Origin of the sequence: Providencia sp. PROV004 (assembly GCF_011045615.1) — a bacterium.
Lineage (GTDB): Bacteria > Pseudomonadota > Gammaproteobacteria > Enterobacterales > Enterobacteriaceae > Providencia > Providencia rettgeri.
In genome coordinates, this window is the sequence record NZ_CP042859.1 from 1 (window position 1) to 461,373 (window position 461,373).

The 461,373-nt window shown below is 40.8% G+C and carries 391 protein-coding genes, 5 tRNA genes, 6 rRNA genes, 6 pseudogenes and 1 riboswitch (1 of these 409 only partly in view); of the genes and pseudogenes, 210 read left to right on the top strand and 198 right to left on the bottom strand.

Annotated features, from left to right (window positions below; genetic code table 11):
• The 7 genes and pseudogenes from dnaA (at position 1) to FVA69_RS00035 (ending at position 11,441) form a co-directional block, all read left to right on the top strand.
• On the top strand, positions 1-1,392 hold the full coding sequence (dnaA, locus tag FVA69_RS00005) for a chromosomal replication initiator protein DnaA (protein ID WP_109912543.1): 1,392 nt from the start codon (positions 1-3) through the stop codon (positions 1,390-1,392).
• Between the two features lie 5 nt (positions 1,393-1,397).
• On the top strand, positions 1,398-2,498 hold the full coding sequence (gene dnaN / locus FVA69_RS00010) for a DNA polymerase III subunit beta (protein ID WP_004906806.1): 1,101 nt from the start codon (positions 1,398-1,400) through the stop codon (positions 2,496-2,498).
• Between the two features lie 9 nt (positions 2,499-2,507).
• Positions 2,508-3,602: a DNA replication/repair protein RecF gene (gene recF / locus FVA69_RS00015; protein ID WP_004906804.1), complete on the top strand. Its 1,095-nt coding sequence runs from the start codon at positions 2,508-2,510 to the stop codon at positions 3,600-3,602.
• A gap of 18 nt (positions 3,603-3,620) precedes the next feature.
• Positions 3,621-6,035: a DNA topoisomerase (ATP-hydrolyzing) subunit B gene (gene gyrB / locus FVA69_RS00020; protein WP_004906802.1), complete on the top strand. Its 2,415-nt coding sequence runs from the start codon at positions 3,621-3,623 to the stop codon at positions 6,033-6,035.
• Between the two features lie 349 nt (positions 6,036-6,384).
• Positions 6,385-9,226, top strand: a pseudogene (locus FVA69_RS00025) (autotransporter domain-containing protein).
• A 209-nt stretch (positions 9,227-9,435) separates the two neighbouring features.
• Positions 9,436-11,019 carry a phosphoethanolamine transferase gene (locus FVA69_RS00030; protein ID WP_181937088.1) on the top strand — a complete coding sequence of 528 codons (1,584 nt, stop codon included), beginning with the start codon at positions 9,436-9,438 and terminating at the stop codon, positions 11,017-11,019.
• Positions 11,020-11,093: 74 nt separating this feature from the next.
• Positions 11,094-11,441 (top strand): DUF1622 domain-containing protein, encoded by a 348-nt coding sequence (locus FVA69_RS00035; protein WP_004906795.1) that lies wholly within the window; start codon positions 11,094-11,096, stop codon positions 11,439-11,441.
• A gap of 70 nt (positions 11,442-11,511) precedes the next feature.
• On the opposite strand, the gene asd is transcribed toward FVA69_RS00035, so the two are convergent.
• The 3 genes from asd to FVA69_RS00050 form a co-directional block, all read right to left on the bottom strand.
• Positions 11,512-12,618, bottom strand: a complete 1,107-nt coding sequence (gene asd / locus FVA69_RS00040) for an aspartate-semialdehyde dehydrogenase (protein ID WP_004906793.1) — start codon at positions 12,616-12,618, stop codon at positions 11,512-11,514.
• A gap of 451 nt (positions 12,619-13,069) precedes the next feature.
• Entirely contained in the window at positions 13,070-13,210 is a 141-nt protein-coding gene (gene ykgO, locus FVA69_RS00045; RefSeq protein ID WP_004906789.1) for a type B 50S ribosomal protein L36, read from the bottom strand.
• 2 nt (positions 13,211-13,212) lie between these two features.
• Positions 13,213-13,473 (bottom strand): type B 50S ribosomal protein L31, encoded by a 261-nt coding sequence (locus FVA69_RS00050; RefSeq protein WP_004906261.1) that lies wholly within the window; start codon positions 13,471-13,473, stop codon positions 13,213-13,215.
• A 248-nt stretch (positions 13,474-13,721) separates the two neighbouring features.
• On the opposite strand from FVA69_RS00050, the gene nagK reads away from it, so the two are divergent.
• The 6 genes from nagK (at position 13,722) to FVA69_RS00080 (ending at position 26,213) form a co-directional block, all read left to right on the top strand.
• Positions 13,722-14,633, top strand: a complete 912-nt coding sequence (gene nagK / locus FVA69_RS00055) for an N-acetylglucosamine kinase (RefSeq protein WP_094962017.1) — start codon at positions 13,722-13,724, stop codon at positions 14,631-14,633.
• 389 nt (positions 14,634-15,022) lie between these two features.
• Positions 15,023-15,661, top strand: a complete 639-nt coding sequence (locus FVA69_RS00060; protein WP_110731524.1) for an OB-fold-containig protein — start codon at positions 15,023-15,025, stop codon at positions 15,659-15,661.
• Between the two features lie 75 nt (positions 15,662-15,736).
• The gene (locus FVA69_RS00065; protein ID WP_109912545.1) at positions 15,737-17,938 is read left to right on the top strand and encodes a flotillin family protein; all 2,202 of its coding nucleotides are present in this window, start codon (positions 15,737-15,739) and stop codon (positions 17,936-17,938) included.
• Positions 17,939-18,019: 81 nt separating this feature from the next.
• Positions 18,020-22,957, top strand: coding sequence for a DNA repair ATPase (locus FVA69_RS00070; RefSeq protein ID WP_164528224.1), 4,938 nt, complete (start codon positions 18,020-18,022; stop codon positions 22,955-22,957).
• On the top strand, positions 22,957-23,532 hold the full coding sequence (locus tag FVA69_RS00075; protein WP_110731522.1) for a rhomboid family intramembrane serine protease: 576 nt from the start codon (positions 22,957-22,959) through the stop codon (positions 23,530-23,532). Before FVA69_RS00070 ends, FVA69_RS00075 begins: the two co-directional genes overlap by 1 nt.
• A 167-nt stretch (positions 23,533-23,699) precedes the next feature.
• Positions 23,700-26,213 carry a penicillin G acylase gene (locus FVA69_RS00080; RefSeq protein ID WP_164528225.1) on the top strand — a complete coding sequence of 838 codons (2,514 nt, stop codon included), beginning with the start codon at positions 23,700-23,702 and terminating at the stop codon, positions 26,211-26,213.
• 37 nt (positions 26,214-26,250) lie between these two features.
• Here the strand turns inward: FVA69_RS00080 and FVA69_RS00085 are convergent, their stop codons facing one another.
• Positions 26,251-26,913 carry a helix-turn-helix transcriptional regulator gene (locus FVA69_RS00085; protein WP_117162963.1) on the bottom strand — a complete coding sequence of 221 codons (663 nt, stop codon included), beginning with the start codon at positions 26,911-26,913 and terminating at the stop codon, positions 26,251-26,253.
• Between the two features lie 74 nt (positions 26,914-26,987).
• Between FVA69_RS00085 and FVA69_RS00090 the strand changes: the two genes are divergently transcribed.
• Complete coding sequence (locus FVA69_RS00090) at positions 26,988-28,397, top strand: MFS transporter (protein ID WP_164528226.1); 1,410 nt, start codon at positions 26,988-26,990, stop codon at positions 28,395-28,397.
• 48 nt (positions 28,398-28,445) lie between these two features.
• On the opposite strand, the gene FVA69_RS00095 is transcribed toward FVA69_RS00090, so the two are convergent.
• A complete protein-coding gene (locus tag FVA69_RS00095) occupies positions 28,446-29,942 on the bottom strand; it encodes an MFS transporter (protein ID WP_164528227.1) in 1,497 nt (498 codons plus the stop codon).
• Positions 29,943-30,037: 95 nt separating this feature from the next.
• On the opposite strand from FVA69_RS00095, the gene FVA69_RS00100 reads away from it, so the two are divergent.
• Both FVA69_RS00100 and FVA69_RS00105 read left to right on the top strand, forming a co-directional pair.
• Complete coding sequence (locus tag FVA69_RS00100) at positions 30,038-30,577, top strand: TetR/AcrR family transcriptional regulator (protein WP_123382687.1); 540 nt, start codon at positions 30,038-30,040, stop codon at positions 30,575-30,577.
• A gap of 327 nt (positions 30,578-30,904) precedes the next feature.
• Entirely contained in the window at positions 30,905-31,204 is a 300-nt protein-coding gene (locus FVA69_RS00105; RefSeq protein ID WP_164528228.1) for a hypothetical protein, read from the top strand.
• 265 nt (positions 31,205-31,469) lie between these two features.
• Here FVA69_RS00105 and FVA69_RS00110 read toward each other — a convergent pair whose 3' ends face one another.
• The 16 genes from FVA69_RS00110 to asnC form a co-directional block, all read right to left on the bottom strand.
• Positions 31,470-32,636: a hypothetical protein gene (locus FVA69_RS00110; protein WP_117162962.1), complete on the bottom strand. Its 1,167-nt coding sequence runs from the start codon at positions 32,634-32,636 to the stop codon at positions 31,470-31,472.
• A gap of 127 nt (positions 32,637-32,763) precedes the next feature.
• Positions 32,764-34,596, bottom strand: coding sequence for a glutamine--fructose-6-phosphate transaminase (isomerizing) (gene glmS / locus FVA69_RS00115; protein WP_004906751.1), 1,833 nt, complete (start codon positions 34,594-34,596; stop codon positions 32,764-32,766).
• 210 nt (positions 34,597-34,806) lie between these two features.
• Positions 34,807-36,177: a bifunctional UDP-N-acetylglucosamine diphosphorylase/glucosamine-1-phosphate N-acetyltransferase GlmU gene (gene glmU, locus FVA69_RS00120; protein WP_164528229.1), complete on the bottom strand. Its 1,371-nt coding sequence runs from the start codon at positions 36,175-36,177 to the stop codon at positions 34,807-34,809.
• Positions 36,178-36,303: 126 nt separating this feature from the next.
• Complete coding sequence (locus FVA69_RS00125; RefSeq protein WP_004906291.1) at positions 36,304-36,729, bottom strand: F0F1 ATP synthase subunit epsilon; 426 nt, start codon at positions 36,727-36,729, stop codon at positions 36,304-36,306.
• 21 nt (positions 36,730-36,750) lie between these two features.
• Complete coding sequence (gene atpD / locus FVA69_RS00130; RefSeq protein ID WP_004906293.1) at positions 36,751-38,133, bottom strand: F0F1 ATP synthase subunit beta; 1,383 nt, start codon at positions 38,131-38,133, stop codon at positions 36,751-36,753.
• 34 nt (positions 38,134-38,167) lie between these two features.
• Entirely contained in the window at positions 38,168-39,031 is an 864-nt protein-coding gene (atpG, locus tag FVA69_RS00135; protein ID WP_110731519.1) for a F0F1 ATP synthase subunit gamma, read from the bottom strand.
• Positions 39,032-39,082: 51 nt separating this feature from the next.
• Positions 39,083-40,624 carry a F0F1 ATP synthase subunit alpha gene (gene atpA / locus FVA69_RS00140; RefSeq protein WP_004906297.1) on the bottom strand — a complete coding sequence of 514 codons (1,542 nt, stop codon included), beginning with the start codon at positions 40,622-40,624 and terminating at the stop codon, positions 39,083-39,085.
• Positions 40,625-40,638: 14 nt separating this feature from the next.
• The gene (atpH, locus tag FVA69_RS00145; RefSeq protein WP_004906300.1) at positions 40,639-41,172 is read right to left on the bottom strand and encodes a F0F1 ATP synthase subunit delta; all 534 of its coding nucleotides are present in this window, start codon (positions 41,170-41,172) and stop codon (positions 40,639-40,641) included.
• A gap of 12 nt (positions 41,173-41,184) precedes the next feature.
• Complete coding sequence (gene atpF, locus FVA69_RS00150) at positions 41,185-41,655, bottom strand: F0F1 ATP synthase subunit B (RefSeq protein WP_004906301.1); 471 nt, start codon at positions 41,653-41,655, stop codon at positions 41,185-41,187.
• 58 nt (positions 41,656-41,713) lie between these two features.
• Positions 41,714-41,953, bottom strand: a complete 240-nt coding sequence (gene atpE, locus FVA69_RS00155) for a F0F1 ATP synthase subunit C (protein WP_004093904.1) — start codon at positions 41,951-41,953, stop codon at positions 41,714-41,716.
• Positions 41,954-42,001: 48 nt separating this feature from the next.
• Positions 42,002-42,820 (bottom strand): F0F1 ATP synthase subunit A, encoded by an 819-nt coding sequence (gene atpB, locus FVA69_RS00160; protein WP_004906738.1) that lies wholly within the window; start codon positions 42,818-42,820, stop codon positions 42,002-42,004.
• A 33-nt stretch (positions 42,821-42,853) separates the two neighbouring features.
• Positions 42,854-43,231: a F0F1 ATP synthase subunit I gene (gene atpI / locus FVA69_RS00165; protein ID WP_004906317.1), complete on the bottom strand. Its 378-nt coding sequence runs from the start codon at positions 43,229-43,231 to the stop codon at positions 42,854-42,856.
• Between the two features lie 601 nt (positions 43,232-43,832).
• Positions 43,833-44,453, bottom strand: a complete 621-nt coding sequence (gene rsmG, locus FVA69_RS00170; protein WP_004906735.1) for a 16S rRNA (guanine(527)-N(7))-methyltransferase RsmG — start codon at positions 44,451-44,453, stop codon at positions 43,833-43,835.
• Position 44,454: 1 nt separating this feature from the next.
• A complete protein-coding gene (mnmG, locus tag FVA69_RS00175) occupies positions 44,455-46,344 on the bottom strand; it encodes a tRNA uridine-5-carboxymethylaminomethyl(34) synthesis enzyme MnmG (RefSeq protein ID WP_117162961.1) in 1,890 nt (629 codons plus the stop codon).
• A gap of 377 nt (positions 46,345-46,721) precedes the next feature.
• The gene (gene mioC / locus FVA69_RS00180; protein WP_109912554.1) at positions 46,722-47,162 is read right to left on the bottom strand and encodes an FMN-binding protein MioC; all 441 of its coding nucleotides are present in this window, start codon (positions 47,160-47,162) and stop codon (positions 46,722-46,724) included.
• A gap of 91 nt (positions 47,163-47,253) precedes the next feature.
• Positions 47,254-47,715, bottom strand: a complete 462-nt coding sequence (asnC, locus tag FVA69_RS00185; protein ID WP_004906728.1) for a transcriptional regulator AsnC — start codon at positions 47,713-47,715, stop codon at positions 47,254-47,256.
• Positions 47,716-47,876: 161 nt separating this feature from the next.
• Here asnC and asnA point away from each other — a divergent pair, with 161 nt between their 5' ends.
• Entirely contained in the window at positions 47,877-48,869 is a 993-nt protein-coding gene (gene asnA / locus FVA69_RS00190; protein WP_004906722.1) for an aspartate--ammonia ligase, read from the top strand.
• Here asnA and viaA read toward each other — a convergent pair whose 3' ends face one another.
• Both viaA and ravA read right to left on the bottom strand, forming a co-directional pair.
• Complete coding sequence (gene viaA / locus FVA69_RS00195; RefSeq protein WP_164528230.1) at positions 48,870-50,327, bottom strand: ATPase RavA stimulator ViaA; 1,458 nt, start codon at positions 50,325-50,327, stop codon at positions 48,870-48,872.
• A gap of 2 nt (positions 50,328-50,329) precedes the next feature.
• Positions 50,330-51,847, bottom strand: coding sequence for an ATPase RavA (ravA, locus tag FVA69_RS00200; RefSeq protein WP_123382685.1), 1,518 nt, complete (start codon positions 51,845-51,847; stop codon positions 50,330-50,332).
• A 282-nt stretch (positions 51,848-52,129) separates the two neighbouring features.
• On the opposite strand from ravA, the gene rbsD reads away from it, so the two are divergent.
• The 6 genes from rbsD to rbsR all read left to right on the top strand — a co-directional run bounded on the left by rbsD (position 52,130) and on the right by rbsR (position 57,951).
• On the top strand, positions 52,130-52,549 hold the full coding sequence (gene rbsD, locus FVA69_RS00205) for a D-ribose pyranase (protein ID WP_004906713.1): 420 nt from the start codon (positions 52,130-52,132) through the stop codon (positions 52,547-52,549).
• 7 nt (positions 52,550-52,556) lie between these two features.
• A complete protein-coding gene (gene rbsA, locus FVA69_RS00210; protein WP_109912557.1) occupies positions 52,557-54,071 on the top strand; it encodes a ribose ABC transporter ATP-binding protein RbsA in 1,515 nt (504 codons plus the stop codon).
• Positions 54,068-55,030 (top strand): ribose ABC transporter permease, encoded by a 963-nt coding sequence (rbsC, locus tag FVA69_RS00215; RefSeq protein WP_004906340.1) that lies wholly within the window; start codon positions 54,068-54,070, stop codon positions 55,028-55,030. Before rbsA ends, rbsC begins: the two co-directional genes overlap by 4 nt.
• Before the next feature lie 18 nt (positions 55,031-55,048).
• The gene (gene rbsB / locus FVA69_RS00220) at positions 55,049-55,939 is read left to right on the top strand and encodes a ribose ABC transporter substrate-binding protein RbsB (protein WP_004906703.1); all 891 of its coding nucleotides are present in this window, start codon (positions 55,049-55,051) and stop codon (positions 55,937-55,939) included.
• Positions 55,940-56,019: 80 nt separating this feature from the next.
• Positions 56,020-56,949 carry a ribokinase gene (rbsK, locus tag FVA69_RS00225; RefSeq protein ID WP_164528231.1) on the top strand — a complete coding sequence of 310 codons (930 nt, stop codon included), beginning with the start codon at positions 56,020-56,022 and terminating at the stop codon, positions 56,947-56,949.
• A gap of 3 nt (positions 56,950-56,952) precedes the next feature.
• Positions 56,953-57,951: a ribose operon transcriptional repressor RbsR gene (gene rbsR / locus FVA69_RS00230; RefSeq protein WP_164528232.1), complete on the top strand. Its 999-nt coding sequence runs from the start codon at positions 56,953-56,955 to the stop codon at positions 57,949-57,951.
• Here the strand turns inward: rbsR and mdtD are convergent.
• A complete protein-coding gene (mdtD, locus tag FVA69_RS00235; protein WP_109912558.1) occupies positions 57,948-59,351 on the bottom strand; it encodes a multidrug transporter subunit MdtD in 1,404 nt (467 codons plus the stop codon). The genes rbsR and mdtD overlap by 4 nt on opposite strands.
• A 47-nt stretch (positions 59,352-59,398) precedes the next feature.
• On the bottom strand, positions 59,399-60,097 hold the full coding sequence (locus tag FVA69_RS00240) for a FadR/GntR family transcriptional regulator (RefSeq protein ID WP_109912559.1): 699 nt from the start codon (positions 60,095-60,097) through the stop codon (positions 59,399-59,401).
• Between the two features lie 531 nt (positions 60,098-60,628).
• Here FVA69_RS00240 and FVA69_RS00245 point away from each other — a divergent pair.
• The 6 genes from FVA69_RS00245 to FVA69_RS00270 all read left to right on the top strand — a co-directional run bounded on the left by FVA69_RS00245 (position 60,629) and on the right by FVA69_RS00270 (position 67,945).
• A 16S ribosomal RNA gene (locus FVA69_RS00245) occupies positions 60,629-62,168 on the top strand.
• 65 nt (positions 62,169-62,233) lie between these two features.
• Positions 62,234-62,310, top strand: a tRNA-Ile gene (locus tag FVA69_RS00250).
• A 132-nt stretch (positions 62,311-62,442) separates the two neighbouring features.
• A tRNA-Ala gene (locus tag FVA69_RS00255) sits at positions 62,443-62,518 on the top strand.
• A 315-nt stretch (positions 62,519-62,833) separates the two neighbouring features.
• Positions 62,834-65,852: ribosomal RNA gene (locus tag FVA69_RS00260) — 23S ribosomal RNA — on the top strand.
• A 143-nt stretch (positions 65,853-65,995) separates the two neighbouring features.
• Positions 65,996-66,111, top strand: a 5S ribosomal RNA gene (gene rrf, locus FVA69_RS00265).
• Together the 16S, 23S and 5S rRNA genes with 2 tRNA genes alongside form the textbook arrangement of a ribosomal RNA operon.
• Before the next feature lie 1,405 nt (positions 66,112-67,516).
• Complete coding sequence (locus FVA69_RS00270) at positions 67,517-67,945, top strand: hypothetical protein (protein ID WP_004906643.1); 429 nt, start codon at positions 67,517-67,519, stop codon at positions 67,943-67,945.
• 114 nt (positions 67,946-68,059) lie between these two features.
• Here the strand turns inward: FVA69_RS00270 and FVA69_RS21795 are convergent, their stop codons facing one another.
• The 5 genes from FVA69_RS21795 to acs form a co-directional block, all read right to left on the bottom strand.
• Positions 68,060-68,200 carry a 3-deoxy-7-phosphoheptulonate synthase gene (locus FVA69_RS21795; RefSeq protein ID WP_109913247.1) on the bottom strand — a complete coding sequence of 47 codons (141 nt, stop codon included), beginning with the start codon at positions 68,198-68,200 and terminating at the stop codon, positions 68,060-68,062.
• Positions 68,169-68,552, bottom strand: coding sequence for a 3-deoxy-7-phosphoheptulonate synthase (locus tag FVA69_RS00275; RefSeq protein WP_162598879.1), 384 nt, complete (start codon positions 68,550-68,552; stop codon positions 68,169-68,171). Before FVA69_RS00275 ends, FVA69_RS21795 begins: the two co-directional genes overlap by 32 nt.
• Before the next feature lie 120 nt (positions 68,553-68,672).
• Positions 68,673-70,322, bottom strand: a complete 1,650-nt coding sequence (gene actP, locus FVA69_RS00280) for a cation/acetate symporter ActP (protein ID WP_164528233.1) — start codon at positions 70,320-70,322, stop codon at positions 68,673-68,675.
• Positions 70,319-70,630 carry a DUF485 domain-containing protein gene (locus FVA69_RS00285; protein WP_004906633.1) on the bottom strand — a complete coding sequence of 104 codons (312 nt, stop codon included), beginning with the start codon at positions 70,628-70,630 and terminating at the stop codon, positions 70,319-70,321. Before FVA69_RS00285 ends, actP begins: the two co-directional genes overlap by 4 nt.
• A gap of 195 nt (positions 70,631-70,825) precedes the next feature.
• Positions 70,826-72,781 carry an acetate--CoA ligase gene (acs, locus tag FVA69_RS00290; RefSeq protein WP_004906630.1) on the bottom strand — a complete coding sequence of 652 codons (1,956 nt, stop codon included), beginning with the start codon at positions 72,779-72,781 and terminating at the stop codon, positions 70,826-70,828.
• 417 nt (positions 72,782-73,198) lie between these two features.
• Between acs and sodA the strand changes: the two genes are divergently transcribed.
• The 4 genes from sodA to yiiM all read left to right on the top strand — a co-directional run bounded on the left by sodA (position 73,199) and on the right by yiiM (position 77,876).
• A complete protein-coding gene (gene sodA / locus FVA69_RS00295) occupies positions 73,199-73,825 on the top strand; it encodes a superoxide dismutase [Mn] (protein ID WP_004906628.1) in 627 nt (208 codons plus the stop codon).
• A gap of 193 nt (positions 73,826-74,018) precedes the next feature.
• On the top strand, positions 74,019-75,725 hold the full coding sequence (locus FVA69_RS00300; protein WP_164528234.1) for an Hsp70 family protein: 1,707 nt from the start codon (positions 74,019-74,021) through the stop codon (positions 75,723-75,725).
• Positions 75,725-77,143 (top strand): J domain-containing protein, encoded by a 1,419-nt coding sequence (locus FVA69_RS00305; protein ID WP_109913246.1) that lies wholly within the window; start codon positions 75,725-75,727, stop codon positions 77,141-77,143. The genes FVA69_RS00300 and FVA69_RS00305 overlap by 1 nt, the downstream gene beginning before the upstream one ends.
• Before the next feature lie 55 nt (positions 77,144-77,198).
• The gene (yiiM, locus tag FVA69_RS00310; protein WP_109913245.1) at positions 77,199-77,876 is read left to right on the top strand and encodes a 6-hydroxyaminopurine reductase; all 678 of its coding nucleotides are present in this window, start codon (positions 77,199-77,201) and stop codon (positions 77,874-77,876) included.
• A 91-nt stretch (positions 77,877-77,967) separates the two neighbouring features.
• On the opposite strand, the gene FVA69_RS00315 is transcribed toward yiiM, so the two are convergent.
• Positions 77,968-79,602 (bottom strand): ATP-binding cassette domain-containing protein, encoded by a 1,635-nt coding sequence (locus FVA69_RS00315; protein ID WP_164528235.1) that lies wholly within the window; start codon positions 79,600-79,602, stop codon positions 77,968-77,970.
• Entirely contained in the window at positions 79,595-81,280 is a 1,686-nt protein-coding gene (locus FVA69_RS00320; RefSeq protein WP_164528236.1) for an ABC transporter ATP-binding protein, read from the bottom strand. The genes FVA69_RS00315 and FVA69_RS00320 overlap by 8 nt, the downstream gene beginning before the upstream one ends.
• 186 nt (positions 81,281-81,466) lie before the next feature.
• Here FVA69_RS00320 and FVA69_RS00325 point away from each other — a divergent pair, with 186 nt between their 5' ends.
• The gene (locus FVA69_RS00325; protein ID WP_004906621.1) at positions 81,467-82,372 is read left to right on the top strand and encodes a LysR substrate-binding domain-containing protein; all 906 of its coding nucleotides are present in this window, start codon (positions 81,467-81,469) and stop codon (positions 82,370-82,372) included.
• Positions 82,373-82,416: 44 nt separating this feature from the next.
• Here the strand turns inward: FVA69_RS00325 and FVA69_RS00330 are convergent, their stop codons facing one another.
• Positions 82,417-83,292, bottom strand: coding sequence for a pirin family protein (locus FVA69_RS00330; protein ID WP_109913242.1), 876 nt, complete (start codon positions 83,290-83,292; stop codon positions 82,417-82,419).
• A 266-nt stretch (positions 83,293-83,558) separates the two neighbouring features.
• Here FVA69_RS00330 and FVA69_RS00335 point away from each other — a divergent pair, with 266 nt between their 5' ends.
• The 3 genes from FVA69_RS00335 (at position 83,559) to FVA69_RS00345 (ending at position 86,121) form a co-directional block, all read left to right on the top strand.
• Positions 83,559-84,236, top strand: coding sequence for a hydrolase (locus FVA69_RS00335; protein WP_004906617.1), 678 nt, complete (start codon positions 83,559-83,561; stop codon positions 84,234-84,236).
• Between the two features lie 95 nt (positions 84,237-84,331).
• Positions 84,332-84,898, top strand: coding sequence for a YceI family protein (locus FVA69_RS00340; protein ID WP_109913240.1), 567 nt, complete (start codon positions 84,332-84,334; stop codon positions 84,896-84,898).
• A 14-nt stretch (positions 84,899-84,912) separates the two neighbouring features.
• Positions 84,913-86,121, top strand: coding sequence for a lactate oxidase (locus tag FVA69_RS00345; protein WP_164528237.1), 1,209 nt, complete (start codon positions 84,913-84,915; stop codon positions 86,119-86,121).
• A gap of 282 nt (positions 86,122-86,403) precedes the next feature.
• Here the strand turns inward: FVA69_RS00345 and FVA69_RS00350 are convergent, their stop codons facing one another.
• The 10 genes from FVA69_RS00350 to FVA69_RS00395 form a co-directional block, all read right to left on the bottom strand.
• Positions 86,404-86,766 (bottom strand): helix-turn-helix domain-containing protein, encoded by a 363-nt coding sequence (locus FVA69_RS00350; RefSeq protein WP_109913239.1) that lies wholly within the window; start codon positions 86,764-86,766, stop codon positions 86,404-86,406.
• 135 nt (positions 86,767-86,901) lie between these two features.
• Entirely contained in the window at positions 86,902-87,750 is an 849-nt protein-coding gene (locus tag FVA69_RS00355) for an MrpH family fimbial adhesin (RefSeq protein WP_109913238.1), read from the bottom strand.
• Positions 87,716-88,228 carry a fimbrial protein gene (locus FVA69_RS00360; protein WP_164528238.1) on the bottom strand — a complete coding sequence of 171 codons (513 nt, stop codon included), beginning with the start codon at positions 88,226-88,228 and terminating at the stop codon, positions 87,716-87,718. The genes FVA69_RS00355 and FVA69_RS00360 overlap by 35 nt, the downstream gene beginning before the upstream one ends.
• Before the next feature lies 1 nt (position 88,229).
• Complete coding sequence (locus FVA69_RS00365) at positions 88,230-88,979, bottom strand: fimbria/pilus periplasmic chaperone (protein ID WP_109913236.1); 750 nt, start codon at positions 88,977-88,979, stop codon at positions 88,230-88,232.
• A 20-nt stretch (positions 88,980-88,999) separates the two neighbouring features.
• Positions 89,000-89,503 (bottom strand): fimbrial protein, encoded by a 504-nt coding sequence (locus tag FVA69_RS00370; RefSeq protein WP_164528239.1) that lies wholly within the window; start codon positions 89,501-89,503, stop codon positions 89,000-89,002.
• Position 89,504: 1 nt separating this feature from the next.
• Positions 89,505-90,122, bottom strand: a complete 618-nt coding sequence (locus tag FVA69_RS00375; RefSeq protein ID WP_164528240.1) for a fimbrial protein — start codon at positions 90,120-90,122, stop codon at positions 89,505-89,507.
• A 12-nt stretch (positions 90,123-90,134) separates the two neighbouring features.
• The gene (locus FVA69_RS00380; RefSeq protein WP_238789275.1) at positions 90,135-90,776 is read right to left on the bottom strand and encodes a fimbria/pilus periplasmic chaperone; all 642 of its coding nucleotides are present in this window, start codon (positions 90,774-90,776) and stop codon (positions 90,135-90,137) included.
• Positions 90,777-90,873: 97 nt separating this feature from the next.
• Positions 90,874-93,366 (bottom strand): fimbria/pilus outer membrane usher protein, encoded by a 2,493-nt coding sequence (locus FVA69_RS00385; protein ID WP_162598878.1) that lies wholly within the window; start codon positions 93,364-93,366, stop codon positions 90,874-90,876.
• A gap of 56 nt (positions 93,367-93,422) precedes the next feature.
• The gene (locus FVA69_RS00390; protein WP_109913232.1) at positions 93,423-93,947 is read right to left on the bottom strand and encodes a fimbrial protein; all 525 of its coding nucleotides are present in this window, start codon (positions 93,945-93,947) and stop codon (positions 93,423-93,425) included.
• A 53-nt stretch (positions 93,948-94,000) separates the two neighbouring features.
• A complete protein-coding gene (locus FVA69_RS00395; protein ID WP_109913231.1) occupies positions 94,001-94,588 on the bottom strand; it encodes a fimbrial protein in 588 nt (195 codons plus the stop codon).
• Between the two features lie 547 nt (positions 94,589-95,135).
• On the opposite strand from FVA69_RS00395, the gene FVA69_RS00400 reads away from it, so the two are divergent.
• Together FVA69_RS00400 and FVA69_RS00405 are read left to right on the top strand one after the other, a co-directional pair.
• Positions 95,136-95,852: a winged helix-turn-helix domain-containing protein gene (locus tag FVA69_RS00400; protein ID WP_110731515.1), complete on the top strand. Its 717-nt coding sequence runs from the start codon at positions 95,136-95,138 to the stop codon at positions 95,850-95,852.
• Positions 95,815-96,297 carry a hypothetical protein gene (locus FVA69_RS00405; RefSeq protein WP_109913177.1) on the top strand — a complete coding sequence of 161 codons (483 nt, stop codon included), beginning with the start codon at positions 95,815-95,817 and terminating at the stop codon, positions 96,295-96,297. The genes FVA69_RS00400 and FVA69_RS00405 overlap by 38 nt, the downstream gene beginning before the upstream one ends.
• Before the next feature lie 481 nt (positions 96,298-96,778).
• On the opposite strand, the gene trpS is transcribed toward FVA69_RS00405, so the two are convergent.
• The 11 genes from trpS to FVA69_RS00460 form a co-directional block, all read right to left on the bottom strand.
• Complete coding sequence (gene trpS, locus FVA69_RS00410) at positions 96,779-97,822, bottom strand: tryptophan--tRNA ligase (RefSeq protein ID WP_164528242.1); 1,044 nt, start codon at positions 97,820-97,822, stop codon at positions 96,779-96,781.
• Positions 97,823-97,838: 16 nt separating this feature from the next.
• Complete coding sequence (locus tag FVA69_RS00415; protein WP_109913175.1) at positions 97,839-98,531, bottom strand: phosphoglycolate phosphatase; 693 nt, start codon at positions 98,529-98,531, stop codon at positions 97,839-97,841.
• Positions 98,528-99,202, bottom strand: coding sequence for a ribulose-phosphate 3-epimerase (gene rpe / locus FVA69_RS00420; RefSeq protein ID WP_004263207.1), 675 nt, complete (start codon positions 99,200-99,202; stop codon positions 98,528-98,530). Before rpe ends, FVA69_RS00415 begins: the two co-directional genes overlap by 4 nt.
• A 15-nt stretch (positions 99,203-99,217) precedes the next feature.
• Positions 99,218-100,120, bottom strand: coding sequence for an adenine-specific DNA-methyltransferase (gene dam / locus FVA69_RS00425; protein ID WP_004906600.1), 903 nt, complete (start codon positions 100,118-100,120; stop codon positions 99,218-99,220).
• Positions 100,121-100,202: 82 nt separating this feature from the next.
• On the bottom strand, positions 100,203-101,114 hold the full coding sequence (locus tag FVA69_RS00430) for an SPOR domain-containing protein (RefSeq protein ID WP_164528243.1): 912 nt from the start codon (positions 101,112-101,114) through the stop codon (positions 100,203-100,205).
• A 263-nt stretch (positions 101,115-101,377) separates the two neighbouring features.
• Positions 101,378-102,466, bottom strand: a complete 1,089-nt coding sequence (aroB, locus tag FVA69_RS00435) for a 3-dehydroquinate synthase (RefSeq protein ID WP_004906595.1) — start codon at positions 102,464-102,466, stop codon at positions 101,378-101,380.
• 45 nt (positions 102,467-102,511) lie between these two features.
• Entirely contained in the window at positions 102,512-103,033 is a 522-nt protein-coding gene (gene aroK, locus FVA69_RS00440; RefSeq protein ID WP_164528244.1) for a shikimate kinase AroK, read from the bottom strand.
• Positions 103,034-103,540: 507 nt separating this feature from the next.
• Complete coding sequence (locus FVA69_RS00445; RefSeq protein WP_432652825.1) at positions 103,541-104,605, bottom strand: transporter; 1,065 nt, start codon at positions 104,603-104,605, stop codon at positions 103,541-103,543.
• Entirely contained in the window at positions 104,598-105,146 is a 549-nt protein-coding gene (locus FVA69_RS00450; RefSeq protein ID WP_109913173.1) for a hypothetical protein, read from the bottom strand. Before FVA69_RS00450 ends, FVA69_RS00445 begins: the two co-directional genes overlap by 8 nt.
• Complete coding sequence (locus FVA69_RS21580; RefSeq protein WP_164528245.1) at positions 105,139-105,684, bottom strand: PilN domain-containing protein; 546 nt, start codon at positions 105,682-105,684, stop codon at positions 105,139-105,141. Before FVA69_RS21580 ends, FVA69_RS00450 begins: the two co-directional genes overlap by 8 nt.
• Positions 105,685-105,687: 3 nt before the next feature.
• Entirely contained in the window at positions 105,688-106,527 is an 840-nt protein-coding gene (locus FVA69_RS00460) for a pilus assembly protein PilM (RefSeq protein WP_109913171.1), read from the bottom strand.
• A 116-nt stretch (positions 106,528-106,643) separates the two neighbouring features.
• Between FVA69_RS00460 and mrcA the strand changes: the two genes are divergently transcribed.
• Positions 106,644-109,160: a peptidoglycan glycosyltransferase/peptidoglycan DD-transpeptidase MrcA gene (gene mrcA, locus FVA69_RS00465; RefSeq protein ID WP_004906580.1), complete on the top strand. Its 2,517-nt coding sequence runs from the start codon at positions 106,644-106,646 to the stop codon at positions 109,158-109,160.
• Between the two features lie 156 nt (positions 109,161-109,316).
• Here the strand turns inward: mrcA and nudE are convergent, their stop codons facing one another.
• Entirely contained in the window at positions 109,317-109,868 is a 552-nt protein-coding gene (gene nudE / locus FVA69_RS00470; protein ID WP_004906579.1) for an ADP compounds hydrolase NudE, read from the bottom strand.
• 326 nt (positions 109,869-110,194) lie between these two features.
• Between nudE and FVA69_RS00475 the strand changes: the two genes are divergently transcribed.
• The 4 genes from FVA69_RS00475 (at position 110,195) to pckA (ending at position 115,498) form a co-directional block, all read left to right on the top strand.
• Positions 110,195-112,288 (top strand): IgaA/UmoB family intracellular growth attenuator, encoded by a 2,094-nt coding sequence (locus tag FVA69_RS00475; RefSeq protein WP_164528246.1) that lies wholly within the window; start codon positions 110,195-110,197, stop codon positions 112,286-112,288.
• 64 nt (positions 112,289-112,352) lie between these two features.
• Positions 112,353-112,763 (top strand): ribosome-associated heat shock protein Hsp15, encoded by a 411-nt coding sequence (hslR, locus tag FVA69_RS00480; RefSeq protein ID WP_109913169.1) that lies wholly within the window; start codon positions 112,353-112,355, stop codon positions 112,761-112,763.
• A 39-nt stretch (positions 112,764-112,802) separates the two neighbouring features.
• Positions 112,803-113,675 (top strand): Hsp33 family molecular chaperone HslO, encoded by an 873-nt coding sequence (gene hslO, locus FVA69_RS00485; protein ID WP_004263166.1) that lies wholly within the window; start codon positions 112,803-112,805, stop codon positions 113,673-113,675.
• A 203-nt stretch (positions 113,676-113,878) separates the two neighbouring features.
• Entirely contained in the window at positions 113,879-115,498 is a 1,620-nt protein-coding gene (gene pckA, locus FVA69_RS00490; protein ID WP_004906570.1) for a phosphoenolpyruvate carboxykinase (ATP), read from the top strand.
• Positions 115,499-115,565: 67 nt separating this feature from the next.
• Here the strand turns inward: pckA and FVA69_RS00495 are convergent, their stop codons facing one another.
• Both FVA69_RS00495 and FVA69_RS00500 read right to left on the bottom strand, forming a co-directional pair.
• Positions 115,566-116,264 (bottom strand): pirin family protein, encoded by a 699-nt coding sequence (locus FVA69_RS00495; protein ID WP_109913168.1) that lies wholly within the window; start codon positions 116,262-116,264, stop codon positions 115,566-115,568.
• Between the two features lie 496 nt (positions 116,265-116,760).
• Positions 116,761-117,963: an NAD(P)/FAD-dependent oxidoreductase gene (locus tag FVA69_RS00500; protein ID WP_164528247.1), complete on the bottom strand. Its 1,203-nt coding sequence runs from the start codon at positions 117,961-117,963 to the stop codon at positions 116,761-116,763.
• A gap of 375 nt (positions 117,964-118,338) precedes the next feature.
• Here FVA69_RS00500 and pitA point away from each other — a divergent pair, with 375 nt between their 5' ends.
• A complete protein-coding gene (gene pitA / locus FVA69_RS00505; RefSeq protein WP_004906562.1) occupies positions 118,339-119,829 on the top strand; it encodes an inorganic phosphate transporter PitA in 1,491 nt (496 codons plus the stop codon).
• A 131-nt stretch (positions 119,830-119,960) separates the two neighbouring features.
• Here the strand turns inward: pitA and uspB are convergent, their stop codons facing one another.
• On the bottom strand, positions 119,961-120,296 hold the full coding sequence (gene uspB / locus FVA69_RS00510) for a universal stress protein UspB (RefSeq protein ID WP_004906561.1): 336 nt from the start codon (positions 120,294-120,296) through the stop codon (positions 119,961-119,963).
• Between the two features lie 450 nt (positions 120,297-120,746).
• Here uspB and uspA point away from each other — a divergent pair, with 450 nt between their 5' ends.
• Positions 120,747-121,181, top strand: a complete 435-nt coding sequence (gene uspA / locus FVA69_RS00515; protein WP_004263149.1) for a universal stress protein UspA — start codon at positions 120,747-120,749, stop codon at positions 121,179-121,181.
• Positions 121,182-121,447: 266 nt separating this feature from the next.
• Positions 121,448-122,782: an NADP-specific glutamate dehydrogenase gene (gene gdhA, locus FVA69_RS00520; RefSeq protein ID WP_117162895.1), complete on the top strand. Its 1,335-nt coding sequence runs from the start codon at positions 121,448-121,450 to the stop codon at positions 122,780-122,782.
• Between the two features lie 83 nt (positions 122,783-122,865).
• Here the strand turns inward: gdhA and rsmJ are convergent, their stop codons facing one another.
• Both rsmJ and prlC read right to left on the bottom strand, forming a co-directional pair.
• Positions 122,866-123,636 carry a 16S rRNA (guanine(1516)-N(2))-methyltransferase RsmJ gene (rsmJ, locus tag FVA69_RS00525; RefSeq protein WP_109913165.1) on the bottom strand — a complete coding sequence of 257 codons (771 nt, stop codon included), beginning with the start codon at positions 123,634-123,636 and terminating at the stop codon, positions 122,866-122,868.
• A complete protein-coding gene (prlC, locus tag FVA69_RS00530) occupies positions 123,629-125,671 on the bottom strand; it encodes an oligopeptidase A (protein ID WP_109913164.1) in 2,043 nt (680 codons plus the stop codon). Before prlC ends, rsmJ begins: the two co-directional genes overlap by 8 nt.
• A 309-nt stretch (positions 125,672-125,980) precedes the next feature.
• Between prlC and FVA69_RS00535 the strand changes: the two genes are divergently transcribed.
• Together FVA69_RS00535 and FVA69_RS00540 are read left to right on the top strand one after the other, a co-directional pair.
• A tRNA-Sec gene (locus FVA69_RS00535) sits at positions 125,981-126,075 on the top strand.
• A 127-nt stretch (positions 126,076-126,202) separates the two neighbouring features.
• Positions 126,203-126,367, top strand: a pseudogene (locus tag FVA69_RS00540) (Arm DNA-binding domain-containing protein); the annotation flags it as partial.
• Between the two features lie 180 nt (positions 126,368-126,547).
• Here FVA69_RS00540 and FVA69_RS21320 read toward each other — a convergent pair.
• Positions 126,548-126,718, bottom strand: a pseudogene (locus FVA69_RS21320) (PAAR domain-containing protein); the annotation flags it as partial.
• Between the two features lie 1,044 nt (positions 126,719-127,762).
• Here FVA69_RS21320 and FVA69_RS00545 point away from each other — a divergent pair.
• The 10 genes from FVA69_RS00545 to FVA69_RS00590 all read left to right on the top strand — a co-directional run bounded on the left by FVA69_RS00545 (position 127,763) and on the right by FVA69_RS00590 (position 137,061).
• Positions 127,763-128,119, top strand: a complete 357-nt coding sequence (locus FVA69_RS00545; RefSeq protein ID WP_109912292.1) for a helix-turn-helix domain-containing protein — start codon at positions 127,763-127,765, stop codon at positions 128,117-128,119.
• Positions 128,120-128,427: 308 nt separating this feature from the next.
• Positions 128,428-128,952 carry a fimbrial protein gene (locus tag FVA69_RS00550; protein ID WP_109912293.1) on the top strand — a complete coding sequence of 175 codons (525 nt, stop codon included), beginning with the start codon at positions 128,428-128,430 and terminating at the stop codon, positions 128,950-128,952.
• A gap of 75 nt (positions 128,953-129,027) precedes the next feature.
• Entirely contained in the window at positions 129,028-129,750 is a 723-nt protein-coding gene (locus tag FVA69_RS00555) for a fimbrial biogenesis chaperone (protein WP_109912294.1), read from the top strand.
• Complete coding sequence (locus FVA69_RS00560) at positions 129,734-130,306, top strand: fimbrial protein (protein WP_164528248.1); 573 nt, start codon at positions 129,734-129,736, stop codon at positions 130,304-130,306. Before FVA69_RS00555 ends, FVA69_RS00560 begins: the two co-directional genes overlap by 17 nt.
• An 8-nt stretch (positions 130,307-130,314) precedes the next feature.
• On the top strand, positions 130,315-130,893 hold the full coding sequence (locus FVA69_RS00565) for a fimbrial protein (protein WP_117162896.1): 579 nt from the start codon (positions 130,315-130,317) through the stop codon (positions 130,891-130,893).
• Positions 130,894-130,922: 29 nt separating this feature from the next.
• Entirely contained in the window at positions 130,923-131,522 is a 600-nt protein-coding gene (locus tag FVA69_RS00570; RefSeq protein WP_109912297.1) for a fimbrial protein, read from the top strand.
• A gap of 10 nt (positions 131,523-131,532) precedes the next feature.
• Entirely contained in the window at positions 131,533-132,297 is a 765-nt protein-coding gene (locus FVA69_RS00575) for a fimbrial biogenesis chaperone (protein WP_109912298.1), read from the top strand.
• Entirely contained in the window at positions 132,273-133,103 is an 831-nt protein-coding gene (locus FVA69_RS00580) for a fimbrial biogenesis chaperone (RefSeq protein ID WP_117162897.1), read from the top strand. Before FVA69_RS00575 ends, FVA69_RS00580 begins: the two co-directional genes overlap by 25 nt.
• 99 nt (positions 133,104-133,202) lie before the next feature.
• Positions 133,203-135,812: a fimbria/pilus outer membrane usher protein gene (locus FVA69_RS00585; protein ID WP_227024234.1), complete on the top strand. Its 2,610-nt coding sequence runs from the start codon at positions 133,203-133,205 to the stop codon at positions 135,810-135,812.
• A 79-nt stretch (positions 135,813-135,891) separates the two neighbouring features.
• A complete protein-coding gene (locus FVA69_RS00590) occupies positions 135,892-137,061 on the top strand; it encodes a hypothetical protein (protein WP_109912300.1) in 1,170 nt (389 codons plus the stop codon).
• Between the two features lie 876 nt (positions 137,062-137,937).
• Here FVA69_RS00590 and FVA69_RS00595 read toward each other — a convergent pair.
• Positions 137,938-138,958 (bottom strand): annotated as a pseudogene (locus FVA69_RS00595) (IS3 family transposase); the annotation flags it as partial.
• Positions 138,959-139,307: 349 nt separating this feature from the next.
• Positions 139,308-139,670 carry a YibL family ribosome-associated protein gene (locus FVA69_RS00600; RefSeq protein ID WP_109912301.1) on the bottom strand — a complete coding sequence of 121 codons (363 nt, stop codon included), beginning with the start codon at positions 139,668-139,670 and terminating at the stop codon, positions 139,308-139,310.
• Positions 139,671-140,009: 339 nt separating this feature from the next.
• Between FVA69_RS00600 and FVA69_RS00605 the strand changes: the two genes are divergently transcribed.
• The 10 genes from FVA69_RS00605 to FVA69_RS00650 all read left to right on the top strand — a co-directional run bounded on the left by FVA69_RS00605 (position 140,010) and on the right by FVA69_RS00650 (position 149,559).
• Positions 140,010-140,567: a tyrosine-type DNA invertase gene (locus FVA69_RS00605; protein WP_004266220.1), complete on the top strand. Its 558-nt coding sequence runs from the start codon at positions 140,010-140,012 to the stop codon at positions 140,565-140,567.
• Between the two features lie 939 nt (positions 140,568-141,506).
• On the top strand, positions 141,507-141,896 hold the full coding sequence (locus FVA69_RS00610) for a helix-turn-helix domain-containing protein (protein WP_004263121.1): 390 nt from the start codon (positions 141,507-141,509) through the stop codon (positions 141,894-141,896).
• Positions 141,897-141,978: 82 nt separating this feature from the next.
• Positions 141,979-142,542: a fimbrial protein gene (locus FVA69_RS00615; protein ID WP_004266219.1), complete on the top strand. Its 564-nt coding sequence runs from the start codon at positions 141,979-141,981 to the stop codon at positions 142,540-142,542.
• Positions 142,543-142,626: 84 nt separating this feature from the next.
• Entirely contained in the window at positions 142,627-143,154 is a 528-nt protein-coding gene (locus FVA69_RS00620) for a fimbrial protein (protein ID WP_042851703.1), read from the top strand.
• Between the two features lie 29 nt (positions 143,155-143,183).
• Complete coding sequence (locus tag FVA69_RS00625) at positions 143,184-145,715, top strand: outer membrane usher protein (RefSeq protein WP_042851471.1); 2,532 nt, start codon at positions 143,184-143,186, stop codon at positions 145,713-145,715.
• Positions 145,716-145,728: 13 nt separating this feature from the next.
• Positions 145,729-146,478, top strand: coding sequence for a fimbria/pilus periplasmic chaperone (locus FVA69_RS00630; protein WP_004266216.1), 750 nt, complete (start codon positions 145,729-145,731; stop codon positions 146,476-146,478).
• A gap of 8 nt (positions 146,479-146,486) precedes the next feature.
• Entirely contained in the window at positions 146,487-147,104 is a 618-nt protein-coding gene (locus tag FVA69_RS00635; protein WP_109912303.1) for a fimbrial protein, read from the top strand.
• A gap of 39 nt (positions 147,105-147,143) precedes the next feature.
• The gene (locus FVA69_RS00640) at positions 147,144-147,710 is read left to right on the top strand and encodes a fimbrial protein (RefSeq protein ID WP_004266214.1); all 567 of its coding nucleotides are present in this window, start codon (positions 147,144-147,146) and stop codon (positions 147,708-147,710) included.
• A gap of 13 nt (positions 147,711-147,723) precedes the next feature.
• Positions 147,724-148,725 (top strand): fimbrial protein, encoded by a 1,002-nt coding sequence (locus FVA69_RS00645; protein ID WP_004266213.1) that lies wholly within the window; start codon positions 147,724-147,726, stop codon positions 148,723-148,725.
• 294 nt (positions 148,726-149,019) lie between these two features.
• Positions 149,020-149,559 carry a DUF2058 domain-containing protein gene (locus FVA69_RS00650; RefSeq protein ID WP_115166334.1) on the top strand — a complete coding sequence of 180 codons (540 nt, stop codon included), beginning with the start codon at positions 149,020-149,022 and terminating at the stop codon, positions 149,557-149,559.
• A 102-nt stretch (positions 149,560-149,661) separates the two neighbouring features.
• Here the strand turns inward: FVA69_RS00650 and FVA69_RS00655 are convergent, their stop codons facing one another.
• Positions 149,662-150,351: an RluA family pseudouridine synthase gene (locus FVA69_RS00655; RefSeq protein WP_004266211.1), complete on the bottom strand. Its 690-nt coding sequence runs from the start codon at positions 150,349-150,351 to the stop codon at positions 149,662-149,664.
• 189 nt (positions 150,352-150,540) lie between these two features.
• On the opposite strand from FVA69_RS00655, the gene FVA69_RS00660 reads away from it, so the two are divergent.
• The 4 genes from FVA69_RS00660 (at position 150,541) to FVA69_RS00675 (ending at position 155,264) form a co-directional block, all read left to right on the top strand.
• Positions 150,541-151,017: a cold-shock protein gene (locus FVA69_RS00660; RefSeq protein ID WP_042851702.1), complete on the top strand. Its 477-nt coding sequence runs from the start codon at positions 150,541-150,543 to the stop codon at positions 151,015-151,017.
• A 370-nt stretch (positions 151,018-151,387) separates the two neighbouring features.
• Complete coding sequence (locus tag FVA69_RS00665; RefSeq protein ID WP_109912305.1) at positions 151,388-152,128, top strand: MurR/RpiR family transcriptional regulator; 741 nt, start codon at positions 151,388-151,390, stop codon at positions 152,126-152,128.
• Positions 152,129-152,322: 194 nt separating this feature from the next.
• Positions 152,323-153,879, top strand: coding sequence for a PTS transporter subunit EIIC (locus tag FVA69_RS00670; RefSeq protein ID WP_004266208.1), 1,557 nt, complete (start codon positions 152,323-152,325; stop codon positions 153,877-153,879).
• Positions 153,880-153,893: 14 nt separating this feature from the next.
• On the top strand, positions 153,894-155,264 hold the full coding sequence (locus FVA69_RS00675; protein ID WP_004266207.1) for a class-II fumarase/aspartase family protein: 1,371 nt from the start codon (positions 153,894-153,896) through the stop codon (positions 155,262-155,264).
• A gap of 72 nt (positions 155,265-155,336) precedes the next feature.
• Here the strand turns inward: FVA69_RS00675 and ytfE are convergent, their stop codons facing one another.
• On the bottom strand, positions 155,337-155,999 hold the full coding sequence (gene ytfE / locus FVA69_RS00680; RefSeq protein WP_109912306.1) for an iron-sulfur cluster repair protein YtfE: 663 nt from the start codon (positions 155,997-155,999) through the stop codon (positions 155,337-155,339).
• A gap of 62 nt (positions 156,000-156,061) precedes the next feature.
• Positions 156,062-157,255: pseudogene (gene norV, locus FVA69_RS00685) on the bottom strand (anaerobic nitric oxide reductase flavorubredoxin); the annotation flags it as partial.
• A 181-nt stretch (positions 157,256-157,436) separates the two neighbouring features.
• On the opposite strand from norV, the gene norR reads away from it, so the two are divergent.
• Positions 157,437-158,951 carry a nitric oxide reductase transcriptional regulator NorR gene (norR, locus tag FVA69_RS00690; protein ID WP_109912307.1) on the top strand — a complete coding sequence of 505 codons (1,515 nt, stop codon included), beginning with the start codon at positions 157,437-157,439 and terminating at the stop codon, positions 158,949-158,951.
• A 35-nt stretch (positions 158,952-158,986) separates the two neighbouring features.
• Here norR and FVA69_RS21325 read toward each other — a convergent pair whose 3' ends face one another.
• Together FVA69_RS21325 and FVA69_RS00695 are read right to left on the bottom strand one after the other, a co-directional pair.
• Positions 158,987-159,061: a hypothetical protein gene (locus tag FVA69_RS21325; protein ID WP_231136642.1), complete on the bottom strand. Its 75-nt coding sequence runs from the start codon at positions 159,059-159,061 to the stop codon at positions 158,987-158,989.
• Positions 159,062-159,130: 69 nt separating this feature from the next.
• Positions 159,131-160,957 (bottom strand): FUSC family protein, encoded by a 1,827-nt coding sequence (locus FVA69_RS00695; RefSeq protein ID WP_164528249.1) that lies wholly within the window; start codon positions 160,955-160,957, stop codon positions 159,131-159,133.
• Between the two features lie 108 nt (positions 160,958-161,065).
• Between FVA69_RS00695 and FVA69_RS00700 the strand changes: the two genes are divergently transcribed.
• On the top strand, positions 161,066-161,533 hold the full coding sequence (locus FVA69_RS00700) for a MarR family winged helix-turn-helix transcriptional regulator (protein ID WP_110731507.1): 468 nt from the start codon (positions 161,066-161,068) through the stop codon (positions 161,531-161,533).
• Positions 161,534-161,595: 62 nt separating this feature from the next.
• Here the strand turns inward: FVA69_RS00700 and FVA69_RS00705 are convergent, their stop codons facing one another.
• The 10 genes from FVA69_RS00705 to FVA69_RS00745 all read right to left on the bottom strand — a co-directional run bounded on the left by FVA69_RS00705 (position 161,596) and on the right by FVA69_RS00745 (position 167,100).
• Positions 161,596-161,946, bottom strand: a complete 351-nt coding sequence (locus FVA69_RS00705; RefSeq protein WP_162617353.1) for a YbaY family lipoprotein — start codon at positions 161,944-161,946, stop codon at positions 161,596-161,598.
• A 131-nt stretch (positions 161,947-162,077) separates the two neighbouring features.
• Positions 162,078-162,497, bottom strand: coding sequence for a winged helix-turn-helix domain-containing protein (locus FVA69_RS00710; protein WP_042851701.1), 420 nt, complete (start codon positions 162,495-162,497; stop codon positions 162,078-162,080).
• A 318-nt stretch (positions 162,498-162,815) separates the two neighbouring features.
• On the bottom strand, positions 162,816-163,274 hold the full coding sequence (locus FVA69_RS00715) for a hypothetical protein (RefSeq protein ID WP_164528250.1): 459 nt from the start codon (positions 163,272-163,274) through the stop codon (positions 162,816-162,818).
• Positions 163,252-163,914 (bottom strand): hypothetical protein, encoded by a 663-nt coding sequence (locus tag FVA69_RS00720; RefSeq protein WP_004266198.1) that lies wholly within the window; start codon positions 163,912-163,914, stop codon positions 163,252-163,254. The genes FVA69_RS00715 and FVA69_RS00720 overlap by 23 nt, the downstream gene beginning before the upstream one ends.
• Positions 163,886-164,443 carry a hypothetical protein gene (locus FVA69_RS00725; RefSeq protein ID WP_164528251.1) on the bottom strand — a complete coding sequence of 186 codons (558 nt, stop codon included), beginning with the start codon at positions 164,441-164,443 and terminating at the stop codon, positions 163,886-163,888. The genes FVA69_RS00720 and FVA69_RS00725 overlap by 29 nt, the downstream gene beginning before the upstream one ends.
• Positions 164,427-165,176 (bottom strand): type III secretion system inner membrane ring lipoprotein SctJ, encoded by a 750-nt coding sequence (gene sctJ / locus FVA69_RS00730; RefSeq protein ID WP_123382664.1) that lies wholly within the window; start codon positions 165,174-165,176, stop codon positions 164,427-164,429. Before sctJ ends, FVA69_RS00725 begins: the two co-directional genes overlap by 17 nt.
• A 3-nt stretch (positions 165,177-165,179) precedes the next feature.
• The gene (gene sctI, locus FVA69_RS00735) at positions 165,180-165,476 is read right to left on the bottom strand and encodes a type III secretion system inner rod subunit SctI (RefSeq protein ID WP_164528252.1); all 297 of its coding nucleotides are present in this window, start codon (positions 165,474-165,476) and stop codon (positions 165,180-165,182) included.
• A gap of 55 nt (positions 165,477-165,531) precedes the next feature.
• Positions 165,532-165,840 carry an EscF/YscF/HrpA family type III secretion system needle major subunit gene (locus FVA69_RS00740; RefSeq protein ID WP_123382662.1) on the bottom strand — a complete coding sequence of 103 codons (309 nt, stop codon included), beginning with the start codon at positions 165,838-165,840 and terminating at the stop codon, positions 165,532-165,534.
• A gap of 52 nt (positions 165,841-165,892) precedes the next feature.
• Positions 165,893-166,162: a PrgH/EprH family type III secretion apparatus protein gene (locus tag FVA69_RS21455; RefSeq protein WP_255456637.1), complete on the bottom strand. Its 270-nt coding sequence runs from the start codon at positions 166,160-166,162 to the stop codon at positions 165,893-165,895.
• Entirely contained in the window at positions 166,153-167,100 is a 948-nt protein-coding gene (locus FVA69_RS00745) for a PrgH/EprH family type III secretion apparatus protein (protein ID WP_255456638.1), read from the bottom strand. The genes FVA69_RS21455 and FVA69_RS00745 overlap by 10 nt, the downstream gene beginning before the upstream one ends.
• Positions 167,101-167,328: 228 nt before the next feature.
• Here FVA69_RS00745 and FVA69_RS00750 point away from each other — a divergent pair, with 228 nt between their 5' ends.
• From FVA69_RS00750 to FVA69_RS00855, 22 genes are all read left to right on the top strand, one after another.
• Positions 167,329-168,108 (top strand): helix-turn-helix domain-containing protein, encoded by a 780-nt coding sequence (locus tag FVA69_RS00750; protein ID WP_109912320.1) that lies wholly within the window; start codon positions 167,329-167,331, stop codon positions 168,106-168,108.
• Complete coding sequence (sctC, locus tag FVA69_RS00755; RefSeq protein ID WP_004266191.1) at positions 168,098-169,801, top strand: type III secretion system outer membrane ring subunit SctC; 1,704 nt, start codon at positions 168,098-168,100, stop codon at positions 169,799-169,801. The genes FVA69_RS00750 and sctC overlap by 11 nt, the downstream gene beginning before the upstream one ends.
• Positions 169,792-170,892: a type III secretion system gatekeeper subunit SctW gene (gene sctW / locus FVA69_RS00760; protein ID WP_164528253.1), complete on the top strand. Its 1,101-nt coding sequence runs from the start codon at positions 169,792-169,794 to the stop codon at positions 170,890-170,892. The genes sctC and sctW overlap by 10 nt, the downstream gene beginning before the upstream one ends.
• A 20-nt stretch (positions 170,893-170,912) precedes the next feature.
• On the top strand, positions 170,913-172,979 hold the full coding sequence (locus FVA69_RS00765) for an EscV/YscV/HrcV family type III secretion system export apparatus protein (RefSeq protein ID WP_123382660.1): 2,067 nt from the start codon (positions 170,913-170,915) through the stop codon (positions 172,977-172,979).
• A 95-nt stretch (positions 172,980-173,074) separates the two neighbouring features.
• Entirely contained in the window at positions 173,075-173,479 is a 405-nt protein-coding gene (locus FVA69_RS00770) for a type III secretion system protein (protein ID WP_004266188.1), read from the top strand.
• Between the two features lie 6 nt (positions 173,480-173,485).
• The gene (sctN, locus tag FVA69_RS00775; RefSeq protein ID WP_123382659.1) at positions 173,486-174,778 is read left to right on the top strand and encodes a type III secretion system ATPase SctN; all 1,293 of its coding nucleotides are present in this window, start codon (positions 173,486-173,488) and stop codon (positions 174,776-174,778) included.
• On the top strand, positions 174,778-175,233 hold the full coding sequence (locus FVA69_RS00780; RefSeq protein WP_004266186.1) for a hypothetical protein: 456 nt from the start codon (positions 174,778-174,780) through the stop codon (positions 175,231-175,233). Before sctN ends, FVA69_RS00780 begins: the two co-directional genes overlap by 1 nt.
• A complete protein-coding gene (locus FVA69_RS00785; protein WP_123382658.1) occupies positions 175,205-176,908 on the top strand; it encodes a SpaN/EivJ family type III secretion system needle length determinant in 1,704 nt (567 codons plus the stop codon). The genes FVA69_RS00780 and FVA69_RS00785 overlap by 29 nt, the downstream gene beginning before the upstream one ends.
• A gap of 2 nt (positions 176,909-176,910) precedes the next feature.
• Complete coding sequence (locus FVA69_RS00790) at positions 176,911-177,843, top strand: FliM/FliN family flagellar motor switch protein (protein ID WP_110731495.1); 933 nt, start codon at positions 176,911-176,913, stop codon at positions 177,841-177,843.
• 10 nt (positions 177,844-177,853) lie between these two features.
• Positions 177,854-178,510, top strand: a complete 657-nt coding sequence (locus tag FVA69_RS00795; protein WP_272513474.1) for an EscR/YscR/HrcR family type III secretion system export apparatus protein — start codon at positions 177,854-177,856, stop codon at positions 178,508-178,510.
• Positions 178,511-178,523: 13 nt separating this feature from the next.
• Positions 178,524-178,796, top strand: coding sequence for a type III secretion system export apparatus subunit SctS (gene sctS, locus FVA69_RS00800; protein ID WP_004266181.1), 273 nt, complete (start codon positions 178,524-178,526; stop codon positions 178,794-178,796).
• Complete coding sequence (sctT, locus tag FVA69_RS00805; protein WP_042851467.1) at positions 178,793-179,587, top strand: type III secretion system export apparatus subunit SctT; 795 nt, start codon at positions 178,793-178,795, stop codon at positions 179,585-179,587. The genes sctS and sctT overlap by 4 nt, the downstream gene beginning before the upstream one ends.
• 21 nt (positions 179,588-179,608) lie before the next feature.
• Entirely contained in the window at positions 179,609-180,712 is a 1,104-nt protein-coding gene (locus FVA69_RS00810; protein WP_164528254.1) for an EscU/YscU/HrcU family type III secretion system export apparatus switch protein, read from the top strand.
• 115 nt (positions 180,713-180,827) lie between these two features.
• Positions 180,828-181,349, top strand: a complete 522-nt coding sequence (gene sicA, locus FVA69_RS00815) for a type III secretion system translocator chaperone SicA (protein WP_123382657.1) — start codon at positions 180,828-180,830, stop codon at positions 181,347-181,349.
• 10 nt (positions 181,350-181,359) lie between these two features.
• Positions 181,360-183,273 carry a type III secretion system translocon subunit SctE gene (sctE, locus tag FVA69_RS00820; RefSeq protein ID WP_164528255.1) on the top strand — a complete coding sequence of 638 codons (1,914 nt, stop codon included), beginning with the start codon at positions 181,360-181,362 and terminating at the stop codon, positions 183,271-183,273.
• Positions 183,274-183,293: 20 nt separating this feature from the next.
• Positions 183,294-184,628 (top strand): type III secretion target, IpaC/SipC family protein, encoded by a 1,335-nt coding sequence (locus FVA69_RS00825; RefSeq protein ID WP_123382655.1) that lies wholly within the window; start codon positions 183,294-183,296, stop codon positions 184,626-184,628.
• Positions 184,629-184,631: 3 nt separating this feature from the next.
• Complete coding sequence (locus FVA69_RS00830; protein ID WP_164528256.1) at positions 184,632-185,870, top strand: hypothetical protein; 1,239 nt, start codon at positions 184,632-184,634, stop codon at positions 185,868-185,870.
• A gap of 77 nt (positions 185,871-185,947) precedes the next feature.
• A complete protein-coding gene (locus FVA69_RS00835) occupies positions 185,948-187,879 on the top strand; it encodes a hypothetical protein (RefSeq protein WP_164528257.1) in 1,932 nt (643 codons plus the stop codon).
• 3 nt (positions 187,880-187,882) lie between these two features.
• Positions 187,883-188,134, top strand: coding sequence for an acyl carrier protein (locus FVA69_RS00840; protein WP_123382652.1), 252 nt, complete (start codon positions 187,883-187,885; stop codon positions 188,132-188,134).
• A 243-nt stretch (positions 188,135-188,377) separates the two neighbouring features.
• Positions 188,378-189,763 (top strand): MFS transporter, encoded by a 1,386-nt coding sequence (locus FVA69_RS00845; protein WP_109912337.1) that lies wholly within the window; start codon positions 188,378-188,380, stop codon positions 189,761-189,763.
• A 76-nt stretch (positions 189,764-189,839) separates the two neighbouring features.
• Positions 189,840-190,841, top strand: coding sequence for a LacI family DNA-binding transcriptional regulator (locus FVA69_RS00850; protein WP_109912339.1), 1,002 nt, complete (start codon positions 189,840-189,842; stop codon positions 190,839-190,841).
• A 24-nt stretch (positions 190,842-190,865) separates the two neighbouring features.
• The gene (locus FVA69_RS00855; protein WP_109912341.1) at positions 190,866-191,840 is read left to right on the top strand and encodes a nucleoside hydrolase; all 975 of its coding nucleotides are present in this window, start codon (positions 190,866-190,868) and stop codon (positions 191,838-191,840) included.
• Between the two features lie 40 nt (positions 191,841-191,880).
• Here FVA69_RS00855 and FVA69_RS00860 read toward each other — a convergent pair whose 3' ends face one another.
• From FVA69_RS00860 to FVA69_RS00890, 7 genes are all read right to left on the bottom strand, one after another.
• A complete protein-coding gene (locus FVA69_RS00860; RefSeq protein ID WP_164528258.1) occupies positions 191,881-193,269 on the bottom strand; it encodes an amidohydrolase family protein in 1,389 nt (462 codons plus the stop codon).
• Positions 193,270-193,410: 141 nt separating this feature from the next.
• On the bottom strand, positions 193,411-194,361 hold the full coding sequence (locus FVA69_RS00865) for a carbamate kinase family protein (RefSeq protein WP_110731485.1): 951 nt from the start codon (positions 194,359-194,361) through the stop codon (positions 193,411-193,413).
• Between the two features lie 76 nt (positions 194,362-194,437).
• On the bottom strand, positions 194,438-196,000 hold the full coding sequence (locus tag FVA69_RS00870; RefSeq protein WP_004266166.1) for a hypothetical protein: 1,563 nt from the start codon (positions 195,998-196,000) through the stop codon (positions 194,438-194,440).
• 251 nt (positions 196,001-196,251) lie between these two features.
• Entirely contained in the window at positions 196,252-197,667 is a 1,416-nt protein-coding gene (locus FVA69_RS00875) for a DUF1116 domain-containing protein (protein ID WP_109912345.1), read from the bottom strand.
• Complete coding sequence (gene fdrA, locus FVA69_RS00880) at positions 197,667-199,217, bottom strand: acyl-CoA synthetase FdrA (RefSeq protein WP_109912346.1); 1,551 nt, start codon at positions 199,215-199,217, stop codon at positions 197,667-197,669. The genes FVA69_RS00875 and fdrA overlap by 1 nt, the downstream gene beginning before the upstream one ends.
• On the bottom strand, positions 199,207-200,130 hold the full coding sequence (locus FVA69_RS00885) for a DUF2877 domain-containing protein (protein WP_123382648.1): 924 nt from the start codon (positions 200,128-200,130) through the stop codon (positions 199,207-199,209). Before FVA69_RS00885 ends, fdrA begins: the two co-directional genes overlap by 11 nt.
• A gap of 35 nt (positions 200,131-200,165) precedes the next feature.
• Positions 200,166-200,771, bottom strand: coding sequence for an ankyrin repeat domain-containing protein (locus tag FVA69_RS00890; protein ID WP_004266162.1), 606 nt, complete (start codon positions 200,769-200,771; stop codon positions 200,166-200,168).
• 601 nt (positions 200,772-201,372) lie between these two features.
• Here FVA69_RS00890 and FVA69_RS00895 point away from each other — a divergent pair.
• Positions 201,373-202,305 (top strand): LysR substrate-binding domain-containing protein, encoded by a 933-nt coding sequence (locus FVA69_RS00895; RefSeq protein WP_109912354.1) that lies wholly within the window; start codon positions 201,373-201,375, stop codon positions 202,303-202,305.
• Positions 202,306-202,307: 2 nt separating this feature from the next.
• Here the strand turns inward: FVA69_RS00895 and FVA69_RS00900 are convergent, their stop codons facing one another.
• Positions 202,308-203,165, bottom strand: a complete 858-nt coding sequence (locus FVA69_RS00900; protein ID WP_164528259.1) for an alpha/beta hydrolase — start codon at positions 203,163-203,165, stop codon at positions 202,308-202,310.
• A gap of 61 nt (positions 203,166-203,226) precedes the next feature.
• Entirely contained in the window at positions 203,227-205,281 is a 2,055-nt protein-coding gene (locus FVA69_RS00905; RefSeq protein ID WP_004266158.1) for a TonB-dependent receptor domain-containing protein, read from the bottom strand.
• Between the two features lie 847 nt (positions 205,282-206,128).
• Here FVA69_RS00905 and emrA point away from each other — a divergent pair.
• Both emrA and FVA69_RS00915 read left to right on the top strand, forming a co-directional pair.
• Positions 206,129-207,301, top strand: coding sequence for a multidrug efflux MFS transporter periplasmic adaptor subunit EmrA (emrA, locus tag FVA69_RS00910; RefSeq protein WP_109912360.1), 1,173 nt, complete (start codon positions 206,129-206,131; stop codon positions 207,299-207,301).
• A gap of 16 nt (positions 207,302-207,317) precedes the next feature.
• Positions 207,318-208,841 (top strand): DHA2 family efflux MFS transporter permease subunit, encoded by a 1,524-nt coding sequence (locus FVA69_RS00915; RefSeq protein WP_109912362.1) that lies wholly within the window; start codon positions 207,318-207,320, stop codon positions 208,839-208,841.
• A gap of 33 nt (positions 208,842-208,874) precedes the next feature.
• Here the strand turns inward: FVA69_RS00915 and paaY are convergent, their stop codons facing one another.
• The 13 genes from paaY to paaA form a co-directional block, all read right to left on the bottom strand.
• A complete protein-coding gene (paaY, locus tag FVA69_RS00920; RefSeq protein ID WP_117162923.1) occupies positions 208,875-209,468 on the bottom strand; it encodes a phenylacetic acid degradation protein PaaY in 594 nt (197 codons plus the stop codon).
• A gap of 21 nt (positions 209,469-209,489) precedes the next feature.
• Positions 209,490-210,428: a phenylacetic acid degradation operon negative regulatory protein PaaX gene (paaX, locus tag FVA69_RS00925; RefSeq protein ID WP_109912363.1), complete on the bottom strand. Its 939-nt coding sequence runs from the start codon at positions 210,426-210,428 to the stop codon at positions 209,490-209,492.
• Positions 210,429-210,578: 150 nt separating this feature from the next.
• Positions 210,579-211,889, bottom strand: coding sequence for a phenylacetate--CoA ligase PaaK (gene paaK / locus FVA69_RS00930; protein WP_109912365.1), 1,311 nt, complete (start codon positions 211,887-211,889; stop codon positions 210,579-210,581).
• Positions 211,890-212,007: 118 nt separating this feature from the next.
• Positions 212,008-213,210 (bottom strand): 3-oxoadipyl-CoA thiolase, encoded by a 1,203-nt coding sequence (pcaF, locus tag FVA69_RS00935; RefSeq protein ID WP_110731480.1) that lies wholly within the window; start codon positions 213,208-213,210, stop codon positions 212,008-212,010.
• Entirely contained in the window at positions 213,207-213,647 is a 441-nt protein-coding gene (gene paaI, locus FVA69_RS00940) for a hydroxyphenylacetyl-CoA thioesterase PaaI (protein WP_004266152.1), read from the bottom strand. The genes pcaF and paaI overlap by 4 nt, the downstream gene beginning before the upstream one ends.
• Positions 213,644-215,194 carry a 3-hydroxyacyl-CoA dehydrogenase gene (locus FVA69_RS00945; RefSeq protein ID WP_164528260.1) on the bottom strand — a complete coding sequence of 517 codons (1,551 nt, stop codon included), beginning with the start codon at positions 215,192-215,194 and terminating at the stop codon, positions 213,644-213,646. The genes paaI and FVA69_RS00945 overlap by 4 nt, the downstream gene beginning before the upstream one ends.
• 2 nt (positions 215,195-215,196) lie before the next feature.
• Positions 215,197-215,991: a 2-(1,2-epoxy-1,2-dihydrophenyl)acetyl-CoA isomerase PaaG gene (gene paaG, locus FVA69_RS00950; RefSeq protein ID WP_109912372.1), complete on the bottom strand. Its 795-nt coding sequence runs from the start codon at positions 215,989-215,991 to the stop codon at positions 215,197-215,199.
• A 2-nt stretch (positions 215,992-215,993) separates the two neighbouring features.
• Positions 215,994-216,767, bottom strand: coding sequence for a 2,3-dehydroadipyl-CoA hydratase PaaF (paaF, locus tag FVA69_RS00955; RefSeq protein WP_109912373.1), 774 nt, complete (start codon positions 216,765-216,767; stop codon positions 215,994-215,996).
• Positions 216,768-216,775: 8 nt separating this feature from the next.
• The gene (paaE, locus tag FVA69_RS00960; RefSeq protein ID WP_164528261.1) at positions 216,776-217,834 is read right to left on the bottom strand and encodes a 1,2-phenylacetyl-CoA epoxidase subunit PaaE; all 1,059 of its coding nucleotides are present in this window, start codon (positions 217,832-217,834) and stop codon (positions 216,776-216,778) included.
• A gap of 10 nt (positions 217,835-217,844) precedes the next feature.
• Positions 217,845-218,354 (bottom strand): 1,2-phenylacetyl-CoA epoxidase subunit PaaD, encoded by a 510-nt coding sequence (paaD, locus tag FVA69_RS00965; RefSeq protein WP_109912376.1) that lies wholly within the window; start codon positions 218,352-218,354, stop codon positions 217,845-217,847.
• 4 nt (positions 218,355-218,358) lie between these two features.
• Complete coding sequence (gene paaC, locus FVA69_RS00970) at positions 218,359-219,117, bottom strand: 1,2-phenylacetyl-CoA epoxidase subunit PaaC (RefSeq protein WP_004266145.1); 759 nt, start codon at positions 219,115-219,117, stop codon at positions 218,359-218,361.
• 10 nt (positions 219,118-219,127) lie between these two features.
• Positions 219,128-219,415 (bottom strand): 1,2-phenylacetyl-CoA epoxidase subunit PaaB, encoded by a 288-nt coding sequence (gene paaB / locus FVA69_RS00975; RefSeq protein ID WP_004262911.1) that lies wholly within the window; start codon positions 219,413-219,415, stop codon positions 219,128-219,130.
• A gap of 31 nt (positions 219,416-219,446) precedes the next feature.
• Complete coding sequence (paaA, locus tag FVA69_RS00980) at positions 219,447-220,385, bottom strand: 1,2-phenylacetyl-CoA epoxidase subunit PaaA (protein ID WP_164528262.1); 939 nt, start codon at positions 220,383-220,385, stop codon at positions 219,447-219,449.
• Positions 220,386-220,707: 322 nt separating this feature from the next.
• Here paaA and paaZ point away from each other — a divergent pair, with 322 nt between their 5' ends.
• Together paaZ and FVA69_RS00990 are read left to right on the top strand one after the other, a co-directional pair.
• Positions 220,708-222,771, top strand: a complete 2,064-nt coding sequence (gene paaZ, locus FVA69_RS00985; RefSeq protein WP_110731477.1) for a phenylacetic acid degradation bifunctional protein PaaZ — start codon at positions 220,708-220,710, stop codon at positions 222,769-222,771.
• 98 nt (positions 222,772-222,869) lie between these two features.
• Complete coding sequence (locus FVA69_RS00990; RefSeq protein WP_117162930.1) at positions 222,870-223,631, top strand: class I SAM-dependent methyltransferase; 762 nt, start codon at positions 222,870-222,872, stop codon at positions 223,629-223,631.
• 34 nt (positions 223,632-223,665) lie between these two features.
• Here FVA69_RS00990 and FVA69_RS00995 read toward each other — a convergent pair whose 3' ends face one another.
• The 3 genes from FVA69_RS00995 to proP form a co-directional block, all read right to left on the bottom strand.
• The gene (locus FVA69_RS00995; RefSeq protein ID WP_004266141.1) at positions 223,666-223,977 is read right to left on the bottom strand and encodes a monooxygenase; all 312 of its coding nucleotides are present in this window, start codon (positions 223,975-223,977) and stop codon (positions 223,666-223,668) included.
• Positions 223,978-224,056: 79 nt separating this feature from the next.
• Entirely contained in the window at positions 224,057-225,499 is a 1,443-nt protein-coding gene (phrB, locus tag FVA69_RS01000; RefSeq protein ID WP_164528263.1) for a deoxyribodipyrimidine photo-lyase, read from the bottom strand.
• A 169-nt stretch (positions 225,500-225,668) separates the two neighbouring features.
• Positions 225,669-227,171, bottom strand: a complete 1,503-nt coding sequence (proP, locus tag FVA69_RS01005) for a glycine betaine/L-proline transporter ProP (protein WP_004262894.1) — start codon at positions 227,169-227,171, stop codon at positions 225,669-225,671.
• 822 nt (positions 227,172-227,993) lie between these two features.
• On the opposite strand from proP, the gene poxB reads away from it, so the two are divergent.
• Complete coding sequence (gene poxB, locus FVA69_RS01010; protein ID WP_164528264.1) at positions 227,994-229,718, top strand: ubiquinone-dependent pyruvate dehydrogenase; 1,725 nt, start codon at positions 227,994-227,996, stop codon at positions 229,716-229,718.
• 57 nt (positions 229,719-229,775) lie between these two features.
• On the opposite strand, the gene FVA69_RS01015 is transcribed toward poxB, so the two are convergent.
• Entirely contained in the window at positions 229,776-230,675 is a 900-nt protein-coding gene (locus tag FVA69_RS01015) for a DNA-3-methyladenine glycosylase family protein (protein ID WP_109912384.1), read from the bottom strand.
• A 151-nt stretch (positions 230,676-230,826) separates the two neighbouring features.
• Here FVA69_RS01015 and FVA69_RS01020 point away from each other — a divergent pair, with 151 nt between their 5' ends.
• Genes FVA69_RS01020 through FVA69_RS01030 form a run of 3 tightly spaced genes read left to right on the top strand, consistent with a single transcriptional unit; the run spans position 230,827 to position 232,274 of the window.
• Complete coding sequence (locus FVA69_RS01020; protein WP_004266137.1) at positions 230,827-231,339, top strand: DUF2569 domain-containing protein; 513 nt, start codon at positions 230,827-230,829, stop codon at positions 231,337-231,339.
• Between the two features lie 39 nt (positions 231,340-231,378).
• Positions 231,379-231,738, top strand: coding sequence for a DUF488 domain-containing protein (locus FVA69_RS01025; protein WP_042851696.1), 360 nt, complete (start codon positions 231,379-231,381; stop codon positions 231,736-231,738).
• A gap of 11 nt (positions 231,739-231,749) precedes the next feature.
• Positions 231,750-232,274 (top strand): DUF2569 family protein, encoded by a 525-nt coding sequence (locus tag FVA69_RS01030; RefSeq protein ID WP_004266135.1) that lies wholly within the window; start codon positions 231,750-231,752, stop codon positions 232,272-232,274.
• A 41-nt stretch (positions 232,275-232,315) separates the two neighbouring features.
• On the opposite strand, the pseudogene FVA69_RS01035 reads toward FVA69_RS01030, so the two are convergent.
• The 7 genes and pseudogenes from FVA69_RS01035 to FVA69_RS01065 all read right to left on the bottom strand — a co-directional run bounded on the left by FVA69_RS01035 (position 232,316) and on the right by FVA69_RS01065 (position 239,399).
• Positions 232,316-233,886 (bottom strand): annotated as a pseudogene (locus tag FVA69_RS01035) (ATP-binding cassette domain-containing protein).
• 337 nt (positions 233,887-234,223) lie between these two features.
• The gene (gene glpD, locus FVA69_RS01040; RefSeq protein WP_164528265.1) at positions 234,224-235,714 is read right to left on the bottom strand and encodes a glycerol-3-phosphate dehydrogenase; all 1,491 of its coding nucleotides are present in this window, start codon (positions 235,712-235,714) and stop codon (positions 234,224-234,226) included.
• 297 nt (positions 235,715-236,011) lie between these two features.
• Positions 236,012-236,770, bottom strand: coding sequence for a DeoR/GlpR family transcriptional regulator (locus FVA69_RS01045; protein ID WP_004262881.1), 759 nt, complete (start codon positions 236,768-236,770; stop codon positions 236,012-236,014).
• Between the two features lie 28 nt (positions 236,771-236,798).
• A complete protein-coding gene (gene glpG, locus FVA69_RS01050) occupies positions 236,799-237,644 on the bottom strand; it encodes a rhomboid family intramembrane serine protease GlpG (RefSeq protein WP_004266132.1) in 846 nt (281 codons plus the stop codon).
• 16 nt (positions 237,645-237,660) lie between these two features.
• On the bottom strand, positions 237,661-237,984 hold the full coding sequence (gene glpE, locus FVA69_RS01055) for a thiosulfate sulfurtransferase GlpE (RefSeq protein WP_004266131.1): 324 nt from the start codon (positions 237,982-237,984) through the stop codon (positions 237,661-237,663).
• Positions 237,985-238,073: 89 nt separating this feature from the next.
• Positions 238,074-238,652 (bottom strand): Fe-S biogenesis protein NfuA, encoded by a 579-nt coding sequence (nfuA, locus tag FVA69_RS01060; RefSeq protein WP_004266130.1) that lies wholly within the window; start codon positions 238,650-238,652, stop codon positions 238,074-238,076.
• A 63-nt stretch (positions 238,653-238,715) separates the two neighbouring features.
• Entirely contained in the window at positions 238,716-239,399 is a 684-nt protein-coding gene (locus tag FVA69_RS01065) for a hypothetical protein (protein WP_042851463.1), read from the bottom strand.
• Positions 239,400-239,453: 54 nt separating this feature from the next.
• On the opposite strand from FVA69_RS01065, the gene bioH reads away from it, so the two are divergent.
• Positions 239,454-240,233, top strand: coding sequence for a pimeloyl-ACP methyl ester esterase BioH (bioH, locus tag FVA69_RS01070; RefSeq protein ID WP_004266128.1), 780 nt, complete (start codon positions 239,454-239,456; stop codon positions 240,231-240,233).
• A 48-nt stretch (positions 240,234-240,281) separates the two neighbouring features.
• Here bioH and FVA69_RS01075 read toward each other — a convergent pair whose 3' ends face one another.
• The 4 genes from FVA69_RS01075 to FVA69_RS01090 form a co-directional block, all read right to left on the bottom strand.
• A complete protein-coding gene (locus tag FVA69_RS01075) occupies positions 240,282-240,515 on the bottom strand; it encodes a FeoC-like transcriptional regulator (RefSeq protein ID WP_109912389.1) in 234 nt (77 codons plus the stop codon).
• 11 nt (positions 240,516-240,526) lie between these two features.
• The gene (gene feoB / locus FVA69_RS01080; protein WP_110731470.1) at positions 240,527-242,845 is read right to left on the bottom strand and encodes a Fe(2+) transporter permease subunit FeoB; all 2,319 of its coding nucleotides are present in this window, start codon (positions 242,843-242,845) and stop codon (positions 240,527-240,529) included.
• A gap of 29 nt (positions 242,846-242,874) precedes the next feature.
• Entirely contained in the window at positions 242,875-243,105 is a 231-nt protein-coding gene (feoA, locus tag FVA69_RS01085; protein WP_004266125.1) for a ferrous iron transporter A, read from the bottom strand.
• A gap of 341 nt (positions 243,106-243,446) precedes the next feature.
• On the bottom strand, positions 243,447-245,777 hold the full coding sequence (locus tag FVA69_RS01090; protein ID WP_164528266.1) for a Tex family protein: 2,331 nt from the start codon (positions 245,775-245,777) through the stop codon (positions 243,447-243,449).
• A gap of 168 nt (positions 245,778-245,945) precedes the next feature.
• Here FVA69_RS01090 and greB point away from each other — a divergent pair, with 168 nt between their 5' ends.
• From greB to hemN, 14 genes are all read left to right on the top strand, one after another.
• Entirely contained in the window at positions 245,946-246,431 is a 486-nt protein-coding gene (gene greB / locus FVA69_RS01095; RefSeq protein WP_164528267.1) for a transcription elongation factor GreB, read from the top strand.
• Positions 246,432-246,547: 116 nt separating this feature from the next.
• Positions 246,548-247,267, top strand: a complete 720-nt coding sequence (gene ompR / locus FVA69_RS01100; RefSeq protein ID WP_004266122.1) for an osmolarity response regulator transcription factor OmpR — start codon at positions 246,548-246,550, stop codon at positions 247,265-247,267.
• A complete protein-coding gene (envZ, locus tag FVA69_RS01105) occupies positions 247,264-248,595 on the top strand; it encodes a two-component system sensor histidine kinase EnvZ (RefSeq protein WP_164528268.1) in 1,332 nt (443 codons plus the stop codon). Before ompR ends, envZ begins: the two co-directional genes overlap by 4 nt.
• A gap of 612 nt (positions 248,596-249,207) precedes the next feature.
• A complete protein-coding gene (gene pstS / locus FVA69_RS01110; RefSeq protein WP_004266120.1) occupies positions 249,208-250,251 on the top strand; it encodes a phosphate ABC transporter substrate-binding protein PstS in 1,044 nt (347 codons plus the stop codon).
• A 130-nt stretch (positions 250,252-250,381) separates the two neighbouring features.
• Positions 250,382-251,338 (top strand): phosphate ABC transporter permease PstC, encoded by a 957-nt coding sequence (gene pstC / locus FVA69_RS01115; protein ID WP_164529309.1) that lies wholly within the window; start codon positions 250,382-250,384, stop codon positions 251,336-251,338.
• Between the two features lies 1 nt (position 251,339).
• Complete coding sequence (gene pstA / locus FVA69_RS01120; RefSeq protein ID WP_004266119.1) at positions 251,340-252,221, top strand: phosphate ABC transporter permease PstA; 882 nt, start codon at positions 251,340-251,342, stop codon at positions 252,219-252,221.
• A 38-nt stretch (positions 252,222-252,259) separates the two neighbouring features.
• On the top strand, positions 252,260-253,036 hold the full coding sequence (gene pstB / locus FVA69_RS01125; RefSeq protein ID WP_004262838.1) for a phosphate ABC transporter ATP-binding protein PstB: 777 nt from the start codon (positions 252,260-252,262) through the stop codon (positions 253,034-253,036).
• 13 nt (positions 253,037-253,049) lie between these two features.
• Complete coding sequence (phoU, locus tag FVA69_RS01130) at positions 253,050-253,763, top strand: phosphate signaling complex protein PhoU (protein ID WP_036958602.1); 714 nt, start codon at positions 253,050-253,052, stop codon at positions 253,761-253,763.
• 519 nt (positions 253,764-254,282) lie between these two features.
• Positions 254,283-255,122, top strand: a complete 840-nt coding sequence (locus FVA69_RS01135; RefSeq protein WP_004266117.1) for an ABC transporter substrate-binding protein — start codon at positions 254,283-254,285, stop codon at positions 255,120-255,122.
• A gap of 110 nt (positions 255,123-255,232) precedes the next feature.
• A complete protein-coding gene (locus FVA69_RS01140) occupies positions 255,233-255,985 on the top strand; it encodes an amino acid ABC transporter permease (protein ID WP_164528269.1) in 753 nt (250 codons plus the stop codon).
• Between the two features lies 1 nt (position 255,986).
• Entirely contained in the window at positions 255,987-256,739 is a 753-nt protein-coding gene (locus tag FVA69_RS01145; protein WP_164528270.1) for an amino acid ABC transporter permease, read from the top strand.
• Between the two features lie 186 nt (positions 256,740-256,925).
• Positions 256,926-258,260, top strand: a complete 1,335-nt coding sequence (locus FVA69_RS01150; protein ID WP_004266114.1) for an NCS2 family permease — start codon at positions 256,926-256,928, stop codon at positions 258,258-258,260.
• Positions 258,261-258,745: 485 nt separating this feature from the next.
• A complete protein-coding gene (gene yihI, locus FVA69_RS01155; protein ID WP_109912393.1) occupies positions 258,746-259,261 on the top strand; it encodes a Der GTPase-activating protein YihI in 516 nt (171 codons plus the stop codon).
• Positions 259,262-259,594: 333 nt separating this feature from the next.
• Positions 259,595-260,968 carry an oxygen-independent coproporphyrinogen III oxidase gene (gene hemN / locus FVA69_RS01160; protein WP_123382640.1) on the top strand — a complete coding sequence of 458 codons (1,374 nt, stop codon included), beginning with the start codon at positions 259,595-259,597 and terminating at the stop codon, positions 260,966-260,968.
• A 665-nt stretch (positions 260,969-261,633) separates the two neighbouring features.
• Here hemN and ampC read toward each other — a convergent pair.
• The gene (ampC, locus tag FVA69_RS01165; RefSeq protein WP_117162936.1) at positions 261,634-262,776 is read right to left on the bottom strand and encodes a class C beta-lactamase; all 1,143 of its coding nucleotides are present in this window, start codon (positions 262,774-262,776) and stop codon (positions 261,634-261,636) included.
• 183 nt (positions 262,777-262,959) lie between these two features.
• Here ampC and FVA69_RS01170 point away from each other — a divergent pair, with 183 nt between their 5' ends.
• Positions 262,960-263,844 carry a LysR family transcriptional regulator gene (locus FVA69_RS01170; protein WP_164528271.1) on the top strand — a complete coding sequence of 295 codons (885 nt, stop codon included), beginning with the start codon at positions 262,960-262,962 and terminating at the stop codon, positions 263,842-263,844.
• A 75-nt stretch (positions 263,845-263,919) separates the two neighbouring features.
• On the opposite strand, the gene FVA69_RS01175 is transcribed toward FVA69_RS01170, so the two are convergent.
• The 14 genes from FVA69_RS01175 to FVA69_RS21330 form a co-directional block, all read right to left on the bottom strand.
• On the bottom strand, positions 263,920-264,207 hold the full coding sequence (locus FVA69_RS01175) for a helix-turn-helix domain-containing protein (RefSeq protein ID WP_042851462.1): 288 nt from the start codon (positions 264,205-264,207) through the stop codon (positions 263,920-263,922).
• 98 nt (positions 264,208-264,305) lie between these two features.
• Positions 264,306-264,527 carry a helix-turn-helix domain-containing protein gene (locus tag FVA69_RS01180; RefSeq protein WP_004266109.1) on the bottom strand — a complete coding sequence of 74 codons (222 nt, stop codon included), beginning with the start codon at positions 264,525-264,527 and terminating at the stop codon, positions 264,306-264,308.
• A 190-nt stretch (positions 264,528-264,717) separates the two neighbouring features.
• Positions 264,718-265,704: a fimbrial protein gene (locus FVA69_RS01185; protein ID WP_109912397.1), complete on the bottom strand. Its 987-nt coding sequence runs from the start codon at positions 265,702-265,704 to the stop codon at positions 264,718-264,720.
• The gene (locus FVA69_RS01190; RefSeq protein WP_164528272.1) at positions 265,701-265,997 is read right to left on the bottom strand and encodes a helix-turn-helix domain-containing protein; all 297 of its coding nucleotides are present in this window, start codon (positions 265,995-265,997) and stop codon (positions 265,701-265,703) included. The genes FVA69_RS01185 and FVA69_RS01190 overlap by 4 nt, the downstream gene beginning before the upstream one ends.
• Positions 265,998-266,041: 44 nt before the next feature.
• Complete coding sequence (locus FVA69_RS01195; RefSeq protein ID WP_164528273.1) at positions 266,042-266,539, bottom strand: fimbrial protein; 498 nt, start codon at positions 266,537-266,539, stop codon at positions 266,042-266,044.
• Positions 266,540-266,552: 13 nt separating this feature from the next.
• Complete coding sequence (locus tag FVA69_RS01200; protein WP_164528274.1) at positions 266,553-267,068, bottom strand: fimbrial protein; 516 nt, start codon at positions 267,066-267,068, stop codon at positions 266,553-266,555.
• Between the two features lie 9 nt (positions 267,069-267,077).
• Positions 267,078-268,064, bottom strand: coding sequence for a fimbrial protein (locus FVA69_RS01205; protein ID WP_164528275.1), 987 nt, complete (start codon positions 268,062-268,064; stop codon positions 267,078-267,080).
• Positions 268,065-268,077: 13 nt separating this feature from the next.
• The gene (locus tag FVA69_RS01210) at positions 268,078-270,588 is read right to left on the bottom strand and encodes a fimbria/pilus outer membrane usher protein (protein WP_164528276.1); all 2,511 of its coding nucleotides are present in this window, start codon (positions 270,586-270,588) and stop codon (positions 268,078-268,080) included.
• Between the two features lie 26 nt (positions 270,589-270,614).
• Entirely contained in the window at positions 270,615-271,283 is a 669-nt protein-coding gene (locus FVA69_RS01215) for a fimbrial biogenesis chaperone (RefSeq protein WP_004266101.1), read from the bottom strand.
• Positions 271,284-271,342: 59 nt separating this feature from the next.
• Positions 271,343-271,867, bottom strand: a complete 525-nt coding sequence (locus tag FVA69_RS01220; RefSeq protein WP_109912401.1) for a fimbrial protein — start codon at positions 271,865-271,867, stop codon at positions 271,343-271,345.
• 902 nt (positions 271,868-272,769) lie between these two features.
• Entirely contained in the window at positions 272,770-274,242 is a 1,473-nt protein-coding gene (gene glnG, locus FVA69_RS01225) for a nitrogen regulation protein NR(I) (RefSeq protein WP_164528277.1), read from the bottom strand.
• Positions 274,243-274,251: 9 nt separating this feature from the next.
• Positions 274,252-275,301, bottom strand: a complete 1,050-nt coding sequence (gene glnL / locus FVA69_RS01230; protein WP_004266098.1) for a nitrogen regulation protein NR(II) — start codon at positions 275,299-275,301, stop codon at positions 274,252-274,254.
• Positions 275,302-275,457: 156 nt separating this feature from the next.
• A complete protein-coding gene (gene glnA, locus FVA69_RS01235; protein ID WP_004266097.1) occupies positions 275,458-276,867 on the bottom strand; it encodes a glutamate--ammonia ligase in 1,410 nt (469 codons plus the stop codon).
• 359 nt (positions 276,868-277,226) lie between these two features.
• Positions 277,227-278,081, bottom strand: a complete 855-nt coding sequence (locus FVA69_RS21330; RefSeq protein ID WP_227024231.1) for a PadR family transcriptional regulator — start codon at positions 278,079-278,081, stop codon at positions 277,227-277,229.
• A 433-nt stretch (positions 278,082-278,514) separates the two neighbouring features.
• Here FVA69_RS21330 and typA point away from each other — a divergent pair, with 433 nt between their 5' ends.
• Entirely contained in the window at positions 278,515-280,338 is a 1,824-nt protein-coding gene (gene typA / locus FVA69_RS01245) for a ribosome-dependent GTPase TypA (RefSeq protein ID WP_164528278.1), read from the top strand.
• A gap of 76 nt (positions 280,339-280,414) precedes the next feature.
• Here typA and FVA69_RS01250 read toward each other — a convergent pair whose 3' ends face one another.
• On the bottom strand, positions 280,415-281,017 hold the full coding sequence (locus FVA69_RS01250; RefSeq protein WP_109912874.1) for a hypothetical protein: 603 nt from the start codon (positions 281,015-281,017) through the stop codon (positions 280,415-280,417).
• Positions 281,018-281,367: 350 nt separating this feature from the next.
• On the opposite strand from FVA69_RS01250, the gene yihX reads away from it, so the two are divergent.
• From yihX to fabY, 3 genes are all read left to right on the top strand, one after another.
• Positions 281,368-281,982 (top strand): glucose-1-phosphatase, encoded by a 615-nt coding sequence (yihX, locus tag FVA69_RS01255; RefSeq protein WP_004266093.1) that lies wholly within the window; start codon positions 281,368-281,370, stop codon positions 281,980-281,982.
• 61 nt (positions 281,983-282,043) lie between these two features.
• On the top strand, positions 282,044-282,481 hold the full coding sequence (dtd, locus tag FVA69_RS01260) for a D-aminoacyl-tRNA deacylase (protein ID WP_004266092.1): 438 nt from the start codon (positions 282,044-282,046) through the stop codon (positions 282,479-282,481).
• Positions 282,482-282,504: 23 nt separating this feature from the next.
• Positions 282,505-283,419, top strand: coding sequence for a fatty acid biosynthesis protein FabY (gene fabY / locus FVA69_RS01265; RefSeq protein ID WP_004266091.1), 915 nt, complete (start codon positions 282,505-282,507; stop codon positions 283,417-283,419).
• A 79-nt stretch (positions 283,420-283,498) separates the two neighbouring features.
• Here the strand turns inward: fabY and FVA69_RS01270 are convergent, their stop codons facing one another.
• Entirely contained in the window at positions 283,499-285,253 is a 1,755-nt protein-coding gene (locus FVA69_RS01270; RefSeq protein ID WP_164528279.1) for an AsmA family protein, read from the bottom strand.
• A gap of 126 nt (positions 285,254-285,379) precedes the next feature.
• Positions 285,380-286,768 carry a uracil-xanthine permease family protein gene (locus FVA69_RS01275; RefSeq protein WP_004266089.1) on the bottom strand — a complete coding sequence of 463 codons (1,389 nt, stop codon included), beginning with the start codon at positions 286,766-286,768 and terminating at the stop codon, positions 285,380-285,382.
• Between the two features lie 235 nt (positions 286,769-287,003).
• Between FVA69_RS01275 and gltS the strand changes: the two genes are divergently transcribed.
• A complete protein-coding gene (gltS, locus tag FVA69_RS01280) occupies positions 287,004-288,218 on the top strand; it encodes a sodium/glutamate symporter (protein WP_004266088.1) in 1,215 nt (404 codons plus the stop codon).
• 97 nt (positions 288,219-288,315) lie between these two features.
• Here gltS and recG read toward each other — a convergent pair whose 3' ends face one another.
• From recG to gmk, 5 genes are read right to left on the bottom strand one after another with little or no spacing between them, the layout of a single operon-like run.
• Complete coding sequence (gene recG, locus FVA69_RS01285) at positions 288,316-290,397, bottom strand: ATP-dependent DNA helicase RecG (RefSeq protein ID WP_004266086.1); 2,082 nt, start codon at positions 290,395-290,397, stop codon at positions 288,316-288,318.
• A 15-nt stretch (positions 290,398-290,412) separates the two neighbouring features.
• Positions 290,413-291,126 (bottom strand): tRNA (guanosine(18)-2'-O)-methyltransferase TrmH, encoded by a 714-nt coding sequence (gene trmH, locus FVA69_RS01290; RefSeq protein WP_109912877.1) that lies wholly within the window; start codon positions 291,124-291,126, stop codon positions 290,413-290,415.
• 22 nt (positions 291,127-291,148) lie between these two features.
• Positions 291,149-293,266: a bifunctional GTP diphosphokinase/guanosine-3',5'-bis pyrophosphate 3'-pyrophosphohydrolase gene (spoT, locus tag FVA69_RS01295; RefSeq protein ID WP_004266083.1), complete on the bottom strand. Its 2,118-nt coding sequence runs from the start codon at positions 293,264-293,266 to the stop codon at positions 291,149-291,151.
• Between the two features lie 19 nt (positions 293,267-293,285).
• On the bottom strand, positions 293,286-293,561 hold the full coding sequence (gene rpoZ / locus FVA69_RS01300) for a DNA-directed RNA polymerase subunit omega (RefSeq protein WP_004262665.1): 276 nt from the start codon (positions 293,559-293,561) through the stop codon (positions 293,286-293,288).
• Between the two features lie 56 nt (positions 293,562-293,617).
• Positions 293,618-294,241, bottom strand: a complete 624-nt coding sequence (gene gmk / locus FVA69_RS01305) for a guanylate kinase (protein ID WP_004266082.1) — start codon at positions 294,239-294,241, stop codon at positions 293,618-293,620.
• A 352-nt stretch (positions 294,242-294,593) separates the two neighbouring features.
• On the opposite strand from gmk, the gene ligB reads away from it, so the two are divergent.
• Positions 294,594-296,318: an NAD-dependent DNA ligase LigB gene (ligB, locus tag FVA69_RS01310; protein ID WP_164528280.1), complete on the top strand. Its 1,725-nt coding sequence runs from the start codon at positions 294,594-294,596 to the stop codon at positions 296,316-296,318.
• 17 nt (positions 296,319-296,335) lie between these two features.
• Here the strand turns inward: ligB and FVA69_RS01315 are convergent, their stop codons facing one another.
• Entirely contained in the window at positions 296,336-296,950 is a 615-nt protein-coding gene (locus tag FVA69_RS01315; RefSeq protein WP_004266070.1) for a trimeric intracellular cation channel family protein, read from the bottom strand.
• A gap of 122 nt (positions 296,951-297,072) precedes the next feature.
• On the opposite strand from FVA69_RS01315, the gene FVA69_RS01320 reads away from it, so the two are divergent.
• Positions 297,073-298,401, top strand: a complete 1,329-nt coding sequence (locus tag FVA69_RS01320; RefSeq protein ID WP_164528281.1) for a DUF3748 domain-containing protein — start codon at positions 297,073-297,075, stop codon at positions 298,399-298,401.
• A gap of 302 nt (positions 298,402-298,703) precedes the next feature.
• On the opposite strand, the gene FVA69_RS01325 is transcribed toward FVA69_RS01320, so the two are convergent.
• Complete coding sequence (locus tag FVA69_RS01325; RefSeq protein WP_336431824.1) at positions 298,704-298,946, bottom strand: YceK/YidQ family lipoprotein; 243 nt, start codon at positions 298,944-298,946, stop codon at positions 298,704-298,706.
• 462 nt (positions 298,947-299,408) lie between these two features.
• Here FVA69_RS01325 and FVA69_RS01330 point away from each other — a divergent pair, with 462 nt between their 5' ends.
• A complete protein-coding gene (locus FVA69_RS01330) occupies positions 299,409-301,067 on the top strand; it encodes a putative transporter (protein WP_109912882.1) in 1,659 nt (552 codons plus the stop codon).
• A 319-nt stretch (positions 301,068-301,386) separates the two neighbouring features.
• Here the strand turns inward: FVA69_RS01330 and FVA69_RS01335 are convergent, their stop codons facing one another.
• Positions 301,387-302,643: a valine--pyruvate transaminase gene (locus FVA69_RS01335; RefSeq protein ID WP_164528282.1), complete on the bottom strand. Its 1,257-nt coding sequence runs from the start codon at positions 302,641-302,643 to the stop codon at positions 301,387-301,389.
• A 205-nt stretch (positions 302,644-302,848) separates the two neighbouring features.
• Positions 302,849-303,412 carry a DNA-3-methyladenine glycosylase I gene (locus FVA69_RS01340; protein ID WP_004266059.1) on the bottom strand — a complete coding sequence of 188 codons (564 nt, stop codon included), beginning with the start codon at positions 303,410-303,412 and terminating at the stop codon, positions 302,849-302,851.
• A 202-nt stretch (positions 303,413-303,614) separates the two neighbouring features.
• Here FVA69_RS01340 and glyQ point away from each other — a divergent pair, with 202 nt between their 5' ends.
• The 12 genes from glyQ to FVA69_RS01400 all read left to right on the top strand — a co-directional run bounded on the left by glyQ (position 303,615) and on the right by FVA69_RS01400 (position 317,595).
• A complete protein-coding gene (glyQ, locus tag FVA69_RS01345; RefSeq protein WP_004262647.1) occupies positions 303,615-304,523 on the top strand; it encodes a glycine--tRNA ligase subunit alpha in 909 nt (302 codons plus the stop codon).
• A 9-nt stretch (positions 304,524-304,532) separates the two neighbouring features.
• Positions 304,533-306,602, top strand: coding sequence for a glycine--tRNA ligase subunit beta (gene glyS, locus FVA69_RS01350; protein ID WP_109912886.1), 2,070 nt, complete (start codon positions 304,533-304,535; stop codon positions 306,600-306,602).
• 220 nt (positions 306,603-306,822) lie between these two features.
• Positions 306,823-306,899: transfer RNA gene (locus tag FVA69_RS01355), tRNA-Pro, on the top strand.
• Positions 306,900-307,033: 134 nt separating this feature from the next.
• Positions 307,034-307,201: a hypothetical protein gene (locus FVA69_RS01360; RefSeq protein ID WP_164528283.1), complete on the top strand. Its 168-nt coding sequence runs from the start codon at positions 307,034-307,036 to the stop codon at positions 307,199-307,201.
• Positions 307,191-308,714 (top strand): ShlB/FhaC/HecB family hemolysin secretion/activation protein, encoded by a 1,524-nt coding sequence (locus tag FVA69_RS01365; protein WP_164528284.1) that lies wholly within the window; start codon positions 307,191-307,193, stop codon positions 308,712-308,714. The genes FVA69_RS01360 and FVA69_RS01365 overlap by 11 nt, the downstream gene beginning before the upstream one ends.
• A gap of 620 nt (positions 308,715-309,334) precedes the next feature.
• Positions 309,335-310,942, top strand: a complete 1,608-nt coding sequence (gene dppA / locus FVA69_RS01370; protein WP_109912888.1) for a dipeptide ABC transporter periplasmic-binding protein DppA — start codon at positions 309,335-309,337, stop codon at positions 310,940-310,942.
• Positions 310,943-311,110: 168 nt separating this feature from the next.
• A complete protein-coding gene (gene dppB, locus FVA69_RS01375) occupies positions 311,111-312,130 on the top strand; it encodes a dipeptide ABC transporter permease DppB (protein WP_004262635.1) in 1,020 nt (339 codons plus the stop codon).
• A 10-nt stretch (positions 312,131-312,140) separates the two neighbouring features.
• The gene (gene dppC, locus FVA69_RS01380; protein ID WP_164528285.1) at positions 312,141-313,043 is read left to right on the top strand and encodes a dipeptide ABC transporter permease DppC; all 903 of its coding nucleotides are present in this window, start codon (positions 312,141-312,143) and stop codon (positions 313,041-313,043) included.
• A gap of 12 nt (positions 313,044-313,055) precedes the next feature.
• A complete protein-coding gene (gene dppD, locus FVA69_RS01385; protein ID WP_004266046.1) occupies positions 313,056-314,036 on the top strand; it encodes a dipeptide ABC transporter ATP-binding protein in 981 nt (326 codons plus the stop codon).
• Positions 314,033-315,037 carry a dipeptide ABC transporter ATP-binding subunit DppF gene (dppF, locus tag FVA69_RS01390; RefSeq protein ID WP_004266044.1) on the top strand — a complete coding sequence of 335 codons (1,005 nt, stop codon included), beginning with the start codon at positions 314,033-314,035 and terminating at the stop codon, positions 315,035-315,037. Before dppD ends, dppF begins: the two co-directional genes overlap by 4 nt.
• Positions 315,038-315,230: 193 nt before the next feature.
• Positions 315,231-315,929: a HAMP domain-containing protein gene (locus FVA69_RS01395; protein WP_164528286.1), complete on the top strand. Its 699-nt coding sequence runs from the start codon at positions 315,231-315,233 to the stop codon at positions 315,927-315,929.
• Positions 315,930-316,098: 169 nt separating this feature from the next.
• Positions 316,099-317,595, top strand: a complete 1,497-nt coding sequence (locus FVA69_RS01400) for a M16 family metallopeptidase (RefSeq protein ID WP_109912890.1) — start codon at positions 316,099-316,101, stop codon at positions 317,593-317,595.
• Between the two features lie 60 nt (positions 317,596-317,655).
• Here the strand turns inward: FVA69_RS01400 and FVA69_RS01405 are convergent, their stop codons facing one another.
• Entirely contained in the window at positions 317,656-318,660 is a 1,005-nt protein-coding gene (locus FVA69_RS01405) for a serine hydrolase domain-containing protein (RefSeq protein ID WP_117162948.1), read from the bottom strand.
• Positions 318,661-318,870: 210 nt separating this feature from the next.
• On the opposite strand from FVA69_RS01405, the gene FVA69_RS01410 reads away from it, so the two are divergent.
• Positions 318,871-319,932 carry an NAD(P)H-dependent flavin oxidoreductase gene (locus FVA69_RS01410; protein ID WP_123382628.1) on the top strand — a complete coding sequence of 354 codons (1,062 nt, stop codon included), beginning with the start codon at positions 318,871-318,873 and terminating at the stop codon, positions 319,930-319,932.
• Positions 319,933-319,978: 46 nt separating this feature from the next.
• Here FVA69_RS01410 and yhjD read toward each other — a convergent pair whose 3' ends face one another.
• Together yhjD and FVA69_RS01420 are read right to left on the bottom strand one after the other, a co-directional pair.
• Positions 319,979-320,971, bottom strand: coding sequence for an inner membrane protein YhjD (gene yhjD, locus FVA69_RS01415; protein WP_004266030.1), 993 nt, complete (start codon positions 320,969-320,971; stop codon positions 319,979-319,981).
• Positions 320,972-321,172: 201 nt separating this feature from the next.
• A complete protein-coding gene (locus FVA69_RS01420; protein ID WP_004266026.1) occupies positions 321,173-321,577 on the bottom strand; it encodes a DUF1090 domain-containing protein in 405 nt (134 codons plus the stop codon).
• A gap of 233 nt (positions 321,578-321,810) precedes the next feature.
• Between FVA69_RS01420 and FVA69_RS01425 the strand changes: the two genes are divergently transcribed.
• Positions 321,811-322,653, top strand: coding sequence for a 23S rRNA (adenine(2030)-N(6))-methyltransferase RlmJ (locus FVA69_RS01425; protein WP_004266023.1), 843 nt, complete (start codon positions 321,811-321,813; stop codon positions 322,651-322,653).
• Between the two features lie 138 nt (positions 322,654-322,791).
• Complete coding sequence (gene gorA, locus FVA69_RS01430; RefSeq protein ID WP_004266020.1) at positions 322,792-324,144, top strand: glutathione-disulfide reductase; 1,353 nt, start codon at positions 322,792-322,794, stop codon at positions 324,142-324,144.
• A 55-nt stretch (positions 324,145-324,199) separates the two neighbouring features.
• On the opposite strand, the gene FVA69_RS01435 is transcribed toward gorA, so the two are convergent.
• The 8 genes from FVA69_RS01435 to mobA all read right to left on the bottom strand — a co-directional run bounded on the left by FVA69_RS01435 (position 324,200) and on the right by mobA (position 332,838).
• Positions 324,200-324,799: a glutathione S-transferase family protein gene (locus FVA69_RS01435; protein ID WP_164528287.1), complete on the bottom strand. Its 600-nt coding sequence runs from the start codon at positions 324,797-324,799 to the stop codon at positions 324,200-324,202.
• 49 nt (positions 324,800-324,848) lie between these two features.
• Complete coding sequence (locus FVA69_RS01440) at positions 324,849-325,547, bottom strand: helix-turn-helix transcriptional regulator (protein ID WP_109912894.1); 699 nt, start codon at positions 325,545-325,547, stop codon at positions 324,849-324,851.
• Positions 325,548-325,705: 158 nt separating this feature from the next.
• The gene (locus FVA69_RS01445) at positions 325,706-327,010 is read right to left on the bottom strand and encodes a carbohydrate porin (protein WP_164528288.1); all 1,305 of its coding nucleotides are present in this window, start codon (positions 327,008-327,010) and stop codon (positions 325,706-325,708) included.
• Between the two features lie 138 nt (positions 327,011-327,148).
• Positions 327,149-328,570 (bottom strand): glycoside hydrolase family 1 protein, encoded by a 1,422-nt coding sequence (locus FVA69_RS01450; protein ID WP_164528289.1) that lies wholly within the window; start codon positions 328,568-328,570, stop codon positions 327,149-327,151.
• A gap of 10 nt (positions 328,571-328,580) precedes the next feature.
• Positions 328,581-330,473 carry a PTS beta-glucoside transporter subunit IIABC gene (gene bglF, locus FVA69_RS01455; protein ID WP_164528290.1) on the bottom strand — a complete coding sequence of 631 codons (1,893 nt, stop codon included), beginning with the start codon at positions 330,471-330,473 and terminating at the stop codon, positions 328,581-328,583.
• Positions 330,474-330,663: 190 nt separating this feature from the next.
• Positions 330,664-331,506 (bottom strand): BglG family transcription antiterminator LicT, encoded by an 843-nt coding sequence (licT, locus tag FVA69_RS01460; RefSeq protein WP_115166414.1) that lies wholly within the window; start codon positions 331,504-331,506, stop codon positions 330,664-330,666.
• Positions 331,507-331,726: 220 nt separating this feature from the next.
• On the bottom strand, positions 331,727-332,248 hold the full coding sequence (gene mobB / locus FVA69_RS01465; RefSeq protein WP_164528291.1) for a molybdopterin-guanine dinucleotide biosynthesis protein MobB: 522 nt from the start codon (positions 332,246-332,248) through the stop codon (positions 331,727-331,729).
• 2 nt (positions 332,249-332,250) lie between these two features.
• Entirely contained in the window at positions 332,251-332,838 is a 588-nt protein-coding gene (gene mobA, locus FVA69_RS01470; protein ID WP_004265977.1) for a molybdenum cofactor guanylyltransferase MobA, read from the bottom strand.
• 216 nt (positions 332,839-333,054) lie between these two features.
• Here mobA and FVA69_RS01475 point away from each other — a divergent pair, with 216 nt between their 5' ends.
• The 4 genes from FVA69_RS01475 (at position 333,055) to polA (ending at position 338,188) form a co-directional block, all read left to right on the top strand.
• The gene (locus FVA69_RS01475) at positions 333,055-333,324 is read left to right on the top strand and encodes a YihD family protein (protein WP_004262581.1); all 270 of its coding nucleotides are present in this window, start codon (positions 333,055-333,057) and stop codon (positions 333,322-333,324) included.
• A gap of 6 nt (positions 333,325-333,330) precedes the next feature.
• Positions 333,331-334,326, top strand: a complete 996-nt coding sequence (locus FVA69_RS01480; RefSeq protein WP_123382627.1) for a serine/threonine protein kinase — start codon at positions 333,331-333,333, stop codon at positions 334,324-334,326.
• 33 nt (positions 334,327-334,359) lie between these two features.
• Positions 334,360-334,980 carry a thiol:disulfide interchange protein DsbA gene (dsbA, locus tag FVA69_RS01485; RefSeq protein WP_004265973.1) on the top strand — a complete coding sequence of 207 codons (621 nt, stop codon included), beginning with the start codon at positions 334,360-334,362 and terminating at the stop codon, positions 334,978-334,980.
• A 415-nt stretch (positions 334,981-335,395) separates the two neighbouring features.
• Positions 335,396-338,188 (top strand): DNA polymerase I, encoded by a 2,793-nt coding sequence (gene polA / locus FVA69_RS01490; protein WP_164528292.1) that lies wholly within the window; start codon positions 335,396-335,398, stop codon positions 338,186-338,188.
• A gap of 497 nt (positions 338,189-338,685) precedes the next feature.
• Here the strand turns inward: polA and yihA are convergent, their stop codons facing one another.
• Entirely contained in the window at positions 338,686-339,297 is a 612-nt protein-coding gene (gene yihA / locus FVA69_RS01495; protein ID WP_004265967.1) for a ribosome biogenesis GTP-binding protein YihA/YsxC, read from the bottom strand.
• Positions 339,298-339,620: 323 nt separating this feature from the next.
• Between yihA and ppiA the strand changes: the two genes are divergently transcribed.
• The 3 genes from ppiA to FVA69_RS01510 all read left to right on the top strand — a co-directional run bounded on the left by ppiA (position 339,621) and on the right by FVA69_RS01510 (position 342,544).
• Positions 339,621-340,193, top strand: a complete 573-nt coding sequence (ppiA, locus tag FVA69_RS01500; RefSeq protein WP_004265959.1) for a peptidylprolyl isomerase A — start codon at positions 339,621-339,623, stop codon at positions 340,191-340,193.
• Positions 340,194-340,624: 431 nt separating this feature from the next.
• Positions 340,625-341,200, top strand: coding sequence for an aminodeoxychorismate synthase component II (locus tag FVA69_RS01505; protein WP_164528293.1), 576 nt, complete (start codon positions 340,625-340,627; stop codon positions 341,198-341,200).
• 129 nt (positions 341,201-341,329) lie between these two features.
• Positions 341,330-342,544 carry an aspartate aminotransferase family protein gene (locus FVA69_RS01510; protein WP_164528294.1) on the top strand — a complete coding sequence of 405 codons (1,215 nt, stop codon included), beginning with the start codon at positions 341,330-341,332 and terminating at the stop codon, positions 342,542-342,544.
• Between the two features lie 56 nt (positions 342,545-342,600).
• On the opposite strand, the gene FVA69_RS01515 is transcribed toward FVA69_RS01510, so the two are convergent.
• The 3 genes from FVA69_RS01515 to crp all read right to left on the bottom strand — a co-directional run bounded on the left by FVA69_RS01515 (position 342,601) and on the right by crp (position 345,894).
• A complete protein-coding gene (locus FVA69_RS01515) occupies positions 342,601-343,977 on the bottom strand; it encodes a hypothetical protein (RefSeq protein WP_164528295.1) in 1,377 nt (458 codons plus the stop codon).
• Positions 343,978-344,144: 167 nt separating this feature from the next.
• Positions 344,145-345,122 carry a hypothetical protein gene (locus FVA69_RS01520; RefSeq protein WP_164528296.1) on the bottom strand — a complete coding sequence of 326 codons (978 nt, stop codon included), beginning with the start codon at positions 345,120-345,122 and terminating at the stop codon, positions 344,145-344,147.
• Between the two features lie 139 nt (positions 345,123-345,261).
• The gene (crp, locus tag FVA69_RS01525) at positions 345,262-345,894 is read right to left on the bottom strand and encodes a cAMP-activated global transcriptional regulator CRP (RefSeq protein WP_004262556.1); all 633 of its coding nucleotides are present in this window, start codon (positions 345,892-345,894) and stop codon (positions 345,262-345,264) included.
• Positions 345,895-346,250: 356 nt separating this feature from the next.
• Here crp and FVA69_RS01530 point away from each other — a divergent pair, with 356 nt between their 5' ends.
• On the top strand, positions 346,251-346,652 hold the full coding sequence (locus tag FVA69_RS01530) for an OsmC family protein (RefSeq protein WP_164528297.1): 402 nt from the start codon (positions 346,251-346,253) through the stop codon (positions 346,650-346,652).
• Between the two features lie 90 nt (positions 346,653-346,742).
• Here the strand turns inward: FVA69_RS01530 and FVA69_RS01535 are convergent, their stop codons facing one another.
• The 3 genes from FVA69_RS01535 to FVA69_RS01545 form a co-directional block, all read right to left on the bottom strand.
• The gene (locus FVA69_RS01535; protein WP_110731455.1) at positions 346,743-347,612 is read right to left on the bottom strand and encodes a phosphoribulokinase; all 870 of its coding nucleotides are present in this window, start codon (positions 347,610-347,612) and stop codon (positions 346,743-346,745) included.
• Positions 347,613-347,789: 177 nt separating this feature from the next.
• The gene (locus FVA69_RS01540) at positions 347,790-348,008 is read right to left on the bottom strand and encodes a YheU family protein (protein WP_004262551.1); all 219 of its coding nucleotides are present in this window, start codon (positions 348,006-348,008) and stop codon (positions 347,790-347,792) included.
• Positions 348,005-348,988, bottom strand: a complete 984-nt coding sequence (locus tag FVA69_RS01545; RefSeq protein WP_004265945.1) for a hydrolase — start codon at positions 348,986-348,988, stop codon at positions 348,005-348,007. The genes FVA69_RS01540 and FVA69_RS01545 overlap by 4 nt, the downstream gene beginning before the upstream one ends.
• Positions 348,989-349,089: 101 nt before the next feature.
• Between FVA69_RS01545 and FVA69_RS01550 the strand changes: the two genes are divergently transcribed.
• Positions 349,090-349,695 carry a LysE family translocator gene (locus FVA69_RS01550; RefSeq protein WP_004265943.1) on the top strand — a complete coding sequence of 202 codons (606 nt, stop codon included), beginning with the start codon at positions 349,090-349,092 and terminating at the stop codon, positions 349,693-349,695.
• Between the two features lie 77 nt (positions 349,696-349,772).
• On the opposite strand, the gene murP is transcribed toward FVA69_RS01550, so the two are convergent.
• Together murP and murQ are read right to left on the bottom strand one after the other, a co-directional pair.
• Positions 349,773-351,239: a PTS N-acetylmuramic acid transporter subunit IIBC gene (gene murP / locus FVA69_RS01555; protein WP_164528298.1), complete on the bottom strand. Its 1,467-nt coding sequence runs from the start codon at positions 351,237-351,239 to the stop codon at positions 349,773-349,775.
• 27 nt (positions 351,240-351,266) lie between these two features.
• The gene (murQ, locus tag FVA69_RS01560) at positions 351,267-352,178 is read right to left on the bottom strand and encodes an N-acetylmuramic acid 6-phosphate etherase (protein ID WP_110731454.1); all 912 of its coding nucleotides are present in this window, start codon (positions 352,176-352,178) and stop codon (positions 351,267-351,269) included.
• 256 nt (positions 352,179-352,434) lie between these two features.
• Here murQ and FVA69_RS01565 point away from each other — a divergent pair, with 256 nt between their 5' ends.
• The gene (locus FVA69_RS01565; protein ID WP_004265935.1) at positions 352,435-353,295 is read left to right on the top strand and encodes a MurR/RpiR family transcriptional regulator; all 861 of its coding nucleotides are present in this window, start codon (positions 352,435-352,437) and stop codon (positions 353,293-353,295) included.
• Between the two features lie 104 nt (positions 353,296-353,399).
• Complete coding sequence (gene adiA / locus FVA69_RS01570) at positions 353,400-355,667, top strand: arginine decarboxylase (RefSeq protein ID WP_042851454.1); 2,268 nt, start codon at positions 353,400-353,402, stop codon at positions 355,665-355,667.
• An 80-nt stretch (positions 355,668-355,747) separates the two neighbouring features.
• Here adiA and FVA69_RS01575 read toward each other — a convergent pair whose 3' ends face one another.
• Positions 355,748-357,682: an ABC transporter ATP-binding protein gene (locus tag FVA69_RS01575; protein ID WP_164528299.1), complete on the bottom strand. Its 1,935-nt coding sequence runs from the start codon at positions 357,680-357,682 to the stop codon at positions 355,748-355,750.
• A gap of 151 nt (positions 357,683-357,833) precedes the next feature.
• Between FVA69_RS01575 and kefG the strand changes: the two genes are divergently transcribed.
• From kefG to slyD, 4 genes are all read left to right on the top strand, one after another.
• Positions 357,834-358,388 carry a glutathione-regulated potassium-efflux system ancillary protein KefG gene (gene kefG / locus FVA69_RS01580; RefSeq protein WP_004265928.1) on the top strand — a complete coding sequence of 185 codons (555 nt, stop codon included), beginning with the start codon at positions 357,834-357,836 and terminating at the stop codon, positions 358,386-358,388.
• On the top strand, positions 358,388-360,196 hold the full coding sequence (kefB, locus tag FVA69_RS01585; protein WP_164528300.1) for a glutathione-regulated potassium-efflux system protein KefB: 1,809 nt from the start codon (positions 358,388-358,390) through the stop codon (positions 360,194-360,196). Before kefG ends, kefB begins: the two co-directional genes overlap by 1 nt.
• A gap of 9 nt (positions 360,197-360,205) precedes the next feature.
• Positions 360,206-360,409 carry a YheV family putative zinc ribbon protein gene (locus FVA69_RS01590; RefSeq protein ID WP_164528301.1) on the top strand — a complete coding sequence of 68 codons (204 nt, stop codon included), beginning with the start codon at positions 360,206-360,208 and terminating at the stop codon, positions 360,407-360,409.
• Positions 360,410-360,495: 86 nt separating this feature from the next.
• Complete coding sequence (slyD, locus tag FVA69_RS01595) at positions 360,496-361,095, top strand: peptidylprolyl isomerase (protein WP_004265922.1); 600 nt, start codon at positions 360,496-360,498, stop codon at positions 361,093-361,095.
• An 80-nt stretch (positions 361,096-361,175) separates the two neighbouring features.
• Here slyD and FVA69_RS01600 read toward each other — a convergent pair whose 3' ends face one another.
• Positions 361,176-361,397, bottom strand: coding sequence for a SlyX family protein (locus FVA69_RS01600; protein WP_004262507.1), 222 nt, complete (start codon positions 361,395-361,397; stop codon positions 361,176-361,178).
• Positions 361,398-361,643: 246 nt separating this feature from the next.
• Between FVA69_RS01600 and fkpA the strand changes: the two genes are divergently transcribed.
• The 18 genes from fkpA to FVA69_RS01690 all read left to right on the top strand — a co-directional run bounded on the left by fkpA (position 361,644) and on the right by FVA69_RS01690 (position 383,137).
• Entirely contained in the window at positions 361,644-362,387 is a 744-nt protein-coding gene (gene fkpA / locus FVA69_RS01605; RefSeq protein ID WP_004262506.1) for an FKBP-type peptidyl-prolyl cis-trans isomerase, read from the top strand.
• Positions 362,388-362,685: 298 nt separating this feature from the next.
• Positions 362,686-363,390 (top strand): helix-turn-helix transcriptional regulator, encoded by a 705-nt coding sequence (locus FVA69_RS01610; protein ID WP_004262503.1) that lies wholly within the window; start codon positions 362,686-362,688, stop codon positions 363,388-363,390.
• The gene (gene tusD / locus FVA69_RS01615) at positions 363,387-363,791 is read left to right on the top strand and encodes a sulfurtransferase complex subunit TusD (RefSeq protein WP_115166426.1); all 405 of its coding nucleotides are present in this window, start codon (positions 363,387-363,389) and stop codon (positions 363,789-363,791) included. Before FVA69_RS01610 ends, tusD begins: the two co-directional genes overlap by 4 nt.
• Before the next feature lie 24 nt (positions 363,792-363,815).
• On the top strand, positions 363,816-364,175 hold the full coding sequence (gene tusC / locus FVA69_RS01620; RefSeq protein WP_109912908.1) for a sulfurtransferase complex subunit TusC: 360 nt from the start codon (positions 363,816-363,818) through the stop codon (positions 364,173-364,175).
• Between the two features lie 57 nt (positions 364,176-364,232).
• Positions 364,233-364,520 carry a sulfurtransferase complex subunit TusB gene (gene tusB, locus FVA69_RS01625; protein WP_164528302.1) on the top strand — a complete coding sequence of 96 codons (288 nt, stop codon included), beginning with the start codon at positions 364,233-364,235 and terminating at the stop codon, positions 364,518-364,520.
• 136 nt (positions 364,521-364,656) lie between these two features.
• Positions 364,657-365,031, top strand: coding sequence for a 30S ribosomal protein S12 (gene rpsL / locus FVA69_RS01630; RefSeq protein WP_004265905.1), 375 nt, complete (start codon positions 364,657-364,659; stop codon positions 365,029-365,031).
• 97 nt (positions 365,032-365,128) lie between these two features.
• Positions 365,129-365,599 (top strand): 30S ribosomal protein S7, encoded by a 471-nt coding sequence (gene rpsG / locus FVA69_RS01635; RefSeq protein ID WP_004262486.1) that lies wholly within the window; start codon positions 365,129-365,131, stop codon positions 365,597-365,599.
• Between the two features lie 89 nt (positions 365,600-365,688).
• Positions 365,689-367,815 carry an elongation factor G gene (gene fusA, locus FVA69_RS01640; RefSeq protein ID WP_109912909.1) on the top strand — a complete coding sequence of 709 codons (2,127 nt, stop codon included), beginning with the start codon at positions 365,689-365,691 and terminating at the stop codon, positions 367,813-367,815.
• A 77-nt stretch (positions 367,816-367,892) separates the two neighbouring features.
• Complete coding sequence (gene tuf, locus FVA69_RS01645) at positions 367,893-369,077, top strand: elongation factor Tu (RefSeq protein WP_004264373.1); 1,185 nt, start codon at positions 367,893-367,895, stop codon at positions 369,075-369,077.
• A gap of 617 nt (positions 369,078-369,694) precedes the next feature.
• Positions 369,695-370,081: a preprotein translocase subunit SecE gene (gene secE / locus FVA69_RS01650; protein WP_004265885.1), complete on the top strand. Its 387-nt coding sequence runs from the start codon at positions 369,695-369,697 to the stop codon at positions 370,079-370,081.
• Positions 370,082-370,627, top strand: coding sequence for a transcription termination/antitermination protein NusG (gene nusG / locus FVA69_RS01655; RefSeq protein ID WP_004264378.1), 546 nt, complete (start codon positions 370,082-370,084; stop codon positions 370,625-370,627). It abuts the gene before it with no gap.
• Positions 370,628-370,785: 158 nt separating this feature from the next.
• A complete protein-coding gene (gene rplK, locus FVA69_RS01660) occupies positions 370,786-371,214 on the top strand; it encodes a 50S ribosomal protein L11 (RefSeq protein ID WP_004264379.1) in 429 nt (142 codons plus the stop codon).
• A 4-nt stretch (positions 371,215-371,218) separates the two neighbouring features.
• Positions 371,219-371,920 (top strand): 50S ribosomal protein L1, encoded by a 702-nt coding sequence (gene rplA, locus FVA69_RS01665; RefSeq protein ID WP_004265881.1) that lies wholly within the window; start codon positions 371,219-371,221, stop codon positions 371,918-371,920.
• Between the two features lie 325 nt (positions 371,921-372,245).
• Positions 372,246-372,743 carry a 50S ribosomal protein L10 gene (rplJ, locus tag FVA69_RS01670; RefSeq protein ID WP_004264381.1) on the top strand — a complete coding sequence of 166 codons (498 nt, stop codon included), beginning with the start codon at positions 372,246-372,248 and terminating at the stop codon, positions 372,741-372,743.
• 60 nt (positions 372,744-372,803) lie between these two features.
• Positions 372,804-373,169: a 50S ribosomal protein L7/L12 gene (rplL, locus tag FVA69_RS01675; protein WP_004265879.1), complete on the top strand. Its 366-nt coding sequence runs from the start codon at positions 372,804-372,806 to the stop codon at positions 373,167-373,169.
• A gap of 359 nt (positions 373,170-373,528) precedes the next feature.
• Entirely contained in the window at positions 373,529-377,557 is a 4,029-nt protein-coding gene (gene rpoB, locus FVA69_RS01680) for a DNA-directed RNA polymerase subunit beta (protein ID WP_004265877.1), read from the top strand.
• A 108-nt stretch (positions 377,558-377,665) separates the two neighbouring features.
• On the top strand, positions 377,666-381,889 hold the full coding sequence (rpoC, locus tag FVA69_RS01685; RefSeq protein WP_109913197.1) for a DNA-directed RNA polymerase subunit beta': 4,224 nt from the start codon (positions 377,666-377,668) through the stop codon (positions 381,887-381,889).
• 294 nt (positions 381,890-382,183) lie between these two features.
• Positions 382,184-383,137, top strand: a complete 954-nt coding sequence (locus FVA69_RS01690) for a hypothetical protein (protein WP_109913196.1) — start codon at positions 382,184-382,186, stop codon at positions 383,135-383,137.
• A 68-nt stretch (positions 383,138-383,205) separates the two neighbouring features.
• On the opposite strand, the gene dcuC is transcribed toward FVA69_RS01690, so the two are convergent.
• Both dcuC and pepT read right to left on the bottom strand, forming a co-directional pair.
• Positions 383,206-384,579: a C4-dicarboxylate transporter DcuC gene (dcuC, locus tag FVA69_RS01695; protein WP_164528303.1), complete on the bottom strand. Its 1,374-nt coding sequence runs from the start codon at positions 384,577-384,579 to the stop codon at positions 383,206-383,208.
• On the bottom strand, positions 384,576-385,829 hold the full coding sequence (pepT, locus tag FVA69_RS01700) for a peptidase T (protein WP_109913194.1): 1,254 nt from the start codon (positions 385,827-385,829) through the stop codon (positions 384,576-384,578). The genes dcuC and pepT overlap by 4 nt, the downstream gene beginning before the upstream one ends.
• Positions 385,830-386,723: 894 nt before the next feature.
• Between pepT and FVA69_RS01705 the strand changes: the two genes are divergently transcribed.
• Both FVA69_RS01705 and FVA69_RS01710 read left to right on the top strand, forming a co-directional pair.
• The gene (locus tag FVA69_RS01705; protein WP_115166431.1) at positions 386,724-388,283 is read left to right on the top strand and encodes a sulfatase-like hydrolase/transferase; all 1,560 of its coding nucleotides are present in this window, start codon (positions 386,724-386,726) and stop codon (positions 388,281-388,283) included.
• Between the two features lie 124 nt (positions 388,284-388,407).
• Positions 388,408-389,127, top strand: a complete 720-nt coding sequence (locus FVA69_RS01710; protein WP_117163059.1) for an oligogalacturonate-specific porin KdgM family protein — start codon at positions 388,408-388,410, stop codon at positions 389,125-389,127.
• Positions 389,128-389,461: 334 nt separating this feature from the next.
• On the opposite strand, the gene FVA69_RS01715 is transcribed toward FVA69_RS01710, so the two are convergent.
• The 11 genes from FVA69_RS01715 to agaR form a co-directional block, all read right to left on the bottom strand.
• Positions 389,462-390,529: a glycoside hydrolase family 88/105 protein gene (locus FVA69_RS01715; RefSeq protein ID WP_115166434.1), complete on the bottom strand. Its 1,068-nt coding sequence runs from the start codon at positions 390,527-390,529 to the stop codon at positions 389,462-389,464.
• A gap of 17 nt (positions 390,530-390,546) precedes the next feature.
• Positions 390,547-391,302 carry a 2-dehydro-3-deoxy-D-gluconate 5-dehydrogenase KduD gene (gene kduD, locus FVA69_RS01720; RefSeq protein WP_115166435.1) on the bottom strand — a complete coding sequence of 252 codons (756 nt, stop codon included), beginning with the start codon at positions 391,300-391,302 and terminating at the stop codon, positions 390,547-390,549.
• 66 nt (positions 391,303-391,368) lie between these two features.
• The gene (kduI, locus tag FVA69_RS01725) at positions 391,369-392,199 is read right to left on the bottom strand and encodes a 5-dehydro-4-deoxy-D-glucuronate isomerase (protein ID WP_117163057.1); all 831 of its coding nucleotides are present in this window, start codon (positions 392,197-392,199) and stop codon (positions 391,369-391,371) included.
• A gap of 37 nt (positions 392,200-392,236) precedes the next feature.
• On the bottom strand, positions 392,237-393,409 hold the full coding sequence (gene nagA, locus FVA69_RS01730) for an N-acetylglucosamine-6-phosphate deacetylase (protein ID WP_164528304.1): 1,173 nt from the start codon (positions 393,407-393,409) through the stop codon (positions 392,237-392,239).
• Positions 393,406-393,837: a PTS galactosamine/N-acetylgalactosamine transporter subunit IIA gene (gene agaF / locus FVA69_RS01735; RefSeq protein WP_115166437.1), complete on the bottom strand. Its 432-nt coding sequence runs from the start codon at positions 393,835-393,837 to the stop codon at positions 393,406-393,408. The genes nagA and agaF overlap by 4 nt, the downstream gene beginning before the upstream one ends.
• Before the next feature lie 62 nt (positions 393,838-393,899).
• Positions 393,900-394,787, bottom strand: coding sequence for a PTS system mannose/fructose/sorbose family transporter subunit IID (locus FVA69_RS01740; RefSeq protein WP_117163054.1), 888 nt, complete (start codon positions 394,785-394,787; stop codon positions 393,900-393,902).
• Positions 394,777-395,547 carry a PTS N-acetylgalactosamine transporter subunit IIC gene (agaW, locus tag FVA69_RS01745; RefSeq protein WP_004264436.1) on the bottom strand — a complete coding sequence of 257 codons (771 nt, stop codon included), beginning with the start codon at positions 395,545-395,547 and terminating at the stop codon, positions 394,777-394,779. Before agaW ends, FVA69_RS01740 begins: the two co-directional genes overlap by 11 nt.
• 54 nt (positions 395,548-395,601) lie before the next feature.
• Complete coding sequence (gene agaV / locus FVA69_RS01750) at positions 395,602-396,096, bottom strand: PTS N-acetylgalactosamine transporter subunit IIB (protein ID WP_115166439.1); 495 nt, start codon at positions 396,094-396,096, stop codon at positions 395,602-395,604.
• 34 nt (positions 396,097-396,130) lie between these two features.
• A complete protein-coding gene (locus FVA69_RS01755; RefSeq protein WP_115166440.1) occupies positions 396,131-397,315 on the bottom strand; it encodes an SIS domain-containing protein in 1,185 nt (394 codons plus the stop codon).
• Positions 397,316-397,323: 8 nt separating this feature from the next.
• The gene (gene kbaZ, locus FVA69_RS01760) at positions 397,324-398,607 is read right to left on the bottom strand and encodes a tagatose-bisphosphate aldolase subunit KbaZ (protein ID WP_123381793.1); all 1,284 of its coding nucleotides are present in this window, start codon (positions 398,605-398,607) and stop codon (positions 397,324-397,326) included.
• A gap of 51 nt (positions 398,608-398,658) precedes the next feature.
• On the bottom strand, positions 398,659-399,435 hold the full coding sequence (gene agaR, locus FVA69_RS01765; protein ID WP_115166442.1) for a transcriptional repressor AgaR: 777 nt from the start codon (positions 399,433-399,435) through the stop codon (positions 398,659-398,661).
• Positions 399,436-399,962: 527 nt separating this feature from the next.
• Here agaR and FVA69_RS01770 point away from each other — a divergent pair.
• From FVA69_RS01770 to FVA69_RS01795, 6 genes are all read left to right on the top strand, one after another.
• Positions 399,963-401,198 carry an anaerobic sulfatase maturase gene (locus tag FVA69_RS01770; RefSeq protein ID WP_123381794.1) on the top strand — a complete coding sequence of 412 codons (1,236 nt, stop codon included), beginning with the start codon at positions 399,963-399,965 and terminating at the stop codon, positions 401,196-401,198.
• Positions 401,199-401,221: 23 nt separating this feature from the next.
• Positions 401,222-402,829: a sulfatase family protein gene (locus FVA69_RS01775; protein ID WP_164528305.1), complete on the top strand. Its 1,608-nt coding sequence runs from the start codon at positions 401,222-401,224 to the stop codon at positions 402,827-402,829.
• A 62-nt stretch (positions 402,830-402,891) separates the two neighbouring features.
• Positions 402,892-404,358, top strand: coding sequence for a DUF2264 domain-containing protein (locus FVA69_RS01780; RefSeq protein ID WP_117163050.1), 1,467 nt, complete (start codon positions 402,892-402,894; stop codon positions 404,356-404,358).
• A 115-nt stretch (positions 404,359-404,473) separates the two neighbouring features.
• Positions 404,474-405,328 (top strand): tagatose bisphosphate family class II aldolase, encoded by an 855-nt coding sequence (locus tag FVA69_RS01785; RefSeq protein ID WP_164528306.1) that lies wholly within the window; start codon positions 404,474-404,476, stop codon positions 405,326-405,328.
• A gap of 91 nt (positions 405,329-405,419) precedes the next feature.
• Positions 405,420-405,998 (top strand): DJ-1/PfpI family protein, encoded by a 579-nt coding sequence (locus FVA69_RS01790; protein WP_164528307.1) that lies wholly within the window; start codon positions 405,420-405,422, stop codon positions 405,996-405,998.
• Positions 405,999-406,256: 258 nt separating this feature from the next.
• A complete protein-coding gene (locus FVA69_RS01795; protein WP_004265869.1) occupies positions 406,257-407,558 on the top strand; it encodes a uracil/xanthine transporter in 1,302 nt (433 codons plus the stop codon).
• A 54-nt stretch (positions 407,559-407,612) separates the two neighbouring features.
• Here the strand turns inward: FVA69_RS01795 and thiH are convergent, their stop codons facing one another.
• The 13 genes from thiH to FVA69_RS01860 form a co-directional block, all read right to left on the bottom strand.
• Positions 407,613-408,734, bottom strand: coding sequence for a 2-iminoacetate synthase ThiH (gene thiH / locus FVA69_RS01800; protein WP_117163047.1), 1,122 nt, complete (start codon positions 408,732-408,734; stop codon positions 407,613-407,615).
• Entirely contained in the window at positions 408,731-409,501 is a 771-nt protein-coding gene (locus tag FVA69_RS01805) for a thiazole synthase (RefSeq protein ID WP_164529310.1), read from the bottom strand. The genes thiH and FVA69_RS01805 overlap by 4 nt, the downstream gene beginning before the upstream one ends.
• Before the next feature lie 2 nt (positions 409,502-409,503).
• A complete protein-coding gene (gene thiS / locus FVA69_RS01810; protein WP_004265860.1) occupies positions 409,504-409,704 on the bottom strand; it encodes a sulfur carrier protein ThiS in 201 nt (66 codons plus the stop codon).
• Entirely contained in the window at positions 409,692-410,450 is a 759-nt protein-coding gene (locus tag FVA69_RS01815) for a HesA/MoeB/ThiF family protein (RefSeq protein WP_004265857.1), read from the bottom strand. The genes thiS and FVA69_RS01815 overlap by 13 nt, the downstream gene beginning before the upstream one ends.
• Before the next feature lie 76 nt (positions 410,451-410,526).
• Entirely contained in the window at positions 410,527-411,192 is a 666-nt protein-coding gene (gene thiE, locus FVA69_RS01820; protein WP_109913192.1) for a thiamine phosphate synthase, read from the bottom strand.
• Positions 411,176-413,164, bottom strand: coding sequence for a phosphomethylpyrimidine synthase ThiC (gene thiC / locus FVA69_RS01825; RefSeq protein WP_123381798.1), 1,989 nt, complete (start codon positions 413,162-413,164; stop codon positions 411,176-411,178). Before thiC ends, thiE begins: the two co-directional genes overlap by 17 nt.
• Before the next feature lie 144 nt (positions 413,165-413,308).
• A riboswitch (TPP riboswitch) is annotated at positions 413,309-413,420 on the bottom strand.
• The gene (locus FVA69_RS21585) at positions 413,421-414,272 is read right to left on the bottom strand and encodes a hypothetical protein (protein WP_164528308.1); all 852 of its coding nucleotides are present in this window, start codon (positions 414,270-414,272) and stop codon (positions 413,421-413,423) included.
• 114 nt (positions 414,273-414,386) lie between these two features.
• Entirely contained in the window at positions 414,387-415,049 is a 663-nt protein-coding gene (locus tag FVA69_RS01835) for an HAD family hydrolase (protein ID WP_110731451.1), read from the bottom strand.
• Positions 415,050-415,067: 18 nt separating this feature from the next.
• On the bottom strand, positions 415,068-416,084 hold the full coding sequence (locus tag FVA69_RS01840; protein WP_164529311.1) for an ABC transporter ATP-binding protein: 1,017 nt from the start codon (positions 416,082-416,084) through the stop codon (positions 415,068-415,070).
• On the bottom strand, positions 416,084-416,914 hold the full coding sequence (locus FVA69_RS01845) for an ABC transporter permease (protein WP_416143299.1): 831 nt from the start codon (positions 416,912-416,914) through the stop codon (positions 416,084-416,086). Before FVA69_RS01845 ends, FVA69_RS01840 begins: the two co-directional genes overlap by 1 nt.
• A complete protein-coding gene (locus FVA69_RS01850; protein ID WP_164528309.1) occupies positions 416,904-417,806 on the bottom strand; it encodes an ABC transporter permease in 903 nt (300 codons plus the stop codon). The genes FVA69_RS01845 and FVA69_RS01850 overlap by 11 nt, the downstream gene beginning before the upstream one ends.
• The gene (locus FVA69_RS01855; RefSeq protein WP_109913186.1) at positions 417,806-418,621 is read right to left on the bottom strand and encodes an alkaline phosphatase family protein; all 816 of its coding nucleotides are present in this window, start codon (positions 418,619-418,621) and stop codon (positions 417,806-417,808) included. The genes FVA69_RS01850 and FVA69_RS01855 overlap by 1 nt, the downstream gene beginning before the upstream one ends.
• A 29-nt stretch (positions 418,622-418,650) precedes the next feature.
• Entirely contained in the window at positions 418,651-419,703 is a 1,053-nt protein-coding gene (locus tag FVA69_RS01860) for an ABC transporter substrate-binding protein (RefSeq protein WP_164528310.1), read from the bottom strand.
• Between the two features lie 249 nt (positions 419,704-419,952).
• Here FVA69_RS01860 and nudC point away from each other — a divergent pair, with 249 nt between their 5' ends.
• The 6 genes from nudC (at position 419,953) to FVA69_RS01890 (ending at position 424,532) form a co-directional block, all read left to right on the top strand.
• Positions 419,953-420,744, top strand: a complete 792-nt coding sequence (gene nudC, locus FVA69_RS01865) for an NAD(+) diphosphatase (protein ID WP_115166454.1) — start codon at positions 419,953-419,955, stop codon at positions 420,742-420,744.
• Positions 420,745-420,836: 92 nt separating this feature from the next.
• Positions 420,837-421,901, top strand: coding sequence for a uroporphyrinogen decarboxylase (gene hemE, locus FVA69_RS01870; protein WP_164528311.1), 1,065 nt, complete (start codon positions 420,837-420,839; stop codon positions 421,899-421,901).
• Positions 421,902-422,010: 109 nt separating this feature from the next.
• Positions 422,011-422,682: a deoxyribonuclease V gene (nfi, locus tag FVA69_RS01875; protein WP_164529313.1), complete on the top strand. Its 672-nt coding sequence runs from the start codon at positions 422,011-422,013 to the stop codon at positions 422,680-422,682.
• Between the two features lie 74 nt (positions 422,683-422,756).
• On the top strand, positions 422,757-423,344 hold the full coding sequence (locus FVA69_RS01880; RefSeq protein WP_109913182.1) for a YjaG family protein: 588 nt from the start codon (positions 422,757-422,759) through the stop codon (positions 423,342-423,344).
• 199 nt (positions 423,345-423,543) lie between these two features.
• Positions 423,544-423,816: an HU family DNA-binding protein gene (locus FVA69_RS01885; RefSeq protein ID WP_004264522.1), complete on the top strand. Its 273-nt coding sequence runs from the start codon at positions 423,544-423,546 to the stop codon at positions 423,814-423,816.
• A gap of 89 nt (positions 423,817-423,905) precedes the next feature.
• Positions 423,906-424,532 carry a DUF1481 domain-containing protein gene (locus tag FVA69_RS01890; protein ID WP_164528312.1) on the top strand — a complete coding sequence of 209 codons (627 nt, stop codon included), beginning with the start codon at positions 423,906-423,908 and terminating at the stop codon, positions 424,530-424,532.
• 235 nt (positions 424,533-424,767) lie between these two features.
• Here the strand turns inward: FVA69_RS01890 and purD are convergent, their stop codons facing one another.
• A complete protein-coding gene (purD, locus tag FVA69_RS01895; protein ID WP_109913180.1) occupies positions 424,768-426,051 on the bottom strand; it encodes a phosphoribosylamine--glycine ligase in 1,284 nt (427 codons plus the stop codon).
• Between the two features lie 17 nt (positions 426,052-426,068).
• A complete protein-coding gene (purH, locus tag FVA69_RS01900; protein ID WP_109913179.1) occupies positions 426,069-427,658 on the bottom strand; it encodes a bifunctional phosphoribosylaminoimidazolecarboxamide formyltransferase/IMP cyclohydrolase in 1,590 nt (529 codons plus the stop codon).
• A gap of 302 nt (positions 427,659-427,960) precedes the next feature.
• On the opposite strand from purH, the gene FVA69_RS01905 reads away from it, so the two are divergent.
• The 9 genes from FVA69_RS01905 (at position 427,961) to aceK (ending at position 441,206) form a co-directional block, all read left to right on the top strand.
• Positions 427,961-428,119 (top strand): hypothetical protein, encoded by a 159-nt coding sequence (locus tag FVA69_RS01905; RefSeq protein WP_164528313.1) that lies wholly within the window; start codon positions 427,961-427,963, stop codon positions 428,117-428,119.
• A gap of 257 nt (positions 428,120-428,376) precedes the next feature.
• Positions 428,377-429,916 (top strand): 16S ribosomal RNA (locus FVA69_RS01910).
• Positions 429,917-430,054: 138 nt separating this feature from the next.
• A tRNA-Glu gene (locus FVA69_RS01915) sits at positions 430,055-430,130 on the top strand.
• Positions 430,131-430,467: 337 nt separating this feature from the next.
• A 23S ribosomal RNA gene (locus FVA69_RS01920) occupies positions 430,468-433,485 on the top strand.
• Positions 433,486-433,631: 146 nt separating this feature from the next.
• Positions 433,632-433,747, top strand: a 5S ribosomal RNA gene (gene rrf, locus FVA69_RS01925).
• A gap of 1,341 nt (positions 433,748-435,088) precedes the next feature.
• A complete protein-coding gene (gene metA / locus FVA69_RS01930) occupies positions 435,089-436,018 on the top strand; it encodes a homoserine O-acetyltransferase MetA (RefSeq protein ID WP_004915271.1) in 930 nt (309 codons plus the stop codon).
• A 364-nt stretch (positions 436,019-436,382) separates the two neighbouring features.
• On the top strand, positions 436,383-437,981 hold the full coding sequence (gene aceB / locus FVA69_RS01935; protein ID WP_164528314.1) for a malate synthase A: 1,599 nt from the start codon (positions 436,383-436,385) through the stop codon (positions 437,979-437,981).
• A 56-nt stretch (positions 437,982-438,037) separates the two neighbouring features.
• The gene (gene aceA, locus FVA69_RS01940; protein WP_004915268.1) at positions 438,038-439,345 is read left to right on the top strand and encodes an isocitrate lyase; all 1,308 of its coding nucleotides are present in this window, start codon (positions 438,038-438,040) and stop codon (positions 439,343-439,345) included.
• 127 nt (positions 439,346-439,472) lie between these two features.
• On the top strand, positions 439,473-441,206 hold the full coding sequence (aceK, locus tag FVA69_RS01945) for a bifunctional isocitrate dehydrogenase kinase/phosphatase (RefSeq protein WP_109913085.1): 1,734 nt from the start codon (positions 439,473-439,475) through the stop codon (positions 441,204-441,206).
• A gap of 67 nt (positions 441,207-441,273) precedes the next feature.
• Here aceK and FVA69_RS01950 read toward each other — a convergent pair whose 3' ends face one another.
• Positions 441,274-441,915, bottom strand: a complete 642-nt coding sequence (locus FVA69_RS01950; RefSeq protein ID WP_109913084.1) for a bifunctional 4-hydroxy-2-oxoglutarate aldolase/2-dehydro-3-deoxy-phosphogluconate aldolase — start codon at positions 441,913-441,915, stop codon at positions 441,274-441,276.
• Between the two features lie 27 nt (positions 441,916-441,942).
• Complete coding sequence (gene edd / locus FVA69_RS01955) at positions 441,943-443,793, bottom strand: phosphogluconate dehydratase (protein ID WP_184957495.1); 1,851 nt, start codon at positions 443,791-443,793, stop codon at positions 441,943-441,945.
• A 313-nt stretch (positions 443,794-444,106) separates the two neighbouring features.
• On the opposite strand from edd, the gene FVA69_RS01960 reads away from it, so the two are divergent.
• The 3 genes from FVA69_RS01960 (at position 444,107) to FVA69_RS01970 (ending at position 447,024) form a co-directional block, all read left to right on the top strand.
• Complete coding sequence (locus FVA69_RS01960; protein ID WP_164528315.1) at positions 444,107-444,898, top strand: N-acetylmuramoyl-L-alanine amidase-like domain-containing protein; 792 nt, start codon at positions 444,107-444,109, stop codon at positions 444,896-444,898.
• A 444-nt stretch (positions 444,899-445,342) separates the two neighbouring features.
• Positions 445,343-445,600, top strand: coding sequence for a helix-turn-helix domain-containing protein (locus tag FVA69_RS01965; protein ID WP_004915254.1), 258 nt, complete (start codon positions 445,343-445,345; stop codon positions 445,598-445,600).
• Positions 445,601-446,136: 536 nt separating this feature from the next.
• Positions 446,137-447,024, top strand: coding sequence for an N-acetylmuramoyl-L-alanine amidase (locus FVA69_RS01970; protein ID WP_109913082.1), 888 nt, complete (start codon positions 446,137-446,139; stop codon positions 447,022-447,024).
• Positions 447,025-447,100: 76 nt separating this feature from the next.
• Here FVA69_RS01970 and iclR read toward each other — a convergent pair whose 3' ends face one another.
• Positions 447,101-447,931, bottom strand: coding sequence for a glyoxylate bypass operon transcriptional repressor IclR (iclR, locus tag FVA69_RS01975; RefSeq protein ID WP_004915246.1), 831 nt, complete (start codon positions 447,929-447,931; stop codon positions 447,101-447,103).
• Between the two features lie 203 nt (positions 447,932-448,134).
• Here iclR and metH point away from each other — a divergent pair, with 203 nt between their 5' ends.
• From metH to FVA69_RS01990, 3 genes are all read left to right on the top strand, one after another.
• Complete coding sequence (metH, locus tag FVA69_RS01980) at positions 448,135-451,818, top strand: methionine synthase (protein WP_164528316.1); 3,684 nt, start codon at positions 448,135-448,137, stop codon at positions 451,816-451,818.
• 69 nt (positions 451,819-451,887) lie between these two features.
• The gene (locus tag FVA69_RS01985; protein WP_202983392.1) at positions 451,888-452,478 is read left to right on the top strand and encodes a hypothetical protein; all 591 of its coding nucleotides are present in this window, start codon (positions 451,888-451,890) and stop codon (positions 452,476-452,478) included.
• 163 nt (positions 452,479-452,641) lie between these two features.
• Complete coding sequence (locus tag FVA69_RS01990; protein WP_109913079.1) at positions 452,642-454,117, top strand: tetratricopeptide repeat protein; 1,476 nt, start codon at positions 452,642-452,644, stop codon at positions 454,115-454,117.
• 61 nt (positions 454,118-454,178) lie between these two features.
• On the opposite strand, the gene lysC is transcribed toward FVA69_RS01990, so the two are convergent.
• Complete coding sequence (gene lysC / locus FVA69_RS01995) at positions 454,179-455,555, bottom strand: lysine-sensitive aspartokinase 3 (RefSeq protein ID WP_004915235.1); 1,377 nt, start codon at positions 455,553-455,555, stop codon at positions 454,179-454,181.
• A 369-nt stretch (positions 455,556-455,924) separates the two neighbouring features.
• Between lysC and pgi the strand changes: the two genes are divergently transcribed.
• The 3 genes from pgi to ubiA all read left to right on the top strand — a co-directional run bounded on the left by pgi (position 455,925) and on the right by ubiA (position 459,416).
• Complete coding sequence (pgi, locus tag FVA69_RS02000; protein ID WP_123382739.1) at positions 455,925-457,571, top strand: glucose-6-phosphate isomerase; 1,647 nt, start codon at positions 455,925-455,927, stop codon at positions 457,569-457,571.
• Between the two features lie 335 nt (positions 457,572-457,906).
• Positions 457,907-458,410, top strand: coding sequence for a chorismate lyase (ubiC, locus tag FVA69_RS02005; RefSeq protein ID WP_004915228.1), 504 nt, complete (start codon positions 457,907-457,909; stop codon positions 458,408-458,410).
• A gap of 151 nt (positions 458,411-458,561) precedes the next feature.
• Positions 458,562-459,416, top strand: coding sequence for a 4-hydroxybenzoate octaprenyltransferase (ubiA, locus tag FVA69_RS02010; protein WP_115166470.1), 855 nt, complete (start codon positions 458,562-458,564; stop codon positions 459,414-459,416).
• Between the two features lie 97 nt (positions 459,417-459,513).
• On the opposite strand, the gene FVA69_RS02015 is transcribed toward ubiA, so the two are convergent.
• Positions 459,514-460,581, bottom strand: coding sequence for a hypothetical protein (locus tag FVA69_RS02015; protein ID WP_164528317.1), 1,068 nt, complete (start codon positions 460,579-460,581; stop codon positions 459,514-459,516).
• Positions 460,582-460,673: 92 nt separating this feature from the next.
• Positions 460,674-461,373: the 3' portion of a ZirU family protein gene (locus FVA69_RS02020; RefSeq protein WP_164528318.1), read on the bottom strand. The gene runs 71 nt beyond the window's last position; only the last 700 of its 771 coding nucleotides appear in the window; its start codon lies beyond the right edge, outside the window — the gene reads right to left on this strand; the stop codon is at positions 460,674-460,676.

Here is a 461,373-nt window from a genome sequence, read left to right on the forward strand (position 1 = left end):
GTGTCACTTTCGCTTTGGCAGCAATGTCTTGCCCGATTGCAGGATGAACTACCTGCCACAGAATTCAGTATGTGGATACGACCCCTTCAAGCTGAATTAAACGACAATACACTGGCACTTTATGCCCCAAATCGTTTCGTTCTCGACTGGGTTAGAGACAAGTACATCAATAATATCAATGAATTATTGAATGACTTTTGTGGAACTGACGCGCCTGCACTACACTTTGAGGTAGGCAACAAACCGATTACAGTCGCACCGGCAGCAACACAAGCACGTACAACTCAACAAGTACCTGCGTTTGCCGTTCCGTCAGCCCCAATTAAACCGAGTTGGGACAACTCAGCCAAAGTACAACCAGAAGTTGCTTATCGTTCTAATGTAAACCCTAAGCACACTTTTGATAACTTTGTTGAAGGTAAATCGAACCAATTGGCTCGCGCTGCTGCGAGGCAAGTGGCAGAAAATCCAGGTGGTGCCTACAACCCATTATTTCTTTATGGTGGGACTGGTTTAGGTAAAACCCACTTATTACATGCTGTCGGCAATAGTATTATGCAGCATAAAGCCAACGCTCGCGTGGTTTATATGCACTCTGAACGTTTTGTTCAAGATATGGTCAAAGCTCTACAGAACAACGCAATTGAAGAATTCAAACGTTATTACCGTTCTGTAGATGCGCTACTCATTGATGATATCCAGTTTTTTGCTAACAAAGAGCGCTCACAAGAAGAATTTTTCCATACTTTTAATGCGCTACTAGAAGGCAATCAGCAAATTATTTTGACCTCTGACCGTTACCCAAAAGAGATTAACGGTGTGGAAGATCGCTTAAAATCGCGTTTTGGTTGGGGCCTAACCGTTGCAATCGAACCACCAGAGTTAGAAACTCGCGTGGCGATTTTAATGAAAAAAGCAGATGAAAATGAAATCCAACTTCCGGGTGAAGTGGCCTTTTTCATCGCCAAACGCCTTCGCTCGAACGTTCGTGAATTAGAAGGGGCGTTAAATCGTGTGATTGCCAACGCAAACTTTACTGGCCGCGCGATTACTATCGATTTTGTCAGAGAAGCACTGCGTGACCTATTAGCACTACAAGAAAAGCTGGTAACTATTGATAATATTCAAAAAACAGTTGCTGAATATTATAAAATTAAGGTAGCAGATTTATTGTCTAAGCGCCGTTCCCGTTCTGTCGCGCGTCCGCGTCAGATGGCAATGGCACTGGCAAAAGAGCTGACTAACCATAGTTTACCTGAAATCGGGGATGCCTTTGGCGGCCGTGACCATACCACGGTGTTACATGCTTGCCGTAAAATTGAACAATTACGGGAAGAAAGCCATGACATCAAAGAAGATTTTTCTAATTTAATCAGAACATTATCATCTTAATTGCTATGAAATTTACAATAGAACGCGAGCAGTTATTAAAACCGTTACAACAGGTTAGTGGTCCTTTAGGTGGGCGTCCAACTCTGCCTATTTTAGGTAACCTTTTATTACAGGTGAAAGAAGGCACCCTCCAACTCACTGGGACCGACCTTGAAATGGAGATGATGGCCAATGTTGCCCTAACAGGGGAGCACGAAATTGGCGCAACCACCGTGCCCGCACGCAAATTTTTTGATATCTGGCGTGGGCTACCTGAAGGTTCTGAAATTCATGTAGAGCTGAATGATGACAGACTGCTCGTCCGTTCTGGGCGTAGCCGCTTTTCATTATCCACATTGCCAGCTGCTGACTTTCCAAACTTGGATGACTGGCAAAGCGAAGTGGAATTTTCTCTTCCGCAATCAATACTGAAACGTTTAATTGAAGCTACTCAGTTTTCAATGGCGCACCAAGATGTCCGTTATTACCTTAACGGTATGCTATTTGAAACCGAAGACCAAATGCTCAGAACCGTTTCCACAGACGGTCACAGGCTTGCCGTGTGTGCGATGGATATTGGTCAATCGCTACCTTCTCATTCAGTGATAGTACCTCGTAAAGGGGTCATTGAGTTAATGCGTTTGTTAGATGGTGGTGACACCCCTCTACAACTGCAAATCGGCAGTAATAATATTCGTGCTCACGTTGGGGATTTTATCTTTACCTCTAAATTGGTTGACGGCCGTTTCCCTGATTACCGCCGAGTACTACCGAAAAATCCAAACAAAACCTTAGAAGCACGCTGTGATTTACTCAAACAAGCCTTTTCTCGCGCTGCGATTTTATCGAATGAGAAATTCCGCGGTGTGCGTTTATATTTCAGTGAAAACCAACTGCGCATTACAGCTAATAACCCAGAGCAAGAAGAAGCTGAAGAAATTGTTGATGTTAGCTACCAAGGTACTGAGATGGAAATTGGCTTTAACGTCAGCTACATCTTAGATGTCTTAAATGCACTAAAAAGTGAAAATGTGCAACTTCTGTTAACCGATGCCGTTTCCAGTGTGCAGATTGAAGACGCTGACAGTAAAGCAGCGGTGTATGTTGTCATGCCAATGCGCTTGTAATCGGTATTTATGATCCTTTCGCGTTTATTGATCCGTGATTTTCGAAATATTGAAAATGCGGATCTCTCCCTTGCTAATGGGTTCAATTTTTTAATTGGCCCCAATGGGAGCGGTAAAACCAGCATATTGGAAGCCATATATACACTCGGTCATGGCCGTGCATTTCGCAGCATTCAAGCGAACCGGGTTATTCGTCATGAGCAAGAGCAATTCATTCTTCATGGTAAACTTAGCCATTTAGATGAACAGCGAAACGACCTTTCACTAGGTTTAAGCAAAAACCGTGATGGTGATAGTAAAGTTCGAATAGACGGTACTGATGGCCATAAAATTGCAGAGCTAGCAAAATTATTGCCAATGCAACTGATTACCCCTGAAGGGTTTACTTTGCTAAATGGTGGTCCTAAATATCGACGTGCTTTTATTGATTGGGGTTGTTTTCACAATGACCCGCTGTTTTTTTCAGTATGGTCAGATTTGAAACGGTTATTAAAACAACGCAATGCCGCTTTACGGCAAGTTACTCGTTATGAGCAAATTCGTCATTGGGATAAACAACTGGCACCGCTTTCTGAGCAAATAAGCCAATGGCGCCATGACTATATTGCAGGTATTGCCGAAAATATCGAGCAAACTTGCCAACAATTTTTACCCGAATTTTCACTCTCAGTATCCTTCCAACGCGGTTGGGATAAAGAAATTGATTATTCAGAACAATTAGAGCGCCAATTTGAGCGTGATAGAGCGCTAACCTATACCGCTTCAGGGCCACATAAAGCTGATTTGCGTATTCGAGCAAATGGAACACCTGTTGAAGATATGCTTTCACGGGGCCAATTGAAGCTACTTATGTGTGCATTAAGATTAGCGCAGGGTGAGTTTTTCACCCATCAGAGCGGGCAACGATGCCTGTATCTACTGGATGATTTTGCTTCTGAACTTGATGCTGGCCGTCGCCAATTACTGGCAGCCCGCCTCAAAGCTACACAAGCGCAAGTGTTTGTCAGTGCCATTACACCTGAGCAAGTTAATGATATGATAGATGCAAATAGCAAGATGTTTAGTGTAGAACATGGCAAAATAGAAGTTCAACCTCAGGAATAGAAAGAGCAGGAAACGTTGATGTCGAATACATATGACTCCTCAAGTATCAAGGTATTAAAAGGACTGGATGCGGTGCGTAAGCGCCCGGGCATGTATATCGGTGATACAGACGATGGAACAGGTCTTCATCACATGGTTTTCGAGGTTGTCGACAACGCTATCGACGAAGCCCTCGCAGGCTTTTGTGATGATATCGTGATCACTATCCATGCCGATAACTCTATCTCCGTACAGGATGATGGACGTGGTATCCCTACAGGTATCCACGAAGAAGAAGGTGTATCAGCCGCAGAGGTTATCATGACCGTTCTGCACGCAGGCGGAAAATTTGATGACAACTCCTATAAAGTCTCCGGTGGTTTACACGGTGTTGGGGTTTCCGTTGTTAACGCCTTATCTGAAAAATTAGAATTAGTTATCCGCCGTGATGGCAAAGTTCATGAGCAAATCTACAAACACGGTGAGCCTCAAGGGCCTCTGACTGTTGTCGGTGAAACTGACCAAACAGGAACACGCGTTCGTTTTTGGCCAAGCATGGACACCTTTAAAGGTGTGACTGAATTTGAATATGATGTCTTAGCAAAACGCTTACGTGAGCTATCGTTCCTAAACTCAGGTGTTTCTATTAAGCTCGTCGATAAACGCGATGGCAAAGAAGACCATTTCCATTATGAAGGCGGTATCAAAGCCTTTGTTGAGTATTTAAGTCGTAATAAAACCCCTATCCACCCTTCTGTCTTTTATTTTTCAACTGAAAAAGACGGTATTGGCGTTGAAGTTTCAATGCAGTGGAATGATGGGTTCCAAGAAAATGTATACTGCTTCACCAATAACATTCCTCAGCGCGATGGGGGTACTCACCTCGCTGGTTTCCGTGCAGCAATGACACGCACATTAAATAACTACATGGAAAAAGAAGGCTATCAGAAGAAAAGCAAAGTCAACGCAACCGGTGACGATGCACGTGAAGGCCTGATTGCAGTTATTTCAGTAAAAGTTCCCGACCCTAAATTCTCATCACAAACCAAAGAAAAATTGGTCTCTTCCGAAGTGAAAACGGCGGTTGAAACGATGATGAACGAAAAACTGGTTGAATATTTACTGGAAAACCCGAACGATGCAAAAATCGTTGTGGGCAAAATTATTGATGCCGCACGCGCACGTGAAGCGGCGCGCAAAGCTCGCGAAATGACTCGTCGTAAAGGCGCATTAGATTTAGCTGGCTTGCCAGGTAAACTGGCTGACTGCCAAGAACGTGACCCTGCACTATCTGAACTGTACCTTGTGGAAGGGGACTCCGCGGGCGGCTCTGCAAAACAAGGCCGTAACCGTAAGAACCAAGCCATTTTGCCACTGAAAGGTAAAATTCTAAACGTAGAAAAAGCGCGTTTCGATAAAATGCTATCTTCACAGGAAGTTGCAACCCTGATTACGGCATTAGGCTGTGGTATTGGCCGTGATGAATACAATCCTGACAAACTGCGTTATCACAGCATTATTATCATGACGGATGCGGACGTCGATGGTTCGCACATTCGTACGTTACTGTTGACCTTCTTCTATCGCCAAATGCCTGAAATTGTTGAACGTGGCCATATCTTTATTGCTCAACCACCACTGTATAAAGTGAAACGTGGTAAACAAGAGCAGTACATTAAAGATGATGATGCGATGGACGATTACCTGATTTCTATCGCCCTTGATGGCGCAGAGCTGCATTTAAGTGCCGAAGCGCCAGCTATGAAAGGTGAAGAACTCGAAAAACTGGTTGTCGAATATAATGCCGCACACCGTATTATTCGTCGTCTTGAGCGCCTTTATCCTCAAGCCCTACTTAACAGCCTGGTTTATCAGTCAACCTTGACTGAAGATGATTTAAAAGTCAGCGAAAAAGTGGAAGAATGGGCTAAAACGCTGGTTAAGCGCTTAGAAGATAACGAACAATTCGGTAGCACTTATAGTTATGTCATTAATGAAAACCGTGAACGTCAATTATTCGAGCCAACAATCCGTATTCGTACCCATGGTGTTGATACCGACTATAACCTCGATTTTGACTTTGTTCATGGCAGCGAATACCGCCGTATCACTCATTTAGGCGACTTAATCAGCGGCTTAATTGAAGAAGGTGCTTATATCAAGCGCGGTGAACGTCGCCAAGATATCAGTAACTTTGAAGAAGCTCTGGCTTGGTTAACACGTGAGTCTCGTCGTGGCCTATACGTACAACGTTATAAAGGTCTTGGTGAAATGAACCCAGAACAACTTTGGGAAACCACCATGAACCCAGAAACGCGCCGTATGATGCGTGTGACGGTGAAAGATGCGATTGCAACAGACTTACTATTCACCACATTAATGGGTGATGCTGTTGAGCCACGTCGTGCATTTATCGAAGAAAATGCCTTAAAAGCAGCGAATATTGATATCTAATTATTCAGCTAACTAAATAATATTTAATAACCCCATCCGAAAGTTTGGGGTTATTTTTTTGATTTTTTCTATAATTATTATCTTATTTTTATGATTTAATTAAACCAATAATAAAAAACAAAAAAAACGAAACTAATCAATACAAAACCACTTTACAAAGGAAAACACAATTAAAAAATAAAGCTTAACGTTCTAATTAATAAGATTTTTTTATTTTCAAAACTGTCATAAAAAATAAACATATTATAAATAAACTCCGAAAAATAAAATTTTTACCAAGAGCATCGGCGGAATTATAATGAGAAAAACTTTTATTTCAGCATCAATGACTTTATTGCCATTCATATTCATGAATACTCTAACAGCTAAAACTAATATTTTAGAATTAGAGAAAAATATTATTGATACAAGAGGTGTATGGCTTGAAGACATTAAAAATAATATTATTAATAATACGCCTAAAGAAGGCAGCGAAGTTGCTGAGCAAGATAGGCTTATTAGTAACGAATACATCAATATCACTGGTGAGCGGGAAAGTTTAGCACTCGCAGATAAATCCCAAGACTCAGGTTATTTATTTAACAGTTATCAAACGATACTGTTTGGTAAACATGATATTAATCTAAGAGATCATAACCAATATAAAGCAATCAGCTTATTACATGATACAAGTACTCGTGCCTATGATGAAAAAAAACAACGTACTAGGTCAATTGATTTTATTCTAAAAGATCATTTTAAACGCGGTCGTCCTTATCAAGTATTGGATGAAGAAGGTCACTATATTGCAGGCTATTCACAAATACAGGGCTCATCTTACCCTAGTGGCCATACGTGGAATGGTTTTAAGCAAGCTGCGGTATTGGCGATGATTTTTCCTGAAAAAGGCAGTGAAACTTTCAATCGAGCTATTGAATATGGTGAAAGCCGTGTGATTGTTGGCGCACACTTTGCCACTGATACAATCGCTTCTCGTGTAGGTAATTATTATTTATTGTCACAGCTCCTATCCGATGAGAAAAATACCAAATTCATTGTTGATTCGGCAAAAAATATTCGTAATGATATTTCATCATCATGTTCAAATAACATACTAAATTGCCTAACAGCTTCTACTCCTATAACCAATGACCACATGGGTTATTATGGAAAAAAAGAAATACAAAATATATCAATGATCGAGCCTAAAAATATACCTAAAACGGCAGGTTATTTACTTCGATTACGTTTCCCTTACTTGAATAATGCACAATGGGATCATATTTTAGCCAGTACCGCATATCCAAGCCAATCAATTGCAGGTTGGAATATCAAAGAAAATGACCCAAACTCCTATTGGGGATTAATTAACTTACCTGCGGCTTATCAGGGTCCCTCTTATTTATATGAAAATTTTATCATTAATCAAGATACTAATGACTTTGATATTGCCAATTTTGGAAAGTTAGATGAATGGAAAAATAATATTCAAGGGACTGGAAAGTTAACGAAACAAGGCCAAGGGACATTAGTATTGTCAGGTAATAATACCTTTGCTGGCTTCACAGTAAATCAAGGCCATTTAGTCTTAACCGGCGAAAATAAATATTCGCAAAAATCCGACATTAATGGCGGAATGGTTACCCTTAAAAAACACTTAGACTCCGCAGTTGATATCCAAAAAGGAACGTTAGTTCTAGATGATGGAAAAATCGGTGCTTCTGTTAATATTAACCGCCACGGTTTACTTATGGGCAATGGAAGCATTCGACAATTAACCGCCAACCAAGGTGCTGCCGTTGCACCCGGCCACTCAATTGGCACAATTAACATTGTTGATTCTGTAACTTTTGCTCCGGGCAGCCATTATGTGGTTGAAATCAATCCAGCAGGTCAAAACGATCAGATCATCAGCCAAGGCTCTGCTTCATTAAAAGGCGGTACCGTCAGTGTCACTCTTGAAAATCAAAATAGTCCGCTCTCTAAACAAGATATCAACCGCTTATTTAATACAGAATATACAATATTAAGTGCTCAAAAAGGGGTTGATGGCCAATTTGATGGCGTTGTGCCTAATTACCAGTTTATTGGAACGACACTAAATTACACTCCCAAAGAAGTCACTCTTAAAATAGGGCGTAATAACACCGCATTTTCTAGTGCAGCAGCAACGCAAAACCAAATCGCCGTGGCTAAGGCTATTGAAACGCTTCCTACGTACCATACGCTTTATGACCGCACATTGAAAAGCCAAACAAAACAACAAGCTCGAGCAATATTTCACGATGTCACTGGGCAAATATACGCTGACATATTATCCAACCAAATAAATAATAGCCGTCAGATTAAAGAGGCACTCCTTGATCAAGCTCGATTGTCTGAATCATGGAGTAGCGAAAACAAGGGCAATGTATGGGCAAAAATGCTCTATGATTGGGATAAAACAACTGGCGATAACAATGCCTCTGGGTATCAATCATCAAATTATGGTCTATTGCTTGGGGCAAATAGACGTTTTATTAACGACAAAATGACTTTCGGTATCGCCGCAGGCTTTAGCCAAAGTGACTTATCTGGCCATCTTGGCCACGGTAATAGTAATAACTACCATGCTGCCATTTATGGTAGCGCTTTATGGCAGCCGCTTGCGGTTCGTGCAGGGCTTAGTCACACTTCACACCTCATTCATACTGAACGTACAATCAGTAATGGTACGAGTCACTCTGCAAGCTATTACACTAATACCCATCAGGCATTTATGGAGCTGGCCTATCCAATCCAATTGGATGAATATTGAGCCATTTACCAATTTCACTTATATTAGTGCGATGAACCATGCAATTAATGAGAATATTAGCAGCACATCACTGCAGGCGCGTAAGCAACGCATCAATACAACGCTTTCAACTGTTGGGCTACGTCTTGATAATCAATGGAAACTAGGTAAAACATCAAATATTGGTTTGCATGGTGAGCTTAACTGGCAATATCAATATGGGAATCTGAATAGAGGTATAAAACTGAATTTTTCCGATACCACGAGCTCATTTATGACACAAAGTGTTCCTACATCACGCCATGGAATGGCATTAAAAGTCGGTACCGATATCAATATAAAAGAAAATACTAAGCTATCAATTAATTATAATAAATTTTTATCAAAAAATTATAGCGATAACAATATTGATGCCAAAATTGCGGTAACTTTCTAAATCAATATCTCACCTCCCCTCGCAAGTTGTGAGGGGCAGGTCATGACTAAACATCACGAGATTTTACAGTTTTTTACGCCATTATTTTGATTACCTTACCTTTTTTTATGTTATAAACGAACAATGTCTTAAGTTAATTAGATGTTAACTTATTATTTTTAATTGCCTCTATAACCTCAGGTAAGGTCAAAAATACTTAAAATAACACTATGATACGCCAAATAATTATTTTAATTTATGCATTATTGATATCTATAACTCCTGTGTTTTTCAGTGGAGATGTTAGCAATATCGCGGATATTGCCATCGTAATTTCAGGAGCGCTGATAATACTGTTATGTGCAGGTATCTATCGTTTTTTGCTTGGCAAAATTTTCACGGTGTTTGTTTCACTCCTGTGGGCTCTCAATTTATCTGTTTCATTTTTCTTTTATCAAAAGCACGATATCCGCTTTTCTTCTTCGATTGCAGAAACTTTTATCAATACCAATAGCAGTGAAACGGTAGGAATGCTTTCCTATAACATTGGTTATGTTATATTTTATCTTTTTGTTTTTTCAGCTTATTTAGTATGTATTCATCAATGCGCAAAATACATGAATCGCCGTATCACAGCGATAAGTATGGCGCTAATTTGTGGCTATCTATTAGCCATTCCAGCCTATTACGCATCATTATTTAATAAACCTGATAGCGCGTTATTGATCACGGAAAAATACTTCTTAAATACTCCCTTCTACAATGCCGCGGCTTTAGTCAAAAACTTATATGAAAACCGGGGGATAAAAAAAATATCATCACAGAAAGTTGCTTTTAATTACCAGAAAAAAACCTCTGATACTGAAATCTATGTACTTGTCATCGGTGAATCATTACGCCGTGACCATATGGGCTTTTATGGCTATCAATATGATACAACACCTAATTTAAATCAGCGCAAATCTCAGATATTGGCTTTTCAACAAGCGTATTCTCCAGCACCAGTGACTATCTTGTCGGTTCCTATTTCACTGTCTAATATTCGCTTTGAACAAATGCAGGATAAATCACACTATTCAGACAATATCATTTCATTGGCCAATCATGCGGGCTTTAAAACCTACTGGATCAGCAACCAAGGCAAAACCAATAAACGTACCAGTATCATTTCTGCTATTGCCTCTATGTCGCAAAAGAAAACTTGGAACGAATTTGTCGGCTATGACGAAGAGCTACAAGATGACTTCAAGAACGCTATCAATGACCCCACTGATAAGAAAAAACTTATTGTTTTACACACTTATGGTAGCCATGAACCAGCCTGTAACCGCTTTCCTGAAACTGAGCTAAAAACATTTAGTGGCCAAGAAGATGACGATTGCTACGACAGTTCAATTGCTTATACCGATAAATTTATCGAAAATCTTATGCAGCAACTCGAAGGTAAACCTGCAACTTTGATGTACTATTCAGATCACGCATTGCAACGCTTAGACAGTGATAACAATATTCACTACCATCATGGTGTTAACAACCCAAGAAAAGAAGCCTATGAAATCCCCTTGCTGATTTGGTACAGCCAAAGTGCGAGTAAACCAAGTATCAACCCAGAAAATTTGCAGTCCCCCTATTCTACAGCGAATAATTATTGGCTAATCAGTGATTGGCTTAATATACAACAAGGCGCAGAGCAAGCTTGCTTATCGCCTTTACGTAAATGTTATCAACCCAACAAAAATATTCAGGTAATCGATGGAAATCGAAATATTTTATCCATTAGTCAATTACCTTCAGAAACCATAGACCCACAATAAAACTCGATATTTTGCCAATATTTGCTCATAGTTAACAAATATGAATCCAGCTTACTTATCGAGTCGAGGTCTTAATGTTCGATTTAGTTTTTTTACGTGAATTACTGGTGTCTAGTGTTCACGTACTCCAGTTACTTTTAGAAGCTATTTCAGTCATCTGCGTGGTGATTGGGTTAGTAAAGACCCTGATAGTCTGGATACGCACCCAGAAATCACGTAAGGCTCGTTATTGTTTTGGTGATTGGTTAGCAACTGCATTAGAGTTCCAGCTCGCTGCTGATATTTTAGCAACGACCGTCGACCCAGATTTAGATAGCCTTATCAAATTAGGTATCATTGCCGTGATCCGTACATTCTTAAACTACTTCTTAGCAAAAGAGTTAGAACATCAGCCTCCGCAGAATGACCCTGCTCGTCATTAATTTAGGCACAAAAAAACCTGCACATTTTAGTGTGCAGGTTAATATAAAATTACTGATTACAGTTCAGAAACTATAGCAAAATACGTAACATACGACGAAGCGGCTCAGCGGCGCCCCACAGTAATTGGTCACCAACCGTAAAGGCAGATAGGTATTCAGGGCCCATATTCAGTTTACGTAAGCGACCAACAGGGGTGCTAAGCGTACCAGTTACTGCCGCAGGTGTTAACTCACGCATGGTGATTTCACGGTCATTAGGAACTACTTTCACCCAGTCATTATGTGAGGCAAGTAATTGCTCAACTTCATTCAACGGAACATCTTTTTTCAGCTTCAATGTGAAAGCTTGGCTATGGCAACGCAACGCACCAATACGTACACATAAACCATCAACAGGAATAATATGACTTCCTGTCGCAAGAATTTTGTTAGTTTCTGCTTGGCCTTTCCACTCTTCGCGGCTTTGGCCGTTTTCTAATGCTTTATCAATCCATGGGATCAGGCTACCTGCTAATGGTACGCCGAATGCATCCGTTGGCATTGTGCCACTACGAGTGAAGTCTGTGACTTTTTTCTCGATATCTAAAATAGCTGAGGCCGGGTCTTGGAGTTCTTTAGCAACTTGTGTGTGCAAAGACCCCATTTGAGCCAGAAGCTCACGCATATTACGTGCCCCAGCCCCTGATGCCGCTTGATACGTTGCCACAGATGCCCATTCCACTAAATTATTAGTGAACAGCCCACCTAAAGACATCAACATCAAACTTACCGTACAATTCCCACCGACAAAGGTCTTAATGCCTTTATTTAAGCCGTCTTGGATATGTTGGTTGTTCACAGGATCAAGAATAATAATCGCATCATCTTTCATACGTAATGAAGACGCAGCATCAATCCAATAGCCATTCCAACCTGATTCACGAAGTTTAGGATAAACTTCGTTGGTGTAATCGCCACCTTGGCAGCTAATAATGATATCCAATGCCTTTAGCGCATCAATATCAAAAGCATCCTGTAAAACACCACGATGACCACCGTAGACAGGGGCTTCTTCACCCTGTTGTGATGTGGTAAAGAAAACAGGATGAATCGCATCAAAATCACGTTCTTCTACCATTCTCTGCATCAATACTGAGCCGACCATTCCTCGCCAGCCAACAAACCCGACATTTTTCATTTTTACTCACCCTGTTCGTTTAAATTTTCACCAAAAAATTTCCAGTTCCGACTTTACAACATGGATACTGTCATTTTTGTCATTCACCCAAATTGAAACTAGAAATTTTTCGGATGTATCTTGCGTTATATCATTCGAGTTGCAGGTAAGCGACAAGTGAAGAGAGTCCGATGAGCATACATATGTATGTGATTCGTCAGTCTGAGCGCAGTCAACACCCATGCAACTTGAAGGATGATAAGTATAAACTTGACAAAATATGCACCAGTGCGCAAGTGAATTTCATCACTAATAATAAGAAGATTAGTAATCATGCTAATAATCGAAGAAATCAGTGGATAAAAAACAAATAAAAAAAAGCCACGGCAGAGAGCAATAATCTGCAATGGCTAAGCAAATAAAATATAAAGCGATACAGGAAAAATTTTATAATTATGTGTGAATCAAATAGCTAGCGTTTTTTCTTACAACCTTGCACCGCTTTAAAGCGCGGGTTTGTCTTGCATATCACATACACTCGACCACGGCGGCGAACAACTTGGCAATCTGGATGACGGGTTTTTGCCGTTTTTAATGAACTCAGTACTTTCATCTTTATTTACCCTCTGACTGTAAAAAACGACCAAAACGCTTCTGGAACTGTGCCGTTTTACCTTCCTGAGAAATCATTTTCTGTTTACCGGTATAAAACGGATGTGACTGAGAAGAAACATCAAGCGTGACATATGGAAATATTTCACCTTCATATTCAATTGTTTTTTCAGTCTTTATTGTTGATCCTACTTTGAAATAGGCATCAGCACTTGTGTCATGAAAAACCACGGTACGGTATTGTGGATGGATCCCCTGTTTCATAATAACCACCTAAATGTAATGTTATAATATAACAATAGCTCATTTAAAATAGTGGTGCAATTATTTTTTATTCAAAAATATTTAAGACGAAAAACGATGAAAAAATTTCACATAAAAAATAAATACCAAAACAGTAATTTATCCTCCAATGAACTTTTGTATAATTAGATTAGTAGATTCCATCATTTATTATTTATCAAATAGATACATTATCTTTTTAATAAATAAACCATTAGGGGAAGATGAAAATGTATTACGGCTTTGACATGGGCGGGACAAAAATTGAACTTGCCGTCTTTGACAACGAACTAAATCAGGTCTGGCAAAAACGTGTCCCCACACCTAAAGATGATTACCAAACGCTCTTAAATACGTTTCTCGAACTCACACTGGAAGCAGATGAAAAATTTAACTGCCAAGGAAAAGTGGGTGTTGGTGTTCCTGGTATCGTAAACCACGCTGAAGGAACCGTTTTTACAACCAATGTCCCTACCGCTCAATATAAGCCTTTAATTCATGATCTTGCTAATATATTACAGCGCCCAGTAAAAGTGGAAAATGATGCCAATTGCTTTGCATTATCAGAAGCTTGGGATCCTGATTTCAAACGCTATCCAACTGTACTTGGCTTAATTTTAGGTACCGGTGTAGGCGGTGGGTTCATTATCAATGGTAAAGTTTTATCCGGTAAAAATGGAATTGCAGGGGAAATAGGCCACATGAACCTCAGTGTTCGTGGAGCAAAATTGTTAGGGGAAAAAGTTCCTGAAATAACTTGCGGCTGTGGCCAAACTGCTTGCTTTGAAACCTACCTATCAGGCCCAGGTTTTGAGCGCATTTATTCCTCATTCACCAATGAAAAACGTTCAGCTATCGAAATTATCGAGCAATATAAACAAGGCGATATTCAAGCAAAAGAACATGTTAACCGCTATATGTCATTACTTGCGATGTTTATGGGGCAAATTGTCACTGTTTTTGACCCCGATTTAGTGGTGATTGGCGGAGGATTATCGCAGTTTGAAGAGATCTATAAACAACTACCAGAAGTGCTTCCACAATACCTCTATGGCATAGCGACATTACCAGCAATCGAAAAAGCACGTTATGGTGACTCTGGAGGCGCAAGAGGTGCTGCATTCCTCAACTTGATAGACTAATCTTACTTTTTTGCGCTTCATAACGTTTTTCATCCATGAAGCGCGAATTTATCACTTTAATCTTATTTATTTTCCCCATTTTGTACTTTAAACACGCTTATTATAGTTGAGAATGATTATCATCAACTTAGTTATTAATGGTAAAATCCTATCTCATTAATGGCTTACTATTATTGATAACACTTTAGGAATAACTTCATCAAATAAAACTGGATAAACAACCAGTGCTATAAGAGACTTCAAAAAATTAAAAGTGCTTATAGACTAGTCTGATACTGCTATTAATTAAAAAATATATTATTAAGCTAAATTATTTCATGGTGATAAATTAAGCAAACGTTCCTTTTTACGAAAACTCAACAATGTATTAATAATAAAGAGAAAACCCTATGAGTTTGTTTTTCCATAACAGTTTGATGTTCCCGACAATTATCTTTAGTGGTTTGCTAATTATTGTTTTATTTTATTGGTTATGTGCCGCTTTTGGCTTATTGGATATCGACGTATTTAATCTTGATACCGAATTTGATGCCGGTATTGATACAACAGGTTTTGCTGGCTGGTTAACCAAGCTAGGCTTAGCCGGGATTCCTGTCACCATTATTGTCACGTTATTTACTCTTTTTGGTTGGATAATCAGTTATTTCAGCGTACATATCTTCATTCGCTTCATTGATACTGATTTATTACGCTATCTCGTCAGCTTCGCCGTTTTTGCGATCACCCTATTTATCTCTCTTCATTTAACCGCTTTGTGTTTAAAACCTGTGCGCAAAAAATTGGTGAGTCTCAATAAACCCAAAACAGTACAACAGCTTATTGGTAAATACGCCACTGTACGTTCGGGAACAGTAAGTGAACAAAATGGTGAGGCGCTATTAGAAGATGGTGGAGCTGGGTTAATTTTACAAATACGAGCGCCATCTTCCGAACAGTTAAAACGCGGTGATCATGTTGTCATCATTAGCTATGACGCAGCATCGCACAGTTATCAAGTTGTCAGTGAAAATGAATTTCGCCACGGATAACTTCTCTTTTTAAAAATAAATATCTTGCTTGCATAATCGAAATGACGTCATCGTCAGAACCAATGGAGAATCAATATGGACTTGGCTGCACTAATGCCCTTTTTAACAATTATCGGGGGGATCATCCTAGTTATTTTAGGGTTCTTTGGGTTATTCAAAGCCTTCTATATCAAAGTTCCACAAGGTACTGCTTTGATTGTCAATGACATGTCATCACAACCTAAAGTGCATTTTACAGGGGCATTAGTTTACCCTGTCATCTACAAAAAAGAATTCATGCGCATTTCATTGTTAACACTTGAAGTTGACCGTCGAGGTAAAGATGGATTGATTTGCCACGATAACTTACGTGCTGATATCACAGTTGCTTTCTATTTGCGTGTAAACGAAACGACGGAAGATGTCCTAAAAGTTGCGAAAGCTATCGGTGTTGACCGTGCATCAGACCATCAAGCAGTCAGTGCTTTATTCAGCGCAAAATTCTCTGAAGCCTTAAAAACAGTAGGTAAGCAACTGGATTTAGCGACCTTATTTGAAAACCGACAAGATTTCCGTGATCGCATTGTTGATGTGATAGGAAAAGATCTTAACGGCTATGCTCTTGAAGATGTGGCGATTGATTACCTAGAACAAACACCAAAATCAGCGTTAGACCCAAACAATATCTTTGACTCCGAAGGTATTCGTAAAATTACTGAAATCACTGCGATTCACAATATTGAAACCAACCAAAAAGAACGTGACCAAGAGCTGGCTATTCAAAAGAAAAATGTTGAAACTCGCGAAGCAAGTTTGGCCCTAGAGCGCCAACAAGCCGATGCCGAAGCGCGTCAAAAACGTGAAATTGATAATATTCGTGCGCGTGAACAAGCTGAAACTTTACGTGTTCAAGAAGAAGAACGTCTAAAATCAGAACAAGCTCGTATCCAAACTCAGCAAGAGATTGAAATTCGTGAAGAAAACCGCATGCGCGAAGTTGAAGTCGCCCAACAAAACCGTACTCGTGCAGTCGCCATCGAAGAAGAACGAGTGAGCCGCGCACGTGAGCTCGAAATTGTTGCCCGTGAAAGAGAAGTTGAATTACAGCGTATAGAAAAAGAAAAAGCTCTCGAAGAAGAACGTAAAAATATCTCCAATGTTATACGTGAACGTGTAGCCGTTGAAAAAACCGTGGCACAAGAAGAAGAACGAATCAAAGAAGTTCGTGAAATATCTGAAGCTGAACGCATGCGCCAAGTCACCGTGATTAACGCACAAGCAGAAGCCGAAGAATCATTAGTTCGCCAAGTGAAAAAAGCCGAAGCGGATGAGGCCAGCGCTAAGCACCGTGCAGAAGAAATAAGCACCATGGCACAAGCAGAGTTAGAAGCATCGGCAAAACAAGCCGAAGCCAAAAAACGCTTAGCTGAAGGAGTAGAAGCCGAACACGCGGCATTAGGTTTAGCAGAAGCTCGAGTTCGCCAAGCAACCGCAGAGGCAGAAGAAAAAGAAGGGCTTGTTCTTGCCAATATTACGGCTGAGAAACTGTTAGCAGAAGCTCGTGGGCTGAAAGAAAAAGGCTTAACGGAAGCTCAAGTAATGGAAGCCAAAGCCAAAGCAGAACAACAACAAGGGTTTGCTGAAGCAAAAATCCTTGAAGAGAAATTAGCCGCCCAAGCTCGTGGTGAAGAACAACAAGCAAATGCCAAAGAAAAACTAGGCTTGGCTGATGCGAAAGTACTGGAAGAAAAACTGGCAGCACAAGCTCGAGGGGAAGGCCAATTAGGTTCGGCACAAGCAGAGGTTATCCGCCAACGCCTGAAAGCTGAAGCCGATGGTTTAACTGACAAATTTAAATCAATGGATCACCTCAGTGATACTGCTCGTTCTCACGAAGAGTTCCGCATGCGCCTTGAGAAAGAGTTCGAACAAGCCATGGCCTCTATCGACGCTAATAAAGAAATTGCCCGAGAGCAAGCTGATGTATTGGCTGCAGCACTTAGCAAAACTAATATTGAAATTGTGGGTGGCGATGGCAGCTTCTTCAATACTTTCTCTAAGGCACTAAGCCTCGGCAAAGCCGTTGATGGTTTTATGGATAAAAGCAGCTTTGCAAAAGAAAATGTAGAAAAACTCATTAATCGTAGCAAAGAAGACAAAAAAGTTGATATTGCCACATTATTGAAAAATCCTGAAGTTCAAGATCTTATAAACGGTTTTATGGCAGCTAAAGGGGCTAATCAGCCAGCAAAAAATGTCATATCAAAACCGATTCCACCAACGGATGACCAACTGTAAACCTTTGGTACATTGGGGTAGTGAACCTACCCCTCATTGTTTTCCATTTTTATTGTCTTAGTTAAGGGAATTCGCTGCGCAATGTCAGATATTCAGGATACGGATCGCGAACAAGAAATACTCGATAGTGCCGTTGCAGAAGGTGGTGCTTATGAAATATTACGCAAACGCCTGACCGACCAAGGGCAACAACTTCATCAAAAAGCTGCACAACTCAATGAAATGCGGTTAGATGAATTCGGCCAAAGCCAAATGGATATTATTGGTCGCATTCGCATTCGTACTGAAAATAATTGCCAAGCAAGGGATATTGTCCGCGTAGGTAAATGGCTTTTATTTGGCTATAATGTCTTCCTCGGCCTGAAAAAAGAGACACACCTCGAAGATGTGTTTTCACTATATCGGTTAATTGAAAACGACGATGAATTTGATGTTGAAGCTGTCCCTTATGAAGATACCTTCTTAAGCAATAATCGCTTTGTTCAAGATTTCACTGAACTCTATACCTACTATAAGAACACACAGTTACTGCAACTTGTTGAACGGGACGGCAAACTTCTTGCTAGTTTTCAAATTGGCGATCGCATCACGGACGTGCGAGTTTTTCGCTGGTCAATCTCCAGCGACAAGCGCAAAATTGAGTATATTGATAACCGGGGTGAACGCGATATTGCCCTCCCTCCAGCCTATGACTTTGAATGGCAAAAAACCACACGAGAAGACACTGTTAACGGTCGATACCCTCACATCAATATTCTTGACACTGTATTCATTGAAACTATCGGCGGTGATCTAACCATAAAGTGTGAAAATAATACTGAAGACGGTTTAGGGATTTACCGAGAGGCGGTTCTTGATAAAAACCAATCACTAGACGACGCGCAAATTGAATATGCACAAACCGGCAGTTTAATTATCCTAAAAGTATTACCTTATCGGGAAGAAACTTGGCGTTACTTAGTTTACAACACGCTATCTCAATCAGTACAACGCATTGATGCCATCGGGCAAGCTTGTGTCCAGTTACCAGAAGACCACGGCATTATTTTTCCTGGCGGCTATTACTTACAAAATGGTGACTATAAAACGTTTGAACAACCTATGGATGGAATGCGTTTTCGCCGTTTGCGCCGCTCTCCGAATGGGGAAGATGTTCTATATGTTTTTTATTCACCAAATCAAGGGCGCATAGCTCTATTCAATTATAATTTAATTGAACGAACACTTTCAATTCCACTCATTGGCCATGGTTACGCCATGCTTGAAGATGGAAAAATGGTACTATTTGAAGGTGAAGGGGAAGAAGCGACTCGCGTTCACCCTATGCAAGTTTGGCAAACCCCGTTTTACTCAGAAGAATTTGCCGATCAACAGCCGACTCGTAGCGGTTTTTTAGGACGTATAGGCAATGCAGACTTAGTTCGTGGTATTTCTGAAATATTACATGTTTCCAAAGAAATAGAAGGCAGCCAAATTTCTATCGCTCGCTACGAACAACTCAGCCAACAAGCAAAAAATTTACTGGATATTTATTACTGGTTTGGTGATGAGCAATGCCTTGGTATTGGCAAATTACTCAAAGAAATCACCCAAACCAGTGAACTGGTTCTTGATGAATATGAAAAGGTCGAAAGCATACGGCAGCAATCTGCCAAATCAATGAATGAGGCCATTAACCGCCAAAAATCACTGATTTCACTTACGTTGCCTGAAAGCTGGGCCGATATTCAACAATTTGTTGATGGCTTAAATGCCCTAAGTGCTCAACGCGGGCACTTGATTTCACTACGTGAATTTCGCTATATGGATTTAAAAAAGCTTAGCGAAATGGAAGCTGAAATAGAAAAAAATCAACAATATGTCTCACAAGAAACCGCTGTTTTCCTTGCGAGTGATAAAGCTTTACACCCCTTTAAAACACAGTTAACTGTTTTCGAAGAACAAATAGAAAAAGCCCAAAACAGTGCCCAGTTAGACATTCCCATGAAAGATATGGAAAAAATGTCTGCTGACTTAGATATGCTTTCAAACCTAATGGCTTCACTGAGTTTCAATGATGTCACACAACAAACTCACATTATTGATGCTATTTCGCAAATCTATGCTCAACTAAACCAATCCCGAGCCCGCTTACAACAAAAACGAAAATCACAAAGCAGTGTGGAAACTGTCGCACAATTTGGTGCTCAATTCCGGCTGTTTAGCCAAGGCATTACCAATGCACTGTCTCTTGCCACTGACCCTGAACGTTGTGATGATCAGCTATCAAGATTACTCGTTCAGTTAGAAGAGCTCGAAAGCCAATTTAGTAGTCATGATGAATTTCTTGATGATATCTTATCTAAACGGGAAGAATTACTCGAAACCTTTGAATCTCATAAACAAGTTCTTATTGATGACCGCCAACGACGTGCACAAAATTTAGCCACAGCAGCCGATCGTCTACTAGACAGCCTGCAACGACGAACAACTCGTTTACAGTCTCAAGATGAACTCAATGCCTTCTTTGCTTCCGACCCTCTCGCAATTAAAACGCGTGAAATCATTGAAAAATTAAGGGAAATTAACGATAACGTTAAAGCTGATGATATTGATGCACGACTCAAATCCTCTCGGGACCAAGCCATTCGAGTTTTACGCGATAAAACAGATATTTTTGAAGATGGTGGGAATGTCATTAAACTCGGGCGCCACCGATTCAGTGTCAATACCCAAGAGCTAGACCTCACCATTTTACCGAAAAATGAACAACTATGGATTTATCTCACAGGGACAGATTTCCAAGAACCAATAGAAAATGAACGACTATCACAGCTCAAACCCTATTGGAGCGCCTCATTAGAATCTGAATCTGATACAGTTTACCGTGCCGAATACCTTGCCTATTCAATTATCTATGCTGCAACAAAACGCCAAGAAGGACTAGATTTTGGCGTACTAAAAAACGCGTTAACATCTACGGAAAAACTTGAAAAAATTGTCCGTGATTTTGCTAGCCCCCGTTATAAAGAGGGCTATGAGAAAGGTATCCACGACCATGATGCCATTGCTTTACTGAAAAAACTAATTCCAATCGGTGAAAGTGCAGATTTATTACGGTATAGCCCAACAGCTCGTGCTATCGCAGCGATTTATTGGCGGCAAGTTCAAAACGACGATTTTCCTGCACTATGGCCTGAACGAGCAAGAACAGCCATGAATATTCACCAGTTATTCCATAATGACAATGCATTACTTGACCTACAAGCCGAAATTGAAGCTGGAGTTAGCTTGTTTTTGCAAGATAACCCCATTCAATGTCAAACCTATGAGCAAACTCAAGCTGCTGAATACCTTAGCTTTGCACTAGCAAGAACCCCGATAGAACTCGTCTATAGCAAATACGCGAGGGAGTTAGTTTTAGCACTCCAAAGCCGCTTAGAAGAGGCCCATATGTGGGTTGATTTTAATCGCTCACAACAGAACTTAGGGACTCGTTATGCCCAGCGCTGGTCATTAGTTCAAAACTGGTTACAAGGGCTGTGCTCGACCCCTGAATTTGCTCATCTTGTTCCATACATACCGGGTGCTATTGCCATTATTATCTTAGATAAAGTAGCTTCAGCACGCTTTAGTGAAGTTGATCTTTACTTTAAAGTTAACGGGTTACTTGGTGAACACCCGACTATTGAAAACCAAACTCTATCATTGAGCTTAGATAACTACTTCAGTCGGATGCGCGGACAACGGAAACGTTTTATTCCTGAATTTCGTCAATATCAATCCCTGCGCCAACAGATTGTTACTGAAGAGCGTAGCCGTTTAAAACTGCATGAATATAAAGCAAAACCATTAAGTTCTTTTGTGCGTAACAAGCTGATAAACGATGTCTATTTACCTATCATTGGCGATAATATGGCAAAACAAATTGGCGCTTTAGGGGAAGGTAAACGCACAGATCTCATGGGGCTGCTATTAATGATTTCACCTCCCGGATACGGTAAAACCACCTTAATGGAATATGCCGCTGATCGTTTAGGGCTCATTTTTATGAAGGTCAATGGCCCTGCACTTGGCCATGACGTACTCTCTCTTGACCCTGAACAAGCACCTAATGCAACAGCAAGACAAGAGTTAGAAAAACTCAATCTAGCCTTAGAAATGGGTAATAATGTCATGTTATACATCGATGATATTCAGCACACCCACCCTGAGTTTTTGCAAAAATTTATATCCTTATGTGATGGAACAAGGCGCATTGAAGGCGTTTGGAAAGGCAAAACCAAAACGTATGACATGCGGGGTAAAAAATTCTGTGTCGTGATGGCGGGTAATCCCTATACCGAGTCAGGGGAAGTTTTCCGAATTCCTGACATGCTTGCAAACCGTGCCGATATTTATAACCTTGGTGAAGTATTAGGGGGTATGGATGAAGCATTTGCTCTGAGCTATATCGAAAACAGCCTGACATCAAACCCAGTATTAGCCCCTCTTGCATTACGAGACCTGAACGACCTGTACTTATTTGTCGATAAATCAATGGGGAAATCTGTCTCTACCAACACTTTAAGTTACCCATATTCTGACGCAGAAATTAATGAAATTACTTCGGTAATCAGTAAATTAATCAAACTACGGAATGTTGTATTGAAAGTAAATCAACACTATATCGCCAGTGCTGCGCAATCCGATAAATACCGAACAGAACCTGCATTTCGCTTGCAAGGTAGCTACCGTAATATGAATAAACTCAGCGAAAAAGTCTCTTCTGTTATGAATGATGATGAACTGGAGAGGGTACTGGATGACCATTACCTTGGAGAAGCACAACTTTTAACGACTGGCGCAGAAGAAAACTTATTAAAACTTGCAGAGTTACGTGGCACGTTAACAGAAAAAGACGCAGCACGTTGGCAACAAATTAAGAAAGACTTTATGCGTAATAAGGCTCTTGGCGGTGATAATGCAGATATTGGTGATCGCGTTGTGGGGCAATTGGCCTCATTAGTCGAAAGTGTTCAAGCGCTTGGTAACCCCTAATGAACTATTTACAAGGGCATCCTCGCATTAAGCTATTAGTCTGTATTGTTGCAATTTTTATTATTGCTCAACTAATTAACAGTTTAACCGCGGGGGGACTCATTCAATTTGGTCTCATTCCTCGCACTGAATGGGGGCTATTAGGTATCTTCTTTGCCCCATTTATCCATGGCAGTTGGCAGCATTTAATCAGTAACTTACCCCCATTTATCATCTTAAGTGCGCTATTACTGCATCGCACCATAAAAGCTTACGTATTGGCATCACTGTTTATCATCGTTGCTGGGGGTTTAACTGTTTGGTTATTTGGCCGAAATGCAGTTCATATTGGTGCCAGTGGCTGGGTTTTTGGGTTATGGGGCTTACTCATCGCCCAAGGTTTTTTCCGTCGAAACTGGGTTGATATAGCTATCGCGTTATTAGTGCTATTCTATTTTGGCACAATGGCCAGCGGCTTATTACCTACTCACTTATACATCTCAACAGAGTCACATATAGCTGGGGCTATTGCTGGAGTTATCTATGCATGGCTAAGTCATCATTACCATAAAAAAAACAGCAATCACTCACCTTAAAATAGTATCCAATACAGTTATGACACATTTTTTGTAATTTATTTAAATTTATGTATCCTTTTCTGTGATCGTGATTCACATATTAACAATTAACCATAAATTAACCATTTATTAACAACACAATAGTGCTAGTCTCAAAAAAATAATAACAACATGAGACTCAATAAATGAAAAAACACCTCATCTCTACCGCTATTGTTTTAAGTTTAAGTTCACTACCACTCTCATCATTTTCTCAGTCAATTCAAATTAAAATTGAACGAGATAACTATGGTGTTCCTCACATCTATGCCAGTGATACTTATAGCCTTTTCTATGGATATGGCTATGCTGTGGCACAAGACCGATTATTCCAAATGGAAATGGCTAAACGCAGTACCCAAGGAACAGTTTCCGAAGTGTTAGGTAAAGATTACATTTCTTTTGATAAAGAAATCAGAAACAACTATTGGCCTGATTCTATCCACCAGCAAATCACGCAATTATCCCCTAAAGAACAAGATATTTTGCAGGGTTATGCGGATGGCATGAATGCATGGATTAAACAAATCAATGCTAAACCGGATGACTTAATGCCTAAACAGTTCATTGATTATGATTTTTTACCATCCCAATGGACGAGTTTTGATGTTGCGATGATAATGGTCGGTACAATGGCAAACCGCTTTTCCGATATGAATAGTGAAATTGATAACCTAGCATTACTCACTGCGCTTAAAGATAAGTATGGTGAACAAATGGGAATGGCGTTTTTTAACCAAATTAATTGGCTTAATAACCCCAACGCACCAACAACAATCTCATCAGAAGAATTCACCTATTCAAATTCACAAAAAACAAAAAATATAGCGCAATTGAATCAAATTAGTGATTACCGACTTACTGCTCCCATGTTTGAACGCACGGCAAAAGATGCAACAGGAAAATTAATAGCGCTTTCTTCCCAGGAAAATAATGCGTTAATCGCTAAACAATATGAACAAAGCGGTGCTAATGGCCTAGCAGGGTATCCAACCACCAGTAATGTTTGGCTTGTTGGAAAAACAAAAGCGTCTGGCGCAAAAGCCATTTTACTTAATGGCCCACAGTTTGGTTGGTTTAACCCTGCCTATACATACGGTATAGGGTTACATGGAGCCGGGTTTAATATTGTTGGAAATACACCGTTTGCTTATCCCGCTATTTTATTCGGTCATAATGGGCAAATTTCTTGGGGCTCTACAGCGGGTTTTGGTGACGGCGTTGATATTTTTGCAGAACAAATTTCACCTGAAGATCCAAATAGCTACTTCCACCAAGGGCAGTGGAAACAAATGCTATCGCGCCAAGAGACATTAAATGTAAAAGGTGAAAAACCCATTACTTTTGAAGTATACCGCACTGTGCATGGTAATGTAGTCAAGCGTGATAATACCACTCACACCGCATACAGCAAAGCTCGCGCATGGGATGGCAAAGAGCTTACATCCTTAATGGCTTGGGTAAAACAAGGGCAGGCGCAAAACTGGCAGCAATGGCTAGACCAAGCACAAAACCAAGCACTGACGATTAATTGGTATTATGCGGATAAAGACGGAAATATTGGTTATGTACATACCGGGCACTACCCTAAACGCCAAACTAACCATGACCCCCGTTTACCCGTATCAGGCACGGGAGAATGGGACTGGAAAGGGATGCAGCCCTTTGCAAATAATCCTAAAGTCTATAATCCCAAATCCGGTTACATCGCTAACTGGAATAACTCCCCAGCTAAAAATTATCCTGCTAGCGACTTATTTGCCTTCTTATGGGGAAGTGCAGATAGAGTAACAGAAATCGATAACCGCATTGAGGCCTATGATAAGTTAACAGCTGATGATATGTGGACGATTTTACAGCAAACTAGCCGTGTCGACCTCAATCATCGCTTATTTACCCCATTTTTAGCTCAAGCGACACAAGGTTTGCCGTCAAATGACAATACCGTCAAATTAGTCTCCTTGCTCCAACAGTGGGATGGTATAAACCAGTTATCAGGTGATGGAAAACACTATGTTCATCCAGGGTCTGCAATCCTCGATATTTGGTTAAAAGAAATGCTTAAAGCCACTCTAGGCCAAACGATCCCCGCACCATTTGATAAATGGTATCTAGCAAGTGGTTATGAAACGACACAAGAAGGCCCTACAGGGTCTTTAAATATCAGTACAGGCGCAAAATTACTGTATGAGTCTCTCTTAGAAGATAAATCGCCAATACCCCAGCCTATCGATCTATTTTCAGGACAATCGCGGAATGATGTAATTAGAAAAGCACTGAATGCGACCTACCAAAAAATGAGAGTAAAATACGGTGATAACCCAGCTAATTGGCAAACACCCGCCACAGCATTAACCTTCCGTGAAAATAATTTCTTTGGTGTGCCACAAGCCTTACCTCAAGAAAATTTCCATCAAAATGAATACCATAATCGGGGAACTGAAAACGACCTAATTGTGTTTACCGAAAAAGGGGTGAGTGCATGGGACATTGTTGCTCCAGGGCAAAGTGGCTTTATTTCCCCGCAAGGAAAACCTTCACCTCACTACCAAGACCAACTCTCGTTATACCAGCAGTTTGGTAAGAAACCGTTATGGCTTGATAACGAAGAGCTAGCACCACATATAGAGTCAACTGAAACATTGATGATTGAGAGATAATACTATTACTAAACTAAATACCAAGCTGTCTTGGTATTTAGTTATTAACCTTTACACGATAGACACAACGCCCTGCGCCATTTAATAAGTACTGTTCACGCTCAATGCTAGCGTCATCACCCACAATATCACTGAACAACGCCAATTCCGAACGACAAAAATTTTGGCAAGCAGTGGCTGCGGCACAAATTGGACAATGGTTTTCGATAAACAACCAACTGTCATCATCTTGTTCAACCTTCGCCATATACCCTTCTTCGCTACGCACTTCAGCCAACGCCTCAAGCCGCTCAGCTAACGGTAAATTTTTACAACGCGCAAAGTATTTTTCTCGGCTTTCCGCTTCCCTTTGGCTAATCAGCTTCTCTAGTCCTTCATCACCAAAAATAGTCCGAACAGAATCAATCAATTGAAGAGCAAGTTGCGCATGAGTATCCGGAAAACGTTGATGCCCCAGTTCTGTTAACACCCAATTTTGCCGAGGGCGCCCAGCCCCTGTTTGCGATAAGCACTGCGCCCCCTCAACTAACCCCAACGAAGTCAGTTTTTGAATGTGTTGCCTTGCTGCTTCCCCTGTCATATTTAAATCATTTGCGATCACTGCGGTAGAAATAGGCCCTTTAGTTTTGATACAAAAAAGAACCTTATCCACAGCCTGTGTTAAATTTAGATTATCAAAGTAATTACTTGCATTAATCATTATGCGACTCTATTATCCAAGCTATTACTTGGATAATACCTCTTTTTCCACCATTCCGTCTAGCGGGTCTCTCTATGAGCAATGAAACATCAACCGTACCTCAAGCCAAGTGGGCTGATTTACTCAGTGGCGCCAACGCATTACTCACTATTGCCTTAACTGGCGGAGTAGCACTACATGCTATCAATATTTATATCGTAACAACCATATTGCCCAGTGTCGTTAACGATATTGGCGGCCTTGAATATTACGCATGGAATACCACTTTATTTGTCGCAACATCCATTGTTGGTTCTGCCCTTTCCAGTAAAGTATTAGACAGTTTTGGGCCTAAATTTTCTTATTTATTCGCGCTCATTCTATTTTCTTTAGGGTCTATTTGGTGCGCAGCTTCCCCATCAATGTTGGTATTACTAGGCGGGAGAGCATTACAAGGACTTGGTGGCGGTATTTTATTTGCTCTTAGCTATGCATTAATTCGCATTGTTTTTACTGAAAACTTATGGTCTCGAGCCATGGGTGTTGTTTCAGGTATGTGGGGAATAGCAACACTCTGTGGCCCTGCAATTGGTGGTATTTTTGCTGAAAGTGGCCACTGGCGTTGGGCGTTTTGGGCTTTACTTCCTGTCGCGGTTTTTCTAGCGCTCATTGTCATCAATCAACTCCCTAAAAAACAAACTCAAGCACCAAAAACCAGTAAAATTCCATTCTTAGCGATTTCTCTGTTAGTGATATCCGTTCTTGCTATCTCAATTGGAAGTTTGTCTGATAGTTTATTCATGAACCTAATTGGCTTGTTAATTGGCCTAGCCATACTGCTGACTATTGCTTTACTCGATGGTAAAAATGACAAACGTTTATTACCAACAGGAGCCTATTCACTCAAGAATCCCCTTGGCGTCATATTTTTAACCATGTGTTTGTTAGTTGGTGGCATGACAACCGAAATTTATGTCCCTTATTTCTTACAAACCATCCATTTGTTTTCTCCGCTCACAGCAGGTTATTTAACTGCAATAATGGCAGCGGGTTGGACCATTGGGGCACTCTTTAGTGCCAATAAAACGGGGGCTATTGTTATCCGAATTATTCGAATTGGCCCGGTCATCATATTTATTTCTTTAATTGTACTTGCTGTTCTAACGCATAATCAACAACTTATCGAATCATGGCCATTATTCGTTATTTATCTCATCGCCATGGCTGGGGTTGGTCTAGGAATTGGTGTGTGTTGGCCTCATCTCGTACTACGTGTTTTTAAGAATGCGCCAGAGGGCGAGGAAAATCTCGCATCATCTTCAATTATTACCATTCAATTGTATGCAACCGCGCTATCTGTCGCCTTAGTGGGAGTCGTCGTCAATAATAGCGGGTTAATTAGCCCCGGAGGGATCGCGGGAGCACAGCAAGCTTCAATCTGGTTATTCGCCCTATTTGCAATTAGCCCATTACTCGCAACGGTATTAATCCGCAAAATAAAATAAAGAGCAAAAGGGAGTAAAAGCTCCCTTTTTGCGGGAAAATCAACCTAATTAATTTACTAATGCCTTTTTGGAACGTAACAAATAAGGCAGAACAATAATACTGATCAGCAGAACAAAAATAGTTGCTACCATCACCCCTAAGAAAGCATGGTCAAAGGCAATATTTGCCTGATTTATCAATGCTGATGCAGTATTTTCTGGTAGTGATTCAGAAACTAATAAGGCCTCATCAATACTGTCATAAACTTTATCACTGACTGTTAAGCCTTCAGGTAATGAGAGTTTCAAAGTATAAATTGCACTCATTAGTCCCCCCATAAAGGTTACACCTAAGACACTGCCAATTTCATAAGCAATTTCTTCAATTGATGCTGCCATTCCTGCTTTTTCATCAGGGGCATTTAACATCACTGTCGTTGACGCCGTCGTGAATATCGCACCAAGGCCAAACCCAATAAGAAAGAGGAATGAAAGTAACAAAATACCTGTCGAAGTTTGGTACACCATCGTTAAACCAACGACACCAATTAACGTACAAGTAAACCCGAAAACAGTGAGTTTTATCTCACCAAATTTATGAAGGTACATACCTGCCAATGGTGCAGCTATCACTGAAGCCAATGGAATTGGAATGATATATAAAGCCGCTTCAAACGGAGTATAACCTAAAACCAGTTGCAGCCGTTGGCTGAGCAATAATTCAACACCAACGATAACCACGATAGATAACACAGCCATCATCAGCCCTGCATTGAATTTAGGATGCTTTAATAGCGTAAAATCAATCATTGGGGATATTGATTTAACTTGTCGATTTCTAAATACCACCAAAAAGAAAACACCAATAACGCCTGAAGCCCATACCGCAGGCCAGTCTGTATAAGGTTTTCCGAGCTCCTTCAACGCATAAATAACGCCAATTAAGCCAATTAAGACTAAAATAGAACCGAAAATGTCGATTTTTTTGTCGCTGTTACCACCACACTTAGGGATCAAGTAACACGCAAACGGAATAACCAATAAAACGACTGGAACATTAATTAAAAAAACAGAGCCCCACCAAAAGTGGTTAAGTAAGATACCGCCGATCAAAGGACCAATTGCCGCACCACCAGATGCAACCGCAGACCATATTCCAATAGCTAATGCCCTTTCTTTTGGATCTAAAAAAACATGCCTGACAATAGCAAGGGTGGCAGGCATACTTAACGCTGCGCCAACAGCTAAAAAACCTCGAGACAAAATCAAACTTGTTGCTGTTGGTGAAAAAGCAGCACACAACGAGGCTAAACCAAATAACGGTAGCCCCAATAAAAACATTTGCTTGTGACCAACTTTATCACTTAGCATCCCTGCAGCAGGTAATAACCCAGCGACCACCAGTGGGTAAGCATTCATTATCCACAGTTTTTCAGATGACGTAGCGCCTAAATCATGGGTTAATTTAGGTAACGCGGTATACAGTACAGTGACATCAATAACGATAAGAAACAGTACACTTGAAACTAATAGAAGCACTATCCAGCGCTTATAATCGGTTAACATAAAATTCTCTCAATGAGTTTATTTGATCATGATTTTTGTGCTGATCGTGCTACAATATAAATCCATACGTACGTATTGAAAAGAGGTTTTTCTAAATGGGACGTCAACGAACAATCGATAGAGAAAAATTACTTGATGCCGCTGAAGATATTGTTCTACAACAAGGTGCTACCGCTCTCACTATCGATGCAGTTGCCAAAGCGATGGGGATCTCCAAAGGCGGTGTTCAGTACTGTTTTGGCAATAAAGATGCCTTAATTGATGCAATGTTTGAGCGTTGGGGCCAGTCTTACGATGAAATTTTTAATCAAGTGACGCTGCAAGATAACTCTCCTGAAGGGCAAATTTTTGCTCATATGCAAGCTACCCACCAGCACGATAAAGTTGCAATGGCAAAAGGCGCTTCCTTAATGGCATCCTTATTACAAACCCCTGAATACCTGGAAAGTACGCGTACTTGGTATCGTGAACGGCTTGCGAGACTAGATACTTCAACAGAAAAAGGCAAACAAGCAAGAATTGTATTTCTAGCAACAGAAGGCGCTTTTATGCTGCGCTATATGGGATTCATGGAAATAAATGATAATGAATGGCAATCTATATTTAATGATTTGGAAAATTTATTAAAGGGTTAGCCTTAGTCTCTTTTTTTGATATAGATAATGACTCCACTCCAATAAAATAATTATAAACCAAATGGAGATCATTAAAAATGAACATAGATAGATTAAAATATTTTATAGAAATAAAGAATAACAATAGTATTATTAATAATAAAAAATCATTCAGCTACAATATAAAAGAAAAACCCATCAACACTAACTGTGTCTCTTTATTAAAGATGAAATTTGAAAAGATAGATACAAACACAAAAAATTTAAAAAACACACACAAAAATAAAGCACAAAACCTCATAAAAAAAATCATTAGAATACGATATTAGCGCATTTAAAAATGATTTAATGAAAAAAAACCTTTATTTTATTTATAGTTCACCAAACTCAAAAAAAATAGAGTTAATACAAAATCATAATGAAAACAAAATAAATAGTGAAAATGCAATTTTTATCAATATGTTTGATTTATTAAAAAATGAACCGGATGGTTCCATATATAAAATAAATAATTACATCATCAAAATAACCAATAAAAACAAAAAACTAACAATAAATGATAATCGATTTACTCACAACATCACTTTAAAAAATGGGAAAGACATATTAATAGAAAGATATAATAAAAAAAGTAAACTTTCATTTTAATAAAGAATAACCCGGCAAAAACAGATTGTCGGGTTATTCTTACCATCAGTATATTACGGATTTATTTCCCAATACATTTATATATTTAATTTAAATAAAAAACACTAAACATAATAATTAAGGTGGATTTAAGAAGAAATAATAATACTTAATTTTATCATTCTTGGTGCTGATATTATTTTAAAATTATCTAGTATGAAAAATGTGTTTTACTTTCCTATGCAGCAAGATTAGGTGATTGAATCATTAAGACATAAAATCAGTTTTAATGATTCAAGAAAATCCCCTTATCATCGTCAGTTATAATTTGTTTTAACGATTTATGAATACCGCCATCATCTGTTTGCAAGATAAATACAAATAAAACCTGACAAAGTACCGATTGAGGGCAATGACGAGGCCGATATTTTGAATAGGGAGACCATCCATTAGCTAGATACCTTTCATGCATTCGCTTCATTGCATCAACAACAGAGTTAGCAGCTTGCCCTTTGTTGATTTTAGTCGATTTTTTTTGGTGATATAAAAAAGCATCAGTAACCGTTTTAGATATAATATAGAAAACTTGCCCAACAGATAATTTTTCTAATAAATAGGTGATGTTTTTTGTTGTTTTTTCACCAATCTGAAAAGATGTAAAATTATATTCATCCATTTCATAATTTAAATAAAAAAAACACTCAAATAGATTATTTTTCTTACATAACTCAATCAGTGATTTTTTATTTTCTTGTAAGTAATAAATATTAGCTAACTTTAGCTCTAGTAGGTCAATAATCGTAGATAAACTATTAGTTTCTTTAAAAATAACTTCCCAGCACATAAATATATTATTAAAATAAATATAATCTTCACTAACACTTATATACTTTAAATTAGTAACTGAACTTACTGCAATCACACCTGCAGTATAAAGCTGTTCTATGATTAACAGGTCAAACTTATAATTCGGTGTTAATTTTTTATACCTTTGATTATCCAAGCTATCTAAATACATTAGATTTTCATCAGCACAACACCGTATAAGTGCAAGTAAAAAAACACTATTTTCAAAAGAAAGATCATTGATACTTAAAGCATTTTCTTTTTTTAAAAATAATAGATTATCAATATATTCAATTTTTTCTTGCCTTTCTTTTTCATTCTCTATACGAATACAATCAACACAAATATGTTCAAAATTAATTAAATGTGAAAAATGGCTCCTATCTCGTAAAAATTCCATTTCACCACATGCTACACATTTTAGTTTTAAACAATAAGCTTTGCAGCTTCTAGCCACAATAGCTTTTATTTCTTTGGATTTTAATTGTGTTTTTTCTTCTATCTTAATCATTGAATATGAAAATCGGCCATTTTCTTCAAGCTGCCAATATAGTTGGCATACAAATTCATATTCCTTATCAATAATATCAATAAATATAATTTCCATATGTTTATTTCCTTGTTTTTTATTATGTTATATTAAAAAAAACAAAAAATAGAAATTATATTATGACAAAAAAATAAAAAGGCTCATTACGGTTAAATAATGAGCCCTTTATTAATCAATTTATTGATTACTCAACTGTCACCGACTTCGCCAAGTTACGGGGTTGGTCTACGTCTGTACCTTTAATCAATGCAACGTGATAAGACAACAGTTGCAGAGGAACGGTGTAGAAAATAGGTGCGATGAGCTCTTCAACATGAGGCAGAGAAACAATTTTCATATTTTCACTGGCTTCAAAGCCCGCATCTTGGTCAGCAAATACATACAGCAAACCACCACGCGCACGAACTTCCTCGATGTTTGATTTCAGTTTTTCTAACAGTTCATTGTTAGGTGCAACGATGATAACAGGCATGTCGGCATCAATTAACGCTAATGGGCCATGCTTTAACTCACCAGCAGCATACGCTTCTGCGTGAATGTAAGAAATCTCTTTTAATTTCAGTGCTCCTTCAACGGCAATAGGGAACTGATCACCGCGGCCTAAGAACAACGCATGGTGTTTATCTGAGAAATCTTCTGCCAATGCTTCGATAACTTTATCTTGCGATAACATGCTTTCAATACGCGCAGGCAATGCATGTAGAGCGTGAGAAATGTTTTCTTCGAGCTCAGGGTTGGCGCCTTTCAAGCGACCCATATACGCCACTAGCATCAGTAAGACAGTTAGCTGAGTAGTAAACGCTTTAGTGGATGCCACACCAATTTCAGCCCCTGCTTTGGTCATCAGGGCAAATTCAGATTCACGTACCAGTGAAGAGCCCGCAACGTTACACACTGCTAAAGAGGTCAAATAGCCTAATTCTTTAGATAAACGCAGGGCTGCGAGTGTATCTGCGGTTTCACCTGATTGAGACAGTGTTATCATTAAACTGTTTTTACGGTGTGCAGGGTTACGGTAGCGATATTCTGAAGCGATTTCCACATCACAGGGAATACCGGCCAAAGACTCAAACCAATAACGCGCCACCATGCCAGCATTGTAAGATGTCCCGCAAGCTACGATTTGGATATGTTCAACTTGAGATAAAATTTCACTCGCACGAGGGCCTAATTCGCTCAGGTCAATGCCATTATCTTTGCTAAAACGCCCTTCAAGGGTGTTTTTAATCGCCATCGGCTGTTCATAAATCTCTTTTTGCATGTAATGACGGTAAACGCCTTTATCGCCCGCATCATATTGAACGTTTGATTCAATTTGCTCGCGGTCAACAGCTTCACCATTTTTATCAAAAATACGAACAGTACGACGAGTAACTTCAGCAACATCCCCTTCTTCAAGGTAGATAAAGCGGCGAGTCACAGGCAACAATGCTAATTGGTCTGATGCTAAGAAGTTTTCACCGACACCTAAACCAATAACCAATGGGCTACCAGAACGTGCAGCGACTAATAATTCAGGAATACGGCTATCCATAATTACCGTACCGTAAGCACCGCGTAATTGTGGGATAACACGTTGAACCACTTCCACCAGCGAGCCACCTTTTTGTTGTTCATGGTGAACAAGATGGGCAATCACTTCAGTGTCTGTTTCTGAACTAAAGACATAACCGAGTTTTTTCAGTTCATCTTTCAGTTCTAAATAGTTTTCAATAATGCCGTTATGAACAACGGCAATATAACCAGAGGTATGTGGGTGAGCATTACGTTCACTTGGAATACCATGAGTCGCCCAACGGGTATGTGCAATCCCCGTTCCACCCGATACTGGGTTTTTCTCCGCTTCTTCCGCTAACATTTGCACTTTGCCGACTTCACGTAAGCGTTGCAAATGACCTTCGTGATCAACTACAGCCATACCCGCTGAGTCATAACCACGATATTCAAGACGACGAAGACCTTCTAACAGAATTTCTGCAATATCACGTTGTGCAACAGCACCTACAATTCCACACATATTTTTTTGATTCCTAGACAAAAGGTTTCTTTCTTGAGAAACCTTTATTTGTCGCAACCTAATTGTTGTACAGTTTTCACTGCTCCCCAGCCTTGTAGAAAATGGGGATATTATTTTTATATTGCTACCTTGGGTAGCTATTTTAATTTTTGCTATTTAAATAGCTTTTTTATCATAGGAGAGATAACGCTACCTCTCCTCAATATTTACTTATTTTTTCTTAACTGGACGTTGCCAGTTTTTAATATGCATTTGCTTTACACGGCTGACAACGAGTTCGTCTTCATTCACGTCACGAGTTACCGTCGTACCCGCGCCAATTGTTGCACCTTTTGCTACAGAAACTGGAGCGACTAATTGAGTGTCTGAACCTACAAATACATCATCACCAATAACAGTTTTATGTTTATTGGCGCCATCATAATTACAAGTGATGGTACCTGCGCCAATATTGACGTTATCACCGATTTGAGCATCGCCTAGGTAACTTAAATGACCCGCTTTAGAACCTAAACCTAAAGAGGCATTTTTCATTTCGACGAAATTACCGACGTGTGCTTTGGCTGCTAATTTAGCACCTGGACGTAAACGCGCAAAAGGACCAACCGTACATTCAGCTGATAATTCAGAGTTTTCTATGACTGAATACGGGCTAATCACTGAGTTATCACCGATTACACAATCTTTCAAAATACAGCCAGATTGAATATGTACGTTATTCCCTAATGTAACGTTACCTTCGATAATCACGTTAGTATCAATAATAATATCGCGACCATGAATTAGATTTCCGCGCAGGTCAAAACGTGCAGGGTCAATTAGCATCACACCGGCTAATAACAGTTTTTCCGCTTGTTCTTTCTGATAAACTCTTTCTAACGCAGCCAGCTGTAGGCGGTTATTCACCCCTTCCATCTCACTTAAATGTTTAGGATGAACGGTTGCAATTTTATTACCTTCTTTATGTGCTAATGCAATAATATCAGTAATATAGTATTCGCCTTGTGCGTTATCGTTGTTCAGCTGTGCCAACCAACGTTTGAAATCTTTACCACTGGCAACCATGATCCCAGTGTTAATCTCTTGGATTTTACGTTGCTCTTCAGTCGCATCTTTTTGCTCAATAATACCGACAACTTCATTATTTTCACGAATGATACGGCCATACCCTGTTGGGTTATCTAAAATAACCGTCAGCAAGCCAATACCACCTTCTGGCTTCACTTCAATTAAGCGATCTAAGGTATCTTTAGCAATTAATGGTACATCGCCATATAACATGACAATATTTTCATCGTCTTGAAAGCTTGGCGCGGCTTGTTGCATCGCATGGCCAGTGCCGAGCTGTTCGGCCTGCAATACCCAATTGAGGTTTTGCTCACCTAGTTTTTCTTTCAGTAAATCACCGCCATGTCCGTATACCAGATGAATATCTGATGCACCAATGGATTTTGCTGTATCTATAACATGCTGAACCATTGGTTTGCCTGCAAGCAAATGCAAAACTTTAGGTAGCTCTGAATACATCCGTGTGCCTTTACCGGCAGCTAAAATCACGACACTTTTTCTTTGCACAGTCATTTTTCCTGAAACTCCAACTTAGGGATGAAAGTAAACCTATTTCCTTTATAAATTACTACATATTTCGCTCAAATAAAAAAGCCAGTTAGACTTAACCAACTGGCTTTTTTTACTATACCGCTATCATTACATTAGCTTTTTAGTTAACTCGATGACTCGAAGTTTCGCTATTGCTTTTGCAAGTTCTGCTGATGCCTGAGCATAATCAACATCGCCGTGAGCTTTACGGACGTGTTCTTCCGCTTTGCGTTTAGACTCCACTGCACGAGCTTCGTCTAAATCTTTACCACGGATCGCTGTATCAGCGAGTACGATAACACCATTTGGTTGTACTTCTAAAATACCGCCGGAGAGGTAAATTAGCTCTTCTTCACCAAACTGTTTGGTAATACGTACCATGCCCGGTTTTATGGCAGTCAGCAGCGGGGTATGCTGCGGGTAAATCCCCAGCTCACCTTCACTACCTGTCACCTGAATTTTCTGTACCATGCCTTCAAACATTTGTTTTTCAGCACTCACTACAGTCAGGTGGTATGTCATTGCAGCTACCATATCAACCTCCTGTCAGCTGGATTAAAGCTTTTTCGCTTTTTCCACAGCTTCTTCAATGGTACCAACCATATAGAACGCTTGTTCTGGCAGGTGGTCGTAATCACCGTTCAGGATCCCACTGAAGCCACGGATAGTGTCTTTCAGAGAAACGAACTTACCTGGTGAACCGGTAAATACTTCAGCAACGAAGAATGGTTGAGACAGGAAGCGCTGGATCTTACGAGCACGAGCAACAACCAGTTTGTCTTCTTCAGACAGTTCATCCATACCCAGAATTGCAATGATATCTTTCAGTTCTTGGTAACGTTGCAGAATAGACTGAACGCCACGAGCAACATCATAGTGCTCTTGACCAACAACCAGTGGGTCAAGCTGACGGCTAGTAGAATCCAGAGGGTCAACCGCAGGGTAAATACCCAGTGATGCGATTTGACGGCTCAGAACAACTGTCGCGTCTAAGTGAGCAAAGGTAGTTGCTGGTGATGGGTCAGTTAAGTCATCCGCAGGAACGTAAACCGCTTGAACGGAAGTGATAGAACCCGTTTGAGTTGAGGTAATACGTTCTTGCAGAACACCCATCTCTTCCGCCAGCGTTGGCTGATAACCTACCGCTGAAGGCATACGACCTAACAGTGCTGATACTTCAGTACCTGCCAGTGTATAACGATAGATGTTGTCAACGAACAGCAGTACGTCACGACCTTCGTCACGGAATTTTTCAGCCATAGTCAGACCAGTCAACGCAACGCGTAGACGGTTTCCTGGTGGCTCATTCATCTGGCCATAAACCAGTGATACTTTATCCAGAACGTTTGAGTCGGTCATTTCATGATAGAAGTCGTTCCCTTCACGAGTACGCTCACCAACACCTGCGAATACTGAGTAACCTGAGTGCTCAATCGCGATGTTACGGATCAGTTCCATCATGTTTACTGTTTTACCAACACCCGCACCACCGAACAGACCAACTTTACCACCTTTAGCGAATGGACAGATTAAGTCCATTACTTTGATACCGGTTTCCAGCAGTTCTGTTGAGTTAGCTAATTCTTCATAGCTAGGTGCAGCACGGTGAATTGACCAGCGCTCTTCTTCGCCGATATCACCTTTCATATCAATAGGTTGACCCAGAACGTTCATGATACGTCCTAAAGTTGCTTTACCTACTGGTACTTCAATTGGGTGCTCTAAGTTTACAACTTCTAAACCACGGCTCAGGCCATCTGATGTACCCATTGCGATACAACGGACAACACCACCGCCTAACTGTTGCTGAACTTCCAGCACCAGTTTTTCTTTACCGTTAACAACCTCAAGAGCGTCGTACACTTTTGGTACGTCATCTTGAGGGAACTCGACGTCCACAACGGCGCCGATTACCTGGATAATCTTTCCAGTAGCCATCTTGAATCCTCTACGTAATTCGTAAACCTAGCTGTTAAACCGCGGAAGCACCCGAAACAATTTCGGTAAGCTCCTGAGTAATGCTGGCCTGACGAGCTTTGTTGTAAACCAACTGCAACTCTTTGATCAGGTTTCCACCATTATCAGTAGCGGCTTTCATCGCTACCATTCGTGCGGCCTGCTCACTAGCCAGGTTTTCAACGACGCCCTGATAAACCTGCGACTCGATATAACGACGTAGCAGGGTATCCAGCAACGCCTTAGGATCGGGTTCGTAAATGTAATCCCAAGACTTCTTCTTCAGTGTTTCATCATCGCTTGCAGGCAATGGTAACAATTGAAGAATAGTTGGCTCCTGAGACATTGTATTGATGAACTTATTCGTCACCACATACAGTTTATCCAAACGCCCTTCATCATAGGCTTGTAGCATTGTGTTAACTGGACCAATCAAGTCCGAAAGCGTTGGGTTATCCCCCATTCCGGTAACTTGAGTCACGACATTGCCGCCCACAGAACCGAAGAATGATACCGCTTTAGAACCGATTAAAGCCAAATCAACCTGAACGTTTTTCTCAGACCATGACTTCATATCTGCTAATAGTTTTTTGAACAGGTTAATGTTCAAGCCACCACACAGACCGCGGTCTGTTGAAACAACCAGATACCCGACACGCTTAACTTCACGCTCTTCGAGATATGGATGTTTATATTCCAGATTACCTAACGCTAGGTGACCAATCACACTGCGCATGGTTTCTGCATAAGGACGGCTGGCCGCCATGCGTTCCTGCGTTTTACGCATTTTGGACGCAGCGACCATTTCCATCGCTTTAGTGATCTTTTGTGTATTTTGTACACTTCCGATCTTGGAACGTATCTCTTTTGCGCCGGCCATTTCTGCTTCTCCTTATTAACCAGACGGCCCTAGGAACTGGGCCGAATAGTATTACCAGGACTGAGTTGCTTTAAATGATTCGAGCAGTTTTTTCAACTTGCCTTCGATATCATCGTTATAGCTACCAGCCGGGCCAATTTCGTTCATAAGGTCAGCATGCTCGCGCTGTGCAAAAGAAACTAAAGCAGCTTCAAACGCACCAATTTTCGCTAACTCAACATCATCCAAGAACCCACGTTCTGCCGCGAACAGAGACAGTGCCTGCTCTGCTACTGACATTGGTGCGTACTGTTTCTGTTTCAGCAGTTCAGTTACTTTCTGACCATGACTTAACTGTTTACGAGTCGCGTCATCGAGGTCGGAAGCAAACTGAGCAAACGCTGCCAGTTCACGATACTGAGCAAGTGCGGTACGGATACCACCAGACAGTTTCTTGATAATTTTAGTCTGAGCAGCACCACCAACACGAGATACTGAAATACCTGGGTTAACCGCTGGACGAATACCAGAGTTAAACAGGTTAGATTCCAGGAAGATCTGACCATCTGTAATCGAAATTACGTTTGTTGGTACGAATGCAGAAACGTCACCAGCTTGGGTTTCAATGATAGGCAGAGCTGTCAATGAACCTGTTTTGCCTTTAACTTCGCCTTTAGTAAAGTTTTCTACGTATTCAGCGTTAACGCGAGCAGCACGCTCAAGTAAACGTGAGTGCAGATAGAAAACGTCACCTGGGTAAGCTTCACGTCCTGGTGGACGACGCAGCAACAGTGAGATTTGACGGTATGCAACAGCCTGTTTAGACAGGTCATCGTATACGATCAGTGCATCTTCACCGCGGTCACGGAAATATTCACCCATCGCGCAACCAGCATATGGCGCTAAGTATTGCAGAGCAGCTGATTCAGATGCTGTAGCAACAACAACGATAGTGTTTTGCAGTGCGCCGTGTTCTTCCAATTTACGAACTACGTTAGAAACGGTAGACGCTTTCTGGCCGATAGCCACGTACACACATTTGATGCCTGAGTCGCGTTGGTTGATGATTGCATCGATAGCCAAAGCAGTTTTACCTGTTTGACGGTCACCGATAACAAGCTCACGCTGACCACGACCGATTGGGATCATGGCATCGACTGATTTATAACCAGTTTGAACTGGTTGATCAACGGATTGACGGTCGATAACACCTGGCGCAATAACTTCTACAGGAGAGAAGCCATCGTTATCAACAGGACCTTTACCATCAATTGGTTGACCCAGTGTATTCACAACACGTCCTAGCAGGCCACGGCCTACTGGAACTTCAAGAATACGACCAGTACATTTAACTTTCATGCCTTCTGCCAAGTCGGCATAAGGACCCATAACGACCGCACCAACAGAGTCACGCTCTAAGTTCAGTGCGATAGCGTAACGGTTGCCAGGCAGCGCGATCATTTCACCCTGCATGACTTCGGCTAAACCGTGAATACGAATAATACCGTCATTAACGGATACAATCGTACCTTCATTGTGAGCTTCACTCACAACATCGAACTGAGCAATACGCTGTTTGATCAGTTCGCTGATTTCGGTGGAATTCAGTTGCATATGCTCCAGTCCCCTTAAGACTGCAAGACGTCAGTTAAACGCTCTAAGCGACCGCGGATACTCCCGTCAATAACGAGGTCTCCAGCACGAATGATCACTCCAGCAATAACAGACTTATCAATTTTGCAATTCAGCTTAACTTTGCGTGACAGACGTTTTTCCATCGCTGCAGAAATTTTAGCTGACTGCTGTTCACTCAGTTCGTTAGCAGAAATCACATCAACTTCAATGGTTGATTCCAGAGAATCGCGCAATTGGATAAACTGCGTCAACACTTCTGGCAGCGTCGTTAAACGCCCGTTATCTGCCATAACACGAATCAGATTCTGAACATGCTCGTCAATTTCATCTCCACAAACAGAGATAAACGTTTTAGCTAATGTTTCTGGTGCAATAGAACCAGAAAGCAGCTCCCCAACCTGTTCATTGCGCGTCACCTCAGCGGTGAAGGCTAGCATTTCCTGCCATTTAGCAACAGCTTGGTTTTCCACAGCAAAGTCAAAAGCTGCTTTGGCGTAGGGGCGAGCTACAGTAGCAATTTCAGACATGCCCCTCCCTCCTTACAGTTCAGCGACTAGTTTATCAACGATGTCGCTGTTAGCAGCTTCATCCACGGAACGTTCGATGATCTTCTCGGCACCTGCGATAGCAAGCATCGCAACCTGTTTACGTAACTCTTCACGTGCACGTTTACGCTCAGCATCAATTTCAGCTTGCGCTTGTGCGACGATTTTTGCACGTTCTGCTTCCGCTTCTGCTTTTGCTTCATCAATCATTTGAACGCGTTGTTTATTCGCTTGTTCAATGATGACTTGAGCTTCAGCTTTCGCTTTTTTCAGTCGGTCGGTTGCGTCGGTTTGCGCCAGTTCCAGGTTCTTTTTAGCACGTTCTGCGGAAGATAAACCATCAGCAATTTCTTTCTGACGCTTTTCAATGGCCGCCATAATCGGTGGCCATACATACTTCATACAGAACCAAACAAACAGGACAAACGCGATAGCCTGGCCGAGGATTGTTGCATTTAGATTCACAGACAATACCTCATATTCATTAGTGAATTAATGTTCTTACAGTGTTCCGTAACGTTAATTAGGCAACAGCGAACATTACATACAAGCCCAGACCAACAGCAATCATCGGAATAGCATCGACCAGACCCATTACGATAAAGAACTGTGTACGCAGCAGAGGAATTAAATCTGGCTGACGAGCAGCACCTTCTAAAAATTTACCACCTAGGATGCCGATACCGATCGCAGCACCGATCGCCGCTAAGCCCATCATCACAGCGGCAGCCATGTACAGCAGATCCATACTCAGGTTTTCCATGACAGTCTCCAGTTTGTTTCAGTTAATACAATTATTGATAAAATTAAATTAGTGTTCTTCAGATGCCATCGACAGATAGACAACCGTCAGAACCATAAAAATAAAGGCTTGTAGCGTAATAATCAGTATGTGGAAGATAGCCCAAGGTAGGCTTAACAACCACTGTGACCACCACGGTAGCAGAGCCGCGATAAGAATAAAGATCAATTCACCTGCATACATGTTACCAAACAGTCGCAGACCGAGTGATACAGGTTTTGACAGCAGGCTTACCCCTTCAAGAATCAAGTTGACTGGAATGAAGACAGGATGGTTAAAAGGCTGCATTGTGAGCTCTTTTGTAAATCCGCCAATTCCTTTCATTTTGATGCTGTAGAAGAGGATTAGGATAAACACACCAATAGCCATCGATAATGTGACACTAACATCTGCGGTTGGCACTGCACGTAATGCAGGTAACCCGAGATAATGCTCAGCAATATACGGAAGGAAATCAATTGGGAGTAAATCCATTAGGTTCATTAAGAATACCCAGACGAACACCGTTAATGCTAAAGGAGCAATAACTTTGCTCTTGCCGTGATACATATCACGGACTGAGTTATCAACGAAACCAATGATCAGTTCTATTGCAGTCTGTAACTTACCGGGTACGCCACTAGTCGCATTAACTGCAACTCTTCTAAATAGCCACAGGAACAGAGCCCCGAGAACTACCGAGAAAAAAAGCGAGTCAATGTTCAACGTCCAAAATGTTGGACTAGCGTGGGGATCGACCAACTTAAAGGTACTCAGGTCCAACTGAAGGTTTCTCAGATGGTGGCCTATGTAATCCTCTGTAGTCATCACTTCTCCTGATGCAGACATGATGCCTCTTACCCTTTTGTAGTTTAAAAATACTTACCGTTTAAAAACGGCTGGTGCAACAATCTGAACAATTAGCACCGCTAAATAGGTCAAACCCAGTGGTGTTAATGACGCTTTGAACACACCGAAAGCAACAACTAAGACAGCGATAGTTGTAACAACCTTTAGCCCTGCTCCTAATGCTAAGAACCAGGCAATGCGGACAGGTTCATCCTCTCCTTTTGCTTTCTGAAATTGTGCTAGCAGCATAAATACGATATTTGGTAACCAGCATGCTAACCCACCAGCAAGAGCAGAGGCCCCCCATTCTATACTATTTGCACAGAAAGCCCCACTGAGGATCACTAAAGTTATAAACTGAACAGACAACTGCTTTGCAGCGTGTTTGTTGTCATAAAGGGATACAGACATAACTTTTTGTTTACTCCCAGCTCTTCTCAGCCTCAGAAACGCTAAGTGTTGTATAAAACTGCCTTTGCGTAAATGTGTCAAGAGACAAAAACGTGCAAATTATACGGGCAGGCGAAATGAATTCAATCAGTAAGTAGCGAAAAGGTGAATAAATATTTAATTTTTTCGAGTTGGCGCAGAATTGTCGCTGTAATAATTAATAAATAGTTAATGAATTGCTGCATATATTCACATTAATGTGATAAATATCACATTTAGCTTTATTCTCTTTATTTATTCTTTCAACTTTACTGACAACAAAAAATAGATTTAATCTGTAAATCAAACAATTAAAGAAGTAGATTTTTAAGTTAAATTTAAAAGTGATAAATCAAATATTTCACTATTAACTATTTATCTAGCTAAATCGATTAAGTCAAAATTGCCAATTTCCCTATATTTTTTCTTTCAACACCTTACTTTTGAAACTTATTCGTTATTTCTATGTAAATAACACGTGAAATATAAATATTTACTCTCTAGCTAAAAACAAGAATAGCCGGTGCTTTGTAACACACCGACTATCGCTCTAAAAGACAAAATATTTTGACAGAAAGCAACTTTATTTTATAGAAACTTTAACCAAATGCCGCTGTTCATCAAGTTCAGGCACTTCAAGCTCTGTGATAGATTCAATCACAAAACCTTCTGGTAGCGCCATTTCATCATCACGAATGACACCTTTAAGTGCATAAAAACGACCGCCAGATGAAGGTAAATGATGGCACCAACTCAGCATATCGTTCAGTGAAGCAAATGCGCGGCTAATCACCCCATCAAAACCATTTTCAATTGGGTACTCTTCAACACGCGATTGAACAGGTTCGATATTCGTTAGCCCTAGTTCATGTTGAACCTGTTTTAAAAAGCGTATCCGCTTCCCTAAGCTGTCCAATAAAACAAAATGGGAATCAGGCCGAACAATAGCTAAAGGAACGCCAGGTAAGCCTGGCCCCGTTCCTACATCAATAAATTTTGTTCCGTTGAGTTGACCGTTCACCACTATGCTGTCCATGATATGACGGATCAACATCTGTTGTGGGTCACGTACTGAAGTCAGGTTATAGGCTTTGTTCCATTTAGCTAATAACCCAACATAGTCAACTAACTGCTGTTTTTGCTTTTCCGTTAAGTCAATATCGGTTTTTGCTAACAATTGATTAAGTTTCGATAATAAATCCATGTTAAGCACTCCGGCGTAGCATGCCTTGTTTTTTCAGCCAAACAAGTAAGATAGAGATTGCTGCAGGCGTAATCCCTGAAATTCGTGATGCTTGACCAATAGATGTCGGTTTATGGTCGTTCAGTTTCGCCATCACTTCGTTCGACAACCCTTTTACTTGTTTGTAATCGAGGTCAACAGGCAACAAGGTATTTTCATTACGTAGTTGTCTTTCGATTTCTTCTTTTTGGCGAGCGATATAACCTTCGTATTTAACTTGGATTTCCACTTGATCCGCAGCTTGAGGATCGTCAATACCTGGGGCAAACAGGTTAAGCGAGGTTAGCATTTGATACGTCATTTCTGGACGACGTAGTAAATCTTCCCCATTTGCTTCTTTCGATAATGGAACGGTTAAAATTCCATCTATCTCAGTATGGTTATCTGATTTAGGATGAACCCAAATATCTTTTAAGCGTTGACGTTCTTTTTCAATCAGTTCAACTTTTTTATTAAAGTGAGCCCAACGTACGTCATCAACTAAGCCTAACTCTCGGCCTTTTTCAGTGAGTCGCAAATCGGCATTGTCTTCACGAAGCATCAAACGGTATTCCGCACGTGAAGTAAACATACGGTAAGGTTCTTTTGTCCCTAAAGTACAAAGGTCGTCAACGAGAACACCGATATAAGCTTGGTCACGACGAGGGAACCAACCGTCTAAACCAAAGGCATGTTGTGCAGCATTAAGGCCCGCTAATAGCCCTTGAGCTCCGGCTTCTTCATAACCTGTTGTGCCGTTAATTTGGCCAGCAAAGAATAAACCATCAATAAATTTACTCTCAAGCGTTTGTTTTAGATCTCTAGGGTCAAAGAAATCATACTCGATAGCATAACCAGGACGAATGATCCGTGCATTTTCCATTCCTTTCATGGAATGAACAATTTGCATTTGAACATCAAATGGTAAGCTGGTGGATATCCCGTTAGGATAAATTTCATTGCTCGTTAAGCCTTCTGGCTCTAAAAAGATCTGATGTGAGTCTTTATCTGCAAAACGCATGACTTTATCTTCGATCGAAGGGCAATAACGTGGGCCGATCCCTTCAATAACCCCTGCATACATAGGGCTACGATCTAGGTTATTTCTGATCACATCATGGGTTTTTTCATTGGTATAGGTGATATGACAAGGCATCTGTTGTGGATGTTGATCTTGTGAACCTAAGAATGAAAAAACGGGCATTGGGTCATCACCTAGCTGTTGAGCTAACTGACTGAAATCAATAGTTCTTGCATCAATACGTGGTGGCGTTCCTGTTTTTAAACGATTAACACGTAAAGGCAATTCTCTCAAACGTTGAGAAAGTGAAATTGAAGGGGGATCCCCTGCACGACCGCCACTGTAATTTTCTAAACCAATATGAATTTTGCCATCAAGGAAAGTACCAACGGTTAATACCACGGCTTTGGCTTTAAATTTTAAGCCCATACGGGTAATTGCCCCTGTAACTCGATTGTTTTCAACAAGCAAGTCTTCTACGGGTTGTTGGAAAATCATTAAATTAGGCTGATTTTCTAAAGCCATTCTGACAGCTTGGCGATACAGAACACGGTCAGCTTGCGCTCGGGTTGCACGAACAGCTGGTCCTTTGCTGGCATTTAATGTTCTAAATTGAATACCCGCTTTGTCTGTAGCGATGGCCATTAGACCACCTAGGGCATCAATTTCTCTAACCAGATGTCCCTTACCGATCCCACCGATGGCTGGGTTGCAAGACATCTGGCCCAATGTATCAATATTGTGAGTCAGTAATAGGGTTTGACGCCCCATACGTGCAGCTGCCATTGCTGCTTCAGTACCGGCATGACCACCACCAATTACGATGACGTCAAATTGCTCTGGATAAAACATGTGTGGACCTTAAACGTTAGAAAATGCGGATTGTGCATTTGAGGAGAGAATTCTACTCAAGTTTGAGGAAGAGACCAAGCTTTAGGTTTCCCCCTTATATAATATAAAGATCTTTTTATTTAAAGATCTCTTTATTAGATCTTTTATTAGGATCACCGGTTTCTGTGGATAAGTGGATTTTCACTTTAAAGATCATAAAACTGTAAAGGATCATATACTGTGAATGATCCGTGATCCATTTGCGTATAAGCTGGGATCAAAATGGGTACTTATACACAGGCCTTGGGAGCCTAAAAACTTATACTCTGGATAACTACGGGTTAATACCGGGATCTTCCCTGAGTTATCCACAGTTGATTGCTGGTTTTTTAATCGGATTAGAGTTCGTTTGCCCAAATTTTAACCCATTCTCCTGCGGGATCTTCCGGTATTTCGTGTTGTTGGACATCAATTTCCAAACATTCACCGATCCTTTTAGCCCCTTGCTTGATTAATAACGCATCTATTTTGTGGATAGCACCACAGAAAGTGTCATATTCAGAGCTACCGATCCCAACAGAGCCAAATTGGACTTCGCTTAGATCAGGAGCGCTTTCTTCTATTGAATCAAAAAGAGGTTGAATATTTTCAGGCAGATCACCTGCACCATGTGTTGAGCTCACCACCAGCCATATGCCTTCAAGTGTTAAGTCATCAAGCTCTGGGCCATGTTGAATTTCAGTTTCATGACCGAGTTCTTCTAAAATCTCAGCCATGTGCTCAGCAACATACTCCGCACTGCCCATTGTACTGCCACTTATTAAGGTTACTTTTGTCATGGTGATTCTCTTTCACAATAATAGGGCGCTATTGTACGCTGTGAATGAGCTGGGATCTACCTGTGGATAATGTGGTTATATCATTTTTTTTCTACGGGTTGATTGTTCGTAAGATCGGGTTTTGTAAGGAGATCAGTGTTTCTGTGGATTGTATCTCATCAATGGTCTGAATTTTGTTGATAAGTACGTCTTGTAAAGAATCGATAGAACGGCACATGACTTTAATAAAAATGCTGTATTGCCCTGTTGTGTAGTACACCTCGACAACTTCTTCTAAGGCATCTAATTTTTTTAGTGCGGTTGGGTAATCTTTTGCACTTTTTAAAATAATGCCAATAAAGCAACAAACATCGAACCCTAATTGTTTTGGGTTTATATCAATACGTGTGCCTTTAATAATTCCTGCTTGCTTCATTTTTTCGACTCGGACATGAATTGTTCCGGGGCTAACTGCGAATTTTTTTGCTAATTCAGCATACGGTATGCGCGCATTTCCCATTAATTCGTGAAGTATGTCACGATCGAGATTATCGATTTGATAATTTTCCGGCATTATTTCACCTCTATTTTAACGATTCTTCATTTTTATACCTGTTTTTTTATTTAAAATAAACAGTAAAGGCTTTTTTTAATGATGGATATTGAATTTATACCTCATTTTGTTGCTTAATCTATACATCAGCTAACACAGCTAACAAATTATGGGAATAAATTATGGACAAGTCATTTATCGAACATCAGCAACAAATTAGTTTTGTGAAATCGTATTTCTCACGTTTACTTGAAAAAGAATTAGGGTTAATTGAAGTTCAAGGACCAATCCTAAGCCGTTTAGGGGATGGTACTCAAGACAACTTATCGGGCAGTGAAAAAGCCGTTCAAGTAAAAGTGAAATCAATTCCAGGTGCAACCTTTGAAGTGGTTCATTCTTTGGCTAAATGGAAACGTAAAACATTAGGACGTTTCGGTTTTAGTAAAGGCCAAGGTCTATACACGCATATGAAAGCGTTGCGTCCGGACGAGGATCGCTTAACCCCAATCCACTCCGTCTATGTTGATCAGTGGGATTGGGAAAAAGTGATGGCAGATGAGGAACGTACACTTCCTTATCTGAAGCAGACAGTGGGTAAAATCTATAAGGCAATAAAAGAAACAGAAGCTGCCGTAAGTAAAGAGTTTGGGTTGGCACCGTTCCTGCCAGACCAAATCCACTTTATTCACAGTGAAGAATTGTTACAGCGCTATCCTGATTTAGATGCGAAAGGGCGTGAACGCGCAATCGCGAAAGAATTAGGTGCAGTATTCTTAATTGGTATCGGTGGTAAGCTATCTAGTGGTGAATCACATGATGTTCGTGCGCCAGACTACGACGATTGGACAACAAAAAATGAAGACGGTTTTTGTGGTTTGAACGGCGACATCATTGTGTGGAACCCTGTTTTACAGGACGCATTTGAGCTTTCTTCAATGGGAATTCGCGTAAGTCCTGAGTGTTTGACCCGTCAATTAAAGTTAACTGACGATGAAAAACGTATGGAATTAGAGTGGCACCAAGCATTAGTGAAAGGTGAAATGCCGCAAACTATCGGTGGTGGTATTGGCCAATCACGCTTAGTTATGCTACTTCTCCAACGCCAACACATTGGCCAAGTGCAATGTGGTGTATGGGGTGCTGAAATGCAAGAATCCGTTGAAGGTATGCTGTAATTAGCGACTAAATCGGCGTAACAACCTGCTTTTTAACCCAGTATCAAAACGCCAAATATGGTCAAAGATTTTCATGATGCTGGGTTTCCCATAATTTGATACAGATACCGCATGGAAGCGGTATTTACCTTTCTTCTGCATGGCTTTTATTTTTTGAATCAACTCATCAGGTAAACGCTGAGCAACAAAATCAGAAATCACTACGGCATCTGCATCTATCCACTGCTTTGATTCCAATTTTACTGCTGTTTCTTGCAAACAAGCCGCAAGATCAGTCCCACCTTTAAATGTTTGATGTAAAAATCGAATACATTGCTCTAGGCCATCAATAGAAAGTAAATCGTAATGCACAATTTCTGTGGAAAATAACATCACATGACATGAGCGGTTATCCGCCAGCGCAGTTTTCATTAATGCGAGGCAAAAAGCCTTTGCACAGCGTTCATTTAAACCGCCCATCGAACCGGAAGTATCAATACATACAACAAATGGACCTCTCGGTTGTTCTTCATCATGGTGATGTGTTATTGGGCGAAGAACTTTCCTTTCTTGCCAGCTATCTCCTTGTAATCGATAAGTTAGAAGCTGTTTTTCAAGTAATTTTCGATAGAACTCAAATTCAATATCTTCAAGACCTAACATAGCGAGTTCTGCAGGTAATAACCGTAAAATATCGTCACTTTGATTTAAGCCATTAACTTGCTCAGGAACAGTTTCAGGCACTTTTTCCATGATAGTCATCGGTTCTAGCACCACGCTATCATCAGGGATTGCTTGTGCAGTTTGGCTACGGCCTAATAATTGTGCTATTTTTTCTAATTCAGGCTGCTGACGTAAAAATTCACTGTATCGGCTTAATAATTGGTCATTATAAGCGGAAGTCATGTTCACACCTTTGGTTAAATCCCACAACCGGCCTGCAGCACGTTCATTTTCACCTAAGATATCCTCTAAATTGCCACTTAGTGCTAATCGGCGCTGTAGTTCCGCCAGCAATTGTTCTTTTTCTTGTTCTAACATTTCTTTATGTAGAGTCGTCACTTGTAAAATTAAACTGACTCGCCATTTTTGTACAAACAGTGATTGCCTTGCACTGCGATTTTCTATTTTCCCGCTCTGTAACTGATGTGCTTCACGGTAAAAAGGAGAATCCAGTTGGTGAAGTTTTGCTATGACACTTGGTAATTGGATAAAAAAGGCGTCTGTCGATATGCCAAGAGATTGACGATAAAGTTCAAACTCTTCTGAAAGTTGAGCAGGAACAAGCGCATCTTGCATACGCTGTTTGAGATCTTTTTTCCAACCGGATAAATCTTTTAGTAACGCTTTTTTTAATCTAGGGTGTTTTTCAAAAAAGACCGCCAATTGAGGGGTTGCTAACAAAGAGATAATTATCTCCTCGATTAATTGACCTTCATTAACCGAAAGCAGCATTTCTAGTGTGGCTAAACTCATCATCGTTATTCAGCCACTTTACCCGTGATTTGGTTACGTAATTGGCTTAGTTTTTCCGTGAGTTTCATGAAGCTTTGTTCAATATCTGCAAGCCAGTGTGATTCAATAAATAAGTTGGGCTGCTGTTTTTCAAACTGATAGCGTGCGGCTTGAATTTCTCCTTGAATTTTATCTAGCTTGTCTAGCCATTCTTGATTATTTGTATTTGGCGTGAGTGATGAGGCTTTATCTTGAATATATAAAGTAGATGATTGATGACTTATATCTAATAACTGTATCTGGTTTAAATTATTCACCTCAGCGGCAATGTCTTGTGCAAAACCAATCCCATTTAGGTGAGCGGATAATGTCGTTCCTTTATTTAAAAACGTTATCAGGGATTTTTTATCAGTAGTTACAAAAGTCACTTTCATATTATGTAGTTGCAGTGGACGATGTAAAAATAGGGTAATTCGACCATCACTGATATTTTCGGGCAATACATATGACGCTTTACGAGCAAACATCGCATTGTTTTTATTGACTTTAAATGCATCTTGGTTGTTTTGGTCTTGGGTCGATGACATCCATTGCTGATAAGTCTGCTCTATTTCTCGAGTCAACTTTCGCTGCTGCCAGCCATCTTCTTGTAATAATGACTGTAATAGTTGTGGTAACGCATTCATAGATTGCATGTCATGCCAGAGGCAATCTTTTAATAACACAAGATCTAGAGGAGATACACTATTACGACCATTAAAGAAAGCACTTGCTTGTAATAAATAAACCGCTTTCTTCCAGCGCCTATCTGAAACATAAACCCGTTTGTCTGTTGCATCTAGTTGCTGACGTAATTGGTAAATTAATTCAAAACAGTGATCGGGTAGCGTAATTTTGGGTATTTCTTGTTGCCACTGTTGGTATTCTTCATCGCTGATTTTTAAATGTTCCGGCATTTGAGATTCATTCAGTGATGATTTTCCTGTTAATAGTGCGCGAAAATTTTGTTTTTCTTGCACTTTATCCAGCCAAATACGTACTAGCATTCTGTCGAATAGCGCTTCAAGGCTATTATCTGCATCAGGCAATTCATTGGATGCCGTTACTAATAACCGCATCGGGATAGATTTTTCTTCATCACCATTACGGAACTTGCGCTCATTTACCGCGGTTAATAAAGTATTTAAGATGGCAGGGCCTGCTTTCCATATCTCATCAAGGAATACGACTTCAGCGTCAGGTAAATAACCTTTAGTTAAACGTTCATATCGCCCTTCATCTTTTAACGCTTGTATTGAAAGAGGGCCAAAGATTTCTTCGGGTGTTGAAAATCGTGTCATTAAGTACTCAAAAGCATTCGCATGACGAAAAGCATATTTCATTCTTCGGGCAATTAAGCTTTTGGCAATACCCGGAGGGCCTAATAGAAATACGCTTTCGCCGCTTAATGTGGCTAATAAGCACAAACGAATAGCCTGCTGGCGTTCATATAAACCGCTTTCAAGGTAATTGCTTAGTTGGGCAATTCGTTCAGCAAGCTGCATTATTCATTCCTTTTATTAATAGAGGTGTTGATATCAAAACTATCAATTTCTTTTATTACATACTGCGACCTATTTTTCCATTTTTCTTTGACATGCCCCAATAAATAAGAAAAAACGATTCAGCTACAAGTGATTCAATAAGTTATTGTTTTTAAGTATTTCTAATGCGAACGAAACGTTTCGATATTGATCACAAATATCAACCATCAATATTGAGTTGTGACTTATCTTTACTATGATTACATGAGCGAAACGTTTCGCTTACTAGAATGGCGGTGAAAAATGAAAAAGGGTGTTTTACTTAATGCCAACGTTACCTCTGTAATTGCCAAGTTAGGTCATACGGACCAAATAACGCTTGCTGATGCAGGTTTGCCTATTTCTCAAGGAACGGAGCGTATTGATTTAGCCATTACTCAAGGCTTACCCGATTTCATGTCAGTTTTAAGTGTCATTACTCAAGAGATGCAAGTCGAAAAAGCCATTCTAGCTGAGGAAATCAGTACCATTAACCCACAAATGGAAGACGCTATTTTAGCTCACTTACAACAGTTAGAAGTCACCCAAAATAATACGATTGAAATTATTTATTGCAGCCATGAACGTTTTAAACAGCTGACTCATGACAGTAAAGCGGTGATCCGTACCGGAGAATGTTCACCGTTCGCTAACATTATTCTTTGTTCTGGTGTGACTTTCTGAGGTGATTATGCAACCTTTATTAGAACTTATCGGGATCGATAAATCATTTCCAGGGGTAAAGGCCCTCAGTGGTGCGACATTAAATGTCTACCCAGGAAAAGTCATGGCGCTGGTGGGGGAAAATGGGGCTGGCAAATCAACCATGATGAAAGTGCTGACGGGTATTTATAAAAAAGATGCTGGTCAAATCCGCTATTTAGGTAAAGAAGTCGCATTCAATGGCCCTAAAAGCTCCCAAGAAGCAGGAATAGGGATTATCCACCAAGAACTTAATTTAATACCTGAATTAACCATCGCAGAGAATATTTTTCTTGGTCGAGAGTATGTTAATGCGTTTGGCAAAATTGACTGGAAAAAAATGTTCAGTGAGTCTGACAAACTGCTTAAACGGCTTAACCTTGATTATGATAGCCATCAAACTATTGCGGAGCTTTCTATCGGCGAACAACAAATGGTGGAAATCGCTAAAGTCCTGAGCTTTCAATCACAAGTCATTATTATGGATGAACCCACAGATGCGCTAACCGACACAGAAACAGAATCCTTATTTAGAGTTATCGAAGACTTAAAAGCTCAAGGCTGCGGTATTGTTTATATTTCCCATCGTTTAAAAGAAATTTTTGAAATTTGCGACGATGTAACGGTGTTTCGCGATGGCCAGTTTATTGGTGAGAAACCCGTGAGTGAATTAGAAGAAGAAAAACTCATTGAAATGATGGTTGGTCGTAAACTTGAAGACCAGTATCCAAGAGTTGAGGTAGAAACCGGAAATATTAGGCTGCAACTTGAAGGCGTATCTGGGCCTGGTGTAACAAATGCCAACTTTACCCTGAGGAGCGGGGAAATTTTAGGTGTATCGGGTTTGATGGGCGCGGGGCGTACAGAGTTGATGAAAATCATCTACGGCGCGGCGACAAAAAAATCGGGCACGATAAAACTGGAAGGCAAACTCGTAACACTGAAAACACCACAAGACGGGCTGAATAATGGCATTGTTTATATTTCAGAAGACCGTAAACGTGATGGATTAGTATTAGGTATGTCAGTGAAAGAAAATATGTCATTGACAGCATTACGTTATTTCAGTCGTGCGGGAGGAAGCCTTAAGCATGGGGAAGAACAGCAAACCGTTAGCGATTTCATTCGGTTATTCAATATTAAAACCCCGTCAATGGACCAAATAATTGGCAATCTTTCAGGTGGTAATCAGCAAAAAGTGGCCATTGCGCGCGGCTTGATGACAAGACCAAAAGTACTGATCCTTGATGAACCAACTCGCGGTGTAGACGTTGGTGCTAAAAAAGAAATCTATCAATTAATTAACCAATTTAAAAAAGAAGGGCTGAGTATCATTTTAGTTTCTTCAGAAATGCCTGAAGTAATAGGAATGAGTGACCGCATTTTGGTGATGCACGAAGGTCATATCAGTGGTGAATTTTCAGCCAAAGACGCGACGCAGGAAGCCTTAATGGCAGCCGCCGTGGGTAAAAATTATGGCTCAGTTCAGGAGTTATCAGTATGAGTTCAACTACCGCATCATCAAAACGTTGGTTCAGCAAAGCATGGCTGATGGAGCAAAAATCATTAATCGCACTATTAGTTTTGATTGCCATCGTATCAACATTAAGCCCGAATTTTTTTACAGTTAATAACCTATTCAATATCCTACAACAAACCTCCGTTAATGCCATTATGGCCGTTGGAATGACATTAGTTATCTTAACGTCTGGAATTGACCTCTCTGTTGGGTCCTTATTAGCCTTAACGGGAGCAGTTGCAGCCTCAATGGTTGGGGCTGAAGTTAACGCATTAGTGGCTGTTGCGGGAGCACTAGCACTCGGTGCCGCTATCGGTGCATGTACAGGAGTGATTGTTGCAAAAGGAAAAGTCCAAGCTTTCATTGCGACTTTAGTCATGATGCTACTGCTGCGCGGTGTGACACGAGTTTACACAGACGGCAGCCCTATCAATACAGGATTTAGTGATAACGCAGACTTATTTGGTTGGTTTGGTATTGGCCGCCCATTTGGTATTCCTACCCCAGTCTGGTTAATGATCATCGTTTTTGCTGCGGCATGGTATATGTTGCACCATACTCGCCTTGGTCGTTACATCTACGCACTTGGTGGGAATGAAGCGGCTACCCGTCTTTCTGGTATTAATGTCGATCGCATTAAAATAGTGGTTTATGCCTTATGTGGACTGCTAGCGGCATTGGCGAGTGTCATTGAAGTTGCACGTTTATCATCAGCTCAGCCAATGGCAGGTAATGGGTATGAACTTGATGCTATCGCTGCGGTTGTACTTGGTGGTACCAGCCTTGCTGGTGGTAAGGGGCGTATCGTCGGAACATTGATTGGTGCGCTTATCCTTGGTTTCTTAAACAATGGATTAAACTTATTAGGTATTTCGTCAAACTACCAGATGATTGTTAAAGCTGTCGTCATCTTACTTGCTGTACTTGTTGATAATAAAAAGTAACCCTACAGGAAAATTATTATGAAACTGAACAAACTAGCAACGTTATTATCTGCAGTTGCACTGAGTGCAACGGTTAGTGTGAATGCGATGGCGAAAGATAGCATTGCACTCGTAATTTCTACATTGAATAACCCATTCTTTGTGACGATGAAAGACAGCGCACAAAAAGAAGCGGATAAACTCGGTTATGAGCTGATTGTTTTAGATTCTCAAGACAACCCAGCCAAAGAGTTAGCAAACGTACAAGATTTAACCGTTCGCGGTACAAAATTAATGTTAATTAACCCAACAGATTCAGATGCAGTGGGTAACTCAATATTAATGGCGAATAAAGCGAATATACCTGTAATTACTTTAGATAGAGCGGCTAACAAAGGTGAAGTTGTCAGCCATGTAGCATCTGATAACCGCATGGGCGGGAAGATGGCCGCTGACTACATTGCACAAAAAACAGGCAGTGAGGCTAAAGTTATTCAATTAGAAGGCATTTCAGGCACATCAGCCGCACGTGAGCGCGGTGAAGGTTTTAACACCGGTGCGAAAGAGCACAAATTCAATTTACTGGCGAGCCAACCGGCTGATTTCGATAGAACAAAAGGCTTGAACGTAATGCAAAACTTGTTAACGGCACATCCAGCTGTTCAAGCTGTATTTGCACAAAACGATGAAATGGCATTAGGGGCGTTAAGAGCTCTGCAAACCGCAGGCCGTACCGATGTTCTGGTTGTCGGTTTTGATGGAACAAATGATGGTATCAAAGCCGTTGAAGGCGGAAAATTAGGTGCAACGATTGCACAGCGCCCAGACCAAATTGGGATTGTTGGTGTTCAGATTGCAGATAAAGTCTTAAAAGGTGAAAAAGTGGCTCCAACGGTTCCGGTTGAATTAGAATTAGTGGTAAAACAATAAGATAAAAACCGCCGCGGCATACTGCGGCGGTTTATTTTAGTTTGCAATTCATTGGGTCATCAAAAAAGGAAATAAACGTTATGGGTACAGCAAAGCTGGTGGTTCTCGGTAGTATCAATGCTGATCATATATTAAATGTTAAGCATTTCCCTCAACCGGGTGAAACAGTTAGAAGTGATCATTACCAAGTTGCGTTTGGTGGAAAAGGCGCTAACCAAGCTGTTGCTGCTGGTCGCAGTGGTGCTGACATAACATTTATTGCCTGTGTTGGTGATGATGATATTGGGGCGAGTATAAAAAAACAGTTATCTCTCGATAACATTAAAACCGAATGTATTGATGCCATTGAAGGTGAAACGACAGGTGTCGCCCTCATTTATGTGAATCAACAAGGGGAAAATACGATTGGTATCAATGCAGGTGCAAATGCGCAACTTACTAAGGAAAGGTTAGGACATTATCAGCAAAAAATTGTGGAAGCGGATGCGGTATTGATGCAACTGGAATCTCCCATTGAAACAGTACAAATGGCTGCTGAAATAGCGAAGAAAAACAATACAAAAGTCATTTTGAACCCTGCACCCGCTCAATCTTTACCTGATTCATTATTATCATTAGTGGATATCATCACACCAAATGAAACAGAAGCTGAACATTTAACAGGTATTGCGGTTAATGATAATCAAGGTGCTCAGGATGCGGCTGAAGTCTTACATCAAAAAGGTATCAGTAAAGTGATGATAACACTCGGTTCTCGAGGCGTTTGGTATAGTGAAAAAGGTGCAGAAGGTAAAATAATTTCTGCATTTCGCGTAAAAGCAGTGGATACTATTGCCGCAGGTGATACATTCAATGGGGCTTACGTTACTGCACTGCTGGAAGGTAAGGCTGACGAAGAAGCGATTATTTTTGCCCATGCGGCAGCAGCGATAGCTGTGACTCGCCCTGGAGCTCAACCCTCTGTTCCATGGCGTAAAGAAATTGACCAGTTTTTGACTCAACAGGATTAACTTGTGGCAACAATGAAAGATGTGGCACGCCTTGCGGGGGTGTCGACATCCACCGTCTCTCACGTTATTAATCAAAATCGCTATGTCAGCGAGAGCATTACTGTACGCGTTAAAAATGCGATTGAAGAGTTAAACTATGCCCCCTCTGCGCTGGCACGTAGTTTAAAAATGAATCGCACGAATACGATTGGGATGTTACTGACAACAAGTAATAACCCATTCTACGCTGAGGTAGTGCGGGGTGTAGAACGTAGTTGCTACGAACGCGGTTATAGTTTGATTTTGTGCAACACTGAGGGCGACCTTCAGCGAATGAATCATAGCTTAGAAACATTGCTACAAAAGCGTGTTGATGGGTTACTGATTATGTGCACAGAAGTACAGGGGCCATCAAAACATGTTTTGGCTCGTTACCCCGCTGTGCCAACGGTTATGATGGACTGGTCTCCATTCGAGTTAGATGGAGACATTATTCAAGATAACTCTTTTCTTGGTGGGGAAATAGCCACTCGTTACCTTATTAAAGCAGGTTTCACTCGTATTGCATGTATTGCAGGGCCAGATAAATCACCAGCAAGAGCACGTCATCAAGGTTTTATTCAAGCCATGACTGATGGCGGCATTAATATTTATGATGATTATATCATTTTCAGTGATTTTGAATTTGCTGGTGGGTTTGAGTCCATGAATAAACTGCTCAGTTTACCTACCCCTCCCGAGGCTATTTTTGCAGGTAATGATGCGATGGCGGTGGGTGCTTATCAAGCGATATACCAAAAGGGCTTGAAAGTGCCTGATGATATTTCAATCATTGGTTATGATGATATCGATCTCTCGCCTTATATGATCCCACCACTTACAACAATTCATCAGCCAAAAGATAAGTTAGGCCAACAGGCTGTTGACCAACTTATTTATCGTATGGATAACCCAGAGGCAAAGGCGAGCATTTTGGTTCTTACCCCTGAGCTAATTGAGCGCCAATCGGTTAAAAAATATTAATTCTTCGCTTTTTTGGTTTTATTTTTTATTAAATTATCACCGTCTGTCTTACTTAATAATAAGAAGACAAAAGCTGAGATAAGCGTAATGACACCAACGGTAATAAAAGTATAGTGAAAATTATCGACCGTATTGCTATTAGGCTGTCCACCATAGAAATTTAAGATTGCGGCACTGACTGCAATACCGAAGCTTATCGAGAGTTGCTGAGTCACCGCTAACATACTATTTCCCGCACTTGCATTATTGTCTGTTAAATCAGCCAAGCAAATAGTATTCATTGCGGTAAACTGTATTGACATCACCATTCCTAAAATGAATAAAGGTGCAATTAACAGGTAAATCGACATACTTGGTGATTGCAAGGAAAACTGGGCGATCATTAATCCAATAATTATGGTGATAACAAATAATGTATTACGGTAGCCGTATTTAGTCAGGATCCGAGTAACCCCAGATTTAGCAGTGATTGAACCTATTGCTAGTGGCGCCATCATCATTCCTGCCACAACGGCTTCGTAACCAAAACCCACTTGCAACATTAATGGCATTAAAAAAGGAATGCTGCCTGTTCCCAAGCGTGTTGCGATATTACCACTGATCCCAATAGAAAAAGTGCGCGTTTTAAATAGATTTAGTGGAATTATTGCATGCTTAACTCGCCTTGCGTGAAGAACATAAATAAATAAGAAGAGAAAACCCACTAAGACAATAATTGCAGGAACAGAGGTAGGAAGCGATTTATCACCAAATAAGTCTAAGCTGACAGATAGCATGACTAAGCCAAAGCCAAACAATAAGAACCCAAGCGTATCAAATTTACGTTTTGGCATTTTAAAGTCTGGCATATGTTTCAAGGCATAAAAAATACCTAAAACACCTATAGGAATATTAATAATAAATATCCAATGCCAAGTTGCATAGGTGACTAAGATACCACCTAACAGAGGCCCCAATATTGGGCCAACTAAACCTGGAATAGTGACAAAATTTAATATGGGTAGTAACTCACTTCGAGGGTAAGCCCTTATTAAGGCTAAACGGGCGACTGGCATCATCATTGCCCCACCAATACCCTGAATAACTCTAGAGGTTACTAAGAAATTTAAGGATGGCGAAAGGGCACAAAGTAATGAACCAAGAGAAAATAAGGAAACTGCTAAAATAAATATACGCCTTGTACCAAATCTATCAGCAAACCAGCCGCTTACAGGAATTAATAGCGCAACAGTAAGCGTATAGCTGACTACAGCTGATTGCATTGCAAGCGGCGAGTGATCAAGGCTTCTTGCAATATCGGGTAAAGCCGTATTCAAAATGGTGGCATCGAGCGCTTGCATGAAAAAGGCCATTGCCGCAATCCATGGAAGGCCAGACATATTTTTCGCTGTTTTGAACATCAGTTACCTATACAAATAAATGAAAGCTTCAATGGGATATTGTGTTGTTAGTCTTGTTTTTGGGTAATTGTTAGTAAGTTATAGCAAAGGTCGAGTGCTATTGTACTTTTACCATGAATAATTGCATTGGCAAGTTGTTGATGAATTTCGACCTCTATAACCTCATTATTAGTAATGACATCAAAGTAACGCTGATAAATAGAACGGAATAAATTAGCAAAAGAAATAAGAAAAGGATTGGCACAAGCTTTGTAAATAGTTAAATGGAAATGATAATCAACTTTTACCCAATGCTCTCTGTCAAATTCTTTGGCGAGTAGCTGCATTTCACTAGATAATAGTTGTAATGATTGTTTTTGCTCTTTTGTTGCATGTATCGCTGCAAGATAACAAGCCTGAGGTTCTATTGCGAGTCGAACCATTTTAAAGTGCTTCATTACAACAGATTGCTCTTCACTATTAGACCACCACGTTAAGAGATCTTGGTCTAAAAAATTCCAATTTGAAGGAGACATAACACGGGTGCCTATTTTGGGGCGTGCTAATACCATACCTTTTGCTGCTAATATTTTTATAGCTTCTCTTATAGCTGTTCGACTTGCTTGGAATTGTTCTGATAATTCTAATTCGCTAGGTAAAATGGAATCCGGTAAATAGGTGCTGGTTAAAATCAACTGGCCAAGATTTTCTGCAATAATATAAGAGCGATTTTTTTGTGAGGCTGTTTGTTGCTTATTTAATTCCATAATTCATCTCAAAGCATAATTCTTAGATACATATATTACGTGAGTAGATGTACAATTGCTGCTGAAATAGTCAATGCACAGACCAAATTTAACTTATAAATACCTTTTTGACTAAAAAAAACACGAACAAAATAAAAACGTAAAAAAACACTTGCGAGAATTTTTCGACTCCCTATAATGCGCATCCGTTGTCACGACAAACCGGTTCGAAGAAAACTTCGTAACCCAGTGATAACAGAGGTGAGAAAGAAAAAAGTTGAAAATAAACTCTTGACTTTCTAAATAAAAAACGTAATATACGACACCTCGCGACAACGACCTCGAAGTCGAAAATCAAAAGATTTAGTCGCAACGCTCTTTAACAATTTATCAGACAATCTGTGTGGGCACTCACAGGACACTATCAAAAAAATATTTGATTTTAAGTCTTGAAGAGTGACTAACACGTTAATTCATATATATGAACTAATAGGTAATTTGATTTCTTCGGAAATCAAACGACAGTAAACATTCTTTGAGCATCAAGCTTTTTAATTGAAGAGTTTGATCATGGCTCAGATTGAACGCTGGCGGCAGGCCTAACACATGCAAGTCGAGCGGTAACAGGGGAAGCTTGCTTCTCGCTGACGAGCGGCGGACGGGTGAGTAATGTATGGGGATCTGCCCGATAGAGGGGGATAACTACTGGAAACGGTAGCTAATACCGCATAATCTCTCAGGAGCAAAGCAGGGGAACTTCGGTCCTTGCGCTATCGGATGAACCCATATGGGATTAGCTAGTAGGTGAGGTAATGGCTCACCTAGGCGACGATCCCTAGCTGGTCTGAGAGGATGATCAGCCACACTGGGACTGAGACACGGCCCAGACTCCTACGGGAGGCAGCAGTGGGGAATATTGCACAATGGGCGCAAGCCTGATGCAGCCATGCCGCGTGTATGAAGAAGGCCCTAGGGTTGTAAAGTACTTTCAGTCGGGAGGAAGGCGTTGATGCTAATATCATCAGCGATTGACGTTACCGACAGAAGAAGCACCGGCTAACTCCGTGCCAGCAGCCGCGGTAATACGGAGGGTGCAAGCGTTAATCGGAATTACTGGGCGTAAAGCGCACGCAGGCGGTTGATTAAGTTAGATGTGAAATCCCCGGGCTTAACCTGGGAATGGCATCTAAGACTGGTCAGCTAGAGTCTTGTAGAGGGGGGTAGAATTCCATGTGTAGCGGTGAAATGCGTAGAGATGTGGAGGAATACCGGTGGCGAAGGCGGCCCCCTGGACAAAGACTGACGCTCAGGTGCGAAAGCGTGGGGAGCAAACAGGATTAGATACCCTGGTAGTCCACGCTGTAAACGATGTCGATTTGAAGGTTGTTCCCTTGAGGAGTGGCTTTCGGAGCTAACGCGTTAAATCGACCGCCTGGGGAGTACGGCCGCAAGGTTAAAACTCAAATGAATTGACGGGGGCCCGCACAAGCGGTGGAGCATGTGGTTTAATTCGATGCAACGCGAAGAACCTTACCTACTCTTGACATCCAGAGAACTTAGCAGAGATGCTTTGGTGCCTTCGGGAACTCTGAGACAGGTGCTGCATGGCTGTCGTCAGCTCGTGTTGTGAAATGTTGGGTTAAGTCCCGCAACGAGCGCAACCCTTATCCTTTGTTGCCAGCGATTCGGTCGGGAACTCAAAGGAGACTGCCGGTGATAAACCGGAGGAAGGTGGGGATGACGTCAAGTCATCATGGCCCTTACGAGTAGGGCTACACACGTGCTACAATGGCGTATACAAAGAGAAGCGACCTCGCGAGAGCAAGCGGAACTCATAAAGTGCGTCGTAGTCCGGATTGGAGTCTGCAACTCGACTCCATGAAGTCGGAATCGCTAGTAATCGTAGATCAGAATGCTACGGTGAATACGTTCCCGGGCCTTGTACACACCGCCCGTCACACCATGGGAGTGGGTTGCAAAAGAAGTAGGTAGCTTAACCTTCGGGAGGGCGCTTACCACTTTGTGATTCATGACTGGGGTGAAGTCGTAACAAGGTAACCGTAGGGGAACCTGCGGTTGGATCACCTCCTTACCATTGAAGTGTTTTTGTGAAGTGCTCACACAGATTGTCTGATGAAATAGAGTAGCGGTATCGATAGGCTTGTAGCTCAGGTGGTTAGAGCGCACCCCTGATAAGGGTGAGGTCGGTGGTTCAAGTCCACTCAGGCCTACCAAAATCGAATTGATGCTTCGTTATAACCTAGCTCGTTTACCTAGCGTAAACGTCGCCATGTTATGCCTTGCCTAAATTCGATTTATAACTAATTTCTTTCATAAAAAGAAACGATACCGAAAAATACCTTTATGGGGCTATAGCTCAGCTGGGAGAGCGCCTGCCTTGCACGCAGGAGGTCAGCGGTTCGATCCCGCTTAGCTCCACCATAAATTTTTCTGATTATTCAGAATAGATTAGTGAAATAGTCTATTGCGAATAATTATGCTCTTTAACAATCTGGAACAAGCTGAAAATTGAAAACAACGCACATTGTTTATCGCTTAAACAATGTGAGAGTCTCTCAAAAATCTCAACTTGAATAGTGTACTTTAAACTATCGAGTCGACGAGCGACATGAGTTCAAGGCAGCCCGCGCACAGCAAGCGCAGCGTACTTAACGTACGTGAGCATTGCGCGCACGGGCTAACGCCGAAATCATGAAGCACAGTCACTCGTTGTAAGAAGACACCTTCGGGTTGTGAGGTTAAGCGACTAAGCGTACACGGTGGATGCCTAGGCAATCAGAGGCGATGAAGGACGTGCTAATCTGCGATAAGCGTCGGTAAGGTGATATGAACCGTGATAACCGACGATTTCCGAATGGGGAAACCCAGTGCAATTCGTTGCACTATCGTTTGATGAATACATAGTCAAACGAAGCGAACCGGGGGAACTGAAACATCTCAGTACCCCGAGGAAAAGAAATCAACCGAGATTCCCCTAGTAGCGGCGAGCGAACGGGGAGCAGCCCAGAGTCTTAATCAGCATTAGCATCAGGAGAACGGTCTGGAAAGGCCGGCAGTAAAGGGTGATAGCCCCGTATCCGAAGGTGTTAGTGTTGTGAACTCGACGAGTAGGGCGGGACACGTGTTATCCTGTCTGAATATGGGGGGGACCATCCTCCAAGGCTAAATACTCCTGATTGACCGATAGTGAACCAGTACCGTGAGGGAAAGGCGAAAAGAACCCCGGCGAGGGGAGTGAAATAGAACCTGAAACCGTGTACGTACAAGCAGTGGGAGCCCCACCACCAAAGCATTTTCTGGTGTTGAGGACAACTTTAAAGTGACATTCAACACGCGTTGGCGGAGCGTTTTTTGCGACGCCCAACACACAAAACAAGCAGTGAATGTGCTTTGGGGTGGGGTGACTGCGTACCTTTTGTATAATGGGTCAGCGACTTATATTCTGTAGCAAGGTTAACCGTATAGGGGAGCCGTAGGGAAACCGAGTCTTAACTGGGCGAATGAGTTGCAGGGTATAGACCCGAAACCCGGTGATCTAGCCATGGGCAGGTTGAAGGTTGGGTAACACTAACTGGAGGACCGAACCGACTAATGTTGAAAAATTAGCGGATGACTTGTGGCTGGGGGTGAAAGGCCAATCAAACCGGGAGATAGCTGGTTCTCCCCGAAAGCTATTTAGGTAGCGCCTCGTGAACTCATCTTCGGGGGTAGAGCACTGTTTCGACTAGGGGGTCATCCCGACTTACCAACTCGATGCAAACTACGAATACCGAAGAATGTTATCACGGGAGACACACGGCGGGTGCTAACGTTCGTCGTGAAGAGGGAAACAACCCAGACCGCCAGCTAAGGTCCCAAAGTCATAGTTAAGTGGGAAACGAAGTGGGAAGGCTCAGACAGCCAGGATGTTGGCTTAGAAGCAGCCATCATTTAAAGAAAGCGTAATAGCTCACTGGTCGAGTCGGCCTGCGCGGAAGATGTAACGGGGCTAAACTATGCACCGAAGCTGCGGCAGCGATATGTAAATATTGTTGGGTAGGGGAGCGTTCTGTAAGCCTGTGAAGGTGTACTGCGAGGTATGCTGGAGGTATCAGAAGTGCGAATGCTGACATAAGTAACGATAATGCGGGTGAAAAACCCGCACGCCGGAAGACCAAGGGTTCCTGTCCAACGTTAATCGGGGCAGGGTGAGTCGACCCCTAAGGCGAGGCAGAAATGCGTAGTCGATGGGAAACGGGTTAATATTCCCGTACTGGTGATAATTGCGATGGGGGGACGGAGAAGGCTAGGCTATCCGGGCGACGGTTGTCCCGGTTTAAGGATGTAGGCAGGTGAATTAGGCAAATCCGGTTCACTATATGCTGAGGTCCGACGACGAGTCACTACGGTGATGAAGTAGCTCATGCCCCGCTTCCAGGAAAAGCCTCTAAGCTCTAGATTATCATTAATCGTACCCCAAACCGACACAGGTGGTCAGGTAGAGAATACTCAGGCGCTTGAGAGAACTCGGGTGAAGGAACTAGGCAAAATGGTGCCGTAACTTCGGGAGAAGGCACGCTGGCGCTAGGTGAAGTCCCTCGCGGATGGAGCTGAAGCCAGTCGCAGATACCAGCTGGCTGCAACTGTTTATTAAAAACACAGCACTGTGCAAACACGAAAGTGGACGTATACGGTGTGACGCCTGCCCGGTGCTGGAAGGTTAATTGATGGGGTTATCCGTAAGGAGAAGCTCTTGATCGAAGCCCCAGTAAACGGCGGCCGTAACTATAACGGTCCTAAGGTAGCGAAATTCCTTGTCGGGTAAGTTCCGACCTGCACGAATGGCGTAATGATGGCCAGGCTGTCTCCACCCGAGACTCAGTGAAATTGAACTCGCTGTGAAGATGCAGTGTACCCGCGGCAAGACGGAAAGACCCCGTGAACCTTTACTATAGCTTGACACTGAACATTGAGCCTTGATGTGTAGGATAGGTGGGAGGCTTTGAAGTGTGGACGCCAGTCTGCATGGAGCCAACCTTGAAATACCACCCTTTAATGTTTGATGTTCTAACGTAGCCCCGTTATCCGGGGTGCGGACAGTGTCTGGTGGGTAGTTTGACTGGGGCGGTCTCCTCCCAAAGAGTAACGGAGGAGCACGAAGGTTGGCTAAGCATGGTCGGACATCATGCGGTTAGTGCAAAGGCATAAGCCAGCTTGACTGCGAGAGTGACGGCTCGAGCAGGTACGAAAGTAGGTCTTAGTGATCCGGTGGTTCTGAATGGAAGGGCCATCGCTCAACGGATAAAAGGTACTCCGGGGATAACAGGCTGATACCGCCCAAGAGTTCATATCGACGGCGGTGTTTGGCACCTCGATGTCGGCTCATCACATCCTGGGGCTGAAGTAGGTCCCAAGGGTACGGCTGTTCGCCGTTTAAAGTGGTACGCGAGCTGGGTTTAGAACGTCGTGAGACAGTTCGGTCCCTATCTGCCGTGGGCGTTGGAAGATTGAAAGGGGCTGCTCCTAGTACGAGAGGACCGGAGTGGACGCACCACTGGTGTTCGGGTTGTCATGCCAATGGCATTGCCCGGTAGCTAAGTGCGGAAGAGATAACCGCTGAAAGCATCTAAGCGGGAAACTTGCCTTGAGATGAGTCTTCCCTGACTCTTTAAGGGTCCTAAAGGAACGTTTAAGACTAAGACGTTGATAGGTTGGGTGTGTAAGCGTAGCGATACGTTGAGCTAACCAATACTAATGAACCGTGAGGCTTAACCTGACAACACCGAAGGTGTTTTAGAGAGATTATGTTGATTCAATAAGCGTGAGAAGCCGAGAGGTGAAGGACACAGCAGCTTGTTCGAGATTAATGTTCTGGTTTAGTGCACGAAAGTGAGATTAAACGGGAACACACAGAATTTGTCTGGCGGCAATAGCGCGGTGGTCCCACCTGACCCCATGCCGAACTCAGCAGTGAAACGCCGTAGCGCCGATGGTAGTGTGGGGTCTCCCCATGTGAGAGTAGGGAACTGCCAGACATTCAATTAGTGAGAAAGCCACCCAATAGGTGGCTTTTTTGCGTTTGGGGGAAACTAATTTATTGTTGATGTTAGCGTTGAAGCCCCTTAATGTCCTAACTTCCTAACTTCCTAACTTCCTAACTTCCTAACTTCCTAACTTCCTAACTTCCTAACTTCCTAACTTCCTAACTTCCTAACTTCCTAACTTCTTTCTTCTTTCTTCTTTCTTCTTTCTTCTTTTAACGACTCGCTTAATTTATTTGATTTTATTCCTCTTCGCAGAGCCATTAGTCATGAATATAACTATCGCTAATGGTAGCTCACGATGCAAAGTAGTGAGTAACAGCTCACTTCTATTTGGGCTACAAAAGGGGATGGGGAGTTAAGAGGGGAGAATTAAATCAAGGCGTTGCACCATTAGCATTCAGGGGAGGCATGTGATTGAGGGATACAAAGTAGTAAGTAACAGCTCACAAGTTATTTGGTGGGTGGCCAACTTCTCAATCTCCTAATTCTTTTAGGCTCAATTCCCTTTCTTACTTCATGAACCGATGAGATTTCTTTTCGACTCTCTTAACTTGCTTCAATTTCATCCCTATTCGCAGGGCCATTAATCATGAATATAACCACCGTCAATGGAAGCTCACGATACAAAGTAGTGAGTAACAGCTCACGGTTTGTTTGGTATGTAGCGAAATTTTAATGAAATTAGAGGTTGAATGCTAATGAGAGACTCAGAGTAGTAAGTAACAGCTCACAAGTTGTTTGGTGGGTAGCAGAGTTTTAGTAAAATCCAATGGATATAGCGGGTTGGTGGTTTACCTATCACCTCGATGAATGGAATTGCCTGGGAAATAAGTGACAGTCCACTTAAAAAATAAAGTGGAGCAGTGAAGGTAAGCTTGAACCATCATTTCTTAAATAGGTATGAAATGAATTCATTTATATACCCTACCGATAGATAAATTCTAATCTATTAAAATAAATAATGAATTAGTAAGGTTAGTTCATCGATTTACTCTACTTTACTTATTTGGATTTTTTCTATTTTATGGTTTTTATGGTGTTAATTAGTATGTACAAAAAGTATGTGTTTATCATTTAAATATTAATAATATCAATAGATAAAATGTTATAAGCCATTTTTTCTGATATAACAGCAGTTCATCACCATTTTAAATTTACGTCTAAAATTTATTCGAATGGTTATTTTTATATATAAAAATTGTTAAATTGATGTTTTATTTTATTGTGCTTATAATGAGTAAATCAACTTAAGATATTACATTAGATATAAAATTTGTTTATAAATAGAATTTTCAATGGAAAGAACACAGTCCAAGGTGTCGTTAATAGCATAAGCTGTAATCATTAACTAACTGTATTTCATGTAAATATTGTTTATGTGCCAAAGGTGGATCACATGAAAAAGGCAAAAAGCGCTAATCATAAGATTTTTGATCAAATTCTTTCTGTAAATAAGCAGAATGAATTTGAATTTAACAATGGGCAAGATGGTGCAATTATTCTTTCTATACTTGTGATGTTTTTTGTACCATTTTTACTATTAAATGCAGCAAGAATTTATTTTGGAATAGATTACAGCTTTGTCGCGGTGATCTCCATGTTGGCGGTTAGTGCCATCATCACATACACATTGTATAAGCGTCTAAAAATGGATTCTGAATTTGCTGAAAAGCATATTGTATTAGACCAATTATTGATGCGTTATACGCCAAAAAATAAAGCAGAGTTTAAGAGCCTTCAAGAAGAGAGAAAGGCAAACCCATCAAGTACTTATTCACTTGTTGAAGATTGGGCTAATAGAGAAAGACTGCACTATGCAAATTAGCACACACTAACAATCTAATAAATGTTTGCATATCCCTCGGCTACTTTTAGTTGGGGGATTTTTTATCTATTGCAAAGGCTGGCCCTACATTGAGGGCTAGATTAATAAAAATAACTAATTCCAATTTTTACCTAGAAGATATGCAATTTCGAGAGATTGCATTTTGTTGAGTCTAGGGTCATATAATGACTGATATTTATAACTAATATCTTCTTCGCTGATTTCAAGGATACCTCCCTGTGCACTCAGTAACATCTAGTCCTGTCATTTCTAAATGGGCACCTCCTAGATGTACTCCTGCCTCCTTTAATATATGAATGAACTGAATCATTTCATTAGTAATACCCGTAAAATAGCGTGTTTTATATCCTTCTTTGGCATTTTTAGTATTACCATGCATAGGGACAATCATCCAAATGACGGGCTTGCCACTGGGCTGAATTGATTTTATGAGAGCCGGGAGTTTTTGTTTAATAACACCTGCTCCCATTCTAATGATGAGAACTGTTTTTCCTTTTTCTTGACTAGGGTTTAATTTCTTTATTAATTTCAGCAATGTATATGATGTGATATTTGGCCCGCATTTGATACCAATAGGTTTTTCCACCTCTCTTAAATATTCGATATGTAATTGTTATTCATTGTTATTTAATATTTACGTTATATAGAATAAAAAAAACGGCATAAATAGCCGTTTTTTATTCTATATAATTATGAGAGGTCGACGTTAATGCGATTTTCCTTGTTCAATACCAAGCCCAATCTGTGAACGAATAAATTGTTCTTTAAAGCGCTCTCTTTCCATTTTTCCTTGTTCTGAATGATCTGTTACAGAGAATAACCAGGCAGCAATAAACGCAACAGCCATAGAAAAAATTGCTGGGTATTCATAAGGGTAAATTGGTTTCTCATGATGAAGAATGCTGACCCAGATGGTTGGCCCTAAAATCATCAAGACAACTGCAGTAATTAAACCAAACCAGCCACCAGCTAATGCTCCACGAGTAGTCAGTTTGCGCCAGTACATTGAGAGTAAAATGATTGGGAAATTACAGCTTGCTGCAATTGAGAATGCCAAGCCAACCATGAAAGCAATGTTTTGTTTTTCAAACAGAATGCCTAACCCGATAGCAACAAAACCTAAGATAACAACGGTAATTTTAGATACGCGTAATTCATCTTTTTCATCAGCTTTACCATTTTTCATTGCCATCGCATATAGGTCATGAGAAACCGCGGAGGCGCCTGCTAAGGTTAAACCAGCAACAACTGCAAGGATGGTGGCGAATGCAACTGCAGAAATAAAGCCTAAGAAGAAATTACCACCAACTGCATCAGCAAGGTGTACAGCGGCCATATTGGTGCCACCAATTAATGCACCAGCAGCATCTTTAAATGCAGGATTGGAACTGACAAGAACGATGGCACCAAAACCAATAATAAAGGTTAATATGTAAAAGTAACCGATAAATCCAGTGGCATAGAACACACTTTTACGTGCTTCTTTCGCGTCACTAACGGTGAAAAATCGCATAATAATGTGAGGGAGGCCTGCTGTACCAAACATTAATGCTAAACCAAGGGATAAGGCGGATATAGGGTCGGAGACCAGCCCTCCAGGACTCATGATAGCAATACCATTTTTATGAACTTCTACGGCTTCTTTAAATAAGGTATTAAAGTTAAAGCCAACATGCTTCATAACCATAACAGCCATGAATGTTGCACCAGCTAATAACAAGATGGCTTTAATAATTTGAACCCAAGTTGTGGCTAACATTCCACCAAATAGGACATACAGCACCATCAATATACCCACAATAACAACCGCGACGTGGTAATTGAGACCAAATAATAATTCAATTAATTTACCCGCACCCACCATTTGAGCAATAAGATACAGTGCAACAACAACCAGAGAACCAACCGCAGATAGAATGCGAATTGGTCTTTGTTTTAATCGATAAGAAGCGACGTCAGCGAAAGTATAGCGACCTAAATTACGTAAGCGCTCGGCAATTAAGAATAGAATGATCGGCCAGCCAATTAAGAAGCCAATCGAGTAAATCAGGCCATCGTAGCCAGAAGTATAAACCAGGGCGGAGATCCCTAAAAAGGAAGCCGCTGACATAAAGTCGCCCGCGATAGCCATCCCGTTTTGGAAACCTGTAATTTTCCCGCCTGCAGTATAGTAATCAGAGCGAGAACGCGTTCTTTTTGACGCCCAGTAAGTTATATATAAGGTAAAGCCGACAAACAGTAAGAACATCACAATCGCCTGAATATTCACAGGCTGGCGTTCAACATCCCCTGTCAATGCATCGGGAAACGCCATTGAGGAGGTAAAAAAGAGAATGAGTGAGAGCAATATTTTCATTTTTCTACCTCTTTTAAAATTTCTGCTGTTAAACGGTCGTATTCACCGTTAGCCCGGATAACGTAAAGCCCCGTTAGTACAAATGAAATGACGATCAGCCCTACACCAACAGGAATTCCTCTTGTAATGTATGAACCTTCGGATATTGGTGTTCCAAGCCAGCTTGGGTCAAAAGCGATAAGAAAAATAAAACCAACATACAGCACGAGCGTTATTATTGATAACAACCATGAAAAGCGACTACGTTTTCTAACCAGTTCTTTAAAGCGAGGGTTATCCTCTACCTTTTCGTAAGCAGTAGCATTCATCAGAGTTCTCCTCTGTTATACTCGTCATACTTCAAGTTGCAGCTTTGTTGACTACACTCACTCACACGAGTTACATACTTGTGTATGCCCCTCGTGCTTCGTTCGCTTGTCGCCTAGCTACCCCTCGAATTATTTAGAGTAAACCATCTTGTTGGGATGTATGTAAGGCCGCCTCTATGAGTTGGCCTTTTGGCGTTATGACATACTCATAGACTGTTTTTCTTCGAGTAGTTTTTCGACAACACCAGGATCGGCCAGCGTGGAGGTATCTCCGAAATTACTGGTGTCTCCTGATGCAATTTTTCGTAGGATGCGACGCATGATTTTACCGGAACGAGTTTTAGGTAGTGAATCCGTCCAGTGAAGTACATCCGGGGTGGCAATAGGGCCGATTTCCTTACGAACCCAGTTGCGAACTTCGGTGTATAGCTCTGGTGATGGCTCAACCCCAGATATTAATGTGACATAAGCATAGATTGCTTGGCCTTTAATATTATGAGGAATACCGACCACTGCAGCTTCGGCCACTTTCGGATGTGCAACGAGCGCTGATTCTATTTCTGCGGTACCTAAACGATGGCCCGAAATATTCAGTACATCGTCAACACGGCCTGTGATCCAGTAATAACCATCTTCATCACGACGAGCACCATCACCACTAAAGTACATGCCTTTAAAGGTTGAGAAATAGGTTTGCTCGAAGCGTTCGTGATCGCCAAATAAGGTTCGGGCTTGGCCCGGCCATGAATCAACAATCACTAAGTTACCTTCTGTGGCGCCTTCGATAGGCTCACCAAGGTTATCGACTAATGCAGGGCGAACACCAAAGAATGGCAATGTTGCAGACCCTGGCTTTAACATGGTTGCTCCCGGAAGTGGTGTGATCATGAAACCACCTGTTTCGGTTTGCCACCATGTATCAACCACTGGGCAGCGGCTATTACCAATTTTTTTGTAGAACCATTCCCAAGCTTCAGGATTAATGGGTTCTCCCACTGAACCGAGAATTCGTAATGAGCTGCGATCTGTACCTTCAATGGCTTTATCGCCTTCGGCCATTAATGCACGGATAGCAGTTGGGGCGGTATAAAGGATATTGACTTGGTGTTTATCAACCACTTGGCTCATTCGGTTAACTGCTGGGTAATTAGGTACCCCTTCGAACATTAATGTTTTAGCACCATTGGATAATGGTCCATATAACAAATAGCTATGGCCTGTAACCCAGCCCACATCTGCAGTACACCAATAGACTTCACCTGGATGGTAGTCGAAGGTGTATTTGAATGTCAGTGTAGCATAGACTAAATAACCGCCAGTGCTATGCAGAACGCCTTTTGGCTTACCTGTAGAACCAGAGGTATATAGGATGAACAGTGGGTCTTCTGCGTTAATTTCTTCTGGAGGGCAATCTGCATTGACCCCTTTGATGACGTCATGCCACCAGAGATCACGCCCTTCTACCCAGCTCGGCGCATTGCCTGTACGTTGGTAAACAATCACATTAGAAACCGTAGTGACTTGCGGGTTAGCGAGTGCGTCATCCACATTTTTCTTTAATGGAATTGCACGACCTGCTCGTAAGCCTTCATCTGCGGTGATGATTAGCTTTGCTTTACAGTCAATAACGCGACCAGAGACCGCCTCAGGGGAGAAACCAGCAAAAATGACTGTATGTATCGCACCAATACGAGCACAAGCCAGCATCGCGACAGCAGCTTCGACAACCATCGGCATGTAAATGGCGACAACATCGCCTTTACGAATACCTTGTTGTTTCAAAACATTAGCAAACTGACAAACATCATGGTGTAGTTCGCGGTAAGTGACATTTTTTGACGATGAGGGGTCATCGCCTTCCCAAATAATCGCAGTTTGGTCGCCTTTTTCAGCCAGATGGCGGTCCAAACAGTTTGCACTTAAATTTAATGTACCATCTTCAAACCAGCGGATATCAATATGGCCGGGGTCAAAAGAGGTGTTCTTGACACGTGTATAAGGTTTAATCCAATCAACGATTTTTCCTTTTTCGCCCCAAAATCCTTCAGGGTCTTGAATCGAGCGTTGGTACTCATCGTTATACTGTTGTTCGTTTATCAGGGCATTTTTTGCAATTTCAGCAGGAACGGGATGTTTAGTTATTTGAGTCATATTATTATCTCCTTGCAGATGTTAATACTATGTCAAAAAATGGTTAACTAAAGCACGATTTTTAAATTTGTTTTTCTTTTGCGCGGAAGATCACGTATTAATTGTAATGAGATTTGCAGGATTATCATTTGATGCTAAATATCAAATTGAAATATAAAGCTAAAAATATAATAAAAGGTAGATTTAAAGAAAAATAAACGATGGGGTTATTGGTATTAGTTACTGAATAAAGGAGTTCTCATAGCGAATATAAATATCCATATATTTACTATGGGTTTGATAATGATTTTCATTAACAGTAAAATAACTATAATAGATAGTTATTCACAAGGTGCGAAGTTACGCAAGTGTTTACCCTATGAGCCTTGTGGTAAAAATGAGAAACATAGCGGTATTTACGTCACTGGAGACAATAATATGAGTTATACATTACCTGCTTTACCTTATGCTTATGATGCGTTGGAACCACACTTTGACAAGCAAACAATGGAAATCCACCATACTAAGCACCATCAAACCTATGTGACTAACACCAATACAGCGTTAGAAAAACTGCCTGAATTAGCGGGTTTAGATATCGATGTTTTGATTCAAAAATTGGACCAAATCCCAGCTGATCAACGTACGTTTGTTCGTAACAACGCTGGTGGCCACTCAAACCATAGTCTGTTCTGGAAAGGTTTGAAATTAGGTACTGAATTAAAAGGCGAACTGAAAGCTGCGATTGAGCGTGATTTCGGTAGCGTTGATGCATTTAAAGAACTGTTTGAAAAAGCAGCTGCAACACGTTTCGGTTCTGGCTGGGCATGGCTGGTTCTGAAAGATGACGGTAAATTAGCTGTCGTTTCAACTGCTAACCAAGACAGCCCATTAATGGGTGAGGCTATTTCCGGCGTATCTGGTTACCCAATTATCGGTTTAGACGTATGGGAACACGCTTATTACCTGAAATTCCAAAACCGCCGCCCTGATTATATTAAAGCATTCTGGTCAGTTGTGAACTGGGATGAAGCAGCGGCACGTTTTGCAGCAAAAGCTAAATAATTTTATAAGATAATTTATTTGCCATAAGCGCAGCGTTAATGCTGCGCTTTTTTTATGCCTACAATTTGATATCGATTCCAAAACTTTACTTTTTATTATTAAATAAAACTCATTATCATTTAAAATGTTGGTTATTAATTTCTTTCAATAATGATATGGATTTAGTTTATTGATAAATAAGGAATAAATTAAAATGGATCGTTTAGCAACACACTTAGTCATGGGGATTGACCTTGGGACAAGTAACAGTGCGGTAAGTTTGTGGTTAGATGGCAAATCAGTCCTAATTCCTAATCTACAAGGAAACGTTCTAACGCCTTCTGTGGTTGGTTTAGATGATGCAGGCCAGATTATCGTAGGGCAAGCTGCTCATGAACGTTTACAAAGTCATCCTAATATAACTAAAGCGAGTTTCAAACGTTATATGGGAACCGATGCCACTATAACACTAGGTAAGCTTGTATTTCGTGCTGAAGAAGTCTCCGCTTTGTTGTTACGTCAACTTAAAGATGATGTTGAAGCGTGGCTAGGTTATGTCGTCAAAGACGCCGTAATTACAGTTCCTGCTTATTTTAATGACGTTCAACGCCGCGCAGTTAAAACAGCGGGGCAGCTTGCTGGGTTGAATGTTGTAAGGTTATTAAATGAACCAACAGCCGCTTCACTTGCTTTTGGGTTACTCGAAAATAAAGAACATAAATATCTCACATTTGACCTAGGAGGGGGTACGTTTGACGTATCGATCATCGATATGTTTGAAGGCGTTATCGAAGTTTGTGCCAGTAGTGGTGATGTACGCTTAGGCGGTGATGATTTTCGTGAAGTGATTTATCAGTGGATGTTGAAAAAGTACCCCAAATTACACAAAGATCAATTTCTGATACGACCTGAATTATTGAAATTGGCGGAACATCTCAAATTAGCCTTGAGCCAAGCACCAGAATGCCATGTTTCTATGCATTGGAATGAGTCAGATTTTGAATGGAAAATGACAGAACAGGAGCTAGCTACTTGTTGTCAGCCTTTATTAGCTCGCCTTCAACAACCTATTTTACAGGCGTTGCATGACTCCCGTTTTTCGCTTAATGACCTTGACGATATATTGCTAGTGGGAGGGGCGACACGTATGCCTCTCGTTAGACAAACCGTCGCTCGTCTTTTCGGGCGATTTCCACGGCATGATTTAAATCCTGATGAGGCAGTTGCTTTAGGGGCTGGTGTTCAAGCCGGTATGGTAATGGCAGATTGCGCTTTGGATGATATCGTTTTAACCGATGTCATGCCATTTTCATTGGGGGTTGATATCACGAAACAGCATGGTGAGCGTTTCGAATTTGGTTACTATCTTCCTATTATCGAACGCAATAATTTCTTGCCTATCAGCAAAATGCAGGAGTTAAGTACAATTGTAGATAACCAAGAGCATATTTTACTCAAGGTATATCAAGGTGAAGCTCGCCTAGTCAAAGATAATGTTTTCCTTGGGGAATTAAAAATAGATATTCCTCCACGGCCAGCCGGGGAAGTGACGATTGAAGTTAGGTTTACTTACACGGTTGATGGTTTACTCGAAGTTGAGTGCCACTACAAAGGTAGCCCTAAGGTTTATCGGTTATTGATTGAAAAGGTACCGGGCCAAATGAGTGAGGATCAAATTTCAGCCAGTCTGGCAAAAATTGCAGGGCTAAAGCAACACCCAAGGGATATGCCTGAAAATAGAGAATTGTTAGCCCGTTGCTCTCAATTATATGAATTCTTGCTCGGTGATGACAGGTTGTGGGTCGATAAGATAACAACTGAGTTTGAGGCCGCGTTAAATAGCCAAGATTTACGTTTGATCGCAACATTTCGCCAGCAAGTTGTTCAATTTTTGAAACGATATGAAAGGGATTTGCATTAATGGATATGTGGCAAATATTGGGAATTCCGTTCACTCATGATGAAAAAGAAATCCGTAGGGCTTATGCAAAGCAACTCAAAAAATATCGGCCCGATACTCATCCAAAAGAGTATCAGCAGCTAAGAGAAGCATTTGAAAATGCAAAAAACCTATCCTCTTATCAAGAGAGTGCTCAACCTGAAGTTGCCTCTGAAGACGAAAGTTATGGTGAAGCCGTATTATTAAATGAACACACTGGTTATCAAGACATTTATTTTTCTGATTGGCTATCAAACACATTTGTAGTGGATGAACCTTTACCAGCTATCGCTGTGGCTGAAGCTGTTTATACTCAAAATGAAATTGATACTGTCGCGAGCCTGATTGTGGAGAATGAAAGCAAAGGGAAGGCCGCACTGTCTTCTCTTTGGGCTCATGTGATGGAAAAAGGCAATTTACACATTTTTCCTCAGTTTCATAAGGATTTTGCCAAAGCATTATCACAACAACAGGGCTTAATGGAATCGACCGTAGATTGCGTCTCTGAATTATTGAATTGGCAGTTAAATGACTATAATTCAGATAGTGTGGTTCCAATGTTTATTCAAGAAGGTATTCAAAATCAATTACGTAAAACTGCTGTTGAACGTGCATGGCGAGATTGCGAAATTGAAGCATCACATAAGTACTCGATTTCAGCGTTTACAATGCAGTTTTTAATTGGAAAGCAGGCAGAAGTGACTGGGTGGATGCGGTTAGTACCTGGGTTACTGGATTTATTGATGAAGCAATATCAGCAGTTGATGCAAAATTATCCAGAGCTTGCAGATCGAGTTAATCCTGCAGTGGCTGCTTTTTTCAGTCAACCTAGAGCATGTTTTTCTCTTTCTCATTTATTTCTTCTTATGTTTTGGGGAAGTATATTTTGTATTGCGGCGCCGTCTCCGGATATCGATAATCGCGTTATTATCGCGGTTGCGATGATTTTTATTTTCTATTTATATCTTAGTGATGCGTTATTATTTTTCTTTTTAAATAAAAATAAAGACACTTCTGGCGCTATATTTTTATTGGTGGATTTCCTATTTTCGATAATGGTGCTAATAGGGATATATGTATTCATTATGTCTGTCATTGCTGACGTAGTGAATATGACAATTAAAGGTGGTGATAATCAGGTGGGAACTATCATGTTTAGCGGTATGTTCTTGTTAGTGATCATCTGGCAAATAGTACCAAAGACAAAAGGGATACCAAAATTGAGGTTACCAGGGATCACCGTATCGCGTATTCTTGGATTTCCATGGATATTTTTAAAGTGGTTTAATTCTTGGTGGATTACACTCACTTGGGGGCTATTGATATATATTGTTTTAGAGCTGGCATTGATAGGAGCCCTGCTAAAAATTAGTGAGGTTATTAACCATGGGTTATGGTAACTTGAACACAGCAACCGTTATTTCATCCTACGTGAGTATTAAGGTGTGATCTCGCATGAAAGTATCTCCCCAAGTCTTTATCGGTAAAGTCCAAGCAACTCAATCTTGTGGGCACAGCGCTATTCACAAGCAAGCTGCCGACGGGTTATTGATGTTAGGGCAATTGGGGCTTGATGGCGATGAACAAGCTGAAAAGCGCTTCCATGGTGGGCCAGATAGAGCACTTTGCCATTATCCTAGGGAACATTATGATTTCTGGGTCAATGCATATCCTGATTTAGCCGATTTATTTGTTGCCTCTGCATTTGGGGAAAATATATCAACGTTGGGTATGACTGAAGAAAACGTATTTATTGGGGATATTTTTGCATGGGGTGATGCGCGTATTCAGGTCACTCAACCTCGTTCCCCTTGTTATAAGCTCAATGGGTTAACGGGAATTGAAAATTTTGCACAAATGATGCAAGACAATGGGCGCTGTGGTTGGTTGTACCGCGTCATTAAAACAGGCAATGTTAGTGAAAATGCGCCATTAACGCTATTGAGCCGCAATAGTGATATTTCAGTACAAGAAGCCATTATGATAGCATTTCATGCCCCTTATGATGAGGAGCTATACCAGCGCTTGTTAAGTGCAGCAGGGTTATCCGCAAGTTGGAGCTTAACCATGCAGAACCGTTTAGATAACTACCGCATCGAAGAGTTTAAGCACCGGTTGTTTGGTAAACGTTAATCGCTAGCGAAAAGCTATTGTGCGCTTATAACAAAGAGAGTCTTTAGCCATAAGCGTTTGCTAGCAATATAACGTGCGATACTGAGAATGCCTATATCTTAGGTGTTTGTTGTATAAACTGTTGGTACCACGGGATATTCGCCATTAATTCGAGATGTGTTCCCTGAGCGATAATTTTTCCTTTCTCCATATACACAATTTCATCCGCTTGGCGGGCAAGGTTAGGCTGGTGGGTGACGACGATACGTGTCTGTTGTTTGGCTTGAGTAATAAGGTCAATCACGGAGGCTGTATTGATGTTATCAAGGCTTGCTGTTGGTTCATCCATTAAAATTATATTAGGATGCTGTAGAATCAATCTTGCAATACACAGCCGTTGTCTTTGTCCTCCAGAAAGTAACATACCGCCAGAACCAACCTCTTTTTCTAAGAACGTATGATTGGCAGTGAAATTAAGTTGTGTCAGTAATGCACTGATTGCCCGGTCATCAATATTATCATCATCAAGTACCAAATTTTGGCGTACGCTACCGCAAAATAAACGGCTATCTTGTAGTAAGACTCCCCGGTGAGCACACAACACCTCTTGTGATAGGTTTTTAATATTTTTATTACCGTAGTTCACACTGCCATATGTTGGGTCTTGTAAGCGAGCGAGTAAGCTTAATAATGTACTTTTTCCTGCTCCTGATGGCCCTACAATGGCGGTAAGTGTATGTTCCTTAAAGCTAAGACCTATGTTTTGTAAAATGCATTTTTTATTGTCACTGTAAAATGATAACTGTTCACAGTTAACGCTATCGATAGTGGGTGTTGATGAACGATAAGGAAATGTTAATACCGGAGCCTGCAAGGCTATTTCGATTCGTTGAATTGATTTTTTCATTTGTCTAATTGATTGATCTAAATGAGAAAGTAACCACATAGGTTCAATTAAGCGCGCTAATAAAACTAACCCTGCTAGCCACATATTTAATGGCATCTTTGCATGATCAACTAAATAAATACCGAACCCAAAGAGCGTAATAAAGGCGGTTTGCACCATTAATGAAAATAATAAGTGAAATGGCAAGCTTCTTCGTTGTAGCTGTCTCTGAGTTTGATACTGGGATGCTAAGGCAAGTTTGGGATGCAGCTGCTCATAATGGGTATTTGAGCGACGAATCAATGGCTGGTGGAGCGCATATTGGTTGAGTGCACTCATTGCTTGTTGTTCTGATTCATGAGCTGCTCGTTCAAAAAAGGCAATTTTTCTAGCAGATAAGTGTAAAGAGACTAATAACAAAAGGAGTATAAACAGTAAAATAGCGCCAAATGCACCTTGATAGACTAACATTCCAATCACGATAGTACAGGGCGTGACTAACCCGCTAATAATAGGATGGAGTAAATGTGCGGGTACAGACATAACCTGTGATACAGGTCCTGAAATTAATTGGTTGCTGTTTGAAATGGGTTGCAATGAAAGCGGCAGATGGAGAATAAGTGCCGTAGCAAGATAGCGCATCACCAATCCCCCTGCAAAATAGCCTTTCTGGGTGGCTATAAATGTTATGGTGAGTGTTATTAAGCTAGAAAGAGTGAATAGTATTAATGGGATAGTGGTATCAAGGTGCCAATCTAAAATAACAACAAATAAAAATAACCCGCTAATTCCCTCTAAAACAGCGCTTAGCGTCATCCAAAATATAGCATTACGTACGGTGTATAATAAGCGTTTAAGCACAGTTCTCCTCCAATGCACGTAAAAGTTGCTGATAGGGTTCTGAATGTATTGAAAGTTGTTGATGAGAGCCTTGTGCGATTAATTTTCCGTTGTCTAACAATAATATGCGGTCTGCTAGATTCAAGCCGTTTAAGTCATGGGTAACGAATACACAAGTTCGCGGCTCGCTATGCAATAAATTAAGCACCCGCTGTGCATTTCGAGGGTCAAGTGCGGATGTCGGTTCATCAAGCAGCAATAAAGGCGCTGGTGATAGCAATGCTCGTGCAATCGCGAGGCGTTGAGCCTCTCCACCGGACAACACTATATCTTGCTCTATTACGGCATCCAGCCCTTTAGGTTGTTGTTTTACCAGTGATAATAAATTGAGCTCACCAAGGTAACGGTACATATCATCTTCAGTGGAGTTAGGGGCAAATAGCTGTAGATTTTCACGCACAGAACAAGGCAGAGGCGGGGTGCTTTGCATGACGATGGAAACCGTACGGTTCAAACTAGTTAATGATAGCAGTGGTAATGGAACCGAGTTAAAGAGGACATTTCCCTCTGTTGGGTCTAAAAAGCGCGCCATAAGTTGTATTAAGGTGCTTTTTCCCGCTCCAGACGTTCCGACAATAGCAATAAATTCGTTGGGGGCTACGGTGATATTAATATTCGATAATATTGGGTTATTACCTATTTTAACATCAACTTGGACAAGTTTGAGCTCACCTTGGGATGGGGTAATTTCCTTTTCTCCGTAATGCATACCCGGTTCAGCTAGAAGTTGGCGAATACGTTCTGATGCGCTAACAGCAAGGTTCAAGGCGTCGGCACCATGCCCCATTGCAGCAACGGGGGCGGCAATACTGCTAATTAATAGAATGAATAAAATGATTTGAGCGAGAGGTACGGGCTCAGAGAGTAATGAAACCCCAAAAATAACCCATAATGACAGCAATGTGCTGCTGATACCGACTTGGGTCAGTGAGCTCAAGGCGCCTATTTTACTTATCCATCGCTTAAAGGCGATTTCAAATTGGTATAACGCTTGTGATGTTTTTTTTTGAATGGATTGATTGGGATATTGCCTTGCCTGTAGCGGGTTATCTGCAAGTTCAGCATATTGTTCATACAGGGCACTCATTGTCCGGTTACGTGAGGTATATAGCGCCTGATAACGTATAGAACGCATTCGTTTAAATAAAAAAACCGAGGTGATTAATGGCATTAAGCAAAAAATGGTGAGTAGTGCATTTTGCCATAATAAAATGAGAGTTGCTGTTATTGGGACGATAATTAATTTTGTGATATCTGCGGGGGCATGAGCGGTTAATTGATGTAGCGAACGGACATCACGATCAGCTATTTGTAAAAAGCCATCTCGACCATGTTGGGCAAAGTGGCTTAGAGGGAGTTTTTCTACTTTATCCAGAAGTTGTAGCCTGAGTTGATGGCAGAGATGGTTATCAGTTTGATGCGTTAAATACAGAGCAAAAGTTTGGCAAATTAACCAGCTGACACCACCGATGGATGCAATAACAACCCATTCATAATATTGATGAACGGAAGTGTTGGCAACTTGGCTAATTGCTATCAATGGAATGAGTGAACAGAGGCCTGCGATGGCTTGTAAAATAAGTGCAAATAATAGTGTGAAGCGATAGGGACGAAGTAATTCCCAAAGTGCGCGGTACATGCGAAACCTCCATAGCGAATCGGTCACTTTAATTTATTTCGCTTTGTTATCGTGAATTAGTTGTTTTGCTTGCCAGACTATTTGTTTTGTTTGCAGGCCTTATTGGCGGTATTTATTTTTAAAGCGCTTTTTTGGGGTTTTTAGTAAGATGGCGATATTGCGATTAGGAATATTGAGGGGGGTGAGATGCAATATGATTTAAATGATCTCTACTATTTTGTGAAAGTTGTCGAATATGGTGGTTTTTCACAAGCGGGTTTGGCTCTAGGGATCCCTAAATCTAAATTGAGTCGACGTATTGCAGACTTAGAGAAAAACCTTAATGTTTCATTGATTTACCGTTCTACTCGCCAGTTTCATGTCACGGAAGTGGGGCAAGTCTTTTATCAGCAGTGTAAAAATGTGGTGGATGAAGCTGAAGTTGCTCATGAATTGATTTGTTCCGTTCAGTCACACCCTAAAGGAACGATCAAGTTATCGTGTCCAGTCGCACTGTTACAAGTCTATCTCAATGAATTACTTGTAGATTTTATGATAAAGTACCCTGATATCGATGTTCAAATTTTAGCAGTTAACCGCCCTGTGGATGTGATTAGTGAAGGGTTGGATTTAGCTATTCGAGTGCGTTCATTGCCATTAGATGATTCAGGCTTAATGATGAAAGTACTAGGATATTCACGGCGTATCTTAGTGGCTAGCCCGCAGTTATTCGCAGAGCACGGTGAACTCACAGAGCCCGAAAAGCTGGTGGATTACCCGATGTTAGCGAATACAGAGCACTCACAAAATTACACGTTGACCCTAAAAAATAGTCACGATCTTAGCTTTACGCAGCATTTCACCCCGAAGTTAGCGACAACAGATATTTTAACGTTATACCATGCGGCACGCAAAGGTGTTGGGATCGCAAGGTTGCCTTATGGTGTGGTAGAAAAAGACATTGAATCAGGGGATTTGATAGAGGTATTACCGAAATGGCAGTTTCCTGAAGATATTATTCATGCGGTATATCCATCACGCAAAGGGTTGTTGCCATCAATCCAATTATTATTAAATCATTTAGCAGATAATATTTCGCCGTCAGTGAAATAAATTTCCCCGATAGCGCATTAGGCTATCAGGGAAATATTTCTCATTTACTGTGTTTCAGGAATGCGGCCAAATTTCCCACTGTTGAAATCATTCACTGCTTCATTGATTTCTTGCACAGTATTCATCACAAATGGGCCGTAACCAACAACCGGCTCGTTAATAGGATCACCACTGAGCAACAGTACTAAGGCATCTTCTGTGGCTTCTAACAGAATATTGCTATCTGTATCGTCGAGGATCATCAGCTCCCCTTCGTTTAAAGCGGAACGACCATCAACAAATATTGAACCACGTAACATGACTAAACCGACATAGCGTCCCGCTTTGGTTGGGATACCGACCGTTTTACCTTTGTTAAGCTGCAAATCCCATACATCTAATGGACTAAAGGTTTTTGCTGCACCTTTATTGCCTAAATAGTCACCCGCGATCACTCGCAGTGTTCCTGCATCATTGGGTAATGCGACTTTTGGCATACTATGGCTTTCTAACAGCTGGTAGCCGGGGGCCGCTGATTTGTCTTTTGCTGGCAAATTAACCCACAGTTGTACCATATCAAGAGTGCCACCTTGTTTCATGAAGGCGTCAGACTGATACTCTTGATGTAAAATACCCGATGCCGCAGTCATCCATTGAACATCACCTGGGCCTATCACACCGCCTTCACCCGTAGAATCATGGTGAGCCACTTCGCCATCATACACTATTGTAACGGTTTCAAACCCACGGTGTGGATGCTCGCCAACACCCCTGTTTGCCGAATTTGAGCTTGGGAAATCAAAAGGCCCCGCTCTGTCGAGTAAAAGGAATGGGTTGAGGTATTTCCCATGATCGTTATAGCTAAACATTGAACGGACAGGAAAGCCGTCTCCGACCCAATGGCTGCGAGGAGATTGATAGATACCAATAATTTTTTTCATGGTTTTGCTCCTAAAATTGTTTTGATGGCTGAATAATAAAGGAGCAAATCATTTGGCAGTAGTAGCAAAAATAGGTTTCATTGTTGCAGTGATAGAACAATAGAATAAAGTCTAATTATTCTATTTATAGAACAGTGTTTATCAAAAACTGGACTACTCAGCCTTAAATCGATGAATTAATCTAAATAACACGAAAACGGAGCGGCTATCGTTCTATTTTTAAATCAAAAACAGATTTCATATTTTATCGATTGAGAGGTTTCATCATGAGTAGCCCAGCTAATTTTAACGGTCAACGTCCTGCTATTAACCCAGAAGATGCGGTGATGTTATTAATCGATCACCAGAGTGGCTTATTTCAAACCGTAGGTGACATGCCAATGACGGAATTGCGTGCTCGTGCAGCTGTTCTGGCTAAAATGGCTTCTCTAGCTAAAATTCCAGTAATAACAACGGCTTCTGTACCTCAAGGCCCAAATGGTCCGTTGATCCCAGAAATTCATCAAAATGCGCCACATGCACAATATATTGCACGCCGTGGCGAAATTAATGCATGGGATAACCCTGAGTTTGTGGCAGCGGTAAAAGCAACAGGTAAAAAACAATTAATTATTGCAGGAACCATTACCAGTGTTTGTATGGCTTTCCCTGCGATAAGTGCGGTGATGGATGGTTATCAAGTATTTGTGGTCATTGATGCATCAGGTACTTACAGCAAAATGGCGCAAGAAATCACCTTAGCGCGTGTCGTTCAAGCGGGTGTCGTTCCAATGGATACTGCGGCTGTTGCTTCAGAATTACAAGGGACTTGGAACCGTGAAGATGCGGCGGAGTGGGCAATGGCTTACACACAAATTTTCCCTGCTTATCAATTATTAATTGAAAGCTACAGCAAAGCGCAAGATGTTCTGAAAAATAATGAGCAATTAGATTCTGAACGTTAATTCGCGATAGGCCTCACATTTAACTTACGAAATTAAATCAGGTAGCGTTATGACTATAAAGCTGCCTATTTGCAATTGAATTTTAAGGAAATACGATGAAAAAGCTTGCATTACCTTTGCTGGTTTCTTTGTTTGCGTTTGGTACAGCACAGGCAGCAGACTATAAATTAGACTCAACGCATACCAAAGCGGTGTTTTATATTGACCATTTCAATACTTCTACCAATAGCGGCGGTTTTCACAATATCACTGGGAATATGAGCTATTCTCCGGAAAAACAAACGGGTAGCGTCAGTGTGAAAATTCCAGTGGAGACATTAAATACTGGGTTATCAGCCTTTGATAATCATATTAAAAGTGCAGATATGCTAGATGTCGCAAAATATCCAACTATTGAGTTTAAATCGACTAAATGGAACTTTGCAGACAACAAACCTGTATCTATTGATGGTGTTCTGACTATGAAAGGCCAATCACACCCAGTTCAGCTGAAAGCGACCAAATTTAGTTGTTATTTCAGCCCAATCTTTAAAGCTGATGTGTGTGGTGGTGATTTTGAAACAACCATTGACCGTACACAATGGGGGGTAGATTACCTAGTTAAAGAGGGTATGACAAAAGATGTGACCATCAAGATTCAAGCTGAAGCAATTAAACAGTAAGGGATATACTAACTATGTTGAATTTTAAAAGAAAAAATACTGTTGTTACATCAACTTTATTGGCTGTTGCATTGACATTCGGTACTGCTCAGGCGGCAGAATACAAAGCGAGCGATAAAGAAGGCCCAATTAAAATTGTGAACTTGGATGAATTAGAAAGCCAGGTTGCCAAAAGTATGGATAAAGGTGCTTTTGGTTATATTCGCGGTGGTGCTGAAGATGAATTAAACCTGAAGAAGAATACGCAACACTTTGATAATAAATATATTATGCCAAGAGTGATGCAGGGAATTGAAATTTCAGATATTGACCTTTCAACTGATTTTTTAGGAATTAAACTAAAAACCCCTATTATTCAAGCGCCGATGGCAGCTCAAGGATTAGCGCATAAAGATGGGGAAATAGCGACAGCAAAAGGTATGGCTAAAGCAGGTTCTATTTTCTCGTTAAGTACTTATGGGAATAAAACGATTGAAGAAGTGGCTGAAGTTTCAGGGGAAAACCCGTTCTTTTTCCAGCTTTATATGAGCAAAAATAATGCTTTTAACGAATTTACGTTAAAGCGAGCTAAAGAAAGTGGTGCTAAAGCGATTATTTTAACTGTTGACTCCCCTGTTGGTGGGTATCGTGAAGATGATATTCGTAATAACTTCCAGTTCCCACTGGGCTTTGCCAACTTAGAGCTATTTGCTAAGCAAAATAGTGATGGTTCGAAAACAGGTAAAGGTGCAGGGATCAGTGAAATTTATGCACAAGCGAAACAAGCCTTTACACCAGCCGATATTCAATACGTGAAAAAGTTATCAGGATTACCGGTAATAGTTAAAGGTATTCAATCACCTGAAGATGCCAATGTTGTGATCAAAGCCGGTGCCGATGCGATTTGGGTCTCTAATCACGGTGGTCGCCAGTTAGACAGTGGTCCTGCGTCTTTTGATGTACTGCCGTCAATTGCTAAAGTCGTAGATAAGCGTGTTCCAATTGTATTCGACAGTGGTGTACGCCGTGGCTCCCATGTATTTAAAGCTTTAGCGAGCGGTGCGGATGTTGTGGCTGTTGGTCGTCCTATTCTCTACGGGTTGAATTTAGGTGGAGCAGAAGGGGTGAACTCAGTGATCCAACAGCTGAATAAAGAACTTTCTATCAATATGATGTTAGGTGGTGCGAAAAATATTGAAGGTGTTAAGGCGACTAAGCTGTATACCGACAAAGATTTTCAATAATTAAAGTTAAACTCATTGGTTAATTAAAAACGGGAAAATTTTCCCGTTTTTTTATGCGTAGTATAATGTTTTTTTTAAATCGTTATTTTAATTTCCAATGCAAATTATCTGTTGTTTCATGTTTTCGATATTAGCATGGTTTTTCATAACTAAAGAAAATCAAAAATATATTAATAATATTACATTCATATGAATTTTTTAATTAATTAACTTATGTTTTATAGAAGTGTTGAAATAATAAAGTTCATGGCTCATATGGTTATAAATTAAAAATTATCTATGCTAATTTATGGGTTTAAAATAAAAAATGTCTGTACTTTCTATATTTCTATCGGATGAAAATAAAAAATGGTATTTTCGATATAATGCTGGGTAATTTACTTTGACTTCTTTAACTAATCGAGTAATAAAGTCATTGAAAGATATATCTAATTTTGATAGTAAATATATCATTAAACCTAAGTCTAACCTTGCTATCCCTCTTTCATAGCGAGAAATCTGTTGTTGACTAAGGCCGACAGATTTACCTAATTCAGCTCCTGATAAGCCTTTTGCTTTTCTCAAATAAGCGATTTCACGGCCAATTAGCATGGTGAGAGCTAAACGATCATCTTTAATTATTAAGGGTTTTTTAAGTGTAAACATCGTTAATTAATTCCTTATATGACAAATGAAAATTGAAGGATATTTTGGATTAAACATCAAGCTTTTTCATTAAATCGCGTAATATCATATATTCAAAATACAATAATATTATTAATAACAGTTTATAATATTGGGTTAATTATAAGTCATTACTAACAGTGTACTGCCAGAAAAATCACCGCCAATGACATTATCATTTGCAGATAAGGTGCTTCTAACCTTTACGTTGATGGATTGATTAACCGGTACTTTAATGTTTTCGGATGGACCTTTATCATCAAGATCTAACGTAGAGTAAATACTTTTATCATCTCTAAGGTATAATTTGTCATCAACTAAATTTTGAAACTCCAGGCTGACAGAGACATCGCCAGTGGTAATTTTTTCATGAGTGCAGGTTATAGTCGCATCAGTTGTTATTGACTTCCCATTAATTTCACTCGTGTTCACTAGTCCGTAGTCATGAACAATCTCAATTGGTGTGATTTTACAAACAGCATCGCCAATGATTTCAATAATAGAATCGTCACCAACACAAAAGTCGATAAACTGCCATTCGACTTGCCCTAACTTCCCACGCCCTATACATATTCCTTCTTTTATAAATAGTAAAGCTGTATTGCCCGCAGCAATTTTTACTGGAAACTTTGGTCTTAGTGGGGTGAAACAGTTACCGTCTGCTGTTCCAGGAACATCGATAATACTCCAACCACCAGATTTATTCCCTGCCATTAATGATACGGTATCACCTGAATAGCAGCCTTTAAAACCAGAACCTTCTGGTTGTGCCAGTGATGCGTAGAACTCAAAGTCAGCGCCCATTTCAATGGTAGCGGAACCATCAGCGTGTCTAATAAGCTTAAATATTTCCCCTTCGAAACCAGCGTGACTCATTGAACTATATGGTAAAATGGTTAGTAACAGTATATATAAAATTGTGTTAATAATTTTATTGGTATTCAGCTTCAATTGTTGCATTAGCATTAAACTCCCCTTCTATCAGCTCCCCTTCATCATTTTTAATGAGAACCGCATGAAGCTTAGGTATATTATTGGCATTAATCGGAATACTTTTGTCTAATTCAAATGGCTTACCATCATGAAATATTTTTATTCCTAAATTCTCTTGTTCATTAGTTCGTACTGTTGCGTTATCAGGATCAAAACTCACGGCATTACCACTAATTTTAAGTGTTAATTGCAGCTCATCCGATTCTCCATCACATGTTATATCGTAAGGTATTTCTCTTTCATATTTTCCTGATGAAATATTATTAATTCCTATATTATCACCAAAGTTTATTTCAATTGTTTTGCTATCACTAATTTGGCATTGTGGTTTAGATACCACACTACCCACAATAGAAAATTTTATTGTTTCAGTATCTTTAGCCATTATTGTATTACTAATGAATAAGCATAATGGAAGAATAATTAAATTAATTTTTTTGATTGCTAACATTTTAATTACTCTTATGGTTTATTTTTTCTACATTACATTCATTGTTTTTACATAAAAATGAAATGTTAATACTAGTCCCATAATCATTTACGATTGAAATAACTGGAGTTTGAAGAACGATATTATTTGGAATATCCAGTTCATAGTTATCTTTAGGTGGTATTACTGCTGGGTTAAACCCATGTAGCATTTTATTTCCATTTTTAATAGCAACCATATTAATGTTATAATCAGTTGGATTGAAAATTTTAAATTTATTTTTTTCTTTTGAAATGGTAATGTTTTGGGTTCCTGGTGTTGCTAATGTGCTTTTTCTTATAACAATATTTTCGGGTCTATAAAATATTTTAATTCTAGTCTGTAATGCAAATTGTAATGCATTTTTATTATTACTTTTTGGTGGGATTTCTCTGATATTTAGAAAAAAAAGGCTTTCCCTGTCTTGAGGTAAGTTTTGTATATTAGCTAAACCTCTTAATCTGATTAAAGTTTTATTTCCAGCCTCAATCCGTTGTATTGGTGGTAAAGCTACTAATGGTTCATTTATTTTTTCTCCATTAGCATTTTCAACCCAAGAGTGAATGAGATAAGGTGATTTTTTATCATTATTTGTAACTGTAACTTCAACAGACTCTTCATTTCCATTAAAAATAAGTCGAGTGCGATCTAGAGATAGAGCAGCATTAGATTGAAATGCAATACTCATACCTAATGATAACAATAAAAAAATCATATGTAATTTAATTTTCATATAACTATCACTCCAATATTTTAATCATAACTCATAGAGAAAGTTACAACTGAAGAAAAGCTACCTGTTGAAATTTTAGATAGGTCATATCCAACTAACATAGCTTCAATATTTAATTGATTTGTTCCTGAAGAAAGTTCAATGTCACTCATTGGTACATCTGGTGAAATATTATCACCATCTTCAGAGATAAGTTTAATTGCAATGCCTTTAGCTTCTCCAGTAACTGCAAATAACTCTTCATTATCAGAAAATTTATCGCCATGAAATGTAAAGTTAACAAATTTACTTATCGATATATCACAATCATTTAATGTAATATTGACATTTCTTTTAGCTGCGACTGTATTATTATTAAATGTTGATTTTACTATAGGGCCAAAATCAATTAATTGCTCTTCGGAGTCCAATGATAATGTACAAGGTTCAGATATGAGTGTTCCATAAAAATGAATATCAGTATCTTTCGAAAAAGTTAGCTGAGGAATAAAAAATACAATCACTAAATAAAAAACATTTTTCATTTTATTTGTATTCCAAAGATATATTTATAATTGAATTAAATTCACCGACTTTTAGCTCATTATTTGTTTTTACAATTTGAGCTGTGAATGATACTCCTGATTTTCCTTTGGATATAATCATAGGATGATGATGTTTATTCGGTATAATGATGTTACCTCTATTATCTTCAAGACGAATAGCTATCCCTTTTGCTTCACCATTAATTTTAAAAAAGTTAGAGTCTGATCTATCAGGAATACCATTAAAATGTAATTTAATGATTGCTTCATCTGGCGTGTATATTAAGTTACCAGAGTGGAATTCATCAACAGCAATGCCATTATTTATGCCACATCCTTTAAATCTTAAGTTAATCAATGTAGGTAATGACATATCTCCAACGTGACGAAATTGGGATGTATTGCTTTCTCCTAGAGAAAATTCTTGTTCTAACGATTCTTCATCTAAAGTACATGGTGACTCAAGTAGTTCACCATGTACATATAGTTCCCCGTTTAGCCCGTCTACATCCCAATTCCGATCAATAACATCAGAGTAGGTTTCAAATGTTAAAAATAGGATAGCTACTAATAATAAAATGTAATTAGCCTTTAAGTATATATTTTTTATCAGTAGCATAATTATTCCTACTTAAATATCATCAGCAACACATCGATTTCCTTGGCAATGAAAGCCTAAAATTGGCTTTCCACCAAAATCATTGATAGTTCTAATAAATGGTTTTTGAAAGGTCCGACTCTTTACTTTTTTATTTGATTTAGGTTCAATCATTACAGCTTCAAAATTTTTCTCTAATGGTTGATTCTCTGCACCTGTAATACCTATCAAGTTAATATAATATGGAGTTGGGTTTTCGACCATATATCCATCATTTTCTTTATTAAGAATAATTTTGTTATCCCATCTAGTATTTTTTTCTGGAATGATAGACTCGGGTCTATAAAATAGTTTTATCTTTGTTTGCAATGCTAATTGCATTACATTTGGTTTGTCGCTTTTAGGTGGCACTTCCCTAACATTGAAATAAAAAACAGATTCTCTATCTTGTGGTAACTGGCTGATATTTGCTGTTTTAGTTATTTTAATAACACTTTTATCTCCTGGCTCGACCCGCTGTAATGGTGGAGTTGTAAGAAATGGGCTAATTATTTTTTCACCCGCTTCATTTTCAAGCCATGATTGTGCTAAATAGGGTAACTTTTTATTTTCATTCTTAATGTTAAGGACAATGGACTTCTCATTATCCTGGATAAATAGCTCTAGTTCTATCAAGCGCTATCGCAGCATACCCATTATGAGCGACAGTAAAAAAAGAAATCAAAATAGTACCAATATTGATAATAGATTTATTCATAATAAATAGTTAACCTCAATTAATCGTACAAGGTAATAGTAAAGAGTCGCCTGTAGTGAGTTCTTTAGGAAAACGTATTTGGCAACGCTGATCTTTACCAAATGTTATAAAGGCTATCTCTTCACTATTAGCACCAACTATCCATGTATTTCCGTTATCTCCAACAATACCAAGTTCATCTCCTTTGGCATTTTTAACTAGGGCTCCAAAAGGTGGTTCAGAGCCATCATTTAATTTTATTGAGGCCATTATTTTCGCCCCTTTTAAAATATCAAAGTGATGATAACCGATAGCACCTTCAGTAAATGCACTCTCTCTAACAGGTGTTCCTTTTGGTTCTATATCATCAGCAAATTTATTTACATCTAATTTAATTGATACTTTATAATAACTACTAATATCCGTAATAACTCCATAGCCATATCTATTCGAATGTATTCCATTACCTATAGGTACACCGCTGGTTTTATCGGTATCAACTAATACTCGAGTTCCTCCCGCATTTCCTCCTGGGTGTAATGCCATACCTTGGCTTGTTGCTGTCATTCCTCCTCTAGAGGAAAAGCCCATCGATTTATAATCACCTTGGAGAATTGAAGCATTTAAGCTTAAATCAGACGAATCACCCCTATGAGCGTAAAACCCACTTATTTGTGGATTAACACCATTATCATTGCGAACGCCAACATTAATTCTATAACTATCTCCATTATCTAGCCTGCTATAATAACCAGCAGTTTGAGAGTAAGTATTTCCACTGTAATTAGCATTATAGCTTACGGTTGCTTTTTGAAGAGGAATGCTCATTCCAATGAATAAAGCATTGTCCCATTTATAATTATATTTACTTCTTGATAGATTTAAGTTTAATGATATATCTCGTATATCGCCAATATCTATATACTTATTTAAGGCAAAACTGTAGTAATCGATGTCATCTTTATCCCAATAGGTTTGATGACTCCAACTGATATTTGTGCTCAACCGCTGTTCTGAAAAATTCTTGCTTGCTGTAATAGTGTATAATTCTTTTCCTTTAGATAATAGATAGTTTCCTTTTAATGAATCAATGAATTGCCCCATTGACATATAATCTTTTTCAGAAAAACGGTATCCTGCAAATGTAATATCACTATCTAATTCATCAAATCGTTTGGAATAACTTAGTCGCCAAGATTTACCATTTAATTTATTTGTGTGGTTTTTATTGTTAGCATTTATGTTATTGACCTCAGCCCAAGATTGAGTTAGATCGACTGATAATGCACCAAGCCAAAACAAGTCTCTTCCTAATCCTACGCTAACTGATTGATATGGTTTAGAAAGTATTAGGCCACCATAAACAGACCAAGCATTAGAAACACCCCAAGATAATTCACCTGATGTAAATAAAGGTCCTTCAATATGACGTTGATTATCACTTGGTTTACCGGTGAATAATTTATATCTTATTTGCCCAGGTCTTGTTAAATATGGAACTGTCGCTGTGTCAGCAGTATAAGTTTGAACGCTGCCATCTGCTTCTTCAACTCTTACATCTAAACGGCCTTTAACAAAACTATTGAGATCTGAGATTTTAAATGGCCCAGCGGCTACAGTCGTTTCACTAAGAATTCGCCCTTTTTGACTGACAATAACGGTTGCATTTGTTTTTGCGACGCCTGTAATTTCTGGCGCGTATCCTCTCAATTTAGGTGGTATCATCCTTTCATCACTAATTAATGAGCCACCGATAAAACGCCAAGTGTCAAATATGTCAGAGTTTACATATGTTTCACCTAGGACTAATTGAGAGGTTATCCACGGTAATGCTCTAAATGCATAAATACGGCTCCAATCGAACTTGCTTTCAGTATTTCTAGAGGAATTACGATAACTAGCTTGGTAATCTCCTCTGAATCGCCATGCGCCATAGTTTACTCCAAGTGTTCCGTTAGAACTGATATTTTTGCTACTATTACCGTCGTCTGGTTTTATGAAATTACCGTTTATATTATAATCAAGCATGATTCCTGGAATACCATTATCCCATAAGGATTGAGGTAACCAATTCTCATCACTGTACTCAAGCCAAGCCTGAGGAATAGATACTTTTAATGATGCATCGGATAAATCACCTTTAACGAATGCGCCATCAATTGAATTAAAATCAATACACTTACCATTATCCCAGGTTTTTATATCACCAATAACACTTTCTTTTAAACCCATAAAAGGAAGAAATTCTGGCTTAATGCATGCTTCAACGATATCATTCTCATTTCTTTCTTTAAAAGAAAATTCTGATTCCATAACATCATATTCATTAATGTATAGTCGAAGAAGGTAACTGCCGGGCATTATATATCCAGCTTGAGAAAAATGAGATATGTCTATATTTTTTTTTATATCATCATCAAGGATATCAGTATTAAATTCTACAGCTTTTGCAGTGTTAATGGTGGATAAAAGCATAAGAGAAAAATTTAATAATAATACTTTGAAAATGATTTTTTTTAAATTTAGCACATAACACCTCTCAACTGAATAATCAACGATATTCATTAGTAAATGACTATCAGCTTTTAGTGATAAGAAACCATATAACGAATAAAACTTTTATAATTACCAGCTTTAAGTGGTTTATTATTTCTTACTAATTGTATCTTATAATATAGAGTTGTATTTTTATCTTGTAACTCAATAGCTGGCATTGCTTCTTTATCTTTTGCAACATTAAATTCATTATCATATATTTTTATACCGACACCTTCAGCACTGCCTGTAGTTAAAAATGTATTTTCAACATTCATATCCAGTAATCCAGAAAATGTTATATTTGCATCAATCCATTTTTCTCCTGATTCTTTATTCAAGTCACAATTAACAAGATGAATAGAAAAATCTTTAATTGGAGATAAACTTTTACCTGATAAATAATTAATAGATATAGCTCCAAAATCAATATCCTGATAAATATCATCAGTTAGTATTGAACAGGCAGATTCAATTATCTGGCCATTGAGTGTGACACTCCCATGCCCTTGTTTATTTGCCATAACATTAGTGGAAAAAATGGCAAATAATACTAATGTTAATCTTTTTATCACCTGGCTATACCTAATTAATAGTGGCCGGACGATATTGACCGGCCAATAAATTATTACATATAAGATAATGTGAAATTAGTTACTGCTGTGAATTCACCTGTTGCAAGGCTAGCATCATCGATACCTTGTAAGTATGCAGAGAAATTCAGAGTATTATCGCCATTGATTAATTCACGGCCATTACTTTCTTTGTTTAGTTCAATTACGGTACCTGAGCCATCAGTGATTGCAACACCCGCACCTTTAGCTGTTCCGGTAATTCCTAATAATGTATTGATTGGACCTGCACTGCCTGCAGCTGGTGAACCACCAAAAGTGATTTTTACTGTATTACCGACTAAAGCACGAGTATCTTCACCAGGACCAACTGGGCTTTCTTCTTCAAAAGAACAGTTTTCTAATAAGATATCGAAGTTACGAGGAGTTGACTGGCCATTGTCTTTCAATTGTGATTTTGCAATTTGACCAAGATCGATTTCTTGGTTTGTTGAATCTGGATTGATAGAACATGCAGCTTCAATAATAGAACCTGTAAATGTAATTTTACCTGAACCTTGACTTGGCTCACTTGCTGCCTGAACACCAAAAGTAGCAAGACCAGCAGTAAAAATTAAAGCAGTTGTGATTTTGTTAAATTTCATATTTTCTACACTCTTCTATAATTAAAAACGAATAACAACAATAGGATTAATAACAACAATACTTACAGCTTATTACTTACAGCTTATTCAGTAGTACTCAATTACTAAAATGAATAGAGGCTAAATATGTATTAAAAAATAAATAAGCATAAGTCCGTTATTTGAGTTTCAAATATTAATGTAAAAATTCAACAAAATAAACGCTCACTACAAAGTAAAGAAAAAACAAAATAAAAAACCAGGTTTTTATAGATTAACGGAATATTTATCTAAAATATAAATTTAAAAATATTTATACTCTAAACTGTTGATATAAAAGTTTGTTAAATTAATTGTTTTTGTACTATAGAAATCTATTTTTAATGTAAATAAATAAAATATAGTGGTGAAAATTGTCTTGTCAGTGACTTTTTATCCATAAAAAAATTTTTTTATGAAAAATAAAGATACACTCAGTTATCATTAAAAATTGAAATTTGTTTGTTGATCTTTTGTATTCAAATATGGCAATATAATGAAAGGTTAACCTAATAGTAAAGTTAATGTGATGAAATATATTATCAATGATAAAGTTATTTATGATGAGAGTGCACAGACATTAAGTCGTGATAATACAATAATAAGCTTAACATTGCCCTGTAGCCAGTTATTATCTGTTTTCATAAAAAAGCAAAATATAGTTATTAGTCGAGACTATTTATTAGAAAAGGTCTGGGGGAAATTAGGTCGAGTATCTTCCAACCATAACTTGAGTCAAAATATATTTTTGCTACGAAAGAATTTGAGTGAGCTTGGCTTAGAAAAAATAATAGAGACGATCCCAAAGCAAGGGTTTAAATTCGTTGCTTCTGCTACTATCGAAAACTTGCCGTTCAAAAACTCTGAAAAAAAAGCAAAAACGAAAATCAAAATAAAAAAGAGATACTTTTTTATTTTAATAATGATCGTTTTACTGTTTATATCAATTTATTTTTATATATCAAAATCGTACAATGCTGTTGTTGTGAAATCGCTAACCATCGATAGATGTGATATTTTTTTAAGAAAAAAAATATCAAATGAAGAGCGTTTTTTGAAAGAAATGGAAAAAAACACTCAAAATATAGCGGAAAGGTGCAAAAATAAAAATGGTATCATTTTATATGATGATAGTGAGACTATAGGAAAAAACGGTGTTTATGAAAGCATTCTTTCTTGGTGCAAAAAAGATAAAGATGAAAATATTTATGAATGCGAAAACAATATTTATCTACATGTTCGTTAGTAGCATAATATTGGCTATCGCGGTAGCTAGCTTCTATTTTTTTCACTCAAAATATTCAATACCGAATAACTGTCATGGTGTCATTAATTTTACCAATAATGAAGCAGAAGAAGAGCTGATCTATGGTAGGGTTTCTGTTATTTATCACTTGGTTAACGACAATAAATATATCGTTAATGAATATGGAACAGTACACAATAATAATAAAAGCTATACCATGGACAGGGTATTAACTTTGACTATCCAAGGGAAAACAAAAGATGATGCCATCATTTTTAAAAAGGGGAAAGTAGAATTAAATGCTACGGACAATGTGCCGCCTGATATATCGGCATACTTAGCGGGGAATCACGATCTTCTTTTCTATAAGTTCACACTGTTAAAAGATAACCTTTGGAGTATCTCTGATGTCAAACGAGTTGTTTTTGTGTGTCAGAGTGAGTAATTCAACATATTGAAAATAAAAATATTTTATTTAAATTAGCTAATTAGCTTTGATAGTTAAAGTTGTTAGCTTATTGCCTATAGTATTTTAACTCATCTAATTTAGATTATTTTTGTGGTCAAATCAGGTTGGCCACGACTCTTTTTTCACTAAAAACTCACCGATTTTTTTGATTATTCGTTATGTTATCGATAAGTGTGTCTTGATAAGATGCTTAGTTAACTATCATTTTCTGATGCTATTATCAATTAGAAAGGAGAGAATAATAAGATCTTCTTTCTAGAAAATGAATTTAATTATTAAATAATAATTACACCTAACTATCAGCTGATTAAAAAATTGAATGGTTTTATTGGACAAGGCATAGTGAAATGATAATGAATGAGTGTATTGATTATATCAATTTCTCTTTGGTATTAATCTATCCTTATAATAAAAAGTAGGGGAATACGTACATTTCCCCTACTTATGTAAAAATAAACTATAAAATTGGGCGTTTAACGAAGCCAATTGCTTCATAAACTTTATCTAACGTTTCTTGCGCGCGAGCAGCCGCTTTAGTTGCACCTTCATCCATAATTTGGTTGAGCAGTGCTTCATCATTACGGAATTCATGGTAGCGAGTTTGAAGAGTAGTTAACATGCCAGAAACAGCTTCTGCTACAGCACCTTTTAGATGACCGTACATTTGGCCTTCAAATTCTGCTTCGAGTTCTGCGATTTTCTTACCAGTCACGCCCGACATGATATCTAATAAGTTAGAAACACCCGGTTTGTTTTCTAAATCATAACGAATACGCGGTGGCTCTTCGGAGTCAGTCATTGCGCGTTTGATTTTTTTCACGACAGATTTCGGGTCTTCTAATAATGCGATAACGTTGTTACGGTTATCATCAGACTTAGACATTTTCTTGGTTGGATCTTGTAGCGCCATAACACGGGCACCACCACCAGTCGGAATGAATGGATCGGGTACAGTGAAAATATCACCGTAAATAGCATTGAAGCGTTGAGCAATATCACGGCTCAATTCAAGATGTTGTTTCTGGTCAATGCCAACGGGTACTTGATTTGTTTGATAAATCAAAATATCGGCTGCCATTAGTACCGGGTAATCAAATAGGCCTGCATTGATATTTTCTGCATGACGGGCAGATTTATTTTTAAACTGAGTCATACGGCTCAATTCACCGAAATAGGTGTAGCAGTTAAGCGCCCAGCTCAGTTGAGCGTGTTGTGGTACATGGGACTGAACAAAAATAGTGCTTTTTTTCGGGTCAATGCCACAAGCTAAATAAAGCGCGAGTGTATCAAGGGTTCTTTTACGCAGCTCGATAGGGTCTTGGCGAACGGTGATAGCGTGCTGGTCAACGATACAGTAAATGCAATCGTAGTCATCTTGCATTTGTACCCACTGACGTAATGCACCCATATAGTTACCGATGGTTAATTCACCGGAAGGCTGTGCGCCGCTGAATACGATTGGTTTTTGGGGTTGCTTTAAATTTTCAGTGGGAGTACTCATTTAGTTATGTCCTTGCTTATTTTATTTCAGATAACCCAATTGCAGGTAATAAATCAGAAAAATGTGTTAATACACAGTTCGGTTCACTCAGTGCAATAGATTCACCATAGTTATAACCGTAGGTCAGACCGACACACGGGCATTCAGCGCTTTTCGCTGCAATAATATCATTACGAGAATCGCCGACAAAAAGCAATTCTTCTTTACGTAAACCGAATGTTCCCATCGTTAAGTAGAGAGGAGCTGGATGCGGTTTTAAAGCTTTGACATCATCGCTACCCAATACTAGAGAAAAGTAGTGTTCAATGCCTAATTTCTTCAATAATGGCGCAATAAATGGGGTTGCTTTATTCGTTACAATTCCCATAGGCAGGCCATGTTTCGCTAATTGCTCTAAAGTGTCTTTTACTTCAGGGAACAGTTGGCTGCCTGTTGTGACAGATGTTGCATAGAATTTATCAAAACTGGCTCGCGCTCTTTTTTGTAGCTCGGGCGTGATTTCGGCTCCTGCCCAAGAAAGCGCTCGCTCAACTAATATATCAACCCCATTGCCGACCCAAATAGAAACGCGTTCTTTACCTGCGGGAGGGAAATTTAATTCGTTGAGCATGTTGTCGATAGCGTCAGCTAAGCCGCTGGCGCTGTCTACGAGAGTGCCGTCTAAATCGAAAGCTATCGCTTTGATATTCTCTAATACGACTTGAGTCATTGAGATACCTTTTGTAATTCGTTACGCATCGCGTCGATAACAGTTTTATAGTCGGGTTGGTCGAAAATAGCAGAACCTGCAACGAAGGTGTCGGCACCTGCTGCTGCAATCTCTGCGATATTATTCACCTTGACACCGCCATCGACTTCCAAACGAATATCATAACCACTCTCATCAATTAATTTACGGACTTGGCGCAATTTATTGAGTGTTTGTGGGATAAAGGATTGTCCACCAAAGCCGGGGTTGACAGACATGAGCAGGATCATATCGACTTTATCCATCACATAATCAAGGTAGCTAAGTGGGGTTGCTGGGTTAAATACTAGCCCTGCGGTACAGCCATGCTCGCGAATTAACTGCAGTGAGCGGTCAACGTGTTCACTGGCTTCAGGGTGGAAGCTAATATGGGTTGCACCCGCTTTAGCAAAGTCAGGGATAATGCGGTCAACGGGTTTCACCATTAAATGGACATCAATAGGTGCGGTTATTCCGTAGTCTCGCAGTGCTTTACATATAGGCGCCCCAAACGTTAAGTTTGGTACATAATGGTTGTCCATAACATCAAAATGCACGATATCGGCACCAGCTGCAAGAACATTGGCAGTATCTTCGCCTAAACGGGCAAAGTCAGCAGATAAAATAGATGGGGCAATGAGAAAGTTTTTCATTATTGTCTCCGATTATTAATCGTTATCTGAGAGCCATTCATCGCTAGGTACAAGGCGCTGTGTTTTTTTCTTATCTATTTTTCTAGGAGAAAGGCTATTTGGTATACCCGGATATAATGCCAGTAACTCATTGACTTTTGTCCGGTTCAATATATTTCTACTGATAGTGCGACGTACTTTTACAATATGTAATTGGGCTTGATGATACCACTCTCTCGTCATCGGGGTATCATGATTTGAGATCAAGACAGGGATTTTGCTTTCTGTTGATAACTTTTGTGCCAAAATCGCTAAGTTTTGTTGTTCAAGCGAATTAAATGAATTCGTATGATACGCGGTGAAATTAGCGGTATCTGATAAAGGTGCATAGGGTGGGTCACAGTAGACAACAGATCCCTCTTTTGCGTTGAGCAAAGTTTCACCATAATGCTGAGTCATAAACATCGCATTTTGTGATTTTTCAGCAAACCACAGTAATTCTTCTTTAGGAAAATAGGGCTTTTTATAGCGGCCGAAAGGAACATTAAATTCACCACGAGAATTATAACGGCATAACCCATTATAGCAGTGGCGGTTTAAGTATAAAAAAAGGACACTGCGTTTCTCAGTATCGGTCGATTGGTTAAAGGCTTCACGCATTAAATAATATTGTTCGGAAGTATTATATTCAGGTGTGAAGATTTGCTGGGCTTCTTCGATAAAAGAATCAGCACGGTCTTTAACTGTATTATAGAGGTTGATGAGGTCACTGTTGATATCTGCCAGTATGTAGGAATCATAACTGGTGTTTAAAAACACTGACCCAGCACCAACAAAAGGCTCAATTAAGCAATCACCTTGTGGAAGGTGTTTTTTGATTTCTTCCACAAGGGGGTATTTGCCCCCAGCCCATTTTAAAAAAGCGCGTTTTTTTTTCATGCCGTCTTTATTATTACAATCGTTTAGAGTACTAAATCTATACTCTGTCAGGACAACATAATGCGCCCGGGGAAAAACGTTGTTATTTTTGATCCTGTTTGACTTGTTTCATATTTCTAACCCACGGTTTTTTCGCTTGCACTGCAGCAGGTAAGGTTCCTATTGCATTTTTTGCGTCGGTCACTGAACTATAATTTCCGTGAATAAGAACATACCAGGTTTGCCCATTACGTATAGTTTTATAGACTTTGTAATTGGCCAGTTTGTTTTCTTTTGCAAAAGCTTCCAATGTATCAGAGCGGCTTGCGCTGCTGAGTTGTAATGTATAGCTACCAGCTGGTGCAGACATGATATTACTACCTTGGCTACTTGCTGTTGATGCAGGTTTCGCTGGCTGTTTAGTCTGCACAGGATGTTTTTGCTCAACGGGTTTTGCAGGTGTTTTTTCTGGTGTGACTGGTTTTACCACGGGTTGCTGTTCGACAGGTTTAACGGTTGGTGGTGTTAACTGTGTCGTATTTTGTGGTTGGTTAGTATTTGGTACAGAAACTTGGCCTTGATTTAAGGCATCAACGACATCACCAGGTATTTCGATACGCTCACCCAGACCATTTGGTTGAGTTTGAGGCTCTCCTTGGGTTGGTGTCGGTGTGATTTGTAAACCGGTAATTTCTTGCGGTTGCCCTGATAACGTTTGACCTTGTGAATTTGTCAACGATGAGGAGCCCGATAAGTCGATATTCTGTGAATTATTTGCACCCGTTGTTTGTTGCTTTTCATGCTCTGTAGGGGCCTTTAACGCTGAGCTGATAGCAATAATGAGCAGCAATAGAACCAGAACACCTACACCAATCATAATATGTTGGCGTGAGAGTGCAATTTTAGGTTTTGCAGTAGATGATGATTGGCGTGAGCGCCCTGTCGGTCTATCTGATGTATCTGGCCTAAGATCATTTTGACCTTGAGGCTGGTTATCTGGTTTAAATTCGTCCATTTTCCTCTCCCGAATAAAATTTGCCTATAGTAGAGATAAAATGTCTCTTATCAGTACAACCTCTTAACGACCAAGCAGGGCATCGCTGCTTATTTTAAAGCATATATCCTTTCGTAATACCACGCTAGCCAAAGTGGTATTGATAATACGCTTTTTCAGAGTTTCGTATATAGGCGTAGGCATACCGTATAATTTAACGACTTTAGCGAACATCTACCAGTAACATTTTAAAACGTCAGTAAAAATTCGGGTTTTTCTTCGTTTTATGACATACAGGATGATATTGCCGCAATGACAGTCTGCGTATCAACATCTGAACGCATTTCCGAATGGCCGATAGTGGTAGGCAAAATTAAATGTAGTTTTCCACCCATCACTTTTTTATCTCGCATCATATGTGGGAGATAATCATCGGGCTTCATTTGTGACGGGCCTGTGACGGGAAGTGATGCACGTTCTAAAAGAGTGACCACCCGCTGTGTTTGTTCAGGAGTAAATTGGCCAAGTAGCTCAGCTGTTTTTGCTGCCATAACCATGCCAGCCGCGACAGCTTCACCATGTAACCAGACGCCATAGCCCATATGCGCCTCGATAGCATGGCCAAAAGTATGGCCTAAGTTCAATAGTGCACGTAACCCACTAGTTTCTTTTTCGTCTGCCGCAACGACTTGTGCTTTTAATTCACAACAACGGCGAATACAGTAAGCCATCGCTTGGTCATCAAGAGCGACGAGAGCATCGATATTATCTTCTAGCCAGCTAAAAAACTCACTATCGAGGATAATGCCATATTTAATGACCTCAGCTAAACCAGAGGCGAGTTCTCTTGGGGGAAGTGTTTTTAAACAGTTGAGATCAATCACGACAGAAGCGGGTTGATAAAATGCACCGATCATATTTTTCCCTAATGGATGATTGACGGCAGTTTTACCACCGACAGAAGAGTCCACTTGAGATAATAAGGTCGTAGGAACTTGAATAAAACGCACTCCACGCTGATAACTTGCTGCTGCGAAACCGGTTAAGTCGCCAATGACGCCCCCACCAAGAGCGATGAGGGTGGTGTCACGGTTATGGTGTTTTTCAAGTAATGCGGTAAATACATCATTCATAATGAATAATGATTTGTATTGTTCGCCATCCGGTAGAATGATGGTATCAACTTTTACACCTGAAGATTCAAGAACATGCTTTATCTTATCAAGATAAATAGGGGCAAGAGTTTCATTTGTCACGACCATTGCTCGTTGACCTGCAGTTAATGGCCAAAATGCATCCGTTTGTTGATATAAGCCGGGTGCAATATTGATTGGATAACTACGTTCGTCTAGAGTGACGGTGACTTTTTCCATCTTGCTTTACCTTAAGTTCATTTTTGAAAATAACACCATGAATAATTAGTTTTTTTCTAATAGTTCAATGATTTGGCTGGCAACAACTTTAGCGCTTTGTTCATCAGTATGAATGGTAATATCAGCAATTTCTTCATACATCGGATTACGTTCGTCAGCCAGTTTCTCAAGAACTTCACGTGCAGGTTCGTCAACTTGTAGTAGTGGACGTTTTTTGTCACGCTGTGTACGAGATAATTGTTTCTCAATTGTGGTCTCAAGATAAACAACGACACCGCGAGCGGATAAGCGATTACGGGTGTCTTTGGACTTAACAGAACCACCGCCTGTTGCTAAAACAATGCCTTGTTTCTCTGTAAGCTCATTGATGATTTTTTCTTCGCGATCGCGAAAGCCTTCTTCACCTTCAAGGTCGAATACCCAGCCTACATCTGCGCCAGTGCGTTTTTCTATCTCGTGATCAGAGTCGAAAAACTCCATATTAAGCTGTTGAGCCAACTGACGGCCAATAGTACTTTTGCCAGCACCCATTGGTCCAACCAGAAAGATATTGCGTTTCTCTGCCATGTTTTTTGGTATTACTACGATTATTCGTTAATGATTACCCGCCCCGCCAATCAGATTAGCGGCGGGACCTAAACTGAAACCTCATAAGTGATGATGTGAGATCAGATAAGAAAATTATCTCAATACATCAACCTGAATTGCAACTATATAAATATGGCACTAAGCAAGCAAAGTGCCATATTTAAAATTGCAGGTTTCTATATTTGAGCCGTCTATGTTGTCTAATACCTTGTTTATCATGGTTTTTAACAGTTTTTAGCTATTGGTATCAGCAAGTTATTTCTGTTAAGTGTAGAGCAACATTAATTGTGGCTGTTTTATAAGCGACTGACAGCTTGTTCTTTAATCTACGGATAGTTAGAACACTCAATGGATAACCTTGTATGCTAAAACGACGTCAGCGTCAAATTTATCCGGTAGGTTTATGGCATAAAAAATATTTTTTTTTGTCATCTTTGACTTATTGCTTATTCAACTATTTGAAGTATATGCGTTATTTTTTCTATATTAAATATTGATAAGTTTTGGTGTTATAAAAACGATAAGGACACGTTTATCTATATGCTCTGCCGTATTTGTGAATAATGTACCTAGAAAAGGAATGTGAGATAAAAAAGGTAACCCCGTCTCTGTTTTTTCTTGTTTTTGCTGAAAAATTCCCCCAAGGATAAGTGTTTCATTATTTTTGATAGTGACGGTCGTTGCGATTTCTTGCTTATTGATGGCCAAGTGATGATGTTGACTGCTAGTGAGTGCAGTATCAGGCGAGTTATGACTAATTTTTAGATTTAACTCAACTTTTTCATCACGCACAATAGCGGGAGTGACATCCATCCCGAGTACAGCATCTTTAAATTGTACGTGCGTTTTCTTTTCATTACTGGTGACGTAGGGGATCTCTGTACCTTGCTGAATACTTGCGGGTTGTTGGTGTGAAGCAACTAAACGAGGACTCGCAATAATAGAAAGCAAATTATCTTTTTCTAATGCTTTAAGTTTCATTTCAAGTAAACCCTCTCCAAGGCTAAGAACATTGAAGGAAAATTGCCCGGATATTGAAGAGTAACGGTTGTAACGATGTAAATGATTAGCGCTCAGGTTTCCCCCTGCCATCATTCCCCATTCTAAACCCAATTCTTGTAATGCAGTTCGGCTGCTACTAATGATATGTGCGGTGATTTGCACTTGTTTATTTGGCATATCTTTATGTTTTATCCATTCATCAATCAGTGCTAATCGGTCTGGATCATCTTTAATAATGAGGCTGTTTGTCGTGATATCGTGATGGATAGATGCATTTTTTGATAATAACGACGTATCAGGGTGTTCTAATAGGAGACGAACCTCTTGAACATTGATTGAGACTAATTTAAATATTTTTTCGGCTTGTGGTGTTTTACTTGGCGCTATCGGCGCTATTGTAATCTCCGAAGTGGGCTGATTTTCTATTACTAAAGGTGGGGTAAGTGGTGCAAAGGGATCTCTAATTTCTTCGGCAGAGACTAAAAATGAAGATAAAAAGAGGAGTCCTCCAATAATTATCATGTGAATGTTAGTTGGTGAGCTATTCATTATGGTTATCATCCTTGATAGCAAGAGTGTTGTTGAAAAAAGAAAATGAGATGGTGGTAACAATAACTCCTTGTTTTAAATTTATTTTTATGTCATGAAAATGCCATCTCTGAGTTTGAGGAAGAGTAAGAAGTTGCTCTATAACGTAATAAATAGCAGCAAAATTGCCTTGGAACTCCATAAAATAGGTATTGATATCTGTGGGTTGCAATTGATTAAGTGTGACTGAAGAACGGGAAAGTAAAGTATTTAACTGTGTAAGTAATTCAAGAGGGGCTTCGTTAGTATCAACTGATTGTTTTAACAATTGAGCCTGCTTTTCTAGCTGTTGCAACGAAGGTGAGTGGCGGAGAGTTTTTGTTTCTTTTGCAATTGCTTCAGTTAAACTCAGGTTCTCAGTGGCTAATCCCATGATCTGATTTTGGTTTTCTTTCCAGTATAAAAAATACCCAGCAGTGATACAAAGAGCCATGAAGAAGCAAACCGGTAGCGTTTGTTGCCAAAAAGGGCGATACCAAAAAGAATGTGTAGATTCACTCATCGAACTCCCCTTGGTATTTAGCAGTTAGGTGTAAACGATTTAATTGATTCATTCGGCTGATTTTTTTCAATTGAATATCGCTCAAACCAGGGTGTTTTTTAAGCTGTAAGCTGAGTGAATTGATATCTTGAAAATCATAACTGTTAGCTTTGATCTCTATTTTGTTATCCATTAACTGTAGATTTGTGAGCCAACTTTTGGGCGGTGTTATAGTCGACAGATTTTGTAATAGCCTAAGTAAAAATTGATTATTTTCCATGATGCTATCTATCTGTTTTTTTTTGTTCATCAAACGGTTATTCTGTGCTTGTTGAGCCGTGATTTGTAATGTTAATTGCTGTATCTGTTCGTATTGCAGTTGGCTATTATGCTTTCTGTTTTTTAGGTCATTTATTTCAATTTGTTGAAATAAAAGTAAAAAAATACAAGCTATAATTACTGAACAGCAAACCACAAAACAAAAGAGTAAAAACTCTCGTATCTTCTTTTTTATTTGCTGTTGGCGCCAAGGAAGAAAATTAACTTGGTATAGTTCCATCAGTTAAATATCTCCATGACGCAAAGCAAGGCCGGCGGCAATCACAAAATCCCCCAATAATTGCGGTAATTTAATATTATGCTTTTGAAAAGCTTGACGTAATTCCCAATGATGAGCAACCTTAGCGGTGTGATGAATATGTTGATGATCTGTAATCAGGTAGATAGGCGAAGTAGGGGGAGTATCATCTCGATCAAGAAAGGGCAGCAAGTGGGAAAGTGTCGGTATGTCGGTATCTTGTAAATGGTTGTAATTCGCTGGTTGGCTAGTTGGCCCTGACCAAAGCCATTCACCTTGTCGGTAATGAATAACCCAACATTCATCGGGTAAACCCGCATTTCTTGCCACATAACGTAAAGCTATGGGGGCGACATCAATAGCAAGTAGGTTAAACCCGCTTTCTGTAAATAGATTTTGCCAAAAGGTAATATCTGACTGGCGAGCCCCATTAAAATAAACTTGTTGTTTGATGACGCGATAGTCGATAACCAGCTCTTGGGCGTGCATAGAAAAACGCTTTTCAGCTTGAGATTGTAAGTACCACCCTAATTCCGGTTGTGGCAATTTGATTTCACTGGGTAATGAAATTTGTTGTTTTATTGTACGAACGGCAGGTAATGCGAAGGATACTGAACACTTTTTAGGTAATTTCTGACGCCATTGTAATAAAATATCCAGTAAAATTTCATACTGCTGATGGCTAGAATTATCCGTTAATTCGAATGGTAATTGCTGCTGCCAACATTCACATAAATGCCAGTATTGTCTGCGCCGCTTTGCAGCGACTAGCTGGATTCTATCTCGATATAGGTCGATCCCAATGTTCCATTTTGATGTATACATAGTTAATTTCCTTATCATTAACAAATAAATTACGTTTTCTATTGTGCTGTATAAGCTTTATACTGTGTGTTAGTGATATCTAAACCCTCTTGTTAGCCGAGCATGGGAATTTTCCGGTGAAGTTCGTAAAATACTTTTTTATTCTTGTTTTCTGTTGCATTTTTTTGGGAACCGCCTCGATTTATGGCATGTATAAATATGTCGAAGGTGAGTTACCTGATGTCGCAACAATGAAAGACATTCGTCTGCAAATTCCAATGCAGGTATACAGTGCGGATAACGAATTGATTGCCCAATATGGGGAAAAACGTCGTATTCCTTTACCGCTGGCAGAAATTCCTCCTTTAATGATAAAAGCGTTTATTGCAACTGAAGATAGCCGTTTTTATGATCACCACGGGATTGACCCTATTGGTATTTTCCGTGCTGTTACTGTCATGGCATCATCTGGTCATGCTTCTCAGGGGGCCAGTACGATTACTCAGCAGCTCGCGAGAAACTTTTACTTAAGTCCTGAAAAAACCTTGATGCGTAAAGTTAAAGAGGCTTTTTTAGCTATTCGCATTGAGCAGCTTTTTACTAAAGATGAAATTATGGAGCTGTACCTGAATAAAATTTATTTAGGTAACCGTGCTTATGGCGTCGGGGCGGCTGCGTACGTTTATTTTGGTAAGACAGTAGATGAGTTGACGCTTAGTGAAATCGCGATGATTGCGGGTTTGCCAAAAGCGCCTTCTACATTTAACCCGCTGTATTCTTATGACCGTGCGGTAAGTCGTCGTAATGTGGTTCTTTCTCGTATGTTTGAGGAGAAATACATTACTCAAGACCAGTATGAACAAGCAAAAAATGAAAAAATAGTTGCTTCATATCATGCGCCGAAAATCGATTTTTCTGCGCCGTATTTAGCCGAAATGGCGCGTCAAACCTTGTTTGATAAATATGGTGAAGATGCCTATACCGATGGGTATAAAGTTTACACTACGGTGATCCGCAAAGATCAGGAAGCAGCAACAACTGCAGTTCGTAATAATTTGATCGACTACGATACTCGTCATGGCTATCGCGGTCCTGCCGAAGTTTTATGGAAACAGAATGAAACGGCTTGGACAGCAGAGCAGATTGTTGAAAAATTGAAGAAAATGCCTGTTTATGGGCCATTAATGCCTGCCGTCGTAACATCTGCAACGGCTTCAGAAGCACAAGTGATGTTAGCTGATGGCTCGCAAATCCCAATTACGATGACCGGGGTGCGTTGGGCACGTAAATTTATTTCAGATACTCAGCAAGGCGCCACGCCAAGAGCCGTAAATGCAGTGATGCAAGTGGGTGAGCAAATTTGGGTTCGAAAAGTTAAAGATAACTGGTGGTTAGGGCAAGTGCCTGATGTAAATGCTGCCTTTGTTGCTTTGAATCCGAATGACGGTGCAATTATTGCGCTTGTTGGTGGGTTTGACTTCAATATGAGTGAGTTTAACCGGGTTACTCAATCATTACGCCAAGTTGGTTCGAATATTAAACCTTTCTTGTATACCGCTGCGATGGATAAAGGCCTGACATTATCATCATTACTTAATGATGTGCCGATTAGCCGTTGGGATGCGGGCGCAGGTTCTGATTGGCGTCCTAAGAATTCACCACCTCGATATGATGGGCCTATTCGTTTGCGTCAAGGTTTAGGCCAATCAAAAAACGTTGTGATGGTTCGCGCAATGAGAGCCATGGGTGTGGACTACGCCGCTGATTATTTGACTCGCTTTGGTTTCCCTGCGGAAAATATTAACCGTACAGAGGCGTTAGCGCTAGGTGCGCCATCATTTACACCAATGCAAATGGTTCGTGGATATGCCGTCATGGTCAATGGTGGGTATTTGATTGACCCATACTACATTTCGAAGATCGAAAATCATAATGATGAGGTTATTTTCGAAGCTAATCCTAAAATAGCATGTCCTGATTGTACGAATATTCCTGTGATTTATGGGGATACTGAACGCACTATTGCGAGTAAAGGTATAGATGATGAATCTACCGAAGAAGTGACGCAATCGGATGATAATACCGTCATACAAGAGCCAACAATGGAATTAACAACGGCATCTAACCTAGACGGGAATGCCGGTGATCAATATGCACCTCATGTGATTAATACCCCACTCGCATTCTTAATTAGGGATGCGATGATGACTAATATCTATGGCGAGCCTGGTTGGTCTGGTACAGGTTGGCGTGCAGCGAGAGACTTAGGTGGCCGGCGTGATATTGGTGGAAAAACAGGAACAACGAATAGTTCGAAGGATGCTTGGTTCTCTGGCTATGGTCCAGATGTTGTGGCTTCAGCATGGATAGGTTTCGATGACAATAGGCGCACACTAGGTCGTGGTGAAGCGGGTGCTAAAAGTGCACAGCCTATGTGGGATGACTTTATGAAGTCTATTTTGGATGGAGTGCCTGTGAAAACAATGAAGCCACCTAAAGGGGTTATTTCTGTATCCATTGATAGCCGGACAGGTAAGTTAGGTTCTTCCCGTCGTGAGTATTTTATTGAAGGAACAGAACCGAAAGAACATGCAGTACAAGAGGTAGGCACGACAATTTCTACGGAAGGTGGGGCTAGCCAAGAGCTATTTTAAAATTATTGTTGGCTAAACTCTCTCAATTAGCACCCCATTGTTGATTTAAAACATGGGGTGTTTTCTATAGAGACATTTAATATATCAGGCGATTATGTGCCAATATTAATAATTGGTTATGGAAATCACATACAGCTGATACAATAATAAGTGTTTTTACTTACTACTTTTTAAGTAACGTTCTAGATAGAAAAGTGCGCTAATATTCCGAGCTTCGTTGAAATCAGGATGTTCCAGTAATTCCATCATTCGAGATATTGGCCATAGCTCTTGTTGTAGTGGTTCTGGCTCATCTCCTTCGAGTTTTTCGCTGTATAAGTCTTGAGCGATAAGAATGTTCATTTTACTTGAGAAGTATGATGGTGACATCGTAAGTTTGGCGAGCTGAACAATGTGATTAGCGCCATAACCTATTTCTTCTTTGAGTTCACGTTGGGCTGCTTCAATGGCTATTTCACCGGGGTCGATAGCACCTTTGGGAAAGCCTAATTCATAGCTTTCAATTCCGACAGCGTATTCGCGAATGAGGATGAGGTTATCACCCATGATAGGAACAATAAGAACCGCTTCACGTTTTGCGGGCCGCATTCTTTCATAGACTCGTTTTTCGCCATTACTAAATTCGAGGTCAACTGATTGAATGCTGAATAATTTTGATTGAGCAACATCTTGAATATTCAAGATTTTTGGTTTTTTTAACTCTGTCATAACGATTTCCGAACAGGATGAGTGAAATCTATTGCTAAAAGCATATTTCATTGATTTACGAGACGCGTTGTACTTAGTACTGCCCGTATTTTGAAATCACCGTACAACTATGACCTATATCAAAATAAAATGATAGATATTATCGAGTCGATAAAATGCTGTTAGTATAATCGTCGTTCAAAAATAGCACGGATGAATAAATAAAAAAATTTTTTACAAGATGTTGTAATTTAAAATAAAAATCCTAAATAGAATAGGAATTGGCTTATTTTTAGAAAGCCTGATGGTTGATATGCTTTTCTTATTCATTTTTCATTGGGGAAACAATGCTGAACCATGTCATTATAACGGCTATAATTGTTATTAGCCTGACTATAATGGCTTCCTTCCTATATTTTAGGCGGGGGCGGCGTTCTGGCGTCTATCAAATACCCTCTGTAGCGTCACCATCATTTAGAAAAATGATTGATTCAGATTACCAAACCATCTCTCAGTATTTAAATTATTGCTCTGCTGTATCAATAAATTCTTCTCAACATCCATGGCAAATCAAAAAAAATTCAACAATAGCAACAATTTGCCATTCATTAACGCGTTTTAATTTGCGCCAAGAGCAGGGAAATAGCTGGCGTTATTTTATTGATACCATTGAAGTTCAGCTCCCTTCACAGCTTGAACCGTTTTTGCAGCGCCAAAATGTCATGGAGATAGTCGAAACAGATCATTTACCATTGATTATTTCAATGAATAGTCACTCATTGAAAGATTTTAGTAGTGAATGGCAAACTGGCGTGCCACTCGATTCAATATTGCCTGATGCTGCAATTCAAGAACGTGGCCAACATAGCATTGAACGATTAAAAGTGCGTAAAGAGACGATAGAAGAGCATAGATTACACCATTCTACGGGCTGGCTTGGCGCTGCGATCATTTGCCTGAGTTTTTTATTTGGTTATTTAACCCTCGTTTCAATCCCGTTATTACAGGAATCGGGGTTAGTGATTTCAATGATTACGTTTGTCATTGGGTTACTTGTTCTTTTTCGCTCTAGGATGTTTCCTCGAAAATACCAAGATATTCAATGTATTCATGGTCAGCCAAAGCGTTGGGAACTTTATGGAGAGCTTGATAAAAAATACTCAACAAATACCTCTATTGCGGGGATTGATTTGCATTACCCCAGTCATTGGGGAAATTATTTAAAATACGAAGAAAACCAAGCCGTTAATATTGATTTTTATGCAACGGGTGAGGTAGTTAGACACGGTAAATACCTTTCGTTGCATGAAGAAGAACGTTATTACCCATATAAACGGTTCAAGAAGAATGTATTGATGTTAGTTGGGGCATTATTAACGATGTCTCTGATATTTGCATATCAACCGATGGGGCTGCCGATAAAACTGGGTTTTGCTTGGTTAGGTGGTACAGAGAAAATCACGGTTGAAAACCCTAATGATCTCGTTGCTCGTCAGCTTAAAGTTGGGGATACATTAGTTGCCCAAGGTAAAGGGATGTGTTACCGCCCACCGAATTTGAATAAAGAAAACCAAGCTCAATTTGTACCGTTTGATTGCTCTGGTATTTATTGGAATGATGTTAGTTTACTGACTGAACCTCAATCAGAGGTTGTCGAACGTTCAATATCATTGCTTGATACTGTCAAAAGCCAATTACATCCAGACAAAAACTCAGTCGGGGTTAATCCAAGGTTACAGCGCGATATTATGAAATCTGGGATGAATATCATCTTTGATTTTTCGGCTATTATTATGGGAACAGAACAACTGTGCCATAATTCGGATAACTGCTTAAAATTAAAAAATGCACTGACTAACTTAGGAAGTACAGAGGATTGGCCTACATTAGTAAAGAAAGCATCCACAGGAAAATTAAAAGGGGCTCATGTTTTATTGCGTGCGGGTAGCGCAGAGGCCTTGGAAAACATCGTGGAAGACACCATATATGATTTTATCAGGACAGAAATAGACAGAGAAGTGCGTAAAATTAATAGTCCGCCTCCTGGAGGTGTTTTATTAATTAGTGATGAAAATAAGCCTTTAGTCGATTCGATACCGGGAGCTTCTTTTAATGAGTTATCGCCATTACAGCGTTGGCAAGAATTGCAAAGGTTATCAAATCTTCTAATCAATACACCGTTCAATATTGAAGGGGTCATTACGAGTTTATCAGTAGATGCTAATGGCACATTGCAAATTGTGTTGCATGAAGAGCCCAATTCAAAAGTGGTATCTCAGTATATACGTAGTGCGATTTTTATCCTGTTTTTGTTAGTGTGTGCTTTGTTAAATGGTTCGTTGATTGTGCTACGTGTTTTGAATAATAAGAAGCGTTTGCGTAATATCACAGAATATTATGATAAATGCTTTGAGGCTAATCCCCCTTCCTATCGTCGATAGTATCATCCCGAAAATAGAGGGAGCCTCTTCTTAGTTTGATTCAGACTTATGTTGAGGAGGCACCATGAATCAATCCACTATAGAATCTGTTCGCCTTGATAAATGGCTGTGGGCTGCGCGATTTTATAAAACGCGTGCAGTCGCCCGTGAAATGATTGAAGGTGGTAAAGTTCATTATAATGGGCAAAGAGCTAAGCCCGGGAAGATTGTTGAGTTACACGGAATCGTTAAGCTTCGACAAGGTAATGATGAACGGACGGTTGAAATCATGCAAATTAGTAGCCAGCGTAAAGGCGCGCCGGAAGCACAGTTTCTGTACTGTGAAACCGTAGAAAGTATTGAACAACGAGAGAAAATGGCACAAGCGCGTAAGATGAATGCACTTACGATGCCGCATCCAGAGCGACGTCCAGATAAGAAAGAACGGCGTACTCTATTAAAGTTTAAACAAACAAATTCTCATGAGTCGTCTTGATGACGGCCTGAGCAACAGCCCGAGCAATAGAGAGATATTATGGCAAACCAAGACTTACTCCACCGTTTTTTATTTGAGCAACATTCCGTTCGTGGGGAAATGATCAGTGTTGATGAAACCTTTGAACATATTTTAGAAAACCATGACTACCCAACAGCGGTGAAAGGTTTGTTAGGTGAGTTACTTGTTGCTACCAGTTTATTGACGGCAACGTTGAAGTTTGATGGTGATATTACTGTCCAAATTCAAGGGGATGGGCCGGTTAATCTGGCGGTTATCAACGGTAATAATTTACAACAGATGCGTGGTGTTGCACGTGTAGATGGCCCTGTTGTGGCTGGTAGCACTCTGAAGCAGATGATTGGTAATGGTTTTATGGTGATTACCATCACACCGAATCAAGGTGAACGTTATCAAGGAATTGTGGCGATCGAAGGGGATTCTATTGAAGAAAGCATTGATGCCTATTTCCGCCAGTCAGAGCAATTGCCAACCCGTTTATTCATTCGTGTGGGTGAAGTAGATGGGAAACCAAGTGCAGGTGGCATGTTGTTGCAAGTTTTACCAGCGGCAAATGAAACAAGCCATGATTTCTTTGACCACTTAGTGCAACTGACAGCCACAATTAAAGGCCAAGAGCTGAGCACATTGGATGTGAAAGAGGTTTTACATCGTCTTTATCATGAAGAAGATGTCACGTTATATGACCCACAATCTGTCGAGTTTCGTTGTACTTGTTCAAGGGAGCGTTGCGAAAGTACATTAGCGACGTTACCGAAGGAAGATGTTATCGATATTTTACACAAAGATGGAAAAATTGATATGGAGTGTGAATTTTGTGGCTCACATTACGTATTTATTGAATCCGATCTTCAAGGGTTAAATAATGAGCTAAATCAGCAACTTCACTGATACGATTTAGCAACCTAATTATGTGACAAGGGTGCAATTCTGCACCCTTTTTTTATAATTTTAAAGCATTATTACGTGCTCTAAGTCTCATTATGAATTAAAAAAAATTATACATTTTCAATTCTTTGATAGCAATCGCTGTTAATTAGTCGTAAAGAATTATGATCATCCGCAGATTAATTATGTTTACCAGGAGCAATATAATGAGCGCTAAAAGCATTACCCTGAAGGAACTTGAAAAGTACGGTATTCATGATGTAGCTGAAGTGGTTTATAACCCAAGTTACGAGCTATTATTCACGGAAGAAACTAAGCCAGGACTTGAAGGTTATGAGCGTGGAACAGTAACCACTTTAGGTGCTGTTGCGGTTGATACAGGTATCTTTACTGGTCGTTCACCAAAAGATAAATATATTGTACGTGATGACGTGACTCGCGATACAGTTTGGTGGGCAGACCAAGGTAAAGGTAAAAACGACAACAAACCGATGTCACAAGAAGTTTGGGCGGATCTCAAACATTTAGTGACTGAACAACTGTCTGGTAAACGTTTGTTTATCATTGATGCATTCTGTGGTGCGAACGCCGACACTCGTCTAAAAGTACGTTTCATCACTGAAGTTGCATGGCAGGCGCATTTCGTTAAAAACATGTTCATTCGCCCATCAGATGAAGAGCTAGTGGGCTTCGAACCTGATTTCATCGTCATGAACGGCGCGAAATGTACTAACCCGAATTGGGAAGCACAAGGTTTGAATTCAGAAAACTTTGTTGCGTTCAACTTAACAGAGCGCATGCAACTGATCGGTGGCTCTTGGTATGGTGGCGAAATGAAGAAAGGTATGTTCTCTATGATGAACTACCTGCTGCCATTAAAAGGCATTGCATCTATGCACTGTTCTGCTAACGTCGGCGAAAAAGGCGATGTCGCCATTTTCTTTGGTTTATCTGGAACAGGTAAAACCACACTTTCTACCGATCCAAAACGTAAGTTAATTGGTGACGATGAACACGGTTGGGATGATGACGGCGTATTCAACTTTGAAGGCGGTTGCTACGCAAAAACGATCAACTTATCTAAAGAAGCTGAGCCAGACATCTATGGCGCTATCAAACGTGATGCGTTATTGGAAAACGTGATGGTGTTGGCAGATGGTACAGTTGATTTCAATGATGGTTCAAAAACGGAAAATACCCGTGTTTCTTATCCAATCTACCACATTGACAACATTGTAAAACCTGTTTCTAAAGCGGGCCATGCAACAAAAGTTATCTTCTTAACCGCAGATGCATTTGGTGTGTTGCCACCTGTTTCTCGTTTAACGCCTGAACAAACGCAGTACCACTTCCTATCAGGCTTTACCGCGAAATTAGCAGGGACAGAGCGTGGTGTGACGGAACCGACTCCGACATTCTCTGCATGTTTTGGCGCTGCATTCTTATCATTGCACCCAACACAATACGCTGAAGTATTAGTTAAACGTATGGAAGCGGCTGGCGCGAAAGCTTACTTAGTGAATACAGGCTGGAACGGTACAGGCAAACGTATCTCCATCAAAGATACTCGTGCCATCATCGATGCTATTTTAAGTGGTGATATCGAAAAAGCGGACATGATTAAACTGCCTGTGTTCGATTTAGAAGTCCCAACAGCATTACCGGGTGTGGATACCAATATCCTTGACCCACGTAATACTTATGCAGACAAAGCGCAGTGGGATGAAAAAGCGCAAGACTTAGCAGAACGTTTCGTGAATAACTTTGATAAGTACACGGACACGCCAGCAGGTGCTGCACTGGTGAAAGCCGGGCCAAAACTGTAATTAGTTTTGTGAATCAATAAATAATAAAGGCTCTACCAATGTAGAGCCTTTTTTGTTGTGAAAATGATTATTCTGCGGATGGTAAGTCAAACAACAGGATTTCACTATCTTCACTTGCTTTGATGGTGAGTGCTGTTTCTTGCCAAATAGCTAAACCATCGCTGGTGGTTGCTTTTTGGCCATTGATTTCCACATTCCCTTTGACGACTTGAATCCATACAACTCGCTTATCAGCGACCGCATGAGTGTGTGTTTCATTTGCAGGTAATGCCCAGCGCCACAGTTCCATATCTTGATAAACTTTTAATGAGCCATCACGTGCATCCGGTGATAGCACCAATTGCTTGCCATCTTTGGAATCGAACCGTTTTTGCTCATAACGTGGCTCAATACCCGTTCTCTCAGGAATGATCCAAATTTGGTACAGGTGTAGCTCTTCTTCATTGCTTGGGTTGTATTCAGAATGACGAATACCCGTACCTGCACTCATAATTTGGAATTCACCCGCAGGGATTTGCTCCATATTGCCCATGCTGTCTTTATGTTCGACAGTCCCATTGAGCACATAGGTCAATATTTCCATATCTTTATGGGGGTGGGTTCCAAACCCTTGGCCCGCAGCAATAAAGTCTTCGTTAATCACTCTCAGTGCAGAAAAGCCCATAAATTGCTCATCATAGTAGCTAGAGAATGAAAAAGTATGCCAACTGTCGAGCCATCCATGGTTTGCATGACCACGTTCGTTTGCTTTGCGTAAATAAATCATCGTGTTCTCTCCTGTACGGATTTCAACCTTGGTTGAACTCGCTCTAAATGTGTTGATGACAGTTTAACCAATTTATACGCAGAGAAAAGTAGCTCCCATTAACCATAGGATCCAAAAAATTTGAATAAGATACGCGGTGATTGCAGAAAATTGTGGTGTGGATAAAAAAATAGCCAGCGCAAGGCTGGCTAAAGTAAACACTGGAAGCAATGTGAGCAATGTCGTACCCCCTGCAAAAGGGTGACTAAGTAACCCTATCGAGGAAGTGATGATAATGATAATAGTTATCACTATCGTTTGTAAAGCATTATTTTTAACCAAAATAATATATCTTATAATTAAAACTGCAATTATATGATTTATATGAAATTAAATATTAACCATTATTTTTCAATGGATTAAGATTTTCTGGGCATCAATACAGGAGGATACTCCTAACAGAACAATTCCGTTAAGCGTCGAGTTAAGACTGAGTATGTTTCCAGTCTTTTTCCTATTATTCAGTGAAAGGGAGAGGCAAGCTTTCCGCACATGCAGCCGCGGAACTCCATGCCCATTGAAAATTATAACCTCCGAGCCAGCCAGTTACATCCATCACCTCACCAATAAAGTACAGGCCAGACACTTTAAGCGATTGCATGGTTTTAGACGATATTTCGTGAGTATCAACGCCACCTAATGTTACTTCAGCTGTGCGGTACCCTTCCGTTCCATTAGGTTGTACCTGCCATTGGTGTAATGTGGTGTGCAACGCTTCAATTTGAGGATGGTTAAGCTGTTTTAGCGCACATTCAGGGATTTGCCCTTGAGCTTGTAATATCTCAATTAGCCGTTTAGGTAGTATTTTTGCTAAGGTATTTTTCAACGATTGATTTGGGTGCTGGTGTTTCTCTGAAGCGATAAAATCATTTACGGCAATATCGGGAAGTAAGTTAATACTTACGTACTCACCAGGGTTCCAGTAGCTGGATATTTGCAAAATGGCTGGACCAGAAAGCCCCCGATGGGTGAATAAAATATTTTCTTTAAATACGGTGCCATTTGCTGCTGTTACCGTTGCAGGGACAGAGATGCCTGAAAGTACCTGCAATGTTTCTAAAAGGGGTTTATGTAAAGTGAAGGGCACCAGTGCTGCTCGTGTTGGAATAATAGTATGCCCAAACTGTTCCGCAAGGCGATAGCCAAAGGGGGTTGCACCTAAACCAGGCATCGATAAGCCGCCGGTTGCAACGACAAGTGAGTGGGTACTTACTTGAGAGCCGTTAATCGTGACTAAAAAACCATCATCTATTTTGTCAACGGCAGTGACCTCACTACGTAACTTAATAGTGATATTAGGTAGGTTACACTCACTTTGCAGCATATCGACGATATCTTGTGCGCTATTATCACAAAAAAGCTGCCCTAAGGTTTTTTCATGATAAGGGATATTATATTTAGCGACTAAGTCAATAAAATCCCACTGTGTATAGCGAGCAAGTGCTGACTTACAAAAGTGCGGGTTCGTAGAAATGTAATTACTGTGCTCTGTATACATATTAGTGAAATTGCAGCGTCCGCCACCGGACATCAATATTTTCCTGCCTAATTTTTTCCCGTTATCAACCACTAGCGTTTTCAAACCGCGTTTGCCAGAGTGTGAGGCACAAAATAAACCTGCTGCGCCAGCACCTAAAATAATAACGTCGAAATTTTTCACAATAAGTGTCTCTATATATGTTTGATTTTAAGCATAATTACATTGATAACTGGGATATTTTACGTCATCTCATCGAGATTGTAATGTAAAGCTTTGAGGAAGAACTGATGAAAACTATACAGGACGTATTATAATTAGAGAAATTCGTCTAAAAAAAGCAAACAACGATTATTTTCTGGAAATATCGTTAAAAAGTTTCAAAAATTCAGAATAAGTTTGATTGCTGCAATTCATTGAAATATATGGGGTAATTGCTATGAGGTACTTTTTTGATGGGTAGTTAAATCAAAAAAAGGTTAGATTTTGCTTCCACCGCCAGCGTTTGTCACTGATAATGCGCCGCGTTCATGTCCAACATATAATGGCTTAACGTCTATGCTACATCTTTTTACAGGTTTAGAATTTCATACAGGTCTATTATTAGTTCTGGCACTGTTGTTTGTGCTGATCTATGAGGCTATAAATGGCTTCCATGACACCGCTAACGCGGTAGCAACGGTTATTTATACCAGAGCAATGCGGGCTCAGTTCGCAGTTGTCATGGCAGGGGTTTTTAACTTTTTTGGTGTCTTGCTGGGAGGGTTGAGCGTTGCATATGCCATTGTCCATCTCTTACCAACAGACCTCTTGCTTAATGTGAGCTCAGCTCACGGCCTTGCAATGGTTTTCTCATTGCTCTTGGCTGCAATTATTTGGAACCTTGGAACTTGGTACTTAGGTATTCCTGCTTCCAGTTCACACACACTTATCGGGGCGATAATCGGGGTGGGTTTAACCAACGCGATTGTGACTGATTCGTCTGTCGTTGATGCCTTGAATATACCGAAAATGATCAGTATTTTCATGTCATTAATTTTGTCTCCCGCTATCGGTTTTGTGATTGCCGGTTTGATGATTTTCTTTTTGCGCCGTTATTGGAGTGGCACAAAGAAACGTCGTCGTATTCACTTAACACCTGCGGAACGTGAGAAAAAAGATGGTAAGCGTAAGCCGCCATTCTGGACCCGTACTGCATTGATTTTGTCAGCAGTTGGGGTGAGTTTCTCCCATGGTGCGAACGATGGTCAGAAAGGCATCGGTCTTATCATGCTGGTGCTAATTGGTGTTGCTCCAGCAGGTTTCGTTATGAATATGAATTCTAACGGTTATGACATCGCAAAAACACATGATGCGGTTGTCCACCTGCAACAATACTATGAAACACATAAACCAGCGTTAAACCATGCAATAGAAAATGCCCCGACCGTTGCAGAAAGTAGTGATGAACCCGGTGGTGAATTCCATTGTGATAGCACACGTACTGGCGCTATTTTAAATCAAGCGCAAACGATGCTTGATGGCATTCAAAGTTATGAAGAGCTGACACCAGACCAACGTAACCACGCACGCCGTTTGCTGATGTGTATCTCTGATACTGCGAATGCGGTTGCAAAATTACCAGAAACCAGTTCCAAAGATGCCAGCTTACTGAAAAAACTCAGTAATGATTTGCTGTATACCGTTGAATATGCACCATTGTGGATCATTATTGCGGTTGCTTTAGCATTATCATTAGGCACCATGTTTGGTTGGCAGCGTGTTGCTGTGACCATTGGTGAGAAAATTGGTAAGAAAGGTATGACTTATGCGCAAGGTGTATCTGCTCAGGTAACTGCGGCAGTCTCTATCGGTGTGGCAAGTTATACTGGTATGCCAGTTTCAACAACGCAGGTTTTATCTTCTGCAGTGGCGGGTACGATGGTTGTCGATGGTGGTGGTGTACAAACAAAAACCATTAAAAGCATTGCGCTAGCATGGTTATTAACTTTACCGGTGTCCATTGTGTTATCCGGCGGTTTATACTGGCTATCGCTGTTGTTTATCTAGTCGCGCTAATTTTGGCTTCATACATGAGTATGGAGCCTTTAACAGTTACATGAACACAGTAATCTACATATACAAAATAGTGATGATCGAAAGGCCATCACTATTTTTTCATTAGAAAGTTACGATCACAGTTAACCTGTTATCAATAAATACGCTAAACTCACGATAACAAGTATGCTGAGCCTGCTTATCATCATGAATTGCTTACGGATTCGCTCACAACGCAAAATAACTTCAGGGTCATAATGTTCAAGGTATTGTTTGTTATTTATGTATCGAACTAACCGGAGTTGTTTGTTTAGCTGGCCGTGTGTAGTAAAAAAACCATTACCATCAACGGATTGATAAAGCAGAGGGTCTGAATCCCTTAAAATAGACAATAGAACACGAACGGAAGAAAAGTACCGCATCATATTTAAGATGCACAAAATGCATAATGCCCAAAACAATGCAATCATACTGAACATAATCCTCTCCTTAGAACCTAGCTCAAGCTCACAGCAATTGTCGCAAAGGAAATACAGCAGAAAAATTATACTTATACTCAGTTATTTTATTGTAGGATAAATTATTGTTTAAAAAAAGTGCAATTAGCGCAAATTTGTGATGACCTTTTGTTTATATTGAAGAAAATAAACCTGAGTTACTGAACTTTAATATCACAGTTTGCTGGGCAACTTTGTTGTTTTACTAAGCTAAAGAGTCTCCATAACTCGAATTTTTTAGGGCAATATATTAATATTGAATGAATGATGTTATTGTTTTATAAAATGTTATATGAAGTGATGATTTTAAGGTTAATCTGCTTAGATGTGATCAAAGCAACACTTAATAATCACAATTAGCAGGTATAGTATTCATAAAGATGTGGTGAAGGCATAACCACCAGATAATCAGCATTCGGAAGGAGTTTACTTATGGCTTACAAACATATTCTCGTTGCGGTAGATTTATCACCTGAAAGTAAAGTATTACTGGATAAGGCTGTCTCTATGGCAAAACCTTACGGGGCCAAAGTATCTATGATCCATGTTGATGTTAACTATTCAGACCTCTATACCGGTCTTATTGATGTCAATCTTGGTGACATGCAGCAACGTATTACTGATGAAACGCGTAATGCTCTGAAAGATTTGTCTGCAGGTGCAGGTTATGAAATTCAAGAAACACTCAGCGGTAGTGGTGATCTAGGCCAAGTACTGGTCGATGCCATCAAAAAATACAATATGGATTTAGTGGTCTGTGGGCACCACCAAGATTTCTGGAGCAAGCTGATGTCGTCTGCTCGCCAACTAATCAATACAGTCCATGTGGATATGTTGATTGTGCCACTAAATGATGATGAAGAATAATCCATATCACGTTGTTTGAAATATTATTCACTAAAAACGCTTGCTTATGCAGGCGTTTTTTTTGTTTCAAAATATGTATTTTGAGGTAGTTATTGGCAGGTCAAGCAATTTATTTTGCTATAGAGTGAAAAAAAACCTTGAATTTAGAATACAAACTAATGATATATTCAATAGGCAAACGCAAATCAACCTCACATTTCCTAAAAATAATGATAAGAAAGAGTGAGGCACATCACAACAACTACATGTTAAAAAGGAAGACATAGATGACACAATCACTATCTTCGTTCTTGGAGTCTGTCCAAAAAAGAGACCCTTCTCAACCTGAATTTTTACAAGCGGTACGTGAAGTATTCACTTCCCTTTGGCCGTTCTTAGAGCAAAATGCGAAGTATCGTGACCAAGCATTACTTGAGCGTTTTGTTGAACCTGAACGTGTGATTCAATTTCGAGTGTGTTGGGTAGACGACCAAGGTAAAGTTCAAGTCAACCGTGCATGGCGTGTACAATTTAGCTCTGCAATCGGCCCATTCAAGGGTGGTATGCGTTTTCATCCATCTGTGAATTTATCCATTCTGAAATTCTTAGGCTTTGAACAAACACTGAAAAATGCCCTGACCACATTGCCAATGGGTGGTGGTAAAGGTGGCTCTGACTTTGATCCTAAAGGTAAAAGCCATGGCGAAGTGATGCGTTTTTGCCAAGCATTGATGACAGAACTTTATCGCCATATTGGTTCTAATACTGACGTCCCTGCGGGGGATATTGGTGTGGGTGGACGTGAAGTGGGCTTTATGACAGGTATGATGAAAAAACTGTCTAATGACACTTCTTGTGTATTCACCGGTAAAGGATTGTCTTTTGGTGGTAGTTTAATTCGCCCTGAAGCAACCGGTTACGGTTTGGTTTATTTCACAAATGCAATGCTAAAACGCCATGGCCTAGGCTTTGAAGGGATGCGTGTAGCAGTTTCCGGTTCAGGTAACGTTGCACAGTACACCATTGAAAAATGTATGGAGCTTGGCGCTAAAGTGGTTACAGCTTCTGATTCAAGCGGTACTGTGGTTGATGAAGAAGGTTTTACAACAGAAAAACTTGCACGTTTGGAAGAAATCAAAAACAACTATGGTCGTATTGAAGAATATGCAAAAGAGTTTGGCTTAACTTACTTAGCGGGCCAGCAACCATGGAATGTGTCTGTCGATATTGCTTTGCCATGTGCAACACAAAATGAGCTGGATGTTGATGCAGCAAAAGTGTTAATCAAAAATGGTGTTAAAGCGGTCGCTGAAGGGGCTAATATGCCAACGACGATCCCTGCAACCGAACTGTTCCTTGAAGCGGGAGTGCTGTTTGCTCCAGGTAAAGCAGCTAATGCAGGTGGTGTGGCAACGTCAGGTCTTGAGATGGCTCAAAATGCGGCTCGTCTAGGTTGGAAAGCAGAAAAAGTTGACGCTCGTCTACACCATATCATGTTGGATATTCACCAGCACTGTGTGGAATTCGGTGGCGAAGAGAAACAAACAAACTATGTTCAAGGTGCTAATATCGCGGGCTTTGTAAAAGTCGCTGATGCAATGCTTGGGCAGGGTGTGTTGTAATTCTCTGACCTCAAAACGTACGCGAAAGGGCGGCTGTATCATACTGATAAATTCACCTGTACATACGCCCTTCGCCGTTACGTTTATTCGTTATTTTTAATGCATGGATAGATATCAAACCGATGGTTTTTAGTGGTAATCGCTGATGGCGCTTTTTGTCCCGCAAGGGGCTCTGCATAGTCAGGGCGCTTAACAACGACTCTACGTTTAGCCAAAGCAATCGCAGGGGCTAATAATGAATCTGCATCATCATCTGCTCCCACCAATGACTGAAATACTCGCATTTCCTTCTTCACTAAAGCACTTTTTTGCCGATGAGGGTACATCGGGTCGAGATAGATAACATCAGGCGCGTGGGTTATTTCACTCAGAGCGGTAATACTGGATGCATGGATCAATGACATTCGCTCTTGTAACCATGGGCCAATTTCTGCATCTTGATAGCCCCGTTGTAAGCCATCGTCTAATAGGGCAGCAACCACAGGGTGACGTTCCAACATGCGGACATGGCAACCGAGAGCGGCGAGAACAAAGGCATCACGCCCTAGGCCAGCAGTGGCATCAACCACATCGGGAATATAATCTTTTTTGATTCCCACAGCTTTGGCGACCGCTTCACCACGACCCCCTCCAAATTTACGGCGATGGGCCATAGCCCCAGAGACGAAGTCGACAAAAATTCCCCCTAATTTAGGTTCATCTAGCTTACGCAGTTGTAAATTTTCAGGCGTAAGCACGACAGCCATAACGGCATCAGGGGTATGAGAAAGCTGCCATTTTTCAGAAAGTTGAGAGAGCGTGCCAGGATCGGCACCCTCTTCACAGATCAACTGGATCGCAATGTCATTAGCCATGGATACCATAGCTCTTTAACATCGCATCGAGTTCTGGTTTGCGGCCACGGAAGCGTTCAAACAGTGCCATTGGCTCTTCAGAACCCCCACGACTTAGGATATTGTCGAGGAAGGACTGACCCGTTTGACGATTAAAGATACCTTCTTCACTGAAGCGTGAGTATGCATCTGCCGCGAGTACATCTGCCCACAAGTAGCTGTAATAACCTGCGGCGTATCCCCCCGCAAAGATATGGCTAAAGGCATGTGGGAAGCGCGACCATTTTGGTGAAGGAACCACTGCGACTTTATCTTTAATTGCATATAACGTTGGCATGACTTGCGCCCCTTTTGCTGGGTCATATTCAGCGTGTAAGGTGAAGTCAAATAGACCAAATTCCAACTGACGCAGAACAAACATAGCTGACTGGTAATTCTTCGCCGCTAACATGCTATTGAGCATTTCTGTTGGTAATGGTTCGCCTGTTTCATAATGGCCAGAAATAAATTCGAGGGCTTCGGGCTCCCAGCACCAGTTTTCCATAAATTGGCTTGGTAGTTCGACGGCATCCCATGGCACACCGTTAATCCCTGCAACATCTGCAACATCAATTTGCGTTAACATATGATGTAAACCATGACCAAATTCGTGGAATAAGGTAGTGACCTCATTATGGGTAAACAGGGCGGGTTTATCACCGAGTGGCTTATTGAAGTTACAAGTTAAGTAAGCGACAGGGTTTTGTAGTGAGCCATCTTTATGCACCATACGACCCACACAATCGTCCATCCAAGCCCCACCACGTTTATGTTCGCGGGCGTAGAGGTCAAGGTAGAAACTACCGCGCAGAGTGTTGGTATCGTCATAGAGTTCGAAGAAACGTACATCTTTATGCCATGTTTCGACGTCATTGCGCTCTTTAGCGGTTAAACCATAGATACGATGAACAACCTCGAATAACCCATTCAGGACGCGCTGTTCAGGGAAATAAGGGCGTAACTGCTCATCATTTAATGAGAATTTATGCTGTTTTTGTTTTTCGCTGTAATAGGCTAAATCCCATGATTCAAGCGTATCGACACCATAATGCTCTTTAGCAAAAGCGGTCAGTTCAGCCAGTTCATTTTCCCCTTGCTGATGAGCTCGGTCGGCTAAATCATTGAGGAAATTCAGCACTTGCTCTGGCGATTCGGCCATTTTGGTCGCTAGGGATTTTTCTGCGTAGTTTTTAAAACCTAATAATTGCGCTAGTTCGTGGCGTAAAGCCATCAGTTCATCAATTAATTCGCTGTTATCCCATTTACCTGCATTTGGGCCTTGGTCAGACGCACGGGTGCTATATGCATGGCTCATCTCACGACGTAATTCTGCGTTGTCAGCATAGGTCATAACAGGTAAATAGCTTGGCATATCAAGAGTGAGTAAGTAGCCTTCTTCACCTTTTGATTCAGCCATGGCTTTTGCTGCAGCAATTGCACTTTCTGGCATACCCGCTAATTCATTTTCGTCTTTAATGAGCTTACTCCAACCCATGGTAGCATCAAGAACGTTATTGCTAAATTTAGACGCTATTTCCGACAAACGTGCGACGATTTCACCGTAACGTTGCTGTTTTTCAGCGGGTAAGCCAATGCCGGATAATTCAAAATCACGTAAGGTATTTTCGATGGATTTACGTTGAGCTTGGCTAAGGGAATTAAATTCAGCCCCTTCTTTTAATGACTTATATGCTTGATATAAAGGCTCATGTTGCCCCATCCAAGTACTGAATTCAGACAATAACGGCAAGCATTTTTCATACTCTTCGCGCAGTTCTGGGCTGTTTTTCACAGAGTGCAAATGACTAACTGGCGACCAAACACGAGAAAGCTTATCGCTGGCTTCTTCTAAAGGTTGGCACAGGTTGTCCCAAGTGTATTGATCCGTTGCACTCAGCAGGTTTTCTACAGTTTGGCGATATTCATTGAGTACATGTTGGACTGCGGGGAAAACATCCGCAGGCTCTATAGTAGAAAAGCGGGGTAGTGCGGAATCGGCTAATAATGAATTTGTCATAAAACATCCTGTGATTGCAGGCTTGTGCTCGTAGGCCAAGGCTTACTGTATTGACAATAAAAGTTAAATGGCGAACTTATACCCAAATAGGGTTAATGTTATGGATCATATAACCAGTACGCCATAGCGAATATAAGAAAGTATATGGGGGCAGATGTACAAACCTCAATATCAATCTAACGTTTTTTCTTATTAACACTTATCAATAAATGGGTTTTTTGTTGGCTTTTATCAATAAAGGCAATAGTTGTAGTTTCAATGCTTTGGAAAATAATGAATTCAGTCTATAATCACTTTCCAATCTATAGAGGAAGATCGTCGTCTCCGGTGAGGCGGCTGGATTTCAAATCCAGTTGGGGCTGCCAGCAGTCCCGGGCAGGTTCGACTCCTGTGATCTTCCGCCACTCAAGTTCAACATACCTCCATTGAAGTCAATTAAACCCTTTAAATTCAACATATAAAAGCAAATCATAGTCAACTCAGTTCAACTGGAATTACCCCACATCAACCAGGGCTTACGGAGGTTTTGTTATGGCTCTGAGTGATATAAAAATTAAAACGGCAAAGCCGCTAGATAAGCCCTACAAATTTTCTGATTCAGGTGGGTTATATCTGATAGTTAATCGCAATGGTTCTAAATATTGGAGAATGAAGTATCGCTTTGCAGGCAAAGAAAAAATGCTTTCTATTGGTGTTTAACCTCGCTCAGTATATAGATGGGCGCAGGGAAATGATGCAGTGGTATGCAGATTACATGGATGAGTTAGAGCACAATTCAAACTAAATAATATCATTTAGCTACCTTTACGAATATTCGTAAAGGTGGTTATTACCTAGACTTTATTTTTTATTCTGAGTGCTAATATTAAGCTATCCCCCTTCAACGATAGTGCCTATTTTTTTACATGAAGGGCAATAGACAGAGTCGCCCACACAAGCGACGTCTTGAGTTTGTTTGGCGAGAGAAGAAGCCTGAGGTTTTTTACTCCTGGTATTCGTCGTATCATTTTTAAAAATAATTTTACGGGCCTTCACTGTGCTACGTATACTCCCCTCTTATCCAATTTCATGAAATCCAAAGTATTCAAAATGTAGATCGCACTGTTTATCATCAATCATATTTATATTTGAAATAAATCTTCAGTGCACGGATCCATCGATTTGCAAGAAATCTCTGCCTATCTTAAAAATACTCCCATCAACACATTGAACATATGGCCAATAATCTGATTAATCAGTAATGACAGATAAAAAATACCTAATTTATAAATGACGATATAACAAGTGTTTCAGCAATTAATTTAGAGTGACATATCCCATTAATCAATTTTTATAACTATGCTAGTTAAAATCGATTATTTTAGAAGCAATGATTATTTATTCTTAATAAAAAATAAATAATAATTGATCATTTTTCGCTCTTTTTTTTCTTAAAACGAAAAAATATTAAAATAATAAGACTACAAGATATTATAAAGTACATCCATTTAATTACAGGATGTAAGTAATTATTTCTGACGCAGTGGTCAATTACGTTACAATAACCACCCTAAATTAAATTTGAGATTGGCAATGATGAAATACACCTATAAAGGATAAACCTAAATACCACTATATAACAATGTGTTATAAAGATTGTTAATATTTGCCGCCCCATTATGATCTGTTGTGGCGATCGATCACTATATGATTAATAGCTACTAACTATCATTATCAGTCTATCCAAAGGTACAACCAGCTTTACCCATTTAGGATGTGGCTCTATATTCTAATAAGTCAATTTCACTTGAGGTGGTTTATTTATTCATTTAATTTTTATCTTTTTATTAATATTTCTCGTTATTTTAATATCAGTTAACACTGATTTTAAATTCGTTGATAAATAATATCTTGGTTGAGATTGTTTATTATATTTTATTTTTACTCGCGAGTGTTTTTTTTTATTTTTATAATTTAATGGTGAAATACCGCTCATTAATATTTATTGAAAATGAAGACATTATAGCATTTTATTTTAGCGCGATTTCTGGGGATACATATTTTTTTCAATATACTAAGTGATTTTTTGCTAACAGTGTAAGGAGCATTATTATGACCTTCATTACTACGCCGTCACACTATGCATTAGTGCACAGTGATCCCGGTGCATGTATTGATTCTCCGTGTATTTCACCTAAGCGGCTGAACGTGGCTACGGGTAAATTTATTCGTAATAAGCGAGTGAACCGAGGTTTTTCAGGGAAAGCACTTGGGGTGCAATTAAAAATTAGTCAGCAACATGTTTCACGTTATGAGCGTGGTGTTACGTCCATCAATCTTCACCAGCTCAACCAAATTTTGTCTATTTTATCGGTGTCGTGGGAGTGCTTTATTCAGGATGTGATTATTCCGCTGTCTCAACAGAATGAGGCTGAATTGGTAAAGGACGTTTCTAGCGTCTTTCGTTAACCGCTTACTAAATGTATAGGCATGTTGATATAGGGAGACGCGGCCTGGGGATTAAGGGCGCGTCATCACCGAGAATGAGGGCATCACCTTATGTGACTGCTTTCTGTATGGATGAATTGTGACCCCAAAATTATCCAGTCGAGCCGCACTCACTGAGTGCAGGAATGGTTGATTTTGGGGCTATAAATCGAAAGGTTGGCATAGGCCCATTTGCTAGCACTCATTAGCCCTAACCGAAATAAAATGGTAAAGGCACAAGGATGCAACACGTTAATTTTAAACTTATTTTCTATAAAGGAAATCATTGTATGAATATGAAAATCGTCGCAGCAACGTTATTAACCCTGGGTTTGAGTTCTGCTGTTGTTGCGAATGCCGCCACAAGTGCCGAGGTGACATTACAAGGCGCAATAACAAACAGCACCTGTAATCTGATTGTCAATGGTGGTAAGTCAACTCTTAATATGGGAGTTTTTAAAGGGGAAGACTTTAAAGGTAAAATTAACCAAAAAGTCGGCTCTACGGATATGCCCGTTTCTTTAACAGGATGTACGGCGGGTGAAACCGGCACGTTAATTGTTCAAGGAATGACATCCGTCAAAAATAATGACCAAAATATTTTTGTTAATAATGATGCCAATACGGTCGGTTTTATGGTGACTCAAAGTGATGGCTCAACCATTGTTAAAAATGGACAAGGTGTCGCTGTTAATTTAGGTAAAGAAGATACCACGGGACAATACACGTTTAAAGTGGGTATGGCATCCACCACTGAATCCCCTATAGGTGGCGCGTACACCGCCCCTATTTTAGTGGCTTATATCGTTAACTAATTTTCAAAAAAATAAACAGGCAGATAGAACACATCCGTTCTATCTGTTCTATTAATCCGTTAATGGGTCACGCGAATGGTTTTTTTTCGTTTCATCAACATCAGTTTTGTCGGTGTCTATTTCTTTTGCGCAAGTGTCTTTGCTGGAATTTCATTGGATAGTACGCGACTTATTTTTTCTAATACGGATAAAGGGCAAACCATTGGGGTTACCAGTAGCCAGCAATCAACCGTCCCTTATTTGGTTAAAGCACAGGTTTTAGACGATATTAAGGGGAACAATACACAAACGCCTTTTTCCGTCTCGCCATCATTATTTCGTTTAGAAATTGGGGCGACAAACCAACTTCGTATTATTAAGACGGGCGATCAAATATTGCCGCATGACAAAGAGTCACTCTTTTATCTCCGAGTGATGGCTTTGCCTGCTCGGCACCCTGGGAATGAACCGTCTCAGTCAGACTCACAGAGTGCCGTTGTTGTCTCGACGGGCAGTATTATTAAATTATTTTATCGACCGAAAAATTTTGAAATCAGTCAACAGCAGGCCATGTCGTCATTAAAATTTTCACGACAAGGTCAGTCGTTAACAGTCAGTAATCCAAGCCCTTACTTTATCACATTGTCGTCTTTGCATGTGGGGGAAAATAATATCCATCTGAGTCTTGAGGCTCAAAATACCATGATCCCCCCGTTTGGGTCAGTGGTTTATCCGAATGTGAATACGGCGAACAAGATTACATGGCAAGCAATTAATGATCATGGCGGGGTGGAAAAATTTTATGCAAATATTCAATAGATTAGTGAGAACAGGCCTTGGGACAGGGGTTTATCTGATGAGCTTCTTGGGGAGCGCGTCAGCCGCAACCGTAAATTTCAGTGCACAAATAGCTTACGAAGGTGCTTGTGAAATTACAGTGACACCGACGATAACGTTTAATAACGGCCAAGCTATTTTACCCAGCCAAATTGAAGCAAAAGCCGATGTTACCAAGCAAACATTCAATTTAATACTTGCTAACTGTAAAGGTATAAAAGTCACCCCCAAAATTATCGTGAGTGGGAATGTCAACTCCACTTACGGTCAAGATTTATTTTTAGATTCAGGATCAACTGCGGTGGGATACGGTATTTTATTATCAACCGCAGGGAATACGACATTCCAAGCAAACTCAAACTTAGCCACAAACAAACAAATCTCAGCCGTTAAAAGTTGGAACGTCAATACCAATTTAGCAACCATCAATGGAACATTGCCACTCAGTGCGGCATTGACTTGTGCTAATTGCACCGCAGCGGATCGCGTTGGAGGTAAGTTGAATGCTAGCGTGACGTTTGATTTCCAGTATGAATGAGGTGAGTAATGCGACTGTTTTTTCTGAAATATGGCGCGATTGTTCTGGGAATTTTCATCGCCAATGCATTTGCCTCAACAACAAACCCAAGTGTTTTGATGGAGGCGGTGATCGCCAATAAAGGTGTTGGGTGTGAGATTACACTTCCCCAAACATTATTGCGATTTAAACCCCTTCAAGCGAATCAGTTAAAAGGGACCGTACAAACCTATGAGATCCAGCCTTTAATGGTCAGGTTAGCCTGTGTTAATGAAACTCAAATTCTTCAACCTAAATTAACATTGCAAGGTGTGACGCCTTATCCTACCGATAGTTATAAGGTGATTTTCTTAGATGAGAAAATCAACGGGATTGGCTTTATGGTCCGTCAAACTACCGATGGAAAACCCATCTCTTTGGCCGATTTTTACCGCCCGGATGTTGCTATCGGTAATACCACGACAGTCGTTTCACTGAATTCGTTAACGCCGGATAACCAATACCAGAGCGAATCAACCCTCTGGGTGGGCATGGTTGGGCCTTTTCAGTCAACGATTATCGCTGGGCGTTTTCAAGCCTCATTAATGTTAAATGTGATATTTGAGTAGGATATTTAGCGGCAGGATAACGATAAAAAATGAAAACAGCACATTCGATGTATTTAGCCTTCTGTCTTGGCGGGGCTATCAGCGTATCCTCCCCAGCGTTATTCGCGGGTACAGCAAGCAGTGTATTAAATTTTACAACCCTATTTGCTGGAGGCGGGTGTGGTATCAGTGTTCCGCCAACTATTCAATTTAACAATGGAAACCCACTATTACCTTCCGAGATTGAAGCCGCAACAGAAGCGGGAACCCCTAAAACATCGGCCTCTTTTAATATTATGTTGAGTAATTGCAGCGGGTGGGGGCTTATCCCCAAAATTAAAGTGACGGGGGATAAAACGACGGCGTTTGGCTCAACATTATTTCGATCGAATCAATTAGGCTCTGGGGATTCCGATGGGTACGGTGTCTACCTAAAAACAGACGGCAATACGTCATTTAAACAAAACAACAATTTAGGATACAACGGTACCATTTCAGCCAATGAGAATTGGTCGACAGAAAAGCAACTTGCCACTATTGATACCTCGATCCCCATTTTTGCCGTATTACGCTGTGGTAATTGTGTCTATGGGGCACGTCAAGGCGGTAAATTTTCTGCCACAGTGACGTTCACATTTCTCTATGACTAAGGACATAAATATGCTCAATCAATATTCCACACTTAAGGTGGCTATCGTCGCTGGCTTTATTTCCCTTTTTTTTGCCAGTATTAAAGTGGGGTTAGCGGAGGGCGGAATAAGCCTGAGCCAAACCCGCGTCGTGTTTGAACAAAACGCTAAAAGCAAGAAAGTGCTTATTAATAACCAAAGTGATCAAGTTTACCTTATCGATAGTCGTGTTCTATCGACCCCCGATGGGCTCGCGAGATCAACAGACCGTCTCCCTTTTATGGTCACGCCCCCGTTATTTCGTCTTGAAAAAAACAGTAATAATGCGGTGCTAATTAACCGCAATGATACGTCAACCTTAGCAAAAGATCGCGAATCTCTTTTTTATTTGAGTTTTTTGGCGATCCCGTCGGTAAAACCCTCCGCTGAATCGGCAGAAAGCCCCGAGATAACAACCACTCAGGTATCGTTTGGTATACGTACGGTGATCAAATTATTTTATCGGCCGACAGGGTTAGACATGCCAGTTTCCCTTGCGCCAGAAAAATTAACCGTTAAGCAAGGTAAAAATCAATTACAGATTACAAATCCGACACCGTATTACCTGACGTTAGCGGAACTTTTCGTTAATGACCAACCGATAAGTATTCGAGAACAAGGTGCCATGCTGGCCCCCTTCTCAACGCAATATTATAACGCCCCCCAAGTTATCATTAAACAGGTTTCATGGTCAGTCATCAACGATTTTGGTGGTCTTAGTCAGAGGTTTACATGGACAAATACAGTAACGCAATGAGCCTATGTCGCGGTGTGACAATTATCTGGTGTGGTCTTTTATGGGGATGCCTATTGAGTGGTATGACGGCCCAGGCTAACGAATTGGATAATCAAGCTGGTATTGCATTACAAAGTACGCGGGTGATTTACACGGGCAATGCAAAAAAAGGGATCTCTTTTACTGTTACGAATAACACGTCAAACGTGTATCTCTTGCAGTCTCGAGTACTACCTTGGTCGAATGGGGGGGATGGATCCTTAGACAAGGCGCACCAGATGACAGAAAAATCAGCGGTTTCTTCTCCTTTTATTGTTCTTCCGCCACTGGTGAGAGTTAATCCCAAAGAGCAAATGACGCTACGAATTCGGCTGATTGATAGTCACTTATCCTCAGATAAGGAGTCTGTTTTTATGTTGGCATTAAAAGCCATTCCAAGCCAATCGCCAAGTAGAGCAGGAAAAATGGACAGCGGGAGTGCTCAAGTTATTTTAGCGCTGCAAAATAATCTTAAATTATTTTATCGCCCCGACCATCTATTGAATATGGATATAGACGCCCAAGCAAAGGGACTGCAATTTTCTTTTGAGCACAGCGTACTTCGTATCGACAACCCGACACCGTATTACATTACGGTCAGTGATGTGGATATTGATGGCATACCGGTTTTGCTCACAACCGCTAATATGCTGGCGCCTTTCTCTTCTCGAGATTATGAGACGTCAATCACGACAGGTAAAATGGGCGTGGTGACTTGGCGAATGATTACCGATGAAGGCGTGAAGAGCCAGGAATATAAGCAGCCGCTGTCCTTAAAGGCACGGTGACCCCTGATGGTTTCTATCGGGATATTGGCGGTTCATTTCCCGTATTTCTGTTTTGATGATGAGAATTGATGTATGCAAGGGATAAAGCGAAGAGACCTTATGATGGTAACGAGGATGCCGAGATTACCACTTTTTTTCTATTTTTGTACGTTAAGTTCGGGGGCTACGCTGGGCGTCTCTTCTTGGGTTTTCGCTGACGACTATTTTGACCCCAGCTTTTTGAGTATCAGTGGTGAGCATGACGCTGTCGATTTGTCCGTTTTTGAGAAAGAGGGCAGCATTGCTGAAGGGAATTATACGGTCTCGGTGTTCGTTAATAACCAAGATATGGGGCAATTTGATCTCACCTTTGAACGTAATAGCCAAGACAGAATTTCACCTTTGTTAACCCCTAAATTACTCAAGGCATGGGGCGTTAATGTTGCCAATCTGCCCGAGCTTAAGTCATTATCCCAAGATACCCCATTAAATAACGTATCGGCGTATATCCCTTATGCCACGTCAACCTTAGATTTGGCGCGTTTACGCCTTGATATTAGTGTCCCTCAAGTCGCCATGGATCCCGAGTATATAAGAGGCGATAATCCAACCTTATGGGATAATGGTATCCCCGCATTATTATTAAACTATAACATCAGTGCAGGTCGAAATCGAAATTCGCCATCAAACGGCAGTACCACGCAGTCAGATAACATATTTGCGTCTGTTCGAGGGGGGATAAACCTAGCGTCTTGGCGTTTACGCAGTACTGCGACGTATACTCGAACAAAAAATAACGGGACAGATAATAACGCTAACCGTGTTGAACAACAGACGCGCTTTTCGGATACCTATTTATTTAGAGATATTCGTCGATTACGTTCTACTTTATTGATGGGCGAAGCGAGTACTGGGGGGGAAGTGTTTGATAGTGTTCAATTTAAGGGCATCACATTACAGTCAGACGAACAAATGTTACCCAGTCAATTACGGGGATATGCCCCTAGCATTAGCGGTATTGCCAATACGAATGCGCGAGTCACGATACGACAAAATGGTAATGTTATTTATGAAACCTATGTCGCCCCGGGCCCTTTCTATATCAATGACATTCAGCAAGCAGGGTTATCTGGTGACTATGATGTTTTAGTGACAGAGTCTAACGGCACAGAGCGACGTTTTACTGTGCCGTATACCGCATTACCCTCCATGTTACGCCCTGGCGGATGGAAATATGAGTTAACGGCGGGACGTTATAACGGGGCATTAACACAAGGATCTCGTCACTCTAATTTTATATTAGGCACGTTGATGTACGGGTTGAAAAATGGGATCACTGGATTTGGTGGTGCATTACTCGCTCCCGATTATCAAGCCGTTAACGGGGGAGCGGGCGTGTCTCTTGGTACCTTTGGCGCAATCTCTGCAGACATGACCCATTCTATTGCAAGGTTATCTGTCAACGCCGATGAGACTCGCCAAAGGACAGGGCAATCCTACCGTTTACGGTATTCTAAAAGTTTGATGGCCACCGGTACTTCGGTCGACTTGACGGCGTTACGTTATTCTACGGAACACTTTTATAATTTTAGTGAATTTAATAGTCAAGGTTATAGTCTCGATTCAGGGCTTAATCCTTGGACATTACAACGCCGGCGTAGCAGCTTTCAAACCCAACTGAGCCAGCAACTAGGCGAATATGGAACATTGCGTTTTCGTGCTAATCGGGATGATTATTGGGGAAATAGCAAAACGTTAACTGGGTTGTCTTTTGGCTATAGTGGCACAGCAAAGGGGATCAGTTTTGGCCTTAATTATAACATCGATAGAATAAAAGATACGCGGGGGCGTTGGCCCGAAAATCGCCAGGTTAGCCTGAATATCAGTATTCCTTTTCGGATTTTTGGGCATGATGACGGGTTAGCGTCGCTTTATGCGACGGCCACCACAACCCATGATAACCAAGGCCGGACCACTAATCAAATGGGGATCAGTGGGAATACATTGGACAGTGCAATGTCATATAGCTTCGCTCAGAGTTGGGGAAATCAAAATCAAACCGCGGTGAGTAATGCCAACATCGGGTATCAAGGGAGCAAAGGCTCGCTGAGCGGTGGGTATAGCTATAGTAATGAGACGCGAGCAGTCAATATGAATGCGAGTGGCGGTCTATTAGCGCATTCCGGCGGTATCACCTTTTCGAGCTCGCTCGGTGATTCCGTCGCGCTGATCTATGCCCCCGAGGCTTCAGGAACTCGCTTAATGAACGGTTATGATAAGGTCGATTGGCAAGGTTATGCCGTGGTTCCGTATTTATCAAACTACATGCAAAATAGTGTCGGCATTGATCCGACAACGCTCCCAGACGATGTGGATGTCACCTATTCTAATGCTAACGTTTATCCGACCAAAGGCGCGGTCATCAAAGTCGACATTGCTACCCACGCAGGCTATCAAGTCTTGATGAATCTTCAACAATCGGATCACCAACCGCTGCCTTTTGGGGCGATTGCCACCCTTATTACTGATAATCCGTCAGAAGAGACGGCGATTAATGGCATTGTGAGTGACGGTGGACAGGTTTATTTAGCGGGGTTACCTGAAAAAGGTGAACTCCTTGTCAAGTGGGGGAATGAACCCGATCGTCAATGCCGCGTAAGGTTCGAATTGGGTTCATTAAAGATAACGCCAGACAACCCGATACGTAAAGCAACTTACCGTTGTGAATAAGATAAATCTGCCCATTGAGTGTGAGCGGCTTTTATCAGTCATCGCCCTAAATATTATTGTTTTTATAAGAGTATATCCGATGAAAAGTGCACGTAATTTTTTCTTTTCTTTTTTCTGTCACGTATTGTTTTTAACATCTTGCTTGCATATTTCTGTGAGTTCGGCAGCAACCTACACCGTCAAGGCGGGGGCTTTTCAGCCATTAGACGTGGGCGATACTTGGACGACATCTATACCAGCAAAAAATTTTGCTAAATATGAAAGCGCTGGTCCAAATATGGTGGGGTTTACTGGATCAGTCGATTCAACAGGTTTGTGCTCTGGTACCGTAAATAAGTGGAGTACTGATACCTATTCTATTTATCCTGTTGTGTCACTCGATGGGTACTATGGTATAAAAATAGCTGAAGGGGTTATTTTAGTGCCGATGAATTTAAATGTCACGGCTTCCGGCGGCTTTGCGAACAGTGTTACTGGCAATGAGACTGATATCAAAAAATACAACTCGAGTGTGAGTACCAACGGTAAAGGACTGAGAAATAATGTTGGGACAAAGTCCAATCCTACTCTTTGGTGCAGTATTTTACAAGACATTGGTGAGCCATACCGGTGGGTTCGAATCGAAGGCGGTTCGGGGACCTCGACGGGCTCAGTCAGCTGGGGCGTTTACGCTTCATCGACCGCCGCAGCGGGAACGTACACAATACCAAAGCTATTTATAGGGCAAGGATTAATAAATGATAGTGGTACCGTTCAATACACCGCATCTACTTTACAAGGGAGTTCAATTACGGTGAGGCGACCTTTGGCGTGTCAAATCGTCTCACCAACCTCAATTGATTTTGGAACCGTTAATATTACTGGGAAGTCAGCAGATCAACTCTTGGCTACACAGTCTAAAGATTTAGAAATTAATTGTGCCTCAGATACGGTTGATGCGGTCGCTGATATGACCCTTGCTTTTTCTGGCCAATTTCCTGAAGGCAATTATTGGGGGCGTTTAAGTGTGACAAACAGTGATAGTCAAGTGATGGGGTATATCAGAGGTCGATACATTAATGCCAGTGGTTCTTGTGCTCCAGATACCGTCAATGAGGTTGGTTTTAATGGAACGAGTGGCACGAAGACGATTAAAGGCGTACAAAACGGTATAACTAAAGTGCCGATGACCTGGTCACTGTGTTCCAATGGGGCTAGTTTACTCGGCCGTGGTAATGCACAAGCCACAATTAATATTAATTGGGATTAAGTAATGAATGTATTTTAGTCGAGCCATTTACGCTAACGTGTATATTGCTAACTGACTTTCATGGGGCTTAATAGTTAGCGCTTGGCTATCTTCTCAATTTTTCAATCTGTGTGTTTAGCCATGATTAGACTTCACTTTTAAACCCGTGGGAGTGCGTCCTCATTTAATGGACTTAGGACACACTCCCTGTCTTGAAAATTCAACAAGACGCGTTGCAAAATACATAGAAGAGCTGGTTATTTATCTGCGTACGACTTACCCTTATTCACGACACTCAGTAAATTCAACTCGTACAGCGCACACCTTAATTAAGTAACATCTCGTGATCTTTTTTTACGAACTGAATGATAACGTTGAGTTAGAACTATTATTTCGACGTAAAAACATTCAAAGACAGTGAGGATGACCCGCAATGGGTGTGTTCAAAAACGGATAAAAATAAAATGGATCGTTCTGATGATGAGGTCGCTAACGACGCAATAAAAAGCATCGATAGCGGTGGTAAGTGTTTTTGAAGTGATTGACTAATAGCTCGTAACGCGTTATGAAGAAAATAAAATGACGTTATAACCGATTAAGAAATCAAGGTTTAACGGTCCAATCGCCTTGATTGGTTTTAATGACAATCTCGATAATGTCACAATTGAAATTCGTCCTACTCATACCGTTATAAATCATATAACGGTATGTTTGTGTTTTACCAAATGGCAATGCGTAAGGACGAACGGGGTTACCAACACTATCTCAGCATTGTCCCCGATTGACTTGCACAGTATTAATCGTGAGTTTATCCACCGTGCTTGTGATGTTAACGGTACGATACACAGTCCCTGAACTCTGTTGTGTACCGGAAGTAATTTTCATTGGTAATTGAGACGCAAAACTGGCCACCGCTTTAGAGTTTTCCCAATATCTTTTTTCAGATTCGTTTGGGGGTAACCCGCCGTTATATTCGTGAGGTTTGAGTGTGCTGTAATATCCGACAATATAATCCGTTATGCTATGAACTGCATCACTAAAGCTTATGTAGCCTGTTACCGGTACCCACTCGTTTTTAGGCTTCTGAAAAAACGCTCCATCGGGCTGTTATCCCAACAGTTTCTGCGTCGGCTCATACTCTGTGTTATCCGATAACGCCATAGTAACTGCCGGAACTGTCTACTGGTATAGTGGCTACCCTGATCGCTGTGGAACATGACATTCGTTGGATATCCTCGTCTTTCCCAAGCCATTTCCAGTGCTTTGATTGTCAACCGACTATTAGGCAAAAACGAAATAGCCCATCCAATGGGTTTTCGAGCGAACAAGTCGAGTACAACAGCGAGATATGCCCAACGTTTTCCTGTCCAGATATAAGTCACGTCGCCATACCACACCTGATTGGGCTCAGCGACCGCAAACTGACGTTCAAGATGATTCGGTATAACAATATGTTCTTGTCTACTGCGTTTATAGCGGTGCCTCGGTTGCTGACAGCTTACAAGTCCGAGTTTTTTCATGAGCCTACCGGCAAGCCCCTGTATGTTGCCATTATAGCGATACTCCTTGCGCCTGCTGAGCCATGACTAAGGTGGTGGGGCTCCTGAGCTTCCCAATTAACGTAAATTGTTCAGGGAGTCTGACATCAAGAGCGCGGTAGCCTTTTTTAATATTTCGTTTTCCATTTCAATACGTTGAAGTTTTTTCTTTAATTCACGTATTTCAATTTGCTCGGGCGTGATGGGGGTGCCTTTGGCGTTTTTCCCGCCCGCTCGTCTCGTAACTGTTTTACCCATCGAGTCATGGTGGGAAGACCAATATTCATCGCTTTAGCTGCATCAGCAATCGTATAGTTCTGATCCACAACCAGCTGGGCGGATTCGTGTTTAAATTCTGCACTGAAATTGCGTTTTTTCATTAAGGCATCTTTATTGTTATGAGGTGAGCATATCACCTCTATTCAGGTGGCCAAATTTATTAAGCCACTTCAATTTGATATTTTTGCTCAAAAACGTCGTCGGTTAAAAGAAGCGGAAGGAGCGAGAGCGAATATCGCGGCGCTGAAAGATTTACTGAAAATAGGAAAGTAGAAAAATAGTAGAATCACTATTTTTAGTTAAATTGCTAAAATTAGCTTAGTACCTGAGGTGGTCGTAGTAAACAAGAGGGAACTCATACTCACTAACGGTTCATAACCACGAAAAGTGTACTAAGAACCTTTTAGTATTAGTGAGTCATTACAGGTTTTAGTTAGGTTGATTCCCTAACTAAAAATCAGCCTTAGAGAAACCAGTCATAACATCCAGTTCCATTTCGCGGCCTAATGCTGTCATTGGATGGACAATTATCAAACCTCGCACGGACTTCTTCAGCTTGCCAAGATCGGCTTGTTCTTTCTTAGTGATTGGGCGTTTGAATGGCATATCGACTAACTTCTGTGCTTCTTTGCTGAGCTTTTGGTTACGCACTGCTTTCAGGCGAGTAACTTCAGTTTCCAACGTCACTTTTTCTTTTTCGAGTTCTGCGTATTTTTCTGCATCGCTCGTCAGTTGCATACTTGCCATCTGGTGACGAATAAGGTCTAAGCGGTCGCTAAGAAGCTTAATTTGTGTTTTTTCAATTTCTTTCATTATTTAATTAACCGTGAATAAATTTCTTGTCGGCAAGTATACACTATTTCGTATTAGAGGGTGAAAAGGGATATAGACTAACACCCCATGTGAGGACGCCTTTATCGCTCATCATTCATGCAATGAAAACAACATAATTACCTTATAAATCAACTTATCACTCAACCACTCACAATTCTGTTTTTTTATGCCTTAGTGATATCATGATTAAGTGCTTGCATTTCGGTATCATCACTGACCTTTCTGACATATTATATTTAATTTTCTGAAAAATTATTATTTTTAGTTAATTTATCGTTGGTATATAGCAAAATATAACGAGGTATAGATGAGATCATAATGACTAAACGTAAATTTATTACACGTACAGAGGTGAATTCTTTATTGGATGCTACAAAGCAAGGTCGCTATCCTAATCGCGATTATTGCTTGTTATTAATGAGCTTTTTGCATGGGTTAAGAGTTAGCGAGCTCACTCATATCACAATGGCTGATATTGATTTAGTGCAGAAAGTGATATTTATTAGGAGACTAAAAGGAGGGCTGTCTACCGTACAGCCTATAATTCCCGAAGAGTTTAATGCGATTGAAAAATGGCTAGCTGAAAGAGATTCTTGGAAAACAGCGGGATCAGATTGTTTATTTATTTCACAAAAGGGAAGCCAAATTTCTCGTTATCAAATTTATCGTTTATTTGAGCAGTATGGAAAAATAGCTGGGCTTCCTGTAAAGCTTCATCCTCATATGCTAAGGCATGCATGCGGCTATGCATTAGCTGATTTGGGCCGGGATACACGATTAATTCAAGATTATTTAGGGCATCGAAATATCGCTCATACTGTAATTTATACTGCGAGTAATGAAAAAAGGTTTAGTGGTATTTGGTTGAATCAATAAGCAATTTAATGACTTGTATCAACATAAGGCTAGCACTAAACATAATAATATGAACTAAACACCAAGAATACCTCAGTTATTTAGGTAATTGATTTGATAAAACTGAGGTATTCTTGTGCATATTAAGGGCAATAATTATTTTGAAAGCCACAAACAACATACTCAACTAATTTATTTCACAGCCTTTAAAAATAAAATTAGTTAATAATTTTATTTATTCTTTTTTTTTGAATTATCATGATTTAATTACTCCAATTAAGAGTGACAGCAAATCACTTTCGTTGTTAACTAATTGTTATCATATTTTAATCATTTTTTTACAATAATAGTCCATTTTTGATTGCTAAATAAAGCCACTCTGTGAAATGGTAGGATGTAAGTGAAATTATTTAGATGATAAATTCATGTTTTTGGTTTTTGTAAGTTAAAAACTTTTAATTTCCGCTGTAAAATACAGCAATATAATATATAACAAAAAAATTAATCAATTATCAATGATAATCAATTGGATAAATAAAATATCTATAAAAATCAATCTATAATGCAACATAATAAATCAAAATGTTCAAATTACCTAATAAGTATAATTATCAGACTAACTAAAATCAAACAGCATAAAACTCTGTTACTGCAATGCATTTTAGAGGTAATTATTAATTAATGTAAAAATTTGTCATTAACAACAAAAAGTTATCATTCATGATTTTATTTGCAATAAAACTAGCTAGTTAAATTATCTAGTTTTACCATTTTTATTTATAAATTAAAGATTTTAATTCTGACGATTCTTATATATAAAACAATTTACCTAAAACTTATTTAACGCAACATTTTGATTTATTTTGTTGCGTTTTTTTTGCATTTCAAAAAATAAATTGTTCACTTTATAAGCGGTTCTGATTGTTTTGCCACATTACACAAGGCTTTAATTGGTGAGATATGAAAAGTAATAAATTAAAGACCAGTATAGATAGCTTTCAGAAAATACTAACTGAACAAATTGGCATGGAATTATCGCATCTTAGAAAAGAGAAAGGGCTTAGTGGTAGTGATCTAGCTAAAAAATTAAAGATATCACAACAACAAATATCTCGTTATGAAAGAGGAATATGTAGCATTAATTGTGGAATGCTATTTTCAATTTTATTTTATCTAGAAATTAGCCCGAGTGCATTTTTTGAAAGTGTATCATTGAAAATAAATGAAAAAAATCCTAGTGCTAATTCATTTATTCATAATAGTGAATGCTTATCCGATGAAAAGGATAACTACCATTATATTTTTAATCGACAAACAGAAATTATTTTAAATTCTTTATACAGCAAATAGTTATTTTAAAAATAATAAATTCTAACTATGCCCTACATCATGTTGGGTAATCATCACGTTGTTATATATAAATGAGGTTCAAATGAAAAAAGTATTTTTAGCCGCGCTAGTTTCTGCCGCTATTGCATCTCCAGCACTTGCTGATCAAGGGCATGGTAAAGTCACATTTAAAGGTGAAATCATTGATGCACCTTGCTCAATTAGTTCAGATTCTATTGACCAAACAGTATGGTTAGGCCAAATCGCTAACTCTGTTTTAGCGAATGGTGGTACTTCTAGCGCGAAGCAATTCAATATTGAATTGGAAGACTGTGTATTCCCGAAAGATGCAGATGATAAAGTGTACAACGATAAAGTGAGTATCACATTCTCTGGTGCTAGCGCTGCTTTCAACTCTAAATTACTCGGTGTAACAGGCTTAGATGCAACAGACCCAACTATTGCTGGCAACGTGGGTATTCAATTAACGGATACTAATGGTGCAGCGTTAAATATGGGAGTTGCAACAGCTCAAGAACACCAATTACAAGCGGGTGATAATACATTGCGTTATAGCGCTTATGTACAAGGTGCAAACGTTGCGGTTGATAAAATTCCATTAGGTAAATTCGAAGGCGTAACTAACTTTACCTTAACTTATAACTAATTGATTAGTTTAAGAGGAATACCTTTGTGTTCCTCTACTAATCACCAAATTAAGTCAGAGGTTAAAGTGAAAGGATTTATCTATTTGCGAAGAAAAGTATCTTCTCTATTTCTTCTAACATTATTTCTTTCGCCACAAATGGCTGCATCATCTCATGGATGGGGAAAAGTCACGATGAATGGCGAAATAGTCGATACTGCCTGCGCAATAGATATTGGGTCTAGGGATCAGACCATTAATATGGGGGTGCTTCCAACAAGCTATATTCGTGAAGTTGGGAAAGGCCCCATAAAAGAATTCAATATTAAGCTCATTGATTGTCGTTGGGAAAAATATTCGAAAGATAATAACGAATGGAATTCACTCGAAGTCACTTTTGATGGTCCATCAGAAGGTGATTTTTTCACACTCTCGGGTGAAGCAAAAGGAGTGCAATTGGCATTGCATGATATATCGGGATATTCCATTACACCAGGAAAGCCATTACCCGCATTAGGAATTACGCCAGGGACAATGATCCTGAAATATCAAATGCAATTAGTCACCAATTATCATCCTGTTAAAGCGGGTAATTACCAAACCTTATTAAGGTTCAAGGTCGATTATTATTAATTCTAAGAAATTATATTGGTGTTTTAGGGATGTTTTTTATGTTTTTTAAACAACACAAAATAAATATAATAACGACAACGATAATGATTACATTTGGATCATTATCCGCTCAGTTATATGCTGCCGATACCATACAATTTAATACGGCATTATTTGATTTAGAAGACAAAAAAAACATTGATATTAAGCAATTCTCACGTGCAGGCTATATTATGCCTGGTATTTATCCCCTCAAAGTACAAGTAAATAAAGAAACTTTACCTGAGCAACGGTTTTCATTCTATGCGCCAGAAAACGACCCTGAAGATAGCCTCGTTTGTATCACACCAGAACAAGTCCAGCAGCTAGGATTAACAGCTAGTTCGTTGAAGCAAATTACGTGGTGGCATAATAATGAGTGTCTTGATTTACGCAGTTTGCCTGGCTTTCAAGCTCGAGGGGATTTATCTGACTCTACGTTGTATCTGAGTATACCTCAAGCCTACCTTGAATATAGAACAGCTAACTGGGATCCGCCTTCTTTGTGGGATGAAGGAATTTCAGGGGCTATTTTAGACTACAATATAAACGCAAGAGCGAATAAGCCTCATGATAACAATAGCAACTATAATGTGACAGCAAATGGTGTCGCAGGTGTGAACCTTGGTGCATGGCGCTTTAGGGGAGATTGGCAGGGGCGTGCTCAACGAGAAACTGGCTCGAATAGTAAAAATGAGCATGACTTTCAATGGAGCCGACTATACGCCTATAAAGCGTTAACCAGTATTAAAGCGAAATTGACCTTGGGTGAGGACTATTTTAACACCGATTTATTCGATAGTTTTCGATTTACAGGTGTTGGCTTACGCTCTGATATCTTAATGTTACCACCTAATTTACGTGGGTATGCACCTGAAATAACAGGTGTTGCTACGACAAATGCGACGGTGATTGTTAGCCAACAAGGGCGAATTATTTATCAAGAACAAGTCGCCGCGGGTCCTTTCCGTATTCAAAATTTAAGTGATGCGACGACGGGAAAACTGGATGTTCGAATCGAAGAGCAGGATGGTTCGGTTCAAGAATATCAGGTTGAAACAGCCAATATCCCTTATTTAACTCGACCAGGTAGTATTCGATATAAACTAGCGATGGGTCGCCCAACGGATATGGATCATCATGTCAATGGAGATACATTTGCGAGTGGTGAAATGTCGTGGGGTGTCACTAATGGTTGGTCATTGCTTGCTGGTTCATTAAATAGCCAAGACTATAATGCATTCAACGTGGGTGTCGGTCGTGACTTATTGGCATTTGGTGCCTTATCTTTCGATATTACGCATTCTATTGCAAATATTCCTAATGATAAAAAACTCACAGGTAATTCTTATCGAATAAACTATTCAAAACGTTTTGATGACTATGATAGCCAAGTTCAGTTCGCAGGTTACCGATTCTCAGAACGCAGTTTTATGACTGTAACCGATTTTTTAACGGCTAAAGATTCAGGTGAGCGTCAAGGTAGTAATAAAGAAATGTATGTGATCTCTTTAAATAAAAACTTTAGAGAATCGAGAATTACAGCTTATTTAAACTACTCGCACCAAACCTATTGGGATAAGCCAGAAAGTAATCGCTACAATTTAATGGTGACAAAAACCTTAGATTGGGGAAGCCTGAAGAATATTAATATTTCGTTATCGGCCTATCGTAATAAATATAACGAAACAAATGATGATGGCCTGTATATCTCAGCTTCAATGCCTTGGGGAAATGGTGCAAATATTGGTTATTCATTACAAGCAACACGGGATGATACTGTTAATCGAGCAACCTATTATGACAAATTGTCAGATAGAACCAATTATCAAGTCAGTGCAGGTTCGACCAACAAAGGTGGAACCGCAAGCACCTATATTACCCATTATGGTGATAATACTAAGTTAACTGCGAATGCCAGCTATATTCATAATAATTACACATCATTTGGGGTAGGGGCACAAGGCGGATTTACCATGACTTTAAATGGTGCGGATGCTCATCGAGTCTCAAATATTGGCGGAACTCGTTTGCTCATTGACACTGATGGTGTGGCTAAAATTCCCGTATCAGACCGAGGGATACCTATTGCATCAAATGCATTTGGTAAAGTGGTTGTCCCTGATTTAAATAGCTACTACCGCAGTAAAGTTAAAGTCGATTTAAATGCATTACCGAATAATGCCGAGGTAACGGATTCTATTGTTCAAGCGACATTAACAGAAGGCGCGATTGGCTATCGCAAATTTAATGTGTTGTCTGGTGAAAAGATGATGCTTTCAATGCGTATGTCTGACGGTTCTGCACCGCCATTTGGCGCTCAGATCACGAATTTGAAAGGAAAAGAAACGGGAATAGTCACTGATAATGGATATGCCTATGTTAGTGGTATCAACCCAAATGAAGTCATGATTATTCATTGGGGTGGTGAAGCACAATGTGAAATTAATTTTCCTGAAAATTTAGAAACAATTAACCAAGGATTATTTATTCCTTGTAAACCATTATCAAATAAACGTAATGAAGCAGATAATAATCTGTAACTGAGTGATTGCTATGAAAAAATTAACTAATTTATATATCAGTACTATTTTATTAAGCAGTTTAGTTAGCGGAAGCGCATTCTCGGCAATTGCTTTAGATAGAACCCGAGTTATTTTTAATGGCGATCAAAAAAGCGTTTCAATTACTATTACTAATAAAAATAACCAGCTACCTTATTTGGCTCAAGGGTGGATTGAAAATATTCAAGGGGTAAAAATCACTTCACCGTTTGCTGTATTACCGCCAGTACAGCGAGTTGAACCCGAAAAATCAAGCCAAGTCCGTATTGAGGCGCTTCCTGAAATTAGTCAGTTACCTCAGGATAGAGAAAGTGTTTATTACTTTAATTTAAGGGAGATCCCGCCAAAAAGTGATAAACCGAATGTTTTGCAATTAGCGTTACAGAGCAAAATTAAATTATTTTATCGTCCTAAAAGTATCATGCTAAGCGAAACAGAAATGCTGAATAACCCTTGGCAAGAAAAAACACAGCTTATTAAGCAAGGTGACCAATATATCATTAAAAACCCAACTCCCTTTTATATCACGATTATTGGTGCGGCTGAGCGAAAAAATTCACCGGTAAATCAGAATTTTAAGGCAGTTATGGTTGCACCATTTAGTGAAGAAAAATTAGGAGTTCCAAGTTCTACTGTGGGGGCAAATCCGGTATTGACCTATATAAATGACTATGGTGGCCGGCCAAAACTTCAATTTAAATGTCAAGCAAATACATGTCAGGTTGTTCCTGAAAGTAAATAGAGAGGAAAATGATGATTAATCAAAAAAGCTTTTCCTTACTCTTTGGATTATCTCTCATATTTCATTCAGCTGTGATATATGCGGCCTCAAATAATGCCTTTTATAACACAACAGGTAATTGGGATGTTGAAGGTGCAAATGGTAAAATTTTCGTTTATGGCTCATTAACGGAGAGTGCATGCCATTTATCGATGGATTCTGCATTTCAATCCGTTGATTTAGGAAATATTGAAACTGCATCATTAAAAACAATTGGCGCCCAAGGCCACAAGACGCCGGTAAACATCGAGTTATTGGATTGTATCGAAACCCCAACGGTATTGAGAAACAATAAATCCGGTAATGTCACATGGAGTCTTTCTCAGCCAGGTATGAAAATTAGGTTTATCACGCCAGTTGTCCCTTTTAGGCCGAACATAGCGAGAGTTGAAGGTGTTAATGGGCTTGGATTACAGATAACTAATCCTAAAGGAAAAGAAATTGCTTTTGGTGAGTACAGTGAACCTGAGCTTATTTCTCCGGGGCAAAATATTTTAACTTATTATGTAGCTCCCGTAAGAATCGCAGAAAAATTACAGGCTGGAGCTTATCGAAGTGTTATTTCTTTTCAAATAACGTATGAATAATCTTAATAGATTTTCTGATATAGCATTGAAGGTATTTATATGAATAACTTAAATTTCAATTTTTATAAATTTAAAAAAATAATACTCTCGATGCTATTAAGTTTGTTATTTTTTCCGTTACCGAGTCAGGCAAAAAATGGTCAAATCGGTGAAATTAAGATACGAGGACAACTTGTCGCAGAAGCTTGTACAGTAAGACCTGGTGATGAAAATATCATTGTGGACTTTGGTACTATTGTTAATAAATACCTCTATATTAACCAAAAAACACCACTTGAAAATTTTAATATTCATTTAGATGACTGTGATAATAGTATCTTTAGAACGGTGACCGTTAAGTTTACAGGAAGCGAAAATACCCATTTACCAGGCCTTCTTGCATTAGATTCTGGCAGCATGGCTTCGGGTATCGGAATTGAAATCTTAGAATTTAGTGGTAAAAAAATTCCTATTAATAGTACGACGCCTGCATACAATTTAGAGAATGGCACGAATATTTTAAGTTTTAATGCGAATGTGCAAGGGGAACCTGATGCAATAAAAAATAAAAGTATTGCGTTTGGCCATTTTACTGCAACCGCTATTTTTAGTTTAATTTATGATTAAGGTATCAGTAACAATGAAGATGTTAATATTACTTCTCGCAACCTTATTATTTTCCCCGACTATTTTTGCTTTCCAGTGTAAAACTAATGGAGGACAAGAAGTTGGTGGGGGAACACAAAGTATTTATGATGTTCCTCTAGATAATGATATTTTTGCTGTACCTAATCGTATAAATGAATTTGCGGATGTGAGTGATTTTATGACCTGCCGTAATGAAGCCCCTAGTGCTTATGTTGATTATTTAAATGTGACTGGTGCTGACCTTGGTCCCACATTTAAGAATAACCCAGAATTAAAAGCGGGAGTGGTCGTGCGTGGTGCTTACTATTTAGCACCATTTAGCGGTAAAGAAATTCAAGTATTTCGTTTAACCACAGCAAGTGAACCTTTACAAATTAAATTATATTTACAGGTAAATGTTAAACCAACGCCATCAGTTTTGGTAAGAAAAGGCGATTTGCTGATGACGTTAGATCTCCATAAATATGCGACATTTGTAAATAGTAATCAGCATATTGACCATGCTTATTTTAAATGGAATTTCTATGCAGGTAATGATGTAGTTGTTGGAACGGGTACGTGTGATATCAATGATAACCAAATCATCATTGTTGATTTTGAAACAGTAAATGCATCGGGTATTTCAACAGTGGGAAGTGCAAGCCGTTTTCAACGTAACGCAGAAATCACTTATAGTTGTGAAGATAATAATCTGACAGCGCCAATAAAGATGATTATTAGCGGAGAAACTTCGACTTTTTCATCTGACGCTTTACTTGTTAGAACTGGAGATATTGGTAGTCAAGGTCCTATTATGCCGGGATTAGGTGTTGAGATTTATCATCAAGGGCAAAGAGTTTCCCCTATGAATGGGCATTTCGATTCAAAAATAGAAAATGGGCATGGTAGAGACACACTAATGTTTACGCTAGTTAAAAAACCTAATTTATCGCCAAATGAATTGATAGAAGGCCAGTTTAGTTCAGCAGCTACCATTATTATGTCCACTCCGTAGTTATTGAAATAGAGAGGTTTTTATGTGGATGAAAGCCTCTATTTTTTCTCATCAGCTCTCTATGGTTACTGAGTAAATCGTGCCTATAAAAAATCACAATATATTGATGGTTTTTTATAAACACATTTTAGATTAGACAAAATAAGTTAAACACGCCGAATTTTGAATTATCCTCGTTAGCATATTTTCTTAAATAACATCACATAATTTCTCTATCAATGAAGCTCAAAGCCTATCAGGTCTCAGCGGCTAAAGGTATAATCACATAATTATCTGATAGATTTAGAGGCGAAGATGGCAAAACTCACCTTACAAGAGCAAATGCTAAAAGCAGGATTAGTCACCAGTAAGAAGATGGCTAAAGTGCAAAGAACGGCTAAAAAATCACGCATTCAAGCGCGTGAAGCAAGGGAAGCCGTAGAAGAGAATAAAAAAGCACAGCTTGAACGTGATAAGCAATTAAGCGAACAGCATAAGCAAATGGTGCAATCCAAAGAGTTTAAAGCGCAAGTTAAACAACTTATTGAGATGAATAAAGTTGATATTTCAAAGGGAGATATTAGTTTTAATTTCACCGATAACAATGTGATCAAGCAAGTTGTTGTAGATAAAATAACACAAACACAATTGATCAGCGGTCGTCTGGCGATTGCCCGTTTAGCGATTGAGAATAGTGATAACAATGAGTATGTGATTATCCCTGCAAGTGTAGCGGATAAAATAACCCAAAGGGATGCGGATAGTATCGTACTCAATAATGCGCTCAGCCAAGAAGAACAAGATGAAGATGACCCGTACGCGGACTTTAAGATCCCTGACGACCTGATGTGGTAATATTCGTCATAACTTAAATTGAAGTACGGCTAGCGATGTGCACTTACAGGGCAGAGCAATTTATTTTACCAGTCATAAAATGAGACAGTGGTTACTTGGGCGTTAAAACGGGCTCGCACAGCGAGTATTAACGCTTTCTTGGCTAATGGGATGAACAAAATGCAGTTCGCTGGCGTGCAACATGAGCCGAGATGCATGCTCTGGTATTTGGCCCCCATATAGGTCACAGCCTAATATAGGGTGACCTAATTGTTGGCAATGGATACGAAGCTGATGCGTTCGACCCGTTTCTGGAATTAATTGGACTCGGGTTACTGGAAGCAATGTGCCATTATCTAGTGGGTGATACAGACGTTCAATCACGTGATAGTGGGAGCGGGCAGGTTTGCCATTAATTTCGCAAAGAGACATGCGAGGAAACAGTGCTGGGTCTCTTGCTATTGCAGCATCAATGATACCCTCATCATCAGTTAAGTGACCACAAAGTAGAGCTTGATATACTTTAATTACCGTTCGCTGGCTAAATTGTTGGCTCAGAGCGGCATTCACTGCTTTATTACGTGCAATCACCATTAATCCTGAAGTGCCAAAATCGAGTCGGTGAACAAGAGTACATTCAGGGAAGATTTGTACTAATCGGTAATGCACTGAATCTAAGTTTTGTGGGTTTTTTCCAGAAAGGCTTAGTAGGCCACTCGGCTTATTAATAAGAGCAAGATGTTCATCCTGGTAGATAATTTCTATCTTACCGTGGCAGGGCGGCGCAATAAAGGTGTCGATGATTTCAGTCATTAGCCTTTCCAACAAAGAATAGCGGTTGATAATAACCAATTTTTAGTATGCAGGCGAATGCTTGCTACTTGCATCACGTAAATTTATCACTCAGACTAAAAGTAAAGCCGTAGTCTGCACACGCATTGTGCTCTATACTGCGCGTTGTAAAAACTGAATCAATAAAAGATTAATTAGGCGGTAATGGCGATGAATGGAACGATCACAACATGGTTCGAAGATAAAGGTTTTGGATTTATCAAAGATGAGAATGGCGATAACCGTTATTTTCATGTGGTTAAAGTTGCCAACCCTGAGTTGATTAAAAAAAATGCTGTAGTCACTTTCGAACCGACGACAAATAATAAAGGGTTGTCTGCATTTGCAGTCAAAGTCATACCTGAAAGCAAATATATTTATATTGCGGGTGAGCGCATTAAGATTACATCTATAAAATCTTATCGCGTTTATTCGGTGGACGTGCCTGCCGATACACGTATTGATAAAGAAAATACTGTGTTATCTATTGGTGCATTGATGAACAGCATTAAACCTAAATCAGATAAACCGGACCAAATGCGCTCCTTGAAAAAATTAGAAATTAGCACATTACATGGTACTGCTTTAACATTTTCGGAAGATGAAATTGATATTGATGAAGCTGTGAAGCAACTCAAATTTAAGTGATTTTTTGTAAGGCAAATAGCGCTCAAGGGAAGCGCTATTTGCTTGTTTATCATGTTATTCTTTCTTCTACTATTCAGTACTAGAAAGCATCAGATTGACGACGAGCTCCCTAGTGAGAACACTCAATGTACCGTGTTTGTAATGGTGCTGATGAAGTAGCTGAATTATTTGTATAAAAGGTATCACAAAGGAAACAACCTATTGTGATACCAATTTTTCCTCGATTACTGTCGCATTTCACAAAAATCACTTCTTAAATTCAACATCGGTTGCTCATTTAACGTATAATCAATCGATTGGTTGCCTATATTGACTTTATTATCATAAAAAGAATGACTTCTGGGTTAATTAGGCTGATTAAGGGGGGGATATGTTGGATTTCTTAAAAAATTACGATAATTTAACCATTAGCGAAAAAAAAGTTTTAAAATACCTGACTGATAACATTACGGATATCCCTTACTTAAATATTAATGAGCTGGTTGCTAAAACCTTTGTTTCTAAAACAGTTATCATTAATTTATCGCAAAAATTAGGGTTTAGTGGGTTTAAAGAGCTTAAATTTCAGATTAATAATTATATTTTAACAAAAAATAAAACTGAAAAAATTATCCCGTCATCTTATAAAAAACAACTCGAAAAAAATATTAATAAAAGCTTTACGTTAATTAATGAAGAGCAAATTAGTGATTGTGCTAAAATACTACATAAATCGAGAAATATTTTTATTGTTGCAAGAGGAACAAGCAAAGCGGTTGGTTATTACCTTGAGCATTTGCTATTTGCGTTAGGACTACACTGTTTTTTCATTAATGACTACAATTTATCTGACTCTTTCACTCGATTAGTTAGCAAAGATGACACTGTCATTTTTATCTCGCTATCTGGTGGAACAAAAAAAATTATTGAAACAGCAAAAATTGTGCAATTAAAAGGGGCGAATATTATTAGCATGACCGCTTTTAATACCAATGAATTAACCACTTATACTGATAATACTCTGTTTTGTTTTGCCGATAATTTTGATACTAAAAGGGATGATACCAAATCCAGAATTGGCTTTTTTATTTTAGTTGATTTACTTATCAATGAATTAGAAAACCTACTTTAAACTTCCTTTTTTACTTCCTAAAAAAATTTCACCTGTCTTTCATTTTTATTTTTGGCAATGAGTTTTGTATTAAAATGACCTAGGTCATTAATTATGACCTAAGATAATTTTTAAAACCGTGACATCATTTCTTTTATAACCCCCCCAAGCTAGTATGCCTTTAATTCTAATAATAGAAGTCATAAGGAAACAGTATGGCCAGAAAAAAGTTTGGTGAATCTATTCAACGCTTTGGGAGAACATTACTCCTTCCGATAGGTGTATTAGCCCCTATTGGTATGATATTGGGTATCAGTGGTGCATTAGTGCAGACTTATATGATTGCACGTTTTCCTTTTCTTGGAAATGAAACGGTTAATGCATTACTTGTCAGTATTCGTTCAATCGCAGGTGTTATTTTTGATAATATTCCCTTGCTCTTTGCAATGGGTGTGGCCTATGGGATGAGCCATCGAGATAAGGGAATTGCCGTCTTTGCCTCGGTAGTCGGCTACTTATCGCTGATCATCACCATGAATATTTGGTTAGTCCTTACCGGTAAACTTGCTGACCCTGCAATGATGGGCCAAGTGGGACAAATTAAAGTTCTTGGTATACAAACTTTAAATATCAGTGCTGCCGGAGGGATTATTACTGGTTTGATTGCCGCTTGGGCCACCGATAAGTTTTATAACCTTGAGTTACCGACCGCATTCGCTTTCTTTTCCGGTAAAAAATCCGTTTCTATTATTATGATAGGCTTAATGATTGGGGTGGGAGCGTTATTACCGTTTATTTGGGAAGTATTAGTTCAAGGTTTAATGAAACTCTCTGCGGTATTTTTAAGTCCAGTGGGGCCATTTTTTACGGCTGGAGGCGAACGTTTATTTATTCCATTTGGTTTACACCATGTATGGAACGTTTTGTTTAGATTCACTGAAGCGGGTGGTACTTATATTATTGATGGCCAAACCTTTGTTGGTGTTGTCCCTGCATTAACTGAAGTGCTATTTAACCAAGGCCCGGATAGCGAATATTGGGCGATGATGCCAAGTTTGACTCGCTTTATGGCGCAGCAACAAATGTTGGTTACATTGTTCCTCTTCCCTGCGATTGCTCTTGCTATATATAAAACATCGAAGAAAGAAAACCGCGCAGAAGTGAAATCCATGCTTGTCACCATGGTATTAACGGCAATGCTTGGTAACGTCACAGAGCCACTCGAATTTACCTTCGTATTCATTGCGCCATTACTGTATTTAATTTATGCCATTATTGTCGGTATTGGTGCGGTGTTACTTTCATTGGCTGAGGTTGGTATCGGTTATATTCGTGGAACCGTCTTTGATTTTACTATCTTTGGTCTGCTGTACGAACACACTAACTGGATCTTCCTTGTTATTATCGGTAGCTGTTTAGCCGTCGTCACTTACTTTATTTTCTACTGGGCAATTATTAAATTTGATATTAAAACTCCTGGTCGTGAAGAATCTAGTAATCTGAAAAATACTTTAATTAAAGAAAAACGCTACGGTGAAATCGCAGAAATTTTAATCCAAGCATTAGGTGGAAAACAAAATATTCGTAACGTAGATAACTGTATTACTCGTATGCGTATTGATGTTGGAGAAGTTAACCAAATTGATAAAGATTTAATGTTGGAATCAGGATGTACCGCATTCTTCTTTCCATCGGCAAACCACGTCCATGTCGTATATGGACCAAAGGTTGAGTTCGTTCGCAATGCTGTTGATGAAGCAATGAAGAAATAAAGAAAGGATACGAAATGAGAGCATTATACGATTCTAAAAGTAAAACTATTGATGACCGTGGAATTAAAGACTTATTGTCTGATGAAGCAAAATATTCTACTTGGTTAATGTTTGAATCCATGTTGGCCCAAGCTCAAGCTGAACTGGGATTTATTCCTCAATCAGCGGCAAATGAAATTAAAGAAAAGGCCGTAATCGAAAATATCGATTTTGAAGAAATGAGCCGTATTTACCAAAAAATAGGCCATGGTTTCGTACCTTTCTTAAAGGTTTTAGTGAATGCTTGCTCTGAGGAAAGCGGTAAATATATCCATTATGGTATTACCACACAAAATATTCAGCAAAGTTCACAGCTGTATATGATGAAAACCGTACACCATAAATTTATGTTGTTATTGGGTGAAATCATCGAAAACTTGTCGAATCTGGCTGAAAAAACCAAACATATGGTGATGCCGGGAAGAACCCATGGGCGTCATGCAATTCCGATAACCTATGGCTATAAGGTTTCAGTGTGGATCAGTGACTTTATTGACTGTTATCAGCGAATGAAAGAGTGTGAAAAGCGCGTGTTCACTATTATGATGGGCGGTGCAGTTGGCGCTTTTAACTCGATGCCTGAGGTTGGAATGGCGGTACAAAAACGTGTCGCTGAACTGGTGGGGATGGAAGCCATGGAAGTACCATCCAGAAATTTGAGCACCCATAAACTTGAATATATGGCAAATTTAGCGCTAATGGCGAATATTTGCCATAAAATCGGCGAAGAGGTCTATAGCACAACGTTAGAAGAAATTGCAGAAGTTTCTGAAGGGTTTACCAAAGGAACAGTAGGCAGTAGTACTATGCCACATAAAATAAACCCAAAACTGGCAAAGGGAATTATTGCTAACTCGCAGAAATTATATTCCTTACCAAGTGTTGGTATGTATTCCGCGGTAAGGCCTTATGAAGGAGATAGTAGTTCTTATATGTTATTTGATGGGTTAATCGAAGAAGCTTTGGAATTAACCACAGAAATTTTATTAAGAACAGAGGAGCTTTCGAGGACGATTGTGCCACATGAAGAGAGAATGCTTCATAATGTATTGAGAAATAAAGGTCTTGATAATACTGAATATGTCATGATGAAGATGGCGGAAAAATTAGGTAAAGATAAAGCTCATTCCCTTCTGTATGAAGAAGCTATTAAAACGGCAGCGGATGGGGAGGATTTCTACACTAATTTAACCAAAAACAGTGTGATATCAGCAGCGTTCAGTAATGAAGAAATTAAAGCCATGCTCGACCCAAGGTCTTATATTGGGTTATCTGTCGAAATTGCTGAAAAAGAAGCAAAACGTGGATTAGCAATTGCCCAAGAAATTAAGCAACAATATCAATAGGTATTTTTAGTATATTATATAAAAATATTTAAAATAACGGCCTATCTATTATATAAATAGGCCGTTATGTGTTTATTCGCCAGCGAGTGCTCTTGGGAATAATAAATTATTTTCTAGGTTAATATGATTCATTAAGTCATCAATCAATTCATTGATACCATTATACAATACACGCCAGGTAGTACAGGCTTCTGGTGGCGGTGTAACATTATCGGTAATGCCTTTAATGGCCTCTAAGATATCACCAGCATCATCATGTTCTTGTTCCATCACGCTAATTGGCGCTGCTGCATTTCGACCCATTCCGTTTTTTATCAAAGGGAATAAAACGCGTTCCTCTTTCATCATATGGCTAGTTAATTCTTCCAGTAATGCTTCTAAGTATTTTGATAAACCTTTTGGCACGCTTGGCTTATTTGCATGAACGCGTTCAACTTTTTGTGCTTGTAAAATAAGCTCAGGTAATTGTTCTCTATGCCTATCATGATAGCGAATAATGATAAAATCGATAATTTCACCGAGCGGAGCTTTACGCCAGTCTTTTTCTAACGTTTCTGTGGCTAATTTAGCTAATTGGCTTTCTAATAGGTCAATATCTAAATTTAATTTTTCTGCACTACGGCTGAGAGTCTGTTTTCCACCACAACAGTAATCCATATTATATTGGCGGAATAAAGAAGAGGCTCTAGGAATAGATAATGCGAGCTGTCCAAGTGTTTTATCTCTAAATTGCATATGAGGTATCCTCTAAAAAATCATAAAATTCTGATGCTACTTTGTTAGTTAATTTATGCAGGTAATGCCCATTGGCGAGCAATATTACGTCCATACTCACGGCAGTCATCTAATGTTTTTGTGTCTGGTTTCCATTTTGCTTTTAAAGATAATGCGGTATCAAAACCGGCATCCATCAAACGTGTTTGAACACGATCAACAGCGCCACCATTCCAGCCAAAACTCCCAAAAGCAGCGGCTTTTTTATTTAAAAAACGTAAGCCAGTAATTTCTTCAAGCATACCTGCTATTTTGGGCATCATGACATTATTCATGGTTGAGGTACCGACCAACGCCGCCTTGGAGCGGAAAACATGAGTAATAATGTCGTTTTTATCACTGCGTGCAACGTTAAATATTTTAACGGCGACGTTAGGGTCGGCTTCATTGATGCCTTGAGCGATTGCATCCGCCATTAAACGGGTATTATTTGACATGGTATCGTAGAAAATAGTGATGCGATCTTCTTGGTAATCGGCTGCCCACTTCAAATATAATTCAATGATTTGATTTGGGTTATTACGCCATACTACCCCGTGTGACGTGGCTATCATATCGACAGGTAGGTTAAAGCCTAAAATTTCATTTATTTTTGGCGTTACTAAACGGCTAAATGGTGTAAGAATATTGGCATAGTAGCGCTGGCATTGCTCAAATAATTCATTTTGGTCGACCTCATCATTAAATAATCGCTCATCACAATAGTGCTGCCCGAAAGCATCATTACTAAAAAGCACTGCATCTTTAGTAAAATAAGTCATCATACTGTCAGGCCAATGTAGCATTGGAGTTTCAATGAAAATCAATTGCTTATTATTACCTATATTGAGCGTATCGCCTGTTTTAACGATCTTAAAATTCCACTCGGGATGGTGGTGGTGACCATTTATTGAATCAATAGCATTGGCGGTGCAATAGATCGGGGTATTAGGAATAAAGCGCATTAATTCAGTTAATGCACCGGCATGATCTTCTTCTGCGTGGTTAATCACGATATAGTCAATATCATTTAAATCAATTTGTGAACGTAAGTTTTCAACAAATTCACGACTAAACTTATGATCGACAGTATCAATAAGGACATTTTTTTCTTCGCGGATTAAATAACTATTATAACTACTTCCCTTTAATGTTTTATATTCGGTTCCATGAAAGTCACGTACTTCCCAATCACGTTGACCCACCCAATGAATATTATTTTTTACATGAATCGCCATATTAATTTTATCCTGTATTTTTTAAAGTATAGGAAGATATAATCAATATTCATGCCAATATTTAACCAATTGATTTTTAGATAAATTTAAATAAATATTTTTAATTTATAGTCATAATGACTGTATTAATAATCGTCATTATGACTATACTTGTTGTCAAATTGACTATGGGGAGTAGATCATGGGTTTTTCTGTTGAAGCATTAGCAAAGATCGCAATAGAGTTACAAGATGGTATGGAACATGCAGATCGGTTTCAGCGTTTGATTACCACATTAAGGCAATCATTAGGGTGCGATGCTTGTGCGTTATTGCGCTATGAACCAGGTCAATTTATTCCCTTAGCAATTGATGGATTAATGGCTGATGTTTTAGGCCGCCGATTCTTTTTGGCGGGACACCCTCGGCTTGAAGCAATTGCAAGAGCTGGCGATGTAGTACGTTTTCCTGCGGATAGCCAGCTCCCTGATCCATACGATGGGTTAATTCCTCATCATCAGCATCTAAAAGTCCATGCTTGTGTCGGCTTACCTTTGTATGCGGGGCAAAATCTTATTGGTGCATTAACATTAGATGGCATGGAACCTGATCAATTCAATGCATTTAGCAATGAGTCACTTAGGTTAATTGCTGCATTAGCTGCTGGGGCATTAAATAATGCATTACTTATTGAACAGCTTGAAAACCAAAATATATTGTCGGGTAAACCTATACGATTTAAACCTTCAGGAGAAACCGAAATCATCGGTTTATCTCTTCGTATGCAACAATTAAAAAAGGAAATCGATATTGTTGCTGCGTCAGAATTAAATGTTCTGGTTAGCGGAGAAACGGGAACAGGAAAAGAATTAGTTGTTAAATCCATTCATGAAAAATCCCTTCGAGCAGAGTATCCTCTTATTTATTTAAACTGTGCGGCATTACCTGAGAGCGTGGCAGAAAGTGAATTATTCGGCCATGTTAAAGGGGCTTTTACGGGAGCAATTAGTCACCGTAGTGGTAAATTTGAAATGGCGGATAATGGCACTTTATTTTTAGATGAAATTGGAGAGTTATCATTAGCATTACAGGCAAAATTACTGCGAGTATTGCAATATGGTGATATTCAACGTGTTGGTGATGACCGCAGTTTACGCGTTAATGTCCGTGTATTAGCGGCAACTAATCGTGATCTACGTGAAGAAGTATTAGAGGGGCGGTTTAGGGCAGATTTATTCCATCGTTTAAGCGTGTTTCCTCTACTTGTTCCCCCATTAAAGGAACGTGGTGAAGATATTATTTTATTAGCCGGATATTTTTGTGAGCAATATCGTCAGCGTTTTGGCTTATCTAGTGTGGTACTGAGTTCTTCATTACAACGGTATTTACTCAACTATTCATGGCCTGGCAATGTACGTGAATTGGAACATGCGATTCATCGTGCTGTTGTTCTTGCTCGTGCCTCAATTGACACTGGCGATATTATCTTACAGCCTCAATATTTTATCTTTGATAACAATGAGTATGAGTTTACGGAAACCTCAAAGAAAGCAATACCATTAACTAAAAACTTACGTGAAGCAACAGATGACTTTCAGCGTAAAGTCATTACACAAGTACTGGAACAAAACCATCATAATTGGTCTGCATGTGCTAGAGAATTATCTTTAGATATTGCTAACTTACATCGACTAGCTAAACGACTAGGCCTGAAATAAAGTATTAAGGGCATCGTAATGCTGCCCTTAGAATCTTAATTTTCTAATCCATTAATAATAAGCTGTAGCCCGTCAGCAAATTTCAAATCGTAGTTATTAGCAAACAACATTTCTTTGGCTTTCCATGTATAGGGATATTTATCTTTAGATAATTGGTTAAACTCAGATTATTTCTTGCCTTATTTTTGGCAATATTCCTTTTTCATATAGAGTTTCACATATTTCTCGAGTTGCTCAATCTCTTCATTATCACTTTCGTTATGCTGTAAATGCCTAAAAATTTTGGAAATTTTCTTCAAATCAAACCGGTTTTGTTGAATACGTTTTTCAAGTGCAATAAGGGCTCTTTTCTTTGATGCATGATGTGCAAATTGCTTTTGTAAAATAAGTAGGTACAGCCAAATGCTTTGCCGAGTGATAAAAAAATCGAATATAGGTGAGGGCGAGAAATTTGCTTTTTTTGCTAGTAATAATCCACTAAATAAGCGGTGGATAAACTGAGTTGTAGATGGTTTATGGCTTTGGATTAGAGCTGTAATTCCCTGTTTAAATTGCTGTTCTGAAAGATAAATTAATTGCTGGTAACGTTTTTTAGGGCTGGTGGGATAAATCCATGCGAAAGCGGCCATTGCAACTAATGGGCCTGAAACTATCGCAATGGCATTACCTATGCTTTGAGGGAATGAAAGCGCAAAAGGATAAGACGGTTGCAGTAAAATCAACGAAACCATGATGTAATCAAAAGCGATTAAAATTAAGCGATTATGAGAAAAAATCACAATGCCGCTAATAATCACAGGAATGATGAGAAAGGTCATTTGCCAAGATGAAGAAGTAAAGGGCCATAAACACCACATACAGATTAACGCAGCAATAGCACCAAAAAATTGCCCTGTGAAAATATTTTTCATGAATCTTGCGGGGTGATCAAGGGAAGCGAATAGAGCCAACATCACGGAAAGGCCGAGAATGAGGTAAGCCAACATTTGCCATTGTGTCCAGAACCATAAAACACCGACGGCGCCTATTGTAACAAAAGAACGAGTGAAAGATTGCCATGCGGAAATTTTATCTTGGTGGAGTTTTAATTTGTCAGTTTTATTTATCTTCTTGATTGATTTACCTAAAGTAGCATAGTAAAACGGGACTAAAAGCATTTTAAGTACACCATTGGGGCATAATGATAAAATATATTTCCACTCTTTGTCAGCGGGCTCTTGTGCAGGAAAATAAAAGGGTGCAATGGATTGATATTTATCTAGGTGTAATAATATTTGGCTTTGAAACATAAGTTTTTGACGTGCTTTAGCAACTTGTTTACGGTGGTAATGCCAGCCGATGCGATTCGTTTCTAGAATTTCCTCATAACTTGTCATCACTTGCCAGAGTTGGTCAATTTCCTGTGACTTAATTGGTTTTTTTTTCTCAAGTGTGCGATGCAAAATTTGATAAAATAGTGTATCAACCTGGTTTTTAAGTGTAATAACGGGTTCTTGTTCACGTTTTGGTGTAAATAAAAAATTGAAAACTACTGCGGAAAGAACGCCAACAAGGATAGTCCATAGCCGATCCCAAGCGACCATAAACAGGTTATCTGTCATGTGGACACTTAGCATGCTGACCATGACCGCGGAATAACCCGCTAAAAAGGTACCATAGGCCACAAAGCCTTTTTGCAGTTGACCAATACCGCTACATGCTCCTAACCATAATGCCAGCCCTACGATAAATAATAGCGGGTTGATAATGTGTAGTTGAATTAATATTACGCCAACTAGCACGCCAATGACTGTTCCCGCGAAACGCCACCAACTTTTTTCCAGTAAGTTTTCGCGCCAAGGTTGTGCAGAGGCCCAGACGGTCATGGCTGCCCACTGTGGGTGAACAAGCTGCAAATATTGAGCAATAAATAGAGCAGCAATTGAGGCACAAGCCGTAATCACCGCAAAACGAAAGCGTATAGGATTAAACCCTAAACGGTGCAAAAAAGTGATGTTTTGTAGCATTGAGTATGAGTAAATTTGGCGTGTTAAATGGTTTATTAGTTGATAATATCAACTAAAGTCACAGTAATTATTAACTAATTAGTTGATAAAATCAACTAAAGAGGCATTATGCGTACAGAGCAAGCCAGAGTGTTTGGGGTGATAAGCCGAGCTGCTCATCATTATATGAAGTGGATGGGGGAGCCTTATGGTATCAATGCCATTGAGTGTTTGATGATTTTGCATATTGATCAGTATGATGAGTCAACCCTAGAGCAGATTACAAAAGCCATGGTTGTGGATAAATCAGTAACGACTCGAGGAGTGAGCAAATTTTTAGCTAAGGGGTGGGTTGCTAAAACGAATAGTTTAGTTGATAAACGGGTTTATCATGTTTCGTTGACATCACGCGGCAAAACGATTGTAAATGAGTTAAATTACAAACTAAATAAGTGGAATGATTATTTAGCAGCGGACTTGCCAGAACAAGAGGCTGAACAGCTATTTAGCGCACTAGAAAGTTTGGCAAAACGAGCCATTGAAAGCTCGGTGGCAGATTTTCCGCGTTTATTAGAAGAACTCAATGAGTGCCGGTAAATATAATTCCCCATTAAGAGGGGATAGAATATTTTTAATTGGTCTTGATGAAATGAGTGTTACTATTGCTGAATGGCAGCCACCGGAAGTAGTACTATTTCAGATAAGTTCTCAGGTATTGGGCTCAATTTATTACTCATCATGATTAATTCACCATCTTTTTCAATTCTTGCACTCATTCCTAAGGTATATCGTTTGGATTGAAATTCTTCAGGAAGAGCGACGGTAAATGCGATACTACGTCCTGCACTTTGTGATTTGAAACTGTAATCAAGATTAGACTTTGCATTGTTTTCATTCTGTAGTATTGACGTCAACGACAGTGTGATTGTGGCATTTTCAGGAATATCGTAAGAATGTGAATAAATATTACCATTGATATGATAAGTGGGAGTTTGAGTAAAATAACTCATTAAATTATTACTACAAGCGGATAGCATGAAAGTTATAAAAAATATGAATATTGAAAAAATGTGTTTTTTTGAAAAGTTGGGGTTAATATTTAACATTAAATGTTCTCTTTGGCGAAATCTAATTATAGTGATTAACGAATAAAAATCTTCTGAAAAAAATATCGCATATAGGTGTAAATACTTTTCTTGGCATCGTATTTAGAAAGCATCGGCATTTCTGATTTTTCCCCTGTGTATAAAATACCAATGCGAGGTAAAGTCATAATTAAATTTTCATCTAGATCAATTTTTTTAAAGGATTGTCGCAATTGCCTGACTAGCTTGTAATAGCTACTTTCAGTCACGATAGTGCCTCTTTTTTCCCAAATCTCGTACATAACTTCTCTTTTACTATTTGTTTTTATTAGTAATAATTTAAGAAGGCATGATTCATTTTCAGAAAGGTTAACGACTTTTTTTTCACGCGAAAGTGTTCGCTTGAGTGGGTCATATACTACATGCCCAGACAAGAGAATCATTGATTCTTTTTCACTATAGTCAATGTTATCCATAAAATTATCTATTGTTGATAAATCGGTCATAATCTATACCTATACTAACTGTTGATGAAATGTATTCCAATATAAAAAAACGAGGCTAGTCAGAATATTTAGAAAATAAAATCGTTTTTTGATATTGGGTTCATGTGTTTTGATGGGGAGAATTTAAACTATATTCATGGGTTGTATATATCAATTTTTATTTATATTTTTTATATTTATTTGTTTTTGTCAAATAAATAGGCTTAGCATATTAAAAAAACATACCAAACCTATAAATATTAGTCGATGGGAAATAAGTAAATGATAAGGGGGGAGAGAAATTTAATGTTAGATTAGTAGTTCGTCTTCCTCATTATCGTTACCCTCTAAATTAATGTTAGTCATATTATGACGAAGTTGGTTGCTAAGAGGAGCACTCATCAAACTGATAGCCATATAATGGCTGAGCGAGCGATTAAATTTTTTATTTAATGAAACTAGCTCAGGGTCACTTGATGATTGTAATATTTGACTAACACCGGTAATAAAGTTTTGTTTTTCATCTCTACCTAATGTAATCATCGTCTTAAATACGTGAGAAAAAAATACTTTTCTATCTTCTTTTGACTTAAGTTCATCAATAAACTTGTTAATTTTATTTTTTTCTTTAGGGGAAAAATCTATTTTTTTACTATCCATATTTTTCTTCTGCCATAATGAAGTCATTTTATTTTGAATGTTTTCAGTGTGAATTTGAGATCTGCTATGTTGAGGACTGATAGCCTTAGCTTGTAAATTGACCAGCATCTTTGTGTTCTTCCTGTATTGAATTTATTGTGGTTATTAAGTTTTGATAGGTCTTTTTATGCATTTTTAAAATTTGGCATTGTGTTGGAACAGAAAATACATGAGGAAAAATATTTTTAGAGGCGGTAATAGGGGAAAAATAGGTAATTTTATTATCAACCTCTAAGGCGATTGTATTATCAGCAGCGGTTGAAAATTTCATATCAGAGCCGCTTTGGGCAATACGAGTTTGCATTTTTGCTGGTAGATGTAATGTGGTATTTGTCACTTTTGCATATTGCTTTTCAAAATAAACAGCAACCACCTCTTGTAGCTCATTATTACCAAAAATGTCATTCAATATTTTCATCAGCTGTTCTTTGCTTTGACTGGTATTTTCTTGGTACTGAATTTCACTGGTTTCTAATACGTGAATAAAGTCAGTTAATAGTTGTTTAATGCCGTCGTAATAACCTTGCTGATAAGCACTTTGATAGATAGTTTCTTGCTGTTGTTTCGCTTGTTGGTAATACTCACTTGCCTTTTTTTGAGCTTGTTGAGTCATAGTTTTGTGGTATCTATCGGCACTTAATGCTTGATATTTGATCAAGACTTTTTCAGACATTGTCTGTTTAACATTCTGGGGTATTTTCTCTGACATAACGGCATGTCTCTTCAATAGTATTCCAAGGTAGCATCGTTTTTACTGATGACGGTATAAGTTGCTGAGTTTCAAGACTAAACATATATTTAGCTCGAAGGGTGTAAGCGGTGCCAAAGGGGGCTAAACACATCAATAATTGTTGTACCCCAAGGGCAGTTAATACCTGTGGTGAAGTTGTAGGTTGATTTTTTGATTGCCAAAGTGGGCGGCTCAAGCGTGTATGTAAGACACGATATTTGGAAAGTTCAACCCACCAAGGAAGCGGTTCAGCGTGTAACAAAATCCCTAAACCTAACGCTACCTCTGGTAATAAAGCCCAATGTTCAGATAATACTTTGGGTAACAAGGGCGTTTTCTCGTTAGGTAAAGGTAATGCGTATTGCTGAATCAATTGCTGGTTATGTTTACGTTGCAGTATAGGAGGAAAGTCTTTATATCCAACCCCATTAAATTCACTATGAAAATAACATCCCGGAGCGAGGAAAATATTTCCTTGTGTAATGAGTAGATTATTCAGCACTGTCATCAACAGGTTTCCCTACCAGATTAGTTGCTGATTTTTTGTTACTTAGCTGGCGCCACAGTAACAGTAAAATAGTCAAAAGAATGATCATTGCAGCAATAATTGAGCCGATTATGACTGGGTTAAATGTATGTTCAGGCTCAGACTTAACTTGATATTGCAACGGCGGGCGATTGACGACCACGACTGAGACATTATCGTAATTTGCTTCAGCAAAACTGTTCGTTAGAAACAGTTTGATCTTATGCATCATCATTTGAGAATCTTCACTCCCAGAATAGGTCACCAAGCTGGAAATATTTTGCATTTGCTTAGTCGGATTATTGCCATTTAATGGATAACTAACATGCACACGTGCGTTAATAATATCAGGGATGGTAAGTAGCGATTGCTCAAGGCGCTGTTCAATTAAAGAAAGCAAGCGGGTACGTTCTGCCTGTGGTGAGGCCACTAAAGAGTCACCAGGAAATGCTTGGATAATTTCCACTGGTTCTTTTGAGGGCAGGTTATATTGGCGCAGTAAATCTACCGCAATAACAAAGTCACTTGGTTGAACACGAATGGAATCTCCGTTTTTATTATCTTGTTTACGCGTAGCCTCAACACCATGCTCTTGGAGTATGGCTAATACTTCGTTACTTTGTCTTTGGCTTAAATGACTGAGTAATAATTGGTTATCACACCCCATTAATAAGCCAATAAAACTAATTAAGATAAATTTTTTTAAAATATTCATGGCTTATTGAGCTTTTAAAACGGTATCAATCGCAGAAACACTTTTATGTGTTAGTGTGCTAATCATATTCATAGCAAGGCTGTATTTACCGACACGATTTTGAAATTGCAATAATTGAACTGGGTTACTTGGGTCAATGGTATTGACACTATTCATTAATGCAGTTCTTTCTTGGTTCGTCGATGCGCTGTATTCAGCAAAAAACTCTTTAACTTTATCGGCAATGGGGATTGATGACGGCCTCTCTGAGGCCATCTCTGTGGAACTTATCATCGATAAATTTGAAGTAATAGGTGACATAATGTATTTCCTAAATGAAGGTAGAGCACCATCGTCAATGATGCTCTATTGAATATTAAACGTTACGAATAAGAGCTTGGTCAGTATCTTTAATGGATTTCATAAAGTTACTCTGTAATTGGCGTGCCATATTATAATTACCACTTATGGCGGTGATTTTCGCCAGCACTAGTGGGTTATCGACTTCTAATGTTTTATCAGCAAGAATTGTATTTAACTCATCGCCGAATTGTTTTGCTTTATAGCTAATACTGGCAGAGGTACGATAGATCATACCCATATTATTTTTGTCAGTACCTAAAGTTTCTAGAGCGGATTCGGCCCATTTTTCATCGGTATTTAAACCTGAGATCATATCTGCCATTTTTTGTTTCCTCTTTATTTTTTGAAGTTATATTAAATAATGATTTGTTAAGTTAAAAACTGATTGAATTAAAAAACCAATGGTTATTTCCTAATAAAATATAACCGTTAGCATTGGTGACAAATGATTTGCCTACAAGCTCATTATTGGCAAGAGAGATTGAGAATTGAATATGATTATCTCCCCATTGCTTATAAAATGAATTTGTGAAGTTAATTAAAGAAGCAGTTTGATTGTCATTTAAACTGTCTTTTATGATAAAAATAACTTTATTTTCTTTAGTTATTTTACGCCATTGAACATTGCTTTCTGTTAATCCCAACTCTGCTTTTTGTAATAATTCACCAAAGCTGATTTTTTTATTTCACTTTTTATATAGCAACTAAAATAGCTAGAAAGTAACTTATCAATATTTTTTTCTTTATTAATTAAATTGTTGTTATCTATAGTCACGATTATTGGGTTGCATGGATTTGTAAGCTCTACTTTTAATGTGTCTGGTACTATTTCAATAAGTTTATTTTCAATTTCTTGCTCAAGCTTATTTACTATTTTAATTGAGAATTTTTCATTGTATTTAGCTTTAACTAGGCGCTGCATGCTCCAATCAGAATCTCGCTGTGTTTTTACTAGGATAAGGCTTTCATTACTAGTACCTTGGGTTACGATAATGGGAGACTGACTACCTTGAAGTATTTGTTCTAATGCTTTTACTTTTTTCTCGGTGCTTTGTGCTGGAATATATTGAAATATAGTGTAAACAACAAATATTGAAAATAGAGTCAAGAAAAAGACCAACATAGTTTGTTTATTAAAAAGGCTTGATTTTTGCTTAGCTGGTTTTTTTACTTTAGTTTTAACGATAGGTAATGGATTTTCAGCCTCTGAAGTCTGTAAGGTTTCAGGTATTTGAGGGCTTTGCCACTCGGTATCCTGCATTTTGATCACAATAGGAAAAATATCCGCTAAAAGCAGCTGCTGAAAAACAATAGGGATCTCTGTACTTAATCCATTATCATTTAGTTGAATGGCTAGACCACTTTCAGAGTGTTGACTTGCAGTAATAATTGAAAATTCGCAGGCAGTGCCATCGCTTGGAATGGAGTAGGTTGTGAAACCATCATCATTGATGTCAGTTTTATAATCTAAGCCGTTATCAATGATAATCAGATTGCTATCTGTATTAACCATTAATTCTTGGCCGGTCATTGGGCCGCTAGCAATTTTTACTATACATGTGCGGCTATTTGTATCACTCATAAAGATAATCTCATGGAATTAAATTCATTTTATTATGGATTGGCTGGTTCTCGTTATTGGTGGTAAGTAAATCAATAAATGTTTTTATTGTCAGTTGAATTGATCTTATTCATTCACACCTTTAGCTTGTAATAGAAAGTATGAATGATTCCTGAGTATTCCCTTGAGGCTTTTTTTCTTATCGCTCACTCTGTGTACACAACATTACGTGGATAAGGCCTATATATAATGTCAAATAAAGATATTGCAACATTATTAGAAAGTAGAGGCTGTGATTTTTCATTACAAGACAAATTGGTCTTGGCTATACCGAAAAGAGTCACAACGCCTTTTATTTATAAATCTATATATTCAAATTTAAATATTTTGATAGAACGTCAGGCTATATTTATTTGCCAAGAAAATGAATGGAATGCACTAGATAAGTCAAATTGGAAGTTATACTCAATGGATTTATCAGAATTAGTCGAAATTTTAGCAGTTATTGATACCGCAATGGGGCAAGCATTTCTTGCGAAAAAGAAAAAGCTGGAAGCTGATGAAAATAACAATAATGAATATATCGAATTAATTGAAGACTTTTCATTAATGGTATCAATAAAAAATGTAGTGATTGATTTAATTATTAGAAATCATCCTGTATTTGATAGCTGGTGTGAAATACTCAGGCGGTACGAAGCCTATGGAATGATGCGATTTATTCTCTCTTCAGCTCAAGAGAATAAAAACGCCAATATTAATCAGTTATGTGCACGTTATGGTATATCAGCTTCTTATTTTAGACAGCTTTATCGAGAAAACTTTAATAAAACGGCAAAGCGGAAAATTATGAGTGTTCGTATGGCTAATGCAATTCTACAGCTAATTGAAAGTGATGATTCAATATTAGATGTAGGGCTTGAAGCGGGTTATTGTTCAGCATCTCATTTTACTAATGATATTAAAAAAGAGTTAGGCCTAACACCATCAGAAATTAGGCATATTGGAGCAACATTATATGAGCAGTAAAAAAAATCGAGTGTTAGGCTTAACACTGTTTTTACTGAGTATGAGTTTCTATTCGGCCCAAGCTGAAATTATTGTGGCAGAACCAGTTACACAGTCAAAAAACCACGATACCTTTGTCGCAAATAATATTGCAGTAGGTAAGGTATTCGATGCCGTTGCTGAACGTTTAAATAAGCCAATTATTCTCAGCAAATTAGCAGCTCAAAAAAAAGTGACTGGTAATTTTAATTTAGCTAATGCAGATGAAATGTTCAAAGCACTAACTCGGCGAATTGCATTAGTGTGGTATGACGATGGTGCGAGTATTTATATTTATGATAATAGTGAAATGCGTAGCGCAATTATTCCAACAAATAATGTCAGTAGTAACCAGTTGCTTAATTATATTCAACGAAATGGAATTTATGACTCGCGGTTTCCTGTACGTTCACAAGAAGGTGAACGGTTATTATTTGTTTCGGGTCCGCCACTGTATATTGAACTAATTAAAGCCGCATCTTTATATCTTGCAGAACAGATTAGGAAAGAGGAGTTATCTAGCGGTGAAGTGGCTATTATTCCATTAAAACACGCATCGGTAACGGATAGAAGTTATTCATTACGTGGCCAAAATATTACGATCCCTGGTTTATTAACAGTCATTAATTCTTTGTTTAAACAGGGAGCTTCACCAGATGAAATATTACATATTCAACCACCACCAACACCGATTAATCCAACAGGAGATTCGATAGACGAATTAATGGATACACCAATTGGTGACTCACCATCTTCAGGGAATAAGCCGATGATGGTAACAAAAAAACCGTCTAACAGCGCTTTTTCTTTGGTAGCACACCCTGATAGCAATAGCTTGATCGTTAAAGGTAGCCAAGAGCAAATTCGTTATGTTCGCCAATTAGTTAATACATTAGATATGCGCCGCCGGCAGGTAGAGTTATCTTTGTGGATTATAGATATTACTCGCTCAGAGCTCGATAATCTTGGCGTGAACTGGGAAATTGGTACTTTTAGTACAGGTACTGGATCGATCTCATTTAACCGAAGCACGCTATCAAACAGCCAACAATTTTTATTGCAGATTGATGCATTAAGTAAAACGGGTAACGGGCACATTGTTTCTCGCCCCGTGTTATTAACCCAAGAAAACATTCCTGCTTTATTTGATAACAACACCAGTTTTTACGCCAAATTACAAGGGGAGCGTATTGCGACTCTTGAGCAGGTCACATATGGGACCATGGTGAGTGTAATGCCGCGTATTTCCGTGGGTAATAACGTAGAAATGGAAGTCAATATTGAAGATGGTGCTGAAAACCGCGATAGCACAGGGAAAACCTCCAGTGTAGAAGGGTTACCTGCCGTTAACAGAACCAGTATTAACACAGTTGCGCGTATTGCAAAAGACAGTAGTTTGCTTATCGGTGGCTATACACGTGAGCAATATGTTGAAAATGAAAGCAAAATTCCTTTTTTAGGCGATCTTCCTTATGTGGGAGGGTTATTTAGTCATTCATCGACTAATCAACAGAAGATGGTTCGTTTATTTTTAATCCAGCCGCGTTTATTGGATGAAAATGAAGGATGGGATGGGCGACAATTTTCTGAAAAGACGCGGATCACCACCCATGATAGCCAGTTGCACGGTACGGTCCAATTTCTTCAACAATACATGAGTGAGTCATGGCAATAACACCACTGAGTTTTAATAACCGTTTTTCAGTTAATACTCAAAACAAAAGTCGTGCACCTGTGAGTAGCAGTAGTGATGACTCCGATGAAGTAGCACGTGGTGCTGGTGTCATTAATAGCTCTAGTGAATATGCATCGATGTCGATGTTAGCGGCAAGCCATGTACGCCGAGGAAGTTCTAAGAAGGGCAGCGAAGAAGAATGGATGCAATTTGCCGAACGCATTTTGGATAAAGATGCAGATGACAAAGTATTGCATATAGAAGGCCTGCTTAATAAGCAACTGATGACACCAAAGCAATTACGGGCATTTTTATTGCAGTTTTTTACTGATCCTAGTGATTTACTAATGGTACTTGCTGCATTAATTAATCGTAAAAAATTAAAAAAAGAACAAATTGAAAATATTGAAGCTTTAGAACAATTATTGCAAGCAGAAGATACTAAGCGTCATACACAAGCAGGAATTAACGTTGCATTAATCGCAAAAGCATTTGCTGAAAAATTACATTTTAGTGCTGGGAATTTACGTTCGGTGTACCGTGAGTTTATCACTTATGACGGGCCTGTTGTTTATTTATATGAACAATGGGTTGAAGAAATGGAAATTCAAGAGCGCGAAAATATGATGCGTTATCTTGGGCGAGCACTAGCTTGTGATTTGCAAGCGTTACCATTAGGTGACTTAAATATTAGTGAGTTTGGAAGTTTTTTTAATCGTGTTGGTCGGTTACGAGAACTGCAATCTTTAGATTATGTATTCTGCCAGCAATTCTTTCAATCTGGTTTTTTTCGGATCAATGAAAAATCAAACAAATCAAAAATTGAAAAAGAGCTCAGTCAATTATTTACCCGTGGCATTCGTAGTCAGGTTGATTTTGAAACAGTGGTTATCGATTTTATTTCTGAAAAACTGAAAGCCATGACTTCGGATATGTGTGGCAGGTTTTTACAACTATTATTACTGGCTTTTGCAGTTATTCCTATCACTGTCTTTCAGTCAACGGAAGCAAGAGACCAACTTATTGAAAAATTAAAAGAACTCATGGACCAAATTATGGTGCAAGAGAGAATATTACACCGAAAGCCATAGTGCGATAGGAAAATTATCCCATGAAAAGTATCACCGGATTTTTATTACAAATCCGTAATCGTCCAGAATTGATGGTATTAGTTATCATGGTAATGGTTATTGCGATGTTGATCATTCCATTGCCAACTATATTAGTCGATTTATTAATTGGCTTAAATATTATGATATCTGTACTCATTTTTATGAGCTCTTTTTATATAACTCGGGTATTAAACTTTCAATCATTTCCTTCTATTTTATTAATAAGTACATTATTTCGATTAGCTTTATCAATTAGTACCAGCCGCTTAATTTTACTAGAAGCAGATGCTGGGGATATTATTGCTACTTTTGGTGAATTTGTTATTCAAGACAATTTAGTGGTTGGAATGGTGGTATTTGCCATTGTCACCATTGTACAGTTCATTGTTATTACGAAAGGTTCTGAACGTATTGCTGAAGTGGCAGCCCGTTTCTCTCTCGATGCAATGCCAGGTAAACAAATGAGTATTGATGCGGATTTACGGGCTGGTGTGATTGATGAGGCGACAGTTAAAGAGAAGCGTGGCGACCTTGAAAAAGAGAGCCAATTGTTTGGTTCTTTCGATGGTGCGATGAAATTCATTAAAGGGGATGCGATCGCGGGCATTATCATCATTTTTGTTAACTTAATTGGAGGGATATCTGTTGGTACAGCTCAGCAGGGCATGGATGTTTCAACTGCACTAAATACTTTTTCCTTATTAACTATCGGTGATGGTTTAGTCGCTCAAATCCCTGCACTACTCATTTCTATCAGTGCTGGTTTTATTGTGACTCGAGTAGGTGGTAATGATAAGAACTTAGGTGAAAATATTGTTTCAGAGTTATTTGCAAATGACTTTACGATATTAATTACGGCATTTATTGTACTCTCTATGGGTTTTTTGCCTGGTTTTCCAACTATGATATTTTTACTATTATCCGGGGTTCTTATTGGGTTATTTACTTTCAGGTATTTAAAAAAACAAAAAAATAAGCAAAAAACAGCGAATAGTGAAGCTGAAATTATTAATTCAGATGTGACGGAAGGTGAAACTCAAAGAGAAAATAGTGATGTTGAAGATGAATATATCCCGGAAACATTACCGATTATCATTTCTGTTAATCAAAAATATAAAAAACATTTAGAAGATAATAAATTTTTATCCAGAATGAAAAAGGATATTTTTATTCGTTATGGGTATAGGATTCCTGATATTGCCGTTAACTATTCACCTATTATACCTGAAAATAAAATGGTGATACTCATTAATGAAATTAAAGCAGGAGAATATGATATCTATTTCCATGGGTATCGTTTACTGACTATCAATGACGAACCTGAATACCTTGGTATGTCATTGACTAAGTTTACGGATGAATATGGTTCGGTGAGTACTTGGTTTGAACAAAAAGACCTACCCAACATTGAGCAGCTGGGTCTAATGGCTCGAGACGATGTGACAGAAGCCATTGATTGTGTAAGTAGTTTGTTGTTGAGATTTATTAATGAATTTTTCGGTATTCAAGAAACGAAAAACTTACTTGATGATCTTGAAAGAAAATACCCAGAATTACTGAAAGAGTGCTATCGCCATGCCACAGTACAAAAAGTAACCGAAGTTTTTCAACGCTTATTAATGGAAAAAATATCAGTTCGTAATATGAAATTGATTATAGAAACCTTAGTGCAGTGGGTGCCAAAAGAAAAAGATAGCTTAATGTTAGTCGAGCACGTAAGAAGTGCAATGGCACGCTACATTTCATCTCGTTTTTCTGTAGATGGGCGTTTGAATGTTCTCATGATTAACTCAGAGCTAGAAGACACTATACGTCAAGGGATTAGGCAGGCTTCCGGTGGAGTATACTTACATCTTGAGCCAGAAAAAACTAATGAGTTGATACAGGCAGCAGAGTTTGCTTTAGAAAATAGTTATTTATCAGTTAGGGATGTGAACATTTTAGTGCCTGTTGATATTCGTCGTTTTGTCAAAAAAATCTTAGAAGGCCGTTTTCCTGAGTTAGAAGTACTTTCTTTTAATGAAGTTTCTGAAATGGTCAAAGTCAATGTGGTCAAAACCATATAATCAAAAAATCGGCTTTATTAACAAATAAAGCAACCGAATTCAATATAACTATCAGTATTGAATAATTAAAATATCCTAAAATATAAGGAATACCAATGAAATATAGATTTATAGAAATGCTAAATGAATATTTAAATTCTATGGGACGTAGTGATCTAGTTAACTCTCAATTAGATTGTCATTCTAATATTCAGTTTGAAATGCATGGTTTTGCTGAAATTAATATTGACCTATCTACAGACGATATTATCATTTGGTGTAGTTTAGATAATTGTAACTATAGCCATTTAGATGCGGTTAGTGCTTCCTTATTAAAATCATTATTAGAATACCCGCCAAATAATTTTTATCCAGGCCAACCGGCATTGAATATTGTGGATGATGCTTATGTCCTTTCTGCCGTTTTAAAAGAATCAGCTTTAAATAATATTCAATTATTTGCAGATAGTTTTGAAGAATTCTTTGAGCGTGCAAATGAACTTAACAGCCTAATTTCTTAATCTATTATGAAGTTATTTGATCTCTGCGCGCATCCTGCGCGCATTCATGGGTGCCTAATTGAAGCCCCACTACAAGGCGTATTTATTGGTGAGATTTGTTTTATTGAGCATTCTCTTGCGCAGCCAAATGTTATTGCCAAAGCACAGGTTGTTGGTTTTAAAGAAGGGCTCACGGTACTGAGTCTAATCGGTCGTGCTCAAGGTTTAACACGAGAAGTGGTTATTCGCCCGAGCGGTTATCCGTTTGTATTTGAAGTGGGTGAACATTTAGCAGGTAAAATTTTTAATGCGGCAGGTGAACAAGTTGGTACGTTGAGTGAAAACCTTTCTGAGCCAATGTTACTCAATGCGAAATTACTGCGCATTGATAGCCCTCCAGTGAGTGTTACACAAAGGCGGCCTGTTGCTGAACCGATGGTAACAGGGGTGCGTGCCATTGATAGCTTACTGACATGTGGCTTAGGTCAGCGAATTGGTATTTTCGCCGCTGCAGGTAGCGGTAAAACCTCATTAATGAACATGATCATCAACCATGCTCATGCGGATATTCATGTCGTTGCTTTAATTGGTGAGCGAGGTCGAGAGGTTATTGAATTTATTGAAGAATTAAAAGAGTCACCTCATGCAGCACAGACCATTTTAATTTATGCGACTTCAGATAGCCCACCAATTGAGCGATGTAATGCCGCGTTACTTGCGACTACGATTGCTGAATATTTTCGTGACTGTGGTCGTAATGTATTGCTGTACGTTGATTCCATGACTCGATATGCGCGTGCGTTGCGAGACGTGGCTTTGGCTACCGGAGAACTACCTGCTAGGCGTGGTTATCCTGCTTCTGTTTTTGAACAGCTTCCTATGTTGTTGGAACGCCCAGGGCAACTAAAACATGGCTCGATTACCGCTTTTTATACGGTGTTATTAGAAAGTGAAGAAGAAGCTGACCCGATTGGTGATGAAATTCGCTCAATTCTGGACGGCCATATTTACTTGAGTCACAAATTAGCCGGACGTGGACATTATCCAGCGATTGATATCTTACACAGTATTAGCCGCGTATTCCAAAAAGTGACTACACCGGAACATCGTCGGTGTGCAATTGATTTGCGTGACATGATCTCAAGGCTTGAGCAAATTCAGCTTTACCTTGAGTTAGGTGAATATCAACGTGGAGAAAGCCATGAAAATGACCGCGCTTTAGATAAAAAAGAGCAAATTGAAGGTTTCTTAAAACAAGCCATGGATGAGCCAATGAATTTCGACAATATGTTAAACATTCTCAATGAATTGGCGTCTTAATGATTTCTAATTTATTGGCTTTAACTGAGCGACGTTTTGACCGGACATTACAAGAACAATCGCAATTAAATTCAATAATAAAGCAACAGCAACAACAATGTATGGATATTCGCCAGCGTATTTTAGTTCTGGCGACACAGACCACATCTTATGAAAAATCAGAAGAATTAAGCCGAATCGCATTTTGGGAACGGCAGCGATTGAAGGCTGTGGTTCTATCCGAAATTGCTCAATTTGAATTTCAAATAGAAACCTTAGCCGTTGAAATATCAAAAAATAAAATACTGCAGTCTGAAATTGCTAAACGAGCATTTATTTTACGCAATAAGTGCGAGAAATTCCGAAATTATCTCAAGCAGCAACGTATAGCAAGAAGGTTAAAATCAGAACTTCAGCAACAAAATGAAATTGAGGAGTTATTCGTACATGTCAGTAATAAAAGCGAGCTCAAATGACAAAGTACCTCATGTAGTTATCGAGGGAAAAGCAATGTCATCAACATATAATACCACTGAATTTAGCCATCAAAATATAACAAAAAAAATGGCGAAGCTAGTGAGTGACAAAAATATGATGAAGTTGTTCAATCATAAAAGTCAAAATCAACAAAAGGATATATCTATTTTTCTACCGGTAGCTCTTTCTTCTATGCAACAAATATCGCAATTTAGCGACTTAGCGAAAGAACTGATTACCTGGAAAGAAAGCGCATATATTGGTGAAGGCAACCAAACGGCAGAACAAAACAAAGAATTAAATATTAAAGAGACCGAGCCGTTAATAAATCACTATCTATTTACGGAGCACAATAATTTAGATATTAACCCATTACCTCATTTGACGACTATGGACCAAGCCGAAAATGTAGGTGCATTAATCGTAGATAATAATGCGAATATTAAATTACAGAGTAATTCACTTACTGAGGACCAAGTTGAAATTTCTTATAACCTAGTAGCTGATAATAACTTTGATACTAATCTCATTACTAGCACACCTACCGTTGATAATAACTTGCCGATGACGCCGAACATTTCAGCTGAACAGAATATTACTGACGAAGATGAGACTCCATTATATAACACTATGATGGTTGGTTTTCCATTACAGAATATCCCGCAGCGAGCAAAGGGAAAAGTTAGCGATAATTCAGTTCAATACGAAAAAAATAAATTTCAATTAAGTGAAAAGACTCAGCTCAATGTAGAAAGTTCGTTGGCGGAGTTAGCGTCTAAGAATACTTTAAGGCCGACATTAAAACAGTTAAAACCACAGATAAAAACTGAACAACCACATATTGAACATGCAGAAAAAACCGTAATTAAATCCGTAAATCCACAGGAAATTGGTCAAGAGCTATTAAAGCCAATTCATCATCGACCAATTAGTTCATCTGATACCACTTCATTAAATATGTTCCCTCGAACAAATAACCGATTGAAAGATGGGGCATTAAAAAATAATTCTTCCCTTCTGGGGCAGCAGTTAGTATTCCATCAGGTGGATGATCAACAGGGTATTAAGCAAGGTATTAAAGATAATAGCGCTCATCATGTTGACGCACAGCTTGAGTTCGTTATTGCAGAAAAGGAGCCCTTTATGCTGCCGGCAGCATCACAGAGGATCACCGCTTTAGATAATAATAAGCAGATTTCATTATCTGAAAAACCTACACACCATTTCTCTAATGAAGCGCAAGCGGCGGCGACATCTTCACAAATTTCATCTGTAGAAGAAATAGATCCTTCTACCAATATCATGGCAACAACATTAAATGAGGCAATGCGACCGTCTGTACCACTACAGGTTGTGCAACAGAAGCAAGAGGTGCATAAAGCGCCAGAACTCATGGAAAATAATCCACTTTTAGGTGAAGACAAACAGCCAAAATCGATGGAGCGTAGTCTCACTTATACCTTTAATCAGTGGCAAAGTAGCCCCTCAGTGACATTTGAATTGGCATCTAAAGGGGAGTTCATTGCTTCGACAGCGAGCCGAGACGTCCAGTTGGCATTGAATGAAAATAAACATTTATTGAACCATGAAAGCAGCGTGCAGATCCGACGTGAAGATGAACGCCAGCAGCAGCGAAACAGACAGCAGCATGACCAACAGCAAGAAGAAGATTAATTATGTTGAAGATTCGACGGATCAGTTCTCAAGAAAAACAACTTAAAATTTGGCAGCAATGTTACCTAGTTAATGCACAAATAAAGCAAGCTAACCGCAGTATTCCTTATTTCAAATTATCGCTTGTGAGTGAAACACAGAAAATAAACGCATTAGTTGCAGTTGAAAGTTGGTGTCATTATCGTTGGCCTAAACTCGTTCATTATGCATGGAATTTATTATCAACCAATCAGTTATGCGAATTATTTGCCTCTGAATATATCGGAATTACATTTTTCTCCCAGGATTTCCGTTGTGAATCTGTCGAGATAGTTGATGATATGCGTATTAACTACCAGCCTTGGTTAATCGTCAAGGAGACTCACCTTGGGGAAGTATTATTAGCAGAGCCAATTGAAGGTTTAGAAAAAAAACAACAAACGAATCAGATAGTTGGCCATTTAAAATTGCAAGCTGATTGGATATTGGGATATAGCTATATTAGCGCCAAACTTTTGCAAACCATAGAATTACGAGATGTGCTGAGTATCCAACAATTACAGTTAAATATGTCTGTTACAGGACAGACATTAGCACGATATCAAAAGCAAGAAGAAGGACTATTTATGATTGAAGAATTAGTGGCGCCAAAAGATGAAAGTGAATGTGTACTTCCTGAAGAAGATGAAGTGCAAGAAGCTGTACGTCCCTTTAATGTAAAAGATATGAATATTAAATTAACCTTTGTTTTAGGCCATACCGATATTACTGTTGATGAGCTTTCAAAGATGGAGCCTGGTTATATTTATTCTATTGGTGAAAATAAAGAACGTGAAGTTAAAGTTTATGCCAACAAACAACTTATAGCCGAAGGGGAACTTATTTATATTGGCAATAGTGATGAGCTAGGGTTAGAAATCACACATATTGTGAGTTTAGGTGATAAAAGAGTTTAATATGCCAACAATACCAGAAGGAATTCCATTATTAGTAATTATCGCCTTTTCAACATTATTGCCATTTATTATTGCTGCGGGCACTTGTTATTTAAAAATCTCGATTGTATTAATTATGGTACGTAATGCGATGGGGGTTCAACAAGTTCCTTCTACTATGGTATTAAATGGTATCGCGTTGCTACTTTCTATTTTCGTGATGATGCCAGTATTACAGGATGTGAATAATCATATGCGGCAAGAGCCGGTTGATTTTAGTAATGCTCAATCAATCGATAATTTTGTTGAGAATGGACTAGGGGGATACAGAGCTTATTTGAAAAAATATTCAGACCCGCAGTTAGTCACTTTCTTTGAATCAATACAACAAGGCCGAAGCGAAGAGGAAGTGGCGGCTGATGAGGGTGAAGCTACATTATTTTCTTTGTTACCCGCATATGCATTAAGCGAAATTAAATCGGCTTTTGAAATTGGTTTTTATATTTACTTGCCGTTTGTTGTGGTTGATTTGGTTATTTCCAGCATTTTATTGGCGCTGGGTATGATGATGATGAGCCCAGTGACAATTTCGATCCCAGTTAAATTAATTCTATTTGTTGCAATCGATGGGTGGTCGCTGATTTCTAAAGGATTGGTAATGCAATACATTGAATTAGCACAGCATTAAAGCGAATAATACTATGGATCAAATCGTTTATTTAAGTAATAAAACGATGCTATTAATCGTTTTATTATCAGCAATACCCGTGATAGTAGCTACTACTGTGGGGTTATTGGTAGGGTTACTGCAAACCGTCACGCAGCTTCAAGAACAAACATTACCTTTTGGCATAAAACTATTAGCGGTTTTTGGTTCGCTCTTTATGATCTCAGGTTGGTTAGCCGATAAAGTGATGAATTTTGCATTAGAAACTTTAAGTGCAGCGATCCCTGCTATTGGGCTATTCGGATGAACCAGGAAATGCTATCGCTGATGTCCTCACTCTATTTTGTCTTTCAAGAGGGGTTGATAAAAATAGCGTTAGCTTGGCTGAGAATTGCACCAGTGATGTTTTTACTTCCTTTTTTAAGTAATAAACTGCTCAATGGTGGAATTATTAAAAACTGTGTGGTGGCGTATATTGCGTTAGGTTTATGGCCTTTTTTTTCTTCTCATGCCATACAATGGGATGAAATTAACTTCGTTGATGTCTTTATTTATGAAATTTCGATTGGGCTCGTATTAGCATTGATATTAGCTTTACCTTTTATGATAGCTAATGTTATTGGTGAGTTAATCGATGCACAGCGTGGTGAAACGATTAGCAGTATTGTCGACCCGGCGAGTGGTTCAGAAGCATCAGAGCTGGCAGTTTTATTGAGTCATATTACTTGTATGGTGTTTTTAGCTCAGGGAGGCATGTATCAACTCGCTAATATATTTGCACAAAGTTATCAATTATTACCCTTTGCTCATGGATTTACTTCATTTAATAGCCTCCCCTTAGGGGAGTGGTTAAATAAAATGGTTGTTAATGGTGTTGTTTTGACAGCTCCAATATTAGTGACATTATTTATTACAGAGGTCGCTCTAGGGTTATATTCCCGTTTTTGCCCTCAACTAAATGCATTTTCGTTATCTTTGGCAATAAAATCAATCATCGCATTTTGTGTATTTCTGCTTTATTTCCATAATGAAGTTCCTGACATATTAGTGAATATGATTTCAATTTCACCACTACGAGATGTATTTATTTCCTCTTAATTGCTATGAGTATAAATAGTTATGGCTGAAAAAACAGAGAAGCCTACCGATAAAAAAATCAAAGACTCAGCAAAGAAAGGACAAAGTTTTAAAAGTAAAGATAGTGTTGCTGCAATTGTGCTAGTAGTTAGTGCATTTGTGATAGAAGGGCTCTCTAGTTTATATGAGCTCGGTGGGTTAATGCGTAAAATATTTTTACATCCAACGGAGATAAAAATTGATGCATTACTTTGGCAATTTTTCACTATCTTTTTAAGCGTTGTTTTACCGGTGTTATTTGCTTGTTTTTTATCTGGTGCGATAATTTCTTTATTACAAAGTCGTTTTAGATTAGCTAGCGAAGCTATTAAACTCGACTTTGCAAAATTAAATCCAATTGCAGGGTTTAAAAAAATATTTTCATTGAATTCATTGAAGGAATTAATTAAGGCTGTCTTGTATTTAATTGTCTTTATTGTATCAACATTAGTCTTTTTTATTGTTTGGCGCAAAGATATTTTTATGCTCTACAGAACGATGATAAATGGAATGATTAGTCAATGGGTTAGTCTGTGTATAACATTTATTGTTGTTTTTCTTGCTGTCGCTCTAATAATTATATTGGTTGACGCAATAGCTGAATTCTTTTTGTATATTAAAAACTTAAAAATGGAAAAGCAAGAGGTCAAAAAGGAATATAAAGATAATGAGGGTGACCTTCATATCAAAAGTGCACGCCGAGGGATGCATCAGGAATTACTGTCGGAAGAGGTTAAGTCAAACGTTCGTAATTCAACATTCGTAATGGCAAACCCAACGCATATTGCATTACTTATTTATTATGATTCGGATATTGCACCATTACCCTTTTTATTCTCTAAAAGTAAAGGTTCGCAAGCAAAAGCAATTGTTAAATACGCGGAACAACAAGGTATTCCTGTTATTAGAGACATAGTCCTAGCAAGGCAAATATGGCGTTCATATAAAAATGACAGTTTTATCGATGAAAGAGGATTAGAGGATGTTATGCAAATAATATCTTGGTTATTCCGTATCGAATTAGTAAAAATGGGAGTTGATATTGATAGCGCATTGGAAAAAATAGGGGGGAATGAATCACATTCACAAAAAAATAACAATCATTAATTAATGATTTATTTGTTACTTGAATCGTTTTTTTAAAGAAAGAACCAAGCCGGTTAATTATGATGCAAACATAAAGTATGTGTTATGCATTGCATATCAACAATAAGGTAAATATATGAATAATGCGGAAACAAACAATTTTCAACAAATGGATATGGAAGAATTACTTGACAATATTACTACTGCATTAATGGATGGTGCCACTTATAAAGATATACACGGTATTCCACAGAGTACGATGGATGGCATTTATTCTTATGCATACGAATTCTATCAACAAGGTAAATTAAAAGAAGCAGAAACTTTTTTTCGATTTTTAAGTATTTATGATTTCTATAATACAGATTATGTCATGGGCCTTGCTGCCGTCTATCAATTAACGAAGCGATATGCGAAAGCAACAGAATTATATGCCTTAGCATTTGTATTGGCTAAAAATGATTACCGCCCACTTTTTCATGCAGGGCAATGTAATTTAATGATGAAAAAAAGTAGTGCAGCGATTCACTGTTTTGAAAGTGTTGTAAAAAGTAGTACCGATATTGATTTACAAAATAAATCTCAAGCTTATTTAACCGCACTGGAAAAAAACCTAGAAAAAACAAATTCAGATAATAAAAAACCTAATATGGAGTAGAGGAAATTATATGGTTCAAATTACCAATTCAAGTAATGAACGAATAAATAATATTCATACATTTCTACAAGGCAATAATCCTATTGGATTAGGGGAAGAGAGCATCAAGGCAGTTCTGGCTTTGGAAATGGCGTGTGAGGAATTAACGTCAACAGAGCAGATGAAGCGTAGCCGCATTGAGAATGCGCCACAGTTACCATCCCCCAAAATTAAGCTGTCCATTATGTCCAAGGCCGCTGCGGCAAAAGAGGAGAGGTTATCGCTAAAGGAAGAGGAATTTAATGCGACTTCAGTCCTTGTTGGGAGTATTTCGACATTACGCCAATTATTACATGAAGGGAATATTAATGAGTTGGCTAATCGTCTTCAATTATTGAACATAGCATCAAATACACTGAAAGAAAAAGGAAATGATTTATTAAACTCTTTTGTAAATAATACGAATCAAGCCAGTGCGTTTAATAACGAAGTTAACGTTTTAAAACAAGAGCGTGCTGAAAGTAAAGCGCGTTTAGCAAACCTCCAGTCTCAGCAAGGTGGGAACCAAGCGAAGATTAAGCAGCAAATTACGACAGAAAAAACAAAAATTACAAGTTTGGACACCCGAATTGATGACCTGCTTGAGTTAGCGAGTAAATATGCGGAAGACGCAGGTGAAGATTCTAGCAAACTCAATCAATTTATAGATGCTGCACCACGCCGCGTTGATATTGATGGTGAAAAATGGGAAAGCACCTTAGCACTATTAACTATGTTGACTGGCCAGCTTAAAAAATCGATGAACGAAGATTCGATTCGTAATATGAAAGAGCAAGAAGAAGTCATGGCAAAAATCAATGAAGCTTCTCGCAAAGATTCAGATAAAAAAGCCAAAGAGGCAGATGAAGCGCAGCGTAAAGCTGATGAAGCCAATAAATCAGCCTCCTGTGCCAGTAAAATTTTTAGCTATGTGATGCTTGCAGTGTCTGTGATTGCGACGGTTGCGACCTTTGGCGCTGCTGCGCCATTAGCGATTGCGGTCGCTGCGGTTGGTATTGTTATCTCTGTCGCTGATATCGTGCTGGAAGAAACCGGGCAAAGTAGCTTGATGCAGATGTTAGCTACAGAAATCTCTAGTGCCGTTACCGATATGCTGATCAATTTTGGTGTCTCAGAGGAAAAAGCGAAGCAGATTGGTAATATTGTTGGAATGGTTGTGGCAGCAATCGCATTCTTAGCTCTCTCATTAGCCTCTATGTCATCTTTTGTGAAAAACATCGCCAAAGTTGCCACTAACGCAGTAAAAATGCTTGCTAAAAATGCAGGAGCTTTATTGAAAAGTATTATTAAGTCGATGCCAAGTAGTTTAACGAATGCCTTAGGGAATATTGCGAATGGCGCAGGTAAGGTAGGGAAATCGGCTGATAATATGGTAACGCTCACTAAATTTACCAAATTAGCTGACGGTATTGATGATTTACAGCAAGCGGTAAAAACCACCACGAAGGTAGCACAAAAAGCCGATGACATGAAAGACCTTGTAAAAGCGGCTGATAAAGTAGTAGACCAAGCTGACAATATTACAGATATCACCAAAACTGCAGATAAAGCAATAAATTCAGTTAAAACACAAAGTGTAGCCGCAGCTCGTCTTGAAGTGGGTATGAAGGGAACCGGAGCGGTATTGACGGTTGCTAATACAGCAACGACAGGAGGACTGAATTTACATGCTGCTGGACAAATTCGTGACATGAAAGAAATGCTTGCAGGCATGATGCTTAATAGCGAAACCATTCAAGCTTTGGATGAGTTATTAAAAAATTTATTGAAGTCTATGTCGAAAAATTACGAACAATTCGAAGATATGTTTAGTGGCATGCTTGCATCGTTAAATCAATCAGACCAAACGAAAGCCAATATGCTGAAAACAGCCCGCTTTGCATAGTTAATATAGGAATTTATCAAATGAGTTTTAATATTCAATCAGAATTAAGTAAGCTAGTATTATTTCATAAGCCTGCCAGTTTTGGCGGTGTTTCTCCTACTATTAACAGTAATGTAAAAGTAGGAGTGACTCATTTCCCGCAAGGCGTTCAATTAAATGATGTGCATGCAATGGCATCAGGGGCTGAGGTAATGGTGGATAGGCCATCCTTAAGAACGCCTCAATTTTCAATTGATGATGGCCAAATGTTGTCGGATATCAGTGCGTTAGCCGATTCAGATAAGCTAACCATTTTGGATGATCTTCATGCATTTCGCACATTAACACCCGAAAGTATCCAGCAGGCAATCAGTAAGGTGTTAAAAGAAGAAAAAAGCCATATTGAACAGGTGGTTGGAGATGCTCAGCTACCCGACGAAGCTAATTTAAAGCAGATGTCCCAAGCTATTCAATTATTGATTGCCAGTAGTTTTTTCAAAGATTCATTCTCTGGGCAGCTTGAAAGTAATGATGGTAATAGAGGGCAACAGTCTATTGATAGTGTTAAAAACGATACTTTTGTTGGCATTATTAGTAACGATTTGATGGTGGAACTATCGAAAATTATTCGCAAAGTAATGGTAGAAATTAATATTTCAGATCGCCGTATTAGTGCGGATTTCCTGCAATTAAATGCCAAAATGGTACAAGCTTCCGCGGATTCAACTATTCGTGAGGGTAAAGAAACCTTTAAAGGCGCGATGATGGGCTTTTTTACCTCCCTAGCAATTACTGCTGCGGGCAGTGCTTTCCAAGCTAGAGGGCTGCGTCAGCAACAGCAATCGATTAAACATAATTTGGTGCCAGGAAATCAAAATATCAGTGGTGCTAGTAAGTTATCTGGGTTAAATGGCAAAGTGGGTAGCGATGCAGCGAAACCGAATACCCTGAATTTAACGGGGAAAGATGGTTCAACTGTGACGTTGAGTAGTCAACCTACACAAAATCAAAAGAATCTTGCAAGCCAAAGAGTTGAAGAAGCCGGCATACGTACAAGAGATTTGGGAATGTCACAGCATGAGAAGCACGACCAAATCATGAATAAATCTCGCGTACAAATGGGTGTGGCTGAGCAAGCCTCTCGAATGTCAGATAATGCAGGTCAGTTAGCAACGACATCAAATCAAGTCAATGTGAAATCGGCAGAAGCAGACAAAATGATGGAACAATCAGTGGCTGATATTGCACGGTCAGTTTCCGCTGATAAAGATAAACAAATTGATAAAAGCCAAGACCTTGTTAAACAAATGCTAGAGTATTTACGTGAAATTCGTGAAGTCAGCTTTAAAGCAATGCAAAGTCTGGTAAGGGGCTAGTGAATGAATATCTCAGCCTTGGGTTATCATAATTCATTGAATGTTACTCAATTACCGTCAATCCCTATCGCTGTTGAACAAACACCTCCCCCCTTTCTGGGGGAGGTTACTTTTAATGATGCACTTCCCCCCCATGAGAGGGCAGCCGATGCATTTCAGCAAATGGGGTATCAAGTTCCAGAGCAAAATATTCAACCACCGCAGGTAAAGGACTCATTGGCAACGATAAACATCAAAGCAAAAATGCTGGCACACAAAATTAATAGCACTAATGATAACTACAACAGTGCGAAAGGATTATTAGCCAGACAACAGATTGCTGATGGTAGACCTCATATTGCAGGGATAAGTGAGGTTATTGAAAATATATATACGGATTATCAGAAAAAATACGGTGAATTAGTTAAAGCCTCGACCCAATATATGCAAGATATGAATACGTTGGCCAGTAAGATGTCCCGTTATATAGAGGCAGGGGATAACGGTAAAATAAATTTTGCCAAAGAGCATATATTAAATAGCATGGATGAAATAGTTGCTAAATATGCAGGTACCAGTGCGAAAGAAAAGGTAAAAATAGAGATAAAATATGATGGAACCGCGAATGCTATAGGGCTTAGTATGCTGGAAGAAGAGTTAGCTAAAGGAACTAACCTTTTAAAGATATTGGAAGTTACAAACAAGGGAGTTTCTGGTTCATTTCAATCCTTGATTGATAAGGTAAAGGGTGAAATTGCAGAATTAAAGCGACAGCAGCAGCAGCTAAAAGACGATAACAAAAGAATAGAAGAACAAATTAAATCAAATGAAACACGAATCGGGATCGGCGAATATTTCGGTAAATGGGAACCTGATTACAACAAAGCTGATCCGTTGATGAAGATCAAAGGCAGTAAGGAAGAACACGAATTCTGGACAAAAAAATTGACAGGCCAAGGGTTCGTAATAAAAGAGATTAAGGGTGAGCTACGTATTTACCCCGATTTAAAACCGATCAAAGAGATGTTCCATGCTATTAATCATTCTTCCGGTAAATGGAATGAGGGTAGTGATATTATGTCTCAAGAGTTTCAAAGCTTACAATCAGCAGTTGATAGCCAAAAAAATACCATTAATAGCTCAGTATCTCGTTTATTAGAAACGTTCCGTCAAGATAATAGTCATTTTGAAACGTTAACTCAGTTACTGATTCAATTATATAAAGATTTACAACAATATAATAATGGTTACGTCAATATGTAATAGCAGAAATTAACCTTTATCTATAGGGTAAAATTGTATATTTAATTTCACCCTATATTTATCAATAAGGAGGGGCGATGATTATAAATAAAAATATAACGACACCAATTGTAAAAAATTCATTATCTGTATCTAATCAAAACAATAAATCATTTTTAAATAATATAAATTCAGTTAATAATGTAGGGCAGGAAGCGCATTTCTCTGTCAAAGAACAGGGTGTTGATAAAACATATAATATTTCAGGTAGAAGTGAAGAATTACATTCGAGTAACCAGAAATTACAGGCGAATATAATCAAATCACTATTAAGTGAAAAACATCCAGATATAAGTTTGGAAATGATAACCAAAACCCTAGGTTTGGGACATGGTGGAAATCTTCAAGGGCAAAAGTTGCAGTATCAGCCTGAAAATGCCCTCATTGTTTTGACATTATTGGCACCTGAAGAAATTAAGGGTTCAAAGGTATTAGATTGTGCAGCAAAGCTTATTAAGCAACTAAATAACAGCGAGAATGATAAAAGCTTTAAGCAGGTACTTAAATCATCGCAAACAGCCCTTGAAGCAGAACTCCTTGACAATATATTGAGCGAAAATAATATTGATGAGTTAATTCAACGTTTTGCAGATAAATATGTTCAGCCTGCAATTAAAGAAAAATTAGCGCCTTTTTTATCTGAAAAAACTATCGAAGAATTACCAACAGATAAATTATTCGATGTTTCTCTTCAGGAAACAAAAAAAGAGTTAATTATGGAAGCGAAAAACCAGCTGATAAAACATAAAGTTGATAAATCAGTTGATAGGCTCTTACAGCTACATAATATATTTTCGGCATTGGAACAACAAATCGAAATTATGGGGCAGCTAAGTGTTTCTATAAATGTGGATGGTAATACTGAGAATAGTGTAACAACAAGTTCTGCGAAAAATAGCAAACCAGAAGATACTGTGGATGGTGGTACGGACCCTGTTATTTCCTCTAATGGTTCAGCGCCAGCATCGTCTAAATCAACGGTGAACAATTACGTTACTAACAATTATTATTCTATGCCAAAAGAGTTAAAGGTTATGAATAACGAAGGGAGCAAAACGAGTCAGTTTGAAAATAAAACTGTTGATAGTCACACACCTGAATCAGTGGAAAAAAATAGCCCCGAAGAGGATGATAATAAGCCCAGTATGCCTCGGTTTAAAAGCACGTTAGAAATTCCTCAAGTCAATAACGAACGGCCAGCGGTATTAGGCGAAAATGCACGTTCTTCGGCTGATAAATTACGCCAAAGCGTTCTGGATAATGCACAGGCTCCATCTGCGCAAACGAGTAGCATGCCATCAAAACCTATTGAAACTAAGCCTAATTTTGATATTAACGCTTTTCTTCCTAAATCGATGGCATCAACGGGGCGCTTCGAACTCGTTGAAATTATTGACAAAGTGACAGGTAAATCGAAGAAGAGTTGGCAAACTAAGGCCCCTGAAGCAAAGAGTGTCACATTATCGGAGCATGGGGCGTTAACTCGTAGCCAAGTAGAGAAAGAGCGTTATGCGAGTGGGCCGATAGCGTCAGGAGTGGAAAAAATGGGAGTCCCTAATAATATCAATACGTTCAGTAACCGATTTAAACCCGCAGAAATTGTTGATGAAGTAACAGGGAAAACGAAGACAACGTGGCAGTTATCGGATGAGAAAGCAAGCCAGCCTGTCACGTTAACAGAGATGGGGGCGTTAACTCATAACCAAGTAGAGAAAGAGCGTTATGCGAGTGGGCCGATAGCGTCAGGAGTGGAAAAAATGGGGGTCCCTAATAATATCAATACGTTCAGTAATCGATTTAAACCCGCAGAAATTGTTGATGAAGTAACAGGGAAAACGAAGACAACGTGGCAGTTATCTGATGGGAAAACAAGTCAACTTGTCACGTTAACAGAGATGGGGGCGTTAACTCGTAACCAAGCAGATAAAGAACACTACAACGATAATGCTATCCGTTCTGAAAAAGGTTAAGAGATGACAGCACAGAGTTTAGTTCAGCAACAATGGGTAGAAAATCAAATTAAGGAAATTCGTACTTATTCAGGGATCACGAAGCCTTTCACCATGGACTCAGCCCTAATCAGAGATATACATATTGATTCTTTAGAAATGTTGGAATTGATAGCGGCTATCGAACAGTATACAGGGCAACCAATTAACGATGAAGTTTGGATGAAATGGTATAAGTTGAGTGATATTGTCGAGTATCTATTGAGTGTCAAATAAACAGATAAAGCCACGGTATTTATTCGAACGTGGCTTTTATTTTTAAGCTTTTTTATTTATTTCCTATCGAATTATTGCCATCACATAAAATTCATATTTTTGTCATCAAGTGATAACGCTCACAAAATAGCATACCCTCGTTTGCTTAATTCTACGCGCGTAGACTATCCTTTAAGTAAATAAAAAACGCCAGTTAGATTTTTTGATTAATAGGCTTTGCGCCAACACCAAGGGTTTATAACTATGGCTACACAATTAAATATCGAGGCGAATCAACAAGCCGCGCAAGAGCGGTTAAGTACGCCAGAAGGAAAAAAAGATTTCCGGCGGGCGATTTTCTCTTGTTGGTTAGGTACAACCATGGAATATGCGGATTTTGCTCTCTATGGTTTAGCGGCAGGTATTATTTTCGGTGATGTTTTCTTCCCTGATGCAACGCCTATTATGGCGCTGTTATCCAGTTTTGCCGCCTATTCCGTTGGGTTTATCGCCCGTCCAATTGGTGCATTATTTTTTGGTTGGTTAGGTGATAAACATGGCCGAAAAATGGTCATGGTGATCACGATTGCATTGATGGGGTTATCGACCACCCTTATTGGTGCGATACCCAGCCACGCACAGATTGGTGTTTGGGCGCCCGTTTGTTTGGTGATCCTACGGTTTGCCCAAGGCTTAGGTGCGGGAGCTGAGCTATCCGGTGGAACTGTGATGCTAGGCGAATACGCCCCCGTAAAACGTCGCGGTTTAGTTTCATCAATCATTGCATTAGGCTCCAACAGTGGAACATTACTGGCCTCAATGATTTGGCTGATAGTTTTACAATTGGACAAAGAAAGCCTGATGTCGTGGGGATGGCGTATTCCCTTCCTTGGCAGTATTTTAATCGCCTTGGCGGCGTTATTTATTCGTCAGCATATGCGAGAAACACCTGTTTTTGAAAGGCAAAAAGAGCAGCTTGCTGAAGAACGTCGCCTTGCATTGGAATCTGATACCGTGGCTCATCCTGTTGATAACCGTTCATTTTGGCAAAAAACGCGTGCGTTTTGGACCATGGTCGGGTTACGTATCGGCGAAAACGGCCCATCTTATCTCGCCCAAGGCTTTATCATCGGTTATGTCACCAAAATATTGTTGGTGGATAAATCTGTGCCAACAACGGCGGTTTTAATTGCTTCAATCCTTGGTTTTGCCATCATTCCATTTGCAGGGTGGTTATCAGATAAATTTGGGCGCCGTATTGTTTATCGTTGGTTCTGTTTCCTATTGATGCTGTATGCCGTACCCGCGTTTATGTTATTAGACTCTCGCGAACCGATGATCGTTATCCCGACGATAGTGGTTGGAATGGGGTTAGCATCACTGGGCATTTTCGGGGTACAAGCGGCTTGGGGCGTAGAATTATTTGGCGTGCGTAATCGCTATACTAAAATGGCCTTTGCTAAAGAACTCGGCTCTATTTTATCCGGAGGTACAGCTCCATTAGTGGCATCTGCACTGTTGTCTTGGACAGGTCAGTGGTGGCCAATTGCCGTCTATTTTATTGGAATGGCTGGCATTGGTTTGGTGACCACATTCTTTGCACCAGAAACCCGAGGTCGTGACTTAAACCTGCCTGAAGATGCGATATAAGTGAGCATGGTTGTATATAAAAATCAGAGTGGCTGCTATTCTTTGGCAACGTCATGTTGGAAAAAGGAACTGCTGAGTGTCTGATACGAATGACCGTAAAGTGACGCGGGTAGATGTTGCCCGCGAAGCCGGAACCTCGGTTGCGGTAGTCAGTTATGTAATTAACAATGGCCCTCGTCCTGTTGCAGAGGCAACACGGCAAAAGGTGTTAGCAGCAATCAAAAAAACGGGGTATCGGCCAAATGGTATTGCAAAAGCGCTAGCGTCGGGTAGCACTCAAACCTATGGGCTAGTGATCCCCGATATCTCTAACCCGTTTTTAGCCTCTATTGCGCATGCCTTGCAGCGAGAAGCGTTTAAATATGGGCATGTTTTGTTGCTGGGTGATGCGGGAGATTCACGAGTTCGTGAAAAAGAGCTGATTAATAACCTGTTGTTAAGGCAAGTTGAAGGCCTCATTTATACCAGTGTTGACCGGCATCCCTATGTTGATTTAATTCAGTCATCAGGCACGCCTTGTGTGATGCTTGATAGGATTGAAGCCACAGAAGGGATCAGTACCATTCAAGTGAATGAGAAGCTCGCAGCCTATAAAATTACTCGTCATCTCATTAAGCATGGCTATCAAAATATTGGCATTATTTGCGGCCCAAATGAGATGCTCAATACCCAAGACCGCTTAAATGGTTGGAAAGCTGCACTCACAGAAGCTGACTTAACGATACAACAAAAATGGATTTTATCAGGGGAATATACCCGCGTTTGGGGCTACCAGGCTATCTATCAGATGCGGGAAGAGGGGTTCCCTGAAGCTATTTTTGCCACGAATGAATTGCAAGCTTTTGGCTGTTTAAAAGCCTTAGCAGAATTAAAATTACGCGTACCGGAAGACATTGCACTGGTGTGTTTTAACGGTACAGTGCAATCAGAATATACCGTTCCAACTCTCACAACTGTTCGCCAGCCTGTTGATAAAATAGCGCAAAGAGCGATACAAATTTTACAAAATTGGCCATCTAAAGAAGCCATCTGTGAAGTGGAATTTGAATTACAAATCGGGCACTCATGCGGGTGCTGATTATTTATTGTTTCAGGGAAATTTATGCGAGTGATTATAGATTGCGACCCCGGTAATGGGGTCGTTGGTGCGAATGTTGATGATGGTCTGGCACTTGCGCTGGCTATCGCTGCACCTGAAATCAAATTGGAAATGATCACCACTGTTTCGGGTAATACACCTAGCGAAATTGGCTTTGACGTTGCCAGCCATTTAGTTCATTCACTGGGTGAAAATATTCCTGTTTATCGTGGTGCATCGTCAGCCTTGGTTGAAACTAGCGCGCCATGGCGTGAACTACTCGATAACGGCGCTGAACGAGCGGAACTTACGCACCTATGGGACGGTCTTCCCCGCATACCTAGTTTACCGAAGTCTATCCCAGAAGCCGCGTTACGTATTGGTGAATTAGTTTGCCAAAACCCGAAACAAATCACGATTATTGCCATTGGCCCATTAACTAATATCGCAATAGCAATTCAGCTGTTTCCTGACATGGCTCAAAACGTGGCGGAGATAGTGGTTATGGGGGCGGTTTTTAACGTACCGGGGTATTTGAAAGACACTAATTTTGGTGTCGACCCTGAAGCAGCCTATGCGGTGCTTAATAGTGGGGCAAACCTGACTTTAGTACCGATGGATGTTACGGTACAAACGCAAATGGTGCATGAGGATCTCGATAAGCTTGCACAAATTGATACGCCACTGAGCCATTTTCTTGTGGCAACAATGCGACCGTGGATGGACTATTCACGTGCGACACGTCATTTAGCAGGGTGTTGGATACATGATGTGTTAACCGTTGCATGGCTATTGGATAAGAGTTTGGTGACTTATGATAAAAAGCATGTAGGTATTGAGCTACAGGGAGCGCTGCGTGGCAAAAGCTTCTGCTATGACGCACTGCGCCTACGGGTCGGAGTTCCTGAACCAAAAACAAAGCCAATCACTGTGCTGCAATCCGTAGATAACTCAGGTTTATTAGATTTAATCTTTAATACGCTCAAACTGAAAAAATAACGTGGCAAGAATAGCGCCTATAGGCGCTATTCTTTTATCACTATGAAGCAGACTTCGGCATCATTCCGTGGGCTAAATGGCCTTTATGAAAAGTCGCGAACCTTGGGGAAATCCGTGCGACTGCCTCAGCAGAACAAGATGCATCAAGTAGCACAAAGCTGGCATCATCCCCTTTAGCTGGCCACACTTGTTGGCCTTTTTCATCTAGTGGCAAAATATTGCCTGTTGCGATGGCCAGTGAGCGAGACAGCGATAACTCATCAGGGCGAGTGTAGAGCTGCGCGTACAAATTAGCTTTTTCTAGCATGTCACCTAGGCCAAAGGGCGACCAATGGTCAATCACGCTATCCGTTCCGGTCATCACAAATACCCCATTTTTATTTAGGGTTTTCAGTGGCATATGCAGTGTGCCAATTGGAACAGTTGAAGCAATGGTGATTTGCTGCTCTGCCAATTGTCTCGCCGTTTTCTCTGCTTGTTCAGGGTTTAATGTTGCCAATGCAAAGGCGTGGCTGATGGTCACTTTACCGCGCAAACTGCGGTTTTCATCTACCGTTTTAATCATATAATCGATAGCGGCAACGCCTGCGGGACTTGTTTCATGTAGATGAATATCCACGCCTTTGTTGTAGTCCAACGCAATTTGGAACATCGAATCGAGAGACTTTTCCATCGCGCTATCTACATTGGTTGGGTCTAAACCACCAACGTAATGAGCGCCTGCTTGCATGGCTTCACGCATTAAACCTTCTGACTTGGAATGTAGTAAACCATGTTGTGGAAAGGCGACGATTTCGCAAGTTAGGTCTTGCTGGTGTTCTCCAAGCACTTTTTGTAAGGCTTCTAAATTTTTCAAACCGGAAACGGGTTCGATATTACAATGGCTACGAGCAATCGTTGATCCTTGGGATTGGATCAGCGCGATCAATGCATTTGCTCTTTCTTCCGTGAAAGGCTGTAATTCAGGTAGCAATTTTTGCTCTAACGCGATCATATCCATAATCGTTTTACCTTCACGTGACTGTGGCGCCTGCCATGGCCCACCATAGAAGGTTTTATCGAGGTGGATATGCATGTCGCGAAAGGCCGGTAGCATGAGTTTGCCTTGCGCACTATAGGCATTCAATGTGCCATCTGCATGTTGTTTATTGGGTAAAACGGCTGCAATTATACCGTCACGGATTTCTACGGTATGTAAGGCGGTTTGGGTGCCGACGACCGTCGAATCATGGTAATTAAAACCCGTTTCGAGTAACACGTCATCAAGGTAATAATGTTTATCCGTGATACTGGATTGGCCTGCTGTTTGGCTAGCTTGGCTCTGGGCAGAGGCAAAGCCCGATACCGCACCAAATAAAGTGCAAGCGGCTGCCACTTTAGCACTGGTGGAAAGGAACTCTCTTCTGCCGGATGATTTTTCTGCTTTCATAGAAACTCCTAGTGATATCCATTTACTGCCGAATTTCCTGTTTTTAAGCGATACTTATCCACCCAGATCGTCATCAAACGATCTGAGGGATACTGCAGTTTGCGACGAACAAAAAATTCGCATGATCCAGATTATAGAAACTTACCCTTGAACAATATGGGTTCCGGTTTCACCGCGTAAAGCTTCTGGTAGTTTTTCAGGGGTGGTGATGATCACTCGTTTACCACCGTTGGCAATAAACGATAGGCTGGCTTCAATCTTCGGTAACATGCTACCTGCTGGGAAATGGCCTTCTTCCATGTAGCGTTGCATGTCGCTGGTGGTGGTTTCGCCAAGTGCTTTTTGTTCAGGTTTGCCGAAGTGAATGCATACTTTTTCGACACCTGTGGTGATAATTAAAATATCGGCATTGAGCTCTTTCGCCAACAAGGTTGTTGATAGGTCTTTATCAATCACCGCATCAACACTTTTGTAGCCACCATTGCCGTTATCAATGACTGGAATACCGCCGCCACCTGCGGCAACCACCACATAATTGTGTTCTGTTAAGGTGCGGATCGCTTGTGATTCAACAACACGTTTTGGTTCGGGGGAAGCCACCACACGGCGATAGCCACGGCCTGAGTCTTCAACAAAATGCCAGTTTGGGTTTTCTTGCTGTAATTGCTGAGCCTGTTGCCCAGTAAAAAATGCCCCAATCGGCTTGGTTGGCGCGCTAAAGTTTGGGTCATTTTTATCCACTTCAACTTGCGTCACTACCGTAATCGCTTGGCGGTTATGGCGTTTTGCTAGGACGTTAGTCAAAGCTTGTTGAACTAAATAGCCAATTCCACCTTGAGTATCTGCCACACAGTTAGCCAGCGGTGTTAAAGGTAAACCTTCGGTTTCATGAGCAATCTCAGCACGGCGCAAATCTAATCCAACTTGAGGTCCATTTCCATGGGTCAAAACAATGTTGTAATTACCTTCAAGCATGTCACTAATGTGGTGTGCAACTTCTTGAACGGCTTTTTCTTGAGCTTCGATAGACTGGCTGTTGTTATCTTTGATAATACTGTTGCCCCCGATGGCAACAACCACGAGTTCTTTCATTGTTAATGTTTCCTGAGACAGAGATTTAGCTGATAGTAGGTGTACAGCGCACACCTACTATAAAAGGTTGGCTTGGTTACACTGACTTACTGAGTTTCTCAGATTTTTCAGCTTGTTGTTCTTCCACCGATTTCCGGCTGTCTAAAAAGTGTTTGAGTACAAATAAAGCTGCCATCATGAGGTATGCGTAAACAAACATCAAGGTTGAACCAGTCGCAATTCCGACCGCTGGGGAGTGAATAATTCCGAAGAATACTAATATTGCTCCCGCGGCAGCAGCAATGGCTCCACGCAGTGGTTGATTGAGGATAGCAAAGATAGCAATACAGCCCCACAGCATACTGGCTAAAGGTGCTCCGTTACCTAAATGAACCAGACCTTGGTAATAAACCCCTTTGTGTAGCAAGGTTTCAACCCCAATCGCACTCGCAGAGGTGCCTGCTGCGCCCATAACACTATTAACCATCGTCAATGCCCAGTTAGCAATCCATGGGAATAGACAGATAAAGATAACGGGAACTTCAATTTTTGGTGTTTCTCGCACAACTTGGTTGGCGGTGACGACCCCGATGAATACCAATATCGGTACGATAGCGGTCATTGGAATGATAGCTAACATGAAGGCACCGATACCGAATAGTGGTACGATAAACATGGTGATACCGGATGCTAATGTATAACCCACGCTTGCTCCCATGGCTTTCCAACCTGCGTGACCTACGTAAACAGTGACAGGGAATGGGTTACCCATAAAACAGCCAACTGTCGATGATAAACCGTTAGCTAACATGACTTTACGCGTATTGTATTCATCACCTGCAGCATGCGCACTTTCGATATTTTCCAGGTCGAAGATATAGTTTGCTAAACCAAGTGGTACCGCTGATGCTAAGTAAGGCAGAGCGTGTGGCAGGCCTTGGAAGAAACTATCAATATGAATACCCGGTGGGTTGAAACCAAATGATGCCATTGAGTCTTTGATTGCTTCCGCACTTTGCAAGCCAGAAACCCATGCCAATACTGTACCGGCAATTAGCAGCAATAAGCCAGTTGGGATGCGAGCAAAAATCGGTTTTTTACCAAACCAGTTAATGAAGATTAATAACAGCACAATGAATGAAACCGTTGGGGCTTCAAATGCTTGCAGCATTGGGTTCATCGCCAGTAACAGTAACCCTAAACCGGATAAACAGGATAACAGTACGGTGCGTGGGATCATCTTACGGATGGTTTCACCTAAGAAAGAACCACCGACGAGGATCATCGACTCAACAAAACACCAAACCAGCGCGATTTGGATCGCAAATTCCGCATTCTGTGTGGTTTGGTAGACCGGCATGATAACTAAGAACGTCACTGTAAAGATAGAAGGCGCACTCGGCCCTGATGGTAAAGCGGTGACGTCATTGCGCCCGGTTTGCTTGATCATTTGCTGACCAAAGTAAGCATAGCTCACACTGGCAAGTAAAACAGCGAAACCAAAGGCGGGAGCGATACGACCGTAAACAATTTCAGATGGGATGCCGACAACGAAAATTAACAGGCCCATCATGGTGAGTAGGTTGGTTAGGTTGTTGGTCATTAAGCCGAAGTAGGCGGCCAAATCCCCACGTTTCCACTTGATTTTGAATATACTCATTTTAAGTATTCCCCTGTATACCCGTCATACTTTGAACCGCAGCGTTGTTGGCTGCATTCACTCGCCCTAGTCACATACTTATGTATGCTCCTAGGGTCTCGTTTACTTGCCGCCTAGCTGCAATTCAAATTATTTAGGGTATGTTCCTATATTTTGAGTTACAGCACTGTTTTTCAAATAAAATCAATCAGGGTATTCGTTTTATTTTTATTGCCCAACCGGAGTTGGGCGTCTTTTTTTATGGCTGAAAACTAAGCATATTTCTGTGCGTAAGACAGCATGGCCTTTTCAAAGCAATCAAACGGCGGGTGAACAATACCTGCGCCAATCATACCGATACCTGCATCTTTATGGGCAATCGCGGTGTTGATAACCGGTAGAATGCCGCTGGCAGAAACTTTAGTAATATCAATGGCGGTAGGGATACCCATAAAGCCCAATAATGGAATAGTGACATTCGGGTTTTCACCTAAGGTGATTTCACGCATTTGGCGAGAGAAATCGACCGCTTCTTCAACTGTACCGCCAACCAGCGCTACGATAGCCGGTGCGGTTGCCATCGCAAATCCGCCAATACCGTAGGTTTCTGTGATAGCGGAGTCACCAATATCTAAACCGGAGTCTTCTGGTTTATAACCAGCGAACATTGGGCCGATAACTTGCTGAGAAGGACCTGTGAACCATTGACCTGGTAACCCACTGATGCGTAAACCAAATTCATAGCCATTACGCGCCATGGTCGTAACAACGGTGCTGTATTCGATGCCGTGAGCCGCATCCATTGATGCTTTACACATCGCCATCCACGTTGGGCCGGAGAAGTAATCGCTGCTTGCAACAAAATCAAACACTTCCTTTTGTTGTGCAACAGAGAAATCAGTTTGAATGATCCCTGTTGTAAGCGCTTGGATAAGTAAAGTTGTTCCTGCATTGTTACGGTTATGACACTCATCGCCCATATGCAGTGCTTGCGCAAGCATCAAACGTAGGTCGATTTCACCAACGATTTTCATTGCGTCGCGTAGCATTGGGCCTAAAACATCACGCATCCAATTTAAACGGTCGATGACGCTTTGGTCATTGGCACCCATGCGTAAGATTTTCGCCATTTGTTCGCTGAGGTTAGTGAACGCACGGTTACCATAGGTTTTGTTCTCAACAATGTGCATAAACATTGAAGCTGAAGTCACACCTGCCATCGAACCGACGCAATCATGTTCATGGCAAGGGGAGAAAATGATTTCACCGGAGGCCGCAACACGTTCGGCATCCGCTAAATCTTTTGCTAAACCTTCAAAAACCAGCGCACCGGTGACCGCACCTTTCATGGCACCACACATGTCTTTCCATGCTACAGGTGGGCCCGCATGTAAGATGGTGTTTTTGGTCATGCCGGGAACGACATTAATCGCTTGGTCGTAACCGATTAACACAGGTTGAGATTGAATAATACGCTCAAGGGCTTGGGCGTTAGCCGCCGCAATTTTTTCTTGTAGTGCGGCATTACCTTCAATTTGGTCAAGGGCGCGAATAACCGCAACGTTGCCTTGTCCTGGAGGTGTCCAGTTTAAATGCGTGACCGGAACATGTTGTTTTTTCAGGTCATCACTGAACATTTCGATGCCAACGTTGATGACATTTAATGGCTGCTTAAATAATGAAGTCATTATGCTTTCTCCCCTTTCCATACAAACTCACGCCCTAATAAACCGGTATTGGTGCTGCTACTTGCCCAGATGACTCCGGCATCTGTTAGCATTTTGACTTGCGCATCCATCGATGGGGTGTCTTGGTCAGTGCCCAGCACATAGCCTAAAATTTCTAATTCACGACCATCTTGTTTGGCGATGTTCTTCGCTTCTTTAATCGCGTCAATCATCACGCCCACAGGGTCTTCATGAGAACCAAAGCCTAAAACGAAGTCCATCATAATGACGCCCACTTCAGGGTCGCGAGCTTCTTGCAGTAAACGTTCAATACGGTTAGTTGGGTCGATCATTGGGTGTGGTTTACCGTTGGTAAAGTCGTCATCACCAAAATCGAGGAAGGTGTGTGCAATACTTTTATTGAGGTCTTTTAAGCGATAGTCAGAGTTTGGCTGAATATTGCTGTAAACATCATCGTATTTTTCCAGCGCGGCAAACATGGCTTCGTCACATAGCGTTCCACCACAGAATAAGCCTCGAATGTATTTCTGCTCAGGCTTCAGTTTTGCTCTGACTTCATCAATTAGCGGTAAATTGAGCGGGTGTAAATCTAAATCTTCTTTGCGAATACCGGTTAATAGAACAGCTTTCAGTGCTGCTTCTTTGGTGCTTTGGGCGAAGGTTAAACCCGGTTTGTCTTCTGGTAGTGGTTGGCTACCTAAGAAACACACAACAACAGGTTTATGGCATTTTTCTGCTTGTTCTAGCACCTTTTTGGCTACGCTAGGGGCTGGTGGCTTAGAAATCAGAGCGATAACTTGGGTTTCATCATCGGCATCGAGCATTTTTAGGGCATCAATCATCATGATACCGCCAATTTTTTCGCTTAAATCGCGACCACCAGTACCAATTAATTGAGAAACACCTGCGCCAAATTCGTGAATACGGACGCTGAGCTCTTGGCTACCCGTACCGGATGCACCGATGATACCAATGCTGCCACGGCGTACATCGTTACCAAAGCACAGCGCAGTTCCGTTGATAATGGCAGTTCCGCAGTCTGGGCCCATCATCAGCAAGCCTTTCTTGCTAGCCAGCTGTTTGAGCGCGAGTTCATCTTCAATGGAGACGTTATCGGAAAACAACATAACGTTGAGGTCATTTTCTAAGGCAATGCGCGCTTCACGGGCAGCAAATTGACCGTTTACTGAAATGACGGCAAGGTTGGCATCTGGGATATGTGTTTTCGCTGAATTAATAGTGGCGTATTTAGCTTCATGCTGCCCGCCACCTTGGTTTTTCTTATTAAATAACTCTTCGATAGCAATTAATGTGGCTTCGTTGGCATCATCGCTTGGGCCTTTAATGACAATCATTAAATCGCCATTTTTGGCTTCTTCTAATTCAGGTGTTAGTAACCCTAAATTACGTAAAACGCCTTTGTTCATCTCTGTTGCCATCGCGACAAACGCTTGTTCGACATTGTCGAGTTGATTGGCTTTTGTCGAAATAGACATCAGTGATACGGAATCAAAATAGGTATTCTTTTTTATGACAACTTTAGTCGACATAGTTTTCTCCGAAATAATGGGTGATATACAGGGCATCTCGCAAGCCAAATAGCATGTCGCTGCCAGAACTCGACCCGATATTTAAAATCTCTAAAAATTGTGGATAAATATTGGTTTCTTTCGCATCAACTAATGATTGAATTAATTGCTGCATATTTTCACGATATTCTCGGTTTAACGCTTTTTCTAATGTGATGGCACTGATTGGTGTCGTCTGGCCTAAGCTTTGGGTTATTCCCTTAAAAAATTCAGGGTAAAAAGTGGCAACCGGATGACCGATTAATAATAAAAATGCCATTAACCCAACTAAGTAATCATCTCCTGAAGGAGTTAGCCCGATACCCAATCCAACAAACTGGCGGATCACATAAACAATATTTTCTTTATTTTTCTTAATTATTGATTCAATCAATTCAGAGCGTAATTGAACCAATTGCTTCGTCATAGAGAGATAAAAAAAGTTATCCCCCTGATATTTAAATAGAGAGCTTTTATTTTCAGTTAAGATTAAATCCAAACGATTTATTTGCTTTTCGATATATAATAAATAATTTGAATTTTTCAGTTTGTTATCGCTAAAGTTGATAACAGGTTGCCGCCATTCTTTACATAAAGAAAATGATAATAAATAATTATCACCAATCAATATTTCTTTATTTAATAAATTAATGGACTCTCCTTTTTTAATATTGAAAAGAGAAAAATTTTTATTGATTAATCGGCAACTATTTGGAGCATTATCTAATTGAGAACAAAGCAATGTATAAAGTGCATTATCAATAGAAAAGTTAATGGCTTTATTAAATACTTGTTCTATCGTTCCTTGGGGTGAGGGCTGATGCAACAGATTGAGAAATTGTGTATCAGCCGTTAGCCCGTATAACCTTTGCCGATGAGATATGGATGCGTTCACATGCCTCCTTATCTTATTTAGAGTCTATGATTTCGCTATGCTCCTGCTGCAATCAGTAACTCAGCAATCTCGCTGTAGCCTTTTTCATGTGCTAACTCTAATGGTTTTTTACCATATTTATCCGTCATATGAGGGTTCGCACCGTGGTCTAATAGTAATTTAACGATTTGCTGCTGTTTTTCGCCCCCATCGTTGAGTACGATAGCTTCTAATAGTGGGGTCCAACCAACAAAGTTGGTGTGATTGACATTAATATCGGTTTTTTCAAGTAGTTCACGAACAATTTCTACGTGGCCTTTTTCACTGGCCGGTGTAATTCCCACACCACCAAAACGGGTTAATAAGTCTAAATTGGGTTTTGCAGGTAAGACAATGCGTAATAAGGTTAAGTCGTTATTAAGACAGCTTAATAAAAAAGGGTTAAAACAGGTTTGGTCTTGTTTATTAATATCTGCCCCTGCATTAATCAGAAAAGAAACACATTCATAATGTTTATTCAGGCTAGCATTGACGATAGCAGTGCGACCTTGACGGTTGGTGGTATTAATATCCACACCTTTTTCAAGGCAACTTTTTAATATTTCTAATTGTCCTTGTTCAGCTGCGGTTAAAAAATCGTGAGCGAGAGTACTAGCGGTCATCATTTTCCCCTTAGGTTGGTTTTTATTACCAACATAGATAAAGACAATTTAAAGATTACATCGAATATATGATGGTTAGAGCATAGCAATTGTCATTAATAAAAAGAATCCATTTAAATTTAATTCATCAATGGGGCATTTAATTATTGAATTTAATTCAATAATCTGGCTTTTTTGTGCGTGCGAGCATTCTTTTTTAGCGTTTTTTGATGATTTATGGCTATTTTGTGGTCCAAATTGTGTGATTTTTTTTGTTAATTAAAATCGAAAATCATGATTTACTCAGTTCTGTGATAGACATCAAATTGGAAGTTTTTAATTTGTTAAATTTGTAATTTTATTGATCGTATCTGTATCGAATGTTAATACTTGGTTTGCCTATTTAATTCAATAATATTAGGTATTTCGAATATTAATAGTGACTTTAAAGGTAGGGTTTTTACTTGGGGAAAATGCATATCAAATTTAATCTATTCCAGTTGTTAATAATTCTGTTAAGCTATAAAAATATGCTCGAAAAATAATCTGATTTTTACGTTATTGAATTTTATTCACATAAAAACATGATTTGTCTAAATTTTAAACATTTTTGGCGGTGGGTATGAACTCAATTTTTACGGAAGAAAACTTACTGACTTACACAACAGCAGCGAAGTTTGCGAGTTTTAGTAAAGCAGCGGAAGAGTTAGGCGTGACCACCTCTGCGGTGAGTTATACCATCAAACGTATTGAAACCTATTTAGATGTCGCGTTATTTATTCGTAATACCCGTAATATTGAACTCACAGAAGCAGGGTATTATTTTTATCGTAAAGCAACCGACTTGCTCAATAATTTCCATTCCATTCAAAAAAGTATTTATTCTATTGAGCAGGGGATTGAAGCGCGGGTACGTATTTGTATTAATCAGTTATTATATACGCCGTATCATACCGCTAAGTTATTACAAATATTAAAAAAACAGTTTGCTACCTGCCACATCACTGTGACAACCGAGGTGTATAATGGGGTTTGGGATGCCATTATTAATAACCATGCAGATATTGCGATTGGTGCTCCGGGTACGTTGATGGATGGCGGTGGAATTGACTACACTGAAATCGGTGCGATTCACTGGCAATTTGCTATCGCAGCAACTCACCCATTGGCACTGATGCCAGAGCCCATCGCTGAGAGCCAGCTACGCCTTTATCCCAATATTATGGTGGAAGATACCGCGCATACCATTAATAAGCGGGTGGGTTGGTTGTTACATGGGCAAGAAGCAATTCAAGTGCCTGATTTTAATACTAAATGCCAGTGTCAGATATTAGGTGAAGGGATTGGGTTTTTACCCGATTATATGATCAAAGACCATGTTAAACATGGTTTGTTGGTAACAAAACAAATTCAGAACCCACGACAAGATTCCCATATGCTATTAGCCACACAACATTCAGCTACTGGGCTTGTGACGCAGTGGATCCGTAAAGAATTTGGCGAAAAGGGGGTTCTAGCAGAGCTCTACAGCGATCTCCTAAAACCCATCAATTAGTCTTATTGGCTAGCGACATCAAGGGCTTTATCGATAGCATCGGGGATCACTGAACCGTGGTTTTTGCCGTCGAATAACCTAAATTCACAGTGCCTTTGGTGGTTTGCAATCTCAGTGCAAACTTGGCGTGTGCTAATCCAACTTTTGCGCGCTTGGTAATTTTGCACTTGTTCAGCGCTCAGTTTGGATAAATCAGGGCTCTCTTCTAAACCGCCTAAAGTCACAAATAGGGGGGAAGCCGCTTGTTTCGCTGTCAGTTTCGCTAAATCTACCATACTTCCTTTACCCCACCATAATGACGGGCTGGCAGAAACATAAAACTGAAAATCATCCGGTTGTTGTTGGTACGCCATCAAGGTAAATAATCCACCAAATGAATGGCCAAATAGGGTTTGTTTGCTTTTATCAATAGGAAACTGTTTTTCTGCCCATGGGCGAATAGTGTCAGTTAAAAATTGGTATAGCGCAGGGGAACCGCCCCCTTGTTTAAATTCGTCACCCGCAACAGGGGGAGTATAGTCGTAGGTTCGCCATGCTTTTGGAAAGGCTTCGTCAATGGGGTAACCAATCCCAATAATAATCGGTAGTTTATCCGCTGGCAGCTTTTCAACTGCGCGATTAACCGCTTTGGGGTATAAACCATTACCATCAAGCATATACAGGATAGGGCGTTGTGCGGTGACATTATAGGGCACTGCACTGTAAATGCGCAGCGCACGGTCACCGTAAGTCATATCCGTTTGTTGGATATCATAAAATTGGCTGACTTGCTCGTCCATACTCGGGATAGTCTGGCTTGGGCGGGAAAATGCGGAACTGGTCATACACAGCAATATGCTACTTAATATGATTTTATTCATTTATTGAGTCTATTTAAGGGTTTTGAGGGTATACCTGAAACAGGCACACCCTCAGAGTTAATTAGAAGCTAACGTTAACGTTCGCCCAATAACGGCGTCCGTCTTCAACATCCCAGTTTCCATCAACTTTATCAATTTTAGGTCCTTTTTCATTACCAATATTTAGCACTGCAAAGTTCAGTTTGGTGTTTTTAAATAATTGGTAGGTTGCACCCACATCCATGGTGGTATAGCCACTACGATAGCGAGGTACTTTTGAGCCATTACGTTGTGCTGCCCACACCTGTTTTCCTTCATAATGCGCACGTGTGTATAAGGTTAGGTCTTCATTGAAGTTCCAATCCAATTTCGCATTAGCGATATGTTTTGGTGTTTTATCCAATGGATAGCCTTTTAAGGAAAGACCATTGCCTAATTTCTCATCATCACTTTTACGTTCTGAATCGGTGTATGTGTAATTTAGGTTGAGGTTCCAATCCTGTGCGATAGGAATGCCCGTTGCAACTTCAACACCTTTGATGTTCGCTTTACCCACATTGTCGTAGGTATATAACGTGAGATTAGGGTGGTTAGGATCGGCTTGATTAAGTGAGTAGCTAGTTAGCTTGTTTTTGAAGTCGGTATTAAAGAAGGTTAAGCTCGCATTAAAGCCAGATTCATGGTTATAGGCAATACTGATTTCTTCACTAACACTTTTTTCCGGTTTGAGGTCTGGATTACCGTAGATAATCCCGTTACCACCTTGGGTAGAGGTGCCATAGCCTTTACTGATTTCACGTAATGTAGGTGCGCGGAAAGCTGAAGAAACGCCCCCTTTAATGGTGATTTCATCGGTTAGGTAGTAAACAGCATAACCCCTTGGGTTCCAATGGTTACCATAGGTTTCGTGGTGATCTAAACGTAGGCCACCCGTTAAGATCAGATCATCTGTTGCGGTAAATTCATTTTCCACAAACAGTGCTGATTGATCGACTGACATACTGGTTTTTTCCATTACGCCTTTTGAAACCAAAGAGCTGTCTTTCAATTTAGAGTACTGGTATTGCCCACCAACGGTTAGGATATTGTCCGGCAGGAAAGCCACCACTTTTCCATCAACAACGGTGTTGGTGATTTCTGGTACGCGAGCCTCATAGCCGCCTTCCCAATGGCCTGTAGTTTGATTACGGTCTTGGGATTTTATTTTACGTTTGGTTTTTTCTTGGTAAACACTTAGCTCAGTATTAAAAGAATCCCACTCACCTTTATAAGTCAGAGCTGCATGGTTACGGTCGTTATGCCACTCTTCTTTAGAGTTATATTGCTTGTCTCCACCACGAATTTCATATTCAGCACCAGATTTACCTGGTGTCGATGTTTTCTCTTGAGTACTACGACCTGCTTCTAGTAAGAAGGTTTGGTTCTCTTGTGGTGTAAAGGTTAATTTAGCTGTTAAGCTGCGGTTATCACGCTGATGATGACCTTCTAAGATTTTATCTTCCTGACGGTAGTTACCACCACCATATAATTGCAGACCAAGTTTATCTTGAATTAATGGGCCAGACAGATAGAAGTTACCGTCAGTCGAGTTACCGCTATCACTGTTTTCTTGGATAATAGCCCCAGTGGTGACGCTGCCATGCCATTCATTAGTCACTTTTTTAGTGATGATATTGATAACACCACCCATTGCATCGGAACCATACAGGGAGGACATAGGTCCACGGATCACTTCGATGCGTTCAATCGCTTCGACAGGTGGCATAAAGCCTGCTTCAAAGCCACCGCTCCCATTAGGACGTGATTCACGGCTGTTTTGACGGCGCCCATCGACCAATATCAGCGTGTATTCGCCGGGTAAGCCACGGATATTAATATCTTGTTTGTTTGCAGCACCAACGACACTTACCCCTTCCACGTCTTTAACGGCGTCGGCGAGGTCACGGACAGGTTTATTTTGTAATTGGTCTGCACTGATCACGGTCACGCTAGCAGGAGCATCACGCAGTTGTTGCGAGAAGCCTGATGCACTGACGACCATGGTATCTGTTTTATTGTCTGCTGCTGTAGCGCTAAATGAAGATAAAGCCGCACAAACACCGGCGGCAATCAGGGTGTAGTGATATTGCGAAGTCATAGTTATCCCTAGTAAATATAAATGAGAATGATAATTATATTGTTTGCGAATATTATCACTAAAACATATCAAAAATAAATAATGAGCTAGCTAATTTATGAGCAATATTTGATCTCAGCTAAGAATTTTCACCTACGGTGTTTTCCCCTTTTACGATTTTTGTCAAGCTTAACGAAAAATTAAGGTTTAACTCTGGTTTATGGTGTTTGGTTGTGCGTGAATTTACTCTAGCGCTAGCATCTACTAGGGAAATTTGAGTTATATGAAACATACATTCAAAATTAGCCTGTATCCTTGGGGATAACCTCGTTAACCTAATGAATAATATTAAGTACTGGTAAAGAGATAAAAGCTGCCCGAAAGGCCAGCAATTACCAACGTACTTCGTTACTCTATTAAGCACCGTATTGAGTTTATTAATGTTGTATTGATGAGGACAAAAATGAAAATCGAGACAATCAGTGGTATTAAAAAGCAAGCGGCAGCCCGCGATAAAAAATGAAAACTCCAAGTTAAGAAATCATAAATATGGTCTAATAAATAGAAATATTCAATCAAAAAAAGAATATCAATAATTGAGTGACGGAATTTTTATCATAATAAATATCATTTGAACTATTTCATTAATTTTTATCGTTAATCTAATTAAGAATGAATTTCATTGTTTTGATAATAAACATTAATCTAATGTTGAACTCTGATTCCCTTTAATTATTTGTTTTATATCAATGAATTAATTTTTTTGTTGGAATTAATTTAATTGTAAATTATTAACTATTGCTTTATTACATATACTTCGTAAATATAGAGGGAGAATTAATATTGATTTCAGACCTTGAGAGTTATTATGAGTCAAGAAACCCATTCAGAAACACATAATCAAAAAACGACTAATGAAAAACGTAGAACAATATGGATAGTGATAGCCACAATAATTATCATTCTATTATTTGTCGCCTACGGTGTTTATTGGTTTTTAGTTTTACGCTTTCAAGAATATACCGATGATGCTTATGTATCTGGCTTACAGATCCCGATAATTGCGCAAACAACAGGTAATGTCACTCAAGTTAACTTTGAAAATACTGACTTGGTAAAGGCGGGGGATGTACTGGTTGTATTGGATAAAACGAATGCGCAATTGGCATTTGAACAAGCCAAACATGATTTAGCGACCACCGTACGCAAAACCAAAGAACTGTATATCAATGGTGATGAGTATCAAGCGCAAATTCAAAAAAATCGTGTGACACTTGCGCAAGCGCAAAAAGATTATCAACGTCGTGTAGCTTTAGGCCGCAGTGGTACCATTTCGAAGGAAGACCTGCAGCACGCCCAAGAAGCTGTGCAACTTGCGCAGGCGGCTCTGGATATTTCTATTCAACAATATAATGCCAACCGCGCATTGTTGCGTAATACGGAGCTCAAAAAACAACCTGCGATTCAGCAAGCCGCTGATAGTGTACGCAGTGCGTGGATAAACTTACAACGTACTGAAATTAAAAGCCCAATGACGGGATATGTTTCACGGCGTAATGTTCAAGTTGGCTCTCAAGTCAGTCCGCAAAGTTCTTTAATGGCGATTGTGCCTGTTCAGCCTGTTTGGGTTGATGCGAACTTCAAAGAAACTCAATTAGAAAAAGTCCGTATTGGGCAACCCGTGACCATCAACAGTGATTTTTACGGGGCAGATATTGTTTATAACGGTACCGTGGTTGGGCTTGATATGGGAACCGGTAGTGCTTTCTCATTATTGCCTGCCCAAAATGCGACAGGGAACTGGATTAAAGTCGTACAGCGTTTGCCTGTACGTGTTGAATTAGACCCAGAGCAGGTGGCAAAACACCCGTTACGCATTGGGTTATCTATGAATGTCACCATCGATATTAAAGATCAAAATGGCCCTGTTTTAGCGGAAGTACAGCGTACAGTACCTGCATTTGAAAGTGATGTGTTGGTCTTAAACTTAAGTGATGTCGACCACATCATCGACACTATTATCAGCGATAACGCAGACTAGCTTGAAAGGAGCCGTTGTGGCAGATATTCAACCACTTAAGGGTGCAAAACTGGTATGGGCAACCATTGCGTTGTCCCTTGCGACCTTCATGCAGGTGCTTGATTCCACGATTGCTAACGTGGCTATCCCGACGATTGCAGGTGACCTTGGGGTTTCTATGTCTCAAGGGACATGGGTAATTACCTCGTTTGGCGTATCGAATGCAATTTCTATCGCTATTTCAGGTTACTTGGCGAAGCGCTTTGGTGAAATTCGTGTTTTCTTATGGGCAACGGCGCTTTTCACCTTATTTTCATTACTTTGTGGCTTTTCCGATAGCCTTGGTATGCTAATTTTATACCGCGTATTGCAAGGTGCCGTTGCAGGGCCGGTGATCCCACTTTCTCAAAGCCTTATCATGCGCTGCTATCCGCCAAAAATGCAAAATATGGCGTTAGCATTTTGGTCTATGACCATTATTTTAGCCCCTGTATTCGGTCCTATTTTTGGTGGTTATATTAGTGATAATTTCCATTGGGGCTGGATATTCTTTATGAATGTGCCTTTGGGAATTTTTGTCATTATAGTTGGCTCTATTATCTTCAAAGGGATGGAGTCCAAGGTCGTGAAAGTGCCATTCAATGTGATTGGCTTGGCGCTGCTTTCTGTGGGAGTGGGTTGCTTACAAGTTTTGCTCGACAAAGGTAAGGAACTGGGATGGTTGGCATCTAATGAAATTGTCATCTTAGCCGTTGTTTCAGCTATTGCGTTGGTATTCCTCGTTATTTGGGAACTCACAGATAAAAACCCAATTGTCGAATTATCGTTATTTAAATCGCGCAATTTTACCATCGGAACGATTTCTGTCAGTTTAGCGTATATGGCCTATTTCGGCGCTATTGTCTTGTTGCCGCAACTTTTACAGGAAGTTTATGGCTATACGGCAACATGGGCTGGGCTCGCATTGGCGCCTATAGGCTTATTGCCTGTGTTGTTTTCGGCTCCAGTGGCAAAATTATCTGATTTTCTTGATATCCGCTGGATAGTGACCTTTAGCTTTGTATTTTATGCAATTTGTTTCTTCTGGCGTGCATATACTTTTGAACCGAGCATGGGCTTTTCTGCTGTTGTTTGGCCGCAATTGGTGCAAGGAATGGCAGTAGCTTGCTTCTTTATGCCACTGACCACATTAACCCTTTCAGGTTTACCGCCTGAAAAACTCGCTTCGGCATCGAGTTTGGCTAACTTTTTCCGTACCTTAGCGGGTTCAATAGGGACTTCTATTACCACAACGCTGTGGAGTGATAGAGAAGCCGTTCACCATAGTCAATTAACGGAATTTATTACCGATTATAACCCTGAATCCTTAGGGATGTATAAAGAAATGGCAGCCCATGGATTGAGTACCGAACAGACTTCCGGGTTTATTGCTCAGCAAATTACGAGCCAAGGATTAATTATTGCTGCAAATGAAATTTTCTGGTTATGCGGTTGGGTATTTATTGCGCTGATTATTACCGTTTGGTTTGCTAAACCGCCATTTGGTAGCAAAGCGAAATAATGGATGGGGCTAAGTATTTTAGCCCCATCTAGCTTATAGCTGGGATTTAGGAATAATATTCTCAAAACTCAAGACAGGCCGGTTCGTTTCGACTTCTTTGAGGGGCTCGACTTCTTTAAAGGTGTTTAAGCAGCGCGTGACTAAGTCTTGATAATCTTTGGTTCCGCTGGTTTTCCATGCAATTTCCTTTTCTGATAAGGTGCGAAGGACTTTTGCAGGTGTACCCACGATAAGACTATTATCGGCGAAAATTGCCTCGGCTTTGATGAAGGCACAAGCACCGACGATAGAGTTCTCGCCAATAACGGCCCCGTCCATAATCACACTGTTCATTCCGACTAAGGCATTACGCTTGATATGGCAACCATGCAAAATCGCCCCATGGCCGATGTGCCCATCTTCTTCCACGATGGTTTCATACTGAGGAAAACCATGCATCACACAGTTATCTTGCACATTGGCGCCATCTTTAATGATTAAGCGACCAAAGTCCCCACGTAAGCTGGCGTTTGGGCCAATGTAAACATTTTTGCCAATAATAACATCACCAATCACCACAGCAGTAGGGTGCACAAAACTTTCAGGACTGACGACGGGCGTAATACCATCGATTTGATAAAAGGGCATACAGGCTCCTGTAATGTGTATTTAGGCGGCTATATCTCTGAGCACTCCACCAAAGCGGCGATAATAAGCGCTGGATGGTTGAGGAAGCTCCCCGACAGTGGTTTCGCACTGTTCAGAAACATATTGGGTTGCCGCTTGATCAATGCGTTGATAAATGTTGGTACAAAGATGGCGTGCAATATGGCCTTCCCATTGTGCAGGAAGGAGTTCATCTGGTAATAACGGGTCTTTAAGCGTGACACGGCGGTAGAAATGGATCAGCAGTAAACGTAGCTGAAAGCAGTGTTCAGGGGAAATCTGTGTGTCAGTATTTTCTTTAAGGAGTAATGCAAGTGGCCTAAATAAGGAAATAAACTGATGATAATGTTCTGAAATATCTTGCAAAGACCAAGCATGAGAAACCAGTTCTTTGAGATTTTTTTCTGAGCGGCTATAGGGGTAATCCGCGTGAAAATAGATGGCATTTTCAGTGGCATTGAGTTCATTGAGTAGTGTCGGTACATCACTTTGGGCACAACTGGGTGCTGCCATGAGTGACGTATTAAATTGCCCGAAACCGAGCCAACTCAGTTCCTTTTTTAATCTGATCTTTTCGTCTTTATCCGCCGTTTCAAGGAGGAGTAAATCCCATTTTCCATCCCAATCAGGCTGCCCGGCTAGATAAATTTTATTTTCTGCACGGCGAAAGCGACTTTGCCCGCGCTCAGAAATACGGTAATAGCTGCGACGGCCAATTTTTTCGACATCAAGCCAACCTTCTTTTTGTAAGCGAAAAACGGAAGTTCGGACAAAGCGGTCAGTAAAGCCCATGGGTTCTAACAGCTTAGTCAAGCTTCCTAACCACACTTCACCACCACGATGATGCAAAGCATCACCATAGAGTGAGCTAATTAGAGACGTCCCACTAATGGGTTGGCTTGCTATTGCATGTTGTATGAATTGGTTAAGTTTATTTTCCATTTATATTTTATCTATAAAATTTATGTATCAGAAGGCTTACTAAATAGTAGACATAAATTTAAAGGTTGTCTTCCATTACCTGTTTTAACACTTTCTCAGAGATTAAGGCATATCAGAGTAGTTCATTCCAATATGCCTTAATAATTTGAATTAAATCGCAATTCTAGTATCAATTACCCGTTCAGCTTTGCCTTGAGAGCGTGGAATATCACCGCAATTTACAATACTAATACGGGTGCTAATACCTACCATCGATTTGATTCGATGCTTTAAATGGTGGCAGATATTACAGCGTTCATCATAAGTGAGCTGTTCAGGGTGTTTGAGCTCAACACGAACAGATAAGTTGTCCATATTGCCTTGGCGACCAATTTCTAATTGGTAATGAGGGGAAAGCTCCTTAAATTGCATGATTTGTTCTTCAATTTGAGAAGGAAACACATTCACGCCACGAATGATCATCATGTCATCGGAACGTCCGGTAATTTTACCAATTCGACGCATGTTACGATTGACCCCCTGCATCAGGTGGGTAAGGTCACGTGTTCGGTAACGAATAACAGGCATGGCTTCTTTTGTCAGGGTAGTAAACACTAACTCACCATGCTCACCCGCCCCTAATGGTTTTAAGGTATTGGGGGAAATAATTTCTGGATAAAAATGGTCTTCCCAGATAGTGGGGCCACTCTCTCCTGAGTCTGCGCACTCCATAGCAACGCCAGGCCCCATCACTTCAGATAAACCGTAAATGTCTAATGCTTTGATACCAAGACGGGTTTCAATTTCTGTTCTGAGGGATTCAGTCCAAGGTTCAGCACCAAAGACACCTAATCTAAGTGAGCACTTACTAGCATCTCCACCCATGATTTTTTCAAGCTCATCAATAATACTCAAGCAGTAAGAGGGCGTTACCATTATCACATCGGGTTTGAAATCAGCGATCAGTTGTGCTTGTTTTTCAGTTTGCCCACCTGACATAGGAATGACTGCGGCTCCTAGGCGTTCTGCACCATAGTGAGCGCCTAGCCCTCCGGTGAATAAACCATAGCCGTAAGCAACGTGGACTTTATCGCCTCGGACAGTGCCAGCAGAACGTAAACTACGCGCAATCAGGTCAGCCCAGTTATCGATATCTCGCTGGGTGTAACCGACCACAGTTGGGCGCCCAGTCGTTCCTGAAGAGGCATGAATACGGATGATTTGGTCCATTGGCACAGCAAAGGTGCTAAATGGGTAGTTTTCACGTAAATCCTGTTTGGTCGTGTAAGGAAATTTTTCGATATCGCTGAGTTGTTTGAAATCGTCAGGGTGAACCCCTGCATCATCGAATTTCTTGCGATACATCGGGACATTTTCATAGGCGTGAGTGAGTGTCCACTTCATTCGAGAGTACTGTAAAGACTCGATCTCATCTCGCGATGCAAATTCAATTGGGTCGATGCTATCTTGTATATTGCTCATAATTGCCTGTCCTCATAATTATTATGGTTACCAGTTCACGCTAATGCATGACGTTTCTGGTATTTGCCTGAGCAGGTGTCGGGTTTTCAGGCTGTTTTTATTTGTATTAAGACGTTGTTCAGACTCGTTCAATAATCATTGCGATCCCTTGGCCAACCCCGATACACATGGTGCATAATGCATAACGACCTTGTCTGCGGTGTAGTTCATTGATAGCGGCAATAACAAGCCTTGCTCCACTCATTCCAAGTGGATGGCCTAGTGAAATTGCCCCTCCGTTTGGGTTAACGTGTGAGGCATCATCAGGTAAACCAAGCCCCCTTAAAACGGCGAGTGCTTGCGCGGCAAAGGCTTCGTTTAGTTCAATAACATCCATTTGTTCGATGGTGAGCCCTGCCATTTTTAATACTTTTTGCGAGGCAGGGAGTGGACCGATCCCCATCAATCTTGGCTCAACGCCACAAGTGGCTGTAGCGATGATACGAGCCCGCGGTGTTAACCCTTGTTGTTTGGCGATAGTGTCGGATGCGATAATCAGTGCGGCGGCTCCGTCATTAACACCGGAAGCATTACCAGCCGTTACAGTCCCGTTATCGCGAAATGGGGTTTTTAGTTTTTGTAATTGTTCAAATGTTGTTTCTGCTCTTGGATGCTCGTCTTCACTGACGACGTATTCATTTTTACGTTGTTTAACCGTTACAGGGATGATTTCTTGCGCAAAAATACCGTTAACTTTGGCAGTTTCAGTGCGTTGTTGGCTACGTAATGCAAAAGCATCTTGGTCTTCACGGCTAATTTGGTAAGTTTCTGCCACATTTTCCGCAGTTTCTGGCATTGAATCTGTGGAAAACTGTTGTTCCATCAACGGGTTGATAAAGCGCCAGCCAATAGTGGTATCAAATACTTGTGCTTGACGAGAGAATGCAGATTCTGGTTTACCCATCACAAACGGCGCTCGGCTCATGGATTCGACGCCTCCGGCAATCATGAGCCCAGACTCACCAGCTTTGATACTTCTTGCCGCTAATGCTATAGCGTCTAGCCCAGAACCACATAGGCGGTTAATGGTGGTACCAGAAACAGAAACAGGTAGCCCAGATAACAGCCCCGCCATACGTGCTACATTACGGTTGTCTTCTCCTGCTTGATTTGCGCAACCTAAAATGATGTCGTCAGTTAATGACCAATCAAGTTGCGGGTGCCTTTCCATTAAGGCTTTTAATGGAACAGTGGCAAGGTCATCAGGGCGTAATGATGATAAAGCACCACCGTAGCGGCCAATGGGAGTGCGGACACCATCACAAATAAACGCATCTATCATGATTGTTCTCCTGTTAAACGATGGCCTAACCGATGAGAACGACCGTGGAACAGCGCAAGCGTTTTACCATCTTGGTTAGTTATCTCGACTTCATATAAACCGTTACGTTTACCTTGGTGTTTCATCGTGGCGGTCGCGGTAAGCAGGTCACCTTCAAAACCGGGACGAATAAAATCAATGGAGCACATGGAAGCAACGGCAGCATGCCCTTGGCTATTACAGGCGTAGGCAAACGCGGTGTCGGCAAGGCTAAATAATTGCCCTCCGTGGCAGGTTTTATGGCCATTAAGCATCTGTGCTGTGATCGGCATTTTCAATTGCGCAAAACCTTCCTCGACTTTTTCAATGGACATACCCATCGCTTTTGCGCATGCATCATCACGGTACATAATGTGAGCTGATTGCTGAGCCAGCGTAATGTTTGGCAATGAAATCATGGTAGCTCCTTGAAAGTTAAAGATTGATAACCTGCGGCTAATTGCCTTAAAAGTGGGTTTGGCCGATAACGACTGTCTCCATAAAACTGAGTCAAATTTTCAAGTACTGACAGCACACGTTGCCAGCCTAGCTGCCTACCCCAAGCGAGTGGGCCTTTAGGGTAATTCACGCCAAAACACATGGCATTATCGGTATCTAATGCCGTTGCAATTCCTTTATTGACGATATCTAACGCTTCATTGCATAGCATCGCGACTGTCCTCATGGTTAACAGCGCTGGGTAGTCTGGTAATACAATTACGTGTTTACCTAATGATTGAAAAAACGCGATAGCTTGCTGGTTTTGTTGCGCACTATTTTGCGATGCACAGCTTAACGTGATGGTTGTTGCGGTAAGGTAATTTACCGATAAGTCAAAATGCACGACGGCTTGTTTTTGTGTTTGCGCATGTGACGATGCCAATTCACCATTTGTTAACATAATAATAACGCCATTAACAATAAGTGTCGGGGATTGATCAGAATGTTGTGTTAATCCTTCGAGAGAGATCCCATTTTCAGTTAAAAGCCGCGCGAACTCAGGAAATATCTGCCAGTTGCCATGCGCTTTTATATTTTGGGGCTGCTCAAGATGAATTTTTTCTGCAATTGAAGGTAAAGGTTGAGGTTTATTATCATCATAATGATAAAACCCTTGCTTCGATTTACGGCCTAAATGGCCTGCTTGGACTAATTCCAATTGCATTAATGAGGTTTGAAAGCGTGGGTCATAACCGAAGGCCTGAAATACTGATTCAGTTACCGCATAGTTTACATCATGGCCAATTAAATCAGTTAGTTGTAGTGGGCCCATGGCAAAACCCCCAGCGTCACGTATTGCGCTGTCTAATGTGGCAGGAGACGCAATTTGTTCTTCAAGGGCACGCATTGTTTCGGCGTAGAAAGGCCGAGCCACTCGGTTGACAATAAAACCGGGGGTGGAACGGCAAATTACGGGGATTTTTCCAAATGATAAAGTTAGGGCTTTTAACTGTTCAATGACGGTGTTAGATGTTTCTAGCCCTCGAACGATTTCAACTAATTTCATCACGGGGGCGGGGTTAAAAAAGTGCAGGCCTGCAAGACGCTCGGGGTGTGTTAGCTGCCGCCCAATGGCGGTAATCGATAATGAAGATGTATTACTGGCAAATAGCGTATTTTTGCTGCAAATCGCTTCTAATTCACTAAAAATTGCCTGTTTTATTTCCAGATTTTCAGCAACGGCTTCAATGACTAATTGTGCATCCGACAGTGCCGAGAGGCTTTTTACCACTGCGATTTTTGCGATAATCGCCTCCGTGACCTCTAGTTTTGCTTTCCCTTGCTCAACACGTTTGCGTAAACGTTGGGTCATCGTTGATAAACTACGGCTTAACACATCTTGGTTCACATCAAACAGTAAGACGGATAACCCCGCTGTTGCTGCCACTTGTGCAATGCCAATCCCCATGGTTCCAGCGCCAATTACCGCGATGGTGTTGATAGTATGATTCAAAGGTAATGTCATGGTTAGCATCCTTTGAACTGGGGTTCACGTTTATTTAAAAAAGCATTGACCCCTTCGCGATAATCCTCACTTCGACCGCCAAGGCGTTGTAAGTCACGCTCAAGGTTGAGTTGCTCATCGAGAGTATTGGTTGCCGCGGCATAAATGGCCTTTTTGATAAGCCCTAAACCATAAGTCGGTTGGGTTGCAAGGTGTTGTGCGAGCTGTTGAGTGGTATTAATGAGTTCTTCATTTTCAGTGACCTGCCAAATCATTCCCCACTGTAATGCTTGCTCCGCACTTATTTTATCGCCTAATAATGCCATCCCCATTGCCCGTGCATGGCCTGCTAATTGAGGTAAAAACCAGCTTCCTCCTGAGTCAGGAACCAAGCCAAGGCGGCAAAAAGATTGAATAAAACTGGCATTTTTTGCGGCAATGACAATATCGCCTGCGAGTGCAATGGCGGCGCCTGCACCTGCGGCCACACCATTGACCGCGCAAATAATCGGTTTCGGTAATGTGGTTAGGCGGCGGATCAAGGGGTTATAGTAAGTTTCAACGGAGAACCCGAGATCAGGAGCGTCACTGCCCACGCTCACATTGCGATCATTTAGATCTTGTCCGGCACAAAATCCACGGCCTGCACCGGTGATCACTAAACAGCGTACGGTTTCATCGCGTTCCGCTATTTTGATAGCCTCACTGAGTTGGCGATGCATCTCATCATTAAAGCTATTCAGCCTATCAGGGCGGTTGAGAGTGATGGTGAGAACCCCATTTTCTAACGTAGTGAGGATCATTGCTTCATTATTCATGATTATTGTCCTGTAAATTGAGGTTTTCGTTTTTCGAAGAATGCCTCGATCCCTTCACGTCGATCGTTGGTACCCGCTAAAGTCACAAAATATTGGCGCTCAAGCTGTAACCCCTCGGTAAGATGGTTTTCTTGAGAATGCACCAGTGATGCTTTTGCGGCTTGTACGGCTAAAGGCGCATGCATTACGATGTGCTCTGCCAGCTTTTGGGCGCGTTCTAGCACCAATTCATCCACACAAATTTCACTGATTAACCCTGCTTGCAACGCATGTTTAGCACTGATTGGTTCACCTGTTAGTACCATTTGCATGGCGAGGGATTTGCCCACGGCACGAATTAAACGCTGTGTCCCCCCGGCTCCGGGCATTAAACCCAGAGTAATTTCGGGTAAACCGAAACGAGCTGATTCACCAGCAATAATGATGTCGCTGGCGAGTAATAATTCAAAACCTGCACCCAGTGCATAACCATTCGCAGCACTAATAATGGGTTTTGATATCGCGGATAACCTGCGCCAAACTTGGGGGCGTTTATCGGTGATCGTATTAGCAACAGTTTGTTGCTGTAGTTCTTTAAGATCGGCTCCTGCAGCGAAAAAACGCGGATTTCCGGTGATCACGATCGCACCAATCTCATCATTGATTTGTGCTTGCTCGAGGTGCTGAACCAGCAATTCTAAACAGGCGGTGCTCAGGGCATTACGTACTTCTGGGCGGTTTAACGTCAGAGTCAAAACCCGGTTATGTTGTTGTGATAAAATCCAATGGTTTTCCATTACAGTTCCTACACGTCAAAGTCTAAAACAACGCCATCGCCTTTTGGCCACGCTTGGCAACTAAGAATGTACCCAGCCGCGATTTGGTCGGGCTCAAGGCTGTAATTAACCCCCATTTCCACTTCACCAGAGCGCAATTTACATTTGCAGGTTGCGCAAACGCCGCCTTTACAGGCATAGGGTAAATCCGCGCCTTGGCGCAGTGCGGCATCCAAAATACTGTCGTCTTGGCTATCCATGGCGATGTCCATGGTTCTACCATCGAGGTGAATACTGACTTTGCGTGTTTCGCTAGTCATGGCGGTTACGGGCTTGAATTTAGTGCCTGAAGTATTGAAGCGCTCGGTATGAACATATTCTTTAGGCATGCCATAACCGACTAAAGTGTCGTGAACCTCATCCATCATGCTGTCGGGCCCACAAATAAATGCTCGGTCAAATTGCTTAAAATTCAATAAGGTGTTATTTAAGGCTCTGAGTTGTTGTTGGTTAATTCTACCGCTGAGTAGCTCGCTATCTTGCTGTTCTTGGCTGAACAGGTAGAGAACTTGGAAGCGTGTTGCAAAACGATTTTTTAGGTCTGAAATGCTCTCTTTAAACATCACTGAGCGGCTATTTCGATTACCATAAATCAGTACAAAACTGCTTTTTGGCTCAGTTTGTAATGTGGCTTTAATGATGGAGAGCAATGGCGTGATCCCAGAGCCAGCAGCGACGGCAAGGTAATGTGCATGGGTATCTGCTACGGGTTGGTAACCAAATTGCCCCTGTGGAACCATCACATCAAGGCTATCGCCAACTCGTAACTCTTGGTTAACGAAATTAGAGAAACGCCCTTCGTAAATCGCTTTTACTCCAATTTTTAGCGTGTTTTCATCCGGTGAGCTGCAAATGGAATAACAGCGGCGTAGGTTTTCGCCATTGATAGAGGCTTTTAATGTCAGGTGTTGCCCTGGGCGGTAATGATATTGCTCTCGTAATGTATCGGGTACATTAAAAGTAATGGCGACAGCATCAGGGGTGTCACGTTCAATGGCAGCGATACTTAAACGATGAAATACAGTCATATGGGTGCCCCTAAATACATTTAAAGTAATCAAACGGTTCTAAGCATTCAGTGCATCGATACAATGCCTTACATGCAGTGGAACCAAATTCACTAATTTTTTCGGTCTGTTCGCTGTCACAACGTGGGCAACGAACCGCGCCTTTGTGTTCTGGGTGCTCGCAGGACGTACCTTGCGGAGGTGCGATACCAAATTCACGCAAGCGTCTTTTCGCATCTTGGTTCATCCAATCCGTTGTCCAAGCGGGTGTTAACAGAATTTCGATGTCGATATTTGGAAAACCGGCATTACCGAGAACAGTTTTGATTTCATTGATTAAAAATTCAGTTGCTGGGCAACCTGAATAGGTAGGTGTAAAAATAACTTTCCAGCCCTGAGCTGCCGGCAGCACGTTGCGGATCATGCCAAGATCAGTAATAGAGAGTGCGGGTAGTTCAGGATCGGGTATTTGGTGGAGCTGCTGCCAGATCTGGTGAACCTGGGGCGATTGAAGCTCGCGATGTTGCAGTCTCTGTTCCATAACATCACCACTGGCAGTTCGGATAAGCACGTTGCACAAACTGCAATTGCGTTAATAACAAGCCCAAGTGCTCAGTATGGCTGCCTTGCTTGCCGCCTAAGCGATACGCTTTTTTCTCTGGCACAGTGAGGGTCGCTTCAGTGAATGTTTCGTTAATGGTGTTTAACCATGCGGCTTGTAAAGAACGTGGGTCAACAGCGATGCCTAATTCGCTAAGTGCGATTTCAACGTCATCAGCATGGAAAAGTTCGCCAGTAAAACGCCATAACTCATTGACTGAACGTTGGATTCGTTGATGGCTTTCTTCACTGCCATCCCCTAAACGGACCATCCAGCCACGGCTAAAACGCAAGTGATAAACGGCTTCTTTGAGGGACTTCTCAGCAATGGCAGACAGTTGTTCATCACGGCTATGAATTAGCGCTTCATATAATGGAACATGATATGCATCCATAAAAAATTGGCGCACTAAAGTGTCATCAAAGCCATTGTTGGGTTGTTCAACCAATAATAAATTGCTGAACTCTCGTTCATCGCGCAAGAAGGCAAGGGTGTCTTCATCGCATTCAGGCCCTTTTAATTGCGCGGCATAGTTTAAAAAGTTACGCGCTTGCCCTAGCAAATCTAAGCCGATATTGGATAACGCAAGGTCAATTTCGAGCTCAGGGGCATGGCCGCACCATTCGCACAGGCGCTGCGCTAAAATTAAGGGGGTATCGCCAAGTCGTAATGTGTAATCGTGGAGCTGTTGTTGTTGGTTCATGGCAAGCTCCTTACATATTCTTGATACCATCAGGGATGGTATAGAAGGTTGGGTGACGATAGACCTTGGTATCTGCAGGGTCGAAAAATGTGCTTTTATCTTCAGGTTGTGAGGCAATTAAATGTGCGGCTTTAACCACCCAAATTGAGCAGCCTTCACTGCGCCTTGTATACGCATCGCGGGCATTTTCTAGTGCCATTTGGTCATCAGCAGCATGTAAACTACCAACATGGCGATGCGCAAGCCCTTGCTTACTACGGACAAAAACTTCATATAAAGGCCAATCTTGATTGCTCATGGTGTTTTCCTTTTTGTAAAATGGTCAGTAATTAAGCCGCTGTTTTAACGGATTTTTGCTTGCGACTATGTGCCATTGCACCTTCACGTACCCATGCGCCGTCTTCCCACCCTTTGCGCTTAGCGCTAAGGCGTTCGTGATTACAAATGCCATTGCCTTTAATCACCTGATAAAACTCTTCCCAATCGATTTCACCAAAGCGGTAATGACCAAGTTCTTCATCCCAAACCAGATCAGGGTCAGGGATCGTCATACCTAACGCTTCCACTTGCGGAACGGTGTTATCAACAAATTTTTGCCGCAGCTCATCATTACTGAAGCGCTTGATTTTCCAAGCCATACTTTGAGCGCTGTGCGGGGAGTCCGAATCATTTGGACCGAACATCGTGAGAACGGGCCACCAAAAGCGGTTTATCGCATCTTGCAGCATGGCTTTTTGCTCATCGGAGCCTTGTGCAAGCGCCATCACAGCTTCATAACCCTGGCGTTGGTGAAAACTTTCTTCTTTACAGATTTTCACCATCGCTCTGGCATAGGGACCATATGAGGCACGGCACAGTGCTACTTGGTTCACAATTGCCGCACCATCGACAAGCCATCCAACCACGCCTACATCAGCCCAACTTAATGTCGGGTAGTTAAAAATGGAGGAATATTTCATTTTTTCATCAAGTAACTTTTGGTAGATATCTTGACGAGAGCAACCGAGAGTTTCGGCTGCGCTATACAGGTATAAACCATGGCCTGCTTCATCTTGAATTTTGGCCAGTAAAATTGCTTTACGACGCAATGTCGGTGCTCGTGTAAGCCAATTCGCTTCTGGTAGCATGCCGACGACTTCTGAATGGGCATGTTGACCAATTTGGCGGATAAGGTTTTGCCGATACGCATCGGGCATCCAATCCTTGGGCTCGATGGAAATATCGGCTTCGATTTTGGCTTCGAAGTTAGCCTGATTTTGCTCGCTCATTGATTTTTCCATTAAATGATTCGCTAATGTTTATTTATATGAAAATAATGAATCATATATATTTAACATTAATGCTAGGAAGTGTTAACAAAAAGATCAATGTTTATTAACCTTGTTTTGCGAGTGGCTTCACAATCAATAAAGTAAATTACAATAAAAACAATTAATTAAAATTATTATGTTTTGTGTGGTTTTAATGGAAATAGGCATTTCATATAAAATTGTTCTTAATTTGTTAAATTTAAATTAGCTTCTATGCTTATTTTTATGATACATATTTGTTATCTAATTTGAATTGATGTTTTTATTTCTGGAGAGGAATATGCAGCATTTAACAAGTTACATTATGGGCAAATGGGTACAAGGTGAGGGCGAAGGGCGAAAAATTCACCATGCGCTAACGAATGAAACTTTATATACAGTGACGACAGAAGGGTTGCCGCTAGCAGAAAGCTTGCAGTATGGTCGCCAAGTAGGAGGCGAAATATTGTCGGCGATGACATTCCAGCAACGTGGGCAGATGCTCAAGGCACTCGCAAAATACCTACTGGAACATAAAGCCCAGTTATATGCGATTTCGGCACAAACTGGTGCAACTAAAGCGGATAGCTGGGTGGATATCGAAGGGGGAATTGCCACACTATTTTCTTATTCGGGGCTCGCTAACCGTGAGCTACCGGATGACACTATTTGGCCAGAAGATGAAATGATCCCGTTATCAAAGCAAGGGCAATTTATTGGCCATCATATTTTAACATCTCGCCGTGGCGTTGCCCTGCACATTAATGCATTTAACTTCCCTTGTTGGGGAATGTTAGAAAAATTGGCACCCACATGGCTTGCTGGCATGCCTGCTATTATCAAACCCGCAACCGCCTCAGCACAGTTAACACAGGCGATGGTGAAGCTAATGGTTGATAGCGGTTTAGTGCCTGATGGCGCAATACAACTGGTTTGCGGTGGTGTTGGCGATATGTTTGAACACCTTGATTTTGAAGATGTTGTGACTTTTACGGGGTCGGCGAGTACAGGGCAAAAGCTGAAATCGCATCCACGTATCACGGCTAAATCAGTCCCTTTCACGATGGAAGCGGACTCATTAAACTGTGCCATTTTAGGTGATGACGTCCAGCCAGATCAGCCTGAATTTGCTTTATTTATTAAAGAAGTCACTCGAGAAATGACCGCGAAAGCGGGCCAAAAATGTACAGCGATCCGTCGTATTATCGTGCCGAAGAAACAGCTCGAAAATGTAAAGCAGGCATTATTGAAACGCTTATCCGCTACAACAGTGGGTGACCCTGCAATTGAAGGGGTCAGAATGGGGGCATTGATTAACTTAGAGCAGCGCCAAGATGTACAAGAGAAAGTGAATTATTTATGTGATCATGGCTGTGATGTCCTATGTGGTGGGCAATTTGAAAAGCTGGATGTTATTGGGGGAGATAGCCAACACGGGGCGTTCTATCCGCCAACGCTGTTGTATTGTGCAGAGCCTTTTAAATCTACAGCGGTACACGAAATTGAAGCTTTTGGTCCCGTCGCCACATTAATGAGCTATGACGATATCGAACAAGCGGTGCAGTTAGCGATTTTAGGTGGAGGAAGCCTTGCGGGGACGTTAGTCACTGCTGACGCACAAGTCGCACAAGCGGTCATTCGTGCCAGTGCGCGGGCACATGGGCGAATGTTGATTTTAAATGAAGCATCAGCCGCGGAGTCCACAGGCCATGGTTCACCGCTTCCGTTACTGGTACACGGCGGTCCAGGCCGAGCAGGTGGTGGCGAAGAGCTCGGCGGGTTGAGAGCAGTCAAACACTATATGCAGCGTACGGCTATTCAAGGTAGCCCTTCTATGCTAACGGCAATTACTAAGCAATGGATCCGCGGTGCAGATACCATCGCTGATGTGGTTCATCCATTCCGCAAACATTTTGAAGACTTAGCAATTGGCGACACGTTACTGACCGCAAGGCGTACCGTTACAGAAGCAGATATTGCTAATTTTGCCTGTCTCAGCGGTGATAATTTTTATGTTCACGTTGATAAAATTGGTGCGGCACAGTCGTTATTTGGTGAACGAATTGCGCACGGCTATTTTGTCGTTTCAGCCGCAGCGGGGCTATTTGTTGATGCAGGGGTTGGGCCCGTGATCGCCAATTATGGTATGGAAAGTTTGCGTTTTATTGAACCTGTGAAAATCGGTGACACCATACAAGTTCGCCTAACGTGCAAGAAAAAGATCAAAAAAACGCAAAAACTCGCTGAAGATAAGCCAAATGGCGTTGTTGAATGGGACGTGCAAGTGTTTAATCAGGATGACACCGTTGTGGCGTTGTACAGTATTTTAACGCTGGTGGAGCGTCGTGTTGGTGATTTTCATTAATCATTATACGGAGTGAATTAATTATTGAGCTAATAGGTGCTTTTTCAATCATTTTCTGTTGTGATGAGTGACCAGCAACAGAATGTAGGGAAACAAAGATGAAAACGCACCACCAAGCGGTTTATCAACAATTTGACCAGCAAGCCAATTCGTATTTAACCAGCCAAGTTCATGCACAAGGTGAAGACCTACTTGTTTTGCAACAATTGCTACAAGGTTGTCAGGATGAAGACGTGCTTGACCTTGGCTGTGGTGCAGGGCATGTCAGCTTTCATGCAGCACCGTTAGTGAAGTCAGTGACGGCTTATGATTTGTCCGACTCAATGCTCAATGTTGTGGCTAACAATGCACAAGAACGTGAATTAAATAATATCACCACCTGCAAAGGTACCGCGGAGTTTCTACCGTTTGGTGAGCACTGTTTTGACCGAGTGATTAGCCGTTACTCAGCACACCATTGGCACGATGTGGAACAAGCGCTACGTGAGGTGCGCCGAGTGCTCAAACCGGGTGGAAAAGGCATCTTTATTGATGTGGTATCACCGGGACATCCATTATTGGATATTTACTTACAAACGGTCGAAGTGCTCCGGGATACCTCACACATTCGTGATTATTCTGCTGGAGAATGGTCTGGTATGTTTAATAGTGCGGGGCTATTTGTTCGTCGGGTGCAAAGTTTCCGTTTAGCATTGGAATTTACCAGTTGGGTTGAACGGATGCGGACACCACAGCCATTCGTCGAGGCTATCCGCCACTACCAAGGAACATTAAGTGATGAGGTAAAAAGCCACTTTGCAGTACAAGCCGATGGCTCATTTACCTCAGATGTGATGTTGTTTGAATTTCAGTGCCAATAACTATTTATTGTGCTAAAAATTGTTGTGATAAAAATTATTGTGCTAAAAACTGCGCTTGGTTCAATTGGCTAAGCGCGTTATTTACTGCAAAAATCGCACCGCGAACATCAGGAATACCAAAGGATTTTAATCGTGCACTGTGCTTGGTGAGATAAGTTTGTGCATCAGTTTCTGAAGCAAACAGATACACACCACCTGCCATTTGCGTTTGTGGGTTTTCAGTCCAAATCTTCCAAATAAAGCCCGGCTCTTGGTTAATTGATTCCGCCAAATCATTCATTGCGGATATCATTTCATCACCCCATGGCCCCTGATACGGAAAATCAACTTGTAAAATAACGCTCATATCTGCTCCTTATGATTGAGGCGTTATAGTAACCCTTAAAGCAAATAATAACTTTGCTATTCATCGTATTTCAAACGACTTATTGCTTCAAACTATTACGTTTACCCGTCTCAAATGCAGCTAAAGTCGCTAACCGAGCTTGTTTATGGTCAACAATGGGTTCTGGGTAATTAAGCGCTGTATTGCTGATTACAGCCCATTCATATGGCGTATGAATATATTTGTCGGGCACTTGCTGCAATTCGGGCAGCCAATGGCGAATAAAAGTCCCTTGTGCGTCAAACTTCTTCCCTTGAGTGGTTGGGTTAAAGATACGAAACCAAGGAGAGGCATCAACGCCTGTTGAGGCTGACCACTGCCAACCGCCGTTGTTCGCGGCTAAGCTGCCATCAAGCAGTTGGCTCATAAAGTATTTTTCACCTTTGCGCCAATCAATCAGTAAGTCTTTGACTAAAAAACTGGCCACAATCATTCGTAGACGGTTATGCATCCAGCCCGTTGTATTCAGTTGGCGCATAGCCGCGTCCACAATAGGATAACCCGTTTGTCCTGTTTTCCATGCTGCAAAATCGGTCGAAGAATCATTCCAGTGAATATGTTGTGTCCATTCAATAAATGGTTGGTGGCGGCTTAGGCGTGGAAATGCGACTAAAAGATGTGAATAAAATTCACGCCAGACTAACTCATTTAACCACGTGAACGCCCCACTATCAGGGTGATCTAACACTTGGGGGTTCTCTGCTTGTAATCGGTTGAAGCATTGGCGAGGGGATAGGACCCCCACCGCGAGGTAAGGTGATAATTGGCTGGTACCATCAATAGAGGGAATATCTCTATCATTTTGATAATCGCCGACTTTCTGGGAACAAAACTGCCTGAGTCGCGTTAAAGCCGATTTTTCACCGGCAGGAAATTGCTGGAAGTCTTCAATTGGCTGATGCGGAAATAACGGTGAAGCCCTATCAATGTTGATAGGGGCAGCTCGTTTTTCTGGGGCTCGTAGTGAACGGCAATCTGTCACGGTAAGTTGGGTGAGGAAGGCTCGGCGAAAGGGAGTATAAACTTGATACATCTCCCCTTTTTGAGTCGTCACGGAGCCGGGTGGTAGTAATAAATAGTCATCGAAAGCATGGATATGCAACCCATGAGGTTGATTGATTAACCACTCGTCTCGTTGTTTTTCGTTCCACTCATATTGCCGATTAAAAAACAAGGCATCCGCTTGCTGTGTCTTTGCGTAATCGAGTACCCATTGTGCTGCGTCGGCAAAATTAGCCACAGTTTGACAAACCAGTGGAATACCAAGCTCAGCGAGTGAATTTTGCAGTTCAGCAAGGTTTTGGTGAATGAATGAGATTTGTCGCTCAGCCATATCATGTTGTTGCCACTGCTTAGGGGTTGCAGTAAAAAGGGCAATGACTTTCGCATCTGGGTCTGCACAGGCGGAGGAAAGCGCTTTGTTATCGGTGACCCGCAGATCATTGCGAAACCAGATAAGATGACAAACGTGTTTGGCTGCCATTACCTCCCTCCTTGGTTGATGTTTTGTTGGAATCAAAACAATAGGTTTTGAAAATAAACTAGGAAAATCAATTTATTGAATTTCGGCTGATAACACAAAGCGGGAAAAACCACGCTTTTATCCCGCTTTGTCAACAACCTGAAAGGGCCGGTAAACGGCCCTTTCATATTTAATCTAATTTAGGATGCTGATTGATTAAGGATTGGCGTTTTTTCTCAAGCTCAGCAATTTGTTGGTCAATATCTTCAACTTTCTGCTCAATATTGTCAAAGTGCTCGCTAAGAATTTCTTTTGCCTCGGCTTTATCTGATGCAGCAGGTGTTGCCCCGCGTAATGGTTTATTCGCCGTTTCTGGCATTCTGATACCCGTATATAAACCAATTAAAGCAATCACGATTAAGTAATACGCTGGCATGTATAAGTCAGTAGTTGATTCGACCAACCATGCCGCAACAGTCGGTGTCGCACCGGCAATTAATACTGAAATATTAAAGGCAATAGCTAACGCACTGTAACGAATATGAGTTGGGAAAATCGCGGGTAAAATAGATGCCATAACCCCTGTAAAACAGTTCAACAGCACCGCTAAAATCAATAAACCCAGGAAAATTAAGCCAACAGAACCACTGTTGATTAACATAAACGCAGGGTATGCCAATAAAATCAGCCCTACGCTACCGGTAATGACAAATGGGCGACGACCAATTTTATCACTGGTTAAACCGATAATCGGTTGAACAAATAACATACCAATCATAATTGCAATAATAATTAGCACACCATGGTCAGTAGAGTAATTCAGGTTGTGTGATAAGTAACTTGGCATGTAGGTCAGCAACATATAGTAAGTCACGTTGGTTGCGATAACCAAGCCAACACAAATCATCAAGCTTTTCCAATACTTAGTCGCCACTTCACGTACTGAGATTTTTGGTGGATTTTGAATATTGGCTTTATCTTGTTTTTCTAACGATTCAACATGTTGTTGGAACGCAGGAGTTTCTTCCAGTGAATGACGTAGATATAACCCGATGATCCCTAACGGTAACGCTAAGAAGAACGGAATTCTCCAGCCCCAATCATGGAAGTTAGCTTCCCCAACGATACTGGAAATTAGTACTACGACACCCGCACCTAAGACAAAACCGGCGATAGAGCCAAAGTCTAACCAACTTCCCATAAAGCCACGTTTACGGTCTGGTGAGTATTCAGCAACAAAGATTGCTGCACCAGAATATTCACCACCTACCGAGAAACCTTGAGCTAACTTAGCAATTAATAACAGAATGGGGGCCCAGATACCGATGCTCTCATAGGATGGAATCAAACCAATACAGAAGGTACTGACTGCCATGATGATAATCGTCATCGAAAGGACTTTTTGACGGCCGTATTTGTCACCTAAGATACCAAAAACGACCCCCCCTAATGGCCTAACTAAGAAAGGCACGGAGAAAGTGGCTAATGCGGCAATCATCTGTACGCTCGGTGATGCGTCCGGAAAGAAAACCTGACCGAGAACATAGGCTAAGAAACCATATACCCCAAAATCAAACCATTCCATCGCATTACCCAGCGAAGCCGCGGTAATTGCTTTTTTGAGTTTACCGTCATCAATAATAGTAATATCACTAATATTTAACGGTTTTTCTTTTTTCTTCTTGAATCTCATGAAACCATCCTCTTATTTTAATTTCAATAACCGAAACAACAGCATTTAAGATGTGGGTTTTCATACATCGGTAAAATATCAAACCTTATTATTTAGAATAGACGTTGTTTACGTAATAGATAAGTTTTTAGTGTTTTTATGTCGCGCTGAAATACCAGGCTAAAATAGGTACGTCGTGGGTAGAATAATGAGAGTGTTTGTGTTGTAAATACAGCAAAAAAGCCACCTTGAGTTAAAAAATACAGTACTAATACTACATTAATATCGAACAAATGTAAAATATAGGTGTTTTATACTAATACATATGCTTTGATAGGATTTTGTGTTAGTAATATAACGATTGAACTGAATAATTGAAAAAATAGATACTCAGTAAAGGAGTGGGTAAAAATAAATTGTTTAAAATCAATTTAATACATTTTGATAGGTGAGTTTTAGCCTGTCATAAATATATAAGGTTAGCAATTTAATATGGTCGAAATAATGGTATTGTTGCGATGAAGAATATATGAAGATAACCCCATCCTTTTACGATGCTCTTGTTTTGCTTAAGCTATTAATAACTCGTCTATTTATTTATCTTGTTGCTATCCTCTTCTTTTGATAATAACGGTGGATTATGCTGTTCTATTTTATATTTAATTTGATGAGTAGGAATGAGGAATTTACTTAGTTACAATCAATCTATTGTCGATATTGGGTTTGATATAAGCGAGTATGACAAAATTCTATTTTGAATGTTGTTATGCATCTAAAAATACCCTTCATATTTTGTACTGCAAGATATCAAGGGTATCACATCCGACTTAAAAGAGTGCCATTATGAAAAAACAGAGTGTTGCATCCTATATTGCAAAAGTACTTGATAATGCAGGTGTTAAACGTATTTGGGGCGTTACAGGAGACTCGTTAAATGGCTTAACCGACAGCTTACGTCGTCAAGGCGCTATTGAGTGGCTAGGAACTCGTCATGAGGAAGTGGCTGCCTTTGCTGCGGGTTCAGAAGCTCAGCTAACCGGTAATTTAGCCGTATGTGCAGGCTCTTGCAGGCCAGGAAATATGCATCTTATTAATGGGTTGTATGATTGCCACCGTAATCGCGTACCCGTATTGGCGATTGCTGCTCATATCCCATCCAGCGAAATTGGTAGTAATTATTTCCAAGAAACTCACCCAACTGAATTATTCCGTGAATGCAGCCATTACTGTGAAATGGTCTCTAACCCAGAGCAAATTCCACAGGTCCTTGGCATCGCTATGCGTAAAGCAATTTTGAATAAAGGGGTATCAGTGGTCGTAATACCGGGGGATATTGCGCTAAAAGATGCACCAGAATCAGCGAAAGAAACATGGTATCAGCCACAAGCGCCACTTATTATGCCTCAGCGGAGTGAAATTGAAAAACTCGCCGAACTGCTGAATCAATCTAAGAATATCACGTTATTCTGTGGAAATGGCTGCGCAGGCGCTCACGATGAAGTGGTTAAGCTAGCAGAAACACTAAAAGCACCGGTAGTACATGCGTTACGTGGTAAAGAACATATTGAATGGAATAACCCATACAGTGTTGGAATGACAGGCTTGATAGGATTTTCATCGGGTTACCACGCGATGATGAACGCAGATACAGTTGTTTTGTTAGGAACACAATTTCCATACCGTCCTTTCTATCCAAGCGAAGCTAAAATTATTCAGGTTGATATTAATGCAGGTAGTTTGGGTTCTCATTGCCATATAGATATGGGCCTGATTGGTGATATCAAAGCAACATTAGATGCATTACAGCCACATTTAGAGGCTAAACAGGATACAAAACACCTTGATGGCGCTTTAAAACATTATGCAGAGGCTAGAAAAGGGTTAGATGACCTCGCTAAACCGGGTCATGAGGGATTAATACATCCACAGTATCTTGCAACAAAAATTAGTGAATTAGCCGCCGATGACGCGATTTTCACTTGTGACGTGGGAACCCCGACAGTATGGGCAGCCCGTTACTTGAAAATGAACGGTAAGCGCCGTTTAATCGGCTCCTTTAACCATGGGTCAATGGCGAATGCGATGCCACAGGCTATTGGTGCACAAGCCGTTGATAAAAAACGTCAAGTGGTTGCAATGTGTGGCGATGGTGGTTTCAGTATGTTAATGGGAGATTTTATCTCTCTTTCCCAAATGCAATTACCAGTAAAAATCATCATTCATAACAATGGCGTACTTGGTTTTGTGGCCATGGAAATGAAAGTGGCAGGTTTCTTGACAGCGGGAACGGATTTACAGAACCCTAACTTTGCAGCGATTGCGAATGCCGCGGGTATCAAAGGCATTCGTGTTGAAAAAAGTGAAGATCTAGACGGTGCATTAAAAGAAGCTTTTGCCCATGATGGGCCAGTGGTGGTTGATGTCTTGACTGCCAAACAAGAGCTGTCTATGCCGCCAGAAATCGCAGCACAAGAAGCAAAAGGCTTTAGCCTATATATGTTAAAAGCGATTATGAGTGGTCGCGGTGATGAAGTCGTTCAATTAGTGAAAACAAACTGGCTACGTTAAGTCATTATTGTGAATAGCGGGAAAGCCCAATTCAGATGGATTGGGCTTTTTTATTTATCAATATCCTGCGGCTGACTGACTACGCCACAAATGGGCGGCAACCAGTGCGCGCCATGGGGAGAATTGCTCCAACCATTTTTCCGTTTCTTTGGCGGTAGGCTGTTCTGATTTCGCGAGCAATGTTTGTAGATTACGTCTTACCGCTACATCCCCATGTAATGAGCCATCTAAGTAATTGAATCCTCGTAGTAAAGCATAGCTTACAGTCCAAGGGCCAATACCTTTGATTTGTAATAATTGCTCAGTTATTTGATTCGCATTGGAGTGAGTAACCTGCTGTGATAAATCAATTTGTTGATTTTCGATGGCTTCACAAAGGGCTCTGAGGGCGATAATTTTACCGTTTGAAAAGCCCGTTTGTCGCAGGGTTTCGTCATCAACTAACTTGATTTGTGGAGTGTCGGGGAAACACCAAATACCTGAAGTGTGCTGAATTCCCACAGCTTGAATAAAGCGCCGACGAATGGCGATAGCCGCATGAACACTAATTTGTTGGCCTATAATAGCCCAAACTAACGCTTCAAATGCGCTGGCAGATTGATAAATCCTTAATCCTCTTTGCTTTCCAATGAGCTGACCAAGTACTGGAGTTTCAAGGTAGTGTTTTTCGAACTCATCAATATTCTGTTTTAAGCCGAGTACATGCTGTGCCAGCGTTAATAGGTCTGGTTCATTGATAATGATAGATGGGGAGTCAATTGCTAATGAAATCGTTGCGTGTTGCTTTTGAAGCTCCAATGTCATTTTTGTTGCATGTTGTTGCCATATTATGCCCTTGTGTAATGTGTTTTCTTCCACTATTTCCGCGACATTGTGTTGATCTCTCAGATGAAAGGCAAAAAAATCACCATAAAGGTAATTGGTAGGGAGAGTTAGCTGTGCGGTAAATATTTGCATAATGATGGCCTTGTCAGATTTTTCTTTATTCACAATATTATTGTGAATTAGCGCATTTAGTTACTCATTTTTTACAGAGCAGATATGTTATCTTGTACAGAGCTATTTATTTTGTACTGATATTATTTATCCATTTAATAAGGAAGTGTAAATGAAAACTGAGGGTCACAGTTCATCTCATGGCACTTCGGTACCATCATCACAACCAAGGCAAGAATTAACAGGCATTGGTGGATGGCTTATTTTACCCATGTTAGGGATAGTTTTGTCTTTGATTATTTTGCCTTTTTCTATTTATGAGCAAAATGTTCAAGTGATTGAATATTGGATTGAATTAACAGACCCACAATCAAGCTCATTTATTCCATTATTTAAAGAGCTCATCTACTTTGAGGTTTTAGGTAACGTTATTTTATACGCGACCTTGCTTTTTCTAAGTTATGTCTTTTTTACAAAGAAAAAACTCACAATTAAAATTTATATTTTTTTCCAGATCTTTTCGTTAGTTTTGACGGTTACGGATATCATACTCGCAAGTATTTTATTGGATTTAGAAGTTGAATCCTCGGATATCAAAGATATTTTTCGGGCACTAATTGCTTGTGCAATTTGGATACCGTATTTTTTAGTTTCAAGGCGAGTTAAAAATACCTTTGTAAATTAACAAATAAAATTTTGTGATTTTTTATTGGGTAGGTAAATGATGATTAAATGCAAACGAGTTTATGACCCTGTTGACGATAACGATGGCTACCGTGTGCTTATTGATAGACTGTGGCCAAGAGGAATAAAAAAAACAGATTTACAACACGACTCTTGGAATAAAGACGTTGCACCTTCTAATGAACTACGTAAATGGTTTCATCAGAACACAGATCAGTTTGCACAGTTTATCGAACGATATCAGCAGGAACTTAATAACACAACGGCTTGGCAGGCGTTGGTTTCTCAGGCAAAACAAGGTGATTTAACACTGTTATACAGTGCTAAAAATACAGAACATAATCAAGCAATTGTACTCAAAGCATTTCTTGAAGATAAAATGCAAAGTAAAAGTAAATAAAGGTTATCGGAATGGATATTCAGCAATCAACCACACAAACAGAGCCAGCAATAATATCATCGGTGGCTCAACCAGCGGTTAAAAAGCCGTTACACGGGATTAGTGGCTGGTTAATTTTACCAATTATCGGACTGTTTTATATGCTGTACAAAACAGTCATGATGTTATTGCAAGAAATTTCACAAGTTCAAACCGCATGGCCATTGGCAACTCAAGCGGATTCTGATTTTTATATTCCAGGTTTTGCGACAGGTTTCTATCTCTTGCAACTAGGTTATGGTGTTTTGATTGCACTGTTTCTTTGGACATTTATCGCCGCAGTTAAATGGAAAAAACAAGCGAAGTGGCTATTTATCATCACCATGGTGTTATTTACTTTAATGGTATTGGTTGCCCGTTTTGTATTCCCATATATATTTGGATTGGAAATTAATCACTCAAATATTATTACAGCCATAAATGGCAGCTTCTATTGTGTGTTATGGATCCCCTACTTTTTAGTTTCACATCGCGTCAAAAATACGTTTATCCATTAAAGTATCTGGCCACTCCTTATTAGTAGTGGCCTAACATACGGTTATTTATCAGAAAGATTTAGAGTGTGGGTTATATTGCAGTTTGCAATAAACGCGTCATCGTGGGAAACCAGTAATAGTGTTCCTTGGTAGTCCTGCAATAGCGCTTCAAGTAGTTGTTTTGAATCTAAGTCTAAATGATTATCGGGCTCGTCGAGTAATAAAATAGCGGGTGGACTCGGGCTATGTGTGAGTGCCAATAACGTTGCTTTTAGCTGCTCACCACCACTGAGCTGCTGTAGTGGTAACAATGACTTATCTCCTCGTATCCGCAACATGCCTAATTGCGTGCGCCACTGTTCTACAGTAAATACAGGTTGGTATTGATAAAGCGCTTCAGCGACAGGCAATGTTTTATCGAGTAAATTGAGGTGTTGATCTAAATAGCAAAACTCACCGCTTAGGCGGTACTCTCCTGAAGATGATGGCAACAGGCCTGCAAGCACTTTAAGTAGCGTTGATTTACCGCAACCATTAACTCCTTGAATATGCCAGTGCTCTCCACTGTATACAGTGAATGAGAGTGGTGACGAATAACCGTAAAGCAAACGCAAGTCAGAAGCGAAAATTGTGACTTTATTTCCTTCATTTTGATAGTTAATCGTCATTTTTTGCGGCTTGATATGGCGAGCTCTTTCTTGGTTTTCCTGTTGCTGGTTTTGTAGATTATCCATCACTCGTTGGTGCCGCTCTGCGACATTTGATTGCTTTTTCTCCGCACGATTTTTCTGCATATCAAGCAGCAGTAAGGATTGCGACCCACCATAGCGAATTTTTTCACCTTGTTTTTTGCGTTGAGCGGCTTTTTGTAATGTGGCTTGCTGTTGTTTTTTCTCTTGGTGAATGCGTTTTTCTAAGCGTTCACCTTGTGCGTCAATTGCAGCGATTTCCAAGTTTTTTTGGGTATCGTATAACGTATAATTTCCCCCATATTCATGTAAGCCTTTTTCCGTTAACTCAAAAATGGTATCCATTTCTTCTAATAGGGTTCTGTTGTGAGAAATAATGAGACAACCAGCTCGATGCTCAGTAAGCTTTTGATTGAGCCATTGCCGACTTTGTGTATCTAAATGGTTATCTGGTTCATCAAGTAGCAAAAAGTGGTTTTGATGAAGAAATGCACGACAAAGGGCTAGGCGAGTACGTTCCCCCCACTTAAATGGGCAATGGGGGCTTCCATTGAGATAGCGAGTCCTGATGAATCCAATAAACTTTGCCATTGGGAAGGTAAATGCCATTTATCTTCCGTTAGTTCAAAATCTGCCAAAGAACCATTCCCTGCCTCAATGCGTGAAAATGCGTGATAAAGTTCATTCATGCCTAAGGCATCGACGAGTGTTTCGCCCGTTAGTCGCGTTAATTGCTCGACATAGATAAAGGGAAGGTTCCAATGTACATTCCCTTGCGTAGGGGATAATTGGTCAGCAAGAATACGCATCAAGACAGATTTTCCTTTGCCATTATGACCAATTAGGGCATTTTTTTGGCATGACAGCGTCCCGCTTAACGGAGGAAAAAGGGCGGTTTGGTTAAATTCAATATTGAGCTGTGAAAAGTGACAAGCAATCGTCATATGCACCTCCAAAATAATGAGGACAGACAACGTCGTTGACTTATCAAGAAGCGTCGATGAAAGCGGTTGCCTGCTAGGAACAGAAAAATGAATACCAAAAGGGTATTGGAAAATATTTTCTGGCAGTGCTTAGTTCATCGTGAGGCGTACCTGCGAAGTTGGGTGAGCGATAAATTCGCACACATTATAAACAGGTTAAATTGATTTACGCAACTTATCGTGATTGGGTTTTTTCTGAAAGTTGTGCTAACGATTTAATAATAGAAAAAACCAGTCAATAATAGCGACTGGCTTTTTCCATTAACAACGAGATTTTATAACAACGAGATTTTTACGATTATGCAGAGGTATTCTCTGACAACCATTGAGCAATGCGCTGCTTTTCTTCTTCATTCAGCCACATACCCAATTTAGTGCGACGCCAAATAGCATCATCCAACTCTGTTACCCATTCATGTTTGACTAAGTAACGTAATTCCGCTTCGTAGACATTCGCAGAGAATGCTTCACCAAGGTCGCTGAGTGAATTCGCGCCTTCAAGGATTAATTTACTGTTGCTGCCGTAGGTTCTGGCAAAACGTAGCGCTAAGCCTTCAGGAAGCCATTGATAATGTTGACGCAACACGCGTGCATAACCATCACGGTCACAACCTTCGATATCACCACCCGGTAATTGGCCATTTTTGGTCCATGGGCTACCTGCATTTGGATAGTAAGTCGCTAATTTATTCACAGCGGCTTCCGCTAACTTACGATAAGTCGTTAATTTACCACCAAATACAGACAACAATGGCGCTTGGCCTTGTTCATTGTGAATATCCAATGTGTAATCACGAGTAATGGCTTGTGGTGAGTCTGATTCATCGTCGCACAGTGGGCGAACACCTGAATAATCCCAAACAATATCACTCACGGTTAACTGCTTTTTGAAGTGGTCGTTATACACTTTCAGTAAATAGTTAACTTCGTTTTCATCAATTTTGACGTCTTTCGGGTCGCCTTTATATTCTACGTCAGTCGTACCGATGATAGAAAACTCATCCATCCACGGGATAACAAATACAATACGGTTATCTTCATTTTGTAAGATGTACGCTTGTGGTTCATCATGTGCGCGTGGAACGACAATGTGGCTACCTTTGATTAGGCGAATACCATAAGGTGATTTTAATTTCAGGCCATCATCAAAGAACTCTTTTACCCAAGGCCCTGTGGCATTAACCAGCCCTTTCGCTTTCCATGTATGAGTTTCCCCCGTACGTAAGTCTTGAGCTTCAACAACCCATAAGCCGTTTTCACGGTAGGCGCGTGTCACTTTTGTGCGAGTACGAACCTCACCATTCTTACGTACCACTTCTTGAGCGTTTAACACAACTAAACGCGCATCATCAACCCAACAATCGGAATATTCAAAACCTTTCGTTAATTCAGGTTTGAGTACAGAGTTTTGGTTGAATTTCAGACCTTTACTGCTTGGCAAGCTGACACGTTTGCCTAAATGGTCATATAAGAATAGGCCAATGCGGATCATCCAAGCTGGACGTAAATGAGGCTGATGAGGTAAGCGGAAGCGCATTGGGAAGGCTATATGTGGTGCTAATCGTAATAGCACTTCACGTTCAGCCAATGCTTCGCTCACTAATCTAAATTCATAATGCTCTAAATAACGTAAGCCACCGTGAATGAGTTTAGAACTCGCAGATGAAGTCGCACTTGCCAAGTCTTGAGCTTCGAGCAGTAATACCGATAATCCACGACCTGCAGCATCTGCTGCAATACCAGCGCCGTTGATCCCGCCGCCGATGACAATCAAGTCTTTAGTTTCCATGCATCCCCCTGAGATGTTCGAAACACTTTCAATAATGTTCGTTTTCGCTCATTTGATTGTAGTCAAAATAGATAGTGATGCCAACTATTATTAATGAAAAAAATAACAACTGCGTGATATTGGTAACAATTTTTTTTCAATACCCACACATAAAATATTGTTATTTACAATGAAAAAAAGAGAGTTTCGCGCGAAAAAGAAAAAAACAATGGCAAGGCGGGGGGGAGACTAAGATAGGAAAGGAGACTAAGAAGTATGATGGCAGCGGGCGCTACCATCATTAAGATAATTATTTGATTAACAAAGCTCTAATTGAACATTATGTTGCTCAATGACTTTGAGAATGCTGTCAGGTGGCTGTTTATCCGTAAATAAGTAGTCAATCAGGTTCATATTGCCCAAATTAACCATCGCGTTACGACCAAATTTAGAATGGTCGGTGACGAGCATGACACAGCGTGAGTTTTCAATAATCGCGCGTTTGGTACGAACTTCATGGTAATCGAACTCAAGTAATGAGCCATCCATATCAATACCACTGATACCCAAAATACCGTAATCTAACCTAAATTGAGAAATAAAATCGAGGGTCGCTTCACCGACAATACCGCCATCTCTTGAGCGAACTTCACCCCCCGCTAAAATTAGGCGGAAGTCTTCTTTTGGCATCAGTAATGTGGCGACATTAAGGTTATTGGTCACCACGCGTAGGTTTTTGTGATTAACCAATGCGTGAGCAACGGCTTCGGGAGTGGTACCAATATCTATAAACAATGTTGCACCGTCAGGAATTTGGCTCGCAACATGTTGTGCGATACGCGCTTTTTCATCTGACCACATGATTTTACGGTCATTATAAGCCGCATTCACGGAACTTGAAGGCAGTGCTGCACCACCGTGGTGCCGCTGAATTTTATTTTGTTCAGCGAGGTCATTGAGGTCCCGACGGATTGTTTGAGGGCTTACCTCAAAGTGTTCGACGAGTTCTTCAGTACTGACATATCCCTGAAGACGCACAAGCTCAACTATTGCATCATGTCTCTGGGTTTGTTTCACAGCGTTAGCCTCTAATTATTAAAATGTTTTATCTGGAGCTCTGGTGTTTAAAACTGTGCCTATTATCCCATACTCCCATCAATAAGCCGATAATTAACCCTGAAGTATGTGCGGCATTCGCAATATGCATACCTAAAACATCGAAGTAACCGAAAAAAAGCCAGATAATAGAGAATATCATTAACCCACGAGGGACGCTGATGCCACTTTCAGGCCGACGTTCACCCGTTAACCACACATAGCTGACAAGGGCATAGACGACACCAGATAAGCCGCCAAAGTTGTTTTCACTAAACAGCGACTGCCCCCAGTTACTAAACAGTGCAGAGACTAGTAAGATAGTGAATAATTTACCCGTTCCGAGCTTTCGCTCAACTTGCCCAGCCAGAAACCACCATAGCGCAAGGTTGAAACCAATATGTGATAGCGAAAAGTGCACCAATGCAGGGCTAAACCAACGCCAAAGTTCCGTTTGTTGGTCGCCAATAGGCCATGCTAAATAGCGTAGAACTTCTCGGGCATCGGTCATTTCTACCCAAAGATATACAACAATCGACAATAAAATAACAGCGATAGTTAAAGGGCCAGATTGTTCTTTAAGGTAGCCCCAGGTCAGGTAGTTACGATATTGAAACTGGGTATCTGCGCTTCCCGTGTGCCAACTGGCTTCTAGGTAGCGGGGGTGATTTGGATCTTGTAAAAAAATATCTAATTCTTTCTGGGTTTGAGATTGAAATTGCTCATCTTCTAGCCAAAGCTCAAAGACGGCTTGTTCCTGTGATGGCTTTATTATTAAGTGGATATTTTTGCTAGCCATATAGTCAACAAAGGCTTGTGCCATTCTAGGATTAGCAAAAGAGGTGATGTGGATCATGAATGCGTTTTCTCATCTAGAGAGCCGTAACGGCTTGTGGATATTCCCTTAACCATGCTTCAAATCCACCATTGATGCTGTATACAGATTCAAAGCCAATGTTGATCAGATATTGTGCAGCGCCTTGGCTACTGTGCCCATGGTAACACATCACCATAACTGGTTGTTCGTAATCCGTTTGTTCTAGAAATTGGCTTAGTGACTCATTGGTGAGGTGATAGGCCCCACTAGCATGGCCTGCGCGGAAACTTTGTGGGTCTCGTACATCTACCAGTATGGCAGTACCGTCCACCCAATGTTGGTAAGCTTGCTCTGGTGTTAGTGTTTCAAAATGGTCCATAAAATACCAAATACAGTAGGTAACAACCGATAAAAGGTTAAATGAGAGGCACCCGTAAAAAACCAAGTGCCAAATACTCGTGGTATTGATTAGTAGAAAGAGTGCTCGCCACGTTGGTGTTCAGTCAGGTCTTTAACGCCTTTTAGCTCACCTTCAAACATTTTGAGAAGTTCTTTTTCGATACCTTCTTTAAGAGTGACATCAACCATTGAACAACCGTTACAGCCGCCACCAAATTGCAGAATTGCAAAGCCTTCATCGGTGATTTCCATCAGGGAAACACGGCCACCGTGGCTGGCAAGTTGTGGGTTAATTTGTGACTGTAAAACATACTCAACACGTTCAATTAATGGTGCGTCATCAGAGACCTTACGCATTTTGGCGTTTGGTGCTTTTAACGTCAGTTGTGAGCCCAGTTGGTCGGTAACGAAGTCAATCTCGGCATCATCTAAGAATGGCGCGCTAATTTCATCAACATAAGCAGATAATTTCTCGAACTTTAGTTCTTTATCTGTTGCTTCAACGGCACCCGGAGGGCAGTATGACACACCGCACTCTGCGGTTGGTGTGCCTGGGTTGATAACAAAAACACGGATTTGAGTTCCTGGCTCTTGATTTTCCAACAATTTGGCAAAATGAGCCTGTGCTGCTTCAGTAATATTAATCATAATCATTTGCTCAATAATAGTTGACTGCTTTAGTTGGTTATAATACGCCCATTTACCCCTTTCCTACAAGGTGCGACACAGTGACCATGCATCAACAGTATGTACACCCGCACAAATCAACAATTGTGCTGCGGTATTCATGGTGGAACCTGTTGTAATAACATCATCAAGAACAGCAACATGTAGGTTTGAAACCGAGTTGTTTAAGGTAAATGCTCCCTTTAGGTTATTTCGGCGATACTCACGTTTTAGTGTAATCTGTGCCAGTGTAGCACGACTACGTGATAATGAATTTTGCGAATAGGGGATATTTAACCATCTGGATAAATTTTCGCCTATTAATGCCATATGGTCAAATCCTCTCCACCACAGACGGCGGCGATGCAGTGGAATGGTGATGATTAAGTCCGGTTTTTGCCATTTTTGTTGGCGGTAACCCGTGAGCCAAAATAACGCAAAAATTCGTGCTAGAGTAAAAGCAAGTTGAGATTGTTTTTGAAATTTAAAACGATGGATTAACAAGCGTAAAGCGCCTTGGTAAGGGGTTACTGTGATAATTCTCTGCCATGCGGGAGGGTTTTTTAGGCAACGTCCGCACTCCATGGTAGGCTGCTCACAGGGTAAAGCGCAGCGTAAACAGCAGGTTGGCATTTTAGGTAGTCCTTTGAGGCAAAAATGACAAACACCCTGATGAGTTAATTTTAGTGATTGGTGACATAGCCAGCAGCCCCCCTCCATTGTTAGCATAGTAGCGTCCCGTTAAAACGAATTGACAAATAAATGAATGAAGAGAGTGTAACGATGGCAAAGTTATATTGGCAGACCGTTGGTGAAGGTAAACAAGATCTTGTGTTGCTGCACGGATGGGGACTGAACGCACAAGTCTGGCAAACAATTATTCCGCGAATCGCTTCGCACTTTCGGGTTCATTTAGTTGACCTGCCAGGTTATGGGCGTAGCCAAGGTTTCCTTCCTATGAATATTCAATCAATGGCAAATATTTTGTGGGAACAAGCGCCTAAAAACGCGATTTGGCTCGGTTGGTCACTTGGTGGGCTAGTTGCAAGTCGTGTTGCGCTTGACCATCCTTATGAAGTCAAAGGGTTAATTACCGTTGCTTCTTCTCCATGCTTTAAAGCAGAAGAAAACGGTTGGGCGGGGATCCGACCGGAAGTTTTATTAGGTTTCGAACAGCAACTTTCGGCTGATTTTCATCGTACCGTTGAGCGTTTTTTAGCATTGCAGACATTAGGGACAGAAAGCGCAAGAAATGATGCTAGAACCTTGAAGTCCGTGGTACTTGAACAACCTATCCCAACGGTTGAAACGTTAAATGCCGGGCTTGAATCATTGCGTACCGAAGATTTGCGCGATGAATTAAAACAGTTACCCATTCCTTTCTTGCGCATTTATGGTTATCTCGATGGCTTGGTACCGCGCAAAATAGTGCCCATTTTAGATGAGCTTTACCCTAATTCCCCATCTGTCATTATGCGCAATAGTGCCCATGCACCCTTTATTTCCCATCCTGATGAGTTTTGCGAATACCTGTTGGATTTTCAAAGTCGTATCGAGGAATAAATAAAAAAATCAGCCTAACTCATGGCTGATTTTTTTATGGTGTGCCTATTATTTGATTTTATACACAAAATGAGCGCAATCAGTGCTTTCTGGGCAGCCTTTACAACTACTGCCCGTTAAACAAGCGTTGATATCGACTTGTTCAATTTTTTCTAAGCTGATGAGTTTCTCAACCATCGCTTGAATTAATGGAACCGGTGTATTTAGCTGCTCACTGAGTAGCGCGATGTCAGCTTGCCCATATAAGGCGATTAAATCTCTTATTTGCAGCAAGCTAGTCATCGTTTTATTCCTTAGTGGCAAGCATCACTTGAACAGCCAGAACATTGCTCTGCAGTTTTGCTTTTGATGTTCAGGGTTACGCGGCTACGCATGCGGCGTAAGAATATGAACAAGGCAAGGTTGAACAGGACAACCGCAGCAATGGTAATCAAACTGCTTTGTGGGTGCTCGCTGAATGTGGCAACTTGGTAAAACAGAGCCGCGAGGCTATAAGCCACATTCAAGCCCCACAGAATGGAGAAACTCATCCAACTTTTATTGGTTTCACGTGCGATAGCACCCATCACCGAAACGCAAGGCACATACAGTAAGACGAAGATTAGGTAGCTATAGGCAGCAATGCCTGAACCAAATTTCGCTGCCATAGTGCCCATTGAACCGGACTCCATCTCTCCATCACCTTTACTGGCTTCGATAGGGTTTGATAGCGCACTTAAGGTAAAAGTTTCTTTTAAGCTGTCCCAAGTTTCAGAAACCGCATCTCCCAGTTCTTCCCATAAATTGAATGATTCTGCATCGAATGGCTCAGAAGTAATGGCTTCAGCGGTATACAGAGTATTTAAAGTCCCCACGACGACTTCTTTAGCCATCGCCCCGGTAATTAACCCCACGGTCGCTTGCCAATTATCTGCATGCACACCAATCGGCTGTAACGCAGGGGTAATGACTTTACTGACAGAAGCGAGTGCAGAGTCATTAATATTATCAACAGGCTTACCAGAGAAAGAGAAACTATTTAATGCACCAATAAAGATACTGGCAACGACGATAACTTTACCCGCTCGTACCACAAAGCCTTTTAGGCGTTGCCATGTTTGAATCAGCAATGTTTTGATGTGCGGTACATGGTAAACCGGAAGCTCCATAATAAACGGAGAGGCCTCGCCACGCATAAGGGTATGTTTTAGTAATAACCCTGTCAAAATGGCGACAACAATCCCTAAAATATAGAGAGAAAAGACCACACTAGCCCCATTTTTGCCAAAGAAAGCGGCAGCAAAAACAGCGAAAATGGCCAGCCTTGCACCACAAGACATAAACGGTGCCATTAGTACAGTAATGAGCCTTTCACGTGGTGCATCTAGCGTGCGTGCACCCATAATTGATGGTACGTTACAGCCAAAGCCGACAATCAACGGTACGAAGGATTTACCTGGTAAACCTAGCGCCTGCATGAGGCGGTCCATCACGAAAGCGGCTCGTGCCATATAACCCGAGTCTTCCAGTATTGAAAGAAACAGGTACATCATCCCGATTTGTGGTACTAACGGTAATACTGTATTAATACCACCGCCGACACCTTGGGCAAGGAAAATAGTGAGCCAATCAGGGAAGCTGAAATAGGCACCAACCCATTGAATACCATGAATAAATATCGCCTCAGAAGCACCTTCAAAGAAAGGCTGCAATGCCCCACCAATGTTAATGGCTAAGACAAACATCAGGTACATCACAAATAAGAAAATAGGGACACCGAGCCAACGGCTCAGAATAAATCTATCCAGTGATTGTGTTAGTCGATTTGGTTCAGCGGCGCTATTGTTAATCGCGGCATGACAAATTGTGGCAATAGATTGATAACGTGCGTCAGCGATGAGTAGTTCAGGCTCTTCGTTTAAGCCTTCTTTCAGTGTTTGGCGTATCGCCAGTAATTGCCCTTCAGATATTTCTGCGCGTTGGCGGCTATAAATATCTCCTTCGAGAATTTGTAATGCTAACCAGCGGCGTTGCTGATGGCTAAATTGTTGTGTTGAAATTTGTTCAGATAACGAATCCACTGCCTGCAATAACTGGGGTGGATATTCCACAAGGGCTTGTTGGCTATTTTGTGGATGTGTATCAATGGCTTTTTTCAGTTTATCGATACCAGTTGCTCGAGTTGAAACCATTGGGATCACAGGGCAACCGAGCTGTTTTTCTAATTCAGTAATATTAATATCAATATGTTGGCTTTGAGCGATATCCAACATATTCAAGGCAACAATACATGGAACGCCTAACTCAACTAATTGTAATGTCAGATAGAGGTTACGCTCTAAATTGGATGCATCGACAACATTAATGAGCATGTCGGCCTCACCACTTAAAATAAAGTAGCAGGCGATTTGTTCGTCGAGAGAGGTTTGTTCAGAAATGGTGGTCAAAGAGTAAGTGCCGGGTAGGTCAACAAGCTCGATTTTATGGTCATCGGTATGGAAGCGACCCACTTTTCGTTCAACAGTGACCCCTGCCCAGTTACCGACCCGCTGCCTTGACCCTGTAAGTTGGTTAAATAGGGTCGTTTTGCCTGCATTGGGGTTACCAATTAAGCCGATAGTTAATCGTTTCATAGTGTTTGCCAATAATAAAAAAGAAATACTTAAACGGTGGTCGCTTCATCTAGATTGAGTAGGGCAAGATCCTTTTTACGCAGCACTAAGCTGACACGGTGAGTTTCTATTTGTACAGGATCACCAAAAGGCGCCAAGCGCACCACTTTAAAGACAGAACCCGGAAGTAAACCGAGTGAGAGTAGTTTTTGTCGGTATGCAGGACTGATTTCTGGAGAGAAACCAAGTATTTTGTAACTGCATTGAGGAAGTATTGCCATAGTGTCTTCCTAATCATTTAATTCATAATGATATCGATGACAATTGTTAAAGATTACAATTGCTCAGGTAATAAGACTGCCAAACAAAAATAAATCTAATTAACAATGAGAATCATAATCATCCACTTTTTGTTATATTTAGCCTCTTTTTTCGTCAGTTTGACTTGATGTGGATCAACGAAGCATTGAGTTTGCGGTGTTTCGTTAGCAAAAGTAATGGCGGAGTAAACGCGGGGGAGAGGGTGGAATAATGTTCAATATATTGGTTGGGATAATTAATTACAGCGATTATTTTTTGATATAGGCATCACAATAAGTACATTGCGATGCCTATTAAAAAGTTAGCGCTTCTTGCCAAATGCAGCAGCAAGGGCATCACTCATGGCACTATTACCAGAAGATGCGTTGTTTTGGCGTGAATTACCTCTTGATTGAGGAGCCTTACGTGTATTTTTGTCCTGTTCTGGGGCAGCACGGTGAGGTGCACTGTTAGAATCACCGGCTTGCTCATCTAAACGCATCGTTAACGCAATACGTTTGCGCGCAATATCCACATCTAACACTTTGACTTTTACAATGTCACCGGCTTTTACCACTTTGTGTGGGTCTTCGACATAACTATTTGAAAGTGAAGAAATATGAACTAAACCGTCTTGGTGAACACCAATATCTACAAAGGCACCGAAGTTAGTCACATTGGTAACCGCACCTTCTAAAATCATGCCAGGAGTCAGGTCCTTCATGGTTTCTACGCCTTCCGCGAAGGTCGCTGTTTTAAACTCAGGACGTGGGTCACGGCCCGGTTTTTCCAGCTCTTTAATGATGTCAGTGACGGTTGGAACCCCAAATTGTTCCGTGGTGAAGTCGCGTGGGCTCAAGGCATTAAGTACCTGTGAATTACCCATAATTTCTTTGAGCGGCTGGCGGACAGACTCAAGAATTTTTTCGACAATTGGATAAGCTTCAGGGTGAACAGTAGAGGCATCTAATGGGTTTTCACCATTGGTGATACGTAAGAAGCCTGCACATTGTTCAAAAGCTTTTGGCCCAAGACGCGCAACTTTGAGTAACTGTTTTCTATCGCTAAACTGGCCATTTTGGTCGCGCCAGTCCACCACGTTTTGCGCAATCATTTTGCTTAAACCGGCAACCCGAGTCAGTAAGGCAACAGAAGCGGTATTTAAGTCAACACCAACGGAGTTTACACAGTCTTCGACGACCGCATCGAGCTTACGCGCTAATTGCGTCTGGCTGACATCATGCTGATATTGGCCAACCCCAATGGATTTAGGGTCAATTTTCACCAATTCAGCCAACGGGTCTTGTAGGCGGCGGGCAATTGATACGGCACCACGTAAAGACACATCTAAGCTTGGAAATTCCAGCGCTGCAAGTTCAGAAGCGGAATAAACAGAAGCGCCAGCTTCGCTAACAATCACTTTCTGTGCCGTTACTTCTGGGTACTGTTTTTGTACTTCAGCAAAGAAACGTTCCGTTTCGCGAGAAGCGGTCCCGTTACCTATCGCTACTAATTCGACATTGTGTTTTTGGCAAAGTGCTGCGACGATGGTTGCCGCTTTGGCAGCTTGCCCGGTATGCGGATAAATCGTATCGGTCGCAATTAATTTTCCTGTCGCATCCACGACAGCGACTTTCACGCCAGTCCGCAGGCCTGGGTCTAAGCCCATGGTGGCACGCATTCCTGCAGGTGCTGCCATCAGTAAATCACTGAGGTTACGAGCAAATACGTTAATGGCTTCTTCTTCGGCCTTTTCACGCAGTGAGCTCATCACTTCTGTTTCCAAGTGCAGTAATACTTTGACACGCCATGTCCAACTGATCACCGCTTTACGCCATTGGTCAGCCGGAGCATTGTTTAAACGAATATCTAAGTGGCGGGTGATAATTTCTTCGCAGTAACTTTCTTTTGGTGGTTCATCGAACTGAGGATCACAGTTTAATGAAAGCTGTAGAATTCCTTCGTTACGACCACGGAACATCGCAAGAGCTCGATGAGAAGGAACCTGAGCAACAGGTTCGTGATGTTCAAAATAGTCGCTAAATTTTACCCCTTCTTCTTGCTTACCTTCTGCAACAACAGAAACAAGATGGGCATTTTTCCAAATATAGTCGCGAACTTTCGCTAAAAGAGCCGCATCTTCGGCGAAGCGTTCCATAAGGATATAGCGAGCGCCATCTAAAGCGGCTTTGACATCAGCAACACCTTTGTCTGCATCGATATAGGTTTTTGCGAGTTCATCAGGTGACTGGTTAGGGTCATTCCACAGGGTGTCAGCTAAAGGCTCAAGTCCTGCTTCGATGGCAATTTGCCCACGGGTGCGACGTTTCGGTTTATACGGAAGATACAGGTCTTCAAGTTCGGTTTTATTGAGCGTAGTGTCAATAGCGGAGGCAAGCTCAGGTGTCAATTTACCTTGCTCTTCTATCGACTTAAGAATGGTCTGTTTACGGTCATTTAATTCGCGCAAGTACCCTAAACGGCTTTCTAGCTGGCGAAGCTGAGTATCGTCCAACCCACCGGTAACTTCTTTACGATAACGCGCAATAAACGGGACAGTATTTCCTTCATCTAACAGCGTGATGGCAGAAAAAACCTGTTTCGGCTGGGCTTGCAGTTCCGCTGCAATAATTTGGCTTAGAGTTTCATTCATGTCGAATTTAAATACCTACTGAAAGAACAGTTAAAAAATTTACTGCACTGTTATACTTGGTGAGAAAGAGAATTTCCAGACTGAATTTGAGCCTATTGGTAGGAAAGTCTCAGATTATGTTCTATAAAATATTATAATTATGGCTCCACTGGCTAAAATCTGAAGGTTATGACTAAAAGTCTTTTAATTACACGTGAAGGTTGGGATGCATTAGATAAAGAGCTGAAGTACCTGTGGAAGGAAGAACGCCCTCGGGTTACTCAATCTGTTTCAGAGGCCGCTGCTCAAGGGGATCGCTCAGAAAATGCAGAATATATTTATGGTAAAAAAAGGTTGCGTGAGATTGATAGGCGCATCCGTTTTTTATCCAAAAGATTGGATCAATTAAGGATTATCGAGCCTGATCCCCGCCAAGAAGGCCGTGTCTTTTTTGGCGCATGGGTTAAACTAGAAGATAAAAATGAAAATATCAGAATATTCCGTATCGTCGGTGCTGATGAGTTCAACCCTACAAAACAATGGATTTCAATAGACTCTCCGGTAGCACGAGCCTTGATAGGCAAACAGGTTGATGATGAAATAACAGTAAATACGCCAGGAGGGCAGGTGACTTATTTTGTGTTAGAAATAAGCTACCACCCACTAACTACCTGAAGAGTAAAATGATTCATTAAATCCTACGTTAGTGGTAAATTAGTGAGCATTAATATTGTTTTATTTACATTCATTAAAAAAATAATTTGAAAGATGCACATCTTGAGGGCTACAAAATGCAGGAAAGTTATAAGGTTCTTGTCGTCGATGATGATATGCGTTTACGTGCACTGCTGGAACGTTACCTCACTGAGCAGGGTTTTCAGGTAAGGAGTGCTGCAAACGCTGAACAGATGGACAGAATCCTGACAAGGGAATCTATTCATTTGATCGTCTTAGATTTAATGCTACCGGGTGAAGATGGCCTATCGATTTGCCGCCGCTTACGTAGTCAAAATAACCCAATTCCTATTATTATGGTGACAGCGAAAGGTGAAGAAGTTGATCGTATCGTTGGCTTAGAAATCGGTGCAGATGACTATATTCCAAAACCTTTTAATCCACGGGAATTGCTAGCTCGTATTCGAGCGGTATTACGTCGTCAAGCTAATGAATTACCGGGTGCGCCATCTCAAGATGATGCAATAATTACTTTCGGTAAATTTAAATTAAATCTTGGAACACGAGAAATGTTCCAAGGTGATGAAAATATGCCATTAACCAGCGGCGAATTCGCGGTGTTAAAAGTGTTGGTTTCTTATCCAAGGGAACCGTTGTCTCGTGATAAGTTAATGAGCTTAGCGCGAGGCCGTGAATACAGTGCGATGGAACGTTCTATTGATGTTCAAATCTCACGTTTGCGTCGTATGGTTGAAGAAGACCCAGCACATCCTCGTTATATTCAGACGGTTTGGGGCTTGGGCTATGTGTTTGTTCCGGATGGAAGTAAAGCATGAAGCGACTGAGGTTTTCAAGGCGTAGTACATTTTCTCGCTCGTTATTTTTATTTGTAGCCTTACTGTTTGCGAGCCTCGTAACCAGTTATATGGTCGTGTTGAATTTTGTTGTGATGCCTAGCTTACAACAATTCAATAAGGTATTGGCATACGAAGTAAGAACATTAATGACAGAGAAAATGGTTCTACAAGATGGAACCTCAGTGCGGGTATCTCCCGTGTTGCGTAAGAAAATCTACAATGAATTAGGGATTACCTTTTATGCACATTCAGCGGCAATGGAAGAAGGGCTGAACTGGGCAAAAGAGTATGATTTTCTAAGCGAACATATGTCCGAATATATTGGTGGCAAGGCGAGTGTTCATCTCGAACTAGGCCGAGAGTATCCCATTCTATGGCTAACGTCTTATCTCGCACCTGATATCTGGGTGCGAGTTCCTCTGACTGAAATTGGTCAAAATCAGTTTTCCCTGGTTTTTCGCTATACCTTAACGATTTTTCTCACCATTTTTGCCGGGGTATGGTTGTATATACGCTACCAAAACAAGCCGTTGCTTGAATTGGAGTATCATGCAGGTGAAGTTGGTAAAGGGGTAATTTTGCCCCCAATGCAAGAAAAAGGCGCCACCGAGGTTAGGGCCGCCATCCGTTCTTTTAACCACATGGCAGCAGGGATTAAAACCTTAGAAAATGATCGAACTGTCTTAATGGCAGGGGTAAGCCATGACCTAAGAACACCTTTAACCCGTATTCGTTTAGCAACAGAGATGATGAGCCCAGAAGATAGCTATCTGGCGGAATCAATTAATAAAGATATTGAAGAGTGTGATGCGATTATCGGTCAATTCATGTCCTACCTGAAAACAGGTCAAGAAATGGATATGGAATTCTGTGACCTTAACGCTATTTTAATGGACGCGGTGAACTCAGAAAGCAATGTCATCGGTGAAATTGAAACCACACTTGAGCCCGGCTCAATGATTGTTAATGGTAACCCATTAGCGATCAAACGCGCTATTACGAACATGATAGTTAATGCATACCGCTATGGTAATGGCTGGATCAAGGTCAGTAGTGGTAAAACGGAAGACTCAGTTTGGTTCCAAGTTGAAGACGATGGCGCAGGTATCAAAGAAGAAGATATTCACCGCCTGTTCCAGCCATTTGTGCAAGGTGAAAAAGCCCGTAGCAACAAAGGAACAGGGTTAGGTCTAGCGATTATTCGTCGAATTGTTGATGCTCACGAAGGGAGCATTGAGATTCATAAAAGTGAGCGTGGCGGGTTTGCTATTAGGGCTTTGCTTCCTCTTAAAGAGAAAGAAGACTAAATACTCTTCACACTTTGCGCGGCAGCGTTGTTGGCTGCGTTCGGCTACTCGGGTCACATACTTGTGTATGCTCCCCCGAGATATCCTCGCTTGCCGCCTAGCTGCAACACAAATTGTTTTGAGTATTATTTGTATCAAGTAGGAAAAGAGGCTATCTGTTTTGGCGCCTACCTACAGCTTGAACTATTTAGAGCTATCCTCCTACTCTTCACACTTTACGCCGCAGCGTTGTTGGCTGCGTTCGGCTACTCGGGTCACATACTTGTGTATGCTCCCCCGAGATATCCTCACTTGCCGCCTAGCTGCAACACAAATTGTTTTGAGTATTACTTTATAGTTGCAGGATAAAAATATTTTTCGCTTTTATGACAGTCTGTCATTTTTCTTTTTGATATTAGTTTCGAAATTTTGTTTTTATAACTAATTGAATTTTAAGTTGTAAAATTGTATTTTTCTTCGTTTTTGTTTTCTCGCCAGTGAAAAAATCAGCAATTGTCATAAAACTGTCATAAAAACGACATGTTGTCGTAACTAAATTGTCCTATTTTTCCTACCGTGACATACACCCAACAATTTTATACTTGATTGTTTCTATACATCCCCGGAGGGATTATGAAAATGACGCGTACCACCTTAGCAAGCGTAATGGCAGCAACTTTATCTCTGACTGCAATGTCTTCTTTTGCTGCTACCAGCCTGACCGGAGCTGGCGCGACCTTTCCTGCTCCTGTTTATGCGAAGTGGGCAGATTCTTATCAGAAAGAAACAGGTAATAAAGTAAACTATCAGGGGATTGGTTCTTCTGGTGGTGTCAAACAAATTAATGCAAAAACAGTTGATTTCGGAGCTTCTGACGCCCCATTAACTGATGAAAAACTCAAAGAAGATGGCTTATTCCAGTTCCCTACGGTTATCGGTGGTGTGGTACTGGCTGTAAATGTAAAAGGTATTGAGTCAGGGCAATTGACTTTAGATGGCAACACATTAGGTGATATCTATTTAGGTAAAATCACTAAATGGAATGACCCAGCAATCGCTAAATTGAATCCAAATGTGAGTTTACCAGACCAAGCTATCGCGGTCGTTAGACGTTCTGACGGTTCGGGTACTACGTTCGTATTCACGAGCTACCTTGCTAAAGTAAGCGCAAGCTGGAAATCAGACGTTGGTGCGGGCTCTACCGTTAACTGGCCGAAAAATAGCGTAGGTGGTAAAGGGAATGATGGCGTTGCAGCTTTCGTACAGCGTCTACCAGGTTCTATCGGTTATGTTGAATATGCATACGCAAAACAGAACAACCTTGCGTATACTAAATTAATCTCCGCTGATGGCGAAGCGGTTTCACCAACGGGTGAAAGCTTCAGCGCAGCAGCGAAGAAAGTGGACTGGTCTAAATCTTTTGCTCAAGATTTAACAAACCGTGATGGTGCGAATGCATGGCCGATAACCTCAACCACATTCATCTTAGTTCACAAGCAGCAAGAGAATGCGGAAAAAGGCAAAGCGGTTCTTGATTTCTTCAACTGGGCTTATGATAAAGGTGGTAAACAAGCGGAAGCACTAGATTACGCAATTTTACCTCAAGAAGTCGTGACCGCAGTACGTGCAGCATGGAAAACAGAAGTTAAAGATAGCCAAGGTAAAGCATTATTCTAGGTGAACTTAGGTTTTCTAAGTGCACTTAGGGTTGGAAATGGCGGGTAAGTGCTGAGGAACAGAGCTTACCCGCTCATCGTTGTAACGCAATCCTGTAGAAAAGAGCAGGAATGAAATGAGAACAAAGCGCATGGCCGAGAAAACAACGGCATTTAGAGCTCCCAGCAAATCAGGTGATGTGATTTTTAGTGCACTGGTAAAGATTGCCGCGCTCATCACTTTGTTAATGCTCGGAGGCATTATTCTTTCCCTTATTTTTGCATCTTGGCCAAGTATGCAGAAGTTTGGGTTTTCGTTTTTGTGGACCAAAGAGTGGGATGCTCCGGCGGAAGAATTCGGTGCTCTTGTGCCTATTTATGGCACTATCGTTACATCGTTAATTGCTCTGATTATCGCAGTACCCGTTAGTTTTGGTATAGCACTATTCCTAACCGAGCTGGCTCCCAATTGGCTAAAACGTCCTCTTGGTATCGCGATTGAACTCCTTGCTGCTATCCCAAGTATCGTTTATGGGATGTGGGGGTTATTTGTCTTTGCACCTTTGTTTGCAGAGTATTTCCAAGAACCAGTTGGTAATGTGATGTCGAGTGTGCCGATTGTCGGTGAACTATTTTCAGGGCCTGCATTCGGAATCGGTATTTTAGCAGCGGGGATTATCCTCGCGATTATGATTATTCCCTATATTGCGTCAGTGATGCGCGATGTATTTGAACAAACTCCTGTGATGATGAAAGAGTCAGCCTACGGGATTGGCTGTACGACATGGGAAGTGATTTGGAATATCGTGCTGCCGTATACCCGCAATGGGGTAATCGGTGGAGTGATGTTAGGTCTTGGCCGTGCACTGGGTGAAACCATGGCGGTTACTTTCGTGATTGGTAATACTTACCAACTTGATAGCGCATCACTGTTTATGCCTGGAAACAGTATTACCTCAGCACTGGCAAATGAATTTGCGGAAGCTGAGAGCGGCTTACATACCTCGGCCTTGATGGAACTTGGACTGATCCTGTTTGTTATCACTTTTATTGTGTTAGCGATTTCCAAGTTAATGGTCATGCGTCTTGCGAAAAATGAGGGCCGTTAAAATGTCGATATCTCAACCTATCGCAGTGAATGAAAAAGAACGAGCTCGTCGTCAAGCGTGGCGTCGCCAAGTTAACAGAATGGCACTACTTGTCTCGATGTTAACTATGGCTTTCGGCTTGTTCTGGTTAGTGTGGATTTTATTTTCTACAGTCACTAAAGGGATTGATGGCATGTCCCTCAATCTGTTTACTGAAATGACTCCACCACCTAATACGGAAGGTGGCGGGTTGGCAAATGCCATCGTAGGTAGTGGCTTATTAATCTTATGGGCGACAGTTATCGGTACGCCTTTAGGGATTTTAGCGGGAATTTATTTAGCTGAATATGGGCGTAAGTCATGGTTAGCTTCAGTCACCCGCTTTATTAATGACATTTTATTATCAGCTCCATCTATCGTTGTAGGGTTGTTTGTGTACACCATTGTGGTTGCTCAAATGCAGCACTTCTCGGGTTGGGCTGGGGTCGTGGCGCTTGCATTGCTGCAAATTCCGATTGTTATTCGAACTACTGAAAATATGTTGAAATTAGTTCCGGATAGCTTGCGTGAAGCCGCTTATGCACTTGGCACACCAAAATGGAAAATGATTTTATCTATTACGCTAAAAGCGTCTGTGTCAGGGATTATCACTGGGATCTTGCTTGCAATTGCACGTATTGCTGGGGAAACCGCACCGCTTCTGTTTACTTCACTGTCAAATCAGTTCTGGAGTACAGATATGAGCGAGCCAATTGCCAACTTACCAGTGACAATCTTCAAATTTGCAATGAGCCCATTCTCTGAATGGCAAGAGCTTGCATGGGCTGGGGTTCTGTTAATTACCTTATGTGTCCTGCTGATTAACATCATTGCACGTGTTGTTTTCGCACAGAAAAAACACTAAGCGCCAGATAAATAAAGATTTAGAGAGAAAAGCAAACCATGATTAATGCAAACGATATTGCAAATAGTAAAATTAAAGTACGTGACCTCAACTTCTATTATGGCAAGTTTCACGCACTGAAAAATATCTCTTTAGACATTGAAAAAAATAAAGTGACTGCATTTATCGGCCCATCAGGCTGTGGTAAATCGACGTTATTACGCACCTTCAATAAAATGTATGAATTGTATGGCGAGCAGCGCGCAGAAGGTGAAATTTTACTGGATGGCCAAAACATCCTGACTGATAAACAAGATATTGCGTTATTGCGCGCGAAAGTCGGAATGGTTTTCCAAAAACCAACACCATTCCCGATGTCTATTTATGACAACATTGCATTTGGTGTGCGTTTATTTGAGAAGTTATCCCGTGTGGAAATGGATGAGCGCGTGCAGTGGGCGTTAACAAAGGCGGCATTATGGAATGAAACCAAAGATAAGTTACACCAAAGTGGTTATAGCTTGTCGGGTGGCCAGCAACAGCGTCTCTGTATTGCTCGTGGTATTGCTATTCGCCCTGAGGTTTTATTGCTAGATGAACCCTGTTCCGCTCTAGACCCTATTTCAACTGGTCGAATTGAAGAACTGATTAGTGAATTAAAATCAGAATACACCGTGGTGATTGTTACCCACAATATGCAACAAGCAGCACGCTGTTCTGACTATACGGCTTTCATGTATTTAGGGGAGTTAGTCGAGTTTAACCATACTGACAAAATGTTTACTACCCCAGAAATGAAGCAAACTGAAGATTATATTACTGGCCGCTACGGTTGATATGGAGCCGACGATGGATACGCTGAATCACAACAAACATATATCGGGGCAGTTCAATGCTGAACTGGAACATATCCATACTGAATTAATGACGATGGGAGGACTGGTCGAAGAGCAGCTTACCAAAGCCATTACGGCCATGCATAATCAGGATGAAGCCCTAGCACGTGAAGTTATCGAAAATGACCATAAAGTCAATATGATGGAAGTGGCCATTGATGAAGAATGCGTTAAAATCATCGCGAAACGCCAACCAACGGCGAGTGATTTGCGCCTGATTATGGCGATTTCAAAAACGATTGCTGAGCTGGAAAGAATCGGTGATGTTGCGGACAAAATCTGTCAAACCGCATTGGAAAAATTTTCTCATCAACACCAGCCCTTGTTAGTGAGTTTGGAATCATTAGGCCGTCATACAGTACAAATGCTACATGATGTATTAGATGCGTTCGCTCGAATGGATCTTGAAGAAGCGATTCGTATCTACCGTGAAGATGAGAAAGTTGACCAAGAGTATGAGGGCATCGTACGTCAATTGATGACCTACATGATGGAAGACCCACGAACGATCCCAAGTGTATTAACAGCACTATTCTGTGCTCGTTCAATTGAGCGCATCGGTGACCGTTGCCAAAACATCTGTGAGTTTATTTTCTACTATGTGAAGGGGCAGGATTTCCGTCATGTGGGTGGGGATAGTCTTGAGAAGATGTTAACGAATAAATAATTACTCGAATACTCGTCATATTTCGTGCTGTGGCGGTGTTGGCTTCGCTCGGCTACTCGGGTCACATACTGGTGTATGCTCCCCGATATATCCTTGCTTGCCGCCTAGCCACAACACGAACTATTTAGAGTATTAATGTATGAGGTTAATGTATTAAATACTCGTCATACTTCAAGCTGTGGTTCTAATATTTGAACTCGGCTACTTGGGTCACATACTGATGTATGCTCCCCGAGATATCCTTGCTTGCCGCCTAGCCACAATACGAACTATTTAGAGTATTAAGCTACAACTCCAATCATTTGTCTCAATCTCTTCTACCGACTTTCTTCTTGCTCGATAAGAGTCTATTGATGGTTTAACCATGTCTGGGGCACCTTGTTATCAAGGTGGCTTTTTTTGTCTCCGTTAATATTCCATTTGGTTATAAATATATTATTTAATATTATTTCAAGTGCTAAGTAATAGTTGATAGCGTGTGATGGTCGATTTACAAAAATTTACCGTCAGGGGTGTTCAATGAAAGCTCGTATTCTAACGACTGTTTTACTTACAGGTTTAGCGCTGACAGCGAATGTCGCTAGCGCAGATAAATTAGATGATATCAAACAAGCGGGTGTGATCCGCATTTCTGTGTTTGATAGCAATCCACCATTTGGCTTTATTGACCCACAAACTAAAAAATTAGCGGGCTATGATGTGGATATCGCACAAGAAATTGCAGATAGCTTAGGGGTAAAACTTGAGCTTCGTCCCACTAACCCAGCAAACCGTATCCCACTTCTGACTTCGGGCAAAGTTGACCTGATTGGCGCTAATTTCACCATTACTGATGAGCGCGCAAAGCAAGTTGATTTTTCTATCCCTGATTTTGCGACAGGCCAAAAATTTATTGCCCGTAAAGGCGTATTAAAAACCCCTGACGATATCAAACCACTACGTATTGGTGCAGATAAAGGCACTGTGCAGGAAGTGACTTTACGTGAACGTTTCCCTGATACAAAGGTAATTTCGTACGATGATACGCCGCAAGCATTCGCTGCACTGCGTAATGGCAACGTCCAAGCTATCACACAAGATGATGCGAAACTGGTTGGTTTATTAGGTAATTTACCTGAAAAAGTGAAAGCAGATTTTGAGATTTCCCCATTTAGCCTGACGAAAGAATACCAAGCATTGGCAGCAAGCAAAGGTGAAACCCGTTTGGTTGAAAACGTCAACGAAACATTGTTGAAACTGGAGAAAGACGGTAAAGCCGAGGTAATTTATAACCGTTGGTTTGGCCCAGATACTAAAGCTGCACAGCCACGCGGGGACTTTAAATTTGCGCCACTGAGTGAGCAACAACCTCAGTCTTAACGGGTAGCGGTAAATATTCAGTGATATGAAGCCCTGCACTCTGTGCGGGGTTCTTGGTTATAAGGGATGCGTTTTTAATCACAGGCTGTGAAGGCAATAGGTCGTGAACAATGTTTGAAAAATTTTTGAGTGGTGATTTTTGGTCTGCCCATTTATTGGCCCCCGAGTATCTAGAATGGTTTGGCTACGGTTTTTTGATCACCGTTTGGATCTCGATTTGTACCATTGTTGCAGCCACTGCATTGGGTTTTATAGTTGCATCAGCAAAGGATAGTCAAATTGCTCCTGTGCGTTGGGCCGTGAGTATCTACATCTCTATTTTTAGAAATACGCCTTTGTTGGTGCAGTTATTCTTTTGGTATTTTGCTTCCGGTGAAATTTTACCCTCTGCTGCAATGGAATGGCTAAATACTCCCCATGAAATCCATTTATTTGGAATAACCGTGGGTTGGCCGTCATTTGAATTCTTAGCGGGTTTTATTGGTTTGACCTTGTATACCGTCCCTTTTATTGCCGAAGAAATTCGCGCTGGGATCCGTGGTGTTCGCCAAGGGCAAAAATATGTCGCGTTTGCTTTAGGATTAACGTCATGGCAGGCCATGAAATTAGTGGTATTACCGCAAGCCGTTAAAATCGCCATGCCTCCGCTACTGGGCCAATATATGAATGTGGTGAAAAACTCATCGTTAACGATGGCCATCGGTGTCGCAGAACTGTCTTATGTCTCTCGTCAGGTTGATAGCCAGACACTGCAAACCTTTACTGCCTTTGGGGTAGCGACAGTATTGTACATTGCTATTATTGCAGTAATGGAGGGGTGGGGCCAGTGGCGCCAGCAGCGTAATTTGGCTCAGGGGGTATAAAATGGATTTTTCAGTTATTGAGCAGAACTGGCAATATTTATTATTCGGTACTTTCCCTGATGGACCACTTGAAGGCGCAGCGCTGACGCTAGTCATTAGCTTACTTGCCGGTGCGGCCTCCATTGTATTAGGGACATTGGGCGGAATAGCCTTAGCCATGCTACGAGGCTTCTGGGTTAACCTGTTCGCCGCAGTTTTAGGATTTTTTCGTGCAATTCTCGTCATTATGTTGATTTTTTGGACCTATTTCCTGTTGCCAATCTTATTGGGTATGGAAATTCCGGGTATTGCAACGGTAGTATGCGCATTGGCATTGATTACCTCCGCATATTTGGCTCATGCTGTGAAAGCGGGCATTTTAGCAATAGGAGCAGGGCAGTGGCAGGCAGGTTTATCCTTGGGGTTTAGCCGCTGGCAGGTATTATGGAATATCGTGTTACCACAAGCCTTACGCATGATGGTACCGTCATTTATTAACCAGTGGGTAGCATTAATTAAAGACACCTCATTAGCCTATGTTGTTGGTGTTGCGGAGCTTTCTTTCTTAGCAACCCAAGTGAACAACCGTGAAATGGTTTATCCTCTCGAAGTTTTCTTATTCGTTGCATTTATTTATTTTGTGATGTGCTTTGCGGTAGAAATTATTGCGAATAGAGTGGCGAAAAAGCTCAGTGCACAGCATCAACCCCAAAAACTGGCTGCGAAACATCGTTTATTGTTTTGGCGTCGACAAAAATTGTTAGCACTTTCCTAAATCAAAAGTGGTGGTGAAATACCCACCATTTTTTCACTCCACTATTTTGGGTTATTTTTATTATTTCATCTTGGCGTATCAGTTAGTTAGGACATTTTGGCTCCTTGCAGTTTACGCAATCGTTTTCTTTTGTGGTTTTTAATTGTAGTATAGGGCGAAAAAAACTTTTTTTGGGCGCAATATCTAATGAGTAATCAATCTTCTAGCTCGGCACAACCGCAGGGCTTGTTTCAGCGTGTTTTTAAATTGCAAGAGCACGGCACGACAGCACGGACAGAAGTTGTTGCAGGCTTCACCACCTTCCTGACGATGGTATATATCGTCTTTGTTAACCCTCAAATACTCTCAGTTGCAGGCATGGACATCAAAGCCGTGTTTGTGACCACCTGTTTAATTGCGGCAATTGGTAGCATTTTAATGGGGCTACTGGCAAATTTACCGATTGCTGTTGCACCCGCGATGGGCTTGAATGCCTTTTTTGCTTTTGTTGTTGTAGGGGCGATGGGGTATTCATGGGAAGTTGCTATGGGCGCCGTATTTTGGGGGGCTGTCGGCTTATTTATTCTGACACTATTCCGCATACGTTATTGGATTATCGCTAACATTCCTTTGAGTCTTCGCGTCGGGATCACCAGTGGTATCGGCCTATTTATTGCGATGATGGGGCTGAAAAACTCCGGCATTATTGTGGCTAACCCGGACACGTTAGTTTCTATCGGTAACTTGACTCACCATAATGTTTGGCTGGGAGCTCTCGGGTTCTTTATTATTGCCATCTTAGCGGCACGTAATATTCATGCCGCGGTATTAGTTTCTATTGCGGTGACCACTTTGATTGGTCTGGCTCTGGGAGATGTAAAATATTCTGGGATATTCTCAATGCCGCCAAGTATCACGAGTGTCGTGGGGCAGGTTGATTTCTCTGGTTCTTTAGATTTAGCGTTATCCGGTGTGATTTTTGCCTTTATGCTAGTCAATTTGTTTGACTCATCAGGTACCATGATTGGGGTGACTGACAAAGCGGGTATCACCAATGAACGCGGGACTTTCCCTCGAATGAAACAAGCTTTATATGTAGACAGCTTGAGTTCTGTCGCAGGTTCAGCGATGGGAACATCTTCAGTCACTGCATATATTGAAAGTTCTTCAGGTGTTTCTGTTGGTGGGCGTACAGGTTTAACCGCGATCGTCGTTGGTGTTTTATTCCTATTGACTATGTTTATCTCACCTCTTGCAGGTATGGTTCCAGCTTATGCAACTGCGGGAGCCTTGATTTACGTGGGCGTGCTGATGACATCAAGCCTAACTCGCGTGAAATGGGATGACTTAACTGAGTCTGTACCCGCATTTATTACTGCAGTGATGATGCCATTTAGTTTCTCGATTACTGAAGGTATTGCGTTGGGCTTTATTGCTTACTGTGCAATGAAAATTGGTACTGGTCGCTGGCGTGATCTGGGTTTGTGTGTGATTTTAGTCGCGGCGATGTTTTTGTTAAAAATGATCCTAGTCGACGCCTAAAATGCGCTTCATATTTTGAACTGTAGCGGTGTTGGCTGCGTTTGCTAACCCTAGTCACATACTTTTGTATGCTCCTAGGGATTAGCAATTCTTGCCGCCTTGCTACAGCTCAAACTATTTAGCGCATTAATCTTCGTCATACTTCAAGCTGTGGCGTTGCTGTCTTCTCTCGGCTACTCGGGTCACATACTTATGTATGCTCCCCGAGATAACCTCGATTGACGCCTAGCCACAACTTGAATTATTTAGAATTATTTAATGAGTTAATCATTTCTCTTTTTGTTATTTGAACCTCCATGCTCTAAATAATTTGTGTTGCATGAGTGTACATGCAACACAAATTATTTAAGGTATAATCATTAAAGTACTATTGCGAAGGCAGGGTGGAGTAAAAAATCCGCTGAAATTGCAAACTAGTGCTTTCCCCCTTTATGGGATCCTGCTAGATTTCGCAGCAGAAACTGACTTTATCAAGGTATCAGACCATGAATGCACCAAAAAAAGCGGCTGCTAAGCCAAAGAAAAAATACCGTAAAACTAAAGAAGAGATAAATGCGGAAGGCCGTGAGCGTAAGCGTGAGAAAAAACATCGCGGTCATAAGTCTGGCAGCCGTTATGTAGAACAGGCTTCTAATAAGCAAAATGGTGGGCAAAATACTTCAACCGACCCACGTTTAGGTAGCAAAAAGCCAGTGCCTTTAATTGTGGATGAAAAACAGGTCACGAAACCTGCGGTTGAGAAAAAACAGCCAGCTGTTAAAGAAAAACTGACACCAGAAAAAGAGCTGGAAATGCTGGAAAGCGATGACCGTTTAGATAGCATTTTGGCACGCCTAGAAGATGGCGAAACCATCACGGCGCAAGAACAAGAATATGTTGATACTTGTTTAGACCGTATCGATGAGCTGATGAATATTCTCGGTATTGAATATAGCGAAGAAGAAGAGGAAGAAGACGAAGAAAAACTTGATGACATTATGCGCATCTTAAAAAGTAAATAATTTCGTTTAAAAGATCCCTCGCGCTAGCGGGGGATTTGGCTATTTTTTCTGCTAACTCACTTTTCTTTGATGTTGCATCAAGTCTCTTTTCTCTAACATATTTATACTCGTCATATTTTAAAGCTGCAGCGTTGTTGACTATGTTCATTCGCACTAGTCATATACTTATGTATACTCCTAGCGACTCATTCACTTGTCGCCTAGCTGCAACTCGAAATATTTAGAGTCTATAATGCTTATGCAGGTTATAAAATTTTCACTCTCATCGAATAACAAATTAAATAGAGTGAAGTCATCGTTATAGTTTGAGCTTTTGGTCAATTGAGGAATGTTATGTCAGAGCAAAATATTGTTTGGGATCTTTCTCTCATTCAAAAATACAATTATTCAGGGCCACGTTATACTTCGTACCCCACCGCCTTGGAATTTAATCAAGAGTACGATGAGAATGCGTTTGTTCAAGCAACGCAGCGTTATCCTGATCGCCCCTTATCGCTCTATGTTCATATTCCTTTTTGCCATAAACTTTGTTATTTCTGTGGCTGTAATAAATTAGTGACACGCCAAAAACATAAAGCCGATGAATATCTTCAAGTAATTGAAAAAGAAATTATTCAGCGCGCAGCGTTATTAAAAAACCGCATCGTGACACAAATGCATTGGGGCGGTGGTACTCCAACTTATCTCGATAAAGCTCAAGTCAGCCATTTGGTTGGTTTATTGAAAAAACACTTTAATTTTGCGGATGATGTGGAAATGTCGATTGAAGTCGACCCGCGTGAAATTGAACTGGATATGATAGACCACTTACGCCATGAAGGGTTTAATCGTCTAAGTATGGGAGTGCAGGATTTTAATAAAGAAGTTCAGGTACTGGTTAACCGTGAACAGGACGAAGATTTTATTTTCGCCTTAATTAAACGGGCTAAAGAGATGGGGTTTACCTCGACAAGTATTGATTTAATTTATGGTTTACCTAAGCAAACACCTGAAAGCTTTGCATTTACCCTAAAGAAAGTGGCTGAATTATCACCAGATCGTTTAAGTGTGTTCAATTATGCGCACTTACCTAATTTATTTGCTGCGCAGCGTAAAATTAAAGACGCTGATTTACCAAGTGCGGAGCAAAAACTCGATATTCTGCAAGACACAATTGCGACTCTCACCAGAGATGGTTATCAATTTATTGGTATGGATCACTTTGCACGCCCTGAGGATGAACTTGCCGTGGCACAACGGGAAGGCATTCTGCACCGTAATTTTCAAGGTTACACCACCCAAGGAGATTGTGATTTACTGGGGTTAGGGGTTTCTGCGATCAGTATGTTAGGTGATAACTACGCACAAAATCAGAAAGATTTGAAAACCTATTATGCGCAAGTTGAAGAGCAAGGTCACGCGCTGTGGCGTGGACTCGCCTTAACCGATGATGATTGTCTACGCCGCGATGTCATCAAAACCTTAATCTGTAACTTCCAATTGAGTTTCGCGCAAATCGAAGAGTTATATCCGATAGATTTTAAATCTTACTTTAAGGAAGATTTAGAACTGCTGAAACCAATGGCTGAAGATGGGCTGGTTGAAATAACAGATAAAGGTATTAAAGTGACACCACAAGGACGTTTACTTATTCGTAATATTTGCATGTGTTTTGATGTGTATTTGCGTAATCAGATGAGGCAGCGGCAGTTTTCCCGCGTCATCTAAATGCTCTTCATATTTCGTCCTGTCGCGTTGTTGTCTTCATTCAGCCACACGGGTCACATACTTAGTGTATGCTCCCCGCGCTGTCTTCATTTCGACGCCTAGCGACAGAACGAACTATTTAGAGCATCTAATCTTTGTCATATTTCGTGCTGCCACGCTGTTGTCTTCATTCAGCCACACGGGTCACATACTTAGTGTATGCTCCCCGCGCTGTCTTCATTTCGACGCCTAGCGACAGAACGAACTATTTAGAGCATCTAATCTTTGTCATATTTCGTGCTGTCGCGTTGTTGTCTTCATTCAGCCACATGGGTCACATACTTAGTGTATGCTCCCCGCGCTGTCTTCATTTCGACGCCTAGCGACAGAACGAACTATTTAGAGCATCTAATCTTTGTCATATTTCGTGCTGCCACGTTGTTGTCTTCATTCAGCCACACGGGTCACATACTTCGTGTATGCTCCCCGCGCTGTCTTCATTTCGACGCCTAGCGACAGAACGAACTATTTAGAGCATCTAATCTTTGTCATATTTCGTGCTGCCACGTTGTTGTCTTCATTCAGCCACATGGGTCACATACTTAGTGTATGCTCCCCGCGCTGTCTTCATTTCGACGCCTAGTGACAGAACGAACTATTTAGAGCATCTAATCTTAGTCAGAAATCTATTCATTAATTTTTTCAATTAATTGATAAGTCGCGGTAATGCGGTCAGGGATTGGATACCATTTGTTGGACAAAATCACCACCGCGATTCGGTCTTCAGGAATAAATGCCGCATAGGCTGCAAAACCATTGGTTGAACCTGTTTTATTGTAAAAAGCCTGAGTTTCAGGTGGCATTACAGGATGGATAGCTTCAACTTTTTGCGGTGTGAGCGCCATTTCATCTCGGTTACCTTGCTGTAATTGAGCAAGAGATACTGGCCATGAATAGCTTTCCCACATCATATCTTGCATAAATGAATCGGTCATGTAGAACCCCGTATGTGTGTTCTCTACGGCTTCCTGCCACGGTTTAGCGACTTTCTTCGTTTGTATATTAATATCTAAGAAGCGAATTAGATCTTTAGCATTAGATTTTAAACCATAAGATTCAGCATCTAAAATTTGTGGTGTCACACGAACGGGTTGATCGTTCTTATTATAACCTTGGGCATAATTTTTCTGTTGGTTTTTAGGCACATGAATATAAGTATGTTTTAATCCAAGTGCAGGCAACATCAATTTTTCCATCGCTTGTTCAAATGGCATTTTGAGTTGTTTTGCTGTAACGATACCGAGTAATCCCACACCAAGATTTGAATAAGAGCGATATTGCCCAATGGCTTTGGTCGGTTTCCACTGCTGGTAATAACGGATTAATTCCGCTGAATTCGTAATACTATCAGGCACAAATAACGATAAACCCGAAGTGTGTGTAGCCAAGTTCATTACTGTCACTTGGTCGAAAGCAGACCCTTTTAATTCAGGAAGATAGTGGCTTACCTTTTGCGAAAAATCGAGTTTTCCTTGGTTTTGTGCATAGGCTGCGAGTGTAGCAGTAAAGGTTTTAGATAAAGAGCCAATCTCAAATAAAGTCTCATCACTGACAGGGACTGAACTTTGCTTAGACTGCACACCATAGTGATAAATATAGTGTTTTCCATCAACAGAAATGGCTACAGACATTCCGGGGATCTGCTTTTGTTCCATTAGAGGTTTAATTATATTATCGACATCTTTTTGTGTGAATGCATGGGTGGATAGTGTCGTTAATGCCACACTGAGAGCGACAAAAATTCGCCCCTGACGAAAAAGATTTTTCATAGAGTTATTCCAATAAGTACAAGTTTAAGTTATTGCTGACAGGAACAGGAAAGCACTTCATAGCAAGTGTAAAGTGCTTTAATATACGGTTTTCAGCGGGTAGTCCGTGGTTGAAAAATAGTATGCATGCTTTCAAGCATTATTCAAAACGATATAAAATTCGATGAGGTAAAAGAAAATCTTATGGCAGAAAATTATCGTCATCGGCTACCCCTCAATGCACTTAGGGCATTTGAAGCTTCCGCACGGCATTTAAGCTTTACACGAGCCGGAATAGAATTGAATGTCACTCAGGCCGCTGTCAGTCAACAAGTTAGGCTGTTAGAGGAGCAACTGGGACTTGAACTGTTTATTCGCTTACCTCGAGGGTTGGCATTAACCGAAGAAGGCTTTGCGTTGCTGCCCGTATTGAGCCGCTCTTTTGACCAAATAGAGTCACTATTACTGCAATTTGAGGATGGCCATTATAGAGAAGCTTTAAGTATTTCAGTGGTCGGTACATTTGCGGTGGGTTGGTTATTACCAAGGCTAACGCAATTCTCTGAACGATATCCTTATATTGATTTACGCATTATGACCCATAACAATGTAGTAAATTTAGCTGCTGAAGGCGTTGATTTTGCTATTCGTTTTGGTGAAGGATTATGGCCACTAGTAGAAAATACACCACTGTTTTCAACTGCGCATACTGTGCTTTGTTCAGAGAAAGTTGCAAATCAGCTGAAACATCCGTTAGATTTAAAATCCCACCAGTTAATGCGTTCATATCGTAAAGATGAATGGGAGAAATGGTTTTTAGCCGCAGAAGTGGAACCATGGCGTGTCAAAGGGCCTGTATTTGATTCATCGCGTTTGATGATTGAAGCTGCGCTATTAACCGACGGTGTAGCGTTGGTGCCAAGTTGCATGTTCAACCATGAATTAAGTGCAGGGGTGTTAGTTCAACCTTTTGATATATCCGTAACTCTGGGGGGATATTGGCTAAGTCGTTTAAAATCGAGAGCTATGACACCGGCGATGGCGATATTTCATAATTGGTTGGTGGATGAATCTAAAAAAGAACAATAAGTCGGTGCTATACTATAAATAGAAATAGCACCGAGATTTAATTTACTAGCATAATATAATGCTCATATTTAGAAGTTAAAATACCAGAGCTTCAGCCGAGAAATAATTCTTTTTGCTAATAGGGAGCTCTGTACTATTAATCTCTGTGACGGCTGTAGTAAAGAAATAGGTTGGTGAAACATTAAATATTTGTGCCAATTGGTAAATGGTATCGACATGAATATTAACCTCACCATTTTCATAGCGTGATTGATGTTGTTGGCTAATACCTAATAACATGCTTAATTCTTTACCACTCATTCCGTGACTTTCTCTTAATGACCTTATTTTTAAACCGACAGATTTAGATATTTTTCGTTTCATAATGTTCTCTCTAACTTATTTAATATTGTAATGTGAATATAATTAAATATTATTAATGTAATTTGTTTTTCTAGTGTTATGTATTATTACTTAATTTATTAAATATCAATAGATTGAAAAAATGATTGAATATCAATCTCAAAATATGTTGCATACTGGAACAGTCTATCTAACGTTATTCTATTTATACCTCTTTCATATCGTGATTGCTGTTGTGGGCTGATGCCAATAACCTCTGATAGTTCATTAATTGAAAGCCCATTCGTTTTTCGATAAAAAAGTATTTTTTTACCAATTAGGTGAGATGTTGAATAAGACATATAGACTCCTAAAATTATATTTTTTATTGCTAACTAGACACTATGTAAAGATTATATATCTATATTAACCATTTTTATTAAATAGTAAATTTGCTATTTATCAATTGTTCGATGATATTTTTCGATGTTAGCAATAAAAATCAAATTGTAGGTAAATTAACCTCTTTTTATGATTGATGTTGAGTGTTATTTATTCATATCTTATATTAACTGACGCTGTTGAATTTGCGGCTCCTGCAGTTATATTATTAGCAGTTTTAATATATCGAGCTTTCCAATTAAAAATATAGTCGCCACCTGCAACATTATTTTGCAAAGTAAACTTTGAATTAAGCTTTATTGGGTTGCTGTTTCTATCTAATAATTGAATGGCGATTCCGGTCGCTTGCCCTTGTCCTGACAGTTTAATTTTCCCTGTATTAGTATCAACATACCCAGCACTACTTGTCACTGTCACTTTTAGATTAGTGCCTGCAGCACAGCTTAATGTAATGGGTATATTGACACTATTGCTAGTCGTACCAATTGCTTTAAATTGAGTATCGTACCAAGTTCCCAAATTAACCGTATAACTATTCGCTTTTGTCGAACACTTTAATACATTAATTTTGATTGCACCTGCTGGAATATTCAACGATGTTAAATTCCACGTACTGTTATGTGGTGCAGGGTTACGCTGTGTTAGTCTTCCCACATGCCCTGCCTTTAAATTTCCGCCCTGTGTGACTTGTCCTGTTTTTTTGATAGTAATAGTCCAATATGGGTTAGGAATACCCCAAGCAGCTGGGTTAGCTAATGTTGGTGGTCCATAACGTGTGTTCAAGAAACCAATTTCCGTTGCTTTTACTTGAATGCTGATGCCCGGTATATTACTGGCTGCAATTTTATTACCGTTTGGTACCCAACCATTCACATAATCAGCATGTAAATAGGCATCACCGCATTGGCCATTACTTTTTGGGCCTGAAAATGTATTGACTTGTGAGCCTTTAAAATTGACTCGAATAGTATCGAGGTCTCGTGCTCCTGTATCGTCATATTGTAATGAATAGGTTTTCGTAGGTACATTAACCACAACATTTCGTAAGTTCGGGTTTTGAATACAGGCCGCTTGTGTATACGCAGAATAAGCAAAAACTGAACCTATTATTATCAGTAATATTTTCTTTTTAGTCATAAAACATCCTTAAAATTTACTTTTTTATTTAAATATTTTTCTTTTGCATGCTCAATCTCATTGATCTCCCTAGAATTGAAAATAAAAAAAGCTATAATATCAATTTCAAATATCTTAGAGTAATGATAAAGCCTATCAATATTAATTCGATTAATACCACGCTCATAGCGTGATTGTTGTTGTTCACTAACGCCTATTATTTTAGATAAACTCTCTAATGTCATGCCTTTCATTTTTCGGTAATAGGTAATTTTATTGCCAATTATTCTTGATATAGGATAGTAATTAGGCATACTGCTTTCTCCTATTAAAACTAATATAATAGAAATAAATTTAACTATTGATAAGTAAATGTAAATTCTAAATGGCTTTTAAATGAGCCTGCAACCATACCATTTCCATATCCTGAAACTCTTGCAGACAGAGGAATTTCAACATTTCGTGTTTGTGTATTAACATTCGCAGTAATCGTATCACCATTTTTTATTGTTGTTTTATTGGTAGTATTGGCTAAATTTAATGCCACATTTTTCGCCGTACCATTATTAATAAAATGTTCCGTGACTGTTGCATCCGGAGTGCCAGATATTTTCATTACAGCTATAGTGGTACCGACAGGGCAATTTTTTAGCTTCACGGAAAAATTAACCCACGGAGATTTCTGAGTATCTTTGATATTCCAAATATTAATTTTTTTCAAATCAATTAAATAATTATTTTTTTCGACTTCACAAGGAGCAGCAATAACGACACCATGTACTTTAATATTTGCTGTTAGCCCAAAAGCGGTTAAAGAGCTACTCATTAGCGATAGTAATAGGATTAACTGTCTCATATTATTCTCTCTTTTATAAATAGGTAATTGTTGCCGTAATATTGGCGGAAATGGTTCCTGGTGTGGCATTACCTAATGAGCTAAAGGCACGTGTACGTAATGGAATATTAATATTCGCTTGCCCATTTGTCGGAACTTGTAATACTTTTTGGTTACCTAATGCAGTTGTTCCATTACCATTTTGTAGTTGTACGGCTAGGTTTTTAGCTGTGCCTTGATTTTTGTATAAACTTGCTACATCCGCGGTATCCGCCGTCCCTGTAAACGTCAGTTTTACTTGGTTAATAAAAGATGAACAATTATTTAGGCTGATATTAAATGTATTCCAGTTAGAACCAGAGCTCGCATTGCGAAATACATCAGCTGAAATACTTTTCAGGTCAATATCAATATTATTACCACCAGTAATATTACAAGTTGCCGCTCTAATATTACCGGTGAAATTCAACGTGACAGTGCTAGCAGCGAATGAATTCCCATTGAATATTAAGCTACTAAGTAAAAGTAAATTTTTAGATATTATTTTCATTTTTTATTCCTACTCATAGCGGATATTGACAGTTGCAGACGCATTTGCTGTACCTGACGTAATATTATCTGCTGTTTTTATATAGCGTGCCTTCCAATTAAACATGTAATCACCAGCTGGGACATTATTTTGCAGGCTGTTCTTAGTATTCAGCTTGATTGGATTATTATTTTTATCCAATAATTGTATTGCGACACCAGTAGCACTATTAGCTCCTGTTAGCCCTAATTTTCCGGTTGCGGTATCTTCATATTTAGAACTTGTCACTGTCGCTTTAATATTGGTGCCAACTGCACAAGTTAATGTAATTGGAATATCAACCGGTGTGCTGGTTGAGCCTATATTGGGAAATTGCGTATCATACCAATCTTTCATATTAATATTATATGTAGACTGATTATTCTTTAATGAGCAACTCACAACAGAAATACGATAATTACTTCCAAAACCAAGTGTAGCGCCTAAAAATCGCGTACCAACCTTAGTGTTATATTGTGTAAGATTTGCAATATGCCCACTTCTAATCACACCCGAAGTGGCAATTGTTCCTGTTTTTAATATTTCAACTTCCCAGTTATTATACCCATTAGTACTTGTAAGCGTATATGACTTATCTATTGTCACTGATCTTGTTGGGATATAACCAGGTAAGACATTGTTGGTAAATTTGATTCTGACACCCACGCCAGGAATATTGGTTGGTGCAATTTTACTTGAATTGGCTGACCAACCATTTACATAGTAGGTATCTAAATATCCACCACAATCATTTTCATATGGCATGGCAAAAATATAATCAGCGGTGAATGCTCTAATACTATGACTTGCTAATACATAATTGTTGGCATGCAAATTATCATATTGTACATAAATTGTTTTATCAGGAATATTATGATGAGCAGTGTAGGTGCCTTTAAGACATTCAGCATAAGATGCATATGAATTAAAAAATAAGCATCCAAATAATAAGGGTAATTTATATAGTGTTATTTTCATGATAGACTCCCAATTATCGGCAAACCGCTGCTGTTTTATATAACCCCATATAATTCGATATACCCGCTAAGTTATAATTTACTTGGCATTGCTGTTTATCGTTGTATTGAATAATAAAACTGCCGTTTTCAGCTAAGCCAGATAAATAAATTTCGCCATCATTGCCTACTATATTATTTAGCTGTGGATTATCTTTAAATATGGCCTGAGCACCGAAAGGCACAGGTTTACCATCAGCAAAACTTAATATCATGATGGCACGGTACCCGATATTCGCTGCAAAATTGGCTTTCACCAGTGCACCACGACTTGGAGCAACACTTTGGCTGGTTAATTCCATTTCGGTATTTTCAGGCAACCCCGAGGTATCGATATCAATCACATTTTTGCGATAAGCCGTGACATAAGGTACTAGCGCATAACCTTGGTTATTGGTGACAACCCCAGCTTGGTTTAAAATAGGAACATCACCCGCGTCAGGGATTTCTACAATAGCCGCGGTTTCGCCTAATTGCTGGCCAAGAACTAGTCCGCCAGAGTGAGCCACTAAGCTACCATTAACCCCGTAATAGAGGTTATAGTTGTCTTTGCTATAGCCAGTTCCACCTGAAACTTCACCATATTGCCCTTTATAAGAGGCATTCATATTACCGCTAGTGCCTTGTTCTCGAGTGGTAAAGCCTTGTTGCATACTCCAATTTAAGCGGTTATTGAGCTGAGAGGCGGAAAGCCCGATACTGCCTGTGCTTGGACCATTACTGCTGCTGTTACTGTTAAAGTTGTAGTAGAAAGTATTATCAAACACGCTAAACGGTACACTGACAGAGAAAGCAAGTTGATGATCATCTTCACTTTTCGTACGGCTACCGGAGCTATAGGAGTAACTATTGGTATTTTTGTTATAGGTATAATTCAAGCTATAACTGATGCCTTGCCAACTATTGTTGTAACCCACGGTGGCAGATTGTGTTTTGCGGTCACTATTCCAGTAGTCCTCATTGATATAACCGACTGAAATTGAACCAAAGCTATCTCCTAAATTTTGACTGAGAGTGATCTCACCGCGATTACGGCGGCGTTCAATTTCTGGTGCATAGTTTGTATTTCTATAACCATCAAAGACTTCCGCTAAACTGTAGAACCCTTTAGTGGAATAACGGTAACCTGCCAAAGCAATATTAGTACCAATGTCGTTGATATTTTTGTTATAGCGAAAACGGTATGACTGACCTTTTTCCGTAACATCATTACTTAGCGTTGAATTTGCATGAGTAACATCAATAGATAATGCACCAAACCGTCCAAGGTTTTGACCCGTACCAATAGAATAAGATTGGTAGTGCTCACTGACTTGGCTACCACCATAAGCGGTAATACCATAAGGTAAACCATAGATTAAGGTAAACTGGCCAAATTTAGTTTTATCAATGCTACTGTCATAAGCGCGGTATTCCCCGCCTGTTACGCTATAAGAAAAATACCCCTCACGCTGTAATACGGGTAATGAAGCAAAAGGAACGATTTGATATTGCTCGCTCCCATTGGATTCTTTGATGGTGACATGTAAATCTCCACTTCCCCCTGTTGGGTATAAGTCTGTGATTTCAAAAGGGCCCGCTGCCACTTCAGTTTGGTAGATAATGTAGCCATTTTGGCGGATCGTTACTTGTGCATTGCTACGCGCTATCCCGCGTACAACGGGTGCATAGCCGCGCAAACTTTCAGGGGACATATCATCATCTGTCGCAAGCTGAGCTCCGCGAAATGGCACGCTATCAAAAACCATCGAAGGTGAGACACTATCCCCCAAGGTTAACTGACTTTTGATACTATTTATGCCACGTGATGCATAGGTATAAATGGTGTCCCATTTACCAGATTGGTCAGTATTGCTTGACCATGTGGTGTAATTCCGTAACCGCCAAGCTCCAATATTTAAACCGGGTCTTAAATTCACATAATGGGATGTATTATCTGAGCCATTTTTTTTACGATCATAATTTTTCGACCCGTTATAGCTATAATTTAATAACAGTGCATTGATCCCATTATCAATATTAGCTAGGTCAACGTAACCCCTTGGGTTTCTGTCTAATGCGATTTGAGGAATACTTAAATATAAACGTTGAGAATCAAACTCAAAGTTACTGGTGGCATCAGGGATCGCGGCAAGATTGACACAGTGACTTCCTGCTGTTTGCAATTCAGGGTATTCCGCTGTTTTAATACCAAATTCTTTAATGTCAGCAAGTGATAAACACGGAATTAATTGGTTCTGGCTATTTTTTTCGAATTTAAGATTTTTAGCACCAATTAAATTAGTATTGACATAAATATCAACATAGTAGTCACCAGCTAATTGTTCGTTATTCTCAAATTGTGATAAATCAACTGAGTCTTTATTCGGCAATTCTAAGAAATCGGGATCAAAGTAGACATTGTTTTCTGTTTTTTCTTCAGCATATAACGATGCGGTATAGCCTAAATATAATAGTAGGCCCAGAGATATTTTATTTATTTTCATGATAAAGCCCAACTTATTTTATAGTTTTATATTTTCGTTTCGAGTGCTTCTGGCGCGGCGCCATAATCATTAATAACTTCCCATTTAATTGTTCCATTGGTATTTGAGTTATTAATCTCGAAAGTTGCGTTTGAGAAAGGTGCAGCATAAGAAACATCATTAGCTTTTGTTCCGTTAAAGCTGATGCTCTGAAAATTCATAAAATAAGGTGTTGGGTTATTAACTGTAATTTTATTCCCAGATTTAGACCATACTAATTTTTTTTGCTCTTCAATAAAATTGACATCCTTTAAAGCTTTAGGACGATAAATGAGTTTCATCTGTGTTTTAAAGGCAATTTGTAATGAATTTTCTGTTCTTTCTGTTGCTGGGATCGTTTTTATATTTAGCCAGAATAATGATTCTCTATCATTCGGTAGTTTATTTTCGGTTAAAAATATTCTAAGTGCATTTGTTTTTTCAGCATTAAGCCTAAATAATGGTGGTGTTATAGTGAAATCTGACTGTTTTTTTTCATCTATATTATCTATCCAGGATTGAATTAAATAAGGGATCTTATCTGGGTTTTCTACACTGATACTAACATCTTTGTTTCCCTCATTATAAATAACACGAGTTCCACCAATAATAACGCCTGCATTTGCAGTATTTATTAGCAGAAATAAAGAAATAAAAATATAGATAATAGATCTCATAATACCACCATTGAATGTTATTAGATAAGGTTCAATTCCATTTAAACCTTATTTGTTACTTAGTTATAATTGATTGTGAAAGTTGCCGTACCGTTCGCTGGACCCGGTGTTACAGAGTCAGTTTTGGCAATATAACGCGCTCTGAAATCTAAATTATTTTCTACATTTTCTTTCAATGGGTATGCTTTAGATGCGGTAAATAGTGGAACGACTTTATTAGTATCGTCAGTAATTTGAATGCCTACACCTGTTGCAACTCCGGTTTCTTCTTTTAATTTAATAACTTCATCGTCACCAATATAAGAGTCAGCATCGAATTTAACTGAAGCCGTTGTCACTGTAGCTGGGCAGTTAATTAATTTAATAGTAAATTTAGTTGCAGCAGCAGTACTTCCTGCAGTTGGTAATGCCTTTTTAGATACTTGGCCTAAGTTTACTTTTAATGCGTCAGAGCCCGCAGCTAATTCACATGCTTGGTCAATGATTTCACCGGTAAAGTCGATAGTACCATCTGCAGCTAATGCATTATTAACAGCAAAGATTGAGGTTGCAGCAATTAATGATGCAAGTAAGTTTTTTTTCATTTGTTTTTCTCCAAAAGATAATTATTTATTTTTCATTGAGTAGGTGGAATTACCAATTACTCAATTGGAGAGTATTTTGAAACTATTTTTTAAAACAAACAAGTTTTGTAAAATTTGGTAAAATATAATTAAATTTTGAAGTATTTAATTTTTTTAATTAAGTTAACACCGTATGGGAGAGCAATTGAAGTTCTATTTTATCTTAAGGTAAATATATTTTTAGATGAGTTTTTTACTAAAGTGAAATAACGATATAAAACTAAGAATAATTATAATGTGGGAGATAAATTTAATTTGTCTCTCATATGGTGATTATTTGGGTTTATAAGGCCCTGGCACATCAGACCACATTTGAAGAATGTTTTATTTGTACTATCGTAAAACGAAATAATAGTATAACTATCGAATTTCGTAGGTCTAAAAGTGCTACTTATTTCATTTTTTGAATAAATAAAGGTTATTACCATTCAGGATATGAATGAAAATTGCAGGGTGATTAATCTCGGTTTTCAGAAAACATTAAATTACCCTTTGAATATCTTCGATTAAATTCAATTGAGTAGCCTTAATTTTAATTAATTATGCTAAGGCTACATAAGAAGTTTCTTATTTATAGATACGTTTAAGCTACAGTGTTCATTGTTATAAATTTCCTATAAACGACGTTATTTTTGTATTAATGCTACTTGTATAAATTGAAATTCTGTTCAGGTGATAATAAGCTTTCTGCTTGCAATATCTTTTTTTTATTTTGTTTATTATTCATTGTGTTAATTGGTGTTGGAATAGTAAAATCAATAATTAATTCCTGAATATCAAGGTCGAATTATTTAATATTAAGATAAGTATGAAGTAATAAATTACTTCGTACATTATCTTAATATGATAGTGAACATTTGAAGTTATTCAATTCCTAGCTCTTTTAATTTACGGGTTAGGGTATTTCTCCCCCAGCCTAATAAACGGGCGGCTTCTTGTTTGTGTCCATTGGTGTATTTCAACGCGCACTTTAACATTGTACGTTCGAGTAAGGGAATGGCCTGTGCAAAGAGGTCTTCTTTGCCCTCTATTAATGCGTTATCGGTCCACTCTTCAAGTAATTCAAACCACTGAGCGGCAGAACTCGGATTGTGCGATGACAATGATTGTGTTGGCACGGCATCGGTTTGCGATGATTTTATTACGGCATTTTGTTGTGGATGTTCTTCAAGCAAATCATCGGGCAAATCTTGCGGTAAAATTTCTTGGCTTGCCGCCATCACGGTTAGCCAACGGCAGACATTCTCCAATTGGCGAACATTACCTGACCAATAATAGCGCTGAAGAATTTTTTCGCTGTCGGGGTGGAGAACCTTAGCCTCGACACCGAGTTCTTTTGCCGTATTTTGTAAAAAATAATCGGCGAGACGCGGGATATCCTCAATGCGTTCACGTAATGGCGGTAATTGCACTCGAATGACATTTAACCGATGAAATAAGTCTTCGCGAAATAAACCTTCTTTAACCCGCTTTTCGAGGTCTTGGTGGGTTGCTGCAATAATCCGCACATCCACATTGACTGGGGTATAACCGCCAATACGGTAGAATTGGCCTTCCGCCAGAACACGTAACAAGCGAGTTTGGACATCAAGGGGCATATCGCCTATTTCATCTAAAAATAAAGAGCCATGGTTAGCTTGTTCGAATCGGCCTTGACGTACTTGGCTCGCGCCGGTGAAAGCGCCTTTTTCGTGACCAAATAGCTCAGATTCAATTAAGTCTTTGGGGATGGCGGCCATATTTAATGCAATAAAAGGGGCATCGGCGCGAGGGCTGTGCTGATGTAACGCGTGGGCAACCAGCTCTTTCCCAGTGCCTGATTCACCATTAATAAGCACACTAATTGATGAACGTGATAAACGGCCAATAATGCGATAGACCTCTTGCATTGCTGGTGCTTCACCGATCATCGTCGAAGAAACAACGGGGGTGGCTGGTTTAGCTTCACGGCCTGCATGGTTTTGTTCACGACTATGATTTAAAGCGCGTTCGACCAAGGCAACGGTTTCATCAATATCGAAAGGTTTTGGCAAGTAATCAAAAGCACCTGATTGGTAGGCATTCACGGCAGCATCAAGGTCAGAGTGTGCGGTCATGATAATAATCGGTAAAAGGGGGTGCGATTGTTTAATTGTATTTAGTAGCTCAATACCATTTTTACCTGGCATACGGATATCTGATAACAACACATCAGGGAGTGAGTTTTCTAATGCGCTGAGCACTGCATTCGCACTATCAAAGCAGGTACAAGCAAAATTAGCATTATTTAATGCGCGTTCAAGTACCCAACGGATGGAGCTATCATCATCAACCACCCAAATTTTTCCCTGCGTCATGGTTATCTCCTATTTCTTAATTGGTAGATAAATGGAAAACTCAGTGTGGCCCGGCCAACTGGTAAATTCGATTTTTCCTGCGTGTTGGTCAACTAAACTGCGAGCAATCGACAGGCCAAGCCCTGTGCCATCAGGTCGTCCGCTGACCATGGGATAGAACAACGTATCCTGAATTGCCAATGGAATACCGGGACCGTTATCTTCAATATCAATACGTGCAGCTAATCTATAACGTTCACCTTGCAATGTGACTTGAAAAGCTGTTCGTGTACGCAAAGTGATATAACCTCCCGTTTCGGCGAGGGCTTGTAAGGCGTTTCGGGTGATATTTAGAAGCACTTGCTCGATTTGGTCCGGGTAATACTCTAATTCAGGCAAACTTGGGTCATAATCACGAGTTAGTGTTACATTATCGGGTTTTTCTAATGACACTAACCGCGTTACGTTTTCCATAATATGATGAATACTTTGTTGCGTTTTCGGCCCCGGGTATTGTGGCCCAAGTAGCCTATCAACCAGTGCTCGCAGGCGGTCGGCCTGTTCGATAATCACTTGAGTATATTCATTTAATTGTGGGTCAGGCAGCGCTTTAGAGAGCAGTTGCGCAGCGCCTCGCAAACCCCCGAGTGGGTTTTTAATCTCGTGAGCAAGCCCACGGATCAGTTCACGGGCAGCGAGCTGCTGGGCATTTTGTGCGAGTTCTTGGCTCAAACGTCGCTGGCTATCTAATTGTGAAAGCTCAACTAAAATAAATTGTTCTGAAAAAGGCTGGGCGCTGCACGACATCACATGAGAATGGTTGTTAAACACTAAAGTGACTTCATTTTCGGTAAAGCTATGGCCTTCTTTTAGGCTATTGAGCATCAGTTCATCATTGAGTGAACAATAGCTGAATAACAGGGGGAGAGGCGTACCATATAGCTTGCGCTGGCTTTGGGTTAAGATCTGGAGTGCAGCATGGTTGGCGTAATGGATAACCAAGTCGTAATCCAAAATTAGCACGCTATTAATGAGAGAGTCGAGAATATGTTCCGGTGCTGGCAAGTGTTCGGTTTTCATGTAATATTGCTCCTGCACTATTTTGGTGCATTATACCTGATAGACCAAACAACCGATATTTGATTTTTGTTGCGTAAGTACCTTAGAGATAAAAGGCCCCATCGAAAGATGGGGCAAGTGCTTCACGGCAACAAAGACTAACAGTGGAACGGCGTGTTACACACTGTAGTACATTTCAAATTCGAGAGGGTGTGGTGCCATACGAACACGTTGTATGTCGGCACGGGTTAATTCGATATAGGCATCGATAGCATCATTAGTGAATACACCACCACGGGTTAAGAATTCACGGTCTTTATCTAATTCGGCTAACGCTTCATCTAAAGAACCTGAAACTGTTGGGATTTCTTTGGCTTCTTCAGGTGGTAAGTCGTATAAGTTTTTGTCCATCGCATCGCCAGGGTGGATTTTATTGATGATACCATCAAGACCCGCCATTAACTGGGCTGCAAACGCTAAATATGGGTTAGCTGCAGGGTCTGGGAAGCGAACTTCAATACGGCGTGCTTTTGTACTCGCAACCACTGGAATACGAATCGAAGCAGAGCGGTTACGTGCAGAGTATGCCAACATGACTGGCGCTTCAAAGCCCGGAACTAAACGTTTGTATGAGTTAGTGGTTGGGTTAGTAAATGCGTTCAGCGCACGTGCATGCTTAATAATACCGCCGATGTAGTACAGCGCCATTTCTGATAAACCGCCGTATTTGTCACCTGCGAACAGGTTCACACCACCTTTAGATAAAGACATATGGCAGTGCATACCAGAACCATTATCACCCACTAAAGGTTTTGGCATAAAGGTCGCTGTTTTGCCGTATGCATGGGCAACATTGTGAACGACATATTTATAAATCTGAGTTTCATCCGCTTTTTTGGTCATGGTATTAAAGCGGGTAGCCACTTCGTTTTGGCCTGCGGTCGCTACTTCATGGTGGTGAGCTTCAACAACTAAGCCCATCTCTTCCATTGTGGTACACATGGCTGAACGCAAGTCTTGTGATGAATCAACCGGTGGAACGGGGAAGTAACCGCCTTTTACTGCAGGGCGATGGCCTTTATTGCCACCTTCGTATTTGGTTCCTGTATTCCATGCAGCTTCGATATCATCGATATGGTAGTAGCTACCGTGCATGTTGTTGCCAAAACGAATGTCATCAAAAACGAAAAATTCAGGCTCTGGTCCAAAGAGAACGATATCAGCAATCCCGCTGGAGCGCAGGAAATCTTCTGCGCGTTTTGAAATTGAACGTGGGTCTCTGTCATAACCTTGCATTGTGCCCGGCTCTAAAATATCGCAGCGTATAATCAATGTGATATCGGCAAAGAACGGGTCTAACATCGCGGTAGACGCGTCAGGCATTAATACCATGTCTGACTCATTGATGCCTTTCCAGCCACCAATAGATGAACCATCAAACATCTGGCCTTCTTCAAAGAAGTCTTCGTCAACTTGGTGAGCAGGGATAGTGATGTGTTGCTCTTTACCTTTAGTGTCGGTAAAACGCAGATCAATAAATCTAACATTGTGCTCTTTAATTAACGATAAAACATGTTCAGCGGACATCTCGGCTCTCCTGGTCGGGTCTAATCAACAAATCACAAGCTATTTTTGAGGGTGTGTTTGTTGTTTGTCTGGCGTGCTAGTCATATAAAAGTGGTTAGTACGCGCTCTATAAATAGATAAGCGAAAAGCGTGCCAACTTTTTAATTATAGCAAATACTGATTGTTACGTGAGGACGAGGGATTTTCATCATGCTGCATTGGTCGTATTGCACTATATTAGTGCATGAAATGACTATTTTGCACTGTTCTAGTGCGTTTGCGAGTGGAGCTCAAATAAAAAAGCCAACATTGCGCTCTGTTAAAGCATAAGGTTGGCCGGATAAAAAAGAAATGAGGTGGTTTAATGCCAGACAGCTACATTAATCTTCATCGCTATTAGTTAATAATGTATTCACTTCTTCAATTTGTTTTACTGCATCATTGATGATGGAGGCAATTTGGCGCGTCTGCTCTTCGTTTAGTTGTTTTAAAACCATTTTGTGACGTAATAAAGCTTTAAAACGACTGACTGCCATTTCAATGTCTTCTGCTAAATTACTGCCTTGTTGCATATCACGTGCTTTAGCCAGTTTGCGAGCAATAACCGCTTCAATTTCTTTATTTTGAGCTAAATGATCAGAGCCTTCCGGCGTAATCGTAAAACTTTTTCGATTACGTTCAACAATCTGAGACTCCAAGAAGCCTTGTTCTTCTAACAGGGTTAGAGTGGGATAAATAACACCCGGGCTTGGCACATACAAGCCATTTGAGGCTTCTTGAATATCCTTGATAATTTCGTAGCCATAGCTTGGTTTTTTAGCGACTAACGAAAGTACCATAATATGAAGGTCGCCATGGTCGAATAAACGACGTAGGCCTTTACCTCTTCCACGACCTCTTTGGCGGTCATCACCATGTCCACGACCATGACGGCCTTCGCCGTGGCAGCGTTCACCATGTCCACGACCATGACGGTCTTCGCCGTGGCAGCGTTCACCATGTCCATGTCCATGACGGCCTTCGCCGTGGCAGCGTTCACCGTGTCCACGACCATGACGGCCTTCACCGTGGCAGTGTTCACCGTGCCCATGGCGGTCATCACCATAATAGTCATCTCCGTGGTTGCAATGTTCGTGACTATGACGGCCTTCATTGTGGCAACATCCACCGCGATGGCCATGTTGATTTTCATCATGGCGTGCATAATATACATGACGACAAGATTTAATTAGCATATAGTTACTCCTTAGTTTGTAACTTTAGATATATCGAATTTGTTTTCTGGTTTTACTATATTTAGATATATCTAATTAGTCAATTTAGATATATCTAAATAACGCAAAAAGATATTTAAACTGGTAGTTAAGAAAGAAAGTCTATTTTTTGTTCTTTTTTTGGGCTGCTAATATTAAGTTTTTAGCGTATTATTCTGTCACTTCGTGGTTTCGCAGAGATGATGCTCATTATTTTGTGAGGGAATCTGGCACTGTTACGCAACTGAATGTTTTTTCGCTAAAAACTTTTTATACAGTGATGGGTTTCACATTTATTCCACTTGTGCGGAAAAACGTGTAAAATAACAGCAAATTAACGTAGAAAGTATGTTTTGGGTGTGAATAACGGCTCAGTAAGCATATTCCTTTCCTGTCAATTAAACGGTAAAAATCCTTGTCAATTCAAAATTTAAGAAACATCGCCATCATCGCTCACGTTGACCATGGCAAGACCACACTGGTTGGTAAATTATTGCAGCAATCAGGCACGTTCGGTGAACGTGAAACTGTTGATGAGCGTGTTATGGACTCCAATGACTTGGAGAAAGAGCGTGGTATTACTATCCTTGCTAAAAATACCGCTATCCAATGGAATGGTTATCATATCAATATCGTAGACACCCCAGGTCACGCCGATTTCGGTGGTGAGGTTGAGCGCGTTATGTCTATGGTTGACTGTGTACTGCTGGTTGTTGATGCGATGGATGGCCCAATGCCACAAACTCGCTTCGTAACGCAAAAAGCGTTCGACCACGGTTTACGTCCTATTGTTGTTATCAATAAAGTTGACCGCCCAGGCGCACGTCCTGATTGGGTTGTTGACCAAGTATTCGACTTATTCGTGAACTTAGGTGCAACGGATGAGCAACTCGATTTCCCTATCGTTTATGCATCTGCATTAAACGGTATTGCTGGTCTTGACCACGAAAACATGGCTGAAGACATGACTCCACTGTACGAAGCTATCGTGGAACACGTTGCGCCACCAGCGGTAGATATCGATGGTCCATTCCAAATGCAAGTTTCGCAATTGGATTACAACAGCTATTTAGGTGTTATCGGTATTGGTCGTATCAAACGCGGTGTTGTTAAGCCTAACCAACAAGTAACGGTTATCGATAGCGAAGGTAAAACTCGTAACGGTAAAATTGGTAAAGTTCTGACTCACTTAGGTTTAGAGCGTATTGACTCACAACAAGCGGAAGCGGGTGACATTGTTGCTCTGACCGGTTTGGGTGAACTGAATATCTCTGACACCATTTGCCAAGTCGGTAGCGTTGAAGCACTGCCTGCATTAGCGGTTGATGAGCCAACAGTTAGCATGTTCTACTGTGTTAACACCTCACCATTCTGTGGTAAAGAAGGTAAATTCGTGACTTCACGTCAGATCCTTGACCGTTTGAATAAAGAATTGGTTCACAACGTTGCACTACGCGTTGAAGAAACTCAAGACCCAGATGCATTCCGCGTTTCTGGTCGTGGTGAGCTTCACTTATCTGTTCTGATTGAAAACATGCGTCGTGAAGGTTTCGAATTAGCCGTATCTCGTCCAAAAGTTATCATTCGTGAAATCGAGGGTCGTAAACAAGAGCCGTTCGAACAAGTGACGTTAGACGTTGAAGAACAGCATCAAGGCGACATCATGAAAGCATTAGGTGAGCGTAAAGGCGACCTGCGTGACATGATGCCAGACGGTAAAGGCCGTGTACGTCTTGATTACGTCATTCCAAGCCGTGGTCTGATTGGCTTCCGTACTGAGTTCATGACAATGACATCAGGTACTGGTTTACTGTACTCAACGTTCAGCCATTACGATGATGTTCGCCCAGGCGAAATCGGTGGCCGTCAAAACGGTGTTCTGATCTCTAACGGACAAGGTAAAGCGGTTGCTTATGCACTGTACAGCCTGCAAGACCGTGGTAAGCTGTTCTTGGGTCACGGTGCTGAAGTGTATGAAGGCCAAATCATTGGTATTCACTCACGTTCTAACGACTTAACTGTTAACTGCTTAACTGGTAAAAAACTGACTAACATGCGTGCGTCAGGTACTGATGAAGCGACAACTCTGTCACCACCAATTAAAATGACTCTGGAACAAGCTCTTGAGTTCATTGATGATGACGAATTAGTTGAAGTGACTCCGCAGTCTATTCGTCTGCGTAAACGTCATTTGACTGAGAACGATCGCCGCCGTGCAAACCGTTCTAAAGAAGACTAATTACCATGATGTAATGTTGTTTATTACTTTATTGTAGTTATGAGTGTAGTAAGGCGCCTTTCGGCGCCTTACTTATTTATAAAGGCTTATCTTTTTTCATAAAATACAGTGATGAAATAAATAGTCCGATAATTAAAGGGATTTCGTACAATTCTTCGATAAGGCTTTGAAGTTCAGAATGATATAGAAAAACTGAACTGAGAAACCTATGGTGTTCAACACTGTCTGAAATTAAAAAAGCACACAGGGTTAGTAGTAGGCTCCAAAGTGGAATAGCCGTGTTTTTTAGGTGAAAAACAATACTTTTTCTTAATGGTGAAGCACATAGCATCAAAACTAAACTGCTAATCAAGGTAATAGAAATTAGCCTGAAATAAGTGTGATCCAGATTAGGGAAAAATTCTCGTCCCCAATTTGTTCCTCTGCCAAATAATGTTACCCACCAGATAGTTGCCCATAACCAAAATAATTTCATTCCCTGACTTTTTTGCTGTAATGGTCTCATATAAAACCAAGTGAAAAAGACACAAAAAATTAGAGTGGCGGATTGAAAATGTTCAATAACTTTTGTTGTAAGGTCGATATTGAAATTCAGAGGGAAATAATTAAATAATGGAATTAAAAATAAACTTCCCCATAGAATAGCAATCGGCCAAGAGATTGTTTTATCTATTTTCATAGTCTGGCTTTTATATTTTAAGATTTATTTATTACTGATAATGCATTGATATCAGCTCACATTGCTTATGTGTAACTTGCTACGTACAAGCCATTATGCAAAAAGCCGATAGTGGGACTTAACATTTAGTATCAAAAACCGAGAGTGTGGTGTGAAATAGCACCTTTGGGATAAAAAGCGTTTTCTCGATAACAGAATAAATCGGCTGGTTTTCTGCTCATTAATTGCGCTAAGTGTGGATTGCTTAATCGATAAATTGACAAAATAACGTGAATTATCACTAATTAGGGCTGTTCAGTTGCCCGAATAATGATTAAAGTAAATTTAGTGAATAACAATGAGGAAAATTTATGCTGTATATCTTCGATATGGGTAATGTGATTATTGATATCGACTTTAATCGTGTATTTGATAAATGGTCTGAACTCAGCGGCACACCAAGTGAAGAAATCAAATCACGTTTTACTTTTGGTAATATCTTTCAATTACATGAGTGTGGAAAAATTTCAGACATCGAGTTTGCTGAGCTGCTTTGTGAAGAAATGGACATTACACTAAGCTTTGAAGACTTTGCTGAAGGCTGGCACGCTATTTTTATTTCGTTACGACCTGAAGTTATTGATATTATGGAACGCCTGCGTGAACAAGGGCACCGAGTGGTCGTTTTATCGAATACTAATCGCCTACATCTCGACTACTGGCCAGCACACTACCCAGAAATTGCAGCTTCCTCCGATTTCTTATATTTATCCCAAGATTTAGGCATGCGTAAGCCTGATCCTGAAATTTACAAATATGTACTGCAATCCGAAGAGTTTGATGCTGCAGATGCTATTTTCTTTGATGATGTCGAAGAAAATATAAAAGCCGCAGAAGCCCTTGGTATTCGCAGTATTCATGTTGTGAATAAAGACACCATTCCTGAATATTTCCGCACTTACGATTTTAGTGCAGAAGTTGAATAATATCCTGATTTTATAGTGGGGCAACGGCTAACGTTGCTCCATCTTTTTGTAAAGAGTCATCATGATTGCATTAATCCAGAGAGTCACTCATGCGAGTGTAGTTGTTGATCAGAAAATAGTAGGACAAATAAATGCTGGGCTGCTGGTTTTGCTTGGTGTTGAAAAAGATGATGATGAACAGAAAGCCAAACGTTTGTGTGAAAAAGTATTAGGCTACCGTATTTTTAGTGATGAACAAGGGAAAATGAATCTCAATGTTCAACAAGCAGGTGGTAGCTTGCTGGTGGTTTCTCAATTTACTTTAGCAGCTGATACCAAAAAAGGTATGCGGCCTAGTTTTTCAGGGGGGGCAGAACCTGAAAGGGCAGATACTTTGTATCAATACTTTGTTGAACAAAGTCGCCAACAAGGGGTTGAAACACAAACGGGTGAATTTGCCGCTGACATGCAAGTGAATTTAACCAATGATGGCCCTGTCACCTTCTGGCTACAAGTGTGAGTCCATTTTTAAAGGGGGAAGCGATGTACCATTTACGTACACCGAAAGACGATATTGAATTTGCAACTTATTACCATTTTCGCTGGGAAATGTTGCGAAAACCGTTTAATCAACCCCTAGGTTCTGAAAAAGATGGCTATGACTTAACGGCACACCATCAAATGGTCGTCGATGATAAAAACCGTATTCTTGCCATTGGTCGTTTGTATATTAATGCTGACAACGAAGGCGCTATTCGTTTCTTAGCCGTTAACCCGGCAATGCAGGGAAAAGGGCTTGGTAAGTTGATTATCATGGCGCTGGAATCTGTTGCTCGGCAAGAAGGGGTAAAACGCATTGTATCAAGCGTTCGTGAAGAAGCAGTTCCATTTTTCAATAAAATGGGGTTTGAAAATCGAGGGCAAGTAGCAGGGCAGCTAAAAACGCCAGTGCGCCATTACTTGATGATCAAACCCATTGAGACATTAGACCAAATTCTGCATCGCCCAGACTGGTGTGGCGAGTTACAACAAGCCTGGTATAAGTATATTCCATTGAGTGAAAAAATGGGTGTCCGAATCGACCAATACACAGGAACTCGTTTTATTACCACCATGCCAGAAGCGGGCAACCAAAACCCTCATGAAACCATATTTGCAGGGAGCCAATTTTCATTAGCTACCCTAACAGGATGGGGGCTGATTTGGCTATTAATGCAAGAACACCAGCTTGGTGGTGATATTGTGCTAGTCGATGCCAGTATTCGTTATGGTAAGCCAGTAAGCGGTAGGCCGACAGCAACTGCGGACTTAGCCAATATGAGCGGTGACCTTGACCGCTTAGCGCGAGGTAGCAAGGCGCGAGTAAAACTGAACGTTGAGGTTAGTAACCCTGATGGTAAAGTAGGCGCTGTATTCAGCGGTGTTTATATGGTGTTACCTGTAGAAACAGCCAAGTAAAGTTACCCATTGAATATTAAAAAAGAAAGGCAGGTTCGATTGACCTGCCTTTTGTATTTCTATGAATTGACAGTTTTTATTAATTGCTAAGTGCGGGGAGCGGTTCTGCCAAAGAAGGCTCAGTAGGCTGCAAATCGGTTTCGGACTCTACTGAAGAGGTGACAACCCCGTTCACAACAGTACGGAATAGACGTTTACCTTGCAATGGTATGGCCATCAATTCCCCATTCAAACTTTTTTCCACTGATGGGGCGAGCAAATCACCTTGTAATGTTGCATCAAAGTCACCGATGACTTGAGCGGGGAAGCCTGTCCAACCCCATTGATTTAAATCAACGAGGTCAATATTAGAACCTGATGCTCTCAGTAAAAAGGGAACTTTTTTCGGTTCTTGCTTTACCAGCAAGCCAATTTTACTGATGCCTTTATCGGTACTGACCGTTAAGCTCACCGCCGCTGAGGATTTACCACTTTGACGTACTTCAATAAATGGCCGGCGTACGAGAACTTGGTTGATTGTGCCGCTATCTGCAGTAAATGTCGCTTTACCGCTCCAAATTCCCCACTGTTTTTGTTTAATCAAATCGACATTTTCGATATTGCCGCTTAGAGCGGTCAATTCGAAAGGAAATTGTGCCTGGATATTCATCAAAAGTGATTGAGAAAGGGTGAACTTTTTGATGTTTAAACCAGATAACCACGTTGGGGTTGGTTCTGCGAAGAAGGACAACCAATTTTCAGGTAAGGTATATAAGATACCCGCGAGTTTACCTTCGTCAATGGTTAGTATTTGATCATTACGTTGCCAAGACCCACTGAGATTAAAGACACCTTTATTATAGTAACCCGATAACTTATTGATATTAAGGCTGTCGCCATTGATACTTAGCTCACCAATTAAGGTACTCAGTTGCTGGTCTTTTACGACGAATTGGTCGACATTAAAGCTAATATTGCCTTTGGGATTAGTCCAGCTTCCTCTTAAGAAGCTGAGTTGGTCAATTTCGGTACTTAAGCCAGAAAGTGCCCAATCCCTTCCTTGGATATCAACGTTGGTTAATTCTACCTGTTTGACCTGCAGCGATTTTTCACTCGTTATTGCATCAAATAGTGAATCGAAATCAACATTATTTTCCCAGCCGACTTTATTCATGGTGAGGGAGTCAACCATGATAGAGCCATCGCTAAGTACCTTCCCAGCACCCGCAATATAGCCATTATTTAAGTAGGCACTTGCTTGGCTTATTTCTGTTCCTTGCTGCTGCAATTTACCAGTAATGGCAACATTCTTGAAGGAAAGGCCATTGAATTTTAATTGGTTAGAGGTAAATCGAAAATCACCGTAACCAAAAGGGGATTTTTCGGCTGGTTTCCAAGGGGTAATTCCTCCCGTGAAGCCAGTGACTTGCACAGTATCGTTGTCTTTTTTAAGCGTAATTTGGCTATTTTCAAATTGCAAAATATTTGCAGAAATAGGGAACAGCACCGTATTTGGTAAGACGGTTGTCGATAATGTTCCTTGAGTGATAACTAAACGTTTGATAGCCGTACCGCTAAATAGGTTTCGCCAATTAATATCAATTACGACTTGTCGTGAATCTAAAGAGAGATCGCTGTTTTTAGACGTTAATTTAACATCTTGGAAAATGAATTCACCGGGGTTAGAAAACTCATGTCCCATAATTCCTACATCAATATCGTAGTCGGTAAATTTACTTAAAAATTGACTGGAGTAGGATGCACCCCAACGGGTTTGTAGCCCGATATAAGTAAAAATAAACAATAGCAGCAGTAACAAAAGTGCATAGGTAGTAAATTTGATTAACCATTTCACAGTTTACTGCTCCTTTGGTTTGTGGACGAATAGACACAAAAAGAAACCGTCTAATATAGCGACAATTTAAGGATAGCATACAGAAAAACCGCCAGAATGTTCAACACTGGCGGCTAGAATGAAAGATTATTTTTCGAGAGGGAAGACTAAATTCAGAACAATTGCAGTTAAACCACCCGCAGCAATCCCCGAAGAAAATAATGTTTTTAGCCAGTCAGGTGCGAATTGTAAAATCAAAGGTTGTTGTGAAACGCCCATACCCACTGCGAGAGAAAGGGCGATAATCATAATTGCACGGCGATTGAGTGGCTCGCGAGAGACTATCCTTACACCTGAAGCGGCGATGGTACCAAACATCACAATGGTTGCTCCGCCCAGCACAGGTTCGGGAATTTGCTGCACGAAGCCTGCAACGGCAGGGAACAACCCTAATAACACCAACATTAAAGCGACAATGTAGCCGACATAGCGGCTTGCCACCCCAGTTAATTGGATAACACCGTTGTTCTGCCCAAAGCAAGAGTTAGGGAAAGTATTAAATACCGCAGAAACCATTGAATTCAAACCATTGGCGAGTACGCCACCTTTAATTCGTTTCATGTATAAAGGGCCACGAACAGGTTGTTCTGATACGTCAGAAGTGGCGGTAATATCACCTATCGTTTCTAAGGAAGTCACCATAAAAATAAGAATTAATGGGATCAACAGGTTCCAGTCGAATGATAAGCCATAATAAAAAGGCTCAGGGACAGTAATAATTGGCTGATTGGCTTCCACGGGTTGCGCATTTGGCAACATATCCATCCACCAAGCGGCAAGGTAGCCAACCGCCATCGCGATGACGAGAGAAGCAACGCGCAAGTAAGGGTTTTTCTGGCGATTCAAGAGGATAATAACGGCTAATACAATCCCCGCTAAAATCAAGTAATCAGGGGAACCAAAAGTATTGTCACTAATAGCACCATAGCCACCACCAATGGACGTTAATCCCACTTGAATTAAGGACAATCCAATAATCATCACGACCACGCCAGAGACCAATGGTGTGATAACGCGACGTGCTAAATGTAAGAAGCGTGAAAGAATGACTTCAGTGAGTGCGGCGACGAGTAAAGTACCAAACAAAGCTGCCATCATGGATGGGATATCAGCACCACCTTGCTTGAGTGCAACACCTCCCATAATTAAAGGTGCAACAAAGTTAAAACTGGTTCCTTGAATCGAAAGCAGGCCTGAGCCAATAGGGCCCCACGCGCGAATTTGAATTAAAGAGGCAATACCGGAGGCAAATAAAGACATACTGATGATGCGCTGAGTGTCGTGGGCTGGTAGCCCCAAAGCTTGGCAAATCAGCATTGCAGGGGTAATAACTGCGACAAACATCGCAAGAAGGTGTTGCCCGGCAGCAAACAAGGCTTGCGGCAGCGGTGGGCGGTCTTCTAATTTGTAGATGAGTTCGCTTTGCGTTTGTGTGGTCGCTTCAGTAGTTTGTTTTTCAGACGTCGCAGTATTCATTGCCTTCATTTCTCGCCAACAAAAAACGCATTGTAATGCGAGGAATTTAAAAAGCAATCGTTTGCGCGTAAAAAATATTGATCAATGTTAAATAAGGCTGTCACATTTTTATATCTTTTAACTTGTATTTATAACAGTTTTTTTTTCTAATCCTATAACCTGCTTTTGGCGTTTTAAGGAAGAAATTAACGTCTTACTAGTTTTTGATAATTTTAACAACAGACGAGGTACGTGAATGTATCATCTCGATGTCTACGGTACACTGGTAGCAGCTACCTTAGTATTATTGCTTGGGCGTAAACTGGTCAAATCAGTCCCTTTTCTTGAAAAATATACAATCCCTGAACCCGTTGCGGGTGGGTTGTTAGTTGCTTTTAGTCTTTTATTGCTTAAACAATTATTTGACTGGAGCCTTTCTTTTGACTTATCACTGCAAGAACCTATGATGCTGGCATTTTTTGCCACAATTGGTCTTAATGCCAACCTTGCAAGCTTGAAGGCTGGCGGTAAGGCATTGTTTATCTTCATTTTTGTAGTTGTCGGTTTATTACTTGTCCAAAATACAGTAGGGATTGCTCTTGCTGAATTATTGGGATTAGACCCTCTCATGGGGCTGTTAGCTGGCTCAATTACCTTATCCGGTGGTCATGGAACTGGTGCGGCATGGGGGAAAATTTTCACTGAAAATTATGGTTTCCAAAGTGCAACAGAAGTTGCAATGGCTTGTGCTACATTTGGGTTAGTTCTTGGTGGTTTAATCGGTGGACCTGTTGCACGTTTTCTAACGCGTAATATCCCAACGCCTGGAACGGCTGAAGATGATAAAGACGTTCCAACTGCATTTGAAAAGCCACAATCCGGCCGCATGATCACTTCAATGGTTTTAATTGAAACTATTGCATTGATCGCTATTTGCCTATTGGTGGGGAGCTTTATTGCAGGTCAGCTCGCTGACACGGTGTTCGCGTTACCTAAATTTGTGTGTGTATTATTTGTTGGGGTGATTTTAAGTAACAGCCTTTCTATCCTTGGCTTCTATCGCGTGTTTGACCGCGCAGTTTCTGTTATGGGGAACGTCAGCCTATCGTTATTCTTAGCGATGGCTTTGATGAGCTTGAAGTTATGGGAATTGGCGTCATTAGCAATTCCAATGATTGTCATTCTTGCAGTACAAGCCTGTGTGATGGCGGGATACGCTATTTTTGTCACTTTCCGTGTGATGGGCAAGAACTATGATGCTGCTATTTTAGCCGCTGGTCACTGTGGCTTTGGTCTTGGGGCTACACCAACAGCAATTGCGAATATGCAAGCAGTAACGGATAGGTTGGGTCCATCCCATCTTGCGTTCCTTGTGGTACCAATGGTTGGGGCTTTCTTTATTGATATTGTTAATGCGATAGTCATTAAATTGTATTTAATGTTGCCAATATTCCCAACGATTGCTGGGTAGTTTTTATTTAATAATAAATCAAGTAAAGCAGGTATTGCCGTGAAAATATTCACGGCAATTTTCATTTTAAGGAACGGATAAAAAGAAGATATAAGATTTAAGCGTGACTGTATTGTTCTCGCTCAGGTAACCAACGCTCAATAAGCTGTTGCGCATTCTCGGGGTAATTTTGTTGAATATGGCGTGCAAGGCGTTGCACTTCTGGCAACATATATTGGTCACGTAATAAATCAGCAACTTTAAATTCTGCATTTCCTGTTTGCCTAGTACCCAATAATTCCCCAGGCCCACGAATTTCGAGATCTTTTTGTGCGATAACAAAGCCGTCATTGCTGTCTCGCAACACTTGTAGTCTTTGTTTCGCGGTATGGGTTAGCGGGGTTTTGTACAGTAATACGCAGTGAGATGCGATAGCTCCTCGGCCGACTCGCCCTCTTAGTTGGTGCAACTGAGCTAAGCCAAGGCGCTCAGGGTTATCTATAATCATTAAACTTGCATTAGGGACATCAACGCCGACTTCAATGACCGTTGTAGCGACAAGCAGCTGAATTTCATTTCTTTTAAAGGCTGCCATAATACTTTGTTTTTCAGCAGGTTTCATCCGACCATGAACTAACCCTACTTTCAATTCAGGTAATGCCAGTGTGAGCTCTTCGCAGGTCACTTGAGCCGCTTGTGCTTCTAATAATTCCGAGTCTTCAATGAGCGTACAGACCCAATAGGCTTGGCGGCCTTCTTCAATACAGGCTTGACGAACGCGTTCAATAATATCGTTACGGCGAGTGTCTGGTATGGCGACAGTGGTGACAGGCGTTCGACCTGGAGGAAGTTCATCGATAACGGAGGTATCTAGGTCTGCATAAGCTGTCATCGCCAATGTACGTGGGATTGGCGTAGCGGTCATGATCAATTGATGAGGGTGATACCCTTGTTGTTCACCTTTTTCACGCAGAGCGAGCCTCTGATGAACGCCAAAGCGATGTTGCTCATCAATTATAACAAGCCCCAGAGCTTTAAAGCTCACTTGCTCTTGGAAAATAGCGTGTGTTCCCACTATCATCGCAACTTCTCCATTTGCGATAGCATCTTGCTGTGCCTGACGTGCCTTACCCTTTTGTTTACCTGCGAGCCAACCGACTTTAATGTCTAAAGGTTCTAACCATTGTTTGAACGTATTGGCATGTTGCTCTGCAAGAATTTCGGTAGGAGCCATCAAAGCCACTTGTTTGCCATTCTCGATGGCACAAACGGCTGCTAAGGCTGCAACGAGAGTTTTCCCTGATCCCACATCCCCTTGAATCAAGCGCATCATAGGGGCGTCTTTAGCGAGGTCTGCTTCAATTTCGCCAACAACACGGTTTTGTGCATTTGTTGGTGAAAACGGTAATTGCGCGAGTAACTGAGATTTTAACTGACCACTTGTCACTAAAGGTTCAGCATATAGGCGTTCGTTGCCTGCACGGATGGCTAGCATGCTGAGATGGTGAGCGAGTAGCTCTTCGAGGATTAACCGTTTTTGAGCTGGGTGGTGTCCTTTTTCAAGTTCACTCAAAGCAACATTCGGGGGAGGGTTGTGTAATAAGCGAATGGCATCTGGTAAGCTTATCATGCCCCGGCTAAGTTCTTCCGGTAATAACTCCTTTATGTTCCCACTATCGAGTAATCCTAGCGCTTGCTCCATGACTTTACGTAAAGTCACTTGGCGAACACCTTCAGTGGTTGGATAAACGGGTGTTAAGTTCTCTTGCAAGCTGATATTGCTAGTATCTTGCGAAACTTTATATTCAGGGTGAATTATTTCTGGCCCTGTATTTCCTCTGCGAACCTCCCCATAGGCAGTGACCTGTTTTCCTTCCGCTAAGTTATTTTTCATTGCCGCTGAAAAATTAAAAAAACGTAAAGTGAGGTTGCCTGTGCCATCGGAAATTAAGCAGGTCATCATTCTTTTGCGGCCAAATACGACTTTAGTTTGCAGTATTTCACCAGTAATCGTTGCAGTCGTGCCGGGTAGGAGATCTTTTATTTGATATAGACGGGTGTGGTCTTCATAGCGCAAAGGAAAATGGAGAAGAAGGTCTTGAACGGTGTTCAAACCGATTTTACGCATTTTTTCTGACTGGCTTGCTCCAATTCCGTGCAATGAAGTCAGTGAAATGGTATCAAGTAGCCCATTATTCATATTATTTCCTTTTATTTAACCAAACTGCTGTCTTTTCATTTTTTCGGTTAATTGCATTTGCGCCCACCACGTGTCATCAGCTTCAATTTGCCCTTGGTTATTGATAAATGGGCGAGGAAGTCCCTTACGTTTAGCAACTTCAGCCAGTACAGGATAACCGCCTTCAAATAACCAGGTTTGTTGCTCATCAGGTGAGAGTAGACAATGTTCACGCTCGTACATACCCGCTTGCTGCCGTTGCCTTTGGGCTTCATATAAAATCAACGCAGAAGCGACGGAAACATTCAAAGATTGCACCATGCCAGCCATTGGAATGATAATGTGTTTATCAGCCAATGCGAGGGCTTGTTGTGAAATCCCGGTTTTCTCTTGTCCCATCATAATACAAGTTGGCAAAGTATAATCAATTTCACGAAAATCAACGGCATGTTCCGACAAGTTAGTTGCCAAAACCTGCATGTTTTGTGATTTTATTTGGGAAATTGCTTCTTCGGTGGATGTGTGTGAAATAATTTTAACCCAGCTATTACTCCCTGCAGCAGAAGAAACGGACAGTTTGACTTGTTGGTCAGGCCAAATAGCATGAATTTGATGGATCCCTACGGCATCGGCACTGCGTACAATGGCAGAAACATTATGCGGTTTATGAATTTCTTCGAGGCAGAGAGTTAGGTCGGGCTGCCGCATCGCCATCATTTGGCAAATGCGGCGATAGCGGCGTTCATTCATAGTTATTAATTAGGTATGGTCGTTAATTACGGTTTCGGCTAACACGTAGAACGTCAGGCATAATACGGATTTTCCGCATTACGTTTGCCAATTGAACACGGTTTTTAGTCGTAAGGCGAATAAAGGCACAATATACACGGCCATCTTTTTCTTCTGTATTCATACTCTGAATACTTGAATTGGCATCATTAATAGCGGCAGTTAAATTCGCTAAAGCACCTTGATGGTTAATCATATCGACTTTAATTTCAGCAATGAAATCAGTATCTGTGTCGTTATCCCACTCTACGGCCATAAATTTATCGGGTTCTTTTTGGTAACCACGGATGTTACGGCAAGACTCATGATGGATAACCAGACCTTTTCCAGGGCTAATATGCGCAACAATTGGGTCACCGGGAATTGGACGGCAACATTTTGCGAAAGTAATAAGAACGCCATCAGCCCCTTTAATGGATAGTTTATTGCGGCTTTCGACAACGGCCTGTTCTTCCGGTGTATTTTGTGGGTTGTTTTGTAAATTACGTGCAACAACCACACTCATGGCATTACCCAACCCAATTTCAGCAAGCAAATCATCGATAGAATGCAGCTTCATACGGGCTAATTCTGCATCAATATTGGCTTGAGGGATATCAGTGAGTTTATTTCCTGCCCCTAGGGCATGGTTGAGTAAACGACGACCTAAATTAATAGAGTCTTCACGTTTTAAGTTTTTCAATAACTGGCGAATTTTAGCTCGTGCTTTTGAGCTGACAACAAAATTGAGCCATGCCGCATTTGGACGTGCGCCAGGTGCGGTAATAATTTCGACAGTTTGGCCGCTAGTCAGGGATTGCGAAAGCGGGTAAGGCTGGCGATCAACGCGTGCGCCCACGCAAGCATGACCAATATCTGTGTGCACCGCGTAGGCAAAGTCAACAGGTGTGGCACCAGTAGGTAACTCCACAATGCGGCCTTCAGGGGTGAAAACGTAGATTTCATCTGGAAATAGATCCGATTTAACGCTTTCAATAAATTCAAATGAGCTACCTGCACTTTGTTGTAACTCAAGTAGGCTTTGCATCCAACGTTGAGCTCTAACTTGTGCAGTAGTACCTTGTTCTCCCTGCTCTTTATAGGCCCAATGCGCAGCAACGCCCATCTCAGCCATTTGGTCCATGTCTTCTGTGCGAATTTGCACTTCGACAGGCACACCATGTGGCCCAATGAGAGAGGTATGTAGCGATTGATAGCCGTTGGCTTTAGGGATGGCAATATAGTCTTTGATACGCCCCGGGCGCGGTTTGTATAAGCTATGCATTTGACCCAAAACGCGGTAGCAAGTATCCACATCTTTCACAATTACCCTAAAAGCATAGATATCCATAATGGAATGGAAGCGTTGCTCTTTTTGGTGCATTTTGCGATAGATGGAATAAAGGTGTTTTTCTCTGCCACTTACGCGACAAGGAACACCTGCCTCGGTTAGCCTACCGTCAATTTCCGAAAGAATTTTTTGGATCATCTCTTTTCGGTTACCGCGAGCAGCCTTGACGACTTCCTTAATAACACGATAACGGTTGGGATATAACGCTTCAAAACCAAGCTCTTCAAGCTCTGTTTTAATGTGGTGTATACCTAGCCTGTGGGCTAACGGGCTATATATTTCAAGGGTTTCACGTGCAATGCGTCGACGCTTATCGGGCCTAAGTGACCCTAACGTGCGCATGTTGTGAGTGCGGTCTGCCAGTTTTATCAAAATGACACGGATATCTTTTACCATTGCCATGATCATTTTGCGGAAGTTTTCTGCTTGAGCTTCTTTTTTGTCGCGAAAGTTGAGCTTGTCTAGTTTGGATACACCTTCAACGAGACCGGCGACGGTGGTACCAAACAATTCTTCTATATCTTGAAATGTCGCTGGAGTATCTTCAATCACATCATGAAGTAGCGCTGCCATAAGTGTTTCATGGTCCAAACGCATCTCAGCAAGAATACAAGCAACAGCAACTGGGTGAGTAATATAGGGCTCACCACTCGAACGGGTCTGTCCTTCATGGGCATCCCGTGCAACAACATAGGCTTTTCTTAGTAATTCAACTTGTTCTTTAGGAAGATACTTTTGAATGACTAAATTAAGGCTTTCAAACAGATACAAGGCAGACCCACCTTAGTGATTAGCGACGACCTTCAGCGATTGCAGAAACTGCTTGCATTTCAGCCGCTTCTTGCTCTTGCTGTTCTTGGCGTTCACGCACATCTAAAATGTGACCGTTGATTAAACCTTCTTCTACTTCACGTAATGCGATAACAGTATATTTATCATTTTCTTCAGGAACTAAAGGGTCTTTTCCACCCGTTTGTAACTGACGAGCTCTACGTGCCGCAACCAATACGAGGTCAAAACGGTTACCAATTTTCTCTACTGCGTCTTGAACAGTTACGCGTGCCATAAGTGTGCTACTCCAAAGAAATAAAAAAATGACCTGATATGATACTGAAACTATGCTCAGTCTGCTAGTAATTTGCTGATTAAAGCATCATGTCGCTGAACTTGACGCTCTAACTTTAAACGCTCAGTACGGATGATAGATTGTAAATCGCTCAGCGCGGTATTGAAATCATCATTAACAATAAGGTAATCATACTCGTTGAAATGTTCAATTTCACCTACTGCTTGTGACATACGTTTTTCAATAACGTCATCGCTGTCTTGTCCGCGCCCTCTTAGGCGACGATAAAGTTCATCTTTTGATGGTGGGAGAATAAAAATGCTGCGTGCTTCAGGCATTGTAGCCCTAATTTGCTGCGCTCCCTGCCAATCGATATCAAGAAAAACATCAACACCGCTGTTTAATACATCTTCAATGATGGGTTTTGACGTCCCATAATAATTCCCAAAAACGCATGCATGTTCTAGGAATTCACCTTTGTCGACCATTTGTAAAAAATCAGTTTCAGATACAAAAAAATAGTGCTCGCCGTGAACTTCTCCTGGTCGTGCAGCTCGAGTTGTATGAGAAACGGAAACCTGAGTGTCATACAGTGGTTGTGTTTTTAATAAAGCCTGAATCAGACTTGATTTCCCTGCACCACTAGGGGCAGAAACAATATATAACGTGCCTTGTATCATGATGATTTCTTGAATAGTCGAGGATTAAACATAAAAGATGGCGATAAACCCGACATAGTATACACGGACTTGCATCAACATGCAGCGATATCAATAAATCATGAATTTTAATTAAATGAATTTGATTAGTAACTAAATTGTGAACAGACTCGAGAAATTAACTTATTACTCATGAAAGCAACATTCGTTTTGCGAAGCTTTTTACAAATAATTCATTTTACGGAGGCAGAGTAAGGGAAGTTGTTTCATGCTTAGCGAATGAGGGCAAAATACTTTAAAGGAATGGCATCCCAATGGATTAGTAATAACTGGGATTAGTAATAACTGGGAATAGTTATAACAAGGAATAGTTATGATTTATATTTTGTATGGTTATTGGTTAGCGTCAGCTTATAGGTTAGGTGGGTTAATCGTTGGGGTAATGGTATGTATTAATATTGCCCAAGCATCGCTGCAAGGTGCTATTAATGAACAGTGTGCAGAACAAAATAGTAAAATAATAAGGCAGGAGAGTTATCGGCTAGGTAAACAATTACAGCAGTGGAACCAAACTTACCGTTTGGCTGGTAGCAGTTCCATTAGTGACGAAGCTTATGATCAGCTCTTTAATTTGTGGCGTTCTTTACAGCGATGCCAGCAACTCCCTGAAGTGTTACCAGACGTACAACTACCTGAAAAATCAAAGTTAGCTACACACCCTATTCCTCATACAGGGTTGAAGAAACTCAATGAATTAGAGGTTTATAACTGGATAAAAACACGTAAAAATATTTGGTTGCAACCTAAAGTTGATGGTGTAGCGGTAACGTTGGTTTATAAGAATGGGAAGCTTGTTTCTATGATTAGCCGAGGAAATAGCATTGAAGGAATAGAGTGGCGAGCAAAAGCAGACTTTATTCCTGCGATACCTAAACAAATTAAATATTCAGGGATGTTAGTCCTTCAAGGTGAACTATTTTGGCGTATGAATGGGCATATTCAAGCTAAAAGTGGGGGAGTAAACGCTCGTAATAAAATTGCGGGGTGGTTAATGCGAAAAAATACCCCAACCGTTCCCGAAGAAAATATTGGTATTTTTATTTGGGCATGGCCTGCGGGAGATGCTAATCCAAAAACACAGTTAACACTACTTTCTGAGATAGGTTTTCCGTTAGCTGAGCAATATAACCATAAAGTTGAAAATAAAACCCAAGCTAAGCAACTGAGGGAATACTATTATCAAGGTCAACTACCATTTGCTACTGATGGTGTAGTACTTAAAAATTTTCCAGCGCCAGCGGCATCAGCTTGGCAATCAAAACAAAATAGTTGGGCAATTGCCTGGAAATATCCATTACGTAGTGTGTTATCAGAGGTCACTAAACTCAAATTTAATATAGGTAGAACAGGAAGGGTTAGTGTCGTTACCGAGATAACCCCCATCAATATTGACTCAAAAACTATTTCAAAGGTAAATGCTGGCTCGTTATCATCATGGGAAAAACGAGATTTAATTGTTGGAGATAAAATACTTGTCTCTCTTTCAGGGCTTGGAAGTCCAAAGATTGAAGAAGTTGTTTGGCGGCGAGAGAAGCGCGAATATCCAAATGTATCAACATTCAAGCAATTTCATGCACTCAGTTGCCTGGCTTATACGGAGTCTTGCTCACAGCAATTTGTCGCAAGGTTAACATGGCTAGGTAAACAACTCAGTATTCGAGGCATAAATGAAGCTACATGGCGCCAGTGGGCTGAGAGGCATAATCTTACTCAACTAACAACTTGGTTGTCAGAACAATGGCAAAACGATTTACCTAAAGGTAAAAAGCACCAAATGTTAGTAAAGCAACTGAAAATGGCAAAGGCTCAACCTATTTCGCTGTGGTTAAAAGGCCTAGCGATTCCACTACCTAAATTACAAATAGAAAGGGTGAATGATATAGGTATGCTGTATGACTCTTCATGGGTTAACAGTATAAATTTGACTGAGCTGCAAAAGAAAAAATTAGCTAAATGGTTAGCGGAACCGGAAATTCAATCTATTTTGCGAATTTTGTCAGATATGCAAGCTACTCAGCCATCAATAGCAAACGATTAATGGCTGAAACAGTGAGGCTAATCTTGATTTTCGTAATTAAAGATAGGTAAACCAAGACGATAACGAATGGCTATTAGCCTTGCACTTAAGCCAACAACGAGTGTGATAATTACCACAATATCTTTAGGTAGAGGGGTTTGTAATAGTCCGATATAGATCCAAGCGGCGGCGAAAGAGACACCAGCATAGACCTCTTTTTGGAAAACTAAAGGGATTGTGTTGCACAGCATGTCTCTTAGCACGCCACCAAAAACACCTGTAATCACTGCTGCGATGGCAGCGATGATCGGGCTATAGTTCATATCGAGGGCTATTTGGGCACCGAGTATAGAAAATACAATGAGCCCGATAGCATCTAATATGAGGAATAATCGGCGTAAATGTTTCATCATAGGCGCTATCCAAATTGTCACAATAGCGGCGCCTGCAACAGTCAGGATATACTCAGGGTGTTCCACCCAACCTAAGGGGTAATGGCCAAGTAAGATATCACGGACGGAACCACCACCGATTGCCGTCGCAGATGCAATAATGATGACGCCAAAGACATCCATTTTTCGCCTGCCAGCTGCAAGTGCTCCAGTCATGGCTTCTGCGGTGATACCAATAATATAAAGTACACTTAATAACATGGTAGTTTTGTTCAAGACTAAGGTTATTGCTAAAGGGTAATATTACTTGTGAAACTTCTCGACTGAGATTTTCTAGTATTGACTAAACTAGATTAGTTAAAATAATCCGATAGCGATATTAAATGATGTCAAAGGATAACAGATTGAATAATAAATTGCCCTATAAAGAAACACGTTTAACATACGATGAGCGAAGCCATCAACTAACGAACATTAATGTTTGGACTCCAGATAGCGAATGGTTAGCTTATGATATACGACCAAACGGTAGTTCTTTTACTGGTTTATCTATAGAAAAAATTCATGTAAAAACATTACAGACCGTTGAAATTTATCACGCAAGCCATGGGGCTCACGTTGGGGTGGTAACGGTAAGTCCTCAACCACCAATTCAATATGCTTTTATCCATGGTCCTGAGCATCCAGATGAACAGTGGCAATATGACTTTCACCATCGAAGAGGGGTGTATGTCAAAGAAGAGCAATTAAACGTAGCTCACCCAATTGATGCAATGTGTATTACCCCTCCTTATTTAGTGGGTGCATTACGTGGAGGCACTCATGTCCATGTTTATAGTCCAGACGGAAAGTGGCTGAGTTTTACCTATAACGACCACGTAATGCATGAATTAGATGTGCAATTAGACCAACGAAATGTTGCAATTGCAGTGCCTATTGGGCCCGTTAATGTGAGCCCTAAAAAACATTTTCGAGAATATAATGGCGATTACTTTTGTTGTGTTGTGACGCGAACAACGCAACAACCTAAACCAAGCAGCGATGAAATAAGCCGTGCATATGAAGAGGGTTGGGTTGGCCAAAAAGGCTATCAAAAAGAGAATGGAAAGTGGCAGGAAAGAGCGCTGGTGTTTATTGGCGATACTCATTCTACAGATGGAGAAATTATTCCTGAGATCTACATTGTCGATCTGCCTTCACAGCCGGAGGATTACATGGTTGCGGGGGAATTACCTATCCAAGGAACAGAATCCAGTATGCCTTCTCCACCAAAAGGTATACAGCAAAGGCGCTTAACCTATACGTACAATAGAAAATTTCCTGGTTTATCAAAAACCCCTAGGCATTGGCTTAGAACTTCGCCAGATGGTAAATCGATCGCTTGTTTAATGAATGATGATAGCGGTAATGCTCAGTTATGGTTAGTTGATACGCTAACTGGAATACAAAGGCAAATAACGCATGGTTCTTCACTCATTCAGTCTGCTTTTAGCTGGGATAGTAAAGGTCAGAACATTTGCTTTATTCGTGACAATAGTGTCATGTATTGTCATGTCGAGACCGGAGCCATACAAAAATTAACGCAACGGACTGAGCTTGCCCCTGTTGTTGATGCAGTTGTATTTTCACCTAATGATGAGTTGATCGCATTTATGCGTGATATTGATGGATTTAGGCAAATTTATACAGTAGAAACCGGTTTAAATCGGTAAATGCAATAATTAGATTATTACAATTACGGGTACAAAAATTCTGGTTAACTTTTCTATTCGTAATTGTTTTGATTTGGCTCTAATTGGTATTTAGAACACTTAATTGCTAATTATTCATATGTTGAGTACAAAGAAACTTATAAATAAAATATTTAGTTAAAAATGGTTCTTATCAAAATAAGATAATAATTAAAGAAGTATTATATAAATGATTACTCAGATCTTAGATTAAAAATAATGTATTAGTAAATACATTTATTACACAGTAAAATTTTAATTACAAACGTTTGATTTAACCTAAATTATTTTTTAGTTTTATCTTTCTTTTCAAGTTCTTCTAGGCGTTTTTTTGGTGAACCAGCTTTATCATCATTACCCGATTTCGCGTAATCTAAAGGAATTAAAAGAGTATCCATAACAACAGAGAAAGGTAAATCAATAGCAAGCAAAGGCTTAACAACCCAGCCAGTTTCATCATCTTTAATCATTTTAATACTATTTTTCGAACCAGGGTAATAACCTTCTGATGGGCCTGCATGAGTCATAATACTCGAGCAACCACTCAAAATAAGCGGTGCGATAAGGAAACATAATCGTATTGAAATTAAACTCGGCATAGACGTTGTTAACCTGTATTTAGCTTGTTATTCCTAATATTGACTTATAATAACGAAAAACAAGAAATTCACAATAATAGTATCATATTATTATTTTATTTAACCGTATGTATTTTTTTAGTTAATAGTTTACTTGTATCTATTAACTAAAAATGTTTGTCTTCAGTATCTATTAGATGAATAATAAATAACGTTAAGAAATAAAGACATACTATTTTATATTTGTTATCAGTTTGAAAATTCTAAAAAAATAGATCATTTATTCATTCTGAACTGTGCTCTATGGCACATATTACCCTTATGCTATTTGGCATAATCGATTCAGTAGTATGTTTTATCACCTATTTGGGTGTGTTTAACGGGTAACTTGTCGTCAAAAGGATGCGGTCTATGAGTGAATTAGCTCTTACTGTAAGTTTGTTGGCGTTAGCTGCTGCTTTAGGGCTATGGATTGGTAATTGGAAGATCCGTAGTGTTGGGCTGGGAATTGGTGGTGTCCTATTTGGGGGGATCATCGTTGGGCATTTTGCTCAAAGTTACGGCTTACAACTGAATAAAGACATGCTGCATTTTATTCAAGAATTTGGCTTGATACTGTTTGTATACACGATTGGTATTCAGGTTGGACCTGGATTTTTCTCCTCTCTACGTGTTTCTGGTCTCAAACTAAATGGTTTCGCGTTGATGGTTGTTGTCTTAGGTGCGGTGGTAACAGCAATCATATATAAAGTCGCAAATATTCCATTGCCGATTATCTTAGGTATTTTTTCAGGGGCAGTAACGAATACGCCATCTTTAGGTGCTGGTCAGCAAATTTTAACTGACTTAGGCTCTGACCCTAATCTAATTGGCCAAATGGGAATGGGCTACGCCATGGCTTACCCTATGGGAATTTGTGGCATCTTACTGGTGATGTGGTTAGTACGCATCATCTTTAGAATTTCAGTAGAAAAAGAAGCTTCTGCATTTAATAATTCCTCTTTTCAACAGCGCGACTCTCTGCAGACTATGAATATTGCCATTCGTAACGCCAATCTTGATGGCTTAATTATGCAAGACATCCCACTACTTGGTAGCGAAGCGATTGTTTGTTCAAGATTAAAACGCGGAGATATGCTCGTTGTTCCTCAACCCACAACAGAAATACATTTAGGTGACTTATTGCACGTTGTTGGTTTAAAAGATGATTTAAATAAAGTTCGCTTAATATTAGGCGAAGAAGTTGATGCATCTCTGTCTACATCAAGCTCTATTTTACATTCCGTTCGTGTGGTTGTGACGAATGATGCTGTACTAAGTAAAAGGCTTAAGGACTTAAATTTAAAACAAAAATATGACGTTGTTGTGACACGATTAAACCGTACGGGTATTGATTTAGTTGCTAATAACAATTCAGTTTTACAATTTGGCGATATTTTAAATATTGTTGGTCGGCCTGAATCAATTGAAGCAGTCACCGCTTTATTAGGTAATGCAAAACAAAAACTACAGCAAGTTCAAATGTTACCTGTGTTCCTTGGAATCGGGCTAGGGGTTGTGCTGGGCTCAATACCCGTTTTTGTTCCTGGTTTCCCAGCAGCGTTGAAACTTGGACTAGCAGGAGGCCCACTAGTTGTTGCATTAATTCTTGGTCGTATAGGGACTATTGGGCGCTTATATTGGTTTATGCCTCCGAGTGCTAACCTTGCGTTAAGGGAGCTAGGGATTGTCATGTTCCTTGCAGTGGTAGGGCTCAATTCTGGTGGTGGCTTCATTGATACTTTAATTAAAGGTGATGGGTTGACTTGGATTGGCTATGGGTTATTGATTACGTTTGTACCGTTGTTTATTACAGGTGTAGTAGCTCGAATTTTTGGCAAAATGAACTATTTAAGCCTTTGTGGAGTGCTAGCGGGTTCCATGACAGACCCTCCTGCATTAGCATTCGCAAATAATATACATTCGACCAGCGGTGCTCCGGCATTATCTTATGCAACGGTTTATCCATTAGCGATGTTTTTAAGAATTATTTCACCTCAATTGCTGGCTATTTTATTTTGGGCTGTTTAGTACCCATATGATGATCAACCAAAATTTTATTGAAATTTTAAAAATTATAATTTTTTCAATGTGATAAGTGAGTTTCGATAATTGGAGTATAAGCGAGTAATGAAAGGTATCACGATATATAGGGGCAAAAAGTGCTTTTGTTCAAGCAATGACCAAATAGAAAAGATGTTCTAATAGTTTTGAATGATATTCGTATTGAAAAGTTAATTTGATTTCAATTACGGAGTTCTCGCTAATTTTTAGCCCTTTCTACATGAAAGGGCTTTTTTTTTACCTAACTATTGTAATAACAGGGTTAAAACCCTTGTTATTTCATAATCTAACAGGTTACTTCTTGATAAGCTTTTTCAAGCTCTTCAGCTAATATTTTGATCCCCTGTTCGATTTTTTCTGGCTCAGGGACATAGTTCATACGCATACATTGATGCGCATGTGGCCAATCCTGTTCAATACCAGGGAAGAAGTAATGTCCGGGAACCATCAATACACCACGTTTTTTTAAGCGTTGGTATAATTCTAAGCAATTAATTGGTAGGTCTTTAAACCATAACCAGAGGAAAATGGCACCTTCTGGCTTATGAATTAAACACTTATCTTCTGGGATATAGCGGCGAATAATTTCGATGGCTTCTTCTACACGCTGCTTATAAAAAGGACCAATTACATTCTTAGATAACGAGATAAGGTCATCTTTTTTAAGCATTTCTAAGGCAAGTGCAGGGCCTATGCCACCAGGGGCGAGGCTGATGATACCATTCATGTTACTAACAGCTTCAATGATTTCTTCGTTAGCGATGATAATGCCGCATCGAGTTCCAGGTAAACCAAGTTTAGATAAACTCATACAAAGAATGACATTTTCGTTCCAAAATGGCGTAGCTTCGCTGAAGATAATGCCAGGGAAAGGAACACCATAAGCATTATCTATTAATAGTGGGATATTATGTTGTTTAGCTAGTTGGTCTAAATGCTCAACTTCTTCATCAGTAATGACATTACCAGTCGGATTTGTTGGGCGAGACACACAAATCACACCAATATCATCAGTAACCTCTAATGTGTTGAAGTCTACTCGGTATTTAAATTGACCATTAGGTAAAAATTCAATTTGTGGCTTATTAGCAACGAATAAGCCATCATCAAGACCTGAGTCTGCATAACCGACATATTCAGGGGCAAGAGGAAATAGCACTTTACGGGTGATACCATCTTCAAAGCGACCGGCTAGCAAGTTAAATAGATAGAAAAAAGCACTCTGACTGCCGTTAGATAGGGCAATATTTTTCGCGCTAATATTCCAACCTAGTTTTGCTTTTAGCGTTGCTGCAAGCGCTTTCAACATGGCATCTTTACCTTGAGGACCATCATAATTACATAAAGTGTCCGTCAATTGGCCATTAGCGCATATCTCAGCTAATAGATCTTGAAAATACTTATCCATTTCAGGGATATGAGCAGGATTTCCTCCCCCTAACATAATGGAGCCAGGTGTTCTTATGCCTTCATTCAAGTCTTTCATTAATAATGAAATACCTGAATTTTGAGCAAATTTATTACCAAATTTAGAAAATATCATCGCATTTATTCACATATGTTTATTAGATTGTTAATGGAATTTAAAACATACTCCGCTGCATCTCAGAGTTCAACCACTCATTTCTATCTTTTTTTAAGTTAAAATATCAAATTAAATCTATTTAATGGTCTAAAATATCGTAATGTTAATGCTTTGGTAGTTTATTTTTCTTTTTACTCGATGAGTTATACCGATAAAAACTAATTTATTTAAATTGGCAACAATTCACTAAATGGTCATTTATCATGCCAGTTGCCTGCATAAAGGCATAACAAGTGATCGAACCGACAAATTTAAACCCACGTTTTTTGAGCGCCTTGGAAAGAAGCTTAGAAATTTCAGTTTCCGCAGGGACTTGCGATGGTTTTTCCCAACCATTGACAATGGGTTGACCATTTACAAATTGCCAAATAAAACTGGAAAAATCTTCACCATTTTCTTTCATGGTTAAATAGGCTTTTGCATTCGCAATAATCCCATTAATTTTTAATCGGTTACGGATGATGCGAGTATCTTGCATAAGTCGCTCAATATCGTCTTCATCCATTAATGCAATTTTTTCGGGATCGAAATGATGAAATAAATCACGATATCCTTGGCGTTTTTTTAAAATAGTGTACCAAGAGAGCCCGGCTTGTTGGCCTTCAAGACAGATCATTTCAAATAATGCTAAGTTGTCATAAGTGGGTTTACCCCATTCATGGTCGTGATAAGCGATATATTCAGGATCTTGATTGACCCAATGGCAGCGTGTCAGGGGAGTATCCATTTTTCATCCTTTTTACAGTTTCGATAACCTTGTTTCAAAAAACAAACCATTTATACTGTATAAATAACCAGCTTTAAAGGGGTGAAAGTATTTTTTTTTATTTTTAGAATAAATACAGGCATATTCAATGCTGTATATCTTGCGGTCAAAGGGTATACTGGCGTACTTTCATTAAATTTTACGTATCGCGTGCGGATCTAACATGCAAAAGTTTGATACCAAAACCTTCCAAGGTCTTATCCTGACATTACAGGACTACTGGGCGCGTCAAGGCTGTACCATTGTTCAACCATTGGACATGGAAGTCGGCGCAGGAACCTCTCACCCAATGACGTGTTTGCGTGCATTAGGCCCTGAGCCTATTGCTGCGGCTTATGTTCAACCATCTCGCCGACCAACTGATGGTCGCTATGGTGAGAACCCAAACCGTCTACAACATTATTATCAGTTTCAGGTGATCATCAAACCATCACCAGACAACATCCAAGAATTATATCTGGGTTCTTTAAAAGAATTAGGTGTTGACCCAACAGTTCACGACATTCGTTTTGTTGAAGATAACTGGGAAAACCCAACATTGGGCGCTTGGGGATTAGGCTGGGAAGTGTGGCTTAACGGGATGGAAGTGACTCAATTTACTTACTTCCAGCAGGTCGGTGGTCTTGAATGTAAACCCGTAACAGGTGAAATTACATACGGCCTAGAACGCTTAGCGATGTATATTCAAGGCGTGGACAGCGTGTATGACCTTGTCTGGTGTGATGGCCCATTGGGTAAAACCACTTATGGTGATATTTATCATCAAAACGAAGTGGAGCAGTCAACCTATAACTTCGAATACGCAAATGTTGATTTTCTTTTCAAATGTTTTGAAGAGTATGAAAAAGAAGCTCAACACTTGCTGGCTTTGGAAACGCCACTTCCACTACCTGCATACGAACGTATCTTGAAAGCGGCTCACACTTTCAACCTACTAGATGCACGTAAAGCCATTTCTGTTACTGAACGCCAACGCTATATTTTACGTATTCGTACCCTAACTAAAGGGGTTGCAGAAGCGTATTATGCTTCTCGTGAAGCGCTTGGATTCCCTATGTGTCATAAGAACTAAGAGGCTGTCATGACTCAACAGACTTTCCTTGTGGAAATCGGCACCGAAGAGTTACCGCCGAAGGCTCTTCGTTCATTAGCTGAATCATTTGCTGCAAATTTTACGGCTGAACTTGATGGCGCTGATATTGCCCATGGTGCAGTAACGTGGTTTGCTGCCCCTCGTCGTTTAGCACTTAAAGTCGCTGATTTAGCGGCTTCACAGCCAGACCGTGAAGTTGAAAAACGCGGTCCTGCTATCTCTCAGGCATTTGGTCCGGATGGCCAACCAACTAAAGCTGCTGAAGGCTGGGCTCGTGGTTGTGGTATTACCGTTGACCAAGCTGAGCGTTTAACTACAGATAAAGGCGAATGGTTACTATACCGTGCCCAAATGAAAGGGCAGGCTGTCAGCGAATTATTGGTTGATATGACTAGCCGTGCGCTAGCAAAATTACCAATCCCTAAATTAATGCGCTGGGCAGATAAAGACACTCAATTCGTGCGCCCTGTTCATACGGTCACATTACTGTTAGGTAGTGATGTTATCGAGGGTGAAATTTTAGGTATTAAGAGCGGGCGCACAATTCGTGGTCACCGTTTTATGGGTGAAGCTGAATTTACTATTGATAACGCTGAACAATATCCAGCCATTTTACGTGAACGCGGTAAAGTCATGGCGGATTACGCAGAACGTAAAGCGGTTATTAAAGCGGATGCGGAAAAAGCGGCTCAGGCTCTTGGTGGCCAAGCTGACTTAACGGATAGCTTACTTGAAGAAGTGACTTCATTGGTTGAATGGCCGGTCGTTTTAACGGCTAAATTTGAAGAGAAATTCTTAGATGTTCCTTCCGAAGCGCTAGTTTACACCATGAAAGGGGACCAAAAATATTTCCCAGTTTATGATAAGGCTGGCAAGTTAATGCCTAACTTTATCTTTGTGGCAAATATTGAGTCTTCTGATCCTCAACAAATCATTTCAGGTAACGAAAAAGTTGTACGTCCGCGTTTAGCTGATGCCGAATTTTTCTTTAAAACTGACCGTAAACAACGTTTGGAAGATAACTTACCACGTTTAGAAACTGTATTGTTCCAAAAACAATTAGGTACGCTGCGTGATAAAACAGATCGTTTAGAAGCCCTAGCGGGCTGGATTGCGAGTAAAATTGGTGCAGATGTCAATCATGCAACACGAGCTGGCTTATTAGCCAAATGTGACTTAATGACTAACATGGTGTTTGAGTTTACAGACACTCAAGGTGTTATGGGAATGCACTACGCACGCCATGACGGTGAGTCAGAAGACGTTGCATTAGCTTTAAAAGAGCAGTATCAGCCACGTTTTTCAGGAGATGCACTTCCATCGACAGATGTGTCAGCTGCATTAGCATTGGCTGAAAAAATGGATACGCTTGCTGGTATTTTTGGTATCGGCCAACATCCTAAAGGTGATAAAGATCCATTCGCTCTGCGCCGTGCTGCACTAGGCGTCCTACGCATTATCGTTGAAAAAGGCTACCAGCTTGATCTCGTTGAAATGACAGAAGAAGCGGCTCGTTTATATGGCGATAAATTAACCAATGAAAATGTAGTTAATGACGTTGTAGAGTTTATGCTTGGTCGTTTTCGTTCTTGGTATCAAGAATTAGGCTATAGCATTGATACCATTCAAGCGGTATTAGCTCGTCGTCCAACACAACCTGCTGACTTTGATGCACGAGTGAAAGCAGTTACTCACTTCCGTTCATTAGAAGAAGCACAGGCACTTGCAGCGGCAAATAAACGTGTTTCCAATATTCTGAGTAAATCAGAAGAAAAACTGGCTGACAACGTTTTAGCATCTGTTTTAAAAACGCCTGAAGAAGTCAAGTTAGCGACTCATGTTGTGGTGCTACAAGATAAGCTTGCGCCAATGTTTGCAGAAAGAAATTATCAAGAGGCTTTAGTTGAATTAGCTTCTTTACGCGATATCGTGGATGAATTCTTTGCAAATGTTATGGTAATGGATGAAGACCAAGCGGTGCGTATTAACCGTTTGACGCTATTAAGCCAGTTACGTGAGTTGTTCTTGAAAGTAGCAGATATTTCTTTGCTGCAATAGGTTTTAAATTAGGTTTTTAGCTTATTGTTAACGCTATTTTTATAAATGCTAACCTGTTTGATAAATAAGCACTAAAATACTCTAGTGCTTATTTTTTACTTTAAATAAGGTGATTAGCTTATAAACCTTACCATTTTGGTGGTTTTATCAGCAAACGAACCGAATTGGCGAAAAATGGGTTGACGATCTCCGTTCTTGGCAGTATTATTCACACCGTTTTCGGCGAGTAGCGCAGCTTGGTAGCGCAACTGGTTTGGGACCAGTGGGTCGGAGGTTCGAATCCTCTCTCGCCGACCAAATTCTAAGACCCACCTCATTGAGGTGGGTTTTTTCGTTTTTATCTTCCTTTTTCTATCTATAATTTCAGACTAACTTGCCTTGCTCTCCATAGCCTATTTCTGTTGATATATAACCAGTTCATGGTTGAACTGATGAGTTATTTATTGTTCGCAGATAGCTCATTATTTATGAATATCATTATTCATTTTTATGTTGTTTCCAGTAAAAAAGCTTTTTCATTACAAGGACTCGTTAATGAAAGCCAACAACGTTTTATCAATATACCTTTTTTTCTTTTTTTGGGCGTTCATGCCCAATAAAGCTTATAGCCATGCTATAACGCCTGTTACTGCCATTACTCAAACATTACCTACATGTATCATAATTAACCAAGTTTATTTAATCGATGCTCAGCAGCTAACTGAAATTTCATCTAGGCATATTGATGGATGGCGAAAAAAGCTAGAAGGTAAGTGTATTAGCGAGCAAGGTTTGCTCGACTATGCAGACTATATTAGGGCTGAGCTTATTAAAGCTGGCTACCTGACCTCTTATTTATATTATCCAGAGCAAACTTTTCTGTTTGGTATCCTGCAAGCAAAAATAATAGTAGGAACCGTTTCTTCGGTGGTTTATCAAAATGAACCGAGGGAAGACAACTTACTGCCACATGTATTTCCTTTTAAGCCAGGGGAAGCGCTTAACCTTTGGCATCTTGAGCAAGGCTTATACAATTTACAAAACACTTCTTTGCTTCCCTTTCAAATTAAATTAATTCCAGATGAAACCAATGAAAACGGCACGCAAATATTGGTGATTGGTCAACACCGACGTGAATTTCAAGGGATTCTATCTTTTGAGTCACGCTCAATTGCTCGGCAGGTAGGTAATACAGTCAGCCATACTTTTATAGCCGCTAATCCTTTGCTACGCAGTGATTTTTTATATTCGGAAGTCAGTCGTCAGCTAAGCGGTTCGGAAGACACTGAAATAACATCAGCAGCATTGTTCTATTCCCTTCCATATCATTATTGGCTTTTTTCTGTATCTGGTGGGTATCAGGAAAATAAATCCGTTCTTACCGGCTATGATATGGCTTTACCACTACAACAGTACCACTGGTTCCTCTTACTAAATGCAGAATACTTATTAAAGCGAACTGAACATTCGGTTACCTCAATAAGCATAGGGTCTCAAACCCAAAAAAGTGACACTTTTTTGTCTGATTTATACTTACAAACACAACAGCGCTATGCTAATTACATTATTGGTGAATTTTCTCATCAAATTAATTTTTCACAAGGCAATACCTTACTAAAATTAAAATATAAGCAAGGAACTGACTGGTTTGGTGCTAATGCACAGCAAATAACGGGATTGCGTAAGCCTCAAATTTTGAAAATATCACTTTCAACGTATAGAGAAGTGCTTCCTTTTCAATATCAAGGCCAATTTGAGGTGCAGCTGAGCCGTGACAAGTTAGATGAGTTACTAGACCAAGAATCATTAGTTGGAGCTGGTGGTATTAGCGGTTTTACTGGCGGACCGCAATATACTGATATGGGGGATAATAGCTTAAGGTTGGAAAATGAACTGTTATGGAATACTCCTTGGCAGCAAGTGGCTCTATATACTTCATTGGGTATAGGAGCAACGGCAAATGATAAAGCAACATTTTGGAAGGAAAACGTATTACTAGGTGGAAGGATAGGAGCAAAAGGCCAATTAGGGTATTTGTCATATCACTTATTTGCGGAAATGCCTTTTTGGCAAGGAAACCAATCTGTTATGCGTGATGTCAGTTCGGGCCTTCATGTTGCATATTATTATTAATAAAATCAGTAGATTGTATTGTTTGTCGCGTCATCTAAGTGGTGTTTTTTATACAAATTAGCTAATTGTAGTTTTTATCGTATGTATTAGAGCATTTTCTGTACGCCAATAAATCGGCTGAAATAATACGGCGAGTATTATTTTATTCTTTAAGTTATCAAATGGTTAAAATTATGTTTAGCATAGGCAGTTGAATGTTTTTTATTTGCATAAAAAACAAACTAAATAGTTACATACTAAAATAATTTCCACATCGATTCTCTTTAGTGTTTTATTTCGTATCACACCAATAAAAGCACTATATTCGTTCAGTAATTCAGCACTTAATCACAAATATAAAAATAAATAACCTCGATATAAAACCCTATTCATTACTAATTATATGGTTATAACGCCTGCACCTTGTCCTCTACTGTGAAATTTTAAGCTAAATTGCAGTGTTAATTGTTTCTAATATGTTACATGAATTGAAGGTGGGTCGTAAATGTGGCTATTGACGAAGCGAGTGACAGTTGATTAATTGCACAATGAATAACAAAAAATACAGATACTACATCTGTCGCTTTTATGACGGATTTAGACATCAAGCAAAACAACATGAACACCATAGGAGCATACAGATGCGCTCTATTAAAAAGACAGGCCTACTGACAGTAGGGCTTACATTGGCAGCATTAGCGGTATCCGCATCAGTACAGGCAAAAACATTAGTTTATTGTTCAGAGGGCTCCCCTGAGGGCTTTAACCCACAGTTGTTCACATCAGGAACGACTTATGATGCAAGCTCTATCCCACTGTATAACCGTTTAGTTGAGTTCAAATTAGGAACAACTGAAATTGAACCCGGTTTGGCTGAAAGCTGGGAAGTGAGCGATGATGGTAAAGAGTACACTTTCCATCTGCGTAAAGGTGTCAAATGGCACTCGAATAAAGAATTTAAACCAAGCCGTGATTTGAACGCAGACGATGTAATCTATACATTTATGCGTCAAAAAGATGCTAACCACCCATATCATAAAGTTTCAGGCGGTAGCTATGAATACTTTATGGGAATGGATATGGATAAAATCATCGATAAAGTAGAGAAAGTTGATGATAATACGGTAAAAATTACCTTAACTCGCCCTGAATCTCCATTCTTAGCTGATATGGCAATGGACTTCGCATCAATTCTTTCTGCTGAATATGCAGACCAGATGCTGAAAGCGGGCACGCCAGAAAAAGTAGACTTAAACCCAATTGGAACGGGCCCATTTGTTCTGCAACAGTATCAAAAAGACTCTCGTATTCTTTATAAAGCCAATGATCAATACTGGGGCACGAAACCTAAACTTGACCGCTTAGTCTTCTCTATCACACCAGATGCTTCCGTTCGTTATGCAAAATTGCAAAAAAATGAATGCCAAGTTATGCCATATCCAAACCCGGCTGATTTAGAGCGCATGAAGCAAGATAAAGACATTACGTTAATGGAGCAACCAGGGCTGAACGTCGGTTATCTCTCTTATAACGTTGAGAAAAAACCACTGGATAATCAAAAGGTTCGCCAAGCACTGTCTATGGCGGTGAACAAAGATGCAATTATCGAAGCGGTTTATCAAGGTGCAGGCCAAAAAGCGAAAAACCTTATCCCACCAACAATGTGGGGCTATAACGATGCGGTGAACGATTACGAATATAATCCTGAAAAAGCAAAAGCATTATTAGCAGAAGCGGGCTTCCCGAATGGCTTTGAAATTGACCTATGGGCTATGCCTGTTCAACGACCATATAACCCAAATGCCCGTCGCATGGCGGAAATGATCCAAGCGGACTGGGCAAAAGTTGGCGTTAAATCAAAGGTTGTCAGCTATGAGTGGGGTGAATACCTCAAGCGAGCGAAAGATGGCGAGCCACAAACGGTAATGATGGGTTGGACGGGTGACAATGGGGACCCTGATAACTTCTTTGCAACCTTGTTTAGCTGTGCAGCAAAAGAACAAGGTTCTAACTACTCAAAATGGTGTAATCAAAGTTTCGAAAACTTGATCCAACCAGCACGTCAAACAGCAGATCACGACAAACGAGTCGAGCTGTACAAACAAGCGCAAGTTGTGATGAATGAGCAGGCTCCAGCCCTCATTATTGCGCACTCCACAGTGTTTGAACCAGTACGTAAAGAAGTCAAAGGCTATGTGGTTGACCCACTAGGCAAACACCACTTCGAAAACGTCGATATTGAGAAGTAATCGTATCTAATCTGTCTATGCCCTTCGTTGCTGGTTTAGAGCGGAGGGCGTTTTCTTCTCTAGAAGAAGCAGAAAAGTTGAGTTGTTTGTGAGCACCCGGAAAAGCGATTTTCTGAGTAGCCAAACGGACTAAGAGCCGTCAACGGCATTATTAAAGAGATTCAGGATATGTTGCAATTTATCCTCCGACGATTGGGGCTTGTGATCCCCACGTTTATCGGTATTACATTATTGACTTTTGCTTTTGTCCACATGATCCCAGGTGACCCGGTGATGATCATGGCTGGTGAAAGGGGGTTATCCCCTGAAAGGCATGCTTATTTAATGGCTGAACTAGGGCTTGATCAGCCACTTTGGAAACAATATCTCCATTATATCAATGGGATATTTCATGGTGATTTGGGGATTTCCCTAAAAAGTCGCATCGGGGTATGGGAAGAGTTTTTACCTCGTTTTTTAGCAACAGTCGAATTGGCAACTTGCGCTATGATTTTTGCGATTTCTGTTGGGATCCCAGTTGGGGTGTTAGCCGCAGTAAAACGTGGGTCAATTTTTGACCATACCGCAATTGGCCTTTCTTTAACGGGTTACTCAATGCCTATCTTCTGGTGGGGGATCATGCTCATCATGTTAGTGTCGGTACAGTTAGACCTCACCCCGGTTGCAGGGCGAGTCAGTGATACCGTTTTTCTTGATGATTCTCAGCCTCTAACCGGTTTTATGTTAATTGATACCCTAATTTGGGGTGAAGATGGCGATTTTATTGATGCTGTAGAGCACTTAATATTGCCTTCCATTGTTTTGGGAACGATCCCATTAGCCGTCATTGTACGTATGACTCGCTCATCAATGCTAGAAGTGCTGGGAGAAGATTATATTCGTACTGCTCGTGCCAAAGGTCTTGGCCGCGCGCGCGTAATATTAATTCATGCATTACGCAATGCATTATTGCCTGTGGTCACGGTAATTGGCTTGCAGGTGGGGGTGATGTTAGCAGGGGCTATTTTGACAGAAACTATTTTCTCATGGCCCGGGTTAGGACGCTGGTTAATCGAAGGGCTACAGCGTCGAGACTACCCTGTTGTCCAGGGGGGAGTTCTGCTGGTTGCGACATTGATTATCTTCGTAAACTTAGTGGTCGACGTGCTGTATGGCATTGTAAACCCACGTATTCGTCATAAAAAATAAGGAGCGCTAAATGTCTCAATCTACTGAGCCAACCGTTGTCAGCGCCCCGCAGCCGATGACCCCATTACAAGAATTTTGGCACTATTTTAAACGTAACAAAGGGGCAGTTGTCGGGATGTTCTACATTATCCTGATGGTACTGATTGCGATTTTTGCGGGGGTATTAGCCCCACATGCCCCAGACGAACAATTCCGTGATTTCTTACTTGCTCCACCCGTTTGGGAAGATGGGGGAAGTTGGCAGTTTATTTTAGGGACTGATGATGTTGGGCGCGATTTACTCTCTCGTTTAATGTATGGCGCCCGCCTGTCACTGCTAGTTGGCTGTTTAGTGGTTGTTCTATCATTAATCATGGGGGTTACTATTGGTGTGATCGCTGGCTATTTTGGTGGTGTCGTTGACGCATTAATTATGCGTGTTGTCGATATCATGCTGGCATTACCAAGTTTATTATTAGCCTTGGTGCTGGTCGCCATTTTTGGTCCTTCTATTGTTAATGCCTCGATTGCTTTGACGTTTGTTGCATTACCTCACTATATTCGATTAACACGAGCAGCGGTTTTAGTGGAAGTAAACCGTGACTATGTGACGGCTTCTCGTGTTGCGGGGGCCTGGGCAGTACGCCAAATGTTTGTGAACATCTTGCCTAACTGCTTGGCTCCATTGATTGTGCAGGCCTCTTTAGGTTTTTCGAATGCCATTTTAGATATGGCTGCTTTGGGTTTCCTTGGAATGGGCGCACAGCCACCGACTCCTGAGTGGGGAACGATGCTGTCTGATGTGCTGCAATTTGCACAAAGCGCATGGTGGGTTGTGACTTTCCCTGGACTGGCAATTTTATTGACGGTGCTTGCGTTTAACCTGATGGGTGATGGGTTACGTGATGCATTTGATCCAAAACTCAAGCAGTGATGAGGTAACCAAATGGCATTGTTAAATGTAGAACAACTTTCGGTACATTTCGGAGACGAAAAAGCACCGTTTCGCGCCGTTGACCGCATCAGTTATAGCGTTGATAAAGGCCAAGTCGTTGGTATCGTTGGTGAATCGGGTTCAGGTAAATCCGTTAGCTCACTCGCGATTATGGGGTTAATTGATTACCCCGGGAAAGTAATGGCTGATTCTTTAAAATTTGATGGGCGTGATTTACTGTCGATCCCTGAAAAAGAACGCAGGCAGATTGTTGGTGCCGATGTAGCAATGATTTTCCAAGACCCGATGACCAGTTTAAACCCATGTTTTACTGTGGGTTATCAAATCATGGAAGCGTTGAAAGTTCACCAAGGAGGAAGCAAAAGTACACGTAAACAGCGGGCTATTGACCTCTTAGATATGGTAGGGATCCCTGATCCACAATCACGTTTAGATGTGTATCCCCACCAGTTGTCCGGTGGAATGAGCCAGCGTGTAATGATAGCAATGGCAATTGCATGTCGTCCTAAGTTATTGATTGCGGATGAACCGACAACAGCGTTAGATGTCACTATTCAAGCGCAAATTATTGAATTGCTGTTGGAATTACAGCAACAAGAAAATATGGCGTTGGTACTTATCACTCATGACCTCGCTTTAGTGGCAGAAGCTGCACATCATATTATTGTGATGTATGCGGGGCAGGTGGTTGAGTCAGCCAAAGCGAACGATATTTTTAAGCATCCTCGTCATCCTTATACACAAGCGCTACTACGTGCTTTGCCTGAATTTGCGACGAATAAATCACGTTTAGCCTCACTCCCGGGTGTAGTGCCCGGAAAATATGATAGGCCTGTGGGTTGTTTATTGAATCCACGTTGTCCGTATGCAACGGAGAAATGCCGTCAAGAAGAGCCAATGTTACAAACCGTTGGTGATCGCCAAGTCAAATGCCATATGCCGCTGGATGATATGGGGAGGCCAACATTATGAGTGACAAACAACATGCTCCATTGCTCAAAGCGGTGGATTTGAAAAAATATTACTCTGTCAAAAGAGGGGTTTTTGCTGCGGAAAAAACCTTGAAAGCATTGGATGGCGTTTCTTTTGAGCTAGAAAGAGGCAAAACATTAGCAGTAGTTGGAGAATCGGGTTGTGGTAAATCGACATTAGGTCGTTTATTAACCATGATTGAGCAACCCTCTGAGGGCGAGTTGTATTACCAAGAGCAAAACTTGTTAGTAAAAGATAAGTCTGCAGAGAAACTGCGTCGTCAAAAAATCCAAATTGTGTTTCAAAACCCTTATGGCTCTTTGAACCCTCGTAAAAAGGTGGGGCAAATTTTGGAAGAGCCGTTATTGATTAATACTTCACTGTCGAAAGAGCAGCGCAAAGAAAAAGTATTATCTATGATGGCAAAAGTGGGTTTAAAAACAGAACACTATAGCCGGTATCCTCACATGTTTTCTGGCGGGCAGCGTCAACGTATCGCGATAGCACGGGGTTTAATGCTTGACCCTGACATCGTGGTTGCTGATGAACCGGTTTCCGCGCTGGATGTTTCTGTTCGTGCTCAAGTATTAAATCTGATGATGGATTTACAGCAAGATCTAGGTTTGTCTTATGTCTTTATTTCACATGATTTATCGGTGGTAGAGCATATTGCTGATGAAGTTATGGTGATGTATTTAGGGCGCTGTGTGGAGAAAGGGACAAAAGAGCAGATTTTTAATAACCCTCTTCACCCTTATACCCAAGCGTTATTATCAGCAACACCAAGGCTGAATCCAGATGCTCGGCGTGAACGTATTAAGTTAACGGGAGAGTTACCAAGCCCTTTAAACCCACCACCGGGATGTGCATTTGCAGCGCGGTGCCGTAGAGCATTTGGCCAATGTACGCAATTCCAGCCAACATTGAAGGAATATGACCAACAGTTGGTTGCGTGTTTTGCAGTTGATGAAGATGAAAAACAGACGATAACGGTGAGCTGATATGTGAAACGGTAGAAAGGTTAACTTTCTGCCGTTTTTTATTTCATCGTGCCTTTAAATGGCGTTAACATGCTGTTTGTCCTAAATACCCAATCTTTCTTTTTAAACTACTCTTTTGCAGATAAAATCAAGTATACTGGCTGATGTTTCCATTTTCTTTAAAAAGCTGCTTGATTAGAAAGGTTGTGGCCAAATGAATACCCGAGTCCAACGCTCACTAACATTAAAAAGTATGGTCGTATTCTTTATGATTACGTTGCTATCACTTGCGCTTTTTTTAGCTATTCAATTCAGTTACTTAGTTGAGCAACGTAAGCAAGATTATTTAGACCAACTCAGTAACGCTGTAGTACAAATTCAAAAACCATTAACAGATTCATTGTTAAGCTCTGACCTCAACGAAGTTAAACGGCTACTGATAAGTTTAAAGACATCAGGCATTATGGGAAATGCGATTATTACTGTTGATGGTACAACGGTAATGAATCTAAGCTTTGCAACGCCTAAGCCGATACCTAATTGGGTGACTCATTTTGTGGGTATCCCTGTCGAAATGACCGTGCCACTGTATGCATACGGGAATGTTGTGTTGCAGGCTAAGCCTCAAGGGTATTTGACATTACAAGTTGACCCGAACCGTGTTTATCGGTTTGCGCTCAACACCCTTGCTTTGATGACGACAACTTATTTGTTGTTGGTGCTCATTATTGCTATTGGAATGACGTGGTGTGTCAGTCGTATGATAATAAGGCCACTGCGTAAAATCGCAATTGAGTTACAGACAAATTCTGAAGTTAATAAAATTGCTGTGTCTGAATATCATCGTGACGATGAGCTAGGTTTGCTAGCAAAAGGGTATAATCGTCAAAGAAAACAGCAAAAATCAGACTAAGCCATGAACATGGACTCAGCTTTATGGTCTAATATCGTTATAGTGGTGACAATGAAAAATGGAATAAAGCCAAACTATATCGTTTAACCCGATAAGTTCGCGTTTTTCGTTAATTTATCTGTCGTTATTTGCGGTTAAATATAAAGATATAAAACACATAGGGGTTTACATGCAGGGCTTGAAAGTTCGGTATATCATTGGTGTTGTATTATTCTCAGTCGCGCATTTAGCCAGCGCTGAGCCTTTACAACCTGATCCAGCATGGCAGCAAGGGAAGCTAGAAAATGGCTTTAGCTGGCAATTATTACAAACACCACAACGTCCAAATGACCGTATCCAGCTCAGGTTAGCAATTAAAACAGGCTCATTAACAGAAAAAGCGAGCGAGAAAGGATACAGTTACCTTATACCTAAAATGGCGTTGTTTCATCAAACTGAAGCATTTCCAACAACAACATTGCAAGAATTCTGGCGCCAGGCCGCAGACCCTGATATGCCAATTCCACCCGCGGTTGTTTCCTATGACTACACTATTTATAGCTTAAGCTTACCAAATAATCGCCCTGACTTAATTAAGCAAGCCCTAAGCTGGCTAGCGACTTCTGTTGCAGGTGCTGAGTATACAGAAACGACATTGCATAACGGCTTGACGGCACAAAATGTCCCAGTTGCAACACTACCTTTAAATGCCAACGATCCTGTTTGGCGAGCGCGTTTAAAGGGTTCAACGATGATGGGGTATGACCCTGGCCAAAAACCGAATGGTACTGTCGCTCTTGATAGTGTGAACTCGTTTTATCAAAAATGGTACACACCGGATGTGATGACATTGTATGTTGCGGGCCATGTAGATTCTCGAATGTTATCTGATTCAATCTCACAAACGTTCTCTTCATTGGAAGGTAAGCGCTCTGAGCCTGTTTCTGTTGCGGTATTATCAGCAGTAAAACCGCAATCTATTGATATTTTGCAGGAACAACCTGCGCAGGATACGCTTTCATTAATTTGGGACATTGATTGGCTACCCATTAAAGATTCAAACGTTTTACTGCGTTATTGGTCGAGTGACTTAGCGCGTGAGGCAGTTTATCGTTCTCTGCAAAAAGCGTTCAATCAGAAATTTAATCAAGGGGAAGTTGTTCCAGGGCTAGATTGCCGCGTGCAATATCAAAAAGCCAGTTGCACATTAACGGTGACGGCAGCGCCTGAAAAAATGGAAGCGGTGACAGATATCGTCGCGAGTGAACTTGCATCGATTAACCAAAATGGTATTGCTGCTGAGTTATTTGACGACATGCTCAAAGAAAAACAGGTGCAGTTATCGCAATTATTTGCCGCCTACGCGCGTACAAGTACCGATGTTTTGATTAGTCAACGTCTGATTTCCCAACAAAATGGGGTCGTTGACATCGCCCCTGAACAGTACCAGCGGTTAAGGCAAACTTTCTTGGCTTCACAAAGCCTTGAACAGGTAAATATGGAAGCCCGTCGGTTGTTATCTCAAGAAGCCGCTTTTGTATTAGCGCAGCCAAAAGATAAGCAAATGATGGATGCAGAACGAATTCGTCAGAAATTTACCAAGGTGTTATGGCCGCAAATTGCCGCGCCAGCATCAACAGAAGTGGCTCCTGTTAAGCCTGTTGCAGAAAAGCCAGCCGCACAATAAGTGGGCAAAAATAGAAATATGGAAGATAGCTATTGAATGATTCAGTGGCTATCTTTTAATTTAATGTTGTTGGCTTAATAGCGATTCAATCACACAAATTAGCGTTTCTCGTGATTCTTTGTCATCAACAAACCCTGCTGCACTGGTTTTTGCTTCAGGTGCGTAATAGGCGACAGACCCCCAAAAACCCAAATGGGAATACAAGGTGATGCCATTGACAACATTCACCATAATGCCCAATCGATAGTGTTCTGCACCTTCGTGAGACCCCATACTTAGCATCGTCTCTAGTGTATTCGGTGATGAAAAAATATTCCCCTCAAACAGTGCTTCTAAAAATATCGCCATTTGTTTCGATGACATAACTAAGCCACCGCCACCATAGGCATCCATGGAGGCGTGAATATGAGTTCCATCCCATTTCCCTAAATATTGACGTGCTCTTGGGGCTGAGTCTTGGGATGGTTGTTCTAATGATTCCCAATAGGCACTTTCAAGACCAATAGTGTCGAAATGCAAAAGCTCTCTAACAGCTAGGCCAAGGGATTTACCTGTAATCCGTTCAATAATATCACCGAGCAAAATATATCCAGTATCTGAATAGATAAAGGATTCAGCAGGCGAAAATGTTGGAAACTGTTTACGCATGTACATTTCGATTTGTTCGGTTCGGCTCCAAACATAATTAGGTTGTTTAAGAACGGCTTTGAGGTAGTCACCATCTGCATGGTCTAGTAGACCACTACTGTGTTCTAGTAAATGGCGGATAGTGATAGCTTGAGTGTTATATTGGCTACTGAGTAGTGCATTATACTGCGGGTCAATATATTTAGGTATTGCATCATCAATACTGAGTTTTCCCATTTCAGTAAGGCGTAAAATGGCAGCGGCGGTAAATGTCTTTGTATTACTGGCAATTCGCAGCGGTGTATCAACAGTAAGAGGCATACCTTCAATATCCGCCCCTCTAGCACAGAAGGTATTCACGCTATTTTTGGTTTGATTATGGTAGTAAAGGACGACACCACAAGTTAAATTTTCGAGCTGTTGAATAGGGAGGGGCATAATAATCTCATTATTAAATGATTAAGATGAAGATGCATGCCATCTTAATCATATTTATACAATTCAATGTACGCTTTAAATGCGCTTAAAGAAACAAGTTGGCGACCATATGATGGCAAGTGTTTTTTCTTTTTATATAAATTTGGTGCTATGTTTATCTTCAATATAAGAACATAAAATGTACCCGGATATTGAAGTAAAGGAAAGAACATGAACAACTCGAATATATTTCTACAACGGTTAGGTTTGCGTTATCCCATCATACAAGCGCCGATGGCGGGTGTTTCTACTCCAACACTAGCCGCTGCGGTCTCAGAGGCTGGTGGGCTTGGCTCGCTAGGCTTAGGTGCAAATTCAGTGGAACAAGCTCGCCAATTGATTACTCAAACGCAAGCACTGACAAGTAAAGCATTCAATGTCAATTTATTCTGCCATTTACCGGCTAAACGTTATCCCGCTAATGAGCAGGGATGGATCCAGTATTTAGCACCTTATTTCGCCCAATTTAATGAGACTCCCCCTACTTATCTCAGTGAAATTTATCAAACTTTTTTAGATAACTCAGAAATGTTATCGATGTTACTCGAAACAAAACCTGCAGTAGTGAGTTTTCATTTTAATATTCCATCCACCGAGGTGATACAGCAATTCAAGCAACACGGTATCTATACCATGGCGACGGCTACTAATTTGCACGAAGCACAACAAATTGAATTGGTTGGAATTGACGCCGTTGTTGCACAAGGTATTGAAGCGGGAGGGCATCGAGGCATGTTTGATTTGCAAGCTTTAGATGAAGAACTCACCACTTATGAATTAGTGACGTTAATCTCTCAATATATTGATTTACCAGTGATTGCAGCTGGTGGCATGATGGATGGACAAGCTATCAATATGGCTTTAGAGTGCGGTGCTGCCGCCGCGCAATTAGGAACGGCATTTTTGCTTTGTCCTGAATCTGCTGCGAATGCAGGATACCGAGCTAAGATCAAGCAGCAAACTGGGGATCACACTCAACTCACTTCTGCAATTTCAGGGCGTCCAGCGAGAGGGATTATTAATCAATTTATTCAAGTAGGCAACGGCTACGAGACAAGTAAATTACCTGATTACCCATTAGTTTATGATATTGGTAAGCAACTTAATGCGGCGGCAATGAAGTCAGGTAGCGATGAGTTTGCGGCATATTGGGCGGGGCAGAGTGTGGCGAAAGCTCGCGAGATGCCAGCGTCTTTATTGGTTAAAACGTTAGCAGAAGAAATGAAACGCTAGTTTTAAGCGTGGTAGGGCGGGTTACATCACCGCCCTCAATAAGCTGCTATTCAACCATTTCGTTATCCAATGAACCTTTTGGCTCATCAGTGGCTATCCAAGCTGCACAAAATAAAGTTAAACGCGCAAAGAAGTAGAAGAAGGCCATTAGCCCAAGGACTGAACCAAATGCGGCTCCAGAAGGCGATGAAGCAAGGTTAGGTAAAATCCAAGTCATAATGGATTTTATGATTTCAAACCCAATGGCCGCCAGCAATGTTCCTTTAAATAGTGATCTGCGGCGATGTTGCATGCGCGGTAGGATCCAAAAAATCCATAAAAATAATAGGAAGTTGGCTGTAATGGATATGGTTAAACCAATCAGTGTCCAAGCAGGTTTTAGCCATTCTATACCGTCTAGCCCAAGCGTACTGACAATCGTCGCCTGTGCAGAGCCAGCAACAGAAGTCAGGGTAATTGTCACAATTAAGGCAATAAGTAGACCAATTAAAGCAAAGAAGTCGCGAATGTAGCGGAAAATAATATTTTCATGTTCATCTTCATTACGTTCCCATACAGAACGTGATTGAGCCAAAATAGCCAAGCGTAAGTTATTAACCCAATTAACTCCGGAGTATACGGCTAAAGCTAACCCGGTTAATCCAACTGTCGTACGTTGACGTATTGCCGTATCGATTGTTCTTTCTAATGTATTTGCGAGCGTAGGGTCAGTAATATTTGCAGAAATTCCACGAACTAATTTTTCAAGTAATTCAGGATTGCTGGCTAATACAAAACCGGCAGCGGCGAATGAAAACATTAAAACAGGAATTAAAGAGAGAAAGGAAAAATAGGTAATTGCAGCCCCAAACTGGTTTCCCATTCGGTCGTTAAAACGTTGTGCAGTACGAATGATATGAGCAATAAAAGGAATCGCACAAATAAAGTTCACAACTCGCATTGAGAAGGTCAATGCTTTTTTACTGCCATCAATACTTTTATTCAGTGTCGCTTTCAGTTTATTGGTATCTTTTTGTTCTTCTTCCTGCGTATTCGACATTTAATCCCCTTTTCCCGCAACTAAAATTGTCTGACTTTTCGACCTATTTAATGCCTATAAATGAATGATATGCACAATACTATAGCTTAAATTGGCCAATAAATTCATCCCAATGACTGTGTTATGAGATAAATAGTCATTGGGATGTTTGTTTAAAGTTAAAGTAACTAATTAATTAATCAGAGGAAAAGGGGCGATAGGCTAAAGCGCATCTTTATAAACTTTCAGCTCAGCTTGGGCCTCTTTTAATTCAGCTTGTGCTTCTGCTAATTTTCTCTCGCGCTTTTCAATTTTGCTACGGTCATTGCCCTCTAGTTTTTCTTCTTGTAATTCAGCTTCACGTTCTTGCACTTTTTCTGTTTTCTCTGCTACCTCTTTTTGGCTATCACGGTATAAAGATTCCGGCGTACAATAACGATTCACATTATCTAATGCTTCTTCTAAGCCTCTTACTCGATGCTGATTTCCATGTTGCTTAGCGTAATTGATTTGTTCTTCGATGCGTTGTTTTTTTATTTCGCAGCCGTTTTGTGTTTTTGCTGCCATTGCCGATGAGCTAGCAAAAAATAAAACACAAGCGCTGGTGGTGATAAGTAACTTATTCATAATTTACCTCTGTTTATTTTTAAATTTGTGTTTAGGATAGCGTTTTCTTTCATTCTGGTCATGTGAATTTTAGCATGACTATGGTTATGACATTTGTTGCTAAATTTAGCTATAATGAGGCGGAAGAATAAATCCGGTCTATTTTTTGTTCAAAAAGGCTATCTTTAAAGAACCTATTTAATAATAGTCATCTTAGTGGCTAATATTGAATTTCCTCAGGAAATAAACGTTACATGTTAAGTTATCGTCACAGCTTTCACGCAGGCAACCATGCCGATGTGCTAAAACACACGGTACAGAGCTTGATCATTGAATCTCTGAAAGAGAAAGAAAAACCATTTCTGTATATAGATACGCACTCAGGTGCGGGCCGTTACCAATTAACGGGGGAACATGCGGAAAAAACAGGTGAATATCTTGAAGGGATTGCGCGTATTTGGGAGCAACCGGATTTACCTGAGGAATTATTGCCGTATATGAATATTGTGCGCCAGCTGAATGATAATGGGCGTTTACGCTATTATCCAGGTTCACCATTATTGGCAAAATATTTATTACGTGAACACGATAAGCTGGTATTAACTGAATTACATTCGAGCGATTATCCATTATTACGTACGGAATTTTCACGGGATAACCGCGCGCAGGTTTTCAGAGAAGATGGTTATCAACAACTGAAATCTAAATTACCCCCACAGAGTCGACGTGGCTTTGCGCTAATGGACCCACCTTATGAGATGAAGACGGATTATGAAGCGGTCGTGAAAGGGGTGGTGGAAGGCTATAAACGCTTTGCAACAGGAACATATGCAATTTGGTATCCTGTTGTATTGCGTCAACAAATTAAGCGTATGGTCAATCAATTAGAAGCAACAGGCATTCGAAAAATACTACAAATTGAATTGGCGGTACGTCCTGATAGCGATCAACGTGGAATGACGGCATCCGGTATGATTGTTATCAACCCACCTTGGAAACTTGAGCAGCAAATGAAGAATGTGCTGCCGTGGTTACACAAAACACTCGTCCCTGAAGGGACTGGACATACGTTAGTTGAGTGGATTGTTCCAGAGTAAACTGTATTTTTGATAGGTAATACCGATTAAATTAACAGGTGTTATCTATCGTAAAGCGCTATTTATGCCATGACAATCAATAGCATGATGCGAGAAAATGCATTCATAAATCATTCAATCAATGGGAATAACCAAATTATGAGCAAACATTACGACTATATCGCAATTGGTGGCGGAAGCGGTGGTATTGCGTCGATGAACCGTGCAGCAATGTATGGGCAAAAATGTGCCTTAATTGAGGCGAAAGCATTAGGTGGGACTTGTGTTAACGTGGGCTGCGTACCGAAAAAGGTGATGTGGCATGCAGCACAAATCTCAGAAGCTATTCGCAATTATGGTCCTGATTATGGTTTTGATGCGACAATTAATCGTTTTGATTGGAAAACACTTATTGATAGTCGTACTGCTTATATTGACCGCATTCACCAGTCTTATGACCGTGTCTTAGGTAATAATAAAGTTGATGTCATCAATGGTTTTGCGCGTTTTATTGATGCACACACTGTTGAAGTAAATGGTGAAACCTACACCGCAGACCATATTTTGATTGCGACGGGTGGCCGCCCAGTGATCCCTGCTATCCCAGGTGCAGAATATGGTATGACTTCTGACGGTTTCTTTGAACTTGAAGCATTACCAAAACGTGTTGCGGTTGTGGGTGCCGGTTATATTGCCGTTGAACTCGCCGGTGTATTAAATGGTTTAGGTGCAGAGGCGCATTTATTTGTGCGCAAACACGCCCCGCTGCGCTCATTTGACCCGCTGATTGTCGAAACATTAGTGGAAGTCATGAATACCGAAGGCCCTAAACTGCATACGGAATCAATTCCAAAAGAAGTCGTGAAAAATGCAGATGGCTCACTAACATTAAAACTGGAAAATGGCCAAGAACAAACGGTCGATGCATTAATTTGGGCTATTGGTCGTGAACCAATGACAGATAACCTGAATATTGAAGCAACAGGCGTCGCACTGAATGAAAAAGGCTATATCAAGGTTGATAAATACCAGAACACCAATGTGCCGGGTGTTTATGCGGTTGGTGATAACACTGGCGCGGTTGAGTTAACTCCTGTAGCGGTTGCGGCTGGTCGTCGTTTATCTGAACGTTTATTTAATAATAAACCGGATGAACACTTAGATTACAGTAATATCCCAACGGTGGTATTCTCGCACCCACCAATTGGCACTGTTGGTTTAACTGAACCTGAAGCGATTGAAAAATATGGTGCTGATAAAGTGAAATGTTATAAATCATCTTTCACTGCAATGTATACCGCCGTCACTTCACACCGTCAACCTTGCCGTATGAAATTAGTTTGTGTTGGTGAAGATGAAAAAATCGTTGGCATCCATGGTATTGGTTTCGGAATGGATGAAATCCTACAAGGTTTTGCGGTTGCATTAAAAATGGGTGCAACCAAAAAAGACTTTGATAATACGGTGGCTATTCACCCAACAGCGGCAGAAGAATTTGTGACAATGCGTTAAGCATTGGTTATCTAAAATTAAAAGCTAAGTTCATCTGAACTTAGCTTTTTTTGTATTATTTTGCCAACAGCTCTGCAATCGCAGGAATGACTGCTAAGCTATCAAGGTATTTTTTCATCGCAGGAGTCGTTTCCATGATTTGGTATTTGACTAAAAACATGACAAACGCCCCGACATACACATCCACTGCGGTAAATTGCTCACCACAAATAAACGGTTTAGCGTTATTTAAGCCGATTTCTAAGCAAGCCATGGTGCGTTCGACAGAACCAAAACCAGAAGATTTTTGCTGCTCTTCATCTAATCGAATACCTAAGTTATTGATAGTGAATGCAGATTCAATGGGCCCTGCAGTAAATAGGAACCAGCGATAATAATCTGCACGTTTAGGGGCATTCAATGCAGGCGCTAAGCCTTTTTCAATAAATTTATCGGCTAGATAGAGACAAATCGCCGCCGTTTCCGTCACAATCGCATCACCATCAACAAGTGCGGGAACTTTCGCCATCGGATTAATTGCAAGATATTCAGCCGTATGCATATCTGCACCATAACCTAATTCAATACGCTTGTAAGGAACATCTAAAATTTTTAATAGTAGGTCGACCGTGTTGCCACGTGACATTGAATTAGTAAAAAGAACCAGTTCGCTCATGGTGATTTCCTTATATGAAGTTGAGCACTTACTATAAGGGAGTTGAGTGTCAGAAATTGTCAGGAGAGACGCACAATACTTCTTTTTGCCAGCGTTCTAGCAGGTAGTTTTTTGGATAAGGGAGTTTGTCAGTAAGAGCACAATAAGATTGAATGCGGTCTAAACGAAAATGGCGATAACTTTTCCGTAATTCACACCAAGCAGCCAGTACTTGTGAATCTTTCATATAACCAATTGCAATTGGCCAAATAATTCGTTCACTAGGCTGGTTTTGTCCATCAAGATAAGTCATTTTGGCTTTGCATTCTTCTCGTAAACTTAAACGTAAGTCTTTAACGATGATATCGTTAATTTCATAGAAATGTGTGGTAGGAGCAAATAAGGTATTTTGATTTAGAATTTTCTGTGAATGACCTGCCACCACGGAGTTAATCTTACTTATCGCCCGTATTGCGGAGTTTTTTAGTTCACTATCTGCATTACTTTTTACCCAACGTAAACCTAATATTAAGGCTTCAAGTTCATTTTCATCGAAAGCTAAAGGCGGTAGTAATAGACCCGTTTTTAATTGGTAGCCAATACCGGCTTCCCCGACAATTTCAGCACCTTGGTCTCGTAGGGATTCAATATCTCGATAGATAGAACGCACGCTGACTTGCAGTTGTGATGAAAGTGCTTCAGCGGTAATAGGATAGCGATTCTCTTTGAGTATCTGTAATAACGTGAGTAGGCGCTGAGTGCGGGTCATGAAGTTGTCTGCTTAATGTTATTGAGTGAGAAAAACAGCAAAGATAATTTAGCTATAGTAAAAAAACAATGAGCTGAATGCTAATTAATATGTTAATTGGCGATAAAGGGAATGGAAAATTCCCTTTATCAATACCGATAAATACACAGTAATATTATTTAAAACGTTAAAACCGTTTTTAATCCCAAAACCCATGCATCCGATGTTTTCTGGACACCGCCTGGTTGATGCCAATATTGCACACTTGGTTGGAGTTCCAGCCAATAAACAGGTTTAAAACGATAATAGAGTTCTGCATTTAACGCGTTTGAAGTAATAGGGTGATATAACGGGTCATTATAATTGGTGATCCCGAGCTGTTCATTTTGTATTTTTTGGTTTTTCGCAAAGTGGTCGCTGAGCTCAATATACGAGATACCGAGACCAATCCAGTCTTCAGGCCTTGCATCAAATGCCCCGCGGTAGCGAAGGGAACTTGAAACAACATAATTCATGAAATTACTGCGCTCATCATGATAACTGCCACTGACAGATAAACTTAAACCTCGATTTTCATCATCTTGATAGCGAGTTAATTGTTGGTTCATTCCACCATAGACAAACCATGTGTTGTTATAGCTTTTATCTTTATACAGATCATGCTGTTTGGCATTGGTATATAATAATCCTAAGTTATAGGCACCAGGCAACCCATTGACGAAAGTGCGATTTTCAACTTCTAAGGGTAATAAAATACCTTTACTGCCTTTGGTTGACCAACTCCACGCATGGCTTCTATCCGTCGCTTGAGGATTCTGCTCCATAATTCCTGTTTTGATGGTAATCTCAGGGGTGATTTTATAGCTAACGGTCGTTCCCCAAGTATGAATATTCCAATTGCTCCATGTCAGGGCGTTGGCTGATTTTCCACCACATTGGCTAAGTAGTTGAAAATCACAAGGGATAATTTGGTCAAACTCTTGTACTTTATTCATCATCCCAATACGCCAAGTTAGTCGGCGATCATCAAAACTGCGAGCAAAAGTAAGCCAACCTAACCGCGTTACGGAGCCGCCCCCATAGCTTTCTTGTGCAAGGTCGTTATTAGGTACTCGAGGGTCTTGCAGGCGCTTAATTGTTAGATTGTCTTCATGGTTACGATTGACAATATTTCCTTCGATACGAGCATCGGGAATACCTGTCCAACGTTCAAGATCTTGTGTGAATGTGAAAGCAAATTGGTCTATATAAGCAGTATGTTTATCATTATTATAACCGCCCCTTGCATTATAGGCGATTTGGCTCAAATAATTACTGTGAAATGAAAAACCGTGGTCGGATAATATAGGACGTATGCCCAACATATCACCGAATATTCCTTTAGATGCGGGTTCAAAGCCTAAAACAGTTCCATTCCATTGTTGTTCATTAGCAATAGCAGGCAATGTTAAAAATAACAAAGAGAATAATAATTTTTTATTCATGTCCGATATAACCTATTAGCAATAGTTTGCTTTAACCCAATAATAGAAAATGGGCTCATGCGGCTTTATTTTTAATATAAGGGCTCTCGAGATAAATAAATTACCCCGAGAAAGTATTATTATATTTGGATATTTATTCTATTGATTTAATAATTCTCCTTGGCTCTTGATAATACCTTGGTACCAATAGAAACTTTTTTTACGTTTTCTTTCGAGAGAGCCGTTACCTTGGTTATCACGGTCAACATAGATAAATCCATAACGTTTTGACATCTCTGCATTGGATGCACTGACAATATCGATAGGCCCCCAACTGGTATAACCCATAATATTAACACCATCTTCAATAGCTTCATGGATTTGAACTAAATGGTCATTAATATATTGAATACGATAGTCATCATTAATATATTGAATACGATAGTCATCATTAATATGGCCATCAGAGGTTATTTCATCTACTGCACCTAGACCATTTTCGACAATGAATAAAGGTTTTTGGTATCTATCCCATAATAAATTTAATAGTGTTCTAATTCCTTTTGGATCTATTTGCCATCCCCATTCTGAACTTTCTAAATGAGGGTTTGGCACCATACTAAGGATATTTCCGCGTTTTTTCTCATATTCATCTTTATCTGCGGTAATACAACCAGTCATATAATAACTGAATGAGATAAAGTCCACGGTATTTTGTAAGTCACGTTTATCTTCTTCTGTTATTGTAATATTAATTTGGTTATCTCTAAAATAACGCAGCATATAACCTGGGTATTGGCCTCTGCATTGTACATCACCAAAAAACAGCCATTTGCGATTCTCTATCATGGTTTCCCACACATCATCAGGCTTACAAGTTAATGGATAAACGAGACCTCCTAATAACATGTTACCGATTTTAGCATCAGGGATAATGCTATGGCAGGCTTTAGTGACCCTTGCACTGGCGACAAGTTGGTGGTGAATCGCTTGGTAAACCTCTGAAGGAGAACTATTTTCAGGTAGGCCTACACCAGTCATTGGTGCATGTAGTGACATATTAATCTCATTGAACGTCAGCCATAGTTTGACCTTATTTTTATAACGTTCAAAGACGGTGCGTGCATAACGTTCGAAAAACTCAATTGTTTTACGATTTCCCCAACCACCATATTGTGTCACTAAGTGATAGGGCATTTCATAATGGGATAAGGTAATAACAGGTTGAATATTATATTTCGCCATTTCATCAAATAAATTATCATAAAAAGCGAGGCCTTCTTCATTGGCCGTTAATTCGTCACCAAGTGGAAATATACGGCTCCATGCAATCGAGGTTCGTAAGCAGGTGAAACCCATTTCAGCGAAAAGTGCGATATCGGTTTTATATTGGTGATAAAAATCGATGGCAATATCTTTAATAAAACTCTCATTTTGTGTTCTTTCAATTAATGAACCAAATATGCCATGAGGTTGAACATCGGATGTGCTGAGCCCTTTACCCGCAGTTAAATAAGCACCTTCAGCTTGATTGGCTGCGATTGCGCCACCCCATAAAAATGAATTTGGAAATTTAATCATGCTTAGCTCCTTATTTGTGGTTAACGGTGATAAATTTCTGACAGCTTTGAATTGATTTATTAAGCTCAACGAACTCGATTGACGTATAATCATCACTGTTGCTAATAATGACAGGGGTTGTTAAGTCATACCCAGCCTCGAGAATTTTTTCTCGGTCAAATGTCAGTAATAAATCACCTGTTTTGAAAACGTCACCTTGTTTAATTTGAGGTGAAAAATGAAGCCCATCTAATTTCACAGTATCGATCCCCACATGGATGAGCAGTTCAATACCGCTTTGACTCAACAGCCCTAATGCATGGCCAGTTTTAAATAATGAGCTCACTTCACCATCGAATGGCGCATATACTTCTCCAGTATTTGGAATAATGGCCGCGCCTTGTCCAAGTAAGCCACTTGCAAAAGTTTCATCTGGAGTATCTTTTAATGAGATAGCAGCACCGCTCAATGGGGCAAGAACGTCATTGGGGGTCGAAGTAATTTCAGTTTTAACCGATATTTCAGGGGATATCGCTTCCTTTTTAATACCAAAGAAACGGGTTGCAATAGCGGCAAATAAGAAAGAGAGCGTTGTACCAATAATGGCTCCCCAAACAGTATTATCAACACCATGTTCTGGGATGATTTGTGCAAAAGTGAAAATATTAATCAACCCAAATGAGAATGTCAGAGTTTGGCTATAGCCAACAATTGCGCCACCAATACCACCACCAATACAGCCAAAAATAAAAGGTCGGCGCAGAGGAAGAGTCACACCGTAGACAGCAGGCTCAGTGATACCAAATAAGCCAGCTGTGACGGAAGAGCCTGCCATAATTTTCATTTTTGCATTTTTTGTTGCTAATAGAACACCTAAAGTGGCGCCAATTTGCCCAGCTACAGCAGGAAGTAATAAAGGGAATAGCGCATCGTGCCCTAGGGCACTTAAATTATTAATAGCAATAGGGACAATTCCCCAATGTAAGCCGAAAATAACGCATATTTGCCAAACGGCTCCCATGAAAGCACCTGCGATAACTGGGGCAAAGTTATAAATAGTTTGGAAACTCTCCGCAATTAACATGCTTATCCATGTTGCTAAAGGCCCAATAACAAGGAAGGTGAGTGGAACAATAATGAGTAAGCACAGAAAAGGTGCAATAAAATTCTTCATTGCAGAAGGTAAAATTTGGTTTAGTCGCTTTTCAAGCAGGCAGCTTAACCAAGAGGCAAAAATAATCGGAATGACAGATGCTGCATAGTTAATAAAGGTGACAGGGATCCCCAAAAAATATTCAGGTGTGGAACCCGCAACGAGACTTTGCTGAAAAGCGGTAATCATCATTGGGTGAATGAGTGCACCACCAATCGTCATGGTAACAAATGGGCTTCCACCAAATTTTTTCCCTGCGGTGTAGCCGAGTACCAGTGGGAAAAAATAGAATAAAGAGTCACTTGCTGCAAACCAGATTTGATAAGTGCCACTGCTTGTGGATAGCCAACCTAATGCGTCTGCTAATGAAAGTAACCCTTTTAAAATACCTGAAGCGGCCATGATGCCTAAAATAGGCGTAAAGATGCTGGAGACAATATCAATAAAGTAGCCTAGTAGGCTTTCTTTATCTTGTTTTACCACTTTTTTTTCCGCTTTTTGGGGCTGATTTATTGAGTTTGAAGTTGTATCAATTAACTGATTAACTGCGTTAAAAACCTCGTTAACGTGGTTACCGATGACGACTTGAAATTGACCGCCGCTTTCAACTACGGTAATAACCTCTGGACTTTGTTTTAATTGCTCTGCATTGGCTTTTTTACTTTCTTTCAGTTTAAAGCGTAGGCGTGTCGCGCAATGTATTAAATCGACAACGTTATCTTTTCCTCCAACGTTTTCGATAATTTGCTCCGCCAAAGCTTGATATTTCATATTGATTTCCTTTATTACCTGAACAATAGAAGCCACGTTACTATTGATAAATAAGCAAAAAAAAACCTGACTCACCACCAGCACGAATAAGGCTAGTAGTGAAAATCAGGTTTTGCCTGCCAACGGGCAGTAGCAATCCATCGGTTTTTATCAGTTTGTATCAATAAATAGTTTTTCGGCTTACTTCGCGTCACTTATGTGACGATTTTTCTTTCCTAATTCGCTCTATATGAATTGTTAAATACATTCGTTCTTCATCTGTTAAGTCGCGTTGGTATTTCTTAGCTAAAAAAGTACTGACTTTTTCAGCACATTTCCAAGAAGTTGAATAATTTTCTTTGATGACAAGATGCATCGCAATATCGTCATTAGGAACTGGCTCATTACTCATCATTCGATGGGTGAAAAACTTCAAATGAGTTACAAATCGCTGGTAACTTAGCGTGTCTTCATGATATTCAATTTGAAGGTAATATTTTACGATGTTCATGATTTCATTCATGATTGCCATCGTTTCCATGACAATTGGCATCTCACCCGTCAACTGTGCATTGACGAAATGTAACGCGATAAACCCAGCTTCATCGATGGGTAACTCAATCTCTAAATCTTGTTTAATCAATGCCAATGACTCTAACCCCAACTGGTACTCTTTTGGGTAAAGCCGTTGAATTTCCCATAACATGGTATTAGTGATAGCTAGGCCTTTTTGCTGCCTTTCAATCGCATAATTGCAGTGATCCGTTAAAACGATATATAAGCTTTCATGCAGATTGCCAAGTTTACTTTTCGCATTTTCAATTATCTTGTCACAGACTTTCATGACAGAAATTGGTATTTGGCTCAACAGTTCACTTAGCCGACTTGTTAATTCATGGCTACGTAACTCAAAGACTTTTTCTATTTTTTTAGTATCGACAAAGTCATTAACTTTCATTTGAAAGGCGAGCCCACGTCCCATAACGACAATTTCTTGCTGCTGTTCATTTAGGGCAACGACCACATTGTTGTTTAAAATTTTTGCGATCTGCATTTTGTTTCCCCTAAAACGAAAAAAACCTGATAGCGCAATGACAATTCATTGACTAATCAGGTTTTGCCTGCGTGATAAGTGCAGTAACAATCCAATAACTTAATTTTCATGTACTGTAATTAAACTTTTTGGGTTATTCAAACAGCAAAGTATGAAAATGTGAACTAACACGCTCAATTCAGCCAATCTCTTTTGTACATGACGAATGGCAGTATAGTGCCTATTTGATTGTTTTTTGCCACCAAGACACAATGTAATCAGCGATTTGCTCTGGGTTATTGATATCTAATTGCGGCACATGAGTCTCAATGATTTCATTACTGGCAATGGCAACGACATAGTTATCGATTAACTCATTGAGGGGTTTGCCAACTTCAGCACGAAATAATGCGATTTTATCGATCGGCTCATGTTTAAACCCTTCAACGAGGATCAAGTCCAACGAAGCTGGATCGAAACGGCTGGCTAAATAGCGTAGATCCATTTCATTAGCGTCGGGGGTTTCGGTCATTAACGCCCAACGTTTTTCACTAGCAACGAGCGTTTGGTCTGCACCTGCCTTACGTAATTCAAAGCTGTCTTTGCCCGGTTTATCCACTTCCATATCATGGTGGGTATGTTTAATTAAACCAACGCGAACATTACGTTTGCGAAGTAACGGGATCACTTTTTTTAATAATGTTGTTTTGCCAGTGCCGCTATAAGCGGTAATGCCAAGTAGAGGTAGAGTATTCTGATTCATGGCTATTTTCGTTGCCGCTCCCATAGACGGCTATCTTCCGGAGTATTTAAATTAATAAACGTGTCAGACTCTGACGTGAAAATGATACCTTTTGCGTCGATTTCACGCATAAATAGCATCAGTTTGCGATCGCCTCTTGCAAGGTAATCATCAAGGCGAGTTTTAAGCGAGTTGTGTAGTAAAGCGAATGTTGGATGCTCTCGCTCATTATCTTGTGCATAGCAGGCAAGGTGAGTGCCTTTCTCACTAAACATTTTTTTAGCTAAATTAAGTGGAAAATCAGGAACGTCACAAGGTACAAATAGCAACCACTCTGTCTTAGCATAGTGTAGTGCAGCTTGCATTCCAGCGAGTGGACCAGAAAAATCACTATTTAAATCAGAAATAACGGTCAACTGGCTTTCTCGATAACGCGCTTGATTGCGGTTTGCATTGATAATGACTTGGCCCACTTGGGGGCTTAAACGCGCTAAAATATACTGGTAGAGTGGTTTACTGAGTAAAGGAACTAAGCCTTTATCTTGCCCACCCATCCTGCTTCCTCGGCCGCCTGCAAGTATGACACCGGTTATTGACTGACGAAATGACATGTTCAATATCCTTGAATATCTTCAAGAAAATGTTTCAACATTCGTAGAAAACACTTTCGAGTATAGTAATTACTAAAATTTATTCTATTTTGCTATAAAATCAATGAATATTCCCGCGTATTGCAGTTAAACTTTACGTAGATTGACAACAGTTCGCTTTTTCTCTTGTATGATTATTGGTAACTTGTATCGAATATTCGTGATAAAGGAATAAACATGAAATGCCATCGCTTAAATGAAGTTATTGAGCTTCTGCACCCTGTCTGGAAAGATAATTCAGATTTAAACTTAGTAGAATTATTGCAAAAACTGGCTGACGAAGCGGGTTTTAAAGGCAGTTTATCTGAGTTAACAGATGATGTGCTGATTTATCATTTAAAAATGCGTGGCTCGGACAGCAATGAAGCGATCCCTGGTTTAAAAAAAGATTATGAAGATGACTTTAAAACCGCTATTTTGCGTGCCCGTGGCATTATTAAAGATTAAAACGTGATGGATCAAATAGAACATTCGAATTTCCATTTTAGTGGAATTTCCCCCGACTTAATTTTAGACGCCTTAATGGAAGTTGGGGTTTATCCCGAATCTGGGCTGCTTGAATTAAATAGCTACGAAAATCGAGTTTATCAGTTCCAAGACGAAAATCGGCAACGCTTTGTGGTTAAATTTTATCGTCCCGAGCGTTGGAATCGTTCGCAAATTCAAGAAGAACATGATTTCACTTTAGAGCTACGAGATGAAGGGTTATCTGTAGCTGCACCTCTTGAATTTGCAGGGCAAACGGTATTGGAATTTGGTGGGTTTATATTTGCAATTTTTCCGAGTGTCGGTGGCAGACAATATGAAACAGATAACTTGTTTCAATTAGAAAGTGTCGGCCACTTATTAGGGCGTATACACCAAATTGGTCAGCGTAAAAATTTTGCATTTCGTCCGACAATAGGCCTTGATGAATATTTGGCACAACCTCGACAAGTGATAGCATCGAGCCCTTTAATTGCAGAACGTTATAAGTCCCAATTTATAACGTCTTTAGATGCATTGATTGCACAAGTAAAATTGCAGTGGCCTAGCTCAATTTCATCTATTCGTCTACAAGGTGATTGCCACCCAGGCAATATTCTATGGCGCGATGAAGCTTGGCTGGTGGATTTTGATGACGCCCGAAACGGGCCTGCAATCCAAGACCTTTGGATGCTACTTAATGGCTCTCGCCAAGAACAAGTCATTCAATTGGATACGTTATTAGAAACGTATAATGAGTTTTGTGATTTTGATGTAAAACAGCTGAAGCTTATTGAACCTCTTAGAGCAATGCGCATGGTACATTATCTCGGGTGGATTATCCGCCGTTGGCAAGACCCTGCATTTCCTCGAGCATTTTCTTGGCTACAAGCTGATGATTTTTGGCAAAAACAATCGCTCGAATTTAATCAACAGATTGAACGGTTGCAAGACGCCCCTTTGCAGTTAACCCCTCAGTTTTAACTTTTAAGTTTTTGTTTTTGGAGAATGTAGTCTATGAAAAAAATTATGTTGGCTTTGCTTGGTATTGCCATGTCTTTTAGTGCTGCAGCGGCAAACTACACGGAAGGTAAAGAGTATACTGATGTTAAAGCTGTACCAAATTTACCGCAAGTTCTGGAGTTCTTCTCATTTTATTGCCCACACTGCTATCAATTTGAGAGTGTGTATAAAGTGCCTCAAACCGTAGAGAAAAACTTGCCAGAAGGCGTGAAAATGGAACGTTATCACGTTGATTTTCTTGGTCCTTTAGGTGCTGATTTAACCCAAGCTTGGGCCGTTGCGATTGTCCTGAAAGCAGAAGACAAAGTGACGCCTATTCTGTTTGAAGGTATCCAAAAAACGCAAACTATCAACAGCAAAGCAGATATTCGTAATGCCTTTATCAAAGCGGGTATTTCTGGTGATGAGTATGATGCAGCTTTAAATAGCTTCGTTGTAAAATCTATCGTTGCGAAACAGCAAAATGCAGCGCAAGACTTAAAATTGCGTGGTGTTCCTGCATTATTTGTTGATGGTAAATACCAAGTTCGTAATAACGGTATCTCAGTTGATAATGCCGCTGATTATGGCAAAGAGTTCTCTAACGTTGTGAACTTCTTAGTCAGTAAAAAATAATCGTAAATAGACGGTGGTAAATTTACCATCGTCTTTTTTCTCCTATCAATATCCACAATTCTAAGACGTTCTCTCTGGTGTATTAAATCTACTCAATCTTGTGCTAACTCTTTGATTTTACTTTCCTGTTTATACTGTTAATCTTCATATTACTTATTGAATTTACTGAGTAACACAAATTTACACACAAGGTTATCCACAGGATGTTAATCAGGTATTTAGTACATTGGTGTGATTAATTTAATTGTAAATAATAATTTTAACTAATCGTAATAAATAATGTATTTGAAATCGTGAATGATTTGATGTGCTTTTAACAATGCGATTAAGCGGAATATAAAACTTGGGATGTATCTGAGGCGACATTATGGCATCCTATTAGTATTCGTTCCTGACTAAAAGATGATGACAGATTATGGCTCAGATTGCAGAAAACCCCCTTATTTTGGTTGATGGTTCCTCTTACCTATACCGTGCTTATCATGCATTCCCTCCACTGACCAATAGTGCTGGTGAGCCTACAGGGGCAATGTATGGCGTGCTTAATATGCTACGCAGTTTAATTATGCAGTATAAACCTAGCCATGTAGCGGTTGTCTTTGATGCGAAGGGAAAAACATTTCGTGATGAATTGTTCGAAAGCTATAAGTCTCATCGCCCACCTATGCCTGATGACTTGCGCGCTCAAATCGCTCCATTGCATGAAATGGTGGAAGCGATGGGGTTACCTTTACTTGTTGTTTCAGGGGTGGAAGCCGATGACGTCATCGGGACATTAGCTTGTGAAGCAAGCCGAAAAGGTATGCCAGTGTTAATCAGTACGGGCGATAAAGATATGGCGCAATTAGTTGAGCCTAATATTACGCTCATCAATACCATGAATAATACTATTCTAGGGCCTGATGAAGTCAAAGAAAAATACGGTGTGCCTCCTGAGCTTATTATCGACTTTTTAGCCTTAATGGGGGATTCGTCAGATAACATTCCTGGCGTGCCTGGTGTTGGTGAAAAAACAGCACTAGCCTTACTGCAAGGCATTGGTAGCTTAGAAGCAATTTATAATGACCTTGAAGCTATCGCTCCATTAGGTTTTAGAGGCTCTAAAACCTTAGCCCCTAAAATGGCTGAAAACCGTGATGTTGCTTTTTTATCATATCAATTAGCGACAATTAAAACGGATGTTGAGCTGGAAAAAACCTGTGAAGAATTACAAGTTGTTCAGCCAGATGTGGATAAACTACATCAATTATTCAGCCGTTATGAATTTAAACGTTGGTTAACGGATGTTGAAAATGGGACTTGGATGGAGGGGAAAGGCACAAGTACAAAAGTGAGCCCAACGCCAGCAACGTCAGCTGCCAAGCCATCAATCCCAACAGCACCAACATTGAGTGCTGAAAATTACCAAACGATTTTAGAAAAAGCGGATTTAGAGCGCTGGGTTGAAAAACTGAGCAAGGCATCGTTATTTGCTTTTGATACTGAAACCGATAGCTTAGATACCCAAGAAGCCCGTTTAGTGGGCATGTCATTTGCAATTGAGCCAGGGCATGCCGCTTATTTGCCATTAGGTCACGATTACCTTGATGCGCCAGTACAACTCCCTCTGGAAGAGGTTTTGGAAGTTATGAAACCTTTGCTTGAGAGTGAAAAAATTCTCAAAATTGGCCAGAACTTGAAATATGATGCAGAAGTTCTTGAAAACTACGGCATTGAATTAAAAGGTATTGGCTATGACACCATGCTGGAATCGTATGTGTTAAATAGTGTTGCGGGAATGGGGCGCCATGATATGGACAGCTTGGCCGATCGCCATTTGAACCACAAAACTGTGAGCTTTGAAGAAATCGCGGGTAAAGGTAAAAAACAGCTGACATTTAATCAAATCGCCTTAGAAGAAGCAGCTAATTATGCCGCGGAAGATGCGGATGTCACGTTATTACTGCACCAAGCGTTATACCCACAATTAGAAGCTGAGCCAACGCTTAATCATATTTTCCAAAATATTGAAATGCCACTTGTGCCTGTGTTAGTCCGCATGGAACGCAAAGGTGTTTTAATTGACGCAAACGTACTTGCAGCGCAGTCAAAGGTGATTACCGCTCGTTTAGCTGAGCTGGAAAAAGAGGCTTTCGAGCTTGCAGGGGAAGAGTTTAACCTCGCTTCGCCAAAACAATTGCAAACTATCTTATTCGAAAAATTGCAATTGCCGGTGATAAAGAAAACACCAAGTGGGGCAGCGTCGACTAATGAAGAAGTGCTTGAGGAATTGGCGCTGAATCATGCATTGCCAAAATTGTTGCTCGAGCACCGTAGTTTAGCCAAATTAAAATCCACGTATACGGATAAACTGCCGCTAATGATTAACTCGCGTACTCAGCGCGTTCATACTTCTTACCACCAAGCCGTCACAGCAACAGGGCGTTTGTCTTCTCGAGATCCTAACTTACAAAATATCCCTGTTAGAACTGAAGAGGGGCGCCGGATCCGCCAAGCCTTTATTGCTCGTGATGGCTATAAAGTGATGGCGGCGGATTACTCGCAAATTGAATTGCGTATTATGGCGCATTTATCCCAAGATAAAGGCCTATTAACTGCGTTTGCGGAAGGGAAAGATATCCATAAAGCAACAGCCGCTGAAGTCTTTGGTGTACCACTGGAACAAGTCACTAGTGACCAACGCCGTAGTGCCAAAGCGATTAACTTCGGGCTTATCTATGGCATGAGTGCGTTTGGTTTAGCGCGTCAATTAGGGATCCCTCGTGGTGAGGCGCAGCGCTATATGGATCTTTACTTTGAACGTTACCCTGGTGTATTACGTTATATGGAAAACACACGCTTGCAGGCGTCTGAGCAAGGTTATGTAGAGACCCTCGAAGGTCGCCGTTTATATCTGGCAGATATTAAGTCCAGTAATGGGATGCGCCGTAAAGCCGCGGAACGCGAAGCGATCAACGCACCAATGCAAGGAACTGCAGCGGATATCATTAAAAAAGCCATGATTGCTGTTGATAATTGGTTGCAAACCGAAAAGCCACATGCAGATATGCTAATGCAAGTTCATGATGAATTGGTTTTTGAAGTGAAAGAATCTGAGTTAGAGCGTGTCCAAGCTCAGGTCCAATTGTTAATGGAACAAAGCATGAAATTGGATGTACCATTAAAAGTGGATGTGGGGATAGGCGATAACTGGGATGAAGCCCATTAATTTTTAACAATATTGAATCTACAAAACCTCCAATACGTTATTGGGGGTTTTTTTATGTTTAAGCGAATACATAACAGATAATTATGCATTTGAAATTATTAACTAGAAATTTAATATAATTCTGTAATAAATCAATTATTTCATGATGAAATTTGAGGATATGATTAACATTTTTATGCGACATATATCTCATAAATATGTAATTAAAATCCGTTTTTTGTCTTATTTCATTCGTATTATCATGCTGAATCGTAGACAGCTTTGAAAAAAAATTACAAAAAGGCTTTTTTTCGAGCGAAAAATAAAGTACATTAATAGGTGTAGGGTACAGAGGTAAGATGTTCTATCTTTCAGACCTTTTACTTCACGTAATCGGATTTAGCTGAATATTAGCTGCTCCAGTCAAGTATTTGACTGGAGCATTTTTTTATCTAAAATTCAGTGAATTAGAAGGTATGAGGGTGTAATGAACCATTTCTGGCTCACTACTAAAGAAATCAAGCCGGTGTGTTATACCAACTATCTAGCTTAATGCGGAGTTTATCGACACCAATCTTTTTCAGTGCTGAAAAGTATTCGACTTCAATATCCCCTTCAAGTGGAGCAAGTGCTTGACGCACTTCTATTAACTGTTTCTTTCTTGCTCCAGAAGCCAATTTGTCTGCTTTAGTGAGTAAAACCAGAACTGGCACATTCATTGCGACAGACCACTCAATCATTTGCATATCGAGGTCTTTTAATGGATGACGGATATCCATTAATACAACAAGCCCCTTAATGCATTCGCGTTTTTGGAGATATTCCCCGAGTGCTTGTTGCCACTTACGTTTCATTTCTTCAGGAACTTCGGCATAACCATAACCTGGAAGGTCAACAAGGCGAACGCCTTCCTCAACTTCAAATAGGTTGATTAGCTGAGTTCTTCCTGGTGTTTTACTGGTGCGTGCTAAGCTTTTTTGCTGTGTTAATGCGTTTAACGCACTGGATTTCCCCGCATTAGAACGGCCAGCAAAAGCCACCTCAATTCCGGTATCTTTAGGTAGATGACGGATATCGGGTGCACTGATGACAAATTTTGCCATCTGGTAGTTATGATTTTTAATTGCCATTTGTCTTTCTCCCTGAGTTAGCCTCAAAAGGCTCGAGGATTATAGCTTTGCTTAGCGCTTCCCGACAACTCGAAATATCCTCTTAACCGCTTTTCCCTTGGTGTCAGGTATTATTTTTTGTGTGTTGTAGTCTGCGAAATTGTAATAATAGAAAAATAACCATTATTAATGACGTTTTTCACTAAAATTGGTCTAGAATTTAGCGCATTTGGTGTGTTTTTATTTTTTGGCGTAAATATAGGTAAATCTTCAGCATTCTTGTTGGCTTCACTCTAGAATTGCTTGATTGCAGTTGTAATGAGCTATAACGAAAGGGACCTTACATGTTAAAACGAATTTTTGTGCCACTTTTGGCCATCTGCGCAATGAGCGCATCTTCTCTTGCATTATCTGCGGGTGAGACTTATGTTAAATTAGTCACGTCGGCGGGTGATATCGAATTAGAACTGAATAGTAAAAAAGCCCCTGTTACGACAGAAAATTTCGTTCAGTATGTTAATGAAGGTTATTACAACGGAACCACTTTCCACCGTGTAATCCCAGGTTTTATGATTCAAGGTGGTGGCTTTAATAAAGATTTACAGCAAAAACAAACCCGCGCTCCAATCAAAAATGAAGCGGATAACGGTTTACGTAATTTACGCGGTACTATTTCTATGGCGCGTACTGCAAATAAAGACAGCGCAACGAGCCAATTCTTTATTAATGTTGCTGATAACGCTTTCTTAGACCACGGCCAACGTGACTTTGGTTATGCTGTGTTTGGTAAAGTGGTAAAAGGGATGGATGTTGCAGATAAAATCTCTAAAGTAAAAACGGAAAACGTAGGGCCATATCAAAATGTCCCAGTTGAACCGGTTACAATTATTTCTGCTGAAGTGATTAAAAAACCGTAGTGATTAAAAACGATAGTCATTAAAAGCTGTCGTGTCGAATACTGTGGGTAGGTTGTTTTAACGTGCCCACTTTTCTTAAAAAACGCTTTTCCTTCCTCTTTGAGTTTTTCTTCATTAACTATGTTAGTTAAAATGTGTCAGTGCTTGCTACTTTTTAACAGCCTTTTATTTCATTGTATTTAAAGTAATTCTTAACCGAAATACAGCTTTGTTATAGGGATGTAAATATAATTCCATGATTTTTATATGGAAATTTTCTCTGAGAAAAAACAATCATTGACTTAAATAGGCTATTTTCCTGCTTTGGCTGTGCTATGATAGCCGCCCTTATTATTTTTATGGTGTTTTAATCATCGTTCTGATTGCCAACACGATAAAAACATGCATAAGAAAATAATATATAATGATAAAAATCAGTCGGATAGGCTAATATGCTTCTACTTATTGATAATTACGATTCATTTACTTACAACTTATACCAATACTTTTGTGAGTTAGGGGCTGAAGTTGTAGTAAAACGTAATGATGAAATTACCATCGAAGAAATTGAACAGCTTTCGCCTACACATCTTGTGATTTCACCTGGGCCATGTACACCGGATGAGGCTGGCATCTCCCTTGAGGCGATAAAATATTTTGCAGGTAAACTGCCCATTTTAGGCATTTGCTTAGGGCATCAAGCGATTGGGCAAGCATTTGGTGCATCAGTCGTCAAAGCACGAGAAGTTATGCACGGTAAAACCTCTGCTATCCACCATAATCATCAAGGTGTATTCAAAGGCTTAAATCGTCCCTTAACAGTGACACGCTATCACTCGTTAGTGATTGCAGCAGAGACACTCCCTGTTTCTTTTGATGTATCCGCATGGTCACTGAATAATGGCGATGTTGATGAAATCATGGCAATACGGCACAAAACCTTGCCTATAGAAGGTGTTCAGTTCCATCCTGAAAGTATTCTGAGTGAACAAGGCCATGAATTACTAAACAATTTTCTAAAATATTAATTTAGCAATCGTATTCAGAAAAAATTAATTATGCATATTATGCCCTTTGCTATTGCTCTTTTTTGATTTTTTATTCATATTTAATGCTTATATTTTCATAATTGCATTAAATAAGAGCAGGTGAGGGGTATGTCTGAGCAACCAATAGTAAATCGGCAAACTTTTGATCAAGTTATGTTACCTATTTTTTCGCCAGCGGAATTTATTCCAGTTAAAGGCGAAGGTAGCCGCGTTTGGGATCAGCAAGGTAAAGAATATATTGATTTTGCTGGTGGGATCGCTGTTCTTGCTTTGGGGCATTGCCACCCTAGTTTGGTGGCTGCGGTGCGTGAACAAAGCGAAAAGCTATGGCATGTCAGTAATATTTTCACTAACGAGCAGGCGCTAAAGTTAGCACAAAAGCTCACGAATGCGACATTTGCTGACCGCGCATTTTTTGTGAATTCCGGCTCAGAAGCTAACGAAGCTGCGTTTAAATTAGCACGCCGCTACGCTATTACTAAATACAGCCCCTATAAAACTAAGATTATCGCTTTCAAACAAGCTTTCCACGGACGCACATTATTTACTGTTTCGGTCGGTGGGCAAGCAAAATATGCGGATGGTTTTGGGCCAAAACCTGCGGATATTATTCATGTGCCATTTAATGACCTTGATGCTGTCAAAGCGGTCATTGATGAAAATACCTGCGCAGTTGTTCTTGAGCCAGTACAAGGTGAAGGTGGCGTCACCGCAGCAACAGCGAAATTTCTGCAAGGAGTTCGTAAGCTGTGTGATGAAAATAATGCCTTGTTGATTTTTGATGAAGTACAAAGCGGTATGGGCCGTACAGGTAAATTATTTTCTTATATGCATTACAATATTGTGCCTGATATTTTAACCACGGCAAAAGCATTGGGTGGCGGTTTCCCTATTAGTGCAATGATCACCACTGAAGAAGTGGCAAAAACCATGGAAGTGGGTGCGCACGGTACCACCTATGGTGGCAATCCCTTAGCGTGTGCAGTTGGTAATGCGGCGTTTGATATTATTAATACTGAGGAAGTATTAAATGGTGTCGAAAAGCGTCGTGAATTATTTGTCGCTCATTTAAATAAACTGAATGATAAATATCACATTTTCTCTGAGATCAGAGGAATGGGGTTATTAATTGGCGCTGAATTAGATGGCAAACTATTGGATCGCTCGAAAGATATCCTGCAAGCCAGTGCAGTAGAAGGTCTGATGATGCTCAATGCCGGCACCAATGTTTTACGTTTTACGCCTTCACTGATTATTTCCGAGGAAGAAATTAATAGCGGCATGGCGAAATTAGAAACGGCGATTGGTAAGTTATTGAATTAGTGGTTTATTGAAAAGTTGCAGAGGCATTTCTGTCTCTGCAACTTGTATCGTTAATATTACGTTCTATTTCGGCCAGATATTTTTATTGTATTTTTCGCTTTTAATTCTATTTGTTTTTGTTGCAATTGTTCTGGTGTGCTGGATATGGTGATGCCAGCAGCCAGACATTGACTGTTATGGGAATGTGAATAATTCACAACTGTTTTTTTCTGCATTAAACTACGATTGTTCTGTGTATTTTTTGCCGTGACGTTCTCTTTACTATCTATTGTTTTTTGTTTAATTTCACTTGGCTGCTTGACGATAGTTTCTTCATTTGTAGATAAATCATCTAGAGGTACGTCAGTAAGAGTTATTGTATTTAGAATGTATTCGTGTGACCTATGATGGAATTTATCAAGCAGAGTGAAATAGTTATTGCTTAACTCCTCTAGCGAGTTTTTTAATTCTCTATTTTCGAGTCTTAGTGTTTTAACTAATGACGAATCTTCCATTTCATTGGTTTCGGGCTTCGCTAAAAAAGTTAATTCGTCATCAAAATCAAAGTTATGGTCCTCATCATGATAAATAGGGGTACCATCTTCATCACAGATAATTAAATTTTTTTTAATTATTGACTCTTCTGGGGTTACGCTGTTTTTTTCTTCCATTAATTTTTTCGATATTTGACTTTTTTTGGGGTTAATGGATTTTTTATTATAGTTATTTAACGTTATATTATGAATTTTGTTTTTAATATCATCTAATTCTTTAATTAATAAATTTTTAATGATTAATTGTAAATTAATTAATGATTTTAAATTTTCATTTTGGTCTTCCACCCCAAATGTATTTTCTATCTCTTTATATGATGACTCTAATATTTCATGTTTTTTTTCAAGATAATAAATCCCTCTTATTTTTGACTCGTTTTTTATCTCTAATTTTAATTTGTATATATCATTTTTTAATTGTTCTTTAGTTTCAATTAATTCTATATTTTTAATATGGTATGTGTAATGGTCTATTAGGTCATTCTGTTCTTTAATTATTTTATTGTTGACTAATTCTTCTACATAGGGCTTGTCTATTTTTAATGCGTTACTTATTTTTCTATTAATTTCATCTTTAGTGTTTTTTACTGTTGGGGATATTTCAAACGACTTTTTAAGTAGTTCATTTTCTAATGATATTATTTTATTTTGATTTAATTCGACTTTTAATCGTGAGTTATTCTCATTTTTTTTGGTTTCTATTTTTTTTAACTCTAAGTAAAACTTTGAATCCATATTTACTTTGTTTTTTTTGTTAAAACTAAATAAATGAATGAAATTATTCAATCTAGTATTACGTATTTTCTTAATTATTGGGAAATAATTTTCCGCTATTTCTAATGCTATGTTTTTTTTAAAGATGGGATTGCTTACATTTCTATTGATGGTGTCTATGTGCATGAGAGATCCTTAATTATCAATTAATGCTATTTTGGGTTGTTTTTAGGTTAGTTAATATAATAAATCGATGTTTATGATTATTTATTTACATGTGTGTGATATTTGTGTTTGGATTTGTTCTAGCCAATGCAAATATTTTAATTGATTGAATAATAAGTCGATTTTACTTATTTTATTATTGGTGACTTGTAAAGTGCTAGTAATTGAGAGTTAGTCTTCATTTGGGCGTCTATTTCAGCGATTATTTTTATATGGTTATTCATTTCTTGGGTAAATTGGTATTCTTTTTCTATTATTTTTAATAAATCAGAACTATTAACTAAAATTTTATTTTTTGCTAAGTTATCTTTGCTAAGGCTGGTTTTCTGTGTGGTAATTTTACTCGATAAATTATAATGTTCTTTTATTCGTTGTGCTCTTAGTAATGATGACTTTGTTTGCGGTATATTTCCCTTGAACTCAAAAGTGGTTTTTGGCAAAGAGGTGATTCTTTGATTAGGCCGATTTTCTTCACAAATTTTGTAATGTATATAAACTAATTTCTTATTAAATTTGCTTTCTGTTTTATATTTTATACCCACGGAAGGTAGTGTGATATGACGAATAGACTCTTGAATGATTTGTTTTTTTAAAGGAAGCATTGAACCATTTTTATTAGTTAGAGGTTTAGGTAATACAAATTTTTTTATAATCTCTTTTTTTTCTTGTAGACTTTTATTGTTAATGCCAGGGATTCTAATATCGCGATATAAAAAATCAGCATATTCAGCATTTTTTTTGGGGAGTTCTTTGTATTGGTCAAGAATAACTCTATTTTCTTTTATTAATGAGTCTGTACTTTGCTCAGAAAGAAAAGTAGATGAATATTTTCCGTATAGCTTAATTTTCAATTGATTGACTTTTTCGTAAAATTCACCAGTGCTTAAACACTTAATATTATTGGTTTCTTCTAAGTCGCTCTCATAGGCGGAATCAATACTCTCAGTGCTACAGGTACGAGTTGGTTTTAGCTGGTTATTCGTATCAAGTGGACTTTTTTTCAGTGAAGAGGTAATCGTAAAAATTTTTTTGATGAAATCATCGGAATTAATGATTTTTTTGAAAATCGTCGGATTACCCGATAAATAGCCTAATGTAATGGTCATAAATATTTCCCTAATTAATAAGATAATAATTATTATTCTATAAGGGGAAGTGATAAAGAGAATATAAAGAAGCGATTTTATTAGAATTTAATATGATAAATAAATAGCCCAGCCAAAGGTGGCCAGGCTGAAAGGTTAATTAACGAGTACCGTAAACAACAATGGTTTTACCATGTGCAGAGATCAGGTTTTGGTCTTCTAACATTTTTAGAATACGGCCGACTGTTTCACGGGAACAACCCACGATTTGGCCTATTTCCTGACGAGTAATTTTGATTTGCATACCGTCTGGGTGTGTCATTGCATCAGGTTGTTTAGCTAAGTTTAATAGCGTTTGAGCAATACGGCCTGTAACGTCTAAGAATGCGAGGTTACCGACTTTCTCAGATGTTGTTTGTAAGCGACTAGCCATTTGCGCAGAAAGGCGCATTAAAATATCAGGGTTTACCTGAATTAATTGACGGAATTTTTTGTAAGAAATTTCAGCAACTTCGCAGGCTATTTTGGCTCTAACCCACGCAGTACGTTCTTGCCCTTCTTCAAATAACCCAAGCTCACCAATGAAATCCCCCTGATTCAGGTAAGAGAGGATCATTTCTTTGCCTTCTTCATCTTTAATTAAAACAGCCACCGAACCTTTAACGATATAGTAAAGGGTTTCTGCTTTCTCACCCTGATGGATAAGAGTGCTCTTGGATGGATATTTATGAATATGGCAGTGTGACAAAAACCATTCAAGAGTAGGGTCTGTTTGTGGCTTGCCGAGAACCATTAGCGTTATCCTCTGTATGTTATTGCAGCCATTCAGAAAAACATACTAGAAAGGCTGGCTTTAAAGTCACTAGCTTAGCATATTAATTTGCCTTATATACCTTTAAATAATCTAACAGCTGATTGCTTCAGCGTTTTTGATTGCTTTGGGTAACGCAAATTGATATCAACACTATAATATGATCAATTAAACCGTTGAGTTTTGATCTTAATCCTATCAACTAAGTATTGTTTGTAGCATATCCAATAAAGAAAGTCTTCCCTGTATCGCTTCAGCCAAATAAAGTTGATATAACATTCATTGTATCTATGGAACAATGTAGCCTTTAAACCGATTTCATTTCAAGGGGAAATATAATGGAAGCAAGAGTTAAGTGGGTTGAAGGACTTTCTTTTCTAGGGGAGTCTGCGTCTGGGCACCAAGTGATGATGGACGGCAATGCAGGTGATAACGCCCCAAGCCCAATGGAAATGGTGCTAATGGCTGCGGGTGGTTGCAGCGCGATTGATGTCGTTTCGATTCTACAAAAGGGCCGCTATGATATTACGGATTGTGAGGTGAAATTAACCTCACAGCGTCGCGAAGAAGCCCCTCGTTATTTTGTGAAAATCCATTTACATTTTATTGTAACAGGGAATGAATTAACGGAAAAAGCGGTCGAACGAGCCGTTCAACTTTCTGCTGAAAAATATTGTTCAGTCGCATTGATGTTAGAGAAAACCGTTGAAGTCACACACAGCTTTGAAATAAAAAACTAAAAATAAATTTAATTTTTATTGGTATATTTGAATTAAAAGATGCTTACCTTAATTAATGATAAGCATCTTATTTATTAATCAAAAAATAATTTAATTGTTGTCCTTTTGATTAATTAGTTTTTCGACTATTGGCGCCATAATTAATTCCATGGCTAAACCTAGTTTTCCTCCGGGGACGACAATTGTATTCATTGCAGAAATGAAAGAGCCAGATATCATTGATAGCAAATAGGGGAAATCAATTTGCTCTAGCCCACGAAAGCGGATCACAATAAAGCTTTCATCTTGTGATGGAATAGCTTTAGCCGAAAATGGGTTAGAGGTGTCTACCGTTGGAACGCGTTGAAAATTGATGTGAGTGCGAGAAAATTGTGGCGTGATGTAATTAATATAGTCGCCCATAGAACGCACGACAGAGTCCATAACGGCTTCACGGGAGTGCCCTCGCTCTGTCGTATCACGGATTAATTTTTGGATCCATTCTAGGTTGACTATAGGGACAACACCGACAAGTAAATCAACATGTTGTGCGACATTATGTTCCGGTGTGACAACACCGCCATGTAGCCCCTCATAAAACAAAATATCCGTTTTATCTGGCAGCGGTTCCCAAGGGGTAAATGTCCCGGGCTGCAAGCCATAAGGTACCGCTTCATCATAAGTATGTAGATATTTACGGGATTGCCCACAACCCGTTTTTGCATAGTCAACTAAGGTTTGTTCAAGCAAAGCAAAATCATTCGCTTCGGGGCCAAAGTAACTGATGTGCCGGCCTTGTTCTCTGGCTTTACGGATAGCCATATCCATTTCAGGGCGTGTATAGCGGTGAAAACTATCCCCTTCTAATGTTGCAGGCTGGATATTTAATTGGTGAAAAACTTTACGAAATGCTTGGCTAGTTGACGTTGTGCCAGCACCGCTCGAACCGGTGATAGCAATAATTGGGTGCTTTTTGGACATCGTGGACTCCCTGTGCTGCGCTTATAAGCACTATTTTAATCAATAGTGCATGAAGCGGATTAACGGGTGTTAGGGTTGTGAGCCTTATTTGATGGTTTTACGACATGATTATGTTGGAAAACACGCAACTTTTTTATGACAAAAGATGACGTAAAAATGAACCATGGAATAAAAACATCATACAGAAAAACTTCCCTTAGGCATGAAATTAACCGATTCATGCAATTCAGACCAGACTAGCACAATTTCGCCAGAAACTAACTGCCGTTTCACATCGTTAACCTTATCTTGCAGGCTTTTTTCATGGGAGCCGTAGTCGGTTCCCTCACGCAATACGTAGCTCTCAATCAGGTTTTCCAATGTTTCAGGCTCAAGTTCTTGCCAAGGAATAATCACATTATTTCCTTATCTAAATAAGGGGTTAGCCATTGAGGAATACGGCTTTCTAACCACATTTGCGGTTTTCTGAATGTACCGCTCACAAAGCCGACGTGCCCGCCATGTTCTGTCATTTGGTATTCCACATTGTGGGGTAAAAATGATAAATCAGGAACAACTTCAGGCGCCATAAATGGGTCATCTTTGGCGTGAATAATTAACGTTGGTTTAGTGATATAAGCTAACTTGGGTAATGCACTGCATTTTTGATAATAATCTGTCGCATCATCAAATCCATGAATACGAGCAGTAATCACATCATCAAACTCACGGATCCGCTTAAGCTGCTTCAATTGTAAGAGGTTTAAGGGTAATGAGCCTGGATAACGGACTAATTTCCGGGTGGCATTGCGTTTCAAGCCATTTAGTAAGTAACGTTGATAGAACTGAGAGATGCCTTTTTCCATGCGTAAAGAGCAGGCTTCTAACATCAAAGGAGCTGAAACAACAACACCCGCATCGACATCTGCATTTTGACCGCTTTCAGCTAAATAGCAGGCTAACATATTGCCACCAAGAGAATAACCAACTGCGGCGGTTGGCGCATCACCATAGGTTTGTTTCAACCAGCGGAGAAAATAGCGAGCATCACTGGTTTCACCTGAATGGTAAATTCGCTGTTGGCGATTGGGTTCACCACTACAACCGCGAAAATGCATAATCACACCCAACCAACCATGTTTTTGGGCAGTTTCTAGCATTCCGTGAGCGTAAGGGCTTTTAAAATTACCTTCTAGACCATGGAAAATCACTAATCGTGGCTTATGCGCTGCTAGCTCGGGTTTTTCACTCCAAGCGAGATCGATAAAATCGCCATCAGGCAATTCAAGCCGTTGCCATATAGGTTTGATTTTCGGTGTTCTACGGAAAATCCTTGGCAGTAATGTTTGGAGGTGTGGATTTTTAGCCCAACTTATTGGACGAAAGTTTTCTGACATAGCCTTATTTTTATTTAATGGAGACTCTTGTGAGTCACATAACATACTGTTATTTTTTTGTGATGCAAGTAAACAAATTTGAGTTTGAGGCTAAATTATAAATGACACTGGGGCTGATTTTTTCTCTTTTTACGTTTTTATTCATTGCAGCAGTCACACCCGGCCCTAACAATATGTTGCTAACGTCAAGTGCAGCAAACTACGGTTTTCGCCATACGATTACATTATGCCTTGGTATTATGTTAGGCATGCAGTCCATACTTTATCTTTCTGCATTCGGTATTGCTGCACTTTTATTGCTCTATCCTGCGATTCATATCGCCTTAAAAGTCGCCGGAAGCATCTACCTGTTATGGCTCGCATGGAAAACAGCGACGGCAAATTATGCACCACTGAAGACGAATAGCGAAGTTGCGAAAAGCGTGACTTGGTATCAAGGTGGCTTATTGCAGTTTTTAAACCCGAAAGCATGGATGATGGGTTTGGGAGCCGTAGGGGGATTTAGCTTACCCGGTGAGTTATTTACTCAATCTATTTTAATGATGAGTATCGCATTTGTGGTGGTTAACTTAGTGGCGGGTTTAATCTGGATGGGGTTTGGTTCATTAATCAGCCTATTTTTGCGTAGCCGCCGTGCTTGGTTTATTTTTAACTGGGTAATGGGGATTTTAACGGCTTTGTGCGTTCCCCTGATTTGGTTGGAATGATTTTCTGATAAAAGTGCAGTTTATATGACTCATCAAAAAGCAGCCCATGGGCTGCTTTTTACATGTAAGGGAGGCGATTAGTCTAAATCCACGTTCTTAGTTCCGAAAAAATAAGTAAAAATAAAACCGAATAAGTAGGATGTGAATAACCCGCCCACATAAACTAACATTCCAGGGAACACCCCATCAGCTGACGTCATCATTGGGATAGCGACTAAGCCAGAAGGGCCAAAGACGGTATTCAAACCAACCGGTAAACCCATCCAAGCCACTAGCCCAACAAAGAAACCGCCTGCGGCACCACCTAAACATGCGGTGACAAATGGCTTCATCCGCGGAAGAGTGACACCGTAAATAAGTGGTTCACCGACACCTAAGAAACCTGGAATGATAGCCCCACGAATCTGATTGCGTAACACCGAATCTTTTGCGGCTTTAACATACAACGCTATTGCTGCACCAACTTGGCCACCACCTGCCATCGCTAGGATAGGGAAGAGTGAGTTAAAACCTTGAGTTTCAACGAGTGCCATATATACCGGAACAAAACCTTGGTGCACGCCAAACATGACTGCAATTAAGAATAGCCCAGCAAGTATGGCAGTTCCGAATGGGTTGCTGCTTAAATGAACAAACAGCCATGACATGCCAGAGAATAACCAGCTCCCAATAGGCATGATAAAGATAAACACAGCAGCACCAACAATTAATAAGGTAATTGTTGAGGTTAAAATCATATCAAGGTTAGCTGGGATAATTTTGCGTACCTGTTTTTCAACCCATGCGCCAAAAATACACGCAATCAATACCCCAATAATGTTACCTCTTGGGTCGATAGCCAACCCGAAAAAGCTATTCATGTCAGAATAGAACCCTTTGGCTATTTCAGGGTTATATCCAAGAACAAACAGTGAAGCAATGATGGCACCATTTACCGCGCTACCGCCAAAGGCTTTTTGAGTATTATAACCAATGAGAATGCTTAGAAAGCTAAACAGCCCTTTGCTAAATACTGACATATATAAAATAGTATGTACGAGTAGGGTCTGCTCTTCAGGCTTTGTTGGAAGCCCTGCTGGGAAATAGGTTTGTTTCGCTAGAGTTGCAAAGCCTAATAGTAGGCCGGCAGCAATAAAGCCCGGAATTAACGGTGTAAATATCGTGGCAAATTTGGATAAAAACCGATGAACGGCACTGGTTTGTTTCTTTTTCAGTTGCTGCTTATTTGCGGAGGCAATGTCGTTTAAATCCTGAGGCTGGGTTGTTGCCTCATGGCTATCCTCTTCACCACTATCCAACAGTTGGTTCATTAAGTCTGCGGCAGTTTGTGCTTTACCCGGGCCAAGGATCACTTGCAGCTGTTCATCACTCTCAATGACACCAAGCACCCCTGCGATTTGTTTGAGTGCAGCTTTATCGACTAGTTGGTCATCGTTGAGTGTGAGGCGCAAACGGGTCATACAGTTACCCGCTAATTTAATATTACGGCGTCCTCCAACGTGTTGTAGGACCTGCTGTATCATTTCTATTGTTATTTTAGCCATACTATTTATCCCATTAAAATCCGCAAATTAGGCGGATGAGGCCATATTGAGTGCCGTACGAATAAAACCGTTGTTGTCTAAGAGCAGTTGACGTGCATCATCGGCATTCAAGCCCGATAGCACCATTAAAATGGCAGTTTTGCAGTGTCGATTACATTGTTGAAGGGCGGTTTCTGCAGTAGTTCGGTCACAGTCGGTCGCTTCCATCACAATTTTTGTTTGTCTTTCAATGAGTTTGGCGTTTGTCGCTTCAACATCAACCATTAAATTACCAAACACCTTTCCGATGCGGATCATTGCCCCAGTGGTGATCATATTGAGTACCAATTTTTGTGCAGTTCCTGCTTTCATGCGTGAAGAGCCTGTGACAACTTCTGCACCGACAACGGGAGTGATAGCAATATCTGCGGCATTGGCAATTGGGCTATTTGGGTTACAGCTAATGGCAGCTGTGGTTGCACCAATAGCATTCGCGTATGCTAAAGCTCCTAATACATAAGGTGTTCGGCCACTCGCTGCGATACCCACTAACACATCATTATCATTGAATTGAATGTCTTTGAGGTCTTGTTCGCCAAGTTCAGGTTTATCTTCTGCATTTTCTACGGCACGGAAGATAGCCTGATGACCACCGGCGATTAAACCAACAACTTGCTCATGGGGCGTTCCATAAGTCGGCGGGCATTCACTGGCATCAAGAATTCCTAAACGGCCAGAGGTTCCTGCGCCTGAGTAAATCAGACGACCGCCTTTTAAAAAGGCTGCTGCGACTTTATCAACCAGTTGGGCAATTTCAGGGAGCACTTTTTCAACCGCTAACGGAACGAGTTTGTCCTCATTATTAATGACCTTTAGCATTTCAGCCGTTGATAGTTGGTCGATATTAGTACTGGCTGCATTACGGCTTTCAGTTACCATTTTGCTTAAGTCGATAGTCATAAAAATTGCTCCTAGATCAGTTATTGGGCTAATATTAAGGAATTATTTATTCCTTATATGTGACTAATATCACGGTGCTATCTATTCTATCTTGTGAATATACAAGAATATTTTGTGATTTATTTTACGGACTAAAGTTACGACTCTTTGAATTGTAAGTATTATTTATCAGGCATCAGTGACTTGGTTGAGGAATAATTTATTATTATTTTTTTATCTATAGGTCTGGCTATTACAACTATTATTAGAGGTCACCATGACATTATTGGACATCATTACTTACTCACTACCGCGATTAGCAGAAAATCAACGTAAAATTGCACAATTTATCCTTGAAAATCCCGAAAATGTACTGAATTTATCGTCTCAGCAATTAGCAGAAATTTTAGATGTCAGCCAATCTGCCATCGTTAAGTTTAGTCAAAAAGTCGGGGTGAAGGGGTATCCCGCCTTGAAACTTGCACTTAGTGAGATTATTGGACGCCAGCAACTGAAAGAGGGAGCACCTCATTCCGCTTTACATAACCGCATTGCACCTGATGATAACTTGATGGTTGTTGCTCAGAAATTGGCAATGGAGAAAAATCATTCAATTACAGAAACAACAAAATTAATTGATTTCAGACAGTTTGAACGCATTGTTGAGCGAATAGACCAATCACAGAGAGTACAGATTGTCGGTATTGGTGGGTCAGGCTTAACTGCAAAAGATTTAAGTTATAAGTTACAAAAAATTGGTATTACAACGCTCGTGGAGTCAGACCATCATGTGCAAATTGCGGCGGCACTCACTCTCAATGCTCATGATGTACAAATCGTTATTTCTTTTACAGGGAAGCGTAAAGACATGCTAACAGCAGCGAATATTGCACGTAAGCAAGGGGCATGTGTCATTGCGATTACGCGTGACTGTGATTCACCACTGGGGCAAATTGCTGATTATGTTCTTGAAAGTATTGCGGAGGAAGATGAATGGCGTAGTTCATCAATTTCTTCAAGAACCGCACAAAATACGCTTACTGACCTGATTTTTATGGCGTTATTGCAACGGCGAGAAGCGAAAGCAAAGTCGTTAGTTATGAATGCAAGAGTAGTGATTAATAAATTAGATGAGTGATTAGTGGCTTGAATCCTCATCGATAACTTTGCAATCAAACTTTATTTACGTTAAGACTAATATTATCAGTATTTTGATTTTAAAAAGTTAAAAGGGAGTTATTGATGAGAGCACTCATAGTTTATACGGAATTAACCGATGACGACTCCGTGATTAGCCATGCTGTAGCAAGACTTGCTAGTGAACTTAAAGATGAGCACGTAGAAACCGTGATCATTCGTAATTTTGAAGATGGGATGGCATACATTCGATCAAATACCAGTATTGATTGCTTGTTATATGGCCGAGATATGTCAGACAAGCAAGAACAAACTCAGGCACATCAATTAATTACCCAACTTCATCGCAGACAAGAAGATGTGCCTGTTTTTTTATTAAGTGATCGTGAAGAAGCTTTGACGGCATTCGACCGCAAAATGATGGAGCAAGTTGATGAGTTTGCTTGGATTTTAGAAGACTCCGCTGATTTTATCGCAGGTCGAGTTCTTGCCGCGATAATCCGTTACCGCGCTAATTTATTGCCCCCTTTGATGAAAAGCTTGATTAAATACAGTGATGTACATGAATATTCATGGGCAGCACCGGGTCATCAGGGCGGTGTTGGGTTCACCAAAACCCCGGCGGGCCGCATTTATCATGATTTCTTTGGAGAAAACTTGTTTCGTACCGATATTGGTATCGAGCGAGTTGCCGTGGGGTCACTGTTAGACCATACTGGCGCATTTGGTGAATGTGAAAGAAATGCCGCCCGTATTTTTGGTGCTGACCAATCTTATTCAGTGGTCGTGGGAACATCAGGTTCGAACCGAACGATTATGCAAGCTTGTATGACGGATGATGACGTTGTTGTCATTGACCGTAACTGCCACAAATCTATTGAGCAAGGTTTGATTTTAACTGGAGCAAAACCGGTTTATATGACGCCAAGCCGTAATCGTTATGGCATTATTGGTCCGATTTACCCTCAAGAGATGACACCGGAAGCGATTACTGAAAAAATCGCTAAAAACCCATTAACTTCGGATAAAATTGGCAAACGTCCCGCATATAGTGTAGTAACTAACTGTACTTACGATGGCGTATGCTATCACGCACGCAAAGTTCAGGATTTGCTTGATGAATCATTGGATAGAATCCATTTTGATGAGGCATGGTACGGCTACGCGCGCTTTAACCCTATCTACCGTGACCACTTTGCGATGCGTGATGACCCTAGAAAAGACGATGAACCTACCGTTTTTGCGACTCACTCTACGCATAAATTATTGAATGCACTTTCACAAGCTTCATTTATCCACGTCCGAAATGGCCGTAATGCGATTGATTTTAATCGTTTTAACCAAGCTTATCATATGCATGCGACCACCTCGCCGCTATATGCAATTTGTGCCTCGAATGATATTGCCGCAGATATGATGGACGGCAACAGTGGGCGTTCACTCACTGATGAAGTCATCCGTGAAGCCATCGACTTCCGTCAATCACTGGGCTTCCTATACAAAGAATTTATCAATGATGATGAGTGGTTCTTCAAACCATGGAATCAAGAAATGGTGAAAGACCCAGCAACAGGTAAACGCTATGCATTTGAAGATGCCCCTGTTGAACTGTTGATGAAAGAGCAAAGCTGCTGGGTGATGAATCCTGAAGATAAATGGCATGGTTTTAAAGATATCCCTGAAAATTGGGCGATGCTTGACCCAATTAAGGTAAGTATCTTGTCGCCAGGGATGGGAGATGACGGTAAATTACTGGATAGCGGAGTTCCTGCTGCTTTAGTCACAGCTTGGTTAAATCATTATGGTATTGTGCCAACCCGTACGACCGATTTCCAAATTATGTTCTTGTTTTCGATGGGAATTACGAAAGGAAAATGGGGGACATTGGTCAATGCGCTGCTGTCGTTTAAGCGCCACTATGACAATAATACGGCACTGAAAAAGGTATTGCCTGAAGTGGTTGAAGCGGCTCCTGAGATCTATAGTGAGATGGGGCTACGTGATTTAGGGAATAAAATGTTTGTGTATCTACAAAAAAATAACCCTGGAGGCCAACTAAATCAGGCTTATGAACAACTCCCTGCAGTGATGATGAGCCCGCGCGATGCCTACCAAGAAATTGTTGCTAACCGTGTTGAGTCGGTTCCTTTAGATAAACTCGCCGGGCGTATTGCTGCTAACTCGATTATTCCCTATCCACCGGGTATCCCAATGTTGTTATCGGGGGAAAGCTTTGGCGATAAAAATAGCCCACATATCGGCTATTTACATAGTCTTCAAGCATGGGATAGCGAATTCCCTGGTTTTGAACACGAAACCGAAGGCACTGAAATTATTGATGGCCAGTATTATGTGATGTGTGTGAAAGAATAAGATTCAGTGATGATAAAAACGAAAAGCTATCAAAAGATAGCTTTTCGTGATTTTAATGGATTGTGATGTTTTATAACGAATTAATTTAATTCAAACTCACTAGTCATGGTTTCTAACTGCTCTTGCAATTCCATCCACTCCACTTCCACGTCTTCAAGCGCTGCTTTGTGTTCAGTTTGTTTTTTCAAACATTCCGTCAATTCAGCTTTTTTATCTTGTTCATAGATGGCTGCATCAGAAAGTTTTGCTTCAAGCTCACTCAGGGCATGAGAGTGTTTATCCATCTGCTTTTCCAATTCCGTAATTTTTTTACGGATAGGCTGAGTTAACTGACGAAATTCAGCTTCACGACGTTTTTGATCTTTTCTATCTTGTGCCGTCACCGTTGCAGCGGCTGCTGGCTTATCTTTCTCTTGTTGATCACGCACTTGCTGTAATTCGAGCTTGTTTTGCTCAGCTAGCCATTGTTGGTAATCTTCTAAATCACCATCAAACTGCTCTACAGAACCGCCGTGGACTAAATACAGTTCATCGGTCGTGGTGCGCAATAAATGCCTATCATGGGAAACGACAACTAAAGCGCCTTCGAAGGCCATTAAGGCTTCAGTAAGCGCTTGGCGCATATCTAAGTCCAAGTGGTTAGTTGGTTCATCGAGCAGCAGTAAATTAGGGCGCTGCCAGACGATTAAAGAGAGAACTAAGCGCGCTTTTTCCCCACCAGAAAAACGGCCACTTGGGTCAGTAACTTGGTCACCTTTAAAACCGAAACCACCTAAATAGTCACGTAATTGCTGCTCAGTTTGCTCAGGGGCAAGGCGAGCAAGATGCTGCAAGGGGGATTCTTCAGGGTGCAAATACTCTAATTGGTGCTGGGCGAAATAACCGAGTTTAATCCCTTTTGCGAGGGAGATTTCTCCCTGTAATGGAGGTAAGTCGCCAGCTAACATTTTGATTAAAGTTGATTTACCTGCGCCGTTACGCCCGAGCAGACCAATGCGTGACCCCGGGACTAAGTTCAGTTTGATGGATTGCAAAATGACCTTTTCACCGTAGCCTGCGCTGACTTTTTCCATTTTTAATAATGGATTCGGTAAGCTTTCTGGTTTGCGGAATGAAAAATGGAATGGGTTATCCACATGAGCCGGTGCGACCATTTCCATTCTTTCAAGCATCTTAATGCGGCTTTGTGCTTGCTTGGCTTTGGTGGCTTGCACTCTAAAGCGGTCAATATAACTTTGTAAATGCGCAGCTTTAGCTTGTTGGCTTTCATACAACGCTTGCTGCTGGGCGAGTTTTGTCGCACGTTGGCGCTCAAAAGACGAGTAGTTACCCGTATATTCGAACATGGTTTCTTGTTCGATATGCAGCACTTTATCAATAATCGGGTCGAGGAAATCCCTATCATGGGAAATCAAAATCAGGGTGCCTTGGTAGCTTTTTAACCACTTTTCTAACCAAATGACCGCGTCTAAATCAAGGTGGTTGGTTGGCTCATCGAGTAACAACAGGTCAGAACGGCAAAGCAGTGCCTGCGCGAGGTTCAAACGCATCCGCCATCCACCCGAAAATGATTTTACTGGGGAATCTAGCTGTGTTTGGCTGAAACCTAAGCCATGTAGCAAACTGGAGGCGCGAGAACGAATGGTCCATGCATCAATCGCATCAAGCTGCCCATGAACTACTGCGATGGCATGGCCATCATTTTTTTCATTGGCTTGCTGTAGTTTTTGTTCTAAGGCTCGGAACTCGCGATCACCATCAATGACATATTCAAGAGCGGGCACATCAAGCGCGGGAGTTTCTTGGTTCACCCATGCCATAGACCAATTGCTTGGAAAGGTTGCAGAACCTGCTTCAGCTTGTAATTCGCCTTTTAATAACGCAAGAAGCGTCGATTTACCGCAGCCGTTTTTACCCACTAAACCAACTTTTTGGCCGGGGTTAATAGTCGCAGTGGCATTGTCCAGTAGGACACGAACACCTCGGCGAATTTGGAGTGAAGAGAAAACAATCATAGCAACCGTCTATTAAAAATATGTTAAATTACCCAAATCTACACACCCGAATAATAATACAAAGACTGCAATGTTTAGGGTGTAAACTCTATTTAGCAGGCTGCATGGTAACGGAAAATGTTCCGTCTGACACGCCTTTGAGGAGGGAAAGATGTCAAATACACCGAAAGTGTTGGTGGTCTACGCTCACCCGGACCCCGACGAATCGATGGCTAATAAGGCGTTATTGGGGGCAGTACGTGATTTTGACCATGTGACTGTGCACGATTTATACGCAATTTACCCAGATTATTTTATTGATGTTACCGCGGAGCAAAAATTATTGTGTCAGCACGATATCATTGTTTTTCAGCATCCTCTCTATACTTATAGTTGCCCTGCTTTATTAAAAGAGTGGTTTGATCGCGTGTTAACTCGCCGTTTTGCTACCGACGTGGGGTACCAGAAATTAAAAGGCAAATATTGGCGCTCGGTGATCACGACGGGGGAGCCTATCCACGCTTATCAACATGATGGGTATAATCATTACCCGCTTACAGAAATACTTCGCCCATTTGAATTGACCGCATTAATGTGTGATATGCAGTGGTTAGAACCAACCATTATTTATGCAGCACGTCGGCAGCCTAAAGAACGCTTTGAACAGCTTATCGATGACTACCGTCAATGGATGCAGCAACCGCTAGGTGCGGGAGGGTTATCCTAATGTCAGAACTGGGGCTATTTGAATCCGTTATCATCTTCCTTTGTGCAGGGGTCGTTATGGTACCTATCGCACAAAAAATCCGCTTAGGTGCTGTGCTTGGGTATTTGCTTGCCGGGATCATGATTGGGCCATTTGTTTTCGGCTTTATTCGCAATGTTGATGATATTTTACACTTCTCCGAAATGGGGGTGGTGTTCCTGATGTTTCTTATTGGGTTAGAGCTAAAACCTTCTAAATTATGGGAACTTAGGCGCTCTATTTTCGGTGTGGGCACGCTTCAAGTGGTCGTGACCGCAGCTATCATGGCGTCACTGCTATTTTTAGCCAAATTCTCTTGGCAAGCGGCTATTGTCGGTGGATTAGGTATGGCGATGTCATCAACGGCAATGGCACTTCAATTGATGAACGAAAAAGGGATGTCCAACAAAGAAAGTGGGCAACTCGGTTTCTCTGTTTTGTTATTCCAAGATATGGCCGTTATCCCGATTATGGCGCTGATCCCATTGTTAGCAGGGGATTCAGCAACCAGTGATTGGCAAAAGATTGGTTTGAAGATAGTGGCGTTCGCAGGCTTATGGGTCGTTGGCCGTTACTTATTGCGGCCGATGTTCAGGCTTGCTGCTAAATCTGGCGTTCATGAAATTTTTACGGCTGCCGCCTTATTGGTGGTATTAGGTTCTGCACTCATTATGGAAAGCCTTGGGTTTTCTATGGCTCTGGGAACCTTTATGGCAGGGGTCATGTTAGCGGAAACAGAATTCCGTCATGAATTGGAAATTAATATCGAACCGTTTAAAGGTCTGCTACTGGGGCTATTTTTTATCTCAGTAGGTATGTCATTGAATTTAGATGTGTTGTGGGCCTATTTACCGCAAGTATTGATTGCTGTTGTAGTATTGGTCGCTGTCAAAGCGTTAGTACTTTACGGACTGAGTTTAGCCGCTAGGCTTCGAAATGGTGCGAGAGCGCAATTTTCTGGTGTGCTTAGCCAAGGTGGCGAATTTGCATTTGTAATCTATGCAACCGCCTTTGGTGCAAGTGTGATTAATGAACGGCAAATGGATTTATTGCTGGTGGTTGTCACGCTTTCGATGATGACCACTCCACTTGTGATGCAATTGATAGATGCTTATTTGAACTATCGTTATAATCAACAGCCGGCCTCGAGTGAAAAACCGTTTGTAGAGGATAATGACCCGCATGTTATTTTGGTCGGTTTTGGTCGTATGGGTCAGGTAGTTGGCCGATTATTAATGGCCAATAAGGTTAAAATTACAGTACTAGAACAAGATGTTACGGCGATTAGTACCATGCGCCGCTACGGCTATACAGTATATTACGGCGATGCACGTGAACTGCAATTATTGCGCTCAGCAGGAGCTGATAAAGCCAAATCTATCGTGATTACCAGTGATGTCCCTGAAGAAGTGATGGACATTGTGCAAATTTGCCAAGAAAACTTCCCTAACTTGCATATTATTGCTCGTGCTAAAGGTCGTCTTGAGGCTCATGAGCTATTGCAATGTGGCGTGACTGACTTTAGCCGCGAAACATTCTCGAGTGCGCTTGAACTTGGCAGCAAGGCTTTAGTCAGTACGGGGATGCACCCTCATAAAGCTTATCGTGCCAAGCAGCATTTTCGCCGTTTAGACATGAAAATGCTCAGGGATATCTACCCTGAAAATGAAAATAGTGATAGCGGGCAAATTTCACGCATTAAAGAGGCGCGTCGTGAACTTAATGAGCTCTTTGAGAAAGAAATGCAAAGAGAGCATCGTCAGCCCCATAGTTGGAATAATGAACAGTAAGGGTTAGAAATGGCTTCAATACGTAAACGCTTTATTGCTGGGGCGATTTGCCCTAAGTGTAAGTCACAAGACACATTAATGATGTGGCGTGAAGATAAAATTGATGTCGTTGAGTGTGTCAATTGCGGCGATCAACAACGCCAAGCAGGGGATGAAGCAACTGGTTATGTTAGGCAAAAAGAGCAGGTTATTGGAATTTTTACACCTGAATAATAGAAATTTGTCAATTCTCAATACATCATCATAGTTTTTCGGTACAATTGGCAAAAATTTTTCCCTTACGGGTAGTAGGAGATGTCATGAAAGTAGCAAAAGACTTGGTGGTCAGCTTGGCTTATCAAGTAAGAACAGAAGACGGTGTTTTAGTTGACGAATCACCAGCAAGCGCACCAATGGACTATTTGCATGGTCGTGGGTCTTTAATTTCAGGTTTAGAAAAAGCATTAGAAGGTCGTTCTGTGGGCGAAAACTTCGATGTTGAAGTCGCTTCAGACGACGCATATGGCCAATACGATGACAACTTAGTTCAACGTGTTCCTAAAGATGTATTTATGGGTGTTGATGAGCTAGAAGTGGGTATGCGTTTCTTAGCTGACACTGACATGGGCCCAGTTCCTGTCGAAATCACAGGCATTGAAGGTGATGAAGTTATCGTTGACGGTAACCACATGTTAGCAGGCCAAAACCTGAAATTTAATGTTGAAGTCATGGCTATCCGTGAAGCAACAGAAGAAGAAATTGCACATGGCCACGTCCATGGTGCAGGCGGTCACGACCATGACCACGACCACGAAGGTGGTTGCTGTGGCGGTGGTGGTCATAGCCACGGTTCAGAAGGCGGTTGCTGCGGTGGCGGCGAAGGTCACGGACACAAACAAGGCGGCTGCGGCTGTCACTAATACTCCGTATTAGTGTTTGTAAAAAAAAGGAAGCGAAAGCTTCCTTTTTGTATTTGAAATCAAGAGTTTTATCTTTGAAATCAATAGTGTGGCGGTGGTGTTTCTTCTTCTGGCCTTGCTAAGTGAGAATCTTGGGATGATTTCAGTCTTTCAGCCACAATGCGTAAATGTTCTTGAAGGCGGCTCATTTGCATTTGCTGGTCAGTAATAACCTGGTTAAGTTGCTCAATCGCCAGTTCTTGAAAGGCAACTTTACTTTCTAAAAGTTCTAAGCGTTGTTCAAATGTATCAGATGAGTCCATATCCGACTCTCCTTAAGCGTTTATATCGTAATTAAACCATCATAATAACTGAACATTACAAATCAATAGATAAGTTTTAGTTAAAGATATAGGCGACGAAACGACTTTTTGTTAATGTGGTCTCAGTAGTTATTATATTTTTTTAATACTCAATGGGGTAACGGGGTCTAAACTTAAAGAGCCCTACCCATAAAACGAATAGTTCGCTATTCGAATATAATCGAATAAAAGTTATCGGAGACTAGGATGAAATCACTGTTTAAGGCAAGCCTTTTAGCAACTACGCTAGCATTTACTTTTGCTGCTCCGCAAGTGATGGCAGCGGAAGCCAAAGCACAAAGCAGCGCATTCAAAAACGCAGAAGAGCGTAATGCGTATGCACTGGGTGCGTCTTTAGGTCGCTACATGCAGAATTCTTTAGAAGAGCAAAAAACAATTGGTATTAACTTGGACAAAGCCCAATTACTTGCTGGTGTCCAAGATGCATTTAACGGCAAAAGCAAAATGACCGATGCAGAAGTTGAGGAAACATTGCGTCAGTTTGAAGGTCAAGTCAAAGAAGCTGCCGACAAAAAAATGAAAGAAGAATCAGCCAACAATGAGAAAAAAGGTGCTGAGTACCGCGAAAAATACGCGAAAGAAAAAGGCGTTGTAAAAACCAAATCAGGCCTGCTGTACAAAATTGAAAAAGACGGTACAGGTGCAAAACCTAAAGCAGACGAAACTGTAGTCGTTCATTACAAAGGTTCTCTGATTGATGGCACTGAATTCGATAGCTCATATTCACGTAACGAGCCACTGACTATCCCATTAAATTCAGTGATTAAAGGCTGGACTGAAGGTTTAGTTAACCTGAAAAAAGGCGGCAAAATGCAGTTAGTGATCCCTGCTGAGTTAGCTTATGGTGAAAATGGCGTGCCAGGTATCCCTGCAAATTCAACATTAGTCTTTGATGTTGAATTATTAGATATCAAACCTGCTGCTAAATAATGATTCACTAAGCATTAGTTAAGTGTATTTTGAAGCCCAACACATTCATGCGTTGGGCTTTTTTGTATTTCTCATCAAAAAAAATTCTCAAATTGTTTAAAACTTGTGATAAAACAGACTGTCTTGCATTCATTCGCTTGACGGCAACGCCGTGGAGTTTTAACTTCAGAAGACTCTATTTTATTTTTTATCATCACAATTGTTGGCTACGAACAAAGTAATGAAGGCCAAATAGTCGAATAATGAACGCCTTTTTAGTCAACAGGATGAGTTTTTACATTAGAAGGATGATGTTGAAATGTCTGATTCTATACAATCACACGACCTCAGCGATATTAACATATTGGATAACCAGCCCTTTTCTGAGACAGACCATGAGATTTTAAAATCATATGAAGCTGCTGTGGATGGTCTGGCAATGCTAATCGGTGGGCACTGTGAAATTGTTCTTCACTCTTTAGAAGACCTAAACTGCTCTGCAGTCAGAATCGCAAATGGTCAGCACACTGGGCGTAAAATCGGCTCACCGATTACAGACCTAGCGTTGAGAATGCTGCACGATATGGCAGACGAAGAATCGAATGTCTCGAAAGCTTATTTTACGAAAGCGAAAAGCGGTGATTTAATGAAATCCGTTACTATTGCGATTCGTAACCGTAAGCAACGTGTGATTGGCTTACTATGCATCAATATGAACTTAGATGTACCGTTCTCTGAAATTATTCAATCGTTTGTTCCAGAAACTAAACAAGAAGTCACTTCAGATGTGAACTTTGCCTCTTCAGTTGATGACCTTGTCGCGCAAACATTGGAATATACGATTGAAGAAGTGGGTGGTGATCGTAATGTCTCTAATAATGCAAAAAACAAGCAAGTGGTTCTTAACTTATACGAAAAAGGTATTTTTGATATTAAAGACGCCATCAACCAAGTAGCTGACCGGCTGAATATTTCTAAGCACACGGTTTACTTATATATTCGTCAATTCAAGAGCGGTGAATGAGTAATACAAATTCGCTAACCTACTGCTTAGTTGTGACAGGTCCCGCTTACGGTACACAACAAGCAGCGAGTGCGTATCAATTTGCAAAAGCCCTTCTTGAAGAAGGGCATATATTGAAAACATTATTTTTTTATCGTGAAGGTGTTTTCAATGCGAATCAGCTTACCTCGCCGGCAACAGATGAATTCAATTTAGTTTCAGCTTGGCAAGAACTGGCAAAACAATCAGGGTGTGAAATGCATATCTGTGTTTCTGCAGCTTTGCGCCGAGGGGTTGTTGACCAAGAACAAGCGCAAAGTTTATCACTTCCAACGGCCAACCTTGCTGAGGGCTTTATAATGAGTGGGTTAGGAAGCCTTGCGGAAGCGATGATAACCACAGACCGAACAATTCAATTCTAAGAACAGCTCAATACAAGGTATCGTGTGAAAAAAATAGCTTTTGTCTTTACAACCATGCCCCATGGAAATGCCAGTGGTCGAGAAGGGCTAGATGCATTATTAGCAACTTCAGCACTGACAGAAGACATTCAGGTGTTTTTTCTCTCTGATGGCGTCTATCAGCTTCTGGCAAACCAACACCCTGCTGAAGTGCTTGCTCGGGATTACATCGCAACATTTAAAATATTGCCATTATATGACATTGAAAAAATTTATCTCTGCAGCTCTTCGTTACAAGAACGAGGGTTAGGGGAAAATACCAAATGGGTCGTGACGCCAACAATTCTCAACAAGAAAGAGATCAGAGCGAGAATAGCTGAATGTGATGTGGTGCTTAATTTTTGATCGGTTGTGTGAATTTTGAGCTTGGGTTAAGTTTTGATCTATAGTAGGATCTTTTCTATGCTGTATACATTAGCAACATCTCCATTTAAATGTGATTTTTCTGCGATGCTAGGCTTTATTACGTCGGAAGACGTAGTTTTACTGATGCAAGATGGCGTGGTTGCGGCAGTCGCACAGTCACCTTTTCTTATTGCATTACAAAAAACAGGTGCGCAGTTGTACGCTTTGGATGCCGACATCAATGCTCGCGGGTTGCAAAATACCCTCTCAACCGCAGTTTCTGTAATCACATATCAAGGTTTTGTGAAGCTAACAGAAGTCCAAAAACAACATTTTGCCATATAAAGGCACTAAAAGTTGTATATTTCTTGACACCTGAGCCAGTCAGCAATAAAATTTCGCGTCCTCGTGTATCGTCATGTTGGCGAACGAGGTCAAAATCCGTGTTTACGAAGCAATAAAACCAGGAGCTTTTTTAATAATGGCAACTATTAATCAGCTGGTACGCAAATCTCGTAGCTCGAAAGTTGTTAAAAGCAACGTTCCAGCACTGGAAGCTTGCCCGCAAAAACGTGGCGTATGTACTCGTGTATATACTACCACTCCTAAGAAACCAAACTCAGCATTACGTAAAGTATGCCGTGTTCGTTTAACTAATGGTTTCGAAGTTTCTTCCTACATCGGTGGTGAAGGCCACAACTTGCAGGAGCACTCCGTTATCCTTATCCGTGGTGGTCGTGTTAAAGACTTACCAGGTGTGCGTTATCACACCGTTCGCGGCGCACTGGACTGTTCTGGTGTTAAAGACCGTAAGCAAGCTCGTTCTAAATACGGCGCGAAAAAACCTAAGGCTTAATGGATTTCCGTTAAGTAAGGCCAAACATTTTAATCTTAATGTCAAAATACTCTCGTAGAGTTTTGGACAAACCTGAATTAACAACGGAGTCATATCCATGCCACGTCGTCGCGTAATAGGTCAACGTAAAATTCTTCCAGATCCTAAGTTCGGATCAGAATTACTGGCCAAGTTTGTAAATATCCTGATGGTAGACGGGAAAAAATCTACTGCTGAAGCAATCGTATATAACGCACTTGAAACCCTTGCTCAGCGTTCTGGTAAAACTGAACTTGATGCATTCGAATTAGCACTAGATAACGTGCGTCCGACTGTGGAAGTTAAATCCCGCCGTGTTGGTGGTTCAACTTACCAAGTTCCAGTTGAAGTTCGCCCGGTTCGTCGTAATGCCCTGGCAATGCGTTGGATCGTTGATGCTGCTCGTAAACGCGGTGATAAATCTATGGCGCTTCGCCTGGCAAATGAATTATCAGACGCTGCTGAGAACAAAGGTTCCGCTGTTAAGAAACGTGAAGACGTTCACCGTATGGCAGAAGCTAACAAGGCGTTCGCACACTACCGTTGGTAATTATTTCTTACCCACATTAGTGATGTATCTCAGGGTAGCCATTTGCTACCCTTTATATGAAGCATTGAACGCCCACGAGAGAGGAAAAAATGGCCCGTCAAACGCCCATAGCACGTTATCGTAATATCGGTATCAGTGCACACATCGACGCCGGTAAAACCACAACTTCTGAACGTATTCTGTTCTATACTGGTGTAAACCATAAAATTGGTGAAACTCACGAAGGTTCTGCAACAATGGACTGGATGGAGCAGGAGCAAGAGCGTGGTATTACTATCACATCTGCAGCGACTACTGCATTCTGGTCTGGTATGGCAAAACAGTATGAGCCACACCGTATCAATATCATCGACACCCCAGGACACGTTGACTTCACCATCGAAGTAGAACGTTCTATGCGTGTTCTTGATGGCGCAGTAATGGTTTACTGTGCGGTTGGTGGTGTTCAGCCACAGTCTGAAACTGTATGGCGTCAGGCTAACAAATATAAAGTTCCACGTATCGCGTTCGTTAACAAAATGGACCGTATGGGTGCGAACTTCTTACGTGTTGTTGAGCAATTAAAATCACGTTTAGCTGCTAACGCAGTTCCACTGCAATTACCAGTTGGCGCAGAAGAGTCGTTCACTGGTGTTGTTGACTTGCTGAAAATGAAAGCAATCAAGTGGAGCGATGAAGATCAGGGCGTTACCTTCGAATACGAAGATATCCCTGCGAACATGCAAGAAGCTGCTGAAGAGTGGCACAACAACCTGATCGAAACCGCAGCAGAAGCATCAGAAGAACTGATGGAAAAATATCTGGGCGGTGAAGAACTGACCGAAGCAGAAATTAAATCTGCATTACGTCAACGTGTTCTTGCAAGCGAAATTATTCTGGTTACCTGTGGTTCTGCATTTAAGAACAAAGGTGTTCAGGCGATGCTGGATGCAGTTGTTGATTACTTACCTGCGCCAACAGATGTACCTGCAATCAATGGTATTCTGGACGACGGTAAAGACACTCCTGCAGAGCGTCACGCAAGTGATGATGAGCCATTCTCATCATTAGCATTTAAAATTGCAACCGACCCATTCGTTGGTAACTTAACGTTCTTCCGTGTTTACTCTGGTGTTGTTAACTCAGGTGACACAGTTCTGAACGCAGTGAAATCGAAGAAAGAACGTTTTGGCCGTATCGTACAGATGCACGCTAACAAACGTGAAGAGATCAAAGAAGTTCGCGCTGGTGACATCGCGGCGGCTATCGGTCTGAAAGACGTAACTACAGGTGATACTTTATGTGCGGTTGATGCACCAATCATCCTGGAGCGTATGGAATTCCCAGAGCCAGTAATCTCTGTTGCAATCGAACCAAAAACTAAAGCTGACCAAGAAAAAATGGGTATCGCATTAGGCCGTCTGGCTCAAGAAGACCCATCATTCCGCGTATCAAGTGATGAAGAGACTAATCAGACTATCATCGCTGGTATGGGTGAATTGCACTTGGACGTTCTGGTTGACCGTATGCGTCGCGAATTTAAAGTTGAAGCGAACGTTGGTAAACCTCAAGTTGCTTACCGTGAAGCAATCACTATGAAAGTGACTGATATCGAAGGTAAACACGCGAAACAGTCTGGTGGTCGTGGTCAGTATGGTCATGTCGTTATCGATATGTTCCCACTGAACAAAAACGATAAAGACGGCGTTCAAATGGATTACGAATTTGCCAACGACATCAAAGGTGGTGTAATTCCTACTGAATACATCCCTGCGGTTGACAAAGGTATCCAAGAACAGTTGAAATCTGGTCCATTAGCTGGTTACCCGGTTGTTAACATGGGTGTTCGTTTACATTTCGGTTCTTACCATGATGTTGACTCCTCTGAATTGGCGTTTAAACTTGCGGCTTCAATCGCGTTTAAAGATGGCTTCAAAAAAGCTAAACCAGTTCTGCTTGAGCCAATCATGAAAGTTGAAGTGGAAACACCAGAAGACTACATGGGTGATGTTATTGGTGACCTGAACCGTCGTCGTGGTATGATTGAAGGTATGGATGACCTGCCTACTGGTAAAGTCGTTCGTGCACAAGTACCATTGTCAGAAATGTTCGGTTATGCTACTGACCTGCGTTCTCAGACACAAGGTCGTGCTTCATACTCTATGGAGTTCCTGAAGTACAATGAAGCACCAAACAACGTTGCACAAGCTGTAATCGAAGCTCGTAACGCTAAATAATCGATTTTTATCGGTTAACAACTTTAATTTAAGTTCCTTCTTTATCGTGAAGAGGGAACTCCATAAGGAATAGAGTCGTGTCTAAAGAAAAATTTGAACGTTCAAAACCGCACGTTAACGTTGGTACTATCGGCCACGTTGACCACGGTAAAACTACTCTGACAGCAGCTATCACTACTGTTCTGGCTAAAACTTACGGCGGTTCTGCTCGTGCATTCGACCAAATCGATAACGCACCAGAAGAAAAAGCGCGTGGTATCACTATCTCTACTTCACACGTAGAATACGATACTCCAACTCGCCACTACGCACACGTAGACTGCCCAGGACACGCCGACTATGTTAAAAACATGATCACTGGTGCTGCACAGATGGACGGTGCAATCCTGGTTGTTGCTGCGACTGATGGCCCAATGCCACAAACTCGTGAGCACATCCTGTTAGGTCGCCAAGTAGGTGTTCCTTACATCATCGTGTTCCTGAACAAATGTGACATGGTAGACGACGAAGAGCTGTTAGAATTAGTTGAAATGGAAGTTCGTGAACTTCTGTCTCAATACGATTTCCCAGGCGACGACACTCCAGTTGTTCGTGGTTCAGCTCTGAAAGCGCTGGAAGGCAACCCAGAGTGGGAAGCGAAAATTGTTGAATTAGCAGGCCACCTGGATACTTACATTCCAGAGCCAGAGCGTGCAATTGACAAGCCATTCCTGCTGCCAATCGAAGACGTATTCTCAATCTCAGGTCGTGGTACAGTAGTAACAGGCCGTGTTGAGCGTGGTATCATCAAAGTTGGTGAAGAAGTTGAAATCGTTGGTATTCAAGACACGGTTAAAACAACTTGTACTGGCGTTGAAATGTTCCGTAAACTGCTGGACGAAGGTCGTGCGGGTGAGAACGTAGGTGTTCTGCTGCGTGGTACTAAACGTGAAGAAATTCAACGTGGTCAAGTACTGGCAAAACCAGGTTCAATCAAGCCGCACACTAAATTCGAATCAGAAGTTTATATTCTGAGCAAAGATGAAGGTGGTCGTCACACTCCATTCTTCAAAGGTTACCGTCCACAGTTCTACTTCCGTACAACTGACGTAACCGGTACTATCGAACTGCCAGAAGGCGTAGAGATGGTAATGCCAGGTGATAACATCAACATGATCGTTACCCTGATCCACCCAATCGCGATGGACGACGGTTTACGTTTCGCAATCCGTGAAGGTGGCCGTACTGTAGGTGCGGGTGTTGTTGCAAAAATTATTGCATAATACCGCTCTTTCTGAATAAGAAAGAACCACTTAGTAAAAAAGGGCGTCTAATAGACGTCCTTTTTATACATTGCAAAATTCAGACGTTGCAAAATTAAGAACCTATCTCATCAATCATTTGTATAATTATTGGTGAGATAGGCTCTGAAACAACGAATTGATAACTGTGCGGGCTCCTTTGCGCAGTTATATGAGATTTATTAAGGTTTTGCTCGGAAGATATGGTATATTTTACCGCTGCCACAAAAAGAAAGTCATTTTCTTATTGGTGTAGTTAAAAAATTTGCTGAGCATGCTGAAATTCCTGCAAAATGGAATAGCACTTGTGAAATGGGTAGCACTTGTAAAGTGATAGTACTGACATACAAGTAGTACTTGCGAAATAAAATGTTACTGCAACTTGTTGTGTTTGCAGAACGAATAACGCTAATTACCTCCATTAACAAGGCTAATTACTTTTAGATCGCAGGTGATGTTATTGATATCCCTATCAAATTTTGCAGGCTTAGTTTGTAGTAATTGAGGGATATGTTGGCATATTCTATTGGTTTGGCTTGGTTGTTTTACCTTTGTAAGCAAGCAGGCTATGTACATACTTCATGGTAACAGGTTGAATTATGAGTGCGAATAGCGAAGCTCAAGGAAGTGGACGCAGTGCAGACATCTTCAAGTGGGTCATTGTCTGTGCCTTATTAATAATTGCTATTGTTGGCAATTATTACTTCCGTCAATATAATCTCGCGCTGCGTGCATTTGCAGTTGTGGCTGTTGTCGCTATTGCAGGTGCTGTCGCTTTATGGACTACAAAAGGTAAAGCAACACTGGCGTTTGCACGCGAAGCTCGCGTCGAGATGAGAAAAGTCATTTGGCCTACTCGCCAGGAAACATTGCAAACTACTTTAATTGTTGCTGCAGTAACGGCTGTAATGTCTTTAATACTGTGGGGACTAGATGGTATCCTGGTGCGTTTAGTTTCATTTATTACAAGCCTGAGGTTATTCTAAATGTCCGATTCACCTAAAAAGCGCTGGTATGTCATTCAGGCATTCTCTGGTTTTGAAGGTCGCGTAGCACAATCTTTACGTGAACATATCAAATTACATGCTATGGAAGATTCTTTTGGCGAAGTTATGGTTCCAACAGAAGAAGTTGTTGAAATCCGTAGCGGTCAGCGCCGTAAGAGTGAACGTAAATTCTTCCCAGGCTATGTCTTGGTCCAAATGGTCATGAACGATGACTCTTGGCACTTAGTGCGTAGTGTACCGCGTGTAATGGGGTTCATTGGCGGAACGTCAGATCGTCCAGCGCCAATTAGCGATAAAGAAGTTGACGCTATCATGAACCGCTTACAACAAGTTGGTGATAAACCACGTCCGAAAACACTGTTTGAACCAGGTGAAATGGTTCGTGTTAGCGAAGGTCCATTTGCTGACTTTAACGGTGTTGTTGAAGAAATTGACTATGAAAAGAGCCGCTTAAAAGTCTCTGTTTCTATCTTCGGTCGCGCAACTCCAGTCGAATTGGATTTTGGTCAGGTAGAAAAAGCCTAATCTAAGCGACAAAACTGACTTGCAAAAGGCGTGAAATTTGACTACAATTTCGCGCCTTTTGTTTTTATGTTCGGCGCAAATTAATGTGCGGGACATGTTTAATGTAACGGGGAGCCTTGCAAATTGTAAGGCGCTATCACCCATCTAGAGGAAATATCATGGCTAAGAAAGTTCAAGCCTACGTTAAGCTGCAAGTTGCAGCTGGTATGGCGAACCCAAGTCCACCAGTTGGTCCAGCTCTGGGTCAACAAGGTGTTAACATCATGGAATTCTGTAAAGCGTTCAACGCAAAAACAGACAGCCTGGAAAAAGGTTTACCAATTCCTGTTGTTATTACTGTTTACGCAGACCGTTCTTTCACTTTCGTTACCAAAACTCCACCTGCAGCAGTTCTGCTGAAAAAAGCAGCTGGCGTTAAGTCTGGTTCAGGCAAGCCTAACAAAGATAAAGTTGGTAAAGTGACCTCTGCTCAGATTCGCGAAATCGCTGAAACTAAAGCTGCGGACATGACTGGTGCTGATGTTGACGCAATGATGCGTTCAATTGAAGGTACTGCTCGTTCCATGGGCCTGGTAGTGGAGGACTAAGACAATGGCTAAACTGACTAAGCGCATGCGCAATATCCGTGAAAAAGTTGATGCAACTAAACAGTACGACATCAACGAAGCCGTTGCACTGCTGAAAGAATTAGCAACTGCTAAATTCGTAGAAAGCGTTGACGTAGCTATCAACCTGGGCATCGATGCTCGTAAATCTGACCAAAACGTTCGCGGTGCAACTGTACTGCCACACGGTACTGGCCGTTCAGTTCGCGTTGCTGTGTTCGCACAAGGCGCAAACGCTGAAGCTGCTAAAGCTGCAGGCGCTGAACTGGTAGGTATGGAAGATCTGGCTGATAAAATCAAAGCTGGTGAAATGGACTTTGACGTTGTTATTGCTTCTCCAGATGCAATGCGCGTTGTTGGCCAATTAGGTCAAGTTCTGGGCCCACGTGGTCTGATGCCAAACCCGAAAGTTGGTACTGTAACTCCAAACGTTGCTGAAGCAGTTAACAATGCTAAAGCAGGTCAGGTTCGTTACCGTAATGACAAAAACGGAATCATCCACACCACTATCGGTAAAGTTGATTTCGACACTAACAAACTGAAAGAAAACTTAGAAGCACTGCTGATCGCGCTGAAAAAAGCAAAACCAGCTTCTGCTAAAGGTGTTTTCATCAAGAAAGTTAGCCTGTCTACCACTATGGGTGCAGGTGTTGCTGTTGACCAAGCTGGTCTGTCAGCGACAGTTTAATTGCTATAGCTTCGGCTAATTGGTAATTAGGCTTTACCTTTGCGTCAAATTTGTATAAAATTTGACGCCTTGAGTTTGTTGGGTATAGCAATATACTCAACAAACCACAAATTTCGGTATGGAGTCTGGCCTTTCCAGACCCCGTCCAAGACCGCAGGTGTAGTCTAACCGCTGCTTAATTTACCTGCGTAGACGGTGACAGAGATACCTAGAATTTAATTCTGGATTTCTATTCTGCTCACCGTGTTTTAGCGCTCTTACATAATGTTGTGTTTGAGTGATGTGAGTCCCGGGGTTTCCCGGTTAATCCAGGAGCAAGAAGCTAATGGCACTAAATCTTCAAGACAAACAAGCGATTGTTGCTGAAGTCAGCGAAGTAGCCAAAGGCGCGCTTTCTGCAGTTGTTGCTGATTCACGCGGCGTAACTGTAGCAAAAATGACTGAACTGCGTAAAGCAGGTCGCGAAGCTGGCGTTTATATCCGTGTTGTTCGTAACACACTGATCCGCCGTGCTGTTGAAGGTACTTCTTATGACGTACTGAAAGACGTGTTTGTCGGTCCAACCTTAATTGCTTTCTCTAACGAACACCCGGGCGCTGGCGCTCGTCTGTTCAAAGAGTTCGCGAAAGCGAATCCAGCATTTGAGATTAAAGCTGCGGCCTTTGAAGGTGAGTTAATCCAAGCGAAAGATATCGATCGTCTGGCAACTCTCCCAACTTACGATGAAGCAATCGCACGCCTGATGTCAACCATGAAAGAAGCCGCTGCAGGCAAATTGGTTCGTACTCTGGCTGCTCTGCGCGATCAGAAAGAAGCTGCATAAGCCCTTTCCTTCGTTGCTTTTTAACGTATAAACTATTTCTGAATTTTAGGAACACTTGTTATGTCTATCACTAAAGACCAAATCCTTGATGCAGTTGCAGAAATGTCTGTAATGGACGTTGTTGAACTGATTACTATGATGGAAGAAAAATTCGGCGTTTCTGCTGCTGCTGCTGTTGCTGTTGCTGCGGGTCCTGCTGAAGCTGCTGAAGAAAAAACTGAATTCGACGTTGTACTGTCAGCTGTTGGCGGTAACAAAGTTGCAGTTATCAAAGCAGTTCGTGGCGCAACCGGTCTTGGCCTGAAAGAAGCTAAAGACATGGTAGAATCTGCTCCAGCTACTATTAAAGAAGCTGCAAGCAAAGACGAAGCTGAAGCTCTGAAAAAATCTCTTGAAGAAGCAGGCGCTTCTGTTGAACTTAAATAAGTTCAATTTCAAGAACGCAGCCTGATCTAATTAGGCTGACGGCTGGTGATTTTTTAATCACCAGCCTTTTTGCGCTGTAAGGCGTGATGGGTGTTAACAGCTTTTCACGCAGTTTTAATGTTAACAACAACCCTCCAATACTTCTTTCTATTGACGACTTAATATACTGTGTTCTTCGCTACGACCCGCTCGGGTAGCTCGGTAGCAATGGCAACGCAATGAAATGATTTAAGAGTAATAGCAATGAGTATTAAGGAAAGTATTCATTTTCCGTTTCTTATATAAAAACGCGTTGCGGTTCAGTCTCTTAAACTAAGAGCTAACCACTTGGGTCACTGATCAACGAGCTGAGGAAACCTATGGTTTACTCCTATACCGAGAAAAAACGTATCCGTAAGGACTTTGGTAAGCGTCCACAAGTTTTGGACATACCTTATCTCCTTTCTATCCAACTTGACTCGTTCCAGAAGTTTATCGAGCAAGATCCAGATGGCCAGAATGGGCTGGAAGCAGCTTTCCGTTCTGTGTTTCCAATTCAGAGCTACAGCGGTAATGCTGAATTACAATATGTCAGCTATCGTTTAGGCGAGCCTGTTTTTGATGTTAAAGAATGTCAAATTCGCGGTGTAACTTACTCTGCGCCTTTACGTGTGAAATTACGTCTCATCGTTTATGAGCGTGAAGCACCGGAAGGAACTGTTAAAGACATCAAAGAACAAGAAGTTTACATGGGTGAAATTCCACTCATGACTGAAAACGGAACTTTCGTTATCAACGGTACTGAGCGTGTTATCGTTTCTCAGTTACACCGTAGTCCAGGTGTATTCTTTGACAGCGATAAAGGTAAAACACACTCTTCAGGTAAAGTGCTATATAACGCACGTATTATCCCTTACCGTGGTTCATGGCTTGATTTCGAATTCGACCCGAAAGATAACCTGTTTGTACGTATTGACCGTCGCCGTAAATTACCTGCGACCATTATTCTGCGTGCAATGGATTACAACACCGAAGAAATCTTAAATCTGTTCTTCGAAAAAACCGTATTCCAAATCCGTGATAATAAACTGATGATGACGCTGGTTCCTGAGCGTCTGCGTGGTGAAACTGCTTCGTTTGATATCGAAGCGAACGGTAAAGTCTATGTAGAAAAAGGCCGCCGTATCACTGCACGTCACATTCGTCAGTTAGAGAAAGAAGAAGTCAATAGCATCGAAGTTCCTGTTGAATATATCGCAGGTAAAGTTGTTGCTAGAGACTATATTGATGAAAGCACCGGTGAGCTGATTTGTGCAGCGAACATGGAACTTTCTTTAGATATGTTGGCACGTCTGAGCCAGTCTGGTCATAAAACAATCGAAACATTGTTTACCAATGACTTAGACCACGGTGCTTACATTTCTGAAACCGTTCGTGTCGACCCAACTAACGACCGTCTGAGTGCATTGGTAGAAATCTACCGCATGATGCGTCCTGGTGAGCCACCAACCCGTGAAGCTGCAGAAAACTTGTTCGAGAACCTGTTCTTCTCTGAAGACCGTTACGACTTGTCTGCGGTAGGTCGCATGAAGTTCAACCGTTCACTGAACCGTGAAGAAATCGAAGGTTCAGGTATCCTGAGTGAAGAAGACATCATTGATGTTATGCGTAAACTCATCGATATCCGTAACGGTAAAGGCGAAGTGGATGATATCGACCACCTAGGTAACCGTCGTATTCGTTCTGTTGGTGAAATGGCAGAGAACCAATTCCGTGTCGGTCTGGTTCGTGTTGAGCGTGCAGTGAAAGAGCGTCTTTCTCTGGGCGACCTTGATGCATTAATGCCACAAGATATGATCAATGCGAAACCAATTTCAGCCGCAGTTAAAGAGTTCTTTGGTTCCAGCCAGCTGTCTCAATTTATGGACCAGAACAACCCGTTGTCTGAAATTACGCACAAACGTCGTATCTCTGCGTTAGGCCCAGGTGGTTTGACTCGTGAGCGTGCGGGCTTCGAAGTACGTGACGTTCACCCAACTCACTACGGTCGTGTCTGTCCAATCGAAACGCCTGAAGGTCCAAACATCGGTCTGATCAACTCATTATCTGTTTATGCACAGACCAATGAGTACGGTTTCTTAGAAACCCCATACCGTTTAGTACGTGATGGCTTAGTGACAGACGAAATCCATTATCTGTCTGCAATTGAAGAAGGTAACTTCATCATTGCTCAGGCGAACACCGTTTTAGGTGATGATGGTAGCTTTGTTGAAGAACTGATTACGTGTCGTAACAAAGGTGAATCAAGCTTATTCAGCCGTGAACAGGTTGAATATATGGACGTTTCGACTCAACAGGTTGTTTCTGTTGGTGCGTCCCTGATCCCATTCCTTGAACACGATGACGCCAACCGTGCATTGATGGGTGCAAACATGCAACGTCAAGCGGTTCCTACTCTGCGTGCTGACAAACCATTAGTTGGTACAGGTATGGAGCGTGCAGTAGCGGTTGACTCTGGTGTTACTGCTGTTGCAAGACGTGGTGGTTCGGTTCAGTACGTTGATGCTTCTCGTATCGTTATCAAAGTTAACGAAGATGAGATGTACCCAGGCGAAGCTGGAATCGATATTTATAACCTGACTAAATATACCCGTTCTAACCAGAACACCTGTATTAGCCAGATGCCTTGTGTATCTTTAGGTGAGCCAGTTGAACGTGGTGACGTGTTAGCGGATGGTCCTTCAACAGACCTCGGTGAATTAGCACTTGGTCAAAACATGCGCGTGGCATTCATGCCATGGAATGGTTATAACTTCGAAGACTCCATCTTAGTTTCTGAGCGTGTTGTTCAAGAAGACCGTTTTACAACTATTCATATTCAAGAGCTCTCTTGTGTGTCTCGTGACACTAAATTAGGGCCTGAAGAAATCACTGCAGATATTCCAAACGTCGGTGAAGCTGCACTGTCTAAACTTGATGAATCCGGTATCGTGTATATTGGTGCGGAAGTGAAAGGCGGCGATATTCTGGTTGGTAAAGTGACACCTAAAGGTGAAACTCAGCTGACGCCAGAAGAGAAACTGTTACGTGCTATCTTTGGTGAAAAAGCATCAGACGTTAAAGACTCTTCTTTACGTGTTCCTAACGGTGTATCTGGTACGGTTATTGACGTACAAGTATTTACCCGTGACGGCGTAGAGAAAGACAAACGTGCATTAGAGATCGAAGAAACTCAGTTACGTGATGCGAAGAAAGACTTAACAGAAGAGCTACGTATTTTCGAAGCAGGTCTGTTTGCACGTATCCGTTCTGTACTGGTTAACGGCGGAATTGAAGCTGAAAAACTGGACAAACTGCCTCGCGACCGTTGGTTAGAGTTATCTTTAGCTGACGAAGAGAAGCAAAACCAGTTAGAGCAATTAGCTGAACAGTATGACGAACTGAAATCTGAGTTCGAGAAAAAACTCGATGCAAAACGTCGTAAAATTACTCAAGGTGATGACTTAGCACCGGGTGTACTGAAAATTGTTAAGGTTTATCTGGCTGTTAAACGTCAGATCCAACCGGGTGATAAAATGGCGGGTCGCCATGGTAACAAAGGTGTTATCTCAAAAATCAACCCAGTTGAAGACATGCCTTACGATGAAAACGGTAACCCAGTTGATATCGTTCTGAACCCGCTGGGCGTACCATCACGTATGAACATCGGTCAGATTTTGGAAACTCACTTAGGGATGGCAGCGAAAGGTATTGGTGAGAAAATCAATGCCATGCTTAAACAGCAAGAAGAAGTTGCCAAACTGCGTGAGTTTATCCAAAAAGCATACGATTTAGGTGATGATCCACGCCAGAAAGTTGACTTGAACACTTTCTCTGACGAAGAAGTTATGCGTTTGGCTGAGAACCTGAAAAAAGGTATGCCAATTGCAACACCAGTATTTGATGGTGCGAAAGAGAAAGAAATCAAAGAACTGCTGAAATTGGGTGGTCTGCCAACTTCAGGTCAGATTACATTATTCGATGGTCGTACTGGCGAGCGCTTTGAGCGCCAAGTAACTGTTGGCTACATGTATATGCTGAAACTGAACCACTTGGTTGACGATAAGATGCACGCCCGTTCAACAGGTTCTTATAGCTTGGTTACTCAGCAACCGCTGGGTGGTAAAGCGCAGTTCGGTGGTCAGCGTTTCGGGGAGATGGAAGTGTGGGCACTGGAAGCATACGGTGCAGCCTATACTCTTCAAGAAATGCTTACAGTTAAATCGGATGACGTTAACGGCCGTACGAAGATGTATAAAAACATCGTCGATGGCAGCCATCAGATGGAACCTGGTATGCCGGAATCTTTCAACGTATTACTGAAAGAAATTCGCTCACTGGGTATCAACATCGAGCTGGAAGACGAGTAATTCGTTTTATGCCGGAAAGCTTGCTTTCCGGCACATGTAAGCACTGGGATTTGGGGAGAGTGTCTTTGAACACTCACCTGACAGGTCTAACTCCGACAGGAGCATTTTGTGAAAGACTTAATAAAGTTTCTGAAAGCGCAAACCAAGACCGAAGAGTTTGATGCTATCAAGATTGCTCTGGCATCACCTGATATGATCCGTTCATGGTCATTCGGTGAAGTTAAAAAGCCAGAAACCATTAACTACCGTACGTTCAAACCTGAACGTGACGGTCTTTTCTGTGCGCGTATTTTCGGGCCAGTAAAAGACTACGAATGTCTGTGCGGTAAGTACAAACGTTTAAAACACCGTGGTGTGATTTGTGAGAAGTGTGGCGTTGAAGTTACACAGACCAAAGTCCGTCGTGAGCGCATGGGTCACATTGAACTTGCATCTCCGACTGCACACATTTGGTTCTTAAAATCACTGCCATCCCGTATCGGCTTGCTGCTTGATATGCCACTGCGTGATATCGAACGCGTTCTGTACTTTGAATCATATGTAGTTGTTGAAGGCGGTATGACTAGCCTTGAGCGTGCACAGATTCTGACAGAAGAGCAATACTTAGATGCGCTGGAAGAGTTCGGTGACGAATTTGATGCAAAAATGGGTGCGGAAGCAATCCAAGGCCTGCTGAAAAACCTCGATCTTGAGAACGAGTGTGAAACGCTGCGCGAAGAGTTAAACGAAACTAACTCTGAAACTAAGCGTAAGAAGCTGACTAAGCGTATCAAACTGCTAGAAGCATTTATCCAATCTGGTAACAAGCCAGAGTGGATGATCTTAAACGTATTACCTGTATTACCACCAGATCTGCGTCCATTAGTTCCACTCGATGGTGGTCGTTTCGCAACATCAGATCTAAACGATCTGTATCGTCGCGTAATCAACCGTAATAACCGTCTGAAACGCCTCCTGGATCTGGCTGCGCCAGACATCATCGTACGTAACGAAAAACGTATGTTGCAAGAAGCGGTTGACGCCCTGTTAGATAACGGTCGTCGTGGTCGCGCAATCACAGGTTCTAACAAACGTCCTCTGAAATCTTTGGCAGATATGATCAAAGGTAAACAAGGTCGTTTCCGTCAGAACTTACTTGGTAAGCGTGTTGACTACTCAGGTCGTTCTGTTATCACCGTAGGTCCATACCTGCGTCTGCATCAGTGCGGTCTGCCTAAGAAAATGGCTCTTGAGTTATTCAAACCATTTATCTATGGCAAATTAGAATTACGTGGTCTGGCAACAACCATTAAAGCTGCGAAGAAAATGGTTGAGCGCGAAGAAGCGGTTGTTTGGGATATCTTGGATGAAGTTATCCGTGAACACCCAGTTATGCTGAACCGTGCACCAACACTTCACCGTCTGGGTATCCAAGCTTTCGAACCTATTCTTATCGAAGGTAAAGCTATCCAATTGCACCCACTCGTTTGTGCGGCATATAACGCCGACTTCGATGGAGACCAAATGGCGGTACACGTTCCTCTGACTCTGGAAGCTCAGTTAGAAGCACGTGCGTTGATGATGTCAACCAACAACATCCTGTCACCTGCAAGTGGTGAGCCTATCATCGTTCCTTCACAGGACGTTGTATTGGGTCTTTACTACATGACACGTGACTGCGTAAACGCGAAAGGCGAGGGCATGGTATTAGCCGGTCCTAAAGAAGCTGAGCGTGTTTACCGTTCAGGTCATGCGTCACTGCATGCCCGCGTTAAAGTCCGTATCACTGAAGAAGTAAAAGATTCGGAAGGTAACATCACAATCAACACGGGCTTAGTTGACACTACTGTTGGTCGTGCAATTTTATGGATGATCGTACCGAAAGGTCTGCCTTACGAATTGGTTAACCAAGCGTTAGGTAAAAAAGCGATCTCTAAAATGCTGAACACCTGTTACCGTGTTCTGGGCCTGAAGCCTACTGTTATTTTTGCTGACCAAATCATGTATACCGGTTTTGCCTATGCGGCACGTTCTGGTGCATCAGTTGGTATCGATGATATGGTTATTCCAGAGAAAAAAGCTGGAATTATCGCCGAAGCAGAAGCTGAAGTTGCAGAAATTCAGGAACAGTTCCAGTCTGGTCTGGTTACAGCAGGCGAACGTTACAACAAAGTTATCGATATCTGGGCAGCGGCAAACGAACGTGTTGCTAAAGCGATGATGGAAAACTTATCGACTGAAGCGGTTATTAACCGTGATGGCGTCGAAGAACAACAAGTTTCTTTCAACAGTATCTTTATGATGGCCGACTCCGGTGCTCGTGGTTCTGCAGCTCAGATTCGTCAGCTAGCCGGTATGCGTGGTCTGATGGCTAAGCCAGATGGCTCAATCATCGAGACACCAATCACGGCAAACTTCCGTGAAGGTCTGAACGTTCTCCAGTACTTTATTTCTACGCACGGTGCGCGTAAAGGTCTTGCCGATACCGCATTGAAAACAGCGAACTCCGGTTATCTGACTCGTCGTTTAGTTGACGTTGCGCAGGACTTGGTGGTAACTGAAGACGACTGTGGAACTCACGAAGGTATCCTGATGACTCCGGTTATCGAGGGTGGCGACGTTAAAGAACCACTGCGTGAACGTGTACTGGGTCGTGTGACTGCAGAAGATATCCTGATCCCAGGAACTGCGGACATTCTAGTTCCACGTAATACATTACTGCACGAAAAACTGTGTGACCTGTTAGAAGCTAACTCAGTCGACAGCGTTAAAGTTCGTTCAGTTGTAAGTTGTGAAACTGACTTCGGTGTGTGTGCTCACTGTTATGGTCGTGACCTTGCTCGTGGTCATATCATCAACAAAGGTGAAGCTATCGGGGTTATCGCGGCACAGTCAATCGGTGAGCCGGGTACACAGTTAACGATGCGTACGTTCCACATCGGGGGTGCGGCATCTCGTGCAGCGGCAGAATCTAGCATTCAAGTCCGTAACACAGGTACTCTGAAACTGGTTAACGCAAAATTCGTTACGAACTCAGAAGGTAAACTGGTTATTACTTCACGTAATACAGAGCTGCGTCTGATTGACGAATTCGGTCGTACTAAAGAAAGCTATAAAGTCCCTTACGGTGCGCACTTGACGAAAGGCGATGGCGATGCAGTAACGGGCGGTGAAACTGTTGCGAACTGGGATCCACATACCATGCCAGTCGTCAGTGAAGTATCGGGTATTATCAGCTTCTCTGACATGCTTGATGGTCAAACAATGACGCGTCAGACTGATGAATTAACCGGTCTGTCTTCAATCGTTGTTCTGGATACTGCGGAACGTACCAGTGGTGGTAAAGACCTACGTCCTGCTTTACGTGTTATTGACGCAAATGGTAACGACGTTCTTATACCTAACACAGACATGCCTGCTCAGTACTTCTTACCGGGTAAAGCAATTGTTCAGTTAGATGATGGCATCGCAATCAATGTCGGTGATACCTTAGCGCGTATTCCACAAGAATCTGTGGGTACTAAAGATATCACGGGTGGTCTGCCACGCGTAGCTGACTTGTTCGAAGCACGTCGTCCGAAAGAGCCTGCAATCTTGGCTGAAATCAGCGGTATTATCTCGTTTGGTAAAGAAACCAAAGGGAAGCGTCGTCTGGTTATCACACCATTAGATGGTAGCGATCCGTACGAAGAGATGATCCCTAAATGGCGTCAGCTTAACGTGTTCGAAGGTGAGATCGTTGAACGTGGTGACGTGGTTTCCGATGGTCCAGAATCTCCACACGATATTCTGCGTTTGCGTGGTGTCCATGCTGTTACGCGTTATATCACTAACGAGGTTCAGGAAGTTTACCGCTTACAAGGCGTTAAGATTAACGATAAACACATTGAAGTTATCGTTCGTCAGATGCTGCGTAAAGTCACTATCGCGGATGCAGGAAGTTCTGAATTCCTCGAAGGTGAACAAGTCGAGTACTCACGTGTTAAAGTTTCTAACCGTAAACTGGAACAAGAAGGCAAAATTCCAGCGAACTTTGCTCGTGACCTGTTGGGTATTACTAAGGCATCTCTGGCAACAGAATCCTTTATCTCAGCAGCATCGTTCCAAGAAACGACACGCGTACTGACTGAAGCAGCAGTTGCAGGTAAACGTGATGAACTGCGCGGTCTGAAAGAAAACGTAATTGTTGGACGTCTGATCCCAGCAGGTACTGGTTTTGCGTATCACCAAGACCGTATCCGCCGCCGTCATCTGAACGATGTTGTGGATGCACCACAAGTCAGTGCAGATGAAGCAACAGCGAACTTAGCTGAGCTGTTAAATGCAGGTTTCAGCAGCGACAACCAGAACTAATTTCTGATTTCACTGCAAAATTCCTGACAGAAGCCAGTACCGAAAGGTACTGGCTTTTTTATATCTAATAAAATGATAAATTGATTTTTATTTTTCTAATTTGAATTCATCAATAAATCCTTTTATTTCTTAAATTTATCTGAATATGTAATACGTATTTCTATTTTTAAAATATATCGGCCAGTGAAAAAACGTAATAATAATTTTCCGGGTTAAAAATTAAACGGTAATAAAAATAATAATACAAAAATCACTTTCAAATTATTTAATAGGAATAAATAAAAGGAATATACGATGGATAAAAAAAAGACAAATGAACAGGTAGATACAAATCAAGCCAGCCTTTCGGCTTATCATGGTTTATTATCAAATTCATTAGGGGTAATGAATACATCTCAGATAGTCACTGGGAACGGACAAATTGCGTTAGATTTAGTTGTTGTTATCGACACCAGTGGTTCAATGGCTGATGAAGCAGGGGATTTAAGTAAACAGATTGATGCGACGATTGAAGCGGCATCAGCAAAATGTCCATCGCATCTTCGTGCCACATTTTTAGGTATTGAAGGAACTTGGGCAAACACTAAGTTTGATCAATCTGCCAGTGAATATTTAATTAAGATCGGTGCGAACGAAAGGGATCTGCAAGCTAGATTGCCATTTAAAGAATCTGATGGGCAAGACCATGCTGGAAATAAAGAAGATTTATGTCGTGCTGTTATTGATATTAGTAAACACTTTGATTGGCGAGATGATGCGCGTAGGGCTATTTTTGTGCTGGGTGATGAAGGGATGGAAGGTGGTGGCGGAATTCTTACTCGTGCTGCAATTGCAAAAAATAATGAAGCCATATCTGTCGCTCAAGAAAGAGGAATTAAGGTGTATACCTACCAAGGTACACCGGATGATAGCCCAACAAATCTAGATCGTTTTCCGACTCTTGCTGATAGAGATAACGTGACGAGGGAGTATGAACGACTAGCCAAAGAAACCGACGGACGTGCGTACATTTACACCACAGGGATTGCAAATTTTTCCTTGGTTTTACAGGAAATATTGTGTGACAGCTTAACACCACCAGTAAAACCAGATAAAGGTTTATTAAATTGTGATGCGGTGTGTGACAACTTGCCATTAATTATCAATACAGTAAATACATTGTCCGATATCATCAATAAAACTATCAACTCTTGTTGCCCAATAGACTCAGATACGAAACATGATGATTCATGCCAGTGTAAACATTAATATTGTGTTATGAAAATAAAAGCGGGAAAAGATTCCCGCTTTGTAATTATTACTGGTAAGTTTCGTGATTAATAAAAAATACCAATAATTGCACAGTGCGCGACAAACCCGACCATCAATGGCACAGCGGTTCGTTTCACGACATCAAAAGGTTGCAGTTTTGCCCCACTCGATACGGCAATAATAACTCCCGCGACGGGGGACATACCTCGACCCATGTGTGAAGCTTGTTGCATTGGTAGGATCATGGCGATTGGGTTAGCGCCCATGCTATGCGCGATTTGTGGAATTAACTCAACGAATGCAAGGAATGGTGCATTACCTGAACCCATAATAATGGCTGCTGCAAGGGTCACTAATGCAAATACAATCGCCATGGCAAATGGTGGCAAGCCGACGGACTCAGCGCCTAAAATCAGTTGGTCAATTGCTCCACTGACTTTAATACCATGAGCGAATACACCAGCAGCAACCAATAAGCCAACTACATTACTGAATGCATGACCCATACCATTTAAAAATGTTTGGAAGCCATTACAAACCGTTTTGAAATTACGTACGCGAAGTGTTTCAATCACCATACAAATTGCCATCGCAATCAGTACGATAGTCACAACATCTAAGTGAATACCGGAAAAGAACAGATTGGATGTTCCTACTGCCATAATAATGGGTAACATAGGAAGAAGTGCATAATATCCGGGAACGGACTTAGTCGTTTCTTCTTTTTCATGGGACTGAACTGCTTTACCAATTTCAGGTACGAAATCTTGCTTACGGTCACAATGACGTTGCCAGAAAATGTGGGTAATACCGACCACCAATACAGTGGCTAACGCGGCAGGGCCTTGATAGTAAAGTACATATTCAACAACAGACATATCGACAGCTTTTGCGCCACGGATAGCATCAATTGCCGTTGGAGTATAGGCCACACCAAGGGATGTAGCGATAACCCCAGCCGCAGAAGCAGGTGATAATCCCAAACCTATCATAATGGGGAACATGGTACCCATTAACAATACCGCTAAGCCTGTTGCTGATGGAATGGCTAATTGCAAGATACTCGCCAACAAGAAAGAGAAAAATAGTAGCACATAAGGTGAACGCATATTTTTCAGTGGCTTGGTTGCAACACGTACTACCGCTTCATTGGCACCGATATGGTCCATATAGTGCGCAAAGCCCATCAATGCCATGATCATTAAACCGAGATCTGCTGCACGACTACTGAATAAATCTCGCATGACTTCAAATGGATCGAGCCAAGTGATACCGGTGGTGGCGACATTTTTAGGGAGGATAGGCCCCCAGCCAAGGGCTAGGGTGAATATCATCAATACTAAGCCAGCAATTAATAATACCGGCTCAGCTTTGTATCCCTTCAAAATAAACCGCGCAACCAAAACAACGATAATCAGAACCGTTAGAATTGGGATCATGCTTTAGCTCCTGGTTTGAAGCGTTCAGCGGTGATTTGTACCACTTGTTTTAATACATCGCTGGCGGCATGTAGGGATTTAACAGGTAGATATTCATAGATTGAATGGAAGTTATGTGCACCTGTGAAGATGTTAGGGCAAGGTAATCCATTTTGTGATAATGCGGCTCCATCATAGCCACCACGCATAGGAATGACTTTTGGTGTAATACCACAAGCTTGGTAGGCGTCAACAGCAATATCAATAGGGTAACGGTTATCACCTTGTAGGCTGTTATAAACGTTAGAATAGCGATCTGATAGCTTGCAAACAACACTTTCGCTGCCCCAGAGACTTTCACAGCTTTCTGCTAATTGTTTTAAGAAAGCCATACGTTTGCGATAGCCGTCTTCGGTAAAATCGCGAATGTCCATTTTTAACACGGTACGAGCGCTATTACCTGACATTTGTTTCACCCAATAATAGCCTTCGCGACCATCTGTATATTCAGGGGCTTCACCGCCGGGTAACATGGCAATAAATTTTTGCGCCATTAATAATGAATTAACGAGTTTGCCTTTCGCAGACATTGGATGAGCTGATTTACCCGTAAAGATGATTTCGGCATCACCCGCATTCCAGTTTTCATACACAAGTTCACCAATACCGCAGCAGTCTAAGGTGTAAGCAAAATCTGCTCCAAACTCTTTAACATCAAAAACTTTTGCGCCACGGAGGCCTTGTTCTTCGTCCGGAACAAAACCAATTTTAATGGTTCCGTGCTTGATTTCTGGGTTTTGCTTAAAGTATTGCAGCATATCCATGATAGAGGCAATTGCCGCTTTATCGTCAGCACCTAATAGGCTGGTTCCATCAGTGACAATAATGTCATCACCAATGTAGTTCACCAATTCAGGGAATTCACTCTTACGTAGATAAATATTAAGCTCTTTATTCATGCATAAATCTTCACCGGTGTATGGCAAGATTTGCGCCTTAGTATCATTAGTTTGTTCTGCACTAGTGTCTAAGTGGCCGAAGAAAGCGACGGTTGGGACATCATAATCAAGGTTGGAAGGTAACGTTGCGGTGACAATGGCAGTGTCACGCAGTTTAATGTCTTCAACGCCCAGAGCCTCGAGCTCCTGAACCAATTGTTTCGCAAGGACACGTTGCCCTTCTGAGGATGGCATAATCCCTGCCGCGCCCTTTTCCCTATCAGTGGTGGTGTTAATTTTGGTGTAAGAAATAAATCGCTCAACAATATTCATTCTTTTAATTCCCCAGCATCTTATAAAATGCGTTTTACATTAGTTATATCTGTGACTGTAATTTCATTTCACAGTATTATTCTTGTATCACAACTGAAGATATTCTGAATATCAGACCTGTTGAATTTTTCTAAGAAATGCTAGTGGGAATATAAAATTGATAATTAATAGTGGCATTATTCGCATAATGAATTAAAATGAGCGACTTTATTCCTATCTTATTTTGCATTGTTAAATTATTGATATTGATACGTGATAATATTCTTTCACGATGTATATTTTATTTAACACCTAGTATTAAACTCACTCTATCTTAAATTTAATTAATATATATTGTTGTTGGGTAACTAAAAGATAATTTATTCTAAAAATAAAAACAATTTTAATTTAACAATATTAATAGAAAAATAGATGGAATGAATGCTTAAAATCATATTTTGACATTTTATTTCTTTATCTTTCATTTAGATAATTGAATAAATTTTATAATGCCCCTTATATTGGTTGATTTTTATAGGATAGTGATACAAAATTTTTTTGTATTGTTTCACATTGCCTCTATCCATCCTTCTTCGAAAGTAAATGAAAATTTAATGTCGATTGTTTAACTACCACTTGCTATGTAATTTCAAAGCAAAATTCTACTTTTGTGCTCAGTATCTCTGAATTGTTTATTTTTATCAAAAATCATTTGATTATGGTTGTTTTTGCTAAGTTGTCATCATTTTTTTACTGTGAGGTAATCGACTTGTTTTCGATGAATTGCTTACTTTTTGTGATCTCTACTTGAATTTTGGTATTTTCGATCACTTACTTTTTGATCTTATGTAAAAGTATAAATAATATGTATTAACCAAAAACGAAAGAAAACGTAAACAAAAAGAGGATGAAGCAATGACTGTTTCGCGCAGAACCTTTATAAAAGGATTAGCAGCCAGCGGTGCAGCAATGTCGGTTTCTAGTCCCATTTTAGCCAGTGATGGAAAACCTTCAAATATTAAGCCTTATCGGCCCGATAACTCCCCTAACTTATTGATAGTATTCCCCGATGAGATGCGTGCCCATGCGTTACAATTTATGGGAGAAGACCCGTCAATTACCCCTAATTTAAATAAGTTTGCCAAACAATCAAAAGTCATGACACAAATGGCATCCAATTACCCACTATGTTCTCCATTTCGTGGCATGTTTATGACTGGGCAATATCCTGTACGTAACGGTATTACAGGCAACGCACACGATTATGGTGGGAAGGTAGGGATTGATTTATCACCTTACGCTAATTGTTGGTCTGATGTTTTGAAATCATTGGATTACAGCACGGGTTATATTGGTAAATGGCATTTGGATGCGCCATATGCACCTTTCATTGAAAGCTATAACAATCCGATGGAAGGGCGTTATTGGAATGAATGGGCAGCACCAAACCGCCGCCATGGCTTTGATTTTTGGTACTCCTATGGCACATATGATTTGCATATGAAACCGATGTATTGGGCCAATAATACACCACGAGAAAAACCTATTTATATCGACCAATGGGGACCAGAGCACGAAGCGGATATGGCCATAAAATTCTTACAGAATAAAAATGGACAATACCGTGATAATACTAAGCCATTTGCGCTGGTTGTTTCAATGAACCCTCCGCATTCACCGTATGACCAAGTCCCACAAAAATATCTTGATGTCTATAAAGGGAAAACCTCGCAAGAGTTAAATACTCGCCCAAACGTTAAATGGGATGTGGAATACCAAGAAGGTTATGGTCCTCAATATTTTAAAGAATATCTGGCGATGGTAAACGGCGTCGATGAACAATTTGGGCGTATCGTTGATGAACTTGAAAAACAGGGACTTGCTGATAATACATTGGTCGTTTTCTTCTCTGATCATGGTAGTTGTCTTGGTGCAAATGGGCAGCCGACAAAAAATAACCCTTATGATGAATCAATGCGTGTTCCGATGATGTTTCGGTTACCGGGTAAAATTAAACCGGGGCAAGATGATGCATTAATGTCAGCACCGGATATCTACCCAACGATTCTAGGTTTATTAGGATTAGAGCAATGGATTCCCGGCTCAGTTGAAGGAAGTAATTTAGCTGAGCGAGTGGTTACTGGTGAGGGGGATGTTGCCAATTCTCAACTTTACTTATTCATTCCGTATGGTGAACCTTCGTTTGGTAAACGCGGTGTGAGAACGAAAACTCATACACTGGTTATTGATCGCCAAGATGGACAGCCACTGAAATATACGCTTTATGATAATGTGAATGACCCTTATCAAATGAAAAATGTGGCAGATGAAAACAAGCCAATTATTGATAAATTAATTAAAGATGAGCTCATACCGTGGTTAGAAAAAACCGGTGATTCTTGGAGACCAACAGAGTTTATTACGGCAACAACAAATAAATTAAATAAGAAAGTCTCAGCGTGTGAAGTTAAATAAATTATTTTTTGCCGCCTAATTAATTAGGCGGTAATAACTAAAAATAATGAAAATATTATTCTCTAATAAAACAGGGAATCACTATCCTCGTGCTTAAATAGCACACAGCTTTGGAATAAAGATAATGAAAAGATTAATTATTGCTAGTGCAGTGTTATTTGCAATTTCATCACAATCTGCTCTCGCAAATAACTATAAAACAACAATTGAATACCGTCACCAATATTTAGATGCATCAGGGAAAAGTGGAGATAGAATTAAAGCTTTCTTGGATACAGGAAAAAATATTGGATTTGAACTCGATGCACGTTATGGGAATAAAGATGGTGCCTATGATGCAATGAAAATTGATGGTTCAGAATTTTCAGCTTTTTATTATACAAAGTTGAACCCAAATTTAGTGGGACTTATCGGTGCTTCTCTTGATTTTGATAAATTAGGTTTAGTTTATGTGCCTTATGTCCGTTTAAATTATACATTCGATAATGGTATTCGTTTGCAAGGCCGTTATAAATGGAAAGTATGGGATTATGGTCAAGCTGGGGAAAACGGCAGTAATTACCATTCTAAAATCCAGGAGTTTGATAGCTGGATAGGTTACAAATGGGGTAACTTAGACCTGCAATATCAGTTAGATTTAATGTGGGAAATGGCTGACAACGCTCAACCTCTTTATAATGATAAGAAATTCGATTATCAACACAACGTTCGCCTTCGTTATGACATTAAAGCGGATGATGGTGCTTTATGGCGCCCATTTGTTGAAGTGGGTAATGTGAAAGAAAATAGGTTTTCAAGTGACCGCCAAACACGTTTCCGTGTAGGTATTCAATATACTTGGTAATATCGTTTTTTATTAAATATACCCACGAATCATCGCGGGTGAGGTTGTTGACAAAGCGGGATAAAAGCGTGGTTTTTCCCGCTTTGTATTATCAGCTGAAAATCAATAAATTGATTTTCCTAGTTTATTTTCAAAACCTATTAGACTTGCCGCCAAACACAATATGTTTGTCGGCAGCCTGACCCACGAATCATCGTGGGTTTTTTTATTGCCTATTTTTAAAGTGAAGGGATGAATAAATACGGAAAAAAAGCAAGAAAAATGGCCAATAAACTGGCCAAAAAGAAAGTAATGAAATGACAACTTGAGCAATGGTAAATCGGGTTGTAATGAATTAAATTTTGAGTTGAATAACTTCACTTGCTGCTAACAAATAGGCTCCTGCCCCATAATCCATATTATGTTCATACTTGACATCTCGTGGATTGAACGCCGGAAGCTGCACCCAACCTAACATGCCATTAGGGTGAATACAGTTTTGTAGTGCACGCCATGATTTTTCGAGTAAAGGCAGATAACGCATTTCTTCCAGTAAACCTTGGTTTAATCCCCATGCTAAGCCATAGCAAAATAATGCGGTGGCGCTACTTTCGGGAGCGGGGAAGCTTTGCGGGTCAAGTAAACTGGTACGCCAGAAGCCATCTTCTTGCTGGTATTGAATGACAGTTTCCATTAGCTCCGTAAATAAATTTACATATTGCTGGCGGGCAGGGAAATCATTAGGTAAAGATTGTAAGATACGAGGGATCGACGCAATGACCCAACCAATGCCTCGACTCCAAAATACTTTTTCACCATTTTTTTCACGCAATTCACCACCTTTACCATCAGGAATATAACGATAATCGCGATAAATTAAGCCAGTTTCAGGATCACGCAAATGTTCTATCGCATCCCAATAAGCGGTATGCATGTAATCGAAATAGCGACCGTCATTCATTTTAGTTGATAATGCAGCAAAAGCTGGAGGGGCCATGAAAAGTGCATCACACCACCACCAGTCCTCTCGACCTGGTTTTGGCTCTGCTAACATAAGGTTGAATGCGTTAATAGTGGGTTCAAGGACTTCTGGATGATCAAATTGTGAACTCACAGCTAAATAGGCTTGGGTGCAGACGTGGTCATCGGCAAAACGCGGGTTAGGCCCTGTACGAAATCCTGTATGTAATGTGTAATCCAATACACCAGCGAGATATTCGTTATCCTGTGTTGCTTGCCATGCAGCAGCAACACAAGACCACAGAACACCACGTTCCCAGTCTGTATCTTTGATAAAACGGGTTTTGCCACTACGACGAAGTACACTGCGTACTTGGTTTTTTGATTGATAACGATAAACTCGTTTCATATCATCTAAAACCGTATTACGTTGTAATGGTTTTGGTAATGATGATTGTTCCATTATTTTCTCCTGATGGATTAGCGAGCTAACCAGCCACCATCAACAGCAATGGTATAACCATTAATATAGTCGCTTGCTTTGGAGGCTAAAAAGATGGCTGGTCCTGCTAAATCCTCAGGTGTTCCCCAACGACCTGCAGGAATGCGCTCTAAGATAGCCGCGTTGCGGTCTGCATCTGCGCGTAGTGCTGCTGTGTTGTCTGTTGCCATGTAACCTGGGGCGATTGCATTCACATTAATGTTGTATTGGGAAAGCTCAGTAGCAAGAGCACGAGTGAGCCCCATGACAGCTGACTTGCTTGCTGTGTAAGATGGAACCCGAATACCACCTTGGAATGAAAGCATTGATGCAATATTAATAATTTTCCCGCCATTACCTTGCTTCACGAATTGGCGTGCAACACGTTGAGATAAAAAGAATAAGGTTTTTTGATTAATATTAATCACATCGTCCCAATCTTTTTCACTAAACTCTAATAAGTCTTCACGGCGAATAATACCCGCATTATTGACAAGGATATCAACATGGCCCATAGCGGATACCGCATCATCAACTAAAGTTTGTAACCCGTCTTGTTCCATTAAATTCATGATAATATAGTGAAATTTACGGCCTAAAGCTTCAACTTGAGTACGTGTTTCAGGGGCATCTTGAATACCAACCCCGACAATATCCGCGCCTGCTTGGGCTAAACCAATTGCCATCCCTTGACCTAAACCGGTATTACATCCAGTGACAATCGCAACTTTTCCTGTTAAATCAAATAAGTTCATCTGTGCCTCACTTACGATGTGGCAGTACTGCCACATCGTTTTTTATTATGTTAAAAAGATAAAAGGTTATTTCAGATCTTTCATCGCGACATGGTCCATATCGTGGAATACCTGGTTTTCCCCAACCATTCCCCATATAAATGTATAAGCCGCGGTTCCCACTCCTGAGTGAATAGACCAGCTTGGACTAATGACGGCTTGTTCATTACGAACAACAATATGGCGGGTTTCCGAAGGCTCACCCATATAATGGAAAACAACGTTGTCTTCTTGCATATTGAAATACAGATACACTTCCATACGGCGCTCATGGGTATGGCATGGCATGGTATTCCATAAGCTACCGGGTTCGAGTACTGTCATGCCCATTGATAATTGGCAGGTTGGTAAAATAGATGGGTGTAAGAATTTATAAATGGTTCGAACGTTACAATTTTCAACATTACCCAATTTTTCTGGTGAAGCTTGTTCGATAGTAATTTTGCGTGTTGGATAGGTATGGTGTGCAGGAGCACTGTTCATGTAAAAACGTGCAGGGGTAATGGCATCGTTACTGATAAACTCGACAGATTTAGCACCCATACCAATATAAATAGCTTCTTTTGGTGCGATATCATAAGTTTCGCTGTCAACGATAACTTGACCAGCCCCCCCAATATTAATTGCACCCAGTTCTCGACGCTCAAGAAAGAACTCAACGCCTAATGCTTTTCCTGCCATAAGAGCGAGTGGCTTTTGTGTTGGAACAATGCCGCCCACAATGATGCGGTCGATATGGCTATAAGTGAGATTCATTTCCCCTTCACGGAACAAGTTCTCGATCAGGAACTGTTTGCGTAAGCCTTCAGTATCAAGTGTTTTTGCATGCTCGCTGTGAATTGGTTGACGAATTTCCATTATAAATACCTCATGATTTACTGATAGGTAACCAACCTTAATGGTCGGTATCCCCGAATACAGAGTGAACGTGTTCACCTCTGATGAATGTGTCTGTTAGATAAAAATTATTATCAACAACGGCAAAATTAGCTTGAGCCCCAACTCGGATGTAGCCAAATTGGTCATCAATTCCAAGGTATTGAGCGGGGACCGATGTGGCCATTTGTACAGCTTCCCACTCAGGAACATGAGCGAGTTGCACCATATTGCGCAATGCGTTATCAAGGCTACATGTACTGCCCGCAAGAGAGCCATCGGCTGTGCGAGCTTGCCCTTGCGTGACTTTTACCGTTTGTGCCCCAAGGGCATAATCACCATCTGGTAGGCCGCCAGCTCGCATACAATCTGTGATTAAAGCGAGCCGCTGATAACCTTTCATTCGATACGCTAGCTGCATCATGACGGGATGAACATGAATGCCATCGGCAATCAGTTCCGCAAGAACATCGTGGTACAACACTGCGCCACAGCAACCGGGTTCTCTATGGTGTAAACCGGTCATCCCGTTATAAAGATGCACACCACAATCTGCTCCTTGGGAAAATGCAAGACTGGTTTGCATGAAATCGGCGGCGGTATGTGCAACACTGGTTTTAATACCGTGTTGTACTAACCAATCAATAGCCTCAATGGCGCCTTCAGCTTCAGGTGCAACTGCAACACGCAAAAGTGTGTGATTAGCACATTGCATAAGGTCTTCTAATTCATGAATGGTCGGCGATTTTAAGTACTTAACAGGATGTGAGCCTCGATGACGTTCAGTGAAGTAAGGGCCTTCTAAAAAACTGCCGACTAATTGGGCTCCTGATGTTTGCGGCTTGGTGATAAATTCACACACTTGGGTGAGTGCGCGTTTAATATCATTCATTGGTGCGGTGACGGTGGTTCCCACCCAAGCCACAACGCCGGTTTTGACTAATGCATCAGCAATGGTTTGCAACCCTTGTTGGCTTGCATCCATGACATCTGCACCAGCACGCCCATGAATATGGATATCAACAAACCCCGGCAGTAAGGAGCGGTCTTCAAGACGGATAACAGGGCAGTATTCGGGAGCAGTATCCGTAATTTCCTGTATAACACCGTTGCACACTCGAACATACTGCTGATAGCGAATTCCTTCAGGAGTAAAGGTGCGATCCGCTAAAATGGCGTATTGCTGTTTCATAGGCCATCTTCTTCAAATTCAGGCTCTGATATCATAGCCAGCTGCTGACGTAGGTCTTGGATACTGCTAGTACCAATATCCTGTAAGATAGAAAGAAGTTCTTTCGCATCAACGCCTTCACGTTCCAATGCCGCATTGACGATCATCGGCAAATTAACTCCAGCTAAAACTTCAACGGATTTATCTTCCATCATAATTGCCATAGCGCGGTTACAAGGGGTTCCACCAGGAAGGTCGGTAAGAAAAAGTACTTGTTCACAATTCATGGCGTCCATTGCTGCTCGCATTTGTTGTTCCAATTCGTCGGGAGAAAGGGTTTCAACAAAATCAATAAACACCATATTTTCCTGTTCACCTGCGATGGCTTTGACGGCGGAAGCCATACCGCTCGCAAAATTAATGTGCCCAGAAACAATCAAACCAATCATTTATAACTCCTTGCTGGTGGGTAACTTGGCTACCCACCTAAAAACAATTTAATACGATTTTGTTACATCACACCAAGTACATGGCCAATAACACCGAAGGCTAAGACAGAGAAGATAAGTACTGGCGGTTTTGCCCAAAAGCCTGTCCCTTTCACCATTTTGAACATCAAAAAGACAAGACACAGAGGGAGTAAGTTAGGCATGATTTTGTCAAACAAGGCGGTTTGTAGTTCGACCACTTTGCCACCCACCTCGACAGCAGCGGTGGTTTGTACTTTTATGAAGGTGGCGGAAAGCGCCCCGATGACAAAAATCCCCATGATGTTGGCGGCTTTAGCGAGTTTTTCTGTTGCATCGCTCATGTTAACCATCGCTGCAGTACCTGCACGATATCCCATGAACATCAAACCGAAATAGACAAAAAAGTGAACAATTTGGTACAAAAAGAAGAAAACGAATGGGCCGGCAATTGAGCCTTCCATTGCGATAGATGCACCTAATGCTAAAGTCAGTGGCATCAGTGTCATATGGTCGATAGCATCGCCAATTCCACCTGTTGGGCCCATGCCTGCCACTTTCATGACGTTGACCGTAGAAGGTTTCTCTTTGTTTTCTTCCATGGCAACGGCAGTACCAAGTAAGAAAGTAAATAATTTTGGACTCGCATTGAAAAACTGTAAGTGATTTTTCAGTGCGGTTGCATAATCGCGTTTGTTATTACCATGAATTTTGCGTAGGGCTGGGATGATGGAGAATGCAAAGCCACCTCCTTGCATACGTTCAAAGTTAAAGTTACCTTCCATAAATAGCCCACGAAAAGCACAGCGCCATAGATCGCCTTTTGTGATGACTTTGCGGACAGTGGTATCTTGATATTCATCAACGCCATCAACGTAGGATTCCACAGGTAAGTTTTTTGTTTCTACTGTTGTTTTGTTATCAGATACCATCTTCAAAATCCTCATTTTGTTGTGAGTTATTCTTGTTGTTGTTACCGCTGAAGAAGTAATACAGAGCCGCCGCAGATGCGCCGAGTATTGCTACTGCCATAATTGGCAGTTTGAGATAAGTGGTCATAACGAAACCAACAAAGAACACACCCGCCACTTCTTTTGACCACATAATTTTCAACAACATCGCGAAGCCAATTGCTGGAACCATTTTCGCCCCAATACCTAAGCCTTCGAGGAGCACTTTTGGTGTATTTTCATCAATCCACTGTGCTGCGTGTTCACCGAAGTAAACCGTTACAAAGGCGACGATCGCGTAGAGTAAAGAACGAACGGTAATTGTGGCGACTAATAACCGAGAGATCCCCGCCGCATCGGCTTTTTCAGCGTAGCGGTCAGCTTTACCCATGGTGAACGCGGTAATAGCAAAAAAGCCGATAATGATCATTTGCATGAGAACGGCAATTGGCATACCAATCCCCATCGCTACCGCTGGTGATTGATTAGTCATAATGGCAAATGCAACGGCGGCGATAGTGCCTAAAGTAACATCAGGTGGCTGAGCTCCTGCATTTGGAACAAGCCCAAGCCAAGCTAATTCTAATGTTGCACCCGCAATTAAACCGACTTGCATATCACCCATAATCAGGCCGACAACAGGCCCTGTGATCAGTGGGCGGTGGATATTGAGTGCAACGTCATACTTATCTATACCGCAAAAGAAGGCCCATAAAGCCACAAGAGAAGCTTCATAAATCATAATAGTTTTCCTTAAACGCCTTAGTGTTAAGTTGTTATCTCAATCTGCTTATGCTTATGCTGATGCGAGAGTAAGAACATTAACGGGGGTTTGATCGGGAGTATTTTGAATCGTGCAAGCGACTCCTTTGTCGACAAGCCGACGAAATGCTTCTAAGTCGCGCTCATCCACAGACACTGTTTTGGTAATTTGGCGTTTTCCTTCATGGAAGTGCATATTGCCAACATTACAGTGAGTGATAGGAACGCCGCCTTCGACAAGGCGGGCAACATCTGTTGGGTTATTGCAAAGAATAAAGATTTTTTGACGAGGAGACGCTTTGTGAATGACATCGATAGTTTTTTCGATAGAGAAAAATCGGACGGCATATTCTCCACCCGCGGAGGCTTTCATTCCTGCTTGCATAAAAGCAGCATTAGGGCCATCCGCAGCATCATCATTAGCGACAAGAATTAAATTTGCTTCAGTGTGTTTACCCCAAGTGATTCGAATTTGCCCATGTAATAAACGCTCATCGATTCGGGTCCAGACAATATTTGGTGCGTGCATATAATTGCTCTCTTATTATTAGCTATATTTATCATTAAGAAGGCATGACGCCATCTTCTTGATATGAGAACGGGTAAATAGTGACACCTTGAACAACTCGATTAATTTCTCCGGTTGGAGATGGGTTATCCGGTGTATTCCCCAGTGCAATGGAACTATGGAATGCAAAGGCCTGCGCTAACATTAAATAAGGGAAAAATAGGGCTGAGTCTGAGCATTGCTCCATTTTTTTAATATAAACAAAACTTTCCTCTATTTGTGTGTCATCGGAAGAGGAGGTGACCGCGATCACTTTTGCTGAAGCATTATCGTGAATTACCTCTCTTAATAAGTCAGTTTCATACTGTCTAGTATATTTATCGTTTGACAGAAACAGCACGATTAACGTTTCCTTATTGACGATAGATTTCGGTCCATGGCGAAAGCCTAACGGTGTGTCGAAGTTAGCAACGACCTTACCAGCTGTTAATTCCAACATTTTTAGAGCGGCTTCTTGTGCAAGACCTTGTAGGCCACCACTACCTAAATAAATGACTCGTTTAAATTTACCCGCGTATTCTTCCCGGATACGGTGGTTAAATTGAGTAAAAATGTCGTGATAATCGTAGAAATAAGGTTTAATTTCGTTTAAATAGAAGGATTCTGTTAAGAAAATACACAGTGCCGCCATCATCATGGATGAAAAGCTTGAAGTCATGGCTAATGAACGGTCATTTGACTCTTCAGGCATTAAAATGGCTAATGCATTGGTATTATTTTGGCAATAACGATATAGCTGTCCTTGCTCGTTACAGGTTAAAACTAAGTGGTAACATTGAGTGAGGCATTTTTCTGCCACATCGAGGGCGGCAACACTTTCGGGGCTATTGCCTGAGCGAGCAAAAGAAATTAGTAACGTTGGTACGTCTTCCGCTAAATATTCTTTTGGATCAGCGACTAAATCCGTGGTGGCAATGGCATCCACTCGGCGTTTTAAATGACCGGTGAGAACGGGGGCAAGAGCGCGGCCAGCGAAAGCCGATGTTCCAGCACCCGTCATGATAATGCGTGCGTCCGATGCCTGAAGCACTTTAGCTAAAAATGTATCAATTTCAGTACGTTGCTCTTGTATTAGCTGGTTTGTTTTTTCCCAGCATTCAGGTTGTTGCTCAATTTCTTTTGCTGTCCAGAATGCGTTTAGCTTTTCGAGCTCGGGTGTTTGATAGCTTAAATATTCCATGTCAAACCTCAGTGACTAAATTTACATGCATCGGCATATACCGAAAGTACGTCGCGAATTTTTGCAAAAATAAAGGATTTCGCTGAGCCATCGAGCATGCCTTCTCTTAATTGTTTGAATTGATGCGGCATGTATTGGCTTAAAAGTGGTAACGGGATTGGTTTTGAAGATAAGTTAGCCATCAGTATTTCTATGGCTTGGTTAATTTCTTTATCAGGCCAGTAATAACGAATACGGTCACTAAAGCTATAAACGCGAGCAAAAGCTTGCTGCTGGGCATTACCATGGTAGTATTTTTGCCAAAATTCGGGCTCACGACACATCAACTGTTCCATTTTCTCTTTTAAGTGAGAACACTGTTCTGCCGGGAACATTTCATTCTCAATTTCACATAGAGAATAGAGGGCTTCTCGCATAGCAAATGTTAAAGCCGGACCAACTTTTAAAATGGCAAAGTGGTCTTGAACGAGCTGCTTATAAGCATTAGGTGTTTGGTAATCGGTTGAGTGTGCTTCAAAAACGAGATGAGGGTAATCATCAACTACTTGACTTAATGCTTGTGCTTTTTCGGGTTGATAATCAATAATACCAGTATGATCAAATTCCACACCCGGTTGAACGACGAGGCCAATAACACGTGCCCAACAGTCACCGACACCTGCTTTTTCGAACGCTTTCGCATGGCAGTCTAAGGTTTTTCTCGCGGCTTGTGGGGCTGTGATTTCAACGCCTTCAAGCGCTTCAGTTGCTCCACCTGGTACGGGGACTTCAGTACCAATAACATACACGATATCGCTGTAACCAAATTTTTCTTTGGCGGTTTTTTCTGCAATAACAGCGAGTCGGGCGGCACGTTGTGCAACGATTTCATCCGAGAGTGGAACGGGGTCATCTGCGCAGGACATACTACAGTCAAGGTGGATTTTTTTGAACCCTGCGGCAACGTAATGTTCAATCAGAACATCGGCATTATCCATGGCATCAGCGGCCTTAAGCCCTTGCCAACGATTTGGGCCTAAATGGTCACCACCAAGAATTAACTTATTCAGAGGGAAATTGATTTTTTCTGCTTTTTCAATCACATAATTGAAAAAATCAGCCGGAGTCATACCCGTATAGCCACCAAATTGGTCAACTTGATTTGATGTGGCTTCAATTAAAAGAAAGGAATCATCATCCAGCGCTTGATGCAATGAAGCTTCAATAACAAATGGGTGGGCTGAGCAAACAGAATAAATACCATTCTGTTTACCAAGTTTATTTTGCTGAACAATCTTTTCTAAAGGATGCATTAATACTAACTCCACAATCAACACGGTTGTATTGTTAATGGAGTTAGCGAATTATTGCTCTTTATCGACGATGATTACTTCAATTTTATGGTTTTTCAACTCTTGGACATATTCATCAGGGATCCCAGAGTCTGTCACCAAAACATCAATATCAGCGAATTCACGGATCATATGACAACTGCGCTTACCAAATTTCGTAGAATCAGCAACCGCAATAACTGTTTCCGAGATTTCACACATTAACCGGTTAAGGCTAGCTTCCTGTTCATTGTGTGTCGTGATACCAACGCGTAAATCGAAACCATCAACCCCAAGAAAAACCTTGTCAAAACGATAATTTCTGAGGCTATTTTCTGCTTGTGAGCCAGAAAACGATAAAGCATTTTTGCGCAATGCGCCGCCAGTCATTAGTACATCAACGCCTGCGGCTGTTGCTAACTCCATTGCGACATCTAAACCGTTAGTCATGACAACGACGTTATCCCGCGACTTTAAGTGTGTCGCAATTTCTCGTGTCGTTGTCCCCGAGTCTAAAATGATCGTGTCGCCATCATTAATGAGCGCGGCGGCTGCTTTCCCTATTAATGTTTTTGTGCCCGCATTCTGTCCCCGTTTTTCGTGAATGCTTAGTTCAGCAATAAACCCAGTATTTGGAATTGCTGCCCCATGGGAGCGGACCACATAACCATTTTTTTCAAGAAAGCTTAAATCGCTACGGATGGTGACACTTGAAACTTTAAATATTTCGGCTAAATCTTCGACCCGTGCTTTACCTTGTTGGTTAATCATGTCGAGGATTTCCATGCGCCTTTCAACAGCCGCTTTCACTTTCATCTCCTTACGAAATCAAATGATTTTCTTTCATTTGATTTCGAATTAAGTTTACTACGCTAAAAAATACCGACAACGAAAAAAAACAAAACTTTTGATCTCTTTCACAAAGTTTCGATTTGTATGTTGTTTGCTTACGGATATTTTCAAATTTTAAATATCATATCTTCGAATAAGAAAGTATCCAATCAATAAAGTATCAATAATTGTACTTTTACTGAGCAAACTCGGTGTTTTGCATAAATATTAGCAATATTTGCAAAAAATTCGCGGAATATAAGCTCAAAAATCGACATAAAGTGTGAAGGTGATATTTAAATTTCGAAAGGAAGAGAAGTTTCTTTAAATCAAAAACAAAAGTCAGCGGTTTACTGTATGTTATTTATACTCTCTTCAATTGTTCTAACTCAAACTACTTTCTTTCAAATTCTTTCATTTTGCCGTTTTGTGATTTCAATCTCTTTTGATTTTTCGTGTTTTGGGTAATGCTATAAAAATAACCTGACTGTTTCGGATTAATTTAAATGCCTGCAAACCAACCCACTTACTTTCATATGATGGCGAAACCCACGAGTTATCGCTGCAATATTAAATGCGAATACTGTTTTTATCTGGAAAAAGAAAATGTGTTTCACGAGCAACCTGCGCAAGACCAACATGACGTTATGCCTGATAACGTGCTACGTCGTTATATCAAAGACTATATCCAGTCCCATGCAGGTGAGCAGGTCGATTTTTCATGGCAAGGTGGTGAGCCAACACTTGCAGGGCTCGAATTCTTTGAGCGGGTTGTAAAATATCAAAAGCAATATGCCCAAGGAAAAACCATCACAAACAGTGTGCAAACTAATGCGATAGCGATTAATCGGCAATGGGCGCAGTTTTTTGCAGATCATCATTTTTTAATCGGTGTATCTATTGATGGTTTAGAAGCAGTTCATGATAAATATCGAATTTCCGTTAATGGCAACCCAACTTTTGAGCGTGTGAAGAAAGCCATTCAGCTCTTGATTGAATACGGTGTTGAATTTAATACCCTAACCGTAGTTAATGACCAAAATTGGCAAAAAGGAAAAGAAACGTATCGAGCTTTGAAAGCATTGGGTTCCTCTTTCTTTCAGTTTATCCCTATTGTTGAGGTGGATAGGCGCTTTCCACAAACCCAAGGTGGTCATTATGCCCCTGGACCAAATGCGGTGATGGCGCCATTTTCAGTACCCGCGGAGGGGTATGGGCAGTTTATGGCTGATATTTTTGATGAATGGATCCATCAAGGAGACATTGGCAAAATTTACATACGTCTATTTGATAGCTTATTAGGAACTTGGATGGGCTATCCCGCATCAACCTGTGTGCAATCTAAAACGTGTGGGCAAGCACTGATTATTGAATCTAATGGGGATGTCTATTCCTGTGACCACTATGTGTACCCTGCAAATCGGTTGGGTAACGTACAACAACACTCCCTTTCCCGTATTGTTTCTTCTAAGCAGCAAGTCCGTTTTGGGCAAAATAAATATGACAAGCTAACTAATCTTTGCCAGCGCTGTGAGGTTCAAAGCCTTTGTTATGGTGGTTGCCCTAAGCACCGGATCACGGCGATAGAAGGTGAAAAATATCGCCATAACTATTTATGTCGTTCATATAAAAAAATTTTTCATCATACCGCTTTAGGTATGCAGTTAATGCGTCAAGCGATATCGGGTGGTGCTTTAGCCAGTGATGCACTTGGCGCAATACAGCGTGCTTACAAGCAATAATCATATTATCTGGAGATATTTTTGTGAGATTACCTTCTATGAAGAAAAGCCTATTAGCTGGGCTGATAGCCGCAAGCAGCTTAGTGCCTCCCATTGCAGCGAATGCAGGAGGCACACCGGAAAAGCCGAATGTTTTACTGATTGTTATGGATGACTTAGGAACAGGGCAGCTCGATTTTGTGCTTGATAGCCTTGATGTCAAAGAGCTTGCGCAGCGCCCATCACCACAACGTTATCAAGGTGATATTAATAAGATGGTGGAAGCAGCAAGAGCAGCAATGCCATATGTTTCGGATATGGCTGCAGGCGGGATTAAGATGACCAATGCATTTGTGGCTCATCCTGTTTGTGGCCCATCACGAGCGGGTATTTTTACTGGGCGCTCTCCTGCAAGTTTTGGTACTTACAGTAACAATGATGCGATGTTAGGTATTCCTCAAGATATCAAACTATTACCCGCATTATTCCAAGAAAATGGCTATGCCACCGCCAGTATTGGAAAATGGCATAATGCGAAGGTATTGAAAAAACCTAAAATTGCACCAGAAAAGCAAACGCGCGATTATCACGATAATATGATTTCGACACCGGAGCCAGGTTTCGCACCTCATGAAAGAGGTTTCGATTATGCATATAGTTTCTATGCATCAGGGGCGGCACTTTGGAACTCCCCCGCAATGTGGCGAAATGGTGAAAATGTGCCAGCTCCTGGCTATACCACGCATTTGTTAACGGATGAAGCCATTAATTTCATTGATGGGCACAAAGACAAACCTTTTTTTATCAATCTTTCATATAGCGTGCCGCACATTCCGTTAGAAGAAGCTTCTCCAGCGAAATACATGGATAAATTCAATACGGGTAATGTTGAAGCCGATAAATATTTTGCTGCGCTAAATGCGGCCGATGAGGGAATTGGTAAAATTATCAATACACTAAAGGAAAATGGTGAATTAGATAATACGCTAATTTTCTTTATTTCTGACAATGGTGCGGTGCATGAGTCGCCAATGCCAATGAATGCGATGGATAAAGGCTTTAAAGGGCAAATGTTTAATGGTGGTGTACGTGTTCCATTTGTTGTTTATTGGCCAGGGCATATTCCTGCGGGTAAACACAGTGATGCGATGGTTTCAGCGATTGATATCTTACCAACCGCATTACAAAGCGCAGGGATCACCATACCCGATAGCATGAAAGTAGAAGGCAAAAATATTATGCCACTATTAACGGGTAAAACAGAAAAGTCACCACATGATTATCTGTATTGGACAGGTCCAGGGACGAAACATTACAGCGAAGAAAACCAAGATTTTTGGCATGGCTACCATGAATGGATCACTTATCAACGCAAAGAAATTCCAAATAACCCTAATTTAGAAAAACTATCGAAAGGCTCATGGGCTATCCGTGATGGGGAATGGGCGCTTTATTTTTATGATGATGGTTCTAACCAGCTCCAATTATTCAATGATAAACAAAATCCAGCCGAATCGAATAATTTAGCAGCTCAATACCCAGAAAAAGTAAAAGAGTTGAAATCTGCTTATTATCAATGGATTAAAGATAAACCAAAACCTGTCGTATGGGGACAAGACCGTTACCAAGTCCTGATTGAATCAGCAAAATAAATACAAACTTTTGTTCTAATCTGCGCGCAAGGATGCGCCTGTTTCATCATAGAGAAATACGTATGACAACGCCGACTGAACGCCCAAAGCTGCCTTATGAACACCCAGATATAAAAATTTATCAAAAACTATTCAAAGAAAATATCATTAGAAGGTTAATGAGAAAGTCAGCCTATCAATGTAACGATAGCCACATCATCAAAGCCTTTCAAGATGAAAATCAACCACTTTCAGTTCTTTGCGAATTATTAGTGCGCTATACCACGGAAGCTTTTGTTCATTATCAAACATGGGGTTACTCTCACGCATACTATCCTGGCAGCCCAGGCCAGCAAACGGTGCGGACAGATGCCCTAGAAGGGGTTAGTAGGGTACTGCCTTTACTTGCTTCATGGCTAGTTCACAGCCAAAAAGCAACATTGAATGGGTTAAATTTAGCATCAATTGACCTTTCTGAAATCATCAAAAATGCATTTTTACATGGTACAGACCCTGCTCATAAAGGCTATTGGGGAAGGCTTGAAAATTATGACCAAAAAATTTGTGAATCTGCAGATTTAGCGCTGACTCTCTGGGTGAGTCGTGAGTGGGTATGGGATAAATTGGATAACTCTGAGCAACAACGCATTATTGAGTGGTTCGAACAGGTTAATCATTGCGATATCGTTGATAACAACTGGCACCTTTTCCCTCTTACCGTGCAATTTGTGATCCGAGCTCTCACAGGTCGAGATACCATTGCAATGTGGCGGTATGAAAGAGTGAAACAATTTTACGTGGGTGATGGCTGGTTTCGGGATGGCGCGAAAGGTAACTTTGATTACTATAATGCATGGGGCTTTTACTATTCATTATATTGGCTGAACCAAATTTGCCCCCACTTCGATGATGAATTCATTCGTAGTTCATTAAATCAGTTTAACCATCATTATCATTATTTTATGACACCGCAAGGGATTCCATTTTTTGGCCGCAGTGCATGTTATCGCCTCGCGGTGTCCGCGCCTTTATTAGCCGGTGTTGATTTAGGTGGGGATGCTGTGAGTGTGGGGGAGGCTAAAAAAGCACTAGAAAGTACTTTGCGTTATTTTATTGGTCATGGTGCCTTAAAAGCGGGAGCGCCAACTCAAGGTTTATTCAGCTATGATGCCCGCCTAGTCGATAATTACAGTGGTCCTGCGAGTAGTTTTTGGTCATTACGTGCTGTAATTATTGCTTTGTATTGTGGTAATCGAATTCAACTTTGGGATAGCCCTTGTAGCCCACTGCCAGTTGAAAGCTCAGACTTTCATTTCGAAATACCATCAATTGCGGTAACGGTCATTGGTGTGAAAGAAACACAAGAGGTCACCGTGATATTTCGTGAAGATTACCTCAAACAGCAATCCCCATTGACGCGCCGCTTAGAGAAACAATTATGCTCTCATAAAGTAATTGAAACGCTACTAGGCCAATCAAAACGACCTAAAAACAACTTGTTACGTAAAGGAGTGACAAGTTATAGCTCTAAAATGACTCACTACTTCTAATCTTCCTTTCATTTTCTTTCAGTGCGAAAGGAATGGAAATGTGATTTAGATCTTTTACCTTTCTGTTTCTTTCGTTTAATATTGTTCGAAATCAATCGAAAGGTAAGAGGCGATTATGTACTTGGTATCTACCCGTAATATGTTGAACAGAGCCCAACTGGGAGGCTATGCAGTTCCCGCATTTAATATTCATAATTTAGAAACCATTCAAGTTGTTATGGAAACTGCTGCAGAAATGGCATCTCCGGTTATTTTAGCAGGCACACCGAGTACCTTTTCTTATGCAGGAAGTGACTATTTGATAGCAATCTGCCAGCAGGCCGCTGAGCGCTATAAACTCCCCGTGGCTTTGCATCTCGATCATCATGAAGATATCCCAGATATCTTCCAGAAAGTCTCCGCGGGTGTACGTTCTGCAATGATTGATGCTTCTCATTTTCCGTTTGAAGAAAATATTCAAATTGTTAAACGGGTTGTTGATTTTTGCCATCAGTGGGACTGTACGGTTGAGGCGGAACTTGGGCGTTTAGGGGGGCAAGAAGATGACTTAGTTGTCGATGCAGCAGATGCACTTTTCACCGATCCTGATGCCGCGATTACTTTTATCCAAAGAACGGGTATTGATTCCTTAGCTGTTGCCATCGGAACCGCCCACGGTATGTACAAAAGTGAGCCTCATTTGGATTTTGTTAGGCTAGATGCCATCCGTAAGAAAACAGACTTACCGTTAGTTCTGCATGGTGCTTCGGGGATCCCGGATGCGGATGTACGGCATTGTATTGACCTTGGAATTTGTAAAGTCAATGTCGCGACAGAACTCAAAATTGCGTTTTCTGATGCCATTAAGCAATACTTCATTGAAAACCCAGAGGCTACCGACCCACGCCATTACTTGGTTCCCGGAAAGGCGGCGATGAAAGCGGTGGTGATGGATAAAATTCGTGTTTGCAAAAGTGATGGAACACTTTAACAAGTAAAAATCATCTGGATTTACTTGATGTATAAACCAAATTTATTGCGGATGATCCGTAATAAATTTCTTTAAAAATAAAAGGAATGTCATGAAACAAGTTGCTGTTTTGCTCGCGGATGGCTTTGAGGACGGAGAAGCGGTCATTTTCATTGATATCATGCGTCGGCTAGATATTCATGTTGATGTGCTGTCTTGCATGGATACGCTTGTTTTAAATACGTATTTTGGTACTAAAATTAGTGCAGATTATCTGTTAGTCGATAAGTTATCCCATACTTATGATGCCATCATGATGCCAGGGGGCCCAAAAGGAACTGACCGCTTGTATGCGAATGAAAAAGTAGTTGATTTTCTTCGTCGGCACATACATGAGGATAAGTATATTTGTGCGCTATGTTCTTCAGGTGCGAAGGTGTTAGCGGCTCATGGGTTACTGGAAGGACGGCATTATAGTACAGGAGATAAGCTGGCTGAAAAATTTGATGATGGTATCTATGTTGACCAAGATGTTGTTGTTGATGGAAAATTTATTAGTGCAAAAGGGCTTGGTGTAAGCTTTGAATTTGCATTTACCGTCGCAAAACATTTACTGGCTGACAATATTGATAAAGTGGATTGGCAAGCTAAACATATATATTTTAAACATTGGCCGCTTTCCTATCTATAATTTTTATCGGTAACTACGTACTTTTATATCGGCAATAAAAGTAATAAATAAAGCGGGAATAATATTTTCCCCCGCTTTATTTTTATCAACTAGTCGGATGAAAATAAAAATAGAGAATTAATAGCGTATGAAGCTATTTTTTATCATAATAAGAATAAATGATGATTTATAAATATCATAACAATTAGATTTAAATTAGAAATTTTCCGTTATAAACATTAATCTGGTCAGATATATAATCACCGGTAAGGAATGAAAATGCGGAATATTGCTATTACAAAAAATAATATTATTTCTGGCTTTCAATGGTTCTTTTTTATCTTTTGTAATACGGTTGTTATTCCCCCGACGTTACAGTCTGCTTTTCATTTGTCACCACAAACCACGTTTGTTATTACTCAGTATGCTTTTTTATTAACAGCTTTGGCTTGCTTGTTGCAGGCATTTATAGGCCATAAACGCTCTGTGATGGAGGGGCCAACAGGGTTGTGGTGGGCAACAATTTTAACCGTAACTTTGTCAGAATCTATGCAAGGAACTCCTCTTGAGACGATTGGATGGAGTTTGGCCATGGGGATTTTTCTGTCTGGGATTATTACTATTCTTATTGGCCTAAGCGGTCTTGGTGGTTGGTTAGCGGGTTTGTTTAAGCCAGGCGTGCTGGTGGTCTTTATGTTTTTACTTGGCGCGCAGCTGGTCACTATTTTTTTAAAAGGGATGTTAGGGCTACCCTTTGGTGTTGGCAGTGAAAATATTACAGTTAATTATCCTGTATTCTTTTTGGCGCTCACAGTACTGGTATTTGTGATAGGAATTATTGTGTATTTACCCGTGAATATTAGTAAATATGCATTACTAATAGGAACAATCACAGGGTGGGTTGCTTATAGTGGGTTATTTGGCAGCACGATATCATCTGTTTCATCAGGAGAATGGGGGCTATTTCCATTAGGCCGCTCCGATGAAATTAATATAAGTATTGTGATAACAGCGATTTTGGCTGGGATATTAAACACATCAAATACGTTTGGAGCAATGCGAGGAACGGATGTATTTTACCCCGATTCATTACCCGTTAAGTCCTTATATCGGCGTAGTTTTATGATGTCAGGAGTTGTAACAATATTAGCAGCGCCGATAGGCGTAGTGCCTTTTTCACCGTTTGTTTCATCAATTGGTCTAATTACTCAAACAAAAGACAGTTCACGTATCTCTTTTACGATTGGTAGCCTTATTTTCTTATGCGTGGGGGGCGTTGCGGTATTGACTCAATTTTTCCGCTCTTTGCCGTTAGCCATTGGTAGCGCGGTTATGTTAGCGACTTATTTGCCGCTGCTATTTTCTTCATTTTCATTTCTTGCGGATATGAAACTGAATGCACGTAATATTTATCGCCTCGCATTACCTATTTTTATTGGCATTTTTTTGATGTCAGCCCCTGCTGCGGTACTAAATTCGTTACCAACAATGTTTAGTTCTTTACTGGGTAATGGGTTACTTATGGGCATTATATTGGCTCTTATTTTAGAAAATACGATCAAGTGGGATAAAATCTCCTAAATAATAAAAGAGCACTAAGCGGTTGTGCAGCTAATGCTCTTTTTCAGTAAAATTCTAACGGCCTAAATAACCATCCCAATCTTTCCAAACGGGCTGTAAACCGGCTTGCACAAGTGCATTCGCTACTTGTGCGGCACTGCGGTTATCATTTGGAGAAAATTGTTCTAGCTCTTCTTTGGTATCTGCATAGCCGCCTGGTTGGGTTTTCGAGCCAGCACTGACGTTGTTAATTGCCAATGGCACCACGTTATCACGGAAATAAGGTGATTCACGGGTTGAGAGTGAAAGCTCTACATTTGGCGCCAGTAAGCGAAAAGCACAAATTAATTGCACTAATTCGGCTTCATTCATCAGTGATGCCGGTTCAACACCACCCGCACAAGGGCGTAAGCGAGGAAAAGAGATAGAATAACGACTTTGCCAGTAGTATTGCTGTAGGTACAACAAATGTTCTGCAACCATATAGCAATCAGTACGCCAACTGTTTGATAAACCAATTAACGCACCAAGGCCGATTTTATCTATACCCGCTTCTCCTAAGCGTTCTGGCGTGGCTAAGCGCCAGTGAAAATCCTGTTTTTTGCCTTTGAGGTGATGGAGTTGATACGTGGGCTCATGGTAGGTTTCTTGATAAACCATCACACCATCTAACCCCAGAGTTTTTAATTCCTTATATTCATCTGTGCTTAATGGCTGCACTTCCATCATTAAGGAACTGAAATAAGGGCGAATGATGGGGAATGTGTGACGAAAATAGTCCATACCCACTTTACTCTGGTGCTCTCCGGTGACTAGCAATAAGCTATCGAAACCAATTTTGCGAATGGTTTCGCACTCATTGATAATTTCAGCGTCATTTAGCGTTTTACGTTTAATTTTATTACTCATCGAAAAACCGCAATAAGTACAATCGTTTGCGCATAGGTTCGATAAATAAAGTGGAACATAAAACCCAACGGCATGGCCAAAGCGTTGTCGGGTGAGTTTCTGAGCTTTTTGTGCCATCAGCTCAATATAGGGACGGGCAGCAGGGGAAAGCAGTGCCATAAAATCATCGAGTGTGAGTATATCCACCGCTAAAGCATGTTCTACATCGGCAGGTGTTTTACTGTTTATCCGCAGTGTCGTATCGACCCAATCCAGTGCTTGTAAGCGTTCTTGGAAGCTTGGGATCATGATAAGGCCCCTAAGAAACTGGTCAATGGGCTGGACGCTTGCGCCTGTTGCTTCGGCGTAGCTAAACCACTTTGATAAGCTAATTCAGCCGCTTCGACCGCGAGTTTAAACGCTTTTGCCATGAGTACAGGTTGTTTTGCTACAGCGATTGCAGTGTTGACTAAAACGGCATCAGCGCCCATTTCGATGGCTTCTGCCGCATGGCTTGGTGCACCAATTCCGGCATCTACAACGACAGGTACAGAAGCTTGTTCAATAATGATACGGAGCATTTCTTTCGTTGCTAAGCCTTTGTTTGTGCCAATCGGTGCGCCTAATGGCATCACAGCGGCACAGCCAACTTCTTCTAAACGACGGCATAACACCGGGTCTACGCTGCAATAAGGCAATACAACAAATCCCTCTTTAACGAGCTGCTCTGCGGCGAGTAATGTCTCGATGGGATCCGGTAGTAAATAACGCATATCCGGATGGATTTCGAGTTTGACCCAGTTAGTACCAAGGGCTTCACGAGCTAGGCGTGCAGCAAATATCGCCTCTTGGGCATTTTTCGCCCCTGAGGTATTCGGTAATAGTTTCACGCCCAATTGTTGTAGAGGTTGTAAAATACCGTCATCTTGCCCACGTAAATCAATACGTTTCATTGCCATTGTCACTAATTGACTGCCGGATGCCGCAATGGCGTCTTGCATGAGGTTGGCGCTGGCAAATTTACCTGTTCCAGTAAATAGGCGTGAGTGAAAAGTAAAATCTGCGATTTTTAACATCATTAGCCCCCCGCGATAGCTTGAAACAACAAGATATTATCTTGGTCATTAATGAGATATGAATCCCACTGACTCTTCGGAATGATCACTTGATTGATGGCAAGTGCAGTTCCCACCATTGGGCGATCGAGAGTGGAAAATAATTGATTAACCGTCAGTGGGGCGTCGAATTCCATAGGTTGGTCATTAATTATGATATGCATGTTTCTTCCCGACAGATTGGACATTGCAGTGATGGCATTAATTGCAATGTATTCCATTGTTGCTGTTTTCCATCGAATAAACGCAATTTACCGCTCAGTGAAGAGGGAAGGCCGACAAGTAATTTAATGGCTTCCAGTGCTTGCAACGTGCCGATAATCCCAACCACTGGCCCTAATACCCCAGCAGTGCGGCAGTTGCGTTCGGGTTCATCTTGGTCTGGGTATAAACAGGCATAGCAACCGGTACTAAATGGCGGCTCAAGTACCATTAATTGGCCACCAAACCCAACAGCACTGCCGCTGACTAAGGTTGTATTGGTCATGACACAGGCGGCATTAACTGCATGACGAGTGGCCATGTTATCGCAGCAATCAAGCACTAAGTCGACTTGTTCCGCTAATGGAATTAAAGTCTCAACATCCAACTTTTGTGCGATAACATGGGTTCTTACCAACGGATTGAGTTGATGTAGCCTATCTGCGGCAAGCTGGGCTTTTGACTGGCCAATATCATCGGTATCGTAAAGTACCTGCCGTTGTAAGTTAGAAACGTGTAAGTCATCGTGGTCAGCTAGCCACAATTCGCCGACACCAGCGCCCGTTAAATAAAGGGATGCGGGAGAGCCTAAGCCCCCTAAACCGACAATTAGGACTTTGCTATTTTTCAGTTTTTGTTGCCCCTCAGGACTGATGTCTTCAAGTAATAGCTGGCGGCTGTAACGCATGAATTCTTGGTCACTTAACATGATTGAATTCCTTAAATCATCATTAGCCCTGTTTTTATGACGATAAACTAGGGCTAATTTTGTGATTAAAAATCGACTAATTGGCGTGATCCCGCTCAATTAAATTCAGCAAAGTTTCTGTTGCGGCGCGCCAATCATCGGCTTTAGTAATCGCACTGACTAGCGCGACACTCCCCACTCCAGTTGCTAGCACGTCAGGCACTTTATCAATGGAAATCCCACCAATGGCTACCGTTGGGTAATCAGGTGTTGCTTCCACCATGGCTTTAAGTGTTTCTAAACCCTGAGGCGAAGAAGGCATCTCTTTGGTTTGTGTTGGAAAGATATGCCCCATGGCAATGTAGGAAGGGCGAACCGATTTTGCGATAGCCAATTCATGCTCATCGTGCGTTGATATTCCTAACCGTAAGCCCGCTTGGTGGATTGCTAATAAATCGGTAGTTTCCAAATCTTCTTGGCCTAAATGTACGCCATAAGCACCAAACTCGACCGCTAACCGCCAGTAATCATTAATGAATAAGCGTGCGTTATGTTTTTCCCCGAGCGCAATAGCTTGTTGAATCTCATCACGAACATCTGCGTCAGATTTGTCTTTGATACGCAATTGAATTGTGGAAACACCTGCATTAAGCAAACGTTCAATCCATTCAACGGAATCCACAACGGGATAAAGCCCAAGGCGTTGTGCAGTCTCAGGAAAAGGGCTATTTGGGAGAGTTATAGCATTAGGCAATTTTGGCATTTTCATCCACCTCAGCATTCACAATTTCAGCACCGTGATAGAGTTCGCTGCCATGGGCACGGAAGGCTTCTGACATCTGTTCCATACCCGCTTCTTTTTCATTTGCTTCTTTTTGGGCCGCGTAGTCACGAACCTCTTGGGATATTTTCATTGAACAGAATTTAGGCCCACACATAGAACAGAAATGAGCAATTTTCCCAGAGGCTTGTGGTAAGGTTTCATCGTGATATTTGCGAGCAGTTTCAGGATCTAACGCCAAGTTAAATTGGTCTTCCCAGCGGAATTCAAAACGGGCTTTGGACATGGCGTTATCACGGATCTGTGCACCTGGGTGGCCTTTAGCAAGGTCAGCGGCATGGGCTGCAATCTTATAAGTGATTAGCCCTTGTTTAACATCTTCTTTGTTCGGTAATCCTAAGTGCTCTTTAGGGGTGACATAACATAACATCGCACAGCCAAACCAACCGATCATGGCGGCACCAATACCAGAGGTAAAGTGGTCATAACCCGGAGCAATATCTGTTGTTAGAGGCCCTAACGTATAGAATGGCGCTTCGTGGCAGTGCTCTAACTCTTCGGTCATATTGCGGCGGATCATTTGCATTGGTACGTGGCCGGGACCTTCAATCATGACTTGAACATCATATTCCCACGCAATTTTTGTGAGCTCACCAAGGGTATGGAGCTCGGCAAATTGAGCTTGGTCGTTGGCGTCTTGAATTGAACCGGGGCGTAGTCCATCCCCTAACGACAAGGAAACGTCGTAAGCGGCACAAATTTCACAGATTTCACGGAAGTGCTCATACAGGAAATTTTCTTGGTGATGAGACAAGCACCATTTTGCCATGATAGAGCCACCGCGAGAGACGATCCCTGTTAGGCGTTTAGCTGTCATTGGCACATAGCGTAGCAATACGCCGGCATGGATAGTGAAGTAATCGACACCTTGTTCTGCTTGCTCTAATAATGTGTCACGGAACATTTCCCACGTGAGATTTTCGGCGACGCCGTTCACTTTTTCGAGGGCTTGGTAAATCGGAACTGTACCAATAGGCACGGGGCTATTACGTAAAATCCATTCGCGGGTTTCGTGGATATAACGGCCAGTGGATAAATCCATGACGGTATCTGCCCCCCAGCGTGTTGACCAAATCAGTTTTTCTACTTCTTCTTCAATGGATGAGGTGACCGATGAATTACCAATATTGGCATTAACCTTAACCAAGAAATTACGACCAATAATCATTGGTTCTGATTCGGGATGGTTGATATTGGCTGGGATAATAGCGCGACCCGCCGCCACTTCTTGGCGAACAAATTCAGGGGTAATATTCTCTGGCAAATTTGCGCCAAAGCCTTGGCCTGGATGTTGTTGCAATAAAACTTCGCCACGAATACGTTCACGTCCCATATTTTCGCGGATTGCAATAAACTCCATTTCAGGGGTAATGATACCTTTGCGTGCGTAATGTAATTGGGTAACACACTTGTTAGTTTGGGCTTTTAACGGGTGGGGACGGTTGTTAAAGCGTAGATGGTCAAGGCCTGCATCAGCAAGGCGTTGTTGAGTAAAATCGGAACTTAAATTTTCGACAGGTACGGTATCAGCACGTTCACTTATCCATGGCGCACGAATTTTTTTCAAGCCTTTGTGAACGTTGAGTTCTGATGTTGGGTCGCCGTAAGGGCCTGAAGTGTCGTAGATAGGAACGGGTTCGTTGTCTTCAAATTGCGGGTTGTCTTTGTCGCCACCAATAAGGGTTTGCGAAAGCTGAATTTCTCGCATTGGGACTTGGATATCGTCTCTTGAACCTTGAAGATAAATACGTTCAGAATTGGGAAATGAAACGCCAGAAACAGTGTTGATAAAGTTTTCAGCGGCATCACGTTGGGCTTTACGAGTGCGAGCGGGTGCTGCTTGTGGCGATAAATCAGCTGTAGGGATGATATTTTGTTGTGTATTATTGGACATAGCAATTTCCTGACATTGTCACGGCTATCACAGCTAAGTGTGTAGCGGGTTTATCGAAAGAAAGTTGCTTGTCAGGAGTTCGGAGGAGTAATAAAAAGACATTGCGTTTAATTTTTAGCCAAATGAGAGATGGCAAAAAGACGCTGAGTGATTACTCTTGTTCCCTTCGCGGGTATTAACCCGATCAGGTTCCGCGGATCCCGAATTAACGGTCTCAGCCCGATGCTATGCATGCTAGGCACTCCGACAAGAGATTTCAGTATAAGCTTTCCTCGTCATTCTTCAAGCGATAAGTGCGTTGGCTGCGCTCGGCTCCCCAAGTCACATACTTGTGTATGCTCCTTGGGATATCCTCGTTTACCGCCTTCTTCTCACTTGAATTATTTAGAGGAAAGAAGAAATTAGAGTGGGATAAGATTATTTTCTCGTCATTCTTCGCGTGATAAGTGCGTTGGCTGCGCTCGGCTCCCCAAGTCACATACTTGTGTATGCTCCTTGGGATATTCTCGCTTACCGCCTTCTTCTCACTTGAATTATTTAGAGGAAAGAAGAAATTAGAGTGGGATAAGATTATTTTCTCGTCATTCTTCAAGCGATAAGTGCGTTGGCTGCGCTCGGCTCCCCAAGTCACATACTTATGTATGCTCCTTGGGATATCCTCGTTTACCGCCTTCTTCTCGCTTGAATTATTTAGAGGAAAGAGGAAATTAAAGTGGAATAAGGTTATTTCCTCGTCATTCTTCAAGCGATAAGTGCGTTGGCTGCGCTCGGCTCCCCAAGTCACATACTTATGTATGCTCCTTGGGATATTCTCGCTTACCGCCTTCTTCTCACTTGAATTATTTAGAGGAAAGAAGAAATTAGAGTGGGATAAGATTATTTTCTCGTCATTCTTCAAGCGATAAGTGCGTTGGCTGCGCTCGGCTCCCCAAGTCACATACTTGTGTATGCTCCTTGGGATATTCTCGCTTACCGCCTTCTTCTCACTTGAATTATTTAGAGGAAAGAAGAAATTAGAGTGGGATAAGATTATTTTCTCGTCATTCTTCAAGCGATAAGTGCGTTGGCTGCGCTCGGCTCCCCAAGTCACATACTTGTGTATGCTCATCGGGATAATTCTATTTATCTCCTTCCTCTAGCACGAATAATTTAGAGGAACCTTTGAAAGGCGAGTTAGTTAAAACCTAAAAAATTGAAATCAAGGCTGAGATAAAAATAAGGTTTATAAATTCCACTGATATTGTGGCCAATTGTGTTCGAGTGCGGCTTGCGTTAGGCGTTCGTCGCCGTTGATAATAAATACTTCATCGGCAAATTGGCACATGGGCAGGTCGTTGGCAGAATCGGTATAAAAATATACATAGGCATCAGTGATTGGCTGGTGGCGAACCCAATCCATAAGGCGTTTAACCTTGCCTTCTTTAAAGGTTGGGATACCGTCAATTTCGGTCGTATAGCAGCCATTTTGTTGTTTAATATCGATCCCCATGGCGACGTCTGCACCAAGTTTTTCGGCGATCTTTTTCACAATAAATGAAACAGTTGCGGAGATTACAATAATCGGGATCCTTTTAGCTCGATAATTTGCGATCGTTCTAATCGCTTCAGGGTAGATCCGCGGTAAAATCACGCTTTGTACAAAATCATCCAGCCAGATATCTACTTGTTCCGTTTTTACATTGGCGAGAGTTTGCAGGTTAAAACGTAAGTAAGTCGGCATATCTAATGTGCCTGCATTATATTGCGCCATCATGGCTTTATCCGCCTCTACAAACTGTGGGTCGTTGATAATTTGCCTGTCCCACAGATATTGCGTCCACAATACGCTGCTATCACCTTGAATTAACGTATCATCTAAGTCAAAAATGGCCAGTTGGTTTTGCATTATATTCCTATCTACTTATTAACTAAGTGCGCGAATTTCATTTTTATTAAACATCAATTCAAGGCGAGTGCCCGGTTCAAATAAACGCTCAGATGAGCGATTGAGTAAATCAACTGTCATGTGACCAGCAGGTGTATCGACGCTATAACGAATGATATTTCCCAATAATTGATGGTCAACAATAATAGCATCAACAGGGTGAGAAATATGGCTACCATATTGGCGACCTGCTTCTTTGACATATATAGACTCAGGGCGGATAGCAAGTGTACCTTGTAAATTAAGACCTAACATCGTATTGGCTTTTTTGGAGTCAACAAGGTTGTAATGCCCCATAAACCGAGCGACAAATTCTGTTGCTGGTTGGGTATAAATATTCTCTGCCGTGCCACTTTGCACTATCTGGCCTTTATTCATAAGAAAAATACGGTCAGACATAATCATCGCTTCATCTTGATCATGAGTAACAAAAATTGTCGTTAAACCTAATTCGCGTTGAATCTGGCGAATTTGCTGGCGTAAGTGCTTGCGAATGCGAGCATCAAGAGCAGACAGTGGCTCATCAAGTAACAAAATTTGCGGTTTCATGACTAATGCCCTTGCGAGTGCTACTCGTTGACGCTGTCCACCTGATAGCTGATGGGGAAATTGTTGTTCTTTTCCTTGTAACTCAACTAATTCGATCACTTCAGCGACTGCTTTAGACCTTGCTTGGCTATCAGTTTTACGCATTTTTAAACCAAACGCGATATTGTCAACCACAGTCATATTGGGAAATAACGCATAACTTTGGAACACCATACCCACCCCGCGTTGCTGCGCAGCTTGGTGGGTTACATTCTGGCGATTAATATAAAGTTCACCATCATTAAGTTGTTCAAGTCCTGCGATACAGCGTAATAAAGTTGATTTTCCGCAACCACTTGGGCCCAGTAGGGTAATAAATTCGCCTTTTTCGATAGTAAACTGAATATCAGCAAATACCTGATTAGTACCAAAAGATTTAGCTAAGTTTTCCGCAATAACATAACTCATCATTCATCTCCTGAACGATTTAATCGCATTGCTAACCATGTCAGCAATAAGGTAAACAGAAAATATGACATCACCAGAGCAGAAGTGAAATGTCCGCTGGTTTGTCGCATATTGAAAAGATAGATTTGCAAGGTTTCATAACGTGTTCCCACTAGAATATTGGCAAACACAAATTCACCCATTAAAAATGAAAATGAAATTAATAATGAGACCAACATACCTTTGCGAATATTTGGTAACACAATCATCATAAAAGCTTGGAAAGTACTGGCGCCGAGTAAATGTGCAGCGTCCATTAAGTCATGTAAATTAATACCTTGAAAGCTATTCGCAAGAGCACGATACATAAAAGGTAACGTGATGGTGAAATAAGTACCAATCAGGATCCAAGGAGTGCCAACTAACATGAATGGTTCATCGGCAAATATTTGCAGCAAGCCCACCGACGAGACGACAGGCGGAATCGCAAAGGGTAAAATAATCAGTAAATCCATCACCCCTTTGAGTTTAGGGAACCGATAAAATACCGCAAATGTCATCGGCAAAATAATTAATGTGCTAACCAGCAACGTACCAAAGCAAATTATTAATGAACGACCAAATGCCATGAGAAAACGCGGGTCTTGCCACAATTGTAGATACCATTTGATGGACAAGGCATCGGGTAGCACAGTGGCTCCCCAAGAGCTGGCGATGGAATACAAAAATGTGGCAATAATAGGTAGCGCTAATAGGCTAGCAACACTGATTAATACTAACTTATGGAGCCATAATCCAGAGGGTTTATTGTTATTGGTTATCATTTGGCTAATCACATTATTATTTTGCATGGTAGCTCCGCTTGATTAACCAATGATGGATAGCAGTAATAAAAGCTAAGATAGCGATAAGTAGCATTGATAACGCAGCAGCCATATTCGGTTCGAGAAATAAATCGCCGGAAACTAAACTGGCAATTCGGATAGTCACAAGGTTGTAATTACCACTCGTTAAGGCATAAGTACTGGCGTATGCGCCCATGGCATTAGCAATTAGGATAATAAAAGTACCAAGTAAAGCAGGGGAAAGCACTGGAATAGCAACTTTTAACCAATAGGTTATCTTGCTTGCTCCCATTGTTTTCGCAGCGTCTTCCCACTCCGGTTTTAGTGCATCAAAGGCGGGGTAGAGCAACAAAACGCCTAATGGGATCTGAAAATACACATACAACAGCATTAACCCGCTGGCACTGTATATATTAAAATCTTCGATAATTCCCCATGCCTTGAGTTGTAAGGTAATCGCGCCGTTGAAGCCCAAAATAATAATGAATGCAAAAGCAAGGGGTACACCGCTGAAATTACTGGCCATGGTGGTGAAGGAGATCATTATCCGGCGAATTTTCCCTTGCATTTTATAAATGGAAAATGCCGTGATACTGGAAATGAATAAGCCAATTACACTGCAAATAACGGAAAGCCATAGGGTATTTTCAAACGCTTGTAAGTAAAAATCATTATTGAATACTTCAAGGTAGTTACCTAATGACCATGCTTCTTCGTAGATAAAGCTATTAATTAGCACCCAAATCATTGGGGCGATTTGGAATAGACTAAACAGCACAAAGAATGGCAGCAGTAGCAGTGCAGCGCGCCAATGAAAACGAGCAAAGCGTTTTTTTAACATGGCAATTTTTCCCTGTTGTTGGTATGCCTGTTCACAGGGGGCAGGAATATCAGCCATTACAAATCTCCTTGTAACAGCGCATCACAAACTGGTTTATCGAGAGAGTGGGTTCCAAGTAAACGACAAATGGTTCCACAAATCTCAGTTTGCTCAATATTGCAGGGTTGATGAGAAAATTGCGAACCGACAACAAACAATGGAACTAAACACTCTTCAGGGAGTGTCCCTCCGTGGCTGCGATCATTATTCATACCGTGATCACTCGTGATCAGAATTTGATAACCTTGCTCAACCCATGTAGGAATATAATTCGACAGGATAATATCTGCATGGCGTGCTGCATTACGGTATTGTGGGGAATCAAAGCCAAACTTATGCCCTGTATCATCTATATTCATAGGGTGAATCAATAAGAAATCAGGATCAAATTGACTACGTAAATATTCCGCATCAACAAATAAATGGTCATCAGGGTAATGATCTGCTTGATAAAAGCAGCCATGTTGGATGGTTAGCGACTCATCATGGGTAAAACGGTCTCTTGTTGCTACGAAAGGTGCTCGGTTATACAGTTCACTCACCCAATAATAAGCAGCGGCGGCAGTTGTTTTACCTGCAAGGCGAGCAAGAGAGAATATGCTGTCAAAATGGGATAACCGGACAATTTGGTTATTTACAATACCGCTTTTGACAGGTGGAACTCCCGTTAGTATACATTCATATAGAGGGCGAGACATCGAAGGAAGCTCGCACTCTAATCGGTAAAGTGTTGCACTGTCGGCTTTGATTAAACCGTTGAGATAGCCCATACAATGATGGGCTACTGAATAACTTAAACCGTCAAGGACAACAAGTATGACTTTCTCAGACATCAATTTTTTCCTAAAATCAATACATTAAATTACTGCTGGTGGATCAAAACTTGCTGTTGCCACATTTTAGGGAGATTACGAGACGACTTTTCCCAACCTTCTGCATTCTTAATGGGTTGAACATTTTTATATTGTTCTTCGGGTAGTAATTTGGCTTTAATATCATCAGGTAAGGTTAAATATTGTGCACGAATTGGTCGAGCATAGCCTTCTGCAAGGTTTAATTGGCCTTTATCACTGAAAATAAATTCACGAGCTAATTTTGCCGCATTTGGGTTTTTGGCAAATTTATTGATGATAGTGGTGTAACCTGAAATGACAGAACCGTCAGATGGGATCACAACTGTAAAGCGATCACGATTGATCTGATCACGGTAATTCAGTGCGTTGAAGTCCCATAAGATGCCAACTTCGACTTCACCTTTTTCGATATTTGCGACAGTTGGATCATTAACGGATAGGCGTTTTTGTTTGGCGAGTTCAGCAAAAAACTCAATGGCAGGTTTTAGGTTATTTTCATCACCACCACGGGCAAATGCGGCAGCTAGTACAGCATTATTGGCTTGTGCAGCGATACCAACATCCCCAACGGTGACTTTATATTTCCCTTTCAGTAAATCATCCCAGCTTTTCGGTGCATCTTTCACTAAATCATTATTAATCATAAAAGCGATAGACCCCGTATAGGCTAAAGCCCAATGACCGTCTTTGTCTTTTGCCCAATCAGGAATTTGTGACCACGTTGTTGGTTTATAAGGTTGAGTCACTCCCTTTTGCACGGCAACAGGCCCAAAAGAAGCACCGACATCACCAATATCTGCCGTTGCATTATTTTTTTCTGCGGCAAATTTGGCAATTTCTTGAGCGGAGCTCATATCAGTATCTTGATGCTTCAACCCATATTGTGTCGCTAAGTCTTGCCAAGTTCCTTTCCAGTTAGCCCAAGTATCAGGCATTCCAACGCTGTAAACTTGCCCTTCTTTTTTCGCTGCATCGATTAACTCTGCTAAATTAGCATCAGCAGCTAATGTCACACTGGATGCGGTCAATGATAGTAAAATCGCAGGAACGATAGTTTTCATTATTTTCTCACTTTTGCAGAACGGTGAACCGTATTGGTTACTTAGCATCCTAATTTTAAGAAGTGACAGTTAGTTGATCCTTTTATGACAGTTTTTAGACATTTTATGGAATGGAACGTCTAAAAAGTGTCAAAATTGACAAAGAAAAATAATGAAACAAACGTTTGAATGACATTGTGTCAAAGAAGTGTATTGTGTCATTAATAGATTGATCTTATCGACAATAAAAACTAACAAAAGATGTGAAAAATGAATAAGTTAAAATTATCAGGAACAGAAAGTGGTTGGTGGTTTATCTGTTTTTCCGGGCGTTTGTGGTTACCTCATGGGGATATTCCACGAGGTATGGCAAAGGACTATTTGTTAGAAGGAAAAACAGCAACGCCAATCGGTGAGTGGCAAGGGGAAATTGTCTGGTTGATCGCCGAAAAAATGCCATCAGATATGGCATCTCCCCGTATCGTTGCTGCGCAAGATGAAGGTTTATTTCGTCTTGCTGGGCGAGGTGTGCAATTGGCGGAATTCTATCGCTCTCATCGTTATTGCGGCTATTGTGGTACGGCAATGCGCCATAGCGAAACAGAATGGGCGTGTTTGTGTGACCATTGCCATGAGCGTTATTACCCGCAGATTGCCCCTTGTATTATTGTGGGAATCCGCCGTGATGACCATATTCTATTGGCTCAGCACCGGCGCCATTCGCAAAATCCATTATTTACTGTACTTGCGGGTTTTGTTGAAGTTGGTGAAACATTAGAAGAAGCTGTTATGCGCGAAGTCATGGAAGAAAGCCATATAAAAGTGAAAAATATTCGTTACGTATCTTCACAACCATGGCCTTTTCCTCATTCCTTAATGATGGGCTTTCTCGCGGATTATGAGAGTGGTGATATTAAAGTAGACCCTAAGGAACTGGTGAGCGCAAATTGGTATCATTACAATGAATTACCATTGATCCCACCGGCAGACACAATCGCTAGACGTTTGATTGAAGATACGGTCGCATTGTGTCGTCAGAGTGAATATGAAACGGGCAAATAGCACAGCGCTGATATTGTTACCATTAACATGATACAATAATGAACTTCGCTCTTAGCCATTTGCGGCGGCCACTTATAATAATGGAGTAAATAATGACTGAGTTAAAAAATGACCGCTATCTACGCGCTTTGCTACGTCAGCCTGTAGATGTGACCCCTGTATGGATGATGCGTCAAGCAGGGCGTTACCTGCCTGAATATAAAGCAACACGCGCTGAAGCTGGTGATTTTATTGCTCTGTGCAAAAATACCGAATTGGCTTGTGAAGTGACATTACAGCCATTACGTCGTTTTCCATTAGACGCTGCAATTTTATTTTCTGATATTCTCACTATCCCTGATGCAATGGGGCTTGGGTTATATTTCGAAACGGGTGAAGGCCCACGTTTTCATAAACCGATTATGAGCGCAGCAGATGTAAAAAATATCCCTATTCCTGATCCTGAAATGGAACTTGGTTATGTGATGGATGCAGTTCGTGCCATCCGTAAAGCGCTTGAAGGTAGTGTGCCACTAATTGGTTTCTCTGGTAGCCCGTGGACACTGGCAACTTATATGGTGGAAGGCGGCAGTAGCAAAGCATTCACTAAAATCAAAAAGATGATGTACGAAGACCCGAACACATTGCATTTGTTATTAGATAAACTGGCAGATAGTGTCATTTTATACTTGAATGCTCAAATTCGAGCAGGTGCACAGTCCGTGATGATTTTTGACACATGGGGTGGGGTCTTAACTAAGCGTGATTATTTACAGTTTTCATTGAATTATATGCATAAAATTATTGATGGCTTAATTCGTGAAGATGACGGTCGCCGTGTTCCTGTCACCTTATTCACTAAAGGTGGCGGCCAGTGGTTAGAGGAAATGGCTGCAACGGGTTGCGATGCATTAGGGCTTGATTGGACGACTGAAATTGCAGATGCTCGTCGTCGTGTCGGTGATAAAGTTGCTTTACAAGGTAATATGGACCCATCCATGTTATATGCGCCACCGGCTCGTATAGAAGAAGAAGTGCAAAATATTCTATCAGGCTTCGGTCAAGGTGAAGGGCACGTATTTAATTTAGGTCATGGTATCCATCAGGATGTTCCACCTGAGCATGCAGGTGCATTTGTCGATGCAGTTCACCGTTTATCCCGCCAATATCATCAATAATTATTGTTTATTGATCTTCTTGATTTGTGGTGTATTTATAGAATCTTGTAAGTACACCATTATCATCTATGATTAAGAATAATTAAATCTCATAAGCAATGGACGCATGATGGTTTTAGATACTCAACGATTACGAAAAGAACAAACTAGCCAAGCTTCAAAAATTATTTTGCAGGATGAATTTCCACCACTCAAATTGATTGGTGGAGCCGATGTAGGCTTTGAACAGCAAGGCACTATTACACGTGCAGTGGTAGCTGTACTATCTTGGCCACAGTTAGAACTTGTTGAGTATCAAATAGCTCGAATACCGACTCAATTGCCTTATATTCCGGGATTACTTTCTTTTCGTGAAGTCCCAGGGTTAATGGCGGCGTGGGAAAAAATACAAAACAAACCTGAATTAGTGCTTGTGGATGGGCAAGGGATTGCACATCCGCGGCGGTTTGGTGTTGCCTGCCATTTTGGGTTACAAGCGAATATAGCCACAATTGGTGTAGCAAAAAGCCGTTTATGTGGTGATGCGGTTGAGTTAAGTGAAGAGCCTGAAAGTGTTCAGCCGTTAATGGCAGGTGAAAATCAACTCGGTTGGGTGTTGCGGAGTAAAAAATGCTGCAAACCATTATATGTTTCGCCGGGGCATAAAGTAGGTTTTTCGTCTTCCCTAGCGTGGGTTAAGCAGTGTCTAAGAGGCTATCGGTTGCCGGAACCGACGCGTTTTGCTGACGGAATTGCATCAAATCGAACGTTTTTTAAGCGAATGAATGAGAAAATCAGCTAATTATCAGCAAAATATGTGGCATTGACAGATTTTCAGGTAAACTGCGAAGTATTAAGATTGATGAGTCAGAAATTATGTTAAGAAATCCCATTCATTTGAGGTTGGAAAAATTAGAAAGCTGGCAACATACAACTTTCATGGCGAGCCTATGTGAAAGAATGTATCCGAACTTTCAAATGTTTTGTCAGCAAACTGAATTTGCCGATGCAAAAGTTTATCGTTCCATCCTTGATTTAGTTTGGGAAACTTTGGTCATTAAAGATAGCAAAGTCAATTTCGACAATCAGTTAGAAAAATTAGAAGAAATTATCCCATCAGCAGATGATTTCGATATGTATGGTGTGTATCCAGCTATTGATGCCTGTATTGCATTAGGTGAAATTATTCATTCGAAATTGAGCGGTGAAACCCTCGAACACGCAATATTGGTTAGCGAAGCATCCATTCGTACAGTTGCCATGCTCGAAATGACTCAAGCAGGGCGGGAAATGACAGAAGAAGAACTCAAAGAAATCCCGGCCGTTGAAGAGGAATGGGATATCCAGTGGGACATTTTCCGCTTACTGGCAGCTTGTGAAGAGCGCGACTTAGAGTTAATTAAAGGATTAAAATCTGACCTCCGCGAAGCGGGGGTGAGCAATATAGGTATTACTTTAAGCTGATTTTCGCATTTTCATTATCGAAAACGTGACTTGACGCAGTAATGCTGAGTACTAAGACTTCACATTTGCCCCTACTCTGGTCTACATTTAGGGGCGAGAAGAAGTGGCTATCGGGGGCGTGTATCAGGGGCTGTCAATTTGGCATATCCGACGCACTCGATGCTTTGCAAACGATAAACACACTGTGTAAGGATAATTTATGAATAAGACTGAATTAGTTGATGCTATCGCAGAATCAGCGGACCTGACCAAAGTTCAGGCAAAAGCGGCATTAGAATCTACTCTGAATGCTATTTCTGAAACGCTGAAAAAAGGCGAGCAAGTCCAACTGGTCGGTTTCGGTACTTTTAAAGTTAGCCACCGTGCTGCGCGTACTGGTCGTAACCCACAAACTAAAGCAGAAATTCAAATTCCTGCTACAACTGTACCCGCTTTCTCTGCCGGTAAAGCACTGAAAGAAGCTGTAAAATAAGAACATTGTACAGACGAATCACCAGAAGGGGTAAAAAACTACCCCTTTTGTTTATTCAAAAAGGGTTGCTGGTATTGGGAGCCATCTCAATGCTAAGCGCCTGTTCTTCTAATGCACCAAAGCTACCTGAGTTTAGTGCAAGCGGTTTTATTGCCGATGATGGCGTCATTCGTATGTGGCGGCTAAATAATGCAAAAAGCCAACCTCTGGTCTTAATGGTGGTTTATAGCCCCTATAAAGGCACAGACACTTCCGTTAATTTCTTCGAGTACCGCTCTGGTAACCTCTGGCAAATTCGTAGCCAAATCTTGAATCAAAAAAATGGTGATATCACTGAACAATTACGTTTCGATAAAAATAATGACGTTATTTTTATGCAGCGTGCTCAAGATGGCCATAAAACATCACTTTCGGCTGATGAAATCACGCGTTGGCGCTTTGAAGCAGAACGCATACTCGAGACAAACACTGCACTGATTGTCGGCGGCGTCAAACTCTATCAAGGTCGCTGGCAACAAGGCAAAGTGACCACCTGTGAGGGTGATGTACGCGAAGTGACTTTTGAACCCTATGCTGAAAAGTGGTTACAAAACCGTGCGAAAGTGTGGCATTCCCAGCTAAATTTAGCGTGGTTGGAGTCTTCAGAGGGAAACCAGCTTTTGATGGTAGCTGATACCGATTTTTGCCGCTGGCAACCTTCTAAAGATAGATTATAAATAATCGCTCGTCGTCTTTCGAACCACAGCTATATTGCTACGTTCGCTCACTCTAGTCACATACTTATGTATGCTCCTAGAGATTCTCTCTCTTGCAGCTTTGCTGTGATTCGAAATACTTAGAGCCATTGTCTGTGTGAATGGTCAAAGGCAAAAACAAATTCAAAAAATAGAAAATAAAAAAGCTGATAAAAGTTTCCTCTTATCAGCTCAGGGAATGGTTTAGTACTTTGTATTATTTTATACGAGCGATAGCGCGGTAGCCGATGTCGTTGCGGTAGAAGCTATCATTCCAGTGAATCGCTTTGGCGACTTCATAAGCTTTGGCTTGTGCTTTAGCAATATCATTACCTAATGCTGTTACGCATAGGACGCGACCACCGGCAGTCACGACTTCTCCATCTTTCATGCGAGTACCAGCATGGAAAACTTTACTATCCGTGGCTTCAGTGGTTGGTAAACCTGAAATTACATCGCCATTGTGGTAATCACCTGGGTAACCACCTGCAGCAATTACTACCCCTAAAGCAGGGCGTTCATCCCATAATGAATCTTTACCTGCTAACTCACCTTTCGCGCCAGCTAAACATAAAGCGACTAAGTCCGATTGCAAGCGCATCATAATAGGTTGAGTTTCAGGATCGCCAAAACGGCAGTTAAACTCGATAACTTTTGGGTTACCTGCTTTATCAATCATTAAACCTGCATATAAGAAGCCTTGGTAGCGATTTCCTTCTTGGTCCATACCTTTAACTGTAGGGTAAATGACTTGTTCCATTACGCGTTTATGTATTTCATCTGTCACAACAGGCGCTGGGGAGTAAGCGCCCATTCCACCAGTATTTAGGCCAGTATCACCATCACCAACACGTTTGTGATCTTGGCTAGTCGCCATTGGAATGACATTTTCACCATCTACCATAACGATGAAACTCGCTTCTTCACCATCAAGAAATTCTTCGATCACGATACGGTGGCCTGCATCACCAAAGGCATTCCCTGCTAACATGTCATGAACAGCTTCTTTCGCTTCTTGCAGAGTCATTGCAACAATAACCCCTTTACCTGCAGCAAGCCCATCTGCTTTGATCACGATTGGTGCGCCTACTTTATCTAAGTAAGCTAAAGCAGGTTCAATTTCAGTAAAATTTTCATAAGCCGCAGTAGGAATATGATGACGAGCTAAAAAATCTTTGGTAAATGCTTTTGAACCCTCAAGCTGTGCAGCACCTTGGGTTGGGCCAAAAATAGTTAAGCCAGCAGCCTTAAACGCATCGACTACACCAATAACCAATGGTGCTTCAGGGCCGACAATAGTTAAACCAATTTGCTTATCTTTGGCGAATTGAAGCAATCCATTGATATCAGTTGCCGAAATATTGACGTTTTCAAGGGTCGGCTCTAATGCTGTGCCTGCATTGCCTGGGGCAACATACACTTTATTTGCTAAAGGGGATTGAGCCGCTTTCCAAGCTAAGGCATGTTCACGGCCGCCGCCACCAATAATCAAAATATTCATTACTAGACTCCTAATAATTAGTGACGGAAATGACGCATATTAGTGAAAATCATGGCGATACCATGTTCATTTGCCGCCGCAATGACTTCATCATCACGGATAGAACCACCTGGTTGGATAACACAGGTTACTCCAACAGCAGCTGCGGCATCAATACCATCGCGGAATGGGAAAAAGGCATCTGAGGCCATTGCACAGCCAGCGACTTCTAAACCTTCATCAGCGGCTTTAATACCTGCAATTTTTGCAGAATAGACACGGCTCATTTGCCCTGCACCAATTCCAACGGTCATGTCATTTTTGGCATAAACAATCGCATTCGATTTCACAAACTTCGCGACTTTCCAGCAGAACATAGCATCTTTTAATTCACGCTCTGTAGGTTGGCGGTTTGTGACTACACGTAGCGCTTCCTTTTCAACCATACCTAAGTCACGGTCTTGTACCAATAAACCACCATTCACACGTTTAAAGTCTAATCCTGTAACTGGTTTGCTCCATTCGCCACATTCAAGTACGCGAACGTTTTGTTTAGTCTCAAGAATAGGTAGTGCATCTTTAGCAACAGAAGGCGCAATAATGACTTCCACAAATTGGCGATCGATAATGGCTTGAGCAGTTTCTTTATCTAATTGACGATTGAAAGCGATAATGCCGCCAAAAGCAGAAGTTGGATCAGTTTTGAATGCGTTATCATAAGCAGCATGAATCGAATCACCGATAGCGACACCACAAGGGTTTGCATGTTTAACAATGACACAAGCAGGCTCTTCGAATGATTTAACGCATTCAAGAGCTGCATCGGTATCAGCGATATTGTTATAAGACAGGGCTTTACCTTGGATCTGCTGAGCAGTTGCAATAGACGCTTCTTTTGGGTTTTCTTCTATATAAAAAGCGGCATCTTGATGGCTGTTCTCTCCGTAACGCATGTCTTGTTTCTTAATAAAATTTAAATTCAAGGTGCGAGGGAAACGGCCAGAAGGCTGGGTCGTATCACCATAATAAGGGGCAACTAATTCACCAAAGTAATTCGCAATCATGCTGTCATAAGCTGCAGTGTGTTCAAAAGCTTTAATTGCGAGGTCAAACCGCGTAGACCAATTGAGTGAGTTTTCGTGGTTATCCATTTCATCAATAATGATTTGATAGTCATTACTATTTACTACAATTGCTACGTCTTTATGGTTCTTAGCCGCGGAGCGCACCATGGTTGGGCCGCCGATATCAATATTCTCTACAGCATCTTCAAGGGTACAATTTGGTTTTGCCACGGTTTGGGCAAATGGATATAGATTAACAACGACCATATCAATCGGTGCAATATCATGCTGTTGCATAATGGCATCATCCGTACCACGACGACCTAAAATTCCGCCATGCACTTTCGGGTGCAATGTTTTTACTCGGCCATCCATCATTTCAGGGAACCCTGTGTAATCTGAAACTTCAGTTACGTTTAGTCCTGACTCAGCGAGTAACTTTGCAGTACCGCCGGTAGATAGGAGCTCAACACCACGTTGAGATAACGCCTTAGCGAATTCAACAACCCCTGTTTTATCAGACACACTAAGCAGGGCACGACGAATAGGACGAAGCAGTTGCATGAGATAGATCCCTTGGATTTGAATAAATAAGGCAATAACGAATATCAGTCAGTGAAAAACTCAACGAGCTTTTCTTATATACCTATTATATCTATTGATGAAAGCAAAGCGGAATTTGCCAACTTTCTCTATAACAATATATAAGTCACTAACAATTTCAGAACATAAAAACAAAATCAATGCTGAAATTTCGAATCAATTGTAACGCAAACGTTTGCGTAATGCGCGATAATTTTAAAATTATTTTCAGGTTGTGGATAACTTCGTGCATAAGTCAGTATAAGTAGGGGTTTTGCTGTGGAATGCAGCAGTTGAATAAAAAAATGCAAAAAAAGGGTTGCCAGATTTTTCTGACTCCCTATAATGCGCCACCACTGACCGGGAACAAGACAACGCAAAGCGCGGTGAACACTGAAACGGCAGCGAGAGATTCTGAAAAGAAAAAGCAAAAAATTGCTTGACTCTCACAGAGGAAAACGTATTATACGCCTCCTCGCGACAACGACCTCGAAGTCGAAAATCAACAGATTTAGTCGCAACGCTCTTTAACAATTTATCAGACAATCTGTGTGGGCACTCACAGGACACTATCAAAAAAATATTTGATTTTAAGTCTTGAAGAGTGACTAACACGTTAATTCATATATATGAACTAATAGGTAATTTGGTTTCTTCGGAAATCAAACGACAGTAAACATTCTTTGAGCATCAAGCTTTTTAATTGAAGAGTTTGATCATGGCTCAGATTGAACGCTGGCGGCAGGCCTAACACATGCAAGTCGAGCGGTAACAGGGGAAGCTTGCTTCTCGCTGACGAGCGGCGGACGGGTGAGTAATGTATGGGGATCTGCCCGATAGAGGGGGATAACTACTGGAAACGGTAGCTAATACCGCATAATCTCTCAGGAGCAAAGCAGGGGAACTTCGGTCCTTGCGCTATCGGATGAACCCATATGGGATTAGCTAGTAGGTGAGGTAATGGCTCACCTAGGCGACGATCCCTAGCTGGTCTGAGAGGATGATCAGCCACACTGGGACTGAGACACGGCCCAGACTCCTACGGGAGGCAGCAGTGGGGAATATTGCACAATGGGCGCAAGCCTGATGCAGCCATGCCGCGTGTATGAAGAAGGCCCTAGGGTTGTAAAGTACTTTCAGTCGGGAGGAAGGCGTTGATGCTAATATCATCAACGATTGACGTTACCGACAGAAGAAGCACCGGCTAACTCCGTGCCAGCAGCCGCGGTAATACGGAGGGTGCAAGCGTTAATCGGAATTACTGGGCGTAAAGCGCACGCAGGCGGTTGATTAAGTTAGATGTGAAATCCCCGGGCTTAACCTGGGAATGGCATCTAAGACTGGTCAGCTAGAGTCTTGTAGAGGGGGGTAGAATTCCATGTGTAGCGGTGAAATGCGTAGAGATGTGGAGGAATACCGGTGGCGAAGGCGGCCCCCTGGACAAAGACTGACGCTCAGGTGCGAAAGCGTGGGGAGCAAACAGGATTAGATACCCTGGTAGTCCACGCTGTAAACGATGTCGATTTGAAGGTTGTTCCCTTGAGGAGTGGCTTTCGGAGCTAACGCGTTAAATCGACCGCCTGGGGAGTACGGCCGCAAGGTTAAAACTCAAATGAATTGACGGGGGCCCGCACAAGCGGTGGAGCATGTGGTTTAATTCGATGCAACGCGAAGAACCTTACCTACTCTTGACATCCAGAGAATTTAGCAGAGATGCTTTAGTGCCTTCGGGAACTCTGAGACAGGTGCTGCATGGCTGTCGTCAGCTCGTGTTGTGAAATGTTGGGTTAAGTCCCGCAACGAGCGCAACCCTTATCCTTTGTTGCCAGCGATTCGGTCGGGAACTCAAAGGAGACTGCCGGTGATAAACCGGAGGAAGGTGGGGATGACGTCAAGTCATCATGGCCCTTACGAGTAGGGCTACACACGTGCTACAATGGCGTATACAAAGAGAAGCGACCTCGCGAGAGCAAGCGGAACTCATAAAGTACGTCGTAGTCCGGATTGGAGTCTGCAACTCGACTCCATGAAGTCGGAATCGCTAGTAATCGTAGATCAGAATGCTACGGTGAATACGTTCCCGGGCCTTGTACACACCGCCCGTCACACCATGGGAGTGGGTTGCAAAAGAAGTAGGTAGCTTAACCTTCGGGAGGGCGCTTACCACTTTGTGATTCATGACTGGGGTGAAGTCGTAACAAGGTAACCGTAGGGGAACCTGCGGTTGGATCACCTCCTTACCATTGAAGTGTTTTTGTGAAGTGCTCACACAGATTGTCTGATAGAAAGTAGAGCAATGGCTTTACGTGGGAGACTTATTCGAGAGGATAAGACTTACATGAAAATAGCAAAACGGTGTTTTGCAATTGAATTTTCGTGTCCCCTTCGTCTAGAGGCCTAGGACACCGCCCTTTCACGGCGGTAACAGGGGTTCGAATCCCCTAGGGGACGCCAATTGCGCCGATATCGAGTGAAAGACGATGTCCCCAATAATGATTAAGCCAATTATGTAAATAGTTGGTTTAACAATTATGCTCTTTAACAATCTGGAACAAGCTGAAAATTGAAAACAACGCACATTGTTTATCGCTTAAACAATGTGAGAGTCTCTCAAAAATCTCAACTTGAATAGTGTACTTTAAACTATCGAGTCGACGAGCGACATGAGTTCAAGGCAGCCCGCGCACAGCAAGCGCAGCGTACTTAACGTGCGTGAGCATTGCGCGCACGGACTAACGCCGAAATCATGAAGCACAGTCACTCGTTGTAAGAAGACACCTTCGGGTTGTGAGGTTAAGCGACTAAGCGTACACGGTGGATGCCTAGGCAATCAGAGGCGATGAAGGACGTGCTAATCTGCGATAAGCGTCGGTAAGGTGATATGAACCGTGATAACCGACGATTTCCGAATGGGGAAACCCAGTGCAATTCGTTGCACTATCGTTTGATGAATACATAGTCAAACGAAGCGAACCGGGGGAACTGAAACATCTCAGTACCCCGAGGAAAAGAAATCAACCGAGATTCCCCTAGTAGCGGCGAGCGAACGGGGAGCAGCCCAGAGTCTTAATCAACATTAGCATCAGGAGAACGGTCTGGAAAGGCCGGCAGTAAAGGGTGATAGCCCCGTATCCGAAGGTGTTAGTGTTGTGAACTCGACGAGTAGGGCGGGACACGTGTTATCCTGTCTGAATATGGGGGGACCATCCTCCAAGGCTAAATACTCCTGATTGACCGATAGTGAACCAGTACCGTGAGGGAAAGGCGAAAAGAACCCCGGCGAGGGGAGTGAAATAGAACCTGAAACCGTGTACGTACAAGCAGTGGGAGCCCCACCACCAAAGCATTTTCTGGTGTTGAGGACAACTTTAAAGTGACATTCAACACGCGTTGGCGGAGCGTTTTTTGCGACGCCCAACACACAAAACAAGCAGTGAATGTGCTTTGGGGTGGGGTGACTGCGTACCTTTTGTATAATGGGTCAGCGACTTATATTCTGTAGCAAGGTTAACCGTATAGGGGAGCCGTAGGGAAACCGAGTCTTAACTGGGCGAATAAGTTGCAGGGTATAGACCCGAAACCCGGTGATCTAGCCATGGGCAGGTTGAAGGTTGGGTAACACTAACTGGAGGACCGAACCGACTAATGTTGAAAAATTAGCGGATGACTTGTGGCTGGGGGTGAAAGGCCAATCAAACCGGGAGATAGCTGGTTCTCCCCGAAAGCTATTTAGGTAGCGCCTCGTGAACTCATCTTCGGGGGTAGAGCACTGTTTCGACTAGGGGGTCATCCCGACTTACCAACTCGATGCAAACTACGAATACCGAAGAATGTTATCACGGGAGACACACGGCGGGTGCTAACGTTCGTCGTGAAGAGGGAAACAACCCAGACCGCCAGCTAAGGTCCCAAAGTCATAGTTAAGTGGGAAACGAAGTGGGAAGGCTCAGACAGCCAGGATGTTGGCTTAGAAGCAGCCATCATTTAAAGAAAGCGTAATAGCTCACTGGTCGAGTCGGCCTGCGCGGAAGATGTAACGGGGCTAAACTATGCACCGAAGCTGCGGCAGCGATATGTAAATATTGTTGGGTAGGGGAGCGTTTTGTAAGCCTGTGAAGGTGTACTGCGAGGTATGCTGGAGGTATCAGAAGTGCGAATGCTGACATAAGTAACGATAATGCGGGTGAAAAACCCGCACGCCGGAAGACCAAGGGTTCCTGTCCAACGTTAATCGGGGCAGGGTGAGTCGACCCCTAAGGCGAGGCAGAAATGCGTAGTCGATGGGAAACGGGTTAATATTCCCGTACTGGTGATAATTGCGATGGGGGGACGGAGAAGGCTAGGCTATCCGGGCGACGGTTGTCCCGGTTTAAGGATGTAGGCAGGTGAATTAGGCAAATCCGGTTCACTACATGCTGAGGTCCGATGACGAGTCACTACGGTGATGAAGTAGCTCATGCCCCGCTTCCAGGAAAAGCCTCTAAGCTCTAGATTATCATTAATCGTACCCCAAACCGACACAGGTGGTCAGGTAGAGAATACTCAGGCGCTTGAGAGAACTCGGGTGAAGGAACTAGGCAAAATGGTGCCGTAACTTCGGGAGAAGGCACGCTGGCGCTAGGTGAAGTCCCTCGCGGATGGAGCTGAAGCCAGTCGCAGATACCAGCTGGCTGCAACTGTTTATTAAAAACACAGCACTGTGCAAACACGAAAGTGGACGTATACGGTGTGACGCCTGCCCGGTGCTGGAAGGTTAATTGATGGGGTTATCCGTAAGGAGAAGCTCTTGATCGAAGCCCCAGTAAACGGCGGCCGTAACTATAACGGTCCTAAGGTAGCGAAATTCCTTGTCGGGTAAGTTCCGACCTGCACGAATGGCGTAATGATGGCCAGGCTGTCTCCACCCGAGACTCAGTGAAATTGAACTCGCTGTGAAGATGCAGTGTACCCGCGGCAAGACGGAAAGACCCCGTGAACCTTTACTATAGCTTGACACTGAACATTGAGCCTTGATGTGTAGGATAGGTGGGAGGCTTTGAAGTGTGGACGCCAGTCTGCATGGAGCCAACCTTGAAATACCACCCTTTAATGTTTGATGTTCTAACGTAGCCCCGTTATCCGGGGTGCGGACAGTGTCTGGTGGGTAGTTTGACTGGGGCGGTCTCCTCCCAAAGAGTAACGGAGGAGCACGAAGGTTGGCTAAGCATGGTCGGACATCATGCGGTTAGTGCAAAGGCATAAGCCAGCTTGACTGCGAGAGTGACGGCTCGAGCAGGTACGAAAGTAGGTCTTAGTGATCCGGTGGTTCTGAATGGAAGGGCCATCGCTCAACGGATAAAAGGTACTCCGGGGATAACAGGCTGATACCGCCCAAGAGTTCATATCGACGGCGGTGTTTGGCACCTCGATGTCGGCTCATCACATCCTGGGGCTGAAGTAGGTCCCAAGGGTACGGCTGTTCGCCGTTTAAAGTGGTACGCGAGCTGGGTTTAGAACGTCGTGAGACAGTTCGGTCCCTATCTGCCGTGGGCGTTGGAAGATTGAAAGGGGCTGCTCCTAGTACGAGAGGACCGGAGTGGACGCACCACTGGTGTTCGGGTTGTCATGCCAATGGCATTGCCCGGTAGCTAAGTGCGGAAGAGATAACCGCTGAAAGCATCTAAGCGGGAAACTTGCCTTGAGATGAGTCTTCCCTGACTCTTTAAGGGTCCTAAAGGAACGTTTAAGACTAAGACGTTGATAGGTTGGGTGTGTAAGCGTAGCGATACGTTGAGCTAACCAATACTAATGAACCGTGAGGCTTAACCTGACAACACCGAAGGTGTTTTAGAGAGATTATGTTGATTTTCAAGAGAGCGTGAGAAGCCGAAAGGTGAAGGACACAGCAGCTTGTTCGAGATTGATGTTCTGGTTTAGTGCACGAAAGTGAGATTAAACGGGAACACACAGAATTTGTCTGGCGGCAATAGCGCGGTGGTCCCACCTGACCCCATGCCGAACTCAGCAGTGAAACGCCGTAGCGCCGATGGTAGTGTGGGGTCTCCCCATGTGAGAGTAGGGAACTGCCAGACATTCAATTAGTGAGAAAGCCACCCAATAGGTGGCTTTTTTGCGTTTGGGGGAAACTAACTAATTGTTGATGTTAGCGTTGAAGCCCCTTAATGTCCCAACTTCCCAACTTCCCAACTTCCCAACTTCCCAACTTCCCAACTTCCCAACTTCCCAACTTCCCAACTTCTTTCTTCTTTTAACGACTCGCTTAATTTATTTGATGTTATTCCTCTTCGTAGGGTCATTAGTCATGAATATAACTACCGTCAATGGCAGCTCACGATGCAAAGTAGTGAGTAACAACTCACTTCTATTTGGGCTACAAAAGGGGATGGGGAGTTAAGAGGGGAGAATTAAATCAAGGCGTTGTACCATTAGCATTCAGGGGAGGCATGTGATTGAGGGATACAAAGTAGTAAGTAACAGCTCACAAGTTATTTGGTGGGTGGCCAACTTCTCAATCTCCTAATTCTTTTAGGCTCAATTCCCTTTCTTACTTCATGAACCGATGAGATTTCTTTTCGACTCTCTTAACTTGCTTCAATTTCATCCCTATTCGCAGGGCCATTAATCATGAATATAACCACCGTCAATGGAAGCTCACGATACAAAGTAGTGAGTAACAGCTCACAAGTTGTTTGGTGGGGAGCGGAGTTTTAGTAAAACCCATGGATATCGTGGGTTAGTGATTTACTTATCACCGAAATGAATGGAATTAATTGAGGCAAAGTAGTGAGTAACAGCTCACCTCTATTTGGTTAGAAAAGGAGTATGGGGTGATAAAAAACCTAGATATAAAGCGATGGAGAAATAAGAAGTGTAGTTGTAGTTGGGAAAAATTAAATTGTATCTTCAATGTATTTAGAGGGTGAATGCTAATTAGAGATACAAAGTAGTGAGTAACAGCTCACATATTGTTGATGTGGCGGGGATTTTTAAATTAAATCAAATGGATATGATGATTTTGATGTTTTCCTATTGCCACGATGAATTCGATTGCTTGAGCAACAGTAGTGAGTAACAACTCCGATTTCATATTTGTAATGGAAATTAAATCATCACCATAACTTGGTCGGTGGTATAGAAGCTAACCTGATAGGCTAATCAAATAACGGTATCTTAGATATAATTTATCGAAAAATTTAAATAGCTTATGGTAAATAAAAATAGTAGTCACTAATACAATATATTGAAAATAAAAAGATTAATGGTTGTATATAATCATTAGAAATAAGCTATAAGTTACAGTGCTTGAAATTATTTCATTTAACCTTGAAACGCTCGACAAGATGAAAAACATTGGTTAGATTATTTAGCATTCTAGAAGTCTAAACGTATAAACAGATAAAAGGGGATGAATGATGCCTATTCGTTTACCAGATGAATTACCGGCAGTTAATTTCTTGAGAGAAGAAAATGTTTTTGTTATGACAACAACAAGAGCAAGTCATCAGGAGATCCGTCCCTTGAAAGTATTAATACTCAATTTGATGCCAAAAAAAATAGAAACTGAAAATCAGTTTCTCCGTTTATTGTCAAACACACCATTACAGGTTGATATTCAACTATTACGAATTGATCAACGAGAATCAAAAAATACTCCAACAAAGCACTTGGATACTTTTTATTGTGATTTTGAAGAGATACAGGATCAAAATTTTGATGGGTTAATTGTAACGGGAGCTCCGTTAGGCCTAGTTGAGTTTAATGACGTATTATACTGGCAGCAAATAGAAAAGGTGATAGCTTGGGCGAAGCAACATGTGACATCAACCCTTTTTGTGTGTTGGGCTGTACAAGCGGCTTTAAAGGTATTGTATGACTTACCAAAATGGACAAGAGAAGAAAAATTATCAGGTATTTATCAGCATGATACGTTAGAGCCGTACGCTTTATTAACTAGAGGGTTTGATGGCTCATTTTATGCGCCTCACTCTCGATACGCTGATTTTCCTGAAGATCTTATCCGACAGCATACTGACCTAGAGATTTTAGCAAGTTCACAGGAGGCTGGTGCTTATTTGTTTGGGTCAAAAGACAAACGCTTAGCATTTGTGACAGGCCATCCTGAATATGATGGAGATACTCTTGCACAAGAATATTGGCGTGATCTAGATGCTGGTATTTCTCCTCAGATCCCATGCAATTATTTCAAAAATGATGATCCCAACAACCCCCCGATCGTGAGTTGGCGTAGTCATGGGCACTTGTTGTTCTCAAATTGGTTGAATTATTATGTGTACCAGATCACACCTTTTGATCTTACGAATATGGAACCAACGTTAGATTAAAAAAAGAAATATAAATTTAAGAATTGCAATAAAATAAGTTTTTTTACTGGTTCTACCAGTTTAAATCAAGCTTATATAGTAGAAAGTGGAGCCACAGTTAGTCTGAAAGCAGCTATTTTTAGCTGCTTTTTTTGTTTCCAAAGAAAAATTTTAAAAATGCAGTTTTCTATAATTAGTTGATTTAACGACTATTTAACATTTTAATCTAGTTAAAGGAATGGGTAATCAATTTTTAATTTTATTAAAAACTCATATTTATCAATATAATGAAGTTGCATTTAAATAAAATGGAAATCGTTTTTGATTTATTTCTATTTTGATCTTATGCTTAATTCATAGTCAACGATGAATGAGGGTTTGGTCGATGGAGCAGCAATTATCTATATCGGAATTAACATTCACAAAGAATATTAAACAGCTTGATAATCAAGTATTAAATACTGATTCTATTGCATTTCTTTCTAGATTGGTTGAAGAGTTTCTTCCTCATAGAGAAAAACTATTAAAAGATAGAGTGCTCAGACAGCAAAAGATAGATGCAGGTTCTTTACCTGATTTTATTTCGGAATTTGATTCCATAAAAAAATCAGATTGGAAAATACAAGGTATTCCTGAGGATTTACAAGATCGCCGTGTCGAAATTACGGGGCCGGTTGAACGTAAAATGGTTATTAATGCTTTGAATGCCAATGTAAAAGTATTTATGGCAGATTTTGAAGATTCCCTCTCACCTTCATGGGAAAAATTGATCGATGGACAAGTCAATTTAAGGGATGCAGTTCGCGGTGACATTTCTTATACCAATGAAAATGGAAAAGTCTACCAATTAAAATCAAACCCTGCTGTTTTGATTGCGCGTGTTCGTGGTCTTCATTTAGATGAAAAACACGTTTTATCAGGAGATAAACCGATTCCTGGTGGGCTATTTGATTTCGCTATTTACTTTTTTAATAACTACCAAGCGTTATTAGAAAAAGGAAGTGGCCCTTATTTTTACATCCCAAAACTTGAGTCTTGGCAAGAAGCTAAATGGTGGAGCGATGTCTTTAGTATGGCAGAGGATCTAGTGGGTATACCTCGGGGAACGATTAAAGCCACCGTGCTGATTGAAACATTACCCGCAGTGTTCCAAATGGATGAAATCTTGTATCACATGCGTCACCACATCGTGGGGCTGAATTGTGGGCGCTGGGACTACATATTCAGTTATATCAAAACACTGAAAGAGCATGCAGACCGAGTATTGCCTGACCGCCAAGTTGTCACAATGACACAATCATTTTTAAGTGCTTATTCGCGCTTATTAATTAAAACGTGCCATCGCCGTGGCGCATTTGCGATGGGAGGAATGTCTGCTTTTATACCGAGCAAAGATCCTCAAGAAAATGAAACTATTTTAGCGAAAGTAAAAGCGGACAAAGAATTAGAAGCGAAAAATGGGCACGATGGCTCTTGGGTTGCACATCCGGGCTTAGCGGATACCGTTATGAATGTGTTTGATCAAGCACTTGGTCGGCACCAAAACCAGCTACATGTATCTCGTGATTTCGATGAAGAAATTACGGCTGACCAGCTATTAGAGCCTTGTGAGGGCGAACGAACCGAGGTGGGGATGCGGGCTAATATTCGTGTTGCAGTGCAATATATTGAATCATGGATTTCAGGGAATGGCTGTGTACCTATCTATGGTTTGATGGAAGATGCTGCGACAGCAGAAATTTCACGTACTTCAATTTGGCAATGGATCCGCCACGGTAAAACATTGTCTACCGGTGAAAAAGTCACTAAGGCATTATTTGAAGAAATGCTGGATGAAGAGTTACAGGTTATCCAAAAAGAACTTGGTGATAAGCGCTTTCAAAGCGGCCGCTTTCGTGAGGCTGCGGAATTAATGAGGCGCATAACAACGCAGGATGAGCTGATAGAATTCCTAACTATCCCCGGATACCAATTATTAGATTAAGCATAGTAAATAGAAAATTCGATAAACCCTACATATTCTTATAAAGGAAGTGGATCATGACTACATCGCGCTTAGAACAAATTGCCCAATTAGAAAGTGAATGGAAAAAACCACGTTGGAAAGGTATTACTCGCCCATATACTGCGGAAGAAGTAGTGAAATTACGTGGTTCTGTGAATATCGAACACTCTTTAGCACGCAAAGGTGCAGAACGCTTTTGGGAGCAATTACATGGTGGTTCAAAGAAAGGTTATGTAAATGCACTGGGAGCTTTAACCGGTGGGCAAGCGTTACAACAAGCGAAAGCCGGTATTGAAGCTATTTATTTGTCAGGTTGGCAGGTAGCCGCGGATGCAAATACTTCATCAAGTATGTATCCAGACCAATCACTTTACCCTGTTGATTCAGTACCATCGGTCGTTAAGAAAATTAATAATACTTTCCGTCGTGCAGACCAAATTCAGTGGGCGAATGGTATTGGCCCTGACAACAAAGAGTATATTGATTATTTTTTACCTATTATCGCGGATGCGGAAGCTGGGTTTGGTGGCGTATTAAATGCCTTCGAACTTATGAAAAATATGATAGAGGCAGGGGCTGCGGCTGTCCATTTTGAAGATCAATTAGCCGCGGTTAAGAAGTGTGGTCATATGGGTGGGAAAGTCCTTGTACCTACTCAAGAAGCGATTCAGAAGCTGGTTGCTGCTCGTTTAGCGGCGGATGTTTCAGGTGTACCAACTATTTTGGTTGCTAGAACAGATGCCGATGCAGCCGATCTTCTAACATCAGACTGCGATGCTTATGATGCGGCTTTTGTTACTGGAGAACGCACCTCTGAAGGTTTTTTCCGTACCAAAGCAGGAATTGAGCAAGCGATTAGCCGCGGGCTAGCGTATGCACCATATGCAGATCTTGTTTGGTGTGAAACGTCAAAACCTGACCTTGAAGCAGCAAGGCAGTTCGCTGAGGCTATTCATGCTAAATTTCCTGGTAAATTATTAGCTTATAACTGCTCTCCATCATTTAATTGGAAAAAGAATTTAGATGACAGCACGATCGCGCGTTTCCAAGATGAACTTTCAGCAATGGGCTATCGCTTCCAATTTATTACGCTAGCAGGTATTCACAGTATGTGGTTCAACATGTTTGATTTAGCCCACTCCTATGCACAAGGTGAAGGCATGAAGCATTATGTTGAAAAAGTTCAAGAATGTGAATTTGCCGCAATGAATAAGGGCTACACCTTCTCTTCGCATCAACAAGAGGTGGGAACAGGTTATTTTGATAAAGTAACAACCGTTATTCAAGGTGGTGCTTCATCAGTGACGGCTTTAACTGGGTCGACTGAAGAAGAGCAATTCTAGTTAGATTATTTTCCTTTTGATCGGTGTTTCTGGTGTCTTTGTTGGTTAGCTATATCTGTTAATTTTTCAGGCACGTTTAGTGCCTGTTTTTTATTCAAAATGAGTCTGTATTCTAATAGGAGTGGTTATGATATTGACGACAGAACAGATAATAGCGCAGACCATTTTACAAGGGTTTGATGCACAATATGGTCGTTTTCTTGAAATAACCTCAGGTGCACAAGAACGGTTTGAACAAGCAGATTGGCATGCAATTCAGCATGCGATGAAAAGACGAATTCAACTGTATGACCACCATGTTGGCTTAGTTGTCGCTCAGCTACAGTTTATGGGGTTAGTTCAATCTTTAACACCAGATAAACTGGCACAGATAAAAAATATTTATAAAACCTTATTACCGGATTACCCAAGGTTTGAAATAGCGGAAAGCTTTTTTAATTCTGTTTACTGTCGGTTATTTCGGCATCGGGAGCTGACACAAGATAACCTATTTATTTTTACGTCTCAGCCTGCGAGACGCTTTTCTATTGCTCCTAGGCCTCTAGCTCGCGAATACTTTGTTAATAATAATTTAGATGAGTTATTGTTTACTATATTAAGTGGGTTACCGCTAAGGTTAAAATGGCGGAATTTAAATTTAGATATTCATTGTATTATCAATGTATTAAAAACAAAATTTTCCGATATTGAAAGCCAGAAAGTCAGCTTTCATATCGCAAATGAGCTATTTTATCGTAATAAGGCAGCTTGGCTGATTGGTAAAATTTATATTAATGATGAGGTCTATCCATTCTTACTTCCTATTCATCATGATGATTGTCAGCACATTTATATTGATACGTGTTTAACCGAGTTTGATGAAGCCAGTATTGTGTTTGGTTTCGCTCGTTCCTATTTTATGGTGTATGCTCCTTTTCCTGCAGCACTGGTTTTTTGGTTGAGGGAGATCTTACCCAGTAAGTCAATTGCTGAATTATATATGGCAATTGGCTGTCAAAAGCATGGAAAAACAGAGTATTACAGAGAGTATCTCGCCTATATTAATTTTTCACGAGAGCAATTTACGGTTGCACCAGGTGTGAAAGGAATGGTGATGCTGGTTTTTACATCGCCTTCTTTCGATCGGGTTTTTAAAATTATTAAGGACCGATTTGCACCACAAAAACAGGTAACACGAGAACGGGTCTTAGAATGCTATCGTTTGGTTAAAGAGCACGATAGAGTTGGCCGTATGGCGGATACCCAAGAATTTGAAAATTTTGTGATTAGTAAATCCTCCATCAGTGATGAATTAATGGCGGAGTTATTGAAAGAGGCTCCATCTCAAATTGAAGATTTAGGTGATAACATATTGATTCGTCATCTGTATATGGAAAGAAAGATGATCCCATTGAATATTTATATGGATAATGCCTCTGATACACAATTGCATAATGCATTAAATGAATATGGCTGGGCGATTAAGCAATTAGCGGCTGCAAATATTTTTCCTGGAGATATGTTATTTAAAAACTTTGGGGTAACGCGGCATGGGCGTGTTGTTTTTTACGATTATGATGAAATCTGTTATATGACTGAAGTGAATTTTCGTAAAATTCCGGAGCCATTATACCCTGAGCAAGAGTTATCTGGTGAGCCATGGTATAGCATTGGGGAGCAAGATGTTTTCCCCGAAGAGTTTGCTTCTTTTATTTGCCAAAATGAGAAAATTCGTCATTACTTGCAACAATATCACGCAGATTTATTTTCAGCAGATTATTGGCAAAAGTTACAAAATAGGATTTTAGCGGGGCACGTAGAAGATGTTTATGCCTACCGTGAAGAATTACGTTTTTGTCATAACTTCAATGAGGTTGCATAATTATAATAGTATTCATTAAAGGCAGTTAAAAACGACCCAGCAAGGGACTGAGTCGTTTTTCGTGTCGTTATTTTTTTGCGCCTTGTACAGCCTCTTGTGCAAGTTGGGTGATTTTTTCGTAATTACCTGAATTCAAAGCCTCTTCAGGAACTAACCAAGAGCCGCCAATGCACAGAACACTATCTAGCTCTAAATAACTAAGGTAATTAGCGAGTGATATTCCACCCGTTGGGCAAAATTTGACTTGTGAGAAAGGGCCGGCAATAGCTTTTAGCGCCTTAACGCCACCGTTGGCTTCCGCTGGGAAAAATTTAAACTCTTTTAAGCCATATTGCATACCAAGCATAAGCTCAGAAACAGTTGAAATACCAGGGATTAAAGGAATATTTCCTTTGGTAGCGGCATTGAGTAATTCATCCGTCAAGCCGGGGCTAATTGCAAATTGTGCTCCCGCTTCAGTGACTTCAGCGAGTTGTTTTGCATTGATAACAGTACCCGCGCCAATAATCGCCTCAGGTACTTCTTTGGCAATGAGGCGAATAGCATCAATAGCACATTCAGTACGTAAAGTGACTTCTAAAACTTTAATGCCACCTTTGACTAGTGCTTTTGCAAGAGGAACCGCTTGTTCTAATTTTTTTATAACAATAACAGGGACGACAGGGCCTTGTTTTAATACGCTTTCAGCGGTTATTTTCCAATTATTCATTTTCTATTCCTATTCAATGAAAATAGATTAAAAATCAATGCTACAAGCGCCTTCTTCGGCACCTGATAAGTGTCTTCTTAACGCACCGAAAAGTTCCCTTCCACACCCACTATGTTCAGCAGTTAAATCAGCTTCAAAGGGTTGGCGCTTATTGAGTTCTTCTTCATCAACCAGTAATTGTAATTCCCCAGTCAATGCATTTACCCTAATAATATCGCCATTTTTTACTTTTGCTAACAATCCGCCATTGTAAGCTTCAGGTGTGACATGAATTGCGGATGGTACTTTGCCGGATGCACCGGATAAGCGACCATCAGTGACTAGCGCGACCTTGTAGCCTTTATCCATAAGGACACCAAGAGGTGGCATTAGCTTGTGAAGCTCAGGCATACCATTTGCAGATGGTCCTTGGAAGCGGACAACGATGATACAATCTTTATTGAGTTCGCCAGCTTCAAAGTGCGCTGCGATCTCATTTTGGTTATTAAATACGACTGCTGGAGCTTCAATGATTTGATTTTCTTCAGGAACTGCTGATGTTTTCATCACAGCGCGTCCTAAATTCCCTGAGAGTAATTTTGTACCGCCATGAGGTGAGAAAGGGCGGTCTATTTCAGCAATAACTTCAGGATTGAATGAGGTTTTAGGGCCTTCTCGCCATTCTAGTTGACCATTATTTAGCCATGGTTCCATAGTATAACGTGCCAGCCCAAATCCTGAGACGGTATGAACATCATTATGCAATAAACCTTTTTGCAATAGCTGGTGGATAAGCAAAGCGACGCCACCTGCGGCTTGGAATTGGTTGATATCCGCTTGGCCATTAGGATAGATACGGCAAATAAGTGGAACAATGGCAGAAATATCGGAGAAATCATCCCAATTGATAATGATCCCAGCAGCTCTAGCTATAGCCACAAGATGCATGGTCAAGTTAGTTGAGCCGCCTGTTGCAAGTAATGCGACGATGCCGTTGACAATCACTTTTTCGTTAACCAGTTGACCGATAGGTAAGTACTGACCTGATTGTTCAGTTAAACGCGTAATTTGTCGTGCGGCAGCTTCTGTTAATGCATCTCGTAGTGGAGAATCAGGTGGTACAAATGATGCGCCGGGGAGATGTAATCCCATCACTTCCATCATCATTTGATTTGAGTTGGCAGTACCATAAAAAGTACAAGTGCCGATACCATGATAAGACGCAGCTTCCGCTTCTAATAAGGCGAGTCTATCAACTTTGCCTTCAGCATACAGCTGGCGAATGCGAACCTTTTCTTTATTTGGTAAGCCTGTTGCCATTGGGCCTGCTGGGACAAATATCGCAGGAAGGTGGCCAAATGAAAGTGCGCCAAGCATTAAACCTGGAACAATTTTGTCGCAAATACCTAAATAGAGTGCGCCATCAAACATATTATGGGATAGGCCAATGGCGGTTGACATTGCAATGACATCTCGACTTAGCATCGATAGCTCCATCCCATCTTGACCTTGTGTTACACCATCGCACATTGCGGGAACACCTGCAGCGACTTGGCCAATTGAGCCTGCTTCTAATAATGCTTTTTTGAGTTGTTCTGGGTACTTGTCATAGGGGCGATGCGCTGAAAGCATATCATTGTAGGAGTTGATGATAGCAATATCAGAGCGAGTCATGCTTTTAAGAATTTGTTTTTCTTCACTTTGGCATGCTGCAAAGCCATGGGCAAGGTTACCACAAGCGAGTGATGCTCGATGGACGGTCATACTACGAGCCTGCTCTATTTTTTTGAGGTAAGCAGCTCGAGTCTTCACTGAACGAGAGATGATACGTTGAGTGATGCGATCAAGTTCTTTATTGATCACCGAAGGATTTGTCTCTTTAGAGGTGGTCACGCTCATGATAATTGCTCCATAGTGCAGTAAAAAGATGAATCAAACTGCAAGTCAATTTGGGTTGTGCCTATCGTTATTTACTCTAGTACTATAGCATCAATGTTACCGGTAACATTGTTCAATGAAAGCGAAGGCGTTGCAATATAGAAAATGAATATTCGAAGCTATCTGTGATCTGAATCAAATTTGTAATATGGTATGGATAGGGTAGGAAATAGGCAAATAAGCATGCTATAGTGGCTTTTTTGGTTATTTTATCATCAAAATTCAATTAGATAATTGTCGAAGGTTAGGCTGTATTAATGAGAAGAGTGGCAGAATGTTAAGGCTAGCTACAGCTGCATTTATATTGTTGTTGGCAAATTTTGTTAAGGCTGAGGTTGTTTTAGCTTCCGGGTCATATAACATTTTAACTGAAGTTTTTAATAAGCAAACTGAAATGCAATTACACAATGCCTCACAGGCAGAAAAAATTGATGCATTGACTCAATACTTTTTAGCCACACCTTACAATAAACAAACATTGAATATGAGCCCACTCTTAGCCGAAGAATTAGTGATTAATTTGAAAGAGATGGACTGTATGACATTCATAGAGTACATCGAGGCTTTTAAGCGTTCGAAAAACTATGAACAGTTTGTGTTAAATTTAACCAATATTAGGTATATCAACCAAAATATCACCTTTAAACATCGTCGGCATTTTTTTTCTGATTGGGCGCAAGAACCTGAAGCTATTGTGGCAGATATTACCAGTGAAATAAGTTCACATGCTGTTAAGGTAAATAAACAACTTAATTTAAAATATCATGATCAGAGATATATATCGGGATTACCCATCAAGAATAGGTCAATTAACTATATTCCAGCTAAGTATGTGGATGATGATTTATTATTAAGATTAAAAACGGGGGATTACATTGGTATTTATTCAGGAAATTATGGGTTAGATGTAAGCCATGTTGGGGTTGTAATACGTAAAGGGAAGAAAACAATATTTAGAAATGCGTCCTCATTGCGTAGAAATTTTCAGGTCATTGATATTGAACTGAATATTTATTTAAAAGGGAAGGCTGGGATTGTTATTTTTAGACCTAAATCAGATTATTAGCCTGATTTTTTGAATTTATTAATAATAAAATAAATTATTAATCTATTTTTTTGATATAAAAAATGAGTAAATCCAGTTTTTATGTATGTATAAATTTAACATATAAAGTGGAAATTATTTAATAATAAAAAACATATAATTATTTTTATTAGTTACTAATTATTACTAATAACATTTAAAATGTAAAAATATATTAAATTATCGATTTGGTAAAAATAAACATATAGGAATATAATTTTATTAAAAAAATGAAAAAACTGTTATAAAGCAATGAATTACTTTATAAATATTACTTAGTTCTTTTTCTTTTGTATATAAAAATGATGTTTGCCTATCAATCTTGTGCTTTTTGATTACTCGTAACTATTTTAAATAGTTATGGTTAATTTTATAATGAATAATACTAGCTAAATTATTTTTCTTATTTAAATTTAGGAGATGGTTATGCATATAGCTAAAAAGAAAAATGTTTATGCATTATTAGGTAATCATTTACGTAAGGCTAGAGTGAGTAAGGGATTGTCAGGAAATGAGTTAGGCTCAATTATTCATTTGAGTCAACAGCAGGTATCACGGTATGAATTAGGTATTAATAAATTGAGCTTAGATAAACTAATTGAAATTGTCATTTTTTTAGATATTGATATTAATGAAGTTACTAAAATAATTGCTAAGCAGGTTGAGTATGAAAAAATGAGCTAGCAGTAATTTAAGTAAGGTTATTTTTTATTTCTCTTTATAAAATTTTATGAATTACCTTATTCTTTTTAGAAATCGCTAGTATAAGAAAATATTTTATAACTTATACGTTACAGAGAACTAAACGATTAATTTAGCATAGTCGATGGAAAATCATTTTTATGATAACTACTTAAAATTGAAAATAATTTAAAATCAGCTTCTAGAAATAAAAATAATCAATTTATCTTTATTTTAATGGTCGATGAATTTGTTGGAACTCATAATGATAATTTTTCTAGTACTTGCTTCTGTTTTTGTGATATCTCCTACTTTTTAATGCAAGAGGAACTTTCTACAGAATAATGAAAACTTTTTGTTTCTAATATGAACTAAGAAGGTGTTAACACTATGTATTTGAACAGTTATTTCACCGTTTTGACTATATTCTTATGAATAATAAGCATCGTTTTGTCGTTAATGTATGAAAGTTGATAGTATTGATGACTACAGAATGCTTAAATAAAGCTTAATCAACAATAGAGTAAGGTTATGGTTCGATGTTCAAATATATAGGGATATTATTTGCCTTTTTACTATTAGGCTGTTCAGCCTCGAACAAGGGGTACTATCTCGATAACCGTTATCCATCAAAAAATAGTAGTCAACGTATTCAATATGTCATTATTCACTACACCGTTTCTGATGATGTGCGTTCTATAGCCACACTAACACAAGGTCAAGTGAGTTCTCACTATCTCATTCCAAGTGTACCTGAAACTAAAAATGGCCGGCCTGTTGTATTACAACTCGTTCCTGAGTCGTTAAAATCATGGCATGCAGGTGAAAGTTATTGGTTACACCATAATGGTTTGAATGATACTTCTATTGGGATTGAAATCGTCAATGCTGGATTACAAAAAGATGTAAAAGGAAAACGATATTGGGCTCCTTATAATGAAGCACAAATTGTTGCGTTGATCCCTCTCCTCCAAGATATTATGCAGCGTTATAACATTCCTCCAGAAAATATTATTGGTCACAGTGATATCGCACCACTGCGTAAGCAAGATCCAGGCAAGGCATTTCCATGGCAGCGTCTTGCTCAACATGGTATAGGGGCTTGGCCAGATCCTAAAACCGTGGCTAAATTTCTGGCGGGGCGTAATGCCAATGAGCCTGCAAACGTGTTACGCATTCAAAAAGCCCTTCATTTTTACGGCTATTCAACAATTCCTCTATCAGGTCAGTTAGATTCACAGACGAAAGAAACATTACGTGCTTTCCAACTGCATTTCCGGCCGAGAGATATTGAAGGACAAGCGGATGCTGAAACAGAGGCTATCGCGTTGGCACTTATTGAAAAGTACCGTGATATGCAAAAATTTAAGTTATTTGAAAAGACCTCGCAGTTGCCTAATGTATCAACAAACCAACAAGGTGATTAGAGGGCAGTAAAAAACTTTGTGAGATTAAGCTAAAGTGAAATACAGGTTGCTTTGTATTTCACTCTTTACTATTGAGTTAGCGGTTTGCACCATATTCATGGCTTATTTCTTTTGCGGCCTTGATAACCATAGCGCCTAATTCAGTAATACGGTCATCAGTGATACGTGATAATGGGCCTGAAATAGAAATAGCTGCAAACGCTTCTTTGTGCTCATCATAAATACAAGCTCCAATACAACGTAACCCTAAAGCATGCTCTTCATCATCATAAGAAAAACCTTGCTTTTTAGCCTGTTGTAAATTCTCTTTTAAGGCGGATGGGTTAGTTAGTGTATAAGGCGTATAAGCATGTAAACCTTTACGGCTTAAAAGTGGAACCAGTTTGTCTTCTGTTAAATTAGCAATGAACGCTTTGCCTGCACCCGAAGCGTGTAATGGCAGTTTTCCACCGATCGGTGCTGACATTCTCATTAGCGCATTGCATTGTACTTGGTCAACAATGACGGCATCGTACTCTGTATGGTCTAGGATAGCTAAATTGACGGTTTCCCCAGATTCATCCATTAAGCGGCGCAGTATCGGGTGAACGAGAGCTAACAAATTACGACTCTCTAAGAAGCTACTACCAATGATAAAAGCATGGGAAGCAATAACCCATAGGCCTAAATCGCCAGTTTGCCGAACAAATCCATGCTGTTCCAACGTCATTAATAGGCGATGTGTTGTTGAGTTGGGTAAGCCAGCTTGCATCGCAAGGTCAGTGAGGGCGATTCCCCCTGTTGATTCGGAAATATATTCCAACAGTGTTAATCCACGACTTAATGATTGAACTTGTCCTGCTGCAGCTGCGCCACTCGCCGGCCCTTTTGCTTTTTTAAGTTTCTTAGTAATTGGTGCCGTTGCCATTAAGTCTCTCCTGACTGTCATTTAGCTTCTATTATGAACTATTTCACTTGAAAATACTCATCGGATCAGTGAAAAGTGTGCTCTTGTGCAACCTTGAAAAACTCTCATCATAACAGCGAATTTTCACGAGAGAAGTTGTGATAGGATGTTAAAAGTAAAAATTTGACTTATTTCTCAGTGTTCCATTTCAGGAGGGCAGTGCAGTGTCCGCAAAAGTTAATCAATTAGAACAAGAATTAAAAAAACGTATATTGGTATTAGATGGTGCAATGGGAACAATGATCCAACAACATAAGTTGTCGGAAGCCCAGTTTCGCGGAGAGCGATTTGCAGATTGGCCGAGTGATTTAAAGGGAAATAATGACCTATTAGTCTTAACTCAGCCAGATATCATTCGAGATATCCATTCTCAATACTTTGAAGCTGGTGCGGATATTGTTGAAACCAATACTTTTAACTCAACATCCATTGCGATGGCTGATTATAAAATGGAATCTCTTTCCGCTGAAATTAATGAAGTTGCTGCACGTCTTGCTCGTGAATGTGCTGATGAGTGGACACGTAAAACGCCAGAGCAACCGCGTTATGTTGCTGGAGTCTTAGGCCCGACAAACCGCACCGCTTCTATTTCTCCGGATGTTAATGATCCCGCTTATCGCAATATCACCTTTGATCAACTCGTTGAAGCTTATCGAGAATCTACCCGATCTTTAGTAAAAGGTGGGGTCGATCTGATCATGATCGAAACCATTTTTGATACATTAAATGCGAAGGCCGCGATCTTTGCGGTAGAAACCGAATTGGAAGTTTTGGGCGTTTCTTTACCGATTATGATCTCGGGGACGATCACGGATGCCTCAGGTCGAACATTATCAGGGCAAACAACAGAAGCATTTTATAACTCATTGCGTCATGCTCAGCCGATATCATTTGGCTTGAATTGCGCATTAGGTCCTAATGAGTTACGCCAGTATATTGCTGAATTATCAAGAATTGCTGAATGTTATGTCAGTGCGCACCCCAATGCAGGGCTACCCAATGCGTTTGGTGAGTATGACCTTGATGCGCAAAATATGGCCGAACAAATTCATGAATGGGCAACCGCAGGGTTCTTAAATATTGTTGGTGGATGTTGTGGAACGACGCCATTACATATCAAAAAAATGGCAGATGCAGTAAAAGGCATCACTCCACGCCAATTACCGTCACTGCCTGTTGAATGCCGTTTATCTGGTTTAGAACCGCTAAATGTTGGCAAAAAATCATTATTTGTGAACGTCGGGGAAAGAACCAACGTGACAGGTTCAGCAAAATTTAAGCGGCTGATTAAAGAAGAAAATTACCAAGAAGCCTTAGATGTGGCTCGTCAGCAAGTTGAAAATGGCGCACAAATCATCGACATCAATATGGATGAAGGGATGTTGGACTCCCATGCGGCGATGGTACGTTTCTTGAATCTCATTGCTGGCGAACCAGATATTGCGCGCGTGCCGATTATGATTGACTCCTCAAAGTGGGAGGTCATCGAGGCGGGGCTTAAGTGCATACAAGGTAAGGGGATCGTCAATTCAATCTCAATGAAAGAGGGGGTTGAGGCATTTATTGAGCACGCTAAACTATTGCGCAAATATGGTGCTGCCGTGGTCGTCATGGCATTTGATGAAGTTGGCCAAGCAGATACACGTGAACGGAAAATTGAAATTTGTCGCCGTGCTTATCAGATCCTGACCGAAGAGGTGGGCTTCCCTCCTGAAGATATTATTTTTGACCCAAATATTTTTGCCGTAGCCACAGGAATTGAAGAGCACAATAACTATGCAATTGATTTTATTGAGGTCTGTAAGGATATCAAGGCTCAATTACCTCATGCGATGATTTCTGGCGGAGTTTCCAACGTCTCTTTTTCATTTAGAGGGAACGACCCTGTACGCGAAGCGATTCATGCTGTTTTCTTGTACTACGCCATTCGTAATGGAATGGATATGGGGATCGTTAATGCGGGGCAGCTCGCTATCTATGATGACTTACCTTCTGAATTAAAAGACGCGGTTGAAGATGTGATTTTAAATTGTCGTGATGACAGTACGGAACGCTTACTTGAACTGGCAGAAAAATACCGTGGAGCCGGGGCAGGAGAGCAGCAAGTTCAACAAGCGGAATGGCGTAGTTGGGAAGTTGAAAAGCGCCTTGAATATGCACTAGTGAAAGGTATTACCGAATTTATTATTGAAGATACTGAAGAAACTCGCCAACGTGCTTCTAGCCCAATCGAAGTGATTGAAGGCCCCTTGATGAACGGTATGAATGTGGTTGGAGACCTGTTTGGGGAAGGCAAAATGTTCTTACCTCAAGTGGTGAAATCCGCCCGTGTAATGAAACAAGCAGTCGCCTATTTAGAGCCTTATATTCAAGAGCTTAAACAATCAGGTAGCAGTGCAGGAAAAATCTTACTCGCTACGGTAAAAGGCGATGTCCATGATATTGGTAAAAATATTGTTGGTGTTGTTTTACAGTGTAATAACTATGAAATCATTGATTTAGGTGTGATGGTCCCATGTGAAACTATTCTAAAAACCGCGCGTGAAGAAAACGTCGATATTATTGGGTTATCTGGTTTGATTACGCCATCTCTTGATGAAATGGTGCATGTCGCTAAAGAGATGGAAAGACAAGGATTTACCTTACCATTACTGATTGGTGGGGCGACGACATCAAAAGCACATACCGCTGTGAAAATTGAGCCAAATTACAGTGGGCCAACAACTTACGTGCAAAATGCTTCCCGAACAGTGGGGGTTGTCTCGGCGTTATTGTCAGCAACACAAAAAGCAGATTTTGTTGCGCGTACGCGCCGTGAATACGACACCGTACGCCAGCAGCATGGTCGAAGAAGGCCAAAAACACCACCGGTGGCACTGGATGTGGCACGTGCGAATGCGGTAAATATTGACTGGCAAAACTATCAACCACCTGTACCAAAATTCCAGGGTATTCAAGAAGTCACAGCATCTATTTCAACGCTGAGAGACTATATTGATTGGACGCCATTTTTTATGACTTGGTCGCTGGCGGGGAAATACCCGCGGATCTTAGAAGATGAAGTGGTTGGTTCTGAAGCACGTAAGCTATTGAAAGATGCCAATAATATGTTAGATAAGCTTGATAAAGAAAGTTTACTAACGCCAAAAGGTATTTTTGGTTTATTCCCTGCAAACCGAGTTGGCGATGATGTAGAAATTTATACCGATGAGTCAAGAAGCCATGTACAAGTGATGGGGCTGAATTTACGCCAGCAAACCTTAAAAACTGAGTTTCCAAACTATTGTTTATCTGACTTTGTCGCGCCAAAAAACAGCGGTACAGCCGATTATATTGGAGCTTTCGCAGTGACAGGGGGCTTAGAAGAAGACGCGCTTGCTGATGAATATGAACAACAGCATGATGATTATAATAAAATTATGGTTAAAGCGCTGGCGGATAGGCTAGCGGAGGCATTTGCTGAATATCTACACCAACAAGTCCGTAGGCAATATTGGGGCTATGCAGCTGATGAAAACTTGAGTAATGAAGAGCTTATTCGTGAAAATTACCAAGGTATCCGCCCTGCACCGGGGTATCCGGCTTGTCCTGAGCACACAGAAAAGGCCAAAATTTGGCAGTTATTGGATGTAGAAACGCAAATTGGCATGAAACTCACCAGTTCCTATGCGATGTGGCCAGGCGCTTCGGTATCAGGCTGGTATTTTAGCCACCCGGAAAGTAAATATTTTGCCGTAGCTCAGCTACAAAAAGACCAAATTGAGGACTACGCAAAACGTAAAGGGATGTCGGTAACGGAGTTGGAGCGTTGGTTAGCACCAAACTTAGCTTATGACCCTGAAGATTAAAACCAGATCAATACATTGATTTTTCATGTATTCGGCACCATCTTATAGGTAATACATTAGAGGGGTCCAATGATGAGCTATGAATTTATTATTGAAGAAGAACTGCCACGCTCGGCGGTTTTTCCTTATCAGATCCAAAACAGTGCTGCGCCTGAAACGTTTATGATGAGTGAAGACGCGGTGAGCGCCATGATGAGTGTTTTACAGATCATGGATAAGCTTGATACCGATGATTCACTGAATGAGCACTGTTTTAATCAAATCTGGTTAAAAAGCGAGCTGACACCGGCAAGAGCAGAAGAAATTTACCTGTTTTTAGAAGAGAATTTAGCGGTAGAACCCGTCCCTTCAGAGGAAGAAATCGCTGCTTTTCATCAAGCCCAAGTTGATGAAAATAAACTGTTATCCCAAGAAAGCCCTAAAGACGGCATGGTACCCGTACATAAATTTTCGACCAATGACGGTTGGCTGGTGACCACGAAAGAGTGTGAGTGGATTGCGGAAGTGTTTTCACCAGAACTGGTGAGCGAAAATCACTTTATTGTTTCTCAGATCTCTGAACTGTGTAAGATCAGCCACCGCACATTGGAAGCTCTGTTAATTGAGTGGGGTAAATTTAATTTATTTGCCAGTAAACATGGTGGTTACCGCGTTAATTAAGCTCTGGGGTTTATTTCGGAGACAAAAGTTTCAGCAAGAGCCGGCGTCTCCTCCATTTTCTGAATAATTTCCCTATTATTCTACTTTTTCAGCTAACATCCCTTATGAATTATTTATTGGAATGATATGTTAATGAGATAACGCCAATAAATAGGTCATGGTGATGAAATTACGTTCTTTTCTGTTAGTTCTCTATGTTAGCGGTATTTCTCTTGCGCAAGCTGGCAATACCGTTGAAGCACCTTCTGCGAAAGATAAGCCAAATGCGCTACAGGCGCAGCCTAAAAGTACGCCAATTCCTGATGAATTCAAAGCAAAATTGCAACTAGCAAATGCCGGAGATGAAGAAGCGATGGTGGATGTTGGGCTTGCTTATATGGATGGGACTGAGTTTTTAGCTGCCAATGAGCAAGAGGCTTATCGTTGGTTTAAAAAGGTAGCTGACCGAGATAATACAGATGGCGATTACTACCTTGGAATGTTGTTGCACAATCAGGAAAAGTACCAACAAGCGGAACAATGGTATCGCCGAGGTGCCGAAAAAGGTGATGCTTATTGCCAATATGCGATGGGTTACTTATATGAACATGGTATTGGGGTAGAGCGAAATTTAAAACAAGCGAAAGCATGGTATACAGAGGCCGCAGAGCAAGAACACGCTAACGCACAGTTTGCGATGGGACTGTTTTATCATGATGGGCTAGGTGGTGATACCGATTACCAAAAGGCGAGAGAATGGTATGAAAGAAGTGCGGGAAATAATATTGCTGCCGCTGTGAATAATTTAGCGGTGATGTATGAAAATGGCGAAGGTGTAGAGCCGGACGACGAAATGGCGATTTACTTATATCGCCAAGCCGCCAATATGGGCTCTGCGACAGCACAAGTGAATATGGGTGACTTTTATCAAGAAGGCCATAGTGCAATAGAAAAGAATAGCTACCAAGCGATGTACTGGTATAAACGCGCTGCGCAACAAAATAGTATTGCAGCCCAACTGGCGATTGCGAAAGCCTATGAACAAGGTGATGGCGTTGGAAAAGACCTCGCTGAAGCCTTTATCTGGTATGAACGTGCGGCACAAAACAAATCCCAAGATGCAGGAATGAAAGTGGCTGAATTCTATGAAAAAGGGTTAGGTGGCGTTAAAAAAGACCCTGAAAAGGCCATTGAATGGTATATGTCACTTGCTAACAGTGATGGTAATGCAGCTCAAATTAAGTTAGCGAAGATGTATGTGTCTGGTGAGTTGAAAAATGTGGATGTCAATAAAATTGTGAGTTGGCTGCAACTGGCACAAGAAGATAGCATCGAAGCTCAAAACCAGTTAGCTATCTTTTATTTAACGGGAACGGGTGTAGCGAAAAACTCACAGAAAGCTCGGCAATTGCTGGAAAAAGCGGCATTTAAAAAGAACAGCGATGCACAAAATAACCTTGCGGTGATGTATGCACGAGGCGAGGGGGGCGAAAAAAATATTTTCCGTTCGGTAATGTGGTTTGAGCGAGCAGTAGAACTCGGTAATGAAACAGCAAAAGGAAATTTAGCGCTTTTAACACAGAATAAAGGTGTGACGGGCAAAATGTTGCAATACACCAACAGTGTTGCGCAACCCAGTAAAAATACGGGAAGGGATTAATTTTATAATAGAGAAGGCGATCGTGATGATCGCCTTTTGGTATTTTGATCAAACTTCGACACTATTCAAATAAGTTACTGTGCAAGGTACGAACGATCTCTTCAGCATCATTCCCAGGAACCAATAAACAAATATTGTGGCTACTTGCGCCATAGCTGATCATGCGAATATTGAATGACTCAAGTGCGCCAAAAATTTGCCTTCCTAGGCCATTCACTTGCGACAGCTCATTACCAATGATTGCGACGAGCGCTAAATTCTCTTCTACTTCGACACGACATAATGCGGATAACTCTGTCATCAGCGCGTTGGTAAGTAAGCTGCCGTTAGTTCCCGTTGAACCTGTTGTATCTAAGGTTAGTGCAACACTGACTTCTGACGTTGTGATTAAATCCACTGAAATATTGTGGCGCAGTAAAATGGTGAAAATTTCCGCTAAGAAGCCTCGTGCATGCAGCATTTTTAGGCTGTGTAAGGTGAGTAGCGTTTGTTTGCGGCGCAGTGCTAATGCCCTAAATTGTGGTGGATTAGTGGTTTTATCACACACAATGGTACCGCCAGCTTCGGGAGCTTTACTTGAACCAACAAAAACAGGGATCCCGGCACGTACTGCAGGAAGGAGTGTCGCTGGATGCAAAATTTTTGCACCAAAAGTCGCCATTTCAGCGGCTTCATCGAAAGCAATTTCATCAATCCGTTGGGCACTCGGTACGACGCGAGGGTCTGTGGTGTAAATTCCAGGAACATCAGTCCAAATATCGACACGTGATAAATTAAGTACTTCAGCTAACAGAGCGGCAGTGTAGTCACTTCCACCACGGCCAAGCGTTGTCGTGCGGCCTTTTTCATCACGGCCAATAAACCCTTGGGTGATCACAACCGATTCGGCAAGGCGCGGCATGAGTTGTTGTTCTGACAATGTTTTTAGCTGAGCTAGCTCTGGTTCAGCACGACCAAAGCTGTCATTCGTTCTCATCACTTTGCGTACATCAAACCATTGGGAATTAGCATTACGTTGGCGTAGTACTTCAACAAATAGTAAGGTTGACATTAATTCGCCATGGCTGACCATTTCATCCGTTAATGCATCGGAAGTGGCTAAAGCAGCCGAATCAGCTAAATGTGCAATATTATCAAGTAACCGATTGATTTCTTCACGAATAACATCAGCTGTTTGTAGATTATCAATAATTGCATATTGAATATCTTTCACTTTTTTCAGCAGTTCATTGCGTTTATCCGCATCGCAGCCTTCAGCCAGTTCGATTAATAAATTGGTAATGCCAGCAGAAGCTGAAAGTACCACAACTCGCACATTTGGGTTGGAAAGAACGATATTGGCGCTGTTGTTCATCGCTTCAAAGTTAGCGACGCTGGTGCCGCCAAATTTGGCGATAACATACTGATGGTTGTCTGTTGAAGGCGCTGCGGTATTCATGGTGTCAATCCCTTTGGTTAAACCTAATCTTTATATAGATTTATCGGGTAAATGGGATTGCGTCAATCAAGAATCGAAGTAAATCAGTAATTCTAATGATAGGTAATTTATTATCGGTTTTCTCAATATACTCGTCATACTTCAAGCTGCGTGGGTGTTGACTGCGTTCATTGAATTATTGAGAGCATATACCTGCTATTTTTTAAGTGGTATGCATTGAAAGTGCGTATTTCAATAAAAGGGGTAATTAAGTCTGGAAAAGTGCGGCAGAATTGGGGAATATCAATATAACGCAGAAAACCGATAAGTCTCGTTTTCGTGACGGGGTACAATCTATTTCTATTTAATATTATTTGGAGAGTGTTATCCATGAGAAGTATTAATCCAAGCCAAACGGCTGCATGGCGGGCGCTAGAGCAACATTTTGCGCAAATGAAAAATGTCCATATGCGCGATTTGTTTGCACAGGATAAAGACCGCTTTACTCATTTTTCGGCGACGTTCGATGGTCAAATCTTAGTGGATTTCTCCAAAAATAGAATTACACAAGAAACATTGGAACATTTATTAGCCTTAGCAAAAGAAACAGAGCTAGAAAGCGCTATCAACAGCATGTTCCAAGGTGAGAAAATTAACCGTACAGAAGACCGTGCGGTATTACATACTGCTTTGCGCAACCGCGATAACACCCCTGTTTATGTCGATGGCAAAGATGTCATGCCTGAAGTGAATGCGGTATTGGATAAAATGCAGCAATTTAGTCAGCGCATTATCAGCGGTGATTGGAAAGGGTACACCGGTAAAGCGATTACTGATGTTGTGAACATCGGTATTGGTGGTTCAGACCTTGGTCCATTTATGGTGACAGAAGCACTACGTCCATACAAAAACCACCTAAATATGCACTTTGTATCGAATGTGGATGGTACACAAATTGCGGAAACGCTGAAAAAACTGAACCCAGAAACGACACTGTTTTTAATTGCGTCAAAAACCTTTACAACGCAAGAAACCATGACTAATGCGCATTCTGCTCGTGATTGGTTCTTGGCTGCGGCAAAAGATGAAAGCCAAGTTGCTAAGCATTTTGTGGCGCTTTCAACGAATAGCGAAGAAGTTGCGAAATTTGGTATTGATACCAACAATATGTTTGAATTCTGGGATTGGGTTGGTGGCCGCTATTCATTATGGTCAGCAATTGGTTTATCGATTATTTTATCGGTTGGCTTTGATAATTTCGTTCAATTATTGAGCGGCGCCCATGCGATGGATAAACATTTTACCCAAACTCCATTAGAAAAAAACATCCCAGTATTGTTGGGTTTGATTGGCATTTGGTACAACAATTTCTTTGAAGCAGAAACTGAAGCGATTCTGCCATACGACCAATACATGCATCGCTTTGCCGCATACTTCCAACAAGGCAATATGGAGTCGAACGGTAAATATATTGGTCGTGATGGAAAACCTGTTACTTATCAAACTGGTCCAATTATTTGGGGGGAGCCAGGAACCAATGGCCAACATGCGTTTTATCAGTTGATCCACCAAGGAACGAAGATGATCCCATGTGATTTTATCGCACCTGCGGTAACTCATAACCCGTTAGGGGATCACCATGAAAAATTGTTATCGAATTTCTTTGCGCAAACCGAAGCACTAGCATTTGGTAAAACTCGTGAAGTGGTCGATGCTGAATTTGCTGCACAAGGTAAAAATGTAGCAGATATGGAATATGTTGCGCCTTATAAAGTGTTTGAAGGCAACCGTCCAACTAACTCTATTTTATTGAAATCAATTACACCATATTCGTTAGGTGCATTGATTGCCATGTATGAGCACAAAATTTTCACCCAAGGGGCGATTTTAAACATCTTTACTTTCGACCAATGGGGGGTTGAATTAGGTAAACAGCTCGCAAGCCGTATCCTGCCTGAATTAGAAAATAGTGATACCGTGAGTAGCCATGATAGTTCGACCAATGGTTTGATTAATAGCTATAAAGCTTGGCGATAAATTACTAACGTATTATTTAAATACTTCAATATAAGGTAGGAGCTTCCTGCCTTATATTGTTTAGTCGACATTTTGTTTAATTGAACGATTGTTTAATCGACTATTTTTCAAGCAACTAAATCTATTTTGTTAAGATATTAATGAATTTTATTATTATCGATAACTAGCTAGTATTTAAAAAACTTTTTACTATATTTTTACATTTTGTGTTGAAAATGTGACTTTTTATATAAATTGTTAGCTAACTTTAACCTTGTCGTAAAACAACGTGATATCCTATTGTGTAAGAAATACAGTAAATCATAACCATGTTATTCATGGTGGAATTTTAAGTAATGGATGAAACGCTTTTTACTTCTCAGCCGATTCACTGGCTGGCGGAGAACGATAAAATAGTGCCTGCCAATGTATTAGATTGGCTATTAGAGCTTGGCTCCATGACAAAACGTTTTGAGCAACATAGCCAGCAAGTTACCGTGATACCTTATTTAGAGCGCTATGTATCGCAAGATAAGCTAAGTGCGGATGAAGTGCAGTCTTTACCTGAAAGCCAGCGTTATTGGGTCAGAGAAGTTGTCATGTATGGAGATGGTATCCCTTGGTTACTGGGCCGAACGGTAATCCCTGAAGAAACACTGACTGATGATGACCAGCAGCTGGTGGATATTGGGAGAATGCCGTTAGGGCGTTATTTATTTAGCCGTGACAGCTTAACTCGAGATTATATTCATATTGGTTCTTGCGCAAACCGTTGGGTACGTTGTTCTCGGTTAAGATTATCGGATAAACCCTTATTATTAACCGAAATATTTTTACCTGAATCACCTGCATATCGTTAACTATCCTAAGTATTTTGAATTTTCAGGTTTCTGCAATGACACTATGCCAACAAATATAAATCAGTAAGTTGCAGAGGTTGGTGGTATTAAAATATACCCAATTTGAAGTATGATGGAATTCGAAAAGGAGCACGACAAAGTGGAGGGAAGTATGACGCTCAGTAAATGGCATGCATACAGCCGTTTAATGCGTATTGATAGACCCATTGGTTCACTGTTGCTATTGTGGCCGACGTATTGGGCATTATGGATTGCGGCTCAAGGTACGCCAAGTTTACATCTTTTAATTGTATTTACTGCCGGCGTATTTTTTATGCGTGCAGCTGGTTGTGTTATTAATGACTTTGCTGACCGCCATTTTGATGGCCACGTAGAGCGGACTAAACACCGCCCATTACCTAGTGGGGATGTGACGGAAAAAGAAGCTAAAATTTTGTTTGCAAGTTTAGTGGGTGTGTCCTTCTTGCTGGTTTTAACTTTAAATTTAATGACAATTTGGTTGTCCATTGCGGCGCTTGCTTTGGCATGGATTTACCCTTTTGTTAAAAGAGTCAGTCATTTACCTCAGGTTGTACTGGGCGCAGCATTTGGCTGGTCGATTCCAATGGCTTTCTCTGCGGTGGGTGAAACACTCCCGTTAGTATGCTGGGTATTGTTTTTCATAAATATTATTTGGTCAGTGATTTACGACACGCAATATGCCATGGTTGACCGTGACGATGATTTAAAAATCGGCGTGAAATCAACAGCCATTTTATTTGGCCAGTATGACAAATTAATTATTGGGTTACTGCAATTACTGATGGTCGGCTTGCTGGTGGCTGTGGGATCATTGGCTGCTCTGGGGAGCATTTACTATTTTTCTCTGGCGCTGGTTGTGGGGTTATTTGTTTATCAGCAAAAACTGATGGTCAATAGAGAGCGTGCTCCCTGTTTTAAAGCTTTTATGAATAATAACTATGTTGGTTTTATCTTATTTGTCGGAATTTTTTTGAGTTATTGGTAAACAGGTTGTTGACGATTAACAGGAGCATGCTTTTCAGCTTTTCCTCTCAATGTCTGGAAAAACCCTAACCAAATGGCTAGGGTTTTAAGTGAGCAAATTACCGACGCTGCAGTACTATTTTAGGCGATGTCGCGTGGGCAAATTTGCCGTTTGGAAAATCAATGCGGACCACAAGATAAATAGTTTCCCCGATACTGGAGCTTGCATTATTTCCAAACTTTATAGTGTTTCCGTCGTCAGTAACAATTGAACCAATGTGAGTCTTCTTACCAACCTGATACTTATTTACCGCACTGATATTTCCGTTCCTGTATTCACTGATGATTATTGATATCGGTTTGCCATAACCGAGGTGCGAATAATTTATCACCATATTGTACCCATATCCGGAGCGATTCCCTATTTGGTTGCCGTTATATATTTCTACTAGATGTGATGGTATTGCTTTAGCTACAGTGACCTTATTCGATTGAACTTGCGCACCTGTACTCGGTGTTCCGCTTGATGAGCGAGGGATGACATTGAAATAAATTTCACACCCTATATCTGCATCTTGTATGTGATAAGTTCTGCTTGTTGATATCGCCTGATGATTCTTGTTACGAAAACAGAACCACTCGAAACTGGTTCCACTCTCAGGATCGCTCGGGCTGTCCCCATCATGGTAGCGATAATTTCCGGTCAGTAATCTACCAGGCTCTGGCTGACCATCAATTTTCACATCATGAGCTTCTGGTGCCAGCCCTCTAGTAGTGAGAGTTGATGAAGTGAATATAGCGCCAGTTGCTGGTTCTGTGATTTTAGGGTCGGTTTGTGGCGTGACCTCGACCGACAGTTGTTTTCCATTGCCATCGCCGGGGACGAGTTTATAGCTATTTTGCGTGGCTCCTGAAATATTTTTACCATCGAGTTTCCATTGAAAAAGTGATGTTTCTAATGCATCCTTATCTGCATCCGTTATCTTTGGATCAGCGGTGACCGTGTCATTAACGGCGGGTGTCTTATTATTAAATTGAACATCAGTCACGACAGGTGCATGACCGATAACGGGAAGCGTTTGGGTATTGACTTCGATCACAGAAGCGGATACGCCTCCTACGATGACCAATCCTGCTGCCAACGTTATCAGACGAATAAGGGGGATAATTTTTGTCCTCTCTGCCATTTTATGAATATCCTCTTCTGTTATCGCAGTGTGTTATGGGTGCTTATTATCAAAAATACCGCAGCGAAATGTTTCGCTGCGGGGGATAGTGATTATTTGTTCGAAACGATAACCTGAATTTTACGTTTCTGCTCTGTGCCCTTAACCGTGTATGTTGCTGTGGTTGCACCTGAAATATCTGTGTATTTGCTCGAATTCACAGAGTCTTGAATCTGCCACTTGTAAGTCAGGTTATTATCACAAGTCCCGTGACAGGTGACATTTGCTTTCAGCGAATCACCAACCAGCGGTCGTGACCCAGCTCCAGTGATACCCGAAATAGTTACTGATTTCACGATATTGCCATTCACTGTTGGGATATTAGTGCCGCCCGCTATTGTCTTACCACCGATATCGATGAAGGTTGCTGCTGCTACGGCTACACTCTCTGACGGCTCCGTCTTAGCTGGATCCGTTTTTGCGACGGCCTTAACGGTAATGTTTTTACCTAACAATGCCGATGTCAGTTTCAGCATGTCGCTCGTTTGCCCTGCAATAACATTTTTGCCGTCATGCCATTCATAGACGATAGACACTAGTGTATCGTTGTCTTTATCACTGAAGTCAAAACCTGACGCTTTCAACTCATCATTCTCACCTAATACACCGTCATTGTTCTTATCTGTGGCCGTGATGGTACCCGCTTTTAGCTCTGGTGCATGACCAATAACCGCAGTTGTTGCTGGGGAGGTTATCGAGATCGGAGTCTGAGTCGTGGCAGCGAGTGCCGATGTACCAAAAGTCATGCCTAAC

Excerpts from the sequence above, each read along its gene's own strand:
- FVA69_RS01075 (WP_109912389.1), bottom strand. The coding sequence starts at position 240,515 with ATGACTAGCTTGCTGCAAATAAGAGATTTAATCGCCTTATATGGGCAA.
- FVA69_RS01965 (WP_004915254.1), top strand. The coding sequence starts at position 445,343 with ATGCATATAGCTAAAAAGAAAAATGTTTATGCATTATTAGGTAATCAT.
- FVA69_RS01200 (WP_164528274.1), bottom strand. The coding sequence starts at position 267,068 with ATGAAAATAATATCTAAAAATTTACTTTTACTTAGTAGCTTAATATTC.
- pcaF (WP_110731480.1), bottom strand. The coding sequence starts at position 213,210 with ATGATAGATGCGTTTATTTGTGATGGTGTCCGCACTCCCATTGGCCGC.
- FVA69_RS00710 (WP_042851701.1), bottom strand. The coding sequence starts at position 162,497 with ATGGATAACATTGACTATAGTGAAAAAGAATCAATGATTCTCTTGTCT.
- FVA69_RS01395 (WP_164528286.1), top strand. The coding sequence starts at position 315,231 with ATGAATACCCGAGTCCAACGCTCACTAACATTAAAAAGTATGGTCGTA.
- FVA69_RS01340 (WP_004266059.1), bottom strand. The coding sequence starts at position 303,412 with ATGGATACTCCCCTGACACGCTGCCATTGGGTCAATCAAGATCCTGAA.
- FVA69_RS01855 (WP_109913186.1), bottom strand. The coding sequence starts at position 418,621 with ATGTCTGAGAAAGTCATACTTGTTGTCCTTGACGGTTTAAGTTATTCA.
- recG (WP_004266086.1), bottom strand. The coding sequence starts at position 290,397 with ATGAATAATGGGCTACTTGATACCATTTCACTGACTTCATTGCACGGA.
- ubiA (WP_115166470.1), top strand. The coding sequence starts at position 458,562 with ATGACGCTCAGTAAATGGCATGCATACAGCCGTTTAATGCGTATTGAT.
- FVA69_RS01535 (WP_110731455.1), bottom strand. The coding sequence starts at position 347,612 with ATGTCCAAAAAGCACCCAATTATTGCTATCACCGGTTCGAGCGGTGCT.
- slyD (WP_004265922.1), top strand. The coding sequence starts at position 360,496 with ATGAAAGTAGCAAAAGACTTGGTGGTCAGCTTGGCTTATCAAGTAAGA.
- bioH (WP_004266128.1), top strand. The coding sequence starts at position 239,454 with ATGGCAAAGTTATATTGGCAGACCGTTGGTGAAGGTAAACAAGATCTT.
- FVA69_RS00345 (WP_164528237.1), top strand. The coding sequence starts at position 84,913 with ATGTTGAATTTTAAAAGAAAAAATACTGTTGTTACATCAACTTTATTG.
- glmU (WP_164528229.1), bottom strand. The coding sequence starts at position 36,177 with ATGACTGTGCAAAGAAAAAGTGTCGTGATTTTAGCTGCCGGTAAAGGC.
- FVA69_RS01960 (WP_164528315.1), top strand. The coding sequence starts at position 444,107 with ATGTTAAGGCTAGCTACAGCTGCATTTATATTGTTGTTGGCAAATTTT.
- FVA69_RS00355 (WP_109913238.1), bottom strand. The coding sequence starts at position 87,750 with ATGCTAATGCAACAATTGAAGCTGAATACCAATAAAATTATTAACACA.
- kduI (WP_117163057.1), bottom strand. The coding sequence starts at position 392,199 with ATGGAAATTCGTCAACCAATTCACAGCGAGCATGCAAAAACACTTGAT.
- FVA69_RS01180 (WP_004266109.1), bottom strand. The coding sequence starts at position 264,527 with ATGTCTTATTCAACATCTCACCTAATTGGTAAAAAAATACTTTTTTAT.
- feoA (WP_004266125.1), bottom strand. The coding sequence starts at position 243,105 with ATGGCAATACTTCCTCAATGCAGTTACAAAATACTTGGTTTCTCTCCA.
- pstB (WP_004262838.1), top strand. The coding sequence starts at position 252,260 with ATGATTAATGCAAACGATATTGCAAATAGTAAAATTAAAGTACGTGAC.
- FVA69_RS00780 (WP_004266186.1), top strand. The coding sequence starts at position 174,778 with ATGATTTCTAATTTATTGGCTTTAACTGAGCGACGTTTTGACCGGACA.
- crp (WP_004262556.1), bottom strand. The coding sequence starts at position 345,894 with ATGGTTCTCGGCAAGCCACAAACAGACCCTACTCTTGAATGGTTTTTG.
- tusD (WP_115166426.1), top strand. The coding sequence starts at position 363,387 with ATGAGTAATACAAATTCGCTAACCTACTGCTTAGTTGTGACAGGTCCC.
- purD (WP_109913180.1), bottom strand. The coding sequence starts at position 426,051 with ATGAATATTTTGATTATTGGTGGCGGCGGCCGTGAACATGCCTTAGCT.
- agaF (WP_115166437.1), bottom strand. The coding sequence starts at position 393,837 with ATGATTGGTTTGATTGTTTCTGGGCACATTAATTTTGCGAGCGGTATG.
- atpB (WP_004906738.1), bottom strand. The coding sequence starts at position 42,820 with ATGTCTGCATCAGGAGAAGTGATGACTACAGAGGATTACATAGGCCAC.
- FVA69_RS00660 (WP_042851702.1), top strand. The coding sequence starts at position 150,541 with ATGAATGGAACGATCACAACATGGTTCGAAGATAAAGGTTTTGGATTT.
- FVA69_RS00740 (WP_123382662.1), bottom strand. The coding sequence starts at position 165,840 with ATGGCAGATATGATCTCAGGTTTAAATACCGATGAAAAATGGGCCGAA.
- lysC (WP_004915235.1), bottom strand. The coding sequence starts at position 455,555 with ATGAATACCGCAGCGCCTTCAACAGACAACCATCAGTATGTTATCGCC.
- sctW (WP_164528253.1), top strand. The coding sequence starts at position 169,792 with ATGGCAATAACACCACTGAGTTTTAATAACCGTTTTTCAGTTAATACT.
- glyQ (WP_004262647.1), top strand. The coding sequence starts at position 303,615 with ATGCAAAAGTTTGATACCAAAACCTTCCAAGGTCTTATCCTGACATTA.
- nagK (WP_094962017.1), top strand. The coding sequence starts at position 13,722 with ATGTATTACGGCTTTGACATGGGCGGGACAAAAATTGAACTTGCCGTC.
- FVA69_RS00085 (WP_117162963.1), bottom strand. The coding sequence starts at position 26,913 with ATGATTAATGCAAGTAATTACTTTGATAATCTAAATTTAACACAGGCT.
- fdrA (WP_109912346.1), bottom strand. The coding sequence starts at position 199,217 with ATGTCGACTAAAGTTGTCATAAAAAAGAATACCTATTTTGATTCCGTA.
- paaB (WP_004262911.1), bottom strand. The coding sequence starts at position 219,415 with ATGAGCAATCAAGATTGGCCTTTATATGAAGTTTTTGTCCGTAGTAAG.
- dppD (WP_004266046.1), top strand. The coding sequence starts at position 313,056 with ATGGCATTGTTAAATGTAGAACAACTTTCGGTACATTTCGGAGACGAA.
- FVA69_RS00450 (WP_109913173.1), bottom strand. The coding sequence starts at position 105,146 with ATGAGTGAATCTACACATTCTTTTTGGTATCGCCCTTTTTGGCAACAA.
- FVA69_RS01600 (WP_004262507.1), bottom strand. The coding sequence starts at position 361,397 with ATGGACTCATCTGATACATTTGAACAACGCTTAGAACTTTTAGAAAGT.
- sctJ (WP_123382664.1), bottom strand. The coding sequence starts at position 165,176 with ATGAATATTTTAAAAAAATTTATCTTAATTAGTTTTATTGGCTTATTA.
- FVA69_RS00325 (WP_004906621.1), top strand. The coding sequence starts at position 81,467 with ATGCAATATGATTTAAATGATCTCTACTATTTTGTGAAAGTTGTCGAA.
- edd (WP_184957495.1), bottom strand. The coding sequence starts at position 443,793 with ATGAGCGTGACCACCTCTAAAGAGACAAATCCTTCGGTGATCAATAAA.
- rsmG (WP_004906735.1), bottom strand. The coding sequence starts at position 44,453 with ATGGATTTATTATCGAAACTTAATCAATTGTTAGCAAAAACCGATATT.
- FVA69_RS01850 (WP_164528309.1), bottom strand. The coding sequence starts at position 417,806 with ATGGCTGATATTCCTGCCCCCTGTGAACAGGCATACCAACAACAGGGA.
- atpG (WP_110731519.1), bottom strand. The coding sequence starts at position 39,031 with ATGGCCGGCGCAAAAGAGATACGTTCCAAGATCGGAAGTGTACAAAAT.
- FVA69_RS00575 (WP_109912298.1), top strand. The coding sequence starts at position 131,533 with ATGCTCAATCAATATTCCACACTTAAGGTGGCTATCGTCGCTGGCTTT.
- FVA69_RS00565 (WP_117162896.1), top strand. The coding sequence starts at position 130,315 with ATGCGACTGTTTTTTCTGAAATATGGCGCGATTGTTCTGGGAATTTTC.
- FVA69_RS00305 (WP_109913246.1), top strand. The coding sequence starts at position 75,725 with ATGGATATGTGGCAAATATTGGGAATTCCGTTCACTCATGATGAAAAA.
- agaW (WP_004264436.1), bottom strand. The coding sequence starts at position 395,547 with ATGATTTATGAAGCTTCTCTTGTGGCTTTATGGGCCTTCTTTTGCGGT.
- FVA69_RS01140 (WP_164528269.1), top strand. The coding sequence starts at position 255,233 with ATGTTTGAAAAATTTTTGAGTGGTGATTTTTGGTCTGCCCATTTATTG.
- FVA69_RS00495 (WP_109913168.1), bottom strand. The coding sequence starts at position 116,264 with ATGATTTATTTACGCAAAGCAAACGAACGTGGTCATGCAAACCATGGA.
- murP (WP_164528298.1), bottom strand. The coding sequence starts at position 351,239 with ATGGCTAAAATAACAATAGAAATGATACAGCAGGTCCTACAACACGTT.
- FVA69_RS01705 (WP_115166431.1), top strand. The coding sequence starts at position 386,724 with ATGACTGTTTCGCGCAGAACCTTTATAAAAGGATTAGCAGCCAGCGGT.
- FVA69_RS00770 (WP_004266188.1), top strand. The coding sequence starts at position 173,075 with ATGAAATATAGATTTATAGAAATGCTAAATGAATATTTAAATTCTATG.
- FVA69_RS01550 (WP_004265943.1), top strand. The coding sequence starts at position 349,090 with ATGACACTGGGGCTGATTTTTTCTCTTTTTACGTTTTTATTCATTGCA.
- yhjD (WP_004266030.1), bottom strand. The coding sequence starts at position 320,971 with ATGTCGAATACGCAGGAAGAAGAACAAAAAGATACCAATAAACTGAAA.
- fabY (WP_004266091.1), top strand. The coding sequence starts at position 282,505 with ATGTACCATTTACGTACACCGAAAGACGATATTGAATTTGCAACTTAT.
- rplK (WP_004264379.1), top strand. The coding sequence starts at position 370,786 with ATGGCTAAGAAAGTTCAAGCCTACGTTAAGCTGCAAGTTGCAGCTGGT.
- yihX (WP_004266093.1), top strand. The coding sequence starts at position 281,368 with ATGCTGTATATCTTCGATATGGGTAATGTGATTATTGATATCGACTTT.
- FVA69_RS01610 (WP_004262503.1), top strand. The coding sequence starts at position 362,686 with ATGTCTGATTCTATACAATCACACGACCTCAGCGATATTAACATATTG.
- pitA (WP_004906562.1), top strand. The coding sequence starts at position 118,339 with ATGCTACATCTTTTTACAGGTTTAGAATTTCATACAGGTCTATTATTA.
- FVA69_RS00405 (WP_109913177.1), top strand. The coding sequence starts at position 95,815 with ATGAATGCGAAAACAATATTTATCTACATGTTCGTTAGTAGCATAATA.
- FVA69_RS01440 (WP_109912894.1), bottom strand. The coding sequence starts at position 325,547 with ATGACCCGCACTCAGCGCCTACTCACGTTATTACAGATACTCAAAGAG.
- acs (WP_004906630.1), bottom strand. The coding sequence starts at position 72,781 with ATGACTCAAATAACTAAACATCCCGTTCCTGCTGAAATTGCAAAAAAT.
- trmH (WP_109912877.1), bottom strand. The coding sequence starts at position 291,126 with ATGAATGAACGCCGCTATCGCCGCATTTGCCAAATGATGGCGATGCGG.
- FVA69_RS01170 (WP_164528271.1), top strand. The coding sequence starts at position 262,960 with ATGGCAGAAAATTATCGTCATCGGCTACCCCTCAATGCACTTAGGGCA.
- FVA69_RS00415 (WP_109913175.1), bottom strand. The coding sequence starts at position 98,531 with ATGACTCAAGTCGTATTAGAGAATATCAAAGCGATAGCTTTCGATTTA.
- FVA69_RS01020 (WP_004266137.1), top strand. The coding sequence starts at position 230,827 with ATGAAAACTGAGGGTCACAGTTCATCTCATGGCACTTCGGTACCATCA.
- FVA69_RS01575 (WP_164528299.1), bottom strand. The coding sequence starts at position 357,682 with ATGATTGTTTTCTCTTCACTCCAAATTCGCCGAGGTGTTCGTGTCCTA.
- FVA69_RS00785 (WP_123382658.1), top strand. The coding sequence starts at position 175,205 with ATGTCAGTAATAAAAGCGAGCTCAAATGACAAAGTACCTCATGTAGTT.
- glyS (WP_109912886.1), top strand. The coding sequence starts at position 304,533 with ATGACTCAACAGACTTTCCTTGTGGAAATCGGCACCGAAGAGTTACCG.
- asd (WP_004906793.1), bottom strand. The coding sequence starts at position 12,618 with ATGAAAAATGTCGGGTTTGTTGGCTGGCGAGGAATGGTCGGCTCAGTA.
- yihI (WP_109912393.1), top strand. The coding sequence starts at position 258,746 with ATGAATGCACCAAAAAAAGCGGCTGCTAAGCCAAAGAAAAAATACCGT.
- kefB (WP_164528300.1), top strand. The coding sequence starts at position 358,388 with ATGTCAGAACTGGGGCTATTTGAATCCGTTATCATCTTCCTTTGTGCA.
- FVA69_RS01330 (WP_109912882.1), top strand. The coding sequence starts at position 299,409 with ATGAGTGAATTAGCTCTTACTGTAAGTTTGTTGGCGTTAGCTGCTGCT.
- FVA69_RS01520 (WP_164528296.1), bottom strand. The coding sequence starts at position 345,122 with ATGACCATTACATTAGGCTATTTATCGGGTAATCCGACGATTTTCAAA.
- FVA69_RS01805 (WP_164529310.1), bottom strand. The coding sequence starts at position 409,501 with ATGTTAAAAATCGCAGATTTTACTTTTCACTCACGCCTATTTACTGGA.
- FVA69_RS01320 (WP_164528281.1), top strand. The coding sequence starts at position 297,073 with ATGATGTCAAAGGATAACAGATTGAATAATAAATTGCCCTATAAAGAA.
- trpS (WP_164528242.1), bottom strand. The coding sequence starts at position 97,822 with ATGAGTACTCCCACTGAAAATTTAAAGCAACCCCAAAAACCAATCGTA.
- aceK (WP_109913085.1), top strand. The coding sequence starts at position 439,473 with ATGATATTGACGACAGAACAGATAATAGCGCAGACCATTTTACAAGGG.
- FVA69_RS01400 (WP_109912890.1), top strand. The coding sequence starts at position 316,099 with ATGCAGGGCTTGAAAGTTCGGTATATCATTGGTGTTGTATTATTCTCA.
- dsbA (WP_004265973.1), top strand. The coding sequence starts at position 334,360 with ATGAAAAAAATTATGTTGGCTTTGCTTGGTATTGCCATGTCTTTTAGT.
- paaC (WP_004266145.1), bottom strand. The coding sequence starts at position 219,117 with ATGAACCAACAACAACAGCTCCACGATTACACATTACGACTTGGCGAT.
- FVA69_RS01360 (WP_164528283.1), top strand. The coding sequence starts at position 307,034 with ATGAGTTATTTATTGTTCGCAGATAGCTCATTATTTATGAATATCATT.
- FVA69_RS01835 (WP_110731451.1), bottom strand. The coding sequence starts at position 415,049 with ATGCAAAACCAACTGGCCATTTTTGACTTAGATGATACGTTAATTCAA.
- pstC (WP_164529309.1), top strand. The coding sequence starts at position 250,382 with ATGGCCGAGAAAACAACGGCATTTAGAGCTCCCAGCAAATCAGGTGAT.
- FVA69_RS01425 (WP_004266023.1), top strand. The coding sequence starts at position 321,811 with ATGTTAAGTTATCGTCACAGCTTTCACGCAGGCAACCATGCCGATGTG.
- FVA69_RS00670 (WP_004266208.1), top strand. The coding sequence starts at position 152,323 with ATGGCCAGAAAAAAGTTTGGTGAATCTATTCAACGCTTTGGGAGAACA.
- FVA69_RS00705 (WP_162617353.1), bottom strand. The coding sequence starts at position 161,946 with ATGAGTTATTTTACTCAAACTCCCACTTATCATATCAATGGTAATATT.
- FVA69_RS01880 (WP_109913182.1), top strand. The coding sequence starts at position 422,757 with ATGTTAAGAAATCCCATTCATTTGAGGTTGGAAAAATTAGAAAGCTGG.
- sctC (WP_004266191.1), top strand. The coding sequence starts at position 168,098 with ATGAGCAGTAAAAAAAATCGAGTGTTAGGCTTAACACTGTTTTTACTG.
- FVA69_RS01785 (WP_164528306.1), top strand. The coding sequence starts at position 404,474 with ATGTACTTGGTATCTACCCGTAATATGTTGAACAGAGCCCAACTGGGA.
- FVA69_RS00810 (WP_164528254.1), top strand. The coding sequence starts at position 179,609 with ATGGCTGAAAAAACAGAGAAGCCTACCGATAAAAAAATCAAAGACTCA.
- FVA69_RS00865 (WP_110731485.1), bottom strand. The coding sequence starts at position 194,361 with ATGAAAGAACTCGTGGTTGTTGCCATCGGGGGCAACAGTATTATCAAA.
- sctS (WP_004266181.1), top strand. The coding sequence starts at position 178,524 with ATGGATCAAATCGTTTATTTAAGTAATAAAACGATGCTATTAATCGTT.
- rplA (WP_004265881.1), top strand. The coding sequence starts at position 371,219 with ATGGCTAAACTGACTAAGCGCATGCGCAATATCCGTGAAAAAGTTGAT.
- rbsC (WP_004906340.1), top strand. The coding sequence starts at position 54,068 with ATGAGTTCAACTACCGCATCATCAAAACGTTGGTTCAGCAAAGCATGG.
- FVA69_RS01445 (WP_164528288.1), bottom strand. The coding sequence starts at position 327,010 with ATGAATAAAAAATTATTATTCTCTTTGTTATTTTTAACATTGCCTGCT.
- aroK (WP_164528244.1), bottom strand. The coding sequence starts at position 103,033 with ATGGCAGAGAAACGCAATATCTTTCTGGTTGGACCAATGGGTGCTGGC.
- FVA69_RS00360 (WP_164528238.1), bottom strand. The coding sequence starts at position 88,228 with ATGTTAGCAATCAAAAAAATTAATTTAATTATTCTTCCATTATGCTTA.
- FVA69_RS21795 (WP_109913247.1), bottom strand. The coding sequence starts at position 68,200 with ATGTTACTGAGTGCACAGGGAGGTATCCTTGAAATCAGCGAAGAAGAT.
- poxB (WP_164528264.1), top strand. The coding sequence starts at position 227,994 with ATGAAAAAACAGAGTGTTGCATCCTATATTGCAAAAGTACTTGATAAT.
- FVA69_RS00825 (WP_123382655.1), top strand. The coding sequence starts at position 183,294 with ATGAGTTTTAATATTCAATCAGAATTAAGTAAGCTAGTATTATTTCAT.
- fusA (WP_109912909.1), top strand. The coding sequence starts at position 365,689 with ATGGCCCGTCAAACGCCCATAGCACGTTATCGTAATATCGGTATCAGT.
- FVA69_RS00625 (WP_042851471.1), top strand. The coding sequence starts at position 143,184 with ATGTTTTTTATGTTTTTTAAACAACACAAAATAAATATAATAACGACA.
- FVA69_RS01315 (WP_004266070.1), bottom strand. The coding sequence starts at position 296,950 with ATGTTATTAAGTGTACTTTATATTATTGGTATCACCGCAGAAGCCATG.
- FVA69_RS01790 (WP_164528307.1), top strand. The coding sequence starts at position 405,420 with ATGAAACAAGTTGCTGTTTTGCTCGCGGATGGCTTTGAGGACGGAGAA.
- pstS (WP_004266120.1), top strand. The coding sequence starts at position 249,208 with ATGAAAATGACGCGTACCACCTTAGCAAGCGTAATGGCAGCAACTTTA.
- FVA69_RS01950 (WP_109913084.1), bottom strand. The coding sequence starts at position 441,915 with ATGAATAATTGGAAAATAACCGCTGAAAGCGTATTAAAACAAGGCCCT.
- mobB (WP_164528291.1), bottom strand. The coding sequence starts at position 332,248 with ATGAATCAGAATACTCTACCTCTACTTGGCATTACCGCTTATAGCGGC.
- FVA69_RS00300 (WP_164528234.1), top strand. The coding sequence starts at position 74,019 with ATGGATCGTTTAGCAACACACTTAGTCATGGGGATTGACCTTGGGACA.
- gltS (WP_004266088.1), top strand. The coding sequence starts at position 287,004 with ATGTATCATCTCGATGTCTACGGTACACTGGTAGCAGCTACCTTAGTA.
- phoU (WP_036958602.1), top strand. The coding sequence starts at position 253,050 with ATGGATACGCTGAATCACAACAAACATATATCGGGGCAGTTCAATGCT.
- nfi (WP_164529313.1), top strand. The coding sequence starts at position 422,011 with ATGGTTTTAGATACTCAACGATTACGAAAAGAACAAACTAGCCAAGCT.
- FVA69_RS00605 (WP_004266220.1), top strand. The coding sequence starts at position 140,010 with ATGACTAAACGTAAATTTATTACACGTACAGAGGTGAATTCTTTATTG.
- glpD (WP_164528265.1), bottom strand. The coding sequence starts at position 235,714 with ATGGAAACTAAAGACTTGATTGTCATCGGCGGCGGGATCAACGGCGCT.
- FVA69_RS01905 (WP_164528313.1), top strand. The coding sequence starts at position 427,961 with ATGCAGCAGTTGAATAAAAAAATGCAAAAAAAGGGTTGCCAGATTTTT.
- paaK (WP_109912365.1), bottom strand. The coding sequence starts at position 211,889 with ATGAGCAATATACAAGATAGCATCGACCCAATTGAATTTGCATCGCGA.
- FVA69_RS00240 (WP_109912559.1), bottom strand. The coding sequence starts at position 60,097 with ATGGAATTAAATAAGCAACAAACAGCCTCACAAAAAAATCGCTCTTAT.
- FVA69_RS01885 (WP_004264522.1), top strand. The coding sequence starts at position 423,544 with ATGAATAAGACTGAATTAGTTGATGCTATCGCAGAATCAGCGGACCTG.
- FVA69_RS00270 (WP_004906643.1), top strand. The coding sequence starts at position 67,517 with ATGAAAAAGGCAAAAAGCGCTAATCATAAGATTTTTGATCAAATTCTT.
- thiC (WP_123381798.1), bottom strand. The coding sequence starts at position 413,164 with ATGTCCAATAATACACAACAAAATATCATCCCTACAGCTGATTTATCG.
- atpA (WP_004906297.1), bottom strand. The coding sequence starts at position 40,624 with ATGCAACTGAATTCCACCGAAATCAGCGAACTGATCAAACAGCGTATT.
- FVA69_RS01220 (WP_109912401.1), bottom strand. The coding sequence starts at position 271,867 with ATGAAAAAAAACTTACTTGCATCATTAATTGCTGCAACCTCAATCTTT.
- FVA69_RS00075 (WP_110731522.1), top strand. The coding sequence starts at position 22,957 with ATGAACTATTTACAAGGGCATCCTCGCATTAAGCTATTAGTCTGTATT.
- sctT (WP_042851467.1), top strand. The coding sequence starts at position 178,793 with ATGAACCAGGAAATGCTATCGCTGATGTCCTCACTCTATTTTGTCTTT.
- rpsG (WP_004262486.1), top strand. The coding sequence starts at position 365,129 with ATGCCACGTCGTCGCGTAATAGGTCAACGTAAAATTCTTCCAGATCCT.
- kefG (WP_004265928.1), top strand. The coding sequence starts at position 357,834 with ATGTCAAATACACCGAAAGTGTTGGTGGTCTACGCTCACCCGGACCCC.
- FVA69_RS01030 (WP_004266135.1), top strand. The coding sequence starts at position 231,750 with ATGGATATTCAGCAATCAACCACACAAACAGAGCCAGCAATAATATCA.
- glnG (WP_164528277.1), bottom strand. The coding sequence starts at position 274,242 with ATGACGCAGGGAAAAATTTGGGTGGTTGATGATGATAGCTCCATCCGT.
- FVA69_RS00765 (WP_123382660.1), top strand. The coding sequence starts at position 170,913 with ATGAAAAGTATCACCGGATTTTTATTACAAATCCGTAATCGTCCAGAA.
- prlC (WP_109913164.1), bottom strand. The coding sequence starts at position 125,671 with ATGACAAATTCATTATTAGCCGATTCCGCACTACCCCGCTTTTCTACT.
- FVA69_RS00665 (WP_109912305.1), top strand. The coding sequence starts at position 151,388 with ATGTTGGATTTCTTAAAAAATTACGATAATTTAACCATTAGCGAAAAA.
- kbaZ (WP_123381793.1), bottom strand. The coding sequence starts at position 398,607 with ATGCATCCTTTAGAAAAGATTGTTCAGCAAAATAAACTTGGTAAACAG.
- FVA69_RS00100 (WP_123382687.1), top strand. The coding sequence starts at position 30,038 with ATGGGACGTCAACGAACAATCGATAGAGAAAAATTACTTGATGCCGCT.
- FVA69_RS00860 (WP_164528258.1), bottom strand. The coding sequence starts at position 193,269 with ATGAAAGCAGAAAAATCATCCGGCAGAAGAGAGTTCCTTTCCACCAGT.
- hemN (WP_123382640.1), top strand. The coding sequence starts at position 259,595 with ATGTCAGAGCAAAATATTGTTTGGGATCTTTCTCTCATTCAAAAATAC.
- FVA69_RS00320 (WP_164528236.1), bottom strand. The coding sequence starts at position 81,280 with ATGTACCGCGCACTTTGGGAATTACTTCGTCCCTATCGCTTCACACTA.
- secE (WP_004265885.1), top strand. The coding sequence starts at position 369,695 with ATGAGTGCGAATAGCGAAGCTCAAGGAAGTGGACGCAGTGCAGACATC.
- FVA69_RS01195 (WP_164528273.1), bottom strand. The coding sequence starts at position 266,539 with ATGAGACAGTTAATCCTATTACTATCGCTAATGAGTAGCTCTTTAACC.
- FVA69_RS00875 (WP_109912345.1), bottom strand. The coding sequence starts at position 197,667 with ATGACTTCATTATTTAAGCAGCCATTAAATGTCATCAACGTTGGCATC.
- nudE (WP_004906579.1), bottom strand. The coding sequence starts at position 109,868 with ATGACAGAGTTAAAAAAACCAAAAATCTTGAATATTCAAGATGTTGCT.
- dppC (WP_164528285.1), top strand. The coding sequence starts at position 312,141 with ATGTCTCAATCTACTGAGCCAACCGTTGTCAGCGCCCCGCAGCCGATG.
- paaA (WP_164528262.1), bottom strand. The coding sequence starts at position 220,385 with ATGAGCGAGCAAAATCAGGCTAACTTCGAAGCCAAAATCGAAGCCGAT.
- FVA69_RS01335 (WP_164528282.1), bottom strand. The coding sequence starts at position 302,643 with ATGATATTTTCTAAATTTGGTAATAAATTTGCTCAAAATTCAGGTATT.
- dppB (WP_004262635.1), top strand. The coding sequence starts at position 311,111 with ATGTTGCAATTTATCCTCCGACGATTGGGGCTTGTGATCCCCACGTTT.
- thiS (WP_004265860.1), bottom strand. The coding sequence starts at position 409,704 with ATGCATATCATAATTAATGACCAACCTATGGAATTCGACGCCCCACTG.
- rbsB (WP_004906703.1), top strand. The coding sequence starts at position 55,049 with ATGAAACTGAACAAACTAGCAACGTTATTATCTGCAGTTGCACTGAGT.
- FVA69_RS00945 (WP_164528260.1), bottom strand. The coding sequence starts at position 215,194 with ATGACATTACCTTTGAATCATACTATCAACACCATCGCGGTAATTGGC.
- dam (WP_004906600.1), bottom strand. The coding sequence starts at position 100,120 with ATGAAAAAAAAACGCGCTTTTTTAAAATGGGCTGGGGGCAAATACCCC.
- FVA69_RS01710 (WP_117163059.1), top strand. The coding sequence starts at position 388,408 with ATGAAAAGATTAATTATTGCTAGTGCAGTGTTATTTGCAATTTCATCA.
- FVA69_RS00790 (WP_110731495.1), top strand. The coding sequence starts at position 176,911 with ATGTTGAAGATTCGACGGATCAGTTCTCAAGAAAAACAACTTAAAATT.
- FVA69_RS21330 (WP_227024231.1), bottom strand. The coding sequence starts at position 278,081 with ATGCTAATTAAATCTTGTCGTCATGTATATTATGCACGCCATGATGAA.
- FVA69_RS01815 (WP_004265857.1), bottom strand. The coding sequence starts at position 410,450 with ATGTTAAGTGACCAAGAATTCATGCGTTACAGCCGCCAGCTATTACTT.
- FVA69_RS01475 (WP_004262581.1), top strand. The coding sequence starts at position 333,055 with ATGAAATGCCATCGCTTAAATGAAGTTATTGAGCTTCTGCACCCTGTC.
- dtd (WP_004266092.1), top strand. The coding sequence starts at position 282,044 with ATGATTGCATTAATCCAGAGAGTCACTCATGCGAGTGTAGTTGTTGAT.
- FVA69_RS00125 (WP_004906291.1), bottom strand. The coding sequence starts at position 36,729 with ATGGTAGCTGCAATGACATACCACCTGACTGTAGTGAGTGCTGAAAAA.
- FVA69_RS00855 (WP_109912341.1), top strand. The coding sequence starts at position 190,866 with ATGCGAGTGATTATAGATTGCGACCCCGGTAATGGGGTCGTTGGTGCG.
- nfuA (WP_004266130.1), bottom strand. The coding sequence starts at position 238,652 with ATGATTAATATTACTGAAGCAGCACAGGCTCATTTTGCCAAATTGTTG.
- FVA69_RS01185 (WP_109912397.1), bottom strand. The coding sequence starts at position 265,704 with ATGACTAAAAAGAAAATATTACTGATAATAATAGGTTCAGTTTTTGCT.
- FVA69_RS00635 (WP_109912303.1), top strand. The coding sequence starts at position 146,487 with ATGATGATTAATCAAAAAAGCTTTTCCTTACTCTTTGGATTATCTCTC.
- mobA (WP_004265977.1), bottom strand. The coding sequence starts at position 332,838 with ATGTCATTTCGTCAGTCAATAACCGGTGTCATACTTGCAGGCGGCCGA.
- FVA69_RS01970 (WP_109913082.1), top strand. The coding sequence starts at position 446,137 with ATGTTCAAATATATAGGGATATTATTTGCCTTTTTACTATTAGGCTGT.
- ppiA (WP_004265959.1), top strand. The coding sequence starts at position 339,621 with ATGTTAAAACGAATTTTTGTGCCACTTTTGGCCATCTGCGCAATGAGC.
- ligB (WP_164528280.1), top strand. The coding sequence starts at position 294,594 with ATGATTTATATTTTGTATGGTTATTGGTTAGCGTCAGCTTATAGGTTA.
- FVA69_RS00570 (WP_109912297.1), top strand. The coding sequence starts at position 130,923 with ATGAAAACAGCACATTCGATGTATTTAGCCTTCTGTCTTGGCGGGGCT.
- FVA69_RS01015 (WP_109912384.1), bottom strand. The coding sequence starts at position 230,675 with ATGCAAATATTTACCGCACAGCTAACTCTCCCTACCAATTACCTTTAT.
- FVA69_RS00610 (WP_004263121.1), top strand. The coding sequence starts at position 141,507 with ATGAAAAGTAATAAATTAAAGACCAGTATAGATAGCTTTCAGAAAATA.
- sicA (WP_123382657.1), top strand. The coding sequence starts at position 180,828 with ATGAATAATGCGGAAACAAACAATTTTCAACAAATGGATATGGAAGAA.
- dnaN (WP_004906806.1), top strand. The coding sequence starts at position 1,398 with ATGAAATTTACAATAGAACGCGAGCAGTTATTAAAACCGTTACAACAG.
- FVA69_RS00675 (WP_004266207.1), top strand. The coding sequence starts at position 153,894 with ATGAGAGCATTATACGATTCTAAAAGTAAAACTATTGATGACCGTGGA.
- FVA69_RS00830 (WP_164528256.1), top strand. The coding sequence starts at position 184,632 with ATGAATATCTCAGCCTTGGGTTATCATAATTCATTGAATGTTACTCAA.
- adiA (WP_042851454.1), top strand. The coding sequence starts at position 353,400 with ATGAGAGCACTCATAGTTTATACGGAATTAACCGATGACGACTCCGTG.
- FVA69_RS00445 (WP_432652825.1), bottom strand. The coding sequence starts at position 104,605 with ATGAATAGCTCACCAACTAACATTCACATGATAATTATTGGAGGACTC.
- paaD (WP_109912376.1), bottom strand. The coding sequence starts at position 218,354 with ATGGAACAGAGACTGCAACATCGCGAGCTTCAATCGCCCCAGGTTCAC.
- rplJ (WP_004264381.1), top strand. The coding sequence starts at position 372,246 with ATGGCACTAAATCTTCAAGACAAACAAGCGATTGTTGCTGAAGTCAGC.
- FVA69_RS01480 (WP_123382627.1), top strand. The coding sequence starts at position 333,331 with ATGGATCAAATAGAACATTCGAATTTCCATTTTAGTGGAATTTCCCCC.
- FVA69_RS00090 (WP_164528226.1), top strand. The coding sequence starts at position 26,988 with ATGAGCAATGAAACATCAACCGTACCTCAAGCCAAGTGGGCTGATTTA.
- FVA69_RS01405 (WP_117162948.1), bottom strand. The coding sequence starts at position 318,660 with ATGCCCCTCCCTATTCAACAGCTCGAAAATTTAACTTGTGGTGTCGTC.
- purH (WP_109913179.1), bottom strand. The coding sequence starts at position 427,658 with ATGCAACTGCTTCGTCCTATTCGTCGTGCCCTGCTTAGTGTGTCTGAT.
- FVA69_RS01845 (WP_416143299.1), bottom strand. The coding sequence starts at position 416,914 with ATGCAAAATAATAATGTGATTAGCCAAATGATAACCAATAACAATAAA.
- FVA69_RS00655 (WP_004266211.1), bottom strand. The coding sequence starts at position 150,351 with ATGACTGAAATCATCGACACCTTTATTGCGCCGCCCTGCCACGGTAAG.
- FVA69_RS00070 (WP_164528224.1), top strand. The coding sequence starts at position 18,020 with ATGTCAGATATTCAGGATACGGATCGCGAACAAGAAATACTCGATAGT.
- rpoZ (WP_004262665.1), bottom strand. The coding sequence starts at position 293,561 with ATGGCACGCGTAACTGTTCAAGACGCAGTAGAGAAAATTGGTAACCGT.
- FVA69_RS01325 (WP_336431824.1), bottom strand. The coding sequence starts at position 298,946 with ATGACTCATGCAGGCCCATCAGAAGGTTATTACCCTGGTTCGAAAAAT.
- glpE (WP_004266131.1), bottom strand. The coding sequence starts at position 237,984 with ATGGACCATTTTGAAACACTAACACCAGAGCAAGCTTACCAACATTGG.
- norR (WP_109912307.1), top strand. The coding sequence starts at position 157,437 with ATGGGTTTTTCTGTTGAAGCATTAGCAAAGATCGCAATAGAGTTACAA.
- aceB (WP_164528314.1), top strand. The coding sequence starts at position 436,383 with ATGGAGCAGCAATTATCTATATCGGAATTAACATTCACAAAGAATATT.
- FVA69_RS01985 (WP_202983392.1), top strand. The coding sequence starts at position 451,888 with ATGATGAGCTATGAATTTATTATTGAAGAAGAACTGCCACGCTCGGCG.
- paaI (WP_004266152.1), bottom strand. The coding sequence starts at position 213,647 with ATGATTTCATTGCCAAACATTACGCTGGCTCAGCAATCAGCTCACATT.
- FVA69_RS00640 (WP_004266214.1), top strand. The coding sequence starts at position 147,144 with ATGAATAACTTAAATTTCAATTTTTATAAATTTAAAAAAATAATACTC.
- FVA69_RS00285 (WP_004906633.1), bottom strand. The coding sequence starts at position 70,630 with ATGAATGCTACTGCTTACGAAAAGGTAGAGGATAACCCTCGCTTTAAA.
- rpsL (WP_004265905.1), top strand. The coding sequence starts at position 364,657 with ATGGCAACTATTAATCAGCTGGTACGCAAATCTCGTAGCTCGAAAGTT.
- FVA69_RS00720 (WP_004266198.1), bottom strand. The coding sequence starts at position 163,914 with ATGTCAGAGAAAATACCCCAGAATGTTAAACAGACAATGTCTGAAAAA.
- sctE (WP_164528255.1), top strand. The coding sequence starts at position 181,360 with ATGGTTCAAATTACCAATTCAAGTAATGAACGAATAAATAATATTCAT.
- FVA69_RS00600 (WP_109912301.1), bottom strand. The coding sequence starts at position 139,670 with ATGAAAGAAATTGAAAAAACACAAATTAAGCTTCTTAGCGACCGCTTA.
- rbsA (WP_109912557.1), top strand. The coding sequence starts at position 52,557 with ATGCAACCTTTATTAGAACTTATCGGGATCGATAAATCATTTCCAGGG.
- paaX (WP_109912363.1), bottom strand. The coding sequence starts at position 210,428 with ATGGAAAATAAACTTAACCAATTCATACAACATGCAATAGCAAGCCAA.
- FVA69_RS00905 (WP_004266158.1), bottom strand. The coding sequence starts at position 205,281 with ATGACTTCGCAATATCACTACACCCTGATTGCCGCCGGTGTTTGTGCG.
- FVA69_RS00080 (WP_164528225.1), top strand. The coding sequence starts at position 23,700 with ATGAAAAAACACCTCATCTCTACCGCTATTGTTTTAAGTTTAAGTTCA.
- FVA69_RS01090 (WP_164528266.1), bottom strand. The coding sequence starts at position 245,777 with ATGAATGAAACTCTAAGCCAAATTATTGCAGCGGAACTGCAAGCCCAG.
- FVA69_RS00365 (WP_109913236.1), bottom strand. The coding sequence starts at position 88,979 with ATGAAAATTAAATTACATATGATTTTTTTATTGTTATCATTAGGTATG.
- FVA69_RS01065 (WP_042851463.1), bottom strand. The coding sequence starts at position 239,399 with ATGCTAACAATGGAGGGGGGCTGCTGGCTATGTCACCAATCACTAAAA.
- FVA69_RS00990 (WP_117162930.1), top strand. The coding sequence starts at position 222,870 with ATGAAAACGCACCACCAAGCGGTTTATCAACAATTTGACCAGCAAGCC.
- FVA69_RS00340 (WP_109913240.1), top strand. The coding sequence starts at position 84,332 with ATGAAAAAGCTTGCATTACCTTTGCTGGTTTCTTTGTTTGCGTTTGGT.
- FVA69_RS00840 (WP_123382652.1), top strand. The coding sequence starts at position 187,883 with ATGACAGCACAGAGTTTAGTTCAGCAACAATGGGTAGAAAATCAAATT.
- atpI (WP_004906317.1), bottom strand. The coding sequence starts at position 43,231 with ATGTCTGTATCCCTTTATGACAACAAACACGCTGCAAAGCAGTTGTCT.
- ampC (WP_117162936.1), bottom strand. The coding sequence starts at position 262,776 with ATGAAAAATCTTTTTCGTCAGGGGCGAATTTTTGTCGCTCTCAGTGTG.
- uspA (WP_004263149.1), top strand. The coding sequence starts at position 120,747 with ATGGCTTACAAACATATTCTCGTTGCGGTAGATTTATCACCTGAAAGT.
- FVA69_RS01505 (WP_164528293.1), top strand. The coding sequence starts at position 340,625 with ATGCTTCTACTTATTGATAATTACGATTCATTTACTTACAACTTATAC.
- FVA69_RS01530 (WP_164528297.1), top strand. The coding sequence starts at position 346,251 with ATGGAAGCAAGAGTTAAGTGGGTTGAAGGACTTTCTTTTCTAGGGGAG.
- thiE (WP_109913192.1), bottom strand. The coding sequence starts at position 411,192 with ATGCCAAAATTGCCTAATGCTATAACTCTCCCAAATAGCCCTTTTCCT.
- dppA (WP_109912888.1), top strand. The coding sequence starts at position 309,335 with ATGCGCTCTATTAAAAAGACAGGCCTACTGACAGTAGGGCTTACATTG.
- hemE (WP_164528311.1), top strand. The coding sequence starts at position 420,837 with ATGACTGAGTTAAAAAATGACCGCTATCTACGCGCTTTGCTACGTCAG.
- pgi (WP_123382739.1), top strand. The coding sequence starts at position 455,925 with ATGAGAAGTATTAATCCAAGCCAAACGGCTGCATGGCGGGCGCTAGAG.
- FVA69_RS01025 (WP_042851696.1), top strand. The coding sequence starts at position 231,379 with ATGATTAAATGCAAACGAGTTTATGACCCTGTTGACGATAACGATGGC.
- FVA69_RS01150 (WP_004266114.1), top strand. The coding sequence starts at position 256,926 with ATGAGTAATCAATCTTCTAGCTCGGCACAACCGCAGGGCTTGTTTCAG.
- aceA (WP_004915268.1), top strand. The coding sequence starts at position 438,038 with ATGACTACATCGCGCTTAGAACAAATTGCCCAATTAGAAAGTGAATGG.
- envZ (WP_164528268.1), top strand. The coding sequence starts at position 247,264 with ATGAAGCGACTGAGGTTTTCAAGGCGTAGTACATTTTCTCGCTCGTTA.
- FVA69_RS01770 (WP_123381794.1), top strand. The coding sequence starts at position 399,963 with ATGCCTGCAAACCAACCCACTTACTTTCATATGATGGCGAAACCCACG.
- FVA69_RS00375 (WP_164528240.1), bottom strand. The coding sequence starts at position 90,122 with ATGCTACTGATAAAAAATATATACTTAAAGGCTAATTACATTTTATTA.
- rpoB (WP_004265877.1), top strand. The coding sequence starts at position 373,529 with ATGGTTTACTCCTATACCGAGAAAAAACGTATCCGTAAGGACTTTGGT.
- FVA69_RS00700 (WP_110731507.1), top strand. The coding sequence starts at position 161,066 with ATGCGTACAGAGCAAGCCAGAGTGTTTGGGGTGATAAGCCGAGCTGCT.
- FVA69_RS00900 (WP_164528259.1), bottom strand. The coding sequence starts at position 203,165 with ATGAATAAAATCATATTAAGTAGCATATTGCTGTGTATGACCAGTTCC.
- FVA69_RS00370 (WP_164528239.1), bottom strand. The coding sequence starts at position 89,503 with ATGAAAAATGTTTTTTATTTAGTGATTGTATTTTTTATTCCTCAGCTA.
- FVA69_RS01250 (WP_109912874.1), bottom strand. The coding sequence starts at position 281,017 with ATGAAAATAGATAAAACAATCTCTTGGCCGATTGCTATTCTATGGGGA.
- dcuC (WP_164528303.1), bottom strand. The coding sequence starts at position 384,579 with ATGATCCCAATTCTAACGGTTCTGATTATCGTTGTTTTGGTTGCGCGG.
- phrB (WP_164528263.1), bottom strand. The coding sequence starts at position 225,499 with ATGGCAGCCAAACACGTTTGTCATCTTATCTGGTTTCGCAATGATCTG.
- hslO (WP_004263166.1), top strand. The coding sequence starts at position 112,803 with ATGGCAAACCAAGACTTACTCCACCGTTTTTTATTTGAGCAACATTCC.
- FVA69_RS00350 (WP_109913239.1), bottom strand. The coding sequence starts at position 86,766 with ATGTTTACACTTAAAAAACCCTTAATAATTAAAGATGATCGTTTAGCT.
- nagA (WP_164528304.1), bottom strand. The coding sequence starts at position 393,409 with ATGAAACAGCAATACGCCATTTTAGCGGATCGCACCTTTACTCCTGAA.
- actP (WP_164528233.1), bottom strand. The coding sequence starts at position 70,322 with ATGAAAATATTGCTCTCACTCATTCTCTTTTTTACCTCCTCAATGGCG.
- FVA69_RS00835 (WP_164528257.1), top strand. The coding sequence starts at position 185,948 with ATGATTATAAATAAAAATATAACGACACCAATTGTAAAAAATTCATTA.
- FVA69_RS01515 (WP_164528295.1), bottom strand. The coding sequence starts at position 343,977 with ATGCACATAGACACCATCAATAGAAATGTAAGCAATCCCATCTTTAAA.
- nudC (WP_115166454.1), top strand. The coding sequence starts at position 419,953 with ATGAATAAGTTAAAATTATCAGGAACAGAAAGTGGTTGGTGGTTTATC.
- atpH (WP_004906300.1), bottom strand. The coding sequence starts at position 41,172 with ATGTCTGAAATTGCTACTGTAGCTCGCCCCTACGCCAAAGCAGCTTTT.
- FVA69_RS01365 (WP_164528284.1), top strand. The coding sequence starts at position 307,191 with ATGCCCAATAAAGCTTATAGCCATGCTATAACGCCTGTTACTGCCATT.
- atpD (WP_004906293.1), bottom strand. The coding sequence starts at position 38,133 with ATGGCTACTGGAAAGATTATCCAGGTAATCGGCGCCGTTGTGGACGTC.
- paaE (WP_164528261.1), bottom strand. The coding sequence starts at position 217,834 with ATGACTGTATTTCATCGTTTAAGTATCGCTGCCATTGAACGTGACACC.
- FVA69_RS00745 (WP_255456638.1), bottom strand. The coding sequence starts at position 167,100 with ATGAGTGATACAAATAGCCGCACATGTATAGTAAAAATTGCTAGCGGC.
- ravA (WP_123382685.1), bottom strand. The coding sequence starts at position 51,847 with ATGCAGCTTGCTGAACGAATTGCCCAACTAAGCAATTACCTTGAAAGC.
- FVA69_RS00715 (WP_164528250.1), bottom strand. The coding sequence starts at position 163,274 with ATGCTGGTCAATTTACAAGCTAAGGCTATCAGTCCTCAACATAGCAGA.
- viaA (WP_164528230.1), bottom strand. The coding sequence starts at position 50,327 with ATGATGAGTTTAGCCACACTAGAAATGCTGCTTTCGGTTAATGAAGGT.
- FVA69_RS00460 (WP_109913171.1), bottom strand. The coding sequence starts at position 106,527 with ATGTATACATCAAAATGGAACATTGGGATCGACCTATATCGAGATAGA.
- FVA69_RS00590 (WP_109912300.1), top strand. The coding sequence starts at position 135,892 with ATGAAAAGTGCACGTAATTTTTTCTTTTCTTTTTTCTGTCACGTATTG.
- kduD (WP_115166435.1), bottom strand. The coding sequence starts at position 391,302 with ATGAACTTATTTGATTTAACAGGAAAAGTTGCGATTGTCACTGGATGT.
- paaZ (WP_110731477.1), top strand. The coding sequence starts at position 220,708 with ATGCAGCATTTAACAAGTTACATTATGGGCAAATGGGTACAAGGTGAG.
- pstA (WP_004266119.1), top strand. The coding sequence starts at position 251,340 with ATGTCGATATCTCAACCTATCGCAGTGAATGAAAAAGAACGAGCTCGT.
- gmk (WP_004266082.1), bottom strand. The coding sequence starts at position 294,241 with ATGATACAAGGCACGTTATATATTGTTTCTGCCCCTAGTGGTGCAGGG.
- FVA69_RS00110 (WP_117162962.1), bottom strand. The coding sequence starts at position 32,636 with ATGGAAATTATATTTATTGATATTATTGATAAGGAATATGAATTTGTA.
- FVA69_RS00105 (WP_164528228.1), top strand. The coding sequence starts at position 30,905 with ATGAAAAAAAACCTTTATTTTATTTATAGTTCACCAAACTCAAAAAAA.
- fkpA (WP_004262506.1), top strand. The coding sequence starts at position 361,644 with ATGAAATCACTGTTTAAGGCAAGCCTTTTAGCAACTACGCTAGCATTT.
- FVA69_RS01715 (WP_115166434.1), bottom strand. The coding sequence starts at position 390,529 with ATGGAACAATCATCATTACCAAAACCATTACAACGTAATACGGTTTTA.
- FVA69_RS00030 (WP_181937088.1), top strand. The coding sequence starts at position 9,436 with ATGATACGCCAAATAATTATTTTAATTTATGCATTATTGATATCTATA.
- paaG (WP_109912372.1), bottom strand. The coding sequence starts at position 215,991 with ATGAATAATGAAGCAATGATCCTCACTACGTTAGAAAATGGGGTTCTC.
- yiiM (WP_109913245.1), top strand. The coding sequence starts at position 77,199 with ATGAAAGTATCTCCCCAAGTCTTTATCGGTAAAGTCCAAGCAACTCAA.
- FVA69_RS01690 (WP_109913196.1), top strand. The coding sequence starts at position 382,184 with ATGGATAAAAAAAAGACAAATGAACAGGTAGATACAAATCAAGCCAGC.
- nusG (WP_004264378.1), top strand. The coding sequence starts at position 370,082 with ATGTCCGATTCACCTAAAAAGCGCTGGTATGTCATTCAGGCATTCTCT.
- glpG (WP_004266132.1), bottom strand. The coding sequence starts at position 237,644 with ATGATCCACATCACCTCTTTTGCTAATCCTAGAATGGCACAAGCCTTT.
- ykgO (WP_004906789.1), bottom strand. The coding sequence starts at position 13,210 with ATGAAAGTACTGAGTTCATTAAAAACGGCAAAAACCCGTCATCCAGAT.
- FVA69_RS01450 (WP_164528289.1), bottom strand. The coding sequence starts at position 328,570 with ATGATTAAATTTCCAAATTCATTTTTATGGGGTGGCGCAATCGCAGCC.
- FVA69_RS01840 (WP_164529311.1), bottom strand. The coding sequence starts at position 416,084 with ATGAGTTATGTTATTGCGGAAAACTTAGCTAAATCTTTTGGTACTAAT.
- ubiC (WP_004915228.1), top strand. The coding sequence starts at position 457,907 with ATGGATGAAACGCTTTTTACTTCTCAGCCGATTCACTGGCTGGCGGAG.
- agaV (WP_115166439.1), bottom strand. The coding sequence starts at position 396,096 with ATGCACGCACCAAATATTGTCTGGACCCGAATCGATGAGCGTTTATTA.
- greB (WP_164528267.1), top strand. The coding sequence starts at position 245,946 with ATGACTAAAAGTCTTTTAATTACACGTGAAGGTTGGGATGCATTAGAT.
- FVA69_RS01565 (WP_004265935.1), top strand. The coding sequence starts at position 352,435 with ATGACATTATTGGACATCATTACTTACTCACTACCGCGATTAGCAGAA.
- uspB (WP_004906561.1), bottom strand. The coding sequence starts at position 120,296 with ATGTTCAGTATGATTGCATTGTTTTGGGCATTATGCATTTTGTGCATC.
- pepT (WP_109913194.1), bottom strand. The coding sequence starts at position 385,829 with ATGAATATTGTTGAGCGATTTATTTCTTACACCAAAATTAACACCACC.
- FVA69_RS00095 (WP_164528227.1), bottom strand. The coding sequence starts at position 29,942 with ATGTTAACCGATTATAAGCGCTGGATAGTGCTTCTATTAGTTTCAAGT.
- FVA69_RS02015 (WP_164528317.1), bottom strand. The coding sequence starts at position 460,581 with ATGGCAGAGAGGACAAAAATTATCCCCCTTATTCGTCTGATAACGTTG.
- mioC (WP_109912554.1), bottom strand. The coding sequence starts at position 47,162 with ATGACAAAAGTAACCTTAATAAGTGGCAGTACAATGGGCAGTGCGGAG.
- FVA69_RS01780 (WP_117163050.1), top strand. The coding sequence starts at position 402,892 with ATGACAACGCCGACTGAACGCCCAAAGCTGCCTTATGAACACCCAGAT.
- FVA69_RS01205 (WP_164528275.1), bottom strand. The coding sequence starts at position 268,064 with ATGAAAATAACACTATATAAATTACCCTTATTATTTGGATGCTTATTT.
- FVA69_RS01590 (WP_164528301.1), top strand. The coding sequence starts at position 360,206 with ATGGCTTCAATACGTAAACGCTTTATTGCTGGGGCGATTTGCCCTAAG.
- rbsD (WP_004906713.1), top strand. The coding sequence starts at position 52,130 with ATGAAAAAGGGTGTTTTACTTAATGCCAACGTTACCTCTGTAATTGCC.
- FVA69_RS01190 (WP_164528272.1), bottom strand. The coding sequence starts at position 265,997 with ATGCCTAATTACTATCCTATATCAAGAATAATTGGCAATAAAATTACC.
- FVA69_RS00895 (WP_109912354.1), top strand. The coding sequence starts at position 201,373 with ATGAACTCAATTTTTACGGAAGAAAACTTACTGACTTACACAACAGCA.
- FVA69_RS00545 (WP_109912292.1), top strand. The coding sequence starts at position 127,763 with ATGACCTTCATTACTACGCCGTCACACTATGCATTAGTGCACAGTGAT.
- sodA (WP_004906628.1), top strand. The coding sequence starts at position 73,199 with ATGAGTTATACATTACCTGCTTTACCTTATGCTTATGATGCGTTGGAA.
- FVA69_RS01545 (WP_004265945.1), bottom strand. The coding sequence starts at position 348,988 with ATGTCAGAAAACTTTCGTCCAATAAGTTGGGCTAAAAATCCACACCTC.
- FVA69_RS00645 (WP_004266213.1), top strand. The coding sequence starts at position 147,724 with ATGAAGATGTTAATATTACTTCTCGCAACCTTATTATTTTCCCCGACT.
- FVA69_RS00400 (WP_110731515.1), top strand. The coding sequence starts at position 95,136 with ATGAAATATATTATCAATGATAAAGTTATTTATGATGAGAGTGCACAG.
- bglF (WP_164528290.1), bottom strand. The coding sequence starts at position 330,473 with ATGAAATATCAAGCTTTGGCGGAGCAAATTATCGAAAACGTTGGAGGA.
- FVA69_RS01990 (WP_109913079.1), top strand. The coding sequence starts at position 452,642 with ATGAAATTACGTTCTTTTCTGTTAGTTCTCTATGTTAGCGGTATTTCT.
- FVA69_RS00695 (WP_164528249.1), bottom strand. The coding sequence starts at position 160,957 with ATGCTACAAAACATCACTTTTTTGCACCGTTTAGGGTTTAATCCTATA.
- FVA69_RS00050 (WP_004906261.1), bottom strand. The coding sequence starts at position 13,473 with ATGAAACAGGGGATCCATCCACAATACCGTACCGTGGTTTTTCATGAC.
- FVA69_RS00725 (WP_164528251.1), bottom strand. The coding sequence starts at position 164,443 with ATGACAGTGCTGAATAATCTACTCATTACACAAGGAAATATTTTCCTC.
- rbsK (WP_164528231.1), top strand. The coding sequence starts at position 56,020 with ATGGGTACAGCAAAGCTGGTGGTTCTCGGTAGTATCAATGCTGATCAT.
- proP (WP_004262894.1), bottom strand. The coding sequence starts at position 227,171 with ATGAGATTCAAGAAGAAAAAAGAAAAACCGTTAAATATTAGTGATATT.
- FVA69_RS01410 (WP_123382628.1), top strand. The coding sequence starts at position 318,871 with ATGAACAACTCGAATATATTTCTACAACGGTTAGGTTTGCGTTATCCC.
- FVA69_RS00580 (WP_117162897.1), top strand. The coding sequence starts at position 132,273 with ATGGACAAATACAGTAACGCAATGAGCCTATGTCGCGGTGTGACAATT.
- FVA69_RS00035 (WP_004906795.1), top strand. The coding sequence starts at position 11,094 with ATGTTCGATTTAGTTTTTTTACGTGAATTACTGGTGTCTAGTGTTCAC.
- FVA69_RS01215 (WP_004266101.1), bottom strand. The coding sequence starts at position 271,283 with ATGAGATCTATTATCTATATTTTTATTTCTTTATTTCTGCTAATAAAT.
- asnC (WP_004906728.1), bottom strand. The coding sequence starts at position 47,715 with ATGCCGGAAAATTATCAAATCGATAATCTCGATCGTGACATACTTCAC.
- gorA (WP_004266020.1), top strand. The coding sequence starts at position 322,792 with ATGAGCAAACATTACGACTATATCGCAATTGGTGGCGGAAGCGGTGGT.
- FVA69_RS01795 (WP_004265869.1), top strand. The coding sequence starts at position 406,257 with ATGCGGAATATTGCTATTACAAAAAATAATATTATTTCTGGCTTTCAA.
- glnA (WP_004266097.1), bottom strand. The coding sequence starts at position 276,867 with ATGTCCGCTGAACATGTTTTATCGTTAATTAAAGAGCACAATGTTAGA.
- feoB (WP_110731470.1), bottom strand. The coding sequence starts at position 242,845 with ATGAAACGATTAACTATCGGCTTAATTGGTAACCCCAATGCAGGCAAA.
- mdtD (WP_109912558.1), bottom strand. The coding sequence starts at position 59,351 with ATGTTCAAAACAGCGAAAAATATGTCTGGCCTTCCATGGATTGCGGCA.
- paaY (WP_117162923.1), bottom strand. The coding sequence starts at position 209,468 with ATGCCCTTTTATCAAATCGATGGTATTACGCCCGTCGTCAGTCCTGAA.
- FVA69_RS00585 (WP_227024234.1), top strand. The coding sequence starts at position 133,203 with ATGATGGTAACGAGGATGCCGAGATTACCACTTTTTTTCTATTTTTGT.
- gdhA (WP_117162895.1), top strand. The coding sequence starts at position 121,448 with ATGACACAATCACTATCTTCGTTCTTGGAGTCTGTCCAAAAAAGAGAC.
- FVA69_RS00330 (WP_109913242.1), bottom strand. The coding sequence starts at position 83,292 with ATGAAAAAAATTATTGGTATCTATCAATCTCCTCGCAGCCATTGGGTC.
- tusB (WP_164528302.1), top strand. The coding sequence starts at position 364,233 with ATGCTGTATACATTAGCAACATCTCCATTTAAATGTGATTTTTCTGCG.
- metA (WP_004915271.1), top strand. The coding sequence starts at position 435,089 with ATGCCTATTCGTTTACCAGATGAATTACCGGCAGTTAATTTCTTGAGA.
- FVA69_RS00335 (WP_004906617.1), top strand. The coding sequence starts at position 83,559 with ATGAGTAGCCCAGCTAATTTTAACGGTCAACGTCCTGCTATTAACCCA.
- dppF (WP_004266044.1), top strand. The coding sequence starts at position 314,033 with ATGAGTGACAAACAACATGCTCCATTGCTCAAAGCGGTGGATTTGAAA.
- FVA69_RS00555 (WP_109912294.1), top strand. The coding sequence starts at position 129,028 with ATGGTTTTTTTTCGTTTCATCAACATCAGTTTTGTCGGTGTCTATTTC.
- FVA69_RS00845 (WP_109912337.1), top strand. The coding sequence starts at position 188,378 with ATGGCTACACAATTAAATATCGAGGCGAATCAACAAGCCGCGCAAGAG.
- ytfE (WP_109912306.1), bottom strand. The coding sequence starts at position 155,999 with ATGCAATTTAGAGATAAAACACTTGGACAGCTCGCATTATCTATTCCT.
- FVA69_RS01435 (WP_164528287.1), bottom strand. The coding sequence starts at position 324,799 with ATGAGCGAACTGGTTCTTTTTACTAATTCAATGTCACGTGGCAACACG.
- FVA69_RS00550 (WP_109912293.1), top strand. The coding sequence starts at position 128,428 with ATGAATATGAAAATCGTCGCAGCAACGTTATTAACCCTGGGTTTGAGT.
- atpE (WP_004093904.1), bottom strand. The coding sequence starts at position 41,953 with ATGGAAAACCTGAGTATGGATCTGCTGTACATGGCTGCCGCTGTGATG.
- paaF (WP_109912373.1), bottom strand. The coding sequence starts at position 216,767 with ATGGAAAACCATTGGATTTTATCACAACAACATAACCGGGTTTTGACT.
- sctI (WP_164528252.1), bottom strand. The coding sequence starts at position 165,476 with ATGTCACCTATTACTTCAAATTTATCGATGATAAGTTCCACAGAGATG.
- FVA69_RS00560 (WP_164528248.1), top strand. The coding sequence starts at position 129,734 with ATGCAAATATTCAATAGATTAGTGAGAACAGGCCTTGGGACAGGGGTT.
- FVA69_RS00890 (WP_004266162.1), bottom strand. The coding sequence starts at position 200,771 with ATGACCGCTAGTACTCTCGCTCACGATTTTTTAACCGCAGCTGAACAA.
- FVA69_RS01210 (WP_164528276.1), bottom strand. The coding sequence starts at position 270,588 with ATGAAAATAAATAAAATATCTCTGGGCCTACTATTATATTTAGGCTAT.
- FVA69_RS00430 (WP_164528243.1), bottom strand. The coding sequence starts at position 101,114 with ATGGACGAATTTAAACCAGATAACCAGCCTCAAGGTCAAAATGATCTT.
- FVA69_RS00060 (WP_110731524.1), top strand. The coding sequence starts at position 15,023 with ATGAGTTTGTTTTTCCATAACAGTTTGATGTTCCCGACAATTATCTTT.
- polA (WP_164528292.1), top strand. The coding sequence starts at position 335,396 with ATGGCTCAGATTGCAGAAAACCCCCTTATTTTGGTTGATGGTTCCTCT.
- licT (WP_115166414.1), bottom strand. The coding sequence starts at position 331,506 with ATGCAGATCGCAAAAATTTTAAACAACAATGTGGTCGTTGCCCTAAAT.
- FVA69_RS00750 (WP_109912320.1), top strand. The coding sequence starts at position 167,329 with ATGTCAAATAAAGATATTGCAACATTATTAGAAAGTAGAGGCTGTGAT.
- FVA69_RS01275 (WP_004266089.1), bottom strand. The coding sequence starts at position 286,768 with ATGAATACTGCGACGTCTGAAAAACAAACTACTGAAGCGACCACACAA.
- FVA69_RS00065 (WP_109912545.1), top strand. The coding sequence starts at position 15,737 with ATGGACTTGGCTGCACTAATGCCCTTTTTAACAATTATCGGGGGGATC.
- rpe (WP_004263207.1), bottom strand. The coding sequence starts at position 99,202 with ATGAAAAACTTTCTCATTGCCCCATCTATTTTATCTGCTGACTTTGCC.
- FVA69_RS00630 (WP_004266216.1), top strand. The coding sequence starts at position 145,729 with ATGAAAAAATTAACTAATTTATATATCAGTACTATTTTATTAAGCAGT.
- recF (WP_004906804.1), top strand. The coding sequence starts at position 2,508 with ATGATCCTTTCGCGTTTATTGATCCGTGATTTTCGAAATATTGAAAAT.
- aroB (WP_004906595.1), bottom strand. The coding sequence starts at position 102,466 with ATGGAAAAAGTCACCGTCACTCTAGACGAACGTAGTTATCCAATCAAT.
- hslR (WP_109913169.1), top strand. The coding sequence starts at position 112,353 with ATGAATCAATCCACTATAGAATCTGTTCGCCTTGATAAATGGCTGTGG.
- FVA69_RS01420 (WP_004266026.1), bottom strand. The coding sequence starts at position 321,577 with ATGAATAAGTTACTTATCACCACCAGCGCTTGTGTTTTATTTTTTGCT.
- FVA69_RS01755 (WP_115166440.1), bottom strand. The coding sequence starts at position 397,315 with ATGGAATATTTAAGCTATCAAACACCCGAGCTCGAAAAGCTAAACGCA.
- FVA69_RS21580 (WP_164528245.1), bottom strand. The coding sequence starts at position 105,684 with ATGGAACTATACCAAGTTAATTTTCTTCCTTGGCGCCAACAGCAAATA.
- mnmG (WP_117162961.1), bottom strand. The coding sequence starts at position 46,344 with ATGTTTTATCCAGAGCAATTTGACGTCATCGTAATTGGTGGTGGTCAT.
- FVA69_RS00650 (WP_115166334.1), top strand. The coding sequence starts at position 149,020 with ATGGCAAAACTCACCTTACAAGAGCAAATGCTAAAAGCAGGATTAGTC.
- FVA69_RS00870 (WP_004266166.1), bottom strand. The coding sequence starts at position 196,000 with ATGAGTATATTCAAAATCAAGTGGAAACGTGGGGATTTGGCCGCCTAC.
- asnA (WP_004906722.1), top strand. The coding sequence starts at position 47,877 with ATGGACAAGTCATTTATCGAACATCAGCAACAAATTAGTTTTGTGAAA.
- pckA (WP_004906570.1), top strand. The coding sequence starts at position 113,879 with ATGAGCGCTAAAAGCATTACCCTGAAGGAACTTGAAAAGTACGGTATT.
- FVA69_RS01175 (WP_042851462.1), bottom strand. The coding sequence starts at position 264,207 with ATGAAACGAAAAATATCTAAATCTGTCGGTTTAAAAATAAGGTCATTA.
- FVA69_RS01510 (WP_164528294.1), top strand. The coding sequence starts at position 341,330 with ATGTCTGAGCAACCAATAGTAAATCGGCAAACTTTTGATCAAGTTATG.
- FVA69_RS00475 (WP_164528246.1), top strand. The coding sequence starts at position 110,195 with ATGCTGAACCATGTCATTATAACGGCTATAATTGTTATTAGCCTGACT.
- iclR (WP_004915246.1), bottom strand. The coding sequence starts at position 447,931 with ATGGCAACGGCACCAATTACTAAGAAACTTAAAAAAGCAAAAGGGCCG.
- glnL (WP_004266098.1), bottom strand. The coding sequence starts at position 275,301 with ATGAAAACCGAACACTTGCCAGCACCGGAACATATTCTCGACTCTCTC.
- gyrB (WP_004906802.1), top strand. The coding sequence starts at position 3,621 with ATGTCGAATACATATGACTCCTCAAGTATCAAGGTATTAAAAGGACTG.
- rsmJ (WP_109913165.1), bottom strand. The coding sequence starts at position 123,636 with ATGGCTAATGACATTGCGATCCAGTTGATCTGTGAAGAGGGTGCCGAT.
- thiH (WP_117163047.1), bottom strand. The coding sequence starts at position 408,734 with ATGATCCCAAGCTTCCAAGAACGCTTACAAGCACTGGATTGGGTCGAT.
- FVA69_RS00615 (WP_004266219.1), top strand. The coding sequence starts at position 141,979 with ATGAAAAAAGTATTTTTAGCCGCGCTAGTTTCTGCCGCTATTGCATCT.
- glmS (WP_004906751.1), bottom strand. The coding sequence starts at position 34,596 with ATGTGTGGAATTGTAGGTGCTGTTGCACAACGTGATATTGCAGAAATT.
- sctN (WP_123382659.1), top strand. The coding sequence starts at position 173,486 with ATGAAGTTATTTGATCTCTGCGCGCATCCTGCGCGCATTCATGGGTGC.
- FVA69_RS01890 (WP_164528312.1), top strand. The coding sequence starts at position 423,906 with ATGCTAAGCGCCTGTTCTTCTAATGCACCAAAGCTACCTGAGTTTAGT.
- FVA69_RS01740 (WP_117163054.1), bottom strand. The coding sequence starts at position 394,787 with ATGGTATCTGATAACAAAACAACAGTAGAAACAAAAAACTTACCTGTG.
- rplL (WP_004265879.1), top strand. The coding sequence starts at position 372,804 with ATGTCTATCACTAAAGACCAAATCCTTGATGCAGTTGCAGAAATGTCT.
- ompR (WP_004266122.1), top strand. The coding sequence starts at position 246,548 with ATGCAGGAAAGTTATAAGGTTCTTGTCGTCGATGATGATATGCGTTTA.
- FVA69_RS01860 (WP_164528310.1), bottom strand. The coding sequence starts at position 419,703 with ATGAAAACTATCGTTCCTGCGATTTTACTATCATTGACCGCATCCAGT.
- yihA (WP_004265967.1), bottom strand. The coding sequence starts at position 339,297 with ATGGCAATTAAAAATCATAACTACCAGATGGCAAAATTTGTCATCAGT.
- FVA69_RS00395 (WP_109913231.1), bottom strand. The coding sequence starts at position 94,588 with ATGAAATTTAACAAAATCACAACTGCTTTAATTTTTACTGCTGGTCTT.
- murQ (WP_110731454.1), bottom strand. The coding sequence starts at position 352,178 with ATGACTATCGACTTAAGCAAAATGGTAACTGAAAGCCGTAATGCAGCC.
- FVA69_RS01145 (WP_164528270.1), top strand. The coding sequence starts at position 255,987 with ATGGATTTTTCAGTTATTGAGCAGAACTGGCAATATTTATTATTCGGT.
- FVA69_RS21585 (WP_164528308.1), bottom strand. The coding sequence starts at position 414,272 with ATGAGCATACACAAGTATGTGACTTGGGGAGCCGAGCGCAGCCAACGC.
- FVA69_RS01135 (WP_004266117.1), top strand. The coding sequence starts at position 254,283 with ATGAAAGCTCGTATTCTAACGACTGTTTTACTTACAGGTTTAGCGCTG.
- emrA (WP_109912360.1), top strand. The coding sequence starts at position 206,129 with ATGAGTCAAGAAACCCATTCAGAAACACATAATCAAAAAACGACTAAT.
- FVA69_RS00995 (WP_004266141.1), bottom strand. The coding sequence starts at position 223,977 with ATGAGCGTTATTTTACAAGTTGATTTTCCGTATCAGGGGCCATGGGGT.